At 41.9% G+C, this 461,373-nt stretch carries 428 protein-coding genes, 5 tRNA genes, 3 rRNA genes and 5 pseudogenes (1 of these 441 cut by a window edge); 197 read left to right on the forward strand and 244 right to left on the reverse strand.

What is annotated here, in order from left to right:
* Positions 1-60 precede the first annotated feature (60 nt).
* The gene (locus tag O4M77_RS07820; RefSeq protein WP_302700553.1) at positions 61-582 is read right to left on the reverse strand and encodes a GNAT family N-acetyltransferase; all 522 of its coding nucleotides are present in this window, start codon (positions 580-582) and stop codon (positions 61-63) included.
* Positions 583-629: 47 nt separating this feature from the next.
* Between O4M77_RS07820 and O4M77_RS07825 the strand changes: the two are divergent.
* Positions 630-1,292, forward strand: a pseudogene (locus tag O4M77_RS07825) (IS1595-like element ISAcra1 family transposase).
* Between the two features lie 93 nt (positions 1,293-1,385).
* Here O4M77_RS07825 and aroC read toward each other — a convergent pair.
* From aroC to O4M77_RS07840, 3 genes are all read right to left on the reverse strand, one after another.
* Positions 1,386-2,480: a chorismate synthase gene (gene aroC / locus O4M77_RS07830; protein ID WP_166138205.1), complete on the reverse strand. Its 1,095-nt coding sequence runs from the start codon at positions 2,478-2,480 to the stop codon at positions 1,386-1,388.
* Positions 2,481-2,492: 12 nt separating this feature from the next.
* Complete coding sequence (prmB, locus tag O4M77_RS07835) at positions 2,493-3,503, reverse strand: 50S ribosomal protein L3 N(5)-glutamine methyltransferase (protein WP_104426049.1); 1,011 nt, start codon at positions 3,501-3,503, stop codon at positions 2,493-2,495.
* A 197-nt stretch (positions 3,504-3,700) separates the two neighbouring features.
* Positions 3,701-4,087, reverse strand: coding sequence for a DUF1311 domain-containing protein (locus tag O4M77_RS07840; RefSeq protein ID WP_323713290.1), 387 nt, complete (start codon positions 4,085-4,087; stop codon positions 3,701-3,703).
* A 201-nt stretch (positions 4,088-4,288) separates the two neighbouring features.
* Here O4M77_RS07840 and O4M77_RS07845 point away from each other — a divergent pair, with 201 nt between their 5' ends.
* From O4M77_RS07845 to O4M77_RS07870, 6 genes are all read left to right on the forward strand, one after another.
* The gene (locus O4M77_RS07845) at positions 4,289-4,597 is read left to right on the forward strand and encodes a hypothetical protein (RefSeq protein WP_323713291.1); all 309 of its coding nucleotides are present in this window, start codon (positions 4,289-4,291) and stop codon (positions 4,595-4,597) included.
* A gap of 156 nt (positions 4,598-4,753) precedes the next feature.
* Positions 4,754-6,127: an ABC1 kinase family protein gene (locus tag O4M77_RS07850; RefSeq protein ID WP_180011040.1), complete on the forward strand. Its 1,374-nt coding sequence runs from the start codon at positions 4,754-4,756 to the stop codon at positions 6,125-6,127.
* A 252-nt stretch (positions 6,128-6,379) separates the two neighbouring features.
* A complete protein-coding gene (locus tag O4M77_RS07855; RefSeq protein WP_323714097.1) occupies positions 6,380-7,666 on the forward strand; it encodes an acyl-CoA dehydrogenase family protein in 1,287 nt (428 codons plus the stop codon).
* A gap of 22 nt (positions 7,667-7,688) precedes the next feature.
* Entirely contained in the window at positions 7,689-8,888 is a 1,200-nt protein-coding gene (locus O4M77_RS07860; protein ID WP_323713292.1) for an acyl-CoA dehydrogenase family protein, read from the forward strand.
* Positions 8,889-8,993: 105 nt separating this feature from the next.
* The gene (locus O4M77_RS07865) at positions 8,994-9,482 is read left to right on the forward strand and encodes a GNAT family N-acetyltransferase (RefSeq protein ID WP_323713293.1); all 489 of its coding nucleotides are present in this window, start codon (positions 8,994-8,996) and stop codon (positions 9,480-9,482) included.
* A gap of 285 nt (positions 9,483-9,767) precedes the next feature.
* Positions 9,768-10,274, forward strand: coding sequence for a lytic transglycosylase domain-containing protein (locus O4M77_RS07870; RefSeq protein ID WP_257218455.1), 507 nt, complete (start codon positions 9,768-9,770; stop codon positions 10,272-10,274).
* Between the two features lie 154 nt (positions 10,275-10,428).
* Here O4M77_RS07870 and rrf read toward each other — a convergent pair.
* The 9 genes and pseudogenes from rrf to ftsY form a co-directional block, all read right to left on the reverse strand.
* Positions 10,429-10,543: ribosomal RNA gene (gene rrf / locus O4M77_RS07875) — 5S ribosomal RNA — on the reverse strand.
* Between the two features lie 202 nt (positions 10,544-10,745).
* Positions 10,746-13,637 (reverse strand): 23S ribosomal RNA (locus tag O4M77_RS07880).
* A 476-nt stretch (positions 13,638-14,113) separates the two neighbouring features.
* Positions 14,114-14,189: transfer RNA gene (locus tag O4M77_RS07885), tRNA-Ala, on the reverse strand.
* Positions 14,190-14,235: 46 nt separating this feature from the next.
* A tRNA-Ile gene (locus tag O4M77_RS07890) sits at positions 14,236-14,312 on the reverse strand.
* A 61-nt stretch (positions 14,313-14,373) separates the two neighbouring features.
* Positions 14,374-15,911 (reverse strand): 16S ribosomal RNA (locus O4M77_RS07895).
* Together the 16S, 23S and 5S rRNA genes with 2 tRNA genes alongside form the textbook arrangement of a ribosomal RNA operon.
* Before the next feature lie 476 nt (positions 15,912-16,387).
* Positions 16,388-17,053 (reverse strand): DUF2057 domain-containing protein, encoded by a 666-nt coding sequence (locus tag O4M77_RS07900; protein ID WP_200228644.1) that lies wholly within the window; start codon positions 17,051-17,053, stop codon positions 16,388-16,390.
* Between the two features lie 195 nt (positions 17,054-17,248).
* Positions 17,249-17,842 carry a nitroreductase family protein gene (locus tag O4M77_RS07905; RefSeq protein WP_004783692.1) on the reverse strand — a complete coding sequence of 198 codons (594 nt, stop codon included), beginning with the start codon at positions 17,840-17,842 and terminating at the stop codon, positions 17,249-17,251.
* A 182-nt stretch (positions 17,843-18,024) separates the two neighbouring features.
* Positions 18,025-18,705 (reverse strand): annotated as a pseudogene (locus tag O4M77_RS07910) (nitroreductase family protein).
* A 180-nt stretch (positions 18,706-18,885) separates the two neighbouring features.
* Entirely contained in the window at positions 18,886-19,989 is a 1,104-nt protein-coding gene (ftsY, locus tag O4M77_RS07915; protein WP_034171087.1) for a signal recognition particle-docking protein FtsY, read from the reverse strand.
* A 232-nt stretch (positions 19,990-20,221) separates the two neighbouring features.
* On the opposite strand from ftsY, the gene O4M77_RS07920 reads away from it, so the two are divergent.
* Together O4M77_RS07920 and O4M77_RS07925 are read left to right on the forward strand one after the other, a co-directional pair.
* A complete protein-coding gene (locus O4M77_RS07920) occupies positions 20,222-21,562 on the forward strand; it encodes a M16 family metallopeptidase (RefSeq protein ID WP_416359253.1) in 1,341 nt (446 codons plus the stop codon).
* Between the two features lie 11 nt (positions 21,563-21,573).
* Entirely contained in the window at positions 21,574-23,151 is a 1,578-nt protein-coding gene (locus O4M77_RS07925) for a pitrilysin family protein (RefSeq protein WP_323713295.1), read from the forward strand.
* Here O4M77_RS07925 and O4M77_RS07930 read toward each other — a convergent pair.
* Positions 23,075-23,398 (reverse strand): hypothetical protein, encoded by a 324-nt coding sequence (locus O4M77_RS07930; protein WP_323713296.1) that lies wholly within the window; start codon positions 23,396-23,398, stop codon positions 23,075-23,077. The genes O4M77_RS07925 and O4M77_RS07930 overlap by 77 nt on opposite strands.
* A 104-nt stretch (positions 23,399-23,502) precedes the next feature.
* Positions 23,503-23,865, reverse strand: a complete 363-nt coding sequence (locus O4M77_RS07935; protein ID WP_081402667.1) for a hypothetical protein — start codon at positions 23,863-23,865, stop codon at positions 23,503-23,505.
* Positions 23,866-24,085: 220 nt separating this feature from the next.
* On the opposite strand from O4M77_RS07935, the gene O4M77_RS07940 reads away from it, so the two are divergent.
* From O4M77_RS07940 to O4M77_RS07950, 3 genes are all read left to right on the forward strand, one after another.
* Positions 24,086-24,319 carry a hypothetical protein gene (locus O4M77_RS07940; protein ID WP_034171084.1) on the forward strand — a complete coding sequence of 78 codons (234 nt, stop codon included), beginning with the start codon at positions 24,086-24,088 and terminating at the stop codon, positions 24,317-24,319.
* A gap of 156 nt (positions 24,320-24,475) precedes the next feature.
* Positions 24,476-24,850: a DUF2750 domain-containing protein gene (locus O4M77_RS07945; protein WP_034171083.1), complete on the forward strand. Its 375-nt coding sequence runs from the start codon at positions 24,476-24,478 to the stop codon at positions 24,848-24,850.
* A gap of 100 nt (positions 24,851-24,950) precedes the next feature.
* Positions 24,951-25,382 (forward strand): CBS domain-containing protein, encoded by a 432-nt coding sequence (locus tag O4M77_RS07950; RefSeq protein ID WP_125279146.1) that lies wholly within the window; start codon positions 24,951-24,953, stop codon positions 25,380-25,382.
* A gap of 140 nt (positions 25,383-25,522) precedes the next feature.
* On the opposite strand, the gene trpB is transcribed toward O4M77_RS07950, so the two are convergent.
* The 9 genes from trpB to O4M77_RS07995 form a co-directional block, all read right to left on the reverse strand.
* Positions 25,523-26,728, reverse strand: coding sequence for a tryptophan synthase subunit beta (gene trpB, locus O4M77_RS07955; RefSeq protein ID WP_125279145.1), 1,206 nt, complete (start codon positions 26,726-26,728; stop codon positions 25,523-25,525).
* Positions 26,729-26,835: 107 nt separating this feature from the next.
* On the reverse strand, positions 26,836-28,023 hold the full coding sequence (locus tag O4M77_RS07960; RefSeq protein WP_323713297.1) for a vWA domain-containing protein: 1,188 nt from the start codon (positions 28,021-28,023) through the stop codon (positions 26,836-26,838).
* Positions 28,024-28,036: 13 nt separating this feature from the next.
* Complete coding sequence (locus tag O4M77_RS07965) at positions 28,037-28,888, reverse strand: MoxR family ATPase (protein WP_323713298.1); 852 nt, start codon at positions 28,886-28,888, stop codon at positions 28,037-28,039.
* A gap of 21 nt (positions 28,889-28,909) precedes the next feature.
* The gene (locus tag O4M77_RS07970; protein ID WP_180003755.1) at positions 28,910-29,293 is read right to left on the reverse strand and encodes a hypothetical protein; all 384 of its coding nucleotides are present in this window, start codon (positions 29,291-29,293) and stop codon (positions 28,910-28,912) included.
* Positions 29,294-29,314: 21 nt separating this feature from the next.
* On the reverse strand, positions 29,315-29,620 hold the full coding sequence (locus O4M77_RS07975) for a YcgL domain-containing protein (protein ID WP_004783715.1): 306 nt from the start codon (positions 29,618-29,620) through the stop codon (positions 29,315-29,317).
* Between the two features lie 129 nt (positions 29,621-29,749).
* Positions 29,750-30,892, reverse strand: coding sequence for a ribonuclease D (locus tag O4M77_RS07980; protein ID WP_005235921.1), 1,143 nt, complete (start codon positions 30,890-30,892; stop codon positions 29,750-29,752).
* Positions 30,893-31,068: 176 nt separating this feature from the next.
* On the reverse strand, positions 31,069-31,665 hold the full coding sequence (gene recR, locus O4M77_RS07985; protein ID WP_125279141.1) for a recombination mediator RecR: 597 nt from the start codon (positions 31,663-31,665) through the stop codon (positions 31,069-31,071).
* A gap of 13 nt (positions 31,666-31,678) precedes the next feature.
* Positions 31,679-32,008, reverse strand: a complete 330-nt coding sequence (locus tag O4M77_RS07990) for a YbaB/EbfC family nucleoid-associated protein (protein WP_125279140.1) — start codon at positions 32,006-32,008, stop codon at positions 31,679-31,681.
* Between the two features lie 28 nt (positions 32,009-32,036).
* Positions 32,037-33,224 carry an O-succinylhomoserine sulfhydrylase gene (locus O4M77_RS07995; protein ID WP_323713299.1) on the reverse strand — a complete coding sequence of 396 codons (1,188 nt, stop codon included), beginning with the start codon at positions 33,222-33,224 and terminating at the stop codon, positions 32,037-32,039.
* Positions 33,225-33,366: 142 nt separating this feature from the next.
* On the opposite strand from O4M77_RS07995, the gene O4M77_RS08000 reads away from it, so the two are divergent.
* From O4M77_RS08000 to O4M77_RS08045, 10 genes are all read left to right on the forward strand, one after another.
* Complete coding sequence (locus tag O4M77_RS08000; protein WP_323713300.1) at positions 33,367-34,464, forward strand: alpha/beta fold hydrolase; 1,098 nt, start codon at positions 33,367-33,369, stop codon at positions 34,462-34,464.
* A 55-nt stretch (positions 34,465-34,519) separates the two neighbouring features.
* Positions 34,520-35,392, forward strand: a complete 873-nt coding sequence (locus O4M77_RS08005) for an NAD(P)-dependent oxidoreductase (RefSeq protein ID WP_166134859.1) — start codon at positions 34,520-34,522, stop codon at positions 35,390-35,392.
* Between the two features lie 83 nt (positions 35,393-35,475).
* The gene (locus tag O4M77_RS08010) at positions 35,476-35,742 is read left to right on the forward strand and encodes a YARHG domain-containing protein (RefSeq protein WP_159124442.1); all 267 of its coding nucleotides are present in this window, start codon (positions 35,476-35,478) and stop codon (positions 35,740-35,742) included.
* A gap of 31 nt (positions 35,743-35,773) precedes the next feature.
* On the forward strand, positions 35,774-36,187 hold the full coding sequence (locus O4M77_RS08015; RefSeq protein ID WP_180012916.1) for an HIT family protein: 414 nt from the start codon (positions 35,774-35,776) through the stop codon (positions 36,185-36,187).
* Positions 36,188-36,523: 336 nt separating this feature from the next.
* Positions 36,524-37,576 carry a porin gene (locus O4M77_RS08020; RefSeq protein WP_323713301.1) on the forward strand — a complete coding sequence of 351 codons (1,053 nt, stop codon included), beginning with the start codon at positions 36,524-36,526 and terminating at the stop codon, positions 37,574-37,576.
* 352 nt (positions 37,577-37,928) lie between these two features.
* Entirely contained in the window at positions 37,929-38,120 is a 192-nt protein-coding gene (gene cydP, locus O4M77_RS08025; RefSeq protein ID WP_004783737.1) for a cytochrome oxidase putative small subunit CydP, read from the forward strand.
* Positions 38,120-39,706 carry a cytochrome ubiquinol oxidase subunit I gene (locus O4M77_RS08030; protein ID WP_125279135.1) on the forward strand — a complete coding sequence of 529 codons (1,587 nt, stop codon included), beginning with the start codon at positions 38,120-38,122 and terminating at the stop codon, positions 39,704-39,706. Before cydP ends, O4M77_RS08030 begins: the two co-directional genes overlap by 1 nt.
* Complete coding sequence (cydB, locus tag O4M77_RS08035) at positions 39,703-40,848, forward strand: cytochrome d ubiquinol oxidase subunit II (RefSeq protein ID WP_180003736.1); 1,146 nt, start codon at positions 39,703-39,705, stop codon at positions 40,846-40,848. Before O4M77_RS08030 ends, cydB begins: the two co-directional genes overlap by 4 nt.
* 24 nt (positions 40,849-40,872) lie before the next feature.
* Positions 40,873-40,974, forward strand: a complete 102-nt coding sequence (gene cydX, locus O4M77_RS08040) for a cytochrome bd-I oxidase subunit CydX (protein WP_004783742.1) — start codon at positions 40,873-40,875, stop codon at positions 40,972-40,974.
* A 3-nt stretch (positions 40,975-40,977) separates the two neighbouring features.
* On the forward strand, positions 40,978-41,280 hold the full coding sequence (locus O4M77_RS08045; protein ID WP_159123153.1) for a cyd operon YbgE family protein: 303 nt from the start codon (positions 40,978-40,980) through the stop codon (positions 41,278-41,280).
* Between the two features lie 48 nt (positions 41,281-41,328).
* Here the strand turns inward: O4M77_RS08045 and O4M77_RS08050 are convergent, their stop codons facing one another.
* The 7 genes from O4M77_RS08050 to O4M77_RS08080 all read right to left on the reverse strand — a co-directional run bounded on the left by O4M77_RS08050 (position 41,329) and on the right by O4M77_RS08080 (position 48,008).
* Positions 41,329-41,688: a hypothetical protein gene (locus O4M77_RS08050; protein WP_227607366.1), complete on the reverse strand. Its 360-nt coding sequence runs from the start codon at positions 41,686-41,688 to the stop codon at positions 41,329-41,331.
* A 137-nt stretch (positions 41,689-41,825) separates the two neighbouring features.
* Positions 41,826-42,965 carry a rod shape-determining protein RodA gene (rodA, locus tag O4M77_RS08055; RefSeq protein ID WP_166134868.1) on the reverse strand — a complete coding sequence of 380 codons (1,140 nt, stop codon included), beginning with the start codon at positions 42,963-42,965 and terminating at the stop codon, positions 41,826-41,828.
* Between the two features lie 100 nt (positions 42,966-43,065).
* Positions 43,066-43,779 carry a 2-C-methyl-D-erythritol 4-phosphate cytidylyltransferase gene (gene ispD / locus O4M77_RS08060; protein ID WP_180138781.1) on the reverse strand — a complete coding sequence of 238 codons (714 nt, stop codon included), beginning with the start codon at positions 43,777-43,779 and terminating at the stop codon, positions 43,066-43,068.
* The gene (locus O4M77_RS08065) at positions 43,748-44,137 is read right to left on the reverse strand and encodes a septum formation initiator family protein (RefSeq protein WP_004783752.1); all 390 of its coding nucleotides are present in this window, start codon (positions 44,135-44,137) and stop codon (positions 43,748-43,750) included. The genes ispD and O4M77_RS08065 overlap by 32 nt, the downstream gene beginning before the upstream one ends.
* Positions 44,138-44,144: 7 nt before the next feature.
* Complete coding sequence (gene eno / locus O4M77_RS08070) at positions 44,145-45,434, reverse strand: phosphopyruvate hydratase (RefSeq protein WP_034171067.1); 1,290 nt, start codon at positions 45,432-45,434, stop codon at positions 44,145-44,147.
* 44 nt (positions 45,435-45,478) lie between these two features.
* Positions 45,479-46,336 (reverse strand): 3-deoxy-8-phosphooctulonate synthase, encoded by an 858-nt coding sequence (gene kdsA / locus O4M77_RS08075; protein ID WP_004783756.1) that lies wholly within the window; start codon positions 46,334-46,336, stop codon positions 45,479-45,481.
* A gap of 31 nt (positions 46,337-46,367) precedes the next feature.
* A complete protein-coding gene (locus O4M77_RS08080; protein ID WP_104426986.1) occupies positions 46,368-48,008 on the reverse strand; it encodes a CTP synthase in 1,641 nt (546 codons plus the stop codon).
* Positions 48,009-48,236: 228 nt separating this feature from the next.
* Here O4M77_RS08080 and O4M77_RS08085 point away from each other — a divergent pair, with 228 nt between their 5' ends.
* Positions 48,237-48,692 carry a hypothetical protein gene (locus O4M77_RS08085; RefSeq protein WP_373684945.1) on the forward strand — a complete coding sequence of 152 codons (456 nt, stop codon included), beginning with the start codon at positions 48,237-48,239 and terminating at the stop codon, positions 48,690-48,692.
* Positions 48,693-48,753: 61 nt separating this feature from the next.
* Here O4M77_RS08085 and O4M77_RS08090 read toward each other — a convergent pair whose 3' ends face one another.
* The 3 genes from O4M77_RS08090 to O4M77_RS08100 all read right to left on the reverse strand — a co-directional run bounded on the left by O4M77_RS08090 (position 48,754) and on the right by O4M77_RS08100 (position 52,547).
* Positions 48,754-49,860 (reverse strand): YheT family hydrolase, encoded by a 1,107-nt coding sequence (locus O4M77_RS08090; RefSeq protein WP_166134882.1) that lies wholly within the window; start codon positions 49,858-49,860, stop codon positions 48,754-48,756.
* A gap of 69 nt (positions 49,861-49,929) precedes the next feature.
* Positions 49,930-50,340, reverse strand: coding sequence for a nuclear transport factor 2 family protein (locus O4M77_RS08095; protein ID WP_034171064.1), 411 nt, complete (start codon positions 50,338-50,340; stop codon positions 49,930-49,932).
* A gap of 182 nt (positions 50,341-50,522) precedes the next feature.
* On the reverse strand, positions 50,523-52,547 hold the full coding sequence (locus tag O4M77_RS08100) for an NADPH-dependent 2,4-dienoyl-CoA reductase (protein WP_179993003.1): 2,025 nt from the start codon (positions 52,545-52,547) through the stop codon (positions 50,523-50,525).
* A 166-nt stretch (positions 52,548-52,713) separates the two neighbouring features.
* On the opposite strand from O4M77_RS08100, the gene O4M77_RS08105 reads away from it, so the two are divergent.
* From O4M77_RS08105 to O4M77_RS08120, 4 genes are all read left to right on the forward strand, one after another.
* Positions 52,714-53,262, forward strand: coding sequence for a PadR family transcriptional regulator (locus O4M77_RS08105; RefSeq protein WP_323713302.1), 549 nt, complete (start codon positions 52,714-52,716; stop codon positions 53,260-53,262).
* 14 nt (positions 53,263-53,276) lie between these two features.
* The gene (locus O4M77_RS08110) at positions 53,277-54,209 is read left to right on the forward strand and encodes an alpha/beta fold hydrolase (RefSeq protein ID WP_166134893.1); all 933 of its coding nucleotides are present in this window, start codon (positions 53,277-53,279) and stop codon (positions 54,207-54,209) included.
* Between the two features lie 19 nt (positions 54,210-54,228).
* Positions 54,229-54,933, forward strand: a complete 705-nt coding sequence (locus O4M77_RS08115; protein WP_323713303.1) for an NAD-dependent deacylase — start codon at positions 54,229-54,231, stop codon at positions 54,931-54,933.
* Positions 54,934-55,020: 87 nt separating this feature from the next.
* Complete coding sequence (locus O4M77_RS08120) at positions 55,021-55,920, forward strand: LysR substrate-binding domain-containing protein (protein ID WP_323713304.1); 900 nt, start codon at positions 55,021-55,023, stop codon at positions 55,918-55,920.
* Between the two features lie 293 nt (positions 55,921-56,213).
* Here the strand turns inward: O4M77_RS08120 and map (O4M77_RS08125) are convergent, their stop codons facing one another.
* Positions 56,214-57,008, reverse strand: a complete 795-nt coding sequence (gene map, locus O4M77_RS08125) for a type I methionyl aminopeptidase (RefSeq protein WP_004783779.1) — start codon at positions 57,006-57,008, stop codon at positions 56,214-56,216.
* A 352-nt stretch (positions 57,009-57,360) separates the two neighbouring features.
* On the opposite strand from map (O4M77_RS08125), the gene brnQ reads away from it, so the two are divergent.
* Entirely contained in the window at positions 57,361-58,647 is a 1,287-nt protein-coding gene (brnQ, locus tag O4M77_RS08130; protein WP_323713305.1) for a branched-chain amino acid transport system II carrier protein, read from the forward strand.
* 593 nt (positions 58,648-59,240) lie between these two features.
* On the forward strand, positions 59,241-59,456 hold the full coding sequence (locus tag O4M77_RS08135; protein ID WP_004783783.1) for a hypothetical protein: 216 nt from the start codon (positions 59,241-59,243) through the stop codon (positions 59,454-59,456).
* A 102-nt stretch (positions 59,457-59,558) separates the two neighbouring features.
* On the opposite strand, the gene O4M77_RS08140 is transcribed toward O4M77_RS08135, so the two are convergent.
* A complete protein-coding gene (locus O4M77_RS08140) occupies positions 59,559-60,017 on the reverse strand; it encodes a hypothetical protein (protein ID WP_323713306.1) in 459 nt (152 codons plus the stop codon).
* Positions 60,018-60,134: 117 nt separating this feature from the next.
* Between O4M77_RS08140 and O4M77_RS08145 the strand changes: the two genes are divergently transcribed.
* A complete protein-coding gene (locus tag O4M77_RS08145) occupies positions 60,135-61,001 on the forward strand; it encodes an alpha/beta fold hydrolase (RefSeq protein ID WP_323713307.1) in 867 nt (288 codons plus the stop codon).
* 152 nt (positions 61,002-61,153) lie between these two features.
* Here O4M77_RS08145 and gltS read toward each other — a convergent pair whose 3' ends face one another.
* The 7 genes from gltS to O4M77_RS08180 form a co-directional block, all read right to left on the reverse strand.
* On the reverse strand, positions 61,154-62,377 hold the full coding sequence (gene gltS, locus O4M77_RS08150; protein ID WP_016659076.1) for a sodium/glutamate symporter: 1,224 nt from the start codon (positions 62,375-62,377) through the stop codon (positions 61,154-61,156).
* 124 nt (positions 62,378-62,501) lie between these two features.
* Positions 62,502-62,723 (reverse strand): hypothetical protein, encoded by a 222-nt coding sequence (locus O4M77_RS08155; protein WP_323713308.1) that lies wholly within the window; start codon positions 62,721-62,723, stop codon positions 62,502-62,504.
* A 16-nt stretch (positions 62,724-62,739) separates the two neighbouring features.
* Complete coding sequence (locus tag O4M77_RS08160) at positions 62,740-63,729, reverse strand: PD-(D/E)XK nuclease family protein (protein ID WP_323713309.1); 990 nt, start codon at positions 63,727-63,729, stop codon at positions 62,740-62,742.
* A 73-nt stretch (positions 63,730-63,802) separates the two neighbouring features.
* Complete coding sequence (locus tag O4M77_RS08165; protein WP_004783803.1) at positions 63,803-66,442, reverse strand: bifunctional aconitate hydratase 2/2-methylisocitrate dehydratase; 2,640 nt, start codon at positions 66,440-66,442, stop codon at positions 63,803-63,805.
* Positions 66,443-66,739: 297 nt separating this feature from the next.
* Complete coding sequence (locus O4M77_RS08170) at positions 66,740-67,009, reverse strand: hypothetical protein (RefSeq protein WP_323713310.1); 270 nt, start codon at positions 67,007-67,009, stop codon at positions 66,740-66,742.
* A 214-nt stretch (positions 67,010-67,223) separates the two neighbouring features.
* On the reverse strand, positions 67,224-67,583 hold the full coding sequence (locus O4M77_RS08175) for a hypothetical protein (protein ID WP_323713311.1): 360 nt from the start codon (positions 67,581-67,583) through the stop codon (positions 67,224-67,226).
* A 112-nt stretch (positions 67,584-67,695) separates the two neighbouring features.
* Positions 67,696-68,145 (reverse strand): I78 family peptidase inhibitor, encoded by a 450-nt coding sequence (locus O4M77_RS08180; protein WP_323713312.1) that lies wholly within the window; start codon positions 68,143-68,145, stop codon positions 67,696-67,698.
* A 454-nt stretch (positions 68,146-68,599) separates the two neighbouring features.
* Here O4M77_RS08180 and xseA point away from each other — a divergent pair, with 454 nt between their 5' ends.
* Positions 68,600-69,871 carry an exodeoxyribonuclease VII large subunit gene (gene xseA / locus O4M77_RS08185; RefSeq protein WP_004783810.1) on the forward strand — a complete coding sequence of 424 codons (1,272 nt, stop codon included), beginning with the start codon at positions 68,600-68,602 and terminating at the stop codon, positions 69,869-69,871.
* Positions 69,861-70,055: an exodeoxyribonuclease VII small subunit gene (xseB, locus tag O4M77_RS08190; RefSeq protein WP_005235956.1), complete on the forward strand. Its 195-nt coding sequence runs from the start codon at positions 69,861-69,863 to the stop codon at positions 70,053-70,055. The genes xseA and xseB overlap by 11 nt, the downstream gene beginning before the upstream one ends.
* Positions 70,056-70,163: 108 nt before the next feature.
* On the opposite strand, the gene O4M77_RS08195 is transcribed toward xseB, so the two are convergent.
* The gene (locus O4M77_RS08195; protein ID WP_323713313.1) at positions 70,164-74,687 is read right to left on the reverse strand and encodes a translocation/assembly module TamB domain-containing protein; all 4,524 of its coding nucleotides are present in this window, start codon (positions 74,685-74,687) and stop codon (positions 70,164-70,166) included.
* 38 nt (positions 74,688-74,725) lie between these two features.
* Positions 74,726-77,482, reverse strand: a complete 2,757-nt coding sequence (locus O4M77_RS08200) for an autotransporter assembly complex protein TamA (protein WP_180018583.1) — start codon at positions 77,480-77,482, stop codon at positions 74,726-74,728.
* A 174-nt stretch (positions 77,483-77,656) separates the two neighbouring features.
* Here O4M77_RS08200 and O4M77_RS08205 point away from each other — a divergent pair, with 174 nt between their 5' ends.
* Positions 77,657-78,976, forward strand: coding sequence for an MFS transporter (locus O4M77_RS08205; protein ID WP_180053424.1), 1,320 nt, complete (start codon positions 77,657-77,659; stop codon positions 78,974-78,976).
* A 3-nt stretch (positions 78,977-78,979) separates the two neighbouring features.
* On the forward strand, positions 78,980-79,615 hold the full coding sequence (coq7, locus tag O4M77_RS08210) for a 2-polyprenyl-3-methyl-6-methoxy-1,4-benzoquinone monooxygenase (protein WP_004783823.1): 636 nt from the start codon (positions 78,980-78,982) through the stop codon (positions 79,613-79,615).
* A 433-nt stretch (positions 79,616-80,048) separates the two neighbouring features.
* Here the strand turns inward: coq7 and O4M77_RS08215 are convergent, their stop codons facing one another.
* The 5 genes from O4M77_RS08215 to O4M77_RS08235 form a co-directional block, all read right to left on the reverse strand.
* Positions 80,049-80,483 (reverse strand): 2-amino-4-hydroxy-6-hydroxymethyldihydropteridine diphosphokinase, encoded by a 435-nt coding sequence (locus O4M77_RS08215; protein WP_323713314.1) that lies wholly within the window; start codon positions 80,481-80,483, stop codon positions 80,049-80,051.
* Entirely contained in the window at positions 80,440-80,820 is a 381-nt protein-coding gene (folB, locus tag O4M77_RS08220; protein ID WP_004783828.1) for a dihydroneopterin aldolase, read from the reverse strand. Before folB ends, O4M77_RS08215 begins: the two co-directional genes overlap by 44 nt.
* A 132-nt stretch (positions 80,821-80,952) precedes the next feature.
* On the reverse strand, positions 80,953-82,251 hold the full coding sequence (locus O4M77_RS08225) for an ABC1 kinase family protein (RefSeq protein WP_159123174.1): 1,299 nt from the start codon (positions 82,249-82,251) through the stop codon (positions 80,953-80,955).
* Between the two features lie 58 nt (positions 82,252-82,309).
* Positions 82,310-83,080 (reverse strand): HesA/MoeB/ThiF family protein, encoded by a 771-nt coding sequence (locus O4M77_RS08230; RefSeq protein WP_166135057.1) that lies wholly within the window; start codon positions 83,078-83,080, stop codon positions 82,310-82,312.
* Between the two features lie 39 nt (positions 83,081-83,119).
* Positions 83,120-83,308, reverse strand: a complete 189-nt coding sequence (locus tag O4M77_RS08235; RefSeq protein ID WP_180013001.1) for a hypothetical protein — start codon at positions 83,306-83,308, stop codon at positions 83,120-83,122.
* Between the two features lie 257 nt (positions 83,309-83,565).
* Here O4M77_RS08235 and O4M77_RS08240 point away from each other — a divergent pair, with 257 nt between their 5' ends.
* The gene (locus tag O4M77_RS08240; protein ID WP_004783835.1) at positions 83,566-84,075 is read left to right on the forward strand and encodes a pyridoxamine 5'-phosphate oxidase family protein; all 510 of its coding nucleotides are present in this window, start codon (positions 83,566-83,568) and stop codon (positions 84,073-84,075) included.
* Positions 84,076-84,264: 189 nt separating this feature from the next.
* Here O4M77_RS08240 and O4M77_RS08245 read toward each other — a convergent pair whose 3' ends face one another.
* From O4M77_RS08245 to O4M77_RS08255, 3 genes are all read right to left on the reverse strand, one after another.
* On the reverse strand, positions 84,265-85,911 hold the full coding sequence (locus tag O4M77_RS08245) for an AMP-binding protein (protein WP_323713315.1): 1,647 nt from the start codon (positions 85,909-85,911) through the stop codon (positions 84,265-84,267).
* Positions 85,912-86,165: 254 nt separating this feature from the next.
* Positions 86,166-87,302: an acyl-CoA dehydrogenase family protein gene (locus O4M77_RS08250; RefSeq protein WP_323713316.1), complete on the reverse strand. Its 1,137-nt coding sequence runs from the start codon at positions 87,300-87,302 to the stop codon at positions 86,166-86,168.
* Positions 87,303-87,394: 92 nt separating this feature from the next.
* Positions 87,395-88,165, reverse strand: coding sequence for a 3-hydroxyacyl-CoA dehydrogenase (locus tag O4M77_RS08255; protein ID WP_323713317.1), 771 nt, complete (start codon positions 88,163-88,165; stop codon positions 87,395-87,397).
* Between the two features lie 138 nt (positions 88,166-88,303).
* Between O4M77_RS08255 and O4M77_RS08260 the strand changes: the two genes are divergently transcribed.
* The 4 genes from O4M77_RS08260 (at position 88,304) to O4M77_RS08275 (ending at position 92,030) form a co-directional block, all read left to right on the forward strand.
* Positions 88,304-89,326, forward strand: coding sequence for an AraC family transcriptional regulator (locus O4M77_RS08260; protein WP_323713318.1), 1,023 nt, complete (start codon positions 88,304-88,306; stop codon positions 89,324-89,326).
* A 228-nt stretch (positions 89,327-89,554) separates the two neighbouring features.
* Positions 89,555-89,908 (forward strand): hypothetical protein, encoded by a 354-nt coding sequence (locus tag O4M77_RS08265; RefSeq protein WP_004783846.1) that lies wholly within the window; start codon positions 89,555-89,557, stop codon positions 89,906-89,908.
* A 323-nt stretch (positions 89,909-90,231) separates the two neighbouring features.
* A complete protein-coding gene (locus tag O4M77_RS08270; protein WP_323713319.1) occupies positions 90,232-91,203 on the forward strand; it encodes an aliphatic sulfonate ABC transporter substrate-binding protein in 972 nt (323 codons plus the stop codon).
* A complete protein-coding gene (locus tag O4M77_RS08275) occupies positions 91,203-92,030 on the forward strand; it encodes an ABC transporter permease (protein WP_323713320.1) in 828 nt (275 codons plus the stop codon). Before O4M77_RS08270 ends, O4M77_RS08275 begins: the two co-directional genes overlap by 1 nt.
* 59 nt (positions 92,031-92,089) lie before the next feature.
* On the opposite strand, the gene O4M77_RS08280 is transcribed toward O4M77_RS08275, so the two are convergent.
* From O4M77_RS08280 to prfA, 3 genes are all read right to left on the reverse strand, one after another.
* The gene (locus O4M77_RS08280) at positions 92,090-93,241 is read right to left on the reverse strand and encodes an IS4-like element ISAbe18 family transposase (RefSeq protein ID WP_194088144.1); all 1,152 of its coding nucleotides are present in this window, start codon (positions 93,239-93,241) and stop codon (positions 92,090-92,092) included.
* A gap of 137 nt (positions 93,242-93,378) precedes the next feature.
* Entirely contained in the window at positions 93,379-94,197 is an 819-nt protein-coding gene (prmC, locus tag O4M77_RS08285; RefSeq protein WP_004783853.1) for a peptide chain release factor N(5)-glutamine methyltransferase, read from the reverse strand.
* Entirely contained in the window at positions 94,197-95,285 is a 1,089-nt protein-coding gene (gene prfA, locus O4M77_RS08290) for a peptide chain release factor 1 (protein ID WP_004783856.1), read from the reverse strand. The genes prmC and prfA overlap by 1 nt, the downstream gene beginning before the upstream one ends.
* A gap of 354 nt (positions 95,286-95,639) precedes the next feature.
* Here prfA and O4M77_RS08295 point away from each other — a divergent pair, with 354 nt between their 5' ends.
* The 4 genes from O4M77_RS08295 to O4M77_RS08310 all read left to right on the forward strand — a co-directional run bounded on the left by O4M77_RS08295 (position 95,640) and on the right by O4M77_RS08310 (position 98,772).
* Complete coding sequence (locus O4M77_RS08295) at positions 95,640-96,068, forward strand: glycine zipper domain-containing protein (RefSeq protein WP_034171622.1); 429 nt, start codon at positions 95,640-95,642, stop codon at positions 96,066-96,068.
* Between the two features lie 250 nt (positions 96,069-96,318).
* Positions 96,319-96,768 (forward strand): hypothetical protein, encoded by a 450-nt coding sequence (locus tag O4M77_RS08300; RefSeq protein WP_004783858.1) that lies wholly within the window; start codon positions 96,319-96,321, stop codon positions 96,766-96,768.
* 155 nt (positions 96,769-96,923) lie between these two features.
* Positions 96,924-97,928, forward strand: coding sequence for an LLM class flavin-dependent oxidoreductase (locus tag O4M77_RS08305; RefSeq protein ID WP_312088366.1), 1,005 nt, complete (start codon positions 96,924-96,926; stop codon positions 97,926-97,928).
* Positions 97,929-98,208: 280 nt separating this feature from the next.
* The gene (locus tag O4M77_RS08310; protein ID WP_323713321.1) at positions 98,209-98,772 is read left to right on the forward strand and encodes a flavoprotein; all 564 of its coding nucleotides are present in this window, start codon (positions 98,209-98,211) and stop codon (positions 98,770-98,772) included.
* Between the two features lie 243 nt (positions 98,773-99,015).
* Here O4M77_RS08310 and O4M77_RS08315 read toward each other — a convergent pair whose 3' ends face one another.
* Complete coding sequence (locus O4M77_RS08315; protein WP_004783863.1) at positions 99,016-99,852, reverse strand: pyruvate, water dikinase regulatory protein; 837 nt, start codon at positions 99,850-99,852, stop codon at positions 99,016-99,018.
* Positions 99,853-100,006: 154 nt separating this feature from the next.
* Between O4M77_RS08315 and ppsA the strand changes: the two genes are divergently transcribed.
* The 12 genes from ppsA (at position 100,007) to alr (ending at position 113,143) form a co-directional block, all read left to right on the forward strand.
* Positions 100,007-102,385, forward strand: a complete 2,379-nt coding sequence (gene ppsA, locus O4M77_RS08320) for a phosphoenolpyruvate synthase (protein ID WP_004783865.1) — start codon at positions 100,007-100,009, stop codon at positions 102,383-102,385.
* 415 nt (positions 102,386-102,800) lie between these two features.
* Positions 102,801-103,607, forward strand: coding sequence for an RDD family protein (locus O4M77_RS08325; RefSeq protein WP_200228715.1), 807 nt, complete (start codon positions 102,801-102,803; stop codon positions 103,605-103,607).
* Between the two features lie 301 nt (positions 103,608-103,908).
* Positions 103,909-104,985, forward strand: coding sequence for a ubiquinol oxidase subunit II (cyoA, locus tag O4M77_RS08330; protein WP_005236020.1), 1,077 nt, complete (start codon positions 103,909-103,911; stop codon positions 104,983-104,985).
* 3 nt (positions 104,986-104,988) lie between these two features.
* Entirely contained in the window at positions 104,989-106,977 is a 1,989-nt protein-coding gene (gene cyoB / locus O4M77_RS08335; RefSeq protein ID WP_175967748.1) for a cytochrome o ubiquinol oxidase subunit I, read from the forward strand.
* 4 nt (positions 106,978-106,981) lie between these two features.
* A complete protein-coding gene (gene cyoC / locus O4M77_RS08340) occupies positions 106,982-107,602 on the forward strand; it encodes a cytochrome o ubiquinol oxidase subunit III (protein WP_004783873.1) in 621 nt (206 codons plus the stop codon).
* Complete coding sequence (locus O4M77_RS08345) at positions 107,599-107,928, forward strand: cytochrome o ubiquinol oxidase subunit IV (protein ID WP_171064814.1); 330 nt, start codon at positions 107,599-107,601, stop codon at positions 107,926-107,928. Before cyoC ends, O4M77_RS08345 begins: the two co-directional genes overlap by 4 nt.
* Positions 107,929-107,938: 10 nt before the next feature.
* On the forward strand, positions 107,939-108,817 hold the full coding sequence (cyoE, locus tag O4M77_RS08350; protein WP_180017553.1) for a heme o synthase: 879 nt from the start codon (positions 107,939-107,941) through the stop codon (positions 108,815-108,817).
* A 284-nt stretch (positions 108,818-109,101) separates the two neighbouring features.
* Positions 109,102-109,488 carry a 30S ribosomal protein S6 gene (rpsF, locus tag O4M77_RS08355; protein ID WP_004696436.1) on the forward strand — a complete coding sequence of 129 codons (387 nt, stop codon included), beginning with the start codon at positions 109,102-109,104 and terminating at the stop codon, positions 109,486-109,488.
* 12 nt (positions 109,489-109,500) lie between these two features.
* A complete protein-coding gene (gene rpsR, locus O4M77_RS08360; RefSeq protein WP_004278792.1) occupies positions 109,501-109,728 on the forward strand; it encodes a 30S ribosomal protein S18 in 228 nt (75 codons plus the stop codon).
* Positions 109,729-109,737: 9 nt separating this feature from the next.
* Positions 109,738-110,184, forward strand: a complete 447-nt coding sequence (gene rplI / locus O4M77_RS08365) for a 50S ribosomal protein L9 (protein WP_004783880.1) — start codon at positions 109,738-109,740, stop codon at positions 110,182-110,184.
* Positions 110,185-110,401: 217 nt separating this feature from the next.
* Positions 110,402-111,841, forward strand: a complete 1,440-nt coding sequence (dnaB, locus tag O4M77_RS08370; protein WP_004783882.1) for a replicative DNA helicase — start codon at positions 110,402-110,404, stop codon at positions 111,839-111,841.
* A gap of 231 nt (positions 111,842-112,072) precedes the next feature.
* On the forward strand, positions 112,073-113,143 hold the full coding sequence (alr, locus tag O4M77_RS08375; RefSeq protein ID WP_323713322.1) for an alanine racemase: 1,071 nt from the start codon (positions 112,073-112,075) through the stop codon (positions 113,141-113,143).
* A 62-nt stretch (positions 113,144-113,205) separates the two neighbouring features.
* On the opposite strand, the gene O4M77_RS08380 is transcribed toward alr, so the two are convergent.
* The 5 genes from O4M77_RS08380 to O4M77_RS08400 form a co-directional block, all read right to left on the reverse strand.
* A complete protein-coding gene (locus O4M77_RS08380) occupies positions 113,206-113,637 on the reverse strand; it encodes a BLUF domain-containing protein (RefSeq protein WP_323713323.1) in 432 nt (143 codons plus the stop codon).
* 114 nt (positions 113,638-113,751) lie between these two features.
* Positions 113,752-114,486: a proteasome-type protease gene (locus tag O4M77_RS08385; RefSeq protein WP_004783888.1), complete on the reverse strand. Its 735-nt coding sequence runs from the start codon at positions 114,484-114,486 to the stop codon at positions 113,752-113,754.
* Positions 114,487-114,506: 20 nt separating this feature from the next.
* Positions 114,507-115,286, reverse strand: coding sequence for a transglutaminase family protein (locus tag O4M77_RS08390; RefSeq protein ID WP_323713324.1), 780 nt, complete (start codon positions 115,284-115,286; stop codon positions 114,507-114,509).
* Positions 115,283-115,885, reverse strand: coding sequence for an alpha-E domain-containing protein (locus tag O4M77_RS08395; protein ID WP_323713325.1), 603 nt, complete (start codon positions 115,883-115,885; stop codon positions 115,283-115,285). Before O4M77_RS08395 ends, O4M77_RS08390 begins: the two co-directional genes overlap by 4 nt.
* Positions 115,886-115,907: 22 nt before the next feature.
* On the reverse strand, positions 115,908-117,467 hold the full coding sequence (locus O4M77_RS08400; RefSeq protein ID WP_323713326.1) for a circularly permuted type 2 ATP-grasp protein: 1,560 nt from the start codon (positions 117,465-117,467) through the stop codon (positions 115,908-115,910).
* A gap of 241 nt (positions 117,468-117,708) precedes the next feature.
* Between O4M77_RS08400 and O4M77_RS08405 the strand changes: the two genes are divergently transcribed.
* Positions 117,709-118,731, forward strand: coding sequence for a WYL domain-containing protein (locus tag O4M77_RS08405; protein ID WP_323713327.1), 1,023 nt, complete (start codon positions 117,709-117,711; stop codon positions 118,729-118,731).
* 460 nt (positions 118,732-119,191) lie between these two features.
* Positions 119,192-120,862 carry an FMN-binding glutamate synthase family protein gene (locus O4M77_RS08410; RefSeq protein WP_004783900.1) on the forward strand — a complete coding sequence of 557 codons (1,671 nt, stop codon included), beginning with the start codon at positions 119,192-119,194 and terminating at the stop codon, positions 120,860-120,862.
* An 83-nt stretch (positions 120,863-120,945) separates the two neighbouring features.
* Here O4M77_RS08410 and O4M77_RS08415 read toward each other — a convergent pair whose 3' ends face one another.
* From O4M77_RS08415 to O4M77_RS08430, 4 genes are read right to left on the reverse strand one after another with little or no spacing between them, the layout of a single operon-like run.
* Complete coding sequence (locus tag O4M77_RS08415; RefSeq protein WP_005236036.1) at positions 120,946-121,989, reverse strand: alpha/beta hydrolase; 1,044 nt, start codon at positions 121,987-121,989, stop codon at positions 120,946-120,948.
* Positions 121,989-123,128: a YdcF family protein gene (locus O4M77_RS08420; RefSeq protein ID WP_262735854.1), complete on the reverse strand. Its 1,140-nt coding sequence runs from the start codon at positions 123,126-123,128 to the stop codon at positions 121,989-121,991. Before O4M77_RS08420 ends, O4M77_RS08415 begins: the two co-directional genes overlap by 1 nt.
* A gap of 5 nt (positions 123,129-123,133) precedes the next feature.
* Complete coding sequence (murB, locus tag O4M77_RS08425; protein ID WP_323713328.1) at positions 123,134-124,171, reverse strand: UDP-N-acetylmuramate dehydrogenase; 1,038 nt, start codon at positions 124,169-124,171, stop codon at positions 123,134-123,136.
* 3 nt (positions 124,172-124,174) lie between these two features.
* Positions 124,175-124,684, reverse strand: a complete 510-nt coding sequence (locus O4M77_RS08430; protein WP_004783908.1) for a low molecular weight protein-tyrosine-phosphatase — start codon at positions 124,682-124,684, stop codon at positions 124,175-124,177.
* Positions 124,685-124,802: 118 nt separating this feature from the next.
* On the opposite strand from O4M77_RS08430, the gene O4M77_RS08435 reads away from it, so the two are divergent.
* Positions 124,803-125,960, forward strand: a complete 1,158-nt coding sequence (locus O4M77_RS08435; protein WP_323713329.1) for an iron-containing alcohol dehydrogenase — start codon at positions 124,803-124,805, stop codon at positions 125,958-125,960.
* Positions 125,961-126,014: 54 nt separating this feature from the next.
* Positions 126,015-126,449: an acyl-CoA thioesterase gene (locus O4M77_RS08440; protein WP_004783911.1), complete on the forward strand. Its 435-nt coding sequence runs from the start codon at positions 126,015-126,017 to the stop codon at positions 126,447-126,449.
* Between the two features lie 7 nt (positions 126,450-126,456).
* On the opposite strand, the gene dnaX is transcribed toward O4M77_RS08440, so the two are convergent.
* The 5 genes from dnaX to O4M77_RS08465 all read right to left on the reverse strand — a co-directional run bounded on the left by dnaX (position 126,457) and on the right by O4M77_RS08465 (position 133,104).
* A complete protein-coding gene (dnaX, locus tag O4M77_RS08445; protein WP_323713330.1) occupies positions 126,457-128,547 on the reverse strand; it encodes a DNA polymerase III subunit gamma/tau in 2,091 nt (696 codons plus the stop codon).
* A gap of 275 nt (positions 128,548-128,822) precedes the next feature.
* Entirely contained in the window at positions 128,823-129,266 is a 444-nt protein-coding gene (locus O4M77_RS08450) for a copper resistance protein NlpE N-terminal domain-containing protein (RefSeq protein WP_323713331.1), read from the reverse strand.
* Positions 129,267-129,349: 83 nt separating this feature from the next.
* The gene (locus tag O4M77_RS08455) at positions 129,350-130,612 is read right to left on the reverse strand and encodes a serine hydrolase domain-containing protein (protein ID WP_323713332.1); all 1,263 of its coding nucleotides are present in this window, start codon (positions 130,610-130,612) and stop codon (positions 129,350-129,352) included.
* Positions 130,613-130,671: 59 nt separating this feature from the next.
* Positions 130,672-131,526, reverse strand: a complete 855-nt coding sequence (locus O4M77_RS08460) for a MaoC family dehydratase (protein WP_125279001.1) — start codon at positions 131,524-131,526, stop codon at positions 130,672-130,674.
* Positions 131,527-131,712: 186 nt separating this feature from the next.
* Positions 131,713-133,104: a 3-oxoacyl-ACP reductase gene (locus O4M77_RS08465; protein ID WP_004783922.1), complete on the reverse strand. Its 1,392-nt coding sequence runs from the start codon at positions 133,102-133,104 to the stop codon at positions 131,713-131,715.
* A gap of 240 nt (positions 133,105-133,344) precedes the next feature.
* Here O4M77_RS08465 and O4M77_RS08470 point away from each other — a divergent pair, with 240 nt between their 5' ends.
* Positions 133,345-134,862 carry an acetyl-CoA C-acetyltransferase gene (locus tag O4M77_RS08470; protein WP_323713333.1) on the forward strand — a complete coding sequence of 506 codons (1,518 nt, stop codon included), beginning with the start codon at positions 133,345-133,347 and terminating at the stop codon, positions 134,860-134,862.
* A 97-nt stretch (positions 134,863-134,959) separates the two neighbouring features.
* Here O4M77_RS08470 and aceI read toward each other — a convergent pair whose 3' ends face one another.
* The gene (aceI, locus tag O4M77_RS08475; protein ID WP_180139670.1) at positions 134,960-135,391 is read right to left on the reverse strand and encodes a chlorhexidine efflux PACE transporter AceI; all 432 of its coding nucleotides are present in this window, start codon (positions 135,389-135,391) and stop codon (positions 134,960-134,962) included.
* 94 nt (positions 135,392-135,485) lie between these two features.
* Between aceI and O4M77_RS08480 the strand changes: the two genes are divergently transcribed.
* The 4 genes from O4M77_RS08480 to O4M77_RS08495 all read left to right on the forward strand — a co-directional run bounded on the left by O4M77_RS08480 (position 135,486) and on the right by O4M77_RS08495 (position 139,465).
* Complete coding sequence (locus O4M77_RS08480) at positions 135,486-136,376, forward strand: LysR family transcriptional regulator (protein WP_323713334.1); 891 nt, start codon at positions 135,486-135,488, stop codon at positions 136,374-136,376.
* Positions 136,377-136,465: 89 nt separating this feature from the next.
* Entirely contained in the window at positions 136,466-137,437 is a 972-nt protein-coding gene (gene tal, locus O4M77_RS08485; protein ID WP_180130640.1) for a transaldolase, read from the forward strand.
* Positions 137,438-137,519: 82 nt separating this feature from the next.
* Positions 137,520-138,179: a leucine efflux protein LeuE gene (gene leuE, locus O4M77_RS08490; protein ID WP_179992453.1), complete on the forward strand. Its 660-nt coding sequence runs from the start codon at positions 137,520-137,522 to the stop codon at positions 138,177-138,179.
* A gap of 110 nt (positions 138,180-138,289) precedes the next feature.
* Complete coding sequence (locus tag O4M77_RS08495; RefSeq protein WP_180017639.1) at positions 138,290-139,465, forward strand: benzoate/H(+) symporter BenE family transporter; 1,176 nt, start codon at positions 138,290-138,292, stop codon at positions 139,463-139,465.
* A gap of 17 nt (positions 139,466-139,482) precedes the next feature.
* Here O4M77_RS08495 and O4M77_RS08500 read toward each other — a convergent pair whose 3' ends face one another.
* Positions 139,483-139,827 carry an SMR family transporter gene (locus O4M77_RS08500; protein WP_323713335.1) on the reverse strand — a complete coding sequence of 115 codons (345 nt, stop codon included), beginning with the start codon at positions 139,825-139,827 and terminating at the stop codon, positions 139,483-139,485.
* 66 nt (positions 139,828-139,893) lie between these two features.
* Entirely contained in the window at positions 139,894-140,898 is a 1,005-nt protein-coding gene (locus tag O4M77_RS08505; protein WP_323713336.1) for an alpha/beta hydrolase, read from the reverse strand.
* Positions 140,899-141,173: 275 nt separating this feature from the next.
* On the opposite strand from O4M77_RS08505, the gene O4M77_RS08510 reads away from it, so the two are divergent.
* Positions 141,174-141,617, forward strand: a complete 444-nt coding sequence (locus O4M77_RS08510) for a universal stress protein (protein ID WP_125279008.1) — start codon at positions 141,174-141,176, stop codon at positions 141,615-141,617.
* 125 nt (positions 141,618-141,742) lie between these two features.
* Positions 141,743-142,189: a universal stress protein gene (locus O4M77_RS08515; RefSeq protein ID WP_104425970.1), complete on the forward strand. Its 447-nt coding sequence runs from the start codon at positions 141,743-141,745 to the stop codon at positions 142,187-142,189.
* A 36-nt stretch (positions 142,190-142,225) separates the two neighbouring features.
* Here O4M77_RS08515 and O4M77_RS08520 read toward each other — a convergent pair whose 3' ends face one another.
* Positions 142,226-142,435, reverse strand: a complete 210-nt coding sequence (locus O4M77_RS08520) for a hypothetical protein (protein ID WP_323713337.1) — start codon at positions 142,433-142,435, stop codon at positions 142,226-142,228.
* 209 nt (positions 142,436-142,644) lie between these two features.
* A complete protein-coding gene (pepN, locus tag O4M77_RS08525) occupies positions 142,645-145,254 on the reverse strand; it encodes an aminopeptidase N (RefSeq protein ID WP_323713338.1) in 2,610 nt (869 codons plus the stop codon).
* Between the two features lie 680 nt (positions 145,255-145,934).
* On the opposite strand from pepN, the gene O4M77_RS08530 reads away from it, so the two are divergent.
* From O4M77_RS08530 to thiM, 3 genes are all read left to right on the forward strand, one after another.
* A complete protein-coding gene (locus O4M77_RS08530; protein WP_004783954.1) occupies positions 145,935-146,192 on the forward strand; it encodes a hypothetical protein in 258 nt (85 codons plus the stop codon).
* A gap of 168 nt (positions 146,193-146,360) precedes the next feature.
* Positions 146,361-147,521: a hypothetical protein gene (locus tag O4M77_RS08535; protein WP_180053403.1), complete on the forward strand. Its 1,161-nt coding sequence runs from the start codon at positions 146,361-146,363 to the stop codon at positions 147,519-147,521.
* A gap of 39 nt (positions 147,522-147,560) precedes the next feature.
* Positions 147,561-148,394: a hydroxyethylthiazole kinase gene (gene thiM / locus O4M77_RS08540; protein ID WP_323714098.1), complete on the forward strand. Its 834-nt coding sequence runs from the start codon at positions 147,561-147,563 to the stop codon at positions 148,392-148,394.
* A gap of 475 nt (positions 148,395-148,869) precedes the next feature.
* Here the strand turns inward: thiM and O4M77_RS08545 are convergent, their stop codons facing one another.
* Positions 148,870-150,393: a TerC family protein gene (locus tag O4M77_RS08545; protein ID WP_323713339.1), complete on the reverse strand. Its 1,524-nt coding sequence runs from the start codon at positions 150,391-150,393 to the stop codon at positions 148,870-148,872.
* Between the two features lie 961 nt (positions 150,394-151,354).
* Between O4M77_RS08545 and O4M77_RS08550 the strand changes: the two genes are divergently transcribed.
* On the forward strand, positions 151,355-151,819 hold the full coding sequence (locus O4M77_RS08550) for a MarR family winged helix-turn-helix transcriptional regulator (RefSeq protein ID WP_323713340.1): 465 nt from the start codon (positions 151,355-151,357) through the stop codon (positions 151,817-151,819).
* Positions 151,820-151,902: 83 nt separating this feature from the next.
* Here O4M77_RS08550 and O4M77_RS08555 read toward each other — a convergent pair whose 3' ends face one another.
* The 5 genes from O4M77_RS08555 to O4M77_RS08575 all read right to left on the reverse strand — a co-directional run bounded on the left by O4M77_RS08555 (position 151,903) and on the right by O4M77_RS08575 (position 159,336).
* Positions 151,903-152,565 (reverse strand): SOS response-associated peptidase family protein, encoded by a 663-nt coding sequence (locus O4M77_RS08555; RefSeq protein WP_159124314.1) that lies wholly within the window; start codon positions 152,563-152,565, stop codon positions 151,903-151,905.
* 92 nt (positions 152,566-152,657) lie between these two features.
* Entirely contained in the window at positions 152,658-154,100 is a 1,443-nt protein-coding gene (locus tag O4M77_RS08560; RefSeq protein WP_180053400.1) for an aldehyde dehydrogenase family protein, read from the reverse strand.
* Positions 154,101-154,564: 464 nt separating this feature from the next.
* Positions 154,565-156,730: a malate synthase G gene (locus O4M77_RS08565; RefSeq protein ID WP_180014285.1), complete on the reverse strand. Its 2,166-nt coding sequence runs from the start codon at positions 156,728-156,730 to the stop codon at positions 154,565-154,567.
* Between the two features lie 363 nt (positions 156,731-157,093).
* Positions 157,094-158,245, reverse strand: coding sequence for a cell division protein ZapE (gene zapE / locus O4M77_RS08570; RefSeq protein ID WP_166135048.1), 1,152 nt, complete (start codon positions 158,243-158,245; stop codon positions 157,094-157,096).
* Between the two features lie 83 nt (positions 158,246-158,328).
* Entirely contained in the window at positions 158,329-159,336 is a 1,008-nt protein-coding gene (locus O4M77_RS08575) for an AraC family transcriptional regulator (RefSeq protein WP_180068789.1), read from the reverse strand.
* Between the two features lie 144 nt (positions 159,337-159,480).
* Between O4M77_RS08575 and O4M77_RS08580 the strand changes: the two genes are divergently transcribed.
* Together O4M77_RS08580 and O4M77_RS08585 are read left to right on the forward strand one after the other, a co-directional pair.
* Entirely contained in the window at positions 159,481-160,977 is a 1,497-nt protein-coding gene (locus O4M77_RS08580) for a flavin-containing monooxygenase (protein WP_180130657.1), read from the forward strand.
* A gap of 65 nt (positions 160,978-161,042) precedes the next feature.
* Entirely contained in the window at positions 161,043-161,951 is a 909-nt protein-coding gene (locus tag O4M77_RS08585) for a lysine exporter LysO family protein (RefSeq protein WP_323713341.1), read from the forward strand.
* Between the two features lie 101 nt (positions 161,952-162,052).
* On the opposite strand, the gene O4M77_RS08590 is transcribed toward O4M77_RS08585, so the two are convergent.
* The 29 genes from O4M77_RS08590 to O4M77_RS08730 all read right to left on the reverse strand — a co-directional run bounded on the left by O4M77_RS08590 (position 162,053) and on the right by O4M77_RS08730 (position 184,564).
* A complete protein-coding gene (locus tag O4M77_RS08590; protein ID WP_005236122.1) occupies positions 162,053-162,274 on the reverse strand; it encodes a hypothetical protein in 222 nt (73 codons plus the stop codon).
* Positions 162,275-162,361: 87 nt separating this feature from the next.
* Positions 162,362-163,042 carry an orotidine-5'-phosphate decarboxylase gene (pyrF, locus tag O4M77_RS08595; protein WP_166139453.1) on the reverse strand — a complete coding sequence of 227 codons (681 nt, stop codon included), beginning with the start codon at positions 163,040-163,042 and terminating at the stop codon, positions 162,362-162,364.
* A 243-nt stretch (positions 163,043-163,285) separates the two neighbouring features.
* Positions 163,286-163,651, reverse strand: coding sequence for a lipopolysaccharide assembly protein LapA domain-containing protein (locus O4M77_RS08600; RefSeq protein ID WP_005236124.1), 366 nt, complete (start codon positions 163,649-163,651; stop codon positions 163,286-163,288).
* 22 nt (positions 163,652-163,673) lie between these two features.
* On the reverse strand, positions 163,674-163,979 hold the full coding sequence (locus O4M77_RS08605) for an integration host factor subunit beta (protein WP_005097312.1): 306 nt from the start codon (positions 163,977-163,979) through the stop codon (positions 163,674-163,676).
* A gap of 164 nt (positions 163,980-164,143) precedes the next feature.
* Entirely contained in the window at positions 164,144-165,820 is a 1,677-nt protein-coding gene (gene rpsA, locus O4M77_RS08610) for a 30S ribosomal protein S1 (RefSeq protein ID WP_004783987.1), read from the reverse strand.
* A 110-nt stretch (positions 165,821-165,930) separates the two neighbouring features.
* Positions 165,931-166,614, reverse strand: a complete 684-nt coding sequence (gene cmk / locus O4M77_RS08615; protein WP_312309855.1) for a (d)CMP kinase — start codon at positions 166,612-166,614, stop codon at positions 165,931-165,933.
* 14 nt (positions 166,615-166,628) lie between these two features.
* Entirely contained in the window at positions 166,629-167,063 is a 435-nt protein-coding gene (locus tag O4M77_RS08620) for an SRPBCC family protein (RefSeq protein WP_004783989.1), read from the reverse strand.
* A gap of 62 nt (positions 167,064-167,125) precedes the next feature.
* Complete coding sequence (tadA, locus tag O4M77_RS08625) at positions 167,126-167,641, reverse strand: tRNA adenosine(34) deaminase TadA (RefSeq protein ID WP_125279021.1); 516 nt, start codon at positions 167,639-167,641, stop codon at positions 167,126-167,128.
* A gap of 6 nt (positions 167,642-167,647) precedes the next feature.
* Positions 167,648-168,769: an enoyl-CoA hydratase/isomerase family protein gene (locus O4M77_RS08630; RefSeq protein WP_180138673.1), complete on the reverse strand. Its 1,122-nt coding sequence runs from the start codon at positions 168,767-168,769 to the stop codon at positions 167,648-167,650.
* Positions 168,766-169,479, reverse strand: coding sequence for a uracil-DNA glycosylase (ung, locus tag O4M77_RS08635; protein WP_004783992.1), 714 nt, complete (start codon positions 169,477-169,479; stop codon positions 168,766-168,768). Before ung ends, O4M77_RS08630 begins: the two co-directional genes overlap by 4 nt.
* A 45-nt stretch (positions 169,480-169,524) precedes the next feature.
* Positions 169,525-170,121, reverse strand: a complete 597-nt coding sequence (locus tag O4M77_RS08640; RefSeq protein ID WP_159123992.1) for a 6-pyruvoyl trahydropterin synthase family protein — start codon at positions 170,119-170,121, stop codon at positions 169,525-169,527.
* 158 nt (positions 170,122-170,279) lie between these two features.
* Positions 170,280-171,251 carry a type II secretion system minor pseudopilin GspK gene (gene gspK / locus O4M77_RS08645; protein WP_323713342.1) on the reverse strand — a complete coding sequence of 324 codons (972 nt, stop codon included), beginning with the start codon at positions 171,249-171,251 and terminating at the stop codon, positions 170,280-170,282.
* 14 nt (positions 171,252-171,265) lie between these two features.
* Positions 171,266-171,892 carry a type II secretion system minor pseudopilin GspJ gene (gspJ, locus tag O4M77_RS08650; protein WP_312208913.1) on the reverse strand — a complete coding sequence of 209 codons (627 nt, stop codon included), beginning with the start codon at positions 171,890-171,892 and terminating at the stop codon, positions 171,266-171,268.
* Positions 171,889-172,473, reverse strand: coding sequence for a type II secretion system minor pseudopilin GspI (gspI, locus tag O4M77_RS08655; protein ID WP_323713343.1), 585 nt, complete (start codon positions 172,471-172,473; stop codon positions 171,889-171,891). Before gspI ends, gspJ begins: the two co-directional genes overlap by 4 nt.
* A complete protein-coding gene (locus O4M77_RS08660) occupies positions 172,463-173,011 on the reverse strand; it encodes a type II secretion system protein (RefSeq protein ID WP_125279026.1) in 549 nt (182 codons plus the stop codon). Before O4M77_RS08660 ends, gspI begins: the two co-directional genes overlap by 11 nt.
* 9 nt (positions 173,012-173,020) lie before the next feature.
* Positions 173,021-173,635: a TetR/AcrR family transcriptional regulator gene (locus O4M77_RS08665; RefSeq protein ID WP_125279027.1), complete on the reverse strand. Its 615-nt coding sequence runs from the start codon at positions 173,633-173,635 to the stop codon at positions 173,021-173,023.
* Between the two features lie 40 nt (positions 173,636-173,675).
* On the reverse strand, positions 173,676-174,449 hold the full coding sequence (locus O4M77_RS08670; protein WP_166139436.1) for a TatD family hydrolase: 774 nt from the start codon (positions 174,447-174,449) through the stop codon (positions 173,676-173,678).
* A gap of 27 nt (positions 174,450-174,476) precedes the next feature.
* Positions 174,477-174,818 carry a PilZ domain-containing protein gene (locus tag O4M77_RS08675; protein ID WP_005236142.1) on the reverse strand — a complete coding sequence of 114 codons (342 nt, stop codon included), beginning with the start codon at positions 174,816-174,818 and terminating at the stop codon, positions 174,477-174,479.
* Positions 174,819-174,835: 17 nt separating this feature from the next.
* Positions 174,836-175,816, reverse strand: coding sequence for a DNA polymerase III subunit delta' C-terminal domain-containing protein (locus tag O4M77_RS08680; protein WP_291358737.1), 981 nt, complete (start codon positions 175,814-175,816; stop codon positions 174,836-174,838).
* A 14-nt stretch (positions 175,817-175,830) separates the two neighbouring features.
* Complete coding sequence (kdsB, locus tag O4M77_RS08685; RefSeq protein WP_323713344.1) at positions 175,831-176,592, reverse strand: 3-deoxy-manno-octulosonate cytidylyltransferase; 762 nt, start codon at positions 176,590-176,592, stop codon at positions 175,831-175,833.
* Between the two features lie 12 nt (positions 176,593-176,604).
* On the reverse strand, positions 176,605-177,609 hold the full coding sequence (lpxK, locus tag O4M77_RS08690) for a tetraacyldisaccharide 4'-kinase (protein WP_125279030.1): 1,005 nt from the start codon (positions 177,607-177,609) through the stop codon (positions 176,605-176,607).
* 3 nt (positions 177,610-177,612) lie between these two features.
* The gene (gene msbA / locus O4M77_RS08695) at positions 177,613-179,340 is read right to left on the reverse strand and encodes a lipid A export permease/ATP-binding protein MsbA (protein WP_166139429.1); all 1,728 of its coding nucleotides are present in this window, start codon (positions 179,338-179,340) and stop codon (positions 177,613-177,615) included.
* Positions 179,340-179,762 (reverse strand): ExbD/TolR family protein, encoded by a 423-nt coding sequence (locus O4M77_RS08700; protein WP_004784014.1) that lies wholly within the window; start codon positions 179,760-179,762, stop codon positions 179,340-179,342. Before O4M77_RS08700 ends, msbA begins: the two co-directional genes overlap by 1 nt.
* Positions 179,763-179,772: 10 nt before the next feature.
* Positions 179,773-180,414, reverse strand: a complete 642-nt coding sequence (locus O4M77_RS08705) for a MotA/TolQ/ExbB proton channel family protein (protein ID WP_125279032.1) — start codon at positions 180,412-180,414, stop codon at positions 179,773-179,775.
* Between the two features lie 37 nt (positions 180,415-180,451).
* A complete protein-coding gene (locus O4M77_RS08710) occupies positions 180,452-181,339 on the reverse strand; it encodes a ParB/RepB/Spo0J family partition protein (protein WP_004784018.1) in 888 nt (295 codons plus the stop codon).
* Positions 181,336-182,118 (reverse strand): ParA family protein, encoded by a 783-nt coding sequence (locus O4M77_RS08715; RefSeq protein ID WP_004784019.1) that lies wholly within the window; start codon positions 182,116-182,118, stop codon positions 181,336-181,338. Before O4M77_RS08715 ends, O4M77_RS08710 begins: the two co-directional genes overlap by 4 nt.
* 24 nt (positions 182,119-182,142) lie before the next feature.
* Complete coding sequence (gene rsmG, locus O4M77_RS08720) at positions 182,143-182,775, reverse strand: 16S rRNA (guanine(527)-N(7))-methyltransferase RsmG (RefSeq protein ID WP_166139427.1); 633 nt, start codon at positions 182,773-182,775, stop codon at positions 182,143-182,145.
* An 85-nt stretch (positions 182,776-182,860) separates the two neighbouring features.
* Entirely contained in the window at positions 182,861-183,550 is a 690-nt protein-coding gene (murU, locus tag O4M77_RS08725) for an N-acetylmuramate alpha-1-phosphate uridylyltransferase MurU (protein ID WP_323713345.1), read from the reverse strand.
* Positions 183,551-184,564: an aminoglycoside phosphotransferase family protein gene (locus O4M77_RS08730; RefSeq protein WP_159124004.1), complete on the reverse strand. Its 1,014-nt coding sequence runs from the start codon at positions 184,562-184,564 to the stop codon at positions 183,551-183,553. It abuts the gene before it with no gap.
* Positions 184,565-184,685: 121 nt separating this feature from the next.
* On the opposite strand from O4M77_RS08730, the gene lptC reads away from it, so the two are divergent.
* Positions 184,686-187,157 (forward strand): LPS export ABC transporter periplasmic protein LptC, encoded by a 2,472-nt coding sequence (lptC, locus tag O4M77_RS08735; RefSeq protein WP_166139457.1) that lies wholly within the window; start codon positions 184,686-184,688, stop codon positions 187,155-187,157.
* Positions 187,157-188,464 (forward strand): peptidylprolyl isomerase, encoded by a 1,308-nt coding sequence (locus O4M77_RS08740; protein ID WP_166139422.1) that lies wholly within the window; start codon positions 187,157-187,159, stop codon positions 188,462-188,464. Before lptC ends, O4M77_RS08740 begins: the two co-directional genes overlap by 1 nt.
* Positions 188,465-188,565: 101 nt before the next feature.
* On the opposite strand, the gene hfq is transcribed toward O4M77_RS08740, so the two are convergent.
* The 4 genes from hfq to tsaE form a co-directional block, all read right to left on the reverse strand.
* The gene (gene hfq / locus O4M77_RS08745) at positions 188,566-189,087 is read right to left on the reverse strand and encodes an RNA chaperone Hfq (protein ID WP_125279037.1); all 522 of its coding nucleotides are present in this window, start codon (positions 189,085-189,087) and stop codon (positions 188,566-188,568) included.
* Positions 189,088-189,178: 91 nt separating this feature from the next.
* On the reverse strand, positions 189,179-190,123 hold the full coding sequence (miaA, locus tag O4M77_RS08750; RefSeq protein WP_323713346.1) for a tRNA (adenosine(37)-N6)-dimethylallyltransferase MiaA: 945 nt from the start codon (positions 190,121-190,123) through the stop codon (positions 189,179-189,181).
* 6 nt (positions 190,124-190,129) lie between these two features.
* Positions 190,130-192,100, reverse strand: a complete 1,971-nt coding sequence (gene mutL / locus O4M77_RS08755) for a DNA mismatch repair endonuclease MutL (protein ID WP_323713347.1) — start codon at positions 192,098-192,100, stop codon at positions 190,130-190,132.
* On the reverse strand, positions 192,093-192,569 hold the full coding sequence (tsaE, locus tag O4M77_RS08760) for a tRNA (adenosine(37)-N6)-threonylcarbamoyltransferase complex ATPase subunit type 1 TsaE (RefSeq protein ID WP_034590094.1): 477 nt from the start codon (positions 192,567-192,569) through the stop codon (positions 192,093-192,095). The genes mutL and tsaE overlap by 8 nt, the downstream gene beginning before the upstream one ends.
* Positions 192,570-192,698: 129 nt before the next feature.
* Here tsaE and O4M77_RS08765 point away from each other — a divergent pair, with 129 nt between their 5' ends.
* From O4M77_RS08765 to O4M77_RS08775, 3 genes are all read left to right on the forward strand, one after another.
* Entirely contained in the window at positions 192,699-193,607 is a 909-nt protein-coding gene (locus O4M77_RS08765; protein ID WP_323713348.1) for a pseudouridine synthase, read from the forward strand.
* A 113-nt stretch (positions 193,608-193,720) separates the two neighbouring features.
* A complete protein-coding gene (locus O4M77_RS08770) occupies positions 193,721-194,068 on the forward strand; it encodes a type II toxin-antitoxin system RelB/DinJ family antitoxin (protein WP_159124009.1) in 348 nt (115 codons plus the stop codon).
* Between the two features lie 99 nt (positions 194,069-194,167).
* Entirely contained in the window at positions 194,168-194,611 is a 444-nt protein-coding gene (locus tag O4M77_RS08775; RefSeq protein ID WP_004784033.1) for a GNAT family N-acetyltransferase, read from the forward strand.
* Positions 194,612-194,621: 10 nt separating this feature from the next.
* Here O4M77_RS08775 and O4M77_RS08780 read toward each other — a convergent pair whose 3' ends face one another.
* Positions 194,622-195,329: a 16S rRNA pseudouridine(516) synthase gene (locus O4M77_RS08780; protein WP_323713349.1), complete on the reverse strand. Its 708-nt coding sequence runs from the start codon at positions 195,327-195,329 to the stop codon at positions 194,622-194,624.
* A gap of 136 nt (positions 195,330-195,465) precedes the next feature.
* On the opposite strand from O4M77_RS08780, the gene O4M77_RS08785 reads away from it, so the two are divergent.
* Positions 195,466-195,918 (forward strand): DUF441 domain-containing protein, encoded by a 453-nt coding sequence (locus tag O4M77_RS08785; RefSeq protein ID WP_179992424.1) that lies wholly within the window; start codon positions 195,466-195,468, stop codon positions 195,916-195,918.
* Positions 195,919-196,127: 209 nt separating this feature from the next.
* On the opposite strand, the gene O4M77_RS08790 is transcribed toward O4M77_RS08785, so the two are convergent.
* The 5 genes from O4M77_RS08790 to hrpA all read right to left on the reverse strand — a co-directional run bounded on the left by O4M77_RS08790 (position 196,128) and on the right by hrpA (position 205,925).
* Entirely contained in the window at positions 196,128-197,843 is a 1,716-nt protein-coding gene (locus O4M77_RS08790; RefSeq protein ID WP_323713350.1) for an AAA family ATPase, read from the reverse strand.
* 87 nt (positions 197,844-197,930) lie between these two features.
* A complete protein-coding gene (locus O4M77_RS08795; protein WP_323713351.1) occupies positions 197,931-199,937 on the reverse strand; it encodes a hypothetical protein in 2,007 nt (668 codons plus the stop codon).
* Between the two features lie 154 nt (positions 199,938-200,091).
* A complete protein-coding gene (locus O4M77_RS08800) occupies positions 200,092-200,850 on the reverse strand; it encodes a 1-acyl-sn-glycerol-3-phosphate acyltransferase (RefSeq protein ID WP_323713352.1) in 759 nt (252 codons plus the stop codon).
* A 14-nt stretch (positions 200,851-200,864) separates the two neighbouring features.
* Positions 200,865-201,974: a beta-ketoacyl-ACP synthase III gene (locus O4M77_RS08805; RefSeq protein WP_004784039.1), complete on the reverse strand. Its 1,110-nt coding sequence runs from the start codon at positions 201,972-201,974 to the stop codon at positions 200,865-200,867.
* A gap of 30 nt (positions 201,975-202,004) precedes the next feature.
* Positions 202,005-205,925 (reverse strand): ATP-dependent RNA helicase HrpA, encoded by a 3,921-nt coding sequence (gene hrpA, locus O4M77_RS08810; RefSeq protein ID WP_323713353.1) that lies wholly within the window; start codon positions 205,923-205,925, stop codon positions 202,005-202,007.
* 362 nt (positions 205,926-206,287) lie between these two features.
* Here hrpA and ahpC point away from each other — a divergent pair, with 362 nt between their 5' ends.
* Together ahpC and O4M77_RS08820 are read left to right on the forward strand one after the other, a co-directional pair.
* Positions 206,288-206,851 (forward strand): alkyl hydroperoxide reductase subunit C, encoded by a 564-nt coding sequence (ahpC, locus tag O4M77_RS08815; protein WP_004784041.1) that lies wholly within the window; start codon positions 206,288-206,290, stop codon positions 206,849-206,851.
* Positions 206,852-207,145: 294 nt separating this feature from the next.
* Positions 207,146-207,352 (forward strand): KTSC domain-containing protein, encoded by a 207-nt coding sequence (locus O4M77_RS08820; RefSeq protein WP_004784043.1) that lies wholly within the window; start codon positions 207,146-207,148, stop codon positions 207,350-207,352.
* Between the two features lie 16 nt (positions 207,353-207,368).
* Here O4M77_RS08820 and O4M77_RS08825 read toward each other — a convergent pair whose 3' ends face one another.
* Both O4M77_RS08825 and O4M77_RS08830 read right to left on the reverse strand, forming a co-directional pair.
* Positions 207,369-207,959: an O-methyltransferase gene (locus O4M77_RS08825; protein ID WP_323713354.1), complete on the reverse strand. Its 591-nt coding sequence runs from the start codon at positions 207,957-207,959 to the stop codon at positions 207,369-207,371.
* A gap of 43 nt (positions 207,960-208,002) precedes the next feature.
* Positions 208,003-208,221 carry a DUF1653 domain-containing protein gene (locus O4M77_RS08830; protein ID WP_004784046.1) on the reverse strand — a complete coding sequence of 73 codons (219 nt, stop codon included), beginning with the start codon at positions 208,219-208,221 and terminating at the stop codon, positions 208,003-208,005.
* Positions 208,222-208,454: 233 nt separating this feature from the next.
* Here O4M77_RS08830 and ahpF (O4M77_RS08835) point away from each other — a divergent pair, with 233 nt between their 5' ends.
* Positions 208,455-210,020, forward strand: a complete 1,566-nt coding sequence (gene ahpF, locus O4M77_RS08835) for an alkyl hydroperoxide reductase subunit F (RefSeq protein ID WP_323713355.1) — start codon at positions 208,455-208,457, stop codon at positions 210,018-210,020.
* Between the two features lie 76 nt (positions 210,021-210,096).
* Here ahpF (O4M77_RS08835) and O4M77_RS08840 read toward each other — a convergent pair whose 3' ends face one another.
* Positions 210,097-211,497: a serine hydrolase gene (locus tag O4M77_RS08840; RefSeq protein ID WP_323713356.1), complete on the reverse strand. Its 1,401-nt coding sequence runs from the start codon at positions 211,495-211,497 to the stop codon at positions 210,097-210,099.
* A 459-nt stretch (positions 211,498-211,956) separates the two neighbouring features.
* Between O4M77_RS08840 and O4M77_RS08845 the strand changes: the two genes are divergently transcribed.
* Both O4M77_RS08845 and O4M77_RS08850 read left to right on the forward strand, forming a co-directional pair.
* Positions 211,957-212,205 carry a hypothetical protein gene (locus tag O4M77_RS08845; RefSeq protein WP_004784054.1) on the forward strand — a complete coding sequence of 83 codons (249 nt, stop codon included), beginning with the start codon at positions 211,957-211,959 and terminating at the stop codon, positions 212,203-212,205.
* Between the two features lie 127 nt (positions 212,206-212,332).
* On the forward strand, positions 212,333-212,533 hold the full coding sequence (locus tag O4M77_RS08850; RefSeq protein WP_323713357.1) for a hypothetical protein: 201 nt from the start codon (positions 212,333-212,335) through the stop codon (positions 212,531-212,533).
* Positions 212,534-212,538: 5 nt separating this feature from the next.
* Here O4M77_RS08850 and O4M77_RS08855 read toward each other — a convergent pair whose 3' ends face one another.
* Positions 212,539-213,177, reverse strand: a complete 639-nt coding sequence (locus tag O4M77_RS08855) for a LysE family transporter (RefSeq protein WP_323713358.1) — start codon at positions 213,175-213,177, stop codon at positions 212,539-212,541.
* A 120-nt stretch (positions 213,178-213,297) separates the two neighbouring features.
* The gene (locus O4M77_RS08860; protein ID WP_159124495.1) at positions 213,298-213,864 is read right to left on the reverse strand and encodes an FxsA family protein; all 567 of its coding nucleotides are present in this window, start codon (positions 213,862-213,864) and stop codon (positions 213,298-213,300) included.
* A 125-nt stretch (positions 213,865-213,989) separates the two neighbouring features.
* Between O4M77_RS08860 and ruvC the strand changes: the two genes are divergently transcribed.
* Entirely contained in the window at positions 213,990-214,535 is a 546-nt protein-coding gene (gene ruvC / locus O4M77_RS08865) for a crossover junction endodeoxyribonuclease RuvC (protein WP_004784062.1), read from the forward strand.
* Here the strand turns inward: ruvC and O4M77_RS08870 are convergent.
* Complete coding sequence (locus O4M77_RS08870) at positions 214,532-214,813, reverse strand: acylphosphatase (RefSeq protein ID WP_004784063.1); 282 nt, start codon at positions 214,811-214,813, stop codon at positions 214,532-214,534. The genes ruvC and O4M77_RS08870 overlap by 4 nt on opposite strands.
* 11 nt (positions 214,814-214,824) lie before the next feature.
* A complete protein-coding gene (locus O4M77_RS08875) occupies positions 214,825-216,282 on the reverse strand; it encodes an NAD(P)H-hydrate dehydratase (RefSeq protein WP_323713359.1) in 1,458 nt (485 codons plus the stop codon).
* A 23-nt stretch (positions 216,283-216,305) separates the two neighbouring features.
* On the opposite strand from O4M77_RS08875, the gene queG reads away from it, so the two are divergent.
* The 3 genes from queG to bioB all read left to right on the forward strand — a co-directional run bounded on the left by queG (position 216,306) and on the right by bioB (position 218,866).
* Positions 216,306-217,400, forward strand: a complete 1,095-nt coding sequence (gene queG / locus O4M77_RS08880) for a tRNA epoxyqueuosine(34) reductase QueG (protein WP_159124491.1) — start codon at positions 216,306-216,308, stop codon at positions 217,398-217,400.
* A 106-nt stretch (positions 217,401-217,506) separates the two neighbouring features.
* Positions 217,507-217,725 (forward strand): hypothetical protein, encoded by a 219-nt coding sequence (locus O4M77_RS08885; protein WP_005236211.1) that lies wholly within the window; start codon positions 217,507-217,509, stop codon positions 217,723-217,725.
* Positions 217,726-217,864: 139 nt separating this feature from the next.
* Positions 217,865-218,866: a biotin synthase BioB gene (gene bioB, locus O4M77_RS08890; protein WP_323713360.1), complete on the forward strand. Its 1,002-nt coding sequence runs from the start codon at positions 217,865-217,867 to the stop codon at positions 218,864-218,866.
* A gap of 10 nt (positions 218,867-218,876) precedes the next feature.
* Here the strand turns inward: bioB and O4M77_RS08895 are convergent, their stop codons facing one another.
* Positions 218,877-219,104 carry a hypothetical protein gene (locus O4M77_RS08895; protein ID WP_125279759.1) on the reverse strand — a complete coding sequence of 76 codons (228 nt, stop codon included), beginning with the start codon at positions 219,102-219,104 and terminating at the stop codon, positions 218,877-218,879.
* 1,012 nt (positions 219,105-220,116) lie between these two features.
* Between O4M77_RS08895 and O4M77_RS08900 the strand changes: the two genes are divergently transcribed.
* Positions 220,117-220,986 carry an IS982 family transposase gene (locus O4M77_RS08900; protein WP_323714099.1) on the forward strand — a complete coding sequence of 290 codons (870 nt, stop codon included), beginning with the start codon at positions 220,117-220,119 and terminating at the stop codon, positions 220,984-220,986.
* A gap of 115 nt (positions 220,987-221,101) precedes the next feature.
* Here O4M77_RS08900 and O4M77_RS08905 read toward each other — a convergent pair.
* Positions 221,102-222,192 (reverse strand): IS4-like element ISAba1 family transposase gene (locus O4M77_RS08905; protein ID WP_085940648.1). Its coding sequence is split into 2 segments (ribosomal slippage): positions 221,102-221,652 and positions 221,652-222,192, totalling 1,092 coding nucleotides; the frame shifts between segments, so codons are not numbered across the junction.
* Positions 222,193-222,318: 126 nt separating this feature from the next.
* On the opposite strand from O4M77_RS08905, the pseudogene O4M77_RS08910 reads away from it, so the two are divergent.
* Together O4M77_RS08910 and O4M77_RS08915 are read left to right on the forward strand one after the other, a co-directional pair.
* A pseudogene (locus tag O4M77_RS08910) lies at positions 222,319-223,502 on the forward strand (transcriptional regulator).
* Between the two features lie 180 nt (positions 223,503-223,682).
* A pseudogene (locus O4M77_RS08915) lies at positions 223,683-224,429 on the forward strand (IS5-like element ISAba31 family transposase).
* A gap of 385 nt (positions 224,430-224,814) precedes the next feature.
* On the opposite strand, the gene mdh reads toward O4M77_RS08915, so the two are convergent.
* Both mdh and O4M77_RS08925 read right to left on the reverse strand, forming a co-directional pair.
* Positions 224,815-225,987 (reverse strand): iron-dependent methanol dehydrogenase, encoded by a 1,173-nt coding sequence (mdh, locus tag O4M77_RS08920; RefSeq protein WP_159123263.1) that lies wholly within the window; start codon positions 225,985-225,987, stop codon positions 224,815-224,817.
* A 375-nt stretch (positions 225,988-226,362) separates the two neighbouring features.
* Entirely contained in the window at positions 226,363-227,049 is a 687-nt protein-coding gene (locus O4M77_RS08925; RefSeq protein ID WP_180078326.1) for a metallophosphoesterase, read from the reverse strand.
* A gap of 604 nt (positions 227,050-227,653) precedes the next feature.
* On the opposite strand from O4M77_RS08925, the gene O4M77_RS08930 reads away from it, so the two are divergent.
* A protein-coding gene (locus tag O4M77_RS08930; protein WP_323713361.1) for an IS3 family transposase occupies positions 227,654-228,786 on the forward strand; the annotation gives its coding sequence in 2 pieces (ribosomal slippage) (positions 227,654-227,906 and positions 227,906-228,786; 1,134 coding nt in all).
* Between the two features lie 298 nt (positions 228,787-229,084).
* On the opposite strand, the gene O4M77_RS08935 is transcribed toward O4M77_RS08930, so the two are convergent.
* The 8 genes from O4M77_RS08935 to O4M77_RS08970 all read right to left on the reverse strand — a co-directional run bounded on the left by O4M77_RS08935 (position 229,085) and on the right by O4M77_RS08970 (position 248,178).
* Positions 229,085-234,820, reverse strand: coding sequence for a DEAD/DEAH box helicase (locus O4M77_RS08935; RefSeq protein ID WP_312208893.1), 5,736 nt, complete (start codon positions 234,818-234,820; stop codon positions 229,085-229,087).
* Between the two features lie 2 nt (positions 234,821-234,822).
* A complete protein-coding gene (locus O4M77_RS08940) occupies positions 234,823-236,847 on the reverse strand; it encodes a hypothetical protein (RefSeq protein WP_323713362.1) in 2,025 nt (674 codons plus the stop codon).
* 5 nt (positions 236,848-236,852) lie between these two features.
* A complete protein-coding gene (locus tag O4M77_RS08945) occupies positions 236,853-239,243 on the reverse strand; it encodes a hypothetical protein (protein WP_323713363.1) in 2,391 nt (796 codons plus the stop codon).
* Positions 239,244-239,311: 68 nt separating this feature from the next.
* On the reverse strand, positions 239,312-242,560 hold the full coding sequence (locus tag O4M77_RS08950; protein WP_312208891.1) for a type I restriction endonuclease subunit R: 3,249 nt from the start codon (positions 242,558-242,560) through the stop codon (positions 239,312-239,314).
* Positions 242,561-242,594: 34 nt separating this feature from the next.
* Positions 242,595-243,512 carry an Abi family protein gene (locus O4M77_RS08955; RefSeq protein ID WP_312208890.1) on the reverse strand — a complete coding sequence of 306 codons (918 nt, stop codon included), beginning with the start codon at positions 243,510-243,512 and terminating at the stop codon, positions 242,595-242,597.
* Between the two features lie 295 nt (positions 243,513-243,807).
* A complete protein-coding gene (locus O4M77_RS08960; RefSeq protein WP_323713364.1) occupies positions 243,808-245,187 on the reverse strand; it encodes a restriction endonuclease subunit S in 1,380 nt (459 codons plus the stop codon).
* Positions 245,187-247,514, reverse strand: coding sequence for a class I SAM-dependent DNA methyltransferase (locus tag O4M77_RS08965; RefSeq protein WP_323713365.1), 2,328 nt, complete (start codon positions 247,512-247,514; stop codon positions 245,187-245,189). The genes O4M77_RS08960 and O4M77_RS08965 overlap by 1 nt, the downstream gene beginning before the upstream one ends.
* 310 nt (positions 247,515-247,824) lie before the next feature.
* On the reverse strand, positions 247,825-248,178 hold the full coding sequence (locus tag O4M77_RS08970; protein WP_005103547.1) for a helix-turn-helix domain-containing protein: 354 nt from the start codon (positions 248,176-248,178) through the stop codon (positions 247,825-247,827).
* A gap of 453 nt (positions 248,179-248,631) precedes the next feature.
* Here O4M77_RS08970 and O4M77_RS08975 point away from each other — a divergent pair, with 453 nt between their 5' ends.
* The 3 genes from O4M77_RS08975 to O4M77_RS08985 are packed head-to-tail and all read left to right on the forward strand — an operon-like array spanning position 248,632 to position 254,492.
* On the forward strand, positions 248,632-249,273 hold the full coding sequence (locus O4M77_RS08975) for a hypothetical protein (protein WP_153566648.1): 642 nt from the start codon (positions 248,632-248,634) through the stop codon (positions 249,271-249,273).
* Positions 249,263-251,440, forward strand: coding sequence for a hypothetical protein (locus O4M77_RS08980; RefSeq protein ID WP_153566647.1), 2,178 nt, complete (start codon positions 249,263-249,265; stop codon positions 251,438-251,440). The genes O4M77_RS08975 and O4M77_RS08980 overlap by 11 nt, the downstream gene beginning before the upstream one ends.
* Positions 251,433-254,492: a tyrosine-type recombinase/integrase gene (locus tag O4M77_RS08985; RefSeq protein WP_071851765.1), complete on the forward strand. Its 3,060-nt coding sequence runs from the start codon at positions 251,433-251,435 to the stop codon at positions 254,490-254,492. Before O4M77_RS08980 ends, O4M77_RS08985 begins: the two co-directional genes overlap by 8 nt.
* Here the strand turns inward: O4M77_RS08985 and O4M77_RS08990 are convergent.
* Positions 254,487-254,810 (reverse strand): hypothetical protein, encoded by a 324-nt coding sequence (locus tag O4M77_RS08990; RefSeq protein ID WP_114837261.1) that lies wholly within the window; start codon positions 254,808-254,810, stop codon positions 254,487-254,489. The genes O4M77_RS08985 and O4M77_RS08990 overlap by 6 nt on opposite strands.
* A gap of 147 nt (positions 254,811-254,957) precedes the next feature.
* On the opposite strand from O4M77_RS08990, the gene O4M77_RS08995 reads away from it, so the two are divergent.
* Complete coding sequence (locus tag O4M77_RS08995; protein WP_086044662.1) at positions 254,958-255,284, forward strand: helix-turn-helix domain-containing protein; 327 nt, start codon at positions 254,958-254,960, stop codon at positions 255,282-255,284.
* Positions 255,285-255,807: 523 nt separating this feature from the next.
* On the opposite strand, the gene O4M77_RS09000 is transcribed toward O4M77_RS08995, so the two are convergent.
* The 3 genes from O4M77_RS09000 to O4M77_RS09010 all read right to left on the reverse strand — a co-directional run bounded on the left by O4M77_RS09000 (position 255,808) and on the right by O4M77_RS09010 (position 257,664).
* Positions 255,808-256,065 carry a hypothetical protein gene (locus tag O4M77_RS09000; RefSeq protein ID WP_082180566.1) on the reverse strand — a complete coding sequence of 86 codons (258 nt, stop codon included), beginning with the start codon at positions 256,063-256,065 and terminating at the stop codon, positions 255,808-255,810.
* A 129-nt stretch (positions 256,066-256,194) separates the two neighbouring features.
* Positions 256,195-257,394 (reverse strand): tyrosine-type recombinase/integrase, encoded by a 1,200-nt coding sequence (locus O4M77_RS09005; protein WP_071851760.1) that lies wholly within the window; start codon positions 257,392-257,394, stop codon positions 256,195-256,197.
* Between the two features lie 193 nt (positions 257,395-257,587).
* Positions 257,588-257,664, reverse strand: a tRNA-Ile gene (locus O4M77_RS09010).
* A gap of 798 nt (positions 257,665-258,462) precedes the next feature.
* Between O4M77_RS09010 and O4M77_RS09015 the strand changes: the two genes are divergently transcribed.
* Positions 258,463-259,017, forward strand: coding sequence for a 1-acyl-sn-glycerol-3-phosphate acyltransferase (locus tag O4M77_RS09015; protein WP_180002176.1), 555 nt, complete (start codon positions 258,463-258,465; stop codon positions 259,015-259,017).
* Positions 259,018-259,260: 243 nt separating this feature from the next.
* Positions 259,261-260,010: a YebC/PmpR family DNA-binding transcriptional regulator gene (locus O4M77_RS09020; RefSeq protein ID WP_004784089.1), complete on the forward strand. Its 750-nt coding sequence runs from the start codon at positions 259,261-259,263 to the stop codon at positions 260,008-260,010.
* Between the two features lie 66 nt (positions 260,011-260,076).
* On the opposite strand, the gene O4M77_RS09025 is transcribed toward O4M77_RS09020, so the two are convergent.
* Complete coding sequence (locus tag O4M77_RS09025) at positions 260,077-260,547, reverse strand: Lrp/AsnC family transcriptional regulator (protein ID WP_004784091.1); 471 nt, start codon at positions 260,545-260,547, stop codon at positions 260,077-260,079.
* A gap of 363 nt (positions 260,548-260,910) precedes the next feature.
* Here O4M77_RS09025 and O4M77_RS09030 point away from each other — a divergent pair, with 363 nt between their 5' ends.
* Entirely contained in the window at positions 260,911-262,584 is a 1,674-nt protein-coding gene (locus O4M77_RS09030; RefSeq protein WP_323713366.1) for a hypothetical protein, read from the forward strand.
* A gap of 56 nt (positions 262,585-262,640) precedes the next feature.
* On the opposite strand, the gene O4M77_RS09035 is transcribed toward O4M77_RS09030, so the two are convergent.
* Entirely contained in the window at positions 262,641-263,405 is a 765-nt protein-coding gene (locus tag O4M77_RS09035) for a glutathione S-transferase family protein (protein ID WP_166136146.1), read from the reverse strand.
* Positions 263,406-263,786: 381 nt separating this feature from the next.
* Here O4M77_RS09035 and O4M77_RS09040 point away from each other — a divergent pair, with 381 nt between their 5' ends.
* From O4M77_RS09040 to O4M77_RS09080, 9 genes are all read left to right on the forward strand, one after another.
* Positions 263,787-264,989, forward strand: coding sequence for an SfnB family sulfur acquisition oxidoreductase (locus tag O4M77_RS09040; protein ID WP_323713367.1), 1,203 nt, complete (start codon positions 263,787-263,789; stop codon positions 264,987-264,989).
* Between the two features lie 11 nt (positions 264,990-265,000).
* The gene (locus tag O4M77_RS09045) at positions 265,001-266,224 is read left to right on the forward strand and encodes an SfnB family sulfur acquisition oxidoreductase (protein ID WP_179993085.1); all 1,224 of its coding nucleotides are present in this window, start codon (positions 265,001-265,003) and stop codon (positions 266,222-266,224) included.
* Positions 266,224-267,648, forward strand: coding sequence for an LLM class flavin-dependent oxidoreductase (locus O4M77_RS09050; RefSeq protein ID WP_323713368.1), 1,425 nt, complete (start codon positions 266,224-266,226; stop codon positions 267,646-267,648). The genes O4M77_RS09045 and O4M77_RS09050 overlap by 1 nt, the downstream gene beginning before the upstream one ends.
* A gap of 19 nt (positions 267,649-267,667) precedes the next feature.
* Positions 267,668-268,498, forward strand: a complete 831-nt coding sequence (locus O4M77_RS09055) for a MetQ/NlpA family ABC transporter substrate-binding protein (protein WP_323713369.1) — start codon at positions 267,668-267,670, stop codon at positions 268,496-268,498.
* Between the two features lie 9 nt (positions 268,499-268,507).
* Positions 268,508-269,350 (forward strand): MetQ/NlpA family ABC transporter substrate-binding protein, encoded by an 843-nt coding sequence (locus O4M77_RS09060; RefSeq protein WP_323713370.1) that lies wholly within the window; start codon positions 268,508-268,510, stop codon positions 269,348-269,350.
* A 10-nt stretch (positions 269,351-269,360) separates the two neighbouring features.
* A complete protein-coding gene (locus tag O4M77_RS09065) occupies positions 269,361-270,431 on the forward strand; it encodes a methionine ABC transporter ATP-binding protein (protein ID WP_323713371.1) in 1,071 nt (356 codons plus the stop codon).
* On the forward strand, positions 270,412-271,071 hold the full coding sequence (locus O4M77_RS09070; protein WP_159123258.1) for a methionine ABC transporter permease: 660 nt from the start codon (positions 270,412-270,414) through the stop codon (positions 271,069-271,071). The genes O4M77_RS09065 and O4M77_RS09070 overlap by 20 nt, the downstream gene beginning before the upstream one ends.
* Positions 271,072-271,182: 111 nt before the next feature.
* Entirely contained in the window at positions 271,183-272,274 is a 1,092-nt protein-coding gene (ychF, locus tag O4M77_RS09075; protein WP_323713372.1) for a redox-regulated ATPase YchF, read from the forward strand.
* A 213-nt stretch (positions 272,275-272,487) separates the two neighbouring features.
* Positions 272,488-273,102 carry a superoxide dismutase gene (locus tag O4M77_RS09080; protein WP_179993079.1) on the forward strand — a complete coding sequence of 205 codons (615 nt, stop codon included), beginning with the start codon at positions 272,488-272,490 and terminating at the stop codon, positions 273,100-273,102.
* A 527-nt stretch (positions 273,103-273,629) separates the two neighbouring features.
* Here O4M77_RS09080 and O4M77_RS09085 read toward each other — a convergent pair.
* A complete protein-coding gene (locus O4M77_RS09085; RefSeq protein WP_159123256.1) occupies positions 273,630-274,124 on the reverse strand; it encodes a hypothetical protein in 495 nt (164 codons plus the stop codon).
* 128 nt (positions 274,125-274,252) lie between these two features.
* Here O4M77_RS09085 and O4M77_RS09090 point away from each other — a divergent pair, with 128 nt between their 5' ends.
* The 5 genes from O4M77_RS09090 to dapC all read left to right on the forward strand — a co-directional run bounded on the left by O4M77_RS09090 (position 274,253) and on the right by dapC (position 281,276).
* Complete coding sequence (locus O4M77_RS09090) at positions 274,253-274,981, forward strand: AzlC family ABC transporter permease (protein ID WP_171505577.1); 729 nt, start codon at positions 274,253-274,255, stop codon at positions 274,979-274,981.
* The gene (ygaH, locus tag O4M77_RS09095) at positions 274,978-275,325 is read left to right on the forward strand and encodes an L-valine transporter subunit YgaH (protein ID WP_159123254.1); all 348 of its coding nucleotides are present in this window, start codon (positions 274,978-274,980) and stop codon (positions 275,323-275,325) included. Before O4M77_RS09090 ends, ygaH begins: the two co-directional genes overlap by 4 nt.
* Positions 275,326-276,179: 854 nt before the next feature.
* Positions 276,180-277,394 (forward strand): formate-dependent phosphoribosylglycinamide formyltransferase, encoded by a 1,215-nt coding sequence (gene purT, locus O4M77_RS09100; RefSeq protein WP_200230862.1) that lies wholly within the window; start codon positions 276,180-276,182, stop codon positions 277,392-277,394.
* 23 nt (positions 277,395-277,417) lie between these two features.
* A complete protein-coding gene (gene glnD, locus O4M77_RS09105; protein ID WP_200228804.1) occupies positions 277,418-280,084 on the forward strand; it encodes a [protein-PII] uridylyltransferase in 2,667 nt (888 codons plus the stop codon).
* 22 nt (positions 280,085-280,106) lie between these two features.
* Positions 280,107-281,276, forward strand: a complete 1,170-nt coding sequence (gene dapC, locus O4M77_RS09110) for a succinyldiaminopimelate transaminase (protein WP_200228806.1) — start codon at positions 280,107-280,109, stop codon at positions 281,274-281,276.
* 130 nt (positions 281,277-281,406) lie between these two features.
* Here the strand turns inward: dapC and O4M77_RS09115 are convergent, their stop codons facing one another.
* Positions 281,407-281,883 (reverse strand): glutathione peroxidase, encoded by a 477-nt coding sequence (locus O4M77_RS09115; RefSeq protein ID WP_200228808.1) that lies wholly within the window; start codon positions 281,881-281,883, stop codon positions 281,407-281,409.
* Positions 281,880-282,299, reverse strand: coding sequence for a peptide-methionine (R)-S-oxide reductase MsrB (gene msrB / locus O4M77_RS09120; protein WP_004784131.1), 420 nt, complete (start codon positions 282,297-282,299; stop codon positions 281,880-281,882). Before msrB ends, O4M77_RS09115 begins: the two co-directional genes overlap by 4 nt.
* A 152-nt stretch (positions 282,300-282,451) precedes the next feature.
* On the opposite strand from msrB, the gene O4M77_RS09125 reads away from it, so the two are divergent.
* A complete protein-coding gene (locus O4M77_RS09125) occupies positions 282,452-283,687 on the forward strand; it encodes a pyridoxal phosphate-dependent aminotransferase (protein WP_004784132.1) in 1,236 nt (411 codons plus the stop codon).
* 209 nt (positions 283,688-283,896) lie between these two features.
* Entirely contained in the window at positions 283,897-285,099 is a 1,203-nt protein-coding gene (locus tag O4M77_RS09130; protein ID WP_180018757.1) for a YbfB/YjiJ family MFS transporter, read from the forward strand.
* Positions 285,100-285,173: 74 nt separating this feature from the next.
* On the opposite strand, the gene O4M77_RS09135 is transcribed toward O4M77_RS09130, so the two are convergent.
* The 3 genes from O4M77_RS09135 to O4M77_RS09145 all read right to left on the reverse strand — a co-directional run bounded on the left by O4M77_RS09135 (position 285,174) and on the right by O4M77_RS09145 (position 288,104).
* A complete protein-coding gene (locus tag O4M77_RS09135; protein ID WP_323713373.1) occupies positions 285,174-287,162 on the reverse strand; it encodes an acyltransferase family protein in 1,989 nt (662 codons plus the stop codon).
* An 88-nt stretch (positions 287,163-287,250) separates the two neighbouring features.
* Complete coding sequence (locus O4M77_RS09140) at positions 287,251-287,814, reverse strand: M23 family metallopeptidase (RefSeq protein ID WP_179993073.1); 564 nt, start codon at positions 287,812-287,814, stop codon at positions 287,251-287,253.
* 161 nt (positions 287,815-287,975) lie between these two features.
* The gene (locus O4M77_RS09145) at positions 287,976-288,104 is read right to left on the reverse strand and encodes a hypothetical protein (RefSeq protein ID WP_004784138.1); all 129 of its coding nucleotides are present in this window, start codon (positions 288,102-288,104) and stop codon (positions 287,976-287,978) included.
* A gap of 877 nt (positions 288,105-288,981) precedes the next feature.
* Between O4M77_RS09145 and O4M77_RS09150 the strand changes: the two genes are divergently transcribed.
* Positions 288,982-289,146 (forward strand): hypothetical protein, encoded by a 165-nt coding sequence (locus O4M77_RS09150; RefSeq protein ID WP_179993072.1) that lies wholly within the window; start codon positions 288,982-288,984, stop codon positions 289,144-289,146.
* A gap of 681 nt (positions 289,147-289,827) precedes the next feature.
* Here O4M77_RS09150 and O4M77_RS09155 read toward each other — a convergent pair.
* Both O4M77_RS09155 and O4M77_RS15925 read right to left on the reverse strand, forming a co-directional pair.
* Positions 289,828-290,013 carry a hypothetical protein gene (locus tag O4M77_RS09155; RefSeq protein ID WP_200228810.1) on the reverse strand — a complete coding sequence of 62 codons (186 nt, stop codon included), beginning with the start codon at positions 290,011-290,013 and terminating at the stop codon, positions 289,828-289,830.
* 247 nt (positions 290,014-290,260) lie between these two features.
* Positions 290,261-290,401: a hypothetical protein gene (locus O4M77_RS15925; protein ID WP_373683635.1), complete on the reverse strand. Its 141-nt coding sequence runs from the start codon at positions 290,399-290,401 to the stop codon at positions 290,261-290,263.
* A 469-nt stretch (positions 290,402-290,870) separates the two neighbouring features.
* Between O4M77_RS15925 and O4M77_RS09160 the strand changes: the two genes are divergently transcribed.
* Positions 290,871-291,653 (forward strand): rRNA large subunit pseudouridine synthase E, encoded by a 783-nt coding sequence (locus O4M77_RS09160; RefSeq protein ID WP_005236402.1) that lies wholly within the window; start codon positions 290,871-290,873, stop codon positions 291,651-291,653.
* An 8-nt stretch (positions 291,654-291,661) separates the two neighbouring features.
* On the opposite strand, the gene O4M77_RS09165 is transcribed toward O4M77_RS09160, so the two are convergent.
* Together O4M77_RS09165 and O4M77_RS09170 are read right to left on the reverse strand one after the other, a co-directional pair.
* Positions 291,662-293,020: a heavy metal sensor histidine kinase gene (locus tag O4M77_RS09165; RefSeq protein WP_200228811.1), complete on the reverse strand. Its 1,359-nt coding sequence runs from the start codon at positions 293,018-293,020 to the stop codon at positions 291,662-291,664.
* The gene (locus O4M77_RS09170; protein WP_200228813.1) at positions 293,017-293,688 is read right to left on the reverse strand and encodes a heavy metal response regulator transcription factor; all 672 of its coding nucleotides are present in this window, start codon (positions 293,686-293,688) and stop codon (positions 293,017-293,019) included. Before O4M77_RS09170 ends, O4M77_RS09165 begins: the two co-directional genes overlap by 4 nt.
* Before the next feature lie 174 nt (positions 293,689-293,862).
* Between O4M77_RS09170 and O4M77_RS09175 the strand changes: the two genes are divergently transcribed.
* The 3 genes from O4M77_RS09175 to paaI all read left to right on the forward strand — a co-directional run bounded on the left by O4M77_RS09175 (position 293,863) and on the right by paaI (position 295,298).
* On the forward strand, positions 293,863-294,306 hold the full coding sequence (locus tag O4M77_RS09175; protein ID WP_227607379.1) for a GlcG/HbpS family heme-binding protein: 444 nt from the start codon (positions 293,863-293,865) through the stop codon (positions 294,304-294,306).
* Positions 294,307-294,337: 31 nt separating this feature from the next.
* Entirely contained in the window at positions 294,338-294,736 is a 399-nt protein-coding gene (gene uraH / locus O4M77_RS09180) for a hydroxyisourate hydrolase (RefSeq protein WP_159123243.1), read from the forward strand.
* Between the two features lie 169 nt (positions 294,737-294,905).
* Positions 294,906-295,298, forward strand: a complete 393-nt coding sequence (gene paaI / locus O4M77_RS09185) for a hydroxyphenylacetyl-CoA thioesterase PaaI (RefSeq protein ID WP_180004073.1) — start codon at positions 294,906-294,908, stop codon at positions 295,296-295,298.
* Between the two features lie 72 nt (positions 295,299-295,370).
* Here the strand turns inward: paaI and O4M77_RS09190 are convergent, their stop codons facing one another.
* Positions 295,371-297,074, reverse strand: coding sequence for a M61 family metallopeptidase (locus tag O4M77_RS09190; protein WP_180004071.1), 1,704 nt, complete (start codon positions 297,072-297,074; stop codon positions 295,371-295,373).
* A 175-nt stretch (positions 297,075-297,249) separates the two neighbouring features.
* Between O4M77_RS09190 and O4M77_RS09195 the strand changes: the two genes are divergently transcribed.
* The 3 genes from O4M77_RS09195 to slyD all read left to right on the forward strand — a co-directional run bounded on the left by O4M77_RS09195 (position 297,250) and on the right by slyD (position 300,682).
* Positions 297,250-298,563, forward strand: coding sequence for a D-alanyl-D-alanine carboxypeptidase PBP6B (locus O4M77_RS09195; RefSeq protein ID WP_323713374.1), 1,314 nt, complete (start codon positions 297,250-297,252; stop codon positions 298,561-298,563).
* Between the two features lie 213 nt (positions 298,564-298,776).
* Positions 298,777-300,063, forward strand: coding sequence for an NAD(P)/FAD-dependent oxidoreductase (locus O4M77_RS09200; RefSeq protein ID WP_323713375.1), 1,287 nt, complete (start codon positions 298,777-298,779; stop codon positions 300,061-300,063).
* Between the two features lie 136 nt (positions 300,064-300,199).
* Positions 300,200-300,682, forward strand: a complete 483-nt coding sequence (gene slyD / locus O4M77_RS09205) for a peptidylprolyl isomerase (RefSeq protein WP_004784172.1) — start codon at positions 300,200-300,202, stop codon at positions 300,680-300,682.
* A gap of 139 nt (positions 300,683-300,821) precedes the next feature.
* On the opposite strand, the gene O4M77_RS09210 is transcribed toward slyD, so the two are convergent.
* The 5 genes from O4M77_RS09210 to O4M77_RS09230 all read right to left on the reverse strand — a co-directional run bounded on the left by O4M77_RS09210 (position 300,822) and on the right by O4M77_RS09230 (position 305,591).
* Positions 300,822-301,595: a M48 family metallopeptidase gene (locus O4M77_RS09210; protein ID WP_125279059.1), complete on the reverse strand. Its 774-nt coding sequence runs from the start codon at positions 301,593-301,595 to the stop codon at positions 300,822-300,824.
* 112 nt (positions 301,596-301,707) lie between these two features.
* A complete protein-coding gene (locus O4M77_RS09215; protein ID WP_180034209.1) occupies positions 301,708-302,016 on the reverse strand; it encodes a hypothetical protein in 309 nt (102 codons plus the stop codon).
* A gap of 93 nt (positions 302,017-302,109) precedes the next feature.
* The gene (locus O4M77_RS09220; protein ID WP_179993213.1) at positions 302,110-302,895 is read right to left on the reverse strand and encodes a M48 family metallopeptidase; all 786 of its coding nucleotides are present in this window, start codon (positions 302,893-302,895) and stop codon (positions 302,110-302,112) included.
* A 130-nt stretch (positions 302,896-303,025) separates the two neighbouring features.
* Positions 303,026-304,345 carry an adenylosuccinate synthase gene (locus O4M77_RS09225; RefSeq protein WP_004784184.1) on the reverse strand — a complete coding sequence of 440 codons (1,320 nt, stop codon included), beginning with the start codon at positions 304,343-304,345 and terminating at the stop codon, positions 303,026-303,028.
* Between the two features lie 79 nt (positions 304,346-304,424).
* The gene (locus tag O4M77_RS09230; RefSeq protein ID WP_180057474.1) at positions 304,425-305,591 is read right to left on the reverse strand and encodes an ATP phosphoribosyltransferase regulatory subunit; all 1,167 of its coding nucleotides are present in this window, start codon (positions 305,589-305,591) and stop codon (positions 304,425-304,427) included.
* A 473-nt stretch (positions 305,592-306,064) separates the two neighbouring features.
* Between O4M77_RS09230 and O4M77_RS09235 the strand changes: the two are divergent.
* Positions 306,065-306,812, forward strand: a pseudogene (locus O4M77_RS09235) (AzlC family ABC transporter permease).
* On the forward strand, positions 306,809-307,108 hold the full coding sequence (locus O4M77_RS09240; protein ID WP_323713376.1) for an AzlD family protein: 300 nt from the start codon (positions 306,809-306,811) through the stop codon (positions 307,106-307,108). Before O4M77_RS09235 ends, O4M77_RS09240 begins: the two are co-directional and overlap by 4 nt.
* Before the next feature lie 36 nt (positions 307,109-307,144).
* On the opposite strand, the gene O4M77_RS09245 is transcribed toward O4M77_RS09240, so the two are convergent.
* Together O4M77_RS09245 and O4M77_RS09250 are read right to left on the reverse strand one after the other, a co-directional pair.
* Entirely contained in the window at positions 307,145-307,441 is a 297-nt protein-coding gene (locus tag O4M77_RS09245) for a hypothetical protein (RefSeq protein WP_004815405.1), read from the reverse strand.
* A gap of 179 nt (positions 307,442-307,620) precedes the next feature.
* Entirely contained in the window at positions 307,621-308,649 is a 1,029-nt protein-coding gene (locus tag O4M77_RS09250) for a type I glyceraldehyde-3-phosphate dehydrogenase (RefSeq protein WP_323713377.1), read from the reverse strand.
* A 409-nt stretch (positions 308,650-309,058) separates the two neighbouring features.
* Between O4M77_RS09250 and alaS the strand changes: the two genes are divergently transcribed.
* From alaS to csrA, 3 genes are all read left to right on the forward strand, one after another.
* Positions 309,059-311,752 carry an alanine--tRNA ligase gene (alaS, locus tag O4M77_RS09255; protein WP_180053853.1) on the forward strand — a complete coding sequence of 898 codons (2,694 nt, stop codon included), beginning with the start codon at positions 309,059-309,061 and terminating at the stop codon, positions 311,750-311,752.
* 64 nt (positions 311,753-311,816) lie between these two features.
* Complete coding sequence (locus O4M77_RS09260; RefSeq protein WP_166136055.1) at positions 311,817-313,097, forward strand: aspartate kinase; 1,281 nt, start codon at positions 311,817-311,819, stop codon at positions 313,095-313,097.
* Between the two features lie 248 nt (positions 313,098-313,345).
* Positions 313,346-313,603, forward strand: a complete 258-nt coding sequence (gene csrA, locus O4M77_RS09265; protein WP_004784202.1) for a carbon storage regulator CsrA — start codon at positions 313,346-313,348, stop codon at positions 313,601-313,603.
* A 79-nt stretch (positions 313,604-313,682) separates the two neighbouring features.
* On the opposite strand, the gene rnhB is transcribed toward csrA, so the two are convergent.
* From rnhB to yaaA, 7 genes are all read right to left on the reverse strand, one after another.
* Positions 313,683-314,273 (reverse strand): ribonuclease HII, encoded by a 591-nt coding sequence (gene rnhB / locus O4M77_RS09270; protein ID WP_323713378.1) that lies wholly within the window; start codon positions 314,271-314,273, stop codon positions 313,683-313,685.
* Positions 314,274-314,330: 57 nt separating this feature from the next.
* The gene (locus O4M77_RS09275; protein WP_159123230.1) at positions 314,331-314,711 is read right to left on the reverse strand and encodes a hypothetical protein; all 381 of its coding nucleotides are present in this window, start codon (positions 314,709-314,711) and stop codon (positions 314,331-314,333) included.
* 184 nt (positions 314,712-314,895) lie between these two features.
* Positions 314,896-315,240 (reverse strand): hypothetical protein, encoded by a 345-nt coding sequence (locus O4M77_RS09280; RefSeq protein ID WP_004815392.1) that lies wholly within the window; start codon positions 315,238-315,240, stop codon positions 314,896-314,898.
* An 82-nt stretch (positions 315,241-315,322) separates the two neighbouring features.
* Positions 315,323-316,324, reverse strand: coding sequence for an adenosine deaminase (locus O4M77_RS09285; RefSeq protein WP_004815391.1), 1,002 nt, complete (start codon positions 316,322-316,324; stop codon positions 315,323-315,325).
* Positions 316,325-316,401: 77 nt separating this feature from the next.
* A complete protein-coding gene (locus O4M77_RS09290) occupies positions 316,402-317,724 on the reverse strand; it encodes an NCS2 family permease (protein WP_323713379.1) in 1,323 nt (440 codons plus the stop codon).
* 442 nt (positions 317,725-318,166) lie between these two features.
* Positions 318,167-318,355, reverse strand: coding sequence for a hypothetical protein (locus O4M77_RS09295; protein WP_004784216.1), 189 nt, complete (start codon positions 318,353-318,355; stop codon positions 318,167-318,169).
* A gap of 478 nt (positions 318,356-318,833) precedes the next feature.
* Complete coding sequence (gene yaaA, locus O4M77_RS09300) at positions 318,834-319,616, reverse strand: peroxide stress protein YaaA (protein WP_323713380.1); 783 nt, start codon at positions 319,614-319,616, stop codon at positions 318,834-318,836.
* Positions 319,617-319,738: 122 nt separating this feature from the next.
* Between yaaA and O4M77_RS09305 the strand changes: the two genes are divergently transcribed.
* Positions 319,739-320,371 (forward strand): alpha/beta hydrolase, encoded by a 633-nt coding sequence (locus tag O4M77_RS09305; protein WP_159123226.1) that lies wholly within the window; start codon positions 319,739-319,741, stop codon positions 320,369-320,371.
* Between the two features lie 32 nt (positions 320,372-320,403).
* Here the strand turns inward: O4M77_RS09305 and O4M77_RS09310 are convergent, their stop codons facing one another.
* The 5 genes from O4M77_RS09310 to pheA form a co-directional block, all read right to left on the reverse strand.
* On the reverse strand, positions 320,404-320,949 hold the full coding sequence (locus tag O4M77_RS09310) for a GNAT family N-acetyltransferase (protein ID WP_323713381.1): 546 nt from the start codon (positions 320,947-320,949) through the stop codon (positions 320,404-320,406).
* Entirely contained in the window at positions 320,937-321,302 is a 366-nt protein-coding gene (locus O4M77_RS09315; RefSeq protein WP_166136040.1) for a hypothetical protein, read from the reverse strand. Before O4M77_RS09315 ends, O4M77_RS09310 begins: the two co-directional genes overlap by 13 nt.
* A 100-nt stretch (positions 321,303-321,402) precedes the next feature.
* Positions 321,403-323,649: a bifunctional prephenate dehydrogenase/3-phosphoshikimate 1-carboxyvinyltransferase gene (locus tag O4M77_RS09320; RefSeq protein ID WP_323713382.1), complete on the reverse strand. Its 2,247-nt coding sequence runs from the start codon at positions 323,647-323,649 to the stop codon at positions 321,403-321,405.
* A gap of 3 nt (positions 323,650-323,652) precedes the next feature.
* A complete protein-coding gene (hisC, locus tag O4M77_RS09325) occupies positions 323,653-324,744 on the reverse strand; it encodes a histidinol-phosphate transaminase (RefSeq protein ID WP_125279072.1) in 1,092 nt (363 codons plus the stop codon).
* Between the two features lie 66 nt (positions 324,745-324,810).
* Positions 324,811-325,920 (reverse strand): prephenate dehydratase, encoded by a 1,110-nt coding sequence (gene pheA / locus O4M77_RS09330; protein WP_166136034.1) that lies wholly within the window; start codon positions 325,918-325,920, stop codon positions 324,811-324,813.
* A 487-nt stretch (positions 325,921-326,407) separates the two neighbouring features.
* Between pheA and O4M77_RS09335 the strand changes: the two genes are divergently transcribed.
* Complete coding sequence (locus O4M77_RS09335; protein ID WP_180018496.1) at positions 326,408-326,926, forward strand: DJ-1/PfpI family protein; 519 nt, start codon at positions 326,408-326,410, stop codon at positions 326,924-326,926.
* 82 nt (positions 326,927-327,008) lie between these two features.
* On the opposite strand, the gene O4M77_RS09340 is transcribed toward O4M77_RS09335, so the two are convergent.
* Positions 327,009-328,151: an acyl-CoA dehydrogenase family protein gene (locus tag O4M77_RS09340; protein ID WP_005236468.1), complete on the reverse strand. Its 1,143-nt coding sequence runs from the start codon at positions 328,149-328,151 to the stop codon at positions 327,009-327,011.
* 167 nt (positions 328,152-328,318) lie between these two features.
* Entirely contained in the window at positions 328,319-329,662 is a 1,344-nt protein-coding gene (locus O4M77_RS09345; protein WP_323713383.1) for a dicarboxylate/amino acid:cation symporter, read from the reverse strand.
* A 414-nt stretch (positions 329,663-330,076) separates the two neighbouring features.
* Here O4M77_RS09345 and O4M77_RS09350 point away from each other — a divergent pair, with 414 nt between their 5' ends.
* Positions 330,077-331,078 carry a glycosyl transferase family protein gene (locus tag O4M77_RS09350; protein ID WP_323713384.1) on the forward strand — a complete coding sequence of 334 codons (1,002 nt, stop codon included), beginning with the start codon at positions 330,077-330,079 and terminating at the stop codon, positions 331,076-331,078.
* Between the two features lie 59 nt (positions 331,079-331,137).
* Here the strand turns inward: O4M77_RS09350 and O4M77_RS09355 are convergent, their stop codons facing one another.
* The gene (locus O4M77_RS09355) at positions 331,138-331,410 is read right to left on the reverse strand and encodes a YeaC family protein (protein WP_004784238.1); all 273 of its coding nucleotides are present in this window, start codon (positions 331,408-331,410) and stop codon (positions 331,138-331,140) included.
* 2 nt (positions 331,411-331,412) lie between these two features.
* Positions 331,413-332,351, reverse strand: a complete 939-nt coding sequence (locus tag O4M77_RS09360; RefSeq protein WP_125279078.1) for an NAD(+) kinase — start codon at positions 332,349-332,351, stop codon at positions 331,413-331,415.
* Between the two features lie 191 nt (positions 332,352-332,542).
* Between O4M77_RS09360 and mrcB the strand changes: the two genes are divergently transcribed.
* On the forward strand, positions 332,543-334,933 hold the full coding sequence (mrcB, locus tag O4M77_RS09365) for a penicillin-binding protein 1B (protein WP_180011682.1): 2,391 nt from the start codon (positions 332,543-332,545) through the stop codon (positions 334,931-334,933).
* Positions 334,934-334,947: 14 nt separating this feature from the next.
* Positions 334,948-335,496: a tetratricopeptide repeat protein gene (locus O4M77_RS09370; RefSeq protein WP_180069000.1), complete on the forward strand. Its 549-nt coding sequence runs from the start codon at positions 334,948-334,950 to the stop codon at positions 335,494-335,496.
* Positions 335,497-335,537: 41 nt separating this feature from the next.
* Here O4M77_RS09370 and O4M77_RS09375 read toward each other — a convergent pair whose 3' ends face one another.
* Complete coding sequence (locus O4M77_RS09375; RefSeq protein ID WP_125279081.1) at positions 335,538-336,437, reverse strand: NUDIX domain-containing protein; 900 nt, start codon at positions 336,435-336,437, stop codon at positions 335,538-335,540.
* Between the two features lie 138 nt (positions 336,438-336,575).
* Here O4M77_RS09375 and hemP point away from each other — a divergent pair, with 138 nt between their 5' ends.
* Positions 336,576-336,746 (forward strand): hemin uptake protein HemP, encoded by a 171-nt coding sequence (gene hemP, locus O4M77_RS09380; RefSeq protein WP_004784247.1) that lies wholly within the window; start codon positions 336,576-336,578, stop codon positions 336,744-336,746.
* An 86-nt stretch (positions 336,747-336,832) separates the two neighbouring features.
* Here hemP and O4M77_RS09385 read toward each other — a convergent pair whose 3' ends face one another.
* From O4M77_RS09385 to O4M77_RS09400, 4 genes are all read right to left on the reverse strand, one after another.
* Positions 336,833-338,158, reverse strand: coding sequence for a sensor histidine kinase (locus tag O4M77_RS09385; RefSeq protein WP_323713385.1), 1,326 nt, complete (start codon positions 338,156-338,158; stop codon positions 336,833-336,835).
* Positions 338,155-338,826 carry a response regulator transcription factor gene (locus O4M77_RS09390; protein ID WP_180002863.1) on the reverse strand — a complete coding sequence of 224 codons (672 nt, stop codon included), beginning with the start codon at positions 338,824-338,826 and terminating at the stop codon, positions 338,155-338,157. The genes O4M77_RS09385 and O4M77_RS09390 overlap by 4 nt, the downstream gene beginning before the upstream one ends.
* 137 nt (positions 338,827-338,963) lie before the next feature.
* A complete protein-coding gene (locus O4M77_RS09395; RefSeq protein WP_034170733.1) occupies positions 338,964-339,329 on the reverse strand; it encodes a NirD/YgiW/YdeI family stress tolerance protein in 366 nt (121 codons plus the stop codon).
* A 95-nt stretch (positions 339,330-339,424) separates the two neighbouring features.
* Positions 339,425-341,182 carry a GspE/PulE family protein gene (locus O4M77_RS09400; RefSeq protein ID WP_323713386.1) on the reverse strand — a complete coding sequence of 586 codons (1,758 nt, stop codon included), beginning with the start codon at positions 341,180-341,182 and terminating at the stop codon, positions 339,425-339,427.
* Between the two features lie 212 nt (positions 341,183-341,394).
* Between O4M77_RS09400 and O4M77_RS09405 the strand changes: the two genes are divergently transcribed.
* Together O4M77_RS09405 and O4M77_RS09410 are read left to right on the forward strand one after the other, a co-directional pair.
* A complete protein-coding gene (locus tag O4M77_RS09405; protein ID WP_323713387.1) occupies positions 341,395-342,660 on the forward strand; it encodes an MgtC/SapB family protein in 1,266 nt (421 codons plus the stop codon).
* Positions 342,661-342,789: 129 nt separating this feature from the next.
* Positions 342,790-343,794, forward strand: a complete 1,005-nt coding sequence (locus O4M77_RS09410) for a hypothetical protein (RefSeq protein ID WP_323713388.1) — start codon at positions 342,790-342,792, stop codon at positions 343,792-343,794.
* Between the two features lie 102 nt (positions 343,795-343,896).
* Here O4M77_RS09410 and tsaA read toward each other — a convergent pair whose 3' ends face one another.
* Positions 343,897-344,607, reverse strand: a complete 711-nt coding sequence (gene tsaA, locus O4M77_RS09415; RefSeq protein ID WP_323713389.1) for a tRNA (N6-threonylcarbamoyladenosine(37)-N6)-methyltransferase TrmO — start codon at positions 344,605-344,607, stop codon at positions 343,897-343,899.
* 105 nt (positions 344,608-344,712) lie between these two features.
* Between tsaA and O4M77_RS09420 the strand changes: the two genes are divergently transcribed.
* Together O4M77_RS09420 and O4M77_RS09425 are read left to right on the forward strand one after the other, a co-directional pair.
* The gene (locus O4M77_RS09420; protein ID WP_005236496.1) at positions 344,713-345,492 is read left to right on the forward strand and encodes a ferredoxin--NADP reductase; all 780 of its coding nucleotides are present in this window, start codon (positions 344,713-344,715) and stop codon (positions 345,490-345,492) included.
* 174 nt (positions 345,493-345,666) lie between these two features.
* On the forward strand, positions 345,667-348,081 hold the full coding sequence (locus O4M77_RS09425) for a membrane-bound PQQ-dependent dehydrogenase, glucose/quinate/shikimate family (protein WP_159123208.1): 2,415 nt from the start codon (positions 345,667-345,669) through the stop codon (positions 348,079-348,081).
* Positions 348,082-348,149: 68 nt separating this feature from the next.
* Here O4M77_RS09425 and O4M77_RS09430 read toward each other — a convergent pair whose 3' ends face one another.
* From O4M77_RS09430 to O4M77_RS09440, 3 genes are all read right to left on the reverse strand, one after another.
* On the reverse strand, positions 348,150-348,332 hold the full coding sequence (locus tag O4M77_RS09430; protein ID WP_166136002.1) for a hypothetical protein: 183 nt from the start codon (positions 348,330-348,332) through the stop codon (positions 348,150-348,152).
* Between the two features lie 18 nt (positions 348,333-348,350).
* Positions 348,351-348,542: a hypothetical protein gene (locus tag O4M77_RS09435; protein ID WP_227607384.1), complete on the reverse strand. Its 192-nt coding sequence runs from the start codon at positions 348,540-348,542 to the stop codon at positions 348,351-348,353.
* 249 nt (positions 348,543-348,791) lie between these two features.
* Positions 348,792-349,415 carry a cation transporter gene (locus tag O4M77_RS09440; protein ID WP_323713390.1) on the reverse strand — a complete coding sequence of 208 codons (624 nt, stop codon included), beginning with the start codon at positions 349,413-349,415 and terminating at the stop codon, positions 348,792-348,794.
* 85 nt (positions 349,416-349,500) lie between these two features.
* Here O4M77_RS09440 and O4M77_RS09445 point away from each other — a divergent pair, with 85 nt between their 5' ends.
* From O4M77_RS09445 to O4M77_RS09455, 3 genes are all read left to right on the forward strand, one after another.
* The gene (locus O4M77_RS09445) at positions 349,501-349,911 is read left to right on the forward strand and encodes a Cd(II)/Pb(II)-responsive transcriptional regulator (RefSeq protein ID WP_159123205.1); all 411 of its coding nucleotides are present in this window, start codon (positions 349,501-349,503) and stop codon (positions 349,909-349,911) included.
* Between the two features lie 151 nt (positions 349,912-350,062).
* A complete protein-coding gene (yegQ, locus tag O4M77_RS09450; RefSeq protein WP_416359227.1) occupies positions 350,063-351,454 on the forward strand; it encodes a tRNA 5-hydroxyuridine modification protein YegQ in 1,392 nt (463 codons plus the stop codon).
* Positions 351,455-351,457: 3 nt separating this feature from the next.
* The gene (locus tag O4M77_RS09455) at positions 351,458-351,712 is read left to right on the forward strand and encodes a YfhL family 4Fe-4S dicluster ferredoxin (protein WP_159123203.1); all 255 of its coding nucleotides are present in this window, start codon (positions 351,458-351,460) and stop codon (positions 351,710-351,712) included.
* A gap of 247 nt (positions 351,713-351,959) precedes the next feature.
* Here O4M77_RS09455 and ahpF (O4M77_RS09460) read toward each other — a convergent pair whose 3' ends face one another.
* From ahpF (O4M77_RS09460) to O4M77_RS09475, 4 genes are all read right to left on the reverse strand, one after another.
* Positions 351,960-353,525: an alkyl hydroperoxide reductase subunit F gene (gene ahpF, locus O4M77_RS09460; RefSeq protein WP_180068978.1), complete on the reverse strand. Its 1,566-nt coding sequence runs from the start codon at positions 353,523-353,525 to the stop codon at positions 351,960-351,962.
* Between the two features lie 226 nt (positions 353,526-353,751).
* Positions 353,752-354,669, reverse strand: coding sequence for a hypothetical protein (locus tag O4M77_RS09465; RefSeq protein ID WP_323713392.1), 918 nt, complete (start codon positions 354,667-354,669; stop codon positions 353,752-353,754).
* A gap of 37 nt (positions 354,670-354,706) precedes the next feature.
* Positions 354,707-355,840, reverse strand: a complete 1,134-nt coding sequence (locus O4M77_RS09470) for a toxic anion resistance protein (protein ID WP_323713393.1) — start codon at positions 355,838-355,840, stop codon at positions 354,707-354,709.
* Between the two features lie 16 nt (positions 355,841-355,856).
* Positions 355,857-356,648 carry a tellurium resistance protein gene (locus O4M77_RS09475; protein WP_313661178.1) on the reverse strand — a complete coding sequence of 264 codons (792 nt, stop codon included), beginning with the start codon at positions 356,646-356,648 and terminating at the stop codon, positions 355,857-355,859.
* A 359-nt stretch (positions 356,649-357,007) separates the two neighbouring features.
* On the opposite strand from O4M77_RS09475, the gene O4M77_RS09480 reads away from it, so the two are divergent.
* The gene (locus O4M77_RS09480) at positions 357,008-357,538 is read left to right on the forward strand and encodes a TIGR00645 family protein (RefSeq protein WP_323713394.1); all 531 of its coding nucleotides are present in this window, start codon (positions 357,008-357,010) and stop codon (positions 357,536-357,538) included.
* A gap of 62 nt (positions 357,539-357,600) precedes the next feature.
* Here O4M77_RS09480 and rnk read toward each other — a convergent pair whose 3' ends face one another.
* From rnk to O4M77_RS09495, 3 genes are all read right to left on the reverse strand, one after another.
* Positions 357,601-358,005 carry a nucleoside diphosphate kinase regulator gene (gene rnk / locus O4M77_RS09485; RefSeq protein WP_034171243.1) on the reverse strand — a complete coding sequence of 135 codons (405 nt, stop codon included), beginning with the start codon at positions 358,003-358,005 and terminating at the stop codon, positions 357,601-357,603.
* Positions 358,006-358,395: 390 nt separating this feature from the next.
* Entirely contained in the window at positions 358,396-359,649 is a 1,254-nt protein-coding gene (glyA, locus tag O4M77_RS09490) for a serine hydroxymethyltransferase (RefSeq protein WP_004784306.1), read from the reverse strand.
* 154 nt (positions 359,650-359,803) lie between these two features.
* Positions 359,804-361,033, reverse strand: coding sequence for an alpha/beta hydrolase (locus tag O4M77_RS09495; RefSeq protein WP_323713395.1), 1,230 nt, complete (start codon positions 361,031-361,033; stop codon positions 359,804-359,806).
* Positions 361,034-361,384: 351 nt separating this feature from the next.
* Here O4M77_RS09495 and O4M77_RS09500 point away from each other — a divergent pair, with 351 nt between their 5' ends.
* Both O4M77_RS09500 and O4M77_RS09505 read left to right on the forward strand, forming a co-directional pair.
* Positions 361,385-362,083 carry a putative quorum-sensing-regulated virulence factor gene (locus O4M77_RS09500; protein ID WP_179993419.1) on the forward strand — a complete coding sequence of 233 codons (699 nt, stop codon included), beginning with the start codon at positions 361,385-361,387 and terminating at the stop codon, positions 362,081-362,083.
* 297 nt (positions 362,084-362,380) lie between these two features.
* The gene (locus O4M77_RS09505) at positions 362,381-362,731 is read left to right on the forward strand and encodes a hypothetical protein (protein ID WP_323713396.1); all 351 of its coding nucleotides are present in this window, start codon (positions 362,381-362,383) and stop codon (positions 362,729-362,731) included.
* A gap of 264 nt (positions 362,732-362,995) precedes the next feature.
* Here O4M77_RS09505 and O4M77_RS09510 read toward each other — a convergent pair whose 3' ends face one another.
* Both O4M77_RS09510 and O4M77_RS09515 read right to left on the reverse strand, forming a co-directional pair.
* Positions 362,996-363,220: a hypothetical protein gene (locus O4M77_RS09510; RefSeq protein ID WP_159124508.1), complete on the reverse strand. Its 225-nt coding sequence runs from the start codon at positions 363,218-363,220 to the stop codon at positions 362,996-362,998.
* Positions 363,221-363,841: 621 nt separating this feature from the next.
* Positions 363,842-364,495 (reverse strand): hypothetical protein, encoded by a 654-nt coding sequence (locus O4M77_RS09515; protein ID WP_323713397.1) that lies wholly within the window; start codon positions 364,493-364,495, stop codon positions 363,842-363,844.
* Positions 364,496-364,700: 205 nt separating this feature from the next.
* On the opposite strand from O4M77_RS09515, the gene O4M77_RS09520 reads away from it, so the two are divergent.
* Entirely contained in the window at positions 364,701-364,874 is a 174-nt protein-coding gene (locus O4M77_RS09520) for a hypothetical protein (protein WP_284879067.1), read from the forward strand.
* Positions 364,875-364,934: 60 nt separating this feature from the next.
* Here O4M77_RS09520 and O4M77_RS09525 read toward each other — a convergent pair.
* Positions 364,935-365,010 (reverse strand) — tRNA-Arg (locus O4M77_RS09525).
* Between the two features lie 189 nt (positions 365,011-365,199).
* On the opposite strand from O4M77_RS09525, the gene O4M77_RS09530 reads away from it, so the two are divergent.
* The 7 genes from O4M77_RS09530 to O4M77_RS09560 all read left to right on the forward strand — a co-directional run bounded on the left by O4M77_RS09530 (position 365,200) and on the right by O4M77_RS09560 (position 371,275).
* Positions 365,200-366,135 carry an ABC transporter ATP-binding protein gene (locus O4M77_RS09530; protein WP_323713398.1) on the forward strand — a complete coding sequence of 312 codons (936 nt, stop codon included), beginning with the start codon at positions 365,200-365,202 and terminating at the stop codon, positions 366,133-366,135.
* Positions 366,132-366,905, forward strand: a complete 774-nt coding sequence (locus O4M77_RS09535; RefSeq protein WP_159124083.1) for an ABC transporter permease — start codon at positions 366,132-366,134, stop codon at positions 366,903-366,905. The genes O4M77_RS09530 and O4M77_RS09535 overlap by 4 nt, the downstream gene beginning before the upstream one ends.
* Positions 366,905-367,720: an NADPH-dependent 7-cyano-7-deazaguanine reductase QueF gene (gene queF, locus O4M77_RS09540; RefSeq protein ID WP_313660238.1), complete on the forward strand. Its 816-nt coding sequence runs from the start codon at positions 366,905-366,907 to the stop codon at positions 367,718-367,720. The genes O4M77_RS09535 and queF overlap by 1 nt, the downstream gene beginning before the upstream one ends.
* A gap of 19 nt (positions 367,721-367,739) precedes the next feature.
* Entirely contained in the window at positions 367,740-368,393 is a 654-nt protein-coding gene (locus tag O4M77_RS09545) for a hypothetical protein (protein ID WP_180002837.1), read from the forward strand.
* A gap of 289 nt (positions 368,394-368,682) precedes the next feature.
* Positions 368,683-369,684: a lytic murein transglycosylase B gene (gene mltB, locus O4M77_RS09550; RefSeq protein WP_166138288.1), complete on the forward strand. Its 1,002-nt coding sequence runs from the start codon at positions 368,683-368,685 to the stop codon at positions 369,682-369,684.
* A gap of 289 nt (positions 369,685-369,973) precedes the next feature.
* Positions 369,974-370,588, forward strand: coding sequence for a septal ring lytic transglycosylase RlpA family protein (locus O4M77_RS09555; RefSeq protein WP_004784482.1), 615 nt, complete (start codon positions 369,974-369,976; stop codon positions 370,586-370,588).
* Positions 370,589-370,819: 231 nt separating this feature from the next.
* Entirely contained in the window at positions 370,820-371,275 is a 456-nt protein-coding gene (locus O4M77_RS09560; RefSeq protein WP_005236656.1) for a DUF962 domain-containing protein, read from the forward strand.
* 45 nt (positions 371,276-371,320) lie between these two features.
* On the opposite strand, the gene O4M77_RS09565 is transcribed toward O4M77_RS09560, so the two are convergent.
* From O4M77_RS09565 to rpsB, 3 genes are all read right to left on the reverse strand, one after another.
* Positions 371,321-371,827: a DUF3465 domain-containing protein gene (locus tag O4M77_RS09565; RefSeq protein WP_284879069.1), complete on the reverse strand. Its 507-nt coding sequence runs from the start codon at positions 371,825-371,827 to the stop codon at positions 371,321-371,323.
* Positions 371,828-371,901: 74 nt separating this feature from the next.
* Entirely contained in the window at positions 371,902-372,777 is an 876-nt protein-coding gene (tsf, locus tag O4M77_RS09570) for a translation elongation factor Ts (protein ID WP_323713399.1), read from the reverse strand.
* Between the two features lie 141 nt (positions 372,778-372,918).
* Positions 372,919-373,665, reverse strand: a complete 747-nt coding sequence (rpsB, locus tag O4M77_RS09575) for a 30S ribosomal protein S2 (protein WP_004784492.1) — start codon at positions 373,663-373,665, stop codon at positions 372,919-372,921.
* 207 nt (positions 373,666-373,872) lie between these two features.
* Here rpsB and map (O4M77_RS09580) point away from each other — a divergent pair, with 207 nt between their 5' ends.
* On the forward strand, positions 373,873-374,700 hold the full coding sequence (gene map / locus O4M77_RS09580; RefSeq protein WP_004784494.1) for a type I methionyl aminopeptidase: 828 nt from the start codon (positions 373,873-373,875) through the stop codon (positions 374,698-374,700).
* A 253-nt stretch (positions 374,701-374,953) separates the two neighbouring features.
* Positions 374,954-376,189 (forward strand): pyridoxal phosphate-dependent aminotransferase, encoded by a 1,236-nt coding sequence (locus O4M77_RS09585; protein WP_005236666.1) that lies wholly within the window; start codon positions 374,954-374,956, stop codon positions 376,187-376,189.
* A 44-nt stretch (positions 376,190-376,233) separates the two neighbouring features.
* Here the strand turns inward: O4M77_RS09585 and O4M77_RS09590 are convergent, their stop codons facing one another.
* Positions 376,234-377,496 (reverse strand): MATE family efflux transporter, encoded by a 1,263-nt coding sequence (locus O4M77_RS09590; RefSeq protein WP_323713400.1) that lies wholly within the window; start codon positions 377,494-377,496, stop codon positions 376,234-376,236.
* Between the two features lie 482 nt (positions 377,497-377,978).
* A complete protein-coding gene (locus O4M77_RS09595; protein ID WP_323713401.1) occupies positions 377,979-378,389 on the reverse strand; it encodes a GFA family protein in 411 nt (136 codons plus the stop codon).
* 161 nt (positions 378,390-378,550) lie between these two features.
* Between O4M77_RS09595 and O4M77_RS09600 the strand changes: the two genes are divergently transcribed.
* Entirely contained in the window at positions 378,551-378,994 is a 444-nt protein-coding gene (locus O4M77_RS09600; RefSeq protein ID WP_180015240.1) for a PaaI family thioesterase, read from the forward strand.
* A 12-nt stretch (positions 378,995-379,006) separates the two neighbouring features.
* On the opposite strand, the gene O4M77_RS09605 is transcribed toward O4M77_RS09600, so the two are convergent.
* A complete protein-coding gene (locus tag O4M77_RS09605) occupies positions 379,007-379,450 on the reverse strand; it encodes a hypothetical protein (protein ID WP_166138302.1) in 444 nt (147 codons plus the stop codon).
* Positions 379,451-379,686: 236 nt separating this feature from the next.
* On the opposite strand from O4M77_RS09605, the gene O4M77_RS09610 reads away from it, so the two are divergent.
* Positions 379,687-379,762, forward strand: a tRNA-Asn gene (locus O4M77_RS09610).
* Positions 379,763-380,118: 356 nt separating this feature from the next.
* Here the strand turns inward: O4M77_RS09610 and O4M77_RS09615 are convergent.
* The 11 genes from O4M77_RS09615 to O4M77_RS09665 form a co-directional block, all read right to left on the reverse strand.
* Positions 380,119-380,772 carry a tRNA-(ms[2]io[6]A)-hydroxylase gene (locus O4M77_RS09615; RefSeq protein ID WP_179992703.1) on the reverse strand — a complete coding sequence of 218 codons (654 nt, stop codon included), beginning with the start codon at positions 380,770-380,772 and terminating at the stop codon, positions 380,119-380,121.
* A 15-nt stretch (positions 380,773-380,787) separates the two neighbouring features.
* Entirely contained in the window at positions 380,788-381,513 is a 726-nt protein-coding gene (pdxJ, locus tag O4M77_RS09620) for a pyridoxine 5'-phosphate synthase (protein WP_180054103.1), read from the reverse strand.
* Between the two features lie 13 nt (positions 381,514-381,526).
* Entirely contained in the window at positions 381,527-382,237 is a 711-nt protein-coding gene (recO, locus tag O4M77_RS09625) for a DNA repair protein RecO (protein WP_034171228.1), read from the reverse strand.
* A gap of 11 nt (positions 382,238-382,248) precedes the next feature.
* Complete coding sequence (locus O4M77_RS09630; protein ID WP_034593121.1) at positions 382,249-382,446, reverse strand: NF038104 family lipoprotein; 198 nt, start codon at positions 382,444-382,446, stop codon at positions 382,249-382,251.
* 18 nt (positions 382,447-382,464) lie between these two features.
* Positions 382,465-383,493 carry a GTPase Era gene (gene era, locus O4M77_RS09635; RefSeq protein ID WP_004784513.1) on the reverse strand — a complete coding sequence of 343 codons (1,029 nt, stop codon included), beginning with the start codon at positions 383,491-383,493 and terminating at the stop codon, positions 382,465-382,467.
* The gene (rnc, locus tag O4M77_RS09640; protein WP_323713402.1) at positions 383,493-384,191 is read right to left on the reverse strand and encodes a ribonuclease III; all 699 of its coding nucleotides are present in this window, start codon (positions 384,189-384,191) and stop codon (positions 383,493-383,495) included. Before rnc ends, era begins: the two co-directional genes overlap by 1 nt.
* Positions 384,163-384,534 (reverse strand): DUF4845 domain-containing protein, encoded by a 372-nt coding sequence (locus tag O4M77_RS09645; protein ID WP_034171224.1) that lies wholly within the window; start codon positions 384,532-384,534, stop codon positions 384,163-384,165. The genes rnc and O4M77_RS09645 overlap by 29 nt, the downstream gene beginning before the upstream one ends.
* A 24-nt stretch (positions 384,535-384,558) precedes the next feature.
* Positions 384,559-385,386 carry a signal peptidase I gene (lepB, locus tag O4M77_RS09650; RefSeq protein ID WP_180104444.1) on the reverse strand — a complete coding sequence of 276 codons (828 nt, stop codon included), beginning with the start codon at positions 385,384-385,386 and terminating at the stop codon, positions 384,559-384,561.
* Positions 385,387-385,407: 21 nt separating this feature from the next.
* Complete coding sequence (lepA, locus tag O4M77_RS09655) at positions 385,408-387,225, reverse strand: translation elongation factor 4 (RefSeq protein WP_004784519.1); 1,818 nt, start codon at positions 387,223-387,225, stop codon at positions 385,408-385,410.
* 258 nt (positions 387,226-387,483) lie between these two features.
* Positions 387,484-387,969: an acyl-CoA thioesterase gene (locus tag O4M77_RS09660; protein ID WP_004784520.1), complete on the reverse strand. Its 486-nt coding sequence runs from the start codon at positions 387,967-387,969 to the stop codon at positions 387,484-387,486.
* A gap of 124 nt (positions 387,970-388,093) precedes the next feature.
* The gene (locus O4M77_RS09665) at positions 388,094-389,479 is read right to left on the reverse strand and encodes a Do family serine endopeptidase (RefSeq protein ID WP_125279350.1); all 1,386 of its coding nucleotides are present in this window, start codon (positions 389,477-389,479) and stop codon (positions 388,094-388,096) included.
* Between the two features lie 236 nt (positions 389,480-389,715).
* On the opposite strand from O4M77_RS09665, the gene nadB reads away from it, so the two are divergent.
* Complete coding sequence (nadB, locus tag O4M77_RS09670; RefSeq protein WP_159124067.1) at positions 389,716-391,344, forward strand: L-aspartate oxidase; 1,629 nt, start codon at positions 389,716-389,718, stop codon at positions 391,342-391,344.
* Between the two features lie 120 nt (positions 391,345-391,464).
* On the opposite strand, the gene O4M77_RS09675 is transcribed toward nadB, so the two are convergent.
* The 4 genes from O4M77_RS09675 to pabC form a co-directional block, all read right to left on the reverse strand.
* Positions 391,465-391,905 carry a PaaI family thioesterase gene (locus tag O4M77_RS09675; protein WP_179992698.1) on the reverse strand — a complete coding sequence of 147 codons (441 nt, stop codon included), beginning with the start codon at positions 391,903-391,905 and terminating at the stop codon, positions 391,465-391,467.
* 90 nt (positions 391,906-391,995) lie between these two features.
* Positions 391,996-392,595: a dTMP kinase gene (gene tmk, locus O4M77_RS09680; protein ID WP_323713403.1), complete on the reverse strand. Its 600-nt coding sequence runs from the start codon at positions 392,593-392,595 to the stop codon at positions 391,996-391,998.
* A gap of 2 nt (positions 392,596-392,597) precedes the next feature.
* Positions 392,598-393,656: an endolytic transglycosylase MltG gene (gene mltG, locus O4M77_RS09685; protein WP_323713404.1), complete on the reverse strand. Its 1,059-nt coding sequence runs from the start codon at positions 393,654-393,656 to the stop codon at positions 392,598-392,600.
* Between the two features lies 1 nt (position 393,657).
* Positions 393,658-394,473 carry an aminodeoxychorismate lyase gene (pabC, locus tag O4M77_RS09690; protein ID WP_312332994.1) on the reverse strand — a complete coding sequence of 272 codons (816 nt, stop codon included), beginning with the start codon at positions 394,471-394,473 and terminating at the stop codon, positions 393,658-393,660.
* Between the two features lie 161 nt (positions 394,474-394,634).
* On the opposite strand from pabC, the gene O4M77_RS09695 reads away from it, so the two are divergent.
* From O4M77_RS09695 to O4M77_RS09730, 8 genes are all read left to right on the forward strand, one after another.
* On the forward strand, positions 394,635-395,645 hold the full coding sequence (locus O4M77_RS09695) for a sulfate ABC transporter substrate-binding protein (RefSeq protein WP_323713405.1): 1,011 nt from the start codon (positions 394,635-394,637) through the stop codon (positions 395,643-395,645).
* Positions 395,646-395,818: 173 nt separating this feature from the next.
* Complete coding sequence (locus tag O4M77_RS09700) at positions 395,819-396,844, forward strand: sulfate ABC transporter substrate-binding protein (protein WP_323713406.1); 1,026 nt, start codon at positions 395,819-395,821, stop codon at positions 396,842-396,844.
* Between the two features lie 20 nt (positions 396,845-396,864).
* Entirely contained in the window at positions 396,865-397,470 is a 606-nt protein-coding gene (locus O4M77_RS09705) for an alpha/beta hydrolase (protein ID WP_323713407.1), read from the forward strand.
* An 86-nt stretch (positions 397,471-397,556) separates the two neighbouring features.
* Positions 397,557-398,390 (forward strand): sulfate ABC transporter permease subunit CysT, encoded by an 834-nt coding sequence (gene cysT, locus O4M77_RS09710; RefSeq protein ID WP_323713408.1) that lies wholly within the window; start codon positions 397,557-397,559, stop codon positions 398,388-398,390.
* Positions 398,387-399,280 carry a sulfate ABC transporter permease subunit CysW gene (cysW, locus tag O4M77_RS09715; protein WP_180002807.1) on the forward strand — a complete coding sequence of 298 codons (894 nt, stop codon included), beginning with the start codon at positions 398,387-398,389 and terminating at the stop codon, positions 399,278-399,280. The genes cysT and cysW overlap by 4 nt, the downstream gene beginning before the upstream one ends.
* A gap of 11 nt (positions 399,281-399,291) precedes the next feature.
* Positions 399,292-400,353, forward strand: a complete 1,062-nt coding sequence (locus O4M77_RS09720) for a sulfate ABC transporter ATP-binding protein (protein ID WP_323713409.1) — start codon at positions 399,292-399,294, stop codon at positions 400,351-400,353.
* A 53-nt stretch (positions 400,354-400,406) separates the two neighbouring features.
* On the forward strand, positions 400,407-401,330 hold the full coding sequence (locus O4M77_RS09725; RefSeq protein ID WP_004784546.1) for a CysB family HTH-type transcriptional regulator: 924 nt from the start codon (positions 400,407-400,409) through the stop codon (positions 401,328-401,330).
* Between the two features lie 119 nt (positions 401,331-401,449).
* Positions 401,450-402,652, forward strand: coding sequence for an outer membrane protein transport protein (locus O4M77_RS09730; protein WP_323713410.1), 1,203 nt, complete (start codon positions 401,450-401,452; stop codon positions 402,650-402,652).
* 63 nt (positions 402,653-402,715) lie between these two features.
* Here the strand turns inward: O4M77_RS09730 and carO are convergent, their stop codons facing one another.
* Positions 402,716-403,453 (reverse strand): ornithine uptake porin CarO, encoded by a 738-nt coding sequence (gene carO, locus O4M77_RS09735; RefSeq protein WP_323713411.1) that lies wholly within the window; start codon positions 403,451-403,453, stop codon positions 402,716-402,718.
* Between the two features lie 299 nt (positions 403,454-403,752).
* Here carO and dapD point away from each other — a divergent pair, with 299 nt between their 5' ends.
* The 5 genes from dapD to O4M77_RS09760 all read left to right on the forward strand — a co-directional run bounded on the left by dapD (position 403,753) and on the right by O4M77_RS09760 (position 407,146).
* On the forward strand, positions 403,753-404,574 hold the full coding sequence (dapD, locus tag O4M77_RS09740; RefSeq protein ID WP_004784553.1) for a 2,3,4,5-tetrahydropyridine-2,6-dicarboxylate N-succinyltransferase: 822 nt from the start codon (positions 403,753-403,755) through the stop codon (positions 404,572-404,574).
* Positions 404,575-404,705: 131 nt separating this feature from the next.
* Complete coding sequence (queE, locus tag O4M77_RS09745; protein ID WP_005236680.1) at positions 404,706-405,416, forward strand: 7-carboxy-7-deazaguanine synthase QueE; 711 nt, start codon at positions 404,706-404,708, stop codon at positions 405,414-405,416.
* A gap of 33 nt (positions 405,417-405,449) precedes the next feature.
* Complete coding sequence (gene queC, locus O4M77_RS09750; protein WP_034704975.1) at positions 405,450-406,118, forward strand: 7-cyano-7-deazaguanine synthase QueC; 669 nt, start codon at positions 405,450-405,452, stop codon at positions 406,116-406,118.
* A 27-nt stretch (positions 406,119-406,145) separates the two neighbouring features.
* A complete protein-coding gene (locus O4M77_RS09755; protein WP_323713412.1) occupies positions 406,146-406,607 on the forward strand; it encodes a hypothetical protein in 462 nt (153 codons plus the stop codon).
* Positions 406,608-406,687: 80 nt separating this feature from the next.
* Positions 406,688-407,146 carry a peroxiredoxin gene (locus O4M77_RS09760; RefSeq protein WP_323713413.1) on the forward strand — a complete coding sequence of 153 codons (459 nt, stop codon included), beginning with the start codon at positions 406,688-406,690 and terminating at the stop codon, positions 407,144-407,146.
* Between the two features lie 74 nt (positions 407,147-407,220).
* Here O4M77_RS09760 and O4M77_RS09765 read toward each other — a convergent pair whose 3' ends face one another.
* Complete coding sequence (locus tag O4M77_RS09765; RefSeq protein ID WP_004784563.1) at positions 407,221-407,820, reverse strand: LysE/ArgO family amino acid transporter; 600 nt, start codon at positions 407,818-407,820, stop codon at positions 407,221-407,223.
* A gap of 107 nt (positions 407,821-407,927) precedes the next feature.
* On the opposite strand from O4M77_RS09765, the gene O4M77_RS09770 reads away from it, so the two are divergent.
* A complete protein-coding gene (locus tag O4M77_RS09770; protein ID WP_180130228.1) occupies positions 407,928-408,830 on the forward strand; it encodes a LysR family transcriptional regulator ArgP in 903 nt (300 codons plus the stop codon).
* A 46-nt stretch (positions 408,831-408,876) separates the two neighbouring features.
* On the opposite strand, the gene O4M77_RS09775 is transcribed toward O4M77_RS09770, so the two are convergent.
* Positions 408,877-409,440: a YceI family protein gene (locus O4M77_RS09775; protein WP_323714100.1), complete on the reverse strand. Its 564-nt coding sequence runs from the start codon at positions 409,438-409,440 to the stop codon at positions 408,877-408,879.
* A 47-nt stretch (positions 409,441-409,487) separates the two neighbouring features.
* Positions 409,488-410,057 (reverse strand): nicotinate-nicotinamide nucleotide adenylyltransferase, encoded by a 570-nt coding sequence (locus O4M77_RS09780; protein ID WP_004784571.1) that lies wholly within the window; start codon positions 410,055-410,057, stop codon positions 409,488-409,490.
* Positions 410,058-410,158: 101 nt separating this feature from the next.
* Here O4M77_RS09780 and O4M77_RS09785 point away from each other — a divergent pair, with 101 nt between their 5' ends.
* The gene (locus O4M77_RS09785; RefSeq protein ID WP_323713414.1) at positions 410,159-410,959 is read left to right on the forward strand and encodes an enoyl-CoA hydratase; all 801 of its coding nucleotides are present in this window, start codon (positions 410,159-410,161) and stop codon (positions 410,957-410,959) included.
* Positions 410,960-411,032: 73 nt separating this feature from the next.
* Positions 411,033-411,827: a nitroreductase family protein gene (locus O4M77_RS09790; protein ID WP_166138362.1), complete on the forward strand. Its 795-nt coding sequence runs from the start codon at positions 411,033-411,035 to the stop codon at positions 411,825-411,827.
* 123 nt (positions 411,828-411,950) lie between these two features.
* On the opposite strand, the gene O4M77_RS09795 is transcribed toward O4M77_RS09790, so the two are convergent.
* From O4M77_RS09795 to O4M77_RS09805, 3 genes are all read right to left on the reverse strand, one after another.
* Complete coding sequence (locus O4M77_RS09795; RefSeq protein WP_179992473.1) at positions 411,951-412,808, reverse strand: IS982 family transposase; 858 nt, start codon at positions 412,806-412,808, stop codon at positions 411,951-411,953.
* A 177-nt stretch (positions 412,809-412,985) separates the two neighbouring features.
* On the reverse strand, positions 412,986-413,303 hold the full coding sequence (locus O4M77_RS09800) for an NGG1p interacting factor NIF3 (RefSeq protein WP_166139647.1): 318 nt from the start codon (positions 413,301-413,303) through the stop codon (positions 412,986-412,988).
* Between the two features lie 17 nt (positions 413,304-413,320).
* Positions 413,321-414,202: a LysR substrate-binding domain-containing protein gene (locus tag O4M77_RS09805; protein WP_323713415.1), complete on the reverse strand. Its 882-nt coding sequence runs from the start codon at positions 414,200-414,202 to the stop codon at positions 413,321-413,323.
* A 167-nt stretch (positions 414,203-414,369) separates the two neighbouring features.
* Between O4M77_RS09805 and O4M77_RS09810 the strand changes: the two genes are divergently transcribed.
* Positions 414,370-414,513 carry a hypothetical protein gene (locus O4M77_RS09810; RefSeq protein ID WP_323713416.1) on the forward strand — a complete coding sequence of 48 codons (144 nt, stop codon included), beginning with the start codon at positions 414,370-414,372 and terminating at the stop codon, positions 414,511-414,513.
* Between the two features lie 169 nt (positions 414,514-414,682).
* Here O4M77_RS09810 and O4M77_RS09815 read toward each other — a convergent pair whose 3' ends face one another.
* The 3 genes from O4M77_RS09815 to O4M77_RS09825 form a co-directional block, all read right to left on the reverse strand.
* Positions 414,683-414,808 carry a KGW motif small protein gene (locus O4M77_RS09815; RefSeq protein WP_257226172.1) on the reverse strand — a complete coding sequence of 42 codons (126 nt, stop codon included), beginning with the start codon at positions 414,806-414,808 and terminating at the stop codon, positions 414,683-414,685.
* Between the two features lie 313 nt (positions 414,809-415,121).
* Positions 415,122-418,955 (reverse strand): phosphoribosylformylglycinamidine synthase, encoded by a 3,834-nt coding sequence (gene purL, locus O4M77_RS09820; protein ID WP_323713417.1) that lies wholly within the window; start codon positions 418,953-418,955, stop codon positions 415,122-415,124.
* A 551-nt stretch (positions 418,956-419,506) separates the two neighbouring features.
* Complete coding sequence (locus tag O4M77_RS09825; protein WP_323713418.1) at positions 419,507-421,150, reverse strand: arylsulfatase; 1,644 nt, start codon at positions 421,148-421,150, stop codon at positions 419,507-419,509.
* 193 nt (positions 421,151-421,343) lie between these two features.
* Here O4M77_RS09825 and O4M77_RS09830 point away from each other — a divergent pair, with 193 nt between their 5' ends.
* The 10 genes from O4M77_RS09830 to pal all read left to right on the forward strand — a co-directional run bounded on the left by O4M77_RS09830 (position 421,344) and on the right by pal (position 431,789).
* Positions 421,344-422,684 carry a deoxyguanosinetriphosphate triphosphohydrolase gene (locus O4M77_RS09830; RefSeq protein WP_323713419.1) on the forward strand — a complete coding sequence of 447 codons (1,341 nt, stop codon included), beginning with the start codon at positions 421,344-421,346 and terminating at the stop codon, positions 422,682-422,684.
* A gap of 120 nt (positions 422,685-422,804) precedes the next feature.
* A complete protein-coding gene (gene ruvA, locus O4M77_RS09835; RefSeq protein ID WP_323713420.1) occupies positions 422,805-423,407 on the forward strand; it encodes a Holliday junction branch migration protein RuvA in 603 nt (200 codons plus the stop codon).
* Between the two features lie 235 nt (positions 423,408-423,642).
* Positions 423,643-424,644 (forward strand): Holliday junction branch migration DNA helicase RuvB, encoded by a 1,002-nt coding sequence (ruvB, locus tag O4M77_RS09840; protein WP_180179062.1) that lies wholly within the window; start codon positions 423,643-423,645, stop codon positions 424,642-424,644.
* 527 nt (positions 424,645-425,171) lie between these two features.
* Positions 425,172-426,521: an amidohydrolase gene (locus O4M77_RS09845; protein ID WP_416359229.1), complete on the forward strand. Its 1,350-nt coding sequence runs from the start codon at positions 425,172-425,174 to the stop codon at positions 426,519-426,521.
* 260 nt (positions 426,522-426,781) lie between these two features.
* A complete protein-coding gene (ybgC, locus tag O4M77_RS09850) occupies positions 426,782-427,189 on the forward strand; it encodes a tol-pal system-associated acyl-CoA thioesterase (protein ID WP_034170923.1) in 408 nt (135 codons plus the stop codon).
* A 27-nt stretch (positions 427,190-427,216) separates the two neighbouring features.
* A complete protein-coding gene (tolQ, locus tag O4M77_RS09855) occupies positions 427,217-427,915 on the forward strand; it encodes a protein TolQ (protein ID WP_180033454.1) in 699 nt (232 codons plus the stop codon).
* Positions 427,915-428,364, forward strand: coding sequence for a protein TolR (tolR, locus tag O4M77_RS09860; protein WP_179992678.1), 450 nt, complete (start codon positions 427,915-427,917; stop codon positions 428,362-428,364). Before tolQ ends, tolR begins: the two co-directional genes overlap by 1 nt.
* Positions 428,365-428,367: 3 nt before the next feature.
* Positions 428,368-429,675: a cell envelope integrity protein TolA gene (gene tolA / locus O4M77_RS09865; protein WP_323713421.1), complete on the forward strand. Its 1,308-nt coding sequence runs from the start codon at positions 428,368-428,370 to the stop codon at positions 429,673-429,675.
* A 202-nt stretch (positions 429,676-429,877) separates the two neighbouring features.
* Positions 429,878-431,161, forward strand: coding sequence for a Tol-Pal system beta propeller repeat protein TolB (gene tolB, locus O4M77_RS09870; RefSeq protein WP_180012808.1), 1,284 nt, complete (start codon positions 429,878-429,880; stop codon positions 431,159-431,161).
* A gap of 55 nt (positions 431,162-431,216) precedes the next feature.
* Positions 431,217-431,789, forward strand: coding sequence for a peptidoglycan-associated lipoprotein Pal (gene pal / locus O4M77_RS09875; protein WP_159124033.1), 573 nt, complete (start codon positions 431,217-431,219; stop codon positions 431,787-431,789).
* A 90-nt stretch (positions 431,790-431,879) separates the two neighbouring features.
* Here pal and O4M77_RS09880 read toward each other — a convergent pair whose 3' ends face one another.
* Positions 431,880-432,065, reverse strand: coding sequence for an NF038105 family protein (locus O4M77_RS09880; protein ID WP_159124034.1), 186 nt, complete (start codon positions 432,063-432,065; stop codon positions 431,880-431,882).
* Between the two features lie 184 nt (positions 432,066-432,249).
* On the opposite strand from O4M77_RS09880, the gene O4M77_RS09885 reads away from it, so the two are divergent.
* From O4M77_RS09885 to O4M77_RS09905, 5 genes are all read left to right on the forward strand, one after another.
* Entirely contained in the window at positions 432,250-433,224 is a 975-nt protein-coding gene (locus O4M77_RS09885; RefSeq protein ID WP_159124035.1) for a class 1 fructose-bisphosphatase, read from the forward strand.
* 49 nt (positions 433,225-433,273) lie between these two features.
* Positions 433,274-434,050 carry a TrmH family RNA methyltransferase gene (locus tag O4M77_RS09890; RefSeq protein ID WP_159124036.1) on the forward strand — a complete coding sequence of 259 codons (777 nt, stop codon included), beginning with the start codon at positions 433,274-433,276 and terminating at the stop codon, positions 434,048-434,050.
* Between the two features lie 167 nt (positions 434,051-434,217).
* Positions 434,218-434,832 carry an RNA polymerase sigma factor gene (locus O4M77_RS09895; RefSeq protein ID WP_323713422.1) on the forward strand — a complete coding sequence of 205 codons (615 nt, stop codon included), beginning with the start codon at positions 434,218-434,220 and terminating at the stop codon, positions 434,830-434,832.
* Entirely contained in the window at positions 434,829-435,146 is a 318-nt protein-coding gene (locus O4M77_RS09900) for a hypothetical protein (protein ID WP_004784617.1), read from the forward strand. The genes O4M77_RS09895 and O4M77_RS09900 overlap by 4 nt, the downstream gene beginning before the upstream one ends.
* Positions 435,136-435,543, forward strand: a complete 408-nt coding sequence (locus tag O4M77_RS09905) for a DUF3106 domain-containing protein (protein WP_159124038.1) — start codon at positions 435,136-435,138, stop codon at positions 435,541-435,543. Before O4M77_RS09900 ends, O4M77_RS09905 begins: the two co-directional genes overlap by 11 nt.
* Positions 435,544-435,593: 50 nt before the next feature.
* Here O4M77_RS09905 and O4M77_RS09910 read toward each other — a convergent pair whose 3' ends face one another.
* The 4 genes from O4M77_RS09910 to cxpE form a co-directional block, all read right to left on the reverse strand.
* Positions 435,594-438,005, reverse strand: a complete 2,412-nt coding sequence (locus tag O4M77_RS09910; RefSeq protein WP_159124040.1) for a CSLREA domain-containing protein — start codon at positions 438,003-438,005, stop codon at positions 435,594-435,596.
* 9 nt (positions 438,006-438,014) lie between these two features.
* A complete protein-coding gene (gene rbtA, locus O4M77_RS09915) occupies positions 438,015-439,814 on the reverse strand; it encodes a rhombotarget A (protein ID WP_159124041.1) in 1,800 nt (599 codons plus the stop codon).
* A gap of 121 nt (positions 439,815-439,935) precedes the next feature.
* Complete coding sequence (gene hda / locus O4M77_RS09920; RefSeq protein ID WP_159124042.1) at positions 439,936-440,640, reverse strand: DnaA regulatory inactivator Hda; 705 nt, start codon at positions 440,638-440,640, stop codon at positions 439,936-439,938.
* A gap of 15 nt (positions 440,641-440,655) precedes the next feature.
* On the reverse strand, positions 440,656-441,876 hold the full coding sequence (gene cxpE / locus O4M77_RS09925) for a chloramphenicol efflux transporter CxpE (RefSeq protein ID WP_323713423.1): 1,221 nt from the start codon (positions 441,874-441,876) through the stop codon (positions 440,656-440,658).
* A 135-nt stretch (positions 441,877-442,011) separates the two neighbouring features.
* On the opposite strand from cxpE, the gene purM reads away from it, so the two are divergent.
* Entirely contained in the window at positions 442,012-443,082 is a 1,071-nt protein-coding gene (gene purM / locus O4M77_RS09930; protein ID WP_034170936.1) for a phosphoribosylformylglycinamidine cyclo-ligase, read from the forward strand.
* A gap of 6 nt (positions 443,083-443,088) precedes the next feature.
* Positions 443,089-443,718, forward strand: coding sequence for a phosphoribosylglycinamide formyltransferase (gene purN, locus O4M77_RS09935; RefSeq protein WP_180004098.1), 630 nt, complete (start codon positions 443,089-443,091; stop codon positions 443,716-443,718).
* 63 nt (positions 443,719-443,781) lie between these two features.
* Here purN and O4M77_RS09940 read toward each other — a convergent pair whose 3' ends face one another.
* Together O4M77_RS09940 and sppA are read right to left on the reverse strand one after the other, a co-directional pair.
* A complete protein-coding gene (locus O4M77_RS09940; RefSeq protein ID WP_179992668.1) occupies positions 443,782-444,585 on the reverse strand; it encodes an alpha/beta fold hydrolase in 804 nt (267 codons plus the stop codon).
* A complete protein-coding gene (sppA, locus tag O4M77_RS09945) occupies positions 444,582-445,604 on the reverse strand; it encodes a signal peptide peptidase SppA (RefSeq protein ID WP_004784634.1) in 1,023 nt (340 codons plus the stop codon). Before sppA ends, O4M77_RS09940 begins: the two co-directional genes overlap by 4 nt.
* Before the next feature lie 127 nt (positions 445,605-445,731).
* Between sppA and O4M77_RS09950 the strand changes: the two genes are divergently transcribed.
* On the forward strand, positions 445,732-446,706 hold the full coding sequence (locus tag O4M77_RS09950; protein WP_004784636.1) for a lysophospholipid acyltransferase family protein: 975 nt from the start codon (positions 445,732-445,734) through the stop codon (positions 446,704-446,706).
* Here the strand turns inward: O4M77_RS09950 and O4M77_RS09955 are convergent.
* From O4M77_RS09955 to O4M77_RS09965, 3 genes are all read right to left on the reverse strand, one after another.
* Positions 446,695-449,157, reverse strand: coding sequence for a DNA internalization-related competence protein ComEC/Rec2 (locus tag O4M77_RS09955; RefSeq protein ID WP_323713424.1), 2,463 nt, complete (start codon positions 449,155-449,157; stop codon positions 446,695-446,697). The genes O4M77_RS09950 and O4M77_RS09955 overlap by 12 nt on opposite strands.
* Positions 449,158-449,241: 84 nt before the next feature.
* Entirely contained in the window at positions 449,242-449,925 is a 684-nt protein-coding gene (gene lolD, locus O4M77_RS09960) for a lipoprotein-releasing ABC transporter ATP-binding protein LolD (RefSeq protein ID WP_180012789.1), read from the reverse strand.
* Positions 449,918-451,153: a lipoprotein-releasing ABC transporter permease subunit gene (locus tag O4M77_RS09965; protein WP_125278439.1), complete on the reverse strand. Its 1,236-nt coding sequence runs from the start codon at positions 451,151-451,153 to the stop codon at positions 449,918-449,920. The genes lolD and O4M77_RS09965 overlap by 8 nt, the downstream gene beginning before the upstream one ends.
* A gap of 26 nt (positions 451,154-451,179) precedes the next feature.
* Here O4M77_RS09965 and O4M77_RS09970 point away from each other — a divergent pair, with 26 nt between their 5' ends.
* Entirely contained in the window at positions 451,180-451,743 is a 564-nt protein-coding gene (locus O4M77_RS09970) for a PilZ domain-containing protein (RefSeq protein ID WP_180004111.1), read from the forward strand.
* Between the two features lie 20 nt (positions 451,744-451,763).
* On the opposite strand, the gene O4M77_RS09975 is transcribed toward O4M77_RS09970, so the two are convergent.
* Positions 451,764-452,657 (reverse strand): DMT family transporter, encoded by an 894-nt coding sequence (locus tag O4M77_RS09975; RefSeq protein ID WP_180104421.1) that lies wholly within the window; start codon positions 452,655-452,657, stop codon positions 451,764-451,766.
* Between the two features lie 15 nt (positions 452,658-452,672).
* The gene (locus O4M77_RS09980) at positions 452,673-453,158 is read right to left on the reverse strand and encodes a YaiI/YqxD family protein (protein WP_159124052.1); all 486 of its coding nucleotides are present in this window, start codon (positions 453,156-453,158) and stop codon (positions 452,673-452,675) included.
* A gap of 249 nt (positions 453,159-453,407) precedes the next feature.
* Between O4M77_RS09980 and O4M77_RS09985 the strand changes: the two genes are divergently transcribed.
* Positions 453,408-454,340 carry a hypothetical protein gene (locus tag O4M77_RS09985; RefSeq protein ID WP_159124053.1) on the forward strand — a complete coding sequence of 311 codons (933 nt, stop codon included), beginning with the start codon at positions 453,408-453,410 and terminating at the stop codon, positions 454,338-454,340.
* A gap of 599 nt (positions 454,341-454,939) precedes the next feature.
* Here O4M77_RS09985 and serC read toward each other — a convergent pair.
* Entirely contained in the window at positions 454,940-456,022 is a 1,083-nt protein-coding gene (gene serC, locus O4M77_RS09990) for a 3-phosphoserine/phosphohydroxythreonine transaminase (protein ID WP_166137710.1), read from the reverse strand.
* A 436-nt stretch (positions 456,023-456,458) separates the two neighbouring features.
* On the opposite strand from serC, the gene O4M77_RS09995 reads away from it, so the two are divergent.
* Genes O4M77_RS09995 through O4M77_RS10010 form a run of 4 tightly spaced genes read left to right on the forward strand, consistent with a single transcriptional unit; the run spans position 456,459 to position 461,262 of the window.
* Positions 456,459-457,940: a TolC family protein gene (locus tag O4M77_RS09995; RefSeq protein WP_323713425.1), complete on the forward strand. Its 1,482-nt coding sequence runs from the start codon at positions 456,459-456,461 to the stop codon at positions 457,938-457,940.
* A gap of 11 nt (positions 457,941-457,951) precedes the next feature.
* Positions 457,952-459,031 carry an HlyD family secretion protein gene (locus O4M77_RS10000; RefSeq protein ID WP_323713426.1) on the forward strand — a complete coding sequence of 360 codons (1,080 nt, stop codon included), beginning with the start codon at positions 457,952-457,954 and terminating at the stop codon, positions 459,029-459,031.
* Positions 459,032-460,174: an ABC transporter permease gene (locus O4M77_RS10005; RefSeq protein ID WP_323713427.1), complete on the forward strand. Its 1,143-nt coding sequence runs from the start codon at positions 459,032-459,034 to the stop codon at positions 460,172-460,174.
* Positions 460,171-461,262 carry an ABC transporter permease gene (locus O4M77_RS10010; RefSeq protein ID WP_323713428.1) on the forward strand — a complete coding sequence of 364 codons (1,092 nt, stop codon included), beginning with the start codon at positions 460,171-460,173 and terminating at the stop codon, positions 461,260-461,262. Before O4M77_RS10005 ends, O4M77_RS10010 begins: the two co-directional genes overlap by 4 nt.
* A gap of 33 nt (positions 461,263-461,295) precedes the next feature.
* Here O4M77_RS10010 and O4M77_RS10015 read toward each other — a convergent pair whose 3' ends face one another.
* On the reverse strand, positions 461,296-461,373 hold the end of the coding sequence (locus O4M77_RS10015; protein ID WP_323713429.1) for a DUF3887 domain-containing protein. It continues 342 nt past the right edge of the window; only the last 78 of its 420 coding nucleotides appear in the window; the start codon falls outside the window, past its right edge — the gene reads right to left on this strand; it ends in the stop codon at positions 461,296-461,298.

A 461,373-nucleotide genomic window follows, 5' to 3' on the forward strand; every position in this document is an offset into this window, starting at 1 on the left:
CATATATCCTGTCATTATTCTTATTAAACACACTTAGAATCAAAAATAGATTCAAATAACTTAATAAATCTTTTCGAGACTCTTTTCTAAAATCACCAGATTTAAATCTACTAAAGGCTGTCCAACATCTGCATCCAGTGGATAACTCTCTGTTTTGCCGGTTTGGTGATAACCACGACGCTCATAATACGCGATTAATTCAATGCGAACATTAAGAACAGACATTCTAAGTTTTTTGAAAGGTATTTTTTCTCTAGAGTATTGCTCAGCGAAATCTAACAATATTCGGCCATAACCTGAATTTTGCCGGACTGGGTCAATAGCAAAACTGCCGATTTCAAAACAATCTGGCAAGTGTGTCAGACCAATGCAACCCACCAGTTGATCATTATTTTCCAAGACATAAAGTTCGAAATCAGGCCGTGCTAAAAGTTCACTTAACTGAGCCTCATTAATTCGATCACCTAAAAAAATGTCATGTTCATGCGTCCAGCCCAAATTAGATCGATAAGCTGTATTGATCAACTTAACAATGCTTTGAATGTCCGTAGCTTGGGCTAAACGAATATTGTTATTTTTCATTTTATAAAGGCTCTAGACTAGCAAAATGATTATGTTAGTCTAGAATCATGATAGAAAACAGTAAATTAAGTCACTACAAGATTAAAAAAATTATTCAATGCTTTTGTGTTGATATTCCTGCTTCCTAAACAGCCTTATTACTCAATTTAAATCGTAATACGATTAACTATTGGTACATGCTTTTTAGAGAAACTATCTATGATCATCAAACAGATTTAAGAGCTAAGTTTGTTGGTTCAATAGAAGTAGATGAAAGCTATTTTGGAGCGAAAAGGCAACGTGGGTTTCATGGAAAGTTAAAGCGTGGTCGTGGGACTCTAAAACAGCCAGTATTTGGAATATTCGAACGTAATGGGCGCGTCTATACTGAAATCGTACCTGACTGTAAAATGAAGACTTTACAAGAGGTTATCATTGGTAAAGTTTCACTTGAGAGTGTGATTTATAGTGATGGATGGCGTGGCTATAATGGTCTTGTTGATGTGGGTTATTCAAAGCATTTTAGGGTAAATCACGGAGCAAATGAGTTTGCTAGAGGAGAATGTCATATAAATGGAATAGAATCATTTTGGAGCTTTTGTAAAAGAAGGCTAGCAAAGTTTAACGGCATATCAAAAGAGTACTTTGATTATCATCTTAAAGAAACTGAATGGCGTTGGATGAGGGAACCTAATGAGTTAGCAACTGAGCTGTGGAACCTCATTAGGTAAAATTAAGTGTAAATCTGCTAGTCTAGAGCCTTATAAATATAAAAAAGCCAGACCGAAGCCTGACTTTAATTTCATTTGCTTCTATAAAGCAAATTATTTAGGTTCAATTGGCTCAAACGGCGCAACGACATCGGCATTTTGTGCACGATGGCGCATGAAGTGATCCATCAAAACAATTGCTAGCATCGCTTCAGCAATTGGGGTTGCACGTACACCCACGCAAGGATCATGACGGCCTTTGGTCAGGACATCCGTATCTTCACGATTAATGGTAATGGTTTTACCCGGAGTTGTGATGGAAGCCGTTGGTTTCAACGCAATCGAAACACGAATATCCTGACCGCTAGAAATACCACCCAAGATACCGCCAGCATGGTTCGCCAGGAAGCCATCTGTTGTGAGTTCATCACGGGTTTCATGACCGAACTGCTCAGCGACACTAAACCCATCACCAATTTCCACGCCTTTCACGGCATTGATTGACATCATGGCATGGGCAATATCAGCATCTAAACGATCAAATACTGGTTCACCCCAACCCACTGGCACTTTAGAAGCAATGATCTCAAGGCGTGCGCCACAGCTTGTGCCTTGCTCACGTAATGAAGTTACCAATGCTTCAAAGCGCGGCACCGCATCAACATCACCACAGAAGAACGGGTTATTTGGCACTTCATTCCAGTCCAGTTTTTCTGCTTTTTCAGTACCGATTTGGGTCACATGACCACGGATTTCAATACCAAATTTCTCAAACAGGAATTTCTTGGCAATCGCACCTGCTGCTACACGCATCGCAGTTTCACGCGCACTCGAACGGCCACCACCGCGATAGTCACGAAAACCATACTTCTGGGTATAGGTATAGTCTGCATGACCCGGGCGGAAAGTTTGCGCGATATTGCCATAATCTTTCGATTTCTGGTCCGTATTGCGGATTAAAAGACCAATTGAAGTACCGGTAGTTTGACCCTCAAACACACCGGAAATAATTTCAACTTCATCTGGCTCTTTACGCTGTGTTGCAAATTTTGAAGTACCCGGCTTACGACGGTCCAGATCCTTTTGCAAATCCGCTTCAGACAGTTCAATCCCTGGTGGAACCCCATCAATAATGGCCATTAAGCCAACACCATGAGATTCACCACAAGTCGTTACACGGAAGAGTTGCCCTATACTATTACCTGCCATGTCAACGACTCCTTATGAATTAACAGATTGAATGAATAAATCACGATATTGACGGCATTGGGCTGCAGTCAGTGCAAAGATACCTGAACCACCACGTTGGAACTGCAACCAGTGGAAATCAACGGTATTGAAGTTTTGCTTCATCGCCCATTCAGAATTACCCACTTCAATCACGATCAAACCATCTTCAGTCAGATAATCAGCTGCTTGAGCCAGCATCTTGCGAACTAGATCCAGACCGTCTTGACCAGCAGCCAATGCCAGCTCTGGCTCATGATGGAATTCATCAGGAAGATCAGCCATATCCTCTGCATCGACATATGGAGGATTAGATACGATTAGATCATATTGGTTTTCAGCTGGAATTTTGGCAAATAGATCAGATTCAAGTAATGCTACTTGGTACTGCTTACTGTGATGTTCACAGTTAATCTGCGCCACTTCCAAAGCTTCTTTAGAAATATCAGTTGCATCCACTTCTGAATCCGGGAAAGCATAGGCCAATGCAATCGCGATACAGCCAGAACCGGTACACATATCCAGAATACGTTGTGGAGTTTTTGGATTCGGATTTTCTGGCAGGTTATTTACTGCTGCACCCATTTCACCATTTTCAGTCAGGCAATAAGGAGCAAAGCGGTTTTCAATCAGCTCAACGATTGGCGAACGTGGAATCAGAACACGCTCATCCACATAGAATGGCTTGCCGAAGAAATAGGCTAGATTCAATAAATAAGAGGTTGGAACACGTTCATTAATGCGGCGTTCTAGCAAGCTCAAGAACTCAGCCACTTCGCTTGGCAATAATTTAGAGTCCAGAATTTCAGGATCTGCATTCCAGTCCAGTGACAAGGTTTGTAGAACGAGCGCTGAACTTTCAGCAAAATAATCTTCTGTACCTTGACCTAAGTGCGCATCGTATTGACGTAATGCTGTAACCCCAAAACGAATAAAATCACGAATGGTAGTTAAATTTTCAGCGGCTTCCTGCAAATGTTCAGGGCTAATAGTCGGTCGATCCACTTAAGGCGTCTCCAAGGTCATTTTTTAAAACGCCTTATGATACCTTGTTTTGAGGTGTTTTATAATGCCAAAACCATGAAAAACCCGAATTCTCCATGGTTTATCAATTACAGCTCTTCTGGATTTCAGACAGATTAGAATCCTGCTTTTTAAGATTTATCGCTATTTCCGGAAGGATTTATTAACTTAAAACCAGTTTAAGCATCGGCACGATAAGAACGCGATTGATACAAATTCGCCTGATCTTTTACCATCTCTAGCGCACATTGACCCTGTTTAATCTGGGCATATTGGGTATTCATGGTCAGCTTGCATTGCTGTGATAGTTTACGTTGCCACAACGTATGCTGATCACGAATATTATTACGATAGCCCGCATTCAATTTCAGATAAGTCTTATAGTTTTTCTTCAGACGTTTATTCTGTGCTTTTAATTCTTTTTTCACACATTTTTGTAGTTTAGCTGTATTGCCATAACTAAAGTTCATGCACTGGGTATATTCCTGAGAATAACCTGTAGCCGCCTGAACCTGTAATGCCATTGTCCCCAAACAACCTGCCATTAATAAACATGCAAAACGCATAATAACCCCTTCACCAAAACTGGCTTGTTTCCAATCAATATTGAATAATGAATCTTGTTTAAATTATTGCCTGATACTAACTTAGTCCTCGATAAAATCCTATATTTTTCTCGCTTAAAAAGATGTCACAGTTCTTTGGTTGAAACTTGATTTTATGGCCGCATATAATTCGGCAATGATGTCCAAACGAGCCCAGATCTTATGAGCTATAAGCACAACAATCTTATGGCCATGCGCCAGAACTACTGGAATGACGAGTTATCCAGTCAGGTGCAGCAGGAAAAGGTATTTTTACAAACTACATTAATGCAGCAAGGCGTATTTAGTAGCGCGACACTGGAAGATGCCAAATACCTGTTTTTCAGCTTGCCAAGCATCATTATTGTGAAGGGTTATGCGCTGGGTTTTATGCATGAAACAGTCCAGAACCTAATTCATCAACATATTCAAACAAATAAACAACAGTTACAACAACGATCTGAATTAAAAATTCAATTTCAAATGTCATAATATTCACCCTACACTGGTCAAAACGGCAAGTGATATGCTCTTGCCGAGATTTTCACCGTGAATTCAGCGGCTTAAACTTTTTTAATACGTGCAGACACGGTAATATCCACTACAATGATTTATTCCGCTTTATGCTGATAAAAGGATTGAGTTTACATGTCAGATCAGAACGATAAGCTTAAACAATTGAAAACTTCCTCAATGGATCGACGCTTATCGATCGCAAAGGCATCTTTGCTGGCAGGTACGCGCTGGGCAGCATCCAGTGCGGGTTCTATGTTCTCAAGCGAAGAAGAAAAAGAAAGAAGACGCAAAAAAGCTATGAAAGAACAGGCCGATTATCTGGTTGCAGAAATTGGCAAGCTTAAAGGTTCAATCGTCAAAATTGGCCAGATGATGGCACTGTATGGCGAGCATTTTCTGCCAGAAGAAGTTACTCAAGCCTTAAATACCTTAAATAATAAAACAGTCGCTTTGGCTTGGCCGGCGATCAAAGCCCAATTACAACAGCAATTAGGTTCCAAGCTAGATGATCTGACAGTTGATCATGAGCCCTTGGGCACAGCCTCTTTGGCTCAGGTGCATCGTGCGGTACGCAAGTCAGATGGTATGGAGCTGGTGCTTAAAATCCAGTATCCGGGTGTAGCTGAGGCTATTGATTCTGATATGAGCCTGTTTAAGAACATGCTCAAATTGACCCGTATGGTGCCGCAAACCCGTGAATTTGATCAATGGTTCGATGAAGTTCGCGAGATGATGCATCGTGAGGTCAATTATAAAATTGAAGCAGATACAACTCGCCGTTTCTGTAAACGTCTGCAAAATGATCCACGATATATCGTACCGACCATCATCGATAACTATTGTACTGACCGTGTCCTGTGTATGACCTTTGAACGTGGTGTACCAATCAATAGTCCAGTGATGCTATCTCTACCACAGGAACGTCGTAATAAACTGGGTGAAGCTTCTCTGGAAATCGCTGTACGTGAGATTTTTGAATGGGGCGAGATGCAGACTGACCCAAATTTCGGCAATTATCTGGTACGTCTAGGTGATGGCGAAAATATTCAGGACAAGATTGTACTCCTCGATTTCGGTGCAATCCGTCAGTTTGACCAGCATCTACTCAATGTAGCGCGTAACCTGATCCAGGCCGGTTATCATCATGATTCAGACATGATGGTAAAAGCCATGACCGGTTATGAATTCTTCGATTCTATTCCGCCTAGCATCAAACCGGATATGGCGAAAGTCTTCCTGTTAGCCACAGAAGCCTTCAGCTCACCAATGAACAATAAAGACCTGCCTCCAAGTGTGATGGATGAACATGACCGCTATAACTGGAAAAAAAGCCAGCTTCATAGCCGGGTAATGCAGCAGGCTTCTAAATCCATGGCTTCACGTTATTTCAGTGTACCGCCTAAAGAATTTATGTTTATTAGCCGTAAGTTTATTGGTGCTTATACCTTCATGACGGTGATTGATGCGAAAACTAATGTACGCGCAATGATTAAACGTCATCTCTAATAGACTAAGTTATTATTAGCCTTATATAAGACCCGGATGATTTTGTCATTCGGGTCAATTTTTGATAAAATCCAAATTTTTCTTATTTTATTTTTCTATTTATTTTCAATATCTTAAATTTTTAAATCCCCTCTTTATTTTAATAATAAATTGACAATGATTCATGTCATTGATGACATGGTTTTTTCTAGAACAGCATGTCAACATCAGGCAAATAAGATAACACCCCGTAGGATAATTAGAATGAACAATATGGTGAACAAAGCACAAGGATTTGGCTTGTCCATCCTGACCAAAGTGGCTGGAAGTGATTTACTTGACCAATTAAAGCTGCGTAAATTTTTAGAAAAATCTCTTTATCAAAGCTCTAAAGCAGGTTTTAAAACACTCAGCCAGACTCAGAAAATCCTGAAATCTGGTCAGAAAATTCAAAGACAACGTTTACCACATCAGTCCAAATCCCTGTTCGATCTGAATCTGACTGAAGAACAGCAAATGACCTGTGAGGCGATGCAACAGTTTGCCAGTGAAGTCCTTTATCCTTTGGCACATGATGCAGATCATCATGAAATCTTCCCAGAGGAACTCTGGCAATATTCAACTGATCTGGGTCTTAATTTTTATGCGCTGCCTGAAGCTTTAGGTGGCGTAGCTGCAGAACAGAATATCGTCAGCAATGTCCTGATGGCTCAACAGTTGGCTCAAGGTGATTTCAGTCTGACCGCTGGACTGCTTTCTACCTTTAGTGTGATTAATGCGATTACCCGTTGGGGTTCAGAACAGGTTCAGACTGAGTATTTAACTGCATTCGCCGATGATCCTCATCTTAAAGCTACCTTCGCAGTACAGGAAGCAACAGCTGCCTTTAATCCTTATCAGTTAAAAACTCAAGCAATGTCGAATGGAGATCACTATCTGATTAATGGTGAAAAAACCTTGGTGATGCTCGGAGAAACTGCTGATATCTATCTGGTCAGTGCAGATCTGAATGGCAAAACCGAAGTATTTATTATGCAACGCAATAATACTATTACTGCACAAGAATCTCCGGCTATGGGCCTGAAAGCCACTCAAACCATGAATCTCAAATTTAATAACACACCGGCACAACGCTTGGGAGATGACGATTTTGATTACACCGCTTTTCTTGATCTAGGCAATTTAATGTGGTGTGCCATGGCGGTCGGTACCTGTGAAGCGGTTAAAAAATACTGTGTGCAATATGCCAATGAACGGACAGCCTTTGGCGAACCGATTTCTCATCGGCAAAGTGTAGCCTTTATGATTGCAGATATGGCGATTGAAATTGATGCCATGCAAATGCTGATCCTGAATGCTGCCAGTCTTGCAGAATCTGGTCAAGGCTTTCATCGTGAAGCTTATTTAGCCCGTCTGCTCTGTGCAGAAAAATCCATGAAAATTGGCACAGATGGCGTGCAGATCCTCGGCGGACATGGCTTCACCAAGGAACATCCGGTAGAACGCTGGTATCGGGACTTAAGAGCAACAGCAATCGTACATTCTGGCCTTCATGCCTGAGCAAAGAATAAGGAAAAAATAAATGAACTTGCAAAATCCTAAAAAATTCAAATTGCTGATTGATCAGGCACATGAAGTTGCTCTAAATGTACTCCGCCCTATTTCACGCAAATATGACAAAGCTGAACATGCTTATCCGAAAGAGTTAGATATGCTCGCTTCTGTCGTCGATGGCATGAACCAAGGCAGCGAAGGCATGAATGCGGGAGCTGCGGTCAATAAACGCGGTGATAACGATGAAAGCAATAAAAATGGCGTAAATATGTCAACAGCACTTAGTATTGTCGAAATGTGTTATGGCGATACCGGACTACTTTTATCCATGCCGCGTCAAGGTTTAGGAAATTCAGCCATTGCTGCTGTTGCTAATGAGGAACAGTTACAACGCTTTCATGGCATCTGGGCAGCGATGGCAATCACTGAACCAGGCTGTGGTTCGGATTCAGCTGCCATTCGTACTACTGCCATTAAAGATGGTGATGACTATATCCTCAATGGTGAAAAAATCTTTGTCACCTCTGGCGAACGTGCAGATGCGGTTGTCGTCTGGGCGACTTTAGATAAAAAACTTGGCCGTGCTGCAATCAAGTCCTTTGTTGTACCTAAAGGCAAACCCGGTATGAAAATCGAGCGTCTGGAACATAAGCTAGGCATTAAAGCCTCGGATACGGCTGCAATTAGTTTTATCGATTGTCGTATACCTGCTGCTAATTTGCTTGGACATGCTGAAATTGATGTAGCCAAAGGTTTTGCGGGTGTCATGGAAACTTTTGATAATACCCGTCCACTCGTTGCAGCCATGGCAATTGGCTGTTCTAAAGCCTCCTTGGAGAGAATTAAGGAGATTTTTAAGGAACAGCTAGATCCTGAGTACAATACGCCTTACTTACAAGCATCGAATATTCCAGCGCAAATTTACCGAATGGAAGCCGAATGGGAAGCAGCCCGTTTATTAATGTTGAAAGCTGCGTGGATAGCGGATAACCGCAAGCCTAATTCTCGTGAAGCCTCTATTGCTAAAGCCAAGGCAGGTCGTATTGCGAATGAAATCACTTTGAAGTGTGTCGAATTAGCAGCATCTATAGGCTATAACGAGACTGAACTTTTAGAAAAATGGGCACGTGATTCCAAGATTCTAGATATTTTTGAAGGAACTCAACAGATTCAGCAGCTCATTATTGCCCGACGTGAACTAGGTAAATCTTCAAGTGAATTAAAATAATAAAAAATTGGAAATACTGCTTCATTAAAAATGAAGCAATAAAAAGGATGGATTTTTTATGGTTTTCGGACTATAAAATTTCCATCCTTTTTTATGTCATAACCTATGTATTCTATTCGTCCTATACAACCTCAAGATAATGCTCAAATTGCCAAGATTATTCGTGAAGTTTCCGTAGAATTCGGACTTGCAGCAGAATCCGGTTTTGCTGTCGGTGATTCAATCCTGGATAACCTGTATGAAGTATATCAGCAGCCAAATGCAGCTTATTGGGTCATTATCGATGAGCAGGATCAAGTCTTTGGTGGCGGAGGTATTGCGCCATTACAGGGTGATCAGAGTATTCTAGAAATACAGAAAATGTATTTCTTACCCATTATTCGTCGTTATGGATTTGCAAAACAGATTTTAAATCTGGCCTTTGACTTTGCTCATGAGCAGAATTTTAAACGAATCTATCTTGAAACTACTGCAAGCCTTTGGCAGGCTGTGAAGCTTTACGAAAAATTAGGTTTTGAACATCTCGATCATCCTGAAGGCAATACGGGTCATAGTGCAGCTTGTGAAATCTGGATGCTAAAAACTTTAGACTAAGCCATCTCATACATCTAAATACTTTTATTCTAAAGAAAAGCCAGAGATACAAATTCGGCTACTAACTGGCTTTTCTTTAAGCAATTCTTCATAAAAAATTCATTATTCAACAAAATCTAAGTTGTCTTTGTAAACAAATCATCTAATTTCTTGACGATTTTCATACATCTTCCTAAGATCAATTTAATTTTAAAAATACAGGGAAGCTGAAAGTTGTTGGGCAAATTTTCTGGCAAAAACTATTCATTATTAAAGGTCTTAAATCCTACTACTTTAAAAATTGGGATGCTTGGCTTAACTACAATATTAATAAGTGCTTGCTCCTCACTAGGAGGTAAATCCTTAGAAAAACGCTCTGCTAAACTGTCTCAAGGAATTCAGACTGCATATGCTGTGCCTGCGACAACTGCTACTCGCGTTTCACCTTTAATTATTCAGAATGCCGAAAGACATAGTCTAGATCCCTTGCTAGTAGCAGCCGTGATTCGACAGGAATCTACCTATCGCAGTCAGATCGCTTCACCTGCAGGTGCTGTGGGTCTTATGCAAATTGTTCCGCGTTATTGGCAATCTACATGTGGACCTGATTTATTTAATGAAGCAATAAATATTGGATGTGGGAGTTATATTCTGTCACGTTATCAGGAATCGAGTGGCAGCCTAGAAAAAGCGCTGGGTTATTATAATGTAGGCCCTACTGCCTATGAGAAAGATCGGAAAATGCGTAAACAAGGTAAAAAATATGCTAAAGAAGTTTTAACGCACCAGAAGCAACTTAAAAAATCGATGTAATTAGAATGTACTGATGACTAATTCAGTTTATTCTAAAAAATATTAATCCATAACTAAAAAGGCTTAAATTGAATTTAAGCCTTTTTATCTTGTTTTCTTAAATCTCACACATAAAAAAAGCCCCCTGCATTAGCAGAGGGCTTTAGGAATAATGAGCTGGCGATGACTTACTCTCACATGGGAGACCCCACACTACCATCAGCGCTAAGAGGTTTCACTTCTGAGTTCGGGAAGGGATCAGGTGGTTCACTCTTGCTATGGTCGCCAGCACAACTGGTATGCTTACTCGCTATGGTCTTATTTACGTTGCTTGCGCTTCGTTTGCCTAGCTTTCTTCAAATAGAATGCATTAACAGATGTATCTGAGTTGCAGTAGTTTGTTCGATTAGCTTAACTAAATCAAGGTTTCGTCTGATCGTTAGATCAATATGAAATCAATTGACGCTTTATATACAACTGCTTGGGTGTTGTATAGTCAAGCCTCACGAGCAATTAGTATTGGTCAGCTTCATACATCACTGCACTTCCACATCCAACCTATCAACGTCGTAGTCTTCAACGGCTCTTTAGGAGACATAAAGTCTCGGGGAAATCTTATCTTGAGGTAGGCTTCCCGCTTAGATGCTTTCAGCGGTTATCCCTTCCGAACATAGCTACCCGGCGATGCGACTGGCGTCACAACCGGTACACCAGAGGTTCGTCCACTCTGGTCCTCTCGTACTAGGAGCAGATCCTCTCAAATTTCCAGCGCCCACGGTAGATAGGGACCGAACTGTCTCACGACGTTCTAAACCCAGCTCGCGTACCTCTTTAAATGGCGAACAGCCATACCCTTGGGACCTGCTTCAGCCCCAGGATGAGATGAGCCGACATCGAGGTGCCAAACACCGCCGTCGATATGAACTCTTGGGCGGTATCAGCCTGTTATCCCCAGAGTACCTTTTATCCGTTGAGCGATGGCCCTTCCATACAGAACCACCGGATCACTAAGACCTACTTTCGTACCTGCTCGACTTGTGGGTCTCGCAGTTAAGCGCGCTTTTGCCTTTATACTCTACGCGTGATTTCCGACCACGCTGAGCGCACCTTCGTACTCCTCCGTTACTCTTTAGGAGGAGACCGCCCCAGTCAAACTACCCACCAGACATGGTCCTCGCTCCCGATCAGGGAGCAGAGTTAGAACCTCAATATTACCAGGGTGGTATTTCAAGGACGGCTCCATGGCAACTAGCGTCACCACTTCAAAGCCTCCCACCTATCCTACACAAGTAAGATCAAAGTTCAATGTCAAGCTGCAGTAAAGGTTCACGGGGTCTTTCCGTCTAGCCGCGGGTACACCGCATCTTCACGGCGAATTCGATTTCACTGAGCCTCTGCTGGAGACAGCGCCGCCATCATTATGCCATTCGTGCAGGTCGGAACTTACCCGACAAGGAATTTCGCTACCTTAGGACCGTTATAGTTACGGCCGCCGTTTACTGGGGCTTCGATCAAGAGCTTCGCTTACGCTAACCCCATCAATTAACCTTCCAGCACCGGGCAGGCATCACACCCTATACGTCCACTTTCGTGTTTGCAGAGTGCTATGTTTTTAATAAACAGTTGCAGCGGCCTGGTTTCTGAGGCTGCCAACAGCTCAAGGAGCAAGTCCTATCACCGCCGGCAGCGTACCTTCTCCCGAAGTTACGGTACCATTTTGCCTAGTTCCTTCAGCAGAGTTCTCTCAAGCGCTTTGGTCTACTCGACCTGACCACCTGTGTCGGTTTCGGGTACGATTCCAGTGTAACTGAAGCTTAGAGACTTTTCCTGGAAGTATGGTATCAGCCACTTCACCAGTAAACTGGCTTGCTATCAACTCTCAGCATAGAGTACCCCGGATTTGCCTAAGATACATGCCTACAGTCTTCCACCTGGACAACCAACGCCAGGCTGACTTAACCTTCTCCGTCCTCTCATCGCATTACACTGAAGTATTGGAATATTAACCAATTTCCCATCGACTACGCCTCTCGGCCTCGCCTTAGGGGTCGACTCACCCAGCCCCGATTAACGTTGGACTGGAACCCTTGGTCTTTCAGCGAACGGGTTTTTCACCCGTTTTGTCGTTACTCACGTCAGCATTCGCACTTCTGATACCTCCAGCATGCTTCTCAACACACCTTCATCGGCTTACAGAACGCTCCCCTACCACTTGCAATAAATTGCAAATCCGCAGCTTCGGTACATAGTTTTAGCCCCGTTACATCTTCCGCGCAGGCCGACTCGACTAGTGAGCTATTACGCTTTCTTTAAAGGGTGGCTGCTTCTAAGCCAACCTCCTAGCTGTCTATGCCTTCCCACATCGTTTCCCACTTAACTATGATTTAGGGACCTTAGCTGGCGGTCTGGATTGTTTTCCTCTTGACTACGGACGTTAGCACCCGCAGTCTGTCTCCCGGATAGTACTCATTGGTATTCGGAGTTTGCATCGGTTTGGTAAGTCGGGATGACCCCCTAGCCGAAACAGTGCTCTACCCCCAATGGTATTCGTCCGAGGCGCTACCTAAATAGCTTTCGGGGAGAACCAGCTATCACCGAGTTTGATTAGCCTTTCACCCCTATCCACAAGTCATCCCCTGGCTTTTCAACGACAGTGGGTTCGGTCCTCCAGTTAGTGTTACCCAACCTTCAACCTGCTCATGGATAGATCACCCGGTTTCGGGTCTATACCCAGCAACTAAACGCCCTATTAAGACTCGATTTCTCTACGGCTCCCCTATTCGGTTAACCTCGCTACTGAATATAAGTCGCTGACCCATTATACAAAAGGTACGCAGTCACCACACAAAGTGGCTCCCACTGCTTGTATGCATGCGGTTTCAGGATCTATTTCACTCCCCTCACAGGGGTTCTTTTCGCCTTTCCCTCACGGTACTGGTTCACTATCGGTCAGTCAGGAGTATTTAGCCTTAGAGGATGGTCCCCCTATATTCAGACAAGGTTTCACGTGCCTCGCCCTACTCGACATCATCATATCAGCCCTTTCGTGTACAGGACTATCACCCACTATGGTTGCACTTCCCAGAGCATTCCACTAAAACTGATATGACTTAATGGGCTGTTCCCCTTTCGCTCGCCGCTACTGAGGGAATCTCAATTGATTTCTTTTCCTACGGATACTGAGATGTTTCACTTCTCCGCGTTCGCCTCATAAACCTATGTATTCAGTTTATGATACCGACCTTATAGCCGGTGGGTTTCCCCATTCAGACATCTCCGGATCACAGGATATTTGCCGCCTCCCCGGAGCTTTTCGCAGGCTATCACGTCTTTCTTCGCCTCTGACTGCCAAGGCATCCACCACATGCACTTAATTACTTGACTATACAACCCCAAACAGTCGTTCATCCCTACAAGTAGGATGAGCAACAGATTATGATGATTACTCATCACTCTCATACAGTTGGCGTTTCGTAGATTTAACTACTGTACAGCTTCAATTAGATTCATATACCAAAACGCTTGATTCAGTTAATTTCGCTAGTTCTCATTCAATCACTTCAACAATCAATCTTGCGATCTCTTGTTTCCGCTCTTGTATGAGTATGAACAAATTATTTCAACTCAAATATATTCTGTTAATGATTTAATGCATCCTCGTCGGATTGCATTACTGTGATAAATCACAGAGATTATCAAGTGGTGCGTATCTTAACGCTTCTACTTGCTAATCTCTAGGATCTACACACTTGATCGCTTAGGAACTAAACATTCACGCTACTGTATGATCACATACTGCGCGAAGCGTAGCTTCTTGCTTAAATTTCAAGGAAAAACGTTGTTTTTCTGGTCTTGAAATTTGGTGGAGACTAGGAGAGTCGAACTCCTGACCTCCTGCGTGCAAAGCAGGCGCTCTACCAACTAAGCTAAGTCCCCAGCTTATCAATTAAGTCAATGTTCTGATTTTCTGTTTTCTGGCAGATGGTGGGTCTGACAAGACTTGAACTTGTGACCCCACGCTTATCAAGCGTGTGCTCTAACCAACTGAGCTACAGACCCTCAGATACATCGTCATGAAGAACAACTTGTTGTGGATTCTTACCAATCGTCAATCTTTCGTTAAGGAGGTGATCCAGCCGCAGGTTCCCCTACGGCTACCTTGTTACGACTTCACCCCAGTCATCGGCCACACCGTGGTAAGCGTCCTCCCTAAGGTTAGACTACCTACTTCTGGTGCAACAAACTCCCATGGTGTGACGGGCGGTGTGTACAAGGCCCGGGAACGTATTCACCGCGGCATTCTGATCCGCGATTACTAGCGATTCCGACTTCACGCAGTCGAGTTGCAGACTGCGATCCGGACTACGATCGGCTTTTTGAGATTAGCATCTGCTCGCGCAGTAGCAACCCTTTGTACCGACCATTGTAGCACGTGTGTAGCCCTGGCCGTAAGGGCCATGATGACTTGACGTCGTCCCCGCCTTCCTCCAGTTTGTCACTGGCAGTATCCTTAAAGTTCCCACCCGAAGTGCTGGCAAATAAGGAAAAGGGTTGCGCTCGTTGCGGGACTTAACCCAACATCTCACGACACGAGCTGACGACAGCCATGCAGCACCTGTATCAGAGTTCCCGAAGGCACCAATCCATCTCTGGAAAGTTCTCTGTATGTCAAGGCCAGGTAAGGTTCTTCGCGTTGCATCGAATTAAACCACATGCTCCACCGCTTGTGCGGGCCCCCGTCAATTCATTTGAGTTTTAGTCTTGCGACCGTACTCCCCAGGCGGTCTACTTATCGCGTTAGCTGCGCCACTAAAGCCTCAAGGGCCCCAACGGCTAGTAGACATCGTTTACGGCATGGACTACCAGGGTATCTAATCCTGTTTGCTCCCCATGCTTTCGCACCTCAGTGTCAGTATTAGGCCAGATGGCTGCCTTCGCCATCGGTATTCCTCCAGATCTCTACGCATTTCACCGCTACACCTGGAATTCTACCATCCTCTCCCATACTCTAGCTAACCAGTATCGAATGCAATTCCCAAGTTAAGCTCGGGGATTTCACATTTGACTTAATTAGCCACCTACGCGCGCTTTACGCCCAGTAAATCCGATTAACGCTTGCACCCTCTGTATTACCGCGGCTGCTGGCACAGAGTTAGCCGGTGCTTATTCTGCGAGTAACGTCCACTTATCCCGGGTATTAACCAGGTAAGCCTCCTCCTCGCTTAAAGTGCTTTACAACCAAAAGGCCTTCTTCACACACGCGGCATGGCTGGATCAGAGTTGCCTCCATTGTCCAATATTCCCCACTGCTGCCTCCCGTAGGAGTCTGGGCCGTGTCTCAGTCCCAGTGTGGCGGATCATCCTCTCAGACCCGCTACAGATCGTCGCCTTGGTAGGCCTTTACCCCACCAACTAGCTAATCCGACTTAGGCTCATCTATTAGCGCAAGGTCCGAAGATCCCCTGCTTTCTCCCGTAGGACGTATGCGGTATTAGCGTCCCTTTCGGAACGTTGTCCCCCACTAATAGGCAGATTCCTAAGCATTACTCACCCGTCCGCCGCTAGGAATCAGGTGCAAGCACCCTATCCCCGCTCGACTTGCATGTGTTAAGCCTGCCGCCAGCGTTCAATCTGAGCCATGATCAAACTCTTCAGTTAAAATCATTTCGAACTTTATAAGTAAAGTTCTTAAACTTGGCTCATCAATTTTCTGACAAATATTTCTCAAATAAACTTCGAGTAATTTCTACCATTCAATCAATGAAAATAATTTCGATCAATCAACCAGTAAAAATCCACACAAGTTGTTCTTCATAATCTCTTAATGATCTCACTTAAAACCTCGTCAGTTTTAAGTTCCAACCCAATCACTTAACGTTTCGTTTCATGCATTGCGTTGGTGTGCTGCGTATTCTATACAGTTTCAGAACCAGTGCAAGAGCTTTTCTTAAAAATATTCAAAAAAGCGCATTGTACGTTTATTTTTTAATCTGAATTGCTATTTTTAGCAGTTTTAATGCTTTTTTCCAGTCATTTTCAGCCTAAAAGTTTAAGCAAATGTGAATTTCGACTGGTTTAGTTTTTATTAAAAGGGATCGTTGCATACGATCCCTTTTAATATTGAACAATAAATTTTAATTTGCCTGCTCGCCAAGCCAATTCATAAATTTTTGTCGTTCAGCTTTAGATGCCTGTTTCCACAACTGAATTAATTGCTGATCAAGCTGACCAACTGATACATTTTCCCGAACGTTTGCAGTAGCAACATTTGGTGTACTTGCAGTTTGAGTGTAGACCGCTGCCGGCTGATTTGTTGGAGTTATTACTTTATTCGTTGTCAAATCCACAGATTTTCCTAAAACGCTTTGCCCTAGTAATGGTTTCGCTGCATCTTTTGCTCCCGCCTGCTGAACCAGAAGCTGATTTTTTGCATCATATAAACCAATAATTGGCTGATCTTTATATTTTTTCGCTTCATCAAAATTTTTAGGCGCGTTAATTAAAGCCAATTTATAAGCTTCACCATCTTTAAGTTCTGGAGTTTTTACAGTTACTACGCCAGATTTTAAAATGTCATGAGAATTGTCATTGTGCTGGAAAAATTCAGTATAGCGAACACTAATCGCATTCGTACCAGCATCCAGTTTATAAGTTTGATCTGAGCGTAATAGACCTGAACGTACTTCCTGATCATTCACTGCGATTATCTTGATTTCTTCAGGTACGGTTAATGTCACGGCTGAAAAAGCTGATGTGCTGCTCAATAATGCAACTACAGCTGCTGTGATACGTAAATCCATGTCACTCACTCATTTTGGTTAATATATAAAATTTTCATTGCACTATGCCGTGTATAAATGACAATTCTATGACAAATGCTTTGTCTCTACAGTACTTTACTCAGCATTTATCAGACTATCTATCTTCTGATTTCTGCTATATCACACATAAAAAAAGAAGTACTTAACAGTACTTCTTTCTCATCTCTAAATCGATTATGCAAAGGTCTTAAATCGTTCTGCATCATCCATAAAGGTTTTTTCACCTGGAGGGGCTTCGATTGAACCAAATACCAATTGAGCACGAAGCTTCCAGTTCGATGGAATACTAAAAGTTTGCGCTACTTCTTCATCAATGATCGGATTGTAGTGCTGTAGTGATGCGCCAATATTATGTTCAGCCAAAGCTGTCCAGGTTGCAAACTGCGCAATACCGCTAGCATGCTCTGACCAGATCGGGAAATTATCTGCATACAGCGCAAATTTTTCTTGCATTCCTTTAATGACATTCTGGTCTTCATAAAACAGTGCAGTTCCATAACCTGCCGCGAAACCATCTATTTTGCTATTGGTAGCCTCAAAAGCATCTGCTGACACCAGGTCGCGTAAAGTTTCACGCACAATATGCCAAAAAGTATCATGTGATTGACCAAACAAGATCACCACGCGTGAAGATTGCGAGTTAAAAGATGATGGACTATGTTTCACCGCCTCTTTAATGATGTGCTCAATTTCTGCCTGATCCAGGCTGACATTTTTCCCAATGGCATAAATACTACGGCGTTTTTTAATATGATCTAGAAATGCCATGATCTCACCTCGTTCTATTCTGATTATTAAAAACCGATAAGATCATCCTAAGCATTTTCACTGCCTAAAACAGTCTTATTTCGATAACAATGTGTTTTATTTATAGAACATTCTCAGAGATACCAAGGTTGATACTTTGTATCAGTCACCTTAGCACATACTAATTTCAAGAATCACAGGTCTTAGCTAAATACCTGGAAGCTTTCTGGGTTTACAGACTCAATTTTATCTTCTATTGCTTCTTCAATTGAACCGAAACAGAGCTGAGCACGTAGCAACCAGTTTTCATCAATCTTATAATGCTCAGCTACAGGGTGATTGATCTGCGCATTATAATGTTGCAAAGAAGTACCTAGACCAGGATCTGCCAGCGCAGTCCACGCAGCAAACTGTACCATGCCAGAAGTCTGCTCTGACCACAGTGGAAAATCATCGGCACTAAATGGAATCTTTTTCTGTAATTGCTGAATGGCGCGCTGATCTTCATAGAATAAAATCGTGCCATAGGCATTTGCACATTGATCCAGCTTGATTCTAATCCCTTCATAGACCGATGCTGGCGTTGAACATCTTTCACAATGTTCCAGAATTGATGATGTGAATCGGCAAATAGCACGATAATGCGTGCACTTTGTGAATTATAAGCTGAAGGGCAACTATGCACAGCTTCCTGAATCAGCTCGGTCAGATAAGCTTGACTGAAATGCACACGCTTACCTAGCTGATAGATCCCACGACACTTTTTTTAATTTCTCAACAAAAGTGAATTCTAAATTTTCAACTACTTTACTCTTTTTAGGAAATTTAAAATCCTTAGTCAGGTCAGTTGTTAATACCTGCCCAATTTTATTGAGTAATGCCATTTTCTACCCTCTACATATAGCCTGAACTTCAATCACCAGGCAAATTCCATACAATATAATGTGTTTATTTAGGCAGGCAGGATTTGCTGTTTTTTTCATGCTGCTTTTTAGAGTATTCAAACTCCTTAAAAACAAAAAACTCCGCATTTAGCGGAGTTTATGTGATGCAAGTCGCATTAATTATTTTTCAGTTTCAAACAATGCCGCAACGAATGATTTTGCTGAGAATGGACGTAAGTCATCAATTTTCTCACCTACACCGATAAAGCGAATCGGTACATGCGTACGGCTGGCAATATTAAACAGCACACCACCTTTTGCAGTACCATCCAGCTTGGTAATGGTTAAACCCGTTAAACCTACTGCTTCATCAAACATTTCAACTTGATTAATGGCATTCTGTCCTGTACCGGCATCCACCACCAGCATCACTTCATGTGGCGCAGTCGCATCAATCTTCTGCATGACACGTTTAACCTTGGTCAATTCCTGCATCAGGTGACCTTTGTTATGCAAACGGCCTGCAGTATCTGCAATTAAAACATCCACACCTTTGGCACGTGCACTTTCGAAAGCATCAAAAATGACAGAAGCAGAGTCAGCACCATGACCTTGGGCTACGACGGCGATATTGTTGCGTTCACCCCAGATCTGTAACTGCTCAGTTGCAGCAGCACGGAAAGTATCACCCGCAGCCAGCATGACTTTTTTACCTTCGCCTTGCAGACGTTTTGCGAGCTTGCCAATGGTCGTGGTTTTACCTACACCATTTACACCCACGACCAGAATTACATATGGATTTTTGTTTGGATCGATATGCAGCGGTTTTACACGCGGAGCCAGCAGAGCGACCAGTTCTTCCTGAAGCGCTTTATACAGCGAGTGAGAATAAATCAGGTCACCGCGTGCAGTACGTTCAGTCAAATTGGCAATAATCGTTTTAGTCGCATCAACACCGATATCTGCAACCAAAAGCTGTTCTTCAACTTCTTCTAATAATTCATCGTCAATTTCTTTGCCACCAATCAGGATATTGACCATCCCATCGGCAAGATTTTTACGGGTTTTGGTTAAACCCTCTTTCATACGGCTAAAGAAACCGCCTTTTGTAGCAGGTTCTTCTTCCTGAGCTTCTGTCGCTACAGGTGCAGAAACCTCAGCAGTTGCGCTTGGTGTTTCTACAATTGGCACATTAACCGCAGGTAAACTCGGTAACGTGACATCATCATCTCCGATATCAGCATCAATCAAAAATTTGTTTTGCCCATTAGATTGCTGTTGCATGCCGAATCCTTGAAAAGCATTGCGTTAAAAAATTGAATTCTAGCATAACTTGCAGTGTTTTGAGCGGGCAATCCAATCCATGAATAAACAACCAAAAAATAACAGTGTTTGGTTGCTTTCAATACAAGATTTCTGAAAAATAATCCTAAATACAAATATCTATTCATTGGAAGACTTTGTGTCCCTATCTTTTTTTGCTATCTCCTCCTTATCCAGAATCATTAAACAACGGATTTCTCCAGCCGCTGTACTCCTCCTGAGTTTCGGTTTTAACCCCGTACATGCCGCAACCCAGAGTGAATTATCCCGCACCACCATCGAAACCTATTTAGGTAATGGCTTAAAAGTCATTATCCGGGAAGATCACCGCTCCCCGATGGTGATGACACAGATCTGGTATAAAGTCGGTAGTAGTGACGAGTCCGGCAATATTCTCGGTGTCTCTCATGCTTTGGAACATATGATGTTTAAAGGCACGAACAAAGTTCCCAATGATGAATTTACCCGCCTGAGCCGGATTTATGGGGGCAGTATTAATGCCGCAACCTTTACCAATTACACGAACTATTATCAGCTCTATCCCAAAGCTTATTTTCCGATGGCGCTCGAACTCGAATCTGACCGCATGAACAACCTCTTGTTACGCCAGCAAGATTTTGATCCGGAAATTAAAGTGGTAATGGAAGAACGGCGTCAGCGTACTGATGATAATCCGCGTGCCCAGGCATTTGAACGCTTTAGATGGATCAGTTATCCCACCAGTCACTATCGTCAGCCCGTGATTGGTCACATGAAAACGCTTAATAATATTCAGCTGAGTGATGTTAAAAAATGGTATCGAGACTGGTATAGCCCGAATAATGCCATTCTGGTGATTGTCGGTGATTTAGATGTGCAAGAAGCTCTCGTTCAGGTACAGAAATATTTCGGTGATATTCCGGCGCGTCCCACACCCTCACGTAATGATGTACTCGAGTTTGAGCGCTTAGGCTATCGTCATATGGAAATTGAGAGCAATGTTCAAGTGCCTAATCTGTATATGACATGGAATGTAAAATCTTTGGCTACCGCCAAGAATCCTCAAGATGCCTATGCCTTAGCCATTATCCGCAGCCTGCTGGATAGTGGAATTTCTTCCCGCCTGCAGGATCGTCTGGTTCGCGACCGCAAAGTGCTTACTTCTGTGAGTGTGTCTTATGATCCTTATAACCGTGGAGATAGCCTGTTTGGTATTTCCGCACTTCCGGCTCCAGGCGTTAACCTGGCAGAAGCACAAACGGCCATCCAGAAAGAAATTGATTTATTAAAAACTGAAGCTATTTCTGAGTATGAACTGGCACAGATCAGCACACGCTTTATTTCAAATCTGATTTATAGTCAAGACAGTCTGAGCGGACAGGCCAAAATGATTGGAAACCTTGAAGTAAACGGATTGAGTTACCGCCTGATGGATGAACTGCCTCAGCATTATGACAGTGTCCGTGCAGAGGACATTCAGCGGGTTGCTAATGCCTATTTTGTCCGTGAAAATTTAAGTACGCTCTACCTTTTGCCTGAACAGAAAGCTCAATAATGGTTATTACAATGTCTAAAGTTCGCTCTCTTATCCTTTTAACCAACCTAAGCCTCAGTTCAAGCCTTTGGGCAGAAAATTATTTAAATACCCAGCCTGATCTGAATGATAATCCCAGTCAGTTACAAGCGATCCCTCTCCTGCAAAGTTTAAAAAACATTAATCAAAAGCAGGCATTTCAAGCACCTTTTATTCATGACCTGAATAATCACTACAAAGTTCGCACTTTATTTGTTGAAACCCGTGATTTACCTATGGTCGATATTCAACTGACCTTTAATGCCGGATCAGCACGAGATCAGGAAATTGCTAAAGGTTTATTTGGCTTATCCAGCACAGCAGCCAAACTGATGCGCGAAGGAACAGATAAATATACGGCCGCACAGGTAGCTTCAGTCTTTGATGCCACAGGCGCACAATTTAGCGTACAGGCTTATCGCGATATGTTTGTCGTTCGCCTTAGAACTTTGTCAGATCCCAAGAAAATGGAACCTGCCTTGGCCATGATGATGGAAGTTCTCAAAAATGCCACATTCAAGCCTTCCAGCATTCAGCTAGCACTCAGCAATACTCAAGTAGGACAAAAACAGCTTCAGGAAAATCCAAGTAAACTGATGGATATCCGGTTTTATCGGGCATTGTATGGACAACATCCTTATGCCGAACCCATTACCGGCACCATTGGCAGTACCAAAAAAATTACGGCTGATTTACTGAAAAAATTCCGCGACCAGTTTCTGGTGGCACAAAATATGAATATTGCAATTACTGGCAAACTGAGTCCTAAACAGGCACTGGAACTTTCTGAACGAATTGCAGGCAATTTGCCTCAAGGACAGAAAGCTATTGCATTAACTGAACCTGAAGAAAAATCGGGTTTTGATATCGTGCATTTGCCTTATAACTCATCCCAAGCGCATGTGACCTTCGGCCACTTAGGACCAAACCGTTTTACTGAAGATCGGCTTGCTCTAGAAGTGGCTAATCGCATGTTTGGTGGTAGCGGATTTAATGCAGTATTAATGCAGGAATTAAGGGTAAAACGCGGCTATACCTATGGTGCTTATAGCACATTCAGCTTTAGTCAGGCACCCGGTATATTTAGCTTCCGTTATTCCACTAGACAAGATCAATTGCTAGATAGCATTCAGGTCGCCCATCAGGCTTTTATCAACTTTGTAAATCAGCCGATTGATACTAAGCGCCTAGAAGAAACCAAAGCCGGGATGTTAAGAGCATTTCCGAATAATTACAGCAGCAATGCCACGATCAATGCCCAGTTAGGCACGATGGGCTTTTATGCAGAGCAAGCCGACTATCTGTCACGCTATCCAGAACGTCTAGCCAAAATTACCGCAGCAGATGTGCAAAATGCCGTGCGCAAACATCTGCATCCAGAACGCTTGACACTGGTCGTGGTAAGTCAAGAATTAGATAAAGAAGCATTAAAACTACGACTGGAACAGAACTTGTTAGATCCTTCTACACCACTGCCGAATACGATTCCAATACTTAAGGCATATCCACAGAAACCGGCGGAAGCTGACGAGCCCGTAGAGATTCCTGCTGATACGCCTGCATCAATTTAAGATATTGACCGCGATGGATGCGTTGCTGTTGCAGCAAAGTCTGAGCCATATCCTGGGTTTGGGGTAAGCTCTGCTGTTCTGCAAGTTGCTGAAGTAAATTAAATTGGGAAGTCGTCAGTGGACGATAAATGGCAAATGTAGCCAGACATAAAATTAATGCCACAATAGAAATAACAACCGCATTATAAATCTGTTCAAGCTTAATTTTATTCAGAAAATCGCTTAATTTTTTGCTATCTATAGCCATACACTACCTCAAGTTGCAGCTAGTGTATGGCTGGGCCCCATGAAGTTCAAGTCAAAGATTGAATGACCAGTATAAATACACATCTCGATATGACTATAAATCGGTTAGGATTTCAACAATTCGTACACACTCCAGGCAATGACCATAGCCACCAGACCTAAAACCAGTAAAATTGCAAACTTGCTTAAGCCGGCTTCTGCTTCAGGTGGATGCAGTCGATCTTCATCTGCAATTCGGACCAATTCATCATTATAGTGACTATAAAACTCTGCACGCTGGGTTTCGTCCAGAGCGCGGGTAAAATCATAAACTTCTTTACGTTGAGCCAGACTATAATCACCTAGATGGGTATATTTGTCATAAATTGCCTCATCCAGTTTTTTACGGTGTACATGCGCCAATTCTGTAATCTGACTGGCTGTTGGGGGCATATCAAAACTGAGCCCTTCAAGAGTTCTTTGCATCATGTTGTTCTCCTTTTCTTTTGTTCTATTGTTAAAATCTATACCAACCAAACTTCCAAGTGTGTATAGTTTGATCGTACAAACTATAAATTAAGTAAACAGGAAAGCTGATATAGTTGACTTTTCCATTATTCTGTAATATTAGTTTAATAATACTAAGTTATATTTGTATTTAGACTTAAAAGTCTATCCGAAATCATAATTAAAATTAAGGAGTTTTTATATTATGCAGAATATCTCTCAACATGATTTGGAACATCTGTATGCAGATGCAGTGAATACTATTCAATCGCAAATGAACTTTGTCGATGCAGTAAAACAATTAGAAGATGCAGCGCGCGCCGGTCACGGTAAAGCAGCTCTCTTTTTAGCTGAACTGTATTATCAGGGTTTTCGTGTAGAACGAGATTCACTCAAAGCACAATACTGGCAGAACATGGCCACCATGCAAGCCTGAAGAAACGTCACCTCGGTGACGTTTTTTTATGCCATTTTTTCGAAATACTGCAATTAAGACATAATTTATTACGATTGCTTGCAAAGCTGAAACAGTAATTTCACTTGAACTTTCTAGAATAGAGCTGAACTCTAATAGCACTTTATTTTAACGACAATGCGAAAAATTATTCAATACGACCCGATTTGTAAAAACTTTCTTTTGAGGCTGACCATCCTCAAATCTATGATGTATTGCGGCGTTTTGTGGGGCGTCTATCATCAGGGTTGGGCGATGATGCGTGATCAGGAAGATTATATTTTTCCATTCTGGCTTAATTCTCTGGATGCCAAAAATTATGCCAAGGAACATTGGCCAGGTTATGTACCCCGTAGAATCAACCCGGAAGATTTCGAAAACAACTTATTACCTACACTGTCCCGACTAGCCGTGACACCTACTTTATGTAGCGGCAATGGCACTAAACTAAAGTTATCCATTCCACAGATGCGCCACCTGTTTTTTTCACAACAAAGACTGCACTTTGCCTAAAAACATGTTATTTATAAAGACATAAAATAGACACCTAGAGATGTTCAGCTGGATACATACTCTAGGACTAATAATAATTAGATAAAAAGGACTCAATAGAATGACCAACGTAGCACAAGTGCTCGGTGATAAAGTACATCAGGCAGTTTATACCATCCGTCCAGACTCTACAGTTTTAGAAGCAATTAGCCTGATGGCAGAAAAAGGAATCGGGGCGCTGGTCGTTACCCACGAAGATAGTGTGGTCGGCATTTTGTCAGAGCGTGATTACACCCGTAAAATCGCATTGATGCAAAGAACCTCTTTTGATACCACGGTCAATGAAATTATGACACCTAAAGTCATAACCGTGACTTCTGCAACTTCTGTTGAAGACTGCTTAGCATTAATGACTGACCGCCATTTACGCCACTTACCTGTAGTTGAAAATGACAAACTGATTGGCCTGATTTCGATTGGTGACTTGGTCAAAGCTGCAATGGAAGATCAACGTAAGCTGATTGATCAGTTACAACAATATATTTCAGGCTAAAATTCTTTCTTAGTTGAATACGTAAATTAAGACTCAAACTCAAAATGTCATTACAAACAAATGACAATGTCATATCAAAACCAGATTAGATATAAAAAATCCCAGCCTTAAGACTGGGATTTTTTGATTATTAGATCAAATTAAAGACCGAGTTTCTCTGCGACATAGTCAGAGTCTTTATCACCACGACCTGAAAGATTCACTACAATCTTAGTCTCTTTAGGCAGTTTACCCGCTTCACGAATTGCCCAAGCCACTGCATGTGAACTTTCTAATGCTGGCACAATTCCCTCAACGCGTGACAGGGTCATAAAGGCATCCAGACACTCCTGATCTGTTGCTGTAGTGTATTCCACACGACCTAGATCTTTCAGCAGGCTGTGCTGTGGCCCTACGCCTGGATAATCCAGCCCAGAAGCAATCGAATGTACAGGTAAAGGCTCACCCTGCTCATCTTCGAGTACATAACAGGCCATACCATGCAACTGGCTTGGTTTACCCAAAGTCAGCGTTGCGGAATGCTTATCAGTATTTAAGCCATGACCTGCAGGCTCTACCCCCACCAGTTTCACTTCTGGATCATTTAGAAATGCCGTGAATGCACCCATAGCATTTGAACCACCACCCACACATGCCACCACATAATCTGGGTTTGCACCGAAGCGTTCATTGGTTTGAACCTTAATTTCATCGCCAATAATGGACTGGAAATCACGCACCATCATTGGGAATGGATGTGGTCCTACCACCGAACCAATCGCATAGATATAGTTTTTCGGATCTTTCAAGTATTCTTCAAAAGCACTGTCGACTGCATCTTTAAGGGTCGCAGTACCACGCGTCACAGAAATCAGCTTAGCACCCAAGATTTTCATCTTTACGACGTTTGGATGTTCTTTTTCGATATCCACCTGGCCCATATGAATTTCACATGGAATACCCACCAAAGCACATGCAGTAGCCAATGCTACACCATGCTGACCTGCACCGGTTTCTGCAATGACTTTGGTTTTACCCATATATTTCGCCAGCAGTGCTTCACCCAGGCAGTGATTGATTTTATGTGCACCGGTATGATTCAGGTCTTCACGTTTTAAATAGATCTGTGCTCCACCTAACTGGTCAGAAAGGCGTTTAGCATGAAACAAAGGGCTAGGACGGCCGACATAGTTAGCAAACAGGTCTTTTAATTCATTTTGAAATTCTTCAGTTTGACGGATTTCCTGATAGGCAACATTGATGTCATCCATGGCCTGTTTTAGATCCGGTGGAATGAACTGACCGCCATATTGACCAAAGAAACCCTCTTCATTGGGCAACGCAATACCATTAATTTGATGAGCCATAATAATTCCTGAATATTGGAATAAGGTATAATAAGTGACTTTATACTAGAATAATTCGTTTTAAAGCACTAATAACTATAGATAAAGTCACTTATAGATAAATGGAATCAACGCGCCAGATATTTGGTCATATCCTCAATACCTTTTAAGGTCATTGGAAACATATGATCTTCAAAGATTTGCTTAATCAGGCCAATAGTATGCGTGTAATGCCAGTATTTTTCTTCTTCAGGATTGAGCCAAGCGGTTTTATCAAAATGCTGACGCAGACGCTGTAACCAGACCTGTCCTGCCTCATCATTCATATATTCGACCGAACCACCGACGGAGTTCAACTCATAGGGTGCCATGCTGGCATCACCCACTACAATCACCCGGTAATCCCGTCCATAGGTATTGAACAGATCCCAGGTATTCATGCGCGAGCTGGAACGACGGACATTATCTTTCCAGACATAGTCGTATAGACAATTATGGAAATAGAAATATTCCAGAGTCTTAAATTCGGTCTTAGCGGCGCTAAACAGTTTTTCACACTGAGCGATATGCGCATCCATTGATCCACCGATATCAAACAGCATTAGTACTTTAATACGGTTACGACGCTCCGGCACCAATTGCACATCCAGAATCCCCTGTTTGGCGGTTTCACGAATAGTACTATCAATGTCCAGTTCTTCAGCCGCACCCTGACGAGCGAACTTACGCAAATGGCGCAGTGCCATCTGCATCTGACGACTACCAAGAATCTGATCATCATCCAGATTACGGTATTGACGCTGTTCCCAGACTTTGACGGCGGAACGTTTACGCCCCGGCCCGCCAATGCGCACACCTTCAGGATGATCACCATAGGCACCAAATGGCGATGTGCCACCAGTACCAATCATCTTATTCCCGCCCTGATGTTTTTTATGCTGTTCGCGCAAGCGTTCTTCCAGCATTTTCATCAGTTCTTCCAGCGATCCGGCTTTTTTCAGTTCTTCACGCTGTTCAGGGGTTAAGTGCTTTTCCAGAAGTTCCAGATCAAACCAGTCTTTGGGTAGTTTATGCACCTGATTCAGCAGTTCATCCAGATCAAAAGTCGCGATACCATCAAAGTAATCTTTCATGGCGCGATCGAACTTGTCGAAGTAGCGCTCGTCTTTGACCATCACAGTTTTAGCAAGCTGATAGAACTCGCCCTGATCAGCAAAAACCACGCCTGCCGCCACCGCTTGATTCAGATCAATCAGCTCACGGGTGGAAACTGGTACGCCATATTTTCTGAGGGTATAAAACAATCGCACAAACATGCGTGTTTCTCCCTTAGCGACGCGACATAAAGGCTAGACGTTCAAGCAGTTGTACATCCTGCTCATTTTTGATCAGCGCGCCGTACAAAGGCGGAATCGCTTTGGACTTGTCGGTATTTCTTAAAATGTCTTCCGGCATATCATCTGCCATGAGTAGGCTTAGCCAGTCGATCAGTTCTGAAGTTGAAGGTGGTTTTTTCAAGCCTGGAATCTGACGTAACTTGAAGAAGACTTGCAGAGCTTCATTCACCAGCGTTGCTGAAATATTCTCAAAATGCACATCGATAATTTCACGCATGGTCGCTTCATCCGGAAACTCGATATAGTGGAAGAAACAACGGCGCAAGAAAGCATCTGGAAGCTCTTTCTCGTTATTTGAAGTGATGATGACAATCGGACGCTGGGTAGCAGTAATGGTTTCACCCGTTTCATAAACGAAGAAAGACATCTTGTCGAGTTCATGCAGCAAGTCATTTGGGAACTCGATGTCTGCTTTATCGATCTCATCAATCAGCAATACACAGCGTTCTTCACTGGTAAATGCTTCCCAGAGTTTACCCGGCTTGATGTAGTTCTTGATGTCATAAACGCGATCATCACCTAACTGACTATCACGTAAGCGTGATACCGCATCATATTCATACAGGCCCTGCTGTGCCTTGGTCGTTGATTTGATATGCCAGGTAATCAGCTTCAGTTCAAGGCTTTGTGCCACCTGTTCAGCCAACAAGGTTTTACCTGTACCCGGCTCACCTTTAACCAGCAAGGGTTTTTGCAAACTACGCGCAGCTTTCACAGCTAGTTTTAAACTGTCAGTGGCAATGTACTGATCCGTACCTGAAAATTGTTGAATATCAGCAGACATGATTGAACCTTATTTTTCTATTTACAGCGGTGAACTTTTCTTGTTTGACCCAAGACCCGTTTTACTGGATGCATAGGTCGACCAGCAATAGCCAATCACAGACCCGATACCAATGACAAATAAAATAAGTGACGCATTAATCCAAACGAGTTCATATTCCTTGGTCAGAATACCAAACAGCAGCCCGAAAATAGCAGGTGCAACTGAAGCATTACTGCCTTCAGAAACGGTTGGGGTTAATAGCACGGCAAAGGCTAACAACCATAAAAAACCGCCCATTGCCTTTGGCATGCGCTTGGTCACGCCATACCAGCAGGCTAACGCAATCAGACTGCCCAGCAGATACACTGCAAACGCAATACTCTGGTCAGGAATTGAGTCCAATACAGCTACAAAACCATTCATTTCACAACTCCTGAACTGAGCTTAAGCCCCACGAAGACCTTCTGGCGCTGGCGCATTCGGGTTAATCAAACCTTCTGGTGGCATTTGCAGGAAGAAACCACGAGTAGAAATTGAATCCATCACATGTAAAACATTGGCACGTGCCAGTTTACGCGATTCACTCAATTCAAGATGCATGACAAAAGTCGCACGACCAAAAGCAACACGTACCGGTTCAGCCAATACCTCTAGTGGTTCAAATGTTTCGGCTTCGTTCTCATCTGCAGGACGCGCCACATAAAGATACATTTCATCTTTTTTGCTAGATTTGTAAATAGACACTTGCATGTTTCAAACGACTTTTCTGAAAAAACAATCGCAAGGATACATCAAAAAAACGACAGAAACATTAGCCGCCTCCAATGCATCAGTCGTGATTTTGTATAATTGCTTTATCTTTAATCAATCCAGTAAAAATCACTCAACCACTTTCATCTGGGTCGACAGATAAGACTCATCCTGATGCAATACCTTAATTAGCGGCAGAGTTAATAACTCATAGCGCCAACCGAGCAAGTAGTTTGGCAGATCCTGTTCATCCTTATGACATACTACATGCTGATATAAGGCATTCAGCCATTTCTTGCGCATCAGCACTTCTTTCGGTACGGAGATTTCATTGGATATATTCTGGATCATTGTTTCAACCTTCTCGCCAATCTCTCTGGATGAATGGCGGATTGGGCGTGCCAGACGTAATGGCCAGTCGGCTTGGTCAGGCAGGAATTTCAACAGATCCAAAATGGTCTTGCCATGTTCACGGACAATATTGGCCCGGATGTCTTTCATCTGACTGAGCTGGAAATTATTGCGCGGGAATTTCTCTACCAGATCAATCATGGTCGAGTTTTTCAGAATAAAACTACGCGGCTGATTCAACGCCTTGGCAATCTGCTCACGCCATACAGCCAGTTGTTGCAACTGCATTAATTGACGGCGTGAATGACGATAATTACCGACATCCTGATAAAGTAAGGCAGTCGGTGTTTCTTCACCAATTTCATGGGTCAGAAAACGGCAATCCTCAAGAGCGAAATCGAGCAGATATTTGCTTTCCAGATCCTGTTTGACCTTATCCGACAGTTGCACCAGATAATGCACATCATTGGCTGCATACAGTAACTGCTCAGAGCTTAAAGGCCGTGCCAGCCAGTTAGAGCGGGTCTGATCTTTTTCAATATCGACATCCAGCATCTGTTTCAAGGCATTCTGATAGCTGACCTGCAAACCATGTCCGAGGAATGACATGCCGACCTGTGTATCAAAGACATTGCTCAGGGCTTTTTTCTGGGTGTAATGATAAATCAGGTCAATATCTTCACTGCAGGCATGGAAAATATTCTGTTGAGCATTAAAGATCTTGTTCAGAAATTCACTCAGATCCAGTGTTGTTCCATCCAGCAAATAGACATTGTTATTGACATTGATTTGAAAAACACCAAGTTTTGGCCACAAGGTGTCTACCTTAATGAATTCTGTATCCAGGCCATAGACCGGATTTTGATCCATAAGATTCAGGACATGATTTAAGTCGTGCTGATGTTGAATAAATTGAAACATAAAGACTGAGTCTAAAATTAGATGCTCGATGAAGCTATATTACCCGATATATAGAATTTTTATATAAAAATATGACAACCAAATCACACTTTTTGTTCCATATTTTTCGAATATAGCTTATCTAGTTTATATTTTTAATAATATATTTTTTATATTAAGAGAATATAATTAATATTTCACTTAATTCGCATCCGGTTATGCACTGCCTGACTCAATGTATGACTATCGACATACTCCAGTTCTCCGCCTTGAGGCACCCCTTGAGCGATACGCGTCATTTGCACCGGTAAATGTTTACTGGCTTCAACCAGATAATGTGCGGTTGCTTGTCCTTCAACAGTCGCATTGGTAGCCAGAATCACTTCCTTGATCTGTCCCTGACTTAAGCGTTGCAGTAAATAGGGAATACCGATTTCTTCAGGCCCGATTCCATCTAGAGGTGACAGATGACCACCCAGAACATGATATTTACCGCGGAAACTGCCGCTTTGCTCAATTGCCATGACATCTGCCGGTGATTCCACGACACAAAGCAGTTCATCATCACGCTCAAGTGAGGTACAGATATTACAGACTTCATCTTCCGTCAATGAATGGCAGATCGAGCATTCATGAATGTGATCGGTTGCTTCAGTTAAGGCATGTGCCAGACCGATCGCCCCTTCACGATTTTTCATGATTAAATGCAAAGCCATACGCTGGGCCGATTTCGGCCCAACGCTTGGCAAAATGCGTAATGCTTGAACCAGTTGATCAAAACGATCACTAAACATTGCGCATACTTCCTTAGAATAAACCAGCCAGACCAGGTGGTAAGCCCATACCTGAGTTTGCAGATTTCATTTTCTCTTCAGAGATCGCTTCTGCTTGACGCGCTGCATCATTCATCGCTGCTGCAATCAGATCTTCGATCATATCTGGATCGTCCTGTAAAAGTTCAGGATTGATCTCGATACGTTTCACCACATTGCGGCAAGTCATGGTGACTTTCACCAGACCGCCACCAGCCTCAGCATGCACTTCAGTTTGCGCAAGCTCTTCTTTGGCTTTTTTCATGTTGTTTTCGACTTCTTTTTGCATGCGCTGTGCTTGCTGCATCAACATATTAATGTTCATAAAGATCTCCGAACATATATTTATAAAATTAGATTAGATCTAAACCGCGTGTAATGTCGCGAATAATATCATCAATCTCTTCCAAACCAACAGAAACGCGAATTAAACCTTCACGGATACCCGCTGCTGCTTTGGCTTCTGGAGACAATTTGCCATGTGTGGTTGTTGCTGGATGAGTAATCGTTGATTTCACATCACCTAAGTTACCAGTGATTGAAATGAACTGGGTATTGTCAATTACTTTCCAGGCACCTTCACGACCGCCTTTCACTTCGAAAGATACGATACCACCGAAACCGGTTTGTTGTTTTGCAGCCAGTTCATGACCGATATGCTCAGGCAAACCTGCATAGTAAACTTTTTCTACTTTCGGATGTGCATTTAAGAATTCTGCCAGTTTTTGTGCATTGGCAGAATGTTCACGCATACGTAAACGTAAAGTTTCTAGACCTTTCAGGAATACCCAGGCATTAAACGGGCTCATAGAAGGACCGGTAGTACGTACATAACCGAAGATTTCTTCAAGCAGTTTGTGGTTACCTACTACAGCGCCACCGAGTGCACGGCCTTGGCCATCCAGATATTTAGTCGCAGAATATACGACTAAGTCTGCACCAAATTTGAGTGGTTGTTGTAACACTGGTGTACAGAAGCTGTTGTCAATCGCGAGCAATGCATCATTGGCATGTGCAATATCTGCCAAAGCCTGAATATCTGCCACTTCAGCCAATGGGTTTGACGGAGATTCAACAAAGAGTAATTTGGTTTCTGGCTTGATGGCATTTTTCCATGCATCCAGATCAGTCAAGTCGACAAACTCAACTGCGACACCAAATTTAGCCACGTATTTCTCGAATAAAGAAACTGTTGAACCAAATACGGCACGTGAACAGATCACATGATCGCCCGCTTTCAGGTAAGCCATCACCACAGCCATAATTGCAGCCATACCAGAGCTGGTCGCAACAGCGCGTTCTGCGCCTTCTAAAGCAGCCAGACGCTTTTCAAACATGGCAACAGTTGGATTGGTAAAGCGAGAGTAAATATTACCCGGCTCCTGGCCTGAAAATTTTGCTGCAGCTTCAGCCGCATTTTCATAAACAAATGACGATGTTAGAAAAATCGGTTCACCATGCTCACCCTCAAAGCTGCGGGTGTGACCGGTACGGATGGCTAAAGTTTCTAATTGATAGTTAAAATCGTCTTGCTGGCTCATCACTTTACTTCAGCCCAAAGGCTGCCTTTTGTAAAAAATTGCCAACATTTTGAGCGTCTAAGCTATTTCAGGTCAAGGCATAATAAGCAATTATTGCTTAGACTTCGACCAATTCTCCTTTGTATACGGATAAATTATTTACATGATTCAGTTAAAACAAAATATTCAACGCCAGAAGAAAAAATTAAAACACCTGAATGCGCGGTTATTTAACTCGTCTTCCCTGATTCTTTCGCAAAAAACACCCTTTGAATATATTGCTGCGACTGAGTTCTGCAAAATTCGCTATTATGCAGCACCTGAAAAAAAGTACCGTGAGCCGTTAGTCTTTGTTGCCCCTCTTGCGATCAATATGGATATTTATGATCTGTATCCTTACCGTTCACTAGTCAAGCATTTTCAGCATAGCGGTTTTGATGTCTATTTAGTGGAATGGAAACGTTTCCGTTATAAACACCGTCACTTGAACTTTCTGTCTTTTATTGACGGCGCGATTCCTCAGGCGATTGAACGGATCTGCTCGCATTCAGGCAGTCAGTTTATTTCCCTGCATGGCTGGAGCATGGCAGGAATTTTCGTCACGCTTTATACAGCATTGCATTCGCCTGAACATGTTAAAAACCTGATTGTGCTGGGCAGTCCGATTGACAGTTATGCTTCAGGTCGAGTCGGCAAGTTATTTAGTACCACCAATAAGCTCATTTCTAAAAATAAAAACCTGCAACAGGCCATTCACCAAGGATTGATTCCCAAGGAATATATTCATTCGCCCGGCATCATCAATGCATTGGGATTTAAGCTGCTTGATCCGATTGGCTGGTTTAAAAGCCAGAAGCAGTTTTTGATGAACCTAGAAAATGTTGAAGATGTCTATGAACATGCCACCATGGGCAATTTTCTGAACAAGATGATTGATTATCCGGGCGGAATCAATCAGGACATGGTGCTGCACTTATGGCTGCAAAATCCTTTAAAAAATGGCTCAATGACTTTAAACGGCCGAACGATTGACCTAAAAAATATTAATTGTTCCTTACTGGTCGGGGCTGGGAAAACCGATCAGATTGTTACGGAACAGTCAGCTAAACCTTTGATGGAATTGACAAGTAGTACCGATAAGACGTTTACTCTTATCCCGGGTGGTCATCTTGGACTGATGTCCAATCAGAAAACAGCCAATACATTCTGGCCGAAACTGACCACCTGGCTGGCACAACGCTCAACCCGGATAGATGCTTAAATCCGGAAGAGCCGGCAATTTTCAGGTATTTATTATTTTATTCAGAGGGTATGACATGATTCAGTCAGTGGCATTTATTGGTTTAGGCGCAATGGGTTATCGCATGGCAGCGCATTTACCCAAGCATTTTGAGACAGTTTATGTCTGGAACCGTACTTTTGCCAAGGCTGAAGAACATGCTGCTGAATATGGCACCCAAGCTGTCGCTTTAGAACAGGCAGTTCAGGCAGATATTATTTTTTCCTGCCTGCCGACCAGTGCCGATGTTGAAGCATTAGTCCAAGGCCTCAGCCTTAAAGCTGGCAGTATCTGGGTAGACTGTACCAGCGGTGTTCCTGACGCTGCCCGACGCTTAGAAGAAGCACTGGCTGAACAGGGTGTGATTTTCCTGGATGCGCCTGTGAGTGGCCAGACCATTGGTGCGGAAAATGGCACATTGACTGTGATGGTCGGCGGTAATGCGGAAGGCTTTGAAAAAGCCCTGCCAGCGATGCAGGCGTTTGGCAAATTGATCAAGCATGTGGGGACATCAGGTGCCGGCTTTGCGGTAAAAGCGGTAAATAATATGTTACTGGCTGTAAACCTGTGTGCAGCAGCAGAAGGCTTTACCACGCTGAAAGCGCACGGCGTTGACCTGAATGAAGCGCTGGATTGTATCAATGCATCAAGCGGTAAAAGCAATGTGACTGAAACCGTTTTACCACAGCGTGTTTTGAACCGTAGCTTCCCTGTTACCTTTGCCCTGCCTCTTTTAGCCAAAGATACCGGCATTGCACTTGATCTTGCGCGCGATGCCAAACTGGCAGTACCACTTCTCGCTTTAGGTCAAAGTCTGGTGCAAGCTGCTAGCAATCTGTCGGATAAAAATAGTGACTTTTCCAGTGCTGTAAAAATGTATGAATCATGGAGTAATATTACCATTGAGTAATATCTCGCCATTGAATAATAATAAACAAACCTAATATTGTGACTATAGACTAGCCACATGCAGTGATACCTGAGGAAACTCTTATGAATAAGTTATTTGTTGCAGCACTCGTCGGTTCTGCAACTTTGTTTGGGGCTTCAACATCGGTTCTTGCATCTGAACAGGAATGCAAAAAATTGAAAAATGACCATGATGTCATTTATGCATCAAAAGGTTTCTGTTTCAAGGATCCTGAAGCAAAAGCAAAGTTTAATGACAATTGCTACACAACCAAGCCAAAATTTTCAGAAAAAGAGCAGCAACGTCTTGACGCGATCAAAGAACGTCAGAAAGAATTGAACTGTAAATAATACAATTCAATTCTGCTCAAGGAATGCACTTATGACTTACGATGACCAAAATATTTTTGCACGAATTCTGCGTGGTGAACTTCCAGCAATTAAAGTGTATGAAGATGACCAAGTTCTTGCATTTATGGACATCATGCCACAGGCCGATGGTCATACTCTGGTCATTCCTAAAACTCCAGCAATCACCCTGCTTGACCTGGATCCTGAAGTTGCAGCCTATACCATTCAGGTGGTGCAAAAAATTGCCAAAGCGATTGAAAAAGGTTTAGGTGTAGATGGCATTGTACTCATGCAGCTCTCTGGCGCTGCGGCGGGTCAGACTGTTCCGCATGTTCATTTCCATCTGGTACCTACCTCTTTGCACAATCTCGGCAAACATGCTGCACAAATGGGTGATCAGGAAAAAATCAAACAACTGGCAGAGAAAATTAAAGCTGCTCTTTAATTCATTCTTCGTCCTTAAAAATGGAGCTTCGGCTCCATTTTTTATGCCTTATTTTTCATTTTTTATCACCATTCATAAATACAGTATTCCTCTTAAATGACTTTATTAAAACCGCATTACTCATCTACTGGATCAGCGTTAACTAAAGCAAAAAAATCCTGCACAGAATCTTAAAAATTAAAATTGCTCCCTTTTTAGATTTCATAGATCTGCAATATTTCCTTAACCATACTGACTTATTCATCCTCAATACTGAGCACCAATACAGGATGGTAGCCAAGACCGAGCTACTGCATACACCTCAAAAGACCTAAAAAAGTCTGATTGGAGCTTTATATGAAAAAATCACTTTGCATTTTCGCAATTGGGGCAAGCGTTTTTACACCGCTCATGGCAGTCGCTGCTGATGTTAAAGTCTATGGCCGTGCACATGTGTCTTTAGATTATCTGGATGATGGCCAGGATTATAGTGAAATTGGAATTTCCTCCAATGCATCACGCCTTGGATTTAAAGCTGAACAAACACTTGAAAATGGCATGACCGTATTTGGCCAGATTGAGCAGGAAATTAACTTTGCCAGTGGCTCTGCAAATGATGATGTCGAGTTTGCTACTCGTGATACCTTTGTCGGTTTAAAAGGTGAGTTCGGTCAGGCACGGATCGGCCGTTTCGATAGTCCATTTAAAGTGGCACGCAGTCCAGTTAACTTCTTTGGAGATATGGTCGGCGATGTACGTAACGTGACCCGTGTAGGGAATCTGCGTTTTGATGAACGTAATGCCAATAGCATTGAATATAAATCACCAAAATTCGGCAATGGATTTAATGTTCTGGGTGCACTTTCCCTACATGAAGCCAACAGCCCGGATGCATCTAAGAATGGTGAAAAAGATAAAGATAAGGCTTATGACCTTGCCCTTACCTACCAAAAAGATAAAGTTGATTTTGCAGCGGCATATGAACATTATGAAGAAGAAGCCAGTCGTGGTAAACGTGATGGTTTCCGGATTGCAGGTGCCTACAAAATCACGCCAGACTTGAAACTCGGTGGTCTGTATCAGTTCCTTCAGCATGACAATACCGAAGTCAATCCTGATGCTCAGGTCTTTGGCATCGCGGGTGAATATAAATTAGCAGCCAAAACCTCATTGCGTGGACAGGTCTTTCACCGTGATGTAGATGCCGATGATGCCAATGCTACTTTACTGGCGATTGGAATTGAACATCGTCTTGACCCAGCAGTCCGCATCTACAGCAATCTGGCCAGTGTATTAAATGATGAAAACTCAAATCTGACACCTTGGGCACAAGGCCGTAGCAATGCAGTGGCTGGCGCACGTGGTGAAGACAGCTTCGGACTATCGGTCGGTATGCGTTACGACTTCTGAAGCCCTCCCCAATTCCATATTAGAAAAGAGCCTGCCTGATGCGGGTTCTTTTTTATTTTTTAATTAATCCCGACTATTTTAATTAGAATAAAAACTGAATAAAAACCCCAGCAAAATAATCAGGATTAATATACTTGAAAAATAAATTCCAACCATTTTAATCAGATTAAAATAATCTATTGTTACAAAAAACAATCACAAATATTTAGAATAATTATCAAACTTTTAATTAAATATTATTAATATTTTCAATAACTTATAAATATATATTTATTTAAACTATTTGGTCTATTTATTTTTTAGTTACAATCGATTAATAATATATAACAAACCACATAATAGGCTTGTTCACATGAGCTTAGTTTCTAAAAATTTAAACCAAAAAACAGTAAGAGAGATTACTGCGATTTTAATTATCAAGATCATTCTACTTCTGGTAATTAAAAATATTTGGTTTGATGCGCCTACTATTCCAAAAGATTTTGACACTCAAGTCGCCGAGCGTATCGCCGGCAATCCTTCCCAAATCAAGGAGACACGTTGATGATTTCTGAAAGCGTGGTCGATCTTTCGCGGTTCCAGTTCGCTATGACCGCGATGTATCACTTTATTTTTGTTCCACTGACCTTAGGCTTGGCATTTCTGCTTGCCATTATGGAAACCACCTATGTGATTTCCGGCAAAGAAATTTACAAGGACATGACTAAGTTTTGGGGAAAACTGTTCGGGATTAACTTTGCCTTAGGGGTAACCACAGGCTTGACCATGGAGTTCCAGTTCGGAACCAACTGGGCATATTATTCGCATTATGTGGGTGATATTTTCGGTGCACCATTGGCTATTGAAGGTTTGATGGCCTTCTTCCTTGAATCTACTTTCATTGGTTTATTCTTCTTCGGTTGGGACCGTTTATCCAAAGTACAGCATCTGGGCGTGACCTGGTTAGTTGCACTGGGATCTAACATGTCTGCACTGTGGATTCTGGTTGCCAATGGCTGGATGCAAAACCCGGTTGGTTCAGCATTCAACTATGAAACCATGCGTATGGAAATGGTGGACTTTGCAGCACTGATCTTTAACCCGGTTGCACAGGTTAAATTCGTACATACTGTTTCTGCAGGTTATGTGACTGGTGCCATCTTCGTACTGGCGATTTCAAGTTACTATATGCTGAAAAAACGTGACTTGCCATTTGCACGCCGTTCATTTGCGATTGCTGCCATTTTCGGCTTAGCGTCAACTCTTTCTGTGATCCTGCTGGGCGATGAGTCTGGTTATGAAATTGGTGATGTACAGAAAACCAAACTGGCTGCGATTGAAGCAGAATGGGAAACTGAACCAGCACCTGCAGCATTTACTTTATTTGGCTTCCCAAATAAAGAAACCATGTCTACCGATTATGCTGTGAAAATTCCTTATGTTATGGGGATTATCGCTACACGTTCTGTAGATACGCCTGTTACCGGTATTAAAGACCTGCTGGTTGAACATGAAGGTCGTATCCGAAACGGTATGGTGGCTTATGAACAACTGGAAAAACTACGTGCTGGTGATCAGTCTCCTGAGCTGAAAGCTGCATTTGCAGAAACTCAAAAAGATTTGGGCTACGGTCTGCTTCTGAAAAAATATACTGCAAATGTTGTAGATGCTTCTGACGAGCAAATTAAGGCAGCAGCAAAAGATACTATTCCACATGTACCAAGCCTGTTCTGGGCATTTCGTGCCATGGTCGCTTCTGGCTTCCTGATGCTGGTTCTGTTTGTTCTTGCGACTTTTGCGGTGGCTAAACGCAATGCAGAAAACAAACCTTGGTTATTAAAATTTGCATTATTTGCACTGCCGCTTCCATGGATTGCGGCACAAACTGGCTGGTTTGTTGCTGAAGTAGGTCGTCAACCTTGGACCATTGGTGAGGTTCTGCCTACACACCTGTCGACTTCAAGCTTAAGCACAGGCGATGTATGGGGATCAATCATTGCATTAGCAGCGTTCTACACTGTACTGCTGATCATTGAAATGTACTTAATGATTAAATTCTCACGCCTTGGCCCAAGTTCTCTACATACTGGTAAATACCACTTCGAGAAACTTGAAGCTGCAAAAAAGGCAAATGAGGAGGCTCAAGCATGATCGAATATGAATTACTCAAAATAATCTGGTGGGTACTGGTTGGCGTCTTGCTGATTGGTTTCGCCCTGACTGATGGCTTTGATATGGGCTCCATGGCGATCATGCCATTCGTGGGTCAGAATGATGAAGAACGTCGTGCGGCAATCAATACGATTGCCCCGCATTGGGATGGTAACCAGGTCTGGTTTATTACTGCGGGTGGTGCCCTGTTTGCTGCTTGGCCAATGGTTTATGCAACTGCCTTTTCTGGTATGTACTGGGCACTTCTGCTTGTTCTGTTTGCCTTATTCCTGCGTCCAGTAGGATTCGACTATCGCTCCAAACTGGAAAATACCAAATGGCGTAATGCCTGGGATTGGGGCCTAGCAGTTGGTGGTGCTGTGCCTGCACTGGTTTTCGGTGTCGCATTCGGCAATATGTTCCTGGGTGTTCCATTTACATTAGACGAAACAGTTCGTTCGACTTATTCTGGCAGCTTCTTTGCCCTGCTCAATCCATTTGCACTGGTATGTGGTGTTGTCAGCTTATCTATGCTGTGTGCACACGGTGGTGCATGGTTGATGCTACGTACAGATGGCGATTTACGTGAACGTTCTGCCAAAGCAACCAAAATCATGGGGATTGTTTATCTGGTAGCTTTCCTGGCAGTCGGTGCATGGTTATATTTCGGTGGTATCCAGGGTTATACCCTAGTGACTCCTTACGAAACTAACGGTATCGCTAATCCACTAGCAAAAGAAGTACTGACCAATGCCAACCCAGGCTGGATGAACAACTACAGCACTTATCCAATCACGATACTGGCACCAGTTGCAGGTATTTTAGGTGGCATTATTGTGGTATTGGCTGCATCTAAAGCCAAAGCAGGTTTGAGCTTCTTGGGTTCATCTTTAGCAGTGATCGGTGCAATTTTGACTGCCGGTTTTGCCCTGTTCCCATTCCTGATGCCTTCAAGCATTAATCCGGTTGCAAGCTTAACCATGTGGGATGCGGTCTCCAGCCAAAATACCTTAACTGTGATGACTGTGGCTGCATGCATCTTCGTTCCACTGATTCTGTGCTACACCACTTGGTGTTACTACAAGATGTGGGGCGTGATTACCAAAAAACATATTCAAGAGAATTCACACAGCCTGTACTAAGGCTGTGTCTTAGGAGATAAAATTATGTGGTATTTCGCATGGATTCTCGGCATTTTGATGGCCTGTTTCGCTGGTGTACTCAGTGCACTGTATATTGAAAATCATCAAGACCTGGATGAGAAATAAGAGATGACAGACGCTGCAGTTGAACAAGTAAAGATAGAAAAAAAATCTAACCCTTTTGCAATGGTGATTTCTTGCCTATTGGCTTTTCCACTCGCAGCGGTGTTGCTGGTTCATCCTGCTGCAATGCTGGATGCCAACGGGGAATATAGCCACCGCGCCATGATGTTTATCATGATCGGCATTTCAGGCGGTTTTATTCACGGGGTTGGCTTTATCCCTCAGCACTGGTTCTGGAAATGGCTATTTAGTCCGTTTCTGGCTTGGCCGTTAATGCTATGGGGTTATTACACCTGGTTTCTTAATTAGGTATTAAACAACCAAAAACAAAGCCCTCATTTGAGGGCTTTTTGTTCTTTATTTCTTTTGTGAAACACAGCCTGTTTCATAGGTAGTTCCCAAATCCTGAAGGGATTGAGTAAACTGATTATCCAGTGTACTCACAAACCGGAATTCATCCTGCGCTGTCGCAAGATGCAGATTCTGTTCTGATAGATACTTTAACTGCTTTAAACCGGTTGCATATTCACAGGCTTTAGCAATCATAAGTGCAGGATGCTCACGTCGGTCTACCGATGAGTTCAACACGGCAAGTTTTAGCTCTAACTCATCATATTTTTGTTTGGTTTGCGCCTTAAATTCAGCCTGACTCAGTGGTTTGGCCCAAGCTGAAACAGATAAGCCCAAAATTCCAATGGCTATAATTAATTTATGCATTTTCCCCTCAACAATAAAAATTACATACGATTTATCTAAGTTATTGAATATTTATAGCATAAAGCTACTTTTAATAAATACGAGCAATAAAAAAGCCAGAACTGGTCCGGCTTTGAAAACTTACTTCATTGAATTTTCTACCGATGAGTATGAATTGACATCACAATACCCATCCCTGCCAACATGGAAATTACGGCTGTACCACCATAACTCATCAATGGCAAAGGGTCACCCGTCACAGGTAAAATCCCACTGACCATGCCTGAGTTTAAAAATACAAAGAAGAAAAAAGTCAGTCCGATCGCACCGGCATACAAACGGCCAAAGTTATGAAAGCTATTCATGCCAATAATCAAACAGCGAATAATAATGGCCGTAAACAGGCTGAATAGCAGAAACACCCCGATAAAACCAAATTCTTCGGCATAAGTCGACATGATGAAGTCGGTATGATGTTCAGGTAAATAACCTAGATGAGACTGCGTACCTTGTGAGTAACCTTTCCCCATAACCCCACCCGAACCGATGGCAATTTTGGACTGGATAATGTTCCAGCCTGCGCCCAAGGCATCCGATTCTGGATCGAATAAAGTCAGAATCCGTTTCTTTTGATATTCCTGCAACAAGAACATCCACAGTAGCGGCACTGCAACGGCCAAAGCAGCAAAGGCTCCAGCAATTAAACGCCATGACATGCCACTTAAGAACAGTACAAAGATTCCGGGAATCACCAGACCAATATTTAGATCGGGTTGTAATGCCACCAGTACAAAAGGTACGCCTAAAATCACCAAGGCGCCGACAATATCTAGAAATTTTGGCGGGAAAGGTTTACGGGCAAAGTACCAGGCCATCATCAGTGGCATGGCAAACTTCATCACCTCACTCGGCTGCATACTCCCCACACCCGGCAACGTAATCCAGCGGGTTGCCCCAAGACGCTTTTCACCAATCACAAAGACCAGCAGCAGCATAAAGATACCGAACATATAAAAATATGGACTGGCAGCCTGATAGACCTTGGGTGGTACTTGGGCACAGATAAACATTACCACAAAACCCACACCAAAACTGATCGCCTGGCGAATCACCATCCCCGAATCTTCAGAGGTGGCACTGTAAACCACCATCAGACCCAAGATCGCATTTAAAATCAGGAAACAAAGCAGCCATGGATCAAGGTGCAACTTGGTCCATCGGGAGGCATTCTGGGGATTAATACTACGTCCATCGCGTGCGGACTGCCGCAAAAAACGATACTGCTGTGAAGGGATCATTGGCCCACGGGTAGAAAATTCATGATGGCAAAATTATAAGTTAAAGTGCTCCGGAATAAATCGCCATTGACCGATTTATTCCATTTTTATTGCAATATATTTAGCGCTGGACAGCCAGAATCAACTTCGCCAGTTCCAGATCATCTGGATAGGTAATTTTAATATTATCGGAACGCCCCTGTACTACTTGGACGGGTTCATCTATATGTTCCAGTGCACTGGCTTCATCGGTAATGGTAGCACCATCTGCGAGTGCCTGCTGAATCGCACGCTTCAAAGTTCCAAGTTTCGCCATTTGTGGTGTTTGCGCCTGCCATAATGTCGAACGATCTACTGTCATTTCAATACCATAATCCTTTACGACACGTTTTAAGGTATCCCGTACCGGAATGGCCAGAATCGCAGCCTGATCAGTTTGAATTGCTGTATTGACCAGATCAATCAGGGAGCTTTGACTCACACAAGGACGGGCTGCATCATGCACCAAAACCCAATCCTCTTCTGAAGCAATCTCAGATAAATATTCCAAGGCATTTAGTACAGAGTTGACGCGCTCTGCACCGCCCAAGCAAAAATGTGCTTTATCCAGATGAGAAAGTGGCAGAGTCTTGGCAACATCATCCTGTGCACCAATCGCAAGGACATAACCTGCTAATGGCAATTGATTCAGACGGGAAACCGTGTGTTCAAGAACGGTCCGTTCCTGAATCATCTGGTATTGTTTAAGTTCGGTTTTGGAAAATCGGCTACCGGAACCTGCAGCTGGTAAAATGACCCACAATTTATGGTGTTGTTGGAACATCAGCTGATTCATTGGTTCTCAGGTCTACTTTATTCGGATTAAGATAAATCGGTTTATATTGAGTACTAATAGTGCTCATTTGCACAAAGGTTTCATGCGGCTTGATCAAACCTAGATCGAGACGGGCATGCTCTTCGATGGCTTCAATACCATTCTTCAAATCATAAACTTCTGCGGCCAGAACGCGATTACGTTCTTTCAGTTCTTCATTCAATTCTACTTGTTGCTGAATTTTCTGGGTCAATGCCTGATGGTCATTATAACCACCCTCACCGAACCAGTATAAATATTGAAACCCTGCGATCAAAACGATCGCAAGGCCCAACAGTACTTTACTCATCAAGGAGTCGAATACATTTAACATTGACATAAGTCGCTTAGTTCAAACCTTTGAACTCAGCTTTACCGCGATATGCAGCTTGAGTCAATTCTTCGATACGAAGTAATTGGTTATATTTCGCTACACGGTCAGAACGGCAAAGTGAACCAGTCTTGATTTGACCTGCTGCTGTACCTACTGCAAGATCTGCAATAGTAGAATCTTCAGTTTCGCCTGAACGGTGAGAGATTACAGTAGAGTAACCATTTGCTTTCGCAAGGTAGATTGCATCTAAAGTTTCAGTCAATGTACCGATCTGGTTGTACTTGATCAGGATTGAGTTACCTACTTTCTCGTTGATACCGCGTTGAAGAATCTTAGGATTCGTAACGAACAGGTCATCACCCACCAACTGGATTTTATCGCCAAGGATAGAAGTCAGGTAAGACCAGCCTTCCCAGTCAGATTCGTCCAGACCATCTTCAATCGAGATGATAGGGTATTGATTTACCAGACCTGCAAGGTAGTCAGCAAACTGGTTGCTTGTGAACGATTTGTTGCCTTCACCAGCCAGGATATATTGACCATCTTTGTAGAATTCTGAAGATGCACAGTCAAGCGCAAGCATAATATCAGAACCAGCTTTGTAACCAGTTTGCTCGATTGCAGACAGGATCACAGTAATAGCTTCTTCGTTAGAACGAAGGTTTGGCGCAAAACCACCTTCATCACCAACTGCAGTGTTCAAACCTTGTTTCTTCAAAACTGATTTTAAAGAATGGAAGATTTCAGCACCCGCACGTAACGCTTCAGAAAATGAAGTGAAACCTACAGGCTCAATCATGAATTCCTGAATATCAACAGTGTTGTCTGCGTGAGCACCACCGTTCAGGATGTTCATCATTGGAACAGGCATAGTCAAAATCTTTTGACCACGGAGATCTGCGATGTATTGGTAAAGCGGCGTTTTCTTTTCTTCAGCAGCAGCACGCGCAGCAGCAAGAGATACCGCCAAAGTTGCGTTTGCACCTAATTTTTCTTTGTTTTCAGTACCGTCTAAAGCGATCATCGTATTGTCGATGTCTTTTTGTTCGAATACTGATTTACCCACTAACGCATCACGAATCAGAGTGTTTACGTTGTTAACCGCAGTTTTAACACCTTTACCTAGGTAACGTGCTTTATCGCCATCACGAAGTTCTAAAGCTTCACGAGAACCAGTTGAAGCACCAGATGGTGCACATGCACGGCCAACTACGCCAGATGCCAGGATAACGTCTGCTTCGATGGTTGGGTTACCACGAGAGTCCAAAATTTCACGTGCACGAATGTCAACGATTTGGCTCATGAACAATTCCTCAGTTGATTAATAACAGGATGCTTAAAACTGCATCAATGGGTATCTAATTTTTCAAATCCTTTCACTAGAGTATCCAGCTCTTTTAATTGAGCCAGGAATGGTTCTAGTTGAGATAAACGTAAGGCACAAGGACCATCACATTTTGCCACATCCGGATTTGGATGAGCTTCCAGGAACAAACCTGCAAGACCAGTAGCCATACCGGCACGCGCCAGTGTAGTAATCTGCGCACGACGACCACCGGCAGAGTCAGCACGACCGCCTGGAGTTTGTAATGCATGTGTTACATCAAAGAATACTGGCACGTTCATTTCTTTCATGATGTCGAAGCCCAGCATGTCTACAACCAGATTGTTGTAACCAAAAGCAGAACCACGCTCACAAAGAATCAGCTTGTCATTCCCTGCTTCCAGGCACTTATGCAAAATGTGGCGCATTTCGTGCGGAGCAAGGAACTGGGCTTTCTTGATGTTGATAATGGCATCAGTTTTTGCCATCGCTTCAACCAGGTCAGTCTGACGACTTAAGAATGCAGGTAGCTGGATAATGTCAGCAACTTCTGCCACAGGAGCAGCCTGATACGGCTCATGTACATCAGTGATAATTGGCACATTAAAATGTTTTTTAATGTCGGCTAACCACTCGATTCCTTTTTCCAGGCCAGGCCCACGGAATGAGTTCAGGCTTGAACGGTTGGCTTTGTCAAAACTTGCTTTAAAGACATATGGAATATCTAAACGTTTGCAGATATCAACATAAGTCTCTGCAATTTCAAAAGCTAAGTCTTTCGACTCAAGTACGTTCATGCCGCCGAATAGTACAAATGGCAAGTGGTTTGCCATTTGTATATCGCCTAAACGTACAATTTCTTGTGGTTTTAATTGTGACATTTAAACTTCCTAGTTGTGTCTTAAACTCGCATTATTTAGTTTTTTGGTACTGTTTTTTCGCAGCATCAATGAAACCGGCAAATAATGGATGTCCATCACGTGGCGAGCTGGTAAATTCCGGGTGGAATTGTACTGCAATAAACCAAGGATGTGCAGGAATTTCAACAGTTTCTACCAGGTGTTGCACTGGAGAATAACCAGAAATCTTCATGCCTTTTTCTTCCAGCACTGGGATATAACGGTTGTTCATCTCGTAACGGTGACGGTGACGTTCGATAATTTCATCCGAACCATACACTTCAGCAGTCTTGGTACCCGGTACCAGTTCAGACTTCTGTGCACCTAGACGCATGGTACCGCCAAGATCAGAATCTACTGAACGCTGTTGAACTTCACCGCGCTCATCTAACCATTCAGTGATCAGACCAATCAATGGAGATTTGGTTGAACGGTTGAATTCTGTTGAAGTCGCATCAGTGATACCCGCCACATTACGTGCATATTCGATCACTGCAAGCTGCATACCCAAGCAGATGCCCAGGAATGGAACACCGTTTTCACGTGCAAAACGAATTGCTTTCATTTTGCCTTCAGTACCACGTTCACCAAAACCGCCTGGTACCAGAATCGCATCCGCATCTTTCAATACTTCATTGACATCTTGGCTTTCAAGTTCTTCAGCATTGACATAGTCGATCTGAACTTTCACACGGTTTTGAATACCGGCATGTAAAAGTGCTTCATTCACAGACTTGTAGGCATCCGGAAGTTCAACATATTTACCAACCATTGCCACACGAACGGTGTATTCAGGGTTCAGTAAAGCTTCTACCACATTATCCCAGTCAGACAGGTCTGCTTCTGGAAGATTGTCATAGCCAAAACGTTCACAGATGAGATCGTCAACGTTCTGTTCATAGAAAGTACGTGGAATCTGGTAGATCGTACGTGCATCTTTACACACGACTACTGCACGCGCTTCTACGTTAGTGAACAAGGCAATTTTACGCGTCGTATCTGCATCAACATCATGTTCAGTACGGCAGATCAAAATGTCTGGTTGAATACCAATAGACAGAAGTTCTTTTACTGAGTGTTGAGTCGGTTTAGTTTTTAATTCTGCTGCAGACTTAATGTATGGGAGTAACGTTAAGTGCATCAGCATCGTACGCTTATGACCAAGTTCAACCATTAACTGACGTACAGATTCCATGAATGGGAGAGATTCAATGTCACCTACAGTACCGCCGATCTCAACGATCGCAACGTCATAACCTTCGCCAGCGCGAAGTACACGTTCTTTGATGTTGTCAGTAATGTGTGGAATAACTTGTACAGTACCACCCAGGTAGTCACCACGGCGTTCTTTATTCAGAACATCCTGGTAAACACGGCCTGATGTAAAGTTATTCAGTTTGGTCATTTTCGCACGACGCAAGAAACGTTCGTAGTAACCCAAGTCTAAGTCTGTTTCAGCACCGTCTTCTGTAACAAAAACTTCACCGTGCTGGAATGGGCTCATAGTCCCTGGATCGACATTAATGTATGGATCCATTTTTACCATGGTCACTTTTAAACCACGGGCTTCTAAAAGTGCAGCAACAGAAGCAGCTGAAATACCTTTACCTAGTGATGAAACAACACCACCAGTCACGAAAATAAAATGGGTCATTGGGTTTCTCGTACAATCGAGCCTAAATCGGCCTGCAATGTTGCGCAATTTTACTTTACCTTGTACCAATAAAGCAAAGTCAATCCGCATCAAATCAAAGAACAATAAACAATTGACTATTCTAACAGCAATTCCTGAAAAAAATTACAGTAAGTTCATATGATTTATATATTGCATTTTGCTGCTATAATAGGAACATTCACACCCTACACTATTCTGTTTGATGCAATGATGATGAAGAAACTTTTAATCTGTACCCTGATCCTGACTGGCCTTACACTGACTGGTTGTGTAAAAAAAGAAGCTCCAAAAGAAGAAGAACAAACCGAAGTTACTCCAGCATCTGAAGTGGTTGCTCCGGAACCTGTACAACTTGAGCCTGTTGAACCATTAGAATCAACACCAGTTGAACCGGTTGAAGAAGCACCAGCAGCACCGACTGTTGAAATCCAGCGCGAACAAACTGCGAATACTACGACTGAAATTCGCCGTGAAGTTAAAAAACCGGAACCTGCTCAATCAGAGCCTGCGCCTGCAGCTGAAACAAATTCAAGCACTGAGCAGCCTGCAAAACCTGCAGCAACACCAGCCGCTCCTAAAAACAACTCATCTTCTGCAAATAAGTCTGAAGATGATGCAGTTGCAGATGCAATTGCTGCTGCTATGCCAGCACTTGAAAACTAATATAATCCTTCATCAAAAAAACCCAGCTTATGCTGGGTTTTTTATGGTTTAAAAATCTCTTTCAAGCTGCCGTTGGAGTATCGGAAAGTTGCAGTAAATAATCTGCCATCAGACGAGTGGCCCATGATTCTGTCTGCATTAAGCCCTGATAAAAGCCACAATGGCTACCTTTTTTAGTGGTAACGACCACAATATTTGGCATGGCTCGAATGACATCCTTATACGGTTCCAGATTCTGGATATGACAGACCGGGTCATCTTCCGAATTCAAAATCATCAATGGAATTTTGACATTTTCAAATACATAAATTGGATTGGTGGCCTTGGTATAACTTTCATAATCTGAAAAGCCTGCCAGCTCATAGTAGCGCTGTTCAAATTCAGACAAGTCTTTCACCTCAAGCAATTGCTTCCATGAAGGATAAATCTGCCAGGTTTCCTGATAAGGATGGATAAAACGTTTGATCAGTTTTTTAGCCATGACTTTGCTATAAAACGGATGTACATAGGCAAAACCGGTTTCGGTATTATAGCCTGGGCATAAGGCAAAGGCTGCTTTGAGTGGGGTTTGCTCGCCCTCTTCACCCAAGTAGCGAACCAACAGTCCTGTCCCCGCAGAGGAACCCACACCATAGAGATCGGATTGAGGAAACTTGTCCTGAATATAGAGCAACTGTTCACGCAGATCTTGGGTTGAACCAAACAAGTTCATTTTTGGCACAGGCATTGGCAGGTCAGCATGACCACGGCGCAAACACAGAGCAACACGCCAGCCTGTATATTTATGTAGGTCACGCACCAGCTCCCGCATGGATTCCGGAGAGCCGGTAATGGTATGCAATAGCACAATGGTAGGTGTACTTGGCGGTAAATCTAAACCATACCAGGCAATGCCAGTAATGCCGCCATCGGACATATTCAGCTGCTCAAGCACATCATATTGCAGCTTAATCGTGCGTTTTTTTATCAAGTCCAGATATAGAATGTGCGCATGCGCATTCGATAACCACGGTGTTGGACGATATTTCTGTTTTAAAAGTGGTAAACGTTCAATCACACCAGAAAATAAACCATTCGGATTATAATAAAGTGTTGGAAGATCTGCTCCGCTAAAGCGGTCCAGATATTCACTTGAAAGTTGACTCATTTTTTTAAGCCACATTTTCATCTGTATTCCCCTCTAGTTTTCTATCAGTGATGTACAAACTTCATGCCGACTTGAATCAATTGTAGGAAATTAAGTATTAGCCTGATAAGCCTGAATCCGCTGGCCCATTTCTATAGCTAAGGCTTCAAGTCCAGATTTTGGTCGTATCATTACTTCAAAATCAATGATCTGACCTTCATCATTGAACTGAATCATGTCGATTCCCTTAAGTTTCTTATCGCCGACATTGGCGGAGAACTCAAGTACAACATTGTTACCATCTTCACTAAGAAATTCGCGGTGATAACTAAAGTTTTCAAAGACCTGAACCACATTGGTCAAGATAAAAAATACAACCTGTTTCCCGGGATAAGGATGAAAAGCCACGGGTGAGCGGAATACGACATCGTCCGCGAGGAGTTCATTCAATATGGACATGTCACGTGTTTCCAACATTTCATGCCAACGCATAATTGCAGTTTGGGTTGTTTGTAGTGTCATTATTATTTCCTTTTTGTTGTAAAGTCCCCCTTTGCAAATAGGGGGATTTAGGGGGATTCTGGTGTTTTAGAATAGAATCCTCTCCCTAACCCTCTCCTTTAACAAAGGAGAGGGAACAATCAACTTTCTTTCATGACAATTTCGCATGAAAGCAAAAACTGTCATCTTTTAAGTTTTATCAATTAAATCACCGCAGCCAATTCAGCACCCTGACGGATTGCACGTTTAGCATCCAGCTCACCTGCTTCTTTCGCACCACCAATGAGATGCACGTTTTTACCGGCAGCTTTCAGTTCATCAAACATGGCAGTATAAGATTCCTGACCAGCACAGATAATGACATTATCTACGTCTAACACTGCAGGTTGATCATTTACCATCACATGCAGACCTTGATCATCAATTTTTTCATAGCTTGCACCAGCAATCATTTTGACATTACGATGCTTTAAGCCAGCACGGTGAATCCAGCCTGTGGTTTTACCCAGACTTGAACCGACAGAAGCTGCTTTACGCTGCAATAAATAAATTTCACGTTCAGGCTGTTCTACATTGGCGGTCTTAAGTCCACCGACATTTTCATAGTTAGTATCGATTCCCCATTCATCATAGAATTTTTCCGGATTGACGCTACCACTTTCGGTCCCATGACTGAGCATCTCAGCCGTATCAAAGCCAATACCCCCTGCACCAATAATCGCTACACGCTGGCCGACTGGTTTACGCTCTCTTAGTACCTCCAGATAAGACAATACTTTAGGATGATCAATTCCAGGAATATCGAGCTGACGCGGTGTCACCCCAGTGGCAACCACAATGTCATCAAATTCGGCTGAAATCAGCTGATCAAAGGTCGCGGTGCAATTTAATTTCAATTGAATACGGGGTTGCAATTCAATCTGACGTTTGAAATAACGCAAGGTTTCATAAAACTCTTCCTTACCTGGAATGGTCTTCGCAATATTAAATTGCCCACCAATCTGCGCTGAAGCTTCAAATACTGTTACATGATGACCACGACCTGCTGCATAGATGGCAAAGCTTAAACCCGCTGGTCCTGCACCAATCACTGCAATATTTTTCGCTACATTGGTTTCTTTAAAGATCAGTTCAGTTTCATAACACGCGCGTGGATTCACCAGACAGGTAGCAATTTTCATCGAGAAAATATGATCCAGACAGGCCTGATTACAACCGATACAGGTATTAATTTCATCACTACGGCCCTGTTCTGCTTTTAAGACAAACTCAGAGTCTGCCAGCATTGGACGTGCCATTGACACCATATCGGCATCGCCTGTAGCCAGGACATATTCTGCCATTTCCGGCGTATTAATACGGTTAGAGGTAATAAGAGGAATACTCACCTGACCTTTTAGCTTGCGCGTAACCCAAGTAAAGGCCGCACGTGGCACTTTGGTAGCAATGGTCGGAATACGCGCTTCATGCCAGCCAATACCGGTATTAATAATCGTCGCGCCCGCTTTCTCAATGGCTTTGGCCAGTTGGATTACTTCTTCTAGAGTTGAACCGCCTTCAACCAGATCCAGCATGGAAAGACGATAGATAATAATAAAATTCTCACCGACCATTTCACGGGTACGGCGTACAATTTCAATCGGGAAACGGATACGGTTTTCATAACTACCACCCCATTCATCATCACGATGATTGGTACGCGCTGCGATGAACTCATTGATCAGGTAACCTTCTGAACCCATGATTTCGACACCGTCATAACCGGCGTATTGAGCCAGTCTGGCACAGTTGGCAAAGTCATCAATGGTTTGCTGCACTTCAGCAGAGCTTAAAGCATGCGGTTTGACTGGATTAATCGGTGCCTGAATTGGAGACGGCGCGACATTTTCCGCCTGATAAGAGTAACGGCCGGTATGCAGGATCTGCATGGCAATTTTCCCGCCAGCCTCATGCACGGCTTGAGTAATGATTTTATGCTTTTCAGCTTCTTCAATCGTGTCGAGCTTGGAACCGCCCTGAAAAGTGACGCCATGATCATTCGGTGAGATACCACCTGTCACAATTAATGCTACGCCACCCTTGGCGCGTTCTGCATAAAAGGCAGCCATCCGATTATAACCACCTGGTGCTTCTTCTAAGCCCACATGCATAGAGCCCATCAAGACACGGTTTTTAAGCGTGGTAAAACCTAGGTCCAGTGGGGCAAGTAAATTCGGATATTTAGACATTTCAACTCCCTAGCGTGCAGATGTGCTGGCTATTTTTATTCAGGCTGACTGATTTATTTCCATCAAGCATCAGCCTTATGCAACTTGTTGCACTAATTTATAGTGCAGAATTGATTTTTATGCAACATGTTGCATAATAATCCCGAGTCACTTTTTTGAGACGTTTATGTCTTTATCACATGTTTTACTCACCAGCCTGATTGAGAAACCGAGCACCGGCATTGAACTGGCACGCCGTTTTGACCGCTCCATGGGCTTCTTCTGGAATGCCACCCATCAGCAGATCTATCGTGAACTAAATGCCATGCTGCAAAAAGGCTGGATTTCGACCATAGAAGAGGAAGATTCTCATAGCCGTAAAAAAACCTATCAGGTAGAACGACTCGGCCGGGAAGAACTGGCTAACTGGATGCTGGAGCATAGCTCTCCTGCACAGCTTCGTGAAGAATTGATGGTTCGTCTGCGTGCAGAAGCCCAACTTGGCGGCAACAGCACCTTACCTGAACTGGAACGACATCTAGAAATACATAAAGAAAAGCTTAAAACCTATCAGCATATTTTCGCCAAAGACTTTGCTCAAGCTGACGAAAATGACCGAACCCTGTATATTCATAAAATGATTCTGCAACTGGGTATTGATCAGGAACTGGACTGGATTGCCTGGCTGGAACAGGTCATTCCCAGACTTAAACAATTCGATGTAGAAAAATTATAAATACGGAGATATGCATGCCCTTCTACACCATGGCAGATGGCGAACAGTTATTTGTACGTGAATACGGTCAGGGTCAACCTGTACTAGTCTTATCAGGTCTGGGCATGTTGAGCTGGCAATGGGCAGCTTTTCTCTATCCACATCAGAAAAACTTCCGCTTTATTATTCCTGAATGGCGCGGTTTTGGGGCGTCTAGTCACTGCAAAATCCCGCAAGACCTGGATGCGATTTCCAGTCACTGGCTTGATGTTCAGTCGGTGATCCAGCAGCTCAATTTAGATCAATTCATTGTAATTGCTTACTCTATGGGCGCAACCACTACCATGCATGGCTTGTGCTATGGGAACTTTGCCAAACACATAGCAGCTTATTTGCATATTGACCAAACACCGAAGATTCCGGTCGATGATGCCTGGGCATTTGGACTTTTTGGTCCACGCCATCAGGAATTTATTGAAATTTTGCAGCAGCTTTCAACATTACTTGCAGAACATCAGCATATTGAACTCATTCGGGATCTGGATAATTCAGTACGACAGCAGATTGCAGCATTATGGCTGCGCTTTATCCAGCTACAAAATGATCGTCCAGCCAGTTTGAAAGTATTTAAGTTCATCATGAATCAACCTCGTCTGCAAAGCCTGCTCCTGCCTTCTAGCCGGGTGGATTATATGACGTGGTACATCAATAATTATTTATATCATCAGGAAGATTATCGTGAAGCTCTGGCGAAGCTTACTTGTCCGGTGACTTTCTTTAGCGGTGTGCAGTCCAAACTCTATCCTGTTGAAGGTCAGCGCCTAATTGCCCAAAGCCTGCCTCAGGCTAAACAGGTATTTTTCACGAAATCTGGCCATACCCCCTTACTGACCGAACCACTCAAATTTGCCAGGGAGCTCGATACCTTTCTAAAAGAAAATTCTCAATACAGTTCTTCAGCGGCCTAAAGATTCAGGAGAAGAAATCATGAAAAAACTGGTGGTGTTTTCAGGTGCTGGCATGAGTGCGGAAAGTGGGATCAACACCTTCCGTGATAGTGATGGGCTTTGGGAACAGTATCGTATAGAAGAAGTGGCGACACCCGAAGCTTGGGCTAAAAATCCGGAACTGGTGCAACGCTTTTATAATGCCCGACGTAAAAATATTCTGGAAGCACAGCCAAACGCAGCTCATCAACTCATTGCCGAACTTGAAGATGATTTTGATGTCCATGTGATTACCCAGAATATTGATGATCTGCATGAACGTGCTGGAAGCTCCAAGGTTATTCACCTGCATGGCAATATCCGCCTAGCCAAAACCTCAGGCCCGAATTGCCAGTACACCACCGAGTTTTATCCGATTGAAGGGTCTGAATTAGATTTAACTAAACACTTCTGTAAGGAGGGCTATCCATTACGTCCACATGTGGTCTGGTTTGGCGAAGCCGTACCTGCTTATGAAGAAGCACAAGATTGTGTACAGGATACTGATATTTTTGTGGTCATTGGAACCAGTCTGCAAGTATATCCAGTTGCTGGCTTAATCCATGAGATTCCAGCTCACTGTACAGCTTACTATATTGATCCTAAAGCAGATCAACAGCACTTACCTGCTCAGTTTCACAAGATTTCCCAGACGGCCACAGAAGGCATGAAAACCTTACTTAAATTACTTGAGTCCGAGATCTAGTCATCATTCAAAATTCGTATTCTATAGTTGACAGTATGCAACAATCATTTTTTAATCAGCCTATTGTTGCAGGAATGGAATTAAACGATGCTGACTGATCTGGATGATTTTTACTGTTTTGCGCAGGTCGTGGAACATGGCGGCTTCAGTGCAGCCGAACGTGCTACTGATATTCCCAAATCCAAGCTCAGCCGCCGCGTTTATAATCTGGAAGAACGCCTTGGCGTCCGCCTGATTCAACGTAGTTCTCGTCATTTTGCAGTCACCGATATTGGAATGAATATCTATCGACATGCACAAGTGATGCTCAGTGCAGCACAGGCCGCCCATGATCTGGTGGATCATCTCAGTACTGAACCGCGTGGCACCATTAAAGTGAGCCTGCCCGTCTCCATTGCCCAGAATGAAATGGCAAAAATCCTGCCGGATTTCCTGAAAAAATATCCTGAAATTAAAGTCCAGATGATGATCACTAATCGACGTGTGGACATTATTAATGAAGGTTTTGATCTGGCTTTACGCGTGCGCTCTAGCCTGGATGACGATCCAAATCTAGTGATTCGTCAGTTTGAAAAAATTGAACAGCATCTGTTTGCCAGTCAGGGCTATTTAAACGAATTTGGCGAACTGAAAACGCCTGAACAACTCTCTGAACATAAAATTTTAAGCATGGCTGAGGAACATACTGAACAGTTCCTGGTATTGCAGAATGAGCAACAGCAACAGAAGAAAATCCGGATCAGCCCCACCGTAATGGGATCAGACCTGAATATGCTGGCACAGCTGGCAGCTTCAGGCTGTGGTATTACATTACTGCCCGATAATGTCGTGCAGCAATATGTAGAACGTGGCGAACTGGTTCGGGTACTTTCAGACTGGAAAACTGCTCATGGCATTTTTCATCTGGTTTATCCTTCCCGTCGTGGTCTGTTACCAGCTGTACGGGTATTTATTGATTATCTGGTTGAACACCTGCATCTTGTATAAAAGGAATATTTCAGGCAAAAAAAATAGCTCATTCTTGGGGAAAAATGAGCTAATAAAAATGATTCACTACAGCATGAAGTGAACGAAAGGAAACTACTACCGCCAAGCCAAATCTAATATACAGCAATCAGAAATCTAACAAAGCAAACATCAACTAACTATAAATAGATTAAGAGGATTTGGCTGGTTAAACCACTTCTTCATGTAGTGTTTTGTAAGCTTTCGTCACTAATAGCAAGCAAGCTGTAATTTATGTAAGCTACTGTATTTCAATGCATAACATGAAAAATAATTTAAATTTCCGGATACTCGCCTGTACCTTCTGGCCACGGCGATAACAGCTCAAAACCTGTGTCGGTCACGACTACCATATGCTCCCATTGAGCTGACCAGGATTTATCCGCAGTCACGACTGTCCAGCCGTCCTTCAACTCTTTAACACGTGCTTTACCCATGTTAACCATAGGTTCAATAGTGAAAACCATGCCAGGTACCAGTTTGATGCCCTGACCTGGTTGCCCGTAATGCAGAATGTTTGGCTGTTCGTGATAAATTTTACCAATCCCATGACCACAATATTCACGCACGATGGTATAGCCTTCACGCTGTGCAACAGACTGAATTGCATAACCAATATCGCCTAGGGTTGCACCCGGTTTAACGGCATGAATCCCGGCAACCATGGCTTCATAAGTAGTTTCGACCAGACGTTTGGCTTCAGGAGATGGTGTGCCGACATAATACATCCGACTGGTATCGCCAAAATAACCGTCTTTAATGATCGCAACGTCAATATTAATAATATCGCCGTCTTGTAATACGGTATTTGGAGATGGAATACCATGACAAACCACTTCATTCGGTGAAATACAGGTGGTTTTAGTATAACCATAATAACCAATATTGGCTGGCGTCACTTTTAGCGTATTGACGATAAAATCATGACAGATGTCATCCAGATATTCAGTCGTAACACCCGGCTTGACATGCTCCCCGATCATTTCCAAAACCTGTGCAGCCAAACGTCCAGATATACGTAATTTTTCGATATCTTGTTCGGTTTTCAGAGTAATTGCTGGAGCTCGCATGGATCTATCCTCAAGGTGAATCAGGAAATTATAGTCCTTTTTCAGCCAAGATGCGCATTTGTTCGCTCTGCATGACAATTCTTAAAACTTGCTATAGAGAATCTCAATGCTGCTTATTTATACAAACAATAAGCCGAATATAATGAAATGAAGTCTAAATGATTTATTTATTTAAAAATAAATTATAATTTTTTCAACTGAATATCAAAGATATATTTCTACCAAGCTTTTAAAGTTCACATTATCCGATCGTCAAGATCAGTAAAATCAAGGCTTTCGGCATTAAATTAAACTCCAAAAATCATCATATATACACTAAAATCGCTTTCTTTTATTTATCTATTCTTCCTCTATGACAAGTCTCCGTACAAGAGATATTGTGGCCTTAGGTTTTATGACCTTTGCACTGTTCATTGGTGCGGGCAACATTATCTTTCCACCTATTGTGGCTCAACAAGCCGGTGAGCATGTATGGTTAGCTGCCTTGGGTTTCCTGATTACGGCAGTTGGCCTACCTGTCATCACCATCGTGGCATTGTCACGTGTTGAAGGTTCGATCCAGATCTTAAGTTCTCCATTAGGTAAAGCTGCCAGTCTTTTACTGACTGTCGTGTGTTATCTGACGGTTGGGCCTTTATTTGCGACACCACGTACTGCAACCGTTTCTTATGAAATCGGCTTCTCTTCATACTTTGGCAATGCACCTAGCAACCTGCTGATCTATAGTGTGATCTATTTTGCTGTAGTGACTCTGGTTTCCCTTTATCCAAATAAGATTTTGGATACGGTTGGTTACTTCCTGTCTCCAGTAAAAATTATCGCATTAATTATTTTAGGCGGTGCTGCAGTATTGATTCCTGCCGGCAAACCACCTGCTGCAGTGGGTAACTATGTTACAAGCCCGGTCACTGAAGGCATCGTTAATGGTTATCTGACCATGGATACTTTAGGCGCATTGGTCTTTGGTATTGTGATTGTGCGTGCAATAACCTCTCGTGGTGTAACGGATCGCAAGCTGATTACCAAATATGCAGTCAATGCAGCGATTATTTCTGGTATCGGTTTGACGCTGGTGTATCTCAGCCTATTTAAACTAGGCTTAGGTAGTCATGATGTTGCCCCTAATGCTGCGAATGGTGCGATTATTCTGCATGCCTATGTACAACATGCTTTTGGTGATATGGGTGCTTATTTCCTTGCCACCATGATCTTTGTTGCCTGCATGGTGACTGCGATTGGCTTAACCTGTGCATGTGCTGAATACTTCTCCTCTATTACCAAACTGCCTTATAAAGCCTATGTCTTTGTACTGGTCGGCTTCTCGCTAGTGATTTCAAATCTTGGTTTGACCAAACTAATTGCCGTTTCTGTGCCTGTATTGAGCGCGATTTATCCGCCTGCGATTGCAGTGATCCTGTTAAGCTTCTGCGGTCATTTCTTTAAAAAGCCTGCTCAAGTTGTTGCACCGACTACACTGGTTGCATTTATTTTCGGTGTTTTTGATGGCCTTAAAGTTGCTGGCCTTGAATTACCTGAATTGCTACAGAACTTACCGCTTTCTGAACAAAATATGGCATGGCTGATTCCATCTCTTATTGTTCTTGTCATTGCCGCTGTGATTGACCGCATCAGAAATTAATCTTTCTAAGAGGTCATAAAAATCGTATTTTTACCCAAAATCCGGTTTTAGCGTGATCAATATCTGTCAGGTTTTACCCAAACCGGCATTTATTGTTTACACCCTCTATTCTTGGTCACAGCCAAATTAAATTTTAAAATACTTTATAAACTTTTAATCAATTATTTTAATTAGCTTCTTTCTTACTTCCGTTTTCATTCTTTAGCAGAAGATCAACACAACTCGCTATTTTACTGTTTTTTAAACATATTGTTTCCTGATTAAACCAACTAACTCTCATCATTCTACATAGACTTACATTTTCTAGATTATCTCTACCAATCTTTGGCGTAGAATTTGCTTTTCCCTATGGTAGCAATGAATGATCACTTGCACACTTCAGCCGGACTGCCCTCGCTGAAATGTTTAAGATGATGATTCGGATGCAATCATTGATAAGTACAGTAATACGACTAAAGGAGGCCTTTTTTAACTGTTAAAGTTCACTTAAATAGTTGCAAAGGTTGAAATTAAGAAGTACAACTGTATATTCAATTCAGACTAAATCAATAAGATTTACTCTTCAATAATACAAATAAACGGGAGGGATGGAGATGTTATCAGTACATTTCAAAAAGCAAGTCTTCATTGACGCTCTTAAGGCAAATACCAATCTGGTGACTTTCTTGAGCACCACGGTTGCGCTTATGCTGACCTTGATTGTGCATTGTTTAATTCAAGGCAATTTAAAATTTGAGTACGTCGGTTATGCCTTGATTGTCTCGGCAGCCTTTTTCTTATGGGCTGTGATCGACCAGAAATACCGATAATTTATTAATAAATTTATACCCCAGTGGATGATCTGGCCAGTCATCCATCTGGCAGAAAAGAATTGAGCAATAGGCTCAAAAAATAAAATCAACCATTAAAAATTAGAATAATCCGATCGCCGTCCCATAAAGAAGCACACTTGCCCCTCCTAATTCCGCAATAATCAAACCTAACATTGCCAAAGTCATAAGCACGCCCGGCAACTGAAATTTACCTAGTTGATGCGGTCGCTTAAACTGATTGGTCGTATCTTTCAAAAACCCATGCAAGATATAAGCACCAATCGAGAAACTGAAAAAAAGAATATTGATCAATACACAGACCAAATTAATCTGCGAAGATAGTGTTGAATAATAAGCCAATACTGCCAGAATCAATGTCGCAGGTGCATAAAGCAGACTGCTGCGATGCGCAATATCCACATAATAATGCGCCCGTGAATTGACAGACTGACGGATTTGCCAATATTTCCATACCCCAGTTAACATTCCCACCCATAAGAATATTCCACTAAAAATAATCGCGATCTTTACTGCCAGATCAAGTTCTATTCCCTGCATATTTTCATTCCGTTTTTTATCATCGTACTGACTTTTTAGTCATTGTTTTAACAAGTTTCTTTGAAGAAGTCAGGTAAATTTAAGCATTCATTCTGATTCAAAAATATAGTGTAGCCCATGTCTGAATTCGAAACATTGACTCTAAAGTGCCAGGATGGCTATCAATTAAGTGCACGTTTTTATCCAGTCACTGAGACTGAAAGTAAGAAATCTCCCATATTAATCTGCCCTGCGACTGGCATTACCAAACAGTTTTATCATAGTTTTAGCTGCTGGTTGCAAACTCAGGGTTATGCAGTGCTGGTATTTGATTTTCGAGGTATCGGCGAATCTTTAAAAGGTTCGGTTAAGCAGTCTAAAGCCAGTATTGTGCAATGGGGACAACTGGACATTCCGGCTGCAATTGATGCGCTATTAGCTAAAACTCAGGCAGCAAAGGTCATCTTACTCGGTCATAGTGCTGGTGGACAGCTTCTGGGTATTGTCCCAAACTATGCCAAAGTGGAAAAAGTCGTGGCAATTGCTGGATCGACGGGTCATGTTAAAGGTTTAAAGGGTCGCACCAAATTACTAGCACCAGTGATGTTCAATATCATTTTCCCATTGGCACGTATCACCAAAGGCTATGGTCCAACTCAAGCGATTGGTATGGGTGAAAACCTGCCAAAAGATGTGGCGCGTGAATGGGCAGAATTTTGTAGTAAACCGGGTTATGTCATCAATGCGATTGGTAAAAAGATCGCACCAGCACATGACTATCATGCCCAGATCACCTGCCCGATTACCTCAATCTGGGCTTCAGATGATGAAATTGCCACTCAAGCAAATGTCAAAGACTTGCTGCGCTTATATCCAAAAGCAGTCACAGAAATGATTGAGCTAAAACCCCAGGAATATGGTCATAAAGGGATTGGCCACATGCTGATGTTCAAGAAATCTCATCAAAACTTATGGTCAGTCATTGAGCAACAGTTATCTGCCTAAAGATGATTTAAATGGCTATTAATAGGTTAATGTGCTTTAATACGCTCAGTATGAGATGAGCCTCTTACAGTATGTGCCTCAGATGTGCATACGACTAGCCCCTAACCATGGGGCTTTTTAATGTCTATATGATTTTGAAGTCGTATTAAAATTTAACCGAAAAATGCAATGATACTCTGAATCACCACAGCATTCACAATATCAATAAAAAATGCACCACATAGCGGTACAATCAAAAAGGCTTTGTGCGATGGACCATAGCTATTGGTAACTGCCTGAATATTGGCAATCGCAGTCGGGGTTGCTCCCATACCAAAACCACAATGCCCTGCTACCAATACGGCTGCATCGTAATTTTTTCCCATAATCCTAAAGGTCACAATTGCGGTAAATAAAATCAGTACCGCTGTCTGCGCAAACAAAATGGTAATGAGCGGGCCTGCCAAATCGGCCAGTAACCAGAGTTGCAGTGACAGTAAAGCCATAGATAAATACAGGGATAATGACGCATTTCCGAATACATCAATGGCACGGTCGAAAATATCGACTTTCAGTACATGCTCTAGGAAGTTACGTACAATCACCCCTGTCCCTAAAGCCCAGACAAAGGTCGGTAGTTCAAACCATCTTCCCTGACTGATCTCTGTCATTTCATTCGCAACAAATATACATAGTGCAAACATCCCCAAAGTCGACACTGCATTACTGGCTGTAATCAACCGGGTTTTCTTTGGATATTCGAAGGGTGCGGTGTTGATGCTAGTATCGAGTTGTTGTTCATTGGTCTCTTGCGCTACTGTCTCTGCCAACTGATTTCGTTTAATCAAGAATTTGGCAACCGGACCACCCACAAGCCCACCAATAACCAAACCAAAAGTAGCACTTGCCATTCCGAGGACAATTGCCCCCTGTATTCCATATTGAGTTTCAAGCACTTCACCCCAAGCACCGGCAGTACCATGTCCACCCGTTAAGGTAACAGAACCGACAATCAGACCAATCAATGGATCAAGCCCAAGTGCTGTGGCTAAACTCATGCCAACCGCATTTTGTACAACTACAAATAGAATGACACAGACCAGAAAGATCAGCAGTGATTTCCCACCTTCTTTGAGCTTGGTAAAGTCTGCACTTAAACCAACAGAGGTAAAGAACATCAGCATCAGAATGGTTTGAATTTCTGAGTCAAATGTGGCACTGATATTAAAAAATTTATAGAGAATAAAAGCTGTAATCGCTGCGATTAGACCGCCGATTACAGGCTCAGGTAAGTTATAGTTTCTAAAGAAGCTAATTTTACTAACAAGATACCGCCCAATAAAAAGAAAAAATACTGCAATCACCAAGGTGCCAAAGGCATCGATTTCATAATTCATAACATTCCCTATTAGCTTTATTTTCATACAGTTTTAGGAAAACAGTATGAAAAATCAATTTTAGAAATGTTATGCAAGTTATTGTTTCTAGTAATTGTTTAATTTATGTCCTAAATAGATTCAATTAATACGATGGAATATCATAAACCCAATTGTGTGCTTGCTGGTCTGTCGTACTTTCACAAACATAATAATCATGATCCCAAGCATCTTGATGGAAGATTTCCTTTTTATGGTAAGTCACCTGTTTACCATTTTCGACGCAGACAAAGCTGTCGCCTTGATCTTTCACTTGGGTTCCATTGAGGAACCCACCAATACAGAGGAATCGGGATTGTTTGGGCATAGTTTATTAATTAAAATTATAAAGATGTAAAATCATTCTCTTTTAAAGCATATTTTTCAATAAAATCTGTATATGACTTTAAATTTTGAATAGTTTTTTCGATATCAATTAATTTTGAGTCCTTATCTTTAGTCAAGTATTCAGCCGTAAGAATTGTCATTGTTTCGCCGTTACCAAAACGTGCTGGTTTTTTAAAACTTAAGTTCTCTTGCTTAGCCTTTTCTATATAATATTTATAACAATAATTTCTAAATTTTGTGTAATTTTCAGGTTTCAAAGCATTTATTTTCAAAACAAGTTTATCTTCTTGAATTTGAAGGTATTGCCAACAGCTCTCATTTTTTTGAAAAGCCCACCAATACCCCATGAACCCACCATTTTGATTAGGGACATATCCCCAATCACCACGATTTAATTCTTTTTGCAAATACTTAAAAAATCCTACCCAATTTTTATGATTCCATTCTTCTTTATGAACATATGCATTAACTTCATTTTCTATAGAATATATATAATCTTTGAAATCATTAAAAATATCACTTGGTATAGACGTATAATTGTCTAATACAGAAATTAATCTATCTCTAGAAAAAATCTTAAATCCATCTGCTATTTCTTTTTTATAATTTGACTGGTCATGCGTTTTAAAAAATATTGCTAAAACGTTTTCTTCACCTACCTCTGAAGAAATAATATTTCTATATCTGGTTAGTTGATCTCCATGAGATTTTGTTGCAGTTTTATCTTCAATGACAATAGAATAATTATTTAATTTTAATAAGATATCTATATTTTGATATTGTTTTGAAAGACTAAATTTTTCAATATTCTTTGGCATTTCCTTATTTTCTAATTTAAAAAATTCTGATATTAAGTTTAAAGCACAATTTTTTAAATCCTGATTAATATTATTATATTTAGGATTTGCATGATCTAATAGCCAAAAAATAAAAGCATCTTGTGATAATTCTTTTGTTGCATATGTAAATATATTCGGTTTATGCATTTTTATACTCAAAAAATAAGGGCTGATTAATCAGCCCTTATTTCTAACTCAATTTAATTTATTTTTCAACAAATTAAGCTAATTGAGCAGCAGCAATTTTCTTAGTATCGATGTCTTTAGCAGCATCTGTATACTCGCTCATCTTGTCGAAGTTCAAGTATTGGTAGATGTCAGCAGACATGCTGTCGATTTGAGCAGCGTACTGTTGGTATTCTTCTGGAGAAGGTAATTTACCCAATACAGCAGCAACAGAAGCAAGCTCAGCAGATGCTAGGTAAACGTTAGCACCTTGACCTAGACGGTTCGGGAAGTTACGAGTAGAAGTCGATACACAAGTAGTGTTTGGAGCTACACGTGCTTGGTTACCCATACACAGTGAACAGCCTGGCATTTCTGTACGAGCGCCAGCTTTACCATAAGTATTGTAGAAACCTTCTTCCATCAATTGGTGTTCATCCATACGAGTTGGAGGAGCCAACCATAGACGAGTAGATAAAGAACCACCAGGTACTTTGTCTAGAAGTTTACCAGCTGCACGGAAGTGACCGATGTTAGTCATACAAGAACCGATGAATACTTCATCAATTTTTACGCCTTGAACGTCAGAAAGAAGTTTCGCATCATCTGGGTCGTTCGGGCAGCAAAGAACTGGTTCTGTAATTGTAGAAAGGTCGATTTCGTATACTTTAGTGTATTCAGCGTCAGCATCAGCTTTAAGAAGTGATGGATTAGCCAACCATTTTTCCATGTTCTCAACACGGCGCGCCATAGTACGAGCATCGCCATAGCCTTGTGAAATCATCCACTTCAGCATAGTGATGTTAGAACGTAGGTATTCAGCAACTTTCTCTTCAGAAAGCGTGATCGCACAACCAGCAGCAGAACGTTCAGCAGAAGCATCAGAAAGTTCGAATGCTTGCTCAACAGTCAGGTCAGTTTCCATTTCTGTCAGGTCGATCTCAAGGATACGGCCAGAGAAGATGTTTTTCTTACCTTTCTTCTCTACAGTCAGGTCACCTTCTTGGATCGCTACGTAAGGAATTGCATGTACTAGGTCACGTAGAGTGATACCAGGCTGCATTTTACCTTTGAACTTCACAAGAACAGACTCTGGCATATCAAGTGGCATAACACCAGTTGCTGCAGCGAATGCTACAAGACCAGAACCCGCTGGGAATGAAATACCGATTGGGAAACGAGTATGTGAGTCACCACCAGTACCAACGGTATCTGGAAGAAGCATACGGTTTAACCAAGAGTGGATAATACCGTCACCTGGACGTAGAGAAACACCACCACGGTTCATGATGAAATCAGGAAGCGTGTGTTGCATTTGAACGTCAACTGGTTTTGGATACGCAGCTGTGTGACAGAAAGATTGCATTACCAGGTCAGCAGAGAAGCCTAGGCAAGCCAAGTCTTTCAATTCGTCACGAGTCATAGGACCAGTTGTATCTTGAGAACCAACTGTAGTCATACGTGGTTCACAGTAAGTACCTGGACGGATACCCTGACCTTCAGGAAGACCACAAGCGCGACCAACCATCTTCTGAGCAAGGGTGAAGCCTTTGCCAGTGTCAGCAGGTTGGACTGGAGTACGGAACAGAGTTGATGGCTCAAGACCAAGCTCTTCACGTGCTTTAGTTGTCAAACCACGACCAATGATCAGGTTAATACGACCACCCGCACGAACTTCGTCTAGAAGTACTGGAGTTTTAAGGTCAGCTTCAGCGATTTGAGCGCCGTCTTTGAACGCAGTTACTTTAGCAGCAGCCTTGTCGATTTTAAGAGTGATTTCATCACCCATGTTCATGTTTGCTACGTCAATTTCAACTGGTAACGCACCAGCGTCTTCCATAGTGTTGAAGAAAATCGGAGCAATTTTAGAACCTAAGCAGTAACCGCCTTCTTTCTTGTTAGGAATATGAGCGATTTCGTCACCGAAGAACCAAAGTACAGAGTTAGTTGCAGATTTACGAGAAGAACCTGTACCAACAACGTCACCTACGTAAGCAACTTTGTTGCCTTTCGCGATGAGGTCTTTAATTTGGTTTAATGGACCAACTTCACCAGGAACTTCTGGGTTGATGCCATCACGTTCGTTTTTCAGCATTGCATTTGCGTGCAATGGAATGTCTGGACGGCTCCAAGCGTCTTGTGCTGGAGACAAGTCATCAGTGTTAGTTTCGCCAGTTACTTTGAAAACTGTCAGTTTGATTTCTTCTGGAACGTCTGCACGGTTAGTGAACCATTCAGCGTCAGCCCATGATTGAAGAACAGCTTTTGCATTTGCATTACCTGCGCGTGCTTTATCAGCTACGTCATGGAACGCATCAAATACAAGAAGCGTTTTTTTCAAAGCTTCAGCAGCAAGACCACCAAGCTCTGCGTCTTCTAGAAGTTCAACTAAAGGAGCAACGTTATAACCACCAAGCATAGTGCCTAGTAAGTAAACCGCACGTTCTTTAGAAACTAGTGGAGAAGTCGCTTCGCCTTTTGCCAATGCAGCTAAGAACGCAGCTTTTACGTATGCAGCTTGGTCAACACCCGCTGGAACACGGTTTTCAAGCAAGTCAACTAAGTATGCTTCTTCACCAGCTGGGGGATTTTTTAATAATTCAACTAATGCAGCAGTTTGAGCATCATCAAGTGGCTTCGGTGGGACTCCGAGTGCGGCACGTTCTTCAACGTGTTGGCGGTAAGCTTCTAGCACGGTGTTATTCCTCTTTTTTAAAAAATTACCTGTGAATTCCTGCTTTATAAAAGCTTCACAAATAATATGGACTCTAAAATTTTACTAAAATTCCAGTTAAAAGTTAATGCAAGTACAGTGTTTCTTTGTGATGCTCATTATTTTATAACTAAATGATGCTTATAAAGATCATTCAATAAACAAATCATCATCGCCTTGCATAATTTAAATACAGATATGACAACTTTTAACCAAATTTGACGCATAAAAAAGGCAACATCGATGTTGCCTGATTTACTTAGAAAAAGATACTCCACCTTAGTGGACTGTCGTCGAGTTCAAATATTGCTGAAAAGCGTCCCGACAACCCTCAAATTTTAATTCACATTGATCTTCATAGGTCTGACTGTGGTTATTGCTGGCAAAGGAAATCTCGACCAAACAGCGTTTTTTGTCCTGCACCAAGATCTGCTTAATCACGACCTTGTCTCCTACACTCAGAACATAGCGTCCGCCACCGATAATCGCCAATCCTTTTTCATCTTCTAACAGCAGATCTGAGTGATATAAATACTTCACGACGTCCATATTATTGTTCTCCTCAAGGCTTTGGAGTTAAATTCATTATTCAATATAAAGATAAGCATTTCTATATTTTATATTTAGCAATTGTCACAAATTATATTTAATGTTGCTTAGGCTATTTTTATTATTAGAAGAATATTCTTATATCTATAAACCACTATTTAATTTGAATGAAGATTCCTTAGTTTGCTTTATTTAGATATAAAAAAACCGTTCCTTAGAACGGTTTGTAATCTGGCATTTTATCATGCGGTGTGGTGATACATTTTTCAGTAAACTCAGCACGGACTTTCTCACGGGCTGCATCTACATCGGTCTTAATTTCCTGTTCCGGAAGTGCATAAACTTCATCGATAATATTCAGGATAAAACCGCGAGTAATGTCATCATCGATCTTGTTGGCATGCTCAACAGCCTTTTCTTTCTCGATCGCATTCTGACGATCCAGCATAATGGTCCGTGCAGCATTCCCCACACTACGACAATAGCCATGCCACTGCTCTTCAGGGGTTAAAGGTTTTTTCTCTGCACAACCGACCAGAGCAACCATCAGCGATAAAGCAAATAACTTTTTCATGAATTTCTCCTTCCGAGAGGCACTATAAGAGATCAGCACAGATTTGTCATTTAAAATGAAATTTCTACTTATTCTTATTGATACTGCCTGCCCGAAAGTATCATTTCATATCTTAGCCACAACTTGCCTGAACTACTTTCTTAGTGGCTGGATCTACAGTGACCGTCACACGCTCTTCACGATAATCCATAGTGACAGGCTGGCCAGGTGCAACCATGCGTACCATTTGAGCTTTGGTTTTTTCTTTGATTTGCGCTTCAGTTAAATTGGATTGACCCACCAGTGCAGCCGCCTGATCAGCGATACATTTAGGCTGGTTTGCGCGGAAATATTCCCACTCTTCGACCACTTGCCCATTTTTTAAATGACAATAGCCCACTTCTTGCCCATTAGTTTCATTACGGATCTCTAGCTTTCCACCTTGATTAATACAATAGGCACTCGCTGGATTCGCTGTTCCTAATGATGCTGAGTTTGAGTCAGTCGACTGGGTCGTACTACAGCCAGCAAGGAGGATGGATGCAAATAATCCGGACAAACCAGATAAAATTATTTTTTTCATGAGCGGTATTCTTCTAAAGGAATTCGCCTTTAATGTAGCATATTCCACTTATAGCGTCAGATCTGAAAAGGCTTGAGTGTTTGTAATTCTGTAAAAAGCGGCAGGATTATTTCTTAATATCATTAGGTTTAATCCCATTTAAGTTCTCACTATTTCCTATGATTTACTTTAACCAATAATCAACCTTCAAAAGTGGTTTCTTTTTTCAAATAGCCAAAATTTAGTTTTAGTTAACTATTGGAATGGCTTAAAGATGACAATGTCATTACATTATTATACAAAGTGTTTATTACCCTTCATCAACCAAGCATTACTCTAATATTTTGTTTTTAGATTATTAAATTAATTATTGCCCAGCTTCTTTGTCCTTGCCTTTTTTATGCACGAAGCTTGATGTTTGTACTAGCGGCCATATTGCTTTAATATTTGATTGAATTTTAAACTTTATCTCGGCATGCAAGACGATCTCCAGCTTTCTTTAAAAGAATACCTTTCTACGGTTCAGGAAGTGGTTAAAATCACTTTCGATACACCGGTGTGGGTCAAAGCTGAGATTCGAAATTTAAATATCAAAGCTGGCCATTACTATCTGGAACTGGCAGAAAAAGATCCTGACAATGATCAGGTCATTGCCAGTTGCCGGGCCACCATCTGGAAATTTGCTGCACAGAAAATTGTGACGCAATTTGAACGTGAAAGTGGTATTGAGCTAAGCCGGGACCTTAAGGTTTTAATCAAAGTCAAAGCCAGCTTTGATCCGCAATATGGGTTTTCCTTAAATATTACAGAGATTGATTCTGGATATACCTTGGGTGATATAGCCCGACGTTATCAGCAGATTGTAGAGAGACTGACAACCGAAGGTCTGATTGATCGCAATAAAAATCTGCCTACACCTTTTGACCTCAACCGGATTCTGGTGATTGCTCCGGAAAAGGCTGCAGGTCTGGGCGATTTCAAGAAAGATGCTGATGCTTTACAAAAAGCTCAGGTATGCGAATTTATCTATCACAGTGCGACCTTTCAGGGAAATACGGCAGCGCAAAGCATCATGCAAAGCTTGGCACAAGCTTTAAAGCAGTGGGCACAAACTTATCATAACGCGCCTGACCTGATCGTAATCATCCGTGGCGGTGGTGCAGTCAATGATCTGGCTTATTTAAATGACTATGCATTGGCTGCCCTGCTCTGCAAACGTTCAGTTCCCGTCTGGGTTGGTATTGGTCATGAAAAAGACAGGACGATTCTGGATGAAATTGCTCATCGTTCTTTCGACACACCAAGTAAAGTGATTGCTGGAATTCGCAATCATGTCGTCGAGCTGACGCAAGAAGTTATAAATAACCTGCAAAGTATCCAGAGACTTTCTCAACAGCAAATTCAAGCTTATCAAAGCCAGAATGAGCAATATCTAAAGCTAATCCAAAATTTGGCCAATCACCAGATTATGAATGCCTTGCAACGTTTAGAGCAGCTCAAGTCCAACACCTCTAACCTTGCCCAGCAACAGACCCAACTGATTAACCAGCAGCTAGATGCCCTGATGCGGGAAACACTGCTGCAAAATCCCAAACATGTTTTGTCCAAAGGCTATGCCATTGTGCGCCAGCAAGAACATGTGGTTCGTTCAATCCATCAAATTGATGTCCAACAACCCGTTCAGGTTGAATTACACGATGGCCTATTTTCAGCACAACTTACGCAGGTAACTCCCCATGAGTCATGATACTTTGAGCTTTCAAGAAGGCTATGACATCTTGAAAAAGAATGCTGAATTACTTGAATCTCAGCAAGAACCAGATATTGATAATCTGATGAAAATCGTTGAAGAGTCTATGCAGGCGTATAAAGCCTGTAAATCCCGAGTGGAAGCCGTTCAGAATGCATTGAACGAGACATTCAAGGATTAATTTTATTAAATACCTTAAATCAGTATAGGCTGATGATTTAAATAGCTTAGGCTATTTTGAAATCTCTTCCCTATAAAAAAGCCCTCACTGAGAGGGCTTTTTATTAGATTAGAACCGCCAGTTATAGAACAAGTCAATTGCACGTTCTAAAGACTGACTGGCTTCCAGATATAAACGCTGATTCATTTGATAACGTAAAGTCAGCTTGTTCACTGGGGTAAATACGCCAACCCCATAACGGATATACAAGTCTGGCGTAATATAACCGGTTACAGACACCTGAGTATCATCCCCTGTGCCCTGTGCATCCAGTGCCAGACCACTCAAGCCAAAGCTACGACCAATCTGGTTGGTCAAGGCACGCGTACCACCCAGGCCCAGACTGATCCCTGCGGCTGCAATGGTGTTGTTTACATCAGATCTGAAGCCTTCCGCCTGACTTAAACCTGAAGCCCCCTCATTGATACGACCTGTAATTAAGGCATTCAACGCTTCCTGTTCAGACAGACCAGCATCGTTATACACCTGAATGGCAGGACTTGAAGCTGTACCTGTAACACGCACACCCACCGTGCTGCCTTGAATGGATTTATTGGCATCAATATCTAGGGTTGGATTGGACAATGGACCATTAAAACGTGCAATCGCACGGTTCAGATCCAGACTTTGTCCATAGGCTTCAATTTTCACCCGTTGTGATACCCCGATCGCCCCATTGGCACGCATCGCAGATTCCATACCACGTTGCGTCAGATTGACACGACCTAAGAGTGGTATACGGCTGTCAAAGCCCTGGAAGATCACCTGATTTCCTAACGACACTGCAACATCTGCGCGAATATCCCATGGACGTGCCGCTTTCAGAATGGCGAGCTGGTCATCTCCTTCACGTACAACACGAACATCAGAAGACAAGCCCACGACAGGTTCAGAGGCTTCAGGCATGGAAATCAGTGCACGAGGAACATCGACCTTGCCACTCAAGCTTAATTTTTTATTGAACGGATACATATCCAAGGTCAGGTCAGGCGTAACCACTGCAGTAATCAGCGGTGCCTGACGAATCAACAGATTTTCGCCCTGAAGTTTGAGCTGTACGCGTGGATCACCTTTCCAGTCTACAGAGCCGGTTAATTTACCAGCGCCACGGCCACTGTTAAATGCACCATTAATAGTCGCGGTATTTTGGCGGACTGATGAATAGAGCTGCACATTGGTCAGATTGACTGGCAATGAAATCATGCTGATCGCCCCGTCCTTAACCCGAATTTCACCTTCAAGTAATGGATCGGTTAACGTTCCGCTAATTTTACCTGCATAAGACAAGGTACCATCCAGATTACGCACATCCTGAATGAATGGCTTAAAGACCTTCAGCTGAACCTGGTTAAAGGCAATCTCGCCACGCATTGGTTTATTGTCACGATATGGATCAATAATCACATTGGCATAGCCAGTACCAATATCTGGTGTTTTCACATCCAGACGAATCTGTAGACCGGCAGCCACGCTTTTTGCGACCAGCCCCACTTCATCATATTTTAAGGTCGAGCCTAAATATTCCGGATCATCAGAAGATAAGCCGATCACCCCATTGCGGGTTACCAGACGTGCATCAATTTTCGGTTTAGCACCTTGTGCCCAAGCTGCCTTGGCATAACCATTCACTTTACCGGTTAATGCTATGCCTTCTGGCAGGAAGGCACTAAAGTCAGCCAGATCCAGGTTACGGGTAATAAATGAAGCACTACCTCGAGTTTTATTCACTCGAATTGGCTGATCAAAGCAGAGCTGGCTTTGCTGGCTCATCCAGCAATGAGCGCCAACAAACAGATCCGACTGTGCAGTGTTATAAATCACAGCTGCATTTTGACGCTGCACCAGATGGGTACGCAGTGAGTCGAAATCACCGCGCTGGATCTGGCCTAACCAATTATTTTGTGCATTAAAACCACCTGCCAGCTGAACAAAAAATTTAGACAGCTTGTTTTCAGCCTGAACTTGCAGTACATGCGCGGCGCGCGTTCCAGCTAGTGAAACTTCACCACGTACAATCTGTCTATTGCCACTACGCAACTGATCCATGGTCGCAGTCAATAAGGTCGGTGTGGTTTGTGAAGTCGGCAACTGACCGCGTACCCGAATCTTGTCTACGCTAAATAGGTTCTTGAAGGTAAAATTATCCACTGCCAGATTCGCAGTTGCTTGTAAACGCGGTTGTGCCTGCATATTGATGTAGCCTTGTACCCGGCCTCTTAATCCCGGATAAAGCTCATATAATGCCGGCGCATTCACTTTAAGTTGCAAATTCTGCGCATTACCTGTGGCCTGTAGCTGGTTGCTGGCATAAGATAAGAACAGGTTATTGGCTTCAAACTGCTGCGGTACAAAACCACGCTGCTTGGAGTCAATCAATACAGCCAGATTACCCTTACCGCGTACCGGTTTATTATTCAACATACCGGCCAGATTTAAGCGTTGAATCTGGACACGCTTCACTGCATCTGACCAGACACCTTGGGTTTGCAGATTGCCAGACAATTCACCTTTAAGCTTGGCATTGAAATACTGAGGTTTAAAACGCACCAGAGAGGCATTTACATTCCAGCCAATACCATTTGCCAGATTCACCTGACCATTGGCATTAATTTTTCCAGCGACCCCATCATGACGCAGTTCCTTGATATTCAGCATATCAGGCGTACCCGACAAGCGTAGTTTTAACAATCCTTGACTGGCCTTGATCTGGCTGGCACTTAATGCACCATCATAATTGATCGCATAACTTTTGAATCCGCCGCCTGCTTTTTCATCATGGAACAACAAGGCAATATTACTATTACCTGTCAGGTGAACGGTTTCATTTTGCGCAGCCAGTCGTCCGGTCAGATCTACACCGCTGAGATTAATAATTTGCTGATTCAGGCGTGCATAACCACTGGCTTTTACCCGACCATTCAAGCGGTCAATTGGTGAAGCTGCAGCCAGAGTCTGAGTATTCAGGTTCTGGGCATTTAATACTGCGGACCATCTGAGCTGACGTTTTTCTTCTGGCAGTTCAATTCGTGCATTACCTGTTAGACTGCCGGCCTGTCCATTTCCACTATATTTAAAACTTGGAACATTCAGGATGTTATTTTTCAGGTTCAATTGTGCCTGATACATTCCTGTCGGCAACAGCCCTTCTTCATGCTGAGCAACCTGGGTAGCGACATGAATATTTTGCTGGCCTTCGACCAGTACCAGATCAACATCGCCTGATTCACTTTTTAACCAGCCGATATAAGGCACAGCACGGTCAATATTTTTCCAGGCTACATCCAGTAACATCGGTTGAGCTTTATTGTCATTAACCGGCTTCTGATCCAGCTTGATATTCCAGGTTTCATAGCGGTCAAAATCAACCAGTCCTGTTAGATGCAGGCCATTTTCCAGGTTACCAGTAGAGGCAATATTGCCATCTAGACTCGGTGGCAGAAAGTCCTGCACCACCTGTGGAATTCGCCGATGTTTCGGATCAATCCCATTCATGCGACCTGTCAGATCCCAATCCACCCGATCAGCCCAGCCTACAGTACCCGCCAGGCTTACCGAGCCTTTCATCAGCTGACCATTTAAATCAGTAATATTGAGCTGATTGACCAGATCGGTATACATCACTGCGGTATATTGCCCATTCGGGATATTTTCACCTTCAATATCGGTGCGGACATTCAAATCCAGGCGCTTGGTATTCCCATTAAACTCAGCCACACCATCTTTCGTAAACAGTTTTTGCTCTGTCAGGATTGGCCAGTGATATTGTTTAAACTGGAGTTCACCACGCATAGGTACATTAGGACGCATCGGGTGCAGAACCGCCCAGCCTGTCAGCAAATCTGGAGTGTTGGTCGCGACCCCGGCCTGAATGGTATCCAGTGTACCTCTAGCACGTACTTGAATATCATGAATATTCAGGCTTTCTCTGAGTGAAGGCAGATTTAAAATACCACGTGCATCTAGTGGATACTTGCCTTCAAACTGCATTTTCCCAGTAGCTTCGCGTACTGACAGATAGCCCATATCCATGCGGGAATCTTCGAAATTCAGCTCGGTACCTGACCATAATGCTTCATTCAGTTCGATATTATAAAAATCAACTGCATTAGTCTGGGTTTTAATCACCAAGTGATCGAGAAGTAAATGATCAACCCGCAATACAAACGGTAAACGAATAGCATTGAACTTGAATGGCTCATCACTTGGCGGATTTTTATTAATAATCTGTAAATTCAGTACATCTGCTTCAGTCAGATGAATTTCTTTTTTGATAATTGCTCGCCAACCCAGCTTGACATCAGCACGATCAATTTTGACATCGACCGGTTTCAGGGTAACCAGAACATTTTTCAGGATAATCCCGCGCCACAGATTTCCGCCTTCATATTCGTAATGGATGATTTCCTGGCGCTGCATCACCTGATCAAGCAGGAATTTACTACCTTTATCGGTAGAAAACAGGATCGCCAGTACAGACAGCAGAAAAATAAGAGAAAAAAGGACCGACAATAGAATACTTCTAAAGATACGGCGCTTTTTCGGCACAACTTCAGGTTGTTGCTCTTGTTCTGGCTGTGGTTGGTTTTCGACCATGATCTACCCAAATAACTATTTTTTAATTAATAAATGTTTTATAACTGCGAGCCAATAAAGAAATGCAAACGAATCGGATAATTGTCATCCGACAGTCCGGTCGCCACATCTAAACGAATTGGGCCAATCGGTGAAGCCCAACGAATCCCCAGCCCCGCACCATATTCTGTCGGATTACTAAAATCCTCATTATAGGCATTTCCGGCATCCGCAAATACTGCAGCGCGCCAGCCCTCCCTGAACTGATAATTATACTCCAGTGAAGCCACACCCAAAGCCTGTCCGCCCACTTTAAAGCCTTCAATTTCCGGAGAAAGACTTTTATAGTCGAAACCACGGATACTTTGATCACCGCCACTAAAATAGCGCAGGTTATAAGGTACTTTGGCAAAATCTTCAGTAAAGATATAACCCAGATCCGCACGTCCAACAAACTGGTGATCGGCATTTTCACCCAGTGAATAGATAAAACGCCAGCCTGCATTCACAATCGCCATATCGGCATCAGACAATAGAGCTTCACTGCCCAATTCGACTTTATAGGTTTGCTTAAAGCCCTTGGTCGGGTTCACGCGGCGATCACTATCAGTACGGGAAACTTCATACCCCACCAGTAAAGACTGCTGTTCATCTTCAGTATTAAATCTGAATGCTTCCGGAATCTGGCTAAAATCAACCGAACCATCCTGCGTCAGACGATCCAGACGGTAACGTAGACCGTAGGTTTGTTGCCAATTAGCACGCGGATTTTTAATAATCCGGTCAGCACCAAGTACCGCGGATTCAATTAACAGGCCATCACCTTGGGCCACACCATCACGTTCTTCACGCTCATAACCACCTACGATACTGATATAGTCATTAAGTGGATGGTTGTATGGAATATTATAACGACCATCAATTGACTGACGGATTTGTGACAATTCAAGGTTGGCATCAAATGAGTGACCACGCTTGTTTACGATCGCGCGGCGATATTGTCCACGCAGGCGTGTTCCGGTATCCGTACCATAACCCAGACCGACTTCAGCACTGTTAAGACGGTCTGCATTCAGTGTCACGATCACCGGAATTTTTTTCTCTTCACGAGCCTGAGCCTTTAAACGCTCTTCTTCGTCTTCTTTAGTCTGCTGCTGAACCCGCAAGGTTCTTAAGTTTGGATTCTCTGCATCACGACTACCAGCGAACTGATCTTCATCTACCACATCCTGGGTAACTTCCTGATCGGATGCCGGTGCAGCTTTCTTGGCCACACCTATTTCATCTTCTGAAAACTTCTGTTCTTCTATCAGACTCTGAATATCCGGTGCCAGTTCCAGCTCTCGATCAATAGGATCAGGACGAATCGCATCCACCAGCGTATAGTTAAAATAACGTGAGTTCGTCAGGTTGTTGGCCAGGCTATTTACACGCCAGAAGGTGTAATCAGCACCATCTTCCCAAGTAACCAGACTTTCCAGTACATCACGATTTAGCGGAAATTCTTTTTCAGGATCACTCATCCTGAACTCTACATTACCCAGTTTATAACGCTCACCTGTTTCAAAGCGCAGGTTCACATCGGCTGTATTTTCGGGTTGGGCAATGCGCACATCATGCAAGCGCCAGTACGCATCAAAATAACCATTATTGCTGGCTGCGGTATTAATCCGGTCTTTGGTTTTTTCATAATCCCCATGGTTAAAGATATCACCTTCTTCCTGTTCCGGTAGAAGACTAATAACCTGGAACTGCGGCTGTTCACCACCTGGGCCACTAAACTCAATATTATGGGTATTGATAATGACCGGCTCATTCGGAGTCACATAGACTCTAACCCGACTGTCAGATAATTTTTCAAATCTGAACTGGGCATTGTAATAACCTACAGCTTGGGCAGCCTGATTGGACAGATTACGGAGTTGCGGTAATGCAGATGAAAAATCTTCAAAGGATTCCTGGGTAAAGCTGGAAAGTTTAGCTTTTACATTATTTCTGAGATTCGTATAACCTTCTGACTGGGCTTTACGATTCAATCCGCCATTGCTTTGCGCAGTGCCATTTCCATTCACAATGACCACATCTGCACTGATCCGAGGCAAACTGGCGGTCATAATCTGGCGAGGTGGACGGATTTTATAAAACAGTCGTTTGAAAATATTCGGACGTTTGTCATTTTCAGGCGTTGTTGGTGCAGGCAATTCGGATAAGGTCGCACCCGACTCATTTCTTTGCACGATGATCTGACTATCGGCCTGAATGGACTGCATAAGCTGATCAACATTCACAGGTGCCTGATTGATTTCAACCAGTTCCTGCTGACTCATGTCATTGACTACGGTTTCAGTTTGCGCTGATTGGCGATAGGCTTGCGCTTCGCGTTTCGCTTCTTCTGCGACCTTATAAATCTCATTGGCCATGCTCTGGTCAATCGTTTGCACCGGCAGGCTTTCTAAATCATCAAACTCAATTGGCTGAAATTCACCCAGAGACGTTCCCATATTCTGCTGCTCTTGCAGCATTTGCATACTATCTACGGTCGAAGTTTGAGGTTCTAAGGCTTCTTCAACTTTTTCTGTCGCTTCAGCTTCGGTCGTAGCTACCCCTTGTCGAACGGCTTCCTGGGATAACTCTTCGATCATTTCTGCCTGAGAGAGTGCTACCGGAGTTTCCGTCTGCTCGGTCTGTGCCATGCCCTGATGCGATAACATCATGAAAAATATACTCATACATAGCCTGGCTCGGCCATGATATGGTACGAGAGACCCCATACTACGATTCAGCATCGTTTGTTTAAATTTTCTCTTTGCGGGCATAGCAAACTCTAAACGAATACATTCTTTAATTGATTATTTGACCGAAAAAGATAAGCTAAAGAACTTAAATTATTGGGTTTTGCCTTTACATGGACGAAAGTATCTTACATGATTTTTCTCAATGTTTACGTATATCTCACATTTCTTAATAAATCTTAATGTAGCACGTCTTATATGAACAACAATGAACATTTGTTAGCGAGCCGCCGCTTTTTACCCATGTTCCTGACCCAGTTTTTTGGTGCACTGAATGATAATGTTTTTAAACAGGCATTATTACTGGTGATTACCTATGGCTGGATTCAGCAACAATCAGCCAGTATTAGCACCTTAAATAACCTTGCTGCACTATTGTTCATTTTGCCTTATTTTATTTTCTCTGCGACGGCAGGCCAGATTGCAGATAAATATGAACGTTCCCAGCTGATTCGCTATTTAAAGATTTTTGAAATTGTGATCATGATTCTGGGCACCATTGGCTTCCTGCTCGGTCATTTATGGATTCTTCTGTTTGCCCTGTTTTTAATGGGCACTCAATCCACTTTTTTCGGCCCGATTAAATATGCCATTTTGCCTGAAGTATTAAAACCGGATGAATTGATGTCAGGTAATGCACTATTCCAGTCAGGCACTTCATTAGCAATTTTATTCGGTATGATTCTGGGTGGTGCAGTCATTGCTGCTTCTACAGGCAATCTGATCTGGATCAGCCTGACGGTGTTAAGTATTGCCGTGGTTGGCTATCTCTCCAGTCGTTATATTCTGAAGCAGAGTATTCCAGCACCCGAAATCAATATTGACTGGAACTTTTTCCGGACCAGCTTTCAGACCATTAAATATGCTAAAAGTTTACCGCTGGTTTTTTTAATTCTGCTGGGTAACTCCTGGTACTGGTTTTATGGTGCGACTTATTTGACCCAGATTCCACAGCTTACTTTACAAAACCTGCATGCTTCTGAAAATGTCGCCAGTCTGCTTTTAACTTTTTTCTCTGTCGGAATCGGCTTAGGTTCTTATTTATGCCGTAGATTAGGCGGTACTGAGGTCAATATCAAAATGGTGCCGATTGGCGCCATTGGCCTTGTAGTCTTTGCCTTATATCTAGCCGCAAGTCTTGCCTTTGTACCGGAACGTACCGGTGCGTTACTTGGCCTAGCAGATGTATTCCAGCAAGGCTGGAGCTATTATCATGTGATGTTGGCGGTAACTTTACTGGGCATCAGTGGCGGTTTTTATATCGTGCCGCTGTATGCCATGATGCAAGCGCATTCTCCCCGCTCACATCGTGCACGTGTGGTTGCAGCAAATAACATCCTAAATGCCGTTTTCATGGTATCTTCTGCTATATTCTCGATTATTATTTTAAGCATTTTAGAGTTTGATCTTAAAATACTTTTCTGTATTACTGCAGTGTTGAGTGGTCTATTTACCTTATGGCTGCTCTATAGATTGAAACCGATGATCAAAACCGCAAAAGCCCCTTTGGAGGATTAATTCATGCGTCAATATACAGGTGTCGATAAGCTTATTCATTCTTTTGACCAGGCATTACGCAGTCTTGTTCCAGGAACAACTTCCTCACAACGGGAAAATCCAGCAAAACCGGTTGAAACCCAGCTTACCGTGAGTGATGCCCGTCATGTGGCTGGTTTAATGCGTGTGAATCATAGTGGTGAGGTTTGTGCCCAAGCGCTTTATCATGGACAGGCATTAACAGCGAAATTACCAAATGTACGTCGGGAAATGGAACAGGCAGCAATTGAGGAACAGGATCATCTGGCCTGGTGTGAAGACCGTTTACAAGAACTGGATAGCCATACCAGTTTACTTAATCCGGTCTGGTACGGCCTTTCCTTTGGGATGGGTGCAATTGCCGGCATTGCGGGGGACAAATACAGTCTGGGTTTTGTTGCAGAAACCGAACGCCAAGTGAGTATGCATTTACAGCATCATATTAATCAACTGCCCGCACAAGATGAACGCTCACGTCGCATTCTGGAACAGATGAATGAAGATGAATTGCATCACCGTGATACAGCTTTGGCTGCAGGCGGCGTAGATTTACCCCTTCCAGTCAAGATTGCTATGACCGGTATTTCCAAGTTAATGACTAAAACCAGTTATTATATTTAAGTATCAAATGAAGCCCTTTTTTTGAGGGCTTTTTTTATTCTCATGAATTCTTAAACAAGATGACTCATTGATTTTTTTGAGTGCAGATCAATCAATTTAACCATCTATCCAACAGAATATCGGTTCACATTTTAATCAAACTCTATTCTTTTATTCAGCTGTTATAATCGAACCGGTTTCATCTCGTATTTATTAAAATTCTAGAACGATTGAGACAGGTATAACTATTAAATAGCTATGACCTATTTATCAAAAAAATAATGCTTTGAAGGTGACGTATGGAAACAGGTATTATTCTTGGCATTCTATTCGCAATTATTGTGTTGTTAGTTATTTTTTATAAAAAGAAAAAGTAAATAACAGTTTTTTGGCAAATACAGATCCCCTACTTAGATAAAACTGAAAAATTCATTAGATTAATTTCAGATACAGATTAAATTTTGACTTGTGGATATTGAAGACGGCGATCATATCCAAATGCAGGATGAGACCAGATGTCATGCATCGGGATTTTTACGTCTAGTGCAAGCGGTAATTTTTTGGGATTAAATTCCATCTGGCTTAAATCATTTCCCCATGCAATCAGGTCGACATCCAGGCTGATCTGATGCGATGGTCGCACCCGCCCTGAATCCGTTTCCATTTGCTTTAATAAATCTGTCATATCTTGAACAGAAACTTCACTGTATAGGAGGCAGGCCGCATTCCAGTAATCTGCTCCGATACTCTCCCGACATGGAATGAGGTAAATTGGAGAAAACCGGACTTCCCCCAACTCACTGATCCGTTGCTGGGCAGCCTGAAAATGTTGCTGTGGATGACAATTACTCGCCAGTGCTAGGGCGAATATCGTTGCGGTGGCGTTCAAGACGTATCCCTACAGAATTGGCTTGCGCGATAATGGCAGGCTTACGGATCGTAATCATAATCGATTCTACACTTTCAAAGGTAGCAAAAAGCGCGTCTAGCACCAGTTTTGCTGCATGTTCGATCAATTTTGGCTGAGCTTCCTGAATCACCCGCGCTGAAATCTCGCAGATTTCGGCATAATTCAAAGTATCTTCCAGTTCATCTGACTGTGCCGCTTGTTCTAAGTTGGTACGAATGTTTAGATCCAGCATTAAAGGCTGAATGATTTGACGCTCCCAATTAAAGCAGCCGACTACTGTATCGACCTTTAAGCCTTCAATAATAATTGCGTCCATTTTAAAACTCGGAATTTAATATTTACCAATAATCTCCCTAAATCCCTCTTTAATACAGAGGGACTTTCATCACTTCTATTTATTTTGTAATGAAAGCCTCCCTTTCTTAAAGGGAGGACGGGAGGGATTAAATTAGTGCTTTAACAGCAAATTTGGGTCCATAGTCTGAACCATCTGCAAACGCTGATCTGCATAGATATCTGTATACGGCGCCAGAATTCTCATGAAACGGTCGAAATACAGCATTTGCTTGAACAATAAAGCAAAGTCACGTGGGAAACGAATGCCATGACGTTCACCGACTGCTACCATATCCATCATGATATCGTTGAGATCTGCAGGGCTTGAAGTTAATAGATCCTGAGGATCAGCTAACATCACACCACTAAATAAACGTTCAAGATCAGCCGCAAGCACTTTGGTATCAATCTCAACTGCAGTCATACCCATTTTCAGCATATTCTCTGCCATCAGGGTATAATTGGTATGCTGCAAGGCATCCATAAAGGCCATACACGCTGTCCAGACTTCTGGTTTAAGCTGGCCGACAATACCAAAATCAATAAAGCCCACACGACCATCTTCAAGCAGCATCAGATTACCCGCGTGTAAATCAGCATGGAAACTGTTACACATCATCAGGCTGCCAAACCAGGTGTTCATTGCAGTGATGAGAACCTGTGACGGGTCTTTAGCGACCTTTTTCACCACTTCAAAATCAGTCAGTGGCACGCCATATAAACGTTGCATGGTCAGCACACGACGTGTTGAATATTGATGATAAACCTTAGGAGCAGTTGCTGCTTTATTGTTGGTGATATTCAGATAATTGACGAAATCATCCAGATTTTGTGCTTCCTCGATGAAGTCAACCTCACGCACCATTCGGGTTTTGATTTCTTCGACAATATCTGCCAATGACGCAAATTTTACTTTCGGCACTGCTTTTTCCAGCAGTTTGGTCGCCCAATGCAATACATTTAAATCGGTATATAGAATTGTTTCCACACCCGGCTTTTGTACTTTAATAACTACATCTTCACCAGAAACCAGCTTGGCCGCATGTACCTGTGCAATGGAAGCAGAAGCCAGTGGTGTTTCTTCAATTGAGGCAAAGATTTCATCCAAGTTTCGGCCAGAAAACTCTGATGCTAGCACTTCCTGGATATAGCTGAATGGCAAGGTCGGTGTTTGATCCAGACAGCCCTGAAACTCTTCCACATATTCACGCGGAAACAGCGACGGCGTACTGGCAATAAACTGACCAAGCTTGATATAGGTTGAGCCTAAAGACTCAAATGTTTCACGCATGAGTTTGGCATTACTTGGCTTTTCAGTGGCATATTTAATGCCGGCCTTCGCCGCAACTACTGCGGTTTCACCCATACGGGCAACCGAACGTATTCCATCTAACCAGATATTTTTTTTCATAATGTCTTAGGAAAAATTAATTACATGCAGTGTAGCAAAAAAATTAAATTTTGCAGGCCTATCTTGCCTGACAGACCGGGCAATCTGTATCTTTTTCGAAACTTAAAATGCGCTGTTTGAAACTCAGACCATCCCAGAGTAGAAGTTTCTGTCTAAGTGGCATTTTACCCAGGCCTAAATAAAGCAATGCATGATGAGCTTGCAAACTCGCCATCACATTTGGCGTAGTCGCCAAGACGCCTGAGTCTGCACAACGCAAACTGGTATCAGCCTGATGTTCAGGTGGAAACAGGCAGGCATAGCAAGCTGAATCCCCTTCCATCATGAACAGTTGCCCTTGCAAACCAATCGCAGAAGCACTGATTAAAGGCACATTCAGTTTTACACAGCTTTGATTGATCAGATAACGTGTCTCGAACTGATCACATCCATCCAGCACCAGATCTTGATGTTCAATGATACTTTCTGCATTTTCAGTTGTTAAAGCCTGATTAATATATTCAACCTGAACATTCGGATTAATCTGAGCCAGCCTTTTCGCGAGTATTTCTGCCTTATAAAAGCCTAAATCATTTGGCGTAAATGCCAGTTGTCGTTGTAGATTACTCATCTCGATGGTATCAGGATCAATCAGAGTAATTTTGCCTACACCCGCTCGTGCCAGAAGTTCTGCCAAGGCACAACCAATCCCGCCACACCCCACGATACAGATATTAGAAAATTTCAGCTTTTCCTGTGCTTCAATATCCCAACCATCCAGAAGAATCTGGCGACTATATAAGTGCAATTCAGCATCGGTGAGTTCAAACTCTGGGGATATGGCATCCATAGTCGATATAGACAACGTCGTTCCTTGTTTCGAAGATTTTTAAGAAGCATGTGCCACAAAAAGTGCATTTACCGAAATTTCAATATGCGGATAAATCTCGAGCAAATTAACTTCTCTGCGCATAAACAGCAAATCAATAAATGGCTTGGCAATACTAGCGCTAAATAGCATATCAGTTAAATGCTCCGTATCAAGCTGATAGTGTCCTAATAAATATGTAATAGTCATATTATGAATGCACTTAACTTGATCTATATGCCACTTAATTTATTCACGTATTACATCTTCCTGGAACCTCGTTCTTCTATTCTTTTATCACCCTGTAACTATCTTTCGCTTGTTTAGCACTTCTGTAGCGGCTGCCTGCAATTCGGTAGGAAAATGTATCAGTTCAGTGAGACCCTCTGTATCCATTCCTAAATATGATTAAGCTGCTTAAGGAATAGTAATTATCCTCGCTTTCAAAAATAGTATGGAGCATATAGATGAACGAACAAAATCAGCATAATAATCGTGAAAAATTATGGGAACTAATCAAAGATGTACGTTACACCATGATCAGCCATGTGACCGAAAGTCAGGAAATTCATTCTCAGCCGATGACCATGCTCAATTCTGAGCAAATGAATGAGGATCAGAATTTGTATTTCATCATGCGTGATACTAATGATCTGGTGAAAGCTGCCAATACTGGTCGTACTCAGATCGGCCTGTCTTTCGCTAAACCTTCTGATGGTATTTATGTGTCAATTAGTGCAAATGCACAGATCAGTACTGACCGTATTCTGATTGAAAAATTATGGAATCCATGGGCAGAAAACTGGTTTGAAGGTAAAGATGATCCTAGCGTGCGTGTACTGATTGCTGAAGCTGAAAGTGCAGAATACTGGAATGTCACCGATAACAAAGTAACGCAGCTATTTAAGGCATTAAAAGGTGGTGTGACTGGCGAAGCTGGGGAACCAGATGCTGAGCACAAAAAAGTTGATCTATAAGTAAATAAGAATTCCACCTTCAATTTAGCCTCTTATTAAGAGGCTAAATTTTTGATTTATTTTATTTAAAAGATGAATAGTATTACATTGTAATGACAATTATTTTCTCTGATTAATTCGAACATAAACAAATTAATCGTATAAAAAAGGCCGCAATTGCGACCTTTTCAATATATTTAAATGAATATATTAACTGACCTGTTTAATGCCTTGAATCTTAGCAATTTCCTGTTGTTTAAGCAGATTACGCTGAATTTTACCGCTAGATGTTTTAGGTAAATCACTTACAAACTCAATCTCTTTCGGATAGGCATGTTTAGATAAACGGGAACGTACATAGTTTTGCAATTTCAGCATCAGTTCTTCACTAGCGGCATATTGTGATTTAAGCACTACAAAGGCTTTCACAATTTCGGTACGTTCCGGATCTGGCTTTCCAACCACAGCGGACTCCAACACCTCTTCACACTCCAGCAAGGTACTCTCTACATCAAAAGGTCCAACTCGATAACCCGAAGTCGTAATGACATCATCCGCACGACCAATGAAATCTATTCCACCATGTTCATTCAGTTTTACGGTATCTCCTGTTAAATAGTACTGTCCCACAAAGGCTTTCCGATTATTACCGCCATAGCCTTCAAACCACATCAAAGGTGAGGCTGAGTAGTCCATGGCCAAAGTACCAATACCACCTTTTTCGACTTCCTGATGCTCTTTATTTAAAACTGCAAAACGATGTCCTGGAATGGCAAAGCCAGCAGAACCGATTTTCTTGTGATGCTCCAGCGCATGATGATTGGCAATCACCATCCCAAGTTCAGTCTGTCCATACTGGTCGTAGATATTCACGTCCATTTCATGATTAAACCACTGAATGACTTCAGGCGTTAATGGCTCACCTGCACTACTGACCACACGTAAACACGAGCTAATCTCAGCATCAAATTTTTCCTTAAAGCCATAGAACATCCGGAACGCGGTTGGAGAACCGGTCAGGTTATTTACCCGATATTTTTTAATGACTTCAACAGCATTGTCTACGCTAAAGGCACGTTCATCCAGAATGATGCTATGCCCCAAACTTAATGGACCTGCAATTCCATAATACAGACCATAAGCCCAACCCGGATCTGCCAGATTCCAGAAAGTATCTTCGTCACGTAAATCTACGGCGTGCAGCATATAGCCTTTAAATGCCAGTAAAGCTTTAAGTGGTACAGGCACTGATTTTGCAAGTCCCGTTGTACCCGAAGTAAACATCATCAGGAAAATGTCACTAAAACGCCCCTGAACCGGCTCAAACTCAGTTGGATATTGCTTCAGTTCAGTCCAGAAATCTGCATCCTGATTGATACTTTCAGGCGTTTGATGGACGGTTAAAATATGTGGAATATCTAGATCATTCAGTTTCGCACGCTGTTCCTGATTGGTAATAATGAGTCGGGTATGTGCGGTATTAATACGATGCTCGATTGCCTTGCTTTCAAAAGCGGTAAATAAAGGCTGATAAATCGCACCAATACGCCAGGTGGCTAGAATGGTAATTAATAATTCTGGGGTTCGTGGGAGCAGTCCGGCAATACAGTCTCCTGCTTGTAAACCCAGTGAGGTCATATAATGAGCCAATTGTCCTGAAGCCTCAGCCAATTGTTCAAAAGTCCAATATTGGGTCTTGCCATTTTTACCTTCCCAGATTAACGCGATCCGGTTTTGTCCCAGAAAACGTCCACAGCATTCTGTATAGGCATTGAGTGAATCTGGCGTTCCTGCCAGATGTTGTTGAACCATAGTGTCAAAATCAAATTCACGATACGCTTGTTCTAGTGTCTTCATCACGACAACCTCTATTCCGTTTATAAACAGACTTTATGTCTGTGTCCGTTGTATTTGTTGTTCTGTCTACCGTCTGCGAATTCCATTGCAATGCCGGTTTTATATAACATGCCCTATTGCTAGGACATGTTAGGTGTCACTCTACTGAGTCACTTTTCGCTTTATCAATAATTGACCATGTTTTATAGACCATCACAATTTCCATCTCCCTCAAATGAGCTGCAGGATTTGAACAGTCGGCTATTTCATGACTTTTAAACTTTGCTCACTTCCCGGGCAATGACCAGACGCTGAATATCTGATGCACCTTCATAAATCTGGCTCACTCTGACATCACGGTAAATACGTTCAACCGGGAAATCTGAGACATAGCCATAACCGCCATGAATCTGAATCGCATCCGAGCAGACTCGCTCTGCTATAGTCGAAGCAAACAGTTTAGCCATGGACGCTTCTTTTAAGCATGGTAATCCTGCATCTTTAAGCGTTGCTGCATGTAAGACGAGTTGTCTTGCTGCCTCAATCTGGGTGGCCATATCTGCGAGACGGAATGCTACTGCCTGATGCTGCACCAGCTCTACACCAAAAGATTTACGTTCATTGGCATATTCAACAGCAGCATCCAGTGCAGCTCGTGCCATACCTACAGATTGTGCTGCGATCCCGATCCGGCCAGATTCCAGATTAGACAAGGCAATCTTGTAGCCGTCACCTTCTTGACCTAACAGGTTCTCAGCCGGAATCCGGCATTGATCAAAAATAATGGTCGCGGTATCGGAACAATGCTGCCCCATTTTTTCTTCCAGATTCGAGACGATATATCCTGGACTATCGGTAGGTACCAAGAAACATGAGATTCCTTTCTTGCCCGCAGATTTATCTGTCACTGCAAATACCAGTGCAATCTGGGCATGCTTACCGGTAGTAATAAACTGCTTGGTGCCATTTAATACCCATTCATCGCCATCACGTTCTGCCTTACATTCTAGTGCGCTGGCATCGGAACCGGCTTGAGGTTCCGTCAGGCAGAAACACCCCAACCATTCACCGGTCGCCAGTTTGGTCAGGTATTTCTGCTTTTGTTCCTCGGTACCATAACGCTGGGTAATCCCGCAAGGCAGTGAATTCTGCACACTGACAATGGTCGAGATGGCTCCATCTCCAGCAGCGATTTCCTCAAGAGCCAGTACCAGCGACACATAGTCCAGGCCTGCTCCACCCCATTGTTCAGACACGGTCATACCGAGTGCACCGAGTGCACCGAGTTCTTTCAATTCTTGTGCTGGAAATTGAGCCGTTTTATCCCTTAGACCAGCGGTAGGTTTCAGTTTTTGCTGCGAATAGTTTCGCATCATCTCCTGAATCATTTTCTGTTCGTCATTTAAAAGCACTGCGTATATCCCTTACTTATCTTTTAATTTTCCATATAGAGTGAATAAACCTATCTACTCTGACTTTTGTATTTTGCTTCGTTGGCTCGAACTTATTTTGGAGCCATACGGATGGCGCCATCCAGACGAATCACTTCACCGTTCAGATAGCTATTTTCGAAGATATGACCTACTAACTGGGCAAACTCCTGAGGTTTGGCCAGACGTGGTGGAAATGGAACCATCTGCCCCAGAGCATCCTGTACATTTTGCGGCATGCCTTTCAGCATTGGGGTTTCCATAATGCCGGGTGCAATGGTCATGACACGAATCGCTTCACGCGCCAACTCACGTGCTAGTGGCAGCGTCATCGCAACGACCGCACCTTTAGACGCAGAGTAAGCTGTCTGACCAATCTGACCATCAAAGGCTGCAACTGAAGCCGTATTCACAATCACGCCACGCTCTTCTTCATCGGTTTGCAGCTCATACTTCCCGATTAAAGCCGCCGCAAAACGAAGCATATTGAATGTGCCACTTACATTGATATTCAACACTTTCTGGAACATTGCCAGTTCATGGATTCCATTTTTGCCTAGCACTTTGGCAGAAGGTGCAATACCAGCACAGTTCACCAAGCCATTGAGTTGGCCATACTGGTTTTCAACATGACTAAAGAAAGCTTCAACCGCCTGCTCATCCGTTACATCCAGTTGTACAAATTCAGCCTGCTCACCCAGTTGCTGTTGTAAAACATTGCCCTGCTCCTGGTTCATATCGACCAAAATCACTTTTGCACCCTGGTCCACCAGATGAGTCGCTGTGGCTGCACCCAGACCTGATGCACCACCAGTTACCACAATCACTTTTCCCTGAATTTTCATGTTAATGTCCTGTTCCTATTTTTATGACAAGCTACGACTTAATAGGCAGAGTAAACAGAGATTTTATTCTGTACAATTTCCAAATGTTGCATCTTCACTGATGGATTTGGACAATAAAGAAGGGATATCTGACTGGCTATGCATTTACCAGCCTTGGAATATAGTAAGGGAACCATTTCGATTGATCTGGTTCATGAAGCACTGCTGAATGCCAAAGCACAGCATTATGATATTGCTGAGATTTTAACTAAGGCTGCCATTCCATTAGAGATTCTTCATTCCGCTAAAGCACGGGTGTCAGTGGCGCAGTATGCCGCGCTATGGACTGCACTTGCCGATAGCATGAATGACGAATTTTTTGGCATGGACAGCCATCCAATGCGCCGTGGCAGTTTCAAACTCTTGTCAAAAATGCTGTTACAGACCGATACGCTGGAAAAAGCTCTGCAGCAAATCCTGCAATTTTTTAATCTGATTCTGGATGATCTGCACAGCACACTGATGGTCGAAGAAAACTTTGCCTATATCGTGATCTATGACCAGAACCAGACCAAGCGCATGTTTAGTTATGCAACCTATCTAATGCTGATTCATACCCTGCTATGCTGGTTAAGCGGACAGCGGGTTTTACTTAATCAGATTCAACTGAAATGTGCCGCACCACTCGATGATTTTGATTATAAAGTCCGTTTTTGTGAGCAGATTGAATATCAGGCCAGTGAAAACTATATCCAGTTTGATGCAGCCTATTTGCAGCTCCCAGTAAAACAGGATCAAACCTCCTGGTATCAGTTTATTCAACAGACTCCGCATAACCTGCTAGTTCGCTTTAAAAATCCTTATGCGCTAAGTGCACAGATCCGCAAACAGCTTTTAAAAGTACCTCCGGCTGAATGGCTTGAACTGAATGAGCTTGCTTTGAAAATGAATATGTCTGAAGCCACCATGCAACGGCGTCTTAAAAATGAAGGTGTGACTTATCAACAGCTCAAAAATGAAATTCGTCGTGATACAGCCATTGAACTATTAACCCGTACGGATCAAAGTTTGCAGGACATCAGTGATCAGCTTAACTTCCAGGAAGTCAGTGCTTTTCATCGTGCCTTTAAAAAATGGACAGGGGTTAGTCCAGGTGCCTATAGACAAAATATTACTAGATAATTTATATTTAATAAGACTTAAAAACGATTAAAATTTAGCATATAAATTTAAATTTATATTTTCTCAACAGTTATATTTTTCAAGGCTTACAGCCCAAAAATAGAGGACTGAACGGTCATCCATAATGCTTTGCATTCCCTATTAATATAGTTTATTTTTCAATCAATTTTTAGTGCTTCACTTTTGGCTGTACTCCCTTTCCCTCTTTCCTTGTTGAAGGTATTTTCCATGTTAAAGATGACTGATGTTCTTGGACAAAATCTTGTTCAAAACTTCGCCCAGGCTTTAGTTTCTTCGACCGATCTTAATGCAGAGCAATTGAATCAAGGCATCTTGAATGCGTCTGATTCTGCCCTCAAAGATGCTATTGTGCACTTCTTTAACCAGATTGATGCCACTGAAGCTGCGAAATCGCTTGAAATTCCGGCTGAGCGCATCGTTGCATTACAACAAGGTATTGCACTGAAAGATGAACAATATCTTGCTGATACTGCCAAAGTCGTGGCTCTTTGCCTGGCAATGGAAACTGGTAGCCTAGATCAAGTCGAGGTTTATGACTGTCTGCAAGACTACCCAATGTAAGCTATCCAGATTGATAAAATAGTGACTCAAAAAGCGATGCTAATGCATCGCTTTTTTTATGGCACTCGTTATTTATAAAACTTCCTACTGCAAAGACGAATGATTAAAAAAACAGCTTATCAATTTACGCCATACCATTTTTAAAATTTTATCTAAGCAAAACCTTTCTATTCTTTATTTAATAAATTCAAATAAAAACAAATACCTATATTTAAAGCTGTTAATTATTTCATTTTTTGATTTGATTATCTTTTTTTCTTTTTTGTGTGCTTATCGATTTATCGATATGAATGTAAAAAATTTAATTCAAGATTGAGATATTCATGAAAAAAACATTAAGAACTTCGAGTCTGAATTTACTCGGCCTATCTATTTCTCTCTTTACCGGCTTGGCTAACGCAGCAATTCCATCTGAATTAAAATTGGACTATGCCTATTATGCACCAACCAGTCTGGTGGTCAAAGAACAGAAACTGCTAGAAAAAGCTTTACCAAAAACCAAGATTAAATGGGTATTTAGCCAGGGCAGTAACCGTTCACTCGAATATCTAAATAGCGGTAGCACAGATTTTGCTTCTACTGCAGGTTTAGCAGCAGTGCTTAGCCGCGCCAATGGTAGCCCGATTAAAACAGTTTATATCCAGAGCCAGCCTGAATGGACAGCACTGGTCGTCAATAAAGATTCGAATATCAAATCACTGAAAGATTTGAAAGGTAAAAAGATTGCTGCCACTAAAGGTACAGATCCTTTTTTATTTACCTTACAAGCCTTAGATACGATTGGTTTGGGCAAACGCGATGTAGAGCTCGTTCATTTACAGCATCCGGATGGTAAGACTGCGTTGGAGCGTAAACAGGTCGATGCCTGGGCAGGCCTTGATCCTTTAATGGCATCTGCGCAGGCGCAGTCAGGTGCCAAATTGCTATATCGCAATGTCAGCTTTAACTCTTATAGCGTACTGAGCGTAAAAGACCAGTTTGCCAAATCCAGTCCGGAAGCGATTGAAGCGGTGATTAAAGCTTATGAACAGGCACGTAAATGGGCGAAAGCCAATCCCGACAAATTGGCTGAATTGCTAGCACGTGAAGCCAAGCTCCCGATTGAAGTCGCTAAGCTTCAACTCAGCCGTACCAATCTGGATCAAAATATTCCAACCACCAAACATACCGGGGCATTACAAAAAGCCGGTCGTATCCTGACTGAAGAAGAACTGGTTCGTAAAGGAACCAATGTTAATCAGGTCGTGACTCAATTATTTGATGCCCGTTATGCAAAAAAGGTTGTAACTAAGTAATGGCTATACCGAAAAGCATCTCGGAACAGTTAAGCGTGGAAGAACAGCCAAAATCCGCTGTGCTACCACGCAGCATTTCGCTGATCAAAGCCCTCACCCTGCCTGTTATTTTTATCGTACTGGTTGAAATACTGGTCCGTAATGGCGTGATCGAACCTTATCTGTTGCCTGCACCGAGTAGCCTATTTCAGTCCTTTACTGAACTGGCTGAGGGCGATTTATGGCAACACATTTGGACCAGTAGCTGGCGGGTGTTTCTTGGCTTTGGAATTGGTAGTGGATTAGGACTGATCTTTGCAATCCTAGTGGGGTTAAACAGACATGCAGAAGATTTTCTGGAACCAACGTTTTCTGCAATTAAATCTATTCCAAGTCTAGCCTGGATTCCTCTACTCCTGCTTTGGTTAGGGATTGATGAATCTTCTAAAATCACCTTGATTGCGATTGGTGCCTTCTTCCCGACCTATACCAATACTGTGGCTGCGATTCAGGGGGTGGATCGTAAGCTGATTGAAGTCGCAAAAGTCTATCGCCTGAAATACTGGCAACAGGTTCAGCAGATTGTATTGCACGCTGCCTCACCGGGAATATTGACTGGCTTAAGGAATAGCCTGAGTTTGTCCTGGATGTTTATGATTGCGGCTGAATTGATTGCAACCACTCAAGGGATTGGCTATTTGCTTAGTGATGGCCGTGAGACTTCACGTCCCGATATTGTGATTATTGCCATTATCCTGTTGGCAGTCCTAGGCAAAATTACGGACAGTATTATGAAGCTGTTTGAAACCCGCTTACTGCGCTGGCGAGATGTGATTAGAAATTCATAATTTATTTAATAAAAGAATTAGAAAAGCGACCTATCCAGGCATTGCTGTCCCACAATTTTTCACAAGAGGAAGCTCAAATGAGCTTCCTCTTGTTTTATGGGTATTTTATCGGGTGAAAATAAAGCTTTTAAAGTTCTTCTTTCAAACAAATTCACTTGAATTATTCTGAGTAAACGTTGAACTGTCCAACCTGTTTTTCCTAAATGTTGAGCGAAACTTACCAATAAATAGGCGATCATCGCAATCCAGATTTGTGTCTGAATTGCGTTCCTGCTGCGGCCTAGAAACGCTTTTAATTTGAGATTCTGCTTAATCGCCTTAAAGAACAGCTCAACTTTCCAACGATCTTTATAAATCGCCGCAATGGTGGAGGCGGCTAAATGAAAGTTATTGCTGAGAAAGCTAAAGTGCTTGCCACTTTGCTGATCTCTATATTCAATTCTTCTTAACACTGGGGCTTTTCTTTTTAGGGCATGTGCGCTATTCAGCTGAATGGTTTCATCTTTTAGAATACCTTTGGATTCAAGCACTGGATGTTGCTGGATCACCTGATACACAGATTTAGGCCTAAAACGTGTGACAAATCCAATGTTTTGAGCAGTCAGATTTGCATACCATTGGTAATCGACATAGCCTTTATCAAAAACTACAATGCTGCCAGCAGGAAACTGGAATTTGCGGCCTTGTACCATGTCATTTTCTTTGCCATTTTCAACTGCAACAAACTCAGGAATATCATTGCTGTGATTCAATCCTATACTGAGTTTCATGCTGGCTTTTGAGTCGTGAACTTTGGCCCATTCACATAAGGAAAGCGACAGGTCAATATGACTGGCATCCAAGGAATACAAGGGATTCTTAAAGCGAAATTTATGAGCGACTTTTGAGTGGTCATAGTATTTAAGCAACTTGTAAAATAGCTGTTGATACAAGGCAGCAGGCTGCTGCTCATTGATTCGTGCCAGCGTGCTTCGGGGAATAGACTTTGCTCCGAGATGACTTAGCTTTTCCTGTTGGCACTCCAAATTGGATTGAATATCTCTCAGACTTTGCCTACAAGAGAATTGAGACATCAATATGGCAATAAACTGATCCCACCGGGAAGCCGCTCTAAATTTCTGTCCAACATGGTGTACTTTAGCAAGTTGTTCAAAATCCTGTCGCACAACAGGTTTAATTAGCTCATGAAATACGGTATTCTGATGTGACAAAACCTGAATCCTGGTCGTTAAAGTGTTTGTTTGCACTCATATTTTAACTGTTAGGACTCAGGTTTTTTTATTTAAAGCAAACTATGGGACAGCAGTGCCTATCCAGGTCGCTTTTTTATTAAATCAAGCTTTAAAAATTAATGCGGCCACTGACCTAAAGTTACTCGATCATTTCCGCCATAGTCTTTCACTGTACGGACCTGTTTATAACCAGCTTGAGTAAACAGATGACGAACCGCATCGCCCTGATCATAGCCGTGCTCAAGCACAACCCAGCCATTTACGGTCAGATGTTTTTTGGCTTGCTGAATAATCATCTCAATATCAGCCAAGCCATTTTTGTCTGAAACCAGCGCACGTTCCGGCTCAGTCGCCAGATCTGGCATATGCTCATCGTGTGCATCAATATACGGTGGATTAGATACAATCGCATCAAAGAACTGCCGACCAAATGGTTTTAGCCAGGAACCAAGCACAAACTGCACCTGATCCAAATCATGCTGTTCCGCATTGTATTTGGCAACTTTCAGTGTGGGTTCATAAATATCCGAAGCGGTCACAGACCAGTTCGGGCGTTCAGACGCCAGTGACAAGGCAATGGCACCGGTACCAGTCCCCAAGTCAACAATTCGCGCATCTTCCGGCAAGTCTAATTTCAGGACTGTTTCGACCAGCACTTCGGTATCCGGGCGTGGCACTAAAGTATCTTTGGTGACTTTAAGATCCAGTGTCCAGAATGGTTGTGAGCCTGTGATATAGGCCAATGGCTCACCGGCAGCAATCCTCGCCAGACCTTCGACATAGGCCTGTTCCTGTTCAGGTGTTAACTGCTGGTCTTTTTTCATTACCAGATCAAAAGCATCGATCTTGGTAATGTGTTCCAACAGCCAGGCATTTTCCTGACGTTCATAACTTTCAGGTTCACCACGTAAAGCCAGTGCTTCTTGAATGTTCATTAGCCACCATTCTGCTGTGCAAGCATGGCCAACTGATCAGCCTGATATTCACGATGCAGACTGTCTAATAGCTCAGTCAGATCACCTTCCATCACAGCATCCAGCTTATATAAAGTCAGGTTAATACGGTGATCGGTCATACGACCTTGTGGATAGTTATAGGTACGAATACGTTCTGAACGATCACCTGAACCCACCAGGTCACGGCGCATTTCAGAAGTCGCTGCATCTGCTGCGGCACGTTTGGCATTTTCCAGACGTGAAACCAACAAAGCCATCGCTTTGGCTTTGTTTTTATGCTGTGAACGTTCATCCTGACATTCCACCACTGTACCGGTTGGAATGTGAGTAATACGCACCGCAGAGTCAGTTTTGTTAATATGCTGACCACCGGCACCTGATGCGCGGTAAGTGTCGATACGCAAGTCAGCCGGATTAATATCGACTGAAGTATCCACATCCACTTCTGGAAGAATTGCTACCGTACACGCTGAAGTATGTACACGACCTTGAGATTCTGTTGCAGGCACACGTTGTACACGATGCGCACCACTTTCAAATTTCAGGCGACCATAAACGCCTTCACCATTCACCAGGCAGATGACTTCTTTATAGCCACCGTGCTCACCTTCATTTTCAGACAGGATTTCGATACGCCAGCCTTGAGATTCCGCATACTTGCTATACATACGGAACAAATCACCCGAGAAGATCGCCGCTTCATCACCGCCGGTTCCGGCACGGATTTCTAAATAAGCAGAGTTGGCATCATTCGGATCTTTTGGAATCATCAGGATATTCAAATCAGCTTCAAGCTGTTCGATCAGGGCTTTATTTTCCTTAATCTCTTCCTGCGCCATTTCCTTAAAGTCAGGATCAGACAGCATGGCTTGCGCAGTTTCAATATCTTCTTCAGCCTGTTTGTACTTGGTCCAAACGCTGGTAATCTCGGTTAAATCATTATGTTCACGTGATAACTGGCGAAAACGCTTATTGTCCGAAATCACTTCAACATCTGCCAATAACGCAGTCAGTTCTTCATGACGGTCAGAGAGTTGGTCTAATCGTAAACGTAACGATTCTTTCATTTTCTAAAAAATCTCAAACATAAGGCTGTGACTAAACAGTGATTTAGCACAGCGAAATCAAAAAATTGCGCCTAGTTTAACGATTCTCTGGGTCAATGAACATCATTATTCAGTAAGTCAGTGCTTAGATGCAGCAATGTCACCGCCATTTGTTAACAAATATAAATAAAATCTTCAGTTTTGGATTTTTTCTGCTCAATTCGATCCTTATTTATTTCTCATTTTACAAATTGGCAAATAAACACATTAAATATGGAGGTAGATCTTCACATTCTTTTGGGCATGATTTGTTACATTTTCTGCGTCGAAACACACTAACATATGAAAGTCCTATCAGGGACACGGAGTTACAACATGAAACTCAATGCAATTTTACTGAGTGCTGCAATGGCTGCAGGCTCAATGATGACAGTGAGTGCGCATGCAGACAGTACTGCACGTGTGGCAGCAGCAAGTGCTTTAGGTAGCGTTGCTGGTACTGCACTGGGCAAAAACATGGGGGGCAACACAGGCGCAACAATTGGTGCCGCGTTAGGTGGTGCAGGTGGTGCTGCTGTTGCAAGTAACAAGAAAAACCGTACCTCATCTGCAATTGGTGGTGCTTTAGGTGGTGGTGCTGGTTATACCGTAGGTAAAAACATGGGCGGTTCTAATGGCGGCTACATCGGTTCAGCACTTGGTGCTGCGGGTGGTGCAGCATTAGGTAATAAAATTTCTAAAGATAAAGCAGCTGATCGTGCCAAAGCGAATCGTGCTAAACACTGGAAAAAACGTCACCGTTAATTTCTTGGCCTCAGGCTCTTTAAATTCGACGCTACATTTAACATTAAAAGCACCTGTTTGGGTGCTTTTTTTTATTATGCGTTCAACGCATCCAAATTCATGTAATACATCAACTTATTCGAACAAGATCATGAATAAATTAAGGAGATAAAAATCACAATTCGCCAACACTGCCTCCATGCTATTTGACGGTTGCTAGATTAAATTTATCTCATCAACAAATACAGCTAGATATATAAAAGGTGTACTCATGAATTACAAATCTCTAATGATCGCTGTCGTAGCAACCTCAGCCATGGGTATGACAGCCGCCAATGCCGGAAATACAACGAATACGGCTTTAGCTTCTGCTTTGGGTGGTGTCGTTGGTGCCGCAGTGGGCAATAAAATGGGTGGCACAACTGGCGCGACAATCGGTTCTGCGATTGGTGGTGGTGCTGGTGCCGCAGTAGCAGCGAATAAACGTGACCGTAATGGCGCGATTATTGGTGGTGCGTTAGGTGGTGGTGCTGGTTATGCCGTAGGTAAAAACATGGCGGGTTCTAATGGTGGTTTAATTGGTGCTGCATTAGGTTCTGCAGGTGGTTCTGCCCTTGGTAAAAAAGTCAGCGAAGACCGTCGTTATGATGACCGTTATGACCGTCGCTATAGTTCAAAAAACTATCGTACTAGCAACTACCGTTATAACCACCGTCGCTAAGATTTCCTCTATTTACCCTTCCTCCTTGAATAAGCATCTTCGGATGCTTATTTTTTTGTCTGTTATTTTGGTTTACATATATATCGATTTTTTTCGATATACAAATACAATGCAAAGTCGTATGCTCTTAGTCATGTTTATTCAAGAGTAATATTATGCGTACGCTTACCGATACCCAGTTCTCTATTCTCGAACTGGTTCCAGTTCGTGACGATAAGACCATTCAATTCTCCCTGCAACATGCGCTGGAATTAGCTCAGACCGCAGAACGTCTAGGTTATAGCCGGATGTGGCTGGCCGAGCATCATAATATGGATGGTATTGCCAGCTCAGCGACCGCCGTCCTCTTAGGCTATTTACTGGCAAATACTAATAGCATCAAACTTGGCTCTGGTGGCATTATGCTGCCAAACCATGCACCCTTAGTGGTAGCAGAACAGTTCGGCACATTAGCAACTTTATACCCAGATCGTATTGAACTGGGACTGGGTCGTGCTCCTGGTACCGATCAAATGACCATGCGTGCTTTGCGTCGTGGCCGTCAGGAAACTGAAGATCAGTTCCCGCAGGATGTTTTAGAAATTCTGCAATACTTTAAAGATCCGATTCCAGGCCAACGCATTGTGGCAACTCCAGGCCAAAGCACACACGTACCTGTGTGGTTATTAGGTTCGAGCCTGTTTAGCGCACAACTGGCAGCAAAACTCGGTCTACCCTATTCTTTTGCATCTCACTTTGCTCCGCGGATGCTTGGTCAAGCGATTCAACTGTATCGGGACAATTTTGAACCGTCTGAATATCTTGATCGTCCTTATGTTTCTATGGGCGTACCAACTTGTGTCGCAGATACAGATGAAGAAGCTGAATATCTGGCAACAAGTGCTTACCAGCGTGTCCTTGCCCTGATTCGCGGTCAAAGCCTGAAATTGAAAGCGCCGATTGATTCTATGGAAGGACTCTGGTCACCACCTGAAAAGATGTCTGTCGATAATTTCTTTGCCATGGCACAAGTGGGTTCTAAAGAAACTGTTAAAGCCGGTCTGGAAGCACTCCTAGCAAAATATGATGTAGATGAGTTTATCTTCACCTGTGACATCTATGACACAGAGAAACGTCTGCATAATTTTGAATTGCTGATGCAAATCAAAAACGGGCAATAATGCTGTCTTGCTTTGCCTAATTTATTCTGATCTATATACCCACTCTTAGGAATGGGTATATTTTTTAAAACTTTGTTTGAAAATTTTAAGTCTCCAAATGGATAAATTCATGTCTAAGATGGAACTCCTGTTCTTTAATACATCTATCTCTTATTAAAAATACAATAGAAAAAAGAATGACTGTCTAAGTTAAATTTTGAACTTTACCGTTCTAGGGCTTTTGTTAATATCTATAACAAAGCAAATAAGACCAATTATTAAATAATTTCAAGGAAAAACAATGTCCACCAAGCAGGATGCATACGCGGGTATATTTGAGAATCGTCCCGAAAATTTCCAGCATTTTACTGGCATTAAAGTACCCTCTTCTCAGCTCGCTGAACTTGACTGTGCCGGAAAAGATATTGCGATTATCGGTACGGATCAATTTACCGTAAGCCAGCTCAACAAGATTAGCCAGCAAGCTCGCTCAGTAAAAGTTTTCCAGATTAATCCGCAATTTGTATTGCCAGGTACTGAACGTGGTTTACAGCGGTTATTAAATCATCCATTGATCATTAAAAATCGACGCCTATTTAATAACCGCATTAAAAGCATTTTATCATTACGTTATCTAGAAAATCAGGTACAAAATTTATGGCTCAGACGCCAGCTCATGCCAAATCTTGCAGCCGCATCCAAAGTTTATCTTAAATCAGATCACTATTATGCTGCTCTGCAACGTGAAAATTGCCAGCTGATTACCTGGCCTATTGCAAAAATTTCCGAAAATAGTATTCATTGTATTAATGGAGATGAACATCAGGTTGAGCTAATTGTGCATACTTTTCAATCAGCAAGTTAATCTGTTTTTAGCACATAAGATTAAAAATTCGGAGTGTATTTGGAAAAATTTAGCTCTGCAAAATTGAATTTTTGATTTCATTGAATAGCAAAAAAGTTTAAAAAACAATCACTGCATTTTTTATTAAAATATTGAATATTTCAACAACTTATAATATTCATATTTTATTTCTATGAAAGCAGTATTTTTATTAATTTTTATCTATAAATCAGAGCCAAACTGAAGTCTGGCTCTGAATTCTTTTTAGCCAATTCGACGTTTTAGTCCTGTCATCTGTAAGACACGCGTTGAGATTTCTTCAATCGACATTTCCGAAACATTCAGGTACTTTATCCCTTCCGAAATATAGATGCCTTCAATTGCACGCAGTTCCATCTGACACTGGCTAAAGCTGGCATAACGGCTGTTGGCCTTACGTTCTGTACGAATTGCAACCAGACGTTCTGCATCAATCATCAAGCCAAAAAGCTTGTTTTTATGCGGTCTTAGCACTGCTGGCAGGCGGTTATCGTCCAGATCTTCTTCAGTTAGCGGATAGTTCGCTACACGAATTCCAAATTGCAGAGACAAATAAATTGAGGTTGGAGTCTTACCGGAACGCGATACGCCAATCAGGATCAGATCAGCCTTATCATAGTGACGCGTACGCGCACCATCATCATTGTCGAGCGCAAAATGTACGGCATCAATACGTGCCTTATAAGACTCAGAATCGGTCACCGCATGGGTCTGACCGACTAAAGTCGTAGGTTCAGTACCAAGCTCTTCTGATAATTTACTGATAAGCCCTTCAAAAACATCAAGATTTACTGCATTTGCAGTATTAATGATGTCACGCACATAGGGATCCACCAACGTATCGAAAACCAAAGGTTTTTGACCGTCTTTTTGGGCACGTTCATTGATCTCTGTGACCACATTCATGGCCGCTTCTTCAGAGCTAATATAAGGGATAATATGAATGTCAAAATCCACATGCGGAAACTGCGCTAACAGTGAGTGGCCAAGGGTTTCAGCAGTAATGGCAGTACCATCGGAAATAAAAAACACACTCCGCTGAATTTGTTTACCTTCTGACATTAAAATTCTCCTCAAACATTTGTCTTAGTACTATATAATCTTTATAGTAAACCGATCTTACATGACTGTCGCTTAGTAAAATCAAAAACCTAGAAGATTTGCTATACTCTCATGCCAAGATAGTGATTAATACTGCAAAAGTGGAGTAACAACTTTGGAAGCGCGCGTAATTGGTCTAGAAAAATTAGGGAAGCACGATGTTGAGCTTGTAGGTGGGAAAAACTCATCTCTGGGCGAAATGATCAGCCACTTATCTAATGCTGGTGTATCAGTACCAGGTGGCTTCGCAACAACAGCTGCTGCTTATCGTGAATTTCTCGAGCAAAGTGGCCTAAACGCTAAAATCAATGCAGAGCTTGCTGCACTTAACGTTGATGACGTCAATGCACTTGCTGAAACTGGTGCAAAGATTCGTCAATGGATTGTGGAAACTCCACTTACTGCTGAACTGGAAAAGGAAATTCGTGCAGCTTTTGCAGAACTTTCAAACGGCAACCCTGACATCGCGGTTGCCGTTCGTTCATCTGCGACTGCAGAAGACTTACCTGATGCTTCTTTCGCAGGTCAGCAAGAAACCTTCCTGAACATTCGTGGTATCGATAACGTTCTGATCGCGATCAAAGAAGTGTTTGCATCTTTGTACAATGACCGCGCGATCTCTTACCGTGTACACCAAAACTTTGCGCATGACGTGGTTGCTCTTTCTGCAGGCGTACAACGTATGGTTCGCTCAGAAACTGGTGCTGCTGGTGTAATGTTCACTCTAGATACTGAATCAGGCTTCCGTGATGCAGTATTCATTACAGCTTCTTATGGCTTGGGTGAAATGGTAGTTCAGGGTGCAGTAAACCCGGATGAATTCTATATTTCAAAGCCGCTTCTAAATGCAGGCAAACACGCTGTACTGCGCCGTAACTTAGGTTCTAAACATCAGAAAATGATTTATGGTGAAGAAGCCGCTGCGGGTAAATCAGTTGTTGTAGTTGATGTAGAAAAAGCGGATCGTCAACAATTTGCATTGAACGATCATGAACTGCAAGAATTGGCTAAGCAAGCACTGATCATTGAAAACCACTACGGTTCTCCAATGGACATCGAGTGGGCGAAAGACGGTGATGACGGCAAAATCTACATCGTTCAGGCGCGTCCTGAAACTGTGAAGAGCCGTGAAAATGTCGGCACGATGGAACGCTACCTGTTAAAACAACGTGGTACTGTAATCTGTGAAGGCCGTTCAATCGGTCAACGTATCGGTTCTGGTAAAGTCCGCATCGTAACTTCAATTAAAGAAATGGACAAAGTACAAGACGGTGATGTACTTGTATCTGATATGACTGACCCGGATTGGGAACCAGTAATGAAACGTGCTGCTGCGATTGTAACTAACCGTGGTGGTCGTACTTGTCACGCTGCAATCATTGCACGTGAGCTTGGTGTTCCAGCTATCGTAGGTTGTGGTAATGCAACCGAAGTCCTGGTTGACGGTCAGGAAGTAACTGTATCTTGTGCTGAAGGTGATACTGGTTTCATCTACGAAGGTGCATTGGATTTCGAAATCCAAACCAACTCTATCGAATCTATGCCAAAACTTCCGTTCAAAATCATGATGAACGTAGGTAACCCGGATCGTGCATTTGACTTCGCGCAAATTCCGAACGAAGGTATTGGTCTTGCTCGTCTAGAGTTCATCATCAACCGTATGATCGGCGTGCATCCTAAAGCATTATTGAACATCGATAGTCTGCCACGTGAAACTCGTGCTGCTGTACTTGCCCGTACTGCAGGTTATGCATCTCCAATCGAATTCTATGTAGAAAAACTGGTTGAAGGTATCTCTACTCTTGCTGCTGCGTTCGCTGACAAACCAGTGATCGTACGTATGTCTGACTTCAAGTCAAACGAATACGCTAACCTGATCGGCGGTAAACTGTACGAACCTGAAGAAGAAAACCCAATGTTGGGCTTCCGTGGTGCAAGCCGTTATGTATCTGACAACTTCCGTGACTGCTTCGAACTTGAATGCCGTGCACTGAAAAAAGTTCGTGACGAAATGGGCCTGACTAATGTTCAAATCATGATCCCGTTCGTACGTACTGTTGCTGAAGCTAAACGTGTTATTGAGCTATTAGGTCAAAACGGTCTGAAACGTGGTGAAAATGGTCTTAAAGTGATCATGATGTGTGAATTGCCAACTAACGCTTTGTTAGCTGAACAGTTCCTTGAACACTTCGATGGTTTCTCTATCGGTTCAAACGACTTGACTCAATTAACGCTTGGTCTTGACCGTGACTCTGGTATCGTTTCTCACCTATTTGATGAACGTGATCCAGCAGTAAAAGCGCTTCTTTCTATGGCCATCCATGCTTGCCGTAAAGCCGGTAAATATGTAGGTATCTGTGGCCAAGGTCCTTCTGACCACCCAGATCTTGCACAATGGCTGATGGAACAAGGTATTGAATCTGTATCTCTTAACCCAGACTCAGTATTGGATACCTGGTTCTTCCTGTCTGAAGAGAAAGCTCAAAAGGCTTAATTCACTCTATAAGAAAAGACCCTTTCATAGGGTCTTTTTTTATGTTCTCAATATTACCTAGATACTGTCTTAATCACATTTATAGTTAAGCGGTTAATCATATGTTTTTGATTTAGCTGAAATCAAATTATTTATATAAGCATAAGCTTCTTAGTGTAATGACAAACAAATACCAACAAACAACATGAGAAAAAATTGCATAATTAAATTTAAGTGAATTTTCACATCTTGATAGCAAAATCATCAATCCTTGCTACACTGTCTCAATTATGGAGGAATTTGGTGATGAACGTTCTTGAAAATCCTAAACTTATCCATATATTACACTTATATTCTTTTATTTGTTTTCAGCCTGAAAATACTTAAACTCCTAGTTCAATTTTTGTCTAAATTTATATTTTGAGATTCAGTTTATATGCAGATTTACTTGGCACGAAATAATCAACAAGCTGGCCCATATACGCTCGAGCAATTAAATCAGATGCTTGCCAACCAACAAGTACTTCTGACTGATTTGGCCTGGCATCAAGGTATGACCGAATGGAAAGCTTTAGGTGAACTCACCCAAGGGAAACTGATCTATCAGCCTGAAGGCTATGTAGCACCAGAAACGCCAGCAACACAGACCTATCAGGCTCCACAGAACGCAAATGAGTCAAGTACAGACCATCTTCGTGCCCGCAGTTCTCAAAATGTTGTAGCAAAAAAAGAACTGGCGAGTATTCCAAGCCGTATTTTAGCCAAGATTGTGGATCTGCTTTTATGGCTGCCTGCGACGTTTATTTTGACCGCATTTTTTACTCCTGAACAGGAAACCCAGTTTGCACAACTGAACCAGGAGTTTATGAATGTGATGTTAAGTAGTGACGCTGACCCTGCTCTGGCACAGCAACTACAAACTCAGATGTTTGACATGTTTTCACAACAGGCATGGATTGCGACTGCAATTTACCTGGTGATCATGCTCGCTATTCAGGCCTTTCTGATTGCCAAATCGGGTCAAAGTATCGGTAAAAAACTGACTAAAATTAAGATCGTAGATGCTGAGACTGGTGAAAAAACCAGCTTGATGCGTGCCTTCACTATTCGCAGTGTGTTCTTTATTTTCCTGAATATTATCTTCATGCCACTCAGCACAATCATTGACTGGGCGTTCGGTTTAGGGCAAAAACGTCAAACCGTGCACGATAAACTGGCAAAAACTCAAGTCGTTAAACAATAATTAGTTATGCCATAAAATGGGATGTTTTGGCATCCCATTTTCCTACATAACTTTGAAATTACAATAAAATTCCTATAAATATTCTTGAAACTCGACCGACAAAATCGGTTTTTATTACAGTCATTTAAAGCACCTTTATATATAGCTTAGTTTGGCAATATCAGGCATAATGCCCTACAACGTAGCGGTGTATTATGATTAGAAAGGTGTTTTGTAAAAAAACGGCCTCTTTTATCATGCGACACTTTAATCGCTATCCCATATTAAATTAGGGAATGGGACTCTTCACCGAGGTTGTAAAATGAGACAAACGATTTTAGCTGTATTGTCTTTATCAACGATGGCTGCACTTTTAACAGGGTGTGGTGGTGATCTAGTACTTCTGAACTCTAAGGGTCCAGTTGCTGAAGGCCAAAGTAGCCTGATGATGACTGCGATTTACTTAATGCTGTTGGTGGTAATTCCATCAATTATCATGGCATTATGGTTCGGTTGGAAATATCGCGCATCGAATAAAGACGCAGACTATAAACCTACATGGGCACACTCTACTGCAATTGAAATTGTAGTTTGGGGTATCCCTGTCATTATTATTGGTATTTTAGCTTGGTTAACTTGGTGGGGTTCCCACAAGTACGACCCATACCGCCCACTTGAGGCAGATAAAGCACCATTAACAGTTCAGGTCATTGCTGAACAGTTCAAATGGATCTTCATCTACCCAGAACAAAACATTGCGACTGTAAACGAAATTCGCTTCCCAGAGAAAACTCCGGTAAGTCTTCGTTTGACTTCTAACTTCACGATGAACTCATTCTTCATCCCTGCGTTAAGTGGTCAGATCTATGCAATGGCGGGTATGCAAACTCACCTGAACTTAATGGCAGACGAAACTAGCCCAGCTGAAGGCTACCGCGGTTTCTCTTCTAACTATTCAGGCTATGGCTTCTCACAAATGCGCTTCCGTGCACATGCTGTGACTGATGCTCAGTTTGCTGAATGGGTAGCTGCAGTTAAAGCAGGTAACGGTACTTCAGTAAATCCAGAAGCAGTTCAAAAAACTGTTTTAGACCAAGCTGAATTTGCAAGCTTGCGTGACGGTAACCGTGGTAAACACCAAATCGAAGCGATTATTGCAAAAGCTACGACTCCTGAAGAGAAGGCTGCTGCTGAAGCAATGAAGCCTTACCCAACTAAGCCACATCCAGTGACTTACTACTCTTCTGTTGAGCAAGGTTTGTTTGAATCTGTGATCAATAACTACATGAGTAACTATCACGGTGCTGATCACTCAGCGTCTTCTGTTGCTCACCAGGAAGCAGCTGCTTCTGAAGCACATGTAGATGTTGAACATGCGACTGCTTCTCAAGGAGAATAATTCATGAGCTTCTTAGGTAAGTTAGGTCCAGATGCAATTCCGTACGATCCAATCGTACTGGTAACTGTTGCAATGATGATCTTAGGTGGTATCGCAGTTGTTGCAGGTATTACCTACTTCAAAAAATGGGGCTACCTGTGGAACGAATGGTTCACATCTGTAGACCATAAAAAAATTGGTATCATGTATATCTTTGTATCAGTGATCATGCTGGTACGTGGTTTCGCCGATGCGATCATGATGCGTCTTCAGCAGTTCCTTGCAAAAGGTGGCGGCGAAGGTTACTTGCACCCAGAACACTATGACCAGATCTTCACCGCACACGGTGTGATCATGATCTTCTTCGTGGCAATGGGTCTTGTTGTTGGTTTAATGAACATCTCTGTACCGCTTCAAATCGGTGCACGTGACGTTGCATTCCCATTATTAAACTCTTTAAGCTTCTGGCTGTTTGCTGGTGCTGCAGGTTTGATGATGGTTTCACTTGCTCTAGGTGAATTCGCTGCGACTGGTTGGATGGCTTATCCTCCACTATCAGGCATTGAATACTCTCCTGGCGTCGGTGTGGATTACTACATCTGGGCACTGCAGATTTCAGGTCTGGGTACGCTATTAACGGGTGTTAACTTCTTCGTTACCATCATCAAAATGCGTGCGCCTGGCATGAAACTGATGGAAATGCCAATCTTTACCTGGACATCTTTATGTACAGCAGTATTGATTATCGCGGCATTCCCAGTATTGACTGCTACTATTGCAATGCTGTCTCTTGACCGTTACTTCGGCTTCCACTTCTTCACAAACGAGCTAGGCGGTAGCCCAATGCTTTATGTGAACTTGATTTGGACTTGGGGTCATCCAGAAGTATACATTCTGGTATTGCCAGCATTTGGTATTTACTCTGAAGTTGTATCGACTTTCGCTCGTAAAGCGTTGTTCGGTTACAAATCAATGGTATATGCAACAGTTGCAATTACAGTATTGTCATTCGTTGTATGGGTCCACCACTTCTTTACCATGGGTGCAGGTGCCAACGTTAACGCGTTCTTCGGTATCATGACCATGATTATTGCGATTCCTACTGGTGTAAAAATCTTCTCTTGGTTGTTCACCATGTACAAGGGTCGTATTGTTTACACTACCCCAATGCTATGGACACTTGGCTTCCTTGTGACTTTTGGTATCGGTGGTTTAACAGGTGTATTGATGGCAGTTCCACCAGCGGACTTCCTGGTACACAACTCTTTATTCCTGATCGCTCACTTCCATAACGTAATTATTGGTGGTGTAGTATTCGCGATGTTCGCGGGTATCATCTTCTACTGGCCGAAAATGTTCGGTTGGAGACTGAATGAGACTTGGGGTAAAGCAGCATTCTGGTTCTGGTTCTTCGGTTTCTACTTTGCATTCATGCCACTTTATATCCTTGGTTTCATGGGTATGACTCGTCGTCTGAATACATTTGATAACCCAGACTGGGATCCGTATGTAAACATCGCAATGTTCGGTGCAGTTCTTGTTGCACTTGGTATTGTATGTTTCATCATGCAAATCGTTGTTGGTTTCCTACAACGCGATCAACGTCTAGATTTGACTGGCGATCCATGGGATGGTCGTACGCTTGAATGGGCTACATCTTCTCCTGCTCCGTTCTATAACTTTGCTCATCTTCCAAAGATCAATGGTATTGATACTTTCTGGATCGAGAAAGAAAACGGTGTTGCTTATGCAAAACCTACGAAGTACGAAGATATCCATATGCCGACTAACCGTGCTGCTGGTTTCATTATCGCAATGTTCATCACTGTTATGGGCTTCGCGTTAATCTGGCACATCTGGTGGTTAGTAGCGGTTACTTTCGTAGCAGCTATCATCAGCTTCATCGTGTCTTCTTTCACCAAGAAAGTGGATTACTATGTTCCTGCTGCTGAAGTTGAGCGTATTGAAGGTGAACGTTATGCGATCCTTGAAAAACACTTGAAGAAGGACTAAGACCATGGCTGAAGTACTTCATCACGATAACCACGGACACGATGAGCATCATCATCACGATGATACCGACATCACTGTCTTTGGTTTCTGGACTTACTTGATGAGTGACCTTATCCTTTTCGGTACACTCTTCATTGCATTCGCTGTTTTAAGTAGCCACGTTCCATTAGGCACTCCAAGCGCGCGTGATCTGTTTGGTGATTCATTAGGTTTCGTTTTAACTGAAACGTTTGCCCTTTTGATCTCTTCCGTAACTTTTGGTTTTGCCGTTCTAGCTGCCTACAAGAAAAACGTTGGTCAGGTTCTTACCTGGTTAGCGATCACTTGGTTATTTGGTGCTGCCTTCATCGGTATGGAACTTTATGAGTTCAATCATTTAGTTCATGCTGGTCATGGCCCTAGCACTTCTGCGTTCCTGTCTTCGTTCTTTACGTTGGTAGGTACGCACGGTATCCACGTGACTTCAGGTTTGGTATGGATGATCGTGTTAATGATTCAAATCAAGAAATATGGTTTGACTCTACCTAACACTCGTCGTCTTGCGTGCCTAAGCTTGTTCTGGCACTTCCTTGACATCGTATGGATCTGTGTATTCAGCGTAGTTTACTTGATGGGAGTTCTATAATGAGTCATGATCATAACGCTGCTGGCGAATCACACGGTAACATGAAGCAATATACTGTTGGCTTCATCCTGTCTGTTGTCCTTACTGTAATTCCATTCGGTATGGTCATGGCAGGTGGTTTTAGCCGCGGTATCTTGATTACTGCTATTGCAATTACTGCAGTCGCTCAGATTCTTGTGCAATTAATTTACTTCTTGCACATGAACTCTTCTTCAGAGCAACGCTGGAACGTAATTGCATTTGTGTATACCATCTTAACCATCGCTATTCTTTTAGTGGGTTCTGTATGGATCATGAACTACCTGCACTACAACATGATGATCTAAACTGGTTGTCATGCTGAAAAAGTATTTATTCCTGACTAAGCCAGGAATTCTCTTCGGTAACTTTGTTACCACTTTGGGTGGCTACTTCGTAGCCACTCAAGGTTCTGTAGATTTCCTTCTCCTGCTTCTTACCCTTATTGGTACTACTCTAGTAGTGGCATCAGGATGCGTGGTCAATAACGTTATTGATCAGGACATCGACCAAAAAATGCAGCGCACTCAAAATCGCGCACTTGTCAAAAAAACCATATCTGTACCTGTTGCTCTCGCCTTTGCTTTTGTATTGGGTCTGATCGGTTTTGGCATTTTATGGTTCTGGGTAAATGCATACGCTTTCCTATTCGCAGTTATTGGTTTTGTCGTATACGTTGGTTTTTACAGCTTATGGACAAAACGAACAACTATTCACCAAACACTGGTAGGCAGTATTTCTGGCGCAGCACCGCCTGTGATCGGCTATACCGCAGTTGCAAGCCAGTTTGACCTGGGTGCCCTACTGATTTTTCTTGGGTATGCACTCTGGCAAATGCCTCATTCATGGGGAATTGCAGTTTACCGTTTTGAAGATTACAAAAATGCAGGCATTCCAATTCTGCCTGTCGCCCGTTCAATTCGACGCACCAAGATCGAGTCTTTGATCTACGTGATATTGTTCGGAATCACCATGAATGCTTTATTTGTTTATGGTTATGCAAACTGGATCTATCTGGTGATATTGAATCTGATGACGCTTTACTGGATCTATCTCAGTATTCAGGGCTTTAAAGCTGAAGATGATCAGGCATGGGCAAAACAGTATTTCATGTTCTCGGTCAAACTGATTACCGTGATCAGTATTATTTTCAGTTTTACTTCTACTGCCCCACAGAATCCAATCATATTTTTTTAAGAAGATAGAGTTTTACTCTATCTTTTTTATTTCTCCTGCTAAATACCTAGTTCCTTTCAAGCTTACTTAAAGTAACTTTGTTTCTTCTAGAAATTTCCCTCTTGTAAATTTTTCATTTGTTTCCATACCTGCTTAAACATTCATCATCTGGCAAGATTTGCTTGTATTTCAGCCCCAAAACCACTAAACTTCACGCTTCGCATATTATGCGACACAACCAAGGTTGTGACTCCTTGCTTCAATTTCACTTAAATTGGGGCTGTTTAAACCGTAAGGAGCTGACAATGCGTCACTACGAAATCGTACTATTGGTACATCCAGACCAAAGCGATCAAGTTGTGGGTATGGTAGAACGTTACCTAACTCACATCAAAGAAGCTGAAGGTCAAATCCACCGTCTTGAAGACTGGGGCCGTCGTCAATTGGCTTACCCAATCAACAAGATCCACAAAGCTCACTACATTCTGATGAATGTTGAGTGTGGTCAAACTACTCTTGATGAGCTAGAAGAATTGTTCCGTTATAACGATGCAATCATTCGTAGCCTTATCATCCGTCGTGAAAACGCTATCACTGAAGAGTCACTATTGGCTAAGAGTGCTGAAGAAAAACGTGCGCGTAAAGCTCAACGTGAAGAAGCACAACAAGCTCAAGACTCTGCTGAAGCATAAGGAGAACCTAACATGGCACGTTTTTACCGTCGTCGCAAGTTCTGCCGCTTTACAGCTGAGAACGTTACGTACATCGACTACAAAGATATCGACACTTTAAAACAGTACATCACTGAAAACGGCAAGATTGTTCCTAGCCGTATTACAGGTACTAAAGCTCGTTACCAACGTCAGCTAGCACTTGCTATCAAACAAGCTCGCTACTTGTCTTTGATCCCTTACACTGACAATCATAAGTGAGGTTGAGCTGTGGATATTATCTTATTACAACGCATTAAAAACCTTGGTAAACTTGGTGATAAAGTTTCAGTTAAAGCTGGTTACGGCCGTAACTACTTGATCCCTCAAGGTAAAGCAGTTGCAGCTACTGAAGCTAACACTGCTGCTTTTGAAGCTCGTCGTGCTGAACTTGAGAAACAAGAAGCTGAAGTATTAGCTGCTGCTCAAGCACGTGCTGACCAATTGAACGAAGTTAACATCGTAATCACTGCGAAAGCTGGTGATGAAGGTAAACTGTTCGGTTCAATCGGTACTCGTGACATCGCTGACGCGTTGACAAATGCTGGTCTTACAGTTGACCGTGCTGAAGTTCGTCTTCCAAATGGCGCGCTTCGCAACACTGGTGAATTCAACATCGCAATCCAATTGCACCATGATGTTGCTGCAGAAGTTCTGGTTACTATCGTAGCTGAGTAATTTCTCACCGAAAAAAGGGCATGCTTTGGCATGCTCTTTTTTTTATCTCTAAAAAATATAATCTGCTCAACAGTAGAAAATTCAATTTATTCTTCGCGTTCACAAAAAATTGCACTTCGCATTTTGGATCAGACCGCGTATCATTTCATCTCGTAGTGAATAAACCTTATTCATCTCCGACAATATTTGACCATTGTATTTAAAATCAGGGATTTATATGTCACAGGCGAATGCCAGCAAAAAGGCACCTACCGCTAAACCAGAAATTGTTGCTGATACCCAACTCAAGGAGTTCCGTACTCCTCCGCACAATTTAGCGATTGAACAGGCTGTACTTGCTGCCCTTATGACTGTGGCTGAATCTTTTGAACAAGTCGGCGATGTACTTACCGAAAATGATTTTTATGCGACCCGGCATAAATATATTTTCCGTGCCATTGAACAGCTTTCTAAAGAAAACTCGCCTTATGATGCAGTACTGGTTCATGACTGGCTCATCAAACAGAACTTACTCGATGCGGTCGGTGGTGAAGAATATTTAATGCAGCTGATGGCTGACTCCCCTTCAAGTTTCTATAACCTGGAAACCTACGCAGGTAAAATTAAAGAGTTCTCTACTTTACGTAGCATGATCAAGGTCAGCTCTGAAATTTTACAGAATGCCTATGACACTAAAGGCCGTCCGGTGAGTGAAATTCTGGATCTGGCTGAAACTAATATTTTCTCGATTGCCGAACAACATAATAACAATGCCAAGGCTCAAGGCCCAAAAGCGATTAACACAGTTGTAGCTGATGTATTCGATAAGCTAAATGAACTATCTCAACTAGAAGGTTCAATTACCGGTTTGACTACGGGCTTCGTAGAACTGGACAATAAAACTTCCGGTATGCAGGCCGGCGATTTGATTATTGTCGCAGCCCGTCCTTCTATGGGTAAAACCACCTTTGCCATGAATCTGGTCGAAAGTGTGCTGTTTAACAACAACCTCCCTGCGCTGGTCTATTCGATGGAAATGCCAGCGGATTCGATTGCGATGCGTTTGATTTCCTCTTTCGGCCGGGTGCATCAAGGTCACTTACGTGCTGGTAAAATGGATAGTGATGAGTGGTCAAAAGTGACCAGTACCATTGTGCATTTACAGGAAAAGCATCTTTATATTGATGACTCCTCTGCACTACCACCGACTGAGGTTCGTGCACGTGCACGTCGTATTGCCAAAATGCATGGTGGTAAACTTGGTTGTATCATGGTCGATTATCTTCAGTTGATGAAAGTGCCGGGTATGGGTGATAACCGTGTAGGCGAGATCTCGGAAATTTCCCGAAGCTTAAAAGCCTTGGCCAAAGAAATGCAATGTCCTGTGATTGCCTTATCACAGTTGAACCGTTCTCTGGAGAACCGTCCAAACAAACGCCCGGTGATGTCTGACCTTCGTGAATCTGGTGCGATCGAACAGGATGCCGATTTGATCATGTTTATTTACCGTGACGAGGTTTATAACAAGGAATCGAAAGAAGCCGGTACTGCCGAGATTATTATCGGTAAACAGCGTAACGGTCCAATTGGTACAGTTCGTCTGGCATTTGAAGGTCAATATACCCGTTTCAGTAACCTCTCTCCTGAGTTCTATGCCCAGTATGATGATGAAGAGTAAGCACTCAAGGTTAATCTGATTCCAAAAAAGAGGCCGAAATGGTCTCTTTTTTATTTAGAATGCCTGCTGTGCATGAAATTATATAAATGAGCATGTCCATTTATAGTAGATAGGTCTACAATATTTGCAATTTTGAAATGACCGCTTTTGTTTTCACAATCCTGTTATTTCTCTCCCTCTTTTGTGTGTTCCACACGATATTATTTTTGTCATCCCGCAGGAGTATCTAGGGTGCGCCAAGCTACAGTTTATATTGACAGTGAAGCACTACAATATAATTTAAACCGTGTCAAACAACTTGCCCCAACCGCTAAAATCGTCAGCATGGTCAAAGCCAATGCTTATGGACATGGAGTTAAAGACTGCTTAGCAGCCTTAAAAGATAGTGATGCCTTTGGGGTCGCCTGTCTGGAAGAAGCCCTGGAAATTCGTGAACTCGGCTACCAGCAACCCATTACGCTGATTGAAGGCATTTTCTCTGCAGATGAAATGCAGGTTGTGATCGATCACAATATTGAAGTCATTGTGCATCATCAGCCACAACTGGACTGGTTACTGGCAAATAAAGAAGCCTATATTGCCAAAGGCTTAAAAGTTTGGGTAAAACTCAACAGCGGTATGAACCGTCTTGGCTTTAAAATTGATGTGATTAAAGACGTGATCAATCAACTAAAAGCAGAAGGTTTTACCTGCGTGCTGGCGATGCACTTCGCCAATGCTGATGCGGAACATCCTCTCAATGAACAGCAAATCCAGCAGTTTCTTGAAGTAAAAAATGACTGCGCACCTTTAATGGGTTCTTGCTGTAACTCAGCTGCGATCTATAAATATCCAGAATTGCATTTTGACTTTGTCCGTCCGGGCATCATGCTCTACGGCGCGACTCCATTTGCCGACAAAACTGTACACGATCTGGATCTAAAACCTGTCATGACTTTTACTGCCGAAGTGATCGCACTAAACAATATCAAAGCGGGTGAACATGTCGGTTATGGTTCAACTTTTACTGCTGACAAAGACATGACCTTGGCCATTGTTTCTATCGGTTATGGTGACGGTTATCCACGTGCTTTCCCGAAACAGAACCATGTAGCGATTAATGGTCAGCAAACCCGTGTGATTGGCCGTGTCGCAATGGACATGATTGCTATTGATGCAACTGGTCTCAATCTTGAACTGGGTACTGAAGTTGAACTATGGGGCAAATCCCGTCTGGTCGATGATGTGGCTGAAGCGAATGGCACCATTGGTTATGAATTACTTTGCCGTATGTCTGCCCGCCCGGTACGCAAACTGGTTTAAAGAAAAACTAGCCAAAAATAAAAAAGCCCAATATAAATTGGGCTTTTTTATAAAATCAGTATTTAAGCTGATTTTTGTTCTTCATTTTCGATTAATGACAGTTCAAGTAATAAAGCATCTACTTGTTCCTGGTTAAAATCATTAGGCGTAAAAACTTCAAATCCCATCTTTTGGCAGAATTGTTGAATGGAACTACGTTTAGAAATGTATTTCATTGACCAGTCGCCAAAAGTACGCTGCTCAATCTCTTTGGTTTCAAATAGTTTAATATTTTTATGGCGTGGATCTTTAGACAGTCTCTCTGTCAGTAAAGCTTTTAAAACCAGACATTCCCCTTCCAGGCACTGGAAAAAATGTCCATCAGCAAAATAAAGCACCCCTGTTATTTGATTAGGATGATTAAAATCACGTGCTTCTTTAAGGATATCCGTTAAATCTTGAAGTAAGTCGGCTTTGGACGAGGTACTTTCACTGGCATAACAAAATTGGTACATGCGGCTAACCTCTATTCTTATCTATGCAATATCGTATAGAAGTTAGCACTGTATACTAAACGGTCAATTTTTACTAATTCTTATAAGAAAAAATTATTTATAATTCTATAAATATTATAAGAAATAGTCATTCGATGGGGTGGGTAATTCAGCCAGGCCTTTCTTTAAAGTTTCTGACCATTGCCGGCTAATATCCGTAAAATACTCATCGTCTTCGGCAATACGTTTACCTTTCGGCATCATCAAGCTGTCTTTTTTATAGACAAGTACATCCAGTGGCATTCCGACCGATACATTTGAACGTAAGGTAGAAGCAAAAGAAATCAAAGAACAACGTAATGCCTCATCGAGTGGCATATCATAGGTCAAGGCACGATCCAGAATCGGCTTACCATATTTACTCTCACCAATCTGGAAATATGGCGTATCCCGTGTCGCGCAAATAAAATTACCTTGCGGGTAGATATGATAAAGCTGCATTTCCTGATTTTTAATCTGGCCGCCGACCAGGAAATTACAATAGTAAGTACTTTGTTCTAAACTATCATCCGTCACATTGGCAATTACTTTTTTGAGCGTATTACCCACCAGTTCCGCGACATCAAACATGGTCGGTAAACTCAGGATATTCGGTTCCTGCCTGAGTTCCAGCTGATTTCTGATATGTCCGATTACCGCCTGTGTTGTTGCCAGGTTTCCGGAAGCCTGGAGTACGATAACGCGCTCCCCATCTACCCCAAAGGTATATAATTTTCGAAATACCGAAATGTGATCCACACCAGCATTGGTGCGTGTATCACTGATAAATAGCATACCTTGCTCTAAACGAAGGGCACAACAATACGTCATTTTTTGTCCTTATTAATGAATTAACATCCTAGTACCTGGACGATGGAATACATGGATTCCACACCGCCTTCTTCTCTTACACCACGTACCGGTGCAACATCCCAATAGTCGCGTCCCACCGCAACATAGACATGCGCACTAGGCGTAAATAACAGGTTACTCACATCAAAACAGTACCATGCCTGTTCAATAAATACCTCAGCCCAAGCGTGACTCGCCAGATGTGAGACATTCTGTGCATAAAGATAACCTGATATATAACGTGATGGTAAACCTAAATGTTTACACATGGCGATAAAAATATGACTGTGATCCTGACAGACGCCCTGACGTGCTTCAAATGCATCAATCGCAGAACCCTGTACCGAAGTACTATTTGATATATAAGGAACGTGTTCGAGTACGGCGTGAGCCAGGCCGATTAGATGTTTGCGGGTTAATGATGGAACATGACGTTCTGCAAAACCCTTCATCTCTACATTGCATTTTGTGGCTTCAGTCGGCTGTAAAAACAGATAGGGATTTAAGGAATCATTTAAGCCCTGCTCATGCGCGAGATTTAGCTCAACGATGCCTTGTGCCATGATCATCAGGCTATGATAGGATTCACGCTGTGTACTGGTCATCCAGAGATTCTTAAAGGCATCATGCCGAATCACTTTCTGACCCGGTACACTGACATCCCAATAATGCACTTTCTGGTGTTCATTGGTGGAAGGCATCATTTTGATGTACTGAATACTGTTCCTCACCTCGGCTGTGTACGTATATTGCGTTTGGTGATTCACCATCAATTTCATACATCAGCCTCGAACAAGCGATGAATATGATCACTAAACTGATAAAACTGCTTCAGATCAGGTGCAGCACGTAACTGTGTCCAGTATTGCTTTACACTGCCCCAGCCAATCTTACAGAGCGTATCCACAATATAATCAATTTTACATAAGGTACGGGTAGTATCCTCACCGAGACGTAACTGCTGATCAAGCTGTTCCAGACATTGGCCCAGACTGAAAAACAGAAATACATCTGATGATTCTGCTTCCAGAATTTCGGCACAATCTGTCACGACATCACAGATATAACCGGCATTCTGATCGGCAGTTTTAATCAGTTTCAGTAGTTCGGAATAGGCTTTGCCAGACAATACACCACGTAATTCCTGAATATTGTCTTTTGCCACCTGAAACTGTTGGGTAAATGAAGTCGGTTGGGTACTATCCAGAACCAGCTCATTTAATGAACTGGCATCAAACGCAGGCAAACAGAAAGCATGTGCATAAGCCACAGCGGCCTCATCATCTAAAAATGGAAAATGCGAACATAAAAACTGGGTACGAGATAAATAACGGCCTAACCAAAAAATATGTTGCGCATTGGTATTTAACAAAACCATGACGTTATCCTTCTTTGGAATGTTATGAATGTAAGTTGTCGACTACCCAAGTATCTTTGATCCCGCCGCCTTGCGATGAGTTGACCACCAGTGAGCCTGCCTGCATGGCTACCCGGGTCAGACCACCTGGCACAATTTCAGTGCGGTAAGGTGAGCTCAAGACAAAAGGACGCAGATCAATATGTCGTTCAGCAATACCAAAATTGCTTAAAGTCGGACTGACCGACAAATCCAAAGTTGGCTGCGCAATATATAAATGCGGCGCAGCTAAAATTTTATCTCTGAAAATATCAATATGCTGTTGAGAGGCTTGTGGCCCAATCAGCATGCCGTAACCGCCAGAACCTTGTGCTTCCTTGACGACCAGCTGATCCAAATTTGCCAACACATAGTCCAGATCTTCCGGATTACGGCATTGGTAGGTTGGAACATTATTTAAAATCGGTTTTTCACCCAAATAAAAATGAATCATTTTATCGACATAAGGATAAATCGATTTATCATCTGCCACACCTGTACCCGGGGCATTTGCGATTACAACATTATGCTGTAAATAGGCGGACATTAAGCCCGGAACACCCAAAGTACTGTCTGGTTTAAAGCACAGTGGATCAAGATAGGCGTCGTCGACTCTTCTATAAATAACATCAACCTGTTGACGCCCACGTATTGTTTTTACATAAACCTTCGAGTTCTCAACAAAAAGATCACGTGATGTCACTAAAGGCACATTCATCTCCCTTGCAAGGCAAGCGTGTTCATAGTATGCACTATTGAAACGACCCGGGGTCAAAACCACAATGAATGGATTATCGGTATAAGCATTTTCCGCCAGAATTTCTTTTAAGAGTTTTGGATATTGTTCAATACCGGCAATATTGGATTGCTCAAACACTTTTGGCATTAACTTCTGGCTGATCTTGCGGCATTCCAGCATATAAGACACCCCAGATGGCGTTCTCAGGTTATCTTCCAGTACATAAAATTCACCTTTGGAATCCCGGATAATATCAATCCCGCTAATCTGGCTATAGATACTGCCTTTCAAATGATGCTGGTACATATGTGGCTGATACGCTTCATGGGTGAGCACCTGAAGCTCAGGGACAATATTGGCTTTAAGAATATCCTGCTGATGATAAATATCATGCAGAAACAGGTTTAAGGCTTGAACACGCTGTGCTGAACCGAGTGCCACCATATTCCACTGTTTACGGGCAATCACCCGGGGAATTACATCAAAAGGAATAGTCCGCTCAGTGCCTTGCTCATCTCCATATACGGTAAACGTAATACCGTCATAGAGAAAATGTTCTTTTGCTACTTCATTTAGCTGATTCAGCTCATCCAGGGTATGCTGTGACAGCCATTCTTCAAGTCGTTGACCTGCCTGGCTATTTATTACCTGATGATCACGCATTTCATTGAAAAATTTAGAAGAAATCTCTTGGTATAAAAAATGCGGACTATGTTTAATTGAAAGATTGAGTGCTGTAGTATCTGTAAAATTTTTGCTTAAATCTGCTGCAGTATGATTTTCTACTGTTGTAATAGTATTTGTATCCTGGCTTTCTTTTAGCATACAAACCTCGTCATTGTAATCTATTATAATAAAATCAGAGCAATATCCATGCCATGACATCCGTTTCGAAGTCTGTATTAACCCAGCAAAGTGCCTATTCACTCAATATCATTTTTCACCAAGATGTTTACGGATTGTAGGACAATTGTTGCGCAGAATAACTTGCGAAAAAAATCCAGATTTCTTATTGTGGTAAGCTCATATTTAATTTGTTTCCACTGATTGCCAGTAAAAATACATTATGTCAGCACAAGAAAAAGAAACCTCCAATAGCCTTTACCGCCAATGGCAAATCTTGTCGCGTCTTTCTACCGGCAAATGGATGGGAACCCGTGAACTCCAGGAAATCCTGAATCGTGAAGGGATCGAGATCAGTTTGCGTACCATTCAGCGTGATCTGAACCAGATTGCCCAGCGTTTCCCGATTGAGAGCAGTAAAACCACGCCCCAGGGCTGGCGCTGGCGTTCAGATGCCCCGATTCAAAGCTTGCCGCATATGACCAGTTCGCAAGCGGTGACCTTTATGATGGTGGAAGAACACCTGAAACATTTGCTACCACCTAGTCTGATTGAAGAAATGAATCCCTGGTTTGATCTGGCTCGACGCAGCCTGTCTTCACAAAATAACGTACGACAATGGATTAACCGGGTCAGAATCGTGCCTGCGACCCAACCGCTTATTCCGCCTGTCGTTGATAAAACGGCCCAACAGGCGATTTACGAAGGCCTGTTACAGGACAAACAGCTGGAATGTGTTTATCAGGGTCGTGGGCATAATGGTGAAGAGAAAACCTATATTTTAAATCCGCTGGCATTAGTACAAAAAGGTTCAATTATCTATCTGGTCTGTACCCGTCATGATAAATCGGATATTCAAACCTTTGCCCTGCACCGTTTTAAATCAGCGGTGGTACTGAATTCTCGTGCCCTACACCCGGTAAATTTTGATATTGATGAATATATTGAATCTGGCGCTTTAGGATTCCGGGTCGACTTTAATCAGCCAACAGAAAATGTATTGCTTCAACTGAGCATGCCTGAATCTGATGCGCACTATTTTGAAGAAAGTCAGCTCAGCAAAGATCAAAAAATTGAAAAAATTGAAAATGGTATGGCTCTGATTAGTGCGACTGTGCCTTTTACCTCACAACTGGTTTGGTGGTTACGAAGTTTTGGCAATAAAATCAAAAATATCGAACCAAAAATAGTGGCAGATGCTGTTTACCAAGTGAATGAAACTGATTCAGTCTCTTCCAAAAAATAAAAAAGTCCCCATTTTGGGGACCTGATCAATTTATCATTTTATTTTTATTATTGCTCTGGTGATCTGTTACTGAGCCGGTCTGCTTTCCTCTTGCCCCAGAAAACAGACCGGATGTGTCACATTAGAAATTAAAGAGTCTGATAACATGAGCAAGCCAGCTCTGCATTATTAAAACGGATCGATTTTTTTGTCATAATTTACACTTCTGCTGTGGGGATAAAAATCACTATAGAGCGCTTAAGCCTGTTTTTGAAATAAAAAGAATGTATGCCTTTTGCACAATTTTTCCATAGAAGATTATTTGGAAAATTTATTATCTATCTTAAAGTCAGGTATAACCACCATCATTCCATTTTCAGCAAGCTTATAAAATTAAAAAACAATTCTGTGCTTGTATAAGCCAGCAAGCTCTGCACATTATTAAACACTATCGTAGTGGAAATAGGGATTTAATTTCATAATGGCTAACCCTGCGCAATTAGTACGACACAAATTACTTAATACTTTCTTTTCACGGCATTCGGTCTGGTTTGCCTGCATCACCATCGCCGTTATTTTTACGATTTTTCATATCGGTTATGAGCCGCGCTATATTTATTATTTTATGCCGGCAACTTTGGTGAATACGTTATGGATCGTCAGTATTCTACTGAGCCTGCTAGGCCTATATGATGTTTTGCAGAACAGACATTCAATCTTAAAAAATTACCCGATTATGGGTCATTTTCGCTTTATCTTTGAGGAATTCCGTCCTGAAATTCGTCAGTATTTTATTGAAGCGGATCGGGATGCCCTGCCATTTTCACGTATGCAGCGCAGTCTGGTGTATCAACGGGCCAAAAATGAAAATTCAGATAAGCCCTTCGGCTCAATCATGAATGTTTATGAAGAAAACTATAAGTTTATTAGCCATTCCCTCACCCCTTGCCGACCTGCTGATCCAGAAACCTTTCGCATTCTGATCGGCAATGAACAATGTACCCAGCCTTATTCTGCTTCCATTTTGAATATCTCGGCTATGAGTTTCGGGAGTTTAAGTGCCAATGCGGTTCGGGCTTTGAATCTTGGTGCGCAAAAAGGCAAATTCTTTCATGATACAGGTGAAGGTAGTATCAGCCCTTATCATCTGGAACATGGCGGTGACATTGTCTGGGAAATTGGTAGCGGCTATTTTGGTTGCCGGACCTTAGAGGGTCAGTTTGATCCGGTGAAATTTGCTGAAAAAGCCAAACTTCCTCAGGTAAAGATGATTGAAATCAAGCTTTCACAAGGCGCCAAGCCTGGGCATGGTGGCATTTTACCTAAAGCCAAGATTTCAGAAGAAATTGCACAGATTCGCGGGATTAGCCGTGAACATGACTGTGTCTCACCTTCTGGACATCCGGCGTTTAAAACCCCGATTGAAATGATGAATTTCATTCAACAACTACGTGAGCTTTCTGAAGGTAAGCCAGTCGGATTCAAGCTTTGTCTGGGTCAACCTTGGCAATTTATGAGTATGGTGAAAGCCATGCTACATACCAAAATTTATCCTGATTTTATTGTGGTAGATGGATCTGAGGGCGGTACCGGTGCTGCACCAATTGAATTGATTGACTATATGGGTACTCCTTTAAGAGAAGGTCTTTTGTTTGTGCACAATACCTTGGTCGGTGCAGGATTGAGAGACAAGATTAAAATTGGTGCAAGCGGGAAAATTATCAGTGCCTTTGATATTGCCAGTACCATGGCACTTGGAGCTGACTGGGTTAATTCAGCGCGCGGATTCATGTTTGCAGTCGGATGTATTCAGGCTCAAAGTTGTCATACCAATCAATGCCCTGTGGGAGTCACTACTCAGGATAAAGAGCGTCAAAAAGCCCTGCATGTCCCGACTAAGGCCGAGCGAGTATTTTATTTCCATAAAAATACAATGCATGCCCTGTCTGAGCTAATCGCTTCAGCAGGTTTAAAACATCCTTCTGCTATTAAACCGCATCATCTAGCACAGCGAATCAGCAATCATGAAATCAAGAACTTTGCCCAGATTCATTTCTGGCTTAAAGAAGGTGAATTATTACACTGTGAAAATAAAGATGAGGAAAACTTTTATTTCCGTATGTGGAATATGGCCAAACTGGAAAGTTTTTGAGCCTATAAGAATCAAAACTTAGTCAAATTAGACAAGAAAAAGGCGTTTACTTAAACGCCTTTTTTAATTGAAAGCGTGACAGTCTAATAATAGGTCTTACTGCCATGCGCATGTAAGAAAGCTGGAATTAAACCTGTGAGTGCTGCACGGATATCCGCACGTTCATTAATCAATTGATGTGAACCTTCTTCCAGCATTAACAAAGTTTGCAGGCGGAACTTGCGACGGATAAATTCAATATTATAACGCCAGTCCACTGTCTGATCCTGAGCACCTTGAGCTAACCAGACAGGGATTCGGCAAGCTGGACGTGCTTCCATTTCCAGCATCCAGCGTGACATCGCTAGAATCCAGTCCATGCCCATCATGCGGGGTTGCAAAGGATCTTTAAGTCGGATAAAACGCAGAAATTCAGGATTATGGTTATTACGGCGGAAATGACGCGGTACTTCACGCTTGATCCGGCTAATAATGCCGAGACCGAGCGGATTATGCCACCAGGCAGTTTTAGCTGGACGAATCAACGGTGACAATAACAGCACGCGATCTACAAACGGATTTTCGCGTCGTTCTGCAAATTCGAGCAAATGATGCATCCAGATCGCACCACCGGTACTTTGTCCAATGCCAACCCAAGGTTTAGGTAATTGCTCGGCATGCTTCACATAACGATATACCGCATGCAGAACCTGCTGGTAATGATCAAAATTCTGGATACTGGCAGATGAACCATCGCTAAGACCATGCCCCGGCAGATCATAGGTCAGGACACTAAAGCCCTGTTCCAGCAACTCACGTACGATCGGCTGATAAATTCCGCTATGTTCCAGATATCCATGTAATAGAAACGCCGTTCCCTGAATTTTGTCAAAACGGGTATTTTCTAGATTAGGTGTAAATACTTGCACATGCAGTTTAAACAGCGGCATCTGTACATAGCCCTGCCAATGCTTGCAATCCAGTAAATCAAAACCATACAGTCTGCGATAAGACAACAGATCAATAGTAGGCTGGTCATCCCTATTCAGGTTTAAGGGCTGCAAAAGCTGTGGTGTTGTTTCCCTGCTTGGCACAGGTAAATCCAGCTGTTTCAGGATGGTCGGATTTAAAAACGGAATATCAGACATTAAGGCACCTCCCGACAGTCACTGGAGCCAAACCACATATCGCGGATAGTGGCCAGCATTTCATAATTGGCACGGCGACTATGATCATAATTTTGTCGACTTGGACGCCAACGGGTCAAGGACTTCGGCATCGGTGCTTCCACTGGAATAGTTTGAATGCCATTCAATGCAAACAGACGACGGGTACGCGGCATATGATAACGGTCGGTAATCAGAATCACAGTCGGTGCTCCACCTTTTTTTTGCAATAATAACGAGCTGAAACGGGTATTTTCACAGGTATTCATGCTGCGGTCTTCAAGCAATTTGGCATCGACATTGTAATTTTGTAACCAGCGCTGCATATACGGCGCTTCCACACCACTCAATACGATCGGTAACTGATACTGTTTTTCAACTGCGAGTGTGGTTTCCAGACGCAAACGGGTATAGTCATTGACCACAATATCCTTGCCATTTTCATGTAAAGTTAAACCACCACCTAAGACCACAATGGCATAAGGTTTAGACTGATTGACCGGTTTCTGTTGCTGCTGTTCTTGCAGTAAAGCCAGATCTTCCTTGATTTCTTCTTTCGCTGTGACCTGAACGGCACTCGCTTCTTCATCTTCCAGAGGATGAGTCGTCAAGAATTCAATATATTGCTCTATGCGTTCCTTGTTTTCATTACTGTCCCATTCCAGCAGTTCGCGGACCTTCTGAGTCGGGTCAACGGCTTCCACAGGTTCTTGCTGGGACAATAAAGGCACTTGTGCAGGCTGGTTCTGTTCTGCTTTTTCTTCCTGCTGTTCACGCTGATGTTCTTCAATCATCTGTTGCAGTATCTTGTAGCGTGCCTGAATCAGCATCAGATTGGCAGAATGATTTTGCTGGATATCCTGCTCCATCACACGCAAATAAGCCTGACGGGCAATCCACTGATCAGAACCCGGTTCAAGCGTATCATCTTCACTCAGGGAAGCCATTTTCTGGCTTTGTGCTGCGACTTCGTTAATTTCAAAGGACACAAATCTGTTGAGTCCCTTAACCACGAGCTGAGAATAAAATGGCGAATAGATCAACATCACCAGACAGCCGAAAAATACAAACAGTCCTGCGACGATTTGTACTAAACGGACCATCCAATGGGTGTTTTTCATATACGTTATTTATCCTGATAAGATCGAATTAAGCCTTTACAATCAAATAATACCGGTTCAGGTTCGAGCATAATCTTGAATTTGTCCCAGACAGCCTGCTGTACTGCGCCATAGGTTTGACGGACATCCGTCAGAGAAGCATGACCATAGTTCACCAAAACCAGTGCCTGTTTATGGAACATGCCTACTGGCCCAAGCTGTTTCCCCTTCCAGCCTGCCTGATCAATCAGCCAGCCTGCCGCCATTTTAACCTGACCATTGGCCTGCGGATAATGGGGCAAATTAGGAAAATGCACAGCAATTTGGTCAAAAACCTGTTGATTTACGATAGGATTTTTAAAGAAACTTCCCACGTTTGGAAATTCTTTAGGATCAGGCAGTTTGCTCTGACGAATCCGGATCACCTGCTGCTGCAAGTTTTCTGCTGTGAGATTATCACCCACCGCTGCTTTAAGATCACCATAATTCAGTTTCAGATTTGCCTGTTTTAATAATTTAAAAGTAACATATGTAATCACATAACGTGTTGGATCATCTTTAAAAATACTATGACGATAGGAAAAATGACAGTCTGACACAGCAATGGAATCAAATTTTTTCAGCTTACGGTCATAGACCTCTACCGCATGAATAAATTCGCCAACCTCGACACCATATGCCCCAATATTCTGCACTGGAGATGCGCCGACTAGTCCGGGAATCAGGGCCAGATTCTGCAAACCATAGAGTTTCTGTTCTGTCGTCCAGAGTACGAAGTCATGCCAGACCTGACCACCACCTACCCGCAGACATTGATGCTGCTCATTTCCTTCCAGCATTTCAATACCCTGGATATCCATATGCAGGACGAGAGCATCAATCTGTTCTGGCAATAACATATTGCTACCGCCAGAAAGAATCAGCACATTCAGTTGTTGCTGCTCAGCAAACTCCAGTGCAGCAATCAGATCATCAGTCGATTGGATCCGGCTGTAGTAAGCGGCAATCGCTTCGAGATTTAGCGTATTAAAAGGTTTAAGTTGAACCTGAGTCTGAATCTGCATGACTTAAACCTTTTCTGTTTGATGTTGTTTAAAAATTTCTACCCAGGCCCGACTGCTGGACTCACATTGGTTCAGGACACGTTCAAAACCATCTGCCCCGCCATAATATGGATCTGGCAAAGCCTGTTTTGGATAGTGCTGATCATGTTCACTCATTAAAGCAACCTGGGCACGCAGGCGTCCGAATTCTGCCTCTGCCTGATGCTGGAGCGCCTGAATATCTGCCAGATTTTCCAGATCCATCGCCAGAATCAGATCATAATCAATAAAATCATGGGTTTTGAGTTGACGCGCACGCAGGCCAGAAAGATCATAACCCCGTTTTAAGGCATGTTGCTGGCTACGCAAATCAGGTGCTTTCCCCGGATGGTAATTACTGGTTCCTGCTGAGTCGACCACAATATCGAGTTTCTGTTCATCACAATAATGTCTGAGTACCACTTCTGCCGTGGGAGAACGACAAATATTTCCCAAACAAACACATAACACCTTATATGGCGTTCTGGATGACATAAACAACCTCAGAGTTAATCATTTTCAAGATACTTATGTTAAGTTATTTACCTGATGAATCCTATATCACCGCCCCATAATAATTTTGTATTTGCGATAAAAATTAAAGGATAAAGACATGAATCGATTTCAGTTTCAAACCGTTCCCAACATCATCGCCGGCCTCGGCACGATTCAGGAATTATCCTCTATTCTCAAACAGGGCCGTTATCAGCGTGTTTTACTGGTCACTGATCCAGGCATGCTACAGCATCAATTACACCTGCCTATTCTGGAAATTATTGAAGATGCGGGACTGGATTATGCAATTTATTCCGATGTACAGGCCGATCCACCTGAGCATGTAGTGCTTGAAGCAGCAGATTTTGCCAAACAGGAAAATGTCGATATCGTAATTGGCTTTGGTGGTGGCAGCTCTATGGATGTCGCCAAGCTGATTGCAATCTTGAGTCATCCGGCACAGCATCAATCTTTGTCTGATCTGTATGGCGTAAATCAGGCTACTGGCCCCCGTTTGCCCTTGATTTTGGTTCCTACCACTGCAGGTACGGGATCTGAAGTTACTCCGATTTCAATTGTCACTACAGGTGAAACTACAAAAACCGGAATTGTGGCACCGATCCTGTTTGCAGATACTGCCATTCTGGATGCAACCTTTACCCAAAATCTGCCGCCCTTAATTACTGCTGCGACCGGCATTGATGCCATGGTCCATGCCATTGAAGCTTATACTTCTAAAATCAAAAAAAATCCCTATTCCGATATGCTGGCCAAGCATGCCTTAAAACTGTTAAATGCCAATCTGCAACGTGTGCTGGACGATGGTCAGGATCTGGACGCACGTCAAAACATGCTGGTCGGCTCGATGCTAGCAGGTCAAGCTTTTGCCAATGCACCAGTAGGTGCAGTGCATGCTTTGGCTTATCCATTAGGTGGACATTTCCATATTTCGCATGGACATAGTAATGCACTGGTATTAACTGAGGTGATGAAATTTAATACGCCGGATGCCAAATCGCTCTATGCCGAACTGATGTGCTGGTTAGATCCACAAAGCAAAGGCTGTCACGATGGCCTGACTGACCTGTTTATTGATCATTTTAATAACCATCTGGTGAAAAGTGGCTTAACCCTGAAACTCAAACAGTTAGGAATTCCTGAACATATGCTGATGATTATGGCGGAAGATGCCATGAAACAGAGCCGCCTGTTACAGAACAATCCACGTGAACTTACTCTGGAAGATGCTTACAACATCTATCAGGTGATCTATTAGATTTAGGATTATTTTCGACACAGCAGATCTAGCCACTACAAGTTATTTAAAAATATGAAAGCAGCTCTTAAACAACGCGAACATTATTCATTTTTTCTGCCGATACAGACTCGTTGGGCAGACAATGATCTGTATGGCCATGTCAATAATGTCACTTATTATAGCTATTTTGATACGGCCGCGAATGCCCTTTTGATTCAGGAAGCCGCATTTGATCCCAAATATTCTCCAATGATTGGACTGGTGGTCAGCTCGCAATGCCAGTTCAATCAGGAGCTGTCTTATCCGGAAATTATTGAGGTAGGTGTCGCCATAGAAAAAATGGGGAATAGTTCTCTCAGCTATGATCTGGCAATCTTTAAAATGAATTCTGATACGGCAGCCGCTCAAGGCAGTTTTGTGCATGTGTTTGTCGATCGCCACACACGAAAAAGCACCCCGATTCCAGCTGAAATGCGGGATGCTTTAGCGCGTTTTGTCTCAGCCTAAAATTATTTTATTTCAGCTGAATATTGTGCAATTCACCATCAAACTGTTCCAGCAAGTCACGTATAGCCGGTTCAGCATGCAGCAGCTCTTCTGCACGTTTAAAAGCGCGTACTTTACGTTCTTGCTGCATGGTATATGGCGTTAACTGCTCTACATCTTCAAACTTCACCTGGAAAATGGTCTGCGGCCATTGTTCCCGCAAAGCTGCTTCCAGATGATGTTGTAGCTGCGACAAAAGCGGCTGATAACGCTCTGGAATATGGAAGACCGATGCTGCATTAATCTGGCCGGTCATGATGCCATACTGAGCCAGTTCCTGAACTGCCGGAGATAACTGGCTATTACGGAACCAGAATTCCCATTTTTCTACCGTCCATTCACCCTGCATATCCTGTACCGGAATTTGCAGAATATCCTGCGGCATCAGATTACGGTCTGTAGAAAAATTCGTATTTGCGATCTGAGTTGATGCAACCTTAGTCTGATTAGAAATTTCTGACTGACTTTCATCTGCTTTATGAACCACTTGTTCTGATTCAGTAGCTGAAGCATCTAGACTAAACTCTGGTTCCTGTGCTACTGGTGCGGCAATATCTTTTTCAGGAATGAATTCTTCTAAAAGAAAATCATCACTGCTGGCTTCAGGGCTGGATGGAACAGGTTCTGCAGGAACATCGTCAAAACCAAACAGGCCATCTTCCAGGTTTGGATCAAATACAATTTGATCAGACTCAGATTGTTCTACCCTAGTTGATTCAGCTTGTATAACTTGAGGCTCAGAATTGGTTTCTGGCTCGTCTTCATCCAGAAAATCATTCGAAGATGGTTCAGACTGTGCAGTGACTGGATTATCATCCTGATCGTCTTCATAACCAGCATCTAATGAAAAATCTTCTACAGCAGCTTGAGCAACCGGAGCACTTTCCTGCTGCGTTATCTGATTTTGTTGTGGAGCTGAAGCAGCAGGTACAGCTTGTTGTATCTGAGCTGTATTAGTTGGAATTTCATTGGGCTGTAGCGGACGGAAGGCTAGCAAACGCAGCACCGTCATCTCAAAGCCTTGCTCCTGCGTAACCGCAAGCTGTAGGTCAGCCCGGCCTTTACAGGCAATCTGATAATACAGTTGCAAATCTTGTGCTGAAATCAAAGCCGATAACTGCATGATCTTTTGATTGATCTCGGCACTGTATTTCAGGCTTAAATCTGGCAGGTATTGTAATAAAGCCAGTTCATGCAAGGTAGAAATCAACTGATCTAAAACCAGTGATACATCCAGCGCCTGCCGACGGAACTGCAATAACAATTCGCTGACACGTGCTTTCTGGTTTTGATGAATCGCCAGAATCAGATCATAAATAATTGTTCGGTCGATCAAGCCCAGCATGTCTTTGACATCCTGATGCTGGATCGCTCCCTGACCATAGGCAATCGCCTGATCGGTTAAGGATAAGGCATCACGAAGCGAGCCCTGAGCAGATTCAGCAATCTGCCAGATCGCATCCTGATCAGCCTGAATGCTTTCTTTCGTCAGGATATTGCCCAGATGTTCGGTAATTTCATCAACAGCCAATGGACGCAAAGTGAATTGCAGACAGCGAGAAATAACTGTAATCGGCAACTTTTGTGGATCTGTGGTTGCGAACAGGAATTTGACATGCTCCGGTGGTTCTTCCAATGTCTTTAATAGAGCATTGAAAGAATGCGTGGACAGCATATGTACTTCATCGATCAGATAAACCTTGAAACGACCCTGAGTTGGCGCATAAGGGACATTGTCCAGCAGCTCACGAGTATCTTCGACTTTGGTACGTGATGCCGCATCGATCTCGATCAGGTCAATAAAACGGCCTTCATTGACGGCGGTACAGGTCGGACACACCTCACAAGGAGTTGATGTAATACCGGTTTCACAGTTCAAGCACTTCGCCAAAATACGTGCAATCGTGGTTTTACCAACACCACGCGTTCCCGTAAACAAATAGGCATGGTGCAAACGGCCACGCTCCAGTGCGCTGGTTAAGGCACGTGAAACATGGTTTTGACCGACCAATTCGTTGAAATTGCGGGGACGGTATTTTCGCGCAAGTACTTGATACATGTATGCTCCTTTTTACAGGTCTAAGCATACTGTTTTTTTATAAAATAGTGAATGAATTAATCAGTTATGATCTGGAGAGATAGGCCTATCAATTTGATTTAAATCAACTATCTCGAAGCTGTTTGCTCCATTTTTATGCCTGAGTGAAATATCAGAATAGTTTTTGTATATTTGAAAGATAAAATATCTATTGATCTTCCATCTATTTGAGTAGATGAATACAATCTTAAAAATAAAAATTTCTGATCGAAGGTAAAGAATTGAGTTTAATCTGCTTAAGCGAATCGCCCTAAAATAAAATCACTCTGCATCTGGTAACGTTTACCGCTTTTGTCTTCACGGATTTCCAGCACATGCTCTTCCAGATCAACATACAATAAATTACGAGTTGATACATTCACCAGCTCAATTTTCTGATAAAAATCATCCTGAAAACGAATCGGACCACTAAAGGTTTCCACCCCATTATGACCACTCAGGCTTTCACGCTGCAAAGTATAAGTCTGATCTTCATACAGAGTTAGCATGACAGCCATACCTGGGCAATCATCACAACGCGACAAGCAGCCCATACAAGGAGTTGTACCCTGATACTCTCCCGCCCATGCTGGAATCTGCGCCTTGGCTTCAACAATAGTATTTTTAGCTGACTGGGTTTGATCCTGACAACCGAATAAAGCACCGGTTGCCACTAAGGGAATCAGTATTACTTTTTTCATGATTTCATTTCGCAGCGCTGGAATTTGCCACAAAATAGCATATTTTAAATGACTGATTAAACTCCCAAATCAAGGATATTCAGTTAGCGCCAGCCTTTTCTTCCTGTCAATACCGCATCAGCACAGCGCAAAGTTTCCTGCGTCAGCCCCCAAAGACGGTAATCTCCAGTTAATGAACCTGTGGGGAAGTTATGGGTATAGGCAAAACTTAAACTGCGTTCCGGATCGCACCAGGCACCAGAACCGTTAAAGCCCATATGACCGAAACCTGTAGAGGCTTTACCCAATGTCAAAATACGGTGATAACCCAGACGCCAGTGCATTGGCACAGGCATCACCCGATCACGACGGGTATATTGCACCTGGCTTAGTCGCTGGAATACTGGAGGTGAAATCAACTGCTGGCCTTGCCAAGCACCGTGATTGGCCAACATCGCATAGATTTTTGCCAGACTGTCTGCAGTAAAGACGCCATTAGCTGAAGGAATAATCGCCTGTAATCCCTCATCACTAAAGAAGCTAAAATTCTTCATGCCTTTAGGAATCATGCCATCCTGAAAATCTTGTGGACTCTGACCACTCCAGACCAGAGCACGCTCCATTAAACCGGGTTTGCGTGTAACTACTCTTTTGCCTTTAGAAGATTGAGATGCAGATTTTGCTTTAAAGATCGGTCGCGCAACTCGAGGCAGTTCATCCAGCGGCACACTAAAATAGGCACCATTTAATTGCAGAGGCTGAACTAAATATTCCTGCATTAATTGGCCTAATGATTTAACAGTTGCCTTTTCCAGTACTCCCCCCACCTGCCAGCCAAAAGTCAAAGGTTGATAAGCGGCATCAGTCGTGGTCTGAAAACGTGGCTCAGCTGCCGCGATCCGCTCCAGCATGTGTGACCAGTCAGCCATTTCAGTGGCATCATCAATGATATTACGGATATCAAACAAACCACTTTGATGGCTCAGCATATGTGCCAAAGTAATCGACCGTTTACCTTTCTGTGCAAATTCAGGCCAGTATTCTGCAACTGATCTGTCATAGTCGAGATAACCCTTACTTACCAGAATGTGTGCTAATGTCGCCAGTACACCTTTGCCAGTGGAATAGCATAGTGACATGGTATCGGGCTGCCAGTTTTCAGTGACAGACTTCTTCCCGGTATAGATATCGACAACTTTTTGTCCCTGAAAATATACAACAAGTGCCGCACCACCCTGATCAGTACGTGCATCCTGTAAGCGGCTAAACTGACGAGCAAGGTCGCGAAAACGCGCATCTACATCGCCCTGATAATTATGCTGATCAGCAAACAGATAATCTTTAATTGGCTGCATCATTCTATCCATAGAATTTTGATCCCTTAAAATGAAAAAGCCTAAATCGAGTTTAGGCTTTTGATTCAGATTTAAATCGCTTTTACATGGCCGGTCACATGCGGCTTCTGGTTTTTGCTGTTCCGGATCAGAAAGTCTGTATCATTCGCTGCTTGAGCAGTCAGGAACTCAACTTTAGAGGGTAAGTACATCGGCAGCTTAAACCAGACATCGGCTTCATACGCATCCGGCAATGACAGATTAGCCAGCGCTTTGGCTTTGCTCCACATACCATGTGCAATCGCCTGTTTAAAACCAAAAGCCTTCGCTGTAACAGCATGAATATGAATCAGATTAAAATCACCTGAAGTCATGGCATAACGGCGGCCGGTATTTTCTGAAATTTTCCATTCAGTATTTAGCTTATAGTCTGGCGCTTTACTTTCTGCCGGTTTAACAGCCGCTTTAACATCAGTCTTTTGACGTGAAAGATATGTAGTTAATGCCTCAACGACAACTTCATTGCCCACTTTGACTGTGGTAATAAAATCAAACTGAACGCCTTTGTCATGTGGCTGTAATTCACCAAATTTGCATGACAAGGTTAAAGTCTCATTTACACCGACTTTACGGTATTGCTTGACCTGATTACGGATATGTACCAGTCCTAAAATCGGGAACGGAAATGCTTCCGAGGTCATCATGTGCATTTGTAGACTTTGAGACAATACGGTCAAATAAATAGCTGGAATATAACCATTATTTTTAAAGCCACATACTTCATTATAGGCTTTTAAATGTTTCTGATCGACCTTGAATGAATCCACCACATATTCAACTTGCGGTAGAACTTTTTCAGCTTTCGGCTTTTTAAAAATCAAGCCTTGAATCACTTTTGGATAGGCTAAATAAGGTTTTGGAAGTTGACTAAAATGGCGCGTATTCATACTGAACCTTTGGAAATATTATCTTTATAAAGTGACCTCTCCTGAGCATACTTCAATCATTGTATGAAAGTGAAGCACTGGAGAGGTTTTGAGAATTCTTGGAATTTTCTCTTTAGAATTTTAATCCCCCTTTATAAAAGGGGGACTTCTCCTCTCTTTTATAAAGAGAGGTCGGGAAAGATTCCATTAAGCCCCTAACAGGCTTTGACCACAGACACGAACCACGTTGCCATTTAAACCTGTTGAAGCCGTAGAAGCAAACATGGCAATTGTTTCTGCAACATCTACAGGTAGACCACCTTGGCTCATTGAGTTCATACGGCGGCCTGCTTCACGGATTGCAAATGGAATCGCAGCCGTCATTTGTGTTTCGATAAAGCCCGGTGCAACAGCATTAATGGTTATACCATTTTTTAAGGTTGGTGCTGTAAATTTCACCACACCAATCACACCCGCTTTAGACGCTGCATAGTTGGTTTGACCCAGGTTACCTGCAATACCTGAAATTGAGGATACACAGATAATGCGACCATTAGCATTTAGACCATCGTTGGAGATTAAATAGTCATTTACACGTTCAATGGCAGACAGGTTGATGTTAATCACCAGATCCCATAGCTCAGGTTTCATATTGGCCAAAGTCTTGTCACGGGTAATACCGGCATTGTGCACAATAATGTCCAGACCGCCTTGCTCAGCTGCTGCTGCTTTGATTTTCTCACCTGCATCTGCAGCAGTAATATCGATGGCTAAAGTTGAACCGCCAATTTCGCCGGCTACACGGTCAAGGTCCGCTTGCTGCTGCGGAACATCCAGACAGATAACATGTGCGCCATCACGTGCCAATACATGAGCAATCGCTTCACCAATACCACGGCTCGCACCGGTCACTACAGCAGTTTTACCCGCTAATGGTTTAGTCCAGTCCACATCCACTTTTTCAGCAGGTGAAACACGGATCACCTGACCAGAAACATAGGCAGAACGTGGAGAAACTGCAAAACGTAAAGCAGACTCAAGGTTTGCTTCAGCACCGGCATCTACATAGATCAGGTTCGCTGCAATACCCTTTTTAAACTCTTTACCCACAGATTTTACAAAACCTTCCAGTGCGCGTTGAGCAATTGACTGACTGACTGATTTAGCAGTTTCAGGCGTAGTCCCCACAATCACGACACGGCCAGAACTTTGGATTTGACGCGCAATCGGGTTGAAGAAATCATAAAGTGATTTTAACTGTTCTGAATTTTCGATTCCTGAAGCATCAAAAATGACAACTTTGAATTTTGATTCTTTATCGCCCGGATTAAACGCGCCCAGATTCAGTCCAGCCGATGCAGCAGCCTGTTGCAGTTCAGCATTGTTACCTGCATAACTATTGGCATGAATATTTGCCAGAACCTGAGCAATAGCACCAGTCAAGGTACTTGCCGGTGCTGCTCCAAACAATACCGCACCTTTGACAACTGGTGTAGCAGACTCAAAACGGTCTAAAGAAGTTGGGGATGGCAGACCCAAATTTTTAATGACAAATTTACCAATAGGAGATTTTGCAAAAGTTTGGTACTGATCAGTCATGTTTATTATCTCTCATACAAATTAATTTTTGGTTGATCTAAAGTTATCCTTAAACTTCAGTATGATGCCAGACACTTATATTTCAATAGATCTACCAGTTTCCGCCCAATCATACTTGAGATAACAGGCAGATGACTTGACCTAAGCGCAGTCTGTAATGTCATTGTAGTCAATACAGCCTATCTTCTTCTATGCTAATGTAACCGCCAAGAAGACGATCTATTTGCCTGGTAAAGCCTTATGAGCAAAACAACTCAAGATAATCCAGCAGTCGAGAACTCTGCGACAGAAACTGTGTCAAAACCATCAACGCGTAGCAAGCGTAGCACTAAAAATCCTGATACAGCCAATGCCGCAGAAAAAAGTCCGGCTAAAACCACACGTACACGCAGTACATCTGCACGTACCAAAAAAACGACTTCAAGCCAACAAGATTCAGCATCTATAACACAGACTTCTGTTCAACAGGAACCAAACATGAGCCAAAATACAGTTCGCCGCGTTGCTATTATCGGTGGTAACCGCATTCCATTTGCACGTTCTAACGGTGCTTACTTTACGGCATCCAATACTGATATGTTCACAGCAGCCCTGAATGGTCTGGTTGAACGTTTTAACCTTCAAGGTCAACGCTTAGGTGAAGTGGTTGCAGGTGCTGTACTGAAACACAGCCGCGACTTCAACATGACGCGTGAATGTGTACTAAATACGGCTCTTGCACCGGAAACCCCTGCTTATGACATTCAGCAAGCATGTGGTACTGGCCTTCAAGCGGCATTTCTGGTCGCGAACAAGATTGCTTTAGGTCAAATCGAAGTGGGGATCGCAGGCGGTGTAGATACGACTTCTGATGCACCAATCGCTTTCGGTGATGGCTTACGTAAAGCATTACTTGAGCTGAACATTGCGAAAACGGCGAAAGACCGTTTAAAAGCACTGACTAAAATCAATGTGAAAGACCTGATGGACGCACCAAAAAATGGTGAGCCACGTACTGGTCTGTCTATGGGCGACCATCAGGCGATTACTACACTGGAATGGGGTATTTCCCGTGAAGCGCAAGATGAGTTGGCTGCTTCTTCACACCAGAAAATGGCAGCAGCCTATGAAGAAGGTTTCTTTGATGACCTGGTGACTCCATTCTTGGGTCTTGAACGTGACAACAACTTACGTCCAGATTCTTCAGTTGAAAAACTGGCGAAACTAAAGCCTGCTTTTGGTAAAGGCGATGCACGTACCATGACAGCGGGTAACTCTACTCCACTGACTGATGGTGCATCTTGTGTGCTATTGGCTTCTGAAGAATGGGCTAAAGCAAATGGTCATGAAGTACTGGCTTACCTGACTTTCCAGGAAACTACTGCAGTTGATTTCGTAGAGAAGAAAGAAGGCTTGTTGATGGCACCTGCTTATGCAGTTCCTCGTATGCTGGAACGTGCTGGTCTGAAACTTCAAGATTTTGACTACTATGAAATTCACGAAGCATTTGCATCGCAAGTACTTTCAACGCTGAAAGCTTGGGAAGATCCAAAATTCTGTAAAGAACGTTTAGGTCTGGATGCTCCACTAGGTTCAATTGATCGTGCCAAGCTGAACGTAAAAGGTTCTTCTCTTGCTGCAGGTCACCCGTTTGCAGCAACTGGCGGTCGTATTATCGCAACTGCAGCAAAACTGATTAACCAGAAAGGTTCAGGTCGTGTACTGGTTTCGATCTGTGCAGCTGGTGGTCAAGGCGTAACAGCAATTATTGAAAAATAATCCAAACCTCATATAAAAAAGCCGCTCTTTATGAGCGGTTTTTTTATTGCAATATTATTAGCGAAGTATTTGAGGATTACTCTAGTAAAGACTCAAGTTAAGCTTTTCGGTAGTCTGGTTCCAGCCCCATTTTGGCCTCAAGGTGGTCATAGCACCACTGGAAGATAAAGGTATACACCAGAATACATAGTGTCATCGCCAAATCCAGAAGAAAAGCCTGCGCCAGACCGATCTGTAATGCATAAGCTACCATCGGAATCGTCGCCAGCATCAAACCACCCTCAAATCCAATCGCATGAGCAATCCGCACTTTGATGGTTCTTTTCAGACGATGTTTGGCTTCAAACTTTTCAAAATAATGATTAAACAGCATATTCCAGAACATTGAAGTCACAGCCATCGCAATTCCGAGAGCGCCTGTGACCTCAAGCGGCATATGCATGAGCGTACTCAGTAATATGGCAATTACCACCAATAAAATGCCTTCATATAAGGTGGCATGAATCAGTCTTCTTTTCGAAATTAACATTTCAGTTCATCAAGTCAGGAGATAAAAGAATTTTATTTCTTTAAATTTGATTATTCGAGTTAGAATCTATCAATAAAAATGAAAGATAGAATTCATGAATATTAATCAAGAACAGCTGCTAATGTTTAAACTGGTTATGGAAACCGGCTCCTTCTCTGCTGCTGCACGTAAACTTGGTAAAGTTCCTTCTGCAGTGAGCATGTCCATTGCCAATCTGGAAATTGATCTTAATCTGGTATTATTTGAACGCATTGGCCGTGAACCGAAACCAACTGCACAAGCGAAAGTACTGTATGAAAAAACTGAGCAGCTTTTGGTTGAAATGAATCAATGGAAGCAACATGCCCTAGCACTTAGTTCAGGTCTTGAATCTGAACTGAATATTGTGGTGGTGTCTGAGCTCCTCCATACCCGCTGGACTGATTATATCGTTTTGCTGGAACGGGAATTTCCAGCGCTGCAAGTTAATGTCTTTAGCGCACCTCAGGAAGATGCTCATCACATGCTATTTGAAGGTTCAGCGCAGTTAGCGCTGATGTTTGAACGAGAACAGCTGGAAACCCGGGAACAGTTTATAGAATTAAAACGTGAGGTACTGGTCGCTGTGGCGGCCAAACAACATCCATTAAGTCAATTTCACCAGGTCAGCTATGAACAGATTTTACAAAACCGACAGATTGTTGTTGCCAGTCGTGATCGTAGCATTAAGCCGGAACTGCTCTTTTCCCGGAATTACTGGCGCACTGACAATCATCATTCAGCCTGCAGCATGATCCAGCAAGGTTTGGGCTGGGGCGTGCTTCCCTTAGAAATGATTAATGAACAGCCACATTTGCAGGAGCAGCTACAGATCTTGCATCTGCTCGATTTCACCCCAAAATTTGAATATTTTGTCGATCTGGTCTGGAGTCGAGAAACTCGACTGGGTACAGCTGCTCATTTTTTGATTAATCACTTGCGTCAGCAGCGAAAAACCGACCATTAATCACAGAAATTCAACGACAGTCTACTTGGTAAGAGGATGATTTATGATATATAAGAATGCATAAGCAATAACCATAGAACTAGATCGTAATGACATTAACTGCACTAAACCAATTAAAAAACTTGACGACTATTGTGGCAGATAGCAGTGATTTAAGCGCAATTGAGAAATTTCGCCCTCTGGATGCAACTACAAATCCATCTCTGATTACTGCAGCAGCGAAACAACCTGAAAATCAGGCATTGATTGAAGCTGCTTTTCAACAAGCCCAGCAAGAAAGCTATGTGAATAATGCCCTGATTGAACGCACGATTGATATTTTGACCGTCAAATTCGGTGTTGAAATTTTAAAACTGATTGAAGGTCGTGTTTCGACTGAGGTGGATGCTTCCCTGTCTTTTGATACTGAAGCGACCATCGCCAAGGCTAAAGAATTACTCGCGCTGTATGATCAATATGGAATTAATTCTGACCGCATCCTGATTAAGATCGCATCAACCTGGGAAGGCATTCAGGCAGCGAAAGCACTGGAAGAAGAAGGTATCCATACCAACCTGACCTTATTATTTGGCCAGCATCAGGCCCATGCCTGTGCTGATGCCAAAGTGACTTTAATCTCGCCTTTTGTCGGCCGCATTCTAGACTGGTACAAAAAAGCGGAAGGTGTTGAGTCGTATCCAATTGAAAAAGATCCGGGCGTACTCTCAGTGAAGCGCATTTATGAATTCTATAAAGCGCATGGGATTAAAACTGAAATCATGGGTGCAAGCTTCCGTAGTATTGAGCAGGTTTTGGGCCTCAGCGGTTGTGATCTACTGACTGTTGCACCAAACTTGCTGGAACAACTTGAAAATGATCAGCGTGAAGTTCAGGCTCAGCTTTCAGCCAAAGATATTCAATCTCAAGGTGAACTGAATCCAATCAGTCATGCCGATTTTGATGCACAACTGAAACAGGACCAGATGGCCAGTGAATTACTGCAAGGTGGTATCGATGGCTTTATCAAGGCACGTGAGCAACTGGCGGCTTTATTAAAGGAAAGTTTTTTGAGCACCACCTAAATTCACAGCGAATTTATAGAATTTCTCCAGGCCGATGTTGCTATAATGCCACATCGGCTTTTTTCATTTTTGCGAGTTCTTCGTGTTTGGTATCACAGATCTAACGACCTTTATTATTGGGACAACGTTAATTGTGTTACTGCCGGGGCCGAATTCCCTCTATGTCATGTCAATTGCCTCTCGTTTTGGCATCAAGACCGGTTATATGGGTGCCTTAGGGGTTTATACCGGTGACTTGATTCTGATCCTATGTACGGCGTTAGGCGCAGCCTCTCTACTTCATGCGTTTCCCGTGCTGTTTATTGCCCTGAAAATTATTGGTGCTGTTTATCTCAGTTATCTTGGTATCAAACTGATCATTGCCGCCTATCAGACTTTCTTTCCGAAACAGTCGTCACAACGTGTTCAGATTAAAAAGACTACTCCTGAAACTGTCGGGTCGATTCAGCCCTTCCGTACAGCATTAACAATCAGTGTTTTAAATCCTAAAGCGATTCTGTTCTACCTGTCTTTTTTCGTGCAGTTTGTTGATCCTGTTTACCCTTATCCGGCACTGACTTTTGCACTCTTGGCTTTAATCCTGCAACTGATCAGCATGACCTACCTTTCAATCCTGATCTTTTCCGGGGTCAAACTCGCGAGCTATTTCAACCAAAATTATAAATTGACCGCTGGCGGAGTTGCTTCAGTAGGAATTCTGTTCTGCGGGTTCGGAATCAAACTGGCGACTTCAACCTTCTAAAAATTAGTAGCTTTCTGGCAAGAGCAGCTCTTTCTAAAATTGTTAAAAACATTGTGTTTATATATGAAAAGCGTATGATTTAAACGCATTTAAAAATAGTGTCATGGATGATGCCTAAACTTTTACAAGATCTCTCCTTTCCTGCCATCATGGCGGGTTTTATTACCTGCATGATTGGGATCAGCGTATCCGCCGTACTGGTCATTGAAGCAGCCCAAAGCCTGGGTGCAAATGCAGCGCAAATCAGTTCCTGGTTATGGGCACTCGGCATAGGTATTGGGGTTTCCGGCTTTCTGCTTTCCTGGAAATATCGTTATCCGATTTCCACCGCCTGGTCGACAGCCGGTCTGGCGTTAATTATTGCCTCCGCAGGCCATTACAGTCTGGCCGAAGCGATTGGCGCTTTTCTGATTTGCGGTATCCTGATTGCCTGTCTGGGATTTTTCGGAATATTTGACCGGATTTTTCAGTTTATTCCGCAAAGTCTGACCAGTGCCATGCTGGCTGGTGTCTTGCTGAAATTTGGTATTTCAGTATTTGGCAGCCTGCAACAATCCTGGGGCTTTGTACTTACCGTACTGGCCATTTATCTCATTTCTAAAAAGCTCAGTACCCGTTATAGCATTGTCATTACCGTACTGCTTGCAATTGTACTCTGTCCGTTCTTTATCGATTTTACACTTCCCCATTTGAACTGGAGTATCGCTCAGCCTGTATGGACCACGCCAGAATTTAGCCTGCAAGCTATTTTAGGACTAGCTCTTCCGCTGATGGTGATTAATCTGGCATCGCAATATTTACCAGGCCTGGCTGTAATTAAAAGTTATGGCTATCCACCCAAGGTGAATCCGATTTTAGGCTGGACGGGCCTCACTCAAGCACTACTCGCTCCCTTTGGCTGTTTCAGTGTTAATCTTGCCGCGATTAGCGCAGCAGTCAGTCTGGATGCACAGGCACATCCTGATCCGGCTAAACGTTATATCGCGGGTATGAGCTGTGGTCTGTTTTATATCCTGATGGGTTTCTTCGCTGCGACCCTGACCAGCTTATTGATGGCTTTTCCAGGTATTCTGATTACAGTTCTGGCTGGCATTGCCCTGTTTGGCACCATTGGCCATAACATCGCACTGGCTTTTCAGGACAGTCATGACCGGGAAGCCGCACTGATGACCTTTCTGTTCAGTGCATCCAATATCCAGTTTTTTGGAATAGGTTCAGCTTTCTGGGGCCTACTGCTTGGTTTGATGGTTTATTTACTATTTAGGCTTAAACCTCAGCTGGCTTAGACTTATATCTATCTCTTTTAATGTCCTGTCGTTTGAGAAAACAGATTAATGACCACTACACCGGAAATAATCAGGGCAATACCAATAAAAGCAGGAAGATCCAGCGCCTGCTTAAATACAATATAACCGACAATGGCTGTGAGAATGATCCCTACACCGGCCCAAATCGCATAAGCAATGCCTAAAGGAATTACCTTAATCACCTGAGACAGCAAATAAAAGGCGATACAGAATAAAACAACCACCGCTAAAGAAGGCCACAAACGGGTAAAGCCTTCAGATTTCACCAGAAATGTAGAGCCAGTGACTTCAGCAATTATAGCCAAACCCAATAAGAGATATGCCCAAGTCGCAGGGTTCATTTTTTTCATTCTCCAAATCTGTCTTTCCTAAACCAAAGCTTAGTTATGTCTTAAGAAATAAATTATTTATAACTGTATGTTGAGGGGCGAAAGCTGATGCAAAAAATCCAGCGTCTTGATAAAAGTCTGCTGACTTTCTTTCTTGCCCATAAAGAACTGATATTCATGAATCAGCCAAGCTTTAGATTCGGGATAAAAAACTTCTATTACTGGAACCTGCTGCGCTTTTAAAGCTTTGATAAAAGGCAAGGATTGGGTGTCGGTCAGAAAATCCTTGTTGCCCCCGCTAATGAATACTGGCGGATAAGATGGCGTAATATACTGGATTGGAGAAATACGTTTTAGAAACTCGGTATCATTTTTACGATCCCCTGTATAGGCCTGAATCAGGCTATATACTCCCCACTCTACGATCTTCATTTCATCAGGTGCGGTACTGGCAAATGACTCCAGGTCATAAATACCGCAGTGCAGAATCAGACCTTTAAGCTGGGATGGTTGCAGATAAGGCTGAAAATTAGATTGTTTGGCAAAGGCGGGATTTGTTAAAAGTGCAGCATAGTGGCTGGCCATATTCGCCCCGGCAGAATCTCCGGCCAGATATAAATTTTCGGCATCAATCTGGTATTCGGCTGCATGTTGAGTAATAAACTCCAAGGCCTGATCAATCTGATGTAACTGGCTTGGATAAATGGCTTGAGGTGCAAACTGATATTGGACCGATACCACGTTATAACCTTGCGCGGCTAGAAGTTTAAAATAACCTCGGGCATGCTCTTTAGAACCGGAAATCCAGCCACCACCATGAATCCACACAATAGTTGGTTGGGGGCCAATACTTTCGATATTTTGTGGTTGATACAGATCCAGAGATAGTTTTTGCTGCGGTTCATAGACCATATTCTGATGCACGATGACCGAACCTGGTGCATAGCGATCCATCACCTTTTGCTGCATCCCTGTGGTCAAATTAAAAGCACCGGCAATGACCCGGCTGTTCTGTACAGTATTTTGACAGCCTGCCAGAATAATTGAACAGAGCAGCAATAAATGAATGGCAAAAAACCTCAAAACCTTCCCCCTCGATCAGCCCAAAAATAAGCCTAGGCAGTTTAAACCATCTTCAAAAAAACAGCGTCATTTATCCTGTTATTTTTGATCAATAAAACCTGAATCCCTAGTTTTTTGCTCTGTTTTTTCTTTCATCAAATCTCTGCATTTATGTGAAAATACCTGTAATTTAAAGATTTTTTGCCATTTTTCAGCTTTTTGCAATTGCACCCATGGGTGCATTGTGCTATCAATAAATCAGAGCGTAAAAAACACACAACATACGGAGAAAAATCATGGCTTACCAACATATTTTAGTCCCAGTAGACGGTTCAGATATTTCCTTTTCTGCAGTTCGACATGCAGCCAAAATTGCCAAGGCATTTGGCAGTAAACTTTCCCTGATTAGCCTGATTGCAGAAGACCCTTTTACTGAAGCTGACTTCTACTACAGTTCAACGATTATGAAAGAGTATTTTGCTCAGGCTCATGCCAATGCAAAAAATGCCCTAAAAGAAGCCACTGCAATTGCAGGCAGTGAAGGTATAGAAGCAGATTCCCGCATTGTGACTGGCCTGGTGAATGCCGAACATATTGCTGAGACTGCAGAGGAAACCCAGGCTGATCTAATCGTCATGGGTTCACACGGCCGTAAAGGCTTCCAGAAAATGATTCTGGGCAGCTTTGCACAGGATGTTCTTGGCGCCAGTCAAATTCCGGTGTTAATCGTTAAAAAATAATCTGATTTGCGCATCTTCAAGGTGCGCAATTTTTTCAGGCAGTGTTTCTGTCTGAACCCTTCTACAGTAAACCTCCATTTTCTAAATGATCATTTCACTGCATATTCTAAAAATGAGGAAGCACCATGCAAAACTATGAACATATTCTTGTCGCACTCGATGAATCCTCGATGTCCTATGCTGCAGCTGAACATGCCCGTGAGCTGGCCAAAGCTTTTAATAGTAAGGTGACATTGGTCAGTATTATTGCTGTAGACCCATTTAAAGGCGTGGACTTTTATAAGGTTGCTCCCGCCGTCACTGACTATTTCATGCAAGCAGAACAACATGCACTGGATCTTTTAAATGAGATTAAGGCAAATTTTGTGCATGATGGTACACAAGTCACGACCAAGATCATTCATGGTATGGCACCTTCTGAAGGAATTCTTCAGGCAGCGCAGGAAGTTCCGACCGATCTGATTATCATGGGCTCACATGGCCGTAAAGGTCTGCAAAAACTGATGCTGGGTAGCGTGGCACAGAATGTCCTTTCCCAGTCCGAGATTCCGGTATTGATTGTGAGACCGTAACACAGACAACAAAAAAGCCTGCGATGCAGGCTTTTTTTAGCGAACTTTTTGATTCAGTTCGTTCAGGAAGAGTTCAGCATCCAGCTGGCTATTAAATACTTTTTTGTATTCTCCAGCTTGCTGAATAGAATGCGGTGTATATTGAAGGAAGATTTCAAACAGACCAGTCGCAGCATTTCTGCTGACATGAACCGCAATAATATGCCGAGTATTTAAATAAAAACCATCTTCGATTTTCACTAACATCTTGAATAAGACCTCTAGTATATCAATTTGAAGATTTCTTCATGTTTAATAGAAAAGTATAGTTTTACTTTCCTGTCTAGCCTCTTACTGTAAACCTTTTATGTGACTGATTTCACATTATAGTATTTTAAATGCGCTTAAATTCACCATTTAAAATAAGTCAATAATAAAAAGCCGGATCAGTTGATCCGGCTTTTTACATAACGATCTTATACGCTTAACATGCTGTTCAATGTCTCTGAGACATTTTTCGATTTCACCTGTGGTTTTAAAGCTTCAAGTTGTGCTTTGACTTCACTGCGTTGTGGTTCAATCAGGGTATACCAGCGTGAAAGCACCTGAAGTAGACGTGAACCGACAATCGGGTTTTTCTGATCCAGATATTTCGCCAGCTCGATATAATGCTGCACACCAAAGCTCCAGGTATTGACCGGATTGGCATTCAAACCGCCACTCACCGCACGGATACGGTTTGGCACTTTCAAGTCATAATCCGCATGCTCAGTGAGTGCTTTAATTGTTTCTGCAGTCGCTTTTGGATGAGCTGCTTGCAGCATGAACCATTGATCCAGTGCCAGTGCTTCATCTTTAAAGCGGTTATAGAAATCATCCAGGAATGCTTTGGCTTGAGGCGCATCATTCCATACCAATACACGCAAGGCACCCAAACGTTCAGACATATTGCCTGTGTTTTGGTATTGCTGCTCTGCCAGTTCAAATGCACTTTCATCACCTTGACGTGCAATCAGCATTAGCATGATATTTTTCAGTGCACGCACACCCATCGCCTGAGAGAAATCTGACTGCAATTCAGGATCCAGACCCAGATAGATTTCTTTAGCTGTTGCTCCAAAAGCACGTGCCAATTTATGCAGCAAGGCATCACGTTTTTCTTGGATCATGGCCGGATTGTAGTCTGTATCAATCCGGCTACCCAGGTAACCTTCTGCCGGTACATCAAATAAGCGTGAAGCCAATAGCGGATCTTTTTGAATCAGATCAGGTAAGGTATTCAGCATTGCCTCGATATAGATTTCAGAAGGCTGATCATCCAGCAGAATGCGTTCTAATAAAGTCTGGGTCGCTTGCCACTGGTTAAAACCATTGGTTTCATATTGCAACAGGAACGCCAGTTCTTGTTCAGAGTAATCAAAATGAAGATCAACGGGTGCAGAGAAGTTACGCAGTAAAGAAACAATCGGCTTGCTGGTTATACCGCTAAACTCGATGGTCGCTTCATCTTGATCAAACAGATATACCCCATCTTTGACGCCATTTTCAAATAAGGCATCAGAGTTCAGGCTCAGCTGCTCACCGGTATTCGCATCAAACAAGGCCAAAGCCACTGGAATCGGAACAGCTTTCAGATTCGGATATTTCGGATGAGCTTTCAGGCTTTGCTTAAAGCTAAGACGATAAGTTTGTGCATCTGCATCATACTCACCTTTTGCGACCAGTTTCGGCGTACCTGGCTGGTTATACCAGGTCAGGAAGTTTGATAGATCCACACCTGAACCAGCGGTCAATGCAGCTACCCAGTCTTCAACGGTTACGGCCTGACCATCATGACGGCGGAAATATTCATCTGTACCCTGACGGAATTTTTCTTTACCGAGTAAAGTCGCCATCATACGGTTAATTTCCGCACCTTTTTCATACACGGTCGCCGTATAGAAGTTATTAATTTCTACAAAATGATCCGGACGCGGTGGATGCGATAAAGGGCCAGAATCTTCCGGGAACTGATGCGCTTTCAGGACTGCAACATCATCAATACGTTGTACCGCAGCAGACTGCAAATCTTCAGAGAAAGACTGATCACGGAATACAGTCAAACCTTCTTTCAGACACAGCTGGAACCAGTCACGACAAGTAATCCGGTTACCCGTCCAGTTATGGAAATATTCATGGGCAATCACGGACTGTACACGCATGATGGCAGCATCAGTTGTATATTCTTCATCAGCCAATACGCATGAGGTATTGAAGATATTCAAGCCTTTATTTTCCATCGCACCCATGTTAAATGCGCTGGTTGCTACGATCATGTAATTATCAAGGTCATATGGCAGGCCATAATGTTCTTCATCCCAACGCATGGAATGCTTTAAGGCTTCCATCGCGATTTTGCATTTTGGAATGTCTTTTTCTTCGGCATAGATTTCCAGTGCGACATCACGACCCTCTGATGTGGTATAGCGATCTTTCATCACTGCCAGATCACCAATCACGCAGGCAAATAAATAGCTTGGTTTCTTGGTCGGGTCTTGCCATAGTGCATAGTGACGGTTTTCATCCACTTCACCAGTTTCGATCAGGTTACCGTTAGCCAGTAGAACCGGATACTTTTTGTCGGCTTCAACACGAGTAGTAAATACAGACAATACATCTGGGCGGTCTGGATAGAACGTGATTTTACGGAAACCTTCCGGTTCGTTCTGAGTGACGAATAGATCCGAACTGGCCTGATACAGACCTTCCAGCATGGTATTAGTTTCTGGATGAATCTTGACGACTGTTTCAATGGTCGCCTGATCTGGAGCATTGCTAATCACCAGTTGCTCAGCATCCAGAATATAATCTGATGCATTTAGTGGCTGACCATTTAACTGGATTGATTGCAGTTCCAGGTCACGACCAAGCAATACCAGATCACCTGCTGTTTGACGCTGCATCTCCAGTTTGCTGCTGACCAGCGTATGATCGTCATAGACTTGAATATTCAGGTCGATTGAATCTACAACAAAAGAAGGTTTTTGATAGTCTTTTAAATAAATGGTTTGATCTGCTTCGATCACCGGATTCGCCGCGATATTCATATAATGTCCTGATCCTTTATTGCACAGCTTCTAAGGCAAAAGATTGTCAATGCATTGATCATACGCCTTGATCTTGAACCTGTCTGTGCGTTTCATTTGTATTGTATATGGGAATAATTACTGATCTTTTCAATTGAGCTACATCAAAATATACGATAATCGCCTTATATTTGCCCGATATCTAAAATCCCCCTCTGTAAAACAACTTAAAGATAGAATAAAAAAAGCTTTCATCTGCACTGTATGATTCCTCTATGCATGATTCCTGCACATGCAAAGTATTATTCCAATATGAAAAATTACTGCCTGAGTTCAGAACAACCTTATCCAATTTAGATGCTGGGCGCTGCAAAACCTGACTTCTAAAAGATTAAGTTCTGGTTAATCTGCGTTCCAAATTTCATTTTAAATGCACAAATGACATGCACCAGTTTGAATGCATTTTGCATCACCCAACAGCAATGGCAGGATTCAAAGAAAGATATGTGCCAAGTTTTCGGCTAATATCATATTTTTTTACATTTTCTTATGTGCTTGATTTAAAAATATATAATTTATGATTAATAGCAATTCCGAAATATTGATTAAAAAATGAGCATAGTTTTTGCTACAGTCTAAGTGTGTTTTCTCCAAGCGCAAAGACTCCAAAAATAACGACAACAAAGAAATTGAGGTGAGCTATGTATTTAAAACAGCATGTGGTACGGATTGAAAATCTTAAAACACTTCAGGTTCTGGATCAGGCCAATATTGATCATAAAGTCATTGCCCTGTTTATGAGTTCTGAAGGCGTTCAGCTACAAGCGCATGAGGTCAGTGCGATTCTGAATACTTATGATGCACTCGGTGCCAAAAAGGTTCCATCCAAAAAAGTGCAGGCGTTGATTCAAGCGAAACATCAGGGAGAGGAAGACGAAACATTACCCTGCCCCGTTTAAAAACGATGATCCAGTTTTCTTGAATACAGGGCTACTTCGGTAGCTCTGTTCGTTTAAAGGCTATCCTGTCCTGAAATCTGCAGCATTAAAAATATTCTCAAATGACGCGTGACTTTGATGAGCTGTGTATAATCGCAGTTTCTCTTTATTCTGGAGTTGTGCGCAATCATGGTATTCAACGTTCTGCAAAAACAGCTTGATGAAAGTACGCAGTGCCCGTTATGTAAGGCCTCCATGTACTGGATCGAGGCAGAACAGTATGATCAGGACATTACTTATCATGAATGCAGCCACTGCCAGCATCAGCTCTATACCGACCAGAAACATAACTGTTATTGCGATCAGTGTCTGGCTCAGCGTAAACGTATGCTGAAAGAAGTTCGTTTACAGGAAAACCGGAAATTTCATAAAAAACAGGATCGGCATGAATATGAGCTCAATCAGCTCAGCTTTATTAATAAACTGTTTCTGCTCTCGATTCTGGATGAACAGGTTCAGGAACATAGCCAGCATCAGGAATATATTGACTGGCATGCCATTAAATATTATTCCATCAGCCCGAATTACCTGTATCAGCATGGTCTGGTCAAAAATCTGCTGAAAGACCAGATTCTAGTTCCTAGAGATATTCAACAAGAGAATCAGCAGTACTATATTAATGTACGTCTGGATGGCTATTCTGAGCCAAGCCTGTTTAGTATTACCCAGCAATTGCGTTACTGGTTCTATGAAAATCTGAGCAAAGGCGTACCTTTTAAAAGTGCGGATGAAGTCAAAGATGCACTGTATTGTCTGCTGTATCAGGAAGTCATTCAATTCGCTCAGTTCTATTGCCGTAGCTGGGGTATCCAGATTGCGGGCAATCAAAGTTTTCAGGCTTTCTGCTATCGCCTGCTCGATGTTTTGGCTGTGGGACAGATTTATTATCTGGTGCAATCGGCCCTCGAATATCTGTATCAGCAGAAAGCTTTAAAACCACGAAATGAAAATTTCATTAATACCAATTTACTGAAAAAGACCCTACAGCAGTATCGGGAACGTTCAGTGAATGAAAAATGGGAAACCTCTATTCTGCCTCGTCCACCACAATTGCCTTTGAGCAAAATGAGCAGCATCCTGTTTTTTCGTTTCCTGGGTTATGATGAAAATATTTTCTTCCAGCCGATCTGGCGTTCATGGCAGAAGATTGAACCACGCCTGAAATTTTATTCACAAAAACGCTGTATGCATTGCGGCTCACAAGAGCTTACTGTTGAATATGATGCTAGCGATTATGTCAGCCTGTTATGCCGTAACTGCAAACATCAAGACCATTATTTTACCCGCTAAGCATTTAGCAGCCCTATTCATATTTGAAAGATCATGATGATGAATACTTCCGTGCAACAATTACAAAATACTTTTCTCGATCAGATCTGTGAAGCCTGGTCATTGCTTCAAGAGCAGCAACCCTTGGTGCATGTGATGACTAATGCGGTGGCCAGCAACTATGTGGCCAATATCTTGCTGGCTGCGAATGCTTCGCCCGCCATGATTGATAATCCTTTTGAAGCAGAGGGTTTTGTCAAAATTACCGGGGCACTCAGTTTAAATTTGGGAACACCGACTACTGAACAGGTCGAGGCAATGCAGATTGCTGCGAAAACAGCACACAGCATTCAAAAGTCATGGGTACTAGATCCTGTTGGTTATGGAAATGTACTGCATTGGCGTTCAGGTGTTGTGGATCAGCTCATGACCTATCAACCCACAATTTTACGGGGAAATGCTTCAGAAATTGGTGCCTTGGCAGGGAAAAATATCGAGTCCAAAGGCGTCAATAGCACTGTCGATAGCTCAGAAGTCTATCTACAGGCGCAGTCTTTACTAGAGCAATGTGAATGTATCGCTATTTCAGGTGAGTCTGATTACATCATTTCCAGAGATTATCCAGTGATTCAGGTTTTAGGCGGTTCATATTTACAGCCGCGCGTCACAGCAACTGGATGTGCCCTAGGGGCCCTGATTGCAGCGTATAGTGCAGTAAGTTCTCCTGCGATCGCAGCGCTCTCTGCTCATGTTCATTTTGCAATCGCCGGTCAATTGGCTTTTGCCAAAGCACCGACCTTAGGCCAGTTTAATGCTGCATTTACCGATGAGATCCATCAATTGAATATAGAAACGATCCGTCAATATGCAGATTTTCGGATTTTGGCGGATTAAGCATCAGTCGGGTGTTTTATAATGAACACATAGAACACCCTATTACACTATTCAACTTATTTTTAGATAATTAAATTCAGCCCTAATCTGGCAAAAATAATTTTTCAAGCGCTCAAGCTGAGTATTGTGTAAGCTTTGGATGAGCTTTTGTATCTCGAATTTGACTAATATCTTTCAAAATTACGTGAAATATATATTTTACCACTTAGTCAAATTCACACTTATTTTTAAACTTTATTTAAATTTGTTTAATAATTCTAAATAAAGCATGTCTGGATTTTGATACTTCAGTAAGATTTATTACTTCTAAACCTGTAAAACCTATTACGCATTCTTGGCTTCCGAAATATTCAATACTCCATTTAGCCTGAAGAATAAGCTTAGGTGAGCATTAATATCTAAGTCATAAATAATATTCAATAAAAGAGTCAGTTGCCCTTAAGCAACTGACTCAAAAAATAATCAAGACAGGCGATTAACCCTGATAATGGATACTCACCGACTTAATCCGGTTATTTTCGATTTCCATTACCTTGAATTGAATACCTTGGTAGTTCAGTTCAGTGCCTACCTCGACCACACTATTGGTTTTATCCAGAATCAGACCGGCAACACTGATATAGCCTGCATCTTCATCAATCAGATCCAGCATACCGAGCTCAAGTTCTAATTGGTACAAATCCAGCATACCAGATGCAATCCAGTGTGTATCATCAACTTTGACCAGATCCAGCTGCTCATCGGCATCCGGGAATTCACCGGCAATTGCCTCAAACACATCTAGCGGTGAAATCAGACCTTGTACATGACCAAATTCATCGCTCACCAGCACCAGAGAGCCTTTTGAGGTACGTAAGGTATTAATCGCGTCAATCACCTTCATTCTTTCAAAGATATAGATAGGGCGATGACGCTTGATCAAAGCTTTTAACTCTTCCGGTTCATCCAGTACATCTAACAGCTCTTTGGCACGAACGATGGTAATCACCTTATCCAGACTGCCCCGACAAACCGGAAACAGGCTGTGGGGTACAGACAGGATTTTTTCACGGATTTGTTCCGGACTATCCTCCAGATCGACCCAGGAAATCTGACTTCGTGGGGTCATGATCGATGCTACAGAACGCTCTGCCAGGGTCAATACTCCGCCAATCATATAGCGTTCTTCATCCGCAAAGGTTTCCTGTGCTTCATGCTGAGTAGTACTTGTGGTCTCTAGTTTGGCGCCCATCAGTTGGAGAATACTGTTAGCGGTACGATGACGCAGCGGAATCTTGGCTTTATGTTTCGCAGCATTGCGCTGACTAAACTGGTTAAAGGCTTCAATTGCAATTGCAACGCCAATACCGGAATAGATGTAGCCTTTCGGAATATGGAAACCAAAACCTTCTGCTATCAGGCTGATCCCGATCAGTAACAGGAAGCTCAAACACAGAATCACGACCGTAGGATGACGATTTACAAAGTTAGTCAATGGTTTAGACGCCAATAACATCACGGCCATCGCGATAATCATCGCCGCCATCATGACATAGATATTATCAACCATACCTACGGCGGTAATCACCGAGTCCAGTGAAAATACGGCATCCAGTATGACAATCTGAGCCACAACTGCTGTAAAGCCTGCATATGCCACCTTGGTCGTAACCTGTATTTCAGGCTTGCCTTCAATTTTTTCATGAAGTTCGGTAACAGCTTTATAGAGCAGGAATAAACCACCAAAGAGCAGAATCAAATCCCGTCCGGAGAAGGTCCAGTTAAATAATTGAATAAGCGGTTGAGTCAAGGTGACTAACCAAGAGATCGCGAACAACAGACCTAAACGCATTAGCAAGGCCAAGGATAGACCAATCACACGGGCCTTATCACGCTGTTCAGGGGGAAGTTTCTCAGCCAGAATAGCAATAAAGACTAGGTTATCAATACCTAAAACGATTTCGAGAATAATAAGAGTAATTAAACCAACCCAAATTCCGGGATCTAATAAAAATTCCATTAGAACACCATCCCGTTTGAGTATGTAAGCAACGAATATGGAAGATCAACGCACGGCGAGGGATCCATTTAATTTAACCTTTTCGACTTAAGATGTATCTATTATGCATAAACTTATGATTTTTGAACAATAAAATTTATGAAAAACTGTTGCACCGCTTTGTCTTTCCTTATTCTAAAATCTTTTAATTTTCAAATCATTGGCCTGAACCTGTTATGTTCTACATAACTCATTACAAATTAAAGAAAATTTAAGCTTCTTTTTGACCCTAAGCCCATTAAATCTATCTGATAGAAGCCTGAGATATAAATTACTGTTTCTCTTAATATTCATATCTCTTCATACATCATAAAATATTGAATGATCCACTATCCTGCTACGTCCCTTAAATCCACTTATCTAAAGACATATTTTAAATATGGATTTTTTATTAAAATAGTTCATACACGTTATAAATAGTTAGTCGTGGGATCAAAAAGATGCATAAGTTTCTCATCCAAAACGGTTTTATTCGATGAGTGACCAATTTAAATGTACTCGCTCTAGCTTTCGATCAGATTTGAGAAGTCCGAATCTGCATCGTGCTACAGATTAAAAAATGTATCAGAGCATTCATTTAAACAGCATCGATTTTGAATTGTATTTCCGCATACTCACCAAAAGTAAGATATGCGCAGGTCGGCCATTTATCCATATGGTTTGCCAATCTAGTTCTTATTCAGACTCTAAATTTAATCTGGAGTCTTAAGATTTGCATGTCATATCAATGCCATTCATCTGGATAAAGACAGTTACAATTTGCCCCGATTGATCTACAACACGTAAATCACCTGATTTTTTTGATGTTAAGAAGATCTAACAAATGCAATCTCGTTAACATTTTAAAAATAAAGGTTGAAACATGTATAAACTTTTACATAAAATGTCAGTGCCCTAGAAAAATAAATAAAAGGAACATTTCATGACTAAAAAATATGCAAAATTTTTACCTTGTGCAGAAGAGTTTAATTTAGAAAACTTTCCATACTACTGGGTGACTCAAGTTCATGCCCAATATGTCCTAAATGTAGATCATGCACTTAAAAAGTATGGTGTCGATAATTCACGTCGCCGTATCTTGCTTGCTCTTAAAGCCAAACCACATGCCAGCGTTTCTGACTTGTCAGAAATGGTCGTATCTAAAATGTCGACAACCACCAAGATCGTTTATCGCTTAAAAGATGAAGGTATGGTTGAAACCTATTCCTGTGAAGACGATGCCCGTATTACCCGTGTCGTGCTGACTGAAAAAGGAATGGAAATGACTCATAAAATTAATGACCTGACCAATGTTGTACTGGAACAGTCATTTGAAGGGCTAACCCCATTACAAATTGAAAAAACTATGGAAAGCTTACGCCATATCTTTAAAAACTTGGCCCGTTAAGTATTTTTTCAATTTTGAATTTAGCTGGCGAGATCAATAACACCTTTTATAATAATTAACGATCCGCCATTGCTTTCTAGGTTTTAGGAATCAAAAAAGTTCAGTTGTGGACTGGCTTTTTTGATTCTTTCTTTTGGTACATGTGAACATTCGAACTCCTCTACTGGAAATCCCTGTACAAAGCTGCGAATATCCGGTTGTGTGAGATTCAGCCATTCATGTAAACGTTCATGCGGAATCACAATGACTGAACGTTTAATATTTCCCGGCTCATGAAACTCTTTCATCATGGGATGGTCTATTGCATCCATCGTAATCATACTGGCCGAACGTACAATTTCATCCTGCACCCGTGCAATTTCATAGAGTGCCGCAATAAAGGTCGCTTTTCCATCCTTGCGTCTGACGCCCCAGCGCTGTGGTTTATTATCAAAATACTTTGACTCATAAAATTCCGAGACGGGAATCACCCCAAACTTGCATTTGACTGTCGCTTCTGCAAAGGTTGGTTTTTGCAGCAAAGTTTCATTTCTGGCATTGTAGGTTTTTGTCCCAATCGTTTTATCCTCTGCCCATTTGGGAATAAAGCCAAAGTTAACCGAGCGCCATTCCAGACCTTGATCAGATTGAAATAACAAGGGTGTAGCATAATTCGGATAGACTTCTTCCGGATATTCAAAGGGAATTTCCGGTAAGCCCAGATCATGTATTTGCTGCGAAGTTAAAGGCTTAAAGTTGGCACACATGCTTAATCAGACAGATTACTTGATGCTCTGATTATAGCTTGATGCCAAGCTTAAACCTGTATGGATTATGGATAAGTTTCTATCATTTAATATTATTCACTGGGTACAGTCAGCCAGTGAGTACGGGTGAATTCCTCAAAAATCCAGCGTCCATTAAAACGCCCAAGCCCAGAGTTTTTCTCTCCCCCAAACGGAGCATTAGCCTGATCTGCCACACTAATACCATTGATATGAGTCATACCGATATCCAGCTGTTCTGTAAAACTAATACCACGTTCAATATTCGAGGTACAAACCGCACTAGATAAGCCAAAACGGGTATCATTGGCCAGCTTTAAGGCATGTGCTTCATCACGAGCTTTCAGTACTGGCAGAATCGGTCCAAAACTTTCTTCCTGAGCCAGTGGAGATTCAGGTGCTACCCCAGTAAAGATATGTGGATAGACCAGATTACCTTCTATCCCCCCTTCGTATACCAGCTCTGCACCCTGCTCTTTTGCACTTTGAATAATCTGCTGATGTTTTTTGATCTGACTCTGATTGATAATCGGCCCAATGATGGTCTCTTCTAGATTTGGATCACCCACAGCAACAGTTTTCACTCGCTCTAAAAGTTTTTCCACATAGGCATCATGAATAGACGCATCGACAATGACCCGATTGGTGCTCATACAGATTTGTCCCTGATGCATAAAGCGCCCCATGATTGTCAGTTCTACTGCCAGATCAAGGTCTGCATCATCCAGAATCACCAGTGGCGCATTTCCGCCCAGTTCCAGCGCCAGACGTTTAATTCGAGGGCTGGCTAAGGCTTTACTTCCTACATTCTGTCCGACTTCAGTAGAGCCCGTGAATGAGATCATTTTTGGAATCGGATGTTCGACAAAATAGTCACCAATTTCACTGCCTGCACCTGAAACCACATTGAGCACACCTGCGGGTAAACCAGCTTCTTCAAACAATTTGCCTAATAAGGTTCCACCTGTCACTGGTGTATCACTTGCTGGCTTGAGTACCACACTATTTCCACAGGCAATCGCTGTTGCTACCGAACGCATGGATAAATGAAATGGAAAATTCCATGGGCTAATGACGCCAATCACACCCAAGGGTTTACGCAGTACCAGACTTTTACGTTGTGGATCTTTGCTCTCCAACTGTTCAGTCTTGATCTGTTCTGGAAATTTTTGACTTTCCTGAATAATAGATAAAGCAGCGCCAACTTCCAGACCAGCTTTAAAACGGGTACTTCCAGACTCAAGAATTAACCAGTCAATAATTTCATCCTGGCATGCCTGAATCACCTGTTGTAGTTTTTGCAGGATTTGCTGTCTTAACTCAACTGATTTAATAGCACCCTGCTGAAAGGCTTTATCAGCTGCAGCATAAGCCGCATCCACATCTGCTGTACTGGCAGACTGCAAAGTAAAGATCGTATCTTGGGTGTAGGGATTCAGATTCTGAATCATTTTCTGGGAACGGCCGGGTTGCCACTGACCCGCAATAAACTGCTGATCCAAATGTTGATATGCCATGCTGTTCTTCCCTGCAATTTATTGATTTGCTTTTACTTTAGCAGAGCCATTTCAGGATGGAAGTGACAGCGACGAATTGTTACGCTTTTATCTTTAGCTTTATAAGTAAGTGGAACTTACTGATGCATGATTCTCTTTTATCGCAGTTTAAATCTTCCAGTACATCAGCCAAAATACGATTCTTAGAAATTAAAAATTGCGAATTAAACTGAGTCTTAAATATCACTATCCAAAGCTCTACAGCTACCCAGCATGAGGAACTGTAAACGCTCATAGGAATACCAACTGGCAGATATAAAGCTACTGTTTAACAGATAATTATTATTAAAATTTTCTTCTGTGACATTGTTCTGTTTTAGGTGTTCAGTCAGTTAGTTTACCTTCCAAAAGAACATTTTTATCCTTAGATCTTTTTTAAGAGCAATAAAAAAGCCTCCGAAGAGGCTTTTTTTCAAGTTACAGGATTAGTCACCTGTATAACCTTTAAGTTTTAAACGAGCTGCATGTAGAAGCGGCTCTGTATAGCCTGATGGCTGTTCACCACCTTTGAAGATCAGATCAGAAGCAGCCTGGAATGCAATACTGTTGTCAAAGTCAGCAGCCATTGGCTTGTACAGTGGATCATTCGCATTTTGCTCATCCACAATTTTCGCCATGCGTTGCATTACTTCTTCAACCTGTTCACGCGTTACGATCCCGTGACGTAACCAGTTTGCAACGTGCTGAGAAGAAATACGTAAAGTCGCACGGTCTTCCATCAAGCCCACATCATTGATGTCTGGAACTTTAGAACAACCTACACCCAGATCAACCCAACGAACGACATAACCCAAGATACCTTGACAGTTATTTTCCAGTTCTTTCAGTTTCTCTTCTTCAGACCAATTGGTATCAGTTGCAAGAGGTGGAGTTAACAAATCATCTAAAGGCAACGCTTCAGTTGCAAGCAATTCTTGCTGACGGTTTGCCACGTTAATTTGGTGGTAGTGAATCGCGTGAATCACTGCACCTGTTGGAGATGGAACCCATGCACAGCTTGCACCTGCTTCAGGATGTTCAGTCTTGGTTTTGTACATGTCTAACAGCATGTCTGGTTTTGGCCACATGCCTTTACCAATCTGTGCTTTACCACGTAGACCTGTTTGTAGACCTACCATGACGTTACGGTTTTCGTAAGCTGGGAACCATTTTTGGCCTTTGATTTCGCCCTTACGCACGAACGGACCTGCTTCCATGAAGGTATGGATTTCATCACCTGTACGATCCATGAAACCGGTGTTAATAAAGATGGTACGGTCTTTCGCCTGAGCAATACAGTTTTTCAGGTTAACCGAAGTACGGCGTTCTTCATCCATGATACCGATTTTCAGGGTTTTCGCAGGTAAGCCAAGCGCCTGTTCAGCACGTTCAAACAGTTCAACCGCAAATGCAACTTCTTCTGGACCGTGCATTTTTGGCTTAACGATATACATAGAACCGGTACGTGAGTTCTTGATCGTGTTCTCACCACGGATATCAGCCACAGAAAGCAATGGAGTGACCAATGCATCCATGATGCCTTCATAAATTTCTTCGCCATCTACAAGGATCGCCGGGTTTGTCATCAAGTGACCAACGTTACGAAGCAGCATCAATGAACGACCATGAACCTTGGTCTCACCGCCTTCAACATTTTTGAAAGTACGGTCAGCATTGAGTTTACGGGTAATGGTCTTGCCATTTTTCTCGATAGACTCTTCAAGCGTACCTTTCATCAAGCCTAACCAGTTACGGTAGCCTTCTACTTTTTCTTCAGCATCAACTGCTGCAACAGAGTCTTCCAAGTCCTGAATCGTCGTTACAGCTGCTTCAAGCACAACGTCTTTTACGCCTGCTGCATCTGTTTGGCCAATTGGGCTGTTTGCATCAATTTGGATGATTGCATGCAGGCCATTATTTTTCAGTACGATTTCAGTCGGTGCAGAAGCTTCGCCATTGTAACCAACGAATTTAGAGCTATCCGCAACAGTTGTGGTAGAGCCGTCTTTCAGCGTTACAACCAGGGCATTACCTTCAACTGCATATTTGGTTACATCAGCATGTGAACCTTGTGCCAGCGGGAATGTTTCATTTAAGAAGTTTTTCGCGAATGCGATAACTTTTTCACCACGTTTCGGGTTATAGCCTTTACCTTTTTCAGCACCATCTTCTTCAGAGATCACGTCAAAGCCGTATAAAGCGTCGTATAAAGAACCCCAGCGTGCATTCGCTGCGTTCAGGCAGTAACGTGCATTACGTACTGGAACTACCAGCTGTGGGCCAGCCAATAGTGCAATCTCTTCGTCTACATTTTCAGTGCTGATCTGGAAATCTTCTACTTCTGGTAATAAGTAGCCAATTTCAGTCAAGAAAGCTTTGTAAGCTTGTAATTCAAATGTGTTATTGCGATGCCATTCATCAATTTTAGCTTGAATATCATCACGCTTAGCCAAAAGTGCTTTGTTTTTAGGGCTAAGATCAACAACGACTTGTTCAAAGTTTTTCCAGTATGTTTCGCTGTCCAAACCAGAACCTGGTAATGCTTCATTTTCGATAAAATCATAAAGTTCTTTAGCAATCGCTAACTTGCCTTTTTGAATACGTGCAGTCATTGTCTTTCCTGATATTGCTACTTTTTATACAAGAGATTCTAGTATACCGATTAAAATCTAGCTGAATAGTACTATCACACCGTAAAATAATGAGCATTTCTCCAATAAGAATACCCTCATATCCTTATTAAATGATGTCTCACACGATGCAATATCATCCTGCTAAATACCCTCATGACAGTGTATAAAGTTTTTGAAATGTAGAAATTAGACTTAAGTTCAGATTTTTGAATAAAAGTTGTCCGTTCTTTTTATACAAGGTCTTATTTAGATCAAGATTAAGCCATGTTTGGCTGAGCTTGTCGATCTTTGACGCAATGAAATGCATAAAAAAGCACCGGTCATGACCAGCGCTTGTTGTATTTATTCAGGCTCGCTTGAAGCTATTTTCTCGATCTGACGATGTTCAGAATGCAGATATTCATCTGATTGCATCTCCAGCAAACGTGAACGAGTCCGTTCAATTTCAAAAGCCAGTCGCTCACCTTTATAAAGATCAACGATATTATCTTCCGAAGTTAGCAGCAATTTGACTCCACGGTCATAAAATTCATCAACCAGATAAATGAAACGGCGTGTGGCATCATTCAGGAAATCGGTTAAATGCGGCACATTGCTGACCAATACCGTATTGTAGATATTCGCAATTTCAATGAAGTCAGCCGGACTACGCGGTTTTAGGCATAGTTCAGAGAACTCACACCACAACACATCTTCAGTATGTGCCACAGTTTCAACAATGCGGTTATTGATGATGATTGGCTCTTGAGAAGAGGTTTGGGTTTGAGTCAGTGCGGTATAGCGATGTGCCAACCAGTTTTTATTGTCGTGCGTTAGTGGATATTTGAATAATTGCGCCTGTTTTAAGACACGTAAACGGTAATCCACACCGGCATCGACATTCAGAATGACACAGTTTTTCTTGACCATTTCAATGGTTGGCAGAAAACGGTCACGGTGAATCCCGTTTTTATATAAACCATCTGGCGCAATGTTCGAAGTCGCTACTAGCGTAATGCCACGTTCAAACAGCTTCTGGAACAGATCACTCAGGATCATGGCATCGGTGACGTTAGATACAAAAAATTCATCAAAGCAGATCACCACAGCATCTTTATAAATCTGATCCGCTACCAGATCCAACGGATTGCGCTGGCCTGAAAGCTTGTTTAACTCACGATGCACATGCTGCATAAAATGGTGAAAGTGCATACGGGTTTTGCGGCGAAATGGAATCGACTCATAAAACTGATCCATTAGCCAGGTCTTGCCACGACCTACTCCGCCCCACATGTATACACCCTTCGGCGAAGTCTGACGGCGGAAACGGCGAAAGGCTTTCTTAGACGCTTTAAAGCGCTGAATTAATTCCAGCCAGGTACGATTTAGCTCATGTACTGCCATGGCCTGTGCATCATCAGGCATAAACTGTCCTGAAGACAAAGCCTGTGCATAACGTTCTGCAGGAGAGATCGGACTAAAAGCGGTGCTGTGCTGTGAATTAAAATCGGACATAGGTTTCGTACTATTCAGGATCTGTTTAATTATAGCGGAGTTTAGAACGCACACTATAACACTTTGGCATTAACTAACTTAGGCTATTTTATATATTGCCGAGGACTTTGCCCAAACCAACGCTTAAAGGCATGGTTAAAAGCAGCCGGTTCGGAATAACCCAATAACTCTGCAATCATTTCAATCGAATACTGTTTATATTCAATGAGTCGCAAAGCTTTATCTTTAATAATCTCTTCGCGAATCTGTTTATAACTGGTATCGAACTGCTGTAATTGATGGCGTAAAGTACGTTCTGGAATATTCAGAGCCTGAGCCGTTTCAGCCATACTCGGCATCAAACCGGTTTGCAGCTCCAGATAATCCTGTACTCGCTGTACCACAGTCGGGACATCAGCATCTTCCGCCAGACGTTCCAGTTCAGCCAGACACTTTGCTTCATAGACTGCAAAGGTCTCCGCATCTGCTGAAGGAATCCGGATATCCAAAATGGCCTCATCAAACCAGAATGCAGCTCTTGCAGCACCAAACTGTACCTGTGTTCCATAATAATCATGATAGATTTTCTGGGTAGCAGGTTGTTCCGGTGCGGCGAAAGGCAGTTCAATCTGCAAGTCAGGCTTGGACAAACCCATCATCTTGTAAATATCGCGAATGAACTTGAAAGTACCTGAAATCTCAGCTTGCGCGACCAGCATTCCCAGATGATCTTCCGTTTTCTTGGGATAATAGCAAAGCGCACTGCGGTACTCACTTTGCTCCACTCCCAACTGACCGGTAAGATGCGTCAATTGCTGAAAACGAATCACCTGATGCATCGCATCACGTACGGTTGGACTGGTCACCAGCAACATCAGCAAAGGCCCATAACCTGCCAAAGCATAATGCTGGCCGATCAATAAACCCTGTTCTGGCTGGATATCCTGACCCACCACCTTGAGCACATCATATTCCACGCTTGGGTGAATAATTGAAGTCGGATCAAGCGCATCAACACGCAAGCCGATATTTTGCAGTTTTTGATCGACCTCTATGCCAGCCTTGCGCATGCCCTGGATCAGATACATCAGACTGAGAACAGAACGTTTCATAACCATACAAATACAATGTGATAGCTCTAGTTGTACTATAAAAATAAGCAGTCGGCTATTGCCGTTTAGATCAATTTTATATCTAATGGCCAGTTAATAAATCAAGATAATTATCCATTATTAAAATAAGCAAGGAATGCGAAGATACTGGACAATACAAGCCCTACCCACACCCATCCTTATACCAAAGTGGCCATTATCGGTGCCGGTTTTGGCGGGATAGCGATGGCAATACGTTTACAGCAGCAAGGCATCCATAATTTTATTATTTTAGAAAAAGATAGCGATTTTGGTGGAACCTGGCGCGATAATCAGTATCCGGGAGCAGCCTGTGATGTGCAATCACATATGTATTCCCTTTCCTTTGCTCCCAAAACTGACTGGTCAAAACGCTATGCCGAAGCACCGGAAATTTTTAGCTATATTCAGGATTTAGTCAGTCATTATAATCTTCGGGCTTTTGCTCGGCTGAATACCGAAGTACTTGGGGTTCATTACCAGCAAGACCGATGCTTATGGCAGATCCATCTGCAGGATCAAAGCATTCTGGAAGCCCAGTTTGTAGTATTTGCCTCTGGTCCTTTACATGTTCCTCAAATTCCTCATATTACGGGCATTGAAAAATTTAAGGGTAAAATCTTTCACTCTTCTCACTGGGATCATCATTATGATCTCAAGGGAAAAAATGTTGCATCGATTGGGACTGGTGGCAGTGCAATTCAATATATCCCTGAAATTGCACCCGAATGCAAACAGCTCTATGTCTTGCAACGTACTGCGGCTTGGGTTATTCCACGGGATGAGCGCCTATATCATGACCTGGAAAAAAAGCTATTTTCCAAATATGAATGGTTCCGCAAGTTACACCGGATTCGCCTGTACTGGTCCAATGAATCACGCGTGGTGCCTATCGTTAAACCAACTGTCATGAAATATGCTCAGAAACTGGCTGAAGCTTATATTCGCTATCAGGTCAAGGACAAGGAAACTGCCAAGAAGTTAACTCCAGGCTATATCATGGGCTGTAAACGGATTCTGGTGTCTAATCAATATTTCCCTACCTTTAACCGTAAAAATGTGGAACTGGTTACTGAAGGCATTTGTGAAGTGACTGAAAACAGTATTATTACAGTAGATGGTAAAGAACGTCCGATTGACTGCCTGATCTACGGTACCGGATTTATTACTGATCCAAGAATTTATCTGAAAAATTTTGACTGCACTGGCCTGAATGGCATTCACTTAAATGATGTCTGGAAAGATGGTGCCGAAAGCTATTATGGAATCTGTGTGAAAGGTTTTCCGAACCTGTTCCAGTTATTAGGGCCAAATACTGTGCTGGCACATAATTCAGTCCTTTTCATGATTGAAGCGCAAGTAAGTTATATCCTGCAAATGATCGCCCTAGTGGATCAATCACATAGTGATGCAATTGTGGTCAAAGATCAGGTACAGGAAAAATTCAATCAAGATGTCCAACATATGCTGGACAATACGGTCTGGCAATCTGGCTGTGTCAGCTGGTATCAACAGGAAGGTGGGAAAAATTTTGCCTTGTGGCCCACTTATACCTGGAAATACTGGCTCAAAATCAAAACCCTTAATGCGGCAGATTACTATTTTTTAAATAAAGCCAGTTAAAAGCCCTTCACATACATAGTGCTAGCGATGGCATAATAAAGACTGATTTATCATACTTTTTTATTATGCAATCGCTTTGGTTAGTATCCCAACTTCTGGTCTGTTTAGCACTTGGCTTTGTTTTTGCGAAACGGCTTCCTGCTCCCCTCACAAAAATCTGCTTTAAGGTTCTTCCGTATTTTAGTTATATTTTGCTGATTGCCATCGCTTTTGAGTTTTCTGAACTTTTAGCGGAATTACCTCATCCTGCTCAGATTCTAAATACCTCTATTACAATTGCTTTTCTCACCTCTATTGGGGCATTTGGCTGTTGTTATCTGCTCTTTAAATGGGCAGATTTTCAACCTTCTTCTGGACGAGTCTCCACTGAGCTAGTGATTAAATCACTGATCAATATCAGTTATGCGTTCTTCGCCTTAGCCGCTGGCTACTTGCTGCATTATAGTTTCACTCAAATGGGTCTTTCTATTCAAATCAGCACCTGGTATTTATTACTGGTCTTTATGTTTCTGATTGGACTGGATCTTGCCTATTCACCACTTGATCGCTCATGGTTGAACTGGAAAATCCTGCTGGTTCCGGCAGGTTGTATTGCTGGTTCATGCGTGGCAGCAATTGTCTATTCTTTCTGGAATCCAGATATTCATTTAAAAGACCTGATTATGCTGTCGCAAGGTTATGGTTTTTATTCCATGTCGGGTGTTGTCGTCACAGAACTGAGAAATGCAGAACTGGGTAGTATTGCCCTGATGAATGACCTGTTTCGGGAAATTTTTGCGATTTTACTGATGTATTGTGCCGGCTGGCGTTACCCAAGATCAGCAATTTCTGCTGCAGGGGCGACTGCGATGGATGTGACTTTACCCATGGTCAAACAGGCCTGTGGCAATGATTTTATTCCACATGCCATGGTGAGCGGTTTTATTTTATCTGTATTGGCGCCAGTAGCGGTAAGTGTGTTGGCGGTAATTTAAAAATCCCTCCCGACCTCCCTTTTTTAAAGGGAGGAGAAGTCCCCCTTTCATAAAGGGGGATTTAGGGGAATTCAATTAGAAATAAAATAAACTACGGAATATTAAAAATTCAAATCAACCCTACTCAATGAATCTCCTACTGTCTCCATCATCTCTGAAGCGAGTTCTACAATATCTATGCTATCAAGGCCTGACATCCAGTCCCATGAGCCCGACTGTGCCTGTTGTTTATATTTTTCCTGCTGCTCAAACTGATCTGCTATTTTTTCCATCTCCAGCCTTTGTTCTAGCATTTTTTGTTCTGGTGTCTTTATTATTCTCATCTGAAATTCCTTTTTATTTTTATACAGCTTTTCTCAATGTATAAAAAAAGCCTTTCATATGAAAGGCTTTTCATCAGGTAACCGGAATTACAATGTTGCCAAAATATCTTTTAGAGTTTGACGAGGGTTTTCCGACTTGGTAATTGGTCGGCCAATCACCAGATGTGTTGATCCATCCAGCATTGCCTGTTTTGGTGTCACAATACGTTTTTGATCGTCTGCATTTGAACCTTCAGGACGAATCCCAGGAGTGACCAGTGCAAAGTCTTGTCCAATGGTTTCACGCAGCATTTTCGCTTCTTGTGCGGAACAGACCACCCCATCCAGGCCACTGTCTTTAGTCAGTTGAGCCAGACGTTTTACATGTTCATTAGGCTCGATATCTAAGCCAATATCTTTCAGGTCTTCACGTCCCATTGAAGTCAGCACAGTTACCGCAATGAGTTGAGTCTTATAGTTACCTGCTTTTAAACGCTCAACACAGGTCTCCATCATTTTACGACCACCTGAAGCGTGGACATTGACCATCCACACGCCCAAGTCTGCCGCAGCACATACCGCTTGTGCAGTGGTATTCGGAATATCATGGAACTTCAGATCTAAAAACACGTCAAAACCTTTGTCTTGAAGTGCTTTTACAATGATAGGACCTTCATGAGTAAATAACTCTTTGCCCACCTTTACTCGACATAAGGCGGGATCGAGCTGCTCTGCAATCGTTAAGGCATCAAATTGACTTTTAGCATCCAGTGCAACGATGATACTCATGAGAAGACCCTTCAAATTGACAAAATTAAACCATTATACGGATTAGCCCTATAACAACCAAGAATATTTTCGCAAAAATGATTTTTTGATTCAAATTAAGTCATTTATTTATATAATTTTTATATATTTTTTCTAAATATAATTTAACAATAAAAAAACGCCTTAGAAGCTAAGCTAAAAGGCGTTTAATCAAAACAGGCGAAGTAAAAAAATCAGTAGATTACTTCGACTTCTCATTTTTGTCTAAAGCGGTGCCGACGGCCTGTCATTAGAATTAATATCTAATACTGTTTTCTCATGTCGTGTATGAGCTGCCGCTTCTGCTGCCATCATCTTGGCAGTATTCAACTGTTCCTTACGCAGATGCTCAATATCTTTACGTAGCCGTTTAATTTCCCAATTGCTCTGAAAAACACGGAAAACCTGCACACCGAGTAACAAGCCAACCACTATTCCTAAGGAAAGAGTCAAAAGGAGCAATAACCCTAAGCGCATTGCAGGAACTTGAGTAAATAACAAGTCTACTGAGACCTCAGTGCCGTTTTGCAATACCAAAGCTAATGAATAGCCAAAGACGAGCAATAAAAGAATGACCAGAACGTAACGCATGAACACCCCGTAAATATCTTGTTTATTTGTTTGCAGATTCGTTTACTGCATCACGAAGTGCTTTACCTGGCTTAAAGTGTGGAACAGCTTTTGCTGCAACTTCAACAGATTTACCTGTTTTAGGATTACGACCCACGCGAGGCTCACGATGATGCAATGCAAAGCTGCCAAACCCGCGAATCTCAATACGGTTATCAGATGATAAAGCTTCAATCATTTGATCAATCATAATTTTAACTGCTTCTTCCACTAAAGGTTCAGCCAAATGCGGATTCTTTAGCGCGATGCGCTCTATTAAGTCAGACTTATTAAGTGCTTCAGTAGTCATCTGCGACCTCTTTAATTATCAAGCTACTCGGGATCTATTTTCCGATAATAACCTGTTTAAATACAAAACGGTAGCGCAATAATTAAATACTACGCTACCGTTTACAGTATTTGTGTAAAAAGTATTACTTAACTTACATTAACAATACAATTCACCATCTACTCTTAGTGATTCATTTGCGCTTTGATCAAGTCACCAATAGTTTTAGGACCATTGTCTTGACCAGCAGCAGCTGTTTTCAGATTCGCAACAGCTTCTTTCTCTTCAGCTTCGTCTTTCGCTTTGATAGACAAGTTGATAGAGCGAGATTTACGATCTACATTGATGATCTTAGCTTCAACTTCTTGACCAACTTCAAGGAATTTAGTCGCATCTTCAACACGGTCGCGGTTGATTTCAGATGCTTTAAGAGTTGCTTCAACTTCATCAGCTAACTTAACAGTAGCGCCTTTAGCGTCAACTGCAGTTACAGTACCTTTAACAAGCGCACCGCGTTCGTTAGCAGCTAAGAAATCGTTGAACGGATCGCTATTCAATTGTTTGATACCAAGGCTGATACGGTTGCCTTCAGCATCTACAGACAGGATAACTGCTTCAACAGTGTCACCTTTCTTGTAACGACGGATCGCTTCTTCGCCTTGTTCGTTCCAAGAGATGTCAGACAAGTGAACTAGACCATCGATACCGCCTGGTAGACCGATGAAGATACCGAAGTCAGTGATTGACTTGATAGTACCTGAAACTTTTTCACCTTTGTCGTGGTTCTTAGCAAACTCTTCCCATGGGTTAGCACGAGTTTGTTTAATACCAAGAGAAATACGACGACGCTCTTCGTCTACTTCAAGAACCATAACATCAACTTCGTCACCGATCTGAACTACTTTAGATGGGTGGATGTTTTTGTTAGTGTGGTCCATTTCTGAAACGTGTACTAAGCCTTCAACGCCTTCAGCGATTTCTGCGAAACAGCCGTAGTCAGTCAGGTTAGTTACGCGAGCTTTAACGATAGAACCTTTAGGGTAACGGCTCATAATCGCTAACCATGGATCTTCGCCTAATTGTTTAAGGCCTAAAGATACGCGGTTACGTTCGCGGTCGAATTTAAGTACTTTAACAGTAACTTCTTGACCCACTTCAACAACTTCTGATGGGTGCTTGATACGTTTCCAAGCCATATCAGTGATGTGAAGAAGACCGTCGATACCGCCAAGGTCAACGAATGCACCGTAGTCAGTAAGGTTTTTAATAGTACCAGTAACTGTTTGACCTTCTTCAAGCTGAGCAAGAAGCGCTTCACGGTCAGCTGAAGATTCAGCTTCCATAACAGCACGACGTGAAACAACAACGTTGTTACGTTTAGCGTCAAGTTTGATTACTTTGAATTCTAACTCTTTACCTTCCAAGTGAGTAGTATCACGGATAGGACGAGTATCAACTAAAGAACCTGGAAGGAACGCACGAACTGGACCGATGTCAACAGTGAAACCGCCTTTAACTTTACCAGAGATAACACCAGTAACGATTTCGCCGTCTTCAAAGATTTTTTCAAGTTTAGTCCAAGTCTCAGCGCGTTTAGCTTTTTCGCGAGAAAGAACTGTTTGACCCATACCGTTGTCAAGTGCTTCAACAACTACGTCTACAGTGTCGCCAACTTGAACTTCAAGTTCGCGCTGTTCATTTAAGAACTCAGCACGGTCAACAACGCCTTCAGATTTAAGGCCAGTGTCAACAGTTACCCAATCAGAGTCGATGCTTACTACAACGCCTTGGATGACTGCACCCTTTTCAACGTTGAGGTTTAATTCGCTTTCTTCAAAGAGGGCTGCAAAAGATTCGGTCATGATATATCCGATAAAGTCAGCGGTCTTGGATCAGACAAGGCCGGTTTAATTAAGCATCTACATAGTCCATATAAAACTGATCAAGCTATGCGTCTGCTGAAATAATAGGGTTATTGAGCTAATTGCTGATCCACATATGTGGTCATCAGCTTGAATACTTCATCGATATTCAGATCTGAACTGTCGATGATGTACGCATCAGCAGCAGGTTTGAGCGGAGCAACAGTGCGTTCCATATCTCGTTTATCCCGCGCTTCGATATTAGCTAAAATGTCGTTTATTTTAACATCCAGCCCCATACCCTGCAACTGCTTTACACGTCTTTGCGCACGGGATTCAGCCGAAGCTGTCAAATAAATCTTGGCTTGTGCATCTGGGAAGATACTGGTCGCCATATCGCGGCCATCTGCCACTAGACCAGGAGCTTGAGCAAAAGCATGTTGACGGGCCACCAGAGCAGTTCTAAGTTCAGGAATTGCAGCAACTTTTGAAGCATACTCACCGACCCGTTCGGTACGGATAGTTTGGGAGACATCTTCACCATTCAGCCATACCTGAACACCTGATTCAGTGCTGACAAATTGGATATCCAAATTTGTTGCAATTTGTACGCATTCAGCCAGTTTAGTATCCAGTTCATCGAGTAAATTATGGTGATGCAATGACAGTCCTAATAAACGATACAAAGCCCCTGAATCCAGTAAATGAAACTGGTAATGTGCTGCCAGTTTTGCAGCCAGTGTGCCTTTGCCAGATCCGCTTGGACCATCAATGGTAATAATTTGAACTGTCATTACTTTCCCGTTATTTATACAGATTTTGCAAGTTTTGCGAGGCCTAGTTTAATCCCTGTTTTAAGCTGTGCAAGAATTAATTTACTGACAAATGGAAGACGTGCCTGCAATTCTATCGTATAAGTCACCAGACTTTTGTTATCGTCCAATGCTTCAAACTCAATAATACCCAAATGATGTTTAATCAAAGGATTCTTTACGATCTTGTATTCAATACGGGAGTTCGGCTCTAGCAAGGTAATTTGCTCTTTTAGCGGCTTGACTGGACCTAAACCCATGCTACGCACAGAACCCACACCATCTGGGCGCTCAGGGTCTGCCGAATCCTTAATCCGTTCCACCTGCATTGGTGCAAAAGCCACGTTATAAGCATCGTGTTTAGACAGCAATTCAAAAACCTTATCAATCGCTGCTGGGAATTCTTTTTTTACCTGAATCGCATTTTTCATTTTTCTTTTTCCTGAAAATAAATGATTTTAAAGTGAGCAAAGTTTAACGAATTAGATTCGATTTATTTATGAGCATTCAGTAATTTTTCTTGCAATTTCAGCTGGCGTTTCTGTTCACGGCGTAACTTGAAAAATGCACTCAACTGCTCAGCACATTGCTGCTGCATACAGCCCGAGTCAAATGGAAATACATGATTATAGTAACCAGTCTCAAAAAGCTTGCGTGCACTCACCAAAGAACCTGCTTTGGGCTCAGTTGTACCAAAGACGACCCGTGAAATACGCGAATGCACCAGTGCACCCACACACATGGTGCACGGTTCCAGAGTTACATAGAGGACAGCATCTTCAGGCAGGCGGTAGTTTTTCAGGTTCTGACAGGCTTCACGTAATGCTACGATTTCAGCATGGGCAGTCGGATCATTTAAAGAAATAGGCGCATTGTAGCCACGGCCAATGACCTGATTTTGGCTGACAATCACGGCACCCACAGGAATTTCACCCTGCTCAGCAGCAAGTGCAGCCTGCTCATAAGCAAGCTGCATCCAATATTCATCGGTAAATTGTGTTTCGGACATTCAGACTTAAATCACACCATAGTGTTTGAGTAGCTCATTCCAGCTTTCAATAGTGGTTATCGGTGGATTCTGAGACAGAATGCCTTTCAGGCTTAACTCACTGCCTTTTTGCCATTCTGGAGACAGATCTTTATCAACCAGACGTGCACGTACGCCTTCCACAAAATCAGGATGACGGATTTTCCAGTCTGAAATCTGGGTTTCCAGTTCAAAAATTTCATTCCAGGAATGAACCTGTTTACCCCATTGCCATAATAACCAGCTTAAAGCTGCGGTTGCAGGAGAACCTTTTTGCAGGTTTTCACTGGCCTGACGCAACCAGTCACTGCGCGCATCACTTAAACCAATAATCGATTCATAATCGTGCTCGAAGTTTACGCCACGACATACACTATGGATTACATCTAGTGAGTTTTGCAGAGGACCCGGGCCTACCGGACGATGCATACTATTCAAGGTGTCATCAATCGCACGGAAATCGCCAGCTGGATAATGTTCCCAGTCTATATTTATGACTTTATCCAAAACTGAAGCACGCTGTGCATCACAGATATGGGTTGCCCAGCCAATGCCGTAAGCACCGGCAGCAGTCATGATGGAACCCGTTAAACCAGTAAATAGTCCAATCGCTCCACGGTCTGCCAGAAATCGGGTTGCACCCACATCTGGATATAAACCGATATTAATCTCAGGCATCGCCAGACGCGAATACGGCGTCACCAAACGGAATGGAGCCGCCATAAACAGGCCTAAACCGCCACCCATGACATAACCTTCCCCCCAGACCAATACCGGCTTGGCATAGTTATGCAGCAATAAATCTAGCGCATATTCCTGTTCAAAAAACTTATTGGCCGTTGCCACTTCATCATTAATTACCAACTGACGCAGCTTACGCACATCGCCACCAGCACAAAATGCTTTAGGCGTAGTTGAATCTAACCAGATCGCTTTTACGCTGTCATCTGTATGAAAGTCCTGAAAAACTTCCAGCAGTGCAGAAACCAGAGATTCATCTAAAGCGTGTAATGATTTTGGACGATTCAGGCGTACAATGCGCCAGCCATTGTTGGCTTGTTCAACAATCAGGTCCGGATGGTAAGGTTTAGTTACAGGAGAATAAGTCATGCGTCCAGCTGCCAATCTATAGGCTCAATGCCATGTTGTTTGAGATAATTATTCGTTTTCGAAAAAACTTTACAACCAAAAAAACCACCCCGGTTTGCTGACAAAGGCGAAGGATGTGCTGCCTTTAAGACCAGGTGTTTATTTTGATCAATGCGCTGTCCTTTACGCTGCGCGTATGCGCCCCAAAGAATAAAAACGATATGTTCACGTTGTTCATTCAATACATCAATGACGTGATCTGTGAATTCTTCCCAACCACGTTTCTGATGTGAAGTTGGCTGTGCTGCCTCTACGGTCAGTACAGCGTTGAGCAGAAGTACACCCTGTTCCGCCCAATGAGTTAAATCACCATGTTTAGGGATTTTTACGCCTAAATCATTATGTAACTCATGAAAAATATTACGTAAAGATGGAGGTAATGCAACCCCTTTTTGCACCGAGAAGCTTAAACCATGCGCCTGATTCGGACCATGATAAGGATCCTGACCAATAATCACCACTTTAACCCGGTCTAATGGCGTCGTATTCAAAGCATTAAAAATCAGGTGATTCGGTGGATAAATCACCTTGTCTGCTTTTTTTTCTTCAATTAAAAACGTTTTTAACGCATCCATTTTTGGACTCAATAAAAACTCACTGAGTCCATATTTCCAGCTGTCATCTAACTGAACTTTATTCAGTTTCGCAATTTGCTGTTCATTTAAAGACATGCTTCAATCCTAAATCTATGTCAGTCTGCGTTTATATTCGAATTTTTAAGGCTGGACTTGCAGATCCACAGCCGGATTATGAAATGGAAGACCCTGTTTCAGTTTCGCAAACATCTCTGGATCTGTCCACTCTGCCCGCACCTGCTCCGAGAATTCAATCTGTTCCAGGCTAAGTGGACCCATCTGTTCATTCTGGATATCTTCCAAGAAGCTTTGCGCATAGCCGGTATCAGTTTCATGAACAATCACAGAATAAACTTCAACATCCCCTTCACCATTCTGAGTAATGGTGGATGCCAATACCTGCTGAGCCAAGAAGAAGAAAATACGTGAAAACTGTTCTGCAGACGGTGAAACCGGCAAAGATACCCAGCGTGCACTAAAGTTTTTACATGCCTGAATATATTCAGGATCATCTTTTTGCCAGAAGCAGATTGCATGGTCAAAAGAATCAAAGAAATCCTTAATCACCCCTTTGAGCAGACCAAAATCATATACCATCTGGCCATGATCCAACTTCGACGCTTTCAGCAATAACTCAACTTTATAACTGTGACCATGGATCGAACGTTTACAGCGATCCGAGGTGCAGTTACGCACAATATGAGCATTTTCAAACTTAAATAACTTACGAATTAACATATGCCGTAATGTCGTCAAAAAATAGGTGAATTAATTTCAATTATAAAGCAAAAGTAAACCTATGAGGATTAATTTTGCAGTTCATCATGATAGGGAAAAGGGATTAAGGCTACGCGAATCAAATTCAAGAAATGAGAGCATTCTAAAATGGTGATATTTTAAAAAGGCGCCATGCTTCGATAGGCAATATAAACTTTCTTGTCCTGCCGCACCAGATCACTACTAAACTGACGTTTACGCTCACTCAGCATCACTTCAATACGTGCTTTAAAGTGATTGGATTGCACTCCAAGCAGGTTATTAAACAGGTTGTGTTTGGCTGCATCCACCTGAGCAAATGGTTCTAGTGTCCAGAGATCAGCCACATTGGAAAAATATTCCAGATTTGCCTGACGGCGATCCAGCAATTGCTGCACGGCATTCACATCCAGCTTTTCATCCATGCTCGCCAAAAGAAATGCAGATGCGGTATTAATATTGACCGTAGTATCTACTACAGGCGCAGTACTTAGATAAGGTGCAATTAGTTTGTACTTGTTTTCTTCAAAGCCTCGTACCAGTTTCAGCTCTTCAACGCTATGAAATTTGGCATTCGGAGGTAGAGAACCATTCGGCAAGCCCTGATAATAATTGGATTCTGCGCCCATTGGTCCACTTGGCATTTCATCTTCATCCTGCCAGTCGATCACGGCTTCACTCAACTGCTCTGGCAATCCAGCACGTTTTAATATCAGCTCAAACCAGGCTTTAGCATTTTCATTCACCGTGCCTTCTGCTGTAATCAGGCTATTTAAATTAAACTTACCCGACTCATCTTGCAGTATTCCCGAGACATAACCATCTTCAACCGGAAAAGCCGGCATCGGCTGCGCCCAGGTTTCATTTAAATGATCAACTTCTGCTGCATTCTCTGCGTCATCGACCAGCAATTCAGAAAAAAACGCTTCAGCACTTTTGGCATACATCAAAGACTGGTTTTGTCGCATTAAATAAGCGGTACTTTCAACAGTTGCAGCCTGACGTTTAGCAATAGCCGCAGCCAAAATAGTTGCAAGCGCCACCATCACTAGAATGGTAATCAGAGCAATCCCCCTCTGCTGTTTGATCATCATTGCTTTGTTCATCTGCATTTTATTATTCTTTGTCAGGTTAACTTTTGGGTTTCAAGCAGGAAATCTGTATTCAATAAACTGAAAATCCACTCATAACTGACCCCATTAACCATTAAGTTAATTTTAATGCCTTTGGGTAAACGCTGTTTTTGCTCAATCTGATTTAAATCAAAAGATGAGTCTGGCCATTGGGTCATTTCATTTGGATTAAGTACTACGATCTGAAACTGCTCAACATCGGACAACAACACACTGGATTCAGGTTGATCACGCCCGGTCTGGTTTAAATTCCGGTATTTCAGGCGATAGAGTTTTTGTTCATCTGCCCGGTACTGATATTCAACCCGTTCATCTGGAGAAATCCCCTCTTCCAGAGGATCGGTGACTCCAGTCTTACTAAAGTTAAAACGTCCGTTTTGCAAAACCAGTGCCGGCTGAATATCACCATTAATATTGGCCGTTAAAGGCACCGCCTGCACCGTATCACGCAAGATCTGCTGATAAGTATCTTGCAACTGACTTAAGCGCTGTTCATGCACTGCATTACGGTCTTTGGTTTGTACAATATAATCAAATACTTTCCAGCCTAGAGCAGAGAGTACGGCGAAAATAGCAATAGCAACCAGTAGTTCGACCAACGTAAATCCCTTAGACTTCATGGCGCTTCATTCATCCGGTGATTAAAGAACATCAAGCTGCTAATTCCATTTTCTGCCTGACCGGTTTCAGTGTTGACCAGACTCACTTGTAATTCAATGCGTTGTACATTAGGACTTACAGTGGGTTCACTGCGCTTATCAATTTGCCAGGTTTCGCCCTGTTGAGTGAGTTGTTTAGATTCTGTACCAGTAAGCCACTGCTGATTAATTTCCATCAGTGCCGCTTCATTCAAGGCAACAAACTGGGCTTGGGTTCTCAAAATGGCATTCGAAGTCGATTGGGTATATTGCATAGCAACTTTAGTCAGGGTCATGGCTGCTGTGGCAAAGATCGCCAGCGCGACCATCACTTCCAGCAAGGTAAATCCTGAGGCACGATTAAGTCGAGTAATCCTCGACCTGAGCGGCATTGTCGCGCAAGAAAGTCCGAAAGCTGTGCTTGAGGAGCCGCGATGAGTGAAATGCTGTTTCACCGCTGCGCAAGACGAAGAGCTATGCCCGGAGTGCGCACGATCAGCATTTGACTTAAATGGCTTGATTACATCAGCCCCGGCACTCTGCTTGAAAACCCTAGCTTTCATGGACTTTACCCAAGTGATCAATTTCAATCGGATTGCCCACTACACGATCTTCCAGATAGAACTGGATTCTGACCGGTTTAACTTCACCATTGCCTAACCAGATCAGCTTGGGTGCATTGGCTTCAGTAAGATCCCGATTTTGAGCATTATTATAACGCTGCTCTAAAGACTGAATCCGGAAAGAGACCTGCTCTGGCAAATTACGCAGATTAAACTCTGCATAGCTTTGCCATTTCTGCTGATTTAAAGTGGGTTCTGCTGGATTAAGGGCGCGATATTCCACGACCCCGTAGCGAAATGGTGAAACATCAGTGGCAGCCTGAACATCAAGCGCAAGAATACGAGACTGATCATTGGATTCCCGCAAGATTCTTTGCAAATCCAGTAACAGGACTTCCCGCGCCTGCATTGCCTTGCGCTGATCTACCCCACTAATATTGAGCACGACCAGTGACGCCATAATACTCATAATCACAATCACCACCATCACTTCGATTAGAGTGAATCCACGAATGGAGGCGTGATGTGATCTGATCATAGGCAACTCTTAGGCGAACTGCTCGGCAGGATGGACCTGTTTCGGTAAAGCTAAAGCTTGATCAATAAGGGCAACGCGCAAGGTATCGCGTGAACCGAGATAGCGCTGATAAAAACTGGAGTTCAGAATCGCAGCTGCACCATGGGTCATCGACCAAATTGAGGCCAGATAATCACGCACCGACATGCTGCTATTGATTGAAGCCAAATAGCTTTCAGTCATACGGATAATCAAACGTAAGCGCTGTTTGCGCACCTGATAAAGTTCGCTAAACAGGTGCTGAATTCCAACACCTGTTGTAGAAAGACGTTCTTCAATCTGATGAAAAAGGACAGTACGTTCAGGGTGATGCAGATGATGCAACATAAAGAATGCCAGATGTTCAGGAAAAGCCTTATCACTATCCTGGATCATTTCCAGCAACATGCGCTCATTACGGATAATCAGCAATATGTACAATTCATCTTTACTCTGGAAATGCTTATAAAGAGTGCCTTTGGCCAGATCCAGTTCTGCTGCCAGTGCATCCAGGGTCATCCCTGCTTCACCATTTTCTAGCAGTAACTGTTCTGCAACTTGAAAAATCAAGGTTTCTCTTGCTCGAAACTGAGCCTGACGATCCATCTTCACCCTATAACTCTCTTGTACTCTTATCTAACTTTACTTACTTTGAATTCAGAAGATTCTCAAAGTTCTGCTTTGTGATATAAGCCATTTCTTCTAGCGACTTATCATATACATCGCAAAGGGCTTTGGCTACATAAGGAACGTATTTTGGTTCATTAGATTTGCCACGATATGGCATTGGAGCAAGGTAAGGACTATCCGTTTCGATTAAAACCCGATCAAGTGGAACCTGTTTGGCCACGTCACGCAAATCCTGGGCATTTTTAAAAGAAACAATACCGGAGAAAGACACATAATAACCGCAGTCTAAAACAGTTTTAGCGGTTTCCCAATCTTCGGTAAAACAGTGCAAAATGCCATGGGTAGATTTTTCTGCACGGATAATATCAACCGTGTCATGCTTGGCGGAACGAGTATGCACGACGACAGGTTTTTTCACGATTTGTGAGGCATGGATATGACGGGCAAAACAGTCTTTTTGCTCGGCAATAAAATCGGTGCTGTGATAATAATCGAGCCCCGTTTCACCCAGCGCCCAGACTTTTTCTGGCTGTGCCAGTTCAACCAGATATTCAGTGGTCGCACGCGCCATTGTCGCCGCATCTTCGCAAGGATGTACACCAACGGTATAACCGACATCAGGATGACGGGCCGCGATTTTTGCCAGCTCGATATGATCATCCAGATCCACCGAGATACTCATAAACTTGGATACGCCTGCTTCACGGGCCTGAGCGAGCGCCTGATCCAGATCACCGTTATAAGGTGTTAAATCGAGCAGCGTTAAATGGCAATGAGTATCTACAAACACAATGAGTTCCTACCGAAGGTAAATTAACTACATAGTGTAACTTTTACGTCCATCAGATTTAAGACCCGCAACCAGACGATCTGCTTCATTTTTGAAGAAAACGCCTTTTTCACCGGTGAGCTGAATCCCAAAACCTTGTGGCTTGATGCCATTCTGCTTTTGAGATATCCAGATTACTTTTCCGGTTAATGGAATTTTCTGCGTCTGTTCAGGTAAAGTCGTCAAAACAAAAACTTCTTCACCTAATTTTACTGGCTGCTTGGAAGGAATAAAAAGTCCACCACCTACAACATATGGCATGTAACTGGCAAATAACGTTTCAATATCCGGAATATTAGCCTGAATAATACCGCCCATACGTGGTTGCATCTTGTTTTCCCCTTAAGCTAAAGATTCATCAGCTTGATACACAATTCATCGAGCACCAGATTACTTTGTACGTTCTGCTCAAGATATTGTTTGGCTCGCTGAAAATCCTCATAAATTTTAAAAAGTGTTTCCAATGAATATTGTTCGGCCAATACATTAAAGTCCAGATCAATGTTTTTTACGGCCTGATTTAGCTTGACACAAATTAAATCGGACAACAAGTATTCAAACATTTGACCAAATTCACCAAAACTCAGGCTTTTATTCCATTTGGTCGCAATTGCCATTGGCATATTTTTTTGAATGACCAGTTTTTTCCAGTCTTCCATGAATTCCTGACGTAATGGCAACCAGGAACTTTGTGCAACCTCAATCGCTTGCAAAGGCATCTGATTGGATAAATTCATTAATAGCTGCTGCTGGCTCGAACCTGCTTCAGGTAACTGCGCCTCTACATATTCACTAAATTGCGCTGATGAAATCCGGTCTAAAGCAAAATGCTGTAAACGGCTGCGAATAGTTGCAGGCAATTTCAGATAATGATCCGCAAGCAGAATAATGACAATATTTTCACCCGGTTCTTCCAGAGTTTTCAGCAAGGCATTAGAAGAAGCAATATTTAATGCTTCAGCGGGTTCAATGACAATGACACGCCAGCCATCGACGGTCTGCTGTACAAAAGGCAGAAGATCACGGATCTTTTCAATTTTAATTTTGGCATTCTGTTTTTTATTGTCTTCATCAGTGCTGATATAGACGTAATTCGGATGGGTATCCGCTTTCAGCCACTGACAACTGCCACACTCACCGCATGGCCCCTTAGGCTGACGGTTCAGGCATAAAACCCAGGCCAGAAACTGCTGGGCAAAGGCTTCTTTACCACAGCCTTTTTTTCCATAGAACAATAAACCATGCCCAAGCTTAGGAAAACGCCCGGTTAGCGTTTCCCAAACCTGTTGCTGCCATGGATAAATCTGTGCATTGACATCAAGCGGCATGGAGAATTCTCAAATTAAGCAAAAGAAGATGGATCCATCTGGTTCAAGCGATCCAGATCTTCCTGCGTATCGACACCTGGCGGTAAATTGGCTTCTGCCACAGCAATGGCAATACGGTGACCATTTTCCAGTACACGTAACTGTTCTAAAGATTCCAGTTTTTCCAGCACACCCATTTCCCAGGTTACATATTCCTGTAGCAGTTTCACGCGGTAAGCATATAAACCCAAATGACGATAAGCCTGATCATGCAATTTCTGTTCAGCTAGCTTGGCACCATCACGGTCATAAGGAATCGTAGCACGACTAAAATACAGTGCCTGATTGTGCTTAGACATCACAACCTTAACGATACTGTCACGCTTGAATTCCTCTAAATGATGAATTGGCTCACACAGAGTCGACATTGAGCAAGCTGGTTGATCTTCTAAGAGTTGCGCGACCTGTTTAACTAACTGGGCTGGCAATAAAGGTTCATCACCCTGTACATTCACGATAATGTCATCACTCGCCCAGCCCTTGATTCGAGCTACCTCGCTTAGACGATCGGTACCTGATGGATGATCTGCTGAAGTCAGGACCACATCAACGCCTTCAGCACGGCAAACTTCGGCAATACGTTCATCATCTGTTGCCACACACAGGTCATCAAAGCCCTGTACTTTTTTGGCCTGATCCACGACACGCAGAATCATCGGACGACCATGGATTTCCAGCAAAGGTTTACCCGACAAACGTGAACTGGAGAAGCGTGCAGGAATAACTATATGTTTCATCGTAAATAAACCTTAGGAAATAGAAATACCCTGTTGCTCTAATTGCTGCTGCAATATTGTATAACAGGCAGGTGACAAGACTGCATCGACCGGCACCACCCAGATATCCCGCTGATAATCTGGATACTGTTTGAGTAATGCCATAATTTTAACTGCATCTTTTTCAGTAGTAATGATCGGACTATTGTCATCGAATTGCAGATCTTCAATTTCATAATCATGATGATCTGGAAATTCATGACACTGAAATTGCTGCAGCCCCAGATGTTCTAGTGTTTGATAAAAACGCTGTGGAAAACCGATGCCGACTACTGCATAGAAAGCCGCAGTTGGATCAAAGCTTTTGATAACATCCTGATTTAATAAATACGGCTGAGAGGCTGCAAGATGCATATGCAAAGGCGAAACTGGATTTGCTGCATGTTCAATCACGGTACCTTTTTCCAACCGGGTAACGGGTTCACGCAGATAACCTTCTGGTAAAAGTTTCTGGTTGCCCAAGCCTCGGTTATTATCTAGCACAATCCATTCAATCTGACGATTTAAAGCCCAGTGCTGCAAACCGTCATCACAAATAATTAAATCCAGTGCATGCTTTTCTAGCAGAAGCTCAATGCTCTTTTGACGATTTGGCCCCACAGCCATCGGCACACCAGTCGCTTGGACAATTAAGGCTGGTTCATCACCTACCACTTCAGGCAAGGTATTTAAATCTACATAAGCAGGAAAAGGACCTTTACCACCATAACCTCGACTGATTACACCAATCCGTAGGCCTTTTTCAGTGAGGTAATCCACCAGATGAATCAGTAAAGGTGTTTTACCACTCCCACCTACGGTAATATTTCCAATCACCATTACTGGAATAGGTGCGGTATAGCTTTTTTTAATCCCTTTACGGTAAAGCCAGTGGTTACTGACAAAACCCAAGCGGTAAAGCCAGGACAAAGGACGCAGCACAACCAGCCACTTTGCCTGTGTATTCCAAGCATCCTGAATGATCTGTGCCAAAGCCATGACTTAATGTTCCTCGAAATTACGTTGGTGCAGCTGATAATAAGCACCTTGACGTGCAATCAGCTCAGCATGATTACCCTGCTCTATAATACGACCTTGATCCATCACTACAATGCGGTCGGCATTTTCAATTGTTGATAGACGGTGGGCAATCACAATCGTAGTCCGATCTCGCATCGCCTGATCAAAGGCACGCTGAATAAAGTATTCAGATTCATTATCCAGCGCACTGGTCGCTTCATCCAGAATCAGAATCGGTGCATTTTTCAGAATAGCACGGGCGATCGCAATACGCTGACGCTGACCACCTGACAGATTCAGACCTTGAGCACCTAGTGGCGTATCATAACCTTGTGGTAGGGCCATAATGAAATCATGTGCATAGGCAGCTTTTGCCGCTGCAATGATTTCTTCATCACTCGCATTTTCTAGCTGGCCATAAGCAATATTTTCACGAACAGTACGGTTAAACAGCACTACCTGCTGGTTTACCATCGCGATCTGGGTACGTAAAGCAGTCAACTCATAATCAGTAATCGGTTTCTGATCCAGTAAAATTTGCCCGGATGAAGTTTCCTGATAACGTACCAACAGATTCACCAGCGAGGTTTTACCTGCTCCTGAACGCCCAACCAATGCTACAGTCTCGCCCGCTTTCACTTCCAGGTTGAAGTCATGAATCGCATGGTGACCATCGCCATAAACCAGATTGACATCTTTAAATTGAATGTTGCCTTTTAAGGCATCATTGAGTTTGCCGGTATTATGCTCTTCAGGCATATCTAGCAATTCAAACACAGAATGTGCGGCCGCCATACCACGCTGAATTTTTTCATTCACATCAGTTAATGTCTTGATTGGTCGCGCCAACATGCCAGCAGCTGTAATATAAGCAACAAATTCACCCGCAGTCGTATCTCCCAAAATTTGTGGGCGCAATGCAATATACATCACGATACTGAGTGAAACTGACATGATCAGCTGTACCACTGGACTGTTCAGCTGCTGTACTGCCACCATTTTCAAGCCACGGCGTAGATTTTCCAAAGAATTCTGTTTAAAGCGTTCCTGCTCATAAATCTGACCACCAAAACCTTTGACAATCAGATTAGCATTTACCGTTTCCTGAACCACATGGTTCACATCACCCATAGTGTCCTGAACCTGTTGTGATAGCTTGCGCATCCGTTTTGAAGCTTTACTGATCACAAAACCAATCACGGGTCCAAAGATCAGAATACACATGGTTAAACGCCAGTTGGTATATAAAAGATATCCCAATAAGGCAATAGTGATCAGACCTTGCTGAATGATCGTTCTAAGTGCTTCAGTTGAGGCTGCGGTGAGCTGCTCAACGTTATACATAATTTTGGCCGTAATATGACCGCTGGTATTGTCCAGAAAATATTGCGCAGGCAAACGCAATATTTTGGCAAAGACTTCCTGACGAATATTAAATACCAGATTACGGGAGATGACCGCCGTATAATATCCACCGAGGAATAGGCCTAGTCCCCGGAAGAACATCAGTACTACCACTAAGAATGGGAAAAGTAAGGTGAAACCCTGGTCTCTGTTTTGTATCGCCTCAATGATATATTCCAGTAATTTGGCTACAGAAACTTCTGTCGCCGCATTCATAGAGAAACCAAGCAGGACAATTAAGGCTGTGCCCCAAAATGGTTTTAAATAGCTTAAAAGGCGAAGATAGACCTTAAAATCGTGCTTCACTAATAACCTCGAGTTGGTACTTTCGTACTGATGTTGACATTAACAAAGCCAAGTTGCCCTGCAACGTCCATGACACGAATAACATCCTGATGTGTCGCTTTTGCATCAGCGGCAATGACAAACATTAAATCACGACGTTCATTCGAAATCTGTTTAATTGCCGTATTTAAATCTGCTGCGTCCTTACTGGCAATAGACTGACCATTTACGGCATAGTGACCATTGGCATCCACAATCACTTCAATTTTCTGGTCAAAATTCTTGGGCGGTACACCTTGCGCATCTGGAAGCGTCAGGTTCATCCGGCTCATCTGGTTAAACGTGGTTGAAAGCAGCAGAAAGACCAAAATAAATAGCAGGCAATCAATCATGGGTGTCAGATTGATATGTACATCTTCCACCTGGTTACGTTTAAATTTCATGCCCCTGCTCCTAGCTTGCTTTCTTGATGCGTTCTTCTACATCATCTGAAGCATTTAAATAGAACAGGTTGGCATGAAATAACGTTGCTTGCTGCTCAAGTTCCGCTACATATTCCTGAACCAGACGCTGGAAATAACGATGTGCAAATAAAGCAGGAATAGCAATCAGCATACCCGCTGCTGTCGTGATCAGTGCTTTGGAAATACCCGGCATCATTAATACTGGGTCACTATTAGTACCGACATCAATCATTAAAAATGATTCAATAATTCCAATCACTGTACCGAGCAAACCGAGTAGAGGTGCTACTGCACTCAAAGTACCCAGAAAATTAATATTCTTTTCCAGATAGCCAATTTCCTGTGAAGCTACCACTTCCATCTGGGCACGAGCATATTGCTCAGACTGGTGACACGCTTCAAAACCAGCAGTAAATACACGACCCAAAGTACTGTTTTTCAAAGCTGAACTTTGTTGCAGCTTTTGCATAGCTTGGTCTGCATTTTGTGCAGGACCCATCAGAAGTGAGTTGGGCAGTACCAGACTCTTTTTTAAACGAATGAAGCGCTCGACCGAGATCGCTAGCATAAATATCGAACACAATACCAGCGGCAGCATCAACCAGCCGCCTGCTTTAACCAATTCCCACATCTGATTTATTCCCCAATAAAAACAAATTTTAAATTAATTATTCATCGCCCAGGATCGAAAGAATCCCGTCCAGCTCTTCTAAAGAATGATAGCTAATGACCAGCTTGCCTTTCCCTTGCTTGTTGTAGTCAATTTTAACATCCGCACTAAAGCGCTCAGACAGACGCTGAGTCAACTGCTGAATGTCCGGCGCAATCGCTGCTTTTGGTTTTTCTGTTTTCGGTGCATTGTAGTCGCGTACCAACTGTTCGGTTTGGCGTACTGACAGACTCTTTTCAATGACCATCTCAGCAACTTTAAGCTGATCTTTAGCCTTCAAAGTCAAGATGGCACGTGCATGTCCCATATCCAGCAAGCCCTGCTGCATAAAGTCTTTTACTTCTTCAGCCAGAGTTAGCAGACGCAGTAGATTACTTACTGTAGTACGTGCCTTACCGACGGTATCGGCAATTTCCTGATGGCTTAAACCAAACTCGTCATGGAAACGCTGCAAAGCCATCGCCTGATCAATCGGGTTCAGGTCCTGACGCTGAATGTTTTCGATTAAAGCCAGTGCAATTGCGACCTGATCATTCAGCTCACGCACAATCGCAGGAACTTCAGTCAGACCTGCTAACTGTGCCGCACGCCAACGACGCTCACCCGCAATAATCTCGTATGGATAGCGTTCATCATCGACCGGACGGATCACGATTGGCTGCATGATGCCATGCTTCTCAATCGATGCGGCCAGTTCCTGCAGATCCTGCTCATTGATATAGCGACGTGGCTGATATTCACCACGTTTCAGCAGATTGACATCAATCTGTTTCAACTGACCATGATCAAGACCTTGTGCTTCGAGTTGTAATTTTTCTTTTTGAATTGATCCCAGCAAGGCATCTAAACCACGACCTTTGGCGAGTCCACGTTTCTTGACGGTCATGCTTTACTTCCTTTTTTCACTTTGCTTTTCTTTAATACTTCAGCTGCCAGATTTAAGTAAGCAACTGCACCCTTTGAACTTTTTTCAAAATAAATCACCGGTAGACCATGTGCCGGCGCTTCAGCTAGACGGATATTACGTGGAATCACGGTTTCATAAAGTTTTTTACCAAAATATTGCTCTAACTCTTCTGAAACATCACGGGTCAAGGCATTTCGTGCATCATACATAGTACGCAATACACCCACGATCTGCAGGTCTGGATTAAGTGCCTGCTGAATTCGATCGATGGTTTGTGTCAGATCAGCCAGGCCTTCGAGAGCATAATATTCGCATTGCATCGGAATAATCACGCCATCCACTGCTGCCAGTGCATTCACGGTAATCAAGCTTAAGCTTGGTGCACAATCAACAATGATATAGTCGAATGAGGATTCAATTTCCTGCAAAGCTTCACGCAAAATAAATTCACGGCCTTTTTGCTCAGCAATCGCCAGCTCCACACCAGCCAGGTCACGGTTTGCCCCTAAAACCTTGTATCCAACTTCAGCCTTGGTGATCGCAGTTTCAATCGGCACTTCACCCAGCAATACATCAGTCACTGAATACAGCAGGTCATTTTTCTGAATCCCCGACCCCATGGTCGCATTTCCCTGAGAATCCATATCCACAAGCAAAACGCGTTTTTTTAGCACAGCGAGAGATGCCGCCAAATTTACTGCGGTTGTGGTTTTACCGACACCACCTTTCTGGTTGGCAATCGCAATAATTTGTGCCATGTTGACCCCGATCCTTCAAAAATTTTAAATACGTTTTAATAGAAGTAAATGACGTTGTTCGTCCAAGCGCGGAACCTTCAGCTCAATAATCTGACAGCTAAATTCATCTTTTAATGCTGCCACTTCCTCTTCAGGAATCAAACCTTTCATGGAAGCAATAATACTCTGCTCATGCATATACGGTTTAGACGCATTCACAAAATCTGTCAATGAAGCAAATGCACGACTGGTAATCACATCAAACTGACCCAGCTCATTGATACTGTCTTCATTTTCCACACGGGTTTGTACTGCAATGACATTTTTTAATTTTAGGTCTGCAATAAACTGCTTCAGGAAACGAATTTTTTTACCATTTGAATCCAGTAGTACGCAATCACGCTCAGGCTGACATAAAGCAATGATCATGCCCGGCATACCACCACCAGTCCCGATGTCGAGCAAACGACCTGCAGGCAAATCCTTCAAAATACTCAGACTATCAAGCAGATGCTTAACCAGCATTTCTTTAGGATCACGGATTGCAGTCAAATTGTATGCTTTATTCCACAGTACCAAAGCGTCTTGGTACTTGAGTAATAAATTTAAAGCTTCATCCGACAGCTCTAAACCTAAAGCCTGGCTACCCTGCTTTAGTTCTTGAAAAAACGTGTGCATAAACAATCAACGCTCGAAAAAGTTAAGTGGAAGTATACCGTTTTCTCTATATTGGCACAGTAGGGAGTGCTTAGTGAATATTCACTTAAGCAGACTTCCCTTCACGGATCATTAAATCCAGTGCATTCAAACGCTCAGGCGTTCCTACATCTACCCAAATGCCTGTCAATTTAGAGGCAGCAATCTTATTTTCCAGCATTGCTGCTTTTAATAATGGTGCCAAAGGACGTTTTCCAGCCTCTAAGCCTGCAAACATTTTCGGGTGAATTACTGAAACACCGCTAAAAGTCAGGTTTTCACCCGCCACCTGCTGATCAAAGGTATAAGCCTTGCCGTCTGCAAGTGTGAAATCACCGTTAGGGTGCTGCTCCGGGTTTTGTACTAATACCAGATGTGCCAGATTTTCACCCAGCTCAACATTCAATAAAGGTGCAAAGTCCATGGTTGTCCAGACATCACCATTGACCAGAATGAAAGGCTCATCGCCAAGGAGTGGTAAAGCATTAATAATGCCACCGGCTGTTTCCAGCCCTTCCCCTTCATGTGACCATAAAATCTTGATACCGAACTGTGAACCGTCACCCAACGCCTGAGCCAGTTTTTCACCTAACCAAGCCGTATTAATGACAACTTCATTCACGCCCATCGCAGCCAGTTTTTCAATATGCCAGACAATTAATGGTTTGCTACCTACTTCAAGCAAAGGTTTTGGCGTATGCAAAGTCAAAGGACGCATGCGGTTGCCCAAGCCAGCCGCGAGAATCATCGCTTTCATTTAAGCAGCTACCTCGTATGAACCATATTTTGCTTCAAAAGCTGGCATCACTTTTTCATGAATGAACTGCATAAATGGCTGTAACTCTGGATAATCTTTGGTTTCTTCCAGCAGATACCACATCACACGTGGCAGGTCTTTTAGATAGCCAGATTTACCATCTCGCTCAAACAAGCGGACAAAAATACCTAAAATCTTGATATGGCGCTGAATGGCCATCATATCCGCATCTTTTTTGAACTGTTCGAAATCACGGTCCTGTTTTGCCGCTGCTGGTAACAGGTCATAGAACACTTTAAACCAGCGATACACCCGATCTGCATTCCACTGCACATAGGCATCACGGGTAATCGAAATCAGGTCATAGGTATCAGCACCGATTACTGCATCCTGAAAATCAATCACACCCAGTTCGGTTTCATTTTCGATTTTCATCAGGTTACGGCTATGGAAATCACGATGCACAATGACTTGTGGTTGTGCCAAAGCAGCATTCGCCAGTATCGCAAATGTGCGCTTGATCAGAGCGGACTCTGATTCTGTTGGCTGAATTTTTAGAGCAGGCAGCATCCAGTCAGTCAGCAGCTCCATTTCAGAAATCAGCTTCTCATAAGAATAAGCAGGAAACTGACCTTCTCCAGGAATGGACTGCAGCTGAATCAGCTGTTTAAAACTTTGCTCATAATAGGCATCAACTGTCTGATCATTTAGCAGATTTGATAACAGCACATCACCAAAATCTTCGAGCAGCAAAAAGCCATTTTCCAGGTCTTTGGCCACAATGTGTGGAACACGTACGCCATGGGCATCAAAAAATTCATCAATCGTCACAAAAGGCACACAATCTTCTTTTTCTGGTGGTGCATCCATGAGCATAAATGTTTTATTATTCAGTTTGATTCGTGCATAACGACGAAAACTTGCATCGCCTGCTAAAAAATGTGTTTCAAATTGATCTGAACCGAGTACAGAAGCAATCCAAGATTGTATCAATTGTTCGCGTTGAGTATTCATTTGCAATAAATTCTAGTACAGGCTGAGTTTTTAAAGTGCTAAGTGTAGCTACTTATCAACTTTTTCTCTATGATGCGACAATAATTAATTGCGATAAAAGCATGATTGGTTAATGAGACAAATGAAGCATCACTTTAAAATAAACCCTCTAGCGACTGCGATCTTAACCCTTTTATGTAGTAGCTCGGTCTCAAGCTATGCTGCATCAAATGACTCATCCAATGTAAATGCGGAACAACTCAAACAGCGCATTAATGAGACCTATCCCGGTGAAGCATTCTTCTCACAATATTATGTGGATAAATCTTCACCAGAAGCACAGCAGCGTCAAGGTAAATATCTCAGTTCAGCCTATTGTGAAGGTGCCTGGGTCACTCCTATTGCACCTGATGCACCGACGATTGACCCTGAACAGGCAACTTCAACCATTACTGCAGACTATGGTCATTATAATCCGGCCGGTGATTCCTACTTAGAAGGCAATGTGGTCATTGATCAGGAAGGTCGCCAGATTCGTGCGGAACGCGTGACGATTGATCAGACTCAAACTTATGCTAAGGCAGAAGGTCAAGTCCAATTGGCTCAAGGTGGCTTGATTTCGCAAAGCGATGATATCAATTACAACCTGAAAACCCAGCAAGGTGACTTAAACAACAGTTTCTTCATTGCCGAAGAACAGCATGCGCATGGTCGTGCTGAAAAGATTGCCAAAACCTCTGACGATACGCTTGAACTGGAAAATGCCACCTATTCCACCTGTCCACCTGAACAGAAACCGACCTGGAAAATTCAGGCAGATCAAATCAAGCTGAATCAGGAAACCGGTCGCGGTGAAACCCGTAATACCAAGCTCTATGTGAAAGATGTTCCGGTACTCGCTGTTCCTTATTTTAACTTCCCAATCGATGATCGCCGTACCACTGGGATTCTGACGCCAACTTTCGGATTTACCAATGATGGCGGCCTGGAATTAGGTGTGCCGGTTTATCTCAATTTGGCACCACAATATGATGCGACCATTACGCCACGTTATATTAGTGACCGTGGTGCGATGCTGGATGGCGAGTTTCGTTATCTAACAGAAAACTATGGTGAAGGCCGGATTTGGGGTGGCTACCTGCCATCTGATGAAAGTTATAGCAATAAAGACCGTAAAGACCTGCACTTCCTGCATAACTGGCAAATCAACGATCAGTTCTTAACAAATCTTGAATATAATTACGCATCAGACAAGGACTTTTTTGCCGATCTGGATAATAACCCAGATTCAAAAACAGACCTGAACTTGCGCCGTGCTTGGGAAGTTAATTATAAAAATGGTATCCCCGGCTTAAAAGCTCAATTTAAAGTTGAAGATTTCCAGACGCTTGATCCTGCCGTTCTGGATGAAGACCGCCCTTATGCGCGTTTGCCGCAGCTTTTGGTGAATTATAAGACCGGTAACCCACTGGGTTTACAATACGAATTTAATAACGATACAGCTTATTTCCAGAAAGACATCAGAAATATCGAAAATATTGATACCGGTGATGAAGCCATCTATCAACCAAGTGGTACACGCATCTATAATGATTTCTCGGTACGCTATAATCACTTTACCCCTTGGTCATTCTTCATTCCTCAGGCAACATTACGCAATATCAATACTTTCTATGATCAAGATACTATTGATCGTATTAATAATAATCAAACCAGCTCATCAAGTGAAAATCATTCTATCGTAGTGCCACAATTTACGCTGGACACCGGTTTAATTTTTGAAAAAGATGGTCGCTATTTACAGACCTTGACGCCTCGCCTGTTTTACGCTTATTCACCGTATGAAAATCAGCGCAATCAGCCAAACTTTGACTCTGTCGTAGCCTCAATTAATTATGACCAATTATTTAGTGCACGCCGCTTCTATGGTAATGACCGCTTAGAAGACAATAACTTCGCTTCTTTAGGTCTTAGTTACAGTTTATTTAATGAAGAAGGTTTAGAGCGATTACGCGCCAGTGTGGGACAAAGTTTCTTCTTTGAAGATCGCCGTGTCACATTAGATCGTGAAGCAGATAAATTTGACCGTGAAAGCCATACTGGTCCAGTTATTCAGCTTAGAAGTCAGTTAAACAAAAACGTGCATGTCAACCTAAATTCTAGCTGGATGTCGAATGGCTCCAATGCCCAGCGTGATGTACAGGTTTATTATACCGGCGATCAGGGCAATCTATATAACGTAGGCTATTTCTATCGTAAAGATATTCCAAACCGCCAGGAAAGTTATGATCAGGTGGTTGGTTCATTTATCCAGCCAATTGCCAATAACTGGCGTCTGGTCGGCCATGCGCAATTTGACCTGGATAATAGTGTCGCACGTGAATATTTACTTGGCGTAAACTATGAGTCATGCTGTTGGGGAGTATCTGTCTATGGCCGCTCATACTACAATGACCTAGACGATATCAATGACCCAGATGTGAAAGCGAAACGTGCAGTAATGGCTGAAGTAACGCTTAAAGGTCTTGGCGGGTTGAGCAACAAGCTAACCTCATTACTAGAAAATCGTATTCTAGGTTTTAACAATATCAATCAAACTTGGACAGAACGTTAATGAAGACAAAACAGTTAAAACAAATTTTTAAAGCGACCGCACTTGCGCTATGTCTTTCTTCAGCGATGACGACTTTTGCTGTTGCCCAACCTAAAGATGAAGTTGTAGCTGTTGTCGACAATAGCGCTATTCTGCGTAGTGATCTGGCACAAAGCGTTGCTGAAATTTCTCACCAGTTACAAAAGCAAAACAAGCCTGTTCCACCGCAACCTTATCTTGAACAACAAGCACTTGAACAGCTAATTGTACGTCAGGCTCAACTGGAACAGGTCAAACGCTACAATATCCGTCCAGATGAAAAATCTTTAAATGAAGCAGTGCTTAAAGTAGCACGTGAGTCAGGCTCTCCTAGCTTGGAAGCTTTCCAGCAAAAACTAGATGCTATCGCGCCGAATACGTATGCCTCTTTACGTAACCGTATTGCTGAAGATCTGGCACTTAGCCGTTTACGCCAGCAAGCAGTAAATTCACGTATCCAGATCAGTGATCAGGATGTGAAAAACTTCCTGAATACACCGCAAGGTCAAGCTCTGTTAGGCAGCCAGGTACATGTTCTGCATTTACGTATAACCGGAGAAAATGCTCAACAGATTGCTGCGCAAGTAAGAAATGATTTAAGCAGCAGCAATGATATTCAGGCGATCAGCAAAAAATATTCAACTGGCGATATTAAAGTAGATGCGTCTGATATGGGCGTGCGAAATTTATCAGAAATCCCAGGCGAACTCGCTGCACGTGTTTCTACTTTGCAAGCGGGTCAAACATCTGAACTGATTCCTGCGGCAGATGGCGTGCATGTCCTGAAACTTTTAGAGCGTAAAGGTGGTGAGCAGAAAGCATTGGTTCCTCAGTACCAGACCCGTCATATTCTGATTCAAACATCAGAAGTGGTTAGCCCAGAAAATGCTAAACAGATGATTGATAGCTTATATACGCGTCTTAAGCAAGGTGAAGATTTTGCAGTATTGGCGTCTACTTTCTCTAATGACACAGGTTCAGCGCGTGATGGCGGAAGTTTAGGCTGGGTCAGCCCAGGTGTCATGGTACCTGAATTTGAACAGCGTATGAAAAGTACGCCAGTAGGTCAAATTAGTGAACCGTTCCAGTCACAATTTGGCTGGCATATCCTGCAAGTGACCGATACACGTCAACAGGATATGACTCAGGAATATCAGGAACGTATGGCACGCCAGATCCTGGGTGAACGCCAGTTTGATGCTGAGCTAGATAGCTGGTTACGTGAAACCCGTAGCAATGCCTATGTAGAAATCAAAGATCCTCAGCTAGATCCTAAACGCGCTCGTTAATTTAAGAAAAGAAAGCCAGCATAATGCTGGTTTTTTAATGGCTCAATTCTTTAAGCAATAAAAAAGCCTCTTATTAAGAGGCTTTTTTATTTCAGATCCGATTAACGATTGTTTTCGTCGTCAGAAGAATCTTCAAATTTTGAATCGTTATCAAAACCAGCGCCTTGACCACCGAAACCAGCGCCTTGACCACCAAAGCCAGCACCTTGACCACCGAAGCCGCCTTGACCGCCGAAGCCACCTTGACTACCGAAGCCACCTTGACCGCCGAAGCCTTGACCACCGAAGCCAGCGCCTTGACCGCCGAAGCCACCTTGACCACCGAAGCCACCAGCAGCGCCTTGACCACCGAAGCCACCCGCGCCACCTTGACCACCGAAGCCCGCACCTTGTGAACCAGCAGGAGCACCAGCTGGACGAGGGTTACGTGCAGGTACTACTGTAGAAATCGCATGTTTGTAAACCATTTGGCTTACTGTATTTTTTAATAATACAACGTATTGGTCAAAAGACTCGATGTGACCTTGTAATTTGATACCGTTTACCAGGAAGATAGAAACTGGAATACGTTCCTTACGGAGAGAATTCAAGAATGGATCTTGTAAAGTTTGACCTTTAGACATGTTATAACTCCAAAAATTTAAAAATCAGCGCAAAAAACTATCTCTATTTTTCAATTAAAAATTATAAAAAAGATAGTACTCAAATTTTGCTTTATCCGTAACAGTTTCGCAAGTCTTCTTGGGCCTGCTCGAGCGTAAAATATGTTGTAAATTTATGCTTTTCTTGCAAAGATCTCAACCAGGTATATTGACGTTTGGCAAGTTGTCGTGTCGCAAATAAAGCCTTATCCTCCATTTCCCGTTGTTTTTCATGACTTAGGTCACCTTTTTTTAAGAATTCTATGGCTTGGCGGTAACCTACTGAACGCATTGAGGGTAAATTTTCGTCAAAATCGTATTTTCCCATTAATCCTTTAACTTCATTTAAAAATCCGTTTTTCCACATAATTTCAAGACGTTTTTCAATACGTTTGTGCAATTCTAACCGATCGGGCATTAAGGCATAATTATGAAAACTGTAACGATATGGTAAATTTTTTGGTTGTTCTGCTTGTAGTTTTGTAATCGGCTCACCTGTTAGCTTAAAAACCTCTAATGCACGGATAATTCTCTGTTTATCACTGACTTTAAATTTCTGGCCTGCTAAAGGATCTACCTGACATAATTCAGCATACACCGCTTCCCACCCTTCACGAGCGGCTTTCTCTTCAATCTGGGCACGCACCGCATAATCTGCACTTGGTAAATTGTCAGACAAGCCTTCAAGTAAGGCCTTAAAATACAGCATGGTGCCACCCACCAAAATTGGTGTTTTACCACGCGCATGAATATCATCAATCAGACGGCAAGCATCTTCGACAAAGTTTGCTGCAGAATAGACTTCGAGCGGGCTAATAATATCAATCAGATGATGCGGATAGCGCTCTAATTCCTCTTTAGAAGGTTTCGCTGTACCAATGTCCATTTCCCGATAAACTAGCGCAGAATCGACAGAAATCAGCTCAAAATGACCTTGCTCGTATAGTTCACATGCCAAAGCAGTTTTACCGCTTGCAGTTGGTCCCATTAAATTGATGACCGGCAGTTGATTGGACATGTAAGGCTACTCTCCTCGAGCGAAAAGTTTATCAAGTTGAGACAATGGAAATGCTCGCCAGGTTGGACGACCATGATTACATTGGCTCGCAAATTCAGTTTGTTCCATCTGGCGCAGCAAAGCGTTCATTTCTGACAGACTCAACATTCGATGTGCACGTACTGCACCATGACAGGCCATACCTGCAAGAATCTGGTCACGTTTCTGCATTAAACCCTGTCCCTGATCATTAGGATCCAGATCATTCAATAATTCAGGGATCAAGGCATCAAAATCAGCTTTATGCAAAATGGCCGGTACGCCCCGTACAATGACCTGTTCATCACCATACTGGTCAATTTCCAGGCCTAAACGAGCGAGTTGATCTTTGAGCTCGTCAACACGCATGGCTTGCATACGACTAATGCTCACCACTTTAGGAATCAGCAATTGCTGGGATATCCAGAATTCCGGTTTATCCCAAGCCATTTTCATCTGTTGCAGCAGAATACGCTCATGCGCCGCATGCATATCTACGATGATTAGGCCTTCGGTGTTTTGCGCCAGAATATAAATACCATGCAGTTGGGCGATCGCAATCCCCAAAGGATGCTCATCTACTTTACTTTGTAAATGTGACTGAAATGTATCCGATGCTGAATTATTGATTTCCGGTTCAGTTTCTCTTAACGGCGCGAGATAACTTTTCAAGGCATTATTCAGCTGCTGTGAACCCGAATATGACTTATTATAATCCTGCGCATAATGCACAGTTTGTGGACCTGATAACTCGAAATCCGTTAACACATCAGAAGCTTCTTCTTCATGCTGACGATACGGAGATGTGACTGGAATAACCGGTTGAGTGGCTACGGACTGATGCAGGCTAAACTGCTCTTGATAGCGCGGCTGAGGTGTTATCGCAACAGCTTCAGACTCAGTTTTCATCGCCTCAGCCAGATCAGCACTCGCAGTCTGAAATTGCGCCAGAGTTTCCTTGGCATAGTGACGTACAAATTCATGTACTTCACGCTGGTTCAGGAAACGAATTTCGTGTTTGGTCGGATGTACATTGACATCGATGCTTTCTGGATCGATTTCCAGAAATAGTAAATAAGCGGCATGCTGATGGCCATGCAGAATACCATCATAAGCCATACGCAAAGCGTGCGAAATGGTCTTGTCTTTAACGATCCGGCCATTCACATAGACATATTGCAGATCGGCTTGAGCCCGTGCATCCGAAGGATGTCCGAGCCAGCCTGATAAACGCATATTGATACTGTCTGCATCAATCCAGTAAGCATTTTCAGTAAACTGACGGCCAAGTAATTGTTGCACACGTTGAAAACGCAAAGCACCACTATCGGCAACCGGCAAATTCAGCTTGATGGTTTGGTTATGTTCCAATACAAAGCGAATATCGAAATGCGTTAAAGCCATACGGCGAACAATTTCTTCGATATGTCCAAATTCAGTGCCGGGCTTTTTCAGGAATTTGCGCCGCGCCGGAACATTGAAGAATAAATCCTGCACCCGGATCTGGGTACCTTTGGAGGCTGCGACCGGTTGAATCTCCTGATGATCAAAAGCCGTGCCGTTCACTTCTACCTGATAGCCAATGCCATCTTCATTCTGGCTACTGGTTAAAGTCAGACGAGACACTGCGGCAATCGAGGCCAGCGCTTCACCACGAAAGCCCAAACTGGTAATCGCATGCAGCTCTTCAGCTGTCTGAATCTTACTGGTCGCGTGACGCATTACGGCTAGTGGCAAATCTTCATAATGAATGCCTCGGCCATTATCAATGATTTCAATCAGCGTACTGCCGCCCTGTTCCACCCGGATGATCAGCTCGGTCGCACCTGCATCAATCGAGTTTTCCAGCAACTCCTTGACCACAGATGCAGGACGTTCAATCACCTCACCTGCGGCAATCTGGTTCGCCAGCGCAGGATCAAGTGCACGGATACGGCGTATGCTTAAATCATCAACCATTTGGGAATTCACGCTCCAAAGCTTGCTGTAAAGCCAGATTAGAAGAAATCAGACTCGCGGTACGGGTCAGCTCATCTTCTGATTTTAAAATTTCAATAATTAAATCGGCTTGCGGGATTTCATCGCCACCCTTAGAAGGCCATTCAAATAAAAATAGCGCATTGGGAGTTTCTAAATAATCCCGGATTCCCATCAATTCAAGTTCATAAGGGTCATTGAGACGATATAAATCAAAATGAAAGATATCCTGACCATTCACCTGATACGGCTCCACCAGCGTATAAGTCGGACTTTTTACTGAGCCTTTATGACCGAGTTGTTGTAAGTAATAACGCGTCAGCGTGGTTTTCCCCGCACCCAAGTCACCAATCAGATATATAACGCCCGAAGAAAAATTATTTGCCAGAACTTTGGCCAGATTTTGGGTGTCATCTTCATGTTTTAAAGTGACATTAAATGAATAAGGCATATTACTCACGACATGATGAAAAAGAATAATTATGATAGCATCGCAACGCTTTAAAAGCCTATTCACCTCTGTGAGAAACTGTATTTTTTCACAGCATCCGTTCCAGACCAGAGATAGATCCACGTTGTGATGACTTCGACTGTTGAATTTAGCCCACCCATGCTGAATGGAGTTACGGCAAGTAAAGTATTCCTGCAAGTGACATCAGATTCACCCAAGACAGTCTATGCTTATCTCTGTGCACAATTTCCACATATTGAGTCGAGCGAATGGCAATCCCGTTTCGATAATGGTCTGGTTTATGATGCTCAGGGCAACACCTTAAGCATCGAAAGTTCTTTTCAAGCAAATACTCATTGTTTTTATTATCGTTTTTTGGCACACGAAGTGCATGTTCCTTTTCAGCATCAGATTCTGTTTGAGAATGAACATCTGCTGGTCGTTGATAAACCGCATTTTCTGACCATGAGTCCTACTGGGCAATATGTACAGGAAACCTTGCTGGTACGCCTAAAACAGCAAACCGGAAATGAACATCTCACTCCAATTCATCGCTTAGATCGTGAAACGGCAGGTGTGGTGCTGATTTCAAAATGTGTGCAATCGCGTGGGGTTTATCAGCAAATGTTTGCGACTCGGCAAGTACAGAAAACTTATCATGCGATTGCGGCTTATCGTGATGATTTAAGTTTTCCGCTCATCACAAAGCTGAAAATGGAAAAAGGCCAGCCCTTTTATACCATGCAGGTGGTAGAAGGAGAGCCTAATAGCGAAACCGAAATTCAATTGCTGCAACATGATCAGCAATGGGGCAAATATGAGCTAAAACCGCATACAGGAAAGCAGCATCAGTTAAGGGTACATTTAAGTCATTTGGGGATTCCGATCCAGAATGATCCTTTTTATCCGCAGGTTTCCCATAAGGCGGATGATGATTTTTCTGCACCGTTACAGCTACTAGCCAAACACATTCAGTTTAGGGATCCCGTTACCCAAAAGCAGATGCAATTTAGCTCTGAACTTGAATTGACACTGTAAATCTCTTGTCATTACAGATTATTTTCTAAAAACGGCAACTTGAGGATTGAAATCCCGAAGTTATCGATTAGAATAAGGCGAAAAGTTAAGTAATTTAAAGCTTTGAAAATATTATGAGAAAAACTGAAGTTTATCAAATTCGCCTGGATTCCCAAGAAAAGAAACAGGCATTTGCAGTATTTAAACAATTGGGGATTACGCCGGCTCAGGCAGTTCGTCTTTTTTTTAAACAGGTGGTTCTGACCAAATCAATCCCCTTCTCGATTGAAAATCAGAATATTAATCTGGAACAGCTGATCAAGTTACGCAAGCAGAAACAGAATGAAATTAAGGCAGAACAAAGCTCAAGTCCAAGTGCTACAGCGATTCCAGCAGATCATCAGGAAATGAATCTGGATGATGATCATTTTGATTTATTTGAAGAACTGAATGCTATTTTAGGTGAAAGCGACAAAATTTAACATTGTTGCATTTACGAACAATTCTTAAGTTTCTCTCCTTTCAAACTTCGCTATGCTTGATGTTAATGATAAATAATAAAATTAACATGGAGTAAGCCGATGATCGTGCGACGTGCCCAGTCAGAAGATCTACCTAACCTGGCCGTTTTATTTGATGAGTACCGTCAATTTTATGGTACTTCTTCCAATCTGGATTTATCTTACGAGTTTTTGAAACAGCGTTTTGAAGATGGTCAAACTGTCATTTTTATCAACACCAAGGATGATATTTTTACCGGATTTATTCTGCTGTATTTAAGATTTTCCTCAGTCGCATGTTCTACCTATTATGTGCTGGACGATGTCTATATTAGCCCGCCTTATCGCCGGCATGGTGCAGCCAAGCAACTGATTGATACTGCTATTTTATTTGCCCGACATGAAAATGCGCTTCGAATCAGCCTGGAAACGCAAAAAACCAATTATCAGTCACATAAACTTTATGAGTCACTTGGATTTATTCAGGACAATGAATTCGTGACATTCCATTGTTTCCTGAAATAAATACTAGACTTTATCCGGTACGGAATTTTGCCTGTGCCACTTGTTCTGCGTCCAGATAGGTCCATTCCCCTATTGCCAGCTCATTCAAGGCCAACACACCAATCTGGGCACGATGCAGCTGTTCCACTTTATTGCCAACAGCTGCCAGCATACGTTTCACCTGATGATAAACCCCTTGATGAATGGTCATTTGCAGACGATTGTCATCCAGACGGACAATATCTGTAGCAGCAAAGGTGCCTTTTTCATTTCTCAATTCCACACCCTGTTCAAGCTGTTGAATCTGTTCATCTGTCACGGGATCGGCAGTAGTCATCTGATAAACTTTCGCCACATGTTTTTTGGGATGCGTCAATGCTTGTAGAAACTGACCATCATCGGTCAGCAATAACAGTCCAGTTGTATCTTGATCGAGACGACCTACACATTGAATTCCACGGTTTAACAAGGTGTCATCAAACAGATCAAATACACTGAAATGATGGGTAGCCTGATGTGAACACTCATAATCTTGAGGCTTATTGAGCGCAATATATACTTTTTCCCAATAGCGATATTCATGACCATAGACGCTAAAGGTTAGATCTTGCAGATTCAGCTTATGCTTGGGATTATCAATGATTTCATTCTGAATCGAAACAGCACCATTTTTAATCAGTTGCTGACAATGTTTTCGTGAACCGAAACCTTGTGATTGCAACATTTTTTCCAATAGCATCTGTCTGAACCTGTTTATACGAACGATAGGCGCATTCTATACTGAAAACTAGCCAGATTCATTTCTTGTAGAGCATTCTCCCTTTAAATGGCTAAAAAGCCTATAATCCTGTGACTTTTCATTTTTTTATCTCCTCATGTCCCAACTTGATTTGAATCTGCTTGTTCTTCTGGTTCTACTGGCTTGCGGTATTTTTAGTCATAATACTGCTGTGACTATTGCTGCGGCCGTGTTGATCGTATTAAAAATCACGCCTCTCAATGAACTCTTACCTTATGTACAGCAACATGGCCTAAATATCGGGATCATTATTTTAACCATTGGCGTATTGGCTCCGATTGCTAGCGGGAAAATTCCCGGTGAAAGTATTCTTAAATCTTTCCTAAGCTGGAAATCTTTACTAGCAATTGCAATCGGTCTATTTGTTGCCTGGCTTGGTGGACGTGGGGTGAAACTGATGTCGAGTCAGCCTGATGTCGTTGCAGGTCTATTAATTGGTACAGTCGCAGGTGTCGCGGTACTTCGTGGTGTCCCTGTCGGGCCATTAATTGCGGCCGGGATTTTATCGTTATTGATTGGAACGCAATAAGCCTTTAACCATGATTGTGCAATATTCTTAAAAATTAACATTCTAAAATTATGAACTGCAAAGTATTAAATCACATGATCAGCGACATGGATGTCGCTCGTTGGATTGAGGTACAGGATGTACCTTCAATCCAACAAAAGATTTTTGTTACTTTTGATCTTTCAAAAGTAAAAGCTCAGGTTAAATACTAAAATTTAAAAACTCAAATTTTATTCCACAAACAGCAAAGCCAAACGTACCTGATCATAACCCATACGCGGACTGGTCAGTTCCACGATCGGACGTAATTTAATACTGCCATCATCATTAAAATGATCTGAGTTTTGACGTTTGGTTAGACGTTTATAAATCTTGCGGACTTGTTCAACGACTTCTTCACCCGGATGAGCCACTGAGATATCCAGCCCTTGCTCCTTATGCAAACGCCCCAGATGGTTAATGATGGTTGCCGGCGTTAAACCACGTTCAGTGGCAATATCGGAAATCTCATAACCTTCTTTAAACAATTCACGGGTTTCATCCAAGGTTGCAGTCGCGTAGTTTTGCTTGCCACCATTTTTGGCAATTTTCTTCTCATTGCGCTGGATCTCGACTTCATTCAAAGTACCACCACAATGACGGATAAAGGCCTTATGCTGTACAGTCAAATCCACGTTTTCAAAATTCGCTTCAGCTTCATCCGACAGTTCCCGAAAGCGGCGATCAGCTTTAATGGCAAGACTATCCAGTTCCAGAGCCTGTTCATTAAAGCCTTTCAAGCGTAGACCATTTAAGCTTTTTAAACGGGATAATGCTACATAGCCCTGACCTTTTTCAAAGGTATGGCTCAGGTCAATCTCAGCAGCTTCTAGTGTCATGCCTTGAGACTTATGGATGGTGATTGCCCAAGCCAGACGTAGTGGAATCTGCTGGAAACTGGCAATGGTTTTGCCTGCTTCATTATCCACCGACCAGGTTTCAGGCTCTACAATCAGGGTAGTTCCATCTGTCAGTTTGACCTTTGGCAGAACCCCATGCTCATCATCATCTTCAAAGCCGATCACTTCACCCAAGCTGCCGTTGATATAGCCCATATCAAAGTTATTTTTCACGAACATGACCTTGGCATGTTTTTTCAGGGTTAAGGCTTCGGGTGCACGGACTGAAGACTTTAAGGTTTCAATCAGTTTTTCATTACCATCACATTGCGCATCAAACTGGCGGGGATCCTGATCAATTTCATTCAGATGCTTAAAGTTAATGCTGTCGACATCCATATTGTGGGTATAGAGACGTGTATAGGTATCGCCAATATCCTGCTGACGTGTGGCCTGTAATGCTGAACGATGTTCAGGTGAAATGGCCTGCGCACGAATGGCATTCAGAATATCATTCAGGTAGTCATTACCCTGACGATGCTGCTCGGTCAGATAACAAATCCGAAACTTGGCTTCAACCCAAGCATCCGACATAAAGCAGAATTTATCGCGGTTACGCTCATCATTTTTCCCAACGGGTGGCAACTGGAAAAAGTCCCCTGCTACAATGACCTGAATCCCACCAAAAGTTTCATCACTTTCCTTGAAATATTTCAGCACCTGATTGACCAGATTGAGCTGCTTGGCATGCAGCATGGAAATTTCATCAATAATCAGAACTTGCGCATTTTCCAAGTGTTCTTTCAGGTATTTACGCTCTTTCATGCGCTTCAGGTCTTCTTCAGACAAAAAGTCTTTGATCCCGATTCCGGCCCAGGTATGAATGGTCATACCATTCATATGCGTTGCCGCAATACCAGTCGATGCAGTAATAGCGACCGACACCTTACGGGCTTTCAGATAATTAATATATTGATTAAGCGTATAAGTTTTCCCTGCACCCGCAGAACCGGTTAAAAAGACATTTTCCCCTGCTTTTAAGAGTTTAAGTGCAGTTTCCTGTTTCATAAAAGAGATACCGTAAAAGAACGGCTATAGCCTAACGATTTTTGCCGGAAAAGTTAAGCTTCACGGACAGAAAAGCATTGAATCAGGTCAAGCCTGCAGGTTTAACCAGTTAATAAAATGCTGGGCAATATTGATATATTCAACTTCCGCTTTTTGATTATTTGGATACTCAAGCTGGTCAAAGATGACTTGGTCATTCTGCAACTGACAACCTAAAATCAGAGGTAACTTGATTGCAGGATGTGACATGCGAAAAGCCACATATTCACCTTCAACTATACGCTGTGCATAACTTGCAGCCAGACAGTTCCGGAATATTCTAGCTTCTTCAATAATCCGCTCTAGTGTTTTCAACTCCTCAAAACGCCAATTAAAATACAGTAGAAAATGTGCCTGTGTGAGTGGCCTCCAGCTGGCTAAAGCAAAGTCTTTTTTGAGCTTGGCAATAATTTCCTGCTTCTGAATCTGCTCATGCCAGGCAACTGCCTGCGTAAATAAACTGGTCCAGCTTAAATTTTTAGGCACTTCTGTTTGAGTAGAAAAATACTCCGGCAGATAATCGCGGATATAACCATCAAAACAGGATTCACGTACATGCCGGGCGTGTAAATAAAAACGCTTCCTGAACTCTACAAATGGAATCTGGTTACGTTGTAGCACGTTATAAAAATCACGGTCTTGCTGAGTTTGGGGCCGAATATAAGCCAACACCTCTTCAGGCAAATCACGGGTAATCTTATACAGATGCTGCATATAAGCTTGCATGACCCGACTTAAGTTGGCGTAAACTCTTTTAGTCATCTGATCATCCATTGCCACTACATCCCGCAATAATCCGATCCATTCATCCAGATATAAAATCGATGGACTAATCGCAATACGATGATCCTCAACAGCCTGACGCATCCCTTTGAGAACAACTGTTCGATTTAGCTCATGCTCAAACCAGCAATGCTGAATGGCATATTGATGAACATCATCAATAAACAGACGTGCTGCGATATATTGAAAATATTGCAAGGTGGCTAACACAATCTGCGGATGAATATGATGCGTATCAATAAAGCTTAAAGCTGTTGCCGCCACCCGCACACTGCTATGTTGAATATTGCTGCTCAGCCAATCCAAAATTTCCGCAGGCTGTTTAAATAGCCAGTTCACTACCCGATGACAATCAAATAAGGGAAGTTTGGCGACTTTTTTTTGCCATAAATAAGGATTATTTTCCAGAAAATTGCGTTTGGATAGCAGATCACTCCGATGCCAGCTATCACGATTCATCAGCCGTACAAAGCCCAGTAGATGACTTTGCTCTTCGGCATGCCGATACAGCAAACGGATATCGTCAATATGGTCATTCAGCTCATGCAGATTGAACCGGTTTTCAAAGGATAAGGAGATAATCCGGAAAGTCGCTGGGTGCAGAAACTCGGGCGCACTGAAACAGAATGCATCCAGACTGTCCATCACTGACTGAATCGATAGAAACTCATCTGACTGCAAATGTTGCAAGGAAAAGATTTGCTGTAGCTGTTTTAAAACATGCGCCGGAATCTCATGTCCACTTTGAAGACAATTACTGATACAAGGCTGAGTATAAACTTCGGCTTTAATCATAAAGGAGTCGATGATTTCAGCCTGCACAAGCGACATCTGTTTTAAGCAATTAGCAACTCGGTCAGGCGCATTAACCCATATATAGACTTGATCAATAATAAGTTGACGGAGCTGTTTGGCTTTATCACGTAAAAACAGGGAATGCTGGGGCTTTAAATCGCCAGTCAGAAAGTAAATATCCTGAAAAAAAAATTCTTCCAAAGCCTCTGCTTTAGCCAGCCTGGAATCAATCTGCATTTCTGCTAAGGCATGGGGACTTTCCAGATTTAAATCTTGAGGTGTATATAGCTGTATATTTAATAAGCCATTAAGCAGATCAATTCGATGCTCATCCTGATGAATCCTGAACAAATTCTGGGCATTCACATGACCAATAAGCGCCATTTGATCCAGATACAGCTGATTTAACTCAGGAAAAATACTGAGGCATTGTTCAGCGAGCTGTCTGAATGGCAGTAACAAACCCTCCTGTTCCATATTTCCCCCTTCGTTTTAACCCTATTGAGTTACAGACCTACTGAATTTCAATCCTTTAAAATCGCTTTTTCCTTTCTATTACAGAAATTGAAGCATGGTGATTTTTTAGACGATTCGATCTCAATGTAAAGCAAAGCAGGAATGATGAAAAGACCTAGACTTCATCTTGCCGACGTCTGTCAGCCAACAGTTCTAGCCCCTGATAGATCTTGTGTTGTAAATACTCACGAAAATCAATCAGATCATTCTCGTGCTGCACATGATGAATTGGCTGCCGCGGCATAAACTGAAAATAAAAAGGCAAGCGTTTGGGAAACAGATTTTTAGGTAAGGAAGGAATCACGTCACCATGACGTAATAATTTATTGAGTTGGGGAATTTTTAATAATTTTTGAAAATACTTATGTTGAATGATCTTATTGGCATCAAATCCAATCTCATAGATTTCATCACTGCCCAGTGCAGCAAAAGGGACTATATCGTATTGAAACTCTTGAGCCAGCTTAAGGAAGCCATAACGCTCTTTCCAAATCAGCTGATACTGCTCACCTTCCCGCTTGAGCACTTCACGGCCACCACCCGGAAAGACCAGAATCGAGTAGCCTTGCTGCATGGCCGAGCGGACATAGTCCTGTATGCCATCAATAGCACCAAATTTCTTCACTGCTTCACGCCATAGCGGCACATAAAAATGGCTATGATCAGCAATACTGACCACAGCCACTTGATGTTGGTTGTACAGGTAATCAATCAACATTGGCGCATCAAAGATGCCATACATGGAATGATTACCGACATACATTGCAGGTCGACTGGCATCAATATTTTCAGCCCCTAAAAAAGTAGGCGTGAAATACAGTTTGGATAAGGCACTTAAGCGCCTGATCCATGCTGCGTCATGCTTGACCTGCAAAATATACTCCCGGCTTACGCCACGCGTTTTTGTACCAGGATTGAACCCACTGAATAGCCTGCACCAAATGAACACAGTACGCCATATTCGCCGTCTTCAACTTCATTTGCAGTACGATGTAAGGCAATAATGACACCTGCGGAAGAAGTATTGGCAAACTCATTCAGAATGATAGGTACCAGACCTGGTTTGGCATTTTCTTTACCCACTACCAGTTTCAGAATCAATTCATTCATGCTGGCATTGGCTTGGTGCAACCAGAAGCGTTTTACATCTGTAGGTGCAATATGATTTTTCTCAAGTTGAGCAGTAATCATCTTGGCAACCAGTGGACACACTTCTTTAAATACCTTACGACCGTCCTGACGGAAACGTTTGTCGTCAATATCTGCATTTTCAGACGTATTTAGGAAGCCGAAGTTATTACGGATATTGTTTGAGAACTGGGTAAATAATGATGTATCCAGAATCTCGAAACCGGTTTTAGTTTCAGTATCTTCAATGATCGATGCAGTTGCGACATCACCAAAAATAAAGTGACAGTCACGTGAACGGAAATCGGTATGTGCAGAGGTAATTTCGACATTTACCAGCAATACACGACGTGCACCTGCTTTGATGGCATCGGCAGCCTGTTTTAAACCAAAAGTTGCTGCTGAACATGCGACGTTCATGTCATACGCATAACCTTGAATACCCAGAGCAGTCTGGATTTCAATCGCAACCGCAGGATAAGCACGTTGCAGATTTGAACATGACAGGATCACAACATCGATATCTTCAGCAGTGACACCAGCATTTTCCATCGCCTGTTTTGCTGCGATCACGCCCCATTCTGCCTGAAGGGAAATTTCATCATCTGAACGTTCACGTAGATTTGGACGTAAACGTTTTGGATCGAGGATGCCAGTTTTTTCTGACACATAACGGCGTTGTACGCCTGACGCTTTTTCAATAAATTCTGCGCTAGAACCACGGCGCGCATCTAATTCGCCTGCAGCGATTTTATCTGCATTTTCGTGATTATACAGTTCCACATAAGCATTTAAACTTTCAACTAACTCTTCATTGGTAATGACATCTTCCGGATGGAACAAGCCAGTACCCGTAATACGGATGCCCATGTAAAACTCCTTCTCAAAATGACCTATATCTTAACTGATTCCAAGACGTTCCCATACTTTTTGCAGGCGAGTTGGAGAAATGGGTGTTTTCGTTTTCATCGGTTGAGAAAACAATGAGATCCTTAACTCCTCAACCATAAAATACAATTCTTTAACGCGAGCGTCATTTTTAAACTTAAATAATTTTTCCATCCAGGGATCAATTTGGTCAATGGCGGAATCATCCCTCTGTAGGTTATTTGGCAAGCGCTCTAAACGCAAGATCAGGGCTTTCAAATAACGTGGAAATTCTGACCATACGTCGGAAGGTTTCCGATAAACGAAGTCAGAAAGACTCATCAAATCAAGCTGATCCTCAATATCATCAATATTTTTTCCAAATATAGATGGGTCTAAAACCAGTAATTTACGACGAATTTCCTGCCACTGGATATAAATATCCGTGATTTCTTTCAGTGCAGTCTGGCCATGAGTCAGGAAAGATTTTTTTACATCCTCTACCAACTTTTGGAACTCTTGCATATTGACAGGCAGCTCATTAATTGACAGGTGGAGTGTGGCATAAACTAACATTTGCTCCAGTTGGGCCTTATCGCCAAGCGGTGAATATGCCAGTGCCAGCGGTTTGGAAATCTGTTTTTTCAGCTGACGCACCAGATCTCCGAGCTGCATATGCACCAGCCGAATGATCCCTTCACGATGCTGTTTGACGGCTTCAGCCTGATCATTAAAGGTCTGAATCACGACACCAGATTCATCTTTCTGTTCCAGTGCAGCAAAGTCTTTGGTAGGAACCAGTGCCTGATATTGCTTAACGACTACACCCGTCACTTTCTGCGATGCTTCAAAGACAAAGTTTTCCGGGAAGGTTTTAAATTCACCTTTTAACTGTTTCACCGGGCTATGAGTTTCAGTACGGTAACGGGCTTTTAGCTCGGCCAGATCACGGCCTTGTTCAATCACGTGACCTTTTTCATCTATCACCTTGATCAAAGGTAAGAGATATTGCTCAACCCGATCCAGACTAAAATCTTTTTCTGTAATCTGCTCGCCACGCAACTGGAAAGCCAGAAAACTGAAAATATGCTCACGTAAATTGACTGCATCAATACGGGCTGCCAGCTTTTTCGCAGTATCTGGAATCGGCACCAGACTACGGCGTTTATCTTTAGGCAAAGTCTTTAATAAAGCTTCGATCAGCTCCAGACGCCAGCCCGGAATCCCCCATGACCAGATATTTTCATCGACCTGCGGCAAAGCCTGCAGCGGAATTTTAACCGTTGCACCATCTTCATCATGACTTGGGTCAAAACGATAGCTGGTCGCCAGACGCAATTCACCATTATGTAAATAATCCGGAAACTGTTGTGTGGTTGGACGATCATTCAGCCACAGCGCATCATCATCAATAAACAGATAACGTGGATCATGTGGCTCTACTGTAGCACGCCAGTCTTCAAAACTGCGGCGACTGGCTACTTCAGGTGGTACTTTGGAGGCATAGAACTGGTAAATGGTTTCTTCATCCACCACCAGATCACGACGGCGCAGTTTGTCTTCGACCCGTTCCACTTCTTCCAGTTTCAGCAGATTATGCTTCAGGAATGGTGGATTAATACCGAGATTGCCAGTAGTCAGTGCATCACGCAGGAAGATTTCATGTGCAGCTGGCTGATCCACTTTCTCATAATTGACCGGACGTTTCGGCTCGATGATCAGACCGAATAACGAAATCTGATCATAGGCATTGACTACACCCGCTTTTTTCGACCAGTGCGGTTCGAAATAATGATGTTTCAGCAAGTCACGCGCAGCTAGCAGAATCCATTCCGGCTCAATTTTCGCTAGAGTCCGTAAATACACCTGCGAGGTTTCAACCATTTCAAAAGCCATCACCCATGGGGTATTCGTCTTGTGCAGCGTTGATGCCGGGAAAATTCGTGCTTTCTGCTGACGAACTGCCATAAACACATTACGTTCATCAGTCTTGTTGGCAATAAAAGACAGTAAGCCAGTCAATAAAGCGCGATGCAGATTTTCATAACTGGCTTTCTTTTCATTAAAGGACAGTTTTAAGCCTTTAGCCAGATCCACCAGCTGCTCATGAGTTTTCTTCCATTCACGCAGACGTAACCAGCTCAGGAAATGATTCCGTGCAAAAGTACGGCGTTTGTTTTCACTCATACTCTCACGGTTGTTATGCAGGGTATCCCAGAGCTTGATATAAAACAAAAAATCTGAATCTGCTTCACGGAACAAGGCATGTTTCTGATCAGCCTGCATCTGCTTATCCGCAGGACGTTCACGTGGGTCTTGTACTGCCAGCGCCGCGACAATCACCAAAGCTTCATTCAGCGCACCAAAATGCGCACCGCCAAGAATCATTCGCGCCAGACGTGGATCAATCGGCATTTTCGCCATTTGCTGACCGATCTTGGTTAATCCCCCTTGTGTTCCCCCTTTAGTAAAGCGGGAAGAAGTTGCCGACTGCTTTTCGTTGGCAACTTTAGGGGGATTTTTCTCCGTCATTGCCCCAAGCTCAATCAAGAGCTTGCGACCATCATTGACCAGGCGGTGATCTGGTGGCTCAATGAAATCAAAATCTTCCAGTGAACCTAGGCCCAGACTTTGCATCTGTAAAATAACGGATGCCAGATTGGTCCGTTTAATCTCAGGTTCGGTAAATTCAGGACGACTTAAAAAGTCCTCTTCACTATACAGACGAACACAGACACCTGGCGCAATACGGCCACAACGGCCTTTACGCTGATTGGCAGCAGCTTGAGAAACCGCTTCGATCGGTAAACGCTGCACCCGTGAACGATAGTTATAACGGGAAATACGGGCAAAACCGCTATCAATCACATAACGAATGTTCGGAACAGTTAATGCTGTTTCTGCTACGTTGGTGGCGATAATAATCCGTCGACCGCCGCCCGATGGATTAAAGATTTTTTGCTGTTCAGCCAGTGCCAGACGCGCATACAAAGGAAGTACTTCAGTATGGCGTGGACCATGCTTGATCAAGGTTTCCTGCAGTTCACGAATTTCCTGTTCGGTACTGGCAAAAATCAGGATATCAGCATGTTCCGGATGACCTTTTTCCTGTGCATCCTGAAAACATTCTTCTACTGCTGCAACCACTGCGCGTGGCAGATTTTCTTCAAAATCATCAAATTCGTCGTCATCACTGCCGACAATGCTCATTTCAGAAATTGGACGATAACGCACTTCTACCGGATAGCTACGTCCTTCCACTTCATAGATCGGCGCACCATTGAAGTAGTTACTAAAACGGTTTACGTCCAGCGTTGCCGAGGTAATGATCACTTTTAAATCTTTACGACGCGGCAACAGCTGCTTGAGATAACCCATGATGAAATCGATATTCAGCGAGCGTTCATGGGCTTCATCAATAATGATGGTGTCGTATTTGGTCAGGAACCGGTCATTGGCTAGCTCTGCCAATAAAATACCATCCGTCATCAAACGGACGATCGAATCCTGCGAGCCCTGTTCATTAAAACGGACTTTAAAGGAGATCGATTCCCCCAGTTTCTCGCCAACTTCTTCCGCAATACGCTGTGATACGCTACGCGCAGCCAGACGACGTGGCTGGGTATGGCCAATCAGACCAGTCAGGCCGCGACCTGCCAGCATGGCGATTTGTGGTAATTGCGTAGTTTTACCGGAACCGGTTTCACCAGCCACAATAATGACCTGATGTTGCTGGATCGCTTCAATCAGCTTGTCTGCATACTGGGTAACAGGCAGATCCTGATTCAGCTTGATATTGGGAATGCGTTCGATACGCTGCATGACTTTGGCATGCGATTTTTCAAATAATTCTTGATATTGCTTTTGGTTGGCATCTTTACCTTTTTGGAGTCGATTTAAACGATGACGGTCACGCGCCATAACGAGCTGATCTACATTTAAAGGACTCTGCACTGAGAAAACACCTGATATAAAAAAAGACAATAGGCAGCTATTTTACGCTGTATTGCCCCTAAGCGAAAGAACGGACATTTTGAATATTTTTATAATTTTTTAATTTTTGCCCTTGAATTTTACTGCTTGCGGCATCATGTCTGAAGAGGCATTAAACCGGGGTGAGTCTTGTCATGATGTATTCACCATTCTACGGTTGAATCATTTATATCAAGAGCAATGCTGTTTGTGCTGATGGTGTTTTATTTTTAGCTTAATTCGGTTTTTCCGATGTATGTTATGTAAAAATACTGTTTCAGCAAGAAAAATAATTTCTGTACCCTATTGGAAATTAAATACAAACCTCAATCATGGAGACAATGATGAGCTTAATTAATACTGAAGTTAAACCGTTCAAAACAACTGCGTTCCAAAATGGTAAATTCATCGAAGTAACAGAAGCTGACCTTAAAGGTAAATGGTCTGTAGTATTCTTCTACCCAGCTGACTTCACTTTCGTTTGCCCAACTGAACTTGGCGACCTTGCTGACAACTACGAAGAATTCAAAAAATTAGGCGTTGAAATCTACTCAGTTTCTACTGACACTCACTTCACTCACAAAGCTTGGCACGATTCTTCTGAAGAAATCAAAAAAATCCAATATGTAATGGTTGGCGATCCTACTTGGACTCTTGCTAAAAACTTCGACGTATTAATCGAAGCTGACGGCCTTGCTGACCGTGGTACTTTCGTGATCGATCCAGAAGGTAAAATCCAAATCGTTGAAATCAACGCTGGCGGTATCGGTCGTGATGCTCAAGAACTTCTTCGTAAAGTTAAAGCAGCTCAATATGTACACGCTCACCCAGGCGAAGTTTGCCCAGCTAAATGGAAAGAAGGCGACGCAACTCTTGCTCCTTCAATCGACCTAGTTGGTAAAATCTAATCTGTATTAGATTGAACTGATTTAAAAAAACCACGCTTTTAGCGTGGTTTTTTTATTTGAACATTTATTTGATTGCTCTATTGGCCAAACGTTTTATTTTCCCTTTTCTTCTATCTAAAGCCATCCTACCAAATCTTTATTTTTCACTTTAAAGATCATATAAAAATCAGGCATGCATATTGCATCCTCTTCATAACAATCCCCTACTTATGCTTACAATTCAGTTATACATCTTCAATGTCAGTTGGCATAAGTTCAAGACATAAGATAATAATATTCAGTGGAGGAAAACGTATGCAAAAACTGCTAACCGTGATCTCATGGGCTTATAGTCCTTCTAGCCGCCACCTGAAAATCATTTATAGCAATGGCGATATAGAGCTCTACCATCCTGTTCCCGAATTTGTTTATGACAACCTGTTAAGACGACAAGATAAAATGGCCTTTGTACAGAAATATCTTGAATACAACTTACATTTTGACCGGGTTTGCCTGTTTTAATTTAACTAATTTCTGCTTAACGATAAGTCACTATGAGTAAGCCAGCTCCAATCGGCAACGTACTCATGATAAAACCTGAATCCTGCTGGATTAGCTGAATAAATTCTTCTACTTCCGCAGCATGTGAAATCACATTATCCACCAGTAATACTCCACCTTTTGGCTTGAGTAATCGGGCCAAATGGGTCCAATAATCCACATAAGAATCACGTTCCGCATCTAACAATATAAAATCAAATACGTCCTGCTCAGCTTGCAGATAATGCAATGCATCTGTCACTTTAAAATCAATCAAATTATCCAGACCTAGCTGATTTGCATACTGCTCGGCCTGCGCAACTCTTTCTGCATCTATTTCTAATGTTGTAATCGTCGCTTGAGTCTGCCGGGCGGCTTCGGCCAGCCATAAAGTGGAATAACCCGTAGAGGTACCGATTTCCAGAATACGTTTGGATTGCTGGACACGAATGAGTAATGATAAAAATCGGCCTGATTCAGGCTCAATATTTCGATAACGTTGCAGACGTTCAGTTTGTTGAAGATCATGCGCATGAAAGGTCTTATACAGTTCCTGCATGAAACTTTCAAAATGTTGTAATTGATTCATTGCTCTTCCCTGAGGTGATCTAAATAAATTTTTTATGGATTGATTAAAGTGCCTGAACCAATTTAAAGCGTTCTACTTCACGATCATCACTGGTATTAATACTTTCCGTAAACATGGATAGCGGTCGAACCCAAATCGAATAGTCACCATAAAGACATTGATAAACCACCAGCTTTTCCTCCGTTTCACTATGTGTTGCCACATGCAGGACCTGATAAAGTTTACCCTTATAATGTTGATAAATACCGCGTTGTAATTCCATCGTTCAACTCTCAAATGCAGAATTCTGATATTAACAGAAAAAGAGCAATATCATTCTAAACTACTTGAAAATTCATGCTAAGCATCCATATATAAGCTTGAAATTAATCATGAATTTTTCAATACATTTGCAAAACCGATCAAATTTATAAAAACAAACTGTTTTATCTATTTATCGATTTAGCTTAATATCTACTTATCGAATGAATTCTTACTCCTTTGGAGACGTTAGCAATGTTAGATCAAAATACTTCAGCTCAATTAAAAACACTACTTGAACGTTTGGAAGGCCCGATTGAATTAGTGGCAACTCTGGATGGCTCTGACAAGTCAGCCAAAATCAAAGAACTGGTTGAGGAAATCGCTCAGCTTTCTGATCTAGTCACTGCCCGTTTTGACGGTACCAACAAACGTGCACCAAGCTTTGGTGTGGCAAAAGCCGGTGAACAGCCTCGTGTGTTCTTTGCAGGCTTGCCAATGGGCCATGAGTTTACTTCCCTGATTCTGGCATTGTTACAAACTTCAGGCTATGCACCAAAAGTCTCTGCCGAAGTTCTGGAATCAATTAAAGGTTTGGGGATCAAATCTGACTTTGATGTATTCGTATCACTCAGCTGTCATAACTGTCCTGATGTGGTGCAGGCATTGAACCTGATTGCCATCTATAACCCGGGTACAACAGCAACCATGATCGATGGTGCTTTCTTTCAGGACGAAGTGGAAGAACGCAAAATCATGGCCGTACCAATGGTCTTCCAGGACAATGAACATATCGGTCAGGGTCGTATGACACTGGAAGAAATCATTGCCAAACTGGATACCAATGCCGCAGCCAAAGACGTGGAAAAACTCAATGCCAAAGACGCATTTGATGTCCTAGTGATCGGTGGTGGACCTGCAGGGAATACTGCAGCGATCTATGCAGCACGTAAAGGCATCAAAACTGGGATCGTGGCTGAACGTATGGGCGGTCAGGTGATGGATACCATGGACATCGAAAACTATACCTCAGTGCAAAAAACCCAAGGTCCGAAATTTGCTGCTGAGATGGAAGCACACGTTCGTGAATACGGTGTTGACATCATGAACCTGCAACGCGTTTCTGACATCAAAGGTGCAGATCGCACAGCCAATGGTCTGGTAGAGGTGACTTTAGAAAATGGTGCCAAACTTGAATCTAAAACAGTCATTCTGTCTACCGGTGCACGCTGGAGAGAAATGAATGTTCCAGGTGAAGCAGAATACAAAACCCGTGGCGTTGCATACTGCCCACACTGTGATGGTCCATTGTTCAAAGGTAAACGTGTAGCGGTAATTGGTGGTGGTAACTCCGGTGTAGAAGCTGCGATTGACCTTGCAGGTATTGTTGAGCATGTAACGCTGGTTGAGTTTGATACCAAACTGCGTGCGGACCAGGTATTGCAGGACAAACTGCACAGCTTGCCAAACACCACTGTGATCAAAAATGCGCTTTCTACCGAAGTGATGGGTGATGGTTCACAAGTCACAGCGTTGAAATACAAAGACCGTGCAACTGATGAAGAGCACACAGTAGAACTTGCAGGGATCTTCGTTCAGATCGGTTTGTTGCCAAACACTGACTTCCTGAAAGGAACCGATGTTGAGCTAACTAACCGTGGTGAGATTGTGATTAACGAGCGCAATGAAACCAATGTCAAAGGTGTGTTTGCTGCAGGTGACTGTACCACTGTTCCTTACAAACAGATCATCATCGCGACTGGTGAAGGTGCCAAAGCATCATTATCTGCCTTCGATTACATCATTCGCTCTGGTCAGTAAGATTTAAAATTCATGAATTAAAAAAGCCCGCGCAATGCGGGCTTTTTTTATATCTTAAAGATATCTTAAAGCTGACTTATTCCTGTAAAAGTTGAGCAGCCAGTTTTTCAATATTTCCCATTTCAGGATGTACAGCAGCGACATTGGCTAAAATCGTCACTGCCTTTTTCTTGTTTAAATCAATCATCAAAATAGCAGAATGCCCTGCGGTATTTCCCCCATGCCAGATGATTTTGGTGCCATTTTCCTGTTCTCGCACAAACCAGCCCAATCCCAATTGGTAGCTACCTGCTTGTTCTGTGGTTGCTTGCTGAGTTAATTGTACTGCCGCATTTTTTGCATCGAGTTGAGCTTGTGCAAATCTGGTTAAATCTGAAGCTGTAGAGAGTACACCGCCCGCAGGTAAAAAGGTATCAAATGCCCAGGTGGTGATTTCTTTTCCTTGGGCATCAAATGCAGACACAAGTTGCTTAGCTGCTTGATCAAGCGAGGTATAGCTATGTTTCATCCCATACTTTTTAAAGACATATTCATTAAGTAACTCAGCAAAATCCTTATTTTGTGATTGACTCAAACTCTGTCCCAATAAAGCCACAGCCAAATTAGAATAATGTGGCACTTTTCCACTGTTATTTGCATGTTCAAGCTCTAAGGAATTTTTTAAATATTCTTCCAGTTTAGCTGCATCATATTCCTTATATGGATCAGTATCATCATCTACTTCCAAATTACTCGGTAGTCGTGGCAGTCCGGACGTATGATTGGCTAAATCCTGAAAGTGAATCTGGATATTGTCCTTAAATGGAAATGCATAATAAGAATTAATCTTGTCATCGAGTTTAATTTTATTTTGTGTTACCAATTCAGCCAATATAGTTGATGTCATTACTTTGGTCAGAGAACCAATTGCAAAGATTTTATCCTGATTGGCCTTGGCCTGGATTTTGTCCTTATGCTTCTGTACTCCATAGTAATGGGGTTTGTCCTGATCTAATACCGCTATCGCTACTTGAGTTTGTTCTGGAAAAGTACGAGTAGCCTGATAAATTTTCTCTGCAATCGCTTTTGGATAGCCTTGAATAGCATTGACTGTCTTATTATTTGCTGCGGTAGATTCGATATAGGGCGTAAATAAAAGGCCGGAAATCTGTTGATCATTATTCAAACTCATGCTGAGTTTCAGACGGTCTTTTTCAAAGTTAGCCTTATAGACTGCAGTCTCTTTACCTTTAGACTCTATATACTTAAGACTTTGTATTTTGCCGAGTTGCTGCTGTAAGTCTTTAGAGACTTTTTCAAACATATTTAAAGGAATCGCCTTTTTCGCTTCAGGTGAGAACTTTTCAAAAATTGCTGCATAATTTTGCGCATTAAAATCCTGCTGAAACTGGGCAATAACTTCCTTTTCAATATCCGATTGTGCATAAAGACTGCTCATATAGAGCAAGGATGATAAAAACAGTGATATTTTCTTCATGAGATCAGTATTGTTCCTTAAGTTTATAATGCAGTTTCATAAAAATTATTGAAATTAAACATTTTTATAGACTTAATACAGTGCAACGAATAGTTAAAAAATAAGCAAAATATATTCCATATCATTCTATTTTTTAGGGCAGATCAATTCATCTAAGTTTTTGCCCTGTCTATTTCCCATTTTATACTTGTTGTTCTTAAGCTCCACTCGAACTGGTTCAAAAATTGCTTATGAATTGATAGATAGCATAGTTAATTATTCCAGAGAAATTTCTCGGAATAACTTAATGATGTTATGTACTTAGCCAATTATTATTTGTTTTCCTCACTGAGACTTGGGTAACTTTTTGTTATATGACTTGTCAGCGTCTAATTGCATCATTAACATGACATGCAGACCTGAAATAAAAGTCCGTGAAAGATAACAAAAAAAATATCAGAAATGTAATGGAGCTTAGCAATGTACTATCAATATCACTGTGCGTGCTGCGATAAAGTTGTGGAAGCTGGCCAAAAAGAATGTCATGCCTGTGGCTCACATAATATTCGCAGCCCTTATGGTTTTTGGATTTTATGTCTGGTGGCCTGTCTGGTTACTGCAATCGCATTCAAGGTAATGCATGTTTATATCCAGTCACAGCAACAAGAAGTGCCAGCTCAATCATCTTTATTTGATGTGCTGCAACAAGATAATAAACGTCCGCGCTAATTTTTTTATCCTCCAGTAAGACCTGACTTGGATCAGGTCTTTTTTATGCAATTTTAACTTGAATATGAAACGCTGCCAGAATAGAAAATTTGAATTACAATAAGTCATCTTGCAGTGAGAAATGAAAATGGTTCAGTTAATTAAAAAAGGCGGCTTACGTGAGCGTGCCAATCGCAGTCGCAGTTATCAGGGTTCGGAAAATACTGAGGCCACCCTTAAACCGAATCGTTATCAGTCTCCAGTGCAGAAACATGATCATCCAGTTTCTGACGCTTCCGCTGCACAGCAACTTTCTACCAAAAACTCCTCTGTTACCCCATCGAATTAAGATTTTTAGTTCATTAGAACCAGCGCGTCATACCATAACCAGACTGCAAAAATCAGGAATAACCCGCCTGAAATCATATCGATATAACTTCCTGATCGCTGGTAAGCCTCTTTAATTTTAGGATGGGAAATTAATAGCATCAGTAAAGTAAAAGTAATAAAGGTTTGCAGCGGAATAATCACTGCCAGTTGCGCTTTTAAATAATCAGAAGCTGATGAGCTCAGTGCAAGTGAAAATACGCTACTGAAATAGATCAGGGTTTTAGGATTCGACAGATTAGTCAATAAACCCTGCATAAAGTAACTTTTTGGTGCTTCTACCGTATTTAAATCATCTTGAGCTTGATGCCTGTTCTGAAAACCTTGCCATCCACCTTTTAGCATGGCCCAGCCCATTTTGGCCAAAAATAACCCACCGATGACCATCAATACTTGCTGAATCCAGGGAAACTGATCGATCAGTACGGTAAAGCCAGCTAGCGTCAATATCACCCAAACCACGATCCCCGCTGAAATTCCGGCAATCACCTTTAAGGCATTCATACGTGTCGTAGAAGCAGCACTTTTTGCGATAAGTAAAATGTCAGGACCCGGGCTTAATTGAGCAACAAAATGCAGAAAACAGATGGTAAAAAGCAAGGACATTTAAAAAAGATCAAATGGTAAAAAAACTATTATAACTTTTGTTTAATGAAATTAGAAAGTTCCAATAAAAAAGCCGAATCATGAGATTCGGCTTGAAGTATTTATATTGAAAGCGTGATTTTATTTCTTGTTCACATCTTTCATTTCAATTTTCTTGGCTTCCGGGGTCACTTCACGAGCTTCACCATCAATAATGGTTGAATCGCCATGACCACCCTGCTGGTTCTGCATATCCTGCATTTGACGCATCATTTCAGCAAACGGGTTTTGGCCTGCACCACCACCGACATCGCCCATCATGCCACCCATCATTTTTTCCATCATGGCTTGCTGACGTTTCATCATCATTTTCATCATGGCTGCCTGGAAAGCACGTTGTACAGGTGGAATCAGCATTAATACCGCAAGCACATCACTAATCAAACCAGGAATCAGCAGGAAAAAGCCGGCTAAGATTTTAGGCAAATTATTTGATAATGCCGGATCTGCACTCATCTGTCCCATCTGCATTTGCTGCATTTGTGGCATTACACCGGCCGAATATTTCCGGATCAGGTTCATACCGATAAAGAAAGCCGCCACGAACCAGAAAAATACGTACCACATGCTCCCGACAAGGTCACCCACGCCAATCCATACAAATACTTCGAGGACTAAGCCGGCCAGGATAATAAGAAATAATTTCATGAAAATTAATCTAATCTCAGTAAAATAAATATTAGGATGCTGTAATCAACTGCTTCATCAGGATCAAGCTTTTTTGATACGCTTATGTAACAATATGGGCATTATTTTATTTTTAAAGTGCAGGCATGTCATTAATTATTGGGATTGATCCCGGTTCGCGTCTAACAGGTTACGGTATCATCCAGAAAGAAGGTTCAAAACTTACTTTTGTTGATGCGGGAACGATTAGAACTGAAACAGCGGAAATGCCTGAACGTTTAAAACGAATCTTTGCCGGTGTAGAACGGATTGTCAAATTTTACGGCCCGACCGAGGCTGCGGTGGAACAGGTGTTTATGGCACAAAACCCGGATTCTGCTCTTAAACTGGGTCAGGCACGTGGTGCCGCAGTGGCTGCCTTGGTGAACCTAGATCTGAAAGTTGCTGAATATACGGCGCGGCAGATCAAACAGTCTGTTGTGGGCTATGGCGCTGCAGACAAAGAACAGGTTCAGATGATGGTTATGCGTATTCTGAACCTGACAATCAAGCCACAACAGGATGCTGCGGATGCACTCGCTGCTGCCATTTGTCATGCCCATGCTTCAGGCAGCATGAGTAAAATGGCCGTATTGAATGCATTGGGGGGCATGGCACGCGGACGCAGCCGGGTCAGCACTCGCCGCCGTTAATCTTCAGTTAATACTTTGAAATCCTGAAAATCAGCGTCTTGAAGATTCAAACTCTGCTGATGAATTGCAGTGACTTTTGCACGTTGTGGTCCAGTTCTGCTGAGCTGGATCATTTTCCGAACAATCGCTTCCTTCCCAACAATGATAGCCTCAACTTCGCCTGTTTCCAGATTACGTACAAAACCCTTTAAACCTAATTGAATTGCTTGTTGTTCAAACCAGCGACGGTAGCCCACGCCCTGCACTTTACCCTGAATGATTAAATGAATGGCCTGCATTTTTATTGTCCTTAGTGATTCACGACCTGGTAAATGGCATATTTCATATCTTGCGCCTGTAAGCCGCGTTCCCCATTTTTTGCCAGTACATCACCGGCAAGTGCGTGCAAGGTTACGATCTCATGTAAATGGATGGCATCTTTAAATTGGGCTTTCAAACTGGCGATCATGCCAGCAAGTACATCTCCCATCCCTCCGGTTGCCATACCGGCATTGCCTGCGGTACAGATATAGAGATCATCTTCTAAAATCAGGCTACCTGAACCTTTGAGTACCCATTGTCCCTGATATTTTTGCTGGAGTAGTTGAATTGCCTGAAGGCGATCTGCTTCGACTCCTGATGCTTTCATTTCTAACAAAGTAGCCGCTTCACCTGGATGCGGTGTTGCATAAGTATGGGCATTCAACTTTTGTGGTGCTTTTGCCAGAAACCACAAGGCGTCTGCATCGAGAACTATCTCCAGTTCTGATTGCTGAATCAGGTCAAACCAGTATTTATATTGCTGTTCAGCCCAAGTATCTCGTCCTAACCCCATACCAAAACAGACAGCATCCACATGACGAACTAAAGCTTGGCGTTGCTCAGCATCTAGCGCATTAATATCACGCAGCATGATATTCGGAGCACGTGACAAAATAGCGGTATGATGTTTGATATCACAAACCACAGTGACCTTACCTGCACCAGCAGCAAAAGCTGCCTCAGCCGCCATAATGACCGCCCCACCCATATCAGCATGTCCCCCAATTACGAGCACATGCCCATAACTGCCCTTATGTCCAAAAGCTTCACGTTTAGGCAGATGAATTTGAGTCGAGGAAAGTTGAGCTATCGGCACAAGTTCAGCATCGGGAGGAATAACCGAGATGACCTCTACCTTGCCGGCATATTCTTTGCCTCGTCCGGTAAATAGTCCCGCCTTTAAACCTAAAACAGTAAAACTATGATCTGCCTTAATGGCAACCGGCAAAGACTGGCCTGTATTGGCATGCAGTCCGCTTGGAATATCCACTGCAATTTTAAGACCTTGCTGGGCATTAATGCTTTGAATAATCTGTTGCCAATTTTCATTCAGATCACGGTTCAAGCCGATCCCAAATAAGGCATCAATATAGACATCATATTGTTTCTGAAAATTAAAACCTGAATAAGTGGGTATACCGATTTGCTGAGTTTCCCGGATTGCTTGAGCCAGATCCTGTGATGGATCGGGTTCTGCTGCATAAATATCTATTTCAAAACCGGCCTGTTTTAAATATTTACCTATCAGATAACCATCACCGGCATTATTACCCTGACCGCAACACACAGCGATTCGGGTCAATTGCTGTTGTTCCAACAAAGGGATGAGTCGCTGCGCAATCGACCATGCTACCTGTTGCATCAAACCATAAGAACTATTTTGCTTGCCAAACCAGCGCTGCTCCCATGCTTGTATATTGCGGCTATGATAAACTTGCTGCTGCATTTCTTATTTCCTGTTTCTGGTTTATGACAACACCCGATTCCCAAGCGCAAATCCAAGTTTATCAACAAGATCCCCATGAACTGAAAGCGTGGATCAAAGCGCAGGCACGAGAACTGGGTTTTTCTGATTGTGTCATTGCCCAACCGGATGCTCAAGCAGAATTAGTCCGCTTGCAGGAATATTTAGACCGCGGCTATCACGGTGATATGAAGTTTTTGGAAGAAAATCTGGAAAAACGTGCCGATCCCACACTGCTTATTCCCAATACCAAATCCGTGATCTGTGTACGAATGGATTATCTGGTCGATCTTCCAGAACCGCGTCTAGTGCCCTATGCACCAAATTCTGCGATTATTGCCCGTTATGCCCGTGGTCGTGACTATCATAAGACCATGCGCGGGCGCCTAAAAATGCTGGCTTCTAAAATTCGGGAAAAAGTCGGTGAATTTGAATCCCGCCCCTTTGCAGACTCTGCTCCTGTATTTGAAAAATCCCTGGCCGAAAGTGCGGGCATGGGCTGGACCGGTAAACATACTTTATTAATCCATAAAAAATCCGGGTCTTTCTTTGTTTTAGGTGAGCTGTTTAGCTCACTGGAACTGCCCTTTGATGAGCCTGCAAGCAAACATTGTGGTTCATGCACAGCCTGTATTGATATTTGCCCGACACAGGCTATTGTTGAACCGTATATGCTGGATGCACGTCGCTGTATTGCTTATTTAACCATTGAGTATAAAGGGATCATTCCAGAGGAGTTACGTCGAGGGATTGGTAACCGGGTCTTCGGTTGCGATGATTGTCAGTTGATTTGTCCGTGGAACAGCTTTGCTCAAAAAACTAATATTGAAGATTTTCACCCCCGACATGGACTGGATCAAGTGAGTTTACTGGATCTCTGGCAATGGGATGAAGCTACATTTTTAAGCTCAACTGAAGGCAGTCCATTACGCCGTACCGGCTATCAGAGCTTTATGCGCAATATTGCGATCGGCTTGGGTAATGCGCCTTTTGATCCACAGATTGTCCAGGCATTACAAGCTCAGCAGAATCAACATGATGAGATTGTACAAGTTCATATTGACTGGGCCATACAGGAACAACTGGCAAAATCCCGGTAATTTTCAATTTTTACTTCGGTTCACATTTTCTCGTTAAAGCCTTACACAGTTACTGTACAAGCTATGGCATAAAGGAAAAAGAATAGAAATAAAGCCGGAGGTGGATATGCAAAAGTCATCTGATACACAACATCAAAATCAGGAACAGCTTGAAGAGTTGCAACATCAACACCAGAAGCAGCAACAACAGCAACAGCAGCAGTCACAACATGGCCCGCTTGGCTCTCCAAAAAATAACCAGCACGAACAAGATGAACGTGTATTAAACAAGCAACATCGTAGTGATTTACAAAACCAGAATATTCACGGAAATCATCGTGAATAAACTCCGATCAAGAGTTCAACTACAAAGCTCACCTTGTGTGGGTTTTGTTTTTTCTATAAGGTCATATTTTGCTAATGAAGATGGCGATACTTTTACTTAAGATGGAGCCTGATAAATAAATATGAACAAGGATGGACAGATGAACAGTATTGATCCGATACGTAATGATTGGTCTCGTGCAGAAATTGAAGCCCTATATCAACAACCTTTAATGGACTTAATCTTTCAGGCTCAACAGGTTCATCGTCAATATTTTGATGCCAATACCGTTCAGGTCAGTACCCTGCTCTCTATTAAAACCGGTAAATGCCCGGAAGATTGCAAATACTGTTCTCAGTCCGCACATTATGATTCCAAACTCGAAGCGGAAAAACGCATTGCAGTAGAAAAAGTAATTCAGGAAGCAAAAGAAGCTCTGGCCTCTGGCAGTTCACGCTTCTGCATGGGAGCAGCATGGCGTAATCCGCATGAACGTGATATGCCTTATGTACTGGACATGGTACGTGAAGTCAAAGCACTTGGACTAGAGACCTGTATGACTTTAGGCATGCTGAATGCCTCACAGGCAGAACGTCTAAAAGATGCTGGACTGGATTATTACAATCACAATCTGGATACATCACGTGAATACTATTCACATATTATCAGTACCCGCAGCTTTGATGACCGACTAGATACATTGGACCATGTGCGTCAAGCTGGCTTGAAAGTCTGTAGTGGTGGCATTGTCGGCTTAGGTGAAAGTCGTAATGACCGGATCGGTTTATTATTTGAGCTTTCTACACTTCCGATTCACCCAGAATCTGTGCCCATCAATATGCTAGTGCCAATTGAAGGCACACCGATGGCAGATGTTGAAAAACTGGATGTGATTGAATGGATTCGAACTATTGCAGTGGCCCGCATTCTGATGCCAAAAAGTTATATTCGTCTTTCGGCAGGCCGTGAATCACTGACTGACTCAGATCAGGCATTGGCATTTATGGCAGGCGCCAACTCAATTTTCTCAGGCGAAAAACTGCTAACGACTCCAAATACAGCCAAAGGTCGTGACCAACAGCTCTTTGAAAAATTGGGACTGGTAGCAGAACAACCAAAGCCAAGTATCTGCGCATTGGCGACTGATGCAATGGCAAGTTAATTGAAATAATTCAAGATGCTGAAAAGTTATGCGCAGTAATTAAAATGCCATAACTGGCATTGAGATAATCACCGATCCGGATCTGGTCTGTTCCATTGGCATGATGTACGACCAGTTCCTGCGTCAGTGCATCAAAACTAAAAGAGTCATAACAGTCCTGATGCAGGCTTAACCAGTGTAAAGTGTCAGCCAGATTTTCATCTACAATATAGGTTTTGGCATGGAAATCTTTGCTCATTTAAGCCTTCTCATCATGTGGTACTGGTAATGATTTTAATGGATATGAGTTTAGATTAAATATAATGGATATAAAAAAGTGAGCATATCGCTCACTTTTTCTTGCAGTATTTTTTAATCTCTTTGGGTACCACATTTGCGGCATTCCCAATCTGCCCCAATTTCCTCCATTTGCTGGTATTCATAAATGTGCAGACAAAATATTTTTTTTAATAATTGAAGCATTGCTAAAACTCCTGTAATTATTTTTTATCAGCTTCTTGATCTTTCTTCCTGAAACATCCATGATTTTTGGTTTAAAAATCATATTATATTTATTAACATATTTTTACATTCTGTCAAATACACTTCGTCTGCTTTTTAAAGTTTTCTTTCTATTCAAATATCATCATTTCATAGGTTACTGATTTATAGAAGTTATCTTTAATCAATAAGGTTTTTACAAGATAAAAAATTGAGCTTTAAACTATTCTATAGGCTATATAACGCCTGATTCAGTCAATATCAGGCTTAGAGAGATTCGAAAAAAACTGAAGATAGATTCAGGCTTTCTATAAATTCGTTCAAATAATTTTGCCGGCATCATTACAGTGCAGCTAACTACTAGCCAGTATTTAATGCTTTTAGAAATTCCTTAAATTTTCTCTATAAAATTGAAATTTGAAAGCTGCTTTTTAGTTTGAAAAAGATCATAAAAAAGTGAACCAGAATCTGCTTTTGTGCCTACCAAGAAGAAATGATCAAAATATTTTTCGCCTTTACTTAGAATGATCTATTACCCACTAAAAGATTTTTATAATGAATTTTTAGACCAAGCGAATTCGGATCGATATCATGCATATCTATTTCCTTAGTCTATTTTAATGTGACGAAATTGCATCTACAGCTATGGTATAAGGTACTTCTCCACATTATTAGATTAACCCGAATCGCGGATAAAAAATTGACTTGAAAAATAAGAGGACTAGAGCCATCAGTTGAGTTACCACACAAAACTTAAAACTCTAGTCCCGATGTTTAATAGTACCGAATTATTTTGCGTAATTGATGATTTCTTTCTTAAATTTGAAGCAACCTACTGGAATTTCCTTAAACAAAGTCGTCGTTTCTCCAGAGTCCGAACCGCTCACTTGAGTATCTCAGAAATCACTTTTATCGCGATCTGGTATAAATGTTCTCATTTCACTAATTTCAAAGCATTTTTCACATGGTTGAAACAGGATAAAAATCATTTATTTAAAAGCTTACCCTGTTACCAACGGATGATTCATCTGATTAATAGACATCAATTAGCTCTACACGCTTTACATGTGGCGCTAATGAAAGGCCAAGGTACACAATATTTATGGATTGATTCAACAACTCTGCCAGTTTGTAAAAATCAACGTATTCAACGCCATAAATCATTAGTCCAAATTGCATCACGTGGTAGAAGCTCAATGGGCTGGTTTTATGGCTGTAAATTACATATTGTGATGAATCAATTTGGTGAAATTGCTTGTTCTGCTTTATCCAATGGACATTTGGCTGATATCAAAATGGTTGAGAGACTCGTTAAAGAGATGGAAGCAAAGTTGTATGGAGATCGTGGCTATATTAGTCAAGAACTGAAGAGTAGGTTGAAAGAGCAAGGTATTGATTTAACTACCTATCATCGAAAAAATATGCAGGCTATACAACTTTCTGAGTCAGATAAATATCACTTAAAACAGCGCAATAAGATAGAGACTTTATTCAGTTTATTGAAAGGTCAGTACAATTTAGTGACAAGCAAAGCACGTAGTGTTCATGGATTTCTAGGAGGGATTTACGCGTCCTTGTGTGCATATCAACTGATCCATAAAAATAAGCCAACAATTCAAATTATGAAGTCATCGGCTTAAGCAGGATTCGGGTTAGATTAATATAATCGTCATAAAGTTAGAAAAAGGTTTGAAATACGACAGGTTTACATTTCTTTTGATTCTTCATAAAAACAATCTCTGTACACGACAAATTTCACAGAACCCTTATCCTATCAGGATTCTGCTTTCTTAAAATTGCCAAAATTTCCTTAAACTCTTCTTTTTTCCCAAAACCAATTAAACGCTGAATCGCCATTTGAACATAGTCTAAACCATAGCGAAATAAACTCATTGAGAGTCGTCCATGCTTCTTTATTTTTATCGCTTTTTTTTGATTATGTTGCCATTCACCCGTTAAGTAACACCAACAGAAGCTTATAGCTAACACCGCAATCAATTTTTTCACTCGTCTAGGGTCTGTCAAGCGCGTATTTTCAAGATTAAACCCGCGTCCTTTGAGACAACTGAATAAGGTTTCAATTTCCCAGCGTAATGCATAATCCTGAATAGCATTGGCATTAAACTGAGGAGAAACGACGAGTAAAAGCTCTCCATTTTCTAACTGTAGTGCACTTATATATAGTTTCACCCGACCAACCAAAATCCGTCGTTTACGACATTCAATTTGACCAACTTTAAGATGGCGAAATAAATCACTAATTTTATGATTCTTTCCTAAATGATTGGTGACAATGAAGTTTTTTTAACACGAATGCAGAAGTTGATGTCTTGTTCAATTAACCATGTAAACCACTGCTCACCGATAAACTCTCTGTCTGCGAACACATTCACAATACGGTCTTTACCAAAAATGGCTATAAAGCGTTGAATCAAAGCAATACGCTCTTTCGTATCTGAATTTCCACGTTTATTAAGCAATGTCCAAAGGATAGGTATCGCTATTCCACGATAAACGATTGCGAGCATCAGGATATTAATATTTCGTTTTCCCCATTTCCAATTGGTTCTATCTAAAGTCAGTTGCACTTGGTCGAATGAAAACATATTGAAAATCAACTGAGAAATTTGACGATAATCAAAATACTGACCTGCAAAGAAGCGCTGCATACGTCGATAAAATGATTGTGGTAAACACTTGATGGGCAAGGCTTTAGATGCAGAAGAAAGATTACATGTTTGCTTTAAAATAATCACAAGCATGATGAGCGCAAAGCACTTTAAATGTGACTTGTTCCATTTTAGAGATTTGTTTAAGATAAGATATAACTCATTGAGATGTGTCATAGTATTCGTCGTTAGAAAACAATTATTGTGACATTATTTCAATGAGTTATCTATTTTTGTCGTGTACAGAGAAAAACAATAATAATTACAATGGATGTAAATCATGAATTATTGTGAGAATAAGGAATGATGACAGAGCAAAATCTGATACTACACAGACAAAAAATTGATCAGCTACTCCAGAGCAGTAGTTTGTCGCTATCTCCTGCTGCACAGCTAGGACAGAGCATTGTCAGTTCATGGCAGCGCTCATCTGTAGCTCATATCCCCAAAGATCGTTTGGCTGCCCTACTCCTCGATCTCAGGAAAGTGCGTTCACCCTCGACTTTAAGTCATGCTTTGCAATATTGCGCGCTGAGAATCTTAAACACATTGCCGAACAGTCTTCTATGGTATTAGCTCTAGGAGATATAGGTAGTACTGTAGTGTGGACAGCATCCAGTCCTGAAATGCGTAAGGTGGCTGAAAATGTGCATCTCATTGAAGGTGATCAGTGGCGTTAAGAACTGGTCGGGACCAATGCCCTTGCCCTGTCGATCAAAACCCAACAATCGAGCTGCGTGTTTTCCAGCGAACATTACATGCCTTCCGTGCAGGATCTAGTCTGTTATGCCTCCCCCATTATTGATCCTTATTCCAAACAGATTCTAGGGGTTATTGATCTGTCCACCCACTGGCAAAAACATAATAGCTTAGGGCTATTAGCAGCCGAACGTTGTGCATCCATCATTCAATCTGCTTTACTGGAATCGCAAAAACAGCGTTTATATATTCGTGCCTTTTCTGTCCCGCAGGTCATTTTTAATGGTAAAACCCTGACCATAACCCCACGCCAGACTGAAATTCTCGCTATTCTGGCTTTATTCCCACAAGGTTTAAGTCTGGATCACTTGCATCAGGCACTTTATGGCGAACGTAAAGTCAGCATGGGTACGCTAAAAGCTGAAATGTCACAGTTACGAGATATTCTGGGCGGTATGCTTGGTTCGCGCCCTTATCGATTGCTGGCGCATGTTGAAGCAGACTTCCTGCAAACCGAACAGTCTTTAGATGCAGGTTATATCGATTCAGCCTTAAAACTTTATACTGGAGTTTTTCTGGCAAAAACTGAAAGCCCATTTTTATGTGCATGGCGGGATTGTCTGGAATCACGTCTCAGTGATGCTATTTTCAAAGCCAATGAAACTGATGTGCTGCTGAAACATGTAGCACGTTTTCCTGAAGCAATTGATGCGGTTGAACGTCTGATTGAACTGATGCCAAAAGGTCATCCAGCACATCAAACCCTGCTTAAATTTCAGGATATTTAAAAATCAGATCATTTCTTGTTTGGCTTCTTGTTAGCAAGATAATTACGGCTATCTTCCATTGAGAAGATTCCAACTTATAAAAATATAAAAAGCATTTAACTAGGGTGTGTTGACACTTTTAGCTTAAAAAAATAGCGAAGTAGTAAAATCAAATCGCCAAACCCAATTTTACTATTCGCTATGCCTCGTACCATGCTGACAGATCAACACTGGCAAAAGTTGAAAGTTATTCTGCGTAATTTATCCATTCACCACAACTCAAATTTACGCAATTTTATTGAAGCTATTCTCTATAGAATTAGGACAGGTTGTCCATGGCGAGATATTCCTTCTTGTTTTGGTCATTCAAACTCTATTTTCAAACGTTTTAATCGTTGGTCAAGCAGCGGTAAGTTACTTAGATTATTCAAATTACTAGCCTCATGCCCCGATATGTAGTGGATTTTTATTGATGGCTCTCATGTACGTGCTCATCAACATTCTGCCGGCATAGCGAATCAATCTATTTCTAAAAGTGCAGGAGGAAACTCCTCAAAAATACATTTGATTGTTGATGCACATGGCAATCCTATTGATTTCATGATTACCGATGGAACCACACATGATGTTAAAGTTGCGCCTGATTTAATATCAACATTAGATTTAAAAGAGACAAAAGTGGTATATGCAGATAAAGGCTATGATTCAGAACCACTGCGTGAACAGATCAGGAAAACAGGGACTAAAGCGAATATACCAAAGAAAACGAATAGCCAATCGAACAATGACCATATGGACTGGTATTTATATAAAATCAGGCATTTAGTTGAAAATATGTTTTGTAGATTAAAGCAATTTAGAGGAATAGCTACTCGATATGACAAGCTCAAAAGAAATTATCAAAGTTCTGTTGCCTTAGCCTGTATATTTTTATGGCTACCGTTATAGGATTAATTATGAACAGTAAGTGTCAACAGACCCTACTTTAGAATTATAATTTTTTATTATAACATTTTATTGATTTAGCTCATGCTACGAATAAGCTTTTAGCAATACTCTGCTCATTCCAGTATTTTATTATTATCGAGTTCATTCAGTTAATTTTAATAAGCTATACCCTGATGAATTAACTGCCCAAATATATTTTTTGAAAGCAAAAATTTAGGCAAAAAAAAAGAGCAACGCCTGCTCTATATCCTTATCAAGGGTGTAAGGATCAGCCAAGAATATCGCATGGGGATACATTTATCTTGGCGCACTTCACTAAGAAGTGCGAACAGGGTTGCATAAAATGTAAGTCTGCCGAGTGGAGAGAATCGACTTACATAGAGGCTTACAGCGCCGCTTTAAAAATCTCTACGACTTGTGCATGGCTAGCCTTACGCGGGTTGGTCAGCATACAGGCATCCTTTTGCGCATTTTCTGCCATAATGGCAAGGTCTTCCTCTTTAACCCCTAAGCCTTTCAGACCAGATGGAATTCCAATTGAAGCTGAAAGCTGGCGAATGGCATCAATCGCTGCATAAGCTGCTTCAGTCACAGTTAATCCTTCAGTATTTACACCCATCAACTGGGCAATTTTTGCATAGCGATCCGGACAGGCAATCAGGTTAAATTCGCATACGTGCGGTAGCAAAATCGCATTACATACACCATGTGGCAGGTTATAGAAACCACCCAGCTGGTGTGCCATCGCATGCACATATCCGAGTGATGCATTGTTGAATGCCATGCCTGCCAGATACTGTGCATAGCTCATAGCATCACGTGCTTCAATATTTTCACCATTTGCTACTGCCTGACTCAGCCATTCACTGATCATGGTAATGGCCTTTTCTGCACAGGCATCCGTAATCGGATTGGCTGCCGTAGAAACATACGCTTCTACCGCATGGGTTAAGGCATCCATACCAGTCGCGGCAGTTAAGCCCGCTGGCTTGGCAATCATCAATTTAGGATCATCGATCGCGATCAATGGTGTACAACGCCAATCCACAATTGCCATTTTGACATGGGTATCGGTATTGGTAATGATACAGAAGCGTGTCATTTCCGACGCTGTACCCGCTGTGGTATTGACTGCAATAAGCGGTGTCATAGGCACAGTACTTTTATCAATACCTTCATAGTCGCGGATATGACCACCACCGGCAGTCACCAGGCCAATACCTTTGGCACAGTCATGTGAAGAACCGCCACCGAGTGATACAATAAAATCGCAGCCGTTGTCATTGTAGACTTGTACGCCATTATGAACGTTAATATCTGTTGGGTTTGGTTCTGCACCTGGGAAGATATGGCTGTCAACACCAGCCTCTTTTAAATAATTTGCGATGGTATCTGCGACACCAAATTTGTATAAGCCTTCATCGGTCACAATCAGAGCTTTCTTGGCACCTAAATTTTGTGCTTTAACGCCAATTTCTTTGGCACAGCCTGGACCGAAAAGTGAAACACAAGGGATATAAAAACCGTTTGTTTGATCTGCAATATTCTTAAAAGCCATGGTTCGATTCCTTCTACCATTCATCTTATTATCGGTGACCCTCACCGTGATTTAAGTATTCAATGAACGATAAAAGAATCCCACCTACTAAAAGCCTACCTTATGATAAGAGATTGAAATTTTAGTTATTTTTGAAGATAGATAGTGCTTAAATGAATTCAAAAAATAAAAAAGCACCTAAGAGTATTGCTCCTAGATGCTTGATGTATTTGGTGGGCCCAGACGGACAACAACCCTCTCCTACCCTATTGTTTTTATTACACTAATTAATATTAAAAAATTACAGGATACAAGCTAGGATACATGATTCAAGTGTTGTTTTTTTGACCAGTTGAACTTTTTTCACCACCGAACTCCCCTACCACATCACCGTGTTCACTGGATTTTTACAATACAAAGCTTCTTGGTGAAAGAAGAGCCGACATCAATATAATGGCAATTATCAATTTTAGTATGTTCTTTTACAATTGTGTGGCCTAGATAAATTTCATCAATACCATCAACAATATCATAGTGAGCTGAATGCTGACGAATTCTCCCTCTCCCCCATAATGCATTACTATAGGCAGAAGTTACACCTGAAATTTTATAGTCACCTTGTGCAATATCATACTTAAAAGCATTCCAATCATGAATATCGACATCTGCATGCACTACCCCAATGATTTTATGTGCCATTTGAACCTCTATGACTAAAGGCAATTGTTGGAAATGAGCTCTAATTTCAGATTGCTTTTCCAAGCTGAGTTGATAAAACCACTCCCCGCCATGACGTGTATGCATATCTTTTATTTTAGGATCATGTGCCGACATCATGCACATTTCTTCATGATTTCCTCTAACGGTGTGAAACCATGATTCTTCTAGCAAAGAAATACACTCAAGATTCTCTGTACCTCGATCTACAAGATCACCAGTACAAATGAGTAAATCATTGTGAAAGTCAAAATTGATTTTCTTGAGTTCTTGCATCAACAAACTATGGCAGCCATGTAAGTCACCTACCATATAGACATGATTTGCATGATCTGCATTTATTGTATAAATGAAGGAGCCGCTCATTAGCTTAATTATACCTTTCTGCTTTCACTATGATGATCACTTAAAAAGCTTCCAGTCAGTAGTATACTGGTCAAAACTATAGTCATAGGCAACAGGACTTTCTATATATCATCCAACCAGAGGAACACCATGATCTGACTTTCCATCCCTAGGAAGGGCATCAGAGAAACAAACTGGACATCCCCCTTTGAAACGATTCACTCGCGTTAATTGATGACAATCTTTGTCTCGATACATTTCAAAATCAGCATGCTCTTCACTGAATGAAATAAGCATCATAGGTACTTTAATCACACGATACTCGGGTAAACTCTAATTCTACATATAAAACCTAGAACTATTGGCTAACATTTTCCGAGAAAGTTATAGAAAGGCTCCAAATACTCAATGGATGAAGGATATCCCCTATAAATTTCTTGTCGATGCAATATGTAATACGATAAGTGCGAAAATTGGAACTTAACTAGTCAAAAAGTACCGTTTAGTACCTTATACCGTACTTACCGTACAGAGAAAAGAGATGGATCCGGAAATTTGAACAACTCCTATAAGTGATACTCTGCTCCTCAAATGATGTTATAAACATCAATATATGGAGTATTTTATGGCACGTAGACCAAGAAGAAATCATTCAAACGACTTTAAGGCTAAGGTAGCACTTGCTGCGATCAAAGCAGAAAAAACACTTGCTGAATTGAGTTCTGAGTTTGATGTTCATCAAAACCAAATTATTGACTGGAAAAATCAACTGATTTCAGCTTCCTCGCAAGCTTTCGATCAATCAAAAGCTCCAACAGAACCACCCATCGATCTAAAAAAACTACATGCAAAAATCGGTGAGCAGGCATTAGAAATTGATTTTTTAGAAGGTGTGTTGAAGAAACTGGGCCGCTTCAACCACAAAAGTTAATCGATGACTCACTTCAGATTTCAGTATCTAAGCAAGCTCAGCTGCTGAAAGTCTCCCGTGGTTGTTATTACTATCGCCCAAAACCTGTTAGCTCATCAGATCTGAAGCTGATGCGGTGTATGGATGAGTTACATATGCAATACCCTTTTGCAGGTAGCCGTATGATGCGTGATTTGTTGAATCGTCAAGGACATCATATAGGACGACGTCATACACGTACTTTAATGAAGAAAATGGGCATTAATGCGTTATATTGCAAACCAAATTTAAGCCAGGCTAATCAAGCTCACCGCAAATATCCATATCTGCTCAAAGGATTGGCTATTCAGCGCAGTAATCAAGTGTGGTCTACGGATATAACGTATATCCCTATGGCAAAAGGCTTTGTTTATTTATGTGCTGTGATTGATTGGCATAGCCGCAAGGTACTTGCGCATAGGGTATCGATTAGTATGGAGGTTACATTTTGCATAGAAACATTAAATGAAGCTATTGAAAAATATGGTCGACCTGAAATATTTAATACAGACCAAGGCAGTCAGTTTACCAGTGATGCATTTATTGATGTATTGAAATCAAATGGCATTCAAATCAGTATGGATGGTAAAGGTCGATGGGTTGATAATGTGATGGTTGAACGATTATGGCGGAGCGTTAAATATGAAGAGGTGTATCTCAAAGCCTACAGCAATGTTTTGGATGCGAAGAAGCAATTAAACGCATATTTTGAATTTTATAATTTGAAACGACCTCATTCGAGTCTGGACAAAATGACTCCAGATGAGTTTTACTATGACCAGCTACCACAACAAAATAAGGTAGCTTAACTAGAGCAGAGTATCACTTATAAATAAGCTTTTAGTTGTTCAAACATGTGGGACCACCTCTAAAATACTAAGTAATTTTGTGGTTCATCTACGTTAAATCGCACTACTTGAGACTTTGCAACATATGTAGTCTTTTAATGCTTGAATAAATTTACGAAATTAGGCCGACCTCATACCCAATTTTTCATTTAAACCTGAGTAGATTCAGGTAGCTATAATCTTTAAATCTTTATGCAACAAAGCGATCTGACAATAGTATTCGCTACTGTCAGATCTCACGGACTAATATCTTGCTTACTCAAAAAATATTTTGTGGCATATGTAATACCTCAAATGAATTAATCAACTTACTATCAGCTGAATCAATACTCAACCCTAACAATTTCTCCATATAGATTTTTGACCAAAATGGATGAATTACAAAATACTTTTTACCATTTTTTATATTTTCAATAGACCATAAATTTAAGCCATTAATTTCTCTTAATTTTGGAGGACTATAAATAGATGGTTTCAACATATTTACATTTATTAAACTTTCTTCAACTTGGTCATGCCAATTCTCAAGCTCAATATATCTAAAGTTACCGTCTAACCCACATTTATATTTTGGATCATACAATAATCGCAAAAAGCCTAATCCAAGTCGCCAATCTAACAGTCCATGATAGGTCCTATTGCCATAGCGTTGGATACACTTATAACAAGCCCCTAAACACGAGGCTTTATGTACCTCTGTACTAAGCTTCATACCCAAAGGATCATGATAATCTGATAAAATAGATTTTATTAATTTAAGTATAAGTGGTGAACCAGTGCCTTCTATAATTTCACTTAATTTTTGAGAAAATCCAGCACCATTGGCTAACTGATCACAAATCTGCAATACGGGTATACTTTCAATTAATTTTGGTTCAATTTGTTCAAATTCTTCTGGAGCTATATCTAATTCCAAAGCTGCTCTTTGAATAAGAATTTGTGTTGCTGAAATCAAGGCAGATCTAATTGCTATTGACTCCTTACTTCTACCCAAATATGAAAAATCAAAAATTTGATCCATTTTTTGAGGTTTTAAGTAAAGGCCATCTGTCTTCTTAAGAGTAGCCAATCCCACGCTTGAATGTTCATCATCATATTTAGATAAATATTTAAGATCTTCTAACCAGTATTTTGCTTTTGGTGCCGATAAGGACATTTTCTCTTTATCAAACATAGTAAAGCCCTTAAATACGCCACTATCTAAGTTTGCCCCCTGATTTAAACGCAGTACGAATGTGCCATTGTCTTCACTATTACCAATACTTAAATTACTCCCATTAACAACATTAAAAACTGTAGGCTCATTAATTAAAGTAACCACTCTATCGAAATGTTGGAATTCTAGTTCATCAATTTCTTTTTTGTTTAAAGGTTCTCCAGAAGATATGTATGCAGCAGGATCCACATATGGTCTAAATTGACTCTCACTCAATACATACTGGCAATTATGACATTTTAATATAATCCCATCCTGCTTTAGATTAATCATTGAACATTGAGGGCATTTTGCAACTTCGTACTTTTCGTAGAACCATCCATCTTTATCATTACTTCGTTTTTTAATGTCATAACCAAATGGTGGTATATATAGACTCGGGACAAATCCTTTGCTCTGATAAGTCTGTTTGTCTACCACCAAAGTTTGATTAGGTGCAAATTCATAAATTGCAGTTTCTGCATCACGATCCACACTGATTAATTCATTCTTCTCAGAAATACCTAAATAAAATTCTCGAACATTACTCGGCATCCCATATAAAGGTAAAATTCCTTTATTAGCTAAAAATTCTCCAAATGGTTTATTTGATTTTTGGCCTTCGTCCTTATATTTCTCAATTAGTTCCAGTAAATTATTAACAGAATACTTTAATAATTCCTTACATAGATATTCGTTGCCTTCAACCATTCTTTGTACAAATTGATTTTTTTCAGTCAATGTATCACTTAATGCTTGGTTAAGAGTTTTGTTCCATTCCAAAGAAGAATAAATTACCGAAGCATATGGGAAATCCCCATGTGTACTACCTAGTACTTCATCACCAGGGTATTTTTCACCTTTTCTTGAACAATTATCTTTAATTAATTCAAAGGCATATGTTAACCATACTTTATTAACAATACGCAGATGAATTTGAAGTAAGTTAAATGACAAAAATGGTGGTGGTGGTGGGTCAGCTGTAATTGCTTCAGGATTTTCATAATAATAAGTATCATGACTCTTATTACGACATAACGTAACAATCATTGAATAGGATTGGCCTCTACGACCAGCTCGACCTACACGTTGTTGATAATTAAATCTTTGAGGAGGCATATTGGCTTGATATACAGCCTGTAAAGAACCTATATCTATACCAACTTCCATAGTTGTCGTTACGGAAAGTAAGTCTATCTCTTGTGCTTTCTTTTTAATTTTATCGAACTTATCATCTTGCTCATCTTCAATAAAAATGCCTTTGAAATGCTGTAACCGCTGAGCAGGATCATTTGTCTGCCCCGTTAACTCTTCACAATGAAGTCTAAAAATATCCTCATGTATATTTTGACGAACTTTCTTCGACAAGTAATGCATATCCCACAATTCTAGAACCTGACCTGTAGGTGTTTTTGGCAATACTTCAAAACATCTTGTACATTTGCCCACTCCTAGGTGAAGATGTACCCTTCCACATTTTATACATCTGAAATATGGATCGTTTTCTGATGTTGGTTGCACATAGAGACGTTCCAAGTCTATCTTCATTGCTGGATGCCCTAAATTATCGAAATTCTGAATAATTTCTTCTAAAACCTTTTTAGGATTATTAGGGTCTAGAGCTTTTGCAAATTTATAAAGATTTGATTGAGGCCTTATATCAGAAGCTTTTGTATAGGGCATTTGATTTTCATCATCAAAATATTTACCGCCTCGTACTCTGTAATTATCTGCCATGACCCTCAGCCATGCATCAAGTTTTAAAGAATCAGGATCATCAGTCGGGCGTATACCTACCCAAGCTAAACCTGATTCTTCAAGGGCATATGTAGTTTTTGCAAACAATACTTCATAGGTTAGTTCATTAATATTTTCACGAATTTTTTCACGCGCTACAAAATTAGAACCAGCGCCTTCATCACTTCCTTTTTTCCATTTAGGATAATCATGATCTTGCCAATCAAACCATTCCCACCAAGATTGGTTTTGAATTTTCTCAATACCGCTAGCATCACTAGGGTGTACCCCCAGCCGTATCAATGAACTTAAAAAAGGAGATACCTTTAAATCATCTTTAATTTCGATCATTTCCGCCAGGCTTACCCTGTTTGGCACCGAATTTTCCGATAATTTTGCAAGTTTTGAAGATAATTCAGCAAGTAACGCAAAATTTTTCTCTTTAAAGGCTAATTCATATTGCTGTTCAAGCTCATCTCGATTACTAAATTCTTCTTTTTTTATCTGTAATACTTCAGAAATGCTTTTAACTAATAACAATCTTCTTAAATCTTGATGATGTAAAGATTCTATATTCAGAGCTGCCCTTGCAGCATCTTGTCGACTATCAGAAAATACAATAGTTTTTGCTTCTTCTGAGGTTTGCTTTAAAAAGCTAAATAACTGTGTTGCTAATAGCTGTGAAGTTTTTGCAAAACCACTACGAAATGAACGAATTGGAGATGCAGGACGAATATTATGATAAATACGACCTTGATAATTTGTTGAACAACATGGGCATTCGACTGGTAAGGCACCACCTGCTCGTTCAGTTGTTTCCTGATCTTTGGGTTCAAAGTAAAAACCAAAGATGTCTTCATCTGAGTTCCTTTGATTTAAAAGAATACCATTTCGAGCATCTAAAAATTTAGGTTTCCAAATTGAATTATTTATTGTCTTTTCATTATTTGCTGGAAGGAAAACAGCATAATTTTCCGCCATCAAGTTTTCATAAAGCGTATCTGTTGCTTTTTCTGGCAATTCTTCTAAATTAAAGCCAATCGTCGAAATACTAATTTGTGCAGCATGATCTTTACGTTTTTGACCACCAATAAACAACTCACCACAGGCCTCACATACTAACCATTCAAAGTTTCTTTGAATCCCTTGATCAGTCTGAATTAAATATTTTCCTCTATCGGTAGTTAAACTATTCTCAATGAAGGCTATTCCATTTTCAGTAGAATAAGGAGCAGCATATAAACCTTCTAAACTTTTAAAGAAAGTATGAATGCGCAAGCTTGGCAAACTATCTATTCTATAGTCCCTTGGCAAAAGATCATTCAATCCTCTTATGATCAATAGACCTCTTAAAGCCTTTAAGTTTTCACTTCCAAAAATGGATTTAGATAAATATTTTAAATTTCTCGGTTTAATAATATTATTTGTATTATCAAAGCAATAAGTATTTAATAGATTGGAGCTATATTCAATAAGTGCCTTTAGTCGTTCAATAAAAAGAAATTGAGAGAAGTTAAGTGAGTTAAAAATATTTATTAGATTATCTTCAAATGTTAAGGTCAAATACTCAATAGACTTGTCTGTTTCTCGAATTTTTTTATATTCATCATAATCAAAGTCAGATTTAACATATTGATCTGTAAACTTTTCAAATAACTCAGAATTCAGTTTATCAAACGTAGAATCGAAACCAATTTGCTCACCTGTAACAATTGCATCTAACCACTGTTTAATATCAGGTGAATCTGAGGTTCTTTTATATAATCCATTACAGCCAAAGAAATCAGTCAAGTACTTTAGACTTTCTGTAGCTAAAGACCCTTCTGTGGGCAAAGAAGCACTGGACGCTAATATTCTTAATTTATGGCTATGCTCTGGCTTATCTAACCCTAAACGATGAATAAGATATCGTATTAATCCTGCAATTTCAGTTCCTGCCGATCCTCGAATCAAATGCAGTTCATCTAGTACAAGATAGAAGTATGCATCAGGATCAGAGATTAACCATTGTTTAGTATTTTCAAATACCCCTTGGTCTACTTCCCTAGAAAGCATAATTGAAAGCATCGAAGTATTAGTAACTAAAATATCAGGTGGTGTTTCCTGCATATCCCAACGTGAAACTAACTCGCTACCTAGAACATTTGGAAATAAATATTGATTTTTTTCTGTGTTGCTTGTACTTAAATCATCGAATTTTTTTGCATTTTCATAATATTTTTGAAAATGTGTTAATTCATCTTTTAGTTTTTGAACTCTTTTTTTTCGAGACTTAATTTCATCTTTATCATCAGCCAATCTAGGATGATTTAAAAAGCCTGTCACAGGAGATTTAGACGTGTATCGACCGAAATAAATTCTATTACCATTGGCTTGCTGGTCTAGAACCTGAATTGCTTCGGGTGAAGATAATGTCTTTCTCAACCGTGTTAATTGATCTTCCACCAAAGCATTCATTGGATATAAAATTAATGCTCTTACTGCTTTAGGGCGTTCAGGATGCTCATCTATTCGTTGTAACCCGAAGCTAGTTCCATTTTTAAACCAAGTATTACCTTCAATTCTAGTTAATGGCTTTGGCCATTTTATCGCCTCCTTAGCAATTGACGCTAAGATCGGTAACATAAATGACTCAGTTTTTCCAGAGCCAGTACCTGATGTTACAACTCCTGGTTGACCATTTCGCACTCCTTTACCAAGCATTTGTGTTTGGTGGAGATATGGTTTATATAAACTCCTACGCATCAACATAGGACGTTTATTTTCAGGAAGGCCATCAAATAAGCCACTTAATGCTAAATTTATAAAAATACTTCTCTCTTCCGGAGAAAAATCATGTAAAGGATTGTCTTTCTCTAACGTGAGTAAATCTTCAAGACTGTAATCAGAAGCCTTATAACGAGGAACAGGTTCAATAATTGGAGAGTTAGTCAATGTATCCGTATCAACTAAGAGCGATCGTCTTAATGCTTGTAATGACGGATTACTAATTCTCTGTGTAGTTTCAATTTGTGAGATTAATAAGTCTCTTATATTTTGATAACCGCCAATGGGATCTAACATACTCATAACTCCTCAATTATTTTTATGGCATCTAACTGCTCGTTACATATAAATACGTTATCTTTTTGAATAAAAAGATGATCTGGAAATCCTGACAGACTATGTAACCGCTCAAGCTGTAAAAGGTGCTGATATGTATTAATAGAAGCCTTCATAATCTGGATAAATCTTTTATTATTTTCAGAAAACAGTATTTCTGAGTATTTGGTTGTATCTAGACTTTGCAATACAGCATTTGGATTAACATTTAAAGCATTAAATTTCAAGGATGTAACAAATGGAGTTAACTCTTTAAGTAATTGCTTTTGTCTATCATTTAAAGTCGATAAAGCAGTATTAAGTGAAGCTAGAACTAATAAGTTTTTTGGTCGTTGAGAATAAGAAAGGACTTCAGAAAGTTGCTTATAGAAACCTATATAATTAACTTCAGTTACACCTGTAAGATGTACTACATAGTAATGATCAGGATTATTACTAGCATTATTCCAAGCATATGCAAACCCAGTATTTAAGTTAGTACCCGGATTGCGCCATAAATCATCAACACCAATATAGCTAGCATCCAGTGCAATATGTGAAATGCGCCCCCCGCAAATTAATCTTGAATATTGCTCAATAAACGAATGTGCATACTGATTGATGAGAAGGATAAAATGACTAGTACGAAATAATCTATCAAATACAACAACGTTTCTATCATCATAACCATAGGTAGATGCCAACTGTTTAAATAAATCTGATGTATCAGTTTCTTCTATGACTTTAATTTCATTTTTAGCTTCCATACATGTCCAAGGCGGTAAAATAGAAGGCAATAATGATTTATTTTGTAATAGACCACGATCTGTTAGAAAGTCATTTAGCTTTTCAATTATATTTCGTTCCCTAAGTGATATTTCTCCAGCCTCAGTGAAAAAATCATTTATTAACAGCTTAAGATCATTTATAGAGGTTTCTAAAAAAATTTTATCTTTTTTTAATTCCTCGTTTAATGAACTTAATATTTCGCTTTCACTTTCTTTCTCGGAAATTTGTTCTTCCAAGCTATCTAATAAGGCTTTATGCTCTTTTTCTACTTCTTCTATTTTATCTTTTAAAATAGCAGCTGAGCGCACTTTAACATCAGACTCAACTTGCTCTTTAATAAATTTTTCATAATCAGTTGTTTTCAGTAAATTTTCATACAATTTTTTATACGTCTGAAAAATAAAATTTGTATGTGTAGTATTTTCAATTATACGTGCTAAATATTGCTCTTTATTTAAATAGCCTGCAGATGTATCAGGAAAAATACCATTAGCCTGCAAGAATGAGGTTATTTCCTTAATCTCACTAACAGAAGGCAACTGAAATTTATCTAAATTATCTTTAGAAATTTTATAAAGATAGCTCAGAGCTTTTTCATGAAAAGCATAATCTGCGGACCAATCAATTAAGCCTAGTGGTGTTAAATTAGAAAAAATATTACCAAGCAGATATTTATTATTTCTAAATTGAAATATACTTGTATTATTAAGACCATCTTCTAACAAATAGCTTTCTACAAGATTATTAGACTCTGACTGTCCTACAGGGTAATCTGCATACCATTTTTGATCCTCAACATTCAATCTAAAGTTAAGTTGAATAATAATATTTTTCTGTAAGTAAATATAAAATACTCTCGGAATATCTCCTTTTTCTTCTTCTAAATATATACCATCAAAAAATAATTTTTTCCGAACTTGGTCTATAGAGATAAATGAGTAATCTAATATCTTGTAAAGAAACTCTTGACTGTCCCTTACAACAATAAATTCATCATCTGAATATTTTTTTTTATTTGTATTTTCCTCACATAAGAAATAGCATAGTTGATAAGTAGCAACTAACTCATGACGAGGAAAATAGTCAAATACCGTAGAATTTGGTGCAAAATCTTCAGGAATTGCTGGATACCAAATACCATTTATTTTTTCATGCGTTGGTTTAATTTTAGCATGATTACCCACATAATTTAGATGAAATCCAATACATTCTCTATACATAAAAACTACGCTCTAAATCTTATATTTTTACGATGGCGATGTAAATTATAACCTAATATTGTAGGAAGCTCTTGTCGATTCTGAGAGGATTCTGAACTTTTAACTAATCCTTTAGGATAATAGTAATGTCCATCCTCTAAATCTAAATAAGGTAATACACCATTTTTAGAAAAATACTCTAAAACTAAACTACAACTAAAATTATTTGAATAGGAAATATATTGATCTTTTTCACTTAAGACTAAATTGAACATCCCGTATTTATATGCCCAATCAAAAGTTTCATCTCGACAATAGGTGGATAAGATGCTTTTTCTTCTATGTATAATTTCATATACATTACATTTTTTCTTATCTTTTTGCTTAAGCATGTAAATACCATTATCACCCAAATAATCCTTTATATAAAAAAATTTATTTAATTCAGCATTAAACTTAAAAATATCGAAAGATTTATAATAACGTTCCCCCTCACTTAAAAAACTGATTTGATGAAAATTATTAGCACTACCTAAATCTGTAGATAAAAAATATTCTGGCAATAAACTCCCTAAATCTTCATTTGTGACCAACACTTTAACAGGAAATGTTTCTTCCCCAATTTCAATTCTCTTAATAATATAATCGACACCTAAACAATCCAACTGATCACATAATATATTCTGAGTACTTTTCGAGATATAACCCTGTATCAAAAAACAATCCTTCTCAAATTTATTCAAAAATATTTGTTTAGGCCAGTATTTTATGGACTTATAATTATTATGATAACCGCATACTATATACCCATAATGCTTTAATTTACAAATAATATTATATGGGCTAAACTTTGACAAACTTTCATGAGTACTTATTAATTTCAACAAACTAGATTCAGAAATTCCATGTAAAGAATTAAAATAAATAAGCTCTATTAACTCTTCAAAAATATTTTCATTAGGACTTCTAGCCTTTTGATAATTAAATTTAATATTCTCTGAAACATTAAATATTGGCGTTTTGGTTATTGTATATAAATTTAATTCATTCTTTTCAGATTTAATATTTGCATCCTTTAAGCTATTAACAATATGAAACTTTTCTACTTTACTTAAATAGAATTCCCCCCTCGTTGTTAAAATTAATTTAAGCTCACCTTCAGATAAATGTGGTAAATATATTTCATCTCCTTCATAAACAATTTCTTTACTATGCTTCAGTTCAGAGTGGATGAATTCAATTTCTCCATCAAAATTAGCCCTAAATTTGATGGGTGCCATATTTAGGGACAATAATTCCTTACGCCTATAACTACTTAGAATCTGAAGAGGAGGTAAGTATTGCTTATCCTTATAATTTAAAAATATTTTTTTTATTTGTTCTATATTTCTATAATCTACTTCTAAAAAGCAATATTCTTCTGTGAATATTGCTTCATTTTTATTAATCTCTTCGGTGTCATAAGTTTTCAAATGATAAAGAATAGCATCAACATCTTCTATTCTATGGATATTTTCAATCAATTCATATTGCCAATTAAATCTTTTAAGGAAAAAAATTCTATTTTCAAAGCTTTTGTTTTTTCTTTTCAAAGAAAAAAACTCAGTATTCCCACCATGTAGATCACATACCTTCAATCTAGTATATGGCAAATCAAAATAGGAACTTTCTAAATCATTACCTAAATTAAAATAAATTTTTTCTTCTATGTGACCTTTAGGTTTATTCCATTTTAAATAAAAGTTCCAAAAAGGGTCTTCTTCAAGGAACTTGTTTTTCAAAGCCACACGTTGAGTAAATATTCTAATAGCTTGATACAACCCCTCATGCTGTTTAAATTCATTTAGATTAATTAGCAACTCTTTCCGTAAAGTCTCCGGAGTATGCTCACCTTTATAAAGATTTTTATTTAATAGACTTTTGAGTCGCCAATTTGGAAAACTAAACTCATATATAATCCCGATTAACTTCATATGCTGCGGAGTACTGCATGGTATTTCAACCTTACGATATTGTTCACTTTTGAGAGTAAACTCAACTAATTGGCGAAACAGTTTGTTTACACCATCTAATCTAGGTGGACTAGATAATCCTAATTTTTTCTGTAGTTTTGCTCTAAAATTTTCTGATTCAAATCCATCTTGCGCTGCTATATAGCATAAAAAAACAATATATCTAAATCGACTCGCTGCTCCCCAGTAAGTTTCCTCGCTAGCCAAAAACCTATTAAAGGCTCTAGCATCTTGAACTTTTATAATATTTTCAAATGTCTTAATAGGTTGATCAATTCCTTCTAATGCTTCAATTAAAGTTTCTTCAGTAACATCGATACTTTGCATTATAGAATTACCATAATGCCCTGTTGTTTTTAAATAAAAATCAACAAGTTTTTTTTCTATTAGTTGCGGTGTAATCATAATCAATTATCTGAAAGCTATTTTTAAAATGCTCATTTCATAAGCATTTTTCAGGATTAAATGTGCTCTTATTTACTCACTAACACATCATAAATAATATGCGCAAATTGCTTCATCTTCGCAGGATCACTCATCAACTGTGTCATTTGCTCCATATGCGCTGCATTACTGTCTAATACAGCATCATCAAGCGCCGTGTCAAACTCACCCAGCATGGCCTGTTCACGAGTGTTGTTATGAATCTGTTTCATCATTCGTGTGTTCTCAGACATCTTGTCAGCAATGGTCAGAGCATAGTTGATCATGTCTTTCTCTGTCAGATTATCCGTCACAAACAGATCATTCATACGGCTTAAAATCTGCGACAAAAAGTCTTCTTTCTTGTCTTTCGGCTTTGCAGTACCCAGTTCATTACCAGGCTCAAGTTTATGCTCGGTACTATCGGCTTTAAGCTGAATATCCTGTTGGCGTAACTTGGACAAACGGTAATGCGTCATTGCAACATTGCTTAGATCAACCTCATCCTCTTCGGCCACCTGTTCACGCAGTAATGGGCGCAAGTTACGCGCAAAAAGACTCAGCTTCTCAAGTTCTTGATCGTCATACTCCACGATTTGAGACATAAACTCATAGAAACGGGTAAAGCTGCCTAAATCCTTTTTAAAGATTTCTAGTGCATCACGGGCTTTCTTCGCTTCAGCAAATTCGTTTTCAGCATTGGCAATCAGTACGGCGTCCCCTGTCTGCTTACAGCGTTCTAAACGGTTCTTAGTGACATCATAATCATTCACGGCTGTCGTGTAGCGATGTTGCCAGCGTTGCATCGCAGGTTTACAGATATTGGCAAGTGCCGCATTGAGTTTGTTCTTGCTATAGAAAGCTTCTGTAAACTGCTCTACCTCAGTCATAAGGAAAATACCTGCTGATTTCAGCTTGTTGGCCAGATCGTACACTTGATCAGGATTGGACACATCTGCCAGTTCTGCCGTTTGATAATACGGTTGGAAAGCATCGAGAATGTCTTGTGGATCGTTAAAGAAGTCGAGCACAAAGGTGCCTGACTCCGCTTTACCCGGATAGGTCCGGTTTAAGCGCGATAAGGTCTGTACGCATTCCACGCCACCCAATTTCTTATCGACATACATTGCACACAGCTTCGGCTGGTCAAAGCCGGTCTGGAATTTATTCGCTACAATCATCACCTGAAAGTCATCGCTATCGAATGCCTTACGCATCTCACGACCTTTCAGATTCGGATTCATATTGCTTTCAGTAAATTTCTGACCTAACAGATGACTACTGTCTGCATCATTGGCATTAAATTCTACATCGCCTGAGAATGCCACCATGGCTTGAATGTTGGCATAGTTCTGTTCAGCAATGTATTTATCAAAGGCTTGTTTATAGCGTACCGCTTCTTTACGAGAACTGGTCACCACCATGGCTTTGGCTTGCCCACCGAGTAAACCCATAATATTTTTCTTAAAATGCTCAATGATGATATGCACTTTTTGCGAGATATTATGATCGTGTAAGCGTACCCACTGATTCAGCTTGGTCTTGGCTTTCTTGGCATCGACCTGAGCATCTTTTTCTTCGATCTTCTGCTTGAGCTTGTAGATGACTTTATAGTTGGTGTAATTCTTGAGTACATCCAGAATAAAGCCTTCTTCAATCGCTTGGCGCATTGAATAGACATGATATGCCACAGGAATATTGGTTTTAGACGGCGGCATGCTTGGATCGGGCAAGCGTCCAAACAGTTGTAAGGTTTTATCCTTTGGGGTTGCGGTAAAGGCATAGAAGCTTAGGTTTGCACTGCCCTTACGTGATGCCATCACTGCATCGAGTACATCTTCAGAAGAAAGCTGTTCATCTTCATCACGCTCTTCAATCATCAAAGTTTCTTTGAGCTGACGCGCCGTGGAACCGCTTTGCGATGAATGGGCTTCATCGGCAATGACGGCGTATTTACGTTCTTTTAAACTGGTGCTGTTTTCAATGGCACGCAGTACAAACGGGAAGGTCTGAATGGTGACGATGATAATCGGCTGGGCCATTTCCAAGGCTTTGGCCAGTTTCTCGGATTTAGAACCATCACCTTCTTTATTGTTAATCCGACCCACGACGCCATCCGCATGTTCAAACTGATAGATCGTATCTTGTAGCTGTGCATCCAGGATGGTTCGGTCTGTCACCACAATCACCGAATCAAACATCTTTTTATTGTTGGCATCATACAGACTGGATAGTTGATGCGCCGTCCATGCAATCGAGTTAGATTTACCCGAACCTGCGCTGTGCTGAATCAGGTATTTCTGTCCTGTGCCTTCTACCAATGAATCTTGAACTAGGTTATTCACCACTTTCCATTGGTGATAGCGGGGGAAGATCAGACTTTCTTTTTTGTATTTACGCCCTTCCCAGTCTTCCTTTTCTTCAATCTGTAAATGAATGAAGTTACCCAAAATATTCAGCAAGCTATCCGGGGTTAAGACTTCATTCCATAAATAGCCTGTGGCGTATTCATTCACATCTTCAGGCACATCATTGCCTGCACCCTGCGCCGAAGTACCTTTGTTAAATGGCAGGAAGTAGGTGCTGTCACCATTCAGATGCGTCGCCATATAGACTTCATACTGACTTACCGCAAAATGCACCAATGCCCCGCGTTTAAACATCAGCAAGGGCTCAGGCTTGTTGGTTTCAGGGTCTTTGGGCAATCGGGTTTTCCGGTACTGTGTCATGGCATTTTGCACAGCCTGTTTAAACTCGGACTTGAGTTCCAGAGTTGCCACAGGAAAGCCGTTGATAAACAGGACCAGGTCAATACGCCATTTCTTGGCTTGTTTGCCAGTTGCCTCTAATTCGGCTTTGGATGTATATGGGCTATACACCAGTTCAGGCACGACACGGCAGATATTTTGCTGATAGCGTTGATTCAGTTCGGGGTTTAAGCCATGTTCAGGTTTAAACTGACAGAATGAAAAGCGTGTGCCACGGGTCTTGATGCCATGACGGAGTATGCCCAATGTACCATAACTACGGGATTCAACATCGGTGGCATTGATATCGGCTTTTTTAAGTTGAGCCACCACGGTATCTAAAAAATGGCGTTCGGTATCATTGGGAAAGATGTTTTTAAATTTCTGCCACTCGACCTGTTGGGTCTTTTGTACAAAGTCGAGTACGTCTTGCTCATACAGGGCTTTTTCACAATTGTAGCCTTGCCCAGAACCCACAATCCAACCATGCGTTTGCATTTGCGCAATGATATCTTGCTGGAAGATAGTTTCTAAAGTTGCATCCGATCTCATGTTTCCCCTACCCCTAAATACTCAAATTTCTTTATTACTGTTCTATTTGCCAAATAGGATGGCTTTGCCAATCTTCAGGGAAGCCCATCGCTATTTTTGATATGTTGTGATGTGTCAAAAGCAGATCAACCAGACGTTTACGCCATGTATGCTGCGGGGCGATTTTGTCCATGAAATAGAGTAGAAATACCAGACTGTTATAAATTTTTCGATCTGCTGAGTTACTAGGTTCAAAATTGCATTGCACCCGAAGCCCCATCGGCTTACTGCGTGGCTTAGCGATAGTTTTGGTAAATTTGCGGTTCCATAGTCTTGAATGATGAGCACAGGTATTTCTTAAGTAGACAAAATGCTGTAATAAGCCTTCAAACTGTTTTTCATCGCAATCAAAATGACTGGAAATGGCTTTACGTGTCTGAATCGGTGCCAAGAGCTGATACCACTTAGACAGTTGCCCAAAACTCATGACTTCGCAGGTGGCCCAAATCGGTGGTAATTCAGGATCATCATAGGTACGTTTATAGTGTTCTATAAAGACTTCATCTGCGCGGGACACTTCAGTTTTCAGTGATTCGAGTAAGCTTTGCCATCTAAAGGCGGGTTTAAAGTACTGGCCTTGCAGATAGGCGTGACAACCATGCCGATGTGCCAGTTCATAGGCAAAACGGGTGCGAACGGCGACTTCCAGGCGTTCTATGGCATCCAGGATAAGTAACCTTAATTCACGATCAAATACATACAGCGCTAACACCTGTTCAAAACTGGTATCTGGTTTAAAGCAATGTGGTGAATGGGTGTATTCAAACGGAAGCCAGTAGGCACCTAAGCGATAATAATTGATTTGCTCTAAGTAAAATTGTGCATCTTGCTCATTGGCAAATTGCATGCCTCGAGCTTTTAATAGCTCAATTTGTTCAGCAAAGGTTTTGGCAGGCTTGTTAAAAGATTTCATAGATGGCTTGCCCTGATTGTTATATTTTTTAGGGCTCCAGAAACAAGTAACCCGACAGTTTGAGGATGCAATTGCTTGCCTAGCCTTGTCGGGTGTTGTTGAGCATATAGTGAATCATTGCAATTATTTATGCAATGATTTTTTGTATCTGCTTGAGTCCACATTTGTTTGAGGCAACTGAGAATATTCATGCGCCAAACTCCGTTTTAGCCTCATTGGGATGTTGCCAATTGCGTACGTCACAAATCGGCAGGGATAGCCGATTTGGACAACGACAAAAACGTGATAGTGTCATTTAGATACCCTCCGTTTGTTTTTTGTCGTTGCCCGAAGGGCGTGAGACATGATGCCGAACGTCTATTTTACCTGTCACCGCAGATGAAATAAGGGCTGTACGGCGTTCTTTTAGCAGTTGATTCTGCTTTTCAGATGACTGAATCAACCTATCATATTTAGAATATTGTTCAGCAATAAATAAAATGATGTTCTTTTGCTCATCTATTGGCGGTAATGGAACTTTCATATTTCTTATTGAATTTAACGACAAGTTATAAATGGTTGTTCCTGTAACTTCTAGGTCATAATAGTTTTTTGCCTGTGATGACGTTAAATAGTTCATTAAAAAGTTAGGCAACAATTCACGACAACAATTAATATATGACGCACTTTTTCCCAGAATAACTGGCTCATCATTGAATTGTGCTACTTTACCAATAGTGCCGTTGATAGATAGTAAAACTGTTGTTTTATCTAAACTAACTTGATGCTTAATAAACTCGCTCTCAGGGACTTCTTTAGCCGTTTCTCCAATAAAAATTTTTCCGTCTACTAAATTATTACCATTAATAAAATAATAACCCGTTCCTTCCTGATATAACGGAGTCGAATGCAATCCATCACCAATTCTCGTTGTGATATGCAGTAATTTTGGTATTTCCCAATGCTCAGGCACTTCCCCTAACCATTCCACCCCTGAATCTTTCATGGTTACATCAGGATTTAAACCTTTGGTTACAGCATGGCTAATCACTGCTTGACGCTTTTCTTTTAGCAATTCAATCAGCTTTTCTTGTTTAGCAATTAAAGTGTCAATTTTTGCAGTTTCATAGTCGAGGAAATTGGCAATTTGATTTTGTTCCTCTCTAGTTGGGAAAACAAATTTTTCCATCAAATATGCTTCAGAATCTAAATTTTGGATTCCTGTTGTTTGTTTAATTGATGGAAAGTTTACTCGCCCTGCATATAAATGAGAAAAAGCAAATGTTAAAAAACGACTAACCATATGCTTTTTTGGCGTCATTTTAGCAACAAAGTTTGATGTGATTGCTTGAAAATCCTCATTGAATTGCACTACACACCCAACTAAAGTTTTTTCACCGCCACCTGATTTTTCTAGTAATAAGTCACCTTTCTTTAACAGTCTATTTTCAGCCTCTTTTTGAGAAACTGATCTATAAGTTAATTTATCTAAACCTACTGTAAAGTTGTGTCGATTGAAGTCTGCAACACGTAAAACACATAAATCATTACTTCCATCAGGCTCACTTCCCCAAAAACCATTGGTACAACCATCAACAGCTCTTTTTAAGGAAAATAAATTCCAATGACTAGGAATCTCACCTAACCACTCCACACCTGAATCTTTATACTCAGCATATTTCTGATACTTTGCCATTAAGAATGCACCTCTTGTAGAAGTGCCATAATTTCACGGCTGATTGCATCCAAATCTGAATCAATCTCAGCTAAATCACGTGGCGGCTCATACACATAAAAATGACGGTTAAACGGAATCTCATAACCGACAATACCAATTTCACCATCTTGCGCATCACGCTTATCGGCATTAATCCATGCATCAGGCACATGCGGTTGGACTTCACGCTTAAAGTAAGACTCGATTAAATCCGTGGTGCTTTGGCTTGGGTCAAGCGCAATATTTTCCGCATCACGCAAATCACCATCCTGCACAAACTCAACCACTTTGCCTTTATAGCTAAACTGACCATATAGCGGATTTTCTGCGCCTTTCACCACTTTGTTCACAACTGGCTCAGCATCAGCATTCTTCCAGGTAATGGCATCAATAAATTGCTTCTTCTCTTTAGTCTCAAGCTTCACATTGGCATCTTTTAACGCTTGCTTGAGTACATCATCAAAGGCATTAAAGTCATCACATTGCGCTGTACCAATCTTGGTTTGCAGGCTTTCAGCTTTACGCATCAATAAACGCTGTTCTAACCACAGTTTTGGCTCAAGCACGGTCTTGATATCTTTTTCTTTCAGCTCGCTAAATTCAGCTTTAATCAGCGCACGAATCTCGGCTTCATACTCCGTCAATTGACCATAACTGTCTGTTGTCCACGTTGTAGCGTATTGCGCATACACTTTTTGCATCACTGCATTAAAAGGCTTCGGTGCAAAACGTAACGATGCTACGGCGTCATCACTTACCTGAGCAGATAAACGCAATGGACGCTCAATGGTCACACGGCGGTAACCAAACTCGTAACTGTTAAAGATTTTGCTAGAAAAGGTTTTAGCAACTTCATTTTTAGGATTAGCCGATTGACGACCACGATTAGATTTAACCTCTGCGGGTTTATCCAGTTCACGTGCATCCATCACTTCAAAGTCACCATAACTGCGGGTAATCATCGCGATATCATCTTCGCTCATTTCATTACGTTTAGAGCCAAGAGACTTACGCATTTTGCTGTACAGGTTACTACCATCAATCAGCTGTACTTTGCCCTTACGTTGAGTCTCTTTTTTATTGCTGAGTACCCAAACATAAGTCGCAATACCGGTGTTATAGAACATATCGGTGGGTAGCGCGATAATGGCTTCCAACAAATCGGCTTCTAAAATATAACGGCGGATTTCACTTTCACCACTGCCCGCACTGCCTGTAAACAATGGCGAACCATTCAAGATAATACCAATACGACTGCCTTGCGCCGTGCTGTCGTCTTTATTACGCATCTTGCTGATCAGATGCATCAGGAACAGTAAAGAACCATCCGATACACGTGGCAAGCCTGCACCAAAACGACCTTCAAAGCCTTTTTGCTCATGCTCGTCTTTGATGTCCGATTCGATCTTCTTCCAATCCACCCCAAATGGTGGATTCGATAGCATGTAGTCAAACTTCTCATACGCCAACTGGTCATTGGATAGCGTATTACCCAATTTGATATTACGCACGTCCTGACCTTTAATCAGCATGTCTGCTTTACAGATCGCATAAGACTCTGGGTTTAACTCCTGACCAAAAACCCGCATCACAGCATCAGGATTATGCTCATACACATATTCTGAACCTGAGGATAAAAATCCACCCGTACCCGCCGTAGGATCGTAAATGGTCCGAATAATACCGTCACCACTCAGCACATCATCATCCTTGCTAAATACCAGACCTGTGGTTAAGCGAACGATGTCACGCGGGGTAAAGTGTTCCCCTGCAGTTTCATTTGAACCTTCGGCAAAACGGCGGATCAGCTCTTCAAACACCGAGCCCATTTCATGGTTAGATATATTTTTTGGACTGAGATCAATTTTAGGATCTGAAAAATATTGAACAACTTTGTAAAGCAAATTGGCATCATCCAGGAGACCAATAAATTCATCGAACTTGAAGTGTTCAAAGATTTCACGTGCGTCTTTGGAGAAGTTTTGAATATAAGTATTGATGTTTGAACGGATGTCTTTTTGACCCAGGCTGCCTAAATCCAGCTCTGAGGTATTAAAAAATGACAGGCCATTGGTTGCCTTCAGCAGCATCTTTTCTTTAGCTTCCTCTGGCAGTGGCATGAGTTTCACTTTTTCATTGGCTGCCAATACATCTGCTTTACTGGCTTCAAGTACACACTCTAAACGGCGCAACAGCGTAAATGGGAGAATGACACGACCGTATTGCGATTGTTTGAAGTCTCCACGCAGTAAATCTGCCACCGACCAAATGAAAGCTGCTACTTGTGAAAAGTTATTATTTGTCATTAAAAAATACCGCTAGCACTCAGGCTATAAAAACTTGAAATTTATAGTTTCATTGTGCCTGATTTACAACATGTTTTGCTAGAGATAGACTGTACAAAAGAATATTAATTAGTATGCCTATGAGTTTTTTAAGTATTATTGAAAATAAAGAAATTTTTAGCTTTATGCTCAATAATGAGCAATGGGGCAGATTGAAGGTTGATATAAAATACACCGATCATTAAAAGTTTGTTCTAGTAAGCCCTTCACGTCTGTCCATACCATTTTGGTACTCCCTCAAACCTATCAAGCTCTTTATCGTGAAGGTATATCACCAATCTAATTCTGGCTTTGCGGTCTTTATAACCAGTTTTTGAGTTCGTTTATTATTACCTGAGGCTTTTTTGCGAACTTTACCTTTGAGCTTAAGCAACTGTATCGGTGAAAATGATACTTCAGGTATCAATTGATCTAGATTACCCAACATATTGAGCGCACCTAAAATAGCGATCAGCTCTACTAGTCGAACGTCGCCTTTCTCCGCATTAAGGACAGCTCTCCGACTAATCCAAGCTTTATTAGCAATCTCCGCTTGTGTCATATCTTGATTCAATCGGATGCGTTTTAAGCGCTCACCTATTACTGACGCAATATATATCGGACTATCATTTTCAGAATAATTCATTATTTATTATCCTCATCTAGCTATGTGTTGTGCCGCCGTCATATAAAAATCTAGTCAAAATACCAAAATCTTTAGATCCAAATATGGCACAGCTCTCATGTTAGTTGCCAGTTCTTTGTTAATATCTATGCCTAACTAAATGCGCATTTACCCTAGCTAAAACTAAACATAATGAACGTCCCATCATCAGTTTCCGATGGACTCAATCTTGGCCGTTCTTCCGTATAAATAAAATAAGAAAAATACAAAACACAGTTAAACCAGCCACATTCAAAAACAAAGAATCAATAACTTAAATAAAAAAATCTATCTAAGCAAACCCTTAGCCTAGTTTAAAAAGAATTCAAATTCATCAAAAACCACCCACATTTATAACCATTTTCTTGATCTTTTTTTTGAAATTAACTTTTTAAGCATGTCTCTATATACATTAAAAAAATAAGGAGCATGAATATGGCATCTAAACAATCAGGTCAGAAGAAAAACGCTAAAGCAAAGTTTGACTCACATCAGGTCATCCTTGCTCCATATCCACCTTTAAGTGGAATTTACAATTGCTATGCACAAATATTTAGGGCGGCACGGCTGCCTTCAATTATTCAGCCAGATATCAAGTTACTTTGTCTCTCAACAATTTCAGGGAGTGAATTCTGTGTATTAGATAACTTTCTGCTTGTATACGCCTCCAAAAAGCAAAATCTGCGTATAGACGCAAGCTACGTTGTGCTCACCGACATTGATTTACCCAAGCTTGAATATCAATTGAGCTGGCACTTATTCAAATTAATCACTGAGCTTAAAATTAAGATTAACCTTATCCAACCAAATAGCTTATTAAGTGCACTCAATACATCACTCTCAAAACAAGCAATTTACGATTTAAACGCTCTTCATCATGAAAAACCACGGTGTGAGTTATCGCTCGATTTGCTCGCAAAACTTATCGACTGTAGTCGTAATCAGCTCTTGTATCAACAAAAAAAAATCCATTCTAGTTACACCGAAAAAATCCAGCAACTCACTGAAAAATGCGAAGCACTCAAACATTCTGAACCGAGCCCAAACCTTTTTTGGAGAGCGCAACATGCAGGCTAAGCAATTAATTCAGCGCCTTTTAGAGCAAGAGTTCATACACGATCATTATGCTGAAGTACTTGAGCAATACCTAAATCGCACAGTTGATATTCCTGAACTGAAGCAGTTATTAAAGCTCGATAATGAGATAGAGCAGAATCACCAATCACTGTTTCTACCTGCTCCACCTTCTGTTTCAGCACATCCTATTTGTGCCTATATTTATTCAGTACAACAGCACTCCCAGCATTCTGTTATACAGCGATGGTCAGTCCACAATTTACATGCTGTCTGCATTCTTAAATCTATTCCAAATTCAGGTAAAAAAGACCATCAAACAACGATTATTAAAGTACTTGATCGATTTAGGTTAGCAAATGAAGCTTATGCTGCATCGCAGCAAGCAACACAGCTCAGTAAGTCTCAACAAAAATATTTATGGCTATGGCAACAACTTCCTAGCGATAAAACACCATTAGCTGAGTTTGTAAAGAGCTTACGCAGCTTAGAAACCAATTCTAATCTGAACCGTTTTCAATATTTATTGATTCTTGATCTACGGCGTTTTTATGATTATGTGTTGGCACTGAAACCTAAAAAAAATTATTCAGCACCGCCCAAACACATAGATGAACCACATTATCTAGATGAGTACGGCGCAATTTTATGCTGCCCACAAGACATACTACAAAAGGAAGATCCTGCTCTATATTACGAGAAATTACAGGATGAACAGCCAAATCAGCAATACTCAATCAATACAGCACAGGTATCGCCATTAACAAGCCAATCTAGTTTTTTACAACATAAAATTAGCCAGCTCACACAACAACACATTATTAGACAGCAGCATGATTTTATGTGTAGCAAGCATTATCCAGACTTCAATAGCCTGAGCTTACTTGTACAACATTGTCATCAACTCTATTTAAATCATCCAGAAAAAAACAAAGCATATCTTTTTATCTTACTCAGTTTCTTGAGTGGTGTTCCTATTGAGCAATGGCTATATCTACAATCCAGACAACGCTATGCACTCAATAAACGACAGAAGGTCATTTTTGAAAACGATCAATATTTTCTACGTTCCAAATTCACACTGTTTGAGGACTCTGCTTTTGAATACAAAGACCAATTGCTTAATCAGGTGACCCATTTCGATTTGCCTTTAGTAAAAGAGCTGGTAGAGGGTTTAAGACAACCGCCAACAGTGAAGCAAGAACAGGTCGCACATGCATTAAAAAAATGCCGTGAAGAACTCTTCATTCCGTCGTTATCAACTAAAAAAATAAGTGTTTTATTACATCACTGTATTTACCATTACACTCAAAATGAACAACTAGCCGACATTCTTACAGGCATCGATGCAAATCGATCAGTTTCTATTTCATATTGTTCGTATCCAATCTACCGTTTGCAGCAAAGCTATCAGGGTACAGTACAACAACTATCAAATGATTTAGCAAAAGAAATCCATGTCATTGATGATGATCGAGAAAGATTTGGTAGCTGTAAAGCGCCGAAACCTGCAACAGTGACGGCGATATTTGCATATTTACAACATCAGATTATTCAAGCTAAACACCATGGGCAAATGCTTGAGATGTTCAATCATTACAATGTCTGGCTGTGGCATATTTTATTATTGTTCAGTGCTGCTCGACCTGTCAGCGAGTTCCCGGGTTTCTTAAAAAATTTCGATTTAAAACAACAGTGGCTTTGGATTTCTGATAAAGAAATTCACTCAAGAACGGATGATGGGCGTTTAATCCCATTATGTGATTTTGTTGTGAAGGAAATCCGCTTATTCATTACCTACTTAAATGAATTTAAACAACTACACCCAGAGCATCAACCGTATATTCAAGAAATTTTAAGCAGTAAAAGACCCCTTCTCAGTGTCTATCAACATGGTCAATGGCAAGCCCTCAGCCCTCATTTAGTCAACAGTTTCACTCGTATTATGCAACTTGATCATGCCAATTGGCTTAGGCACACAGCTCGTGCATATCTCACCGAAAAAGCAGATGAAAACTTCATTCTGGCTTTGTTTGGGCATGAGCAAAACCAACAAGAAATGGGGCAAAAATTCTCAAGTCTTTCGCTTCAACAATATAAAGAACTCGCCAACTGCCTCAACGATATGCAGCACGCTTACCAAATTGATGGGATGTATGAACATGCTTAAACAAAAACATTATGCACATGAGCGCCGTGCTAAAGATAGAAATAAAAAACAAATGAAAGAGCGCTTACATATTCAATTGATTATTGAGGAGTTTCTCTCCCAAGAAAAATTACAACAGGCACAACAATCACAAAATTTCCCAGATCTCTATAACCAAGTGATTCAGCACTTAGAGCAACAAAAAGTAAGCTTTTCTTTAAAAAAGAGCTTTTATCAGCACTTTCGCAAACACATCATTCAATACAATCGCACCAATGATGCAGACTTACCACTGCCTACGCAGCACCTCGCTTCTATTCAACGAGCCTCTTTACTCTTTAATGAATCTTGGTTAGAGAATTCGAAATATCTCACATATTTAAAAGAGCGACTCTGGCGTTATTGGCATACTGTAGAATATTTTTCGGATGATGAAATTGTTGGCAATCTTCTTATAAGTGCAATCCTGTACGGCGGACTTTCACATCATTCAAGCTTGAATGCTTTACTTGAACATCTCAAATCTGATGAAGCAATCTACCATCTTCAGACCTTACAACTTCCGCTTCTATTCTTAGAACCTCAATCGCCGCAATATGGTGATTTATATGATCCTAAACAAACCTTAAGGAAATCTCGAAATTTTGTACCAGACCGGCTAACACAGCTCTGGATTACTCGATTTAAGACACAATTAATAGATATCCAACACGATTGTTACACTTATATCCGTTACGTTTTTAATGCCTTAGAGCTTTCTTTTAACCAGAAGAAATTTAATCAGCTTTTACAAACCTCCAGTCATTCATTTATGCAACTAGACAAGGTCAAATTAAGCCCTGCGCTTGCACAGTGTTTAACTGAAGAAATAGAAAGCTGTGGCTTAAGTCCAAGTGCTTTTAAACGCTATCTCTCACCTCAGCTAATACTTGACCACTCCGATCAAACTGAAGAACCACAGCCCCAAAATATCAACAACAGAGTAAAAGAGGAAAAATTACACACTGAAGATCCTCTTGAGGCACTTACTGCTTTGCATAAACAAATTTTGACGTTCTTTAAAAATAGGCATAAGACTACCTCGGATCTATGTAACCTGCTGCACAGCCAACATGCCTATCTTCCAGAAAATGCGAAACGGCTTGGGCTTTGGCTATTTAGCTTATTTCGTCCGACTACAGAAGATATTAAGCAAATCACAGAGCTTTATCAGCTCGATCAAAACAAGTACTTACTCTATATCAATCATCAGCAGAAGATTCGTCATTCTTCAATCTATAGTTATTACACCAAACTTGCCGAGTCATGGTTATTACATAGCACCGATTTTATAGAAGAATGCAATCTCAATGATCACCTAGAAGTGATCTACAAGCGTATGTTAAACGGCGTCGGTAAATCTAAATCACAAAAATTTGATCTCTTAAAACGTTTTCATCACTTTCAGCGTGTCATATTTGATGCTGATGTGTTCCCAATGCAGAATGAAAGGTTTCATTTAAGCTCACCGAAAGCCGAAATCATCTCTGCAAAAATATTCCAACAGATGCTTGCGCGACTTGAATACTATAAAAGCCCAAGCTATACAGCCCATGATTTAGAAATGCTCAGTATCGTATATACGATAGCGTTTCGTACGGGCATGCGGATTAATGAAATACTCGGCATGCGAATCAAGGATGTTGAAGGTATTCAAGCCAGTTCAATTTGGATACGTCCATATCGTGCAAAGCATCAACAACATTTACTTAAAACAGATAGTGCTGAACGCAATCTCAACGTTCAAATTCTACTAACTCAAGAGGAGCATCTTAAATTTCAACATTACTGTCAAGTACGGCGCCGTGCTTATAGGCCCAGTCAATACTTGTTCACGATGTGGAACAGTACTGAACGCCTTAAACCTAATATGGTGACACTTCCTTTTCAACGCATCCTAGATGCAATATTGCCTGGTCATCGTTATTCTTTTCATTCTTTACGGCATACTGCAGCGAATAACCTCGCTATAATTTTGACTATGGACTACGAGTTTGTAGTTGCATTCACGGACTATTCAAACGATCATTACAACCTCATCAGAAGTCATCTATTACGCTCTAAAGCACCACAAGACAGCTGGTATTTAATTGCGCACCTGCTCGGTCATATTGAACCAAACGAGACCTTCCGAAGCTATATCCATCTCAGCTATGTGATGGCAGGTTTTCAATTACGTCAATTTGATCTGATGCTTTCCACCCAAATTATTCAAAAAATCTGTCCAACTTTAATAACGCCGTTGAAACATGCTCAAGAGATCCACCTCAGCAGTTTTGACACTCAAATGCTTCAAGCGACTCATGTAATACCATTAGGCATAGATAAACAATCAAGTATGCCAATCAATAAAAAAGAAATTCAGCAAAAACCTACTGATGATTGCATCTATGGTACTGCTCGATCAGAATATCCGTCTGCACTGATCATAAAAATACTCAAAGCATTAGATCAATCTTATACACCTGAGCTTCTGTCTCAAAAGTATGACTTTCCAATTAAGACACTCATGCTGTGGCAACAAAATATACTTAAGCTCAAACAACTCAAAAATCGCAAGAACCGACCTCGCTTCATTATTGATGCTGATAAATCACAACGCATACTTCCACATATTGAAACCAAGGAAGAAAAAATAGTCTTAGAGTATTTTTTTAAACGGCTTAATAAATTGAAAAGTGATGATGCAAACATCTTAAATGCACTACATATTTTTGAAATGAAAGCCAACATTTCACATGCTGGATTAATCTTTAATAGTGCTGATATAAGGCTAGCAAATCGATTTTTGACAGGAATTTATTCTTTATTTCCAGAAAAATATTGGCAGATTGCTATATCTTCTGAAATCTCTGAGGAAAAGCTCATGGAACGACTGCAGTTTAAATTTCTATCTTGCAGCATGAACAGCAGTCTAAATAATTCTTTTAAGTTTGAGCTAGTATCCCAAAACAATGGAAAGGCACTAACCGTCTTACGCTATTGCATGTTGGTTTTACTGATCCTGTGTACGCCGTCGCAACCTAGATCATAGCTGATCTGGCTGATAACCTGAAAACTCATAAAAGTCATGCAACAATTGAGCATAGACATCTGAAAAATTTATTAAGTTTTCTGGTTGTAAACCATAATGGTCAAAATAGCGATCATCAATGAAATAAGCTAATCCTATGTGCGTGTTGAGATAAGTTGATACGCCCAGTTGCCTACAAAAATCAGGATTATATTGCAACTGTAATTGCGTATTACAAATAATTTTTGAGGCTACAATTTTAGCTACATTGCGAATATTGAGATGGCGAATACTAGGATGCATCGATGTCAAAATTCGACTCGAAGAATAATTCATCATGAGCGTTTGGCCTTCAATTGATTTAGATTTTTATCAAGTAATGATTTAGTTGCTTCTCGTTTCACAAGTAAGCATCTAAACTATGTCTATATTTATATAAAAACATGACTAAAACGTCAAGTTTTTATTGTCTATTTGGCGGTAATAATGACACTTGAATTAGACTCGAATGAATTTAAGATTCGATTGAAAGAAGTTAGAAAGATACGAAAGCTGACACAGCAAGAACTCGCTGAAAAAACGGGAATACCCGTAACCTCTATTGCGCATTTTGAGTCGGGCTCACGTAAACCTTCTTTAGAAAATTTTTATAAGCTCATTGTCGTACTTAATATATCAGCCGATTACATTTTAGGACGGAGTGAAGAGATGAGTGCATTAGGTGTTGATCCTATTATGAGCACTTTGCAAAAATTACCTGAGGTTGAGCGAAGAATGATTGAGAAATTTATTGTTTCTTTAGATCATAACTAGAGTCGACCCTGCATATAGAATCTGAAGACTAGAAAATTAAAAAACCACCTAACGTGGTTTTTTTAAGGATCAAAATAGCTTTTTCCTCGTGAAGTACTTTATTTAAAGTAAATTTAAATCTTGGTTTTATAAAATCACCTCTCTAACCTTGCTCCATTATCTAAACGTTCCTATATAAACCACTTTATTTTTTATTACTAACAGAAGATCTATTATTTTTCTGTATTTCATACCAATTGAACACCTCCATATAATCAAAGTAGTTATGCGCTTTTTCACCATCTGACAGCTTAAAAGGTCTTGGAAAATCGGGATTCTTTGCGATCAAAAAGTTTAGTCCCGTCCTCGATAATCCTAATTTTTTTGCTACATCATTAAACTTTAAAGCGAACGGTTCACTTGCTTGAATTACAGTTGATTGTGGTATATTCATTTCCAACATAAGTATTTTTTCAAAAAAAGAAAAAATCATAGCAAACTAAAAAAAATATTTTTCCAACCGTCTCGATTCGTTCAATTTTGCTCAAAAATCAGAATGAAATTCATTTATGCACCACTGAAAAATCTCATCAACATCAAAGTACATCACTGCTTGTCGAGTCTCTCGATCTCTCATGGGTTTTGGAAAATTAGGAAAGGCATTTAGAAGTTTGATGAGTTGCTGACGATTAATTTCTAAAATTTCACATACTAAACTACTTGAACAACGCCATACATTTTCTTCACGAAGTTTGATTAAAGTTGGATTTATGTTCCTATGGGGATTTAGTAAAGGTTTCATAAAGTTATTACACCTATCAAAACCAATTAATATACACACATTAGAAAAATGACATCTTCAACCGTCCTATTTGGCAAAAAAAAAAGCCGAAAATAACGTTTCGGCTTCTAAAATTATAACAAGAACACGCTAATCAAATATTCTTTCGCCGCAGATCGAATCCAAGTGGTCAGCCCAAAATTGCATAATATCCACCCTTTCCCTTAAGTGAGCACCTTTATCATAGGCACCCTTCACACCTGACTTTTGATGAGACAATGCTGATTCAATCACTTGCTCTTTGTCGCTAAAAACATCATTCAAATAGGTACTCGCAATGTGGCGAAATCCATGAGGATCTTGCTTCCCCGCATACCCCATTCGTTTCAATGCTGAATTGAAGGTCACGTCAGATATAAATTTTTCATTTGAATTACTTCTTGATGGAAACAAATATTCATTGCCATCCCCTGAAATCTCTTTTAATCGAAGCAATAATTTAATTGCTTGCTTCGGTAACGGTATCGCATGAGCTATTCTCCTTTTCATAATATCTGCAGGTCTAAGCCATACGCTTGTTTCAAAATCAAATTGATCCCAACGTGCGGCTCTTAACTCACCAGGCCTAGGAAATAGCACTACTAGCAATTCGAGTCCAATACTAGTAGTTTCAGAGCGATAATTACGGATTGCATTAACAAGGTCTGGAAGTTCATCCATTACGACATGTTTCATTGAACCTGCAGTATGATTTGCTAGGCCTTTTCGTACTCTTGCAAGAGGGTTGTAGCTGATTAAATTATCATCAATTGCATAATCATACGCATTACGACAATACGAAATTAATTTTTCAAGACGATTAAATATCCCTTCATTTAATTGTTTTTTTCTGAAAAATTCTTTCCACTCAGACGCAGAAATTTCTTTAGATAGACGTTGACCAAATACTGGCAATATATGCCTTTCTATAGACTGATATTCTTTCTTAAAAGTTTTATCAGTCCATACACCTTTTTTCGTATTCATCCATTTAATCAGTAAATTACCAAACAACATATTCTCTTGTTGTTTCGCCTCCAATAACTTCTCATTTTTAGTTTTTAAAATAATTTCACCATTTTGATATTTAATCGCCAATGATCGTGCTTCTTTGACTGAGATTACGGGGTAACTTCCTAACCCAAGCCATGTCCACTTACCAACTGTACTCTTAAATCTTAACTGCCATGACTTTTTACCTGTTACACCAACTTTTAAATACAGACCTGAAATATCGGAAACTCTGTACTCAGATTCTTGTGCTTTTAACGCTGCATATTGGGTATCTGTGAGTAATTTAGATTTAGCCATAAAATTTTGATTTTCCTAGATTAAACTAGGCTCCTGTATCCTGAGTTCTATTTTTTATACAGGATACAAGCTAGGATACAAATAGGGTGTTTTTATACGAGTACACCTGAGTATTCTTAAGACATTAAAAAACCCTTAACTCTTTTAGAATTAAGGGTTTAAGTATGTATTTTACTATATAAACACATGAATTTGGTGGGCCCAGACAGACTTGAACTGTCGACCAACGGATTATGAGTCCGCTGCTCTAACCAACTGAGCTATAGGCCCTATATAGACTGAATTTGTTATATTTCAACTAGTTCAGGCGCATTGAATACTAGCCAAGATTAGATCAAAAAACAAGTACTTTTCTTGCTGCTTGCACACTTAGCCAGCAACCATTTTTTATTCTTAATAACTGCCCTGTTTAGGATTTAAGACTTCAGTCTAATTTGAGTTAGCAAAGCCCTAATATGACATATATATTTTCTATCTAAAATAAAGAGAGCTACGCTAATTATTCGAATATCAAATCGATAAATTGATCGCTTTTACGTCTCAATATATCCATAATCAATAAAAATACCAACTATTATATATGGAAATATAATCACAGGAAATATTCTTTAAAAATCTATAAAGGCTAAAATTCCGATTCCAATTTCTCGTCTTTACGCAAATCCATATAGATTTCGATTAAAGACCATACAATAACCAGTGCTAAAAGAAGCATTGAGAACATGAAAGCTGTAATATACGTCATAGGTTTCAATCTCAGAGAGAAAATGACCAGAAAATAGAAAAGACACTATTTCTTCTTTTCTTCGACAAAAGTCTAATAACTAAAATTTGTGCTGGATAGTCATTTTTTCATCATTTTAAGACTTATTTTATATAAGATGATATTTCCTAAGGATTATTAAGTATTTATTTATATCTTTCAGGTCTTAAAAAACTATTTAATATACATTTTTAATTTTGGATTTTTTATATTATTAATGAATTTTAATTAAAGCCTATTGACTGTGAATAAGAACAGGAAGAAATTATGCAGTTCATACCGTTAGCTCTTATTTCTTTCTACTTATGCTAAACAAATTTATTGGCGAATCTGCATTTAAACTTGCCGGTTGGCAATATCATGTCGAACCCGATGTACTCGAAGATAAACAGGTCATTGTCGGATTTGAACATACATCCATGATGGATGCAGTTCTATCTTTGGCGCTCTTTAAGATGTATGACATCAAAATTCATACCCTGATCAAGAAAGAACTGTTCAAAGGCCCAATGAAACCAATTCTGGAAGCCATGGGTGGTATCGCGGTCGACCGTAAAGCCAATAAAGATATTGTCAGTATAATGGTTGAACATTTTCAGAATAATGAAAAATTCAATCTGGTGATCGCACCTGAAGCCACCCGTGCCAAAAATGGTGAAGCACGTAAACCGATCCGTACCGGTTTCTGGCATATTGCCAAAGCTGCCAATGTGCCAATTGTGCTGATGTACGCCAATTCCAAGACCAAGCAAGGCGGGATTTTTGGCAAAATCTACCCGACTGATCTCGCGCATGATCTGGCTTTAATCAAGCAGCTCTATAAAGAGAATGTTGGTCTGGATATCATTATCCCGGAATAAACTTTCCATAAAAGGGCTTGAGAATAATGTTTCACCTGCCCTTTTATTATTTAGGCATTTTCTCAGCAAACATTTTCTTAAGTTTTTATTTACATTTATTGCTTTGCCTTTCTATTTTATTGCCTATTTTTTTGGCATTATCATTAAATCTCAAATCCAGACTCTTTTTTCAAAAAAAGAGCTTATGGTAGAATCGGCGCAATTCGATAGGCATACAGCCAATCTACAAGGAGCATATTTCGCATGGCGGGTCATTCCAAGTGGGCCAATATTAAGCATCGTAAAGCAAAACAAGATGCCAGTCGTGGTAAGTTGTTTACCAAGTACATTCGTGAATTAACAACTGCTGCTAAACTCGGTGGCGCTGATGCGGGTAGTAATCCTCGTCTACGTGCTGTTGTAGAAAAAGCATTATCTGTAAACATGACACGTGATGTGATCAATCGCGCGATTCAGCGTGGTGCCGGTGGTGAAGATAACGACGATCTGAAAGAAGTAACCTATGAAGGTTATGGCGTAGGCGGCGTTGCGGTTATTGTTGAAACCATGACAGATAACCTGAACCGTACGGTTCCTGATGTACGTCACTGCTTTACTAAAACTGATGGTAACCTCGGTACCAACGGTTCAGTATCCTTCCTATTCACTAAACGTGGCGAAATTACTTTTGAAGATGTGTCTTTAGAAGATCAAATCATGGAAGTGGCGCTTGAAGCGGGTGCTGAAGACATCGAAGTGGATGAAGATGAAATCCTGGTGATCACTACGCCTGAAAGCTTCGGTACAGTACAAGATGCTTTAGCTGCTGCAGGTTTAAAATCTGATAACGCTGAAGTGGTGATGAGCCCGTCTACCAAAGCTGAAATCACAGATATCGACCAAGCGAAAAAAATCATGAAAATGATCGATATGCTTGAAGACCTAGACGATGTTCAAAACGTTTATACCAACGTTGAATTCTCTGATGAAGTTTTAGCGCAACTCGATGCCTAATCTTCTATGAGATCAAAACGCACCTTCGGGTGCGTTTTTTATATGTGTTAAAAAATGCCTGGAATTTTAAACCTTATTTAAAAGACCACTACAGTTAAAAACATTATATTCCTTGATCACAAAGCTGGAATGCAGTGCTACGACATGCTCGATCTTGCCGATTCGGCTTAATAGAATCTGACTATAATTTTCCATATCACGTGCCACAACTTCGACAATAAAATCCGCAGACTGTCCTGTCACCAGGAAAGCATTAATGACTTCCGGAATATTTTCTAATTCTTCTAAAAATTTGGCAAAAGTATCGCTATCATGCTTGCTTAAGGAAACCTGCAACAGCACATGCAGACTAAAGCCCAATTTTTGATAATTAATCTCGCGCTTCAAGCCACTGATAATATTATGATCGATCAAATGCTTGATCCTGCGGTGTACCGAACTCACAGATAAATTTACTCTCTCCGAGAGTTCATTCAGATTGACATCTTCATGGGTCAAAATTTCAAGAATGTGCTTATCAAAACGATCTAATTCCATCTTTAATCTCTTGCCATTTTATTCAAATACATCATTGTTTTGCTGATAGTATTGATAAATTTTTCATAAATTACCAGTTATTTGAAAAAAAATGCCAGACCCATCTCAATGACCAGTTTTAAACCATGTTTATGGTCATTCGTCGTATAAAACGAATTTTCGATAAACGTCTCTTTTTAAATAAATCATTCTTATTTATCACTAAACTATTTATGAATAAATACTATGACGCTGATAACTGGATTTTCAAAGCATGATTAATCCAACTTAGATTTACACTTGTATAGAAATTGAATAAGAATTGAGCGGTTTATCTAAAACACACAACAAACATAACAAGATAAAAATTCGCAAGGAACGGTTATGGCTTTTAGTATTCTTAGTTCAATTAAAACTAAACTCAGTCCAGTGCTCACGACAGAGATACAAAATACGAGTTTACTTGGTGGTTTATTGGGTGGCAGTCTTTCTGGCATTATTGGTTCTATTACAGGTTCTACCCCCTCTGCCCCTTCCCTGGATTCTCTCTTAAACAGCCTGCTTTCTGGCAAAAGTTTAAATTCCAGTTCCCTCACTGATTTAATTAGCCAATTTACAGGCTCAAATGCTTCTCAACTAGATATCAACAGTTTAATTAGCCAATTAACGAAAGCCAATGGTGGCGGTTTTGACATAGGTTCAATCAGCAATCTGCTTGGCAGTTTAATGGGTGGTAATACATCAACCCTGGATTTAAATGCAGTTATCAAATTGGTCAGCGGATTGATGGGTGGCAGTGCTGGCAATGTAGACCTCGGTAAAATTGCTGAACTGGCTGGCAACTTATTGCAAGGTGGCGACCTTGATCTTACCCAAATCACTCAACTGCTGAGTGGCCTGATTGGAGGTACTGGTGGTCTTGGTGGAACAGACATTGGTGCCATCGTCGGTATCGTCAGTGGTCTCATTCAAGGTGGTGATATTGATATCGCACAAATTGCTGAACTGGTTAGTGGCTTAATTGGTGGTTCTGGCGGACTTGGCGATGTAGATATTGGTCAAATTGCCAATCTAGTCGGTGGTCTCATCAGTGGCAATGCCGCTAGTGATCTCGACATCGGTGCAATTGTTGACTTGATCAGCGGATTGATCGGTGGCTCAACAGGTAGTTTAGATACCAGTTCAGTCAATCTGTTAGCCAGTAACCTAATGAGCAATGCAAGCAGTGACCTTGATATCGGTGCTATTACCAATTTGCTCAGTGGTCTAATCAGCAATTCAGGCAATATCGATACGGGCACCATTGCGCAAACTGTAACGCAAAGCCTGATGCCACTGCTTGCATCGATTGATACAGGTAACTCATCCATTGATATGGAGCAGCTTACCCAAGTTTTACCAACAGTGGTTGGTAGTGTGACTACATTGGTATCTGCAATCAGTTCTGCAGGTTCAGGTAATGTGCCAGACACCATCGCAGATGTACTAAAAGGCATCAATCCACTGTTGAATCTATTAGCGAATAGTGACGTTCTTGATGCTGATCAGGCAGAAATCGTGAATTCTCTTTACGATGTCTTGAATGGCGTACAAGTGGTGCTGGATTTTGTGAATAACCCATTACTGCTCACCTTATCCAGCGACCTCAACAATGTGATTACAGCACTAAAACCAGTGATTGCGCTGATTGATAGCGAAGGTCAATTCTCGGATCTTCTGGATGGTGTTCAGTTTCCTGAAATTGGCGACCTGCTCGGGTCACTCGGTTCTGGCGTGCCAAGCTTAGAGGGTTTAGGTCTGGATGCATTCACGGATAGTCTTGGCAATTTAGTCGGTAATAACTCGTCCCTACAACTGCCTGATCTGAGCGAATTGATTTCCGGCATTAGTAATACTGATACGGCTACGAATATCAGCATTACTGAAATCCTCCCAACCATTAAAGAAACTATTACCAATATCTCAAGTGGTAGTTCCCTGCCGAAGTTTGACTTTAGCTCACTGCTCAGTGGCTTCAGTAAAACAAGTGATATTGATCAAACCAGCCCTTGGAGTTAATTCTAATCTCATAAAAAAAAGCGCTTTATGCGCGTTTTTTTATTTCATTTTTAATTTTATACACCGCGCCAATCAACACGGGCATTGCGCTCATTACGATACATCTTTTGAATATATTGCCCTAATGGCAACTCAGCCAGATGACTTTGATATTCCCGGTATTCATCCGACATCGATTCAAAGCTTTCCCTCTCCCACGGCGTTCCCGGAATAGCCAATAGAGGGGCCAGAATCGAACAAACCGCAATATCGGCCAGAGAGAAACGCGAACCGACGAGATAAGGTCCTTCTTTTTCCATACGGATCTGATTAAGCTGCTCAACCGAATCCTTGATAAATTGTTTGGACTGTTCCAGTGTTTCTTCAGTCAAGGCATAACCCTTGGTCAAAATGGTTTTTAGCAATGGCTTGGAGAATTTTTCAAACTGGCGCAGATAGCCTTTTTCTCCAATCAGAATATCCATCGATTCATGGTCATGCGATAAAGCCTGAGCCAGCATCCAGCGACGCACATGGCGGCCTAATTCCTGGGTGATTTCATCAATATCTAGTGCCTGCTGACGCAAGCTTGCTTCTGCAGGTAGCAGACGGTGTTCAGGATATTGCTCATCCAGATATAGAGCGATTTTGGTCGAATCCGCAATCCACCGTTCCTGATCACGCAGAATCGGTAAACGGTTTTGTCCAGTTTTCAGGCGGGCAAAGGCACGATGGGCACCCGGCATGAGGTTTTGCGCGACATATTCCAGCTCTTTGTAATCCAGCATCCAGCGTGCCTTTTCACAAAAATGAGAAAGTGGAAACTGGTATAAGATGCGCATAAATTCTCCATGCTTGTTTTTAGGTTAGATCGCATTAAAACCATCTAATTTAGTCGGATACTTTAGTCACCCCAGACTGGAAATACAATGAACTTTTTATTCAAAATAAAGATGTTGCTTATTCAACACGGCGATGAGTATTTTTATACATTTTTTTGTCTTGATTATCTATAAAGCAGATATGCACTGCTTTAAAAACATCTATTAAAATTAAGAAATTATTCAAAATCTATTTAATTTTAATCAGTTACTATATTCCAAATTTATAAGAATCTAGCAGTTTTTATCTTAAAGAGCTTTTTTTATAAGCTTTGCAAAAGCAATTGCTTAATTACATAAAGCTTTCGCTGTAACGTTTTGGCATCGATTTAGGATGTCATTATGTCTCGTTTAACTTCTGAAAAAGTTCATATCATCGAAAATGATCTCGACGCGATTAATGCTGCTTATCAGGTTGCAGACTTTGCCCTGGAAGGCCGTAATCAGCGTGATCAGCAACGTCTATTACCTTTTGCTGAGATTGACCTGTTCAGCCAGAAAGGCCTGGGCGGCATGCGTATTCCGAAACAGTACGGCGGTGCATTTGTTGCCAATAAAACCCTGGCTCATGTATTCCGGATTATTAATAAGGCTGACTCAAGTGTCGGGCAAATTCCGCAGAACCAGATCGCATTACTCAACATGATCGAGATCATGGGCACAGAAGAACAAAAACAGTTTATTTATAACGGAATTCTAAAAGGTAAGCGTCTGGCGAATGGCGGTCCAGAGCGCAATACCAAAGATACCAAGACGCTTGCCACCACTTTAACATTTGAAAATGGCCGCTATTTTGTGGATGGCGAGAAATTCTATTCAACTGGTAGTAGCTTCGCGCACTGGTTAGCGATTAAAGCGATTCATCCAGAAGGCCATGTAGTACTAACCATTGTCGACCGCAATGCTGAAGGTGTGGAAGTGATCGACAATTGGAATGGCTTTGGTCAACGCACGACTTCGAGTGGTACCGTCAAACTTCAGCATGTCGAAGTTGATCCGCTATTGATTTTTGATGAGCGTCTGTTAGGAAATCAACCAAGCTACCGCGGTGCCTATTCCCAATTGATGCAGGTCGCGATTGATGTCGGCATTGCCGAAGCTGCTTTTGCCGATACGCTGACTGCCGTACAAAAAGCACGTCCAATTGTCGATGCTCAAGTCGAAAAAGCCAGCTTAGAACATTATACCCTGCAGGAAGTTGGCAAATCTTCTGTGCTGCTCGATGCCGCGATTTTGCTGCTGGATGAAGCCGCTGAATATCTGGATGAACTGGATCAGCTGGAATCTGTGACTGATGAGCAGGCAGCCAAAGCCTCAATTCTAGTGGCTGAAGCCAAGGTCTATGCCAACGATGCTGCGCTACATATCTCGGAAAAATTACTGGAATTGGGTGGAAGTCGCTCCAGCCTCAGTCAGCACAATCTGGATCAGCATTGGCGTAATGCCCGTGTGCATACCTTGCATGACCCGATCCGCTGGAAGCTGCATGCACTTGGGGATTATTACCTAAATCATAAACTCCCTGCCCGCCACGCCTGGATTTAAGGATATTTGCCATGACTTCATTTCAAAACATTAGTCCATTGCAGTCAGAACAGCTGGCACATGCGCACATCATCAAATCTGATGAAGAAGCACTAGAAATTGCCCATAATCTGGCAGAGCAGTTCAAGATTAATTCAGTACAACGTGATGCTGAACGTATTCTGCCTTTCGAAGAAATCGAGGCTTATAGCCAGTCCGGACTCTGGGCGATTACTGTACCTAAAGAATATGGTGGTGCAGAAGTGTCTAGCTATACGGTGGCACAAGTCATTGCCCTAATGAGCGGTGTGGATGGATCAATCGGTCAGATTCCGCAAAACCATTTCTATGGTCTGGAAATCCTGCGCAATAACGGCACGGAGGAACAAAAACAGAAACTCTATGCCGAAGTCTTAAAAGGTGCTCGTTTTGGTAATGCCCTAGCTGAATTCAAGACCAAGACTGCTGCACAGCGCCAAACTGCGATTCGCAAAACCGAGCAAGGTTATGTCATTAACGGCGAAAAATTCTATTGCACCGGCAGCCTGTTTGCGCACCGCATTCCGACACTGGTCGTGGATGAAAGCGAGCAGCAATTCTTGGCCTTTGTCCCACGTGACAGTGAAGGTCTCACCTTGATTGATGACTGGAGCGGTTTTGGCCAGCGTACCACTGGCAGCGGCACGGTGAAATTCGACAACGTGCAGGTGCTTGAGGAAGATGTGGTACGTTTTGATACGGCCTATTCCCGCCCAACCATTTCCGGTCCTTTCGCACAATTGCTACATGCCTCCATTGAAACCGGCATTGCCCGTGCTGCATTTGAGGAAACCTTGGACCGTGTACGTCAGGCGCGTCCGTGGATTGATTCTGGTGTGGACAAGGCCACCGATGATCCGCTGACCAAACTTGAACTGGGCCGTGTGGTAGCTGATGTGCGTGCTTCTGAAGTGTTACTCAAACAGGCCGCACGTTCTGTTGATGCCGCCAAGGTTGCTCCGACTGAGGTCAGTGTTGCCAAAGCCTCTCTAGATGTAGCCAAAGTGCGTGCACACAGTTCTGAAACCGCATTAAAAGCATCATCGAAGCTGATTGAACTGGCTGGCAGTCGTGGTAGCCAGCGCGAAGATGGCTTAGACCGCTTCTGGCGTAATGCCCGCGTGCATACCCTGCATGATGCTTCACGATGGAAATACTATTTTATCGCCAATTATTTGCTGAATGGTGTTCTGCCTCCACGCCGGGGGACATTGTAATGACAAAGACTACAACAAACTCGAAAACTAAAAAAATCCTGCTGAACGCTTTTGATATGAACTGCGTGGGTCATATCAATCATGGCTTGTGGGCTCATCCGCGGGATGAATCACACCGTTTTAATGAACTGAGCTACTGGACTGATCTGGCGAAAACGCTGGAAAAAGGTCTGTTTGACGGCCTGTTCATTGCCGACATTACCGGAGTCTATGATGTCTATCAGAACGGCATTGACCTGACTCTAAGAGAATCCATTCAGTTACCCAGCCATGACCCAAGCACGTTGGTATCTGCCATGGCAGCAGTCACTGAGAATCTCGGTTTTGGTGTCACGGTGAATCTCAGCTATGAGTCACCGTACCAGTTCGCCCGTCGTTTTGCCAGTCTGGATCACCTGACCCATGGCCGTATCGGCTGGAATATTGTCACCGGTTATCTGGACAGTGCACAACGTCTGATTGGCGAAAATGGCCTGAAAGACCATGACCTGCGCTATGAACAGGCCGAGGAGTTTTTACAGCTGTGCTACAAATTCTGGGAAGACTCCTGGGAAGATAATGCAGTTTTAAAAGATAAGCAAAATCGAATTTTTACTGATCCCACCAAGGTTCATCAGATCAATCATCAGGGCCAGTTCTACCGCAGCCAAGGTGTATTCCAGGTTTCCCCTTCTGTTCAGCGTACACCTGTATTGTTCCAAGCCGGTGCTTCTCCACGTGGCATGGCTTTTGCCACTCAGCATGCAGAAGGCATGTTTATTGGTGGTGATCACCCGGACAAGATCAAGAAACAGGTCGATCAGATCCGTCGTCAAGCGGTTGAACAAGGTCGTGATCCTGAAGCGATCAAGATTTTTGTCGGCATTACCGTGGTCACTGCAGCAACGGATGAAATAGCACAGCAAAAGCTGGATGAATATCGCGCCTATGCCAGCCCTGAAGCAGGTCTTGCACATTATTCCAGCTCAGTTGGCATTGACCTGTCCAAATTTGCTGATGATGAACCGATCCCGTACAAGAAAACCAATAGTATCGCAACGGTCAATCAAAAATTTAAAGAGCAGCAGATCACGCCAAATGACCTAAAAGCTCAGCATGTGTTAGGTGGGCGTTATCCACTAATTGTTGGCAGCGGTGCCACGATAGCAGAAAAACTGATTCAGCTGATTGATGAAACCGGTATTGATGGCTTCAACCTGACTCGCACGGTTGCACCTGAATCGCATCAGGATTTTATCCAATTAGTGATTCCTGAATTACAGCAGCGCGGACGCTATAAAACTGAATATGAACAAGGCAGTTTCAGACACAAGCTGTTTCAGCAAGGAGACCGCTTACCTAGTGCGCATCCAGTGCAGCAATTCCGATGTCAAAGCTCCGCCTCAACAGCGAACACGAACCTAAAGCAAAAACAATCAGCATAAATTTATTTTGAGGTGCAACATGGCACAAACCGTTAAAACAAAATTCACCGTTATTGGGGTGATTATTGCCGCCGTCATTATCGGACTAGTGGTGTGGAACCAGCAAAAGAAATCTGGTTCGGATGAACTGGTGATTGGGATCAGCCCATCTTTTGCTAAACCTTTACAGGTGGCAGCAATTGAGGCCAAACAACAAGGTGTAAATGTCAAACTGGTCGAGTTCTCGGACTGGAATACTCCAAACATTACCCTGAATCATGGCGATATTGATGCTAACTTTTTCCAGCATCAGCCATTTTTGGACAATGCTAAAAAAGAAACTGATTTCAAGATCAAAGCCTTTGCTAAAGGCGCAGCCACACATGTGGGCCTGTATTCCAAGAAAATTAACAGTCTGGATAAGCTAAAAGACGGCGCGAAAGTTGTGGTGCCAAACGATCCAGTCAACCAAGGCCGTGCTCTATTGTTATTACAACAGGCTAAACTGGTGACTTTAAAAGATCCGAATAACCATCTTTCCAGCCTGAAAGATATTGCAGTGAATCCGAAAAATCTGCAATTCGTTGAGGTTGAAGGTCCGCAAACTGCACGAGCCATTGATGATGTTGATTTAGCATTTGGCTATCCACACTACCTACGTCTGGCTAAAACAGCTGATCCAGAACAAGCGTTGTTATTTGACTCTAACAAAGACAACCGTTATGCGATCCTATTTGCGGTACGTGAGAACTATCAGGATAAAAATGACAAGCTGAAAAAATTTGTGGAAATCTATCAGAACTCACCTCGCGTGAAGGAAGCCCTAGATGCTGACTTTGGTGCGAAGCTCTGGTTCCCAGGTTGGAAATAAGGTGTAGTTATGACACAAGTAAATTCGTCAAATTCGAATGCAAAGAAGTGGATCATTGGCGGCGTCATCCTGGCGCTCATTCTTGGTCTGGCGGCTTACCGTTGGACCAAGGGTCAGCAGCAGGAAGATGTACTGACCATTGGCATTAGCCTACCTTATGCAGACTTATTGCAAAGTGTGGCTGATGAACTGAAACCGCAAGGTATTAATGTGAAACTGGTTGAATTTTCCGACTGGCATGCACCCAATGTCGCGGTACAAAATGATGATATTGATGCCAACTTTTTTCAGCAAAGTGTGTACTTAAGAAATGCCATTCGCGAAACCAACTTCAATCTACATAGCTTCGCGCCCGGTACGGGTAGTCACGTCGGTTTATATTCCAAAAAATATAAATCGCTGGATGAACTACCTCACAACGCCCGTGTGGTGATTCCAAATGATCCGGTGAATCTGGCACGTGCCTTGATCCTTCTTAACCGTACAAAACTGATTGAACTGAAAGATATCAACAATGAATTATCAACCGTTAAGGACATCAAGAATAATCCTAAACAGTTACAGTTTATTGAAGTTGAAGGCCCGCAAACAGCGCATGCCTTGAATGAAGCTGATCTGATCTTTGGTTATCCGCATTATCTAAAACTGGCTAAAGCGGCTGATCCGCATGATGCTCTGTTCCTGGATCCAATCGACAAAAAATACGCCATTTTGTTTGTGACACGCAAAGACTACGAAGATAAAAATCAGAAACTGGCGACTTTTGTAAAAGCCTTCCAGAGCTCTGCAAAAGTCAAAGCAATTCTGGATCAGGATTTTGGTACTGGCATGTGGTTTGAAGGCTGGAAATAAGGAGAATACTATGGTGAGTTTTGGTTCTCAGGTGGCGTTTTCCGTCCCGCATATCAAAATCCGCAACCTGAACAAATACTATGAGGTACAAGGCAAATCGGTACATGCCTTAAAGGACATCAATCTGGATATTCCTGAAGGAAAGATCTTCGGGATTATCGGAAAAAGTGGCGCGGGGAAATCTTCGCTGCTACGTACTTTGAATGGTCTGGAACAGATCAGTGAAGGTCATATCCATATCCATCAGCAGGATTTGGCTGGCTTAACCCATGCTGAACTGATCCAGTTACGTCAGCGCATTGGCATGATCTTCCAGCACTTCAACCTGATGTCTGCCAAAACCGTATGGGAAAATGTGGCATTACCTTTAAAAGTCGCGAATTATAAAAAATCAGACATTGATGCGCGTGTAAACGAAGTGCTGCAACTGGTCGGCTTAAGCGATAAGGCTCAGAACTACCCTTCTCAGCTATCCGGTGGCCAAAAACAGCGTGTCGGTATTGCCCGCGCGCTGGTGCATCACCCGGAAATTCTACTCTGTGATGAAGCCACTTCTGCACTGGATCCGGAAAGCACTTCCGTGGTGTTATCACTGTTAAAAGAAATCAATCAGAAACTTGGTATTACCATTGTGCTGATCACCCATGAAATGCAAGTGATCCGTGAAATTTGCGATCAAGTCGTCGTGATTGAGAAAGGTGAAATTGTCGAATCCGGTGAAGTCTGGTCTGTATTCTCTAACCCACAGCAACAGATCACCCAGGAACTGCTGAATCTGGAACAACTGGAATTACCATTTGCGATTAGTCCTGAAGTCACAGCTGATACCACGCATAGCATTATCAAACTGCGCTATGCCTCTAGTGTTCAGCATTCACCAGATTTGAAAGTGATTTTCGAACAGTTCGAGCATCCGGTGCATCTCTATCAAAGTCATATCGACAGCATCCAGAATCATCTGGTCGGTAGCCTGATTGTCGCAGTTGCCGATCTAAATCTGGATACTGACTTACTTCAGCAAAAACTAAAACAACACATTGCACAGATTGAGGTGATTGGCTATGCACGACCAACTCATTGATTTATTACTAACAGGAACCACCGATACCCTCATCATGGTTGGTGTATCCGCAATCGTTGCCTTTCTGATTGGTTTACCGATGGCAGTAGTACTGGTCAGTACATCTGAACACGGGATCTATCCATCCAAACCCATTAATCAGGCTCTGGGCTGGATTGTAAATATTACCCGTTCGGTGCCTTTCCTGATTTTAATGGTCGCTTTAATTCCCCTTACCCGCTGGATTGTAGGCACCAGCTATGGCGTCTGGGCAGCAGTTGTACCTTTAACGTTGGCCGCGACTCCTTTCTTTGCGCGTATTGCTGAAGTGAGTTTACGTGAAGTCGATCAGGGTCTGATTGAAGCGGCTCAAGCGATTGGCTGTAACCGTAAGCAAATTATCTGGCATGTGCTGTTGCCTGAAGCTTTACCGGGGATTGTGGCAGGCTTTACCGTCACTTTAGTCACTATGATTAACTCATCAGCCATTGCCGGTGCGATTGGTGCCGGTGGTCTGGGCGATATTGCCTACCGTTATGGCTATCAGCGTTTTGATATGCAGATCATGCTGGCGGTGATTGTAGTGCTGGTGATTCTGGTCATGCTGGTGCAGGCCACTGGTGACACCCTGTCAAATCAGCTCGACAAGCGTAAAATCTAAAAACATCTATTTCATAAGTTTTCAACAAAGCACCTAGCCATGACCTGACTTTGTCATGGCTTTCATGTAAAATCACTGGCAATTTTTATATAACGCTTTGTGAGTTATTTCATGGGTTTTAATTGTGGTATTGTAGGCCTGCCTAACGTCGGTAAATCTACGCTTTTCAATGCATTAACTAAAGCTGCAATTGCTGCGGAAAACTTCCCATTCTGTACGATTGAACCAAACACCGGTATTGTGCCTGTGCCTGATCCACGCCTGGACAAACTTGCTGAAATCGTAAATCCACAACGCGTGGTACCAACTACCATGGAATTCGTGGACATCGCAGGTCTGGTTGCTGGTGCATCTAAAGGTGAAGGTCTGGGTAACCAGTTCCTTGCAAACATCCGTGAAACTGATGCAATTGCTCATGTTGTCCGTTGTTTCGAAGATGAAAACGTGATTCACGTCAACGGCAAAATTGATCCGCTTGATGACATCGCAACCATTAACACTGAACTTGCTCTGGCTGACCTTGAAACTGTGACTAAAGCAGTGACTCGTCTGGCGAAGTCTGCAAAAGGTGGCGATAAAGAAGCTGTAGCCACTAAAGCCGTTCTTGAAAAAATCCTACCTTTGCTTGATGAAGGCAAACCTGCCCGTGCAGCAAATCTGGATGATGACGAACGTAAACTGGTACGTGGCTTTGGTCTGTTAACGCTTAAACCAACGATGTACATCGCTAACGTGGCAGAAGACGGTTTTGAAAATAACCCGCACCTCGATGCGGTACGTGAACTGGCAGCTGCTGAAAATGCAATCGTGGTTCCGCTTTGCAACCAGATCGAAGCTGAAATTTCATTGCTTGAAGATGAAGACCGTGCTGAGTTCCTGGAAGCAATGGGTATGGAAGAGCCAGGTCTGAACGTGGTGATCCGCGCAGGTTATTCACTGCTTGGCCTACAAACTTACTTCACTGCCGGTGTACAGGAAGTTCGCGCCTGGACGGTTAAAGTCGGCGCTACTGCGCCTCAAGCAGCGGGTGTCATTCACACTGACTTCGAAAAAGGCTTCATCCGTGCAGAATGTATTGCTTATGATGATTTTGTACAGTATAACGGCGAAGCTGGCGCTAAAGAAGCAGGTAAATGGCGTCTAGAGGGTAAAACTTATATCGTTCAGGACGGTGACGTTCTGCACTTCCGTTTCAACGTATAAGTTGAAGCCAAAGAAAAGCCCCAAATCTGGGGCTTTTTTGTTACTAAATTTGGCTTCTTGCTATTCTCATACGCATCTTTACATCCTATTTATAAAAATCTCTTCCCATAACATAAATGATAATAATTCTCATTGTATTTAATATAGCTCAAGCGTATTTTAAAATTTAGTCGAAAATTCCACTCACTCAATCACGCTTAAGGACAATTAAAAATGAGCTATACCCTTCCCGAACTCCCTTATGCTTATGATGCATTGGAACCGCATATTGATGCTAAAACCATGGAAATCCACCATGCCAAGCACCATCAAACTTATATCAACAACATCAATGCAGGTATTGAAGGCACAGAATGGGAAGATCTTTCTGTAGAAGAACTGGTGAGCAAAGCCAATCAGGTACCTGAAGATTTGAAAAATAATGTGATTAATAATGGCGGCGGTCATGCAAACCATTCCCTGTTCTGGACAGTAATGAGTCCAAGTGGAGGTGGCAATCCTGAAGGTGAAATTGCACAGGCGATCGACAAGGAGCTTGGCGGCTTTGAAGCCTTTAAAGAAGCTTTTACCAAGGCAGCCCTGACCCGTTTTGGTAGCGGATGGGCCTGGCTCAGCGTGGCACCTGATCAAACCATTATCATAGAAAGCAGCGCCAATCAGGACTCACCACTCATGCATGGCAATACCCCGATTCTAGGTCTGGATGTCTGGGAACATGCCTACTACTTGAAATACCAGAACCGTCGTCCTGAATATATTGCCGCTTTCTTTAATGTTGTGAACTGGAAGGAAGTGAATCGCCGTTATCTAGAAGCACTTTCAACATAAATGAATACAGTAGGACGAAATCTCATGTCTTGGCACTCTTTACGTTTGCTCTGTGGTCTCAGTATTCTTTTGGGCGGAGCAGTGTTGTATCTAGAACGTCTGTTCATGTTGCTTTAAGACATGATCGTCTACTGTATGGGAAGCCTTATTCTGAGGCTTCTTTTAATTTTTGCTGTTTAAATTTTCTATAGGGAGATGGATTTAAAATTTAAGAACGCAATTCACAGACATTGACGCTATCAAAGCCATTGGTACATGGTGCCACTTCACACGCATGAGAAGCTTGTACTCCACTTACTAAAATAGTACTTAGACTTATCGCTAAAAACAATTTATTTAACATTTAAAATGACTCCAAAAATTAACTTTTATCTCTAAATCGCTTGATTATGAGTCAATTATAGGACTTTTTTAATGATTCAGGGCAATCTTTCTTAATTTTAATTATTGTTTATTTATATAAATAGAATCGTTTTTTATAACAAAAAAGCGGAACCGAAGTCCCGCCTGAAGATTATAAAACCCGATTAAGACTGTTCAGCTACTGCATTACCTTTCTGCTTTGGATCAGTATTTCCCAGTTCAGGATGAGCAATAGCTCCCTGACATTGCTGTTTATCACGCTCATAGTCGGCCTGTTTCTGTGCCACGCTACTGCTATTTTCAACGGTGCTACGTGCCCAGATTTCCAGACTGGTTAACGCCTTGCGACATAAGGCATATTTTCCTTCCGTCACTGAGTCAGTCATTTTCACATTAATGCGCCAGTCAGTACTCAATTTACGGGCCGGTTGACGTACCTGAGCATCTATCTGTTCCATTTCCTTGTTATAAACCAGCGGATCGACTTCATTCATGAATTGCCATGCAGCATTGGCATAAGTGGTCGCATCATTAGAGAGTTTAGGTGCCGCTTTAATTTCGGCTTTTGGCGCTTGACTGTCATTTCCACAAGCTTGAAGAAATAAGGTGCTGCCGATTAAAACACCGACCAGCATTGCACGTGTCTTGAACATCAACATATCAGAATCGCCAGTTAAACATTTCGGCACTATGCTAGTAAATTCGCGTACAATACACAATCTTGATTTAATCCCTGTTTTAACTCTCTCCCTCAAGGTGTTTTGTGTCTGACCACAATCCAGTAGCGATGCAACCTGCCGGTTTCTGGCAAGGTGCCAAAGATAGCCAGGCCATTATATTTACTTACCTTCCGGTCTCCTTTGCCTTTGGCGTTTCTGCCACCCAGTTCGGCTTTACTGCCTGGGAAGCCTTATTTCTGTCCTGCTCCATGTATGCCGGTGCCAGTCAGTTTTTAGTTGTAGCGTTACTTGGTAGCGGTACTTCGATCTGGATGACTGCCTTGACCGTGATTGCCTTGGACATTCGTCATCTTTTATACGGCCCAGCTTTACAAAACCTGATTCAAGATCGTTTAAACCTGAAGAAAACCGCAGTCTGGGCTTGGGGTCTTACTGATGAAGTCTTTGCTTCAGGTATGATCAAGCTGTCACAACGGCGTCAGGAATGGTCAGAATCATGGATGTTAGGTCTAAGTCTGTTTAGCTGGCTGTCTTGGGCGACAGGTTCATTTTTAGGTGGATTATTTGCTGATCAGGTCAGTAATTTGCCACAATTCTTGCAGGCGGCTTTAGATTTCCTGCTACCTGCCCTGTTCTTAAGTTTCTTATTGGCAGCCTTTGAAAAGAAACACACCTTTGTGGTGACCATCACGATTATTGTCTCAGCAGTTGCCTGTTATTTTATCGATCTGTCCGCTGCGATCTTTATCGGCATCAGTTCCGGCATTTTGGCCGGCCTGTTCAAGCACTATGTGCTGAAAAAACCAGATCCTGAATATGCAGGAGATCAATCATGAATCTTGAAATTATCTTGGTCGGAATTATTGTCGGGATTGCCAATTTTGCCTCACGTTTTGGCCCTTTCTATGTAATTCAAAAATTTCAGCAGGGTTCGCAAAAACGTGGTGCGCTATGGCTGAAAATTGCTTTGGGTTCAATTGGGATTGCTGCTATCAGTTCCATGCTGGTTGTGGCGACCTTACCGCCCTTATTGGAAACGCCAGATAAAAGCTTTGCCATGCTGATCGGTTTTATTGTACTCGCTGGACTGTATTTCAAGTTTAAGAAAATTGTCATGGCGACCTTAACTGCAGCTTTAACTTATGGCCTGATCTATACCTATATCTCTGTACCTTTTTAAGCCTTTTAGAAAATTAAAAATCTCATTCAAGACTTATGCTAAATTAATTGCATAAGTCTTTTTTATATAAGAAAAAAAGTAAGGAAAATATTGGCATGTTCGAGCCAAAGCAAATAATTGAAGGTAAAATATTTATTCATTATCGACGTGATGAGATGTTAGCTATTTTTAGCCAATATGAATTACCCGGCTGCTATTTTGAATGCCTTATTAATACACAGAATTTTACTGGTCATTTTGTAGAAGTGGTTGCTGACCCGCAGATCATATCTGTATCATTTATATTCAGAAGCATGGCAAAAATAAAATCATTGCCCTCTACAATCAGACTCAACAGGTAATCCATCTGCATCCCAAACAAATCATTTTTAGCCGATGGAGCCTGCTACATAAAGGCATTCCAAATCTCATTTATGTATTTTGCTTTAGTATAATTTTACTGTTTCTATTTTTTGCACTTGTCGCAGTGTCAAATCATCAATTCCAATTTTTCACTGTATTCTTAGATGCACTGCGATTTTCAGGATTTGGTTTATTGCTATGGATGTTTGGTTTTATCTGTCCTTTTGTCATTCCCTTTTATGCCTTTAAGAGTATACAGAGTCTGAAACTTCTCCATCGACTTCAGCTCAATGACATGCAAATTCTGCATATGGAAAAACTCAATCCGCAAAACCGGATTTATCATTTAAACCCTGTGAAAAATACAGTAAAGTGAACTGACTGATTTCAGATGCGATTCTCTATAAACTTTTATAAATAAAACTGCTGGCTAATATCACAATTTTGTATGAAACTCGGCTTATCTCGGCATTGAGTTCTGTTATGCTAAAAGTCCATAAAATCAAGCATGGATAATACACATGAACGTGACTATTGGTACTCCTCTTCAATCTTCAGCTTTTAAAGTTCTATTGCTAGGTTCAGGAGAACTAGGTAAGGAAGTGGTGATTTCCTTGCAACGTTTAGGTGTAGAAGTTCATGCTGCAGATCGTTATGCAGATGCTCCTGCCATGCAGGTGGCACATTTTTCTTATGCCTTAAATATGGCAGATGCAGCAGAACTCAAACAGCTCATTCAAAAAATTCAGCCGCATCTCATTGTTCCTGAAATTGAAGCGATTGCGACAGAAGTACTGGTTGAAATCGAAGAACAGAATATTGCAACTATAATTCCTTCTGCTAAAGCGGTTAACCTGACCATGAATCGTGAAGGCATTCGTCGTCTGGCAGCTGAAGAACTAGGCTTACCGACGTCTGCTTATCGCTTTGCCGCTTCTCTGGAATCTTTCCGCGCAGCCTGTGATGACATTGGTTATCCAAACTTTGTGAAGCCGGTGATGTCTTCTTCAGGTAAAGGCCAATCTCGCGTGAAAAGTTTTGAAGAAGTCGATGCTGCCTGGGAATATGCGCAAACAGGTGGTCGAGTTAATCAGGGCAAAGTAATTGTCGAATCACAGATTGATTTTGATTTTGAAATTACCCTGCTTACTGTGCGGGCTAAAAATCCTCAAACTGGCGAAATCGAAACCTCTTACTGTGATCCAATCGGACATCGTCAGGACTCAGGCGACTATGTAGAAAGCTGGCAGCCTCAGCCAATGAGTCCCGCTGCTCTGGAAGAATCAAAACGTATCGCGAATAAAGTCACCACGGCATTGGGCGGTTGCGGCATTTTTGGTGTAGAACTCTTTGTCAAAGGCGACAAAGTATGGTTTAGTGAGGTTTCACCTCGCCCGCATGACACTGGTCTGGTCACTTTGGCTTCCCAGTTCCAGAGTGAATTTGAACTGCATGCCCGTGCTATTTTAGGCTTACCAGTCAATACAGCTCGCCATAGTGTGGCTGCCAGTGCCGTGATTTACGCAGGTGTCGATGATCGCAACCTTTCATTTTCTGGCCTGAATCTTGCTTTAGCCCATGCCGATACCGATTTACGCCTGTTTGGTAAACCTGAAGGTTTTAAACGCCGCCGTATGGGTGTCGCGACTGCGCGTGCAGAAAGCATTGAACAGGCTCGCGAGCTGGCTCAACAGGTTGCTGACCAAGTTAATGTTCATCAAAATTAAGTAAATACAACGGACCACTGTTCATGATCAATACCTCCCCGCTGCTGAATTACATTAAAAGTCACAATGACATCAAAGCGATCAATCAATGGCGTAGCGATGTAGAAAATCAGCTTCAGGAATGTTTTGAAAATGGACAGTCCATCCGTGACATCATTCAGGCTCGTTCTAACCTGATTGATGAAGCCCTGCAATTTCTGTGGAATCATGCTGAACTTGATCAGACCGATTTGGCGCTTTTCGCAGTCGGCGGTTATGGCCGCCGCGAAATGCTGCCATATTCAGATGTCGATATCATGATCCTCTCAGAAGATGATTTCACTTCAGAGCAGGAAAAGCTGATCTCCAGCTTTATTTCTTCGCTTTGGGATGTGGGCAATTTCAAACCGGGCATCAGTGTTCGTACCATCAATGAATGTGTCAATCAGGCCAGCAGCGACCTTACTGTAGCGACGTCTTTGATCGAGGCACGTCTGATCATTGGCAATGAAAATTTGACCAAATGGCCACGCCGGATCGTGTCACAGACCTGGACCGATAAAACCTTTTTTGATGCGAAAATGGATGAGCAGCACAAACGCTATGCTCAGCACAATAATACTGAAAGCAATCTGGAACCGGATATTAAAAATGCACCGGGCGGTATCCGTGATATTAACCAGATTGGCTGGATTGCCAAACGTCATTTCCGCGTCAACCGTATTTATGACCTGGTGCATCTGGGCTTTATTTCAGAATTTGAACTTGCCGTACTCGAAGAAGCTGAAAGCTTCCTCTGGGAAATTCGTCATCATTTACACCGCCTGACCAAGCGCGATGAAAACCGCCTGCTGTTCGATTATCAACGGGATATTGCGGCGATGTTTGGCTATACCCGTGAAGAAGGTCAGCCACCGAACTATCCAATCGAACAGTTCATGAAGCGCTATTATCGTAGCGCGCAGCAGGTTTCAACTCTGAATGAAATGCTGCTGGCTTATTTCAATGAATCAGTGATTACTCCGCGTTTACCTCAATATGAACGCCAGATTGAAGAAATCAATGAAAATTTCAAACTGGTCGATGGCAAGTTAGCAGTTCAACATCACAAGATTTTCTCGGAAAAGCCAAGTGCCATTCTGGAAATCTTCTATTTGCTGGCCAATCGTCCTGAAATTGAAGGTATACGTGCCCGTACTTTACGTCTGCTTACACTGGCAGCTAAACGTATTGATCAGGATTTCCGTGATAATCCGGTACACCAAGCCCTGTTTATGGCCATCATTCGTTCACCGCATCGCCTATACGAAACGCTAGTTGCGATGAAACGTTATGGTGTTCTGGGCAAATATATTCCGGCTTTCGGACAGATTACCGGCCTGATGCAATATGACCTGTTCCATATCTATACCGTGGATGCACATACCCTGCTCTTGATCCGCAATCTGAACCGCTTCAAAGAACCCGAATTTGCCAAAGAATTCCCAGTGGTCAGCTCCGTGTTCCAGCGCCTAGCACGTCGTGACATTGTTTATCTAGCGGCTATTTTTCATGACATTGCCAAAGGTCGTGGTGGCGATCATAGTGAGCTTGGTGCAGCCGATGCGATTCAGTTCTGCCGTACCCATGGCTTTACCGAACGTGAATGCAATCTGGTTGCCTGGCTGATTGAAAACCATTTGTCCATGTCGGTGACTTCACAGAAAAAAGACATTTCCGATCCGGATGTAGTCAAAGAATTTGCTGAAAAAATGGGCGATATGGAGCATCTGGATTATCTGTACACGCTGACAGTGGCAGATATTAATGCGACCAATCCAAAACTCTGGAATACCTGGCGTTCTTCTTTAATGCGTCAGCTTTATACGCATGCACGTGATGTGATCCGTTCTGGCTTGGGCCGTCCGGTTGATTACCAGATGCTGATTGAAGATACCAAATTTGAAGCCAGTGAACGGTTGGTGGAACATTTCTCGCTTTATGATGTCGAAAAAGTCTGGCAGGAATTGGGCGATGATTACTTCCTGAAAGAATCTGCCGATGAAATCGCCTGGCATACCCGTGCCATTCTGGAACATGGGGATAATCCTGCACCATTGGTATTAATGCGTGCGCATCGTAAATATGCGCAGGATGCCGTGCAGATCTTCATCTATACCCAAGACAAGCCAAATCTGTTCGCTACCACGGTTGCTGTTCTGGATCGCATGAATCTGGACGTTCAGGATGCCCGAATTATTACCGCAACCAAAGCCTTTAGTCTGGATACCTATGTCGTACTTGACCGTTTTGGCACGCTGCTGACTGACCCAGAACGTGAAGCGACTGTGATTGAAGCCTTACAGGATGCCTTAAGTCATTCTGATGAATATCCAGGTCTGATGCAGCGCCGCATTCCGCGTCAGTTACGTCATTTTGATATTGAAAATACTGTCGATATCACTCTCAATGAGGCTTTAAATCAGAATATGGTGGAAATTGCGACACTTGACCATCCTGGTTTACTTGCGAAAATTGGCGGTTTATTTATGATGCAGGGTCTGGATATTCACTCTGCCAAAATTGCTACGCTTGGCGAACGTGCTGAAGATATTTTCTTTGTCACCAAAAAAGATGGCAGCCCAATGACCCAAATAGAGTCTGACAATTTTGCAGCGGCATTAAAAGCTGCTCTGGATGAAGCCTCACATCAGGTCAATGCTCAACACTAACACACTGCTCGGTAACACATTCATGAACTCTAGCTTGTCTTTATTGCATCCATATCCGTTTGAAAAGTTAAATAAACTTTTCGCGGATATCCAGCCTGCGAATATGCCTTTGATTCCCCTTTCAATTGGTGAACCAAAGCATCCAGCACCCGAGTTCGTGAAACAGGCGATTATTGATAATTTTCAGCATCTATCGACTTATCCGAACAGCAAAGGCTTACCTGAATTACGTGAAAGCATTGCCAACTGGCTGACTCGCCGTTTTAAACTGAATAGCATCAGTGCAGACAGCAATGTATTACCGGTTTCCGGTACACGCGAAGCTATCTTTTCTTTTGTCCAAGCTTTGATCAATCGTGAAGATGCGCCTTATGTGGTGATGCCAAACCCTTTCTACCAGATTTATGAAGGTGCTACCCTGCTTGCAGGTGCAAAACCTTATTTCATTAACTGTACTGAAGAAAATGATTACTTAGGTGATTTTGATTCAGTTCCGGCTGAAGTCTGGGAAAAAACTGCCCTGTTATTTGTGTGTACACCGGGCAACCCAACAGGTGCTGTTCTTTCTAAAGAACAGTTTAAAAAGCTGATTGCACTGTCAGACAAATATGATTTTGTCATTGCTTCTGATGAATGCTATTCAGAACTCTGGTTTGATGAAGCACCGACAGGTTTACTGGAAGTGTGTGCAGAAATTGGCCGAGATGACTATAAAAACTGTGTCGTTTTCCATTCTCTATCTAAACGTTCTAATCTACCAGGCATGCGTTCAGGCTTTGTTGCAGGTGATGCAGCTTTACTCAAACCTTATCTGCAATACCGTACTTATCACGGTGCAGCGATGCCGGTGCAACACCAGTTAGCATCAATTGCTGCCTGGAATGATGAAGCCCATGTAGAAGAAAACCGGGTACAGTATCGTGCCAAATTTGATCTGTTCCAGAAAGAATTAGGTCACTTGCTTTCGCTGAAAAAACCGGATGCCGGTTTCTACTATTGGCTTAAAGTGGACAATGATGAAACTTTTGCCAAAATGCTAATGGAAAAAGCGCATATCAAAGTGCTACCAGGCCGTTACCTGTCTCGTGAAACTACGCAAGGCAACCCGGGTGAAAACCATGTACGGTTGGCATTAGTCGCTGATCTGGCACAATGTGAACAGGTAATTCAACGTTTAAAAGCGATTCTTTAATCTTTTAAGAGCTAAACACAAATAAAAAAACCCACTTTCCAGAAGTGGGTTTTTTATGGATATTGGCTACAAATTATTCTTCTATTTAACGTATTTTCTGTTCATTAGAAATTAGACATTTCAAATAAACTTATAAAACCTTTTCAATTTCTGTTTCGATATCTTCAGGTTTGGTGGTAGGTGCAAAACGGTTTAATACCTTGCCATCACGACCAATCAGGAATTTGGTGAAATTCCACTTAATGCCATTTCCTAGAATTCCTTTAGAATTATTGGTCAAGTAACGGAAGATCGCATGCGCTTCCGGGCCTTTAACATCCACCTTGGAAAACATTGGGAAAGAAACCCCATAATTTTTCTGGCAAAATTCCCCGATCTGTTCATTTGAACCTGGATCCTGTCCGCCAAACTGATTGCATGGAAAACCTAAAACTTCCAGTCCCTGCTCTTTATATTTCTGGTAAAGCTTTTCAAGACCTGCAAATTGTGGAGTGAAACCACATTTACTCGCGGTATTTACGATTAAAAGTACTTTTCCTTCATAATCTGCAAGTCGTTTGTTTTTCCCATCTAACAACTCAGCTTCAAACTGATAAATGCTGGTCATGGATAAGTTTCCTCGTCAGTTTTTTCTTGTGTTTGTAATTCTAAAGAGGCCGAGTTTACACAATAACGTAAGCCAGTCGGTTCCGGACCATCCGGGAAAACGTGTCCCAAATGTGCATCACAATGATGACAAACAATTTCTGTTCTCACCATACCATGTGAAGTATCAGGTAATTCCTCTACAACTGAGCTGCTCACAGGACGATAGAAGCTTGGCCAGCCGCAACCGCTGTCATATTTGGTGGTTGAAGAAAACAGTGGTGTACCACAGCAACGGCAGACATAAGTCCCTTCCTGTTTTGTATTCCAGTACTTGCCTGTGAATGCCGGTTCAGTTCCTTTTTCACGCGTAATGCGAAACTCTTCTGGTGATAACTCTCTTTGCCATTCCCGGTCTGTTTTATTGAGTTTTCCCATCACTAACTCCTTTAAATCTTTGACATTCAATGTCATGCTTCAGTACTTCCATATTTACGCTAGAGATGAAAAAATTTCTAGCGAAATTTCAGCATAGATTGTGATATTTGCGTAATCTATAGGTTTAACTTAAAAATTAATTGGATGGAATTATGTCCGGTATTGGTAACACCCCCCCTCGCGAGATCAAGAAATCGTCTAAGCTTGAGCATGTTTGCTACGACATTCGCGGACCAGTGTTACGAGCGGCCAACGAGATGGAAGAAGCCGGACATAAAATTATCAAACTGAATATCGGAAATCCCGCCCCATTCGGCTTTGAAGCCCCGCAAGAAATCATTAATGATGTTGCACTGAACCTGCCAAATGCGATTGGTTATACGGATTCCAAAGGGATTTTCCCGGCACGTAAAGCGATCTGCCAGTATTACCAGCAAAAAGGCATTCTGGATATGCACGTGAACGACGTGTATGTCGGCAATGGCGTATCTGAACTGATCGTGATGGCGATGCAAGGCCTGCTGGATGACGGCGATGAAATGCTGATTCCAATGCCGGATTATCCATTATGGACTGCGGCAGTGAACCTGTCTGGCGGTACTGCGATTCACTATAAATGTGATGAAGAAGATCACTGGTATCCTGATATTGCGGATATGGAAAGCAAAATCACGCCAAATACCCGCGGGATCGTGATTATCAACCCGAATAATCCAACTGGGTCGGTTTATCCGCGTCATGTATTACAGCAAATCGTTGATTTGGCGAAGAAATATGACTTAATCCTGTTTGCAGACGAAATCTATGACAAGATCGTTTACGATGGCATTGAACATGTGTCAGTAGCTTCACTCGCAGGCAAGCAATTATGTGTATCGTTCAACGGTTTATCTAAGGCCTATCGTATTGCTGGCTATCGCTCAGGCTGGATGGCGATTACTGGTGATAAATCACGGGCAATGGACTACATTGAAGGCCTAGATATGCTGGCTTCAATGCGTCTTTGCGCGAATCACCAAGCACAATATGCAATTCAGACTGCACTCGGTGGCTATCAGTCTATTAATGACCTGATCCGCCCAGGTGGCCGTCTATATGAACAGCGCAATATTGCCTGGGAAATGCTGAACGAGATTCCAGGGGTATCTTGTGTAAAACCTGAAGGTGCGATGTACTGTTTCCCTCGTCTTGATCCTGAAATCTATCCAGTTGAGGATGACGAGAAACTGATGCTTGATCTGTTACGTGCCGAAAAAGTTCTATTGGTTCAAGGTACTGGCTTCAACTGGCCAACACCGGATCACTTCCGTGTGGTATTCCTGCCAGCAGAAAATGAACTGCGTGAAGCGATTACCCGTTTAGGCCGTTTCTTGGCAAAAATGCGTTAATTTATAAAATTAATTCCAAAAAACCGCATTCATGAATGCGGTTTTTTATTGTCTAAAAAGTTCCGCGATAAGCTTTACAGATATTTACAATAGAAGCATGCTGTTAATCTAGAGTTTCTTTTTTTAATAAAATCTATTCAGCCTTTTCTCCTTTAGCTTGATGATTCATGCTATTTTTTGAACAAATATAAAAATCCAAGAGTACATGGATGTCCTCAAATACGGTCAAGCTTAGCCTTTTTCTCTGCCTGAGTATGTGCTTAGGCATCGGCATTCTGCGTTTTTCCTATACTGCCCTGTTACCTGGTACACGTGAAGCCTTTGCCTGGAGCGCGAGTTTTGCCAGTCTTTTAGGTAGTGCCAATCTGCTGGGCTATTTAATGGGTGCTTTTGCAGCGATGCGCTTGCCCCAAGACCGAAGCATGAGTACTTATATCCAGCTTGCTGCAATAGCTGGAATGGTTAGCCTATTCTGTTGCGCTTTTTCAGGGTTTTCTGAAATCTGGTATATCAGCTGGCGCGTGATTTCCGGTATTAGTGGTGGCCTGCTCATGATTTTGTCACCAAGTGTCGTGGCTCAGTGCTGTGATTTAAAAGACCGTTTTAAAATCAATTTTATTGGTTTTAGCGGGATTGGATTAGGGGTTTTATTAGCTACCCTGTTTTTGCCTTATCTTGACCAGATTTCCATACGTACGGCCTGGCTGATCTTATGTGGGTTTGCCCTGATGATTTGTATCTGCTTAAGCCTACTGATACCACAATTTAAACCCTATCTAGCTAAACAATCTGTTTCTCATCCTGCGCAAGCACCTTTAAATACAGTCTTTTATAGTTTACTGGCGGTTTATGCCTGTAGTGCATTTGCCTATATTCCGCATTCCCTGTTCTGGATTGACTATCTCAGCCATGAACTAGGATTAAGCTTGTTCTGGATTAACTTTAACTGGATTCTATATGGATTGGGCAGTGCCTTAGGTGCTTTTTCTGCTTATGTTCTTGCAAGAAAATTTGGCAATTTTACTGCCCTGAAGATTCTTTATAGTGTATATATTCTGGCGATTTTCATTGCGACTCTAAATGCTAATCCGTTTCTCACTTTCAGTTCTTCTTTTTTTACCGGAATGTTGAATCCCGCTGTGGTTTTCCTCACTTCTTATACCATTTTGCAGCTGTATGGACTGGCCTATAAAAAGCTTTGGAGCATTGCGACTCTATGTTTTGCTGCTGTTCAGCTGATTGGAGGATTGAGTTTTAGCTCCCTGCAATATCTAGGATTGAACTACCATCAACAGTTTATGCTGGCAGCTTTAGTTTTATTAGCCGGAACTTTGCAACTGTTCTGGAATACACGTTCTTCCAAATATAAGACGAATGAGCAACCGATTTCTGTTCAAGAAGAAAAGAATTAAATAAAGATTAAAATCGGTCAATGCCCCAAATCCCAGGGAATAAAACCACGTCATTAAACGTGGTTTTATTCCATTTAATCTTTCTTCAAATCTTTAAGCGGGTTACCAAACTGTTTTAGATATTCAACGCCTAATTGCCGTGAACCCTGATCATTAAGATGATTATCATCCTTAAAACGATACAAAGGCACATCATTCAGCATCGTTTTACATGCCTGCTGATCACAGATGACTTTGGTTGGATCAACGATTTTCAATTGCGGATATTTCAGTTTTGCTTCTGCCAAAATCTGATTGAATTGCTTTAAATGTGCTTCATAACTTTTTCGAGAAACTGTACATGAAGCGTCTCGATGAAGAATCTCTTTACGAATATTACAATCAGATGGAATCCCTTCCCAGTCTAGATGTGGTACATCATTAATTAGCACCACCTGATCACTAGATTGATGGGCAATTTCTAAGGCTTTTATCAAACCTGCTTTAAATATCTCTTCCTCAGTATGATGGACACTATCTTTAAGTTTTACATCATCGTCAAAATACTGCGCATAAGATCCCGCCAGAATAATCATTGGATAATGGGTTTCTTTAAGATGTGCAGTAATAGCATCATTACGTTTTTGGAATTTGGTCAGTTCTTTCCATTGATTCAGCTTTAACTCAAATCGCTGCACACCTGGCAGATAAAAAGTTGAACTTTGCGTTGCATCATAACCACGTAAATCAGCATCCTTTGCCCATTCGTCCAGCATTGCTGTATAGGCATTGGCATGCGAATCGCCAATCAACAGGAAATCAATATCTTCTTTAGATTGTCCTAAGACACAATCTTGAGCATTGGGTAAAACATTTGGATCCGCGGTATCCATGCAGTTACTACGAATCACATGTGCATACGTGTATAATGCTTCCTGTTTGTCATGCACCGATTTTGGAAAACGCTCCGGGAAACCTTCATGTGTTTTGATGGTTTGGGCGATCGCAATAAAACTGACTGCAGGTAACAGAAATCCAAGAATAATCACTTTATAATTTGCAGCCATCACAAAGCGTTTCAGGGGTGTTTCAGCCAGTTTATAAGTCAGAAATGCACATATAAGTGATAGGAAAACAATAATAATCTGATTTTCCAGATTCAAGGGCAGCATATAAATGCCAAAGAACACGATTATCGGCCAGTGCCATAGATACAGAGGATATGAAATTTTACCAATCCATGTACTAAGACGATTACTCAATAATAAATTACTTGAAGATATGGATTGCCCCAAATAAATAATCAGTGCCGTTGCAATACATGGGATCAATGCCATCAGTCCTGGGAATGGGGTTTGCTGATCAAAATAAATTGCAGTTGCAAATAGAACACTTACCCCAGCCCAGACCAATCCCTGTAATAGTTTTTTTGGCAGATTCAGTTTTGGCAAGCAGCTAATCAATGCACCAATCAACAACTCAAATGCTCGTACCGGCATACTATAATAAGCTTTGGCCGGATTATGAGTCAATTGCTGCTGGGCGTATATAACTAAAGCGACAATGAATACACTAATGACAAGCCAAAGATATTTACGCGAGGTCTTACTCAAGAATAGCCATAGCAAGAGCGGCCAGAAAATATAAAACTGCTCTTCTACGCCCAATGACCATAAATGTAATAACGGCACATTTTCTACATTCGGGCTGAAATAATCTCCTACTTCATTCCGCATATACAGATTGGCAATAAGCACAGTCGCATACATGACGCTTTTGAAATATTCTGTCAGCTCACCCGGCAACATCACCTGCCAGGCAATCAGACTGACTATTGTCAGTACGGTAAAATATGCAGGTGCCAGACGAATCACACGTTTCTTATAAAACCGTGCAATTGAAAATTGCTGCAACTCAATATCGCGCGTCAGAATGGTCGTAATGAGATAACCGGAAATGACAAAGAAAATATCAACACCAATATAGCCGCCAGAAAATAATGACCAGCCGAGATGATTGAAAATGACCAATGATACTGCAATAGCTCTCAGGCCATCGATATCTGGTCGATAAGCAAAACTCATAAAAACAGGAAAAGCGGGAGATACGCTATTTTATGCTTTTCAATCTTTAGATGGCGATCTTTTACATTTTTTTTACATTCACCTGCGCTTATTCCAATTCTTCTACCTTTAAATAAGGATAAGGATTAGTCGCACCTTCTCCACTGAGATAAATCCCATAATGCAAATGTGGTGGTGTATTTTTCGCATTACCGGTATTACCGACATAGGCAATGATTTCACCTGCTTCTACCCAGTCTCCTTCCTGAATATGTTCAGCATAATCCTCCAGATGTGCATAATAATGTTGGCTTAAATTCGGACCAGTAATCCAGATAACTTTACCTCCTAAATTATTGGTTCCAATCTTGCGGACGATCCCTTGGGTCGCACTGACTACCGGTGTACCTCGTTGAGCAAAAATATCGGTTCCTTCGTGTTTACGTCCCTCACTGCGCGCTCCACCCCAAGTATCCTGAATCTGGCGAGGTTTTACTCCTTGTACAGGAATTTCTACCGGTCTAATCAGCTCAGATTTTTTTAATTGCCAGTACAGATACGGGCTTTTCCAGCCCGCTGGCTCACCTGATGGCGGTGGCTGACAGGCAGTAAGTAATATGCTTAAGGAAAATATTAAAAGCAGGATTTTGGGAATTTTCACAATAGCTCGCATAGCCGTTTAATGAGTGGTTCGTTTTATCTTAAGGAATACAGAAAAATTTAAAGTCAAAATCCTGTTATTTTTAGTGATGCTTTTTCCAGATTATTTGTCGGAAACAGTCTTAAAAATAACAAAACCCTCAGCTGAGGGTTTTGTTGAATCAGGTCTAAATTTTATTTACGCTTTTTCGCACGGGATGGTTTAGAGGGCTGCTGTTGCTGTTGTTGCTGCTCTTCATTCTGAGCGCTGTCCTTTTTATCCTTTTGCTGGACTTGCTTGTGTTTTGCTCTTGATTTAGCCATAGCATAAACTCCTTTGGAGAACTGTCTCTATCACTGGAAGTTGCATTAATCACTCTAACCTTTATATAAAATAAGCCAATCGCTGAGCTGTATCCAAATACGTCAATGTAACAGCATCTTTATTAAGTGATTCAATTCTAACTAGATCTATATTCGAGATATTTACATCGCTTACATAGCGTTGCATGTTGATACCTATTTTAACTCTGAGTATAAATATGGTTTTCTGAATAAAACCCTTCAAAAAATCTAACAATAGATGTGGATCCAACGTGATGATCCAAATTTAGCATTGATGTATCAACGTTCACAAAGTTTCCAATTCAGAATCGAACTAACGCAGTAATAGTATATTTAGTACGAGAGGCTATAAAATGTATGCCACAGTTTTCGCAGTCAAGGAATAACTGGATGATAAGGTAGATTGAATATTAGATCTGTATTCAGAGTCATCTTGTCACAATTTTGAAGTTTAACAATTTATTAATTTTGATTGTGCTACTACTTGCATAGAATCTGCTAAGGTTCAAATATTCTTAGCTCTATAATATTTTTATTGTTCCTATTTGAACAATTTTTTAATCCACATTATTTTATTCAATAAATAGTTATATTTTCTTTAAAGGAATTAAATTCTAAGGTTATAAAATTTATATCTTCCAAGTTATAAATTTAAGAACATTTAATATTTTCAATTTCTAAAACATTTCTTTAATTAATTCTACAAAATAATTCATAAGATAATTGTTCTTACATAAGGTGAAAGGGTTTTCACGCTAAGCCCGAATATCTTACATAAGCAGACACCGCTCATACATATCCAGAGAGTTTTATCCCCTACACTGAAATCAAGTTTTAGAAAATTAGAGGATTTCATATGAAACAGTTTTCGAAAATTCTAATACTCATTATGATAGGCCTTTATGGTACTTCTACTATTGCAGCAGATGCTATTCCTTTGGAAGCTAAAGCCGCCGCAGAAGCACAAAAAGCTGCACTAGAATATTCTGAAAATCAGAAGAGTGATTCAGACTCAGACTAAAAACAAAATAAAGCCCACGAAGGGCTTTATTTACATACGGGAATCATTAGAAAAAAGTTATTTTAATAACTCAATGATTGTCCTACTCCATAAACCATCAAGGTAATAAGGAATACGACCAATGCGGAGACAGCTAATTCTGCTTTAGTCATGTGTTTTACCCTCATGGAGAGCTGTACATTATTTATACACTACATAAGCATGAAACCAAATAACAAAATATTACATAATCTTGAATATTTAAACTAAATTAAAACACAAAATAAGAGAGTAAAACTATAAATTAAACCTTAATTATCAATAAATATATTTCTAATTATCAATTACTTAATGAATTTTATTTAAAAAATTAATAGATTATTTCTTTGAAATCATAAAATAATCTTTGTTTATAAAAAATTTTTCTATGTAATATATTGCCATTCCAAAATTTAAGCTTCTGAACTTAATGTCTTTTTAAGTCATTTCATAGGTCTTAATTTACTATTTCATAATTTATTTTCCTTATTTGATATCAAATTAAAACTAAACACCTGATATGTATTTTTAATTAATCAACAACTGCTAATTTATTTTCAATAAAATTCTCTTTTTTCCATAAAGATCATTTTTTATTATTTTTAAAACCTCAATATATAAATTTAAAGATCCTAAATAGAAGGATCTTTAAGTTTTAAATTACTACATAGATTTGAGTACTTCTAACTCGAAATCAAGCTCCATCATCTTTTCCAGATTTGGTACAATCGCATTCACCCAAGTGCCACTATTCCAGACTTTCAGAATTTCATTTTCTTCCTTATAGAATGCACAGTCCTGAGCTGATATATGATGAATAACCTGGGTTCCTTCTGGTATATTTCTCATACAGACCTCCACACATTTGGTTTATTTTTAATTTAGCAGAAGATTTGAATTTTTCGTTTACATTGCTTTATAGAGTTGTATTAATTGACTATTTAATAGATTAATCATGTAACTTTCATTTTGATACAACTTTTCTTACTCATCTTATCTAAAAATATTTAAATGATAAAAATAAAAAATCCCAACAATATATGTTGAGATTTTCTATTTATAATCAAATTAAACTAGCAGTAAATATAAGTAATGCTCAGGCTATAAAATCTCGTAAAATGTGTTGATTGATCACTTCATCAAAACTTAGATTTGAAAGATTTTGCTTGTTATGTTTGATGCTTTTATAACAATAACTCGCTGCAATACCCATACTAATTAAAGTCAACAATTTCATTGTTCACCTCAAAATTAAAAATATTAGAAACTGTGAAATTAAAATATCAGCTTGCTTTGTAGTGGTCTAAGCCAGTTTGGAAAGCTTTTTGTATGGTATGTAAATTCATCAAAACTATTTCAGCTCTATAAAAATCATTATCAATTTTTTGCTTAGCCTTGAATTGTCTTATTTTCCCTTAACTGGCTCAACGAATGCAGTAGAAAATAAGGATCATTGATGATTAACATTCTTAAACGGAAGATCATATTTGAATACAAAAAGTACATCATTTTAAAGCGGCATGGCCGCAATCAAATGAGATGCAAAACATAAATTCGAGGAAGATAAATCAGAATCTGCTATGATAGCTTCCACTTAGTGGACTCTTTTATGTCTTCCCTTATCTCCTATTTATAAGTAAAGGAGTATCACAATGGGCAACATGACTGCCACATCAGAATTATTTTATATATTTTAGTAGGTTAAAGTGAAAATTGTCATTCTTAACAAGCCTTATGACGTCCTCTCCCAATTTCGTCCAGATGAAAAACATCAGACTATGGCAGATTTCGTAGACGATCCGGATCTGCGTATTGCCGGTCGTCTGGATATGGATTCTGAAGGTTTGATGTTCCTGACCGATCATGGTGGTTTAAACCAATATATTACCAATCCAGCCAGCAAAAAATTCAAAACTTATCTGGTTCAGGTCGATGGTGATATAACTGAAGAAGCTTTGGAACAGCTTCGTAAGGGCGTTGAACTGAATGACGGTATTACGCTGCCAGCCAAAGCAATCAAAGTCACTGAACCGGAATGGTTATGGGAACGTAATCCCCCGGTACGTTTCCGTGCTTCTGTTCCAACTTCATGGGTTGAAATTTCAATCTGTGAAGGCCGTAACCGTCAGGTACGTCGTATGACTGCAGCAGTCGGCTTTCCTACCTTACGTTTGATCCGCACCAAAATCGGTTCGATTGATCTGGTACAGTTGGGTCTGCAACCAGGTGAAACCAAAGAAATCGAACCGTTGCTCTATCCAGACTTTAAAGATGTGCCTGCACAGGAACCGTATCGTTCGCGCTCTTATGTGAAAAAGCCGGGTGGTACCGGTGGTAAACCGATTAACAAGAAAGTAACGAAAGACGGCACCAAGAAAAAAACCGGTACACCACGTATCTGGCAAATGGAAGAAGGTGAAAAACCACGTCGCAAGACCAATGGTACCACCCGTCCAAATACCAAGAGTCGTGGCCGTCGTACACGTTAAGCCACTGCTCAGGTCGGGAAGATCAAACTAAAAACCACACCTTGAGGATGGTTATTCACCTGAACTTCCCCCTGATGCAACTGCATAATCGACTGCACAATCGCCAAGCCCAAACCACCCGTTTGGGCTTTTTGATGCCGGCTGCTATCAATCTGATAAAAACGTTCAAACAGATGGGCTAAATGCTGCTCGGGGATCTGTACACCTGCTGTCAGCACATCAATTCGACAGCTATTTTCTGTAGTCGTCGCCGTGATTCTGATCTCGCCATTTTCCTTGCCATATTGCACGGCATTGCTGAGCAAATTGGCAAGCGCACGTTGCAGATGTTCCGGATGCGCAGATAGATTCAGTTGAGCCGGAATATCCGCATAAATAGACATATTTTTTTCTTCTGCCAGAAACTCAAAATATGCCAGCAAATCCTCTATGATCTGGCTCAGTTCTAGTGTCTGTTTTTCTATCTGATAGTGGCCATGTTCCACCCGGGCAATAAACAGCATGTTTTCAATCATCTGGGTCAGACGTTCATACTCTTCCAGATGGGAATACAGCAAGTTTTCTAATTCATCACGACTACGTGACTTCGACAAGGCAATCTGGGTTTGCCCCATCAAGTTATTCAGGGGCGTTCGTAATTCATGAGAAATATCTTCAGAAAATCGGGCCAGCTGTTCATAGCCTTGCTGGATTCGGTCCAGCATGGCATTCATGGCCTCTGTTAATTGCTGTACCTCAATAGTCCGGGATGGCAACTCGATACGCTGATCCAGCTGCTGCACATTAATTTGCTGAGTGGCGTAAATTAATTGGCGCATGGATCGCAGTAGATAGTGTCCCATCAGCCAGACTAACAAAGTGGATAAAATAATACCGAGCAGAGTGTATATCACTAATTTTGTCAGGTAATGCTTTAAAACCTGTTGCCCTGCCACGAGCTGCTTACCGGCAATCAGTTGATAAGTCTGTCCATTAAAGCTCACTTGCTTAAATGCCAAACGGGTCGTAGCTTGTTCAAGCTTATTATTTTGATAATTCAGTCTACTGTGATAATCCAATAGAGGAATAGTAATATCTAAAGGATTAATATCAATTAATGTATTCTGCGCGTTTTTAAGGATCAGTAAGTTGTCTTCCTGTCCAAGCATATTCTCATAAAGCTCCGGATGTTCGATCAGCACTTGAAAACTTTGCTGATCAGCCAGAAATATTTCTATTCTGGAAATCCGCAAGGCCAAAGCTTCATCCTGCTGTTGTAGCACCATCTGCTGCATATTGTGATAGGACAATCCGCCGATGCTTAAAAAAACGATACAAGAAATGAGGCCAAAAGCGATGCCGAGACGTGTGCCCAAATGCATTTTCATGCTTGCACATCCATTTTATAGCCCATACCGCGTACAGTATGAATAAGTTTTGGACTGAAGTGATCATCAATTTTAGAACGTAATCGGCGTACAGCAACATCAACGACATTGGTATCAGTATTAAAATTAATATTCCAGACCAGTGAAGCAATTTGTGTCCGGGTTAACACTTCGGACTGGTGTTCCATCAGCAATTGTAAAAGCGCAAACTCTTTTTGGGTAAGCTCAATTTTTTGCTGGTCTCGAAATACTTCCCGAGTTAAACGATTCAGTTCTAAATTGGCTACCTGATACATTTCATGTTCAACTTTTGGTACACGGCGCAGCAGACTTTTAATTCGAGCCAAGAGTTCGATATAAGAGAAAGGCTTGGTTAAATAGTCATCTGCACCCAGTTCCAATCCTTTGACCCGGTCAAGCACATGATCTTTGGCCGTCAGCATAAGTACCGGGACTTTAGAGAAAGTACGCAAGGTTTTGAGGACTTGCCAGCCGTCCAGGTCGGGCAGCATCACATCCAGCAATACCAGATCAATTTGTTGCTGTTCCAGCACCGATAAAGCATGTAGGCCATCACCCACCTGGGTAGTCTGGTAGCCGGATTCATTTAAGCCTGTGGCCAAGAAGCCGGCAATTTTGGTTTCATCTTCTACAATTAAAATATGCATGGGCTGAGTTTAATCAATTTCATACAGCGCAAAGATTACAAATTGGTAATCTGATTGTCATCCATGAGCTTCAATTCTTTGATTATGATCTTCTCAATTTCTATATGACTGAACATTATCATGAGAAGCAGATTGAATCAGAGAAAAATATTGATATATCTAGCGAGTTTGGCGATGGCCAGCTTAAGTCATGCTGAATTAAAAACAGCCTATACTATGGACTTAAGCACAGCAAACCAACTTGCTGAGAACGTCATGCAGGCTTGTCAGAAAGCCAGCAAACCCGCTGCAGTCACAGTACTGGATCAAGGCGGCAATGTCCTGACCAGCCAACGGCATGAATCTGTCGGAATTCACAATTTAACTGCATCACAGCGTAAAGCCTTTACTGCATACTCGACTAAGACAAATACATTAGATTTTATGCGTCATGCACAAAAGAACCCGGATGCACAGAATTTAAATACCTTGGATGAATTGTTATTACTGGGCGGCGGGGTGCCTGTAGTTTATAAAAACCAACTCATTGGCGCTGTTGGTGTCGCAGGCTCTGGTGGCTCTGAACAGGATCATCAGTGTGCCGTACAAGGCATTCAACATACTTTAAAACAACTTTAATTTTATCCATCTCTAGAGTAGGAACAGACAAATGAAAAAAATTATTTTTGGTGCTCTTCTAGCGGCGACAGCAAGCTTTTCTTTTGCACAGAATCCTTTAAGTGTGCATGTGCTGAATCAGGAAACTGGTCTGCCTTCCGCCAATGTCGCGGTGATTCTGGAAGCTCAGCAAGGTGACAAGTGGATAAAACTGAATGAGTTAAAAACAGATGCCAATGGCCGTATCAAAGAGTTTTATCCTAAAGATACAGCTTTACAGAAAGGCATCTATAAAGTGACCTTCAAAACCGGTGACTGGTTTAAGGCCAATAATCAACGCACTTTCTTCCCTGAAGTACCTGTGGTATTTACGATTGACGGTGCTTTGGAGCACTATCATATTCCCTTATTACTGAGCTCTTATGGTTATTCAACCTATCGTGGTAACTAATTCTTAATCCCTAAAAGCGTCATTTTCATGGCGCTTTATTTTGATAAGTAAAATGGCTGCATTTCATCATTCATCTGGCTTTCGCTTGTTATTTATCTCCTAGAGTGCTATTTATGATTCATATAATTAATATTTTTAAAATAAGTGTATCTAAAAAAGGAGTTTTGCAATGGATCAGCAAGTGAACCAGATGTTTAATCAGGACCGGTTAATTCAGTATCTCGGTGCGCATCTAATTTCTTATAACCACAATCATGCGAAGATTGAACTTAAAGTGTCTGAACAACATTTACAGGGGCATCAGACCTGTAACGGCGCTGTGATTTTTGCATTAGCTGATGCTGCATTTGCCATTGCCTGCAATACCGGCGAATACCCAGCAGTCGGCCAACATTGTGGTATTCATTATCTGAAACCGGCACTGCTCGGTGATACCCTTACCGCCATAGCTGAACATAAAGCCAGTAGCGGTCGCAGTGGGATTTACGATATTCAGATCCTGAATCAGGAAGATCAAATCGTGGCTGAATTCCGTGGAACCTCACGACTGATCGTTAAATAATTATTCTAAAACTTAATGCAATAAAAAAAACCGGTGCATCAACACCGGTTTTTTAAAACAGCAAATGCTAAATTAAGCTTTCAACCATTTCTCAGCTTTAGTTTGATCTTCAACTTTCAATTCAACTTCAGTCAGTTCAGAACCACCATTTTGAACGTCAAAAGTCATCAGCTCATCACGACGGAATGCATGGACAGTATAAGTACCTTCCTGTTTCGCATATTTCTCGACAAGTTTCGTCGTTGCTTTAAGTCCATCAATCGCCACAATCACATCATTCGCTGAAAGGCCCGCTTTCACCCCTGCTCCATCACGACGTGCAGACTGAACCAGCACACCTTCAGGCTTATCTACAAGTTTCAAACCAAATGGTAATGACTTGTCATTTTTCAGCGTATAGCTCACGCCAAATTCAGGTAATAACTGATCTAATGGCAATTCATCAGTAGTATTGATCAGGTGATTAATCTGTTCTAACCAGTTATCACCAGTCAATTCCTGACACAATTCGAAAATAGTGCGTTCATTGACCTGAATGCCATTTTGCGTATTTTCATATAGCTTACGCATCAAAGCGTCCAGACTTGAGCCACGCAGACGTAAACCTAGATCCAGACAAAGTGCAACTAAACAGCCTTTATTGTAGTAGCTGGTACCGGCATTATTTGAGTTTTCATCCTGACGATAGAATTTTACCCAGGCATCAAAGCTAGACTCAGATACTGACTGAATAAAACGTCCCGGGTTTTGCAAATAACGGTCAATCTGCGCTTTGAGCAATGCAATATAAGATTCCTGATTAATCACGCCACTACGGAGCAGAATCAGGTCATCATAATACGACGTAAACCCTTCAAAGATCCAAAGCAAAGAGGTATAGCCTTCTTTATTTAGATCATAATTCACGAAGTTTTCTGGACGAATAAATTTCACTAACCATGAATGGAAATACTCATGACTACATAGGCCAAGGAAACGCTGATAATCTTTCGATGGCTCTTCAGGCTCATCTACTTTAGGGAAATCATCACGCGGTGTAATCAGACTGGTTGAGTTTGGATGCTCCAAACCGCCATAGCTGTTCCCGGTGGCTATGGTCATAAAGGTATAATCATTGAATGGCGCAGAACCGAACATGGAAATTTCTGTCGCACAGATTTTTTCAATGTCCTGCTTCATACGCTGTTCATTCATCGCATGCTTGCCTGACACCACAAACTCATGCGGAATGCCATTGGCTTCAAAGCTGAAACGGGTCTGCTCTGCCAGTTCAAACGGCGCATCAATCAGTTCAGCATAGTTTTTAGCTTTTAAGGTATAACGACCTTTGACCAGACTTTTAGCCTGCATACCTGTCGCAAGCTGGAAATGTTTTAGCTCATCCGGCAGGAATACTTCTACTTCAATTTCTTTATGTTCCTGACCTTCCAGCCCTAAACATGCACAAGCCGGGTTCACATAAAGACGGTTTTGATCCACATATGCACCACGAACAGACAGGTCATACGCATAGACATCATATTCCACCGTAATCAGTTCATGATCCGTATTGAATAAACGCCATTTATTCTTTTCAAACTTCTGGATTTGTAGCTGGCGTCCATCCTCATCATAAGCCTTGACTGCTTCAATATGCTTGGAGAACTCGCGAATCAGGTAACTGCCCGGAATCCAGGTCGGTAAAGAAAGGACTTGCGTTGGGTCTGCTAAAAAGCGAAGAGTTACGTGAATAAGGTGCTGACGATAATCGTCAAATTCGATTTGATAATGCAACATAATGGGCGATATAAAATACAAATAAATGAGTTATAGCTTAGCTTAGCATTTTTTAGGCCAGTATTGCTTAGCTGTCGCATTTGTCTACATTTCTGACTAGCTATCCTTAAAAAAAAGGCATAGCATGCGTGAAAATTAAATCGTTCATCGACCGGTTGGTTATTAAGGAACACCTTTGAAATACATCATCTCACTGCTTGCAGTTCTCAGCCTGTTTGTGCCTGCAATTTCATATGCTGCCCTTCTGAATATTTTGCCTGAAAGCGTTGAAGCAGAAGCATGGACCATTCTTGATTCACAGTCAGGCCAGGTCATTGCCGAACACAATGCCGACGTTCAACGTGCTCCAGCTTCCCTCACCAAAATGATGGTCGCTTATATTGCATTGAAAGAAATTCAGGCGGGTAAATTAGATAAAAGTGAAGTATTAACTGCAACACCGATTGTGAAAACAGTGATGTGGGATGAGTCACAAATGTACCTGAAAGAAGGTGAGCAGATTTCGATTGATCAACTTCTGGCAGGTCTGATTATCATGTCGGCGAATGATGCTGCTGTGACATTGGCAGAAAAAATTTCAGGTGATATTCCGAGCTTTGTCGAGCGAATGAATCGGGAAGCAAAAGCTTTAGGTATGGTTCATACCCATTTCCAGAATCCGGCCGGTATTACCATGCCTGAGCACTATTCTACTGCAGCGGATCTGGCGCGTTTGTCGGCAGCTGTAGTCAATCAAACTCCGGACTATCTATATTATTCCAAACAGCCAAGTTTTACCTATAACAACTATTTCCACCGTGCCACTAACCGTGTGTTGCAAGTGGACTCAAGCGTCGATGGTTTAAAAACTGGCTTTACTCGTGCAGCCGGCTATAACCTGGCGCTCACCGCCAATCGTCCAACTTATGATATGGAACTGCCCCACCGTCGTTTGATCGTGGTTGTTCTAGGTACCAAAAGTGCTGCCAAACGCGCTGAAGTGTCGCATAAGTTGATGAATCTGGCGTATACCTATACCCGTAATGAAGTCGCCATTAAAGACAAACAGCTACTCGCTGAATTACCGGTGATCAAATCGACTTTGAAAATGTTTAAGGTTCAGACTAAACAGCCGCAGATTATTACGACATCTTTATATGATCAGAATTATGCCATTGACCTGAACCAGTTCGATCAAAACCATCAACGGGTAATGTTAAATACAGGTGATGGTGTAATGCAAAGCATTGAACCGCTCCATGAAACCCAAACTCATATCAATGTAGAAATGACTGCTTCTGAGTTAATTGCACCTATGGCCAAAGTGATGCCATTAGCGACGATTCATGTCTATCAGAATAATCAGCTTATTCGTACCATCCAGATTGAAGATATGGTGGAACTTGAAGAAGCCAGTTTCTTCCAGAAATTTCTGAGCTGGTTATCCAGCTTCTTTAGCATCTTTGCAGAAAGTGCACCAAGTGCCAAACTCTATCCAATCCAGAAATAAACACTGAATACAGTTAGAAGGCCTCTCATTTGCCTTCTAACCCCCCCTTAAATTTCTCCCTTTTCTCTCGTCAATTTTACCTCCCCTGACATAATTGCTACGTTTTGTAATTTGTATAACAATTCTAATCAAGACGGCCTGCTGCCCATGCCATAGTATATTTGGTCTAAATTTCTCTTATTTTTATTAGAAAAATAAATAGGTTAATAATATATGACAGCACATCTAATCGTAATTGTAGGTGGCGGCGCAGGTGGATTGGAGCTGGCTACTCAACTGGGCGAAACCTTAGGCAAAAGTGGTAAAGCGCATATTACGCTGGTAGATCAGAAACTGACGCATATCTGGAAACCCTTATTGCATGAAATTGCTGCAGGTACGCTTAATCCGCATGCAGAAGAAACCAATTATTTTAGTCATGCTGCAGCTCATAATTATCACTTTGTGCTGGGAACATTTGTTGATCTGGATCGTGAAGCTAAGGAAATTATTCTGGAAACAGATTACTTTTCTAAAAAATCCCAGCCTAAACAGAAGAAACACATCAGCTATGACACGCTAGTGCTAGCATTAGGTTCTACTTCCAATGATTTTAATACGGAAGGTGTTGCCCAATACTGTCATTTTCTCGACAGCCGCCAGCAGGCCGATGTCTTCCAGCAGGATCTGCTACATCTTTATCTCAATGCTCAAAATCAAACCTCTTCCCGTGAGCTTAAAATTGCCATTATTGGAGCCGGTGCAACTGGTGTAGAACTGGCTGCCGAGCTGGTGATCGCCAAACAAAACTTTTTTAAATATGGTCTGAACAAGATTGATCCAAATAAAGTCAAAATCACTTTGATTGAAGCCGCTGATCGGATCTTACCTGCACTGTCTGAGAAAATGGCTGAACACACCATGGAGCAACTCGATCGTCTAGGTATTGAGGTATTAACCAGTCATAGGGTCGCTAAAGTCGATGAAGACCAGATTTATTTTGCTGATGGTTCAAGCCTCGAAGCAGAAATTAAAGTCTGGGCTGCTGGAATTAAAGCACCTGAAGTTCTGGCAAAACTTAAAGAGCTGGAAAAAGACAATATTAATCGCCTAAAAGTTTATGCAACTCTGCAAACTTTATCAGACCCGGATATTTTCGTTTTTGGTGATTGTGCGCACTGTCAGCCTGAAGCAGATCAACCGGTTTTAGGCCCACGTGCGCAGGTTGCCAGCCAGCAGGCTGCTTTTCTGGTCAGAGCCTTAAAAGCACGCATTAATGGCGAAAGCTATTTACCGATGTTCAAGTTTTCTGACAAAGGTTCATTAGTGTCTTTAAGTCAAAACAGCGCTGTCGGTGAATTATTGGGTCAGGTCAATGTTCAAGGCTTTGTCGCGAAATCCATGTATGTATCCCTATACCGGATTCATCAGGCCACCATTCATGGCTATACCCATGCTGGCCTATTAACTGCCAAAGACTTTGTTACACGAAAAATTGCACCCAAGCTGAAATTGCATTGAAATTGTAAATATTGTCCTCATATATGAAAAAATCGTCATTAAACATGTCAAATTGCATTTTTTTGCTATTTTTAGTCTACAAAAATACAATTTCACTTTATGATGTACCCTTAAAAAATTGAATGGATCAATTAATATGACTGCTATTGCAAATAACCTCGTGGTTTCTTTCCACTACACATTGACTAACGCAGAGGGTGAAACTCTCGACAAATCTCAAGGTGAACCACTTGCCTATTTGCACGGTGCAGGTAACATCATCCCTGGTTTAGAAAAAGCTTTAGAAGGCAAAACTGTTGGTGAAAAATTCACTGTAAATGTTCCTGCTGCTGAAGGCTATGGCGAATATAACCCAGAGCTAGTGCAAGAAGTGCCTAAACAAATGTTCCAAGGTGTAGACAACATCCAAGCAGGCATGCAATTCCAAGCACAAACTGATGACGGCGTTCAAATCGTAACTGTTAAAGCAGTTGAAGGTGACAACGTAGTTGTTGATGCTAACTTCCCGCTTGCTGGTCAAGATTTAACTTTCGAAGTTGAAATCGTGTCTATCCGTGAACCTTCTCAAGAAGAACTTGATCACGGTCACGTACACGGTGCAGGTGGTCACCACCACTAAGACTTCCCGGTCTTTAGCACAAAAAGGCAAAGTGAAAACTTTGCCTTTTTTATTGCCTTAAGATTTTAAATATAAAAAAGCAGGACTACTGCCCTGCTTTTCATCATTAAAATCGCGAATCACTCAAATTACGCAATCATTAACGTTTGTTATAGATCTGCATTGCTGCTGGCAGATTTTGACGCATTGCTGCGATACGCTGACTGTTCGATGGGTGAGTAGACAGGAAAGTCGCGCCAGTGCTACCACCTTCAAGCTTGTTCATTTTTTCCCAAAGAGTAATCGCTGCATTCGGGTTATAGCCAGCACGCGCCATGAGAGTTAAACCGCCCTGATCAGCACGGCTTTCTAGGTTACGTGAGTAAGGCAAGCCGATACCAATCTGGCTACCCAATTGTGCTACTGCAGCACCACCTTGTCCTACGCCCGCTGCATTTAAACCAATACCCAATGCCAGATCAGTCAGGGCTTGTGCACCAAGTTTCTGTTTCGCGTGCTCTTCCAGGGCATGGACCATTTCATGACCCATAATGGCTGCGATCTCAGCATCGGTCAGATTCAACTTATTCACGATACCGGTATAGAACACCACTTTACCACCAGGTGCGACAAAAGCGTTGACCTGATCAGATTTTAGTACGGCTAACTGCCATTGGAATGCAGTACCCGTCTGGTTCAGCTGGTTGGCATAAGGTTTTAAACGGTTAAAAACAGCATTAATACGACTATATGTCGCTGAACTGGTATCCAGCTGGCCTTTCGCTTTAGCGTCTGCCACCATGGCATTGTAGCTTTGGCTGGCTGAAGCATTTAAAGTCGCAGTATCTGCACCTGCAATATCGGCAATAGTTGTACAACCAGACAAAGTAATGGCTGCGGCTGCACCCATACCTAACAAGAATTTATTTTTCATTATAGTGACTCCACCATAAGCAAAAGGTTAATTTACATTGTAAAAAATTATAAGTTAAAGGCCGGATCAACTAAATGTACAATTACTTCATCTTGTTATATTTTATGTAATTTTAACCCCAATACTGTATCGTAAGCCAATAAATCAGACAGACAATATTTAAACCTAAATATAAATAACACAAAGGTTTAATTTTTTCTTCTAAAATTTCACTTTTACGCTTAAAAAATAGAAAAGCATTCTGTAACAAGATGACCGGTACCAATACACAGGCAATGATCACACTCAAGCCAATGAATGCCCCATAAATAATGTCAGGATCCTGAGTTTGGGCACGGATAATCAGCATCGCAATGGTCGGTGCGCCGCCCATCGCGAATAACAAGGAATAGAACATCGTTCCCGAGATATTTTTATGCATCCTGCATACTCATATTTTATTTTGTTTTATTCTAACAAGCGCCATGCCACTGCACAGCACTTGCTGTTAAGACTTTAGTCCTGAATTTCCAAATTATTTCTTAGCCTTATATACCGTCATCGCTTCAGGCATCAGCTGTTGCAAGGCTGCAATTCGGTCATCATTTGTTGGATGCGTAGATGTAAATTTATTCAGGACGCTATTGCCACGGCTGTCTTGCGCATTCATTTTTTGCCACAACGTAATCGCTGCATTCGGGTTATAGCCCGCTCGTGCCATTAGCATGAGCCCGCCTTTATCGGCACGGCTTTCCAGATTACGTGAGAATGGCAAGCCCACACCAAATTGAGCACCCATATCCAGCAGTAGCCCACCATAACCACCAGCGGACTGCCCGACATACTTGCTACCGATACTTACTGCCAAATCGGTAAGTGCTTGCGCTCCTACCTTATTTTTAGAATGTTCCTCAAGCGCGTGCACCATTTCATGTCCCATGATGGCAGCAACTTCATCGTCTGTAAGTTTTAGTGTGTCGACAATACCCGTATAGAAAACCACCTTGCCACCTGGTGCGACATAGGCATTAATCTCGTTAGATTTGATCACAGCCACTTGCCAGTCAAACTTCTGCCCAGTCTGATTCAGTTGATCCGCATACGGCTTCATTTTCAGGAAAACCCGATTTACTTTTTTATAGGTGGCAGAAGTCGTATCCAGAATCTGTTTCTGCTTGGCCTCTGTCAGCATCTGATTATAGCTTTGTGCTGCACTCAGATTTAATGTAGCTGAATCAGCTCCCATCAAATCTGCAACCGTAGTACACCCCGTTAATGTGGTCGCAATGACCATCCCCGCCAATAAATTTTTATATTTCATGACCTTCTCAAATATATAAGGTCAAAACATCATAAAGAATCCGAACAGGTTTTCAATCATTTTTATAAGCTCGCTCAAATAAAAAACCCTGTGAAATCACAGGGTTTTTTATCATTTTCAGCTTAAAGAATTAAGCATCAAACGGATGGCGAAGAATAATGGTTTCTTCACGGTCTGGACCAGTTGAAATGATGTCGATTGGACATTCAATCAATTGTTCAAGACGTTTCACATAGTTAATTGCCGCTTGTGGCAATTGATCTAGTGATTTCGCACCGAAAGTAGATTCTTTCCAGCCTGGCATAGTCTCGTAAATTGGTTTTAAAGTTTCAAATGCAAGCGCATCAGAAGAACCAACACAGCCAGAATCAGCAGCTTCGTAACCTACACAGATTTTCACTTCTTCCAAACCGTCAAGAACGTCAAGTTTAGTCAAGCAAATACCAGACAGTGAGTTCACTTCTACTGAACGACGCAGGATTTCAGCATCGAACCAGCCACAACGACGTTGACGGCCAGTAGACGCACCAAATTCTGAACCTACAGTACCCAGGTGTTTACCAATTGCATCACCTGTATCTGTTGCAGCGTCATACACCAACTCAGTTGGGAATGGACCTGAACCTACACGAGTAGTATACGCTTTAGTAATACCAAGAACGTAGTCAAGGTGTAATGGACCAAGACCTGAACCTGAGCTTACGCCACCAGCAGTCGTGTTTGAAGAAGTCACGTACGGATATGTACCGTGGTCAACGTCAAGCAATGAACCTTGTGCACCTTCGAACATGATTTTCTTGCCAGCTTTACGGTAAGCGTGAAGTTCACCAGTCACGTCCATAACCATAGGCTCGATCACTTTGCGCCATTCGTCGCAAAGCGCAAGTACGTCTTCAACTTTAACTGCTTCAACACCGAAGAATTGAGTCAATTGGAAGTTGTGGTATTCAAGCAATTCTTCAAGCTGAGCTTTCAGATGTTCGCCACCACGTACCAGGTCAGCAACACGGATTGCACGACGCGCTACTTTATCTTCATAAGCAGGACCAATCCCACGACCAGTTGTACCAATTTTCGCATTACCACGTTTTTTCTCACGAGCTTGGTCAAGTGCGATGTGGTGTGGAAGAATCAATGGACAGTTTGGAGAAATGCGTAGACGTTCACGTACTGGCACGCCTTCTTTTTCAAGAATATCCATCTCTTTGATGAGCGCTTCAGGTGAAAGAACCACACCATTACCAATTAAGCACAATACGTTTTCACGTAAAATACCTGATGGAATGAGGTGTAATACAGTTTTCTTACCACCAACCACGAGAGTATGACCTGCGTTATGTCCGCCTTGATAACGAACTACTGCAGCCGCTTGATCTGTGAGCAGGTCGACGATTTTACCCTTACCTTCGTCGCCCCATTGGGTACCAAGTACCACAACATTCTTGCCCATAATAGCCTCATTACATCATGCTGTTAAAGTTGAAAGTCCCACTCAGCGACATGAACACTGAGTAAAACAATTAAAGCGATTAAATCGTTTTGATGGTCCACTCACCGTCCACATTCACCAGCTGGTGAGTTGCATACGGTACCGAGTTTAAATCATCATTACCTAATAACTGAATTACACTTAAGCCTTGTGCACGGGTTGCCTGAATCGCATTTAACAGCGCAGCATCTGTACCCTTAGGTGCTACCACAACTTTAGCTGTAGCAAACTTGCCTGCACTTAAAGCATATAAGTCACAAGAGAAACCGGTTGCCGGACGTGCACGACCAAAATGCTCACCAATGCCATCATAACGGCCACCTTGTGCTAAAGCAGCAGCACGGTTCGGTGCATAAACTGCATACATCAAACCTGTATGATAATGGTATGAACGTAACTCGACGACATCAATCCCAATATGCAGATTCGGCCAGCGTGCCTGAACTTCATTTTTGGTGGTTTGCAGTGCATCAAATGCCTGTTTGAAGGCTGGATTTTCTAATACTTCAGCACTTAAATTCGTTTTTAAGGCATCCAGGTCACTTGCAAAGCGACCAAGCGTATAGAAGTCTGAACCAAACTTAAGATTTGCAGTAAATTCAGCCAGTTCCGGCAATGCTTTACGTTGATACAGATCAGACAGTTGGCGTTCGGTTGCTTTACTTAAACCCGCTTGTGCAATCAGACTACGGAACAGACCAACATGACCTAAGTCAAGGTGGACGCCGTCGGCCAGACCCGCTTCCTGAATCAGGCTGATCATCAGGTCAACCATTTCCACGTCAGCATCAATGCTGTCTGAACCAAATAATTCTGCACCTAATTGCAATGGTGCACGTGTGGTATTAAATCCTTGAGGTTTCGTATGTAAAACCGTACCCGCATAGCAATAACGAGCCACACCTTCCACTGGATGTACATGCGCATCGATACGAGCCACTTGTGGTGTCATATCGGCACGCACACCAAGCAAGCGGCCAGACAGCTGGTCGATCACTTTAAAAGTGGCTAAGTCTAAATCCTGATTCGATTCTGAGAGAGAAGATAGAGATTCAATGTATTCAATAAATGGCGTGTACACCAGCTGATAACCTCGAGATGCGAGGAAATCCAGTGATTGACGGCGCAGGCTTTCGATGACTTGCGCTTGTTCTGGTAATACATCAGCTACACCATCAGGTAATAACCATGTCTCTGAAATGGGCATGTTGTAAACCTAAATTCTTGTCAGCGCGGAATAAACCGCATAAAAAAATCGGGAGCACACCCGATTTCTCCTAGTCTAGCACGATCGTTTAGGCTGTGCATCGCAATTTTGATAATTTTCTCTGACTGAACAAAGGACTTAGATAGATAAACCAAATCATCTCTTTCTTATTAAGAGAAAATAGGCTGAATAAAATTTAATAACCAACATATCAACTTGATTTTCTAATATATTTCCCTAACCAAAACAATGACGAAAAACTTATTCTTGATTCAATCCTCATCTATCTAAGAGTAAAAATTTATAAAATATCAGTACTAGATGCTTAAAAATAATCCTATACAAAAACTCAATGTGGGAACTTAAATGACCAAGAAAACAGCATCATTCTGGTAGAGTTTAAAGGCACTGCAAAGACTCCTATATTTCTTATAAACTTTCTTTCTCCTTCTAGAATAAAACCCGATCATCTCATGCCTCCCTTCCAGCCACGTATTACGCCTTCTGATGCTACTCCTCTGAGTGATTTTCAGCGTGGTGTGAAAGACTGCCTACCTTTATTATTAGGTGTAATTCCTCTGGCGCTGGTCTTGGGCGCAACAGCAGCACAAAAAGATTTTAGCCTGCTTGAGGTTCCCTTGCTGACCGGGCTGAACTTTGCTGGCGGTTCCGAGTTTGCAGTTTTAGAAGCCTGGACTGATCCACCGCATCTGCTTACCTTAATCTTTATTATCTTTTCTCATTAACAGCCGCTATATTCTGCTCGGTGCCAGTTTAGTACCTTATTTAAGACATCTTCCAAATCGAAAAGTCTTTCCGGCATTATTTTTTATGGTGGATGAGAGCTGGGCCTTAAGCCTGACAGATGCACAGCGTCGACTGGCACAGTTTGGTTATCGATATGCTTTTAGTCTGCCTTATTATGCCGGGCTATGTATTGTTCTTTATCTGGCTTGGGTCGGCTTTACGACACTCGGTGCCCTGCTTGGACCCGTGCTAGGAGACATTAACCGTTTTGGTTTTGATATGGCTTTCCCCGCCATTATGCTGGTCTTACTGAAAAGTATGTGGAAAGGCTTTACTGAAGCCAGACCTTGGCTAATCAGTTTTATTTGTGCTGCTCTGGCTTATAGCTATCTACCAGGTAACTGGTACGTACTAATCGGTGCACTTGCAGGCATTGCCTCTGCCTTCTGGCTCATTCAGGAGAATGAAGCATGATCCAGATAAGCACTTTTATCGCAATCTTATTGGTGGCGCTAACGACTTATGCTACCCGCCTGCTCGGATATGTCCTACTCAAAAATAAAACTTTGAGCAAACGTCAGCGTAAAATTCTGGAAGTGATTCCAGGCTGTGTACTGATTTCGATGATCACCCCATATTTTTTACGAGATGATCCGGCTGATCTGATCGCTATAATAGTGACACTATTCGTTGCATCACGCTTTGGCATGCTGCCGACCATTTTAATTAGCATGGCGTCGGCAGCTATTTTAAGAATGTTACTGGTTTAAATCCTTTATATAAGGCTAAGCCAGCATGAAAAGGTCTTATGACTTTGGTTCTACTACTTTAGCGAGCAGATTTACCAATTCTGCATTTTGCAGCTCAACTTTTTGCAGTTTGGCTGTAGTCTGATCCAGTACTTCCTGCTGTACATGCATCTTTTTCGCCAGATCCTGCATAATTTCCAAGGTCTTTTTTAAATTTTCTTCCAGATGTGCCACTTTTTCCTCAACTGGCACGCCTTCCACATTTTGTGAACTCTCATTATTATTAAATTGCAGCCAGATCAAAAAAATCACAGCCAAGGTCAGTAATATAATAAATCCCCAGATCAACATCATGTGCTTGCTCTTATTCCATTTAATTATCTTTATCTTAACGAAAAAATATCCAGATCACAGAAATATTCGGCATAAATCCAGAGCTTTTCGATCAATTACGTTCAACTTCTTATTCATTTTCTTCTAATTTTTTAATCTTGCATAAAAAAGCACCCCATTTGGGATGCTTTCAAAATAGCTTAATCTGTATAAAAGGATTCACAGAGATCCAGCAAACGGTTGGCATAACCCCATTCATTATCATACCAGGCAAATACTTTAGCCTGATGCCCCACTACCATGGTCTGGGTCAGATCCACAATCAATGAGTAAGGCGAATGATTAAAATCGCTAGAGACCAAAGGCTCATCTGTCACAGACATGATTTCAGCAAAATCCTGACGTGCAGCGTTAATTAATACTTCATTTAACTGATGATCAGTAATGGGTGACTGAGAAATAAAAGTCAGATCAATTGCTGCGACATTAATGGTTGGCACGCGAATCGAATAACCATCAATCCGGTTCTCCATCTTCGGCATTACGCGTTTTAAAGCACCCAAAGCTGAAGATGTGGTTGGAATAATATTTTGCCCGGAAGCACGGGCACGTCTTAAATCACGATGGGCATGATCCAGTACTGACTGATCCGCAGTCACCGCATGAATTTCAGTCATCAGTGCAGTCTCAATCCCAAAGGCATCATCAATGATTTTGACTAGCGGTACCAATGCCTGCGTAGTACAAGACACGCTAGAAATAATCTGGTCACTTTCTTTGACATCACGATGGTTGACGCCATAGACAATTGCAGCATCCACCGTATCAAACGGTGCAGCGCCGATAATCACCCGTTTTGCCCCGGCAGTAATATGCTGAGTCGCAGCCTCACGCGAACGGAATAAGCCGGTACATTCCAATACCACATCAATATTCAGTTCATGCCATGGCATTTCCACCGGATTCGCCTGTCTTAACACCTGAACTTTCTGATAAGCATCGCGATAAGTGACATGCAGGTAGGCATACTCATCTTCATACGTCAGATCAACCTGCCCCGGGAAACGGCCATGAGTAGAATCATATTTAAATAAATGCAATAAGGTTTCAACGTCGGCAACGTCATTAATGGCAACGATGTCAAAATTAAAATCTTTCGGATTTTCAAACCATGCACGCAACACATTGCGTCCGATTCGTCCAAAACCATTAATTGCGATACGTTGCATCGACGTTCCCTACTGCGGCATAAAACTTTATGCGCCTATATTAATGGAATTATCCAGCTGACTGATAACTATTCAGCTAAATCCACTAAAAATTACACAGAATGTCCAATATTTCATCGAAAAATTCATGCTTTACTTGAAGCAATCCAGTCTTTCTATCAGCGAGAATGAAGATAAATTGCTGTAATGACAATAGCTTTTGATTTTGCAGGGCATTTTTCTGATTTTTCTAATATTCATTCCTTATAGTTTTATGATCTATAAATATGAAAATCATTGGTTGAACAGGCATTTTCCGTTATAATTTGGCGTTTTTAAATATTTAAGCCCCGCATTGCAGCAGAGAACCAACCTTCTTGTCAGACTGTGATGTTTTTAGCCAAATCGGAAATTATGGAGTGACTTGGTTGTGAGTACTCGTTTTATGACATCAGCTGAAATTCGCGAAGCTTTTTTAAGCTACTTTGAATCGCAAGGGCATACACGTGTCGCGTCGAGTTCTCTGGTTCCTGCCAACGACCCAACATTATTGTTTACCAATGCTGGTATGAACCAGTTTAAAGACTGCTTCCTGGGTCTGGAAAAACGTGACTACGTTCGTGCAACATCTTCACAAAAATGTGTACGTGCAGGTGGTAAACACAACGACTTAGATAACGTTGGCTACACAGCTCGTCACCACACATTCTTTGAAATGCTGGGTAACTTCTCGTTTGGTGATTACTTCAAACGTGATGCGATTAAATTTGCTTGGGAATTTCTGACCGGCGACAAATGGCTGGCACTGCCTAAAGACAAATTGTACGTAACTGTGTATCACACTGATGACGAAGCGTTTGATATCTGGAATAAAGAAGTTGGTCTAGATGCCAGCCGTATTATCCGCATTGGTGATAACAAAGGCGAAAAATACGCATCAGACAATTTCTGGGCAATGGGCGATACTGGTCCTTGTGGTCCATGTTCTGAAATCTTCTATGATCACGGTGAGCACATTTGGGGTGGCCTGCCTGGTACACCTGAAGAAGATGGCGACCGTTTCATCGAAATCTGGAACAACGTATTCATGCAGTTCAACCGTACTGCGGATGGCGTCCTGCACCCTCTTCCAGCACCTTCTGTTGATACCGGTATGGGCCTTGAGCGTATTTCTGCGGTTCTGCAACATGTCAACTCTAACTATGAAATCGACCTGTTCCAAAACCTGTTAAAAGCTGCTGCTGAAATTATCGGTCTAGATACTTCAGATATTGAAGCGAAAGCACAAGCTGAAAACAAACCGGTTGAATACCCTGCTTCACTTAAAGTTGTGGCTGACCATGCACGTTCATGCTGCTTCCTGATTGCGGATGGTGTGAACCCTTCGAATGAAGGTCGTGGTTATGTACTGCGTCGTATCATCCGCCGTGCAGTTCGTCACGGTAACAAACTGGGTGCGACTGGTTCATTCTTCCACAAAATGCTTCAGCCTTTAATTGATGTAATGGGTGCTGCTTATCCAGAGCTTGAAGCAAACAAAACACGTATCGAAGCTGCATTGCTGAAAGAAGAAGAACAATTCGCGAAAACACTTGAGCAAGGTCTGAAATTGCTTGAAGGCGAATTGGCAAACCTGAAAGGTTCTGTGATTCCAGGTGAAATCGTATTCAAACTTTATGATACTTACGGCTTCCCAACTGACCTTACAGCAGATATCGCACGTGAACGTGATTTAACGATTGACGAAGCTGGCTTTGAAAAAGAAATGGCTGCACAACGTCAACGCGCACGTGATGCCGGTAAATTCGCAATCGACTATAACAGCGTTGTTAAAGTTGAAGGCGAAACTCAGTTTGAAGGTTATGACGCGACCGCAGGTCAAGGTCAAATCATCGCAATCTACAAAGATGGCGAACAGGTTGACGAAGTGGTTGAAGGCGACGACGCATTAATCGTTCTTAACCAGACTCCTTTCTATGCAGAAAGCGGTGGTCAAATCGGTGATACAGGACTCTTCAAAAACGATACCGGTATTTTCGAAGTTCAAGATACCAAAAAATCTGGTGGTGCATTCGTTCACCAAGGTATCGTGACTATGGGTAACTTGAAAGTTACTCAAAACGTGGAAGCAACGGTTAAAGCCGACATTCGTGCCGCAACTGCACGTAACCACTCTGCAACTCACTTGCTACACGCTGCCCTACGTCAAATCCTGGGTTCACACGTACAACAAAAAGGTTCATTGGTTGCGTCTGACGTATTACGTTTCGACTTTGCCAACGATCAGCCTGTAACGTTTGAGCAACTGCAAGAAATTGAACGTCTGGTAAATGCCGAAGTGATTGCCAACACGCCTGTTACCACTGAACTGCTCGACATCGAATCTGCGAAAGCCAAAGGTGCGATGATGCTGTTCGGTGAGAAATACGGTGAAGAAGTTCGCGTATTGTCTATGGGTTCAGTGATTGACGAAAAAAACTTCTCTATCGAGCTGTGTGGCGGTATTCACGTGAAACGTACAGGTGACATCGGTCTGTTCAAAATCACTTCTGAAGGTGGTGTCGCAGCAGGTGTACGTCGTATTGAAGCCGTAACCGGTACTAAAGCGGTTGAAGCCGTACAGAAAGTCGATCGTGATGTTCAATATATCAATGGTTTGTTAAAAGCACAGAACCATCAAACAGTCGAAAAAGTTGAAGCTGTGGTGGACACTGCGCATCAATTGCAAAAACAGATTGAACAGCTGAATCAAAAATTGGCAAGCCTACAAGCCGGTGAACTTTTAAGCCAGGTTCAAGAGCTTGCTGGTCGTAAAACATTAATCACGACTGTTCAGGGTATGGATGCGAAAGCACTACGTAACCTGCACGATGGTGTGAAATCAAAATTAGAAAATGCAGTCATTGTTCTTGCAGGTGTAGAGGGTGACAAGGTTAGCTTGATTGCATCTGTAGCTAAAGACTTTACTGCTTCTATTAAAGCGGGTGACATCATCAAACACTTGGCAACTGAGCTAGGTGGTAAAGGTGGTGGTAAACCTGACTTGGCACAAGGTGGCGCGCCACTTAACGAGAAGTTTGCTCCAGTGATGGCTGATTTAGCAGCTTGGCTTGAAGCAAAATAAAAACTTCATTTTGTGTAACTGACCCTGATCGGAAAATCAGGGTCATGGTTTATATGGAACAACTATGGCATTAATCGTTCAAAAATATGGTGGTACCTCAATGGGTACTCCCGAGCGCATTCTCAATGTTGCTCGTCGTGTGAAGCGCTGGCATGACCATGGCCACAAGATGGTTGTAGTCGTATCTGCTATGAGTGGTGAAACCAACCGCTTGCTTGCTCTCGCGAAAGCCATTACCGAAACCCCTGACCCACGTGAACTTGACCAAATGGTTTCTACGGGTGAACAGGTAACGATTTCCATGTTAGCTATGGCGCTGAATTCAATTGGCGTTGAAGCTAAATCTTTAACTGGTCGCCAGGTTGGTATTAAAACTGACAGTGCATTCACCAAAGCACGTATCGAATCTATTGATACCGATGTATTGACTGAAAACCTGGACGCAGGCCGCGTGATTGTGGTTGCAGGTTTCCAAGGCTTTGATGCTAATGGCAATACCACAACTTTAGGTCGTGGTGGTTCTGATACTTCAGGTGTTGCCCTTGCTGCAGCGCTAAAAGCGGATGAATGTCAGATTTACACAGACGTTGATGGCGTATATACGACTGACCCTCGTGTTGCTCCTAAAGCGAAAAAAGTAGACCGTATCTCTTTCGAAGAAATGCTGGAAATGGCATCTTTAGGTTCTAAAGTTCTTCAAATTCGCTCTGTAGAATTTGCAGGCAAGTACCAAGTGCCTTTACGGGTACTCTCAAGCTTCGATAATGACAATGATGGCGCATTTGACGAAGACTTCAAAAACAACGTCGGAACTCTTATTACTACTGAACTGGAAGACAACATGGAACAGCCAATTATCTCTGGTATCGCGTTCAACCGCGACGAAGCTAAACTGACTATTCTGGGTGTTCCAGATGAGCCAGGTATTGCATCTAAAATTCTTAAACCAATTGGTGATGCCAATATCGAAGTGGATATGATTATCCAGAACGTTGAAGAAGATGGTACAACTGATTTCACGTTTACTGTAAACCGCGGTGAACTCGCTAAAGCCAAAAAAATCCTTGAAGAAACTGCTCAAGCGATTGGCGCACGTGAAGTTGCAACTCGTGATGACATCGTAAAAGTGTCTATCGTAGGTGTAGGTATGCGTTCTCACGCTGGTGTAGCGAGCAAAATGTTCACTGCCCTTGCTGATGAAGGCATCAACATCCTGATGATTTCTACTTCTGAAATCAAGATTTCAGTAATTATCGAAGAGAATTATCTTGAGCTTGCAGTTCGCTCACTTCACACTGCGTTTGGTTTAGACCGTGAACATGGTGAATCTAGCGCACGCGCTTAAGAGAACTACAAAATACCGTCATTGTCTGACAGTATTTCATTAAATCTCTACAAAAATGCAGGGCCACTATAGTTTTTTTTATAGTGGCTCTGTTATATTAAGCCTAAGGATTTTCAACAGCCTGGATAGTTAACCTCTTCATTTCATGGACAGGACTTTCTATTCAAACTTTAACTATATAATTTTAGGTTGTGTTTTTTTATTACATTCAATAGATTGCAGGTTTTGCATTTTGCAAGGAGAGAAACATGCTGATTTTGACTCGACGCGTCGGGGAAACTTTAATGATCGGAGACCAAGTCAGCGTGACTGTACTTGGCGTAAAAGGCAACCAGGTTCGTATTGGGGTAAATGCTCCGAAAGAAGTCTCTGTACACCGTGAAGAGATTTACCAGCGTATCCAGCATGAACGTGCAATGCATGAACATCTTCAGCATATTGACCAGGATTATCAGCCTTCTTCTTATGAAGATGATAACCAGACACAAAATAACTTTAACCGTTAATTTTGTATGAATATAAAAGCGGCTTTTAAGCCGCTTTTAATTTGTCTAATTTTCAACTGCATAGCAAAATAATCAGACTTTATCCTGCCTGCTGCTGATCAAGCAACGCTGCCAGCACTTTTTTCACCGGTCCGAAACTACGACGGTGCTCATCAATCACCCCGTGTAAGGCAATCGCTTCAAAATGTGCTTTGGTCGGATAACCCTTATGCTTGGCAAAGCCAAATTGTGGATACCTCTGATCCATCTCTACCATCTGGCGATCCCGGGTCACTTTTGCCAGAATACTGGCTGCCGAGATTTCAGGATGCAGAGCATCCCCACCTACAACCGCATCACAGCTCATCGCAAGACCCTGAGGAATCTTGTTGCCATCGACCAGTACATGTTCCGGCTGAATGCTTAATGCTTCCACAGCGCGGCGCATTGCCAGCAAAGAGGCCTGCAAAATATTATGCTCGTCGATTTCTGCCGCAGAGGCTTCAGCGATGGCCCAAGCCAGTGCTTTTTCCTGAATCTCAATAAAAAGTTTTTCTCGCTTCTTCTCGCTTAGCTTCTTGGAATCATTTAAGCCCCGAATCGGGTTGTTCGGATCCAATATCACAGCTGCAGCGACTACCGACCCTACTAATGGCCCACGCCCTGCTTCATCTACACCAGCAATGTTCATTTTATTTCCCATAAAAAATAGGCTGAACCAGTCAGCCTATTCAAATTTGATTTTGACTTAGTTTACCGCTTCAGCCACGCAAGCGTTAATAGTATTTGCAACGACATTGCCTACAATAGTTGCACGTGCTGCTGGGTCAATTGCTGCAGTCGCCAAATCTACCGCAGTCACGTTTTGTGGTGCTTTTTCACTCACGCAACCACAAATTTCAGACTGGATATTCTGTTTTTGTGTTTCTGTCATTAAACGTGTTGCAGTTTGCCAAGCCGGAATATTATTTAGTTCAGTAACACATTTTGCATTGATGGCAATTTTAATGGCTGCAGAACCGAGTTGCTGACCTGTACTTGCTTGAGTTGGGGTGCCTGTACCTTGGGGTGCTACGCAGGCAGAAAGAACAAGTGCTAATGGAGCAACAACAGCCAATAATTTTTTCACGGATTTTATCCTTTTTTCAACTTTTAAAATATGCAGCTATTGTGCCGAAGTTTATCGCAATAAGAAATCTAAAAATGCGCCATGATGTCTAATCTGCGCACAGCCAGATTCACAGCCATCACAGGAAAGAAGACTCACTACTCATTTAAGGGTAAGGCCTGAATAAGCCAGCCCCCAAAAATCCTTAATTGATAAACTCGCCCATACAGCCTTTTAAGCTATTGGCAATTGCTTTACGGGTCAGCTCTTTTTTAGTTTCTTCATCAACGGTTGCTTTTAACAGGGTTTTAGCCGGAACACCTTCCAAGGCATGCTCACCTACACAGCCACATACTTTTTGCTGTAAATGCTGTTTATTGGCTTCAGCCATGAAATAAGTACCCATTTTCCAGACTTTGGAATCTTTCAGCTCTTGGCCACACTGATATTCAATCAGAGGTTTCAGGGCTTTCTGAGTCATTGAGGTATCTGCACAAGCAGGATTGATTAAGCTAACAGCCAGAACAGGCCACAGGAATTTTAATTTCATCTTTGGTTCACAGATCAGATTAAATAAAAAGGCAGAGCGAACTCCACCCTCTTTGGGCTAACAAATTTACTGGAATGATATTTTAAACGAGTGCCTGAATCAGGCTGATCCATTTCTGTTTTTCAGCATCAGAAATAAATGAAGCTTCAAAAGAATTGATCGCCAGCTGTTTTAGCTCATCATTGCTTAGGTCCAAAGCTTCAGCAATGGCAATGAAATTGTCATTCATATAACCACCGAAATACGATGGATCATCTGAATTCACTGTGACATGCACGCCGTGCTGCAACAGGCGACGGATATTATGCTGCTGCATATCATCTACCACACACAGTTTCAGGTTTGAAAGTGGACATACTGTAAGCGGCATCTTCTCTGCAATCAAACGCTGCATCAATTCTGGATCTTCCTCAGAACGTACCCCATGATCAATACGGTTTACTTTTAATAAATCCAAAGCTTCCCAGACATATTCTGCCGGACCTTCTTCACCCGCATGTGCAACCACCAGAAAACCGGCTTCACGCGCTTTGGCGAAAACACGTTCAAACTTAGACGGTGGATGCCCGACTTCACTTGAATCCAGCCCTACTCCAATGATTTGATCTTTATAAGGCAGTGCTTGCTCTAATGTCTCAAATGCTGCTTCTTCACTAAGATGACGTAGGAAACACATGATCAGATGTGAAGTAATGCCTAATTTAGCTTTCGCATCATCACAGGCTCTCTGCAAGCCATTGATCACGGTTTCAAAAGCAATGCCACGATCGGTGTGGGTTTGCGGATCAAAGAACATTTCAGTATGCACGACATTGTCATCTGCGCATTTTTCAAAATACGCCCAGGCCAGATCATAAAAGTCCTGTTCATGAATCAGAACATTGGCGCCCGCGTAGTAGATATCTAGGAAAGATTGCAGATTATGGAAATTATAAGCCTGCTTTACTTCCTCAACCGATTTATAAGGAATGCTAATTTCATTACGCTGTGCAATTGCAAACATTAACTCAGGTTCAAAGGTACCTTCGATATGCACATGCAGCTCAGCCTTTGGCAAGGCCTGAATCAATTCAAGACGGTTCATCGCTACTCCTGATTAAACCTGAGAAAAATAAAAAAGGGTGCAAACTGAGTTTACACCCTTTTGATATTCGACAAAAATTAGCCGCCAAACATCCAGAACTTCAATGCCCACAGTACTGCGATGATCCATACCATGTATGGAACAGTTTTCGATTTACCTGTCAGCAGTTTAATCAGCGCATAGCTGATAAAACCCATTGCGATACCATCTGCAATTGAGTACGTAAATGGCATGAATACAATGGTCAGGAACGCCGGAACCGCTTCAGTAATATCATCCCATTCAATATGGACAATACCCTGAATCATCAATACACCGACAAATAGCAATGCTGGTGCAGTTGCAAAGCCTGGTACAGATTGAGCCAATGGAGCCAGGAACAGGCAGGCAATGAACAGCAAGCCAACCACAACTGCAGTCAGACCGGTACGACCACCTGCTGCAACACCCGCTGATGACTCAATATAAGGTGTAGTTGAAGAAGTACCCAAAGCAGCACCTGCAACAATCGCAGAAGAATCGGCAAATAATGCTTTTTTCAGACGCGGCAATTTACCATCTTTTAACAAACCTGCACGATGTGAAACACCTACTAGCGTACCAGTAGAGTCAAACAGATCGACCAAGAAGAATACGAAGATCACACCGATCAGGCTGGCTGTAAACAGACCTTGAAAGTCCATTTGCAGGAAGGTTGGTGCCAGTGAAGGAATTTGACCCACTACACCTTGGAACTGGTTATAACCTAAAGCAGTAGAAATCGCAGTGATTACCAAAATACTGATAATGATCGCACCACGTACTTTGAAGTGATGCATTACCACCACTAACAGGAAGCCAAGTAGCGCAAGCATAACAGTTGGCTGTTTCAAATCACCCAGACCCACCAAGGTCGCTTGATTATCAACAATGATGCCAGCATTTTTCAGTGCAACCAGGGCCAGGAACAGGCCAATACCACCGCCAATCGCCAGTTTGAGTGACATTGGAATGGCATTGACAATCGCCTCACGTATTTTGAACATACTGATGGCAATGAAGACCAGACCAGATACAAATACTGCACCTAATGCAGTTTGCCAAGGCACACCCATTCCCAGACAGACTGAGTAGGTAAAGAAGGCATTCAGGCCCATACCCGGTGCAAGTGCGATTGGATAATTGGCAATTAGCCCCATCACCAGACAGCCAATTGCGGCTGCAAGACAGGTGGCTACAAAGACAGCCCCATGATCCATCCCGGTTTCGGATAAAATCATCGGATTAACAATAATGATGTAACACATTGTCAGGAACGTGGTTACACCTGCCAGAACTTCTGTACGGAAACTGGTTTTGTTTTCACTCAGTTTGAACAGACGTTCCAGCATATTTTCTGAAGATGGATTAGGAGTCGTCATGACCTAGCCCCTATTGAGTAAACTTTATGCTTTAAGCATGCCGCCGAATCCAGGAAATTTTATAGAAAACTTCATGAATTTTAAGGATCTGTTAGCAACGAATATGCCAGCTTCGCCATTTAGCGGGTCAAAATGTTTCAATAGCGAACAGTAAGAAAACTGCGCTAGAAAAACTCAAAAAACAATCTAAACAAAAAAGCTGCATAACCCCTATGCAGCTTTTTTCATCATTAGAATCAAATACTTAATTTAAGTAAATTTGATCTAACTTTATCTTTTGCAAATTATAACACATTGATTTCTGATTGCTTCTTAGAATTTATATTTTATTAAAAATTAATATAAGTTAGCTCTATTATTATTAAATTTTCTTTTATTTATTATGATTTTATTTTTATCTTTTTACCTGGTTCTCCTGATCAAAGAGCTTAGTGCAAATCTATTACGGTCTGGGCCGATTTGCATTCAGCAATTTAGTTGAATGTTGTACTTCTTTCAGAATCTGATGAAGCTCTTCATGTTTTCTTGTTTCGGCCTGTTGGTGAACACAATAACCGAGTAAACCCACCATCAGCACAAAAATAGGAATCGTATAAATTTTCATTTTTGTAGTTGAGTTGTGTAACAGCATTGAAATTATGCTAACAAAATAACAATAAAATTGTGACATAGTTTACAAATAACTCGATAAAATGCAGTTTTTCAATTATTTAGAGTTTTTATATTCTTCATTTTTTTTATACTTCTTATTCAATTAATCATAATTTTTTGAGCCATATTTTTTTATTTTTTAGTCATTTTTTGAATATTAAAAGAAATTAATTGATTGATTCTATTTTTTATTTTTTTAGAAATTTGTCTTTACTATATAAATTTATCGATTGAAAAATATCTTTTAAAGCTCACTATAGCTTTCATTATATTATTTAGCTTTTCTTCTAAAAAATTTATCCATTTCCTGTCAAAAATTCTTCTAAATAAATGATATTTTGAAAGTTCCTTCCCTATTTTTTAATTTTTATTCAATTCAACCTAATATTGCTAAACTTAAATTTACCCAAGACTTTTAAGAAAATTTCTTCATTCAGTCTTGGGTGAATCTTTTATCTTTAAGCAGCTAGCTGCTCATCACGTTTAAATACCAACTCACCTTTTAGTGAACTTTCAGCATCAAAATAATACCCATCGGTATTAAAGGCTTTTAAGTCTTCAGTTCGTTTAATCTGGTTTTCAATGATAAAGCGCGCCATTAAACCACGAGCTTTCTTGGCATAGAAGCTGATGACTTTATATTTACCATTTTTCTGATCTAAAAATACCGGCTTGATGATTTCAGCCTGAATTTTGCTTTCTTTCACTGCCTTGTAATATTCATCCGAAGCAATATTGACCAGAATTTCAGACTCTGCTGCTGCCAGGTCATGATTGATCAGATCAGTGATGGTATGTCCCCAGAACTCGTAGAGATGAGCACCACGTGGGTTAGTCAATTTGGTTCCCATCTCCAGACGGTAAGGCATCATTAGATCCAGCGGACGCAATAAGCCATAGAGGCCGGATAACATACGCAGATGGTTCTGTGCGTAATGAATCTGATCCTGCTTTAACTGGTAAGCATCCAGACCGGTATAAACATCCCCTTTAAAGGCAAAGATTGCCTGACGAGCATTGGAAAAATCAAAATCCGGCTGCCAGTCTCTGAAGCGTTCCACATTCAAATTGGCAATTTTTTCACTGACGCTCATTAAGCTGGCAATTTCAGTTGCTGATAACTTGCGGGCAACTTCTATCAATTCCTGGGAATGTTCCAGCAATCTTGCCTGAGTAAATTGATCGGTAGGTAAAGGCGTTTCGTAATCTAGAGTCTTGGCTGGAGAAATTAAAGCAAGCATAGCAACCTGGTTAAAAAATGATTAATCAAACTATATCAGTAGACTTATTTTAATTCCAATTCATGTTTTTATTTATCATAATCGTTAAAATAGAAAATTCTCCTGCAATTTATCGGTTTTCTATGTCCGAACCAATCTTCCTCCAAGGCCCTGCTGGCCAACTTGAGGTTTTTGTGGATTATCCTCAGGGTGAAGTGAAAGGATTCGCGATTGTTTGTCATCCCCATCCATTACAAGGTGGCACACCACAACATAAGGTTCCGGTGTTACTGGCACAAATGTTTTTAGAGCGTGGTTGTGTTGTCTATCGTCCAAGTTTCCGTGGTTCTGGTCAAAGTGCCGGTCTGCATGATGAAGGCTTTGGTGAAACGGATGATATACTTGAAGTCATTAAATATGCGCGTCGCCAACATATTGGCCTGCCTTTCTTTGCAGGCGGTTTCAGTTTTGGCGCACATGTCATGGCCAAGTGTTACGCTGCCCTGCCCGTTGAACTGCAACCTTCAAAAGTGATTTTGTGTGGTCTACCGACTGCAACCGTAGCTGGCCTACGTCACTATGTTACTCCACAGATCAAAGGTGATATTTTATTTATCCATGGTGAAGCGGATGATGTCACGCTTTTATCCGACATGATTGAATGGGCCAAGCCTCAACGTCATCTGGTCACGATCTTGCCTGGCGCAAACCATTTCTTTACCGGTTATTTAAAACAGCTTCGGATTGCGATGAGCCGTTTCCTCGCATTAAGCTGATCAAAAAAACCTCATCGAATGATGAGGTTTTTTTATTCAGAAATAAAATCTTTAGCATGAATTTCATAAATTACAGCCCGATATTTAGGTTTATCTAGGTGGTTGGTAATTTTTCCACCTACACGTTCTGCAATTTTTCGGCTAGCCCAGTTTTCTTCGGCTACCGGATAGCTCAAAGCTTTGATCCCTAATGTATTGAAAGCATAGGCCACAATGCAACGTACTGCCTCATGTCCATAATGATGACCATGCGCCTTTTCACGAATCCAGATACCCACTTCAGGTATTTCATCATGCAGTCGATGTAAACCACATAGTCCGATAAATTCATGTCTTTCAATATGACGGATCACAAAGATATATTCTTTATGATCAGCCATATTGTTTAGCCAGTTTTGCCAGACTGTTGCAAATATCTGTTCAGATTCCGGTGCATCCCATGCCATAAAACGGGTCAGACTCGGGGTAATCGAGGCATAGGCTTCCGTAGCATCGGATGACTTAAAATAATCTAAAACAAGACGTTCACTTTGCAGTATGGGTGAAAGTCTTTGAATCGGTTGAACTAGTTTTTCCACTCAAACTCACTAAAACTTTCTTGTTCTTTCAGTGATGCTTCAACGGCTTGTGCCAACTGATTTAATAAACTTTGTTCTGTAATCCGGTCCAGCCAGTCCTGCTCTTCATCCGGGTAAGAGGCAATTTCACAAATCAGGTGCCCTTCCTGATCTCGTGTCTCACAGCTCACTGATAATGGCAACTCATGTTCATCGACACTTACAGCCACTTGTGCCCCACTTTGCGCCAAAGTCTTAAAGCCATATTTACCGAGCTCTTCCGTCAGCAGATGTGCCACATATTCCTGAGTCTGCTGACTGCCCTGTAATTGTTGCTGGCTCTGAGGATTGGCCATAAATTTTAATTTTCGCATTGCTACATCCAAATGGCTTTTTTGTTGTATGGTTTTAGCATAAGCCAATATAAACAAAACAGCCAAGCAAAAGCTTGGCTGTTTCATGTAAATTTTAGAATTATTCTGTCACTTCAATCGCCAGACCAGCTTGAGAAGTCAGTTCAGTGAAGGTTGGGAAACTGGTTGCGACAGTTTCAGTCCCAACAATCTTAATTTCACCTGAGTTACGCAGACCTGCGATTGAGAAGCTCATGGCAATACGATGATCATGATGCGATTCAATTTCACCACCGGTAAAGATTGGTGACCAGTCGCCTGTCTTGCCTTTACCTTCGATAATGATGCCATCATTAGTCGGTGTGCAGTCAATGCCCATGGTTTTTAGGCCATCTGCCATCACCTGGATACGATCCGATTCTTTGACGCGCAGTTCGGCAGCACCTGTCAGGATGGTTTGACCTTCAGCACAAGCTGCCGCTATAAACAATGCCGGGAATTCATCAATCGCCAATGGCACTTGATCTTCCGGCATATGAATGCCTTTTAAGGTACGTGTACCGCGAATACGAATATCTGCAATCGGTTCACCGCCAGCGATGCGTTCATTTTCAACGCTGATGTCGGCTCCCATCTGTTTCAGGATTTCGATGACACCAGTACGGGTCGGGTTAATGCCTACCGCTTCCAAAGTCACATCGGCATTTTCAGTAATCGCTGCACCGACCATAAAGAAAGCAGCAGATGAAATATCCGATGGTACTTGGATATTGGTACCCACCAGTTTGCCGCCACCTTGCAGGGAAATACGGTTAGCTTCAGTTTTTACGTCATAACCAAACGCACGCAACATACGTTCAGTATGGTCACGGGTTGGTTCAGGTTCAGTCACTGAAGTTTCGCCCTCAGCCCAAAGACCCGCTAGCAAAATCCCAGACTTCACCTGAGCCGATGCCATTGGCAAGTCGTATTGAATACCTTTCAGGTTTTGATTACCGGTAATCGATACTGGTGGTGTACCACGTTCACCCGTAGTTTGAATCTGTGCACCCATCAAACGTAATGGTTTAGCAATACGCTCCATTGGACGTTTAGACAGCGAAGCATCACCGGTCATCACCGAGTCAAATTTTTGTGCTGACAGCATACCAGACAGCAGACGCATCGAAGTACCTGAGTTACCCATATACAGTGCAGACTTCGGTGCTTTCAGGCCGTGCATACCCACGCCATGAATGGTCACTTCACCATTTTTAGGACCTTCAATGCTTACACCCATATCACGGAACGCCTGTAAAGTTGCAAGGGCATCTTCCCCCTCAAGGAACCCGGTCACATGCGTTGTGCCTTCAGCGATGGCACCAAACATGATGGAACGATGTGACACAGATTTGTCACCTGGCACGGTAAATTTACCCTGGAACGTCTTGGCACCTGGTTGAATGGTAAATTGTTGTGTCACTTTATTTTTCTCCATGAGAGGTTTCTTGGCGAGCATATGATTGAAGTGCTGGCGAGCCGCCTGCGCATGCCCCAATAAGCCCATTAAGGCTTGAGAATCTTGATCTTCAATCAGCTTGCGGATAATCGCGAGTTGAGCTTCAAAGCCGTCCACGGCATTGAGAATCGCCTTTTTATTGGCAAAAAAGATGTCATGCCACATTTGTGGATCACTGGCGGCAATACGCGAGAAGTCGCGGAAGCCACCGGCAGCATAACGAAAAATATCCAGATTGTCTTCGCGTTTGGCCAGTTGTTCGACCAGGTTGAAGGCCATCAGATGCGGAAGATGACTGGTATGGGCCAGCACTTCATCGTGCTTTTCCACATCCATACAAATCACTTCCGCCTTTGCCGCCTGCCACAGTTGAATCAGTTTCTCGACCGCCCATTGTCCGCTGCTTGGCAACGGTGTCAAAATCACCTTGTGATTAGCGAACAGATCCACCTTACCCGCATGTACACCAGTATGTTCTGCACCCGCAATTGGATGCCCCGGCACAAAACCGGCTGGTAGATTTTCACCAAATACGGCTTTGGCTGCTTCTACCACATTACCTTTGGTACTACCCACATCGGTGATAATGGCTCCCTCAGCCAGATATGGCTTGACGGTTTCCAATACCTTTTGCGTTGCACGAACAGGTAAAGCCAGCACCACCAGGTCTGCACCTTGAACAGCTTCTACAGGATCTGCATAGCCGTCTGAAATCAGACCAAGTGCCTTGGCATCTTCCAAGGTTTTTTGTGAGCGGGTCGATGCCACGATGTCATTGGCTAAATGCTCGGCCTGAATGACACGCGCCAGGCTTGAACCAATCAGTCCAAGTCCGATAAAGGCAACTTTTTCAAACAGTGGCTGCGACATAACTTAAGCTTTCGCCTCTAAGCCAAGTACTTTGCCTAATGCAGCAAGAAATTTGGCATTTTCAGCTTCAGTACCAATCGATACACGCAGGTGATTTGGAATACCCACTGGACGTACGATCACCCCTTCTTTCAACAACTTGTTAAATGTTTCTGCTGGGTCAGCCTGTACATCAACCAAGATGAAATTCGCGCGTGAAGGTACATAGTTCAGGCCTAAAGCTTTGAAACCCGCTTCTAGCTGTGCCATACCCGCCTTGTTCACTTCACGAGATTTCTCGATAAATGCTTCATCTTTCAGAGCAGCAACCGCAGCCACCATCGCTAAATGGTTGACGTTGAATGGCTGACGGATACGGTTCAAGTAATCAGTCACTTCAACAGATGCCAAAGCAAAACCAACACGCAGCGCAGCCAGACCATAGCACTTAGACAGCGTACGGCTGACAATCAGGTTTGGATACTGTTTCAGGAATTTCAGGCTATTGAAGTTTTCCGGGAAATATTCCACATAAGCTTCGTCCAGTACCACGATCACATTCGCAGGCACTTTCTGCATAAATGCTTCAAATTCAGCTTCTTCGAACCAGGTGCCTGTCGGGTTGTTCGGATTGGCAATAAAGATCAGTTTGGTGTTGTCTTTTACCGCAGCCGCCATCGCTTCAAGGTCATGCGAAAAACCTTTAGCAGGTACTTCGATCGCTTCGGCATTAATCGCTTGAGTTACCAGTGCATATACCGCAAACGCGTGCTGGCTATACACCACAGAATCTTTTTCAGAAACAAATGCGCGGGCAAATATTTCAAGTAAGTCGTTTGAACCATTACCCAAAGTAATCTGGTTATGATCAAAACCGAATTGTGTCTTGATCTGATCTTTCAGGATAAAGCCACCGCCATCAGGATAACGGCCAATTTCCGCCAGTTCCGCAGCCACTGCTTCTTTGACTTTATCTGAACAGCCCAGCGGGTTTTCATTTGAAGCCAGTTTCACGATATCAGTGATGCCCAACTCACGCTCAAGTTCACTGATCGGTTTACCTGGTTGATATGGCTTTAATTTAGAGATGCCTTCATTGGCTGGGACAAACGACATTTTATACTTCCGATTTACAGATGAAACAGTGGTTAGCACCCTCGCACTAACCACGAAAGGCTGCTTTTATAAAACAGCTGCAGGATATGAACCAAGCACGCGGACTTCTTTCACAAACGGACGAATTTCTTCGATCGCAGCTTTAACATTTTCCTGCTCAATATGACCTTCAAGATCGATAAAGAATACATAAGCCCATTTTTCAGGAAGTGCAGGTCGAGTTTCAATACTGGTTAGACTAATGTTGTGTTTGGCAAATGGAGCCAGAATTTCCAGCAATGCACCGGCACGGTCATGTGCAGACACCAGTAATGAAGTTTTATCATTGCCGCTTTGTGGCACTTTTTCACGGCCAATCACCAGGAAGCGTGTCGTGTTCTCTGGGTTGTCTTCAATATTGCTGTGCATAATCTCAAGATTATAAATATTCGCAGCAATTTCAGAAGCGATCGCAGCAGAATGCCATTCATTCTGAATACGGCGTGCCGCTTCAGCATTTGAACTGAGTGCCACACGTTCTACACCTGGATAATGGGCATCCAGCCATTGACGGCATTGAGCCAGAGTCTGCTGGTGTGCATAGATCTGTTTAATACTGTCCTTACGGGTATTTTCAGAGATCAGGAACTGGTGATGAATAGGTAATTCTACTTCGCCAATCACATTCAGATGCGAAGTCTTGAAACAGTCTAAAGTGTGGTTCACTACCCCTTCAGAGGAGTTTTCAACAGGCACCAGACCATAATGTGCACTGCCCGCTTCTACTTCACGGAACACTTCATCAATAGTCGGTAATGGACGAACCACAGCATCATGACCAAAATGTTTCAATACTGCTGAGTGTGTGTAGGTACCAACAGGTCCCAAAAATGCAATACTTTGCGGTGCTTCAAGCGCCAAACAAGCCGACATGATCTCGCGGAACAGACGTGCCATCGTCGTATCTGACAATGGTCCTTCATTGCGCTCCATAACATTGCGCAAAACCTGTGCTTCACGTTCCGGACGGTAAAACAGCGGATTTTCTTCAGATGCGAATTTCGCTTTTGCTACAGCCTCAGCCAAACGTGCACGACGGTTAATCAATTGCTGGATTTGTTGATCAACTGAATCGATATCTTCACGAATTTTAGCCAAATCTAAAGAAGCCGTTGTGTTTTGATCGTCGTTGATCATCGTGATGTCGCCCTTCATAAACCTTATCTGTGCAGTATAACAATTAGTGCGCTGCAAATGTTACACAATATAACTTTAGTAGATTAATTCTTAAAAACAGGGATTTGATTTTAACCGTTCATCGCTTTAGTCATATCTGGTAACATTTCTTTCAGCATTTTCGCATCTTTTACATTATCAAATTGTAAACTTTGCCCGCCCATCTTAACTGATTTTTATCAAGATGAAATATCACTATTTCTTAATCTACATAACGATTTTAAGCATAAGAAAATAAAAATAAAGCCATCTCGATTCCTCTAGTTTAACTACTTAAAATCTGAGTGACAGTTCACAATAAAATGCACATAGAAAACTGTTTTTTTGATCATTTTCCTTTGATTTAATTGGATTTTTTACACTAAATCACTATTTGGTTACAAAGCAGAGACGTTTTTTAAACCTTAAATCGCTAGTCTAATTTAAAACTATATTGGGGGTGCCTATAATGCCAAAAAGAATAGCGGTACTTGTAACGAATAATTTTGAAGATCTTGAATATACTGAACCTGTTGCAGCCTTACTTGCTGCAGAGCACAGTGTCTGTAATATTGAACTGCATGCCGGAAAAGTCGTACATGGACTACATGGCCAGTCGAGTGTAATCATTGATCGGGGAATTGATCATATCAGTATTGAGGATTTTGATGCCCTACTCATTCCAGGCGGTGAATCACCAGTGTCCCTCGCCAACGATACGCGAGTCTTACATTTCATTCAGGCTTTTAATGAGGCCAAAAAGACCATCTTCAGTCTTTGTGACGCATCTTTATTACTCAGTGAAGCAGATGTTTTAAAGAACCGCATCATTACCAGTATCCGTGCGCATGCACCTCGGGTACAACATGCAGGTGCGACTTATTATGATGTTGAACTGGTCAATGACAATAATCAGCTGATTTCATCTCGAGTGCCAAATGATTTGCCAATTTTTATTCATGAATGTCTGGATGTACTAAAATCTTAAAATAATAAAATATCTAGATTTCAAGAATATTCTTTCTATAAAAAAAGAGTCCATTTCGGACTCTTTTTTTATCTGTTGATTTTTAACGTCCAAGCAGACCACGTGCAACAATTTCTTTCATGATTTCATTGGTACCGCCATAGATCCGTTGAATGCGGGCATCAACAAAGAAACGCGAAATCGGATATTCAGTCATATAGCCATAACCACCAAAGAGCTGAAGCAGATTGTCAGCAACTTTCATTTGCATATCTGTTGAGAAGCTCTTTAACGCTGCTGCCGTTTCAACATCCAGCTTGCCTTGCATATACAACTCAACATTCTGGTTATAGAAAGCTGCTGTTGCCAGCTCGTCAATCTTGGCCTGTGCCAGTACAAAGCGGGTATTCTGAAACTGACCAATCGCCTGACCAAAGGCCTGACGCTCTTTGACATATTGAGTCGTTACATCAATCGAGCCACGAATGGCGCCCAGTGCAGTAGCAGCAATAGCAGTACGTTCACGTGGGAGTTCCTGCATCAGATAGACGAAGCCCTGACCTGGCTGACCCAGCAACTGATCTTTCGGTACTTTGACATTATCAAAGAACAGCTCTGAAGTATCCTGTGAATGCAGACCAATCTTGTCCAGATTCTTGCCTTTTTTAAAGCCTTCCAGATGCGTATCCACCAGCATCAAAGACACACCTTTGGCGCGTGCTTGTGGATCGGTTTTCACGGCTAATACGACTAAGTCAGCATGCTGACCATTGGAGATAAAAGTTTTAGAACCATTCAACAGATAATGGTCATCCTGCAAGATGGCATTGGTTCGCATGGCTTGCAAATCAGAACCTGCACCCGGCTCAGTCATGCCAATCGCACCCACTACCTCACCAGATACCATTTTCGGTAACCAGTATTTTTTCTGTTCTTCAGTACCAATATGCAGGATATACGGCGCTGCGATATCCGAGTGACAAGACAGACCGGTTGAGATTGCGCTATAGCCTGCTCGAGCTGACTCTTCAATCAACATCAGGGAATAGTGAGTCGGAACACCGTAGCCACCATATTCTTCCGGGACATCGACACATAAGAAGCCATTTTCACCCATCGCATTCCAGACTGAACGCGGCATCATGCCTTCACGCTCCCACTCTTCATAGTAAGGCGCTACATGTTCATTCATAAAGCGTTTGAAATTGTCGCGGAAAAGTTCCAGGTCAGCATCGTAAGCCAGCATTCTTTTATCCTTATCGTGTTTATCGTTTTATTTCCTGTGCACAGGCTAACTATTTTTATAAAGGCTGTCATGTGCCTGACCTGTTTTTTCGCTAACTTCACAGTCAGATAAAAATAAAAAAAGGAAGCCGAAGCTTCCTTTTTATGACCTACAAGACGAACTCAAACTTAAGGAGCGTTGTTGCCTTCCTGCGCCATTTTTTCATCAATTTCAGCCGGATTTGCTAATGCATAGTTCAGCTTGTCCATGTCTAACTGACCAACCCATTTTGCTACAACCAGAGTCGCCAAAGAGTTACCGACCAGATTAGTCAAGGCACGGGCTTCAGACATGAAGCGGTCAATACCGAGAATCAAGGCCAAACCTGCAACCGGAATATTACCTACAGCGGCTAAAGTTGCTGCCATCACGATAAAGCCTGAGCCAGTTACACCCGCTGCACCTTTAGAAGAAATAAGCAATACGAGAAGCAAAGTAATCTGGTGAGACAAATCAAGTTGCGTATTGGTCGCCTGTGCAATGAAGATTGCCGCCATTGTCAGGTAAATCGAAGTACCATCCAGGTTAAACGAATAACCTGTTGGAATGACCAGACCTACCACTGACTTTTCTGCACCTGCAAGCTCAAGTTTTTTTAACATACGTGGCAATACAGATTCAGACGATGAAGTACCGAGTACAATCAACAGCTCTTCACGAATCAGGCGAATCATCTTGATAATGCTAAAGCCAGTAAAGCGCGCAATTGAACCCAGCACAATAAAGATAAACAGCAAACAGGTGATATAGAAGCAGATGATCAACTGGGCCAATTGCGCCAGAGAACCGATCCCATATTTACCGATCGTGAAAGCCATCGCACCAAATGCACCAATAGGCGCAAGTTTCATGATCATGTTCACGATGTTAAAGAACACATGTGAAATCTGATCTACCAGTTTAAGAACTGGCTTACCTTGTGCACCCAGTTTGTGTAATGCAAAACCGAACAGGATCGCAAATAAAAGGACTTGCAGGATTTCACCTTCAGCAAATGCACCAACCACCGTATTTGGAATGATATTCATAAAGAAATCAACGGTAGACTGAGAAGCACCCGACTCTACATATTTAGAAATCCCGGCCGTGTCCAGCGATGCCGGATCAACATTCATCCCAACGCCTGGCTTGGCAATATTAATCACCAGAAGACCAATGATCAGTGCCATTGTTGATACGATTTCGAAGTAAAGTAGCGCGACACCACCAGTTTTACCGACTGATTTCATGCTCTCCATGCCTGCGATACCGCTAACCACGGTACAGAAAATCACAGGTGCGATGATCATTTTAATTAAACGGATAAATGCATCACCCAGTGGCTTTAGTTGTTCGCCCAGACCTGGAACATATTGTTCTGCACCATTAATGATTTGTGTACCACTTGGCGAGAAATGTCCGACGAGGATACCCGCAATAATGGCTACAATCACTTGAAAATAAAGCGACTTATAAATTGGTTTTTTAGCCATAACCTTACTTCACGATATACTTCTAACCAGAAGCAATATTCAGTTTTCACTTATTTTTAAAAAACAAGCGTCCAATACTTCATTGTCTGAAACAAAAAAGTGCCTATGTATCAAAAAATTAATCTGATACTGAAATTAGAATGTGTATGTACGTTTAACAATCACAGGAACACCGATCTTTAAGAAAAGTCAGTGCATTGATCAGGAGATAAAGCAAACACAAGAATTGCGTGAAATTTTAACCGCTTTTTAGACTTTTGTTTAACCCGAAATGTTAAATTTGCCTAAATACTAAACAATACTTCTTAGACTATAGTCTTATAAAACTCTAATAATTCTGCAAAATAAGAAGGTGAAATACCAATATCAGCGTAAAATATGCCAATACTTGATGAATATGACTGATCTATCTGTATGAACACAAAGCGAAATATTTATAAAGATACCGAACATCCTTTTGCCCAGTTTATTCGTATTATTGGCAAGGGAAAAAATGGTGCACGTTCTTTAAGCTATGAAGAAGCCTATCAGGCTTTTAGCATGATCCTGAAAAATGAAGTACTGGACGTACAACTGGGCGCTTTTCTGATGCTATTACGCGTCAAAGAAGAATCCGTTGATGAACTCGCAGGCTTTGTGCAAGCGACCCGGGACCAACTGAATTTTAAGGCGCTTGATGTTGATCTGGACTGGTCATCTTATGCAGGTAAACGCAAACATTATCCTTGGTTCATTCTGGCTGCGCTTACCCTTGCTAAGCATGGCTATAATATCGTGATGCATGGTGCTTCAGGTCATACCTTGAATCGGGTCTATACCGAACAGGTACTTAACTACTTAGGCTATCCGATCTGCCAAAATGATGTTGAGGTGGAACAGCAGCTTAAAGACAAACATTTTGCTTACCTGCCATTGGAGGTGATCTCTCCAATTCTGGCTGAGTTGATCGGGCTACGTAATGTCATGGGCTTACGCTCTCCGATTCATACGCTGGCACGCCTGATTAATCCATTTAATGCCAAAGCGACTTTACAAGCCATTTTCCACCCTGCTTATCGTAGTTCACATCAGCAGTCCGCTTATAAGTTAGGCTATCAAAATAGTGCAGTCATTAAAGGTGAAGGTGGTGAGTTCGAACGTAACCCGGATGCCAAAACTTTAATCTGTGGAATTAAGAATGGCGAACTTTATGAGCACGAATTACCAAAACTGACTGACAACCGTAGTCCGATTGAAGAAGAGCTGGATCTAGCTGTGTTTAAGCAAGTATGGGAAGGTCAACGCTCACATGAATATGGGGAAATCGCAGTGGTTGAAACTATGGGCATTGCACTGTATACCATGGGCGAATATGACAGCTATGAAGCGGCGATGCAAAAAGCCAGAGAACTCTGGAATAGCCGTCTTTCAGTTTGATCAAACCAAAAAACAGACATTAAAAAAGACCACATCTGTGGTCTTTTTTTCGGTTTCGATTAAACGAAACGGATCGGTTTAAATTCCGGCTCATTTTTGTGATGATCATCATCACATTGTTCGCCTTCTTCTTTAGTGCCACGATCGATATAACCGCTACGTTCGGTTTCTGGCAGGTTTTTCATTTCCCAGGCATAGACAGCCTGCATACAGGTCTGACGCTGCTCCTGAGTCAGTGCTACACCATTTGGCCATTTGCCAATTTCAATGGCTGTTCTTAAGCGTTCTACAATCTCAGGATTGAGTACGGCAAGCATTTGTTCAATATTCATATTTAATCCTGCTTAAGATAGTCGAAGTCCTGATTCCAGCCCAGTTTGGTTCGACATGCATTATAGAAGTCATAACCTGGCGGATGCAGAAGATTCAGTTTAAAGGGATGCTTACGAATATGGACGCTATCGCCAACATTCAAAGACACACTGTGTTGTCCATCCGCACTCACCATCGGCAGTACGCGATTTTCACGAATCATCAGTTTAATTTCACTATGCCCTCCGACTACAATCGGACGTGAAGACAAGGTATGCGGATGCATCGGCACCAGCACAATTGCATCCATGCTTGGATGCACAATCGGTCCACCACCGGACAGTGCATAGGCTGTCGATCCGGTCGGTGTAGATACAATCAGACCATCACTATGCTGACGATAGACATATTGTCCATCAATATTCAGCTCGAAATCAATCATGTGTACCGATTTGCCCGAGTGCAAGACCACATCATTCAGTGCAATCGCATCATAGATGATTTCACCTTTGGAGCGAACTTCCATTTCCAGCAGGAAACGGCGTTCTGCCTGAAAATCACCTTTTAATACCTGATCCAGTTTAAAGATGACTTCAGTTGGCTTGATATCGGTCAGGAAGCCCAAACGACCACGGTTCACCCCGATCACTGGCGTATTGTATTTTACCAATGCCCGCGCTGCATGTAACAGTGAACCATCCCCACCTACCACAATGACTAGATCAACCACTTCACCCAACAAGGCGCGGCTAACTGTTTGGGTATTCTGATAAGGAACCAGTTCAGCTGTATCTGCATCAAAAACAGGATGTAGACCTAAATTGAGCAGATGATCGTGGATCAGGCATAAGGTTTCAACCACTGAAGATTTATCCGGGCGTCCAATCAACCCGATATTTCGAAATGTCTTGTGGGAAATTTGCACCAGTGTCGTCGCTCCGCTTCGAATCCTGCTTATCATAACATTAAGCTTGAATAGGATGACAATTTATAACATGACAAAGCTGTGCAGGATTGAATTGAAATAGATTGAAATTAAGGAGAAAATGTGAAGTTTAATTTTAATTTTAATCTCAATAATTGATTAAATATTGCAAAATAATGAAAAGCTTCGCATGATTAGCACAATTTCACAGGGTCTTATCGTCATTTATGAAATCTGAACGAGGTATGGGGTTCATTGCCTTAATCTTCTCCATTCTAGTCATTTCTGCATTTGTAGCATTTAGTATCTATTTGATTAAATTAGATAATATTGTGCGTGAAAAATTTGAAGGCCAACGCTGGGATATTCCGGCCAAGGTTTTCGCACGCCCGATGGAAGTGTATGTAAATGCCCCGGTCAGCCAGCAGGATTTCCAACAAGAATTAAAATTACTGGGTTATAAAGGTTCGGACAGCTATACCAAATCGGGCAGCTTTGTCAGCACTGGCAATACCATGTATGTGCATACCCGTGGCTTTGATTTTGGCGATCGCGTTGAACCTGAACAGGTATTGAAAGTCAGCTTTAATGGCGATCAGATTGCTGAAGTAAGTGCGACCAAACCCTCTTCTAGCGGGATTGCCCGTCTGGAACCTTTATTGATTGGTGGTATTTATCCACAGCATAATGAAGACCGTGTGCTGATTAAGCTCAATAAAGTGCCTAAACCGTTAATTGACGCATTAATTGCCACTGAAGACCGTAATTTCTACAATCACCATGGTGTATCTCCACGCGGGATTGCACGTGCAGTGGTAAGTAATATTACTGGTGGTAAACGTCAAGGTGGTTCAACCCTCACCCAGCAGCTGGTCAAGAATTTCTACTTAACACCAGAACGCACCTTAAAACGTAAGGTGAATGAAGCCTTTATGGCAATGCTGATTGAATTGCATTATGGCAAAGATGAGATTCTGGAAGCCTATTTAAATGAAGTGAATCTGGGCCAAAATGGCAACTATTCTGTAAACGGTTATGGTCTGGCTTCACAATTTTATTTTGGCTTGCCGTTACGTGAACTGAATATTTCTCAACAGGCCTTTTTAGTCGGTCTGGTACAAGGTCCAAGCCTGTATAACCCATGGCGTAATCCTGAACTTGCGAAAAAACGTCGTGATGTGGTTCTAAATAATATGCTGGTAATGGGTAATCTGACCCAAGATCAGTATGAAACAGAAACTGCCCGTCCGCTGAACGTCATTTCCAAACCAACTTTAGGCCCTGCTCGCTTCCCGGATTTTCTGGATATCGTTCGCCGTCAGTTGCGTACCGAATATCAGGAAACTGATTTAACCAACCAGGGTCTGCGTATTTTCACAACCTTAGATCCATTGGCACAAACCCGAATTCAAGACAGCTTTAAGGAAAGTGTAGCCCGTTTAAGCAAAGCCAATCCAGGCCGTCTAAAAGATTTGCAGGGCGCTGTTCTGGTCGCACACCCTGAAAATGGCGAACTGGTTGCAGCGGTAGGTTCTACCCAGGACTTTACCGGTTTTAACCGTGCTTTAGATGCCAAGCGTCAGGTGGGTTCATTACTCAAACCGGTGATTTATTTGACAGCACTAGAATCGAATCGTTATCACTGGGCCAGTCCAATTGAAGACAGTCAGATCACCATTCAAAGTGATGGCAAACCCTGGACACCGAAAAACTATAGTGGTAGCGCACATGGTGTAGTACCGATGTCTCTTGCCCTGTCACAATCCTATAACCTGTCTGCGGTACGTTTGGCACAGGAATTTGGCCTGTCGACCTTTATTAACCATCTGCAAAAATTCGGTGTGACTTCTGACATTCCTTCTTATCCATCTATTTATTTAGGTGCAGTAGACATGTCACCGATGGAAGTGATGAATATTTACGGTAACTTCGCAACAGGTGGCTTTAAATATCCGGTGAAATCGATTCGTTCTGTAGTCGATGCGAATGGCCGCTCGCTTGAACGTTACAGCTTAAGTGTTCAGCCGACGATTGATCCAGCATCAGCCTATGCTCTGAATTATGGTTTACAACAGGTCATGTCGAGTGGTACCGGTCGTTCTGCCTATAACAGTTTGCCACGCAACCTGAATCTGGCGGGTAAATCGGGTACGACAAACGATACCCGTGATTCATGGTTTGCAGGTTATTCTGGCAACTATATGACAGTGGTCTGGTTAGGTCTGGATGACAACAAAGTCACTGGATTAACCGGTTCTTCAGGTGCACTTCCGGTCTGGACCAATGTCATGAAACAGCTGCATCAGAAGCCGGTGAATCTGGCTCAGCCTAATGAAATTGAATGGCACTGGCTGGACCGTTATACAGGTAAACTGACTGCCCAAGGCTGTGATGGTGCCATGTATATTCCGATTTCACGTCATGCCTTGCCTAATCAGGCAACTGCTTGTGGCATCTCGCATTACGCCACTGAACCTTATACGATTGATTCAGAACCTTCACCAGAAGATGAGGAAGATGATGATCTCAGTCGTTATATACAAGAAAGTGAAACAGAAATAGAACGCGAAGTTGCTAAACAAACCCGTATTATCGCGAGTGGAAGTTATAGCCAATAATTGAGTCTATGTTTATGTTAAGAAAATTGATTCCTGGTCTGCTCATCCTCGGTCTGGTGGGCTGCCAAAGCATGTCGGAGCCAGAACAGCCTGCGGCTCCTACTAAACCTCCGGTTCAGCAGAAACCAAAACCCTCTACACCTGATGGTGTAGTGATTACGCCCTATGATCGACCGGAGATTAAACGTCAGAAGATTGTGATCCCTGAGCAAAAGCCTCAGGCACAAAAGTTTGATGATGGACGTAACTTACCTGCATTTAAAAAATTGATGCAGCAAACTCAGCAGGCCTATAGCAAGCAGCAATATAATCAAGCTGAAACTTCTGCAGTACAAGCTCAGCGTTTGGCGCCCCAAGCTTCAGAAACTTATCTGTATCTTGGCTTGATCGCAAACCGTAAAAACCAGCCGGCCCGTGCAGATGCTTTCGCCTTACGTGGTTTGAGCTATGCGCAGACCAATGCAATGAAAAAGCAGCTCTGGCAGGTGCGCCTGAAAGCAGCTCAACTGCAAAAAAACACCAAAGCCATTCAGCAAGCTCAGCAGGCCTTAAAGAAATTTTAAGGCCCTGGCGTGAGCCCGGTTATTTATAATAAGTTTCTGACTTAAACATAACGGATCCCTGCAATCCCATAAGCATGCTGGTTTTGAGCATGGTCTAGATCTTCAGCTTTTATACCGCCTAAGGCAAATACAGGAATCTGTACCTGTTCAGCCATCTGTTTAAATTTTTCCCAGCCTAAAGCTGCGGTATCAGGATGTGTTTCTGTTGCCAGTACCGGGCTGAGTAAAGCTGCTTCACAGCCTATGTTTTCTGCATGTTTTAATGCTTCCAGATCGTGACAGGCTGCAAGATAACGATAGCCACCAGCTAACTCCCCTTTTTGCAGTTGCATCAATTGAGACTGTTTCAGGTGAAGCGTACGAATGGTTTGCTGCTGCAATTCATTCAATTGTGACCAAAGTTCCTGATTAATGATCAATCTGGATAACTGATCGACTGGAATCTGCTGTAACTGGCTAATGTGTTCAGGGCTGGCCATTACTCGCCAATACAGCATCTGGTCTGTTTCCAGATTATTCAGGTGACTCAAGTCTTCAGAAATTTTGATCTTTCTCGGCCATTGCAGCTTTTGAATCATGGCCTGATTGGCTTTAGGAAAGTTCAGCTCACTGAGTTCATCCCGGCTATACCAGCGCCAAGGCTGCTTGATTCCAGCTAATTGTTCTGGCTGAACCGAAGCATGGAAAATATGCAGATTGACGATGACATCTTCATATTCATGCGAAATAAAATCAAAAGCCTGCCATTGTTCGATGTCAATTCCGACTTCTTCAATCACTTCACGTCGACATGCCTCTATAGGCAATTCGCCCTGTTCTACTTTTCCGCCTGGAAACTCATATTTATTGCCCTGATGCTGTTTAGCTTCACGCCAACCGACCAGAACCTGATTGTGATGAAATAAAATAGCGATTGCGACATGAATTGTGGCTTTAGACATAATGTTCTGAACTATTGAAGTTTTACAGATTGTAAGCAAATTAGAGTTTTTTATAAATGCAGCAATTATTCGTTGACAGATCTATTCGATAATGATTATCATTTAAATCAATCCAAAACACACCACGGAGTCGACGGAATGAACGCACCATTTAGCCTATTTACCCGCAATAATGATACTCAGCATGCGCTACCGATGTTGCATTCGAACAATTTATTTGCGCTAGGACGAGAAATCCGGATCATGCATGCGGGTGAAGAATACCGTCTACGTTTGACTCGTAACAATCGTCTCATCCTGACTAAGTAATTTAAATACTCCAAAAATAATAAACGTGGGAACAGGCAGTATGAATCAGCGCATACTGCTTTTTTTAATTGCTATATCTAATATCTTTATTCTTCAGATTGAAAAATTAATGAAACTTTAAGCCCACCCAAAACTGACGGCGCATAATCAATCTTGGCCGTATGTAACTGCATAATCTTTTGACAAATCGACAGTCCCAAACCTGAACCTTGTGTTCGCGTGCCCAAGGCGCGGTAAAAACGCTCACCTAAACGTTGAACAACTTCTTCCTGAATTCCCTCTCCCGAATTTTCAATCATAAGTTGTAAATTCTGACCTTCAACTATCGTCCTGATTTCGACCTGTCCCTGCATCGGCGTATAACGAATGGCATTATCAACCAGATTGCGGATACAGCTAAAAATCAGCTCTGCATTTGCTTCAATCACTGCATCTTCAAGTTTTAAGTTCCAGTGGATCTCTTTTTCCTGAGCAAAAGGTTGTAAAGCTTGTAAGACCTCCTGAACCAATACTTTAAGATTCACCTGCTGTTTGGGCAACTGCTCTGCATGTTCTGGATCAAGCCGAGCCAATAGCAGTAAGTTTTCCAGAATCTGCGTTCCGCGGTTGACGTCATTCTGAATCATCTGTAACGCTTGCCTAAGTTGAGCATCTTCCTGATATTTACGTTTCAGCACCTGTAAACGCATTTGAATGGCAGACAATGGGGAACGCAACTCATGTGAAGCATCGGCAGTAAAACGTTGCTCGGCAGCCAATGACTTTTCCAGCCTGCTCAACATGGCATTCAGCTGACGGATAATCGGTTGCAATTCAGTAATCTCAGGATCAGGACTTTGAACCGGACTGAGATCCTGTGCAGATTTAGAACCGATTTCTCGGGAAATTTTATTTAAAGGTCTTAATTGCCGCTTAATGGCAAAACGTAAAATCAGCCACTGTAATATCCATAGGATAAATAAAATCCCGGCGAAACCTAAAGTCGTTTGCCAAAGCTCATCAAAGCGTACCGAAAGCGGTTGTACCACTTTCACTTTCAAGTCTTGATCTTCAGCAATCAGAATGCGAATAAAATGACCATTTTCATAATCAAAGTGAAATCCATTTTTCTGTGCAACTGGTATCTCATAAATCAGTTCATCATCAATTGAAGTGGTCAGTACTTGCTGATTCAGTAGTAAGGCATATTGAATATCAAACTGCTCACTGATTTCATCGACCTGCGCATTTTTGGCTTGATTAACATCTCCCAGAAGTAACTCTGAAATTTCCTCCATCAGGTCATCATGCAGATCAATCGCCTGATAACTGGAAATTCCCAATAACAGCAGCCACGCCAGAAATCCTGCCAGTATGGAACTGAACATGGCATGTTGAATCAGCCGACTTTGCAGGGAAATGGGTGCCTTCATATGGAGGCCTCGGGTTTATGCATCCGGTAGCCCAAGCCACGAATAGTTTTGATCATCTGACTGCCAATTTTTTTACGTAGCTGATAAATAAAGACTTCAATCGCATTGCTTTCGATTTCATCTCCCCAGGCATAGAGTGATTCTTCCAGCTGTTCCCGGGTAATGATATGTTCTGGTTTTTGCATCAGCTTATATAAAATCTGGAATTCTTTTGCAGTCAGATTAATACTCTGCCCCGCCTTCATTACTGTCTTGGCCTGGGTGTCCAGACTAAGATCCTGCCACTGCAGGACATGATTTGGCATTTGCTGTTTTTGTCTGAGCTGGGCACGCACGCGAGCGGAAAGCTCTTCCAGACTAAAGGGTTTTACCAGATAATCATTGGCCCCCAAATCAAGTCCTGCGACCCGGTCATGAATACTGTCCTTGGCGGTGATAAAGATAACAGGTGTATCTTTCTGTTTATTGCGCAAGCTTTTAAGAATGTCGTCTCCGGTTGCATTCGGCAGGCCACGGTCCAGCAAAATACAGTCATACTGATGCTGTTCAATTGCCAGAATGGCATGATCCCCTCGATCGACCCGATCAATTACATAACCGTCCATTTCCAGCCAGGTTTGAATACTTTCCGCCTGAGATTCATCATCCTCTGCCAAAAGAATACGCATGCTATACTCCGCTTGTTTTATCTTTCTATCTTGTCTTGAAAAAGTTTTAGACTCAAAAAAAACCACATGCTTTTTGGTAACTTGCATGTGGTTTTTTGTTGCTGTCTTCAGATTCAGTTCAGGAAATCATGCTGGAATTAGAACTGAACTTGGTCGACATCAATTTCAACACGTTTCGCAGGTTTATAGTCAATGTCTACTTCACCAATGATTACCACAGGTGTTTTAGCTGATACTGGTTTACCTTGCCAAAGTTCATCATCAATTTCGACAGTGATGGTGCCAGTATTGTCACGGAACTGGTATTTTTCATCACCGACAGCTTTTACCACATAACCTTTCAGCTGAACCTTGCTGTCATCTTTCATGGTCAATGCTTGCTTAACTGTAGTCGTTTTAGCAAATGCAGCCTGATTCACCGCAGTTTCACTACTCGCAACTGCGACAGTCCCAATTGAACCCATTAATGCTGCTGCTAAAACAGTATTCATCATCATTTTCATTGCAGTTACCTCTTTTTAAAGTCTTGCCCTGTTTCGATAATGCTATTAAAACAGCCGAAGATGAATTGAATCTTAAGATCGCTTCATCTTTAGAATTAATTTAATGGCACAACTCTTAAGACCTCTTCAAGCGTGGTGACCCCTTCCAGAATCTTGCGAGCACCGGCAATCCGTAAAGGTTCTACCCCTTCTTTTTTTGCCTGCTGACGTAACTGATTCAGGTTAGCATCCGCTCCGATCAATTGCTTGGTGGTCAGGCTAAGCGGCATAAACTCATAAATCCCGATTCGGCCTTTATAACCAGTATGACGACACTCTTCACAACCGACTGCTTTAAAAACAAATTCCGGACGTGGTAAAGGATAGTCCACTGCCAGATGTTGCCATTCCTGCTCATCCAGAAAACTCTCCTGCTTGCAGTGTGGACACAGCTGACGTACCAAACGTTGGGCCAAAACCCCCAGGATAGTCGCTGCTGTTAAAAATGGTTGTACGCCCAGATCATGCAGACGGGTCAGACTCGACGGTGCATCATTGGTATGTAAAGTCGATAGAACCAGGTGACCGGTCAATGCCGCCTGAATCGCCATATTGGCAGTATCCTGATCACGGATCTCCCCGACCATGATAATGTCCGGATCTTGACGCATCAGCGCACGCACGCCATCAGCAAAGCCCAGCTCAATTCCGTTATTGACCTGCATCTGGTTGAAGCTCGGTTCCAGCATCTCGATCGGATCTTCAATCGTGCAGACATTCACCTGCTCAGTCGCAAGCTGCTTTAAAGTGGAATACAGTGTGGTGGTTTTACCAGAACCGGTCGGTCCGGTGACCAGAATAATACCGTGACTATGGCTGGTCAGATTATTCCAGTCATTGAGCAGATGCCCTTCGAAACCGAGCTGCTGAAAACTTCTGACCAGAACTTCTGGGTCAAATATACGCATTACCAGCTTTTCACCAAATGCGGTGGGTAAGGTCGATAAACGCAGTTCTGTTTCCTGCCCTTTTGGAGTCCGAGTTTTTAAACGACCATCCTGTGGTTTACGTTTTTCTGCCACATTCATCCGGCCCAGAATCTTGATTCGGGAAATAACTGCGGTCAAGGTATTGGCTGGCATGTTATAGATGGTATGCAATACTCCATCAATCCGGAAACGGATCTTGCCGGTGTCTTTGCGCGGTTCCATATGAATATCACTGGCACCCTGCTCAAAGGCAAATTGCAGCACCCAGTCTACCAGTTTCACGATATGCTGGTCATTGGCATCCGGATTCTGTGAATCACCCAGTTGCAGTAAGGCTTCTACGCCTTTATTTTCCCGGTCATAAGCAGATGATTTTTGTGAGCCACTGACTGCACGACTCACCTGATAATATTCAACAATATAACGCTGGAGCTGTTCCGGATTGAGCAATACCCGTTCAATTTTTTTTGGTGCAATATTCTGTTCGAGGTTTGAGACCCATTCAGTTTTATAAGGCTGATCTGTAGCAATCAGAACTTTATCTGGTTGAATTTCTACTGCCAGAATACGGTTACGCAATGCATATTCCTGTGACATAACATTGGTCAAGGCCTGCACATCAGCTTTGAGCGGATCGATAATATAGAACATTAAACCGGTTTTTTCTGCCAGCCACTGGCATAAGCGGTTGAGTGTCAAAGTACTTTGAGGATGGGACTGATCAACCAGACTAAAGTGCGCGATCCATTGCAAGGGATGCCATTTTATTTGTTCACGTTGACGATGTGTGGTCTGAACTCGCATCCGGTCACGTTCAGTTATTTTTCCGTCTTTTAAAAGCTGATCCAAACACCAGCCTGTATCAATTTCAAAATCAAATTTCATGATCGATGGTCCCCAAAACTGCCTCCACTATAACAAGTTTTTCCTGTTTTTCGCATTCCATCGCGACTTCCAAACTTAAAAGCAATATTGTTTCTCATAAATGATAAACACATCACATGGGTTTGAGGTCATAACCTTTTTCTGCTTGTCGATGTGTCAATTTTTCGCCTATATTTCAATCAGGATATCTTATTCAATCGCTGAGACCGGGTATGGATTTAAACGTAGTTCCCTTAAATGAAAGTAGTTCCTTTCATGAGCTGCTTACCCTCCTGACCGCCGCCTTAGGATGTGGCTTATTGATTGGTCTGGAACGTGAACGGCATAAACAGCGTGAAGAACAGGCCAGTTTTGCAGGGCTACGCTCTTTTGCGATCTGTGCTTTATTAGGCGCATTGTGCTTTTTATTCGGAATGGCAATGGGTCTGGCCGGTGCACTCATTATTGGCGGTATTGTCATTTTTTCTATCCGAAATCAGATAGAAGACCCTGGGATAACCACTGAATTGGCCTTTATCATGACCTATTTTATTGGGGCGATTTGTCTGTGGAATATTCCTCTGGCTGCAGGACTAGCAGTTCTGATCACGATAATTTTAATGGCCAAACACTCTATGCATAATATTGCCGGACAGTGGATTACTGAGGCTGAATTTAGGGATGGATTACTATTATTAGCCTTGATTCTGATTGGTTTACCGCTAACCCCTGACCGGCCTTTATGGGGTGAAGTACTGAACCCTTATCTGATTTTAAAATTAGTAACTCTGATTCTGGTAGTTCAAGCTTTGGCACATATCGCTAAACGTTTCTTCTCGACTAAAAATGCCTTGATATTGTCTTCAATTGCCTCGGGGTTTGTTTCCAGTACCGCAACTATTGCTCAATTAGGGATACAGGTCCGTAAAGGTGAAATGGATGCAAAATCCAATGCTGGCGCTGCCCTGATGTCATGCATTTCGACATTAGTTCTATTGTTTATTGTAGTAGGAGGCGTTTCCTGGGATTGGCTAAAAATTCTGCTCCTACCTTCATTGGTGGCTATGCTTATTCTGGCTGCATGTGCATTTGTATTATTACATAAAGCTGAACCTGCTAAAAATCAGGAGTCTCCAGAATCTTCTGATAGTAAAATGTTTAGTCTCAAAGAAGCTGTGATTATCGCTGCTGCATTAACCCTGATTCAGGCTGGAGTTTACGGGTTGGAAATATTACTGGGCAATGCTGGTCTTCTGGCTGGTACTTTATTTGCGTCCTTATTTGAAATTCATGCCGCAATGGCCAGTGTGGTCATTCAAGGAGATCCATCCAATACCCGGCTGATCTATGCCCTGCTTTTGGGGCTGGGCGCACATGCTGTAGCCAAGTCAGTCAATGCTGCTGTAACAGGTGGTTTCAAATTTTCCCTGTACTTTGCGCCAGTACAGATTTTGCATATGGCGGTGTTGATTGGTATTTTGTGGTGGATGGTATTTTGATTGTTAAGTATATTTAAATAGTTAATTTTTATATATTTTGCAAATTTAATTTTTATATTTATTCGCTATAATTAGTCTGCTTTATTTTAAAAAACAATTTTATTACTACGATTTTTTATAGGGATTTTTATGAAATTTAAGAATTTATCACTCGCAATTTTTAGTGCATTCATGCTAAGTGCGTGTGGTGGGGGTTCATCTTCTGATTCAAATGGCGGTAATACTGGAACTGGAACTGGAACTGGAAATACTACCCTTACAAAACCTGGCTTCCAACAATGGTCATCATTCTATATTGATGAATATTCCGACTCGGATCTAAATTATGAAATTGAACAGCTAACCTTTGATCAAGGGAATGTCTATATTAAAGTTGATGAGACAACAGGCTGGGATGAAAGTGAAACTTTCTATCTAACTGAAAATGGATTATATGATCACGGTTCTACACATGCGACCTATGGCAAATTGCAAGGGACTATTACGGCTAATGCAACCACCTGGAAGCAAGTTCCATATTCTCCAATTAATTCCACAGGATTAAGCAGTACACTTACATTCAAGGTCTTTGATATTAGTGGTAAAAATATTGCTCAAGTCCTCAGTCCAGAGCATTATGTCAATTTAAAATATAATTTACTCGATACCTACCCTATGGGAGAAAAAGGGGAAGATTTTTATCGAGTACTTTCTAATTCAATATTCCCTACCGGATCTACTTGTATTCAATTTCAAACTATTGATAACTCACAAAAATATATTGAGCTATATAAATATTCACTTGAAGATTATGTACAAGATTATTTGAAACTTGAATGGGCTGATATTTCAAAAGATAGTAAATATGCCAAACATACTTTCAAGGATGCTATAGCATATCTAGATCTTAGAGAAGATCAGCAATGGGGACTAGCTGAATATAAGAGCAAATATTATGAAGTTGATTATCATCCAGCTGGAGAAGAATATAATATTAAAAATATTTTAGCCGCATCTAAAGCACTGGTTAATTCAGCATCTGCTCAGGACAAACCAGCTCTACAGGAGTATGCAACTTTACAAGAGAATGCATGCACTTTATTTAATAATATTGCATCTGAAGAATTAAGAAAGCAAATTAAAAAATACTCATAATAACGTGATATAAAGTACTTCGAGTGCTTTATATTCATATTAAATAGGGACTCCAATTTAGTTGAGGTTCCTATTTTTAAATCAGTATTTCATTTTAAAAATTCAAAAAATTAACTGATCGACTACAATATCAGCTAAAGTAACTTTAAATTTCACATCCAAGTCCGCAAACTTCATTCCATAAACCCGGTTCTCATCATCCTGATATGCCGGTCTAGGATCGAGAGATAAAACGGCTTCAAGTTCTTCTAGCAATTGAGTAGATATTGTTCCTTTTTCTAATAATAATTTTTTTTGCTGTTCAGCGTCCTTACTCCACATCACGGACTTACGTGATGGTTCATCTTGCGCGTAGCCACTTTGCGCTTCAGGTACTGCATCCGAATATTGAATATAGGGTTTAATGTCTATAATCGGCGTTCCATCTAACAGGTCACTTCCTGTGACATAAACCCGGACATTTTTACCGACTTTTTCGACACGATTTAATTTCACGACTGATAAACCAATGGGTGCAGGACGGTACATACTACGTGTAGCAAATACACCTATTTTCTTGTTACCACCTAAACGGGGTGGACGAACCTGCGGACGAAATTGCTGGCTCTGCTGATTTTTATTATCATGAAACTGCCAGACTAACCAGAGATGACTAAACTCTTCGATACCTTCAAATGCGAGTAAATCATTATATGGGCCAGTCATTTCAATATAGCTTTCAACCTGTACCAAATTAGGCTGACGCGGGATGCCAAACTTTTCTTTATAGGGAGAATGCATATAGCCAATAATCGGCAGAGTGAGTTCGGTCATAATCACTTTTTTTGATAAGCTCAATTAAATATATTCAGTTTATAGAGAATGAATTTAGATTAGAATAGCAACCTGTTCTAATTTGATAACTTATTGAGACCTTTAATGGCTGCTTTTAACGTCGAAAAGATTACTCACGTCCACCATTGGAATGACACTTTATTCTCTTTTAAAACGACTCGTGACACTGCATTACGTTTTAAAAACGGTCAGTTTGTGATGATCGGTCTTGAAGTCAATGGCAAGCCTTTAATGCGTGCATATTCAATTGCAAGTGCAAACTATGAAGAAGAGCTAGAGTTTTTCTCTATTAAAGTGCCAGATGGTCCTCTTACTTCTATTTTGCAAAAAGTAAAAGTTGGCGACGAAATCTTGGTTTCTAAAAAGCCTACAGGCACGCTGGTTCTTGATGACTTAAACCCAGGTAAAAACTTGTACCTGCTTTCTTCGGGTACTGGTCTTGCACCTTTCCTTTCTGTAATCCGTGATCCAGAAACTTATGAACGTTTTGAAAAAATCATCGTGGTTCACGGTACACGTTTCATTTCAGAACTGGCTTATCAAGATTTGATTCTTAACGAAATTCCAAACCACGAATTCTTTGGTGAATTGGGTGCTAAAGAAAAATTAGTGTATTACCCAACTGTTACTCGTGAAGAGTTCCATACGCAAGGTCGTGTAACCACTGCGATTGAATCTGGTCAATTATTCGAGAAAATCGGACTACCCCGTTTCAATCCTGAAACTGACCGTGCAATGCTATGTGGTTCTCCTGCATTCCTGGACGATGTTGCTGCACTGCTGGACCAACACGGTCTGAAAGAATCTCCACGTATGGGCGTTCTGGGCGATTACGTGATTGAACGTGCATTCGTTGAAAAATAATCTAAATTCCTTCTTAAATGTTAGAATATGTAACTGTAATTGATTTCTCATGAGGATTTATCCTCGCTAAAGACTTAGTTACATAAACTCTGTAAACTTTTAATTCGATCTATTTAGATCCCATTCTCCTGTTTCACCGTTTATGTAACCAAGCCGTTTTTTTATAGGCAAGGTATGAGCACTGAACAACCCTCCTCTCTCGAGCGTACAGGGTCTAAAGTCTATCGATATTTTGTTGTCGTACTGACTTTACTTGTTGCGCTGTACTTGATCATTCAAGGCGCTAAATTACTCAGCCTCGGTGGTACAAGCTATTATCTCATTGCAGGGATTGCCTATGTTGCAATCGCCATTTTATATGCGATGAAAAAAGCCTTTGGTTTCTGGCTTTCTATTGTTACTTTTATTGCAACCATCCTCTGGTCTATTGCTGAAGTTCAAGGTTTGAGCTTCTGGCAATATATCCCACGTCTGGTGGTTCCAACTATTCTGTTTGTCCTCAGCATGTGGGCAAGCAAAAGCCTGCCAGCACTCAATGCTGCAAAAATCAAAGCTGCCAATCTTGTTGGCTTTGCCGGTTTCTTTGCCTGTGTCGCAGCCCTGATTGCTGCGTTCTTCCCACATGGCAAAATCCTCAATCCTGTTGATATCGTACAAGACCCTGCACTGGCTAAACCGAATGCAGAAAACCCAGACAACTGGGAATATTTCGGTCGTAATGGTAATGGTACCCGTTTTGCACCATATACCGACATTACCCCTGAAAATGTTAAAGATCTGAAAGTTGCTTGGACTTACCATACAGGTCGTGATACTTCTGCTGGTGTCGATGAAAATACCCCAATTCAAATTGGCAGCACATTGTACTCATGTACACCAACCAACATTATTTCAGCGATTGATGGTGATACAGGTCGTGCACTTTGGAAATATGATCCGAAAGCAAAAACTGAAGAACATATTACCTGCCGTGGTGTCGGTTATTATGATGCCACTAAAGATAAATCTTTAACTGCAGCAGACCTTCAAGCACCAGGCATTAAAGCATGTCCACAACGTATTTTAACTTCTACGGTTGATGGTCGTTTAATTGCGTTAAATGCCAAAACTGGTGCCTTATGTCCTGAGTTCGGTGTTAATGGTCAAGTCGATGTTCTACATGACATGGGCCCAACTGAGCAAAGTAAACGTTACCACCCAACATCGACCCCACTCATTGCCGGCCATGTTGCTGTATTAGGCGGTTGGGTACGTGATATTGTGCATGGCGAACCTTCTGGTGTTGTACGTGCTTATGACGTTCGTACTGGTAAATTGGCTTGGGCGTGGGATGTTGGTAATCCTGAACTTGTGGGTGAACCTAAAGATGGCAAAGGCTTTACTTTAGAAACACCGAACATGTGGACTATCCCAACCTATGACAAAGACCTGAATTTGGTTTACTTACCTACAGGTAATGGTCCTCCTGACTATTGGGGCGGTGACCGTAACGCAGCCAAAGAAAAATTTGGTTCTGCCGTTGTGGCTGTCAATGCATCAACAGGTAAAACTGTCTGGACGTATCAAACAGTTCACCATGATGTTTGGGATTATGACTTACCGTCACAACCTGTACTTTATGACATGACTGATGATCATGGTAAAAAAGTACCTGCGTTAATCCAAACCACCAAAATGGGTCAAATCTTTGTCCTTGATCGTCGTACTGGTAAACCTATTACCAAAGTTGAAGAACGTCCAGTCGACACTAATGGTGCTGAAGGTGAAAAACTTTCTCCAACTCAACCATTCTCTGTGGGTATGCCACAAATTGGTAATGAAACGCTCACTGAACAAGATATGTGGGGGATTTCAACCTTTGACCAATTGGCATGTCGTATTGACTTTAAAGACTCTGTCTATAATGGTCTTTACACTGCACCAGGTGAAAAACCATATATCGAATGGCCTAGCTTACTCGGTGGTTTCAACTGGGGTGGTATCTCCATTGATGAATCGACTGGTATGATGTACGTCAACGATATGCGTATGCCACTTCGTATGTCATTGGTTCGTAAAGAAGATATGCACAAATACCATATCTCAACTGACGAAGTCCCTGGCTTTATGGGTACAGTACGTCCTCAATTGGCAGGTCCTTATGCGGGTGTAAAAATCGACATCATGCAATCTAAATTGGGTGTACCTTGTAATAAACCACCATTTGGTACGATGACTGCCATCGACTTAAAATCTAAAAAAGTCGTTTGGGAAGTACCAATGGGTACAGCCAAAGAATTGGGTCCATTAGGTGTGAAAACCCATATGCCAATTCCTTTAGGTATGCCGACATTAGGTGGTCCTACTTCAACCGCTTCTGGTCTGGTGTTCTTCGCAGGTACTCAGGATTATTACCTACGTGCGCTGGATTCAAAAACTGGTAAAGAAGTGTGGAAAGCTGAGCTTCCTGTTGCTGCTGTTGCTGCACCGCTGATTTATAAATCTCCAAAAACTGGCAAACAATATGTTGTGATTTCTGCAGGTGGTGCAAGCCATTCTAAAGATGTTGGCGACTATATTATTGCCTTTGCTTTACCTGATCAAAAATAATTTTTTGATGGATAAAGAAAAAACCGAAGCTTAGGCTTCGGTTTTTTTATTGCAATCATCATTAAAAATTAACGATCGCGACCTTCCTGGTTTGCAGAACCTGAACAGCCTGCACCACCACCGATAATAAAACCGCTTTCTGCTTTGCATGAACCAATCATACGGCCATGTGAGTCAAATGTAGTCACTGTTGATGCACAACCAGTTAGTACAATAGTCGCTGCTAATGCAATAAGTGTTGATAATTTCATGATATTCCCCTCTAAGATTTATGGTGCTAAATGAATCTGATTTTGACTTGGTGGTACTGGCAATAAACCTGTCTTGGCATCCACCGTATTGTAGTTCACGCCAATTGCATTGCCTGATCCATTACAATGAGCACTAGCAGTTGAAAGTAGACCACGTGTAGCTTTACATGATCCAATCACCTGACCCGATGCATCATAAGTGACGACCATAGAACTACACCCAGTCATCAGTATAATAGTTGAAAGTGAAAGTAGTTTTATGAAGCTCATTGCTCCCCCTCAAAAACACTAAAAAATTTAAATTGTTTAGTTATATGAATCTTTTCTAAATTTCGCGCATGATTCTTCCTAAATTTATCGCATTTGTAAAGCTTTATTTTTCATCTATTTTTTAGACTTAAGGCTAATAAAAAGCTGCCTGATCAGCAGCTTTTTCATAATTAAATTTAATATTAAGGATCAGGCTGACTCATGCTTCAATACTCGTTCAGCTAGAGCCTGTTTCACCACATGATATCCAGCGCTTAAGCCTAGACTTGCCATAATGAATGCCACAATAACATCTGGCCATAGACTGCCAGTGCCAAAGACTCCCACTGCTGCAAAAATGACGGCCACATTGCCGATTGCATCATTACGGCTGCACAACCAGACTGATTTCATATTGGCATCGCCATCCCGGAAAGCATATAAAATTATGGCTGTGACAACGTTTGCGATTAAGGCCAATACCCCGATGATCCCCATCGTAATGGCTTCAGGTGGAATACCTTGCATAAAGGCATAAATTACTTTGCCAATGACGACCAGACCAAATACTGCCATGGTCAATCCTTTAATCAGAGCAACTGTTGCACGCCAATACAGACTTGCACCAATCACCGCCAGAGAAATACCATAATTCACAGCATCACCAAAGAAATCTAACGCATCTGCCCATAAGGCCGATGAATGTGCATAAGCACCGCCGATTAGCTCCACACCAAATAAGGTCAGGTTAATCAATAATGCAATCCATAAAGCTGTTCTAAATTTGCTATTAGATTTGGGCGGCGCGGGTTCATGACTACAAGTACAGGCCATATTATTCTCCGATGATTTTTTATCCTGAATGCGATAAAGTCATTAGAAACTATGGAGTCACTCCAAGGTCAAGCCTGAGGTATTTATGTCACATTATTTGATTTCTGATATAGCCAAGAAAACTGATTTAAGCACTGATACCATTCGATTTTATGAGAAAAGAGGTTTGATTCAGCCGAATTTTCGAGCAAGTAACCAGTATCGTTATTATGGCGACGAGGCCTTAAAACGCTTGATTTTTATCAAACGCTGTCGTGCTTTAGGCATGTCTTTAAAAGAAATTGAATACCTGATTCAGCTGGAACAGAATCCTGAACAGGATTGCTGTGAAGTTAACCAGATGATTGATCAGCACCTTATAGATATTTCAAATAAAATTAAAGAATTACAATTATTTAAACAGCAGTTAATGGCGCTTCGCGAAAGCTGTAATACCCCAACCACGATTAATCATTGCCAGATTTTAAAAACACTGGAATCTATTGAAAATAGCTGAAATATTTATGGATATTTTAAACCGTTTACTGTTTATCTTTTAACTTGAAATTGAGTTAAATTATGCCAATTCCGAGTTATTTACTAGGTTGAATCCTGATTTTAGATGACTAGAATAAAGACGTACTTTTTATATGTCTTTCGATTTCATCATGAGCATTTCTCACGTTACCGAACTTCTCTCACCTGCTGGCTCACTGAAAAATATGCGCTATGCCTTTGCTTATGGTGCAGATGCAGTCTATGCCGGCCAGCCGCGTTATAGCTTGCGTGTTCGTAATAATGAATTTGACCATGACAATCTGGCGATTGGCATCAAAGAAGCTCACGCGCTTGGCAAAAAGTTCTATGTGGTCGTTAATATTCAGCCGCATAACTCCAAACTGAAAAATTTTATCCGTGACCTTGAACCAGTCGTGGCAATGCAGCCAGATGCGCTGATCATGTCCGATCCTGGTCTGATCATGCTGGTGCGTGAGCATTTCCCGCACATGGACATTCACCTGTCTGTACAGGCCAATGCTGTGAACTGGGCAACTGTAAAGTTCTGGAAGAATATGGGACTTACTCGCGTAATTTTGTCACGTGAACTGTCCATCGAAGAAATCGAAGAAATCAAACAGCAAGTTCCAGATATCGAAATCGAAGTGTTCGTACATGGTGCGTTGTGCATGGCCTATTCTGGTCGTTGCATGCTATCTGGCTACATGAACAAACGCGATGCCAATCAGGGTGCCTGTACCAATGCTTGCCGCTGGGAATACAAGGTACTTGAAGCTAAAGAAGATGAAACGGGCGATGTGATCCCGGTTAAAAATATTGATTCTGGCTGTTGTTCAAAAGATATGGATGAAAGCCATAAAATCGCTCAACACCAGTTTGATGAACCCGTGTTATTGCAACGTAATGACGAAGATATGTTTGCTGCTGAAGAAGATGAGCACGGCACTTATTTTATGAATTCCAAAGACCTGCGTGCTGTACAGCATGTGGAACGCCTGACCAAGATTGGCGTACACTCTCTGAAAATTGAAGGTCGGACCAAATCTTATTTCTATTGTGCGCGTACTGCGCAGATTTACCGTAAAGCCATTGATGATGCGCTTGCTGGTAAGCCATTCGACCCTTCATTGATGACTCAATTAGAAGGTCTGGCGAATCGTGGTTATACCGAAGGCTTCCTACGCCGTCATGTACATAGTGAATATCAAAACTATGAAAATGGTTCATCGAGTTTCGATCATCAGCAGTTCTGTGGGGAAGTATTAGAGCGTAATGGTGACTATATCAAGATTGATGTGAAAAACCGTTTTGTCGTTGGTGATTCACTAGAGCTGATGACCAGTAAAGGCAACATCACTTTTACCTTAACTGAGATCAAAGACCGTCAAGGTAATCTGATTGAAGATGCTAAAGGTTCAGGTCATATCGTTGAAATTCCAATACCAGCAGATGTCGATATGCAGTATGCCCTGCTGATCCGTAATCTGCCATCATCATCTGTAGACATTTCAGCCTCTTCATTGGCTTATCAGGCGAGTTAAAAAATGGCGCTCTTGATTACCGATAAATGTATCAACTGTGATATGTGCTTACCGGAATGCCCAAATGAAGCAATCTATGAGGGCGAGAAGTTTTATGAAATTGATGTCAATCGTTGTACCGAGTGTGTGGGTTTCTATGATCATCAAACCTGTATTGCCGTCTGTCCGATTGAATGCATTGTGCCGCATCCCGAGCATCGGGAAACGCAAGAACAGTTAATGGAGAAATTTAAAGGTTTGAATCTGTTCAAAGCTTGAATGATGCATGAAGTCTGATGACTTCATCTAAGAACAACCTTGGGGAAAGATAAAAATAAGGGTTGAAAACAAAAACTGTCCAGAGGAAAGGAACAGCTAAAAGCGATTGGGGACGCTTTTGGCTGATCTAACAATAACTAAAAAAAGGAACCCGGGTGTTAGCATCCTGAGTTCCTATAAAGCAAAAATAATAATAGGTGTTTGAGATTAAGCACCTGGAATGTGGGGATTCCAGGTGCTCTTTTTTTTACTGACCAGAGCGAATGATGTAATCAAAGGCAGATAATGATGCTTTGGCACCTTCACCAGTCGCGATGATGATCTGTTTGTAAGGAACAGTGGTACAGTCACCTGCAGCAAACACACCTTTGACATTGGTTTCATTGCGCTCGTTAATCACAATCTCACCACGGTTAGTTAGCTCAACATCGGTTCCTTTCAGGAAGTCAGTGTTCGGCAACAAACCGATCTGAACGAAGATACCTGCCAATTCAACAGTGTGCTCTTCATCAGTTGCACGGTCTTTGTATTTCAACGCTGTGACTTGTGAACCATCACCGATCACTTCGGTAGAAAGTGCATTTTTGATCACAGTCGTATTTGGCAAGCTGTTCAGTTTGTCCTGCAATACCTGATCCGCACGAAGTTTGGTATCAAATTCAACCAAGGTTACATGCTCAACAATACCCGCAAGGTCAATCGCAGCTTCTACACCCGAGTTACCGCCACCAATCACTGCCACACGTTTGCCTTTGAACAAAGGACCATCACAGTGTGGGCAGTAAGCCACGCCACGAGTTTTGTATTCCTGTTCACCTGGAACATTCATCTCTCTCCAGCGTGCACCGGTAGATAAAATCACAGTTTTAGATTCAAGTTTCGCACCATTTTCTAAAGTCACTTCTACCAGACCATTGGCTGTGCGATCTGCACCTTTAATGTCAGAGACACGTTGCAGGTTCATGATATCAACACCGTATTCACGCACGTGTGCTTCCATTTCAGCCGCAAATTTTGGACCTTGGGTTTTTTGCACTGACGTATAGTTTTCAATGTCCATGGTATCCATGACCTGACCGCCCATGCGTTCAGCCACGATCCCAGTTTTGATGCCTTTACGTGCTGCATAGATCGCTGCAGTATTCCCTGCAGGTCCACCACCAATCACCAACACATCAAATGCATCTTTGGCATTGAGTTTTTCAGCATCTTTGGCTGCGGCATTGGTATCCAATTTGGCAATGATTTCTTCTAAAGTCATACGACCCTGACCGATATGTTCATTGTCCTGGAAGACCATTGGTACGGCCATGATTTTGCGTTCTTCCACTTCGTCCTGGAAGAAAGCCCCATCAATCATGGTGGCTGTTGTACCCGGGTTATAGATAGCAATCAGGTTCAATGCCTGAACAACATCCGGACAGTTATGACAGCTGAGTGAGACAAATACATCAAAGTCAGATTTGATCCCTAAGCCTTTAATCGATTCCAGAACTTCCGCAGAGACTTTTGGTGCATAGCCTGAAGTTTGCAGCAATGCCAGAATCAGGGAAGTAAACTCATGGCCCATCGGCAAGCCTGCAAAGAACACACGAGGCTGTTCACCGGCTTTTGCCACACCAAAGCTTGGTGCACGTTTGTTGGTACCATCAAAACGCGCAGTGACTAAATCAGAAAGTTGCGCGATTTCCTCAACCAGTTCTTTGATTTTGGCTGATTTGTCAGAGCCATCCAGAGTTGCCACTAATTCAATCGGGCCTTCCAAACGTTCAAGTAGTGTTTTTAATTGAGCTGAAGTATTTTGATCTAACATTGCTAACGTCTCCAAAGGAGTAAATATTTATTCGATGAAGCTATATTAAGTGAATAACAAAAATAGGTAAAACAGTTTGTTTTTATCTTAATGATCGTTTTTATAGATTAAAAACCATCTCCTCATTTTATTTTTTATTATCGCTAGAATTTATGCCTTTTATCCCAAAGAAACCGAATATAGATTGGAAAATAAAAATGCTCCTTTTAAAGGAGCATTTTTAAGTTTAGAAGATTCGCTGTTCAATACGTAGCGAACGCCCCTTAATTGAATTAGCTAGTACAAATATGATTAAGCTAAGCAAGGCAAATAAGATGGCAATACCAATAATGATGACATTGGTAATCTTGCTGACTTGTTCGGCTTGCTGGGCTTGACGATCTACACTTTGTGCCACAGGCGTTAGACTTTTGCCATAGATCTGTTGCTGCATGGTCCAGATCTGTTCCGGTTTAAATCCGTATTGTTCAAACTTGTTATCCTGCCGCTCTGCTTCAACTACTTGTGCGACATAAGGTCTGGCTGCGGATAGATCCACAGGCTTATGCAAGAGTGCAGTTTGGGCAAGTAAATAAGATTTCACCGGTGAAGCAATATCGGAATCAACCAGATAACGAGCCACTTCACTATCATTGATATTACTATCGTAATAGACCACTTGCTGATAAGCGTCTTCACGGTCATTTCTCAGGTCATATTGCCAATAAGTCAGTCCTGACCAGATCACGATAAAGGAAATCAGCCAGCCTACAAACTTCAATATGAAAGACTGAAAGCGCACATAGAAGAAGCGAAACTTCTTCAGCAATCCAACCAGAAAAAATGCACCAATAAAAGAGGAAAAGATTTTCAGAATCAGCCAGCCAAACCAGCTTAATAGAGCAAAGAAATAATCCGGACTATCCCCAATACTGGCCAGATTAGTATCGACACTGACTGGCAAATGCAGCTGTTGAAGCTGAGTACTCAGGCCAAAAAAGCCATAAACCATTTCCTGCTGAAAGAACAGGCCTATCACGGATGCAATACAGACCGTAGAGGTGGTCAGTCCCAAAAGCATCAAATTACGTTGACGCTTTTTGAGTGCGACGACCCCTTGCTTGATTTCCTGAGGATTTACAGCATATTCATCTAAGGGCGGCAATCTCTACTCCTTTTTTTAGATCTTGGCCCTACTGCATTTAGTTGGGTTTAGATCCACTGGTACTTGATTCAATCACCAAATGATTCAGATTATCTTGTAAGGCTCTTAAACGTAGCGTTGCTTCAGTACGTTTCTGTACACCTTCTTTCTGGATCTGAATCACATCATTAACAGTTTTAATGAGGGTATTTTGCACATGTTCAAGCGTTTCAATATCAATAACAGAACGCTGGTTGGCTTTTGCCGTATCGACCGAGTTTTGATGCAATAAATCTGCATTACGGCGTAAAAGCTCATTGGTCGCATCATCAATGGTATTGGCCAGCTGTACGCTGTTCTTCTGTTCATTCAGTGAAATGGCCAGACTGATCTGGTTTTTCCATGCTGGCAATGTGATATTTTTAATGGCATAGAATTTATCCACCAGCATCAGGTTATTGGACTGAATAATCCGGATCATAGGCAAAGTCTGCATCGCAGATTGCTGCAATACCTGTAAATCACTGATGCGTTTTTCCAGATTATTGGCCAGATGATTTAGGTCATAGATTTTTTGCGTGGTGCTCTGATCTTGTGGCAAAGCTGTGAGCGCAGCAATTTCCTGCTGTAATTCCTGTTCACGTAAACGTCCAGCTGCAATATGAATACCCAGCTGTTTATATTCTTCCTGCACCCCATCGAACATTTTATCCAGCGTATCAACGCGGGCTTTTAATCCGGATTGCGATGTTTCAATTTCCTTGACCAGCACATCAATCTGTTCTTTGGTGGTATTGAAATGCGAGTCAAAGTTATCTTTAACCCCTTTAAACTTGCTGATGATATTGCCCAGAAATCCTGAACTTTTTTTCTTGTTCAAGATACTGCTGGTATTCAGTTGCTGTGCCACCTGCACCACCTGATTCAGCTTTTGACCGGTTGCATCCAGATCTTTGTTCTGCACCAGATTCAGCAATTCATCGGTATAGCTTGAAGTTTTGGTGGCTATATTTTTGCCATATTCGGCCACACTATTATGACTCATATTCTGCAGTTCTTTACGTGCTGCCAAGACCCCCTGAAAATCGGCAGGCTGCAAGCCCAGCTCTTTGAGATCCATTTGCTGAAACTTCTGTTCAGTCAGTTCAGTTGAGCTTTCGACAGGTAAATTTACTACATCAGATTTGGTCATGTTTCACCTTATATTGTTATGTATTCGAGGGTTTCTCGAGTGACTTTTTTAACGTTTTAATCAGATTGTCCCGGCTATTATCGAGTTTTTCCAGATCACTTGTCGAGTGTTTCGTCTGGCTTTGTTTGACATGATATTGCCAGGCCGGAATCAGCACCTGTTGCGCTTCTTTAAATCGATCCAGCAGGCTATAAGACAGTTGCTGGGACAATTGCATCTGAGTAATGGCGATGTCATTACTGCTTTGCAAGGTTCTTAGGGTATGCACCTTTTTCGAAAGCCGCTCAGAAAAATTATCCAGTGGATGCTGATTCCTGACAAACTGCGGATATTCAGATAAAAATTCTTCTGCTGCCACAATATGCTTGGCCATTTGCTCACGTAAACCGATCAGCTGCTGGAATCGAGATTGAGATTTCTGAATTTCAATTTGCAACTTACGGCTAAGGTGATCTGCCTGATCCAGTAAATAGTCCAGCTTTTTATAGTATTCAACCTGTCTTGAGCCATAATCCAGATCAATACCCAGCCATTTCTGTAAGGCATTAAATTTACGTTTTTTCAGATATTTTTTTGATTGAGCCAACATCTGAATCAGCTGTTCAATCGTCTGGCTCAGTTGTTGGGTCAGATGCGGATCTACCCCATTTAATAGTACGGACTGCGCCTGAATAAGTGGGTCAGCATAATGATTCAGCTTGTATTGATCGTGGAGTAAAGGCACAAGTTCGTTGCGCTTGATACTTAGAATCTCGCTCTGCTCTACTGCAATGTCTTGGATTGGAATCAAAACATCTATCTGTGACATGACCCTTTAAACTCAGTGAATTCGATTTTTATAGTACGTCTTTTCATTCAACATAACATGTAGCATTTTGCAAAGGAATGCTTCAAGCCATAGAATTTTCTTTATATAAGTTGAAGATATTGTTGGAATTAAGTTTGGCATACAGTCATTTCTTGTACAAATTATTTTGACTATAACCTGCTGTTTCTCTCTAGAATCTTTTCCATCGGCCTCAAATAGGCTAATAACCAACTAAATAAGAATAAGCACAATAAATGCCAAGTTATTTTATGGTCTTAATTAAGCTTTTTTACACTTAAGAATATTTATAAGGCATTATAAAACATAAATAATTCTCGAATTTTAAGCATGAATTATTTATGATCAAGATCAACAATAAAGTAGGTAACCTGAGAATAAAATGGAACGTTTTTTTTCATAATACGATGTATGCCGCACGCTGGATCTTAGCACCTGTCTATTTTGGTTTATCATTCGCTTTATTATTACTGGCCTTAAAATTCTTTCAGGAAGTAATTCATGTCCTGCCGCATATCTTTAAATATACTGAAGCTGACCTGATCCTGGTGATTCTATCCCTGGTTGATATGACCATGGTGGGTGGACTTATTGTGATGGTGATGTTTTCAGGTTATGAAAATTTCGTTTCACAACTCAAAATCGATAAAAATAAAACCCGCCTGAACTGGCTCGGCACTATGGATGCCAATTCGCTTAAACTCAAAGTTGCGGCTTCCATCGTAGCTATTTCTTCGATTCATTTACTACGTATTTTTATGGATGCTCGTAACGTCGAGAATGACAAAATCATGTGGTACATCATCATGCATCTGACTTTTGTGGTTTCTGCATTTATTATGGGTTATCTGGATAAACTCACAAAGCATTAAAACATAGATATTAAAAAGCCCCATTATAGGGGCCTTTTTATATCAGCGAATTAGCTAAAAAATTATAGATAGTCACCTTCCCGTTCCGGCTGATACAGCACTTTTTCAATCGTGACTTTCATCAACTGACCATCAGGTTGTGGCCATTCAATGGTCTGTCCTTCTGCCAGGCCCAAGATTGCAGTTCCAATCGGTGCTACGACATTCACCTGCCCTTTTTCACCTTTAAACTCATGCGGGTAGACTAGAGTAATTTCTACAGGCTCCGTTGATGGTGCAATCGTCAGCAATGCACGCGCATGCATGGTCACCACATTGCTTGGCATGTCCTCTGGCTTGACCACTTCAGCACGAGCCAGTTCATCTTCCAGTTGAAGCATGGTCTCACTGAGCTTGTCCTGATTTTCAAGCATGGTTTCGAGACGCTCCACATCCTGTTCAGATAAAATAATTTTTGGTTTAGCCATTCTTACTACCTTGTTTAATGAATGATTGAATAGTCTTTAAAAAGCGAATGAATCTAGGTTCTAAGTGGTTAATCGGATTAAATTAAGTTCAAATATAAAAAATCTTTTTTTAGCTGCTAAAAAAATTGTGTTTTAACTCAACTTATAAAGCTGTTTTTCAAAGAATGTAACCAGTTTTAGAAAAACTCAATACTCTTTTCGAAATCAGATTTATAGGATCTGTATTTCTCAACTTTGTTTTATAAAAGGATGAGTATTTTATATAGGATTGATTAAGCTTTGATCTATCTTCTCTTTTAACTGGTCATAAAAGTGAGCAACAGAAGATGAGTCAGAAAAAATATCACCCAATAAAAAAGCCCCCTTGAGGGGGCTTTTCTCAAGTTAGGCTTATTTTGCGTAAACAGGGAATTTAGCACAAACAGCAGCAACTTTTTCTTTAACCGCAGCGATCACAGCTTCATCGCCTTTAGCATCAAGGATGTCAGCGATCCAACCAGCAAGTTCACGAACTTCTGATTCACCAAAACCACGAGTCGTTACAGCAGGTGTACCGATACGGATACCTGAAGTTACGAATGGAGAACGTGGATCGTTTGGTACAGAGTTTTTGTTCACAGTGATGTGAGCAGCACCTAACCAAGCGTCAGCATCTTTACCAGTGATGTCTTGTTTGATCAGAGACAATAAGAACAGGTGGTTTTTAGTGCCGCCAGATACAACGTCGTAACCGCGTTCGATTAGAACTTCAGCCATAGCTTGAGCATTCTTAACCACTTGTTGTTGGTATGCTTTGTATTCAGGTGCCATTGCTTCTTTGAAGCAGATTGCTTTAGCAGCAACCGCGTGAACCAGAGGACCACCTTGGTTACCTGGGAATACAGCTGATTGAAGTTTTTTCTCGATTTCTTCATTTGCTTTCGCCAGGATCAGACCTGAACGAGGACCACGAAGAGTTTTATGAGTAGTCGTTGTTGTTACGTCAGCAATTTGAACTGGGCTTGGGTAAACGCCAGCAGCAACCAGACCAGCAACGTGAGCCATATCTACAAACAGGTAAGCGCCAACTTTATCCGCGATGTCACGGAAACGTTGCCAATCTACGATTTGGCTGTATGCAGAGAAACCAGCTACGATCATACGTGGTTTGTGTTCTACAGCTAGACGTTCAACTTCTTCATAATCGATCTCACCAGTTTCTGGATTCAGACCGTATTGAATTGCATTATAAGTTTTACCTGAGAAGCTTACTTTCGCACCGTGAGTCAAGTGACCACCGTGAGCCAAGCTCATACCCAATACTGTGTCGCCTGGGTTAAGCAGCGCTAAATAAACTGCAGAGTTTGCTTGAGAACCAGCATGTGGCTGAACGTTAGCATAATCAGCACCAAATAATTCTTTAGCACGGTCAATTGCCAATTGTTCAATGACATCTACATATTCACAACCGCCATAGTAGCGTTTGCCTGGGTAGCCTTCTGCATATTTGTTAGTGAGTTTTGATCCTTGAGCTTCCATTACTGCTGGTGAGCAATAGTTTTCAGAAGCGATCAACTCGATGTGCGCTTCTTGGCGAGCATCTTCGTTAGAGATTGCTTGAGCGATTTCTGGATCAAATTCAGCAATAGAGATATTGGCAAACATTAGCGAGGTCCTATTAAATTAGGGCTTTTAAGCCGTGCTAAGATTGGCGCGTATTGTAACATGAACTTTGCCAATTTCGATCATGAACTTTATTCAGTTTGCAATAAAAATAGCTCATGCTTAAAAAAACATGAGCTATAGAGATAAAAATAAGTTATTGAATTGGCATTAGAGATTTTACATCTGAAATAATATTAGCGATATTCAGTGCATAGACGCTACCATGATCCCATGAACCGTCCGTAATATATCGTACCGAGGTTTGTTTCTGATTCGCTAAGCTCACTAAAACATCTGTTGCAGCCTTTGGAACAGTAGAATCCGCCTCTCCCTGATAAATAATCACAGGTGTAGACACTTTAACCTGTAAAGGCTGAGAGTCTTTATCCAAGAAATTCTTCACTACTGGAATACTCATAAAATTAGCTTGAGTACGCGGATATTCTTCCAGATTCCCATTGGTTTGGGCATAAGCTCCCATTGCCGTACCGAATTTCTTGCCTAATACATCATAACAATCTGTTTCGGCATTCTTGGCAATCTCGTCTGTTGGTGTTTTAAAGACCTGAATATATTGCAGATTTAGATTCGGATTACGCAATCCCGCGACGATCAGCGCGGTAAAAGTATCTAAAGAGGCTAGAGTTTGAATCTTTTTATTCAGATCTGGTTCTTGTCCAGCTTGAGCCTCTCCACCTGCCAGAATCAGACTGAAATTAGAAGCAGGAGCTAAAGCTACCGTACCTTTATAAGTCATTTGAGAAGCACGTGCTGCATATTGGGCAGCGCCTAAAGCCGCTTGACCACCTTGAGAATGACCGACTGCCATCCACTGATTAGAGGCATCCGAACCTAAATAGTCTTTTGCTGCGACTACAGCATCGGTAATCGAATAAGCTTCACTCTTAAGGTTAAGGAAAGGATGAAGTTCTTTTCCACCCGGCTCACCCAAACCTTCATAATCAGGCGCAACGACCACATATCCCGCTTGAAGGAATCCGGCAATCATATTTTTGATATAAGAATTTATTTCATTGCGACTTGGTGCACACTGATCGGCCACACCCGTCGTACCATGTGCCCATGCCACTATCGGCCAACCTTTTGCAGGAGGCGTTCCTTTTGGAGTGAAAAGCAGTGCCGTCGCTTGGGTTTCCTTATTATTAATACCTAACATCTTATAGGTCATGACCACGCTCTCATCGGCAACAGCAGTCAGATCTGTTTTGGTATAGGCTACAGGTGTGGTTACGACTGGATTGTCAATATTATTTACGGGAATAGCGGGTTTGGATTCATAATAACGATCATCATCGCTATCATTACAGGCAGTTAAAGCTACGCTTAGCGCGAGTAGAGAACCAGTCAATACATGACGTTTCATCGATCTTATCCTTGTCTTAATTATTATCTCTCATAATTTTTATAGTTTTATCTTTATCAGTTGATAAAACTAGACAATAATTTCCCAAGTTATTTCATTAAATACAAGAGATTATTTTGTTATTTTTCTAATAAATAGCGATTTAATTTATGACCATTCCAACACGATAAATTTAAGTTTTGGAAATATTTACAGAAACTTTGAAAACTTTTATTTATAAGTGTAGATTACAAATATTCTATATCAGTCAAAAAGTCTGCAATTAAAGTTGAAATCCGGCATTTCAATTGTCAGGATCGAAACAATAATGTTAGATTTTGATATCCACTTTTTTTCAGGCATATTCTCGTCATGCAGGCTATCATTCTCGATACTGAAACCCATACCTTGAATGGTCAACCCATTGAAATTGCCTATGCGCCTGTAGAGATCATAGACCATAAAATCAGTCTGGATAAAAGTCGCTTGTTTGATCAACTTTATTCATGCGACGAACCGATTTCCTTTGCCGCAATGGCCGTACATCATATTCTGCAGTCCGATTTGGAAGGACAACCGCATTACAGCAGCTTTGAACTCCCGCAAGAAACCACTTATATCATTGGCCATAATATTGATTATGATATTCGTGCCTTAGAAAAATGTGGCGTCGATTCATCGAATATTAAAGCAATTTGTACCCTTGCCCTCGCCCGCCGTGTTTGGCCAGAGGCTGAAGCACATAATATCTCTGCATTAATCTATATGATTACCAAAGGCAGCGAGCGCGCCCGAGAAATGATCCGTAAAGCCCATCGCGCCGATATGGATATCATTTTGACAGCAAATATCCTGATGCATATTGTGCATCACCTGAAAATCAGCAGTATTGAAGAACTCTATGAGGCATCTGAAGATGCGCGTATTCCACGGACCATCAATTTTGGTAAGCACCGTGGCACTGCGATTGCCGATCTTCCTGCTGACTATGTTCAGTGGTTACTTCGCCAGGACGACTTAGATCCTTATCTACGCAAAGCATTGGAAAATACGGCGATCCTTACGCTATAAATGAAATCTTTTCTTCCCTCTCTAAATATGGAGAGGGATTTTTAAATAATCATGTTTTATTTTATTCACAGCAAGTGAAATAAAATATTTTATAAATGGCTACCTTAGTCTTTAAAGCTCTTAACTAATCGCTATTCAGAATAAAAATAGATACAAATCAATATTAATTTATTGATTTTTAATAATTTAATATTTAATCCTTTCTCACACCTAACTGTTATTATACTTTAGCGTGATAGAACACACCTCTAAACAGGTGCATATAGGAAATAATATAAATTAATACTCTTTCTTCCCATGCAACATTATCTTGAATTCGATGCCTTTGATAATCCCATGCAGCTCAGTAAAGTGGGCAATTGGGTAATCACTTTTTTGAGTCCAGCTGAAGAATTGGACACTATACAACTTGCGATTACTTATGTACTGCCCCGCCAGATCAGTGACACATTACAGCCACGACGGGTATTAATTCAAAAGAGTTCAATCGAACATCATTGGCTAATTCAAACAATTGAATGTTTTGACAGCGCGACCAATCAGGAAGTACATATTAGGCCTGCAGATGAACTCGGACAGCAAACACTTCATCAGATTCTGGACGAGTTTGACCGTTATGATGTAAATGTCACATTAAAAGTTTTCTGAAATAATGCTTTTCTCAGAGCGTATTTTTGAAGAAGTTCATTTAGATCATCTATGTAGATAGCTTGATGCTATATAACATAAAAAATTAAGAAACTGAGAAATGATAGGAATTTATCCAATCTCTTTGAATTAAATTTATCAGTTTTTATTCTGCATCAAACTATTTATAAAGAAGCTGAACTAAGATATCAAAATCAAGTTCATCATTGGATGAGCTATATCTTTTTTTAAGGGTCGCAAAGCAGCATAATGAATCCCGGATCCTTATTTAGGTTCTAAAACACGATAGATACAGTCGGTCTGCTCACTGGCAAATAACAGTTCAATCGTTGGCCGGATAATTTCATCATCCACGACAATATATTCGACTTGCTGTTCCAAACGCTGGGACGGATCACTATGCTGAGCGCCAGCACGTAGTAATGCTTTTACATTCAGGATTTTGCCATACTGGTTTTTGACTTGCACTTCAATTAAATCTTTTGTCATCGTCATACCTCCCTTTATTGGCATTATTAAATTTGCTTGTCTGAATTCTTATAACATAGTTATTTGAAAGGCTTTCAAACGAATATGTAAGATTTTTTAGCGAGCACTTTTTATCGACTATATATTGCCGCTAATGAAGAATGTGCCATACAAATAAAAGAGTCAAAATTATTAATAACTCACGCTTAAAATTTTGCATTAAAAAGCCCGCATCGCTGCGGGCTCTGTGTTGGATGGCTAGTGCTAGATCTATTGCCTGAACCGAAGTTCGAACTCAACTAACTGTCATTGATCCGTCCAACTTATTGGTAGCGTCGTTTCGTTTTATAACCTACCATGAGTTCAATATAGCAGGATTTTTTTTACCTACAATACGCTTTTACACTTCTAAAAGAAGACTTATACAATATTTAAATTGTGCTTTTTCAAAAGCAGATTAAAATATTTTGGCTGGCTCAATAGAGCACTACAAACAATTCTATTCTTTTCTATCTCTACATCCTATCTATTTAAATTTCAATAAAAAATATTCTTTATTTATGTGAAAAATGAATAATTTCATCTAAATACAATTTCAAGTCTTAAGTAAAAGAGTTCGCTATTAAGGCGATTGATTAGCCACTAAAAGTAATAGCGAAAACCAAATTGATAAGTAACCCCATTTAAGTCCAGATCATCACTCTTACCAGAGACACATGCGCCATTCATACAAATCTTGGCGTCACGGTTAAACATCCATTGATAACCAAAAGATCCAAATAAATCTGCTTCAGGAGCAACTTTATAACCGACTTCCAATGCAACGGGAATTGTAAAATAATCCAATTCAAGATCGATTCGACCAAGATCTGCATTCGTTTCACTTTCATCTACCCAGCTCATTCCCAGACCTATAGAAACTGCTGAATAAAGCTGATCATTTTCCAGAAATTTATTTTTTATCCCCATTGCAACTTGATTGTAATCAATATCTGAACTTTGAAATTTATATTCGGCCCATAAGCTGGCCGTTGGATGGGATTGATATTCACCATTAATAAACAGCCCATCGAATGATTCGGTACCAAAAAAACTGTCTGATCCTATTTTTGAACCGGCGTAGCCAAAAGCTAAAGAGTACTGACTTATTAGGTTTTCTTGAGCATAATAAGGTGTAGTCGTAATAACTGCTTTATCTATTGCAGCAGGATTACCATATTGAATAGCTAAAGGTGTATTCGCTCCAGCAACTGAAGAAGCCCCAATCATTAACCCAATGAATAATAATTTTTTCATATCTATATCTCATTTTTATTGTGAGCATAAGATACTAATTTTTTGATAGAAAAACTACTCAGCACATCTATTTATAGAAACAACAATTTATGAGATTAAACAAACTATAAATACAACAATGTAATTCACCCACTTTTATAGAATAAGAGGGCCAAGAGCATCTTCTACAGACATTACTACTTATATTTCCAAGAGGTAATTCCCGATGGCTAAACCAGATGAAGAACTGAATGAAGAGTTTCCAGAAGAAGAGTTAGACCCACAAGAGAAACAAGATCGAGAGATTCAACGCGGTCAGTTAGGCGTAGATCAAGACCCTCAGGTGAAAAGAGATCTAATACGTCAAAAACATCAGGATGAAGAGGAAGAGAATCCATAATTTATTTTATAAATCTGGAATTTTTTTTATTCTAATGAGGAAAGTGAACTTATAAAATGATGGTGCGGCCAGCGGGACTCGAACCCACGCCACAGGCTTCGGAGACCTGTACTCTATCCAGTTGAGCTATGGCCGCAGCTTTTTGGAATGCGCACATCATAACAAAAAAACGCATAAGGTAAAGCAACTATCTATAACTTCGTTATTTTTATGCCTATCCTTTATACAGTTTGCCAAAACAGCAACAGAGAATTCCATGTGAATGACTTGGTTTATTCTGCAAGATCACTCACAATATCTCAACTTTTCACCATTTGAGATCTCTATGACTGATGCGCTGACATTAAGGGATTTGTCGAAGACCTATGGAAATGGTTTTCAGGCACTTAAAGGAATCAACTTAACTGTACCTGAAGGTGAATTCTATGCCCTGTTAGGACCTAATGGTGCGGGCAAGTCCACTACTATTGGTATTATCAGTTCATTAACAAGAAAAACCTCTGGAACCGTTGAAATTTTTGGTCACAATCTGGATACCCACCCTTCTGAAGCCAAACAATGTTTAGGCGTAGTACCCCAAGAATTTAACTTCGCCCAGTTTGAAAAGACCTTTGATATTCTGGTCACTCAAGCCGGTTATTATGGTATTCCTAAAAAAATTGCTCAAGCGCGTGCTGAAGAATATTTAAATAAACTGGGTCTTTGGGAAAAACGCTCTACTCAAGCTCGTATGCTTTCAGGGGGTATGAAACGTCGCCTGATGATCGCTCGTGCGATGATGCATGAACCAAAATTATTGATTCTGGATGAACCAACAGCCGGTGTGGATATCGAATTGCGTCGTTCCATGTGGGATTTTCTTAATGAAATGAACGGTAATGGTACTTCTATTATTTTAACGACTCATTATCTGGAAGAAGCAGAGATGTTGTGTCGTCAAATTGCGATTATCGATCGTGGTGTGATCAAAGAAGATACCACCATGAAGAATTTCCTGAATCAGCTCAATGAAGAATCCTTTATCTTCGATCTGGCTGCACCTATTGAGCCATTAAATATTGAAATTATTGGTGTGAAATTTAATTTAGTAGATCCAATGACCTTAGAAGTGACACTGGATAAAGCCCATTCCATGAATGATTTGTTCCAGTTACTGGAATCACAGAACATTCAGGTACGCAGCATGCGTAACAAGTCAAATCGCTTAGAAGAACTGTTTGTGAAAATGGTCGAGAAAAATCTGGATGGAGCTGCACAATGAATATAAATCAGCTCGGCGTCGCCTTATATACCATCGTTCATAAAGAAGTTCGCCGCTTTATGCGGATCTGGCCACAAACTCTGCTGCCACCTGCCATTACCATGAGTCTATATTTCGTGATCTTCGGTAATCTGGTCGGTTCACGTATTGGGGAAATGGGCGGCTATAGTTATATGGAGTTTATTGTCCCCGGTCTGATCATGATGGCGGTGATTACCAACAGTTATGCCAATGTCTCTTCCAGCTTCTTTAGCTCAAAATTTCAGAAAAGCATTGAAGAGCTGATCATGAGCCCTGTACCTTTACATGCCATTTTATGGGGCTATGTATTGGGTGGTGTAATTCGTGGTCTGTTTGTTGCCATTATTGTCAGTGCCATGAGCCTGTTTTTTGCAGACCTTTATATTACTAACTGGTTTGTGACTATATATACAGTACTCATTACCTCGCTATTATTCTCTCTAGGCGGCTTTATTAATGCTGTCTATGCCAAATCTTTTGATGATATCTCGATCATCCCAACTTTTGTACTCACACCACTGACTTATTTAGGCGGTGTGTTTTATGCGATTTCAGCCTTAAGTCCGTTCTGGCAAAATCTCTCTTTAGTTAACCCGATCGTGTATATGGTCAATGCGTTCCGTTTCGGCATTTTAGGTCATAGTGATGTCAATGTTTCCGTTTCATTGGTCGTGATTACTTTCTGGTGTGCCGTGCTTTACGGTATTGCTTACTATTTATTGTCTCGTGGTTCAGGAATGCGTGAATAATGAGTGTAGAACATTCTCTCCTTGGTAAAGACACCAACTACCCAACAGAGTATCAACCCGATATTTTGTTCCCGATTTCTCGTGCGCCTGCCCGTGAAAAATATGCCCATATTGAAGCTATTCAGCAAGGCAAAGACTGGTGGCATGTTTTTGAAATTTCATGGTTAAATTCTGCCGGCATACCTCAAGTGGCTATTGGTCGAATTACCCTGCCAGCATTTTCCCCAAATCTCATTGAATCAAAGTCTTTAAAGCTCTATTTCAATAGCCTGAACTTTGCCAAGTTTGATTCAAAAGAGGCCTTTATTGCAACTGTAGAAAAGGACCTCTCAAAAGCTGCCGGTGCTGAAATCACACTGGATCTTTTCCATGTTGATGAACTTGAAATTTCCAAGCCTGAAGGTATCTGTATTGATGACCTGACTCCGGAACGCCTGGAAAATCATCCAGATGCTTCTTTATTGTCTTTAGATCAGTACAGCGATGAAAATATCGAAGTACAACTCTATTCACATTTATTAAGAAGTAACTGCCCAGTCACTGGACAACCGGACTGGGGTACAGTATTTATACGCTATCAGGGCAAAAAACCTTGTTATAAGAGTATTTTGGCTTATATTATTTCGTATCGTCAGCACAACGGTTTTCACGAACAATGTGTGGAACAGATGTTTGCCGATATCTGGCAAAATCTGAAACCGGAAAAGCTGATGGTATATGCGACCTATACACGCCGTGGTGGATTGGATATCAACCCTTGTCGTGTATCGGATTCCACATGGATGCCTCGCCCTATTCGTTTAGCGCGACAATAAAAAACATTGAGGTTTAAGAATGCCTTTTTTTGGTTTTATTCCTTCTGCAGAACTATTAAATACAATTCAGACTGCACAGAAAAATAAAAACTCGAGTGAACCGCTTTATCCACTGCGGGATAAAACTGCATTAATGATTAATGATGAAATTATTGATGCAATTCTCACGGAACTGGTACGCCGTTTTCCTGCAAGCGAAAAACGCGATACGGCAGAAAAACTGGCAGGCTATATCAAGTCTACTGTGGCAGTGTTACTGAAACAGTTACTGAGTAAAGCACCAAATGAAGTCGTCAAGGAGTCGATTGCTTTTTCTGAACGCAGCCTGTTTAAAGATCCGGAAGGAAATTTCCGTATTGGTGAATCACTGGATGCCAATCTGGTCACCAATCTAAAACACCATTATGCAGAATTAAAAGCTGGCCAAAGTGTCGATAAGCAGAGTCTCAGCAATCTGTACAAACAGTTTGGTGAAGCGACTGTACGTCATTTCATGGTCGACTTTAATAAAACCTTAGATTTAGGCATGATTAAACGCAAGGCTGCTGATATTGGTGCTTCAGCGGTAATCAAAGCGATTAATATTGCAGCAGATAAAATCATCCTGAATTTAAATAAGGATGAACTTCAGGCAATGGCAGAATATCACGACACCCTATTCTTTACTGAATAAAGCCGCATATTTATTCAAATAATGCAGATTAAGCCTGACTTCGGTCAGGCTTTTTTGTGGCTTAAGAAATAGCTTGTTACAGTTATTGTGAACTAAAATACAAAATGCTGAAAAAACAACCAACCCTTTCCTGTTTTTAAGGGAGTTTATATGACTCCTATTCATCAGAATGTTATCTTTAATATTGCCTCTAATGCCAGAAAATTGAGAAAAGTGAATTGATCTTTTTCATGGCACGATTCAAATGACATAGCCACAAACCTATCAAAAAATTGGAAATCATACCAAGATGTTGAAATCGAATTTTTATAAAAAATTGAAGCAGCTTTCGATCCTTGTCAGTGCATTCGGACTCAGTAGTTTAAGCCTGGCCAACGATTTTCAATATCATCCCTCTTATGCCAGTTTCAAGCAAAACACTATGCAGACCTATGGTCTAAGTGCCCAGCAAGTAGACAGTGCAATGACGGGAGCAAAAAATCTTCCAAATATTATCAATATCATGAATCGTCCAGGTGAAAGTAAGCCATGGTATGCCTATAAGACCAATTTTCTGTCTGAAGGTACGATTCAACGTGGTGTACGTTTCAAGCAGCAATATGCTGCAACATTAAATCGCGCTGAGCAGCAGTTTGGTGTACCACAATCGATCATTTTGGGTATTTTGGGGGTAGAGACCGGTTTTGGCAGCAACAAGGGTTCATTTGTGACCCGTGATGCACTGGCAACTCTTGGCTTTGGTTATGAACGTCGTGCGCAATACTTCCAGGATGAACTGGCGGCATTGATCGCATGGTCATATAAAGATGGTGTGTCAGCATCCTCGATCGTGGGTTCTTATGCAGGTGCTGTGGGCTATCCGCAGTTTATGCCAAGTAATATTCCAAAGTATGGGGTCGACTATGATGGCAATGGCCATATCGATCTGCGCAATTCTGCAGTAGATGCGATTGGTTCAATTGCAAACTATCTGGCTCAAAATGGCTGGCAACGTGATCAGCCAATAGCTTTCCCTGCCCGTTATACCGGCTCGAATCCTGATTCTGTCATCGCAAAAGATCTGACTCAGCCAACGCCTTATGGAGTAATCAAAACCCAAGGGATCAGTCCGATGAATCCGATTGTTCGTATTGATGATCTTGATATGGTCAATGTTATTCAATTACAAGAAAATTACGGACCGATTTACTATATTACTTATCCGAATTTTCAAGTGATTACCACGTACAATCGTAGTCGTATGTATGCCACTGCATTGTGGCTTTTAGGTACAGAAATTACGAGCCGATAACAGTAAAATTTCCTACCAACCACTAAAGTCAAGATTTTTATTAAACAAAATGCCTATTTTTTAGGCATTTTTTACGACTTGTTACAATATTGATTATTTTTTAATCAGTCATTGTTTATTTTGCGTACTTTTTTTAACTATTTTAATTAAACACTAGACAGCCAGTTGCCAGCATGAATATTATCCAATTCGTTAAATGTAGTTGCATAAGTTAAATATCAGGCATGTTTATAGGGTTATCAGCTACTTAGGCCCAATCTAATGAAACATGCTGTTAGGAGTTGATTCAATGCATTCTTCTTTTCTGAAGTATTTTATGGCCATCGCCGCGACCGTTACCCTAACGCAATCGCAAGCAGATATGGTTCAGTCATCATCATTCAATAATGATCATGACAATTCGCGTCTTGCAGCGCGTGTATTAAACAAAGAAGCTCAAAGCTTCAATTCAAATTTCACAAATTTGAACAGCCTTTCAATCACTGAGCGTTCTGGCGATAAAGTTCGTCGTCAAACTATTGCAGCAAAAATTGCAATTCCTGCAGAAGAGCCTTCAGTGATTGAGAAACTGAACAATGTTGCTTCAAACACAGTTCGTAAATTCAGTCAGACAGGTACAGCATCTTGGTATGGTCGTCAATTCCATGGCCGTAAAACTGCTAGTGGTGAAACATTCGATATGAATGCAATGACTGCTGCACACCGTAGCCTGCCATTAAACTGCTTTATCCGCGTGACTAACAAAAACAATGGTAAGAGTGTGGTTGTGAAGGTTAATGACCGTGGACCATTCCATGGCAACCGTGTTCTAGATTTATCTTACGGTGCTGCTAAACAGCTTGGTATTACCAATGCTGGTACTGCACATGTCAATATTGAGCGTGTAGATGGTCCAAACTCATAAGATTTGACCGCTCTACATTTAACTCAAAGCCACAGTCATGTGGCTTTTTTATTTGGTGATGTAGAGCAAGAGTTCAAACTGCTTTTACCTATACTACTGTCGATGTTATTCCATTCAGGTATGAGCCTTCATTAGCTTTTACTCATCCGCTATCGATTTCATTTTGACCATACCTCCAAACTGTTTTATATTTTGAAAACTGACAGTACGTTCATGGATGGGAGCGATAGAATGAAAACAATATCCGAATGGTTAGATGAATATAGTGAAAGTCATCAAAACAAAACCAACAAACTGATCCATTGGGTCTGCGTGCCTACCATCTACTTTTCCATTATTGGCATCATGGCGCACTTTAGCGCTTTACTGACTGCCCTGCTCTTGGTTCTGGCTTTTGTGTTTTATGCACGTCTAGATATTGTACTGGCTGTGGCAATGGCAGCGCTAACCCTGATGATGGCCTGGTTCATCTGGGTTTTACCTGTAGGTATCGGCTTCTTTATTGCATTGTTTGTTTTTGCCTGGATTGGGCAATTTTATGGACACAAAGTCGAAGGTAAAAAGCCTTCTTTCTTCAAAGACCTTCAATTCCTTCTCATTGGCCCGTTATGGTGCATGGATGCCTATTTAGGCAAAGTCCTACCTAAATGGAAATCTCGTCAATCTGAGGCAATACAGTGCGCTTAAAGCGTATGTAATATCATTACATTTATAAAACCAAGGAAAATTCCCTTATTGATAGGTTTTTCCTTGGTGTTTTAACCAACCGCTGATGTGCTTATTAGATGGATCATGATGGGTCCAATGAATCACCCCACCTTTGTCGCTATATTCATACTCACCAAAAAACTCAACCTGATCCCCTTTTTGCATATTCTGGATGCGTGGCGCCAGATCAATATTGTGCGCAACTAATACAGTTTGACCAGTGGATAATTCCAGAATAAATTTCTGATGACGGGAACCTTCATTATCATCTTTTAATAACACTACCACCTTACCGCTCGCCTGAACCTGAAGATCACTTTGTCTTTGCTGGTAAGCTTGCTCTATACGCTGGGTATCATCAGAAACCTTATGGGTACTTTTTTGAACATGAGTCTGCTCTTGAAACGCAACTTCTGCTGAAGGTACAAAAGTATTGGTCGGTTGTTTAGATTCTGATAAATCCAGACCTAAATAAGCAGCCAACAAAAGTGCAATGACAGCCCCGATCCCCATATTGGTTTTATTTGCCATAATTTCTCTTTGATTATTCTTTATTTAGTCACAAAAAAAGCCCCATTCGGGGCTTTTTCTAATTCGTTACTGAATTATTTTGCAGCAGCCTGAGCAGCAGCAACTTCTTCAGCGAAAGAAAGCTCAGCTTTTTTCTCGATACCTTCACCGACTTCGAAACGAACGAAGTTAGCAACAGTAGTACCAGTCGCTTTAAGAACTTCAGCAACTTTCTTGTCGTTGTCGATTACGTATTGTTGACGCTCAAGAACAACTTCGTTCAGGTATTTCTCAACAGAACCTACAACCATTTTCTCAACGATGTTTGCTGGTTTGCCAGATTCAAGTGCTTTTGCTTCAGCGATTTCTTTTTCTTTCGCGATAAGGTCAGCAGGAACTTGTTCAGCATTTACAGCAACCGGGTTGAATGCAGCAATGTGCATTGCCAAGCCTTTACCAGTTTCAGCATCACCTGAGTAAGATACAACAACACCGATACGAAGACCGTGTTTGTAAACAGCAAGGTTTTCACCTTCAACAATTTTCGCACGACGTACTTGGATGTTTTCACCGATTTTTTGAACTAGCGCAATACGAGCTTCTTCTACAGTAGCGCCATCTTCAAGTTTAAGTTCAGCCATTTTAGCAGCGTCAGTTTCGTTTGCAGCAAGTGCAGCAGCAGCAACTTTCGCAGAGAAACCAGCAAAGTTTTCGTCTTTAGCAACGAAGTCAGTTTGGCAGTTTACTTCTAGAAGGATTGCTTTGTTGCCTTCTTGAGCAATTGTGATCGCGCCGTCAGCAGCAATGTTACCAGCTTTTTTAGCTGCTTTTGCTTGACCAGATTTACGAAGGTTATCGATCGCTAATTCGATGTCACCACCAGCTTCTGTCAAAGCTTTTTTACATTCCATCATTGCTAGACCAGTACGATCACGCAGTTCTTTAACCATGCTTGCTGTAACTGCAGTCATGTTTATCTCCTAAATTCGGTAGAAAATGAATTCTTTTTAGAACAGAAACGGCCCAGAGGATTCTCATGGGCCGCCTGCATACATAACGCTTACTTTGCCACCATCACGTGTCGCAAAAATGACAAGCTAGCGTCTAACGCATTAAGCCTCAGAAGCAGGAGCTTCTTCTGCTTTAGCTTGTGCATTTGCTTGTGATTGAGCATATTCTTTACCAGCAAGAATCGCATCAGCCATAGCAGAAGCATAAAGTGTTACTGCACGGATCGCATCGTCGTTACCCGGAATAACGTAGTCTACGTTGTCTGGGTTAGAGTTAGTATCAACGATACCGATTACAGGAATACCAAGGTTTTTAGCTTCTTTAATTGCAATCGCTTCGTGATCAACGTCGATTACGAATAATGCGTCAGGTAAACCACCCATGTTTTTAACGCCGCCTAAAGCACGTTCAAGTTTTTCCATCTCACGGCTACGTTCTAAAGCTTCACGTTTAGTAAGTTTAGCGAAAGTACCGTCTTGAGATTGAGTTTGAAGGTCTTTTAAACGGTTGATAGATTGGCGAAGAGTTTTCCAGTTCGTCAACATACCACCTAACCAACGGTGATCTACGTATGGTTGACCAGCGCGTTGAGCTTGTTCACGGATGATTGCAGAAGCAGCACGTTTAGTACCAACGAACAAAACTTTGTTCTTTTTGCTAGCCAATTGGTTAGCGAAGTTCAAAGCATCATTTAACGCAGGAACAGTGTGCTCAAGGTTGATGATGTGAATTTTGTTACGCGCGCCAAAGATGTATTGACGCATTTTTGGGTTCCAGAAACGAGTTTGGTGACCAAAGTGCGCGCCAGCTTGTAGAAGGTCGCGCATGCTTACGTTGTAATCTGCCATTTTCTTTACCTTAAAGTTTGGGTTAGGCCTCCATATATCCGCATTCTCCACCCTTGCGGGCACCCAGAGTAATGTGACGATATATGTGCGGATTTTTAATACACCATTCAATCAGCCTCGCAAATATATTCACGAAAAAGCATTTGATAAAATGGGCGGCTATTTATACCATAGTCACATACAAATTTCCAAAAGTTTTTAGAGATCATGAACACTACTTATCAAGCTCCCCGTCGTTTAATCAAATCCGCTGAAGATATCGAAAAGATGCGTATCGCTGGACGACTGGCTGCAGAAGTGTTGGATATGATCAAACCGCATATCAAACCCGGCGTAACGACACTGGAATTGGATACGATTTGTCATGACTATATTGTAAATGTGCAGAATGCCATTCCTGCATGTTTAGGTTATGGTGCAGCGCCTGGCCGCCCTGCTTTCCAGCATACAATCTGTACATCTGTAAACCATGTGGTCTGTCACGGGATCCCATCTGAAAACAAGATCCTGAAAAAAGGCGATATTTTAAACATTGACGTTACTGTCATCAAAGATGGTTTCCATGGGGATACCAATATGATGTACATCGTGGGTGGTGAAACTTCAATCCTGGCAAACCGTCTGTGCAAAGTCGCTCAAGAAGCCATGTATCGTGGTATGGCTGTGGTGAAACCAGGTGCTACTATTGGTGACATTGGTCATGCGATTCAAAAATATGTTGAATCTGAACGCTTTAGCGTTGTCCGTGAATACTGTGGCCATGGCATCGGTACGACTTTCCATGATGAACCACAAGTTCTGCACTATGGTCAACCAGATACCGGTATGGTTCTTGAAGAAGGTATGACTTTTACGATTGAACCAATGGTGAATGCCGGTGTTTGGCAAACCAAACTGCTGGGTGATAAATGGACTGTGGTCACTAAAGACCATAAATTATCGGCTCAATATGAGCACACTCTTTTGGTAACAAAAAATGGCATTGAAGTGCTGACTGCCCGTCCTGAAGAAGATTTGTCACGTTTTAGTGCATAACAACAACACTTTCTCACATAAATGGCCACTTTAAAGTGGCCATTTTTAGTTTATATTTCACTTATTATTCGCATCCTCAAAGCATATTCTTAGTTCATGTCTATCTAAACTACCTATCGATGTTCAAGATAAGGTTGCACTGATTCAGCATTTTTTTCGTATATTTTTCCAAATTCTTTTGCCCAATCTGCACCATTTTAGGCTAAGATAATGTGCTTTTTATTTTTTAATCCCTATAAGAAGGAATACTGCCGTGGACGTACGTCTCTCTGATCGTGTGAATGCCATCAAACCGTCCCCTACGCTTGCTGTGACAAACAAGGCTGCTGAACTGAAAGCTGCTGGTCACAACGTTATTGGTTTGGGCGCAGGTGAGCCAGATTTTGATACCCCTCAACACATCAAAGATGCAGCAATTGCAGCAATTAACAACGGTTTCACCAAATACACCGCTGTTGATGGTACGCCAGGTCTTAAAAAAGCAATTATTGCTAAATTAAAACGTGACAATAACCTTGATTATCAAGCGAACCAAATTCTGGTTTCTTGTGGTGGTAAACAGTCTTTCTTTAACTTGGCACTTGCTTTGTTAAACAAAGGTGATGAAGTGATCATCCCTGCTCCATTCTGGGTGAGCTATCCAGATATGGTGATCATTGCTGAAGGTACACCAGTAATCGTGAAATGTGGTGAAGAACAACGTTTCAAAATTACTCCTGAGCAATTAGAAGCTGCGATCACTGACAAAACCCGTTTAGTGGTATTAAACAGCCCTTCTAACCCGACTGGCATGATCTACACTAAAGCTGAATTAGAAGCTTTAGCAGCAGTACTGCGTAAATACCCAGAAGTATTTATCGCATCTGACGACATGTACGAACCAATCCGCTGGGAAGATGAATTCTACAACATCGCAACTGTTGCTCCAGACCTTTACGACCGCACTATCGTATTAAACGGTGTGTCTAAAGCCTATGCAATGACAGGCTGGCGTATCGGCTATGCAGCGGGCCCTGCTAAACTGATCGGTGCGATGAAAAAAATCCAGTCTCAATCAACTTCTAACCCAACTTCTATTTCACAAGTTGCTGCAGAAGCTGCATTGAATGGTCCTCAAGACGTTCTTGTACCAATGGTTGAAGCATTCAAACGTCGTCATGACCTGGTTGTGAATGGCTTGAATGACATTAAAGGTATTTCTTGCCTACCTGCTGACGGTGCATTCTATGCGTATGCAAACATCAAACCATTGATTCGTGCGAAAGGTCTGAACTCTTGCACAGAATTCTCTGCTTGGTTACTGGAAGAAACTGGTGTTGCAGTGGTTCCTGGTGATGCATTCGGCCTAGGCGGTTTCATGCGTATCTCTTACGCAACTGCTGACGAAGTATTAGTTGATGCACTTGCACGTATCAAAAAAGCTGCTGATTCTATCGAAGGCGTTGATGAAGCGATTGCTTCGATCGAAGCTGAAAAAGCTGCGAAATAATCTAATTGATTAGATAAAAAAACCCGCGATGATCGCGGGTTTTTTTATGTAGTTTGTAGATGCTTATGGTATTTAAGTCCCAAACAAAGCAAACACATCAATGCGGCAAAGGTATAGGAAATAGCCAGCATCCACCAGAAACCACTTATTCCTAAAACATCCAGATTGAGATTGAAGAGCGACACTGGATGATAAGCCAAATACCAGCCTCCGCCCAATCCACCTAATAGCAGTACTCCACTAAAAATAAACATGGGGAAGACTACTACTTTCCAGCAACGTAGCATATTGACGCTAATCACCAGAATCGCATCAAAAATATGCATCCAGCACAATAAGAACATCAATGCCAGACTCACCGCAAGCACATCCTTATTATCACTAAATAGAGTCACAATCGGTTTTTGAAAAATTGCGATCAAGATCGCCAAAACAACTGCGCTTGCGACCACCGCACGTAACGCTTTAAAAGTTAAATCCCAGGCAGATTGCACTTGATTTTCACCAATCCTGGTAGAGACCAGAATGCTAAAAGCAGAGCTCATCGAAAATGGCACCATAAACAGCAGGCCAGCCAAACCCATCGCTACTTGATGCGCATTCACCATTATCTCCCCCAAAGGCAAGATCAATAATGCAATCGCACTAATTGTAAAGACATCAATAAATACGACAATTGCTGAGGGTAAGCCGATTCTTAAAATTTTTAGCAGAGTCTTAAAATAGAAGAATTGTCCGGACCAGTGCACACGCAACTGTTTTTCTAGAAATATCAGGTAATACACCACTAATAGTGCCCATTGAACAGTCAGATGAGCAATGAAAGCTCCCTTAACCCCATAGGCGGGTACATAACCCTGAATCCCAAAAATCAGGCAATAAGCTAAACTCATTTTAAGTATTAAATAGAAAATATTGGCATAGAACACACGCTTCGCCTGACCACAGGCTTGCGTTAAAATATATAAAATACGTACTAACAAATGTGCTGGAAGCGTCCAAGCCAGTAACCATAAACAAGGTTGAATCAAAGCCTGTAATGCACTATCTGCTTTTAACAGATGTAGCAAAGGATCTGCATGAGTTAATAGCCATCCTGCAAATACAGACAGGACGATGACAATAAGGATGCTCTGTTTCAGAATTTTTTGAATATCATCAAAAGCACGTCGCCCATATGCTTCAGCAAGTTCCTGCATCATACCCTGCAAAATCCCCGTCCCCGAAACAAATAATAAAGAATAAATAGATAAACACACAGCCATAGCAGCCACATGTTGCGGTGAGTAATGAGACAGGAAAATCATGTCAAATATTCCGACCAACATTATGATGCTATTACTCAAAAAAATCGGTACCCAAAGATGCAAAAACTGTTTCATTGCAAAATCACTCTATTCTTAATTCTTTTCTCGGGTTTTATTTTTAAACTGAATTATTTAAAACTGAGATATACAGTGGAAATCACATACAATCCTTGTGCCATAAATCTTTATATTTATTGATTTTTATAGAAAAGTTTAGTTTCTATCTTTAGTTCGCTTATAGAAAATAATAATTTATTGAGCTCAGAAACTATGAGTTTTTTTCGTTCCAATTTAACAATTTAATCAAAAGAAAGAATGATCATGACATGAAAAGCAGGATGCTATTTGAAATACGAACCTGCTAATCAGTATTTTTATTTAATGATATATATGCACTTATATAGTGTTCTTAATTTTAAAAAGATTATTTTCATCAGATAAAATCACCAGACTTGCTCTTCCTTTATCTAATGATATTCATTTCAGGAGTTAGGTTGCTGGAACATAGCAATTACCTCAGCTTCTGTCATTTTTTTGGTTTGATTGTTAAATGAATAAAATGCTGGCTGATGATCTATATAAATTTCTAAATCGAAATCCAGATCCTCTGGCAGTTGCTCCAAAGTAAATACATTAATATTGGCAAAGGAATGATCTTTGGTCCGCCAGAAAATAAAAGTACCACAGGCATTGCAAAAACCACGCTCTGCCCATTCAGAAGTACTTGCAACAGATAAATGCTGCTGATCAATAAAGTGAATATTTTCTATATCAATCGACATTAATGGTCCACTTGTCTGGCGGCGGCACATGGAACAATGACAGGCAGCAACTTCATGATTTCTGAGCTGAACTTCAAATCGAGTCGCTCCGCATAAACATCTCGCTTTCATGATTATTCTTCCTCGGTATTATTATTTTTAATCATTTTACCGGATTCATCATAAGTAAAAGGCTTTGTACATTTCCTCATACAATTTTTTATTGCTGATCAAAGCACCATCTGCCTAAACTTGTCATTCAAATCCAGTATTTAAAATAATAAGGACAAGCTATGGATCTCAAGAATCTTTCAGGTTTGCAGATTATGCAAGAGATGCTTAAGGGCAATCTGTCTATGCCTTCTATGGCAACCACCATTCCCATGTCTGCTGGCGAAGTCGAACCGGGACATGTGACCTTTTTTGTAAAAGCTGATGAACGCCATCTGAATCCTATGGGAGGTGTACATGGCGGTTTTGCCGCAACTGTTTTAGATACGGTAACAGGCTGCGCGATTCATACTTTACTTGAAGCCGGTGTCGGTTATGGCACAATTGATCTGAATGTAAAAATGTGCCGTCCAATTCCTCACAACCAAGAACTAAAAGCGATCGGAAAATCAATTAATCTCAGTAAAAACCTAGGTATTTCCGAAGGTCAAATTCTGGATGACGAAGGTCGTATTTATGCCCATGCCACAGCAACCTGTATGATTTTTCGCAATTCCGACCATTAACGTGTTTAAGGCTTAAAGTACGCCCCATTTCCCTTGCGGTGCTTTTACCAGCTTCGGCTGAGTCAAAGCCCGATATTCAAAATAATGCTTAGAAACATTCGATACACTCAGCACCTGAGTTTCTTTAGCAGAAGCCTGCCACACTTTAGACTGGTTCGACCCAGTCAGAAGATTGCCAGTAAGCGCATAAATATAAAGTTCTTTTTGCCGAGTTTCAGGCGTGTTCAGAAAGATCTCAAAGCTAAATTGGCGTTCTTGTTCGACCAGCCACTTTTCTGCAAACCATAATTGCAGCAAGTCACCCAGATACAATTGTTTGGTCGCTAAGGGCCATAAACGGATTTCTGCACCAGCCACAGGGGTAAAGTATTGAGCTGAATCTTGAATAATATCGAGATAATGATCTTGATAAAAAGACAGTTGAGAGAAGATTTGAGGGATAGTGAGCGTATTCATTCGCTTTCTCCGGTTTAGCCATTTTTGTGCTGGCAAGTAGGTTTAAATCCACACTGTTTGACCATTTGGTCAAACGACTTTATGTTTTCAATCTAGCAAGTGAAATTTGTTCTGACAAGCATTTTTTAAGAATTTAATGCAATCGTTTAAATTAAAATCAGATAAGTGCAATTTGTAATAAATATGACAGTTTTTTCTTGACCCTTTGCAAAATCTCTCTATAATCGCATTCAGATTCTCCCATAGCTCAGTCGGTAGAGCGACGGACTGTTAATCCGCAGGTCCCTGGTTCGAGCCCAGGTGGGAGAGCCAAATTCAAGAAAGCCCAAACATTTAAGACTTGGGCTTTTTTATTGCCTGAAATTTCATTTATAAAATGATTCGATTCTTCTTTTCTCTTATATATTCTTACTCTGCCCTTTTATTTACCTAGTTAGATTGGCTTATATTCTCGTTTAATCAAATGTGCTGTTATAAGCCGTTATTCTAAAATTGACGACAGCTTTTGCTATCTTGCACTTCAAGTTTTTCCTTCTAATCAAATTTTAAAATGCTTAGGCTATTTTAAATCCTTTCAATAGATAAATAAGCTAGGTAGCGAATCTTATATTTATAAAAAAATCCCCCGATTTGGAGGATATTTTTTAATGTCTTAATTGAGTAGCTTTTTAAGCTGCTTTTGCAGGCACACCACTGTGGAAACGGAACATTTCATCTGGACTAAGAATCAGATTCTTTTCTACTTCACGGATATGCTCAATTCGGCTTTGAATATCTTCTTGTGGATTTTTCAGTTTAGCGGTTTTTGCCACATCTAAAGCTAAGGCCAAGTAGTCCTCAAAATGGCGAGATTCAGATTTAAGCAAGTAACGGTAGTAACGTCCTAGCTCATCATCCACCAGCGGCGCAAGCGCATAGAATCGCTCACAAGAACGTGCTTCTACAAAAGCACCAATCACCAGCACATCAATTAATGCTTCGGGTTCATAGGTCCGGATTTCCTTACGCAAACCACCTGCATAACGCCCTGCACTGAGTCCAATCCATTGCTGGCCACGCTTATTCATGAATTCCAGCACCTGTTCATAGTGCAGCATTTCTTCACGGACCAGTTGCGCCAGTTTCACTTGTAAATCTACGAAGAAGCTATAGCGGAACATCAGGTTCATTGCTGTACTGGCTGCTTTCTTCTCACAGTTGGCATGATCCTGCATCAGAATTTCCAGATTCTGTAATGCCTCATCGAGCCAGGCTTTTGGTGTTTCACAACCTAAGAAGCCAATGACAGGCTTCATCAGTTCATCATAATCAATATTTGACATATATCTTTTGCAATCTTAACGCGCAGCTTTAATTGCAGCCTTCATTTGTTGTACAGCTTGCGCCAGTCCAACAAAAACTGCATCTGCAATAATCGAGTGACCAATATTTAATTCATGAATTTGAGGAATCGCAGCAATTGGAGTGACATTATCCAGGTTCAGACCGTGACCTGCATTGACCACCAGACCTTTAGAAGCCGCATACTCTGCCCCTTTGATAATGCGATCCAGCTCAACTTGCTGTGCTTCAGGTGTTGCTGCATCGGCATAAGCACCTGTATGAAGCTCAATTGTAGGTGCGCCACAAGCGACTGCCGCATCAATCTGGGCAATGTCTGCATCAATAAATAGCGACACGTCACAGCCAATCGCAGACAGTTCCTGGGTGGCTTTTTTCACATCTTCAAAATGACCAACGACATCCAGACCACCTTCAGTCGTCACTTCCTGACGCTTTTCTGGTACAAAGCAGACATGCTGCGGCTGGATTTCTTTAGCAATCGCCACCATTTCATCAGTTACGGCCATTTCCAGGTTCATATGGGTAGTTAATACCGGACGCATACGACGTACATCTTCATCCTGAATATGTCGACGGTCTTCGCGCAAATGCAGGGTAATTCCCTCTGCACCGGCCTGCTCACAGATCAATGCAGCATTGACTGGGTCTGGGTACGTCGTACCACGTGCTTGTCTTAAAGTTGCGACATGGTCAATATTGACACCAAGTAATGCAGCCATACTATTTTCCTAACTACGATTGAGATTGAGAATTTTGGATCCACAATTGTCGACTTTTCAGTGGTCGGTCACCGAGTAAAGCAGTGATCACCTGTCGATATAGCTTCGTCAGTAATTGTAACTGTTCTGGATTAAAATCCCTACCATTTTCATAGTGCTGCATTGTTAAAATCTGCTGACCTGACATGGTTGAGCGCAAGGCCTTGGCCGAAGGCATAAAACCTTCATTCAACTGAAAATAGTAATGTTGCACGGGATTGATTTGTGCCTGATTGGCATCGACTGAAAAATCCAGTTCATAGCCCAGTTCTTCTAATAAGATATGTTCAAACTGACGCAGAACCTGTTTTAAATAAGTATTGGGATTTTCCTGATCGGAGAGTTTTTGCAAGGCATTCAACGTTTCGCCATATTTGGCAAAGGTCAGCGGCATTTGCACTTCAAGCGGACATAAACGCAACAGGATTTCATTCAGATAAAAGCCAGAAAAGAAGGCATCACCGAAAAAAAAGATCGGCTGATTAACAATTTCTAATTTGGTGAAGTTTTTCAGTTCAGATTTGCCTGAAGCTAACAAGCTGATGGGTTGATATTGGGGTGGAGGATTTTGTCTCAGTATCCCGTCGATACGGCCATATTCCTGGGTAAATAAATGCACAATATGACTGCGATCGCGGTATTTACGATGATGAATCAGATATCCATGCAGCACTTCATTACGCATAGGCTGCTTCTTTAATCTTTATTCTTTTTTGAGTTTTTCTCGTCTTCTTCGTCATCCCCATCAGGAATGGCGGCACCCACAACAGCCGCGGTCCCTTTGACCGCGTACTTTGTGGTTTTATAGGCAACTTTGGCAGGAACGGTCACTACTTTATGAATACAGCCCTGCAAAAATAAAACACATGCAATGACTGCCAGAAATTTCATCATGATCCGTTCCCGTCCAATTTAAATGTCGCTATAACCTAGACTTTTCAGTGCCCGCTCATCATCAGACCAGCCGCCTTTGACTTTCACCCAAAGCGTTAGCATGATTTTCTGCTCGAACATTTTTTCCATGTCGACACGAGCATCCATACCGATTTTTTTCAGCTTGGAGCCTTTTTCACCAATCACAATGGCTTTCTGGCCAGCACGATCAACGAAAATGGTGGCATCAATATAAGTACATGCCGGCTTCATACGACCTGTTTTTTCATTCAGGGTCGGCTCTTCAGTTTTGAAAGATTCGATCTGAACAGTTAAATCGTATGGCAGTTCTTCGCCTAACTGACGCATGATCTTTTCACGGATAATTTCAGAGGCCAGGAAACGCTCTGAACGATCGGTAAGCTGATCCAGTGAATACAGTGGTGGCTGGAATGGCAGATACTTGGCAATCGTATCGCGTAAGTGTTCGAGGTTGGCACCACGAAGTGCAGACACCGGTACGATTTCAGCAAAGTTCATCAGTTTGGCACGTTCACGAATCAGCGGTAAGGCCTCATTCTTGTTCTCGAACGTGTCCAGCTTGTTGATCACCAGAATCACTGGCATATCCGCATTTTTTAATTTTTCCAGAACAAGCTCGTCGTTCTGGGTCCATTTCTGTGCATCAACAACAAACAGCACCAGGTTCACGTCACGCAATGCAGAGTGCGCAGCTCGGTTCATCATTTTATTGATGGCACGCACTTCTTTCTTATGCATCCCCGGTGTATCAACAAATACCGCCTGAGACTTTTCACGTGAATCAATCCCTACGATTTTATGACGTGTGGTTTGTGGTTTACGTGAAGTAATTGAAAGTTTCTGGCCCAGTAAGTGGTTCATCAAGGTCGATTTACCCACGTTTGGACGTCCGACAATCGCCACGAAACCGCTACGATAATCAGAAGGAATTTCAGTACCCTGTGCACTGAAAAATTGACTAATCAAGTCATTGCTGTCGCTTTGCGACTCGTGATCAGCATCAATGTGATCGGAATGAGTAGTCATTAAGACTTATGCTCCAAATGTTTTAAAATATCTGCCGCAACCGCCTGTTCAGCGAATCGTCGGCTTGAACCTTCACCGGCCATGACCGGCAAGCCTTCTACCTGGCATTCCACTTTGAAATGCTGGTTCGGGGCATCACCCTGAATATCTACAACCTCGTAAACTGGGAGAGGTTTTTTACGTGCTTGTAAATATTCCTGTAGGCGTGATTTAGGGTCTTTCAGCTGGTCAGTTGGCTCTATATTGTCTAAATACGGCTCGTACCATTTTAGCACAATTGCCTGTAATACAGTGAGATCACCGCAATCCACATAGATCGCACCAATGATAGCTTCGACCGTATCCGCAAGTATAGACTCACGATGATGACCACCCGATTTCAGCTCACCCGTACTAAGAATCAGGTTCTGATTCAATTTTAGATCATTGGCAATTTTCCCTAACGCTTCCTGTCGGACAAGAGTCGCACGCATACGCGTCAGACGCCCCTCATTTTCCTGCGGGTAAGCAGTAAAGAGATAATTGGCTATGATCATCCCTAAAAGAGAATCGCCTAGAAATTCTAGGCGTTCATAGTTGTGTTTATGACTGACTGAACGATGGGTCAATGCCAATTTTAACAGATCAGCTTGTTTAAACTGATAGCCGATCCGTTTGGCAAGACGCTCATCATTTAGTTTTGACTGTGCTTTGATCAAAATCTTTCTCAAACTTCATCACTAAATCGATATTCATTATAAAATTCTTGCGAATTTCATAATTCTTGTGCACTTGTAAACCATCAGTGTTGGTTACCTTGGCAATTTCATCAAATTTCAGATCGCGAATATTGTTCATTTCTAAACGCTGACCCATCTGTTGACGAAATTTTTCTGGCGCAATATTTGCCGGAGAACTCTTTAAAAGTTCCTCAATCTGATTGTCCACCATACGATCATCAAAGTATGGCCCCCACACTGCAATCGCCACTTTGGCAAGAAAAGCAAACCCCACGATTGCAAATAAAATTCCAATATACGAAGCACCTTGTTGATGTTTCATTTTTTATTTTCCTGACTGAAATAATTAATCGATTATTCCGTTTCGACTAAACGATGGCAGTTTAAAGCCAGGTTCTTTATGCATCCAGATATAGAATGCGCGACCTGTTAAGTTTTCTTCCGGAACAAAGCCCCAGAAACGACTGTCAGCACTTTGATCGCGATTATCCCCCATCGCAAAGTAATGACCTTCTGGAACTTTCACTTCCCAATATAAACCATTTTCAGTTGAAAACTTACCATTTTCTATATAGTTAAGGAATGGAGCCTGACGAGCTACATTGACTCCTTCCAGCTCACGCATAGTGAAGGTATGTTCGCCAATGGTTTCTTTATGATAAATCGAATTTGGCGTGTCCAGGCGATCTTTTTCACGACTGAATTCTACTGGAACTTTTGCTACCTTCTTACCATTAATAGTTAACTGGCCATGATCATAAACAATATGATCACCTGGCAAACCAATTACACGTTTGATATAGCTAATCGTTGGTTGTGGCGGATAGCGAAAGACCACGACATCACCACGTTCCGGACTACCTGTATCCAGAATTTTTGTATTTACAATCGGTAATTTCACACCATAGTCAAATTTATTGACCAAGATAAAATCACCAGTTTCCAGCGTTGGAACCATAGAGTCTGATGGAATATTGAAAGGTTCGTACAGAAAAGAACGCAATACTAAAACAACGGCTAAAACCGGCCAGAAATCATAAGCCCAGGTAATAATGAAGTTTTCATTGCCCTTGCCTTTGGTCTGTCGTTGTTTCAGTACAAACTTATCCAGCAACCAGACCGCGACGAAAAATAAAGTCGCAGGAACAAGAATCAAATTAAAATCAAAATCCATGGGCTTATTATCCTTATAGTATTAGCGTTCGACTTTCAGTACAGCTAAGAACGCTTCTTGTGGAATTTCAACACTACCCACCTGTTTCATACGTTTCTTACCTTCTTTCTGTTTTGCAAGAAGTTTCTTCTTACGTGATACGTCACCACCATAACATTTTGCCAATACGTTTTTACGCATTGCTTTTACAGTAGAACGGGCAATAATTTGCGCACCAATAGCCGCCTGAATTGCCACATCAAACATCTGACGAGGAATCAGGTCTTTCATTTTTTCAACCAGTGCAATTCCACGGTGACGTGCATCCTGGCGATGGCAAATCATTGCTAAAGCATCGACTTTTTCACCATTGATCAGGACATCCACTTTCACCAGTGATGAACTTTCAAAACGCACAAAGTTGTAATCTAGTGACGCAAAACCACGTGAACAAGATTTCAATTTATCAAAGAAATCCATCACCACTTCGGCCATTGGAATTTCAAAAGTAACAGAGACCTGATTCGCCATGAACTTCATGTCTTTCTGTACACCACGGCGCTCAATACATAGGGTCATGACATTACCCAGGTATTCCTGTGGCACGAGGATATGACACTCTGCAATTGGTTCACGCAGGTCTTCAACAGTTGAGCCATCTGGCATTTTTGACGGGCTATCGATGTAAATGGTATTGCCATTTTTCATCACTGCTTCATAAATTACCGTTGGTGCTGAAGAGATCAAATCCAGATCGTATTCACGTTCCAGACGCTCCTGTACGATCTCCATGTGCAGCATACCTAAGAAGCCACAGCGGAAACCGAAGCCTAGAGCATCAGAACTTTCTGGTTCGAAGAACAGCGCAGAGTCATTGATTTGCAGTTTATGCAATGCTTCACGGAAAGGTTCAAAATCACTGGAATCGATTGGGAACAGGCCCGCATAGACCTGTGGTTTTACTTTTTTGAAACCAGGTAATGTTGGAACTTCTGGAGTAGTTGCCAGTGTAATGGTATCACCCACTGGTGCACCAAAAATGTCTTTAATACCGGCAATTACGAAACCAACTTCACCCGCTTCAAGAATATCGGTTTCAGTATGCTTCGGATTGAAAATACCGACTGAAGTGATGATATGTGTCTGACCCGTCGATTTCACCAGCATCTTGTCGCCTTTGCGAACACGCCCCTGTTTCACACGAACTAGAGATACCACGCCCAAGTAGTTATCGAACCATGAGTCAATAATCAACGCTTGCAGCGGTGCATCACGTTCACCTGTTGGTGCAGGAATGACATTCACCAGCGTTTCAAGTACACCTTCAATACCTAGGCCAGTTTTTGCTGAACAGGTCGGTGCTTCAGTCGCTTCAATCCCGATAATATCTTCAATTTCCTGAATTACACGTTCGGGTTCAGCCTGTGGCAAGTCAATCTTGTTCAGTACTGGTAAAACTTCCAGACCCTGCTCAATCGCGGTATAGCAGTTTGCTACAGACTGCGCTTCTACCCCTTGCGCTGCATCCACAACGAGAAGTGCACCTTCACAGGCCGCTAAAGAACGTGAAACTTCATAAGAGAAATCCACGTGTCCCGGGGTATCAATGAAGTTCAACTGATACTCTTGACCATTTGGATGGGTATAGTACAAGGTGACCGAAGCCGCTTTGATGGTAATCCCACGTTCGCGTTCAAGTTCCATAGAATCAAGAACTTGAGCCTGCATTTCACGATCCTGCAAACCACCACAAGTTTGAATAAAACGGTCTGCCAGAGTCGATTTACCGTGGTCAATATGCGCAATAATCGAGAAGTTACGAATGTTTTTAATATCAACAGATTTTTTAGCTTGCGCCATGGGCTACCTTGAGAAAAAAACGCGCCATGCAATTTAAAAAGTCATTGCATAACAAAAGCCGAATAGAAATTGCCGAGGATTATAGCAGAATGGAGATACAGAAAAAGAATTATCTTTCTTCTCTCTTAGCTGTCTTAAGCACATGACCAGTTTCTTCTTATTTTTCTTTTCCTCAGCTTTTTCTTAGAAACAGCTTGTTAAATGGGCTGCTTCCTATTTAGTAGCTGCCTTCTATTCGATCTCGATATCATCACCTTATTAGATTGATTCTTCTCTTATTGCCTTTGCTTCTTCACTCAAATATAAAGTAGAAAAATCATAAGGGTTAATACTGTCTGAGAGGGGCTGATAAGCTTGGGTAAAACTTGGCGACATACGCTTCGGGCGACCCGACGCAATTTCGATACAAGCCCACTGCGTGCTACCGGTAAATAGGACATTCTGATCCTGTGGACGATAAAAAGCATACTGTCTGAATGAATATAAGGCATTCAAATCACTTAACCAGGTTCGTAGAATCAGCTCATCCCCTTCAAATGCCGCCTTGCGATACTGGACATGATGTTCAACTGCAACCATGGCATGTTTAAGTTGCAGATACTCATTTAAACCGAGTCCTAATTGCTCGATATGGGCCGAGGCCACATCCTGCATCCACTGCACATAAATGACGTTATTCACATGTCCTAGACGATCAATATGTTCAGGATGTACCTTTAAAACTTGGTCAAAAATACCAGTCACTTTTCTCTTATCCTTTATCGCAATTTTTTCCATGTACAGAGTCTACAGAAATTATGCCTCGGGTAAATTGCGAAAAATAAAAAACCGCCTATACAAGCGGTCCTTTATTGAAGATTCATTTATTTTATGAAATGCGCATCCCGACAATGGCACGTTGACCCTGACGAATCAGACCGACACGAGCAACACTACCTTTTTTCAAATCTGCCACAGCTTCCACAAACTGGTTACTGTTCAAGATTGCTTTACCATTGATTTGAGTCACGACATCATTTGGCATAATCCGTGCCTGAGCTGCGATTCCGTCTCTACGGACGTCCTGAATCACTACACCACCCTTAATCTCTAAACGCTCTTTTTCAGCCGGGCTTAATTCCCGAATAGTAACGCCTAATACCGGACCTTTATTTGGCTGAGCCTGGTTACCTGCTTTGGCTGGCGTTTCATCTGGTGCAGTCGTGAGTGTTGCATTGATACTACGACGTTTATCATCACGTAATACTTCTAACTGGATCTGCTGTTTAGGCGCAGAACGGTTCAAATAGTTCAGCAACTGGCTAGTGCGTGAAATATCAGTACCATTGTATTTTAAAATCACATCACCGGCTTGCAGACCCGCTTTAGCCGCTGGCGAGTTTGGTGCCACCTGGGTAATTAAAGAACCTTCTGGCTTAGATAATTTATAAGATTCAGCCAAAGTACGGTCGATATCTTGCAGGCTTACACCCAGATAAGAACGGGTCACTTTACCATCACGTTTCAGCTGGTCAGCCACTTCCATAGCGACATCAATGGGAATCGAAAATGACAGGCCCATATAACCGCCAGTACCACTGAAGATTCGTGAGTTCACCCCAACCACTTCACCGCGCTGGTTAAATAGCGGTCCACCCGAGTTACCTGGATTCAGGGCCACATCAGTCTGAATAAATGGGACTGCGGTTTCGCCCATCATATTACGCATCTTGGCACTGACAATCCCGGCAGAAGCGGAGTAGTCAAAACCAAAAGGTGAACCGATTGCTAATACGGGTTCACCTACACGTAATTTATCGACATCACCAGTACGCAGTTCCGGGAAACCTGAACCATTGACTTTCAACAAAGCGACGTCGGTACGCTCGTCGCTTCCCACGACTGTCGCATCAATTTCCCGACGATCATTCAAGGTAATTGTCACTTTAGACGCATCTTCAACTACGTGGTGGTTGGTCAGCAGATAACCATCCTTACTAATGAAGAAGGCACTCCCATATCCGGTTTTTTCCTGCGGTACACGTGGCTGCGGAATAATCACCTGATTACCAAAGAAACGGCGTAAAATTTCAGGAACCTGTTGTTGCAAGAGCTCTTCTTCGCTCATTTTCTTGACAACACTCACACTGACAACTGCCGGACTGACCTGATCAACCAGGTTAGAAAAATCGACGGGTGTTACTGCCTGTAACTGAGCAGCACTCATGGTAACAGTCGCTGCAAATAATCCTTTTTTTAAATCCAGAATTTTCATATAAATTATTCACCCAAATTGTTGATAAATTTATGTAAATAGGTTTTATCACAAACTTCATATATTTTAAGTAACAATATGTTCGAAAGCTTGAATGTTGGCAACCTTTAATTTTTCTAAAGCATTAAGTTAAAGCTTTTATTAATTTTTTTCATCAATAAATGAGCACTTAAACGCTTGCCTTTTGTACAAAAAAGCGCTCTGATTAACGGACTTTTTTCAATTAGCTGATGGACATGTCTAATTTTCCCCTTACCCATCATTTTGACGTGATCATTGTGGGCAGTGGTGGTGCCGGTCTTAGTCTAGCACTTTCTTTGCCTGAACATTTTAATATTGCAGTTCTTGCCAAATCCACCCTGACCGATGCCAGTACCTATTATGCACAAGGCGGCGTTGCAGCCGTACTGGATGAGACAGACTCGATTGAACAGCATATTGATGACACCATGATTGCAGGTGTACATCTGTGTGAAATGGATGCGGTGAAGCAGACGGTTGAAGGTGGTAAGCCTTCGGTGGATTTTCTGCTGAAACACGGCGTCCAATTTACCCTGGATGAGCAGGAACAATTACATTTGACCCGTGAAGGCGGCCATTCACAGCGCCGAATCATTCACGCAGCTGATGCGACTGGGCGTGCCATTTCTACCACGTTGGTACAGCGCGCTCAGGAAAAAGAAAATATTACCATCTTTGAAAATTACATTGCGATCGACCTGATCTGCTCACAAAAACTGGGCTTAGATGGTGAAAATCGCGCCTTAGGTTTATATGCACTCAATGAAGCAAGTGCACAAGTCCACACTTTCTTAGCACCCTTTACTGCTCTGGCTTGTGGCGGTGCGATGAAAGCTTATCTTTATACCTCGAACCCTGATATCGCGACCGGTGATGGGATTGCGATGGCTTATCGTGCCGGTTGCCGGGTTGCCAATATGGAATTCAACCAGTTCCATCCGACCTGTTTATATCATCCACAAGCCCGTTCATTCCTGATTACAGAAGCTATGCGTGGTGAAGGCGCCTATTTACGCCTTCCTGATGGTGAGCGCTTTATGCTGCGCTTTGATGAGCGAGCAGAACTGGCACCACGTGATATTGTGGCGCGTGCAATTGACTATGAGATTAAACGTCTGGGCATTCGTCATGTCTGGCTGGACATTACCCATAAAGATGAAGGCTTCATCAAGGAACATTTCCCGACCCTGTATGCACGTCTGCTAGAGCTTGGCATCGACATCACCAAGGAAATGATTCCTGTGGTTCCTGCTGCGCATTATACCTGTGGTGGTGTGGTCGTAGATGAAAATAGCCAGACTGATATTGTCGGACTCTATGCCATTGGTGAAACGTCCTATACTGGCTTACATGGTGCTAACCGCATGGCCAGCAACTCACTTTTAGAATGTTTTGTGTATGGCATGAGTGCTGCCAAACATATTCAGGAAAATTTCAAGGCAGATCAAGCTATCCCTGAAGTACCAGAATGGGATGATTCTCAGGTGACCAATCCTGATGAAGATGTAGTTATTCTGCAAAACTGGGACGAGCTGCGTCAGACCATGTGGAACTATGTGGGTATCGTCCGCACGACTAAACGTCTAGAACGTGCCCTGCACCGGATTGAGATGTTAAAGAAAGAAATTACCGAATACTATCAGGATTATCAGGTGAGCAAAAACTTGATCGAGCTGCGTAATCTGGTACTCGTTTCAGAGATGATTGTGCGTTGTGCCATGCAACGTAAAGAATCCCGTGGCCTGCATTTCACCCTGGATTATCCAGAATTGTTGCCTGAACTACGTAAAACTGTACTAATTCCACCAAGTTTTGAAGTAGAAACTCCTTTGGTGAATGCTTAAAGATATAAATAAGGCAGATCATATTTTTAAATGTTATCTGCCTTTTCTTTGGCTGTGATTTTTTTAAGTTTTTAGAATAATCAGGTTATTTAAATAAAGCATATGATTTGTATGAGTTAATCAGCATTTTAAGGAGTGTATGGGTTCTTTACGTGGTGGAACCGAATAGGTCGCTGTCACATGGGCAACCGGCTCTTCCTGATCAATCGAATAAATCCAAACTTCTCCCACAATGAGCGCCTTCCCCACTTTCATCAATTTACTTTCCCCTCGCAGATCGACTCCGCCTGAAGGTTTACGCAAAAAATTAATATTCAAGTTTGTGGTCACTGCTAGGCCAACCAGTCCAATCTCACCGAGAATGGCAATATATAAAGCCAGATCAGCCAAGGTCATCATAGTAGGGCCAGATACCGTGCCGCCGGGACGTAATTCCTGCTCACTCACTCGATACAGTACGGTTGCACCCTGAGGCACTACAGCTTCGATCTGGCACTTTTCCAGGCTCTGTGGAAATTCCTGCTGTAAAAACTGGATGATTTCTTCTCTTGTACTTTTCATCATGTTTTATCTTCCTGATTTATTCCAATATAGAGATTCTTCCTTGAAATAACTAGAGAAAAGTATGCCAAAAATATCTTTAGAATAAAATTATTTTAAATAAGACAGTGCCTGTTCAAACACCTGAACCGGTGTTTGAGTCGCATCTAGACGCTTAATACGTTCTGGATGACGCTGGCATAGTGTGGTATATCCAGCACGAACCTTCTCAAAGAAAGTAACTTTCTCTTGCTCAAATCGATCCAGAGCACCTCGGGCACGGGCGCGATTCATACCCAGTTCAATCGGTGCGTCCAGCCAGAACGTAATATCCGGCATACGTTCCACAAAATTTTGATTTAACAGATTCAGCTTGTCTTCACTGAGTCCACGTCCTGCACATTGATAGGCAAAACTGGCATCACTGAAGCGATCACATAAGACAATTTTTCCAGCATTTAAAGCAGGTAGAATCACTTGTGCCAGATGCTGGGCACGTGCCGCATACATCAACAATAACTCTGTATCATGGCACATCGCTTCTTCGTGGTTTACGGCCAACAATAGTGAACGAATCTGTTCTGCCATTGGTGTGCCACCCGGCTCGCGGGTCAGCACGACCTCTTTACCTTGAGCAATAAAATCATCATAGATACGACGAATGAGTGTGGTTTTCCCTACACCTTCAGTGCCTTCAAAGCTGATAAACATGCTCATTCCTTATTTTTTGAACGTAAAACAGAAAGATACTCTTGCACTGCTCTATTGTGGTCTTGCAGACTGCTGCTGAATTTATGCCCACCATTACCCGTTGCAACAAAATAAAGATTTTGTGAATTGTCCGGATGCATGGCAGCCTCAATAGCTTTCTTGCTTGGTAAGGCAATCGGTGTTGGTGGTAAGCCAGCCATAGTATAGGTATTATATGGTGTTGGAGTGCGCAAATCCTGACGAGTAATATTACCTTTGTAATTCTCACCCATACCATAAATCACGGTTGGATCTGTCTGTAGACGCATACCGATTTTCAAACGGCGTACAAATACACCTGATACCTGTTGTAACTCGCTATCCAGACTGGTTTCTTTTTCAATGATCGATGCCATGATTAGCGCTTCATATTTATTCTGATATGGCAGATCTGAAGCACGTTTTTCCCAAGCCTGATCCAGAGACTTCATCTGGCGCTGATAAAGATCGGTCAGAATCTTGCGATCCGTTTCGCCTTTGGCAAAGAAATAGGTATCTGGAGCAAATAGACCTTCAGGATGATTAAATGGAATATTGAGTTCTTTGAGCAATTGATCGGTTGGCAAATTCACCACTTCTTTAGTCACCAGATCATCTTTCTTTAAAGCATCAATCAGCTGTTTAAAGGTTGTACCCTCAATCACCAGAATCCGGTTCATCTGAGCATTTTCTGCATTGGAAATCATGTCCAGCACTGCACGGATACTCATACCTTGAGGAATTTCATAGACACCCGCCTTCATGGTGTCATGAATCATGATGCGCTGATACAGCTTTAAAATAACCGGAAAGCTGACATGATTTTCTTTGGCCAGCCGATCAATAAATCCAGAATAGGTTTCACCGTTACTAATTGCCAGTAACTGTTTTTGACCTTCTACAGGATAATCTTTCCATAGGCTAGCTTTCAGGATCAACCCTAGAACCAGGAGTATCCCGATTAGAAATAGAACTATCCCCTTCATGAAACCAGGGCGTTTGGCATTATTTTTCTTTTTGGTTTTAGACTTGGAAGCTGACATATTAATAAGGCATCTGATTCAATCGAAGACGGTTAAAAAGTTCAATACAAGCATCTACATTTAAAGCACGCTGCTCAAATTGAGTGGCAATTTTCATCGGACTGAGCGCATTGCAGAAAAACAAGCTGTCGATATGGGGAATTTCATCCATTTCCACATCACGCTGCTGACAGATAATGCCCTGATCCTGCATACGTTGCAAAATTTCTGCACGCATTACACCGAAGACGCCATTATAACGAAGTTCTGGTGTAATCCATGTATTGTTTATACGAATGAAGCAATTACTGCTCACCCCTTCAACAATTGTACCCTGCACATCCGTGACCAGTGCTTCCGGCCAGCCATGCTGATCCGCTTCCTGTTTAAGCAAAACCTGTTCCAGACGGTTTAAGGTTTTCAGCCCCACCAGATTCGGCATACTGAGACCAATGGCCTGTTGCAATACACCCGTCTGAATCTGTTCATAACTGAAGTCCTGTACAGTTTTCGGATAATAAAACACCCAAAGATCTGCCGGATGGTCTGGCAGGCTATAACCACGCTGTCCTATACCACGACTCAGTACAATCTTTAAGGTTCCGTTCAGTTCAGCTTCTGATTTCAATAACGCTTGCAAACTTTTTTCAATCAGGTCCAGATCAGCATGCAAACTTAATTTTTGCTGGCTCATCCTTAAACGGGCTAGATGACGGTCTGCTAACTCGATCCGGTTTCGACGGATGCGCGCGGTAGTAAAGCAACCATCACCATAATGAAAGGCACGATCCAGCACATCTATATCTTTGACGGGTTGAGCATTTTTTAAATACAACATGCTTTTAAGGCCTCTCTGATGACGGATAGAGCGATGAAATATAAGCTCTGTCTATATATCTGTTTTACTCACATAAAATTCGTTTTTAATTATTTTTTATGCAAAAAATCTCCAGCTATTCTTGCCCCATCCAACAAAACAAAGAAACATTTGAGGCAAATATGAACATCCGTAAATTAAAAATTGGGGTATTGGCAGCACTTATTTCAGCAACCGCTTTTAGCGTATCTGCAAAAGACTTCCTGAACGTGTCTTATGACCCAACTCGCGAATTGTACGATAACTTTAATAAAGAATTCAGTGCTTACTGGAAAAAATCTACTGGTCAGGATGTGAACTTTAAACAGTCACATGGCGGTTCAGGTAAACAGGCACGTGCTGTCATTGATGGTCTGGATGCGGACGTCGTGACTTTGGCCCTAGCTGCAGACATTGATGAAATCGCTGCTCGTGGCCTGCTACCTAAAGACTGGCAAAAGAAATTCCCACAAAACTCAACACCTTATACCTCAACCATCGTTTTCCTGGTGAAAAAAGGCAACCCTAAAGGCATTAAAGACTGGGGCGATCTGGTGAAACCTGGCGTAGAAATCATTACACCAAACCCGAAAACCTCTGGTGGCGCGCGCTGGAACTATTTAGCAGCTTGGGCTTGGGCGAAACATCAGCCAGGCGGCAATGATACTAAAGCTCAAGACTTTGTTCGCCAGATCTACAAACAAACTAAAGTACTCGACTCAGGTGCACGTGGTTCAACCACCACTTTTGCTGAACGTGGGATCGGTGATGTATTGCTGGCTTGGGAAAATGAAGCGCATTTAGCGATTCGTGAACAGCCTGGCAAGTTTGAAATCATCACCCCTTCTTTGTCGATTCTGGCTGAACCACCAGTAGCAATCGTTGAAAAGAATGCCAAAAAAGATGGCAATGAAAATCTGGCTAAAGCTTATTTGAACTACCTGTACTCACCTGCAGGTCAAACGGTTGCTGCAAAGAATTTCTATCGCCCACGTAATGCGGCAGTATTAAAACAATACAGCAATGTCTTTAAATCGCTGAAGCTGGTGACTATTGATAAAGAGTTTGGTGGCTGGGACAAAGTACAGAAAAAACACTTTGCCAATGGCGGTATCTTTGACCAGATCGTAAAGGCAAATAGGACAAAATCGTAATAATAAATGTCTATGCAATGGCCTTATTGGATAAGGCCATTGTTGTTTCAAATACTTATAAAATCTTTTATCTTATATTTTCATATAAAATTCATTTTTAATTATTTTTTATGCATAAAGAATAGGTTTATTCTTCACTCATGTTACAAAACGTGTAAGAGTTTGAGGTTCACATGAGCATTTCAACAAAACTAAAACTAGGGGTTCTTGCTGCTGTTATTTCAGCAACTTCGTTTTCTGCTGCAGCACGCGACTTTTTGAATGTCTCTTATGATCCGACGCGTGAACTCTATGAAGACGTCAACAAAGAATTTAGTAAATACTGGAAAAGCCGTACTGGCCAAAATATTAACTTTAAACAGTCACATGGTGGTTCAGGTAAACAGGCGCGTGCCGTGATTGATGGTCTGGATGCCGATGTCGTAACTTTGGCATTAGCCGCTGACATTGATGTACTGGTCGAAAAAGCCAAACTGTTACCTGCAGACTGGCAGAAAAAATTACCACAGAACTCAACACCATATACTTCTACCATCGTATTCCTAGTACGTAAAGGCAATCCAAAGGGTATCAAGGATTGGGGTGATCTGGTAAAACCAGGTGTAGCGATTATCACACCAAATCCTAAAACTTCAGGCGGTGCACGCTGGAACTATTTAGCAGCTTGGGCATATGCCAAACACTTACCGGGTGGTAACGACAAAACTGCACAAGAATTTGTTCGTAAAATCTATAAACAAACCAAAGTACTTGACTCAGGCGCCCGTGGTTCAACCACCACTTTTGCTGAACGTGGCATCGGTGACGTATTGCTGGCTTGGGAAAATGAAGCACATTTAGCCCTTCGTGAACAACCGGGCAAGTTTGAAATTGTGACTCCCTCCCTGTCAATTCTGGCTGAGCCACCCGTCGCGATTGTTGAGAAGAATGCCAATAAAAAAGGCAACAAATATCTGGCACAAGGCTATCTGAACTTCCTGTACTCACCATTGGGTCAGGAAATCTCAGCACGTAACTTCTATCGCCCACGTAATGAAAAAGTACTGGCGAAATATAGCCAAGTCTTTAAGCCATTAAAACTGGTGACTATTGATCAGGAGTTTGGTGGCTGGGATAAAGTACAGAAAGCCCACTTTGAAAATGGTGGTGTTTTTGACCAGATCGTTAAAGCTAACAGCGCAAAAAATAATTTAAGCTGATTTCATACAGGAGCATCGACATGACTCATACGCTTATTGTTCCCGGTGTAGGTGGCAGTGAATACAATCACTGGCAAACCTGCCTGCAACACCGGCTCATGCGTTGCTCCCGGGTGCAGCAAAAAGACTGGAATCATCCGGTACTGGATGTATGGGTCGCAGAATTTGTTAAAACCCTGCAAGCCATTCCAGATGATGTACAAATTGTGGCACATAGCTTTGGCTGTTTGACCAGCGTGGCAGCACTGGCCCAGTATCCTGAACTGAATACTAAAGTCAAAAATCTGGTTCTGGTTGCACCTGCCAATCCTGCACGTTTTGGGGAAAATGGTTTTGCCCGTGATAGCCAGATGGATTACAGCGCCTATTTTCAGCAGCTCAAGATTCAGGCTCCAACGACTTTGCTGATCAGTGAAAATGATCCTTGGCTGAGTTTTGAAGATGCCCAGGTTCTGGCGAAAGCCTGGAAGATCAAACCGATTAATCTGGGAGCTGTAGGCCATATCAATGTTGCTTCCGGTTTTGGTTCTTTCCCTGAAATTGAACAATATTTGATTTCAGAAAAGGCTATGCACCATATCAGCAAAGTTGATGAGAGCAAGTATTATTTTAAATTTGCATTTTAGTCCCTGCAAATTATGCTTGTGCCGATTCTATTTTCTAATTTTCGCTGGTTAACTTTAACCAGCATTCTCTCTTTTGAGGAGTAATCATGTCGCAGCGATCCCGAGTGCTGCCAGGATTTGGTCTTTCTCTAGGCTTTACCCTAGCGTATTTGTCATTAATCGTTCTGATCCCGCTATCTGCCGTTTTTATTAAATCACTCGGCATTGGCTGGGAAAGCTTATGGGAAATCCTGAGCTCTGAACGTATCTTGAAATCATTACAGCTAAGCTTTAGTTCAGCCATTATTGCTGCTTTGATTAATGTAGTTTTTGGCCTGTTACTGGCATGGTGTCTGGTGCGTTATAGCTTTCCGGGCAAACGTATTGTCGATGCACTGGTCGATCTGCCTTTTGCCCTGCCAACCGCAGTTGCCGGTATTGCTCTGACTTCTTTATATGCACCGACTGGCTGGATTGGTCAGTATTTAGATCCAATCGGCATCAAGGTGGCTTATACCCCGATCGGTATTACCCTGGCCTTGATCTTTATCGGTATTCCTTTTGTGGTCCGTACGGTACAGCCGGTTCTTTCTGATTTAGAAACTGAACTGGAAGAAGCGGCTTCTGCACTCGGTGCAAACCGTTTTCAGATTGTCACCAAAGTCATTTTCCCGATTCTGCTGCCAGCACTGATCACAGGTTTTGCTTTGGCCTTTGCACGTGGTGTCGGTGAATATGGTTCGGTCATTTTCATTGCGGGTAACCAGCCTTTTGAAACTGAAATTGCACCGCTGATGATTATTTCCCGTCTGGAAGAATATGACTATGCAGGTGCGACCACAATTGCTGTAGTGATGCTGCTCATTTCCTTTGTAATGCTCTTCCTGATTAACTTATTGCAAGCTTGGGCGAGCCGCCGTACCGGGAGAACTGCACGATGAGTTTAAATACCAACAGCAATGCGCTGGCTGAAAAGCTGCAATCCCGCGATGCGACTCGTGAGCCGACCTGGGTACGTTATACCCTGATTGCGATTGCACTGATCTTCTTTTTAAGCTGCCTGATCCTGCCTTTGGTTCTGGTCTTTGTTGAAGCATTTAAACAAGGGGTTGGCGTATATACGCAAGCCCTTGTTCATCCAGATACTTTATCTGCGGTCAAACTGACTTTACTAACGGCTGTGATCGCGGTACCAATGAATGTAATATTCGGCATAGCTGCAGCCTGGTCAGTAGCGAAGTTTAACTTCCCTGGTAAGTCAATTTTAACCACCATTATCGATATGCCTTTCTCAGTATCACCTGTTATTGCAGGTTTGATGCTGGTACTGATTTTCGGTACTCAAGGCTGGATGGGTGGCTGGTTGATGGATAATGACATCAAGATCCTTTACGCCGTTCCTGCGATTGTTCTAGCAACGATCTTCATTACCGTACCTTTTGTAGCACGTGAGCTGATCCCTTTAATGGAAGCGCAAGGTACTGAAGAAGAAGAAGCTGCGATTGTACTCGGTGCATCTGGCTGGCAAACCTTCTGGAAAGTGACCCTGCCAAATATCAAATGGGGTCTGATTTACGGCGTAATTCTGTGTAATGCCCGCGCCATGGGTGAGTTCGGTGCAGTATCAGTGGTTTCTGGCCATATCCGTGGTGAAACCAATACTTTGCCGCTACACGTCGAGATTCTTTATAACGAATATACCTTTAGTGCTGCGTTTGCCGTGTCATCACTCCTGGCTCTCCTCGCAATTGTGACTCTGGTTCTGAAAACCTGGGTCGAACTGCGCCAGGAAAAACAAGACAAACGTAATGATGATTCAACAGTTTCTTAAGGAATGCCCACATGAGTATTCAAGTTAAAAATATTGAAAAACACTTTGGTGCATTCCATGCACTGAAAAACATTTCGCTAGATTTCCCCGATGGTCAACTGGTGGCGTTACTGGGTCCATCAGGCTGTGGTAAAACCACTTTGCTGCGTATTATTGCAGGTCTGGAATCGGCAGATGGCGGTCAGGTGATCCTTGAGGGTGAAGATGCCACCAATGTGCATGTACGTGAGCGTGAAGTTGGCTTTGTATTCCAGCACTATGCCCTGTTCCGTCATATGACCGTATTTGACAATATTGCCTTTGGTCTGCGTGTTCGTCCGCGTAAAACCCGTCCATCTGAGGCAGAAATTAAAAAGCGTGTTACCCGTCTTTTAGATTTGGTTCAGCTGGGTTTCCTGGCAGATCGATATCCAGCTCAACTTTCGGGTGGTCAGCGTCAACGTATTGCGCTGGCACGCGCGCTGGCCGTTGAACCGCGCGTATTGCTACTGGATGAACCTTTCGGCGCACTGGATGCCAAAGTCCGCAAAGAGCTGCGTCGCTGGTTACGTACCCTGCACGATGAACTACATATCACTTCGATCTTCGTGACTCATGATCAGGAAGAAGCACTTGAAGTGGCCGATCAGATCGTGGTGATGAACAAAGGGAATGTAGAGCAAATCGGTTCACCTCGTGAAGTCTATGAAACCCCGAAAACTCCATTTGTATTCGACTTTTTGGGTCAGGCGAATCGTTTTGAAGGTCAGAACCATGGCGGCCTCATCCAGCTCGGTGAAGACCGCATTCAATTTGAGGGTGCAAAAAATGCCGCTCAAGGTGAAGTGATTTTATTCGCACGTCCAGATGAGTTACGCATTCATGCACAGCCACACGACAATGCCATTCAAGCGACCTTCATTCGTGAATTATGGATCGCGGGTAAAGTAGTTGCAGAGCTAAATGACCGTCAAGGCAATCTGATTGAAATTTTACTGACACCGGATGAAGCGAGAGCACATCAATTCCGCCCAAATCAAACCGTATGGTTAAGTGCGGTTAACTTGCATTTATTTGAAAACCAGGTCGCTTAAGATCAAAAGATGGGGCTTTAAAATGCCCCATCCTCTTCTAGGGTAAGAGAATTATGAATTTCCAACAATTAAGAATTATACGAGAAACGGTTAGACAAAACTTTAATTTAACTGAAGCTTCCGCTGCGCTTTATACTTCGCAGTCCGGGGTAAGTAAGCATATTAAAGATCTGGAAGATGAACTGGGGGTGCAGTTATTTATCCGCAAAGGTAAACGTCTACTGGGCTTAACCGAACCGGGTCAGGCACTTTTAGGCATTGTGGAACGCATGCTGGTTGATGCAGACAATATCAAACGTCTTGCGGATGACTTTAACAAGGTCGATGAAGGCACGCTGACCATTGCAACAACACATACTCAGGCACGTTATGTATTACCGCCGATCGTGAATCAGTTCAAAAAAGAATTTCCGAAAGTTCATCTTATTTTGCAACAAGCCAGTCCAATGGAAATTACTGAAATGCTACTTCAGGGTGAAGCAGATATCGGGATTGCGACTGAAGCCTTAACGACTGAAGAAAATCTGGCGAGTGTGCCTTATTATAACTGGCAGCACAGTATTATTACGCCGCAAAATCACCCGCTAAATAGCAAAGAACAGGTACGTATTGAAGACCTCGCTGGCTATCCGATTATTACTTATCATGGTGGTTTTACTGGCCGTTCTAAAATCGACTCAGCCTTTGAAGAAGCCGGTGTAGATGTGGATATCGTAATGTCAGCTCTGGATGCCGACGTGATTAAAACTTATGTCGAGCTCAACATGGGTGTCGGTATTGTCAATGATCTGGCTTATGATCCAGAACGTGACTATCGTCTGAAACAGATTAAAACCGATATTTTTGGGGTAAATACTACCTGGATTGCAGTACGTAAAGGCCACTTATTACGTGGTTATGGTTATGAGTTTATTTCTTTATGCTCACCAGATGCAGATATCAAGGCACTGAAAAAAGTCGCTTATCCAGATGAATAATATGGATTGTACTTTCTGAATTGAAGAGGCGTATTGCCTCTTTTTTTAATTTTAACAGTAGATTATTTCATTAAAAATCAAGCATAATTACAGTATAATTCAATAAATAAATTATATTAATGATGAGCTACAAATTTTCCCTCTTGGGATGTGGACTGATTTTTTCCGGGACAAGTTTTGCAGCAGCTTTTGAGCAATCTAATCAAACTATCCAGTCCTTCTTTGAAAAGGAACATTATGCCGAAGTCTCATTTGCCTGGACGCATCCTAATGTTAGTGGTCAAGTGCAACATACCGAAGTATTAGAACAATTAGGTATTCAGGATTTTTCCACGGGTCAGCTTGCGAATAATCAGCTGGTTATTAATGCTGCATTAAAACTACAGCTTCATCCTCAGATCTCCTGGGGTTTTATTTACGATCAGCCCTTCTATGTCGATGTTGCATATCAATATAGTCCAGTTTTTGCAGGTGAACCTACAGAGATTGAAGCAGCCGATATTGAGTTTGATAGTCATAATCTGACTTCCATTCTTGGTTATCAGCCTGATCCCAACTGGAATCTCTATGCAGGACTAAGTTATCAGACCTTAGAAGGTAATTTAAGTTTGGTAGGTGAATCTTTTTCTGTCTTTAATGGTTATCACGTTCAGCTTGAACAAAATGCTGCCTGGGGTTGGCTCGCTGGAATGAGCTATCAAATTCCTGAGTATTTCTTTAGAACTGCGTTAACTTATCGTTCAGCCATAAATCTTCAACTGGAAACCACAGAATCACTTACAGTCGGCACAGCTACGTCCTGCTTTACCCAAGTGCAAACACCTCAATCCATTAATTTTGATTTTCAGACTGGGCTTCCCTCTCAGAATATTTTTTATGCGGGTTTACGCTGGGTAAATTGGCAAGATTTTGTTATTCAACCGCCGAAATTCAGTGCAGTGATTGATTATGCTGCCTTAGAGTTTCCTGAAGTGAAAGATATCAAGATGATCGATTATCAGGAGGATCAATGGTCGGCCAAATTTGGAATCGCACATCAATGGCCTTCTTCTGTTATTCATTCTTTTGAAATCTTATGGGACTCAGGTACGGGAAATATAGCTTCCACCTTGAATCCGAGTGATGGTTATTGGGGGGTGGGTTTGGGCTATTTTCAGAATTTTCTAAAAGACTGGGATATTGCTACAGGACTGTATTATTTAAAATTCCAGAAGCCTAAAACAGATACAAACGCTGCTATACCCCAGTTCGTAGGCTTATCTGCAGTGGATGATAATAATGTATGGGTGGTCGGTATGAAGTTGGGCTATCACTTTCAATAGTTTTTAATAAATAAAAAAAACGAGCCGAAGCTCGTTTTTTTTATTAGGTTAAGCAGCTATAGCTTAGAAACGGAAGCTTACACCTAGTTTAGCCACTGGTAACCATTCGTATTTATTATCGTTACGAAGTGCATCTCGCTCATCAGCTAATGCTTGCTCTAAAGAACGACCATCGTCAGCACGGTCAATTGTATATGCTTCTGGATTAGCAGTTAAACTTACAGTAGGATTCCCATTATAATAGGCCCCTACCTCGCCGAAGACCCCCCAACGATTGGTAATGGCTGGTGAGAAACCAATCCCTACATAAGGTGCAATATTATTTTTATAAGATAGGTCACCATTAATGCGAACATCTGTATTGCCTGCATTAAAACGTGCCCCATCAACTGTGAATGAAGCATTAGTACCTGGACGACGTTCTAGACTATAATCATTATCAATATATGCTACACCGGCAGCCATATAGAACCAGTTCGCCCAAGGACGAATCTCAGCGTTCAAATAAGTCAGGTTATTGTCCATATCCAGGTCATATTTAGAACCGTTGATTGATAAATCATCAGTCCAAGAAATATCACCACCATTATAACCTAGAGTAACACCGACATAAGGGTTAGCATTCCAAGAGATCGCGCCACCATAACCGGTAGTACCGACTTCAGCACGAACAGCTGCAGGTTTAAAGAAAGAGAATTCAGCTACGCCTTCATCTGTTACGATTGTTTCATCAGCAGCCATGACAGATCCAGCTGTGGCAGCTAGAACGGATACTGCTAAAAGTTGATATAAAGCTTTCATTATTTCTCTCCTCAAAAGAACTTTTTTTTCATCATTAGTTATTCGTGATGAGCTCAATATAAAGGAGTCAATGAATATTTTTTATTCGTGTTTTGCTGAGCTTTTGTTATTTTTTGATACATATTAATTTTTCTTGTTGAATGATAAGCCTTTTTTAAACAATGTTTGTACATATTTAAAATACGAAAAGGATACTAATCACTTTACTTGCGAATTTAATTCAGCACCCTTCCTAGTTTTCCATCTTTTTAGAGCAATATAGTGTAAAATATCGGAAATTTTTTTCTGGAAGGAAGATCATGTCTCAGCTTTCAACAATCATTGAACAAGCGTTTGAAGACCGTGCGAATTTCACAGCAGCAGACTGTCCTGCTGAAATCCGTCAAGCAGTTGAGGAAGTAATTGCTGGCCTGGACAATGGTACTTTACGTGTTGCTGAAAAAATCGAAGGTGAATGGGTTGTTCATCAATGGATTAAGAAAGCGGTATTGTTATCATTTAAATTAAACGATAACAAACCAATGGAAGCTTGTGATCTTCGCTTCTACGACAAAGTAGATACTAAATTCTCTGACTGGACTGACGAGCAGTTTAAAGCTGCTGGCGTACGTGTTGTTCCTCCGGCGGTAGCGCGTAAAGGTTCTTTCCAGGCGAAAAACGTGGTACTGATGCCTTCTTATGTGAACATCGGTGCTTATGTAGATGAAGGTACGATGGTTGATACTTGGGCAACTGTAGGTTCATGTGCTCAAATCGGTAAAAATGTTCACTTGTCTGGTGGTGTAGGAATCGGTGGTGTTCTTGAGCCGCTTCAAGCTAACCCAACAATTATTGAAGACAACTGTTTCATCGGTGCACGTTCTGAAATCGTTGAAGGCGTAATCGTTGAAGAAGGCTCTGTCATTTCAATGGGCGTATTCATTGGTCAATCTACCAAGATTTATGACCGTGAAACTGGCGAAATTCATTATGGCCGCGTACCTGCTGGTTCTGTTGTGGTATCAGGCAGCCTGCCATCTAAATGCGGTAAATACAGCTTATATGCAGCTGTAATCGTGAAAAAAGTAGATGCGAAAACTCGTGCTAAAACTAGCCTGAACGATCTGCTACGCGAAGACTAAGATGTCTTAACCTAGAGGACACATTTGTGTTCCCCGGAGCTTCAACTGCTCCTCGTCTCTACGGTCAGCAATGATCGTAGGGATTTTTATTTTTATACATTGTTATTTATTTTTCAGTGGTTAATGTTGTTATGAATACGCTTCGATCTTCCGCAATTCCAGTTTCTGATCCGTCTGCGGGCTTACGCATTACGGAGATCTTCTATTCATTACAAGGTGAAGCCAATACTGCAGGCTTACCGACCGTATTTATCCGCTTAACCGGCTGTCCACTGCGCTGTACCTATTGTGATACTACCTATTCTTTTGAAGGTGGCGAGCGCAAATCTTTAGATGACATCATCCAGACCACGCTTGATTTTAAAACGCCTTATGTCTGTGTGACCGGTGGTGAACCATTGGCGCAACCGAACGCCCTGCCCCTGATGCAGCGACTTGCAGATTTAGGCTGTGAAGTCTCTTTAGAAACCAGTGGTGCGTTAGATGTTTCTAAAGTGGATGCACGGGTATCTAAAGTTCTGGATTTAAAAACACCAACTTCAGGTGAAGTTGCACGAAATTTGCTTACAAATCTGGATCATTTAACTCAGCATGACCAGATTAAGTTTGTGATCTGTAATCGTGAAGATTATGAATGGTCAAAACAGCAGGTAGAACAGTACCAGTTGAATGAAAAAGTCAGTACGGTCTGGTTCTCCCCTGCCTTTGCAGTTGAAAAAGGAGCTGCGCGCTTGCCACAATTGGCACGTGATCTGGCTCAATGGATTTTAGAAGACCATCTCCCTGTTCGTTTCCAGCTGCAGCTGCACAAGTTGTTATGGAATGATGAAACTGGTCGTTAATTTTTGTAAATTTACTATATTGGAGTATTTGTTATGCGCCCTCGTGCCATTGTATTGTTATCTGGCGGATTAGATTCAACAACCTGTCTGGCTTGGGCGCAGGCACGCTATGAATGTATCGCACTGAGTTTTATGTATGGCCAACGCTCTACTACAGAACTTGATGCAGCTCGTGCGCTGGCTCAACGCTCGGGTGTAGAACATCGTGTCATCAATATTGATTTAGGTAACCTAGGCGGCTCAGCCCTTACTGATCATAGCATTGAGGTACCAGACCAATTGCAGGAAGGTATTCCGGTAACCTATGTACCTGCACGAAATACCATCTTCTTATCTTATGCTTTGGCTGCTGCAGAAGTGTTCGGTGCTGAGGCAATTGTGATCGGGATTAATGCGGTGGATTATTCAGGTTATCCAGACTGCCGCCCGGAATTTATTGAAGCTTTTGCCAACATGGCACGCCTTGCAACCAAGGTCGGTGTTGAAGGTCAAGCCCTGAAATTTGAAACACCTTTGTTACATTTATCCAAAGCAAATATCATTCGCTTAGGCCTAGAACATGGCGTAGACTACAGTCAAACGGTATCTTGCTACCAAGCAGATGACCAAGGACGTGCGTGTGGAACATGTGACAGTTGTCGTTTACGCAAGCAAGGTTTTGCTGATGCAGGTGTTGAAGACCCGACACGTTATTACCTTTAAAATCGATCAAGGTTATAAATCCATATTATGAATATTAAAGCCAAATTACTTGCGACTAGCCTACTCTCTTTGTCTGCCCTATTTTCAACTGCATCTTTTGCAAATAATGATCCAGCTAAGGCAAAAGCAGAATTTGAGGCGATGAAAAAAGAATACACAACTGCCATGAAAAATGCTGGAAGCAGTTCAAATGTACGTGACGGTTTAATTAAAGCCTGTGCTATTCCATACAAACAGGCAGTGAAGTACAAAAAACTGACCCTGTCTGATGTGAATAAGCTTTGTACATGTGAAGTAGATGCAGAAGGTAAATTGACTCAAGCTCAGAAATGGCAGATTCAAAGCACCATTAACCAGAAGAAAAACCCTGCAACTTTAGACTTTGTTAAAAAACAAAGCCAGAATGTGCAGTCTTGTGTAGGCCCACAGCTCGCAGGTAAATTAAATTCACTTGCTGCAGAAGCCAATAAAGCCGCTCAAAAGAAATAATCCTGACGGATGTTTTTCTAGAATAAGCCACTATAATGTGGCTTATTTTTTTGAAAAAATTTAGAAAAATTGGAGAAACCATGTCTGAGATCAGCTTACCTGAGCACACTTTTTCAACCACTACAGGTGAAATTAATCTGGCCCAACTGGATGCAGAATGGCTGGCTATCTATTTTTATCCTAAAGATTCGACACCTGGCTGTACCACTCAGGCAGTAGGTTTTTCTTGTTTAAAAGATCAGTTTGATGCACTCAATACGACTATTCTGGGCGTATCACGTGATTCGGTTAAAGCGCACCAGAACTTTACTGAAAAACAGAATCTGACTATCAATCTGATCAGTGATAAAGAGGAAGTGTTATGCAAACACTTTGATGTCATTAAAGAAAAGAATATGTATGGCAAGAAAGTGATGGGCATTGAACGCTCTACCTTCATTTTCCATAATGGCAAGCTGGTCAAAGAATACCGCAAGGTAAAAGCTGCTGGCCATGCTGAACAGGTTTTAGAAGATTTGAAAGCTTTACAGGCTGCTTAAGGTGTTTCATAAAATCAAAAAGGCATGAATAGAAATATCATGCCTTTTTCTTTAGAGTTGCTGCAAATATAAGTTTAATTTACTAAAGAAACCGCAATCGACCACATTACACAGCCAATAAGTATATCCAGTATTTTCCAGGCTTGTGGCCGCTGAAAAATAGGTTGCAAATAACGTGCTGCATAGCCCAGTCCAAAAAAGAATACAAAGGACGCACTAATCGCTCCTAAGGCAAATTGTATCTGCGCATTGGAATATTGGGTGGAGATAGAACCAATCAAGACCAGTGCATCCAGATAAACATGCGGATTGAGCCAGGTCAGCATCAAACAAATCAGCAAAACCTTATATAAAGAAGGCACATCTTTTTGATCTGTGTCCAGACGCTGCTCATTCTTCCAGGCCTGATAAAAATGCTGAGCGCCATAGATCGCCAGAAAAGTTGCACCCAGATATTTCGCCATATTGATCCAGTGCGGATTGACCAGCATCAATTGTGAAAACCCCAAAACACCGGCAAAAATTAATATTGCATCAGATAAGGCACAACACATACAGATCGCAAAGACATACTGCTGTTTCAAGCCCTGCTTCAATACAAAAGCATTTTGTGCACCAATGGCAATAATCAGGCTAAAGCCTACTGCAAGACCTTGTATATATGCATTTAACATTGGAATATCATGGAATTATAAAGATGGGGATCATTATCTATGTTATTCTTTTCAATTAAATATAATTAAGAAAATATCATTTAGACTAAATTTTATTTAGGTAAGCTATGCCACTTAATTCTAAAAACTGTGATGCTTTTCTGGCTGTTGCAGAAACCCAAAGTTTTGATGCTGCCGCAAAAGTATTAAATATAACGGCTTCGGCAGTCACTTTAAGAGTGCAAAATCTGGAAAGAGATCTGGGGCAAGTTCTGGTACTACGTGAGCGTCCTTGTAAAGTGACCAATGCCGGTCAAACCTTACTGAATTATTTGCAGCATCAACGCCTGTTGCAGCAGCAATTGATCCAGCAATTAAATGGTCAAAATAAAGCAGAATTTAGCTCGATTCATATTGCGGTAAATGCAGATTCACTCGCGACCTGGTTATTTCCCTGTCTGAACACCACCCTGCTTGCAGAGAAAATCACTTTGAATCTTCAGGTCGCTGTTCAAAGTGAAACTCATAAGCTTCTAGAGCAGGGTCAAGTCAATGCCTGCATTAGCAGTGAGAGTGAAGCCATGCCGGGCTGTAAGGCTCATTTTATCGGGCAGATGCATTATAGAATGGTCGCAACACCTGCTTTTGTGCATTCCTGGTTTAAACAAGGCATTCACCGGGAATCACTGCGTAAGGCACCTGCTGTAATTTATAATGATCAGGATCATTTACATAGCCATCTACTGTTAGCTCAATTTGGTTTAAACCAGCAATGTTTTCCTTTTCACTATATCCCCTCCTCGACCGCCTTTGCGGATGCTATTTTTTCAGGATTAGGATATGGTTTGGTGCCGGACTATCAAATTGCGGACCGGATTCAAAATGGGACACTGATCGAAATACTGCCTGAATGCTGTTGTGATGTACCTTTATATTGGCATCACTGGAAACAGCAGTCTCCCGCTCTAAAACAGTTAACCAAAGTCATTCTGGAACAGGCAGAACAATGTATGAATAATCCAATTCAATAAGCAGTTCTATGATGTCCTGCCGAATTCACAGAAATTGAATATCAGATTATTGGGTTTTCCACTGTCCCATTAGGTGAATATTAACTTTTTCACCCACGCCTGCAGTGGCTTTCTTCATCCCAAAATCTGAGCGATTAATTACCGTGGTTGATTTCACATCGAGTAGATTAGGATTAGCCTTGTTCGGTGTCAGCGTGGTATCGAAAACTACTGGTCGAGTAACCCCTCTTAGAGTGAGTTGACCCATGACCTGATAACGATTCGTACCATTTGGCTTAAACTGGGTACTTTTGAAATTGACTGTTTTATAGCGCGATGCATGAAACAGGTCCTCACCCATAATCATATTTTTAAGGCTAGGTTTGGAAACCTCCAGGCTATCCACCTGCATAGTGAACTCAGTAGATGACTGTTGTGGCCGATCGGGATCAAACTGCATGGTTGCCTTGAACTCTTGAAAATTTCCCTTTACCACATTCAAACCCAAGGAGTTAATGCTAAAGCCGACACTACTTTGAGGCGTCAATATCCAGCTTTTAGCATACGCAGCCGATATACACATAGCAGATAGAGCACCCGCATAAGCTATATTTTTCAGGAATAGATTCATTGTGTTCATCCTTAACAATCAAATGAACTCACTACCTTAAAACGGTTTTAGCCCAGATTTGTTTTATCATTTAGTTCAAACTTGTTGACCAATTGTTGATAAATCTCATTATTTTTAAATTTATGTAAAAACTCACTGGTGCCTAAAGGAAAAGCCGATTCCACCACTTCACCGCGATAATACGCTTCACGTAAAGGAGTGGCGGATATAGCGCCAACCAAGCTATCCAGTTCCACCATTTCCCATTCCGGGAACAAACTTAAATAATAAGAAGATTCATCTTTAAAGTGTCCAATTAGACCAACTTTTGCTTCTGCTTCAACTACTTCAGACACCAGCGATTTCACCAGTTTTTGCCATTTTTCATCATTATAGACATCAATGACATGGACAAATTTAATCCGTTTCTGATCTGCTTCAGAAAAATTCGACAGGATCATTTCTTCACGTTCAGTGGCCAGAAATGGATTTTTAATATTACGTTCTTGCTGTGCTGAGCCTAATGCCAGAATCACCTGCTGGCTCTGCTGCAAGGCAATTTTAATCGTTTGCATATGGGCCAGATGGAAAGGTTGAAAACGACCAATAAACACCAGGTAATCAAATTTATACTTCATAGCACATCTTACTTTTATGAACGCATCAGTTATGCCGCAGGGAATTTTTTGCGACATAATAAGCGCCAATAAATTCATATTAATAAAGCAAGGATAGTACGATGACACTGAGCTGTATTCAACAACCGCATCAGCATTTAAATGCGAATTTAGACCATGGCGTATTGACCTTAGCCATTCACCGTCCTGAAGCAAAAAATGCGCTTTACGGCGAACTATATCTATGGATCGCACAGGCACTGGATGAAGCGGATCAGGATAGTAGTGTGCGTGTCGTGATTCTACGTGGTCAAGACGCAGACTTTAGTGCCGGCAATGACATGCAGGACTTCATGAAGTTTATTCAGACACCTCTGCAAGCTAAGGCTGGCGATACCCCTCCTTTTGTCCTGTTGAAGTCTGCTGCAAAATTTTCCAAGCCTTTAATTGCAGCCGTTCGTGGCGTTGCGATTGGTATCGGGGTAACGATTCTGCTGCATGCTGATCTGGTTTATAGTGACAATACTGCCCTGTTCCAGATTCCATTTGTTAGTCTTGGCCTGTCTCCTGAAGGTGCTTCAAGTAAGCTGTTAGTACAACAAGCTGGCTATCATAAAGCGGCTGAGCTATTGCTTACGGCACAACGGTTTAATAGTGAAAAAGCATTGGGCGCAGGTCTGGTAAATAGCATTGAGGAAGATGTCTATGCTGCTGCTGAAAAACAGGCACAAACTTTGGCTGCTTTACCACTTGCTTCCATTAAGCAGACCAAAGCATTAATGAAACATAATCTGGCTGAAATTATCGAGTGTATTGATGATGAAGCTGAGATCTTTATGAAACGTGTGGGTTCACCTGAAATGACGGAAGCGGTTCAAGCCTTTATACAAAAACGGAAACCTGATTTCACACAATTCAACTAATTCTGAAACTTATCTTTTAATTGAGGCAGTTTAGACTGCCTCAATCTTTTATTTTTTTGAAAGAATCTAGCTTATGACTAATGAAAACTCCCAAACGACTTCTCAAACAACCGATAGTTCAAATCCTGAAAAGAAACGTTATTACGAACCTGCACCTCAGGATATTGATGTAGACAATTTCCGAAAGGTCATCGAAAGCCGCCGTTCAGTGCGTAAATTTACCAAGAAGCCAATTCCTGCCGAGGTCCTCGATGCCTGTCTGGATTTGGCCTTGCTGGCACCAAACTCTTCAAACCTGCAGCCGTGGACATTTTATGTGGTGCAAAACCCCTCCAAGAAAAAACGTCTGGTTAAAGCATGTATGAGCCAGCTTGCTGCTAAAACAGCTTCAGAACTGATTGTCTGTGTGGCACGTACTGACCGTGTAGATGAAATGGCAAAACTGAATATCAGCGAGTTTCCATTTCCTGAGGCTCCACCAGCCATTAAAAAGTACTATAAGTACATTCCATACAACTACAAAACCGGTTATTTAAATGCCTTTGGTAACTTTAAGAAAGTTGCTTTCAAAGTAGCACGTACACTCGATAAACAAATGCCGGTTTCCGCATTTAGTCCTGCCGATGCCAAACTATGGGCAAGTAAAACCACAGCATTAGCCTGTGAAAACCTGGTACTGGCTTTACGTGCTTATGGTTTTGATAGCTGTATGATGGAAGGTTTCGATGAACCAATGGTTCGTGAAATTCTGGACCTGAATGATCAGCAATATCCGGTGATGGTGATTGGTGCTGGTGAACGTGCCAAAGATGGCGTGTTCTTCCCGCAGTATCGTTTTGATCGAGAGCTGTTTATTCAGAAGGTTTGAGTTTAAAAATAGTATTTAAAGGATTTAAGAATATTAATTTACTTAATATTTGATGACATGGATGTCGCTTAATTAAGTATATTAGAAAAATCTAAATAACCCCAATCATGGATAAGCCTAGTTTTACATCGTTGTAAATTGAGGCTTATTGTGATGACAGATTTGATAAGCACACAAGGATGCATAAATCCCAGCCAAATAACCTGAAATGGAACGATGGCGACTGCTTACCAAGTTATATTGTTGCTTCAGTAAGCTAAAGATGGTCTCTATTTTATTGCGTTGTCTTAGCATCATTTCATCTTCTGATGATAGCTTCACTGGTCGCATATTCTTGCGATGATAGGTAATTAATTCAATATCCTGCTTTACCAATTTTTCTTTTAAAGTTTCACTGATGTAGCCACGATCACCAAAGATTTTACCGATGTAGCCTTGAGCTAGCTTCGGCAGAATTTTTATATCTGAAGTATGGCCATTTGACAGTTGGGTCTGAATAAATTGACCCTGAGCATCTACTAATACATGTAATTTACATCCATAGAACCACCCCATTGAGCTTTTAGCTCGTGTGGCAATCTTTTTTAAAGATTTATGACGTTGGATACGCTGATTCTTACATACGGGTAAAGTTGTAGAATCAACCCAGGCACAAGCTGTTTGAGCGCTAGAAGTTAGAGAAATATGCAATGCTTGAAGTGCGAGTTGATGTTGATTGATTAAATGAACCATCCGCTGATAGGATGGGAGGGCCTTGAAAAGCTTATAATAAAAGCGCTGTATCATGCCATAAAAGGCTTTGAAATGATGAAGTTGAGAGTTCTTATACCAGACCGCGATAAAAATGATTTCAGATAAACAAAGAACCCCTGATCTCTGCCTGACCTTCGGATTTTCTTGTTTTAAATATTGCCAATAGATGGCTTCATTTTTCTGAAAAAAATCGTCAATCGTACAGAATAAAGTTGTAAACTCGAACATAGGATGGCTGGTTAAATAGTTTGTGTGGTAACTCACTTATCAACTTAGCCATCTTTTTTTTCAACTGAATTTCTTATCCATGATTCGGGTTATAATAATAAAAGCAGATTGGGTGTTTTTAATATATAGACGGCACATCAACACTAATGCACCGTCGGTTTATATCACTTCTAAAATTTAAACTTTTATATCTAAGAGCTGTATAAATTCAAATGCCGGTTCTTCATAAGGATGACTGTCTTTTAGAGCTTTCGCCACTTCAACAGCCTTTTCATCAGGTACAAGAATTTCGACCCGCCATTCTTCCACATTTTCCAGCTGGCCGATTTCCCCAATATGAGGATCTGCACCGCGCTGTGGCTTAAATTGTCCAGTTCCCAGTACTTGCCAGGCACAGTCGGTATATTCACCAATCCCACCTGCACCTGCTGCAAAGACAGCCTTCTTGGTTTCCTCCAGGTTTTCATCTGGTACGTAATAAATCAGTTTAAGCATATATCCCTACAAGTTTTTCAAGCATTTACCGTATTGTTAAGGGCTTCGGTAATAATATTCAATGCTGGATTTTGAGAGTTCTTGTTAAATGTTGCATATAGTTCTACCTGGGGTAAAGGTCGATCTGTCTGGATCACTTTCACTTCATCATTCAGGAAACGTAATAAATAATCGGGAGCAAAACTAAAACCCATACCCATATTGATCAGGTTAATATGCTGTAGCACATTGGTCACCCACAGCACCTGATCGTGCTTTAGCTGATCAAAGGACATCAAGGCATTGAGTCTTTCGTAAAATACAGGTGATGCATTCTGATCACACATAATAATCGTATGATTTTTCAGTTCTTGTAATTTCAGTATTCGATCGGTTGGGTGCAAATGCTTGGCTGCAACCAAGTGAATTTGTTCTGTCAATAAATGAATATTGTCAAAATCTGGATGATCCATCTGAAAACGGGTAATACTTAGATCTAGTTCAGCATTTTTTAGACGTTGAAGCTGTTCCAGACAGAACAGGCTATGCAGATGAATTTTCAGATCTGGCATGGTCTTTTTCAACTTGGCCAAAATATGTGGCATGACTTTTAGTTCGGCAACATTCAGAAAACCAATATGAATCTGGTTATTTTTCTGCTGGGCCACCTGTCGTGCTGACGCAACGGCCAATTTGGCATTTTCTAGAGCTTTTTCTGCATAGATTAAAAAGGCCTTACCTTCATCGGTTAACTGTATTTTTCGTGAAGAACGCTCAAACAGGTTAACGCCAACTTCCTGCTCCAGATCTTTAATCTGCTGGCTTAAAGAAGGTTGAGCCGTAAACAGCTTTTCAGCAGCCCTAGTGAAACTCTGCTCCTGCGCCACGGTAATAAAATAGCGTAAATGTCGAAGTTCCATAGATTGCTCACTTCAAAAAACAGGTGCTTATCATACGATTTAGGCCAACATATTGAAAATACTAATAGATCAATAGCTTATACGAAAACTCATATAATTACCTTCTATGCATGACCAGACTTTGCATCTCATACATTTATTCCTGTTTCAGGTATACACATAGTGTCTTGCATGACGCAGTATTCGACACTGAATCGGGTGAAGGCTGGAGTCAGGCAGCTGAATCGCTGAACTTGCCATATTTGGATGTGATTCGGATTGTTTCTCATTATGTGTATGGCACTTGGGATGGCAAGTCTGAAATTTCATGAATCTGTGTAATTCTGGTTAGGCCGGTTGGTTATATCGCTTGGTGTTATCAGCACAGTATTAATAATGCTTTTGATTATGTGAATACGCTGAAGGTAACGTTAAAGCAGATTCAACCCACTGTTTAGCAATAAAAAAGCCACCTCTCGGTGGCTTTTTTAAATCTGTTGATCAAGAACCCTGTAGCAAATAACTACCTACCAAGAACAGCACCTGTAGGCCAACGACAAAACCAAATAACCACCAACCTTTCTGACGTAATTCTGTTCTATCCATTATTCTGAGCATCTTAGCCATGTCATCACCTCATTCTTGAGTGTTGATACTGAACTGATCTATACCATCTTTCCTTTAAAGTGCATAAATATTGTGCATTATTTACACAATATCACTTCTATGCAGATATAAAAGCAAAATCTAAACCAGTTCAGCGGGAGAAAATTAAATAAATGTTTCAAACTGCTTAGAAAGCAAAAAGCCACCCACTGGTGGCAATTGATGAAGCTAGTCTAAACAAAAGTAAATGATTTTTCTAGTTTTACTAATTTCCCATAAGTTCAAATTATAAAAAGGGCCGCTGCTGCGACCCATTTTTTGAAGCTAAAGCAGATTAACCAATGAACTTACGTGCATTACGGAACATACGTAACCAAGCACCGTCTTGATCCCAGTCTTCTGGTTTCCAAGAGTGCTGGATCGCACGGAAGTTACGCTCAGGGTGTGGCATCAAGATAGTCGCACGACCATCTTTCGAAGTGACACCAGAGATCCCTTCAGGCGAACCATTCGGGTTCAATGGATATTGCTCAGTCGCATTACCTTGGCTATCCACATAACGCATAATCACCTGATTATTGGCATTCAATGCAGCAATGCTTTCAGCCGATGCTACTACGCGACCTTCACCATGTGCCACAGCGATTGGAAGAATCGAGCCTTCCATACCTTCTAACAATACAGAGTGAGATTTCTCTACACGAACATTGACGCTACGTGCTTCAAATACTTCCGACTTGTTGCGATGGAAACGAGGCCAAGCATCTGCACCTGGAATCAGTGGAGCCAATTGTGACAGCATCTGACAACCATTACAGATCCCTAGAGAGAAGGTCTCCTGACGGTTAAAGAATTTCTCGAACTGGTCACGAAGTTGCTGGTTGAACAATACTGATTTCGCCCAACCACCGCCTGCGCCCAATACGTCACCGTAAGAGAAGCCACCACAAGTGACCAGACCTTCGAAGTCATCCAGGCTGATACGACCAGCAAGCAGGTCACTCATGTGTACGTCAACAGTGTTGAAGCCGACTTTGTCGAATGCTGCTGCCATTTCCACATGACCATTCACACCCTGCTCACGCAGAATCGCCATATTTGGACGACGTGAATTAATATACGGCGCTTCGATTTGTTCATTCAGATCAAATGTCGGTTGAGCAATCAAACCTTTGTGTGCTTTGTCTGTTACTAATGCAAATTCTTGATCAGCAGTTTCTACGTTGTCACGCAGACGCTGGATTTGATGAGAAACTTCAGTCCAAGCCACTTGCAGGTCAGCACGTCCCAGTACCAGACCATTTACAGATAACTGGTCAGAGTTATTCACTGTACCCACTACAGAGATCGCATCTTTCAAAGTTGAAGCTGCGATTTCTGCTTGTAATGCTTCCCAATCTGCTTTCGCGATTTGCAGAACTGCACCGATTTCTTCAGCGAACAATGCTTCAACTGATTGGTCTTCTAGCGCTACGCCTAGACGTGCAGCAAACATCATTTCCGCAACAGTTGCCAGTAATCCACCATCACCGATGTCATGGTAAGCCTTGATCAGACCACGGTTGTTCCAGTCTTGAACCAGTGCAAAGAATGCTTTGAAGTCATCGAAGCTATCAACATCTGGAGTTACAGAACCGATGGCTTTATACACCTGAGCCAAGATCGAACCGCCTAAACGGAACTGACCTTTAGACAAATCAATACGAACCAGTACAGATTCAATATTTTTCAGCTCAGGGGTTAATGTCTTACGAACATCAGTTACAGGTGCAAATGCAGTGATCACGCCTGACATTGGAGAAGTAACAGATTTGTCTTCGCCTTCGTCATTCCAGGTGGTACGCATTGACAATGAGTCTTTACCGACTGGAATTGCGATGCCCAGTGCAGGGCACATTTCCATACCAATGGCTTTTACACCTTCGAACAATGCTTGGTCTTCGCCCGGTTGACCTGCAGCAGCCATCCAGTTTGCAGACAGTTTGATGTCGCTGATTTGATCAATCTTCGCAGACATAATATTTGAGATCGATTCAGCAACTGATAAACGTGCAGAAGCCGCTGGGTTTAACAATGCAACTGGTGGACGTTCACCCATTGCCATTGCTTCACCTGTGTAACCGACAAGGCTGGTTGTTGTTACTGCAGCATCAGCCACAGGAACCTGCCATGGACCAACCATCTGGTCACGTGCCACCATACCGGTAATCGAACGGTCACCAATGGTGATCAGGAATGATTTAGAAGCCACAGTCGGATTCTTGATCACGCGATAAATCGCATCTTTCAGATCAGTGACTTTAGACGCATCAAAGTCATCGCCTTTACGCGGAGCAGTTTCATATGAACGGCTCATACGTGGTGTACCACCAAGCATCACCTGCATTGGCATATCCACTGGCTTGTTGCCGAACAATGGATCTTCAACGGTTAAATGACGCGCTTCAGTGGCTTCACCCAATACCGCAAATGGACAACGTTCACGCGCACAGATTGATTCAAATAGAGATAGAGATTCTGGACGGATCGCAAGTACATAACGCTCTTGTGCTTCGTTAGACCAAATTTCCATTGGCGACATGCCTGGCTCAAGCGATGGGATCTTACGCAGATCAAGCACCGCACCAAGCTCGTGGTCATTAACTAGTTCAGGCATAGCATTCGAGATACCGCCCGCACCGACGTCATGTACAGAAACGATCGGGTTCTCATCTTCCATACGCCAGCAAGTATCAATCACTTCCTGACAACGGCGTTCCATTTCCGGGTTTTCACGTTGTACAGAAGCGAAGTCCAAGTTTTCACCCAGTTTACCGCTGTCTACAGATGATGCAGCACCACCGCCAAGGCCGATCAGCATTGCTGGACCGCCAAGCACGATCAGTAGATCGCCTGGTTGAATCGCATCTTTTTCAACGTGGTCCGGACGGATGTTACCGTAACCACCCGCGATCATGATTGGCTTATGGAAACCTTTCACTTCGCCATTGACGTTTTGTTCGAAGGTACGGAAATAACCCGTCAGCGCTGGACGACCAAATTCGTTGTTAAACGCAGCACCACCCAATGGACCTTCAATCATGATTTGAAGTGGAGATGCCATACGTGAAGGTTTGCCATAGTTTTCTTCCCAAGGCTGTTCGAAGCCAGGAATATTCAGGTTAGATACGGTGAAACCCGTTAAACCAGCTTTCGGTTTACCACCACGACCAGTCGCGCCTTCGTCACGAATCTCACCGCCTGAACCAGTTGCTGCACCGGCAAATGGTGCAATCGCTGTTGGGTGGTTGTGAGTTTCCACTTTCATCAGGATGTGAGCGGCCTGGCTCTTGTATTTATAAACGTGTTGACCGTTATCTTCTTGAGTCGGATAGAAACGTTGCGTATCAAAACCAACAATCACCGATGCGTTGTCTTTATAGGCTGACAATACGTCTGTTGGTGATTCTTTATAGGTATTTTTGATCATCTGGAACAATGACAATGGTTGAACTTCACCATCAATCGTCCATTCAGAACCGAAGATTTTATGACGGCAGTGCTCTGAGTTTGCCTGAGCAAACATCATCAGTTCGATGTCGTTCGGATTACGACCCAGTTTGGTAAACGCTTCTGTCAGGTAATCAATTTCCTGTTCAGACAGCGCAAAACCGAACTCATTATTGGCTTTTACCAATGCCTCTTTACCTTGACCCAGGATATCAATCGAGTTCAAAGGTTTCGGAGCAGTTTCAGTAAACAACACTGCAGCATCTTCAATCGCATTGAAAACGCTTTCAGTCATGCGGTCATGCAAGATCTGTAATGCTTCTTTAGAAAGCTCTTTTTCGCCTTTCAAAGTAAACAAAACACCGCGTTCTAAACGATGAACCGGTGTATTACAGTTGGCAAAAATATCAGTTGCCTTTGATGACCACGGTGAAATCGTGCCGACACGCGGTGTCACCAGAATCTGGATTTCATCACTTGCAGCCTGGTGCAGTTCAAATGATTGACCATCGTTGAGAAGCTGTAAAGCGGATTGCTGTTGTTGCTCGTTGAGCGCTTGGTCAAAAAGATAAACAAATTGACTTTCTAGTGATTGAACAGAACTAATTGACGATAAACGTGTGAGTAGTTGAGCTTTCTTAAAAGAAGAATGTGCAGGTGCACCGGCAACGATAAACATGCTGATTTTGGCTCCACGGGATGATCGAGCGACCATGCCACAATGTGACTTGAGAGAGCGCATATTCTACTGTGAAATATATAAATCGGCTAGAGAGGAAATGAGAAAACTCAAGCGAAAAGCTATAGCATTTTATAAATAATGCTTTTATTTTCAGATAAAAAAATTGAATGTAGTCGCACAGCTTAACACAATTTGTTAAAGAAAAATTAAAACCCGTCAAGAATAATTCAACTTAAAAATTTTGTATTATTTTTCAACACTATTGATCATATCAAGCGGTTTAAAATTTAATCTCTATTTTTAATAAAAATGAGCCAAGGATTGACTTCTTTATTATTTCTTGATCAAAAATAGGTAGCTGCGCTGCTTTTTGCCATCTGTCTGAATGATGATCAACTATATTAAATATTCAGTCCACAGACTAAGATTTACTTTCTATCAAAATTATTGCTCTATAAAAAACAGGCCGTTTGACCTGTTTTTTATTTTTAGTTCATTCTCACGAATATCTGTTTAGTTTTGAAATTCGATCCCCTAATAAGATTAGCTCAGGCAGTTTTATTTAATAAAATTCCCCCGCCTTCAATTTCTACCACACCATTTTCTCGTACATAAACTTTCCAGTCGGCCAGCAGCTCCTGTAATTTTTCTGGATAACGCTCTGCTAGATCTTCAGTTTCACCCACATCTTCTGCCAGGTTATAAAGTTGCCATCTGTTTGGGCCATTCGGTGCAGGAATAAACAAGGCTTTCCAATCCCCTTTACGCAAAGCTTTTTGTCCGAACAGCTCCCAACCCGTGATATGGTCTTCAGCATGAATATAGGCCTGCTGTTGCTGCAAATACGGCAGAATGCTTTTACCACGTAGAGGCACCAGTTCCCGGCCTTTATACTGCTGTCCCGGATGCTGGATATTCAATGTTTCCAGTAAAGTAGGCAGTAGATCCATCACCGTTAAAAACTCATGACTGATGCCATTTTGGCGTGCGAAGCCCTGATGCTTGATGAATGCCGGTGTACGAATTCCACCTTCACTGGTATGTGCTTTATATAAACGAGATGGCGCTGTGGCCGCCTGTGCCCAATGCTCACCGTACCAGACATAAGAATTACCTTTACCAATATTGTCCAGACGATTGTCATAATATTTGGCAATTACGGTCTCAATATCAGGACCAAAGACTGGTAATGCTTCCAGCTGCGCGCCTTCTGCCCCATTATCCGAAAGAAAAATAATAATGGTATTGTCGTATTGATCAGTCTGTTTCAGGTATTCAATCACGCGACCAAGATTCTGGTCCATACGATCGACCATTGCTGCATAGACTTCCATGGTTCGCGCCGAGAACTGCTTTTCTTCATCCGTTAAGCTGTTCCAGAATTTAGTTTTCGCCAATACTGGATGAATCGTAGCATCTTCACCTACTAAACCGAGCTCTTTGATTTTGGCTAAACGCTTCTGACGTAATACTTCAGGACCTTCATCATATACGCCTTTGTATTTGGCAATATCTTCCGGATGGGCTTGCAAAGGCCAGTGTGGTGCTGAAAATGGTAAATAGGCAAAGAATGAGCGTTCTGCACGACTCTCATCATCTTGCAGATAATCTAGCAAGCGATCTGTGAAATAGTCCGAACTATAGAAGTCTTCCGGCAATGCCGTAATGTATTTATCATTTTCTGCATAGAGCCCACGAGTTACTTTCAACAGGCCCGGGATTTCTTCTTCTGGAATATCGGGTTCAAAAGCATAGTGATTGGCTGCACCCGGGAGCAAGGTAAATGACTTTTCAAAACCACGGCGTGCCGGAAAACGGTCTGGAGTTAAGCCCAGATGCCATTTTCCAGACATGATGGTGTAATAGCCTGCATCATGTAACAGTTCCGGTAGAGCCGCAACCTGATCATTTAAATACCCCTCATAACCCGGTTGGCCTTTCTGTTCAGGTCGTATGGCTTCGGCCATGGAACCCAATCCTGCCAGATGATGATCTGTACCGGAAAGCAGCATGGAACGGGTTGGTGAACAGGTCGAAGCGGTATGGAAATTAGTTAAACGTAATCCTTCCAGGGCAATCGCATCTAAATGTGGTGTTTGGATCTCTCCGCCAAATGCACCCAGATCAGAAAAGCCCAGATCATCAGCGACGATGAGTAAAATATTAGGTGGTGTAGCGTGTGCTGTGGTCATATTTGGTCTGCAAATTGATTTTATTATGGTCATAATTTGCCTGAAATTGCTGGCTCAGCCCTGTCACCAAATTGACAATCTTTCGCTGTATTTCAGCTAAGCTAATTCAAAATGACAATTCATGTCGCACTGCCCTAGTGCTTTACGCTCTTTTTTGGCATGATGCAGAAAGTAGAGAACTGAATAATGATAAATGACTCAAATGCGTTGGTTGGAACTGCTTTCGACAGTTCGGATTGGTAGTAAAAAGCAGAGTACAGAACTGGCCCGTAGCCCGTTCCACAAAGATTATGACCGTATTATTTTTTCCCAGAGCTTCCGGCAGCTCAACCGTAAAACCCAGGTGCATCCTTTAACCCAGCACGATGGTATTCATACGCGCCTGACGCATTCACTGGAAGTCTCCTGTATTGGCCGCTCGCTAGGGATGTTGGCCGCAGAGAAAATTAAAGACCAGCTTCCACCCTGGGTGTCTCCAGCGGATGTGGGCGCCATCATTCAAGCCGCTTGTCTGGCCCATGATATTGGCAACCCGCCTTTTGGCCATGCCGGTGAATATGCGATCCGCGAATGGTTTGATGATGTATCACATACTGACTTCTTAAAAGATTTAAGTCCTGAACAGGAAGCAGATGTACGTCAGTTTGAAGGCAATGCCCAAGGCCTGCGGCTTCTAACCAAGATTGACTATCATCCAAATGATGGCGGCATGCGCCTGACCTATGCCACTTTGGGTGCTTATTTAAAATATCCGTGGCTGTCAAAAACCATGGCATCGCAGGTAGATTTACCTGCCAGTAGCCGTGCCAAGTTTGGCTGCTATCAGGCAGAAAAAGAGATTTTAAAGCAGATCGCGGAAGAGCTTGGACTGATCCAGCTCGGTGAGTATCAATATTGTCGTCACCCACTGACCTATTTACTCGAAGCAGCGGATGATATCTGCTATGCCCTGATTGACCTAGAAGATGGCATTAGCCTGAACATGCTTAGCTATGCTGAAGTAGAACCGGTATTTTTAAATCTGCTCGGAGATTATGGCACGCCTTCCGAGATCGGTATGCCTGATACGACCTGGCAACAGAAAATTGCTGCACTGCGTGGCCGTGTGATGAAACGTCTGGTGAATGAAGTGACGACTGCTTTTGCACGCCATCATGACCAGATTCTGTCTGGCCAGTTACAAGGCACTTTATTGCAGTACTGTTCATCGGATATTGAAAGTGGTATTAATCGTGCCAAAGAACTGGCACGTGACAAGATTTTTGAACATCCACAAAAAGCAGGCTTAGAAATCATTGCCCATCAAAGTCTGCAAAATATTCTGGATGCCTTTATCCCGCTGACCACACCGCATAAAAACCTAAGCTTTAAGGAACAGCGGTTAATGTCGATTCTGCAACGTTCAGGAGCGAATTTTAAAGACAGCCATTATGACAATATCATGCAGGTGCTGGATATTATCTCGAAATTCTCGGATCATCAGGCTTATAACCTGTCACAGGAATTGCAGGGTAATAAAGCCGGATTGTTATAAAACATCTGGCTGGATTAGATGCTTATTGCAGCAAAATCACCTGTTTTGCAGAAGGAGATTTTGCCTTTCCTGAAAATGCTGACTACTATGCTGCAAAACTGAATTGAGTAATGATAAAAGATGATTGGATGTCTGATTGGTGAAGTGCTGGCGCTGGAAGCACCGACTGTATTATTAAATGTGAATGGTGTGGGTTATGAAATTGATACACCACTCACTACTTTTTGCCAGTTGCAAAAAGGCCAGAAAATTACCCTGTGGACGCATCTGGCTGTGCGTGAAGATGCACAATTACTGTATGGTTTTTTAAATGCTCAGGAAAAAACCATTTTCTGCACTTTATTAAAAGTGAACGGCGTTGGCCCGAAAATGGCACTCGGCATTCTTTCAACTTTAAGTGTGGAGATGCTGATCCATACTGTTGAGAATGAAGATGTAAATACGTTGGTTAAAGTGCCTGGAGTCGGCAAGAAAACTGCTGAACGTTTAATGATTGAACTGCGCGACCGCTTTAAAGCTATGTCTGCGGGCACTGCTCCAAGCAACTCGACAGCGCCACAAATTCAGTTTATGGGCAATTCAGCCGTAGCTGAAGCTGAAGCAGCATTACAATCTCTCGGTTATAAACCGGCTGAAGCGCAAAAACTGGTGAATGCAGCCAAAGGTGAGTTTACCGAAGCCAGTGACATCATCCGTGCTGCATTAAAGTCGATGAATAAATAAGCAATTTACCTATGAGCAAATTTTCAATCCAAAATTTGTTCGAGCTTTGGCGACATGGATGTCGCCGTTTGAGTTGAGGTACAGGAAGTACCTTCAACTCAACAAAAGATTTTTGTTACTTTTGATCTTTCAAAAGTAAGACAACGCCTACACAATGGCAGTTAAACACAAATCATTATTTGAGGCTGTTTCTGCAGCATCAAACAGCTTCGATAAAGAGATTAAGTTAATAGATATGCAAGACCGTCTCATCAGTGGTTCTGAAAAACCCGAAGATCATTTTGATCGTGCCATCCGCCCGGCTTCCCTCGATGACTATATCGGTCAGCCCGTGGTGCGTGAGCAAATGGAAATCTTTATTGGTGCTGCTCGTGGCCGTGCTGAAGCTCTCGATCATACTTTGATCTTTGGACCTCCAGGTCTAGGTAAAACGACGTTAGCGAATATTATTGCCCGTGAAATGGGTGGCAATCTCAAATCGACTTCAGGTCCAGTACTAGAACGTGCGGGCGATCTGGCAGCAATGCTGACCAATCTTGAAGAAGGTGATGTCCTGTTTATTGACGAGATTCACCGCCTGTCACCTGTGATTGAAGAAATTTTGTATCCAGCCATGGAAGACTACCAGCTGGATATCATGATTGGTGAAGGCCCTGCTGCCCGTTCGATTAAATTGGACTTACCACCATTTACTTTGGTCGCTGCAACCACACGTGCTGGTCTACTCACTTCTCCACTTCGTGACCGTTTCGGGATTGTGCAGCGTCTGGAATTCTATTCAGTCGATGACCTCACTCATATTGTGAAACGTTCTGCAAGCCTCTTGGATGTTCCAATGACCGAAGATGGCGCAAAAGAAATTGCACGTCGTTCACGTGGTACACCGCGTATTGCCAACCGTTTATTGCGTCGTGTACGTGACTATGCTCAAGTCAAAGGCACAGGTGAAGTCACTCAGGAAATGGCTCAACGTGCATTAGATATGTTGAACGTGGATAAAGATGGCTTGGATACTCTCGACCGTCGTTACCTGTCGATGTTGCTAGAACGCTTTGATGGTGGCCCGGCGGGTGTAGAAGCTTTGGCAGCAGCAATGGCAGAAGATTCAGGTACGCTGGAAGATGTGATTGAGCCTTATCTGATTCAGCAAGGTTATGTGATGCGTACTGCGCGCGGTCGTATTGCGACCAATATGGCTTATTTACAGTTTGGCATAACGCCGCCTGAGCCGAAGTAAGGGTTAAAATTCTTTTGGCTTAGCCATTTTTTATCATAAAGAAAAAGAGCTAATTGACTACTGCAATCAATTAGCTCCAAAAGCACAAACTCGAATCTTTATTATTAAGTAGTTTATTTAGCTATTATAGTTATTGCTCTTTAAGCAAATACTTAGGCTATTTCTGTTAAAATTCTATCAATAATAATTATGAAATAACCAAAGCAACTTTAATGCCAAAATAGTATTTAACTTAGAGAAATAGTTGAAACTTAGATAATGAAAGTTTTTTTAAATCAGATACAAATTCCTTTTAATAATTCCCTATTAGTTTGAATTTTTTAAATAAAATAGACCGTTAAATTTTTATAATTACATAATTTTACAATATCTACCTCTGTAAAATTCCCTTTATCAGCAAGTACTAAAAATGAATATACCGAAAAGGTATGAAATCCATATTCAGAGGGTTTTGGTCAAATGTAGTGCATTATGTAATGCTCAGGCATCTCTTTAACTCTATTCAGATTTTTAAGGTTCTCCCTGATATGAACATGCATAAGACGCTTTCACTTTGTCTCCCTCTTCTATTCTGTAGTCAACTGGCTTTAGCAGATTGGGTAGACGATTCTGTTAAAGTAGCCGAAGCGCATACCATCAAACTGCGCCAGCATATTCACCAATATCCTGAACTGGGCAATATGGAATTCAAAACCTCGGAATTAGTACAAAAAGAATTAAAGTCCTATGGTATTGAAGTACGTAAAGGTTATGCCAAAACAGGCGTGATCGGCGTTCTAAAGGGTGCAAAACCTGGCCCAGTCATGGCATTACGTGCAGATATGGATGCCTTGCCGATTCAGGAAACGGCAGCTGTACCTTTCGCCAGCAAGCAGAAAGGTATTTATCAAGGCAAGGAAACTTATGTGATGCATGCCTGCGGTCATGATGCGCATACTGCAATGCTATTAGGTGCAGCCAAAGTGCTCGCTACCAATAAAGATAAGATTGCCGGCACCGTAGTTTTTGTATTCCAGCCAGCAGAAGAAGGCGGTGCAGATATTGATAACTTTAGTCAAGGTGATCAGATCGGCTCACGTAAAATGCTGGCTGATGGCGCACTCAAGAATCCTCAGCCTGAAGTGATTTTTGGAATGCATGTGATGGCGGGTATGCCAAGCGGCAATATTTTCTATAAAGATGGTGCAATTCTCAATAGCGCGGATCATTTACGTATACAGGTAGATGGCCATCAGGTACATGGTTCAATGCCTTGGGCAGGTCGCGATCCCATCTATGCTTCTGCACAGATGATTAATAATTTACAAAGTCTGGTGAGCCGCAAAGCAGATCTGACCAAAGGCATGGGCGTGGTCAGTATTGGGAGTATTCAGGGGGGTACCACAGGAAACGTAATTCCTAATCAGGTGAATATGGTCGGTACGATTCGTTCTAATAGTGAAGATGTACGTCAAGGTATTTTAAAAGACTTGCCGGAAATGCTGGAACACAATGCCGCAGCCAATGATGTCAAACTCAAAGTAGAAATTGCACCCTATGCACCTGTTACCACCAATGACAAAACCTTGACCGAATTGATGCGTCCGACTCTGGCTAAGGTGAATGGTGAAAATAAACTGCATCTGCTTGATAACAATGCTAGTGCCAGTGAAGACTTTGCTTATTATGGCAAGCTGATGCCATCATTGTTTGTCTTCGTCGGTGCAACGCCAGCCGATCAGGACCCAGCCAAAGCAGCACCAAACCATAACCCGAATTTTATAGTCGATGATGCGACTTTAAAAACCGGTGTAGAAAGTCATGTCCGTTTTATTCTGGATTATCCAAAAGTAGCTAATCAGGTACAAGCGAGCTGGAAGCAAAATAACAAAAGCTGATTCTTAGTTCCTCAAGCATGAGTGACTGGTCTCATTCATGCTTTTACTTCGCCGTATTAATAAGCAATTGGCCGTTCCGTAATAGCTTAGCTCCTACTCCATCCAGATTTGACATCTTGTGCCATTGGTCTCAAAGCTCACAGTGCTAAACTTTGACGCGCTAAATTGCTTGACTTTTGGAATGAATAAGGCAAATTCTAAGCCTGCTCCAGCCTCTAAAAACAAGCAATAATTTCGTAAAATCTGCATGGAACAAAACTATGGCGAATCACTTTGAATTCAATATCCGCGTCTATATTGAAGATACTGATGCGGGTGGCATTGTCTACCACGCTAACCATATTCGCTATATGGAACGTACCCGTACTGAATGGTTACGTGCTTCCGGAGTGAGTCACTACTGGCATCAGTCCGACTACAACTTTGTTGTGCACAAAATTAATGTCAAATATATGCGCCCAATCCTCATGGATGACCTGATTACCGTGACTGCACGTGTCATTTCATGTAAAGCTTCATCATTTGTATTGCAACAAAATATTTATCGTGGTGAAATCATGCTTGCATCTGGTGAGGTCGAGTTGGCATGTATTAGTGCAGACATGAAACCACGTCGTCTTCCTGATGAAATCCGCGAACTGATTCATAAAGAATTGGAACAAGACTAAAAAAATTATTTGGCACACGTAACAGCTATGGCAACTCAGTTAGAATCATCTCTTCAAGTCTCAGATCTTATTTTACAAGCAAGCCCTGTCGTACAACTGGTGATGCTTTCTCTCCTGTTAGCCTCGTTGTACAGCTGGTACCTGATTGCCAAGTTAACCATGAGCTATAAAAAGGCTCAGGCTGACGACGATCATTTCCAGAAAATTTTCTGGTCAGGTGCCGAACTCAAGACGCTTTATAATAATGCCCAGCTCAATTCCAAACGTACTGGTCTGGAAGATATCTTCTATCAGGGTCTGGGCGAGTTCCTTAAACTTAAAAAACGCCATGCTCCAACTGCCCAGTCAATTGAAGGTACTGAGCGTATTCTGCGTGTAGGTTTAAGTCGTGATCAGGGGCATCTGGAACAAGGCTTGGGTGCGCTGGCCAGTATTGGTTCAGTCGCTCCTTATGTCGGTCTGTTTGGTACCGTCTGGGGCATCATGAATGCCTTTATTGGTCTGGCAGATGTCGATCAGGTTACTTTGGCCACTGTCGCACCTGGTATTGCAGAGGCCCTGATTGCAACGGCGATTGGTTTATTTGCTGCAATTCCTGCGGTTTTAGCCTTTAACCATTTCACATCTAAAGGTGAAGCACTGTACTCTGACCGTGCTCTGTTCGCTGAAGAAATGGTGGCTCTGCTGCAACGTCAATCTGTGGGCGCTACGCAGGACAATGACTAATGGCCATTCAACGTTCAGGACGCTTCGAGCGTATTAAAAAACCACTGAAAAGTGACATGAATGTGGTGCCATACATCGATGTGATGCTGGTACTTCTGGTCATTTTCATGGTGACTGCCCCAATGATTACCAGTGGCATCAAGGTCGATTTGCCGCAAGCCAATGGCTTACCAATCGAATCCAAAGATGCGCCTACGATCGTTACTTTAAAAGAAGATGGTACTTATTTTCTGGAATATAAAAATCAAACCACAGGTCCTATCACCCTAGAGGCTTTGACGCAGACTTTGATAGAAGCGCAAAGCACTGCTGAAAGTGAAAACAAGGTCCTCAATGTCGTGATCAATGGTCATACCACCCGCCCTTATGGCGATGTGATGGCCTTGATGTCAAGCCTGCAGGATGCCGGTTTGTCCCAAGTGGGTTTACTGACCAAGCCATTAGAATAAAGTATGAAAAATTATCAGAAACCACCGTTTCAAAAGAAAGCAATTGCAATTGGGTTTACGCTAGGAATCCATGCAGTTGCTTTGGTGGGCCTGCTTTTTCTGGGCATGAGTAAGCCACCTGAACCGCCAAAACAGATTAAAACGGTCTTAATTAAACCTGAAGACCTCAAGCCGGTGACTCGTGAAGAAACTGAGTTTGAAGAAACTGCACATGAAAATATTGCAGAAGAAATTACCCAAACTGCTGAACCGAGTGTAGAGCCTGCGCCTGTAGTGCCAACAGCAGCTGCACCGACACCTCCGGCACCGCAGCCTGCACCAGCACCCCCACAGATCGATATTCAAAAAGCTCAGCAAGAAGCCAAAGCAGCAGAGCTTGCTCAAGCCAAAGCCGCCCAGCAAGCAGCCGAAGCAGCAAAACGTGCTGAAGCTGCTGACCAGGCAAAACAGGCTGCTGCCAAAGCCAAAGCAGAGGCTGCACAAAAATCTAAAGCCGAAGCTGAAGCAGCGCGTAAGGCTGAAGTAGAAGCACAACGTAAAGCCGATGCTGCGCAAAAAGCCAAACTTGAAGCGCAGAAAAAGGCTGATTTAGCCGCCAAGCAAAAAGCAGAGGCTCAAGCCAAGGCAAAAGCGGATGCTGCGGCAAAAGCCAAGGCAGATGCCGAAGCTAAACGTAAAGCCGATGCGGCTGCAAAAGCTAAAGCAGAAGCGGATGCTAAACATAAAGCTGACGCTGCGGCAAAAGCCAAAGCAGAGGCTGAAGCTAAACGTAAAGCTGACGCGGCTGCGAAGGCTAAAGCGGAAGCAGATGCCAAGCACAAAGCTGACGCTGCGGCGAAAGCTAAAGCAGAGGCCGAAGCTAAACGTAAAGCTGATGCCGCTGCAAAAGCTAAAGCAGAGGCGGATGCTAAACATAAAGCTGAGGCTGCGGCAAAGGCTAAAGCAGATGCAGATGCGAAAGCCAAAGCAGAAGCTGATGCCAAAGCCTCTGCAGCCAAACAGGCTGCTGAAGAAGCTGCACAGAAAAAAGCGGAATCTAAGCGAATTGCCTCTACTGCAAAACGTGATTTCGAAAATAAAATCAGACGTGCATGGGATACCCCAGTGGGCTCCTCAGGCCAGAAAGCGACTGCTCGGGTCACTTTGAGCGATAGTGGTTCTGTGGTTTCTGTGGTGGTGAGTGCCAGTGATCCAGATATGAAAGCCAGTGTAGAAGCGGCAGTACGTGCTGCTGCACCTTATCCAATGCCTTCAGATCCGGATGCACGCCGTGAAGCACGAAGTTTTACTTCAACCTTTACAGCTCATTAATGAAAAACAGCCATAATAAAGAAAAAGTGTTATGGCTGTTTTTTTGAGTTAAACTTCAATTGAAACAGATTAAATAATAATCACTCCCCATAGTGATATAACAGTTTGATGATAAATTCGTGGTCTATTTCGCATAAATCCATGCGATGATGTAGCCCAATCACTTATAAATAACTCCGTTGATTTGAGTAAATAACGAATGATGGAAAAGACACGCAAACACCTACTCTGCCTTGCAATCATGACCACTTTGGGTGCGGTCACTGCGACCCAGTCTCAGGCCCAACTGCATCTGGAAATTACCAAAGCTCCTGAAGCTGCTCCTAAAATTGCCATTGTGCCTTTTAGCCAGGATCAGAGTATTTATCCGGTGGTGGAAAATGACCTGAATCGTTCTGGAAAATTTGCCAGTGCCTCGAAGAATTTACCTGCTACAGCACAATTAAATTCGCCAAATGCTGAAGCATGGGCAGCTGCAGGCGTACCCTATGTGGTGACCGGTTCATCCAAGACCAATCCGGATGGTTCTTATAGCATTCAGTATCAACTCTATGATGTCGAAAAGCGTCAATACTTACTGAATGAGTTGCTGACTGTTCCTGCTTCACGTACCCGTCAGGCAGCCCATATGATCAGTGATGCCATCTATCAGGCATTAACCGGTATTCCAGGAGATTTCACTGGCCGTATTGCTTATGTCTTACGTAACCCGGCAACGCCTGAGCAGCGTTATACCTTGCAGATTGCCGATACGGATGGTGAACAGCCAAAGACTATTTTGACTTCGCGTGATCCAATCCTGTCACCTGCCTGGACACCGGATGCGAAAAAAATTGCATATGTATCTTTTGAAACCAAACGTCCGGCCATTTATGTACAGGATCTGGCGACTGGTCAACGTGAAAAGCTGGCCAGCTTCCGTGGATTAAACGGTGCACCAAGCTTCTCTCCAGATGGCAAGAGCATGCTGTTCACTGCGTCTATGCACGGTAACCCGGAAATCTATCAGATGAATCTGGAAACACGTCAGTTAAAACGCATGACTAACGATAGCGCAATTGATACAGAAGCACGTTATGCGCCAGATGGAAAATCATTTATCTTTACATCAGATCGTGGTGGTTCTCCGCAGATTTACCGCTATGATTTCAATAGTGAAAGTACCAAACGTCTGACTTTCCGTGGCGCATTTAATGCTCGTGCGACCTTAAGTGCAGATGGTAAGAAACTTGCATTGGTTCATCGTCCAAGTGGCAGTAACTATAAAGTGGCTGTACAAGATATTAGCTCAGGTGTGACCAATATCCTGACACCAACCAGCCTGGATGAATCACCTAGCTTCTCGCCAAATGGTCAGATGGTGGTCTATGCCACTCGCGAAGGTAACCGTGGATTGTTATCCATCATGTCTCTCGATGGCCGGTTCCGCATGAATCTGCCAAGTGAAACAGGTGAAGTCCGTGAACCTGCTTGGGCACCAAAATAATAGTTCAATATTTATAAATGCTTTACCCCATAATCAACCTTCATGGAGATGAAGAATGAACAAAGTAAAATTATTTGCACTTCCTTTACTTGCAGCTGCAGTCGTAATGACTGGTTGTGCCAGCCGTAAACCAGCAGCTGAAGTCCAAACTGGCAATCTGGATACCAGTGGCACCACCACTGTAAACACTGAAGGTCTAAGTGAAGATGCAGCTTTAAGTGCTCAAAATATGGCCGGTGCATCTGCTAAAGGTGTAACTGCGGAAAATAAGGCTTATTTAGCTAAACGTGTAGTTCACTTTGACTATGACAGCAGTGAACTGAGCAATGACGATATCCGTACTCTGCAAGCACATGCCCAGTTCCTGATGGCAAATGCCAATTCTCGTGTAGCTCTGACAGGCCATACAGATGAACGCGGTACACGTGAATACAACATGGCGCTTGGTGAACGTCGTGCCAAAGCAGTAGAAAGTTTCCTGATCACTTCTGGTGTAAATGCAGGCCAACTTGAAGCAGTGAGCTATGGTAAAGAAATGCCAGTTAATCCTGGCCATGATGAAAGTGCGTGGAAAGAAAACCGCCGTGTAGAAATCAACTACGAAGCTGTTCCACCACTACTAAAATAAGTGATCATTTAAATAATACATCATTCATAAAAAAGCACTCAATCGAGTGCTTTTTTATTAGAGGGATATTTGAAAGATCAAAGAATAAAATTACTCTTTGCCTTCACCTTCTTCTGCAGTTTGCATGGATTCAATCATGTCGTGTTTATTGAATTTTTTATATTCAGGTTTTGCTTCGTAATCCTTCCACGCTTCTTTCATCTTGTCTTCAGAAATTTCATCGAGATTAATCGCTTCGCTCGGCGTTGGAGTCGCATCAAACTTTAATGTTGTCATCTCTGTGCTCCTATGATCATTTTTTCCTTTGATTCAACATAGCACTTTCCACAGGAGTTGCAAGGGCAAAATCACAACAAATAATTCAGTTTAATTGTCCTTTTCGGACGTTCTCCTCTAAAATATAGCCGTATATCGTTTTGATCTTTTTTTCCCCGATTATAAGTCTTGGAGTTTTTCCCTTATGTCATACCGCACCTTATCCCAATTCCTACAACAACAAAGCGGGAACCTCACACCTGAACTTGCACAAGTAATTGAAACAATTGGAAATACCTGCAAGCGTATTGACCAACTCCTGCAAAAAGGTGCTCTAGCGGGTGTATTAGGTAGTGCTCAGCATGAAAATGTTCAAGGCGAAGAGCAAAAGAAACTGGACGTGATTTCTAATGATTATCTGATTGATGCATTAAAAGTACATCCACATGTAGGCGGTTTAGCATCTGAAGAACTGGATGAATTCACTTCAGCACAGGAAAATGGTCAATATCTAGTATTGTTCGATCCACTTGATGGCTCAAGCAATATTGATATCAACATGTGTGTGGGCACTATCTTTTCGATTCTTCCCGCAAAAAATAGTGTAACTCAGGCAGAAGACTTCATGCAGGCTGGTGTCAATCAGGTTGCTGCTGGTTATGTCCTGTATGGCCCATCAACCATGATGGCACTGACTGTGGGTGCTGGTGTGGTATTCTTCACTTTCGATCCTGAAACTCAAGAGTTCCTGTTGACTTCTGAAGCGATTCAGGTAGCTGCTGATACTAAAGAATATGCAATCAATGCATCGAACCAGCGTCACTGGGAAGCGCCTGTACAGCGTTATATCGATGAATTGCTGGCAGGTAAAACAGGTCCTCGCGCCAAAGATTTCAATATGCGCTGGGTCGCTTGTATGGTCGGCGATATTCACCGTATTCTGTGCCGTAGCGGGATCTTCATGTACCCATACGACTTAAAAGACCCAACTAAAGCAGGTCGTTTACGTTTAATGTATGAAGCCAATCCAATGAGTATGCTGATGGAACAGGCTGGCGGTGCATCAACGACTGGTCGTGTCCGCATTCTTGAAATCGAACCTACAAATCTGCATCAACGTGTTCCTGTCATCATTGGCTCAAAAAATGAAGTTGAGCTTGTGACCAGCTACCACCACTAATTTTTAAACGGCAGTTGATCCTTGATTGACTGCCGTGGACTTTCTTCTTATGCCAACCATCTTCCTTGAATCCAAAGACAATCCTAAAATTAAACACTTACGCGGTTTAATTGAACAGAATTCTTATCGAAAAAAACAAGGACAGACTGTGCTTGAAGGCACGCACCTGTGTCTTGCATGGTTACATGAAAACAAGAAAATCAATTCGATCTTCACGACTGAACATGCTTTAGCGCATCCTGATTTCGACATTATTTTAAACAAATATACCGGTGTGGTCTTTGTCATTGGTGAATCGCTTTATAAGGACCTGAGTACCTTAGGCACTTCGATTGCATGTATGGCGATTGTCGATATTCCAAGCTCAAGCCAGGCACTTGATTTTACGGCTGACACTCTGATCCTTGAAAATGTGCAGGATCCCGGTAATGTTGGCACCCTGCTACGTTCAGCAGCAGCTGCCGGTATTGATCAGGTCATTTGTACTAAGGGTTCAGCATCTCTTTGGTCACCACGGGTATTACGTGCGGGTATGGGCGCGCATTTTTCTTTGCAAACTTTTGAAAATATTGCACTGGAAGACCTTTTACCGCAATTCAAGATTCCGGTATATGTCACCAGCTCACATCGTTCTAGCAGCCTGTACAGTAAAGACTTGCGTAAAGCCTGCGTCTGGATTCTGGGCAATGAAGGTCAAGGCGTATCTGACTATGCCCTGCAACATGCCGAAGCGGTGACTATTCCACAGCCAGGTGGACAGGAATCCCTGAATGTTGCCATTGCAGGCTCTATCTGTTTCTTTGAGATGGTGCGTCAACGTATCTAATACGGTATTTAGGTTACATTGTTTTAATTACAGTCAGTGTATTTATAAAATAGATTACACTACAAAAATAATAAGTTTTATTGTCAACCAAATCGTTATTCCCAACGTTATATGCACATGAACTTGGGAATAATGGTGGGTATCCAATGACAGGATTTTCCATCTCTATGGATTTAGCACCGAAACCGTTGCAGTCACAAGATGCGAGTATTCTAAAGAGTACGGCAGAGTCTCGCCTGAAAAATTTCATGCAGGATGTGACTGGGCGTGCTTTGGTGATGATGGAAAGTGCGACTCAAGGACAACATGGGATCGCAATGGATCTGGTTCAGGAAGCTTTTATTGCTTTGCATAAATCTTATGCAGAGAAAAGCACTGAAGACTGGTATCCCCTGTTCTATACGATTCTGAATAACAAATTACAGGATTGGCGTCGTAAAGAAGCACGTCGCAACCAGCCCTTTTCCTTTTTCAAAAAAGTCAGCCTTGATGACGACGAAGTCGAATTTGACAATCTGGTAGATGAATCTACGCCCTCACCTTTAGAATTTCTGGATCAGGCAGTAACTGCTGAAGAAATTCAGGAGGCGATTGCCAAATTACCTGTGCGTCAGCAGCAAGCATTTATGCTCAGAGCCTGGGAAGGCTTTGATACTCAAACTACAGCGCAAATTATGAACTGTACAGAAGGCAGTGTGAAAACCCATTATCACCGTGCTATTCAAGGTCTACGTGCCTCTCTAGCACACTTAAATCCATATCTGGGAGGATCATCCGAATGAAGCAAGATGATTTCTTAAAGCAAGTAACTTCCAAACTTGATGGACTGGCACAGCACCACAAGGATAAACCGGTGGTGATGAATCATGTGCTGGAGCATATTCAGGACGCACAACATTCACGCTTTGCATTTCTAAAAATGTCTGGCTTTGCTTTGGCTGCTGCGATTGCTGGCGTGGTAGTGCTACCGAATATTGTCAGCCATAACGAACCTCAGACTCAAGCGGTATCTACACCCAAACTCTCTCCACAGATGCTTGAAGATCTGGAAATGTTAATGGTTTTAGGTGAGGACAAAGTTCCACATGGCAGCTAAAAGATTAGCAATTGCATTTTGTGCATTCAGCTTCCTGCAAACCAGCTTTGCGGGATTTGAACGTTTTTGGATTTTTTCTAAAGATGCCAATACGCAGGTCAACGAAACCTGGGATACACTTTCTGATTCCGAGCAACTGGCATTAATCAAACGTTATCAGTCTTTAAAAGAAATGCCTGAACAGCAACGTATTAATTTACAGCAACGCATGGACTGGTTCACTCAGCTTCCTGAAGCTGAAAAGCAGCGTATGCGTGAAACCTGGCAAATGATGAGCAGCCAGGAACGTAAGGAGTTAGGTGCACGGATGCAAAAAGCAACACCAGAAGAACGACTGGCGATCCGTGAAGAATATATCCAGAAATACCAGCAACTCACTCAACCTAAAACTCATTAATTTAAGTTAAATAAAAAAGCCTCCATCTGGAGGCTTTTTTCATGCTGCAATTATTTTCTAACTCGGCGATATCCTGCCAGACCTAATAATCCGAACAATCCCCAAATTCCAAATGGACCACCACCACTTGATGATGTATTGGTATTTTTAGCCGTATTTTTTAAGTTAATTCTAGCTGTATCTGACATCAACTCATCTGCATCAAAAACATGATACTGCATATCATAATCTGACTGACTAAAAGTATTTTTCACACTAAAGGTTAATTTTCCACCATAGCAGGTTTCACCTGCAAAATTTCCTGGGCATGGTCCTTCTCGCTCTGCGGAAAGGTTTACTCCGGCAGGAAGCTTGACAATGCGAATTGGAATCTCACGACCATCTTTATCACGATAGAAAGCAGCCTTGCCATTCATCCGTGGACCATCACCATCATCGCTGTCATTCTCTAATGGATTCACAGTTACGGTCAGATTGTTCTCTGCGCTAATTCTATATTCATCATTTTTTACAATCGGTTTAATATTTACAAATGCGCCCTGCAAAATACCTGTACTGCTGGCACCTGTCTGCTTGTCTTTAATTGTATAACGGCAATACTCCGTATCCGAGAGACTGGTTACTTTGCCATCAGTACGATACATCATGATACGGTTTAAGTCAGGCTTCCATTCACATTTTAAATTTGGGTCATTCGGCGCACCTTGAACAATTAATGAACTGCCTGATCCAGATAAAGACCCTACACCTAAAGATTGCACTGTAATTTCATAATTTTGTGAATTTAATGCTTTAGCTTGTACTTGAGTATTATTTAAAGTTTCTTGAGGCATGACCAAACTAAATGGATTAACGTATATGGCACGATATTTCTGGTATTGCTTGGTATATTTTAAAAGATCCTCATATTCTTTTAGCTCTTCCTTTAAGCCCTGTATTTCCTCAGGTTTTGTATTCTTATCGGCCAGAATAGAATTAATATCATCAATATTTTCCTGATAATAATCCAGCAACTCTGTTAAAGAACTATTTTTTAGGCCAGAAATATCTGCTGCAGTTAAGCGCCGGATTTCTACTGACCCAATTTCACAGGAATTTTTTGCGTCCGGATTAAATAATAAGGTTGCCTTAGTCAACCGCTCAATTCCACGCTGATCAGTTTCTTCACAACTTTCTGTACCGATATTGACCAGATCCGTATTCGATTGTCGATCAATAGGATAATACATCCCTAAATAACGGTTATTTACAGAAGGTTCGATATAAGCAGTTAATAGATCTGTGATCTGATTACTGGATACATCAATATTCGTTGAAACACTGTTTTCTGCCAGTTCAGGTAATATACAGCGTGAGGAACCACTTGTATGAATCGCATTATAAGCAGTAAATAAATCTACACCTTGTTCTTTACTTGGATTCCCACCATTCAAGGCATATTCACAAGACAAGCCCTGGTTAAAGGCCAACACGTTATAAGCCAGACTCGAATTACCAGTATTGTCATAAAAGATGGTAGAGCGAGCAGTATTTTCGACAATCGTGTTATTAATAGCACTAAAAGTGAAGAAAGAACTTAATGGACGGCTGATTTCATTGGCCATTCGGAAAATATGACCTGTAGTACTGGTCGTATTTTTTGCAATCGTAGAGTTACTAATATCAGCTTTGGCATAACCACAGAAGTCCAGAATACTGGCCGTATCAGTAGAACCATTTTTGACAATGCTGCTTGCGCTAATTTCTAGCTTGGTCTCTGTACTGCCCAAATTCCCCACACAATCCATAGCCAAGACACTGCCATATGTAGCTGCTTTATTCTGATGAATTAAGGAATCCTGAATCCTGATAACTTTTTCATTATTCATCGCTACTGCATAAATTGCTCCCCCTTCTGCAGCCGCTCGTGAATTTACAATTTCACTATTCACGAGGCTTAGAGGACCGGCGACATAAAATGTTCCACCATTACCTTTATCCAGACTGGTTTTTGCAGCATAACCATCTTTCAGGATGACACCATTTACCACCATGCTGGCTTGGCTAGCGACCGTATTAAATAAGCGAGTTTTCCCTTGGCCTGAAATGGTGGTTGTTAAAGCCTCACGTGTTGGATATAAAAAGGTAATAGGGCTTCTTTGAGTATAATTGAAGGGTGATTTTCCAAAAATATTGACATGGGATTCAACAATAATTTCACTATTGAGTTTGTATTCCCCAGCTTCGAGTTGGATGACATCTGGAGCGGAACCATCATTACGCAATGTACGGCCAACATTGCATCCTCCATAGGATTTATCCAGCTTGGCTGTCTTAATGGCTTCACGCAAGGAACAGGCACTGGTATTTTCCCCGTCCTCGTCAGCAAATGTAGTGACATATATGGTTTTATCTTCGGCTGCCATTAAACTCATGGCAGATAAAATCATGGCTGCAAGCAGTCCTTTTTTATAATTTTTCATGATTTTTCCTTAATCTTTTAATCTGCGACGTAGGCCGATCAACCCTATCAAGCCCATTAAGCCAGCAATCCCCCATGCCCCACCCGAGGTCTTCACAGACTTGTCTTTCATTTCATTTTTAGGTTCCTGTACAATCTGGGTACTTAAAACCAGATAAGGTTTGGACTTATTAAATCGTGTAGAGGAAGTAACTACCTGAATTTCAAAAATGTCAGCACCATGCCATTGTGAATCTGGGGTATAAACAACATTCCCATCAATATCAATGACTGTTTTGCCCTTGGAAACAGTTTTGGTTTGGATAACCTGTAAGCAGCCATCTTGCCAAGGCTCACCCTTTGGATTCTCTCCAATAATGTTATTGCATTGCTCTTTAGGAATTAAATCACTATCTCCTAAAGCAGATTCAATTGAAAACTTTGCAGTCTCTCCTTTTAGAAGATCCTGTCCAACCAGACTGGTAGATGTTGGAACTGTAATTTCAATCGCACCACGGTCACAAAATAAGTTATCTAGTAAACGGTCTACACCGCGTTGGTCTGACGCCTCACAGCTGACTGAAGGATTGCTGCTATTGTAGCTAGTCCCTCTATTTACAATCGGTGAATCACTAACCTGATTATAATTCAACAGGATACGAGGACGTAGATAGCCCAAGAACTGATCTTTAGGAACGCTATAAGGACATAGAATAGCATCGCTATTTTGTTTTAAATTTAGACAAACACCTTCACTTTGATCTGAAGCCTCTGCAAACAAGCGAGTACCTGTCCAGATCTGGTTTGGATACGCAGCATCACCTGTACCACAAGATGCTGTTACCAGGTTATTGTGAATCGTACTTTTATCCGTAGTTTCAATCTGACAATCCTGCGTACCATTTCTTAAAATAATACTGTTCGCCACATAGGCTTTACCATTCGGGGCACTAATACGTAGTGCTGTACCTGTATTGTCCACTATTGTCAGGTTATTGATTCCCACTCCATCAATCACATTGATCAGTGCTCCCTTATTTTTTAACAGGGTACTGCTTAGGACTTCAGCATTAATGGATTGAATATCGGCAGGATTATCGACTTGGCCCGCTGTATAAATATTGGTAGCATTATTATTCAGCGTCTGGTTATTCTTTAAAACGCTTTGATAAACCAGAAAGTATGGAAGCTGGCTATAGAGTATGCCACCCTGTTGCGCCTGATTATTTTCAATCAGGCTGGTTTTTATTTCGGCAAAAGCAATCAGATTCTGGCCAAATTTCCCCACATTATAAATGGCACCACCTTGACTCGCAGCTCCCTTGTATAAGCGGCTGTAATCAATCACCAATTTACCTTTATTATGAATTAGGCCACCTTGTTCGGCACAGCTGCTTTTACCGCAACCTTCAAGGTCGAGTTCTTTTAAATTGACTTGAATCAGCTCTTCATCATTGCTAATACGGAAGAGATTATCTGTCCCTTTCATTTGAATATGAGCGTTATATAACCCCATTACCTTATCGGTACTACTAAATTCACCATCTACTTCTGCGATAGATTTAATCGTTACTGATTTCTTGATCGGGATATGCTTATTCAGTACATAGGTCGTTTTTTCTTTTAAGATAATGGTGCCAATAGCATTTTCGCCACCACAGCCCATATAACCTTCTTTAGCCAGGCCACGATTCACATATTCAACAGCTTCTCGAAGTGAACATTCCTTGTCATCTTTTTCAATATCTTCTGTGGTAGTTACAATAATTTCTGCACTATATGCCTGCCCCGCCATACATAGCAAAGCCATGCCTATGCTCTTCTTGAGCATACCCTTCTCCTTAATTTTTTATTTCTTTCTTTTTCTTCTAAAGTTGCATCTTCCTTGCAACAGCGAATTATTTTGCCTTACTTTCGCATAGACTGAGTAATTACTCAAGATGTTTTATAATTTAACGATATTCATCAATTAATGCATAAATCTGCCGCAGGTTAGCATTGCTGACCTTCAGCTTTTCGCCTTTAAGTAATTGAATAATCTGTTCTAATGTTTGTAGAAGCACGGAAGTTTGATGTGGTCCGTGATTTAGCAAATAATCAAAAATCTGTGGATCAAGATGAATACCGCGTCGGTCCAATACCGAGGATACCAAGGCAAATCGGTCCGCATAAAGACTGCCATTTGGGACACGGACACTGACTGCCTGCGTGAGTCGGGACTGCAAATCGGGCAATTCAAGCTTTAACTCAATGGGTGCAAAACGGGAAGAAAATACCAGCTGACCACCGCCTTCATCATTATAATTAATCAAGTGAAAAACGGCGCGTTGCCAGTGTGGAACCCCACTAATGGCTTCAATATCATCCAGTGCGATCAGGTCAAACCGGTCCAGCGAAGTAATGGCTTCAGTAGGCGCATCCAGAAGCTCCAGCAAAGACACCTGTATAGCAGTCTTACCGATTTCCAGATAAGAATCACAAATGGCAGAGAGTAAGTGACTTTTCCCTGTTCCAGCTCCGCCATACACATAAAAGCGGCTGATTAGGCCTGCATGCAGCTGTCGGACTGCGTCAATTACATGACCCCATCCCGGGCCCGAAAAATCACTAATTCGAGCATCGAGTTGAGGTTCTATATCTAGCTGCAATTGACGCATATGATTCTGATGGCCTTATGAGTCTTTATGAAGAGGTACATCCATCTTACTTGATTTCTTTACCTCTTGCAGTGGTTTTGCTTCTGACTTTTTCATTTCAATATCAACATCTAAGTCTGAAGTTTCTACGCTTATGGAGCCTGTAGCCGGATCATTCATGACGACTGCCTGATTTCCATAAAATGATGTGCATTCATAATATTCACGTGCATGTCTGAGCAGAACCACAATTACCGCTGCAACTGGGAGAGCAATCAGCATTCCCAGGAAGCCAGCCAGTTGTGCGCCCGCCAATACCGCAAAAACCACAGCAACCGGAGATAAACCTATTTTATCGCCGAGCAGGAATGGCTGTAATACATAGCCTTCTACCGCCTGACCGACCATAAATACGACACCCACCAGAACAAGCTGCCACCAGTCGATCCCGAATTGCAGGAAAGTTGCAATCACAGCTGCAATAATCCCGACCGCAAACCCCAGATAAGGAATAATACTGGCCAGACCTGCCACCATGCCAATAATCAGACCAACTTCAAGACCAATCAATTGCAAACCAATCGCATAAACGATTCCCAGCAGAATCATCACCAGAAATTGTCCTTTGACAAAGGCCCCAAGTACACTGTGACATTCACCGACGATTCTTAATGTACTTTGTTCATAAGGACGTGGAATCAGGCGACGTAAGCTTTCCAGCATACGATCCCAATCCAGCAGGAAATAGAATGCAATAATTGGAATCAGGACAATCGTACCGCCAATCTGCAAGAAGTTAATTCCAGATTGTGCAAGGCGTAGCAGGAAGGCCTGAATACTGTCAGCACTATAATTGGTTTGCACATAGTCCATGACCACATCAGAAATCTGTGTGGTATCAATTTCCATTTCAACGACATTGAAGGTATTCGACAACCATGGAAAAAAGGTCGAATTAATCCAGCCAATGACCGCAGGTATATTGTCACGCGCATAAATCAGCTGCTGCCAGATCAACGGCACCAGATACCAGATCGCCAGGATCATAACAATCCCGATTCCAGTAAAAACGATACTAATAGAGAGCCAACGTGGCAGACCGATATCGTGCAGTTTATCTACCAGCGGACTAAACAGATAAGCCATCAAAAACGCTGCAACAAATGGAATTACAACGGGTTTTAGTAAATATAGAATCCACAACAACAAAGCTATCCCAGCTAGGATAAACACGCGACGCAATGTGCGATCTACCATAAAGTTTCGCCTTCTCTCTATTAATCGTTATAAAAAGTAAAATATTTTAATAAAGATAGCATTTTAGGGCATAAATACCATAAGAGTTTTGCATATTCAGGTTATAATCCCCCGCGCGAATGCGGAGACTTCATTATGAGCAACTCAACTTCTACCCCAAACACTGGTTTAAGCTACAAAGATGCAGGTGTCGATATTGAAGCGGGAGACGCGTTAGTCGACCGAATCAAGTCCGTCGCTAAGCGTACTAAACGTCCTGAAGTAATGGGCGGATTAGGCGGTTTCGGCGCCCTTTGTAAGATCCCTAAAGGTTATGAAGAACCTGTTCTCGTATCAGGCACAGATGGTGTTGGTACAAAATTACGTCTGGCACTGAATTTGAACCGTCATGACACCATTGGTCAAGATCTGGTTGCAATGTGTGTGAACGACCTTCTCGTTTGTGGTGCTGAACCACTGTTCTTCCTGGACTATTATGCGACTGGTCACCTAAATGTGGACGTGGCTGCAAATGTTGTAACAGGAATCGGTGCTGGCTGTGAACTTGCAGGCTGTGCACTGGTTGGTGGTGAAACTGCTGAAATGCCAGGCATGTACGAAGGTGAAGATTACGATCTTGCAGGCTTCTGTGTCGGTGTAGTTGAGCAAAGCAAAATTATTGATGGCTCTAAAGTAAAAGCGGGTGATGTACTCATTGGTGTTGCATCTTCTGGTGCACACTCAAACGGTTATTCGTTGCTTCGTAAAATTCTTGAAGTTAAAAATGTTGACCTGAATCAAATCGTTGATGGTCGTCCACTTGCTGATGTTGCAATGGAACCAACACGCATTTATGTGAAATCTATTCTTGAACTGCTAAAACAGGTTGATGTACATGCGATGGCACACATCACGGGTGGCGGTTTACCAGGCAACCTGCCTCGCGTATTACCAAACGGTGCTCAAGCAGTCGTAAATGAATCTTCTTGGGAATGGCCTGAGCTGTTCAAACTCCTTCAACGCGAAGGCGGTGTAGAACAGTTTGAAATGTATCGTACCTTTAACTGTGGCGTAGGTATGGTTCTTGTTGTTGATGCAGCCGAAGCAGACAAAACTGTAGAGTTACTCAACGGTTTGGGTGAGAAAGCATGGGCAATGGGTCACATTGCAGATAATGCTGAATCTGTTGAAGGTGCAGACGAAAAAATTCGTGTGATCTTCGCGTAATTTCGCATGATTAAAATTGCTGTACTTGTTTCAGGCAGTGGATCGAACCTGCAAGCCCTGATAGATGCCCATCTGTCAGGAGAAATTGTCGGGGTGCTTTCCAACAAGCCTGAAGCATTTGCTTTAGAGCGCGCTCATAAAGCAGGAATTCCGACTGCAGTCATTGAACATAAGCAGTATCCAAGCCGGGAAGCTTTTGATGATGTCATGCATCAGCAGCTTCTGGACTGGGAGGTTGATCTGGTCGTACTTGCGGGCTTTATGCGAATTTTAAGTGAAAAATTTGTGAAAGCTTGGGAAGGGAAAATGCTGAATATTCACCCTTCTCTTTTGCCACATTACAAAGGCATGCATACCCATCAGCGTGTCCTGAATACTGGTGATGTTCTGCATGGTTGTACAGTGCATTATGTCACTCCTGAACTGGATGCCGGCCAAGCCTTAGCACAGGGTGTGTTAAAAGTATCGCATCAAGATACGGCTCACACTTTAGCTCAGCGGGTACATGTACTGGAACATCTGATTTACCCACAAGTGGTAGAATGGATCTGTAATGGGACAATTCAGCATACTGAACAAGGTGTGTTGTATCGTAATGCAAAAATGCAAGAACCTGTTCAATTCTGCAAATTCTAAAAGTCCAAATATAAAAAACGCATCCTCGGATGCGTTTTTTTATTTCTTTAGATGAGGTGAACTTTAAGCAGACAGTTGCTGAATCAGTTGTTTGACCAGACTCGCTACTTGCTCAGGCTGCTCTAATGGGAACATATGCCCACCATCTACTACTGTAAATGGAATGCCAAATTTCTTTTGCACTTGCTGCGGAAATCTGCGCGCCAAAAATGGACCTTTCTTGGCAACCACCAGATGTACTGGTACTTTTGGTTTTGCCTGAGGTAACCACCATAGCGATGGATTGGTTCTAAAGATATTCACTTCATCCATTTTAGGAATGGTGAGTTCAACTCCACCTCGAACCGGATCATCCTTTAAGGCATAGTCAATATAAGCCTGGAAGCAATCTGCATCAAAATCCTGATAAAAGCCTTTCGGTCGTAGCAGTTCAGCTGCCTGTTCCCGAGACTCCCAATGATCACGACGGCGTTTCGACAAACCTGCAGGTGACATCTGGTCCAGTGCTTTTAAGCGAAAAGTTTTTGCAATATGCAACGCAAAGGCTTCTTTGCCCATGATCATCGGCGGATCAAGCATAATCATTTGCGAAAAAAGTTCCGGACGCTGTAAGGAGGCCTGAAAACTCAGGACTGAACCTAATGAATGCCCCAAACCAATTACCGGACGTCCATGAGATTGGCGCACAATACTGTCAATCACCTGCTGAGTCAGACTTTTCCAGTGATTATCAATCGGATAACGCTTATCAGGCCCTAATAACGGCACATAGATAATATCGTAATCATCTTGTAGTCCTTCAAACAGCTTTTGATAGACTTTAGATGGCACGCCATTGGCGTGCGCAAAATGAATCAAGGGTTTCATTGTAAGGTCGTTTTATTTTCTGACTGAAGTTTCTGTGCCACTGAAGTTGCAATTCCTTCACCAATCGATGAACCCATACGACCCAGTACTGACTCAAATGGACTATATTCAATAGTGTAGTTCAGTGCTTTTTCAGTTTTTAGTTCACGCTTCAAAGTATTTAAACTGCCAATACGGTCTGCAATACCCAATTTCACCGCCTGTTCACCGGTCCAGAACAGACCTGAGAAAATAGCAGGATCAGTCGATTTTAATTTAGCTCCACGTCCCTGCTTTACAGCATTAATAAAGTGACCATGCACATTATCCAGCACACCTTGTACATGCGCTTTTTGCGCAGGATCAACCGGCTGTGTCATGGACAGCAAAGCTTTATTTTCACCTGAAGTCATGGTGCGGTCTTCAACTCCAAGTTTTTGCAGCAGGTTATTCACACCATAGTTCGGCATGATCACACCAATTGAACCGACCAGACTCGATGGATTGACAATGATTTCATCTGCAGCGGATGCAATATAGTAAGCACCAGAAGCCCCTGTATCACCAATCACGGCATAGAGTTTTTTCTCAGGATACTGTTTTTTCAGATACTGGATTTCCTGCCAGATTTCATCTGACTGGACTGGTGAACCACCTGGTGAATTAATATTTAAAACGACAGCCTTACTTTGCTTGTTTTCAAAGGCTTTTTTGAGTGATTTGATGGTATTGCTACTGTTTACGCTTTGCTTGTCTGCGGCAATCGTGCCAATAATATCAACCACAGCAATGTGTGCACCTGCGCCTGCACTTGGATCAGAAGCACTCATGCTACAGCCTTTACCCAGCGCAAGAATGACAACCAGCAGATAAGCGAAGGTCAGAAATTTAAAGAAGATCCCCCAGCGACGTGCCCGTCGTTGCTCTTCTACTGAAGCTAAAACCGCTTTTTCCAGCAGTTTCCATTCCGGGCCAGTCGGTTGAACTGGTTGTTGCGTATTTTGTATTTGATTTTCAGGTTTTGGTGGCCAATCGGACATAAATAATCCAATAAATTAATTTATATTGAACCCATTATATACACCGAAAAGGGTAATTCTGTCTAAAGAAACCGTTTTCGCCTATAATAAGTGCTATTCTTTTTTATTTTATCAATATTACAACTCAATGACTGAACGCAGCTCAAAGAATTCAGCTTACGGTTTACTCAAATATATTAGCCGCCAACCGCTTTCAGTTTCCCGATGGATTGCGCGGATTCTTGCCTTAATCGTTAATATTTTTAAAGTTTCTAAAACTTCTGATGTAATTCGCCTGAACCTTGAGATCAGTTTGTCTGAACTGTCGACACAGGAAAGAGAACGGATTACCCGTGCCGCGATTCGCAATGAACTGATGTCTTATTTCGAATTTTTCAGTATTTGGGGTTCGAGTAATCAGAAAAATATTGAGAGAGTGCATAAGGTTATAGGCGAAGATTTACTGCATGATGCCTTGGCACAAAATAAAGGTCTGGTACTAATTGTGCCGCACTTTGGCACTTGGGAAATCATGAATGCCTATGTTGCGCAATTCACTTCAATGACCATCATGTATAAGCCTGTAAAAAATCAGGCAGCGGATCAATTTGTTCGTGCAGCTCGTAGTCGCGAACAGGCCAATCTGGTGCCGACAGATGAGTCTGGTGTACGACAGATTTTCAAAGCCTTGAAGCAAGGTGGCACCACTGTCATTCTGCCGGATCATACACCCAACGTTGGCGGTGAATATATTCCTTACTTTGGTGTTCCTCTAGCTACCAGCAATCTGAGTGCCAAGCTGATCCAGAAAACCAAAGCCCGTGCGCTGTTCCTTTATGCCCTGCGTAATGAGAATGCTGGCTTTGATATTCATATCGAGGCCATAGATGAAAAAATTTATCAGGGAGATGCTAATCAAGGTACAGGCATCATCATCAACACGATTGAAAACCTGATTCAGCGTCATCCTGAACATTATCACTGGAGCTATAAACGCTTTAGAGCTCACGAAGATCTGGGAAATATTTATAAGCTTGATCATAACCAAGCTTTGTCCAAAGTGAACCAGTTAAGAACTTCTAATCTGGCTGCTGTTGAACCATCTCTAGAATCAGTCAGTTAGATTTTGTTTTTGTAACCATTTCCAGCGACTTCTTTCAGTTTCTAGAATGATTTGAGTTCCTTGCTGATGAAAATGCAGGCTGCCATGCTCTGCTGTAGTCAATAGAGGAATATCCAATTCTTTGAGATGCTGTTGAGTCAACTGACTTGGATGCCCGTAACGATTAAATTTTCCAGCAGACGCAATCGCCAGTTTAGGGCGATAGTGCTGCAAGAATTGATAAGCTGAACTGTGCTGACTGCCATGATGGCCTAAGACCAAGACATCCACTTTTAAATCGGGGTAGTCTTTGAGTAACTGATATTCAGTCTGCCAACCTGCATCTCCCATCAGCAGAAAATTCTGATAAGGCCAGACATCTTTGAGCTGCAAATACACTACACAAGACAGGTCATTTTTATTGAAATTAGCAGTATTTAATTGTTCTAGTTTTGGTGCAATGACCTTAATCTGCACATCATTCTGCCATTGCCACCGCTGTTCCTGATAACATAATTGAAAGTTTGAAGAGGCTGCAGTTTCGGTCACTTCATTGGCATAGATATTCTTAATCTTGAGCTGGTCTTTAATGCTGTGATAAGCACCACTATGGTCCTGATCCAGATGCGTTAAAATCACCTGCTCCAGTTGAGAAACACCTTGTACCGACAGAAATGGCATGATTACCTGCTTCCCAATACTAAATTTTTCCTCATCATAATAACCGCCCATATCGATCATCATGTTATGAGTTCCATAACGAAAGAATATCGCCTGCCCTTGCCCAACGTCCAGCACCGAAAGCTGAAATGGCGGATGATAGAGTTGAGGAATACAAATTGGTACTGCCGCGATAGCTATCCAGGATTTTGGCAATACGCCTCGTGGTAAGAATAAAATCAGCAAAGACAGGATGCATAGGCCAATCATCCAGAGATTCATCGCAACTGGTATTAACTGCGGTTTAAACCAGTGATCCAGCAGATTTAAGAAGCCCAACAGGATATTCAGCAACAGATCATTCAGCTGAAATAGCATGCTTGAGACCGGTTCAGCGATAAAAAAGAGAATTGCTGCCAGAATATCGATCGGTACAATCAAAAGACCGATCCAGGGAATTGCGACCAAATTGCTGAACGGTGTGATCCAGGCAATCTGCTTAAAAAACAGCATCATTAAAGGAAATAAAGCGAGAAAGATTTTCCACTGTGATTCCACTAGCACTTTAGCTGCAAAATACAGTTTTTGTATTGCTGTCTGATTTTGCTCGGATGGTCGCTGTTGAATGGTCTGATAAATTCTGAGCAATACAAAACAGGCCCCATAGGACAGCCAGAAAGCCGCGGACAAGATACTAAAGGGATCAATGAATAACAGTAAGGCGGCGCTCAGAATCAGAAGTTTTAAAGCCTGCAGATTTTGTCGAAGCAGCATGAGGATGACACCAATCATACAGATCAGCAGAGTGCGGATTGCCGGGATTTCAAAACCCACAAAGGCACAGTACAGCACCACACAAAACAGAAAAGGTAAAGCCAGAAAATACTGGCGTGGCCATCTTAGATAAAGCTTAGGCATACTTCGTGCGACAAGTAGCCGAAGCATGGCACAGACCATCAGGGCAAAGATCAGCACATGTGGTCCGGAAATCGCCAATAAGTGACTCATGCCCATACGTCGAAATTGTTGCTCAGTTGCAGGACTTAAAAGGCTTTCATCTCCGGTAAGCAAAGCTAGAATCAAACCTTTATTTTGTACAGGTTGTCTTGCTATGAACTCTCTTAATTCCAGCCGTTTCTGTTCTACCCAAAGTAAAAATTGCTGAGTTAAAGCTCTTTGCTCTCGAATATACTGACTATGCCCCAGTGTAGAAACAGTAGCTGAATCAAGTTGCTCTATCTGTTTGATCCGGAAACCTGCCATCACATTCTGTTGCAGTGCCCACTTTTCCACATCAAAAGCACCGGGCGTTGCATAACTGTGATTAGGACGTACCTGCCCTTGCAACCGATAATAATGCCCCAGTTTAAGTGTATTTAAATTTTCATGATTCGCTGATAGTTGTGAAGTATTCGGAGGTTTTACAGATAGAAAACCCATCCAGGTTACGGTGCGTCCATTAAGATTTAATACTTCCAAAGGCTGCTGGATGGATTGATCACTGAGCTTATTCAAGCGTTTAACATAAACGATAATGTCTTTTTGCTGTACTTCATGCTCGACATTCAATAGCCGTTGGCTAAGCTGTTGATTGGCATAACCATGTCCCAGGAATATCCCGATTAGAATGCAGGTGCCTACCAGCAATCCTTTATATAAGGAATTTTTTAGAATCGCATTGAGCTTAGAACTACAGAAATAACAGAGCACAGTAAGAAATATCACTGAGATTGAATTCAACTCAATATTCAGAAAAGATTTTCCCATACAAGCCAGGCCTAAAATCCAGCCCAAACACAGCCATTGCAACATGAAGATTTTCTTTTTTATTATTATGTGCAGGCAATAATAAAGCCCACCGAAGTGAGCTTCAATTAAAAAGGATTATTCCTACAATTAGTCATTCATCCATAGACCATCACGCATATGTAGAATCCGGTCTGCCGAATGTGCCAATTGTTCATCATGGGTCACAATTAACATGGCCATATTGAATTCGCTACGTAATTCAGTCAGTAATTCAAAGATTTTATCGGCTGTTTTACGGTCCAAGTTACCTGTTGGCTCATCTGCCATCATTAACTTCGGCTTGGTCACCACGGCACGAGCCAGTGCTACACGCTGACGCTCACCACCAGAGAGTTCACCAGGTTGATGGGTTAAACGATGGGTTAATCCAACACGTTCCAGCAAGTATTCTGCCTGCTGTTTAGCCTCTTTAAACTTGACGCTTTTACGCAGCATCAATGGCATCGCGACATTTTCCAGCGCAGTAAACTCTGGCAATAGATGGTGGAATTGATATACAAAGCCCAAATTTTCATTACGGACATAGCCACGTTCTGCTTCAGATAAATTGTCAAAACGGCGGCCATTGACCATCACTTGTCCGGCAGAAGGACGGTCAAGTCCTCCCAGAATATGCAATAAGGTACTTTTACCGGAACCACTTGAACCAACAATAGAAACAAATTCCCCGGCCTTTACCTGCAATGAAATCCCTTTGATCACATCAACCGTAGATTTTCCATCTGTAAAAGATTTCTCGATATTTTGGGCATCTAGAACCAGTTTACTCATAACGCAATGCCTCCGCCGGTTGAATTTTAGCAGCACGGAATGCTGGATAAATAGTTGCCAGGAAACTTAAGGCAAGTGACAAACCTACAATCACGACCACATCCTGCCAGCGCAGATAAGAAGGTAAATAGTTGATGAAATAGGCATCGAACATATTCAGGCCAAGTGAATTGTTTAACCAGCCAATAAAACCACTAATACTGGTAGCCGCAATAATCCCGAGAATGGCACCCGCACAAGTTCCGATCACACCAATCACAGTACCTTGAACCATAAAGATTCGGGTAATCGTGGTAGGTGAAGCACCCAAAGTACGTAAAATTGCGATGTCGGATTTTTTATCTGTGACCACCATCACCAGCGAAGATACGATATTAAATGCTGCAACTAGAACAATCAGGAATAGTAATAAGCTGACCATCGCTTTTTCCATCTGGATTGCACTGAACAGATTACCATGGGTATAAGTCCAGTCAGAGGCATAGAAGTTACCCGGTAAGTCACGCACAATTTCCTGAGAAACCTGAGGCGCTGCGAAAATGTCATCCAGCTTCATACGTACGCCCTGAGCACCATCTGGCAAACGTAACAAGGTTGAAGCATCGTTCAAGGCAATATAACCCATCATCGAATCAACTTCTGCACCAATACTGAAGATCCCGACCACTTTAAAGCGTTTAAAACGGGGTACGACACCTGCTGGTGAAGGCGTCGCTTCAGGTAGAACCAAGGTAATGTTATCGTTCAAGCCTACGCCCATGGCATCTGCCATCTGCTTGCCTAAAACAATCCCAAATTCACCTTTTTTCAGGTTATCAATACTACCCTCGACCATATGGTTCTGAATGATCGAAACTTTCTTCTCATACTTTGGTTCAATTCCGCTGACCATAATTCCGGCAACTTGCCCTTGAGCCGTGAGCATCCCCTGTAACTGGGTAAACGGAGCCACACCTTGAACGTGTTCATGCCGCTCAATCTGCTTTGCAAGTTCAGGCCAATTTGTTAGAATTTGCGTCGAAGAAACAGTGGCTTGAGGAACCATACCCAAGACGCGATTTTTCAACTCTCGGTCAAAACCATTCATGACAGACAAAACTGTAATGAGGACTGCTACACCGAGCGTGAGACCGATCATTGAGACCAATGCGATAAAAGAAATGAAGTGGTTACTACGCCGTGCGCGAGTATATTTCAACCCTATATACAGCGAGATTGGTTTGAACATAACCATCTAGTCCGAGGTAATAAATTATGGAAAATGTACAGCATCCAAACGGATTCACTGAAAGACGAGTCATGTCTCGAATCGATGCTGCTTTACGAATCAATTATCAGATTATTTCCGATGATGTTGCCTTGAATGATCCTTACGATGCTAATTTCGTATTGCCCCGCTATTTTCTACTACTTGCAGAGCTAGATCAATTTGATCATGCTGTTAACTACGAATTAGAACAATTATCTGAAAAAGATCAACAAATTGCTCGAATCTTATCCTTATTCAACCAAAAATTAAACCTTATTACCGGTTCTTTGTATGACGCAATTGTACAAAGCATGTTACCTGTACCGGAACATGTGAACTTTTCAGAGACTGGTTTTAGCTTCTTTAGTGATCAGCCGATTAGTGAAGGCACCTATCTACATGTGACTTTAAGTCACCCGGAAAACTTCTTCCACATCGCGGCAACCGCTCAGGTGGCCTACAGTCGTGCAGAAGAAAACGGAAAATATCGTACGGGCGCTTATTTTATTACCCTGCACCCTCAGGATCGCGTCAAACTGGGCGAATGTGTGAAAGCCAGCTTTGCTTAAGACTGGCATCTATCTTTTTATTAAAGGCGGGCTTTATAGCTCGCCTTAATTTCTTTAGCGAAATAAACCACTAAGCCGAACAATAAAATTACTACACCCACCAAAGCAATGAGTGGCAATTTTTCATTATTCAATAATACGCCTACCAGCAAGGCCAGCATCGGTGTCAGGACTGTAGTTAAAGACAAAGTCGTCGGTTTAATTTTCTGTACCAGCTTGAAATAACAGAACATCGCAATCAGCGAAGCCATAATTACCGCATATACCAGACCAAATAAGGACTTGGCATGTGGCATAGCAGTGGGTGCGTATTGCCAGATAAATGGCAACATACCCAGAGAAAAAACGACTGACAAGCCAATCGAACCGGCCGCCTGTGCCATAGGATCAATTGGTGCATTAATTTTCTTCACCCAGAACATAGATACGCAATAAACTAATACACCAACCAGAGCGATCACGATTCCAATTGGCTGTATATGCTGATCTGCATCACCTAGACAGATCACCGAAAGTCCAGTTAAAGCGATTCCCATCCCCAGCCATTGATTCAGCGAAAGCTGCATCTGAAAGACAAAACGCCCAATCAGACCTGAAATGAGGGGTGCCAAGCCGAACATTAAGGCAATAATGCCAGAACTTAAATAATCCGTAGACCAGTAAGTAAAAATTTGCGAGCCGATAAAACTGCATGCACCCGCCAAGTAACTATGTAGGGAAACACGATCAAGCGGTAATCTGGTTTTAAATAACCACAATAATCCTAAGGCCAGAGGCAAAGCCAAAAAGAAGCGGATCGCCAATGCCCACATTGGATGCAAATCTTCCACACTCCAGACAATCGCGAGCGGTGTGGTGGACCAGATGAAAACCAGCAAGGCATAGGTCAACATCAGGTTACTTTTTGGGGGCATACTTAATCTCGTTTTTTATTTAATCGCAGTTTTACGTTTCTGTTTTTGAATGGTTTGATCTAGAGAGCTGGAAAACTCACGCTTATCACGTTCAGAAATCGGCGGTGGGCCACCAGTTTGCACACCGGCACCACGCAAGGTATCCATAAAATCACGTAAATGCAGACGTGCTTTGACGTTAGCCACTGTATAGATTTCACCACGCGGGTGAATCGCGATACCACCCTTCTCGATGACTTGAGCAGCCAAGGGTATATCCTGCGTCACCACAATGTCATGCTCTTTCATACGGTCAACAATTTCCTGATCCGCCGCATCTGCCCCGCTCATGACCTGAATAGAATTGATACGAATCGACGGTGTAATCCCTACCGGCTGATTAGCCACAAAAGTGACTTCAAGCTGATAACGATCGGAGGCACGGATAATCACATCTTTCAGAATACGAGGTAATGCATCTGCATCGACCCAAAGTTTGAATGGCAACACACAGCTTTCCATAAGGGAGAAATTTGGACTAGTGTAGCAAATCAGAGAATGCAGGTTGATGCTTAAAAACGCTCTTTCTCTGAATATCCTGGTATTTAAATACTCAACTCAACCGTATTAAATGAGTCAGCCACTCACAACTAGAAAAATATTTGACTTCACATGATTTGCATTTTAATTTTTAAATTCATTCGAGTGACTTGAAAAATCGCAATGACCCTCGATTAACTATAAATAAGTCATCCAAGATCAATTGTGCATATGAAAAAACAGAATAGCCCAGAGATCATCACTATTGATGATCAGAATTTCGGTAGTCATGTCGAACATTGGACCTTGCTTACTGAAAACCCAGGCACAGATGTTCCTCAATGGTTAGGCAAAGCCCTTGATGCACCTGTAATGCCGATGGGCTTGTGTACACAAGAATGCGATATGGATGAAACCACCTGGCTGATTCAGGGACCGAGCAAAGCTGCGGTACAGTTAAGCCAAGTGATTGCCGTAGAAAATAACAAGCCACAGGCTGTGAAAACCGCATTTCCGGGTTTTGACAGTCCCTACCAGGTGAAAGCCACGATTGACCGGATTATTTCTTGTAAATCCGACACCCAAGCTGTGTTGCGTCTCAATCTGGGTGCCAACAATATCATCTATGCCTTTGATACGCTGTACAGCGTCAACCGGTCGCATTATGAAAAAGACCAGTCTTATATCGTCAACTTAAATGCCTGGGCTTATGAACTGGAAGTGGTGACTGACCATGAACATTTAGTCGTGGATGATCCTGCCTCTATCAAACATCACCGTGCCCTGAATGCAATTCTTGCGGAAAATAATGGTGTTGCACCGGATAATTTACAGGAACAGATCGATGCTTGGGAGCCGAAATCTGAAGAAGACAAAGAACCGGTAACGGTTGATTTCTCCAAAATGGTCGCTTATCTCTATGGTGAGACCATGGGTCAGGAAGATGAAGCCTGGTTCCAGGGCAATATTGTCGGTAAAACTTCAATGCAATTTATGGATCAGGACTACATGCTCTATGATGTTACCCTGATTCATGATGAAGGCCAGCCGGCTACCTTGATCCGTGTAGCCACCCGCAATGACAAGCATAAAGATTTCCAGATTGGTCAATATATTCGGGGCAATCTGTGGATTCAGGCCAATATCTATCGAAAAGCAGCTTAAGCTGAATATCCAGATCGGAGGCTCATATTTTTATATGAGTCTCCTGTTTTTTATTTATTTTAGTGCGATATTCTCTCAATTCTGATTATTTTTTATCCACAATTGAAATCAGAATTAATGGATTTTGAATTTATTAAAAATAGATTTATCCACAGATTTAAATTCAAATAAATTCATTTTCAATGTTATCTTAAACTGAATAATCATATTAAAAACATTATAAAAATAATGACTTAATATAATAGTTCTATTTTTATGAATATATTGAGGCCAGTTATTTAAATAAAATTAATACTTTATGAAGTTTAGTTAAGAATGGACTTTATTTAATCAATTTTTTATGGTAAAAATACGATCAACAAATAATCATTTACGATAAATAGATCGGATAATAAATATCTATGAAAATCGTTCAAGAAGAAAATTTACAGCAGGTTGAGCATCATCTTGGCTCGCGTTATCAGCTTGATATGATGTCATGCCTATTTTTCGTATTGGGTATGCTCATTTGCGGCTATATCTTACATAACTTTGTTTTTTAACCCGAATTAAATGATAAAAAAACCCGGCCAATTGCCGGGTTTTTTAATTCTCAGGAATTAAGCATTGCGTTTAGCAAAGTCATCCATGAAGTTTACCAATGCCTGTACACCTTCTAACGGTACGGCATTGTAAATGCTGGCACGCATACCGCCTACTGAACGGTGGCCGGCAAGGTTAAGCAAATGGTTTTCTTTTGCTTCTTGCAGGAACTGTTTTTCAAGTTCAGGATTTGCCAAGGTAAATGGAACGTTCATGATTGAACGGTTTTCTTTGGCAATCGGATTTGCATAGAAGTCGCTAGAATCGATATAGCCATAAAGCAATTCAGCTTTTTGCAGGTTCACTTTATGAATCGCGTCTACACCGCCCTGTTCCAGTAACCATTCAAATACCAGACCAGATAGATACCATGCATAAGTTGATGGTGTGTTGACCATCGAACCGTTTTTCGCTTGATCTGCATATTTCAGGATGCTTGGAATTTCAGGTTTTGCCTGATCAAGCAGATCTTCACGGATAATAACCAGTGTTAAACCTGCAGGACCAATATTCTTTTGCGCACCGGCATAGATCAGACCGAATTTAGAAACATCAATCGGTGCAGACAGAATGCTTGAAGAAAAATCACATACGAGTGGCTTATCAGTTTCTGGCACATGGGCAAATTGCAGACCGCCAATAGTTTCGTTATCTGCATAATGCACATAAGCGGCATCATCAGAAAGATTCCATGTGCTTTGATCAGCAATCGCTAATTTACCATCTTCAGTTTTAATGCCTGCTTCAACCACATTGATATCGCCATAGCGTTTAGCTTCTTTCAATGCTTTTTCAGACCAGATACCGGTACGGATATAGTCAGCTTTGTTGTTTTTACCCAGCAAGTTCAATGGAATTGCCGAGAATTGCAAAGATGCACCACCCTGCAAGAACAGTACTTTATAGTTCTCAGGAATATTCATGAGTTTGCGAAGGTCTGCTTCTGCCTTTTCCGCAACTGCAACATAGTCTGCACTACGGTGGCTCATTTCCATGATCGAAAGACCTTTGCCCTGCCAGTCAAGCATTTCAGCTTGAGCCTTTTCAAGTACGGCAGTAGGTAATGCAGCAGGACCAGCACAGAAGTTGTACGCGCGCATGATTTTTCCTTTCAGAGTGAAACACAATAAAATGATGGCATTTAACCATATCTGGACGCCGCTTGCACAAAATTATTTCTATCCAAGAATGAAGATAGAGTCAAAAAACCAATCTAGATTCAAGGGATAATTTGAATATCTTTGATTTTTTTGTTCTAACTCGGTGATTTCATTTATGAGAAATTGTACAGCTAAAAATATTCAATCTCATCCAATGCTTAGAAGATGTTGAATCGGCCGCTAATATAAAATAATTGAAAAATGAAGTTAAACTCGGCTCAAGTTTTAGAGTGACATAGAACTATCAGCTTGAAACTTGAGAAGTGAATTGTTTCAAATTACAACAATACTACAACTTAACCCATTCCTGCACTGCAAGCACTTGATTTATAATGCAGCTTAGACTGAATTAATGTGACTTTTACATTACCACTTTATGAATATGAAGAAAAATAAACAATGTGTCTGCTGGGGTCTGACTGTGCTTGCATCTATGATGTATGGCAGTTTTGCTTATGCACAAAGCATCAGCTTTAAGGATGCAGAACAACAATTGTTGCAACGTTCCTATAGTAGCCAGGCTTTTCAAAGTCTGGAGCAAGCGTCAAAACTTGAAGCAGAAGCTGTCAAAGGTATTGGCCTACCTCGTGTTGACCTGAATGTTCGTGCCTATGCCTTTCATAGTGAAGTCGATATTCCATTAAAGCAGTTTAAAAATAATCTGGAAAATTCACTCTCTCAAGGCGTGAATGGCCGGCTTAATGAGTGGGAAGCCAGTAATGGTGTGGATCTACCTGCAGGTATTACTGATCCACTGCGTGAAGGACTTAACAATACTATTCATAGCGGAGTTGGTCTGATTCCGGATACGTCTAATGTAGTCCTTGAAGATCAGGTGATTCGTCCCACTGTTTCCGTGATGATGCCACTATATACCGGAGGCCTCACCCGTAACGCCAAAGAAATTGCCAATATTCAGTCAGGACGTAGCGAACTTAGTAATCAGCAGCAACAGGATACGCAGCGTTTTGAACTAATTCAGTCCTACTTCAATGTGCAGCTACAAAAACAGTTACTGGATGCGGCACTTTTTAATTCAAATGCCATGCAACAACATTATCGTAATGCTCTGAAGCTGGAACAGCAGGGTTTTATCAGTAAAGGTCAACGCATGCAGTTCGAAGTGGCACGCAATAATGCTGAACGCGCACAACAAAATGCCCAAGCCAATCTGAATGCTGCCCTATTTCAGCTAAATAATCTGTTGCTGGATAGCAATATCACCGAGCTAAGCACACCTTTGTTTGTGAATCGTGCTGAACCACAAAATGTGAATATTCTGCTCAGCAGTTTTAGTCAGAACTCTCCCCTGATCAAAAAAATGCAGATGGATACCGAACTGGCCAAAGCCAATGTCAAAGCCCAGCAGGCCGCTAAAAAGCCAAATGTTTTTGCGTTTGGTGAATATAGCCTGGATCAACATCAAAACTGGATTGTGGGTGTAGCTGCACGCTATAACCTGTTCTCAGGCATTGATAAAAATAAAAATATTCAGGCTGCTGAGCTGAAACGCTATGCCGCTGAACTCATGACGGCGCGTACCCAACAGGAGATTGAAAACCTGATTTATAAATCATTTAGTGAAGCAGTCAGCGCCCAGCAAAGTGATGCTCTACTTCAGCAGAATCTGAAAGCAGCTCAGGAAAATCTGCGTATTCAGGAGTTATCCTTTAAGGAAGATGTCGGGACAGCCACTCAGGTCATCGATGCCCAAAACATGCTCAGCAGTTTAAAAGCAGAAATGGCATTAAATGCTTATAAATATGTGATATCTCTTGCGACCTTATTACAGAGCCATGGCTCAATTGTGGAATTTCCAAACTATATGCAACATGCCAACACCCACTATATTCGTTAATGGAGCCAGACATGACAGATGAGCAAAAGCCAGAACATCCTGTTGATAAAACGGCTTCAGAAATCAATTACAGTGAATCAGAGCCAGGTAATCCTGAAAGCAAAGAAAAAAAATCGCACAAAAAATATCTGCTTTTAGGGCTGATTCCAGTCATTCTTGCTTTGATTGGGTTTGGCCTATGGAAAACTTATCAACCCAAAGAAATCGAGCTACAAGGCCGGGTTGAGGCAGAGACCGTTCAAGTGGCCACCAAAGTTCCAAGTCGGATTGAAAAGATTTATGTGCAGGAAGGCGATAACGTCAAGAAAGGTCAGGCGCTGGTAAAATTGCATAGTCCTGAAATTGAGGCGAAAAAGCAGCAGGCTTTAGCCACTTTACAGTCTGCATTAGCACTTCAGTCCACCGCAGAACGTGGTTCTCAGGAAGAAAATATCGCTTCTCTGTATGCCAACTGGCAGTCACTAAAAGCACAGGAGCAACTCGCTAAAACTTCCTATCAACGTGGAGCCAATCTATTTAAGGAAGGCGTCATTTCCCGCCAGCGCCGAGATGAACTGTTTGCAGCTTCACAATCTGCATCCCAAATGACCGAAGCTGCTTATCAGCAATATGCCCGGGCTAAACGCGGCAGTACACCAGAACAGAAAAGTTCAGCAGATGCTCAGGTCGATATAGCCCGTGCAGCAGTCGCCGAAGCCAATGCACTAGAAGCAGAAACTGAATTATTGGCACCGATTGATGGTACCGTCTCCAAAACCTATGGAAATACCACTGAGCTGGTGGCAACCGCAGTGCCAGTGGTCAGCCTGATCTCGGCAGAACGCTGGATCAGCCTGAATATTCGTGAAGACCAATATGCCGCTTTAGGTAAACAGCAACAGCTTGAAGGTTTTATTCCGGCACTGAATCAATCAGCCACTTTTAAAGTAAAAAATATTAGTGCTGAAGGTGAATTTGCCACCATTAAAACCACGCGCCAAACCGGTGGTTATGATGTCCGCAGTTTTAAAGTTCATCTTGTGCCAGTCACTGAAATGCCTGAGCTAAAAGTCGGGATGAGCGTGCTGTTTAAATTAAAAGAGCCAAAATAAATGGCATCTGGATTCTGGGCGGGTATTCAGCGTGAAATACGCTATTTATGCAGAGAAAAATGGGATCTGGCTCTGGTCCTGCTCGCCCCTGCCTGTATTCTGATTTTACTTGGTAGCATGTTTGCCAAAGGCAAACCGGATCATCTACCAATCGCCATTATTGATCAGGATCAAAGTAGCCTGAGCAGCAAGATTTATGATCATTTATCTTTGAATCATACTCTACAAGTGCATACTGTTTCTGATCAAACAGTCGAAATCGAAAAGTTATTAAACGAGAATAAAATCTGGGGTTATATTCATATTCCTGCCGGAGCCGAGCAGCGACTGGTCAAAGCTCAGGATGCTGAAATTAGTATTGCTTTCAACCAGAGCTATTTCAGTATCGGTAATACCATTTCTTCAGCCATGTTATTGAGTACCTTGCAGGCTCTGGCTGAATTTACTGGTAAGCAGTATCTAGGCAACACGCTCCCCTATCTGGATGCACCGACACCGAACATTAAAATTTCCCCACTATATAATCCGCAGCTGAATTATGAATTTTATCTGGAACCTTACATGGTGCCAGCAATTTTGCACTTGTTATTATGTTGCTGTGTAGCTTTTGCTGTGGGTCAGGAAATTAAACGACATACCGTTAGTCATTGGATTGCCCAACAAAACTTGTGGTCGGCACTACTGTCAAAAAATCTGGTTTATGTAGCAATCTTTTGTTTCTGGACTTGGGCTTGGATGTTTTGGCTGGTCGAAATTCGCGGCTGGTTTATTGCCGGGTCATTATGGCTAATTCTTCTGGCTCAAATACTGTTCTATAGTGCCTATGCCTTTATCAGTAGTGCTGTGGTTCTGGCTACTCAGGACCTAACCAAATCTTTTGGTCTACTAGCAGTTTATGGTGGTTCATCGCTCAGTTTTGCTGGGGTAACTTTACCTCTTAATAATGCTCCACTATTCACCCAGTTCTGGGCCAATATTATTCCTTATACACCCTATGCCAAATTACAGACGGAGCAATGGGTGATTGGCAGTCCGCTCTATCTTTCACTGCAACCGATATTCGTACTCATCATTTATGTCTTGCTTTATGCTGTGCTGGCCTATACCTTTCTCAAAAAAACAGCCAAAGGAGTGTCAGCATGAAATCACTCTGGAAAGCTTATTGCCAAACTTTTAAAGACATTATTAGCAATACCAGTATTTTTACCACACTGATTTTATCGGTTCTGTTTTACAGTTTTTTTTATCCGACCGCATATAAGGCAGAACAGGCAGAAGCCTTGCCGATTATTATTGTCGACGAAGAGCAAAGTGCTTTAACCAATACCATTATCAGTCATGTCAGCCAAAGCCCGAATGTAGAGATTAAGGCGGTGACTGGAAATTTTGCTGAAGCTAAACACTGGGTGGAAACTCAAAAAGCCGACGGGATTTTATTATTACCAGATAATCTTTCTCAATCTATCCGGCATGGTGAAAATGGCGGGATTGGGCTGTACTTAAGTGCTGCTAACTTTTTAATTACCAAACAGATTGGTTTGGGCTTGGTCTCTTCAGTAGAAAATACCTTAAGTGAATATGCTGAACGCTTTAGCGAGATTTCACACTTCTCTCCTGCCCTATCCATTCACCAGATTCCACTATTTAATACACTCTCTGGCTATGGCAGCTATGTGTTTCCCGCTGTTGCACCGTTGATTATTCATCAGACTATTTTTCTGGGACTGAGCATGCTGATTGCAATGTATCGGGAAAATAAACAGGTGATTAATCTGACCACCTTAAGTGGCCTCAGCTTGGCAATTCTGACCATTGGATGTTTAGGTTGTTATTACCTGTTTGGATTTACCTTCTGGTATTTTGATTATCCCCGTGGCGGAAATTTCTGGGGGATGCTGCTCGCTGTACCCATCTTTGTATTCTGCATGATTGGTATCACAGTACTGTTTGCCAGCTTTCTGGACATGCCAGAACGCGCCGGTCATATCATTGTTTTTACTTCGATTCCGCTCTTTATGCTTTCAGGAGTCGCCTGGCCACATGCTGCCATGCCAGTCTGGGTCCAACTTATTGGGCAAGCCTTACCTTCGACCCAAATCGTGCAGATGTTTATTCAACTCAATCAGATGGGTGTGCCCACTTATATGATTCTAGGAAAGCTTGCTTATCTATTGGTGATCGGCATCATCTGTATGGTCTTAGGCTATTATCGGCTACGCCCACGTTCTTAAATCTGGATTTACTCAGGCTATTCGCATTGAAAATTATTCACCAAATACCTGAATATTAAAATTGCGGATTTTAGTACTGCCATTCGGCCGGTCAAAACTCACATCATACTG

This window comes from Acinetobacter sp. YWS30-1, from assembly GCF_033558715.1.
Taxonomy (GTDB): domain Bacteria; phylum Pseudomonadota; class Gammaproteobacteria; order Pseudomonadales; family Moraxellaceae; genus Acinetobacter.

Excerpts from the sequence above, each read along its gene's own strand:
- O4M77_RS07945 (WP_034171083.1), top strand. The coding sequence starts at position 24,476 with ATGCGAAAAATTATTCAATACGACCCGATTTGTAAAAACTTTCTTTTG.
- O4M77_RS08665 (WP_125279027.1), bottom strand. The coding sequence starts at position 173,635 with ATGGATCGTCAGGCTCAGTTTCGAGCAAGAGAAACCTTGATTTTTCAA.
- cydB (WP_180003736.1), top strand. The coding sequence starts at position 39,703 with ATGATCGAATATGAATTACTCAAAATAATCTGGTGGGTACTGGTTGGC.
- aceI (WP_180139670.1), bottom strand. The coding sequence starts at position 135,391 with ATGTTAATTTCGAAAAGAAGACTGATTCATGCCACCTTATATGAAGGC.
- O4M77_RS08065 (WP_004783752.1), bottom strand. The coding sequence starts at position 44,137 with ATGTCAATGTTAAATGTATTCGACTCCTTGATGAGTAAAGTACTGTTG.
- O4M77_RS07860 (WP_323713292.1), top strand. The coding sequence starts at position 7,689 with ATGAACTTGCAAAATCCTAAAAAATTCAAATTGCTGATTGATCAGGCA.
- uraH (WP_159123243.1), top strand. The coding sequence starts at position 294,338 with ATGAAAAAAATTATTTTTGGTGCTCTTCTAGCGGCGACAGCAAGCTTT.
- O4M77_RS08980 (WP_153566647.1), top strand. The coding sequence starts at position 249,263 with ATGCAGGCTAAGCAATTAATTCAGCGCCTTTTAGAGCAAGAGTTCATA.
- O4M77_RS09705 (WP_323713407.1), top strand. The coding sequence starts at position 396,865 with ATGACTCATACGCTTATTGTTCCCGGTGTAGGTGGCAGTGAATACAAT.
- O4M77_RS08465 (WP_004783922.1), bottom strand. The coding sequence starts at position 133,104 with ATGACTGATCAGTACCAAACTTTTGCAAAATCTCCTATTGGTAAATTT.
- O4M77_RS09695 (WP_323713405.1), top strand. The coding sequence starts at position 394,635 with ATGAACATCCGTAAATTAAAAATTGGGGTATTGGCAGCACTTATTTCA.
- O4M77_RS08940 (WP_323713362.1), bottom strand. The coding sequence starts at position 236,847 with ATGTATAGAGAATGTATTGGATTTCATCTAAATTATGTGGGTAATCAT.
- O4M77_RS10005 (WP_323713427.1), top strand. The coding sequence starts at position 459,032 with ATGGCATCTGGATTCTGGGCGGGTATTCAGCGTGAAATACGCTATTTA.
- O4M77_RS09340 (WP_005236468.1), bottom strand. The coding sequence starts at position 328,151 with ATGCTGGCTTACGATGCTGACCTGGAACTTTTCCGCGACAATTTCAAA.
- O4M77_RS08460 (WP_125279001.1), bottom strand. The coding sequence starts at position 131,526 with ATGAATACGCGCCATTTTAGTCAACTTCCAAAACCTTATTTAGCCTAT.
- O4M77_RS09190 (WP_180004071.1), bottom strand. The coding sequence starts at position 297,074 with ATGTTGCATTATCAAATCGAATTTGACGATTATCGTCAGCACCTTATT.
- O4M77_RS09505 (WP_323713396.1), top strand. The coding sequence starts at position 362,381 with ATGCAACATTATCTTGAATTCGATGCCTTTGATAATCCCATGCAGCTC.
- O4M77_RS09795 (WP_179992473.1), bottom strand. The coding sequence starts at position 412,808 with ATGTTCGAGTTTACAACTTTATTCTGTACGATTGACGATTTTTTTCAG.
- tmk (WP_323713403.1), bottom strand. The coding sequence starts at position 392,595 with ATGTTTATCAGCTTTGAAGGCACTGAAGGTGTAGGGAAAACCACACTC.
- O4M77_RS08240 (WP_004783835.1), top strand. The coding sequence starts at position 83,566 with ATGAACGAACAAAATCAGCATAATAATCGTGAAAAATTATGGGAACTA.
- O4M77_RS08995 (WP_086044662.1), top strand. The coding sequence starts at position 254,958 with ATGACACTTGAATTAGACTCGAATGAATTTAAGATTCGATTGAAAGAA.
- O4M77_RS09510 (WP_159124508.1), bottom strand. The coding sequence starts at position 363,220 with ATGACAAAAGATTTAATTGAAGTGCAAGTCAAAAACCAGTATGGCAAA.
- queC (WP_034704975.1), top strand. The coding sequence starts at position 405,450 with ATGCGCCCTCGTGCCATTGTATTGTTATCTGGCGGATTAGATTCAACA.
- dnaX (WP_323713330.1), bottom strand. The coding sequence starts at position 128,547 with ATGTATCAAGTACTTGCGCGAAAATACCGTCCCCGCAATTTCAACGAA.
- O4M77_RS09825 (WP_323713418.1), bottom strand. The coding sequence starts at position 421,150 with ATGACCACAGCACACGCTACACCACCTAATATTTTACTCATCGTCGCT.
- queE (WP_005236680.1), top strand. The coding sequence starts at position 404,706 with ATGAATACGCTTCGATCTTCCGCAATTCCAGTTTCTGATCCGTCTGCG.
- O4M77_RS09445 (WP_159123205.1), top strand. The coding sequence starts at position 349,501 with ATGTCACATTATTTGATTTCTGATATAGCCAAGAAAACTGATTTAAGC.
- O4M77_RS08315 (WP_004783863.1), bottom strand. The coding sequence starts at position 99,852 with ATGTCAGAAGGTAAACAAATTCAGCGGAGTGTGTTTTTTATTTCCGAT.
- glyA (WP_004784306.1), bottom strand. The coding sequence starts at position 359,649 with ATGTTTGCCAATATCTCTATTGCTGAATTTGATCCAGAAATCGCTCAA.
- O4M77_RS08790 (WP_323713350.1), bottom strand. The coding sequence starts at position 197,843 with ATGAAACAGGAAACTGCACTTAAACTCTTAAAAGCAGGGGAAAATGTC.
- zapE (WP_166135048.1), bottom strand. The coding sequence starts at position 158,245 with ATGTCCGATTTTAATTCACAGCACAGCACCGCTTTTAGTCCGATCTCT.
- O4M77_RS09405 (WP_323713387.1), top strand. The coding sequence starts at position 341,395 with ATGGATTTAAACGTAGTTCCCTTAAATGAAAGTAGTTCCTTTCATGAG.
- O4M77_RS08765 (WP_323713348.1), top strand. The coding sequence starts at position 192,699 with ATGACTTCGACTGTTGAATTTAGCCCACCCATGCTGAATGGAGTTACG.
- O4M77_RS08805 (WP_004784039.1), bottom strand. The coding sequence starts at position 201,974 with ATGGGCATCCGTATTACGGGTACTGGCTTGTTCCATCCGGAAGATGTC.
- O4M77_RS08295 (WP_034171622.1), top strand. The coding sequence starts at position 95,640 with ATGAAACTCAATGCAATTTTACTGAGTGCTGCAATGGCTGCAGGCTCA.
- O4M77_RS09815 (WP_257226172.1), bottom strand. The coding sequence starts at position 414,808 with ATGGCTAAGATGCTCAGAATAATGGATAGAACAGAATTACGTCAGAAA.
- O4M77_RS08470 (WP_323713333.1), top strand. The coding sequence starts at position 133,345 with ATGAGCAAAACAACTCAAGATAATCCAGCAGTCGAGAACTCTGCGACA.
- rnhB (WP_323713378.1), bottom strand. The coding sequence starts at position 314,273 with ATGAACATTGCTGGTGTAGATGAAGCAGGGCGTGGGCCATTAGTAGGG.
- O4M77_RS09155 (WP_200228810.1), bottom strand. The coding sequence starts at position 290,013 with ATGAGAAATATACCAGAAGGAACCCAGGTTATTCATCATATATCAGCT.
- O4M77_RS07820 (WP_302700553.1), bottom strand. The coding sequence starts at position 582 with ATGAAAAATAACAATATTCGTTTAGCCCAAGCTACGGACATTCAAAGC.
- O4M77_RS08730 (WP_159124004.1), bottom strand. The coding sequence starts at position 184,564 with ATGAATACTCAACGCGAACAATTGATACAATCTTGGATTGCTTCTGTA.
- O4M77_RS08260 (WP_323713318.1), top strand. The coding sequence starts at position 88,304 with ATGCATTTACCAGCCTTGGAATATAGTAAGGGAACCATTTCGATTGAT.
- slyD (WP_004784172.1), top strand. The coding sequence starts at position 300,200 with ATGACTGCTATTGCAAATAACCTCGTGGTTTCTTTCCACTACACATTG.
- O4M77_RS09335 (WP_180018496.1), top strand. The coding sequence starts at position 326,408 with ATGCCAAAAAGAATAGCGGTACTTGTAACGAATAATTTTGAAGATCTT.
- O4M77_RS09590 (WP_323713400.1), bottom strand. The coding sequence starts at position 377,496 with ATGATTTTCCTGTCTCATTACTCACCGCAACATGTGGCTGCTATGGCT.
- O4M77_RS09350 (WP_323713384.1), top strand. The coding sequence starts at position 330,077 with ATGAACACAAAGCGAAATATTTATAAAGATACCGAACATCCTTTTGCC.
- O4M77_RS08535 (WP_180053403.1), top strand. The coding sequence starts at position 146,361 with ATGGTATTCAACGTTCTGCAAAAACAGCTTGATGAAAGTACGCAGTGC.
- mltG (WP_323713404.1), bottom strand. The coding sequence starts at position 393,656 with ATGTCAGCTTCCAAGTCTAAAACCAAAAAGAAAAATAATGCCAAACGC.
- O4M77_RS07865 (WP_323713293.1), top strand. The coding sequence starts at position 8,994 with ATGTATTCTATTCGTCCTATACAACCTCAAGATAATGCTCAAATTGCC.
- O4M77_RS09025 (WP_004784091.1), bottom strand. The coding sequence starts at position 260,547 with ATGGAATTAGATCGTTTTGATAAGCACATTCTTGAAATTTTGACCCAT.
- O4M77_RS09880 (WP_159124034.1), bottom strand. The coding sequence starts at position 432,065 with ATGACAACATTAAAGTTTGATGCGACTCCAACGCCGAGCGAAGCGATT.
- O4M77_RS09005 (WP_071851760.1), bottom strand. The coding sequence starts at position 257,394 with ATGGCTAAATCTAAATTACTCACAGATACCCAATATGCAGCGTTAAAA.
- map (WP_004784494.1), top strand. The coding sequence starts at position 373,873 with ATGAACACTACTTATCAAGCTCCCCGTCGTTTAATCAAATCCGCTGAA.
- O4M77_RS09700 (WP_323713406.1), top strand. The coding sequence starts at position 395,819 with ATGAGCATTTCAACAAAACTAAAACTAGGGGTTCTTGCTGCTGTTATT.
- O4M77_RS09885 (WP_159124035.1), top strand. The coding sequence starts at position 432,250 with ATGTCATACCGCACCTTATCCCAATTCCTACAACAACAAAGCGGGAAC.
- O4M77_RS08135 (WP_004783783.1), top strand. The coding sequence starts at position 59,241 with ATGTTATCAGTACATTTCAAAAAGCAAGTCTTCATTGACGCTCTTAAG.
- O4M77_RS09985 (WP_159124053.1), top strand. The coding sequence starts at position 453,408 with ATGAAAAAACAGAATAGCCCAGAGATCATCACTATTGATGATCAGAAT.
- O4M77_RS09455 (WP_159123203.1), top strand. The coding sequence starts at position 351,458 with ATGGCGCTCTTGATTACCGATAAATGTATCAACTGTGATATGTGCTTA.
- ung (WP_004783992.1), bottom strand. The coding sequence starts at position 169,479 with ATGTCTTTAAATGAACAGCAAATTGCGAAACTGAATAAAGTTCAGTTA.
- O4M77_RS08120 (WP_323713304.1), top strand. The coding sequence starts at position 55,021 with ATGCTGACTGATCTGGATGATTTTTACTGTTTTGCGCAGGTCGTGGAA.
- O4M77_RS08630 (WP_180138673.1), bottom strand. The coding sequence starts at position 168,769 with ATGACTTATTCTCCTGTAACTAAACCTTACCATCCGGACCTGATTGTT.
- O4M77_RS08080 (WP_104426986.1), bottom strand. The coding sequence starts at position 48,008 with ATGACCCATTTTATTTTCGTGACTGGTGGTGTTGTTTCATCACTAGGT.
- folB (WP_004783828.1), bottom strand. The coding sequence starts at position 80,820 with ATGGACGCAATTATTATTGAAGGCTTAAAGGTCGATACAGTAGTCGGC.
- purL (WP_323713417.1), bottom strand. The coding sequence starts at position 418,955 with ATGTTTATCGTTGCCGGTGCACCTGCACATTCTTCTTTTAAGAAAGCT.
- O4M77_RS09345 (WP_323713383.1), bottom strand. The coding sequence starts at position 329,662 with ATGGCTAAAAAACCAATTTATAAGTCGCTTTATTTTCAAGTGATTGTA.
- O4M77_RS09090 (WP_171505577.1), top strand. The coding sequence starts at position 274,253 with ATGCAACCTGCCGGTTTCTGGCAAGGTGCCAAAGATAGCCAGGCCATT.
- O4M77_RS08265 (WP_004783846.1), top strand. The coding sequence starts at position 89,555 with ATGTTAAAGATGACTGATGTTCTTGGACAAAATCTTGTTCAAAACTTC.
- O4M77_RS07995 (WP_323713299.1), bottom strand. The coding sequence starts at position 33,224 with ATGAGCCAGCAAGACGATTTTAACTATCAATTAGAAACTTTAGCCATC.
- O4M77_RS09070 (WP_159123258.1), top strand. The coding sequence starts at position 270,412 with ATGCACGACCAACTCATTGATTTATTACTAACAGGAACCACCGATACC.
- O4M77_RS09390 (WP_180002863.1), bottom strand. The coding sequence starts at position 338,826 with ATGCGTATTCTTTTGGCAGAGGATGATGAATCTCAGGCGGAAAGTATT.
- O4M77_RS07990 (WP_125279140.1), bottom strand. The coding sequence starts at position 32,008 with ATGAACATTAATATGTTGATGCAGCAAGCACAGCGCATGCAAAAAGAA.
- O4M77_RS08325 (WP_200228715.1), top strand. The coding sequence starts at position 102,801 with ATGCAGATTTACTTGGCACGAAATAATCAACAAGCTGGCCCATATACG.
- cysW (WP_180002807.1), top strand. The coding sequence starts at position 398,387 with ATGAGTTTAAATACCAACAGCAATGCGCTGGCTGAAAAGCTGCAATCC.
- O4M77_RS08785 (WP_179992424.1), top strand. The coding sequence starts at position 195,466 with ATGTCCCAACTTGATTTGAATCTGCTTGTTCTTCTGGTTCTACTGGCT.
- O4M77_RS09900 (WP_004784617.1), top strand. The coding sequence starts at position 434,829 with ATGAAGCAAGATGATTTCTTAAAGCAAGTAACTTCCAAACTTGATGGA.
- xseA (WP_004783810.1), top strand. The coding sequence starts at position 68,600 with ATGCAAGACGATCTCCAGCTTTCTTTAAAAGAATACCTTTCTACGGTT.
- O4M77_RS08510 (WP_125279008.1), top strand. The coding sequence starts at position 141,174 with ATGGCTTACCAACATATTTTAGTCCCAGTAGACGGTTCAGATATTTCC.
- O4M77_RS09845 (WP_416359229.1), top strand. The coding sequence starts at position 425,172 with ATGAACATGCATAAGACGCTTTCACTTTGTCTCCCTCTTCTATTCTGT.
- O4M77_RS09030 (WP_323713366.1), top strand. The coding sequence starts at position 260,911 with ATGGCTTTTAGTATTCTTAGTTCAATTAAAACTAAACTCAGTCCAGTG.
- O4M77_RS08410 (WP_004783900.1), top strand. The coding sequence starts at position 119,192 with ATGGCTAACCCTGCGCAATTAGTACGACACAAATTACTTAATACTTTC.
- rpsB (WP_004784492.1), bottom strand. The coding sequence starts at position 373,665 with ATGGCAGATTACAACGTAAGCATGCGCGACCTTCTACAAGCTGGCGCG.
- O4M77_RS08875 (WP_323713359.1), bottom strand. The coding sequence starts at position 216,282 with ATGCAGCAGCAAGTTTATCATAGCCGCAATATACAAGCATGGGAGCAG.
- O4M77_RS08820 (WP_004784043.1), top strand. The coding sequence starts at position 207,146 with ATGCAAAAACTGCTAACCGTGATCTCATGGGCTTATAGTCCTTCTAGC.
- O4M77_RS08960 (WP_323713364.1), bottom strand. The coding sequence starts at position 245,187 with ATGGCAAAGTATCAGAAATATGCTGAGTATAAAGATTCAGGTGTGGAG.
- mdh (WP_159123263.1), bottom strand. The coding sequence starts at position 225,987 with ATGGCTTTTAAGAATATTGCAGATCAAACAAACGGTTTTTATATCCCT.
- hfq (WP_125279037.1), bottom strand. The coding sequence starts at position 189,087 with ATGTCTAAAGGTCAAACTTTACAAGATCCATTCTTGAATTCTCTCCGT.
- O4M77_RS08715 (WP_004784019.1), bottom strand. The coding sequence starts at position 182,118 with ATGGCACAAATTATTGCGATTGCCAACCAGAAAGGTGGTGTCGGTAAA.
- O4M77_RS08245 (WP_323713315.1), bottom strand. The coding sequence starts at position 85,911 with ATGAAGACACTAGAACAAGCGTATCGTGAATTTGATTTTGACACTATG.
- cmk (WP_312309855.1), bottom strand. The coding sequence starts at position 166,614 with ATGACAGTTCAAATTATTACCATTGATGGTCCAAGCGGATCTGGCAAA.
- O4M77_RS08170 (WP_323713310.1), bottom strand. The coding sequence starts at position 67,009 with ATGGACGTCGTGAAGTATTTATATCACTCAGATCTGCTGTTAGAAGAT.
- tal (WP_180130640.1), top strand. The coding sequence starts at position 136,466 with ATGACATTAACTGCACTAAACCAATTAAAAAACTTGACGACTATTGTG.
- brnQ (WP_323713305.1), top strand. The coding sequence starts at position 57,361 with ATGACAAGTCTCCGTACAAGAGATATTGTGGCCTTAGGTTTTATGACC.
- O4M77_RS08020 (WP_323713301.1), top strand. The coding sequence starts at position 36,524 with ATGAAAAAATCACTTTGCATTTTCGCAATTGGGGCAAGCGTTTTTACA.
- O4M77_RS08440 (WP_004783911.1), top strand. The coding sequence starts at position 126,015 with ATGAAAGCAGCTCTTAAACAACGCGAACATTATTCATTTTTTCTGCCG.
- ybgC (WP_034170923.1), top strand. The coding sequence starts at position 426,782 with ATGGCGAATCACTTTGAATTCAATATCCGCGTCTATATTGAAGATACT.
- O4M77_RS09320 (WP_323713382.1), bottom strand. The coding sequence starts at position 323,649 with ATGTCGCAGCCACTGTTTGAAAAAGTTGCCTTTATCGGACTTGGACTG.
- O4M77_RS08845 (WP_004784054.1), top strand. The coding sequence starts at position 211,957 with ATGTACTATCAATATCACTGTGCGTGCTGCGATAAAGTTGTGGAAGCT.
- O4M77_RS08795 (WP_323713351.1), bottom strand. The coding sequence starts at position 199,937 with ATGGAACAGGAGGGTTTGTTACTGCCATTCAGACAGCTCGCTGAACAA.
- O4M77_RS09045 (WP_179993085.1), top strand. The coding sequence starts at position 265,001 with ATGACTTCATTTCAAAACATTAGTCCATTGCAGTCAGAACAGCTGGCA.
- O4M77_RS07840 (WP_323713290.1), bottom strand. The coding sequence starts at position 4,087 with ATGCGTTTTGCATGTTTATTAATGGCAGGTTGTTTGGGGACAATGGCA.
- O4M77_RS09480 (WP_323713394.1), top strand. The coding sequence starts at position 357,008 with ATGATCAAGATCAACAATAAAGTAGGTAACCTGAGAATAAAATGGAAC.
- O4M77_RS09240 (WP_323713376.1), top strand. The coding sequence starts at position 306,809 with ATGATCCAGATAAGCACTTTTATCGCAATCTTATTGGTGGCGCTAACG.
- sppA (WP_004784634.1), bottom strand. The coding sequence starts at position 445,604 with ATGTCCGATTGGCCACCAAAACCTGAAAATCAAATACAAAATACGCAA.
- O4M77_RS07925 (WP_323713295.1), top strand. The coding sequence starts at position 21,574 with ATGTCTAAAGTTCGCTCTCTTATCCTTTTAACCAACCTAAGCCTCAGT.
- O4M77_RS09400 (WP_323713386.1), bottom strand. The coding sequence starts at position 341,182 with ATGAAATTTGATTTTGAAATTGATACAGGCTGGTGTTTGGATCAGCTT.
- queF (WP_313660238.1), top strand. The coding sequence starts at position 366,905 with ATGAGTGTAGAACATTCTCTCCTTGGTAAAGACACCAACTACCCAACA.
- ruvC (WP_004784062.1), top strand. The coding sequence starts at position 213,990 with ATGTCATTAATTATTGGGATTGATCCCGGTTCGCGTCTAACAGGTTAC.
- O4M77_RS09535 (WP_159124083.1), top strand. The coding sequence starts at position 366,132 with ATGAATATAAATCAGCTCGGCGTCGCCTTATATACCATCGTTCATAAA.
- tsaE (WP_034590094.1), bottom strand. The coding sequence starts at position 192,569 with ATGCCTTATTCATTTAATGTCACTTTAAAACATGAAGATGACACCCAA.
- O4M77_RS09040 (WP_323713367.1), top strand. The coding sequence starts at position 263,787 with ATGTCTCGTTTAACTTCTGAAAAAGTTCATATCATCGAAAATGATCTC.
- cysT (WP_323713408.1), top strand. The coding sequence starts at position 397,557 with ATGTCGCAGCGATCCCGAGTGCTGCCAGGATTTGGTCTTTCTCTAGGC.
- O4M77_RS08965 (WP_323713365.1), bottom strand. The coding sequence starts at position 247,514 with ATGACAAATAATAACTTTTCACAAGTAGCAGCTTTCATTTGGTCGGTG.
- rnk (WP_034171243.1), bottom strand. The coding sequence starts at position 358,005 with ATGGCTAAACCAAAAATTATTTTATCTGAACAGGATGTGGAGCGTCTC.
- O4M77_RS09905 (WP_159124038.1), top strand. The coding sequence starts at position 435,136 with ATGGCAGCTAAAAGATTAGCAATTGCATTTTGTGCATTCAGCTTCCTG.
- pabC (WP_312332994.1), bottom strand. The coding sequence starts at position 394,473 with ATGTTGTATTTAAAAAATGCTCAACCCGTCAAAGATATAGATGTGCTG.
- murU (WP_323713345.1), bottom strand. The coding sequence starts at position 183,550 with ATGAAAGCGATGATTCTCGCGGCTGGCTTGGGCAACCGCATGCGTCCT.
- thiM (WP_323714098.1), top strand. The coding sequence starts at position 147,561 with ATGAATACTTCCGTGCAACAATTACAAAATACTTTTCTCGATCAGATC.
- O4M77_RS09545 (WP_180002837.1), top strand. The coding sequence starts at position 367,740 with ATGCCTTTTTTTGGTTTTATTCCTTCTGCAGAACTATTAAATACAATT.
- O4M77_RS09305 (WP_159123226.1), top strand. The coding sequence starts at position 319,739 with ATGTCCGAACCAATCTTCCTCCAAGGCCCTGCTGGCCAACTTGAGGTT.
- O4M77_RS09785 (WP_323713414.1), top strand. The coding sequence starts at position 410,159 with ATGACACTGAGCTGTATTCAACAACCGCATCAGCATTTAAATGCGAAT.
- O4M77_RS07965 (WP_323713298.1), bottom strand. The coding sequence starts at position 28,888 with ATGTCTGCTGATATTCAACAATTTTCAGGTACGGATCAGTACATTGCC.
- O4M77_RS08160 (WP_323713309.1), bottom strand. The coding sequence starts at position 63,729 with ATGCATAAACCGAATATATTTACATATGCAACAAAAGAATTATCACAA.
- lolD (WP_180012789.1), bottom strand. The coding sequence starts at position 449,925 with ATGAGTAAACTGGTTCTAGATGCCCAAAATATCGAGAAATCTTTTACA.
- O4M77_RS09430 (WP_166136002.1), bottom strand. The coding sequence starts at position 348,332 with ATGAAATTATCAACACTTATTGCATTAGCAGCGACTATTGTACTAACT.
- rpsA (WP_004783987.1), bottom strand. The coding sequence starts at position 165,820 with ATGACCGAATCTTTTGCAGCCCTCTTTGAAGAAAGCGAATTAAACCTC.
- O4M77_RS09290 (WP_323713379.1), bottom strand. The coding sequence starts at position 317,724 with ATGACGACTCCTAATCCATCTTCAGAAAATATGCTGGAACGTCTGTTC.
- O4M77_RS08390 (WP_323713324.1), bottom strand. The coding sequence starts at position 115,286 with ATGAAATTGATGGTGAATCACCAAACGCAATATACGTACACAGCCGAG.
- O4M77_RS09220 (WP_179993213.1), bottom strand. The coding sequence starts at position 302,895 with ATGAAATATAAAAATTTATTGGCGGGGATGGTCATTGCGACCACATTA.
- O4M77_RS09780 (WP_004784571.1), bottom strand. The coding sequence starts at position 410,057 with ATGAAGTATAAATTTGATTACCTGGTGTTTATTGGTCGTTTTCAACCT.
- O4M77_RS07950 (WP_125279146.1), top strand. The coding sequence starts at position 24,951 with ATGACCAACGTAGCACAAGTGCTCGGTGATAAAGTACATCAGGCAGTT.
- O4M77_RS09995 (WP_323713425.1), top strand. The coding sequence starts at position 456,459 with ATGAATATGAAGAAAAATAAACAATGTGTCTGCTGGGGTCTGACTGTG.
- O4M77_RS08590 (WP_005236122.1), bottom strand. The coding sequence starts at position 162,274 with ATGAGAATAATAAAGACACCAGAACAAAAAATGCTAGAACAAAGGCTG.
- O4M77_RS08495 (WP_180017639.1), top strand. The coding sequence starts at position 138,290 with ATGCCTAAACTTTTACAAGATCTCTCCTTTCCTGCCATCATGGCGGGT.
- cyoB (WP_175967748.1), top strand. The coding sequence starts at position 104,989 with ATGAGCTTCTTAGGTAAGTTAGGTCCAGATGCAATTCCGTACGATCCA.
- purN (WP_180004098.1), top strand. The coding sequence starts at position 443,089 with ATGATTAAAATTGCTGTACTTGTTTCAGGCAGTGGATCGAACCTGCAA.
- O4M77_RS09050 (WP_323713368.1), top strand. The coding sequence starts at position 266,224 with ATGACAAAGACTACAACAAACTCGAAAACTAAAAAAATCCTGCTGAAC.
- O4M77_RS09775 (WP_323714100.1), bottom strand. The coding sequence starts at position 409,440 with ATGAATCTATTCCTGAAAAATATAGCTTATGCGGGTGCTCTATCTGCT.
- O4M77_RS09600 (WP_180015240.1), top strand. The coding sequence starts at position 378,551 with ATGGATCTCAAGAATCTTTCAGGTTTGCAGATTATGCAAGAGATGCTT.
- O4M77_RS08455 (WP_323713332.1), bottom strand. The coding sequence starts at position 130,612 with ATGGATAGAATGATGCAGCCAATTAAAGATTATCTGTTTGCTGATCAG.
- O4M77_RS08195 (WP_323713313.1), bottom strand. The coding sequence starts at position 74,687 with ATGGTCGAAAACCAACCACAGCCAGAACAAGAGCAACAACCTGAAGTT.
- O4M77_RS09965 (WP_125278439.1), bottom strand. The coding sequence starts at position 451,153 with ATGTTCAAACCAATCTCGCTGTATATAGGGTTGAAATATACTCGCGCA.
- O4M77_RS08110 (WP_166134893.1), top strand. The coding sequence starts at position 53,277 with ATGCCCTTCTACACCATGGCAGATGGCGAACAGTTATTTGTACGTGAA.
- O4M77_RS09200 (WP_323713375.1), top strand. The coding sequence starts at position 298,777 with ATGACAGCACATCTAATCGTAATTGTAGGTGGCGGCGCAGGTGGATTG.
- O4M77_RS08100 (WP_179993003.1), bottom strand. The coding sequence starts at position 52,547 with ATGTCTAAATATCCGAATTTACTTGCCCCACTGGACCTAGGTTTTACC.
- O4M77_RS08005 (WP_166134859.1), top strand. The coding sequence starts at position 34,520 with ATGATTCAGTCAGTGGCATTTATTGGTTTAGGCGCAATGGGTTATCGC.
- miaA (WP_323713346.1), bottom strand. The coding sequence starts at position 190,123 with ATGTCCAATCAACTGCCGGTCATCAATTTAATGGGACCAACTGCAAGC.
- ahpF (WP_323713355.1), top strand. The coding sequence starts at position 208,455 with ATGTTAGATCAAAATACTTCAGCTCAATTAAAAACACTACTTGAACGT.
- O4M77_RS08270 (WP_323713319.1), top strand. The coding sequence starts at position 90,232 with ATGAAAAAAACATTAAGAACTTCGAGTCTGAATTTACTCGGCCTATCT.
- O4M77_RS08605 (WP_005097312.1), bottom strand. The coding sequence starts at position 163,979 with ATGACTACTGAAGCACTTAATAAGTCTGACTTAATAGAGCGCATCGCG.
- O4M77_RS10000 (WP_323713426.1), top strand. The coding sequence starts at position 457,952 with ATGACAGATGAGCAAAAGCCAGAACATCCTGTTGATAAAACGGCTTCA.
- O4M77_RS09475 (WP_313661178.1), bottom strand. The coding sequence starts at position 356,648 with ATGTCACAGATAGATGTTTTGATTCCAATCCAAGACATTGCAGTAGAG.
- ychF (WP_323713372.1), top strand. The coding sequence starts at position 271,183 with ATGGGTTTTAATTGTGGTATTGTAGGCCTGCCTAACGTCGGTAAATCT.
- O4M77_RS08405 (WP_323713327.1), top strand. The coding sequence starts at position 117,709 with ATGTCAGCACAAGAAAAAGAAACCTCCAATAGCCTTTACCGCCAATGG.
- O4M77_RS08395 (WP_323713325.1), bottom strand. The coding sequence starts at position 115,885 with ATGGTTTTGTTAAATACCAATGCGCAACATATTTTTTGGTTAGGCCGT.
- O4M77_RS09245 (WP_004815405.1), bottom strand. The coding sequence starts at position 307,441 with ATGATGTTGATCTGGGGATTTATTATATTACTGACCTTGGCTGTGATT.
- O4M77_RS08660 (WP_125279026.1), bottom strand. The coding sequence starts at position 173,011 with ATGATCAGATCACATCACGCCTCCATTCGTGGATTCACTCTAATCGAA.
- O4M77_RS08305 (WP_312088366.1), top strand. The coding sequence starts at position 96,924 with ATGCGTACGCTTACCGATACCCAGTTCTCTATTCTCGAACTGGTTCCA.
- O4M77_RS08480 (WP_323713334.1), top strand. The coding sequence starts at position 135,486 with ATGAATATTAATCAAGAACAGCTGCTAATGTTTAAACTGGTTATGGAA.
- prmC (WP_004783853.1), bottom strand. The coding sequence starts at position 94,197 with ATGAACATTCAAGAAGCACTGGCTTTACGTGGTGAACCTGAAAGTTAT.
- O4M77_RS09720 (WP_323713409.1), top strand. The coding sequence starts at position 399,292 with ATGAGTATTCAAGTTAAAAATATTGAAAAACACTTTGGTGCATTCCAT.
- O4M77_RS09015 (WP_180002176.1), top strand. The coding sequence starts at position 258,463 with ATGCTAAACAAATTTATTGGCGAATCTGCATTTAAACTTGCCGGTTGG.
- O4M77_RS09605 (WP_166138302.1), bottom strand. The coding sequence starts at position 379,450 with ATGAATACGCTCACTATCCCTCAAATCTTCTCTCAACTGTCTTTTTAT.
- O4M77_RS09895 (WP_323713422.1), top strand. The coding sequence starts at position 434,218 with ATGGATTTAGCACCGAAACCGTTGCAGTCACAAGATGCGAGTATTCTA.
- ispD (WP_180138781.1), bottom strand. The coding sequence starts at position 43,779 with ATGAATCAGCTGATGTTCCAACAACACCATAAATTGTGGGTCATTTTA.
- O4M77_RS08640 (WP_159123992.1), bottom strand. The coding sequence starts at position 170,121 with ATGTTAATTCGTAAGTTATTTAAGTTTGAAAATGCTCATATTGTGCGT.
- cydP (WP_004783737.1), top strand. The coding sequence starts at position 37,929 with ATGAGCTTAGTTTCTAAAAATTTAAACCAAAAAACAGTAAGAGAGATT.
- O4M77_RS09230 (WP_180057474.1), bottom strand. The coding sequence starts at position 305,591 with ATGCCCATTTCAGAGACATGGTTATTACCTGATGGTGTAGCTGATGTA.
- O4M77_RS08180 (WP_323713312.1), bottom strand. The coding sequence starts at position 68,145 with ATGAAAAAAATAATTTTATCTGGTTTGTCCGGATTATTTGCATCCATC.
- O4M77_RS08840 (WP_323713356.1), bottom strand. The coding sequence starts at position 211,497 with ATGAAGAAAATATCACTGTTTTTATCATCCTTGCTCTATATGAGCAGT.
- O4M77_RS09020 (WP_004784089.1), top strand. The coding sequence starts at position 259,261 with ATGGCGGGTCATTCCAAGTGGGCCAATATTAAGCATCGTAAAGCAAAA.
- O4M77_RS08450 (WP_323713331.1), bottom strand. The coding sequence starts at position 129,266 with ATGAAAAAAGTAATACTGATTCCCTTAGTGGCAACCGGTGCTTTATTC.
- O4M77_RS08935 (WP_312208893.1), bottom strand. The coding sequence starts at position 234,820 with ATGTTAGATCCCATTGGCGGTTATCAAAATATAAGAGACTTATTAATC.
- O4M77_RS09555 (WP_004784482.1), top strand. The coding sequence starts at position 369,974 with ATGCATTCTTCTTTTCTGAAGTATTTTATGGCCATCGCCGCGACCGTT.
- O4M77_RS08235 (WP_180013001.1), bottom strand. The coding sequence starts at position 83,308 with ATGACTATTACATATTTATTAGGACACTATCAGCTTGATACGGAGCAT.
- tolB (WP_180012808.1), top strand. The coding sequence starts at position 429,878 with ATGGAAAAGACACGCAAACACCTACTCTGCCTTGCAATCATGACCACT.
- O4M77_RS09980 (WP_159124052.1), bottom strand. The coding sequence starts at position 453,158 with ATGGAAAGCTGTGTGTTGCCATTCAAACTTTGGGTCGATGCAGATGCA.
- ftsY (WP_034171087.1), bottom strand. The coding sequence starts at position 19,989 with ATGCAACAGCAATCTAATGGGCAAAACAAATTTTTGATTGATGCTGAT.
- O4M77_RS09975 (WP_180104421.1), bottom strand. The coding sequence starts at position 452,657 with ATGCCCCCAAAAAGTAACCTGATGTTGACCTATGCCTTGCTGGTTTTC.
- O4M77_RS08775 (WP_004784033.1), top strand. The coding sequence starts at position 194,168 with ATGATCGTGCGACGTGCCCAGTCAGAAGATCTACCTAACCTGGCCGTT.
- O4M77_RS08230 (WP_166135057.1), bottom strand. The coding sequence starts at position 83,080 with ATGGATGCCATATCCCCAGAGTTTGAACTCACCGATGCTGAATTGCAC.
- O4M77_RS08520 (WP_323713337.1), bottom strand. The coding sequence starts at position 142,435 with ATGTTAGTGAAAATCGAAGATGGTTTTTATTTAAATACTCGGCATATT.
- msrB (WP_004784131.1), bottom strand. The coding sequence starts at position 282,299 with ATGGGAAAACTCAATAAAACAGACCGGGAATGGCAAAGAGAGTTATCA.
- O4M77_RS08620 (WP_004783989.1), bottom strand. The coding sequence starts at position 167,063 with ATGAAAAATGCGATTCAGGTAAAAAAAGAATTCCCAGCAGCGATTGAT.
- O4M77_RS08585 (WP_323713341.1), top strand. The coding sequence starts at position 161,043 with ATGCAATCGCTTTGGTTAGTATCCCAACTTCTGGTCTGTTTAGCACTT.
- era (WP_004784513.1), bottom strand. The coding sequence starts at position 383,493 with ATGACTACTCATTCCGATCACATTGATGCTGATCACGAGTCGCAAAGC.
- O4M77_RS08870 (WP_004784063.1), bottom strand. The coding sequence starts at position 214,813 with ATGCAGGCCATTCATTTAATCATTCAGGGTAAAGTGCAGGGCGTGGGC.
- gltS (WP_016659076.1), bottom strand. The coding sequence starts at position 62,377 with ATGAATTATGAAATCGATGCCTTTGGCACCTTGGTGATTGCAGTATTT.
- O4M77_RS09385 (WP_323713385.1), bottom strand. The coding sequence starts at position 338,158 with ATGAAGGCACCCATTTCCCTGCAAAGTCGGCTGATTCAACATGCCATG.
- O4M77_RS09080 (WP_179993079.1), top strand. The coding sequence starts at position 272,488 with ATGAGCTATACCCTTCCCGAACTCCCTTATGCTTATGATGCATTGGAA.
- O4M77_RS07960 (WP_323713297.1), bottom strand. The coding sequence starts at position 28,023 with ATGTTTGTGCGATTGTTTTATACCCTCAGAAAATATGGCGTACCAGTT.
- O4M77_RS10010 (WP_323713428.1), top strand. The coding sequence starts at position 460,171 with ATGAAATCACTCTGGAAAGCTTATTGCCAAACTTTTAAAGACATTATT.
- O4M77_RS08205 (WP_180053424.1), top strand. The coding sequence starts at position 77,657 with ATGAACAACAATGAACATTTGTTAGCGAGCCGCCGCTTTTTACCCATG.
- O4M77_RS09805 (WP_323713415.1), bottom strand. The coding sequence starts at position 414,202 with ATGGAACTTCGACATTTACGCTATTTTATTACCGTGGCGCAGGAGCAG.
- O4M77_RS08090 (WP_166134882.1), bottom strand. The coding sequence starts at position 49,860 with ATGAAAATGTGGCTTAAAAAAATGAGTCAACTTTCAAGTGAATATCTG.
- O4M77_RS09175 (WP_227607379.1), top strand. The coding sequence starts at position 293,863 with ATGGCCAGCTTAAGTCATGCTGAATTAAAAACAGCCTATACTATGGAC.
- cxpE (WP_323713423.1), bottom strand. The coding sequence starts at position 441,876 with ATGGTAGATCGCACATTGCGTCGCGTGTTTATCCTAGCTGGGATAGCT.
- O4M77_RS08155 (WP_323713308.1), bottom strand. The coding sequence starts at position 62,723 with ATGCCCAAACAATCCCGATTCCTCTGTATTGGTGGGTTCCTCAATGGA.
- O4M77_RS08555 (WP_159124314.1), bottom strand. The coding sequence starts at position 152,565 with ATGTGTGCCAACTTTAAGCCTTTAACTTCGCAGCAAATACATGATCTG.
- hisC (WP_125279072.1), bottom strand. The coding sequence starts at position 324,744 with ATGTCGTTTGTCCCAGCCAATGAAGGCATCTCTAAATTAAAGCCATAT.
- cydX (WP_004783742.1), top strand. The coding sequence starts at position 40,873 with ATGTGGTATTTCGCATGGATTCTCGGCATTTTGATGGCCTGTTTCGCT.
- O4M77_RS08860 (WP_159124495.1), bottom strand. The coding sequence starts at position 213,864 with ATGAAATTATTTCTTATTATCCTGGCCGGCTTAGTCCTCGAAGTATTT.
- O4M77_RS08515 (WP_104425970.1), top strand. The coding sequence starts at position 141,743 with ATGCAAAACTATGAACATATTCTTGTCGCACTCGATGAATCCTCGATG.
- O4M77_RS07855 (WP_323714097.1), top strand. The coding sequence starts at position 6,380 with ATGGTGAACAAAGCACAAGGATTTGGCTTGTCCATCCTGACCAAAGTG.
- rsmG (WP_166139427.1), bottom strand. The coding sequence starts at position 182,775 with ATGCACACGTTTTTTCAAGAACTAAAGCAGGGTAGCCAGGCTTTAGGT.
- O4M77_RS08850 (WP_323713357.1), top strand. The coding sequence starts at position 212,333 with ATGGTTCAGTTAATTAAAAAAGGCGGCTTACGTGAGCGTGCCAATCGC.
- tolA (WP_323713421.1), top strand. The coding sequence starts at position 428,368 with ATGAAAAATTATCAGAAACCACCGTTTCAAAAGAAAGCAATTGCAATT.
- O4M77_RS09470 (WP_323713393.1), bottom strand. The coding sequence starts at position 355,840 with ATGACCAAATCTGATGTAGTAAATTTACCTGTCGAAAGCTCAACTGAA.
- mutL (WP_323713347.1), bottom strand. The coding sequence starts at position 192,100 with ATGGTTGATGATTTAAGCATACGCCGTATCCGTGCACTTGATCCTGCG.
- O4M77_RS09435 (WP_227607384.1), bottom strand. The coding sequence starts at position 348,542 with ATGGTCGTCACTTATGATGCATCGGGTCAGGTGATTGGATCATGTAAA.
- O4M77_RS09410 (WP_323713388.1), top strand. The coding sequence starts at position 342,790 with ATGAAATTTAAGAATTTATCACTCGCAATTTTTAGTGCATTCATGCTA.
- yegQ (WP_416359227.1), top strand. The coding sequence starts at position 350,063 with ATGAGCATTTCTCACGTTACCGAACTTCTCTCACCTGCTGGCTCACTG.
- tsf (WP_323713399.1), bottom strand. The coding sequence starts at position 372,777 with ATGACTGCAGTTACAGCAAGCATGGTTAAAGAACTGCGTGATCGTACT.
- O4M77_RS09145 (WP_004784138.1), bottom strand. The coding sequence starts at position 288,104 with ATGGCTAAATCAAGAGCAAAACACAAGCAAGTCCAGCAAAAGGATAAA.
- O4M77_RS08780 (WP_323713349.1), bottom strand. The coding sequence starts at position 195,329 with ATGCTATTGGAAAAAATGTTGCAATCACAAGGTTTCGGTTCACGAAAA.
- carO (WP_323713411.1), bottom strand. The coding sequence starts at position 403,453 with ATGAAAGCTTTATATCAACTTTTAGCAGTATCCGTTCTAGCTGCCACA.
- O4M77_RS08255 (WP_323713317.1), bottom strand. The coding sequence starts at position 88,165 with ATGAAAATTCAGGGAAAAGTGATTGTGGTAACTGGTGGTGCATCAGGT.
- O4M77_RS08400 (WP_323713326.1), bottom strand. The coding sequence starts at position 117,467 with ATGCTAAAAGAAAGCCAGGATACAAATACTATTACAACAGTAGAAAAT.
- pepN (WP_323713338.1), bottom strand. The coding sequence starts at position 145,254 with ATGAATATCGCGGCGAATCCGGTGATCGAAGCAGATCAAACCATTTAT.
- O4M77_RS08500 (WP_323713335.1), bottom strand. The coding sequence starts at position 139,827 with ATGAACCCTGCGACTTGGGCATATCTCTTATTGGGTTTGGCTATAATT.
- O4M77_RS09370 (WP_180069000.1), top strand. The coding sequence starts at position 334,948 with ATGTTAAGAAAATTGATTCCTGGTCTGCTCATCCTCGGTCTGGTGGGC.
- lepB (WP_180104444.1), bottom strand. The coding sequence starts at position 385,386 with ATGGATTTTGATTTTAATTTGATTCTTGTTCCTGCGACTTTATTTTTC.
- O4M77_RS09295 (WP_004784216.1), bottom strand. The coding sequence starts at position 318,355 with ATGCTGTTACACAACTCAACTACAAAAATGAAAATTTATACGATTCCT.
- O4M77_RS09355 (WP_004784238.1), bottom strand. The coding sequence starts at position 331,410 with ATGAATATTGAACAAATGCTTGCCGTACTCAATCCTGAGATTGTAGAA.
- O4M77_RS07975 (WP_004783715.1), bottom strand. The coding sequence starts at position 29,620 with ATGCAAGTGTCTATTTACAAATCTAGCAAAAAAGATGAAATGTATCTT.
- O4M77_RS08575 (WP_180068789.1), bottom strand. The coding sequence starts at position 159,336 with ATGAAACGTTCTGTTCTCAGTCTGATGTATCTGATCCAGGGCATGCGC.
- O4M77_RS08600 (WP_005236124.1), bottom strand. The coding sequence starts at position 163,651 with ATGCGTTACGTTCTGGTCATTCTTTTATTGCTCGTCTTTGGCTATTCA.
- cyoA (WP_005236020.1), top strand. The coding sequence starts at position 103,909 with ATGAGACAAACGATTTTAGCTGTATTGTCTTTATCAACGATGGCTGCA.
- O4M77_RS09285 (WP_004815391.1), bottom strand. The coding sequence starts at position 316,324 with ATGAACCGTCTTGAATTGATTCAGGCCTTGCCAAAGGCTGAGCTGCAT.
- O4M77_RS09910 (WP_159124040.1), bottom strand. The coding sequence starts at position 438,005 with ATGAAAAATTATAAAAAAGGACTGCTTGCAGCCATGATTTTATCTGCC.
- O4M77_RS09530 (WP_323713398.1), top strand. The coding sequence starts at position 365,200 with ATGACTGATGCGCTGACATTAAGGGATTTGTCGAAGACCTATGGAAAT.
- O4M77_RS09765 (WP_004784563.1), bottom strand. The coding sequence starts at position 407,820 with ATGTTAAATGCATATATACAAGGTCTTGCAGTAGGCTTTAGCCTGATT.
- O4M77_RS08945 (WP_323713363.1), bottom strand. The coding sequence starts at position 239,243 with ATGATTACACCGCAACTAATAGAAAAAAAACTTGTTGATTTTTATTTA.
- O4M77_RS09280 (WP_004815392.1), bottom strand. The coding sequence starts at position 315,240 with ATGAAATTAAAATTCCTGTGGCCTGTTCTGGCTGTTAGCTTAATCAAT.
- O4M77_RS08955 (WP_312208890.1), bottom strand. The coding sequence starts at position 243,512 with ATGAAATCTTTTAACAAGCCTGCCAAAACCTTTGCTGAACAAATTGAG.
- recO (WP_034171228.1), bottom strand. The coding sequence starts at position 382,237 with ATGCGTAATGAAGTGCTGCATGGATATCTGATTCATCATCGTAAATAC.
- lptC (WP_166139457.1), top strand. The coding sequence starts at position 184,686 with ATGAAGCATCACTTTAAAATAAACCCTCTAGCGACTGCGATCTTAACC.
- dnaB (WP_004783882.1), top strand. The coding sequence starts at position 110,402 with ATGTCACAGGCGAATGCCAGCAAAAAGGCACCTACCGCTAAACCAGAA.
- nadB (WP_159124067.1), top strand. The coding sequence starts at position 389,716 with ATGTCTAATTTTCCCCTTACCCATCATTTTGACGTGATCATTGTGGGC.
- O4M77_RS08275 (WP_323713320.1), top strand. The coding sequence starts at position 91,203 with ATGGCTATACCGAAAAGCATCTCGGAACAGTTAAGCGTGGAAGAACAG.
- O4M77_RS08050 (WP_227607366.1), bottom strand. The coding sequence starts at position 41,688 with ATGCATAAATTAATTATAGCCATTGGAATTTTGGGCTTATCTGTTTCA.
- O4M77_RS08675 (WP_005236142.1), bottom strand. The coding sequence starts at position 174,818 with ATGCAACCACGTATGGGCGGTATTATTCAGGCTAATATTCCGGATATT.
- O4M77_RS09055 (WP_323713369.1), top strand. The coding sequence starts at position 267,668 with ATGGCACAAACCGTTAAAACAAAATTCACCGTTATTGGGGTGATTATT.
- csrA (WP_004784202.1), top strand. The coding sequence starts at position 313,346 with ATGCTGATTTTGACTCGACGCGTCGGGGAAACTTTAATGATCGGAGAC.
- O4M77_RS15925 (WP_373683635.1), bottom strand. The coding sequence starts at position 290,401 with ATGAAATTGTTGACTTTAATTAGTATGGGTATTGCAGCGAGTTATTGT.
- O4M77_RS09250 (WP_323713377.1), bottom strand. The coding sequence starts at position 308,649 with ATGCAACGTATCGCAATTAATGGTTTTGGACGAATCGGACGCAATGTG.
- O4M77_RS09375 (WP_125279081.1), bottom strand. The coding sequence starts at position 336,437 with ATGTCTAAAGCCACAATTCATGTCGCAATCGCTATTTTATTTCATCAC.
- O4M77_RS08385 (WP_004783888.1), bottom strand. The coding sequence starts at position 114,486 with ATGACGTATTGTTGTGCCCTTCGTTTAGAGCAAGGTATGCTATTTATC.
- O4M77_RS07845 (WP_323713291.1), top strand. The coding sequence starts at position 4,289 with ATGAGCTATAAGCACAACAATCTTATGGCCATGCGCCAGAACTACTGG.
- O4M77_RS08420 (WP_262735854.1), bottom strand. The coding sequence starts at position 123,128 with ATGAAAAACACCCATTGGATGGTCCGTTTAGTACAAATCGTCGCAGGA.
- O4M77_RS09000 (WP_082180566.1), bottom strand. The coding sequence starts at position 256,065 with ATGAAACCTTTACTAAATCCCCATAGGAACATAAATCCAACTTTAATC.
- O4M77_RS09890 (WP_159124036.1), top strand. The coding sequence starts at position 433,274 with ATGCCAACCATCTTCCTTGAATCCAAAGACAATCCTAAAATTAAACAC.
- O4M77_RS09790 (WP_166138362.1), top strand. The coding sequence starts at position 411,033 with ATGACTAATGAAAACTCCCAAACGACTTCTCAAACAACCGATAGTTCA.
- O4M77_RS09830 (WP_323713419.1), top strand. The coding sequence starts at position 421,344 with ATGACTCAAATGCGTTGGTTGGAACTGCTTTCGACAGTTCGGATTGGT.
- trpB (WP_125279145.1), bottom strand. The coding sequence starts at position 26,728 with ATGGCTCATCAAATTAATGGTATTGCGTTGCCCAATGAAGAGGGTTTC.
- lpxK (WP_125279030.1), bottom strand. The coding sequence starts at position 177,609 with ATGGCTTTGGCACAGATCATTCAGGATGCTTGGAATACACAGGCAAAG.
- O4M77_RS08140 (WP_323713306.1), bottom strand. The coding sequence starts at position 60,017 with ATGCAGGGAATAGAACTTGATCTGGCAGTAAAGATCGCGATTATTTTT.
- O4M77_RS07850 (WP_180011040.1), top strand. The coding sequence starts at position 4,754 with ATGTCAGATCAGAACGATAAGCTTAAACAATTGAAAACTTCCTCAATG.
- coq7 (WP_004783823.1), top strand. The coding sequence starts at position 78,980 with ATGCGTCAATATACAGGTGTCGATAAGCTTATTCATTCTTTTGACCAG.
- O4M77_RS09140 (WP_179993073.1), bottom strand. The coding sequence starts at position 287,814 with ATGCGAGCTATTGTGAAAATTCCCAAAATCCTGCTTTTAATATTTTCC.
- O4M77_RS08015 (WP_180012916.1), top strand. The coding sequence starts at position 35,774 with ATGACTTACGATGACCAAAATATTTTTGCACGAATTCTGCGTGGTGAA.
- O4M77_RS09665 (WP_125279350.1), bottom strand. The coding sequence starts at position 389,479 with ATGAAAATTCTGGATTTAAAAAAAGGATTATTTGCAGCGACTGTTACC.
- O4M77_RS07980 (WP_005235921.1), bottom strand. The coding sequence starts at position 30,892 with ATGTTTCAATTTATTCAACATCAGCACGACTTAAATCATGTCCTGAAT.
- gspJ (WP_312208913.1), bottom strand. The coding sequence starts at position 171,892 with ATGAAGTCTAAGGGATTTACGTTGGTCGAACTACTGGTTGCTATTGCT.
- O4M77_RS09260 (WP_166136055.1), top strand. The coding sequence starts at position 311,817 with ATGGCATTAATCGTTCAAAAATATGGTGGTACCTCAATGGGTACTCCC.
- O4M77_RS08990 (WP_114837261.1), bottom strand. The coding sequence starts at position 254,810 with ATGATGAATTATTCTTCGAGTCGAATTTTGACATCGATGCATCCTAGT.
- O4M77_RS08985 (WP_071851765.1), top strand. The coding sequence starts at position 251,433 with ATGCTTAAACAAAAACATTATGCACATGAGCGCCGTGCTAAAGATAGA.
- recR (WP_125279141.1), bottom strand. The coding sequence starts at position 31,665 with ATGTTTAGTGATCGTTTTGATCAACTGGTTCAAGCATTACGCATTTTG.
- O4M77_RS09515 (WP_323713397.1), bottom strand. The coding sequence starts at position 364,495 with ATGAAAAAATTATTATTCATTGGGTTAATGATTGGGGCTTCTTCAGTT.
- pdxJ (WP_180054103.1), bottom strand. The coding sequence starts at position 381,513 with ATGGCTGCATTACTTGGTGTCAATATTGACCATGTCGCAACTTTAAGA.
- O4M77_RS09115 (WP_200228808.1), bottom strand. The coding sequence starts at position 281,883 with ATGACCAGCATTTATCAGTTTGAAGCTGAGTTGTTAGATGGGAAAAAC.
- O4M77_RS09360 (WP_125279078.1), bottom strand. The coding sequence starts at position 332,351 with ATGATAAGCAGGATTCGAAGCGGAGCGACGACACTGGTGCAAATTTCC.
- O4M77_RS07905 (WP_004783692.1), bottom strand. The coding sequence starts at position 17,842 with ATGGCATTTCTAGATCATATTAAAAAACGCCGTAGTATTTATGCCATT.
- O4M77_RS09950 (WP_004784636.1), top strand. The coding sequence starts at position 445,732 with ATGACTGAACGCAGCTCAAAGAATTCAGCTTACGGTTTACTCAAATAT.
- prfA (WP_004783856.1), bottom strand. The coding sequence starts at position 95,285 with ATGAAAGAATCGTTACGTTTACGATTAGACCAACTCTCTGACCGTCAT.
- O4M77_RS09800 (WP_166139647.1), bottom strand. The coding sequence starts at position 413,303 with ATGCTTAAACTGATTTATTACGTACCAGATGAAAACCTGGAGGAAACC.
- rpsR (WP_004278792.1), top strand. The coding sequence starts at position 109,501 with ATGGCACGTTTTTACCGTCGTCGCAAGTTCTGCCGCTTTACAGCTGAG.
- glnD (WP_200228804.1), top strand. The coding sequence starts at position 277,418 with ATGATCAATACCTCCCCGCTGCTGAATTACATTAAAAGTCACAATGAC.
- purM (WP_034170936.1), top strand. The coding sequence starts at position 442,012 with ATGAGCAACTCAACTTCTACCCCAAACACTGGTTTAAGCTACAAAGAT.
- O4M77_RS08700 (WP_004784014.1), bottom strand. The coding sequence starts at position 179,762 with ATGAAATTTAAACGTAACCAGGTGGAAGATGTACATATCAATCTGACA.
- gspI (WP_323713343.1), bottom strand. The coding sequence starts at position 172,473 with ATGAAAGCTAGGGTTTTCAAGCAGAGTGCCGGGGCTGATGTAATCAAG.
- rpsF (WP_004696436.1), top strand. The coding sequence starts at position 109,102 with ATGCGTCACTACGAAATCGTACTATTGGTACATCCAGACCAAAGCGAT.
- hemP (WP_004784247.1), top strand. The coding sequence starts at position 336,576 with ATGAACGCACCATTTAGCCTATTTACCCGCAATAATGATACTCAGCAT.
- O4M77_RS08565 (WP_180014285.1), bottom strand. The coding sequence starts at position 156,730 with ATGACTGCACGTATTCAAAAAGGCAAGTTAGCGATTGCTAAAGAACTT.
- O4M77_RS09725 (WP_004784546.1), top strand. The coding sequence starts at position 400,407 with ATGAATTTCCAACAATTAAGAATTATACGAGAAACGGTTAGACAAAAC.
- ahpF (WP_180068978.1), bottom strand. The coding sequence starts at position 353,525 with ATGTTAGATCAAAATACTTCAGCTCAATTAAAAACACTACTTGAACGT.
- O4M77_RS09170 (WP_200228813.1), bottom strand. The coding sequence starts at position 293,688 with ATGCATATTTTAATTGTAGAAGATGAAACCAAAATTGCCGGCTTCTTG.
- O4M77_RS09565 (WP_284879069.1), bottom strand. The coding sequence starts at position 371,827 with ATGGCAAATAAAACCAATATGGGGATCGGGGCTGTCATTGCACTTTTG.
- O4M77_RS09425 (WP_159123208.1), top strand. The coding sequence starts at position 345,667 with ATGAGCACTGAACAACCCTCCTCTCTCGAGCGTACAGGGTCTAAAGTC.
- O4M77_RS08145 (WP_323713307.1), top strand. The coding sequence starts at position 60,135 with ATGTCTGAATTCGAAACATTGACTCTAAAGTGCCAGGATGGCTATCAA.
- O4M77_RS09125 (WP_004784132.1), top strand. The coding sequence starts at position 282,452 with ATGTCCGGTATTGGTAACACCCCCCCTCGCGAGATCAAGAAATCGTCT.
- O4M77_RS09315 (WP_166136040.1), bottom strand. The coding sequence starts at position 321,302 with ATGCGAAAATTAAAATTTATGGCCAATCCTCAGAGCCAGCAACAATTA.
- tolQ (WP_180033454.1), top strand. The coding sequence starts at position 427,217 with ATGGCAACTCAGTTAGAATCATCTCTTCAAGTCTCAGATCTTATTTTA.
- O4M77_RS08415 (WP_005236036.1), bottom strand. The coding sequence starts at position 121,989 with ATGTCTGATATTCCGTTTTTAAATCCGACCATCCTGAAACAGCTGGAT.
- O4M77_RS09645 (WP_034171224.1), bottom strand. The coding sequence starts at position 384,534 with ATGAAACATCAACAAGGTGCTTCGTATATTGGAATTTTATTTGCAATC.
- O4M77_RS09970 (WP_180004111.1), top strand. The coding sequence starts at position 451,180 with ATGGAAAATGTACAGCATCCAAACGGATTCACTGAAAGACGAGTCATG.
- gspK (WP_323713342.1), bottom strand. The coding sequence starts at position 171,251 with ATGCAGATGAACAAAGCAATGATGATCAAACAGCAGAGGGGGATTGCT.
- O4M77_RS09595 (WP_323713401.1), bottom strand. The coding sequence starts at position 378,389 with ATGAAAGCGAGATGTTTATGCGGAGCGACTCGATTTGAAGTTCAGCTC.
- O4M77_RS09420 (WP_005236496.1), top strand. The coding sequence starts at position 344,713 with ATGGCTGCTTTTAACGTCGAAAAGATTACTCACGTCCACCATTGGAAT.
- pheA (WP_166136034.1), bottom strand. The coding sequence starts at position 325,920 with ATGATCAACGACGATCAAAACACAACGGCTTCTTTAGATTTGGCTAAA.
- tadA (WP_125279021.1), bottom strand. The coding sequence starts at position 167,641 with ATGTCCGAAACACAATTTACCGATGAATATTGGATGCAGCTTGCTTAT.
- mrcB (WP_180011682.1), top strand. The coding sequence starts at position 332,543 with ATGAAATCTGAACGAGGTATGGGGTTCATTGCCTTAATCTTCTCCATT.
- O4M77_RS09035 (WP_166136146.1), bottom strand. The coding sequence starts at position 263,405 with ATGCGCATCTTATACCAGTTTCCACTTTCTCATTTTTGTGAAAAGGCA.
- O4M77_RS08975 (WP_153566648.1), top strand. The coding sequence starts at position 248,632 with ATGGCATCTAAACAATCAGGTCAGAAGAAAAACGCTAAAGCAAAGTTT.
- O4M77_RS08530 (WP_004783954.1), top strand. The coding sequence starts at position 145,935 with ATGTATTTAAAACAGCATGTGGTACGGATTGAAAATCTTAAAACACTT.
- O4M77_RS08000 (WP_323713300.1), top strand. The coding sequence starts at position 33,367 with ATGATTCAGTTAAAACAAAATATTCAACGCCAGAAGAAAAAATTAAAA.
- serC (WP_166137710.1), bottom strand. The coding sequence starts at position 456,022 with ATGCGCGCGTACAACTTCTGTGCTGGTCCTGCTGCATTACCTACTGCC.
- pyrF (WP_166139453.1), bottom strand. The coding sequence starts at position 163,042 with ATGAGTATCATCGTTGCACTGGATGCTAAAAGTCAATTTGATGCCTTA.
- O4M77_RS08310 (WP_323713321.1), top strand. The coding sequence starts at position 98,209 with ATGTCCACCAAGCAGGATGCATACGCGGGTATATTTGAGAATCGTCCC.
- rbtA (WP_159124041.1), bottom strand. The coding sequence starts at position 439,814 with ATGCTCAAGAAGAGCATAGGCATGGCTTTGCTATGTATGGCGGGGCAG.
- dapC (WP_200228806.1), top strand. The coding sequence starts at position 280,107 with ATGAACTCTAGCTTGTCTTTATTGCATCCATATCCGTTTGAAAAGTTA.
- O4M77_RS08030 (WP_125279135.1), top strand. The coding sequence starts at position 38,120 with ATGATTTCTGAAAGCGTGGTCGATCTTTCGCGGTTCCAGTTCGCTATG.
- O4M77_RS09755 (WP_323713412.1), top strand. The coding sequence starts at position 406,146 with ATGAATATTAAAGCCAAATTACTTGCGACTAGCCTACTCTCTTTGTCT.
- O4M77_RS08740 (WP_166139422.1), top strand. The coding sequence starts at position 187,157 with ATGAAGACAAAACAGTTAAAACAAATTTTTAAAGCGACCGCACTTGCG.
- map (WP_004783779.1), bottom strand. The coding sequence starts at position 57,008 with ATGCGAGCTCCAGCAATTACTCTGAAAACCGAACAAGATATCGAAAAA.
- rodA (WP_166134868.1), bottom strand. The coding sequence starts at position 42,965 with ATGATCCCTTCACAGCAGTATCGTTTTTTGCGGCAGTCCGCACGCGAT.
- O4M77_RS07930 (WP_323713296.1), bottom strand. The coding sequence starts at position 23,398 with ATGGCTATAGATAGCAAAAAATTAAGCGATTTTCTGAATAAAATTAAG.
- O4M77_RS08545 (WP_323713339.1), bottom strand. The coding sequence starts at position 150,393 with ATGGAATTTTTATTAGATCCCGGAATTTGGGTTGGTTTAATTACTCTT.
- O4M77_RS09560 (WP_005236656.1), top strand. The coding sequence starts at position 370,820 with ATGAAAACAATATCCGAATGGTTAGATGAATATAGTGAAAGTCATCAA.
- O4M77_RS08175 (WP_323713311.1), bottom strand. The coding sequence starts at position 67,583 with ATGAAAAAGTTATTTGCTTTATCGCTGATGGTTGCTCTGGTCGGTTGT.
- cyoE (WP_180017553.1), top strand. The coding sequence starts at position 107,939 with ATGCTGAAAAAGTATTTATTCCTGACTAAGCCAGGAATTCTCTTCGGT.
- O4M77_RS08115 (WP_323713303.1), top strand. The coding sequence starts at position 54,229 with ATGAAAAAACTGGTGGTGTTTTCAGGTGCTGGCATGAGTGCGGAAAGT.
- dapD (WP_004784553.1), top strand. The coding sequence starts at position 403,753 with ATGTCTCAGCTTTCAACAATCATTGAACAAGCGTTTGAAGACCGTGCG.
- O4M77_RS09770 (WP_180130228.1), top strand. The coding sequence starts at position 407,928 with ATGCCACTTAATTCTAAAAACTGTGATGCTTTTCTGGCTGTTGCAGAA.
- O4M77_RS08550 (WP_323713340.1), top strand. The coding sequence starts at position 151,355 with ATGACTAAAAAATATGCAAAATTTTTACCTTGTGCAGAAGAGTTTAAT.
- O4M77_RS08045 (WP_159123153.1), top strand. The coding sequence starts at position 40,978 with ATGACAGACGCTGCAGTTGAACAAGTAAAGATAGAAAAAAAATCTAAC.
- O4M77_RS09730 (WP_323713410.1), top strand. The coding sequence starts at position 401,450 with ATGATGAGCTACAAATTTTCCCTCTTGGGATGTGGACTGATTTTTTCC.
- bioB (WP_323713360.1), top strand. The coding sequence starts at position 217,865 with ATGAACAGTATTGATCCGATACGTAATGATTGGTCTCGTGCAGAAATT.
- ruvA (WP_323713420.1), top strand. The coding sequence starts at position 422,805 with ATGATTGGATGTCTGATTGGTGAAGTGCTGGCGCTGGAAGCACCGACT.
- O4M77_RS08825 (WP_323713354.1), bottom strand. The coding sequence starts at position 207,959 with ATGAATCAATTACAACATTTTGAAAGTTTCATGCAGGAACTGTATAAG.
- ygaH (WP_159123254.1), top strand. The coding sequence starts at position 274,978 with ATGAATCTTGAAATTATCTTGGTCGGAATTATTGTCGGGATTGCCAAT.
- O4M77_RS09520 (WP_284879067.1), top strand. The coding sequence starts at position 364,701 with ATGGCTAAACCAGATGAAGAACTGAATGAAGAGTTTCCAGAAGAAGAG.
- O4M77_RS09395 (WP_034170733.1), bottom strand. The coding sequence starts at position 339,329 with ATGAAAATGATGATGAATACTGTTTTAGCAGCAGCATTAATGGGTTCA.
- O4M77_RS08885 (WP_005236211.1), top strand. The coding sequence starts at position 217,507 with ATGCAAAAGTCATCTGATACACAACATCAAAATCAGGAACAGCTTGAA.
- O4M77_RS08830 (WP_004784046.1), bottom strand. The coding sequence starts at position 208,221 with ATGGAATTACAACGCGGTATTTATCAACATTATAAGGGTAAACTTTAT.
- O4M77_RS09065 (WP_323713371.1), top strand. The coding sequence starts at position 269,361 with ATGGTGAGTTTTGGTTCTCAGGTGGCGTTTTCCGTCCCGCATATCAAA.
- O4M77_RS08010 (WP_159124442.1), top strand. The coding sequence starts at position 35,476 with ATGAATAAGTTATTTGTTGCAGCACTCGTCGGTTCTGCAACTTTGTTT.
- O4M77_RS08225 (WP_159123174.1), bottom strand. The coding sequence starts at position 82,251 with ATGAAAAAAAATATCTGGTTAGATGGAATACGTTCGGTTGCCCGTATG.
- O4M77_RS09225 (WP_004784184.1), bottom strand. The coding sequence starts at position 304,345 with ATGGGCAAGAATGTTGTGGTACTTGGTACCCAATGGGGCGACGAAGGT.
- O4M77_RS08380 (WP_323713323.1), bottom strand. The coding sequence starts at position 113,637 with ATGTACCAATTTTGTTATGCCAGTGAAAGTACCTCGTCCAAAGCCGAC.
- O4M77_RS08105 (WP_323713302.1), top strand. The coding sequence starts at position 52,714 with ATGTCTTTATCACATGTTTTACTCACCAGCCTGATTGAGAAACCGAGC.
- O4M77_RS09955 (WP_323713424.1), bottom strand. The coding sequence starts at position 449,157 with ATGTTGCAATGGCTGTGTTTGGGCTGGATTTTAGGCCTGGCTTGTATG.
- O4M77_RS08560 (WP_180053400.1), bottom strand. The coding sequence starts at position 154,100 with ATGGCATATCAACATTTGGATCAGCAGTTTATTGCGGGTCAGTGGCAA.
- kdsB (WP_323713344.1), bottom strand. The coding sequence starts at position 176,592 with ATGAAACATATAGTTATTCCTGCACGCTTCTCCAGTTCACGTTTGTCG.
- tolR (WP_179992678.1), top strand. The coding sequence starts at position 427,915 with ATGGCCATTCAACGTTCAGGACGCTTCGAGCGTATTAAAAAACCACTG.
- O4M77_RS07970 (WP_180003755.1), bottom strand. The coding sequence starts at position 29,293 with ATGAATGGTTTTGTAGCTGTATTGGACTCAATTCCTGACCAGAGTATT.
- ruvB (WP_180179062.1), top strand. The coding sequence starts at position 423,643 with ATGCAAGACCGTCTCATCAGTGGTTCTGAAAAACCCGAAGATCATTTT.
- O4M77_RS08950 (WP_312208891.1), bottom strand. The coding sequence starts at position 242,560 with ATGAGATCGGATGCAACTTTAGAAACTATCTTCCAGCAAGATATCATT.
- O4M77_RS08770 (WP_159124009.1), top strand. The coding sequence starts at position 193,721 with ATGAGAAAAACTGAAGTTTATCAAATTCGCCTGGATTCCCAAGAAAAG.
- ahpC (WP_004784041.1), top strand. The coding sequence starts at position 206,288 with ATGAGCTTAATTAATACTGAAGTTAAACCGTTCAAAACAACTGCGTTC.
- O4M77_RS09760 (WP_323713413.1), top strand. The coding sequence starts at position 406,688 with ATGTCTGAGATCAGCTTACCTGAGCACACTTTTTCAACCACTACAGGT.
- tsaA (WP_323713389.1), bottom strand. The coding sequence starts at position 344,607 with ATGACCGAACTCACTCTGCCGATTATTGGCTATATGCATTCTCCCTAT.
- O4M77_RS09215 (WP_180034209.1), bottom strand. The coding sequence starts at position 302,016 with ATGCATAAAAATATCTCGGGAACGATGTTCTATTCCTTGTTATTCGCG.
- queG (WP_159124491.1), top strand. The coding sequence starts at position 216,306 with ATGACAACACCCGATTCCCAAGCGCAAATCCAAGTTTATCAACAAGAT.
- O4M77_RS09630 (WP_034593121.1), bottom strand. The coding sequence starts at position 382,446 with ATGATGAAATTTCTGGCAGTCATTGCATGTGTTTTATTTTTGCAGGGC.
- O4M77_RS08680 (WP_291358737.1), bottom strand. The coding sequence starts at position 175,816 with ATGCCGCTTGATGTCAATGCACAGATTTATCCATGGCAGCAACAGGTT.
- O4M77_RS08855 (WP_323713358.1), bottom strand. The coding sequence starts at position 213,177 with ATGTCCTTGCTTTTTACCATCTGTTTTCTGCATTTTGTTGCTCAATTA.
- O4M77_RS08095 (WP_034171064.1), bottom strand. The coding sequence starts at position 50,340 with ATGACACTACAAACAACCCAAACTGCAATTATGCGTTGGCATGAAATG.
- O4M77_RS08705 (WP_125279032.1), bottom strand. The coding sequence starts at position 180,414 with ATGTGGGAATTGGTTAAAGCAGGCGGCTGGTTGATGCTGCCGCTGGTA.
- paaI (WP_180004073.1), top strand. The coding sequence starts at position 294,906 with ATGGATCAGCAAGTGAACCAGATGTTTAATCAGGACCGGTTAATTCAG.
- O4M77_RS09940 (WP_179992668.1), bottom strand. The coding sequence starts at position 444,585 with ATGAAACCCTTGATTCATTTTGCGCACGCCAATGGCGTGCCATCTAAA.
- O4M77_RS08900 (WP_323714099.1), top strand. The coding sequence starts at position 220,117 with ATGTTTAATAGTACCGAATTATTTTGCGTAATTGATGATTTCTTTCTT.
- O4M77_RS09130 (WP_180018757.1), top strand. The coding sequence starts at position 283,897 with ATGTCCTCAAATACGGTCAAGCTTAGCCTTTTTCTCTGCCTGAGTATG.
- xseB (WP_005235956.1), top strand. The coding sequence starts at position 69,861 with ATGAGTCATGATACTTTGAGCTTTCAAGAAGGCTATGACATCTTGAAA.
- O4M77_RS08970 (WP_005103547.1), bottom strand. The coding sequence starts at position 248,178 with ATGAATTATTCTGAAAATGATAGTCCGATATATATTGCGTCAGTAATA.
- pal (WP_159124033.1), top strand. The coding sequence starts at position 431,217 with ATGAACAAAGTAAAATTATTTGCACTTCCTTTACTTGCAGCTGCAGTC.
- eno (WP_034171067.1), bottom strand. The coding sequence starts at position 45,434 with ATGAGCCAAATCGTTGACATTCGTGCACGTGAAATTTTGGACTCTCGT.
- O4M77_RS09085 (WP_159123256.1), bottom strand. The coding sequence starts at position 274,124 with ATGTTGATGTTCAAGACACGTGCAATGCTGGTCGGTGTTTTAATCGGC.
- O4M77_RS08430 (WP_004783908.1), bottom strand. The coding sequence starts at position 124,684 with ATGTCATCCAGAACGCCATATAAGGTGTTATGTGTTTGTTTGGGAAAT.
- O4M77_RS07935 (WP_081402667.1), bottom strand. The coding sequence starts at position 23,865 with ATGATGCAAAGAACTCTTGAAGGGCTCAGTTTTGATATGCCCCCAACA.
- O4M77_RS08085 (WP_373684945.1), top strand. The coding sequence starts at position 48,237 with ATGATGATGAAGAAACTTTTAATCTGTACCCTGATCCTGACTGGCCTT.
- cyoC (WP_004783873.1), top strand. The coding sequence starts at position 106,982 with ATGGCTGAAGTACTTCATCACGATAACCACGGACACGATGAGCATCAT.
- hda (WP_159124042.1), bottom strand. The coding sequence starts at position 440,640 with ATGCGTCAATTGCAGCTAGATATAGAACCTCAACTCGATGCTCGAATT.
- kdsA (WP_004783756.1), bottom strand. The coding sequence starts at position 46,336 with ATGTCACAATTAAAACCACAAGAAATTGTACGTTTAGGCGATATACAA.
- O4M77_RS09615 (WP_179992703.1), bottom strand. The coding sequence starts at position 380,772 with ATGTCAAATATTGATTATGATGAACTGATGAAGCCTGTCATTGGCTTC.
- lepA (WP_004784519.1), bottom strand. The coding sequence starts at position 387,225 with ATGGCGCAAGCTAAAAAATCTGTTGATATTAAAAACATTCGTAACTTC.
- O4M77_RS09210 (WP_125279059.1), bottom strand. The coding sequence starts at position 301,595 with ATGAAAAATAAATTCTTGTTAGGTATGGGTGCAGCCGCAGCCATTACT.
- O4M77_RS07900 (WP_200228644.1), bottom strand. The coding sequence starts at position 17,053 with ATGGATTTACGTATCACAGCAGCTGTAGTTGCATTATTGAGCAGCACA.
- O4M77_RS08925 (WP_180078326.1), bottom strand. The coding sequence starts at position 227,049 with ATGAGCGGCTCCTTCATTTATACAATAAATGCAGATCATGCAAATCAT.
- O4M77_RS09135 (WP_323713373.1), bottom strand. The coding sequence starts at position 287,162 with ATGAGTTTTGCTTATCGACCAGATATCGATGGCCTGAGAGCTATTGCA.
- murB (WP_323713328.1), bottom strand. The coding sequence starts at position 124,171 with ATGCAGATTCAGACTCAGGTTCAACTTAAACCTTTTAATACGCTAAAT.
- yaaA (WP_323713380.1), bottom strand. The coding sequence starts at position 319,616 with ATGCTTGCTTTAATTTCTCCAGCCAAGACTCTAGATTACGAAACGCCT.
- O4M77_RS08895 (WP_125279759.1), bottom strand. The coding sequence starts at position 219,104 with ATGAGCAAAGATTTCCATGCCAAAACCTATATTGTAGATGAAAATCTG.
- O4M77_RS09150 (WP_179993072.1), top strand. The coding sequence starts at position 288,982 with ATGAAACAGTTTTCGAAAATTCTAATACTCATTATGATAGGCCTTTAT.
- O4M77_RS09060 (WP_323713370.1), top strand. The coding sequence starts at position 268,508 with ATGACACAAGTAAATTCGTCAAATTCGAATGCAAAGAAGTGGATCATT.
- O4M77_RS09500 (WP_179993419.1), top strand. The coding sequence starts at position 361,385 with ATGCAGGCTATCATTCTCGATACTGAAACCCATACCTTGAATGGTCAA.
- O4M77_RS08435 (WP_323713329.1), top strand. The coding sequence starts at position 124,803 with ATGAATCGATTTCAGTTTCAAACCGTTCCCAACATCATCGCCGGCCTC.
- O4M77_RS09675 (WP_179992698.1), bottom strand. The coding sequence starts at position 391,905 with ATGAAAAGTACAAGAGAAGAAATCATCCAGTTTTTACAGCAGGAATTT.
- O4M77_RS08710 (WP_004784018.1), bottom strand. The coding sequence starts at position 181,339 with ATGACCGTCAAGAAACGTGGACTCGCCAAAGGTCGTGGTTTAGATGCC.
- O4M77_RS09495 (WP_323713395.1), bottom strand. The coding sequence starts at position 361,033 with ATGAAACGTCATGTATTGACTGGTTCTCTACTCGCGCTAAGCGTAGCT.
- O4M77_RS09165 (WP_200228811.1), bottom strand. The coding sequence starts at position 293,020 with ATGAAAATGCATTTGGGCACACGTCTCGGCATCGCTTTTGGCCTCATT.
- O4M77_RS07870 (WP_257218455.1), top strand. The coding sequence starts at position 9,768 with ATGCTTGGCTTAACTACAATATTAATAAGTGCTTGCTCCTCACTAGGA.
- O4M77_RS08300 (WP_004783858.1), top strand. The coding sequence starts at position 96,319 with ATGAATTACAAATCTCTAATGATCGCTGTCGTAGCAACCTCAGCCATG.
- mltB (WP_166138288.1), top strand. The coding sequence starts at position 368,683 with ATGTTGAAATCGAATTTTTATAAAAAATTGAAGCAGCTTTCGATCCTT.
- aroC (WP_166138205.1), bottom strand. The coding sequence starts at position 2,480 with ATGGCAGGTAATAGTATAGGGCAACTCTTCCGTGTAACGACTTGTGGT.
- O4M77_RS08200 (WP_180018583.1), bottom strand. The coding sequence starts at position 77,482 with ATGCCCGCAAAGAGAAAATTTAAACAAACGATGCTGAATCGTAGTATG.
- O4M77_RS09440 (WP_323713390.1), bottom strand. The coding sequence starts at position 349,415 with ATGGCCTGTACTTGTAGTCATGAACCCGCGCCGCCCAAATCTAATAGC.